General features: G+C 40.5%; 470 protein-coding genes, 1 other RNA gene, 9 pseudogenes, 4 riboswitches and 3 other annotated features (2 of these 487 only partly in view). Of the genes and pseudogenes, 88 read left to right on the forward strand and 392 right to left on the reverse strand.

Annotated elements, in window-relative coordinates:
• The 26 genes from UP17_RS15330 to UP17_RS15455 form a co-directional block, all read right to left on the reverse strand.
• Positions 1-630, reverse strand: the 5' portion of a protein-coding gene (locus UP17_RS15330; RefSeq protein WP_061463861.1) for a zinc metallopeptidase. Its footprint begins 45 nt before the window's first position; only the first 630 of its 675 coding nucleotides appear in the window; the start codon lies at positions 628-630; its stop codon lies off the left edge, out of view.
• Positions 631-715: 85 nt separating this feature from the next.
• Positions 716-1,501, reverse strand: a complete 786-nt coding sequence (gene ypjB, locus UP17_RS15335; protein WP_061463862.1) for a sporulation protein YpjB — start codon at positions 1,499-1,501, stop codon at positions 716-718.
• Between the two features lie 119 nt (positions 1,502-1,620).
• Entirely contained in the window at positions 1,621-2,217 is a 597-nt protein-coding gene (locus tag UP17_RS15340; RefSeq protein ID WP_061463863.1) for a lipoprotein heptaprenylglyceryl N-acetyltransferase LhaT, read from the reverse strand.
• A gap of 178 nt (positions 2,218-2,395) precedes the next feature.
• The gene (locus UP17_RS15345) at positions 2,396-3,163 is read right to left on the reverse strand and encodes a menaquinol-cytochrome c reductase cytochrome b/c subunit (protein ID WP_061463864.1); all 768 of its coding nucleotides are present in this window, start codon (positions 3,161-3,163) and stop codon (positions 2,396-2,398) included.
• 56 nt (positions 3,164-3,219) lie between these two features.
• The gene (qcrB, locus tag UP17_RS15350) at positions 3,220-3,894 is read right to left on the reverse strand and encodes a menaquinol-cytochrome c reductase cytochrome b subunit (protein WP_034307974.1); all 675 of its coding nucleotides are present in this window, start codon (positions 3,892-3,894) and stop codon (positions 3,220-3,222) included.
• A 3-nt stretch (positions 3,895-3,897) separates the two neighbouring features.
• Positions 3,898-4,404, reverse strand: coding sequence for a QcrA and Rieske domain-containing protein (locus tag UP17_RS15355; protein ID WP_061463865.1), 507 nt, complete (start codon positions 4,402-4,404; stop codon positions 3,898-3,900).
• Positions 4,405-4,564: 160 nt separating this feature from the next.
• A complete protein-coding gene (locus UP17_RS15360) occupies positions 4,565-5,026 on the reverse strand; it encodes a YpiF family protein (protein ID WP_061463866.1) in 462 nt (153 codons plus the stop codon).
• A gap of 162 nt (positions 5,027-5,188) precedes the next feature.
• Positions 5,189-5,740 (reverse strand): ReoY family proteolytic degradation factor, encoded by a 552-nt coding sequence (locus UP17_RS15365; protein ID WP_061463867.1) that lies wholly within the window; start codon positions 5,738-5,740, stop codon positions 5,189-5,191.
• Between the two features lie 41 nt (positions 5,741-5,781).
• Positions 5,782-7,053: a tetratricopeptide repeat protein gene (locus UP17_RS15370; RefSeq protein ID WP_061463868.1), complete on the reverse strand. Its 1,272-nt coding sequence runs from the start codon at positions 7,051-7,053 to the stop codon at positions 5,782-5,784.
• A 368-nt stretch (positions 7,054-7,421) separates the two neighbouring features.
• Positions 7,422-8,708 (reverse strand): 3-phosphoshikimate 1-carboxyvinyltransferase, encoded by a 1,287-nt coding sequence (gene aroA / locus UP17_RS15375; RefSeq protein ID WP_061463869.1) that lies wholly within the window; start codon positions 8,706-8,708, stop codon positions 7,422-7,424.
• Positions 8,709-8,730: 22 nt separating this feature from the next.
• Positions 8,731-9,834 carry a prephenate dehydrogenase gene (locus UP17_RS15380; RefSeq protein WP_061463870.1) on the reverse strand — a complete coding sequence of 368 codons (1,104 nt, stop codon included), beginning with the start codon at positions 9,832-9,834 and terminating at the stop codon, positions 8,731-8,733.
• Positions 9,835-9,882: 48 nt separating this feature from the next.
• Entirely contained in the window at positions 9,883-10,995 is a 1,113-nt protein-coding gene (gene hisC, locus UP17_RS15385) for a histidinol-phosphate transaminase (RefSeq protein WP_061463871.1), read from the reverse strand.
• A gap of 83 nt (positions 10,996-11,078) precedes the next feature.
• Complete coding sequence (gene aroH / locus UP17_RS15390) at positions 11,079-11,447, reverse strand: chorismate mutase (RefSeq protein ID WP_061463872.1); 369 nt, start codon at positions 11,445-11,447, stop codon at positions 11,079-11,081.
• A gap of 25 nt (positions 11,448-11,472) precedes the next feature.
• Positions 11,473-12,552 (reverse strand): 3-dehydroquinate synthase, encoded by a 1,080-nt coding sequence (gene aroB / locus UP17_RS15395; RefSeq protein ID WP_061463873.1) that lies wholly within the window; start codon positions 12,550-12,552, stop codon positions 11,473-11,475.
• A 3-nt stretch (positions 12,553-12,555) separates the two neighbouring features.
• Positions 12,556-13,728, reverse strand: a complete 1,173-nt coding sequence (gene aroC, locus UP17_RS15400) for a chorismate synthase (protein ID WP_061463874.1) — start codon at positions 13,726-13,728, stop codon at positions 12,556-12,558.
• A 251-nt stretch (positions 13,729-13,979) separates the two neighbouring features.
• Entirely contained in the window at positions 13,980-14,753 is a 774-nt protein-coding gene (locus UP17_RS15405) for a CheR family methyltransferase (RefSeq protein ID WP_061463875.1), read from the reverse strand.
• Between the two features lie 418 nt (positions 14,754-15,171).
• Positions 15,172-15,618 (reverse strand): nucleoside-diphosphate kinase, encoded by a 447-nt coding sequence (gene ndk / locus UP17_RS15410; RefSeq protein WP_034308008.1) that lies wholly within the window; start codon positions 15,616-15,618, stop codon positions 15,172-15,174.
• A 96-nt stretch (positions 15,619-15,714) separates the two neighbouring features.
• Positions 15,715-16,677, reverse strand: coding sequence for a heptaprenyl diphosphate synthase component II (gene hepT / locus UP17_RS15415; RefSeq protein WP_061463876.1), 963 nt, complete (start codon positions 16,675-16,677; stop codon positions 15,715-15,717).
• Positions 16,678-16,711: 34 nt separating this feature from the next.
• Complete coding sequence (locus tag UP17_RS15420; RefSeq protein WP_061463877.1) at positions 16,712-17,422, reverse strand: demethylmenaquinone methyltransferase; 711 nt, start codon at positions 17,420-17,422, stop codon at positions 16,712-16,714.
• A gap of 3 nt (positions 17,423-17,425) precedes the next feature.
• Positions 17,426-18,256 carry a heptaprenyl diphosphate synthase component 1 gene (locus UP17_RS15425; RefSeq protein WP_061463878.1) on the reverse strand — a complete coding sequence of 277 codons (831 nt, stop codon included), beginning with the start codon at positions 18,254-18,256 and terminating at the stop codon, positions 17,426-17,428.
• Between the two features lie 248 nt (positions 18,257-18,504).
• Positions 18,505-18,753: a trp RNA-binding attenuation protein MtrB gene (gene mtrB / locus UP17_RS15430; RefSeq protein WP_061463879.1), complete on the reverse strand. Its 249-nt coding sequence runs from the start codon at positions 18,751-18,753 to the stop codon at positions 18,505-18,507.
• A gap of 20 nt (positions 18,754-18,773) precedes the next feature.
• Positions 18,774-19,340 carry a GTP cyclohydrolase I FolE gene (folE, locus tag UP17_RS15435; protein WP_061463880.1) on the reverse strand — a complete coding sequence of 189 codons (567 nt, stop codon included), beginning with the start codon at positions 19,338-19,340 and terminating at the stop codon, positions 18,774-18,776.
• 306 nt (positions 19,341-19,646) lie between these two features.
• Positions 19,647-19,919, reverse strand: coding sequence for an HU family DNA-binding protein (locus tag UP17_RS15440; RefSeq protein ID WP_034308023.1), 273 nt, complete (start codon positions 19,917-19,919; stop codon positions 19,647-19,649).
• Positions 19,920-20,423: 504 nt separating this feature from the next.
• Positions 20,424-21,902: a stage IV sporulation protein A gene (gene spoIVA / locus UP17_RS15445; RefSeq protein WP_061463881.1), complete on the reverse strand. Its 1,479-nt coding sequence runs from the start codon at positions 21,900-21,902 to the stop codon at positions 20,424-20,426.
• A 231-nt stretch (positions 21,903-22,133) separates the two neighbouring features.
• Positions 22,134-22,859, reverse strand: a complete 726-nt coding sequence (locus tag UP17_RS15450) for a hypothetical protein (RefSeq protein WP_375166216.1) — start codon at positions 22,857-22,859, stop codon at positions 22,134-22,136.
• A 13-nt stretch (positions 22,860-22,872) separates the two neighbouring features.
• Positions 22,873-23,070, reverse strand: a complete 198-nt coding sequence (locus tag UP17_RS15455) for a DUF2768 domain-containing protein (RefSeq protein WP_061463882.1) — start codon at positions 23,068-23,070, stop codon at positions 22,873-22,875.
• A 418-nt stretch (positions 23,071-23,488) separates the two neighbouring features.
• Here UP17_RS15455 and UP17_RS26755 point away from each other — a divergent pair.
• A pseudogene (locus tag UP17_RS26755) lies at positions 23,489-23,839 on the forward strand (transposase); the annotation flags it as partial.
• A 226-nt stretch (positions 23,840-24,065) separates the two neighbouring features.
• Here the strand turns inward: UP17_RS26755 and UP17_RS15465 are convergent.
• The 8 genes from UP17_RS15465 to UP17_RS15500 form a co-directional block, all read right to left on the reverse strand.
• Entirely contained in the window at positions 24,066-25,436 is a 1,371-nt protein-coding gene (locus UP17_RS15465; protein WP_061463884.1) for a putrescine aminotransferase, read from the reverse strand.
• Positions 25,437-25,737: 301 nt separating this feature from the next.
• Positions 25,738-27,843: a sigma 54-interacting transcriptional regulator gene (locus tag UP17_RS15470; protein WP_061463885.1), complete on the reverse strand. Its 2,106-nt coding sequence runs from the start codon at positions 27,841-27,843 to the stop codon at positions 25,738-25,740.
• Between the two features lie 365 nt (positions 27,844-28,208).
• The gene (locus tag UP17_RS28480) at positions 28,209-28,463 is read right to left on the reverse strand and encodes a hypothetical protein (RefSeq protein WP_061463886.1); all 255 of its coding nucleotides are present in this window, start codon (positions 28,461-28,463) and stop codon (positions 28,209-28,211) included.
• Positions 28,441-28,668: an APC family permease gene (locus UP17_RS15480; protein ID WP_061463887.1), complete on the reverse strand. Its 228-nt coding sequence runs from the start codon at positions 28,666-28,668 to the stop codon at positions 28,441-28,443. Before UP17_RS15480 ends, UP17_RS28480 begins: the two co-directional genes overlap by 23 nt.
• A 43-nt stretch (positions 28,669-28,711) precedes the next feature.
• Complete coding sequence (locus UP17_RS15485; RefSeq protein WP_061463888.1) at positions 28,712-30,049, reverse strand: APC family permease; 1,338 nt, start codon at positions 30,047-30,049, stop codon at positions 28,712-28,714.
• 397 nt (positions 30,050-30,446) lie between these two features.
• Positions 30,447-31,499, reverse strand: a complete 1,053-nt coding sequence (locus UP17_RS15490; protein WP_061463889.1) for an NAD(P)H-dependent glycerol-3-phosphate dehydrogenase — start codon at positions 31,497-31,499, stop codon at positions 30,447-30,449.
• A 16-nt stretch (positions 31,500-31,515) separates the two neighbouring features.
• Positions 31,516-32,826: a ribosome biogenesis GTPase Der gene (gene der / locus UP17_RS15495; RefSeq protein ID WP_061463890.1), complete on the reverse strand. Its 1,311-nt coding sequence runs from the start codon at positions 32,824-32,826 to the stop codon at positions 31,516-31,518.
• 515 nt (positions 32,827-33,341) lie between these two features.
• The gene (locus UP17_RS15500) at positions 33,342-33,962 is read right to left on the reverse strand and encodes a YphA family membrane protein (RefSeq protein WP_155727336.1); all 621 of its coding nucleotides are present in this window, start codon (positions 33,960-33,962) and stop codon (positions 33,342-33,344) included.
• A 133-nt stretch (positions 33,963-34,095) separates the two neighbouring features.
• Here UP17_RS15500 and UP17_RS26760 point away from each other — a divergent pair, with 133 nt between their 5' ends.
• Positions 34,096-34,227, forward strand: coding sequence for a YpzI family protein (locus UP17_RS26760; RefSeq protein ID WP_081108853.1), 132 nt, complete (start codon positions 34,096-34,098; stop codon positions 34,225-34,227).
• Positions 34,228-34,289: 62 nt separating this feature from the next.
• Here the strand turns inward: UP17_RS26760 and fni are convergent, their stop codons facing one another.
• From fni to UP17_RS15595, 19 genes are all read right to left on the reverse strand, one after another.
• A complete protein-coding gene (fni, locus tag UP17_RS15505) occupies positions 34,290-35,336 on the reverse strand; it encodes a type 2 isopentenyl-diphosphate Delta-isomerase (protein ID WP_061463892.1) in 1,047 nt (348 codons plus the stop codon).
• A 19-nt stretch (positions 35,337-35,355) separates the two neighbouring features.
• Positions 35,356-36,495 carry a 30S ribosomal protein S1 gene (rpsA, locus tag UP17_RS15510; protein ID WP_061463893.1) on the reverse strand — a complete coding sequence of 380 codons (1,140 nt, stop codon included), beginning with the start codon at positions 36,493-36,495 and terminating at the stop codon, positions 35,356-35,358.
• A gap of 215 nt (positions 36,496-36,710) precedes the next feature.
• Positions 36,711-37,292: a lysophospholipid acyltransferase family protein gene (locus UP17_RS15515; protein WP_061466133.1), complete on the reverse strand. Its 582-nt coding sequence runs from the start codon at positions 37,290-37,292 to the stop codon at positions 36,711-36,713.
• A 2-nt stretch (positions 37,293-37,294) separates the two neighbouring features.
• The gene (gene cmk, locus UP17_RS15520) at positions 37,295-37,969 is read right to left on the reverse strand and encodes a (d)CMP kinase (RefSeq protein WP_061463894.1); all 675 of its coding nucleotides are present in this window, start codon (positions 37,967-37,969) and stop codon (positions 37,295-37,297) included.
• 190 nt (positions 37,970-38,159) lie between these two features.
• Entirely contained in the window at positions 38,160-38,345 is a 186-nt protein-coding gene (locus tag UP17_RS15525) for a YpfB family protein (RefSeq protein ID WP_061463895.1), read from the reverse strand.
• Between the two features lie 554 nt (positions 38,346-38,899).
• Positions 38,900-40,255 carry a germination protein YpeB gene (gene ypeB / locus UP17_RS15530; protein WP_061463896.1) on the reverse strand — a complete coding sequence of 452 codons (1,356 nt, stop codon included), beginning with the start codon at positions 40,253-40,255 and terminating at the stop codon, positions 38,900-38,902.
• A 14-nt stretch (positions 40,256-40,269) separates the two neighbouring features.
• Positions 40,270-41,118, reverse strand: coding sequence for a spore cortex-lytic enzyme (gene sleB, locus UP17_RS15535; RefSeq protein WP_061463897.1), 849 nt, complete (start codon positions 41,116-41,118; stop codon positions 40,270-40,272).
• Between the two features lie 125 nt (positions 41,119-41,243).
• Complete coding sequence (gene prsW, locus UP17_RS15540) at positions 41,244-41,930, reverse strand: glutamic-type intramembrane protease PrsW (RefSeq protein WP_061463898.1); 687 nt, start codon at positions 41,928-41,930, stop codon at positions 41,244-41,246.
• Between the two features lie 89 nt (positions 41,931-42,019).
• The gene (locus UP17_RS15545) at positions 42,020-42,982 is read right to left on the reverse strand and encodes an asparaginase (RefSeq protein ID WP_061463899.1); all 963 of its coding nucleotides are present in this window, start codon (positions 42,980-42,982) and stop codon (positions 42,020-42,022) included.
• Positions 42,983-43,008: 26 nt separating this feature from the next.
• Entirely contained in the window at positions 43,009-43,977 is a 969-nt protein-coding gene (locus tag UP17_RS15550) for a YpdA family putative bacillithiol disulfide reductase (RefSeq protein WP_061463900.1), read from the reverse strand.
• 150 nt (positions 43,978-44,127) lie between these two features.
• A complete protein-coding gene (locus tag UP17_RS15555) occupies positions 44,128-45,405 on the reverse strand; it encodes a Glu/Leu/Phe/Val family dehydrogenase (protein WP_061463901.1) in 1,278 nt (425 codons plus the stop codon).
• Positions 45,406-45,676: 271 nt separating this feature from the next.
• On the reverse strand, positions 45,677-46,252 hold the full coding sequence (locus UP17_RS15560) for a genetic competence negative regulator (RefSeq protein ID WP_061463902.1): 576 nt from the start codon (positions 46,250-46,252) through the stop codon (positions 45,677-45,679).
• A gap of 88 nt (positions 46,253-46,340) precedes the next feature.
• Positions 46,341-47,234 carry a MerR family transcriptional regulator gene (locus UP17_RS15565; protein ID WP_061463903.1) on the reverse strand — a complete coding sequence of 298 codons (894 nt, stop codon included), beginning with the start codon at positions 47,232-47,234 and terminating at the stop codon, positions 46,341-46,343.
• Positions 47,235-47,332: 98 nt separating this feature from the next.
• A complete protein-coding gene (locus tag UP17_RS15570) occupies positions 47,333-48,148 on the reverse strand; it encodes a metallophosphoesterase (RefSeq protein ID WP_061463904.1) in 816 nt (271 codons plus the stop codon).
• Between the two features lie 100 nt (positions 48,149-48,248).
• Entirely contained in the window at positions 48,249-48,707 is a 459-nt protein-coding gene (locus tag UP17_RS15575; RefSeq protein ID WP_061463905.1) for a YpbF family protein, read from the reverse strand.
• A 140-nt stretch (positions 48,708-48,847) separates the two neighbouring features.
• Positions 48,848-49,702, reverse strand: a complete 855-nt coding sequence (locus tag UP17_RS15580) for a LysM peptidoglycan-binding domain-containing protein (protein WP_061463906.1) — start codon at positions 49,700-49,702, stop codon at positions 48,848-48,850.
• Positions 49,680-50,306, reverse strand: a complete 627-nt coding sequence (locus UP17_RS15585; RefSeq protein ID WP_061463907.1) for a CPBP family intramembrane glutamic endopeptidase — start codon at positions 50,304-50,306, stop codon at positions 49,680-49,682. Before UP17_RS15585 ends, UP17_RS15580 begins: the two co-directional genes overlap by 23 nt.
• Entirely contained in the window at positions 50,296-51,807 is a 1,512-nt protein-coding gene (locus UP17_RS15590) for a RecQ family ATP-dependent DNA helicase (RefSeq protein ID WP_061463908.1), read from the reverse strand. Before UP17_RS15590 ends, UP17_RS15585 begins: the two co-directional genes overlap by 11 nt.
• On the reverse strand, positions 51,807-52,871 hold the full coding sequence (locus UP17_RS15595) for a YpbB family protein (RefSeq protein WP_061463909.1): 1,065 nt from the start codon (positions 52,869-52,871) through the stop codon (positions 51,807-51,809). Before UP17_RS15595 ends, UP17_RS15590 begins: the two co-directional genes overlap by 1 nt.
• A gap of 289 nt (positions 52,872-53,160) precedes the next feature.
• On the opposite strand from UP17_RS15595, the gene UP17_RS15600 reads away from it, so the two are divergent.
• Positions 53,161-53,409, forward strand: a complete 249-nt coding sequence (locus UP17_RS15600; RefSeq protein WP_034308087.1) for a ferredoxin — start codon at positions 53,161-53,163, stop codon at positions 53,407-53,409.
• Positions 53,410-53,546: 137 nt separating this feature from the next.
• Here UP17_RS15600 and UP17_RS15605 read toward each other — a convergent pair whose 3' ends face one another.
• On the reverse strand, positions 53,547-54,128 hold the full coding sequence (locus UP17_RS15605; protein ID WP_061463910.1) for an ECF transporter S component: 582 nt from the start codon (positions 54,126-54,128) through the stop codon (positions 53,547-53,549).
• Positions 54,129-54,294: 166 nt separating this feature from the next.
• Positions 54,295-54,431, reverse strand: a riboswitch (FMN riboswitch).
• Between the two features lie 1,080 nt (positions 54,432-55,511).
• Between UP17_RS15605 and serA the strand changes: the two genes are divergently transcribed.
• Positions 55,512-57,086, forward strand: a complete 1,575-nt coding sequence (gene serA, locus UP17_RS15615) for a phosphoglycerate dehydrogenase (RefSeq protein WP_061463911.1) — start codon at positions 55,512-55,514, stop codon at positions 57,084-57,086.
• Positions 57,087-57,202: 116 nt separating this feature from the next.
• On the opposite strand, the gene UP17_RS15620 is transcribed toward serA, so the two are convergent.
• The 18 genes from UP17_RS15620 to UP17_RS15705 all read right to left on the reverse strand — a co-directional run bounded on the left by UP17_RS15620 (position 57,203) and on the right by UP17_RS15705 (position 75,193).
• Positions 57,203-58,420 (reverse strand): GerMN domain-containing protein, encoded by a 1,218-nt coding sequence (locus tag UP17_RS15620; RefSeq protein ID WP_061463912.1) that lies wholly within the window; start codon positions 58,418-58,420, stop codon positions 57,203-57,205.
• Positions 58,386-58,967 carry an RNA polymerase sigma factor SigX gene (gene sigX / locus UP17_RS15625; protein ID WP_081109019.1) on the reverse strand — a complete coding sequence of 194 codons (582 nt, stop codon included), beginning with the start codon at positions 58,965-58,967 and terminating at the stop codon, positions 58,386-58,388. Before sigX ends, UP17_RS15620 begins: the two co-directional genes overlap by 35 nt.
• 196 nt (positions 58,968-59,163) lie before the next feature.
• Entirely contained in the window at positions 59,164-60,957 is a 1,794-nt protein-coding gene (locus UP17_RS15630) for an ATP-binding protein (RefSeq protein WP_061463913.1), read from the reverse strand.
• Positions 60,954-61,670, reverse strand: a complete 717-nt coding sequence (locus UP17_RS15635) for a response regulator (protein ID WP_061463914.1) — start codon at positions 61,668-61,670, stop codon at positions 60,954-60,956. The genes UP17_RS15630 and UP17_RS15635 overlap by 4 nt, the downstream gene beginning before the upstream one ends.
• 293 nt (positions 61,671-61,963) lie before the next feature.
• Positions 61,964-63,142: a c-type cytochrome biogenesis protein CcsB gene (gene ccsB / locus UP17_RS15640; RefSeq protein ID WP_061463915.1), complete on the reverse strand. Its 1,179-nt coding sequence runs from the start codon at positions 63,140-63,142 to the stop codon at positions 61,964-61,966.
• Positions 63,135-64,784 carry a cytochrome c biogenesis protein ResB gene (gene resB / locus UP17_RS15645; RefSeq protein ID WP_061463916.1) on the reverse strand — a complete coding sequence of 550 codons (1,650 nt, stop codon included), beginning with the start codon at positions 64,782-64,784 and terminating at the stop codon, positions 63,135-63,137. Before resB ends, ccsB begins: the two co-directional genes overlap by 8 nt.
• Before the next feature lie 18 nt (positions 64,785-64,802).
• Positions 64,803-65,333: a thiol-disulfide oxidoreductase ResA gene (gene resA / locus UP17_RS15650; RefSeq protein ID WP_061463917.1), complete on the reverse strand. Its 531-nt coding sequence runs from the start codon at positions 65,331-65,333 to the stop codon at positions 64,803-64,805.
• 208 nt (positions 65,334-65,541) lie between these two features.
• Positions 65,542-66,282 carry a 23S rRNA pseudouridine(2605) synthase RluB gene (rluB, locus tag UP17_RS15655; protein WP_061463918.1) on the reverse strand — a complete coding sequence of 247 codons (741 nt, stop codon included), beginning with the start codon at positions 66,280-66,282 and terminating at the stop codon, positions 65,542-65,544.
• 311 nt (positions 66,283-66,593) lie between these two features.
• A complete protein-coding gene (locus UP17_RS15660) occupies positions 66,594-67,121 on the reverse strand; it encodes a spore maturation protein (RefSeq protein WP_375166287.1) in 528 nt (175 codons plus the stop codon).
• 13 nt (positions 67,122-67,134) lie between these two features.
• Entirely contained in the window at positions 67,135-67,728 is a 594-nt protein-coding gene (locus UP17_RS15665; protein ID WP_061463920.1) for a nucleoside recognition domain-containing protein, read from the reverse strand.
• Positions 67,721-68,881 carry a D-alanyl-D-alanine carboxypeptidase family protein gene (locus UP17_RS15670; RefSeq protein ID WP_061463921.1) on the reverse strand — a complete coding sequence of 387 codons (1,161 nt, stop codon included), beginning with the start codon at positions 68,879-68,881 and terminating at the stop codon, positions 67,721-67,723. Before UP17_RS15670 ends, UP17_RS15665 begins: the two co-directional genes overlap by 8 nt.
• Before the next feature lie 168 nt (positions 68,882-69,049).
• The gene (locus UP17_RS15675; protein ID WP_061463922.1) at positions 69,050-70,696 is read right to left on the reverse strand and encodes an FAD-dependent oxidoreductase; all 1,647 of its coding nucleotides are present in this window, start codon (positions 70,694-70,696) and stop codon (positions 69,050-69,052) included.
• A gap of 178 nt (positions 70,697-70,874) precedes the next feature.
• The gene (gene ahpC / locus UP17_RS15680; RefSeq protein WP_057217417.1) at positions 70,875-71,438 is read right to left on the reverse strand and encodes an alkyl hydroperoxide reductase subunit C; all 564 of its coding nucleotides are present in this window, start codon (positions 71,436-71,438) and stop codon (positions 70,875-70,877) included.
• Positions 71,439-71,877: 439 nt separating this feature from the next.
• Positions 71,878-72,753, reverse strand: a complete 876-nt coding sequence (locus UP17_RS15685) for a superoxide dismutase (protein ID WP_061463923.1) — start codon at positions 72,751-72,753, stop codon at positions 71,878-71,880.
• 121 nt (positions 72,754-72,874) lie between these two features.
• Entirely contained in the window at positions 72,875-73,363 is a 489-nt protein-coding gene (locus UP17_RS15690) for a YpuI family protein (RefSeq protein WP_034308117.1), read from the reverse strand.
• 22 nt (positions 73,364-73,385) lie between these two features.
• A complete protein-coding gene (locus tag UP17_RS15695) occupies positions 73,386-73,802 on the reverse strand; it encodes a hypothetical protein (RefSeq protein WP_061463924.1) in 417 nt (138 codons plus the stop codon).
• Between the two features lie 55 nt (positions 73,803-73,857).
• Positions 73,858-74,439, reverse strand: a complete 582-nt coding sequence (gene scpB / locus UP17_RS15700; RefSeq protein ID WP_061463925.1) for an SMC-Scp complex subunit ScpB — start codon at positions 74,437-74,439, stop codon at positions 73,858-73,860.
• A complete protein-coding gene (locus UP17_RS15705; protein WP_061463926.1) occupies positions 74,426-75,193 on the reverse strand; it encodes a segregation/condensation protein A in 768 nt (255 codons plus the stop codon). The genes scpB and UP17_RS15705 overlap by 14 nt, the downstream gene beginning before the upstream one ends.
• Positions 75,194-75,409: 216 nt before the next feature.
• Between UP17_RS15705 and UP17_RS26765 the strand changes: the two genes are divergently transcribed.
• Together UP17_RS26765 and UP17_RS15710 are read left to right on the forward strand one after the other, a co-directional pair.
• A complete protein-coding gene (locus tag UP17_RS26765; protein ID WP_081108854.1) occupies positions 75,410-75,502 on the forward strand; it encodes a YjcZ family sporulation protein in 93 nt (30 codons plus the stop codon).
• Between the two features lie 163 nt (positions 75,503-75,665).
• Positions 75,666-76,202, forward strand: coding sequence for a DUF309 domain-containing protein (locus UP17_RS15710; RefSeq protein WP_061463927.1), 537 nt, complete (start codon positions 75,666-75,668; stop codon positions 76,200-76,202).
• 27 nt (positions 76,203-76,229) lie between these two features.
• Here UP17_RS15710 and UP17_RS15715 read toward each other — a convergent pair whose 3' ends face one another.
• A complete protein-coding gene (locus UP17_RS15715; RefSeq protein ID WP_061463928.1) occupies positions 76,230-76,574 on the reverse strand; it encodes a GNAT family N-acetyltransferase in 345 nt (114 codons plus the stop codon).
• Between the two features lie 580 nt (positions 76,575-77,154).
• On the opposite strand from UP17_RS15715, the gene UP17_RS15720 reads away from it, so the two are divergent.
• Positions 77,155-78,024, forward strand: a complete 870-nt coding sequence (locus UP17_RS15720) for a DUF1002 domain-containing protein (RefSeq protein ID WP_061463929.1) — start codon at positions 77,155-77,157, stop codon at positions 78,022-78,024.
• 37 nt (positions 78,025-78,061) lie between these two features.
• Here the strand turns inward: UP17_RS15720 and lysA are convergent, their stop codons facing one another.
• The 17 genes from lysA to spoIIM all read right to left on the reverse strand — a co-directional run bounded on the left by lysA (position 78,062) and on the right by spoIIM (position 93,875).
• On the reverse strand, positions 78,062-79,390 hold the full coding sequence (lysA, locus tag UP17_RS15725) for a diaminopimelate decarboxylase (protein ID WP_061463930.1): 1,329 nt from the start codon (positions 79,388-79,390) through the stop codon (positions 78,062-78,064).
• 291 nt (positions 79,391-79,681) lie between these two features.
• Complete coding sequence (locus UP17_RS15730; RefSeq protein ID WP_061463931.1) at positions 79,682-81,166, reverse strand: spore germination protein; 1,485 nt, start codon at positions 81,164-81,166, stop codon at positions 79,682-79,684.
• Positions 81,123-81,728, reverse strand: coding sequence for a stage V sporulation protein SpoVABEA (locus UP17_RS15735; protein ID WP_061463932.1), 606 nt, complete (start codon positions 81,726-81,728; stop codon positions 81,123-81,125). The genes UP17_RS15730 and UP17_RS15735 overlap by 44 nt, the downstream gene beginning before the upstream one ends.
• A 43-nt stretch (positions 81,729-81,771) precedes the next feature.
• The gene (locus UP17_RS15740) at positions 81,772-82,194 is read right to left on the reverse strand and encodes a stage V sporulation protein AB (RefSeq protein WP_061463933.1); all 423 of its coding nucleotides are present in this window, start codon (positions 82,192-82,194) and stop codon (positions 81,772-81,774) included.
• Positions 82,184-82,807, reverse strand: coding sequence for a stage V sporulation protein AA (locus UP17_RS15745; RefSeq protein WP_061463934.1), 624 nt, complete (start codon positions 82,805-82,807; stop codon positions 82,184-82,186). Before UP17_RS15745 ends, UP17_RS15740 begins: the two co-directional genes overlap by 11 nt.
• Before the next feature lie 152 nt (positions 82,808-82,959).
• Positions 82,960-84,249, reverse strand: a complete 1,290-nt coding sequence (locus UP17_RS15750) for an NCS2 family permease (protein WP_061466135.1) — start codon at positions 84,247-84,249, stop codon at positions 82,960-82,962.
• 298 nt (positions 84,250-84,547) lie between these two features.
• A complete protein-coding gene (gene sigF / locus UP17_RS15755; RefSeq protein ID WP_061463935.1) occupies positions 84,548-85,315 on the reverse strand; it encodes an RNA polymerase sporulation sigma factor SigF in 768 nt (255 codons plus the stop codon).
• 13 nt (positions 85,316-85,328) lie between these two features.
• On the reverse strand, positions 85,329-85,769 hold the full coding sequence (gene spoIIAB / locus UP17_RS15760; protein WP_034308139.1) for an anti-sigma F factor: 441 nt from the start codon (positions 85,767-85,769) through the stop codon (positions 85,329-85,331).
• Between the two features lies 1 nt (position 85,770).
• Positions 85,771-86,121 carry an anti-sigma F factor antagonist gene (gene spoIIAA / locus UP17_RS15765; protein WP_061463936.1) on the reverse strand — a complete coding sequence of 117 codons (351 nt, stop codon included), beginning with the start codon at positions 86,119-86,121 and terminating at the stop codon, positions 85,771-85,773.
• 131 nt (positions 86,122-86,252) lie between these two features.
• Complete coding sequence (locus UP17_RS15770) at positions 86,253-87,419, reverse strand: D-alanyl-D-alanine carboxypeptidase family protein (RefSeq protein ID WP_061463937.1); 1,167 nt, start codon at positions 87,417-87,419, stop codon at positions 86,253-86,255.
• A 210-nt stretch (positions 87,420-87,629) separates the two neighbouring features.
• Positions 87,630-88,934, reverse strand: a complete 1,305-nt coding sequence (locus tag UP17_RS15775) for a pyrimidine-nucleoside phosphorylase (protein ID WP_061463938.1) — start codon at positions 88,932-88,934, stop codon at positions 87,630-87,632.
• 66 nt (positions 88,935-89,000) lie between these two features.
• Entirely contained in the window at positions 89,001-89,813 is an 813-nt protein-coding gene (locus UP17_RS15780) for a purine-nucleoside phosphorylase (RefSeq protein ID WP_061463939.1), read from the reverse strand.
• A 15-nt stretch (positions 89,814-89,828) separates the two neighbouring features.
• The gene (deoB, locus tag UP17_RS15785; protein ID WP_061463940.1) at positions 89,829-91,016 is read right to left on the reverse strand and encodes a phosphopentomutase; all 1,188 of its coding nucleotides are present in this window, start codon (positions 91,014-91,016) and stop codon (positions 89,829-89,831) included.
• Between the two features lie 297 nt (positions 91,017-91,313).
• A complete protein-coding gene (xerD, locus tag UP17_RS15790) occupies positions 91,314-92,207 on the reverse strand; it encodes a site-specific tyrosine recombinase XerD (RefSeq protein ID WP_061463941.1) in 894 nt (297 codons plus the stop codon).
• A gap of 5 nt (positions 92,208-92,212) precedes the next feature.
• Entirely contained in the window at positions 92,213-92,443 is a 231-nt protein-coding gene (locus UP17_RS15795) for a YqzK family protein (RefSeq protein ID WP_375166215.1), read from the reverse strand.
• A gap of 206 nt (positions 92,444-92,649) precedes the next feature.
• Entirely contained in the window at positions 92,650-93,108 is a 459-nt protein-coding gene (locus UP17_RS15800; RefSeq protein ID WP_061466137.1) for a ferric iron uptake transcriptional regulator, read from the reverse strand.
• 119 nt (positions 93,109-93,227) lie between these two features.
• Positions 93,228-93,875: a stage II sporulation protein M gene (gene spoIIM / locus UP17_RS15805; protein ID WP_061463942.1), complete on the reverse strand. Its 648-nt coding sequence runs from the start codon at positions 93,873-93,875 to the stop codon at positions 93,228-93,230.
• Positions 93,876-94,013: 138 nt separating this feature from the next.
• On the opposite strand from spoIIM, the gene UP17_RS15810 reads away from it, so the two are divergent.
• A complete protein-coding gene (locus tag UP17_RS15810; RefSeq protein WP_061463943.1) occupies positions 94,014-94,577 on the forward strand; it encodes a GNAT family N-acetyltransferase in 564 nt (187 codons plus the stop codon).
• 49 nt (positions 94,578-94,626) lie between these two features.
• Here the strand turns inward: UP17_RS15810 and UP17_RS15815 are convergent, their stop codons facing one another.
• Both UP17_RS15815 and UP17_RS15820 read right to left on the reverse strand, forming a co-directional pair.
• Positions 94,627-95,805: an endonuclease Q family protein gene (locus tag UP17_RS15815; RefSeq protein WP_061463944.1), complete on the reverse strand. Its 1,179-nt coding sequence runs from the start codon at positions 95,803-95,805 to the stop codon at positions 94,627-94,629.
• A complete protein-coding gene (locus UP17_RS15820) occupies positions 95,806-96,354 on the reverse strand; it encodes an NUDIX hydrolase (protein ID WP_061463945.1) in 549 nt (182 codons plus the stop codon).
• Positions 96,355-96,428: 74 nt separating this feature from the next.
• Between UP17_RS15820 and mciZ the strand changes: the two genes are divergently transcribed.
• The 3 genes from mciZ to UP17_RS15830 all read left to right on the forward strand — a co-directional run bounded on the left by mciZ (position 96,429) and on the right by UP17_RS15830 (position 98,224).
• On the forward strand, positions 96,429-96,590 hold the full coding sequence (gene mciZ / locus UP17_RS26770) for a Z-ring formation inhibitor MciZ (RefSeq protein WP_081108855.1): 162 nt from the start codon (positions 96,429-96,431) through the stop codon (positions 96,588-96,590).
• Positions 96,591-96,646: 56 nt separating this feature from the next.
• Positions 96,647-97,555, forward strand: coding sequence for an aldo/keto reductase (locus UP17_RS15825; protein ID WP_061463946.1), 909 nt, complete (start codon positions 96,647-96,649; stop codon positions 97,553-97,555).
• Positions 97,556-97,798: 243 nt separating this feature from the next.
• Entirely contained in the window at positions 97,799-98,224 is a 426-nt protein-coding gene (locus UP17_RS15830; RefSeq protein WP_061463947.1) for an Ohr family peroxiredoxin, read from the forward strand.
• A 42-nt stretch (positions 98,225-98,266) separates the two neighbouring features.
• Here the strand turns inward: UP17_RS15830 and UP17_RS15835 are convergent, their stop codons facing one another.
• Both UP17_RS15835 and UP17_RS15840 read right to left on the reverse strand, forming a co-directional pair.
• Entirely contained in the window at positions 98,267-98,695 is a 429-nt protein-coding gene (locus UP17_RS15835; RefSeq protein WP_061463948.1) for a MarR family winged helix-turn-helix transcriptional regulator, read from the reverse strand.
• A 163-nt stretch (positions 98,696-98,858) separates the two neighbouring features.
• Entirely contained in the window at positions 98,859-99,119 is a 261-nt protein-coding gene (locus UP17_RS15840; protein WP_061463949.1) for a YqkE family protein, read from the reverse strand.
• 132 nt (positions 99,120-99,251) lie between these two features.
• On the opposite strand from UP17_RS15840, the gene UP17_RS15845 reads away from it, so the two are divergent.
• A complete protein-coding gene (locus UP17_RS15845; protein ID WP_061463950.1) occupies positions 99,252-100,151 on the forward strand; it encodes an alpha/beta hydrolase in 900 nt (299 codons plus the stop codon).
• 40 nt (positions 100,152-100,191) lie between these two features.
• Here the strand turns inward: UP17_RS15845 and UP17_RS15850 are convergent, their stop codons facing one another.
• From UP17_RS15850 to UP17_RS15860, 3 genes are all read right to left on the reverse strand, one after another.
• Positions 100,192-100,515, reverse strand: coding sequence for an iron-sulfur cluster biosynthesis family protein (locus tag UP17_RS15850; protein WP_061463951.1), 324 nt, complete (start codon positions 100,513-100,515; stop codon positions 100,192-100,194).
• A gap of 204 nt (positions 100,516-100,719) precedes the next feature.
• On the reverse strand, positions 100,720-101,052 hold the full coding sequence (locus tag UP17_RS15855) for a YolD-like family protein (protein ID WP_061463952.1): 333 nt from the start codon (positions 101,050-101,052) through the stop codon (positions 100,720-100,722).
• A 26-nt stretch (positions 101,053-101,078) separates the two neighbouring features.
• Complete coding sequence (locus UP17_RS15860; RefSeq protein ID WP_061463953.1) at positions 101,079-102,338, reverse strand: Y-family DNA polymerase; 1,260 nt, start codon at positions 102,336-102,338, stop codon at positions 101,079-101,081.
• Between the two features lie 414 nt (positions 102,339-102,752).
• On the opposite strand from UP17_RS15860, the gene UP17_RS15865 reads away from it, so the two are divergent.
• Positions 102,753-103,412, forward strand: a complete 660-nt coding sequence (locus UP17_RS15865; protein WP_061463954.1) for a C40 family peptidase — start codon at positions 102,753-102,755, stop codon at positions 103,410-103,412.
• A gap of 93 nt (positions 103,413-103,505) precedes the next feature.
• On the opposite strand, the gene UP17_RS15870 is transcribed toward UP17_RS15865, so the two are convergent.
• The 3 genes from UP17_RS15870 to UP17_RS15880 form a co-directional block, all read right to left on the reverse strand.
• Positions 103,506-103,955 (reverse strand): hypothetical protein, encoded by a 450-nt coding sequence (locus tag UP17_RS15870; RefSeq protein WP_061463955.1) that lies wholly within the window; start codon positions 103,953-103,955, stop codon positions 103,506-103,508.
• 235 nt (positions 103,956-104,190) lie between these two features.
• Complete coding sequence (locus UP17_RS15875; protein WP_250211683.1) at positions 104,191-104,982, reverse strand: SDR family NAD(P)-dependent oxidoreductase; 792 nt, start codon at positions 104,980-104,982, stop codon at positions 104,191-104,193.
• Positions 104,983-105,005: 23 nt separating this feature from the next.
• Positions 105,006-105,974, reverse strand: a complete 969-nt coding sequence (locus UP17_RS15880; protein WP_061463957.1) for an MBL fold metallo-hydrolase — start codon at positions 105,972-105,974, stop codon at positions 105,006-105,008.
• 520 nt (positions 105,975-106,494) lie between these two features.
• Between UP17_RS15880 and proC the strand changes: the two genes are divergently transcribed.
• Positions 106,495-107,340: a pyrroline-5-carboxylate reductase gene (proC, locus tag UP17_RS15885; protein WP_061463958.1), complete on the forward strand. Its 846-nt coding sequence runs from the start codon at positions 106,495-106,497 to the stop codon at positions 107,338-107,340.
• A gap of 142 nt (positions 107,341-107,482) precedes the next feature.
• Here proC and UP17_RS15890 read toward each other — a convergent pair whose 3' ends face one another.
• Positions 107,483-107,914, reverse strand: coding sequence for a VOC family protein (locus UP17_RS15890; protein ID WP_061463959.1), 432 nt, complete (start codon positions 107,912-107,914; stop codon positions 107,483-107,485).
• 286 nt (positions 107,915-108,200) lie between these two features.
• Here UP17_RS15890 and UP17_RS15895 point away from each other — a divergent pair, with 286 nt between their 5' ends.
• Positions 108,201-108,755, forward strand: coding sequence for a MerR family transcriptional regulator (locus UP17_RS15895; RefSeq protein WP_061463960.1), 555 nt, complete (start codon positions 108,201-108,203; stop codon positions 108,753-108,755).
• A gap of 174 nt (positions 108,756-108,929) precedes the next feature.
• Here UP17_RS15895 and UP17_RS15900 read toward each other — a convergent pair whose 3' ends face one another.
• From UP17_RS15900 to rnz, 5 genes are all read right to left on the reverse strand, one after another.
• The gene (locus UP17_RS15900) at positions 108,930-109,724 is read right to left on the reverse strand and encodes an ABC transporter ATP-binding protein (RefSeq protein ID WP_061463961.1); all 795 of its coding nucleotides are present in this window, start codon (positions 109,722-109,724) and stop codon (positions 108,930-108,932) included.
• Positions 109,699-110,730, reverse strand: coding sequence for an ABC transporter permease (locus UP17_RS15905; protein WP_061463962.1), 1,032 nt, complete (start codon positions 110,728-110,730; stop codon positions 109,699-109,701). The genes UP17_RS15900 and UP17_RS15905 overlap by 26 nt, the downstream gene beginning before the upstream one ends.
• Before the next feature lie 32 nt (positions 110,731-110,762).
• Positions 110,763-111,758: an ABC transporter substrate-binding protein gene (locus tag UP17_RS15910; RefSeq protein ID WP_061463963.1), complete on the reverse strand. Its 996-nt coding sequence runs from the start codon at positions 111,756-111,758 to the stop codon at positions 110,763-110,765.
• Between the two features lie 206 nt (positions 111,759-111,964).
• Positions 111,965-112,783 carry a squalene/phytoene synthase family protein gene (locus UP17_RS15915; RefSeq protein WP_061463964.1) on the reverse strand — a complete coding sequence of 273 codons (819 nt, stop codon included), beginning with the start codon at positions 112,781-112,783 and terminating at the stop codon, positions 111,965-111,967.
• 78 nt (positions 112,784-112,861) lie between these two features.
• Complete coding sequence (gene rnz / locus UP17_RS15920; RefSeq protein WP_061463965.1) at positions 112,862-113,788, reverse strand: ribonuclease Z; 927 nt, start codon at positions 113,786-113,788, stop codon at positions 112,862-112,864.
• A gap of 229 nt (positions 113,789-114,017) precedes the next feature.
• Here rnz and zwf point away from each other — a divergent pair, with 229 nt between their 5' ends.
• Positions 114,018-115,517 (forward strand): glucose-6-phosphate dehydrogenase, encoded by a 1,500-nt coding sequence (gene zwf, locus UP17_RS15925; protein WP_061463966.1) that lies wholly within the window; start codon positions 114,018-114,020, stop codon positions 115,515-115,517.
• A gap of 49 nt (positions 115,518-115,566) precedes the next feature.
• Here the strand turns inward: zwf and UP17_RS27715 are convergent, their stop codons facing one another.
• Positions 115,567-115,728 (reverse strand): hypothetical protein, encoded by a 162-nt coding sequence (locus UP17_RS27715; RefSeq protein ID WP_155727338.1) that lies wholly within the window; start codon positions 115,726-115,728, stop codon positions 115,567-115,569.
• A gap of 303 nt (positions 115,729-116,031) precedes the next feature.
• Between UP17_RS27715 and UP17_RS15930 the strand changes: the two genes are divergently transcribed.
• Positions 116,032-116,205, forward strand: a complete 174-nt coding sequence (locus UP17_RS15930) for a hypothetical protein (RefSeq protein WP_061463967.1) — start codon at positions 116,032-116,034, stop codon at positions 116,203-116,205.
• Positions 116,206-116,260: 55 nt separating this feature from the next.
• Here UP17_RS15930 and gndA read toward each other — a convergent pair whose 3' ends face one another.
• From gndA to mce, 6 genes are all read right to left on the reverse strand, one after another.
• The gene (gene gndA, locus UP17_RS15935) at positions 116,261-117,673 is read right to left on the reverse strand and encodes an NADP-dependent phosphogluconate dehydrogenase (protein WP_061466138.1); all 1,413 of its coding nucleotides are present in this window, start codon (positions 117,671-117,673) and stop codon (positions 116,261-116,263) included.
• Positions 117,674-117,714: 41 nt separating this feature from the next.
• Positions 117,715-118,989: a DNA polymerase IV gene (locus tag UP17_RS15940; protein ID WP_061463968.1), complete on the reverse strand. Its 1,275-nt coding sequence runs from the start codon at positions 118,987-118,989 to the stop codon at positions 117,715-117,717.
• Between the two features lie 258 nt (positions 118,990-119,247).
• Entirely contained in the window at positions 119,248-119,403 is a 156-nt protein-coding gene (locus tag UP17_RS27725) for a hypothetical protein (protein ID WP_155727340.1), read from the reverse strand.
• A 169-nt stretch (positions 119,404-119,572) separates the two neighbouring features.
• Positions 119,573-120,694 (reverse strand): tripeptidase T, encoded by a 1,122-nt coding sequence (locus UP17_RS15945; RefSeq protein ID WP_061463969.1) that lies wholly within the window; start codon positions 120,692-120,694, stop codon positions 119,573-119,575.
• A 225-nt stretch (positions 120,695-120,919) separates the two neighbouring features.
• The gene (locus UP17_RS15950; RefSeq protein WP_061463970.1) at positions 120,920-122,470 is read right to left on the reverse strand and encodes an acyl-CoA carboxylase subunit beta; all 1,551 of its coding nucleotides are present in this window, start codon (positions 122,468-122,470) and stop codon (positions 120,920-120,922) included.
• A complete protein-coding gene (gene mce, locus UP17_RS15955) occupies positions 122,467-122,889 on the reverse strand; it encodes a methylmalonyl-CoA epimerase (protein ID WP_061463971.1) in 423 nt (140 codons plus the stop codon). The genes UP17_RS15950 and mce overlap by 4 nt, the downstream gene beginning before the upstream one ends.
• 170 nt (positions 122,890-123,059) lie before the next feature.
• On the opposite strand from mce, the gene prli42 reads away from it, so the two are divergent.
• Positions 123,060-123,155 (forward strand): stressosome-associated protein Prli42, encoded by a 96-nt coding sequence (gene prli42, locus UP17_RS27730; protein WP_155727341.1) that lies wholly within the window; start codon positions 123,060-123,062, stop codon positions 123,153-123,155.
• Between the two features lie 43 nt (positions 123,156-123,198).
• On the opposite strand, the gene UP17_RS15960 is transcribed toward prli42, so the two are convergent.
• The 10 genes from UP17_RS15960 to UP17_RS29310 all read right to left on the reverse strand — a co-directional run bounded on the left by UP17_RS15960 (position 123,199) and on the right by UP17_RS29310 (position 133,496).
• On the reverse strand, positions 123,199-123,714 hold the full coding sequence (locus UP17_RS15960) for a L,D-transpeptidase (protein WP_061463972.1): 516 nt from the start codon (positions 123,712-123,714) through the stop codon (positions 123,199-123,201).
• A 31-nt stretch (positions 123,715-123,745) separates the two neighbouring features.
• Positions 123,746-124,735, reverse strand: coding sequence for an aromatic acid exporter family protein (locus UP17_RS15965; RefSeq protein WP_061463973.1), 990 nt, complete (start codon positions 124,733-124,735; stop codon positions 123,746-123,748).
• Between the two features lie 193 nt (positions 124,736-124,928).
• Positions 124,929-125,651, reverse strand: coding sequence for an amino acid ABC transporter ATP-binding protein (locus UP17_RS15970; RefSeq protein WP_061463974.1), 723 nt, complete (start codon positions 125,649-125,651; stop codon positions 124,929-124,931).
• Complete coding sequence (locus UP17_RS15975) at positions 125,644-126,303, reverse strand: amino acid ABC transporter permease (RefSeq protein ID WP_061466139.1); 660 nt, start codon at positions 126,301-126,303, stop codon at positions 125,644-125,646. Before UP17_RS15975 ends, UP17_RS15970 begins: the two co-directional genes overlap by 8 nt.
• Before the next feature lie 128 nt (positions 126,304-126,431).
• Positions 126,432-127,235, reverse strand: coding sequence for a transporter substrate-binding domain-containing protein (locus tag UP17_RS15980; protein ID WP_176431790.1), 804 nt, complete (start codon positions 127,233-127,235; stop codon positions 126,432-126,434).
• A gap of 325 nt (positions 127,236-127,560) precedes the next feature.
• Positions 127,561-127,998, reverse strand: a complete 438-nt coding sequence (locus UP17_RS15985) for a BrxA/BrxB family bacilliredoxin (protein WP_061463976.1) — start codon at positions 127,996-127,998, stop codon at positions 127,561-127,563.
• Between the two features lie 208 nt (positions 127,999-128,206).
• Positions 128,207-129,334: a methylmalonyl Co-A mutase-associated GTPase MeaB gene (gene meaB / locus UP17_RS15990; protein WP_061463977.1), complete on the reverse strand. Its 1,128-nt coding sequence runs from the start codon at positions 129,332-129,334 to the stop codon at positions 128,207-128,209.
• A complete protein-coding gene (gene scpA, locus UP17_RS15995; protein ID WP_061463978.1) occupies positions 129,334-131,526 on the reverse strand; it encodes a methylmalonyl-CoA mutase in 2,193 nt (730 codons plus the stop codon). The genes meaB and scpA overlap by 1 nt, the downstream gene beginning before the upstream one ends.
• Before the next feature lies 1 nt (position 131,527).
• Entirely contained in the window at positions 131,528-133,405 is a 1,878-nt protein-coding gene (locus UP17_RS16000; protein ID WP_061463979.1) for a methylmalonyl-CoA mutase family protein, read from the reverse strand.
• The gene (locus UP17_RS29310) at positions 133,368-133,496 is read right to left on the reverse strand and encodes a hypothetical protein (protein WP_284149535.1); all 129 of its coding nucleotides are present in this window, start codon (positions 133,494-133,496) and stop codon (positions 133,368-133,370) included. The genes UP17_RS16000 and UP17_RS29310 overlap by 38 nt, the downstream gene beginning before the upstream one ends.
• 519 nt (positions 133,497-134,015) lie before the next feature.
• Here UP17_RS29310 and UP17_RS16005 point away from each other — a divergent pair.
• Positions 134,016-135,353, forward strand: a complete 1,338-nt coding sequence (locus tag UP17_RS16005) for an IS1182 family transposase (protein ID WP_061463980.1) — start codon at positions 134,016-134,018, stop codon at positions 135,351-135,353.
• Positions 135,354-135,501: 148 nt separating this feature from the next.
• Here the strand turns inward: UP17_RS16005 and UP17_RS16010 are convergent, their stop codons facing one another.
• The 6 genes and pseudogenes from UP17_RS16010 to UP17_RS16035 form a co-directional block, all read right to left on the reverse strand.
• Positions 135,502-136,788: a dihydrolipoamide acetyltransferase family protein gene (locus tag UP17_RS16010; RefSeq protein WP_061463981.1), complete on the reverse strand. Its 1,287-nt coding sequence runs from the start codon at positions 136,786-136,788 to the stop codon at positions 135,502-135,504.
• Positions 136,789-136,814: 26 nt separating this feature from the next.
• Positions 136,815-137,798 (reverse strand): alpha-ketoacid dehydrogenase subunit beta, encoded by a 984-nt coding sequence (locus UP17_RS16015; protein ID WP_061463982.1) that lies wholly within the window; start codon positions 137,796-137,798, stop codon positions 136,815-136,817.
• A 12-nt stretch (positions 137,799-137,810) separates the two neighbouring features.
• On the reverse strand, positions 137,811-138,806 hold the full coding sequence (locus tag UP17_RS16020; RefSeq protein ID WP_061463983.1) for a thiamine pyrophosphate-dependent dehydrogenase E1 component subunit alpha: 996 nt from the start codon (positions 138,804-138,806) through the stop codon (positions 137,811-137,813).
• A gap of 23 nt (positions 138,807-138,829) precedes the next feature.
• Positions 138,830-140,251: a dihydrolipoyl dehydrogenase gene (gene lpdA / locus UP17_RS16025; protein ID WP_061463984.1), complete on the reverse strand. Its 1,422-nt coding sequence runs from the start codon at positions 140,249-140,251 to the stop codon at positions 138,830-138,832.
• Between the two features lie 128 nt (positions 140,252-140,379).
• Positions 140,380-141,477, reverse strand: a complete 1,098-nt coding sequence (gene bcd, locus UP17_RS16030; protein WP_061463985.1) for a branched-chain amino acid dehydrogenase — start codon at positions 141,475-141,477, stop codon at positions 140,380-140,382.
• Between the two features lie 371 nt (positions 141,478-141,848).
• Positions 141,849-143,907: pseudogene (locus UP17_RS16035) on the reverse strand (sigma 54-interacting transcriptional regulator).
• Positions 143,908-144,110: 203 nt separating this feature from the next.
• On the opposite strand from UP17_RS16035, the gene UP17_RS16040 reads away from it, so the two are divergent.
• Both UP17_RS16040 and UP17_RS16045 read left to right on the forward strand, forming a co-directional pair.
• Positions 144,111-144,347, forward strand: coding sequence for a DUF2627 domain-containing protein (locus UP17_RS16040; RefSeq protein WP_061463986.1), 237 nt, complete (start codon positions 144,111-144,113; stop codon positions 144,345-144,347).
• Between the two features lie 322 nt (positions 144,348-144,669).
• Positions 144,670-146,026, forward strand: a pseudogene (locus UP17_RS16045) (IS1182 family transposase).
• A gap of 143 nt (positions 146,027-146,169) precedes the next feature.
• Here the strand turns inward: UP17_RS16045 and UP17_RS16050 are convergent.
• The 23 genes from UP17_RS16050 to spoIIIAA all read right to left on the reverse strand — a co-directional run bounded on the left by UP17_RS16050 (position 146,170) and on the right by spoIIIAA (position 168,345).
• Positions 146,170-146,904 carry a glycerophosphodiester phosphodiesterase gene (locus UP17_RS16050; RefSeq protein WP_061463987.1) on the reverse strand — a complete coding sequence of 245 codons (735 nt, stop codon included), beginning with the start codon at positions 146,902-146,904 and terminating at the stop codon, positions 146,170-146,172.
• Positions 146,905-147,737: 833 nt separating this feature from the next.
• Entirely contained in the window at positions 147,738-148,529 is a 792-nt protein-coding gene (spo0A, locus tag UP17_RS16060; RefSeq protein ID WP_061463989.1) for a sporulation transcription factor Spo0A, read from the reverse strand.
• A 319-nt stretch (positions 148,530-148,848) separates the two neighbouring features.
• Complete coding sequence (gene spoIVB, locus UP17_RS16065) at positions 148,849-150,141, reverse strand: SpoIVB peptidase (RefSeq protein ID WP_061463990.1); 1,293 nt, start codon at positions 150,139-150,141, stop codon at positions 148,849-148,851.
• A 163-nt stretch (positions 150,142-150,304) separates the two neighbouring features.
• A complete protein-coding gene (gene recN / locus UP17_RS16070; RefSeq protein WP_061463991.1) occupies positions 150,305-152,020 on the reverse strand; it encodes a DNA repair protein RecN in 1,716 nt (571 codons plus the stop codon).
• Between the two features lie 22 nt (positions 152,021-152,042).
• The gene (gene ahrC / locus UP17_RS16075) at positions 152,043-152,492 is read right to left on the reverse strand and encodes a transcriptional regulator AhrC/ArgR (protein ID WP_034308279.1); all 450 of its coding nucleotides are present in this window, start codon (positions 152,490-152,492) and stop codon (positions 152,043-152,045) included.
• Between the two features lie 327 nt (positions 152,493-152,819).
• Entirely contained in the window at positions 152,820-153,647 is an 828-nt protein-coding gene (locus UP17_RS16080) for a TlyA family RNA methyltransferase (RefSeq protein ID WP_061463992.1), read from the reverse strand.
• A gap of 4 nt (positions 153,648-153,651) precedes the next feature.
• Positions 153,652-155,544 carry a 1-deoxy-D-xylulose-5-phosphate synthase gene (gene dxs / locus UP17_RS16085; RefSeq protein WP_061466140.1) on the reverse strand — a complete coding sequence of 631 codons (1,893 nt, stop codon included), beginning with the start codon at positions 155,542-155,544 and terminating at the stop codon, positions 153,652-153,654.
• Between the two features lie 250 nt (positions 155,545-155,794).
• On the reverse strand, positions 155,795-156,688 hold the full coding sequence (locus UP17_RS16090; RefSeq protein WP_061463993.1) for a polyprenyl synthetase family protein: 894 nt from the start codon (positions 156,686-156,688) through the stop codon (positions 155,795-155,797).
• Between the two features lies 1 nt (position 156,689).
• Positions 156,690-156,923: an exodeoxyribonuclease VII small subunit gene (locus tag UP17_RS16095; protein WP_034308286.1), complete on the reverse strand. Its 234-nt coding sequence runs from the start codon at positions 156,921-156,923 to the stop codon at positions 156,690-156,692.
• Positions 156,920-158,272 carry an exodeoxyribonuclease VII large subunit gene (gene xseA / locus UP17_RS16100; protein WP_061463994.1) on the reverse strand — a complete coding sequence of 451 codons (1,353 nt, stop codon included), beginning with the start codon at positions 158,270-158,272 and terminating at the stop codon, positions 156,920-156,922. Before xseA ends, UP17_RS16095 begins: the two co-directional genes overlap by 4 nt.
• Before the next feature lie 150 nt (positions 158,273-158,422).
• Entirely contained in the window at positions 158,423-159,298 is an 876-nt protein-coding gene (gene folD, locus UP17_RS16105) for a bifunctional methylenetetrahydrofolate dehydrogenase/methenyltetrahydrofolate cyclohydrolase FolD (protein ID WP_061463995.1), read from the reverse strand.
• A gap of 68 nt (positions 159,299-159,366) precedes the next feature.
• Positions 159,367-159,759: a transcription antitermination factor NusB gene (nusB, locus tag UP17_RS16110; protein ID WP_061463996.1), complete on the reverse strand. Its 393-nt coding sequence runs from the start codon at positions 159,757-159,759 to the stop codon at positions 159,367-159,369.
• A gap of 435 nt (positions 159,760-160,194) precedes the next feature.
• The gene (locus tag UP17_RS16115) at positions 160,195-160,596 is read right to left on the reverse strand and encodes an Asp23/Gls24 family envelope stress response protein (protein ID WP_375166286.1); all 402 of its coding nucleotides are present in this window, start codon (positions 160,594-160,596) and stop codon (positions 160,195-160,197) included.
• A gap of 37 nt (positions 160,597-160,633) precedes the next feature.
• Positions 160,634-161,986, reverse strand: a complete 1,353-nt coding sequence (accC, locus tag UP17_RS16120) for an acetyl-CoA carboxylase biotin carboxylase subunit (RefSeq protein WP_061463998.1) — start codon at positions 161,984-161,986, stop codon at positions 160,634-160,636.
• Positions 161,987-162,000: 14 nt separating this feature from the next.
• Entirely contained in the window at positions 162,001-162,498 is a 498-nt protein-coding gene (gene accB / locus UP17_RS16125; RefSeq protein WP_061463999.1) for an acetyl-CoA carboxylase biotin carboxyl carrier protein, read from the reverse strand.
• A 624-nt stretch (positions 162,499-163,122) separates the two neighbouring features.
• On the reverse strand, positions 163,123-163,716 hold the full coding sequence (locus tag UP17_RS16130) for a SpoIIIAH-like family protein (RefSeq protein ID WP_061464000.1): 594 nt from the start codon (positions 163,714-163,716) through the stop codon (positions 163,123-163,125).
• Between the two features lie 14 nt (positions 163,717-163,730).
• A complete protein-coding gene (spoIIIAG, locus tag UP17_RS16135; protein ID WP_061464001.1) occupies positions 163,731-164,399 on the reverse strand; it encodes a stage III sporulation protein AG in 669 nt (222 codons plus the stop codon).
• Positions 164,400-164,406: 7 nt separating this feature from the next.
• A complete protein-coding gene (gene spoIIIAF, locus UP17_RS16140; protein ID WP_061466141.1) occupies positions 164,407-165,015 on the reverse strand; it encodes a stage III sporulation protein AF in 609 nt (202 codons plus the stop codon).
• 18 nt (positions 165,016-165,033) lie between these two features.
• On the reverse strand, positions 165,034-166,242 hold the full coding sequence (gene spoIIIAE, locus UP17_RS16145) for a stage III sporulation protein AE (protein WP_061464002.1): 1,209 nt from the start codon (positions 166,240-166,242) through the stop codon (positions 165,034-165,036).
• Between the two features lie 33 nt (positions 166,243-166,275).
• Positions 166,276-166,656: a stage III sporulation protein AD gene (spoIIIAD, locus tag UP17_RS16150; RefSeq protein WP_089361491.1), complete on the reverse strand. Its 381-nt coding sequence runs from the start codon at positions 166,654-166,656 to the stop codon at positions 166,276-166,278.
• Between the two features lie 23 nt (positions 166,657-166,679).
• The gene (spoIIIAC, locus tag UP17_RS16155) at positions 166,680-166,883 is read right to left on the reverse strand and encodes a stage III sporulation protein AC (RefSeq protein ID WP_034308319.1); all 204 of its coding nucleotides are present in this window, start codon (positions 166,881-166,883) and stop codon (positions 166,680-166,682) included.
• A gap of 21 nt (positions 166,884-166,904) precedes the next feature.
• Positions 166,905-167,420 carry a stage III sporulation protein SpoIIIAB gene (gene spoIIIAB / locus UP17_RS16160; RefSeq protein ID WP_061464004.1) on the reverse strand — a complete coding sequence of 172 codons (516 nt, stop codon included), beginning with the start codon at positions 167,418-167,420 and terminating at the stop codon, positions 166,905-166,907.
• Positions 167,413-168,345, reverse strand: coding sequence for a stage III sporulation protein AA (spoIIIAA, locus tag UP17_RS16165; RefSeq protein WP_061464005.1), 933 nt, complete (start codon positions 168,343-168,345; stop codon positions 167,413-167,415). The genes spoIIIAB and spoIIIAA overlap by 8 nt, the downstream gene beginning before the upstream one ends.
• A gap of 523 nt (positions 168,346-168,868) precedes the next feature.
• On the opposite strand from spoIIIAA, the gene UP17_RS29750 reads away from it, so the two are divergent.
• Positions 168,869-169,084, forward strand: a complete 216-nt coding sequence (locus UP17_RS29750) for a hypothetical protein (RefSeq protein ID WP_155727342.1) — start codon at positions 168,869-168,871, stop codon at positions 169,082-169,084.
• Positions 169,085-169,101: 17 nt separating this feature from the next.
• Here the strand turns inward: UP17_RS29750 and efp are convergent, their stop codons facing one another.
• The 4 genes from efp to UP17_RS16185 all read right to left on the reverse strand — a co-directional run bounded on the left by efp (position 169,102) and on the right by UP17_RS16185 (position 171,799).
• Positions 169,102-169,659, reverse strand: a complete 558-nt coding sequence (efp, locus tag UP17_RS16170) for an elongation factor P (RefSeq protein ID WP_034308328.1) — start codon at positions 169,657-169,659, stop codon at positions 169,102-169,104.
• Between the two features lie 26 nt (positions 169,660-169,685).
• Complete coding sequence (locus tag UP17_RS16175) at positions 169,686-170,747, reverse strand: M24 family metallopeptidase (protein WP_061464006.1); 1,062 nt, start codon at positions 170,745-170,747, stop codon at positions 169,686-169,688.
• Complete coding sequence (aroQ, locus tag UP17_RS16180; RefSeq protein ID WP_061464007.1) at positions 170,748-171,194, reverse strand: type II 3-dehydroquinate dehydratase; 447 nt, start codon at positions 171,192-171,194, stop codon at positions 170,748-170,750.
• Positions 171,195-171,289: 95 nt separating this feature from the next.
• Positions 171,290-171,799 carry a YqhR family membrane protein gene (locus tag UP17_RS16185; protein ID WP_061464008.1) on the reverse strand — a complete coding sequence of 170 codons (510 nt, stop codon included), beginning with the start codon at positions 171,797-171,799 and terminating at the stop codon, positions 171,290-171,292.
• 333 nt (positions 171,800-172,132) lie between these two features.
• Here UP17_RS16185 and UP17_RS16190 point away from each other — a divergent pair, with 333 nt between their 5' ends.
• Positions 172,133-173,086 (forward strand): DUF1385 domain-containing protein, encoded by a 954-nt coding sequence (locus UP17_RS16190; protein ID WP_061464009.1) that lies wholly within the window; start codon positions 172,133-172,135, stop codon positions 173,084-173,086.
• 138 nt (positions 173,087-173,224) lie between these two features.
• Positions 173,225-173,599 (forward strand): SA1362 family protein, encoded by a 375-nt coding sequence (locus UP17_RS16195; protein ID WP_061464010.1) that lies wholly within the window; start codon positions 173,225-173,227, stop codon positions 173,597-173,599.
• A 21-nt stretch (positions 173,600-173,620) separates the two neighbouring features.
• On the opposite strand, the gene UP17_RS16200 is transcribed toward UP17_RS16195, so the two are convergent.
• Positions 173,621-174,502 carry a patatin-like phospholipase family protein gene (locus UP17_RS16200; protein ID WP_061464011.1) on the reverse strand — a complete coding sequence of 294 codons (882 nt, stop codon included), beginning with the start codon at positions 174,500-174,502 and terminating at the stop codon, positions 173,621-173,623.
• Between the two features lie 83 nt (positions 174,503-174,585).
• Positions 174,586-175,611: a spore photoproduct lyase gene (gene splB, locus UP17_RS16205; RefSeq protein ID WP_061464012.1), complete on the reverse strand. Its 1,026-nt coding sequence runs from the start codon at positions 175,609-175,611 to the stop codon at positions 174,586-174,588.
• Between the two features lie 136 nt (positions 175,612-175,747).
• Here splB and UP17_RS16210 point away from each other — a divergent pair, with 136 nt between their 5' ends.
• Positions 175,748-175,933, forward strand: coding sequence for a hypothetical protein (locus UP17_RS16210; protein ID WP_061464013.1), 186 nt, complete (start codon positions 175,748-175,750; stop codon positions 175,931-175,933).
• 131 nt (positions 175,934-176,064) lie between these two features.
• Here UP17_RS16210 and UP17_RS16215 read toward each other — a convergent pair whose 3' ends face one another.
• Positions 176,065-178,635, reverse strand: coding sequence for a vitamin B12-dependent ribonucleotide reductase (locus UP17_RS16215; protein WP_061464014.1), 2,571 nt, complete (start codon positions 178,633-178,635; stop codon positions 176,065-176,067).
• Between the two features lie 389 nt (positions 178,636-179,024).
• Positions 179,025-179,861, reverse strand: a complete 837-nt coding sequence (locus tag UP17_RS16220; protein WP_061464015.1) for a lipoate--protein ligase family protein — start codon at positions 179,859-179,861, stop codon at positions 179,025-179,027.
• 203 nt (positions 179,862-180,064) lie between these two features.
• On the opposite strand from UP17_RS16220, the gene UP17_RS16225 reads away from it, so the two are divergent.
• The gene (locus UP17_RS16225) at positions 180,065-180,448 is read left to right on the forward strand and encodes a rhodanese-like domain-containing protein (RefSeq protein WP_061464016.1); all 384 of its coding nucleotides are present in this window, start codon (positions 180,065-180,067) and stop codon (positions 180,446-180,448) included.
• 161 nt (positions 180,449-180,609) lie between these two features.
• Here the strand turns inward: UP17_RS16225 and gcvPB are convergent, their stop codons facing one another.
• The 3 genes from gcvPB to gcvT are packed head-to-tail and all read right to left on the reverse strand — an operon-like array spanning position 180,610 to position 184,530.
• Positions 180,610-182,067, reverse strand: a complete 1,458-nt coding sequence (gene gcvPB, locus UP17_RS16230) for an aminomethyl-transferring glycine dehydrogenase subunit GcvPB (RefSeq protein WP_061464017.1) — start codon at positions 182,065-182,067, stop codon at positions 180,610-180,612.
• The gene (gene gcvPA, locus UP17_RS16235; protein ID WP_061464018.1) at positions 182,060-183,406 is read right to left on the reverse strand and encodes an aminomethyl-transferring glycine dehydrogenase subunit GcvPA; all 1,347 of its coding nucleotides are present in this window, start codon (positions 183,404-183,406) and stop codon (positions 182,060-182,062) included. Before gcvPA ends, gcvPB begins: the two co-directional genes overlap by 8 nt.
• Before the next feature lie 17 nt (positions 183,407-183,423).
• Complete coding sequence (gene gcvT / locus UP17_RS16240; protein ID WP_061464019.1) at positions 183,424-184,530, reverse strand: glycine cleavage system aminomethyltransferase GcvT; 1,107 nt, start codon at positions 184,528-184,530, stop codon at positions 183,424-183,426.
• Positions 184,531-184,666: 136 nt separating this feature from the next.
• A riboswitch (glycine riboswitch) is annotated at positions 184,667-184,749 on the reverse strand.
• Between the two features lie 3 nt (positions 184,750-184,752).
• A riboswitch (glycine riboswitch) is annotated at positions 184,753-184,840 on the reverse strand.
• Between the two features lie 373 nt (positions 184,841-185,213).
• On the opposite strand from gcvT, the gene UP17_RS16245 reads away from it, so the two are divergent.
• Together UP17_RS16245 and UP17_RS16250 are read left to right on the forward strand one after the other, a co-directional pair.
• Complete coding sequence (locus tag UP17_RS16245) at positions 185,214-186,902, forward strand: DEAD/DEAH box helicase (protein ID WP_061464020.1); 1,689 nt, start codon at positions 185,214-185,216, stop codon at positions 186,900-186,902.
• Positions 186,880-187,677, forward strand: a complete 798-nt coding sequence (locus UP17_RS16250) for a YqhG family protein (protein WP_061464021.1) — start codon at positions 186,880-186,882, stop codon at positions 187,675-187,677. The genes UP17_RS16245 and UP17_RS16250 overlap by 23 nt, the downstream gene beginning before the upstream one ends.
• A 49-nt stretch (positions 187,678-187,726) precedes the next feature.
• Here UP17_RS16250 and UP17_RS16255 read toward each other — a convergent pair whose 3' ends face one another.
• The 8 genes from UP17_RS16255 to UP17_RS16290 form a co-directional block, all read right to left on the reverse strand.
• Positions 187,727-187,912: a YqzE family protein gene (locus UP17_RS16255; RefSeq protein ID WP_061464022.1), complete on the reverse strand. Its 186-nt coding sequence runs from the start codon at positions 187,910-187,912 to the stop codon at positions 187,727-187,729.
• Positions 187,913-188,034: 122 nt separating this feature from the next.
• Positions 188,035-188,421 (reverse strand): competence type IV pilus minor pilin ComGG, encoded by a 387-nt coding sequence (gene comGG / locus UP17_RS16260; RefSeq protein WP_061464023.1) that lies wholly within the window; start codon positions 188,419-188,421, stop codon positions 188,035-188,037.
• Positions 188,414-188,893: a competence type IV pilus minor pilin ComGF gene (gene comGF, locus UP17_RS16265; RefSeq protein WP_061464024.1), complete on the reverse strand. Its 480-nt coding sequence runs from the start codon at positions 188,891-188,893 to the stop codon at positions 188,414-188,416. Before comGF ends, comGG begins: the two co-directional genes overlap by 8 nt.
• On the reverse strand, positions 188,841-189,179 hold the full coding sequence (locus UP17_RS16270) for a hypothetical protein (RefSeq protein ID WP_061464025.1): 339 nt from the start codon (positions 189,177-189,179) through the stop codon (positions 188,841-188,843). The genes comGF and UP17_RS16270 overlap by 53 nt, the downstream gene beginning before the upstream one ends.
• Entirely contained in the window at positions 189,166-189,609 is a 444-nt protein-coding gene (comGD, locus tag UP17_RS16275) for a competence type IV pilus minor pilin ComGD (protein ID WP_061464026.1), read from the reverse strand. Before comGD ends, UP17_RS16270 begins: the two co-directional genes overlap by 14 nt.
• A gap of 7 nt (positions 189,610-189,616) precedes the next feature.
• Positions 189,617-189,925 (reverse strand): competence type IV pilus major pilin ComGC, encoded by a 309-nt coding sequence (gene comGC, locus UP17_RS16280; RefSeq protein ID WP_284149587.1) that lies wholly within the window; start codon positions 189,923-189,925, stop codon positions 189,617-189,619.
• A gap of 78 nt (positions 189,926-190,003) precedes the next feature.
• Positions 190,004-191,038, reverse strand: a complete 1,035-nt coding sequence (gene comGB / locus UP17_RS16285; RefSeq protein WP_167555989.1) for a competence type IV pilus assembly protein ComGB — start codon at positions 191,036-191,038, stop codon at positions 190,004-190,006.
• Positions 191,022-191,702, reverse strand: coding sequence for an ATPase, T2SS/T4P/T4SS family (locus UP17_RS16290; protein WP_061464028.1), 681 nt, complete (start codon positions 191,700-191,702; stop codon positions 191,022-191,024). Before UP17_RS16290 ends, comGB begins: the two co-directional genes overlap by 17 nt.
• Positions 191,703-191,766: 64 nt before the next feature.
• On the opposite strand from UP17_RS16290, the gene UP17_RS16295 reads away from it, so the two are divergent.
• On the forward strand, positions 191,767-192,684 hold the full coding sequence (locus tag UP17_RS16295) for a hypothetical protein (protein WP_061464029.1): 918 nt from the start codon (positions 191,767-191,769) through the stop codon (positions 192,682-192,684).
• A 526-nt stretch (positions 192,685-193,210) separates the two neighbouring features.
• On the opposite strand, the gene UP17_RS16300 is transcribed toward UP17_RS16295, so the two are convergent.
• The 8 genes from UP17_RS16300 to UP17_RS27740 form a co-directional block, all read right to left on the reverse strand.
• Entirely contained in the window at positions 193,211-193,609 is a 399-nt protein-coding gene (locus UP17_RS16300; RefSeq protein WP_061464030.1) for a hypothetical protein, read from the reverse strand.
• A gap of 290 nt (positions 193,610-193,899) precedes the next feature.
• A complete protein-coding gene (locus tag UP17_RS16305; protein ID WP_061464031.1) occupies positions 193,900-194,112 on the reverse strand; it encodes a hypothetical protein in 213 nt (70 codons plus the stop codon).
• A gap of 462 nt (positions 194,113-194,574) precedes the next feature.
• Entirely contained in the window at positions 194,575-194,955 is a 381-nt protein-coding gene (locus UP17_RS16310; protein ID WP_061464032.1) for an HNH endonuclease, read from the reverse strand.
• 93 nt (positions 194,956-195,048) lie between these two features.
• Entirely contained in the window at positions 195,049-195,432 is a 384-nt protein-coding gene (locus UP17_RS16315; protein ID WP_061464033.1) for an HNH endonuclease, read from the reverse strand.
• A gap of 27 nt (positions 195,433-195,459) precedes the next feature.
• Entirely contained in the window at positions 195,460-195,639 is a 180-nt protein-coding gene (locus UP17_RS16320; RefSeq protein WP_061464034.1) for a hypothetical protein, read from the reverse strand.
• A 151-nt stretch (positions 195,640-195,790) separates the two neighbouring features.
• Positions 195,791-197,125: a hypothetical protein gene (locus UP17_RS16325; RefSeq protein WP_061464035.1), complete on the reverse strand. Its 1,335-nt coding sequence runs from the start codon at positions 197,123-197,125 to the stop codon at positions 195,791-195,793.
• Positions 197,126-197,630: 505 nt separating this feature from the next.
• Entirely contained in the window at positions 197,631-197,834 is a 204-nt protein-coding gene (locus UP17_RS16330; protein WP_061464036.1) for a hypothetical protein, read from the reverse strand.
• Complete coding sequence (locus UP17_RS27740; protein ID WP_155727343.1) at positions 197,824-197,967, reverse strand: hypothetical protein; 144 nt, start codon at positions 197,965-197,967, stop codon at positions 197,824-197,826. Before UP17_RS27740 ends, UP17_RS16330 begins: the two co-directional genes overlap by 11 nt.
• Before the next feature lie 341 nt (positions 197,968-198,308).
• On the opposite strand from UP17_RS27740, the gene UP17_RS16335 reads away from it, so the two are divergent.
• The 8 genes from UP17_RS16335 (at position 198,309) to UP17_RS16360 (ending at position 200,386) form a co-directional block, all read left to right on the forward strand.
• On the forward strand, positions 198,309-198,638 hold the full coding sequence (locus tag UP17_RS16335) for a hypothetical protein (protein WP_061464037.1): 330 nt from the start codon (positions 198,309-198,311) through the stop codon (positions 198,636-198,638).
• A gap of 98 nt (positions 198,639-198,736) precedes the next feature.
• Entirely contained in the window at positions 198,737-198,934 is a 198-nt protein-coding gene (locus UP17_RS16340) for a hypothetical protein (protein ID WP_155727344.1), read from the forward strand.
• Between the two features lie 57 nt (positions 198,935-198,991).
• Positions 198,992-199,168 (forward strand): hypothetical protein, encoded by a 177-nt coding sequence (locus UP17_RS28335; RefSeq protein ID WP_167555990.1) that lies wholly within the window; start codon positions 198,992-198,994, stop codon positions 199,166-199,168.
• A complete protein-coding gene (locus UP17_RS28485; protein WP_208857024.1) occupies positions 199,168-199,338 on the forward strand; it encodes a hypothetical protein in 171 nt (56 codons plus the stop codon). The genes UP17_RS28335 and UP17_RS28485 overlap by 1 nt, the downstream gene beginning before the upstream one ends.
• Entirely contained in the window at positions 199,331-199,576 is a 246-nt protein-coding gene (locus tag UP17_RS16350) for a helix-turn-helix domain-containing protein (RefSeq protein WP_250211684.1), read from the forward strand. The genes UP17_RS28485 and UP17_RS16350 overlap by 8 nt, the downstream gene beginning before the upstream one ends.
• Positions 199,577-199,593: 17 nt before the next feature.
• A complete protein-coding gene (locus UP17_RS16355) occupies positions 199,594-199,800 on the forward strand; it encodes a hypothetical protein (protein ID WP_061464040.1) in 207 nt (68 codons plus the stop codon).
• Between the two features lie 48 nt (positions 199,801-199,848).
• Positions 199,849-200,013 (forward strand): hypothetical protein, encoded by a 165-nt coding sequence (locus UP17_RS27745; protein WP_155727345.1) that lies wholly within the window; start codon positions 199,849-199,851, stop codon positions 200,011-200,013.
• A gap of 61 nt (positions 200,014-200,074) precedes the next feature.
• Positions 200,075-200,386 (forward strand): hypothetical protein, encoded by a 312-nt coding sequence (locus tag UP17_RS16360; protein ID WP_061464041.1) that lies wholly within the window; start codon positions 200,075-200,077, stop codon positions 200,384-200,386.
• Between the two features lie 77 nt (positions 200,387-200,463).
• On the opposite strand, the gene UP17_RS16365 is transcribed toward UP17_RS16360, so the two are convergent.
• Positions 200,464-201,489, reverse strand: coding sequence for a DUF5677 domain-containing protein (locus tag UP17_RS16365; RefSeq protein WP_061464042.1), 1,026 nt, complete (start codon positions 201,487-201,489; stop codon positions 200,464-200,466).
• Between the two features lie 195 nt (positions 201,490-201,684).
• On the opposite strand from UP17_RS16365, the gene UP17_RS16370 reads away from it, so the two are divergent.
• On the forward strand, positions 201,685-202,185 hold the full coding sequence (locus UP17_RS16370) for a hypothetical protein (protein ID WP_061464043.1): 501 nt from the start codon (positions 201,685-201,687) through the stop codon (positions 202,183-202,185).
• A gap of 54 nt (positions 202,186-202,239) precedes the next feature.
• Positions 202,240-202,491, forward strand: coding sequence for a hypothetical protein (locus tag UP17_RS16375; RefSeq protein WP_061464044.1), 252 nt, complete (start codon positions 202,240-202,242; stop codon positions 202,489-202,491).
• 145 nt (positions 202,492-202,636) lie between these two features.
• Here UP17_RS16375 and UP17_RS16380 read toward each other — a convergent pair whose 3' ends face one another.
• From UP17_RS16380 to UP17_RS28925, 5 genes are all read right to left on the reverse strand, one after another.
• On the reverse strand, positions 202,637-203,470 hold the full coding sequence (locus tag UP17_RS16380) for a pPIWI-associating nuclease domain-containing protein (RefSeq protein ID WP_061464045.1): 834 nt from the start codon (positions 203,468-203,470) through the stop codon (positions 202,637-202,639).
• Positions 203,471-203,522: 52 nt separating this feature from the next.
• Positions 203,523-204,650 carry a putative phage abortive infection protein gene (locus tag UP17_RS16385; protein ID WP_250211685.1) on the reverse strand — a complete coding sequence of 376 codons (1,128 nt, stop codon included), beginning with the start codon at positions 204,648-204,650 and terminating at the stop codon, positions 203,523-203,525.
• A gap of 292 nt (positions 204,651-204,942) precedes the next feature.
• Positions 204,943-205,629, reverse strand: coding sequence for a hypothetical protein (locus tag UP17_RS16390; protein WP_061464046.1), 687 nt, complete (start codon positions 205,627-205,629; stop codon positions 204,943-204,945).
• Complete coding sequence (locus UP17_RS16395; protein ID WP_061464047.1) at positions 205,626-206,348, reverse strand: hypothetical protein; 723 nt, start codon at positions 206,346-206,348, stop codon at positions 205,626-205,628. Before UP17_RS16395 ends, UP17_RS16390 begins: the two co-directional genes overlap by 4 nt.
• Before the next feature lie 28 nt (positions 206,349-206,376).
• Positions 206,377-207,255, reverse strand: coding sequence for an HNH endonuclease (locus UP17_RS28925; protein WP_061464048.1), 879 nt, complete (start codon positions 207,253-207,255; stop codon positions 206,377-206,379).
• Between the two features lie 186 nt (positions 207,256-207,441).
• On the opposite strand from UP17_RS28925, the gene UP17_RS28930 reads away from it, so the two are divergent.
• Positions 207,442-207,729 (forward strand): hypothetical protein, encoded by a 288-nt coding sequence (locus tag UP17_RS28930; protein WP_250211686.1) that lies wholly within the window; start codon positions 207,442-207,444, stop codon positions 207,727-207,729.
• A gap of 103 nt (positions 207,730-207,832) precedes the next feature.
• Here UP17_RS28930 and UP17_RS16410 read toward each other — a convergent pair whose 3' ends face one another.
• The 3 genes from UP17_RS16410 to UP17_RS16420 all read right to left on the reverse strand — a co-directional run bounded on the left by UP17_RS16410 (position 207,833) and on the right by UP17_RS16420 (position 210,299).
• Positions 207,833-209,311, reverse strand: coding sequence for a recombinase family protein (locus tag UP17_RS16410; RefSeq protein WP_061464049.1), 1,479 nt, complete (start codon positions 209,309-209,311; stop codon positions 207,833-207,835).
• A 61-nt stretch (positions 209,312-209,372) separates the two neighbouring features.
• Entirely contained in the window at positions 209,373-209,816 is a 444-nt protein-coding gene (locus UP17_RS16415; protein ID WP_208857025.1) for an ATPase, T2SS/T4P/T4SS family, read from the reverse strand.
• Between the two features lie 102 nt (positions 209,817-209,918).
• Positions 209,919-210,299 carry a Spx/MgsR family RNA polymerase-binding regulatory protein gene (locus tag UP17_RS16420; RefSeq protein ID WP_061464051.1) on the reverse strand — a complete coding sequence of 127 codons (381 nt, stop codon included), beginning with the start codon at positions 210,297-210,299 and terminating at the stop codon, positions 209,919-209,921.
• A 214-nt stretch (positions 210,300-210,513) separates the two neighbouring features.
• On the opposite strand from UP17_RS16420, the gene UP17_RS16425 reads away from it, so the two are divergent.
• Both UP17_RS16425 and UP17_RS16430 read left to right on the forward strand, forming a co-directional pair.
• Positions 210,514-211,215 carry a helix-turn-helix transcriptional regulator gene (locus UP17_RS16425; RefSeq protein WP_061464052.1) on the forward strand — a complete coding sequence of 234 codons (702 nt, stop codon included), beginning with the start codon at positions 210,514-210,516 and terminating at the stop codon, positions 211,213-211,215.
• Positions 211,216-211,300: 85 nt separating this feature from the next.
• Entirely contained in the window at positions 211,301-211,543 is a 243-nt protein-coding gene (locus UP17_RS16430; RefSeq protein WP_053346950.1) for a DUF2626 domain-containing protein, read from the forward strand.
• A 56-nt stretch (positions 211,544-211,599) separates the two neighbouring features.
• Here UP17_RS16430 and UP17_RS16435 read toward each other — a convergent pair whose 3' ends face one another.
• Both UP17_RS16435 and UP17_RS16440 read right to left on the reverse strand, forming a co-directional pair.
• On the reverse strand, positions 211,600-212,700 hold the full coding sequence (locus UP17_RS16435) for a class I SAM-dependent methyltransferase (RefSeq protein WP_061464053.1): 1,101 nt from the start codon (positions 212,698-212,700) through the stop codon (positions 211,600-211,602).
• A 324-nt stretch (positions 212,701-213,024) separates the two neighbouring features.
• Complete coding sequence (locus tag UP17_RS16440; RefSeq protein WP_061464054.1) at positions 213,025-213,651, reverse strand: MBL fold metallo-hydrolase; 627 nt, start codon at positions 213,649-213,651, stop codon at positions 213,025-213,027.
• Between the two features lie 231 nt (positions 213,652-213,882).
• On the opposite strand from UP17_RS16440, the gene UP17_RS26775 reads away from it, so the two are divergent.
• Positions 213,883-214,056, forward strand: coding sequence for a DUF2759 domain-containing protein (locus tag UP17_RS26775; RefSeq protein WP_081108857.1), 174 nt, complete (start codon positions 213,883-213,885; stop codon positions 214,054-214,056).
• A gap of 137 nt (positions 214,057-214,193) precedes the next feature.
• On the opposite strand, the gene UP17_RS16445 is transcribed toward UP17_RS26775, so the two are convergent.
• From UP17_RS16445 to UP17_RS16470, 6 genes are all read right to left on the reverse strand, one after another.
• Positions 214,194-215,549 (reverse strand): IS1182 family transposase, encoded by a 1,356-nt coding sequence (locus tag UP17_RS16445; protein WP_061464055.1) that lies wholly within the window; start codon positions 215,547-215,549, stop codon positions 214,194-214,196.
• 310 nt (positions 215,550-215,859) lie between these two features.
• Positions 215,860-217,032 carry a YqgU-like beta propeller domain-containing protein gene (locus UP17_RS16450; RefSeq protein ID WP_061464056.1) on the reverse strand — a complete coding sequence of 391 codons (1,173 nt, stop codon included), beginning with the start codon at positions 217,030-217,032 and terminating at the stop codon, positions 215,860-215,862.
• Between the two features lie 166 nt (positions 217,033-217,198).
• Positions 217,199-218,365 (reverse strand): M14 family metallopeptidase, encoded by a 1,167-nt coding sequence (locus UP17_RS16455; protein WP_061464057.1) that lies wholly within the window; start codon positions 218,363-218,365, stop codon positions 217,199-217,201.
• 149 nt (positions 218,366-218,514) lie between these two features.
• Positions 218,515-220,368: an LTA synthase family protein gene (locus UP17_RS16460; RefSeq protein WP_061464058.1), complete on the reverse strand. Its 1,854-nt coding sequence runs from the start codon at positions 220,366-220,368 to the stop codon at positions 218,515-218,517.
• A 188-nt stretch (positions 220,369-220,556) separates the two neighbouring features.
• Complete coding sequence (locus UP17_RS16465; protein WP_061466146.1) at positions 220,557-221,528, reverse strand: ROK family glucokinase; 972 nt, start codon at positions 221,526-221,528, stop codon at positions 220,557-220,559.
• Positions 221,529-221,542: 14 nt separating this feature from the next.
• A complete protein-coding gene (locus tag UP17_RS16470; RefSeq protein WP_061464059.1) occupies positions 221,543-221,752 on the reverse strand; it encodes a YqgQ family protein in 210 nt (69 codons plus the stop codon).
• A 239-nt stretch (positions 221,753-221,991) separates the two neighbouring features.
• Here UP17_RS16470 and UP17_RS16475 point away from each other — a divergent pair, with 239 nt between their 5' ends.
• Positions 221,992-222,849, forward strand: coding sequence for a hypothetical protein (locus UP17_RS16475; protein ID WP_061464060.1), 858 nt, complete (start codon positions 221,992-221,994; stop codon positions 222,847-222,849).
• Here UP17_RS16475 and UP17_RS16480 read toward each other — a convergent pair.
• The 5 genes from UP17_RS16480 to UP17_RS16495 form a co-directional block, all read right to left on the reverse strand.
• Positions 222,844-224,382: a rhomboid family protein gene (locus UP17_RS16480; protein ID WP_061464061.1), complete on the reverse strand. Its 1,539-nt coding sequence runs from the start codon at positions 224,380-224,382 to the stop codon at positions 222,844-222,846. The genes UP17_RS16475 and UP17_RS16480 overlap by 6 nt on opposite strands.
• A 172-nt stretch (positions 224,383-224,554) precedes the next feature.
• Positions 224,555-224,743: a hypothetical protein gene (locus tag UP17_RS16485; protein WP_061464062.1), complete on the reverse strand. Its 189-nt coding sequence runs from the start codon at positions 224,741-224,743 to the stop codon at positions 224,555-224,557.
• 78 nt (positions 224,744-224,821) lie between these two features.
• The gene (locus tag UP17_RS16490; RefSeq protein WP_061464063.1) at positions 224,822-225,394 is read right to left on the reverse strand and encodes a 5-formyltetrahydrofolate cyclo-ligase; all 573 of its coding nucleotides are present in this window, start codon (positions 225,392-225,394) and stop codon (positions 224,822-224,824) included.
• Positions 225,395-225,590: 196 nt separating this feature from the next.
• Complete coding sequence (gene rpmG, locus UP17_RS26780) at positions 225,591-225,740, reverse strand: 50S ribosomal protein L33 (protein ID WP_028391797.1); 150 nt, start codon at positions 225,738-225,740, stop codon at positions 225,591-225,593.
• Between the two features lie 117 nt (positions 225,741-225,857).
• On the reverse strand, positions 225,858-226,466 hold the full coding sequence (locus UP17_RS16495) for a hypothetical protein (protein WP_061464064.1): 609 nt from the start codon (positions 226,464-226,466) through the stop codon (positions 225,858-225,860).
• 418 nt (positions 226,467-226,884) lie between these two features.
• On the opposite strand from UP17_RS16495, the gene UP17_RS16505 reads away from it, so the two are divergent.
• Both UP17_RS16505 and UP17_RS16510 read left to right on the forward strand, forming a co-directional pair.
• Entirely contained in the window at positions 226,885-227,274 is a 390-nt protein-coding gene (locus tag UP17_RS16505; protein WP_061464066.1) for a hypothetical protein, read from the forward strand.
• Entirely contained in the window at positions 227,267-227,722 is a 456-nt protein-coding gene (locus UP17_RS16510; protein ID WP_061464067.1) for an endolytic transglycosylase MltG, read from the forward strand. The genes UP17_RS16505 and UP17_RS16510 overlap by 8 nt, the downstream gene beginning before the upstream one ends.
• Before the next feature lie 70 nt (positions 227,723-227,792).
• Here UP17_RS16510 and phoU read toward each other — a convergent pair whose 3' ends face one another.
• From phoU to UP17_RS16555, 9 genes are all read right to left on the reverse strand, one after another.
• Positions 227,793-228,446, reverse strand: a complete 654-nt coding sequence (phoU, locus tag UP17_RS16515) for a phosphate signaling complex protein PhoU (RefSeq protein WP_061464068.1) — start codon at positions 228,444-228,446, stop codon at positions 227,793-227,795.
• 20 nt (positions 228,447-228,466) lie between these two features.
• On the reverse strand, positions 228,467-229,294 hold the full coding sequence (gene pstB, locus UP17_RS16520) for a phosphate ABC transporter ATP-binding protein PstB (RefSeq protein WP_061464069.1): 828 nt from the start codon (positions 229,292-229,294) through the stop codon (positions 228,467-228,469).
• 15 nt (positions 229,295-229,309) lie between these two features.
• Complete coding sequence (gene pstA / locus UP17_RS16525; RefSeq protein WP_061464070.1) at positions 229,310-230,188, reverse strand: phosphate ABC transporter permease PstA; 879 nt, start codon at positions 230,186-230,188, stop codon at positions 229,310-229,312.
• Between the two features lie 3 nt (positions 230,189-230,191).
• Positions 230,192-231,091 (reverse strand): phosphate ABC transporter permease subunit PstC, encoded by a 900-nt coding sequence (pstC, locus tag UP17_RS16530; protein WP_061466147.1) that lies wholly within the window; start codon positions 231,089-231,091, stop codon positions 230,192-230,194.
• Positions 231,092-231,229: 138 nt separating this feature from the next.
• On the reverse strand, positions 231,230-232,192 hold the full coding sequence (locus UP17_RS16535; RefSeq protein ID WP_061464071.1) for a PstS family phosphate ABC transporter substrate-binding protein: 963 nt from the start codon (positions 232,190-232,192) through the stop codon (positions 231,230-231,232).
• 209 nt (positions 232,193-232,401) lie between these two features.
• Entirely contained in the window at positions 232,402-234,570 is a 2,169-nt protein-coding gene (locus tag UP17_RS16540) for a peptidoglycan D,D-transpeptidase FtsI family protein (RefSeq protein ID WP_061464072.1), read from the reverse strand.
• A 193-nt stretch (positions 234,571-234,763) separates the two neighbouring features.
• Positions 234,764-235,984 carry an MFS transporter gene (locus UP17_RS16545; protein WP_061464073.1) on the reverse strand — a complete coding sequence of 407 codons (1,221 nt, stop codon included), beginning with the start codon at positions 235,982-235,984 and terminating at the stop codon, positions 234,764-234,766.
• Between the two features lie 216 nt (positions 235,985-236,200).
• Positions 236,201-236,809: a superoxide dismutase SodA gene (gene sodA, locus UP17_RS16550; protein ID WP_034308436.1), complete on the reverse strand. Its 609-nt coding sequence runs from the start codon at positions 236,807-236,809 to the stop codon at positions 236,201-236,203.
• A 143-nt stretch (positions 236,810-236,952) separates the two neighbouring features.
• Entirely contained in the window at positions 236,953-237,438 is a 486-nt protein-coding gene (locus tag UP17_RS16555; protein WP_061464074.1) for a DUF456 domain-containing protein, read from the reverse strand.
• A gap of 165 nt (positions 237,439-237,603) precedes the next feature.
• Between UP17_RS16555 and UP17_RS16560 the strand changes: the two genes are divergently transcribed.
• From UP17_RS16560 to ispG, 4 genes are all read left to right on the forward strand, one after another.
• Positions 237,604-238,371 (forward strand): DUF1189 domain-containing protein, encoded by a 768-nt coding sequence (locus UP17_RS16560; protein WP_061464075.1) that lies wholly within the window; start codon positions 237,604-237,606, stop codon positions 238,369-238,371.
• A 184-nt stretch (positions 238,372-238,555) separates the two neighbouring features.
• On the forward strand, positions 238,556-238,711 hold the full coding sequence (locus UP17_RS27750; RefSeq protein ID WP_155727346.1) for a hypothetical protein: 156 nt from the start codon (positions 238,556-238,558) through the stop codon (positions 238,709-238,711).
• A 79-nt stretch (positions 238,712-238,790) separates the two neighbouring features.
• On the forward strand, positions 238,791-239,123 hold the full coding sequence (locus UP17_RS16565) for a LysM domain-containing protein (protein ID WP_061464076.1): 333 nt from the start codon (positions 238,791-238,793) through the stop codon (positions 239,121-239,123).
• Between the two features lie 212 nt (positions 239,124-239,335).
• A complete protein-coding gene (gene ispG / locus UP17_RS16570) occupies positions 239,336-240,448 on the forward strand; it encodes a flavodoxin-dependent (E)-4-hydroxy-3-methylbut-2-enyl-diphosphate synthase (RefSeq protein WP_185147838.1) in 1,113 nt (370 codons plus the stop codon).
• A gap of 90 nt (positions 240,449-240,538) precedes the next feature.
• On the opposite strand, the gene UP17_RS28495 is transcribed toward ispG, so the two are convergent.
• Complete coding sequence (locus tag UP17_RS28495) at positions 240,539-241,012, reverse strand: DUF308 domain-containing protein (protein WP_061464078.1); 474 nt, start codon at positions 241,010-241,012, stop codon at positions 240,539-240,541.
• 167 nt (positions 241,013-241,179) lie between these two features.
• On the opposite strand from UP17_RS28495, the gene UP17_RS16580 reads away from it, so the two are divergent.
• Positions 241,180-241,764: a 5' nucleotidase, NT5C type gene (locus UP17_RS16580; RefSeq protein WP_061464079.1), complete on the forward strand. Its 585-nt coding sequence runs from the start codon at positions 241,180-241,182 to the stop codon at positions 241,762-241,764.
• A 44-nt stretch (positions 241,765-241,808) separates the two neighbouring features.
• Here the strand turns inward: UP17_RS16580 and UP17_RS16585 are convergent, their stop codons facing one another.
• From UP17_RS16585 to UP17_RS16595, 3 genes are read right to left on the reverse strand one after another with little or no spacing between them, the layout of a single operon-like run.
• On the reverse strand, positions 241,809-242,225 hold the full coding sequence (locus UP17_RS16585; RefSeq protein WP_061464080.1) for a Fur family transcriptional regulator: 417 nt from the start codon (positions 242,223-242,225) through the stop codon (positions 241,809-241,811).
• A gap of 15 nt (positions 242,226-242,240) precedes the next feature.
• Entirely contained in the window at positions 242,241-243,074 is an 834-nt protein-coding gene (locus UP17_RS16590; RefSeq protein ID WP_061464081.1) for a metal ABC transporter permease, read from the reverse strand.
• 21 nt (positions 243,075-243,095) lie between these two features.
• On the reverse strand, positions 243,096-243,860 hold the full coding sequence (locus UP17_RS16595; protein WP_250211687.1) for a metal ABC transporter ATP-binding protein: 765 nt from the start codon (positions 243,858-243,860) through the stop codon (positions 243,096-243,098).
• A gap of 214 nt (positions 243,861-244,074) precedes the next feature.
• On the opposite strand from UP17_RS16595, the gene UP17_RS16600 reads away from it, so the two are divergent.
• On the forward strand, positions 244,075-244,335 hold the full coding sequence (locus UP17_RS16600) for a DUF2624 family protein (RefSeq protein WP_061464083.1): 261 nt from the start codon (positions 244,075-244,077) through the stop codon (positions 244,333-244,335).
• Between the two features lie 101 nt (positions 244,336-244,436).
• Here the strand turns inward: UP17_RS16600 and UP17_RS16605 are convergent, their stop codons facing one another.
• Positions 244,437-245,333: a deoxyribonuclease IV gene (locus tag UP17_RS16605; RefSeq protein ID WP_061464084.1), complete on the reverse strand. Its 897-nt coding sequence runs from the start codon at positions 245,331-245,333 to the stop codon at positions 244,437-244,439.
• Positions 245,334-245,345: 12 nt separating this feature from the next.
• Positions 245,346-246,659, reverse strand: a complete 1,314-nt coding sequence (locus UP17_RS16610; protein WP_061464085.1) for a DEAD/DEAH box helicase — start codon at positions 246,657-246,659, stop codon at positions 245,346-245,348.
• Positions 246,660-247,325: 666 nt separating this feature from the next.
• Here UP17_RS16610 and vrrA point away from each other — a divergent pair.
• A complete protein-coding gene (gene vrrA, locus UP17_RS16615) occupies positions 247,326-248,015 on the forward strand; it encodes a VrrA/YqfQ family protein (protein WP_061464086.1) in 690 nt (229 codons plus the stop codon).
• A 124-nt stretch (positions 248,016-248,139) separates the two neighbouring features.
• Positions 248,140-249,084 carry a 4-hydroxy-3-methylbut-2-enyl diphosphate reductase gene (locus tag UP17_RS16620; protein ID WP_061464087.1) on the forward strand — a complete coding sequence of 315 codons (945 nt, stop codon included), beginning with the start codon at positions 248,140-248,142 and terminating at the stop codon, positions 249,082-249,084.
• 45 nt (positions 249,085-249,129) lie between these two features.
• On the opposite strand, the gene UP17_RS16625 is transcribed toward UP17_RS16620, so the two are convergent.
• From UP17_RS16625 to rpsU, 26 genes are all read right to left on the reverse strand, one after another.
• Positions 249,130-250,248 (reverse strand): Nif3-like dinuclear metal center hexameric protein, encoded by a 1,119-nt coding sequence (locus UP17_RS16625; protein ID WP_061464088.1) that lies wholly within the window; start codon positions 250,246-250,248, stop codon positions 249,130-249,132.
• On the reverse strand, positions 250,245-250,952 hold the full coding sequence (locus UP17_RS16630) for a tRNA (adenine(22)-N(1))-methyltransferase (RefSeq protein ID WP_061464089.1): 708 nt from the start codon (positions 250,950-250,952) through the stop codon (positions 250,245-250,247). Before UP17_RS16630 ends, UP17_RS16625 begins: the two co-directional genes overlap by 4 nt.
• A gap of 220 nt (positions 250,953-251,172) precedes the next feature.
• The gene (cccA, locus tag UP17_RS16635; RefSeq protein WP_061464090.1) at positions 251,173-251,538 is read right to left on the reverse strand and encodes a cytochrome c550; all 366 of its coding nucleotides are present in this window, start codon (positions 251,536-251,538) and stop codon (positions 251,173-251,175) included.
• A gap of 235 nt (positions 251,539-251,773) precedes the next feature.
• Complete coding sequence (locus UP17_RS16640) at positions 251,774-251,998, reverse strand: hypothetical protein (RefSeq protein WP_155727347.1); 225 nt, start codon at positions 251,996-251,998, stop codon at positions 251,774-251,776.
• A 468-nt stretch (positions 251,999-252,466) separates the two neighbouring features.
• Positions 252,467-253,600, reverse strand: a complete 1,134-nt coding sequence (gene rpoD, locus UP17_RS16645) for an RNA polymerase sigma factor RpoD (RefSeq protein ID WP_061464092.1) — start codon at positions 253,598-253,600, stop codon at positions 252,467-252,469.
• Positions 253,601-253,635: 35 nt separating this feature from the next.
• Complete coding sequence (gene dnaG, locus UP17_RS16650) at positions 253,636-255,441, reverse strand: DNA primase (RefSeq protein WP_155727533.1); 1,806 nt, start codon at positions 255,439-255,441, stop codon at positions 253,636-253,638.
• A 51-nt stretch (positions 255,442-255,492) separates the two neighbouring features.
• Complete coding sequence (locus UP17_RS16655) at positions 255,493-255,948, reverse strand: YaiI/YqxD family protein (protein ID WP_061466148.1); 456 nt, start codon at positions 255,946-255,948, stop codon at positions 255,493-255,495.
• Positions 255,949-256,462: 514 nt separating this feature from the next.
• Positions 256,463-257,284: a pyruvate, water dikinase regulatory protein gene (locus tag UP17_RS16660; protein ID WP_230160715.1), complete on the reverse strand. Its 822-nt coding sequence runs from the start codon at positions 257,282-257,284 to the stop codon at positions 256,463-256,465.
• 16 nt (positions 257,285-257,300) lie between these two features.
• Complete coding sequence (locus UP17_RS16665; protein WP_155727348.1) at positions 257,301-257,975, reverse strand: transcriptional regulator CcpN; 675 nt, start codon at positions 257,973-257,975, stop codon at positions 257,301-257,303.
• 127 nt (positions 257,976-258,102) lie between these two features.
• Positions 258,103-260,172, reverse strand: coding sequence for a glycine--tRNA ligase subunit beta (glyS, locus tag UP17_RS16670; RefSeq protein ID WP_061464094.1), 2,070 nt, complete (start codon positions 260,170-260,172; stop codon positions 258,103-258,105).
• On the reverse strand, positions 260,159-261,055 hold the full coding sequence (glyQ, locus tag UP17_RS16675) for a glycine--tRNA ligase subunit alpha (RefSeq protein ID WP_061464095.1): 897 nt from the start codon (positions 261,053-261,055) through the stop codon (positions 260,159-260,161). Before glyQ ends, glyS begins: the two co-directional genes overlap by 14 nt.
• A 94-nt stretch (positions 261,056-261,149) precedes the next feature.
• Positions 261,150-261,326: a binding site (T-box leader), on the reverse strand.
• A 58-nt stretch (positions 261,327-261,384) separates the two neighbouring features.
• Positions 261,385-262,137 carry a DNA repair protein RecO gene (gene recO / locus UP17_RS16680; protein WP_061464096.1) on the reverse strand — a complete coding sequence of 251 codons (753 nt, stop codon included), beginning with the start codon at positions 262,135-262,137 and terminating at the stop codon, positions 261,385-261,387.
• Between the two features lie 33 nt (positions 262,138-262,170).
• On the reverse strand, positions 262,171-262,314 hold the full coding sequence (locus tag UP17_RS26785; RefSeq protein WP_081108859.1) for a YqzL family protein: 144 nt from the start codon (positions 262,312-262,314) through the stop codon (positions 262,171-262,173).
• A gap of 99 nt (positions 262,315-262,413) precedes the next feature.
• Positions 262,414-263,343, reverse strand: coding sequence for a GTPase Era (era, locus tag UP17_RS16685; protein ID WP_061464097.1), 930 nt, complete (start codon positions 263,341-263,343; stop codon positions 262,414-262,416).
• On the reverse strand, positions 263,336-263,734 hold the full coding sequence (locus UP17_RS16690) for a cytidine deaminase (protein ID WP_089361537.1): 399 nt from the start codon (positions 263,732-263,734) through the stop codon (positions 263,336-263,338). Before UP17_RS16690 ends, era begins: the two co-directional genes overlap by 8 nt.
• A 38-nt stretch (positions 263,735-263,772) precedes the next feature.
• Positions 263,773-264,150 carry a diacylglycerol kinase family protein gene (locus UP17_RS16695; RefSeq protein ID WP_061464099.1) on the reverse strand — a complete coding sequence of 126 codons (378 nt, stop codon included), beginning with the start codon at positions 264,148-264,150 and terminating at the stop codon, positions 263,773-263,775.
• Positions 264,128-264,604 (reverse strand): rRNA maturation RNase YbeY, encoded by a 477-nt coding sequence (gene ybeY, locus UP17_RS16700; protein ID WP_061464100.1) that lies wholly within the window; start codon positions 264,602-264,604, stop codon positions 264,128-264,130. Before ybeY ends, UP17_RS16695 begins: the two co-directional genes overlap by 23 nt.
• Positions 264,601-266,772, reverse strand: a complete 2,172-nt coding sequence (locus tag UP17_RS16705; RefSeq protein ID WP_061464101.1) for an HD family phosphohydrolase — start codon at positions 266,770-266,772, stop codon at positions 264,601-264,603. The genes ybeY and UP17_RS16705 overlap by 4 nt, the downstream gene beginning before the upstream one ends.
• Before the next feature lie 193 nt (positions 266,773-266,965).
• Positions 266,966-267,925, reverse strand: a complete 960-nt coding sequence (locus tag UP17_RS16710) for a PhoH family protein (RefSeq protein WP_061464102.1) — start codon at positions 267,923-267,925, stop codon at positions 266,966-266,968.
• Positions 267,926-267,928: 3 nt separating this feature from the next.
• Positions 267,929-269,116 carry a sporulation protein YqfD gene (gene yqfD, locus UP17_RS16715; protein ID WP_061464103.1) on the reverse strand — a complete coding sequence of 396 codons (1,188 nt, stop codon included), beginning with the start codon at positions 269,114-269,116 and terminating at the stop codon, positions 267,929-267,931.
• A 15-nt stretch (positions 269,117-269,131) separates the two neighbouring features.
• Positions 269,132-269,416 carry a sporulation protein YqfC gene (yqfC, locus tag UP17_RS16720; RefSeq protein ID WP_034308511.1) on the reverse strand — a complete coding sequence of 95 codons (285 nt, stop codon included), beginning with the start codon at positions 269,414-269,416 and terminating at the stop codon, positions 269,132-269,134.
• Between the two features lie 129 nt (positions 269,417-269,545).
• Positions 269,546-270,049 (reverse strand): hypothetical protein, encoded by a 504-nt coding sequence (locus UP17_RS16725; RefSeq protein WP_061464104.1) that lies wholly within the window; start codon positions 270,047-270,049, stop codon positions 269,546-269,548.
• Positions 270,050-270,071: 22 nt separating this feature from the next.
• Positions 270,072-271,061: a flotillin-like protein FloA gene (gene floA / locus UP17_RS16730; RefSeq protein ID WP_410861888.1), complete on the reverse strand. Its 990-nt coding sequence runs from the start codon at positions 271,059-271,061 to the stop codon at positions 270,072-270,074.
• Positions 271,062-271,113: 52 nt separating this feature from the next.
• Entirely contained in the window at positions 271,114-272,388 is a 1,275-nt protein-coding gene (locus UP17_RS16735) for an NfeD family protein (RefSeq protein ID WP_081108860.1), read from the reverse strand.
• 353 nt (positions 272,389-272,741) lie between these two features.
• Entirely contained in the window at positions 272,742-273,185 is a 444-nt protein-coding gene (locus UP17_RS16740; RefSeq protein WP_061464107.1) for a GatB/YqeY domain-containing protein, read from the reverse strand.
• Between the two features lie 14 nt (positions 273,186-273,199).
• Positions 273,200-273,373: a 30S ribosomal protein S21 gene (gene rpsU, locus UP17_RS16745; protein ID WP_028391853.1), complete on the reverse strand. Its 174-nt coding sequence runs from the start codon at positions 273,371-273,373 to the stop codon at positions 273,200-273,202.
• Between the two features lie 235 nt (positions 273,374-273,608).
• Between rpsU and UP17_RS16750 the strand changes: the two genes are divergently transcribed.
• Positions 273,609-274,538: a Na/Pi symporter gene (locus tag UP17_RS16750; protein ID WP_061464108.1), complete on the forward strand. Its 930-nt coding sequence runs from the start codon at positions 273,609-273,611 to the stop codon at positions 274,536-274,538.
• A gap of 809 nt (positions 274,539-275,347) precedes the next feature.
• Here the strand turns inward: UP17_RS16750 and deoC are convergent.
• The 13 genes from deoC to gpr form a co-directional block, all read right to left on the reverse strand.
• Positions 275,348-276,019, reverse strand: a complete 672-nt coding sequence (deoC, locus tag UP17_RS16755; RefSeq protein ID WP_061464109.1) for a deoxyribose-phosphate aldolase — start codon at positions 276,017-276,019, stop codon at positions 275,348-275,350.
• A 156-nt stretch (positions 276,020-276,175) separates the two neighbouring features.
• Positions 276,176-277,513 carry a tRNA (N(6)-L-threonylcarbamoyladenosine(37)-C(2))-methylthiotransferase MtaB gene (gene mtaB, locus UP17_RS16760; RefSeq protein WP_061464110.1) on the reverse strand — a complete coding sequence of 446 codons (1,338 nt, stop codon included), beginning with the start codon at positions 277,511-277,513 and terminating at the stop codon, positions 276,176-276,178.
• A 6-nt stretch (positions 277,514-277,519) separates the two neighbouring features.
• A complete protein-coding gene (locus UP17_RS16765; protein WP_061464111.1) occupies positions 277,520-278,272 on the reverse strand; it encodes a 16S rRNA (uracil(1498)-N(3))-methyltransferase in 753 nt (250 codons plus the stop codon).
• Positions 278,273-278,412: 140 nt separating this feature from the next.
• Positions 278,413-279,354, reverse strand: a complete 942-nt coding sequence (prmA, locus tag UP17_RS16770; protein WP_061464112.1) for a 50S ribosomal protein L11 methyltransferase — start codon at positions 279,352-279,354, stop codon at positions 278,413-278,415.
• A gap of 36 nt (positions 279,355-279,390) precedes the next feature.
• A complete protein-coding gene (dnaJ, locus tag UP17_RS16775; RefSeq protein ID WP_061464113.1) occupies positions 279,391-280,506 on the reverse strand; it encodes a molecular chaperone DnaJ in 1,116 nt (371 codons plus the stop codon).
• Positions 280,507-280,834: 328 nt separating this feature from the next.
• Positions 280,835-282,667: a molecular chaperone DnaK gene (dnaK, locus tag UP17_RS16780; protein ID WP_061464114.1), complete on the reverse strand. Its 1,833-nt coding sequence runs from the start codon at positions 282,665-282,667 to the stop codon at positions 280,835-280,837.
• A gap of 36 nt (positions 282,668-282,703) precedes the next feature.
• Positions 282,704-283,300 (reverse strand): nucleotide exchange factor GrpE, encoded by a 597-nt coding sequence (gene grpE, locus UP17_RS16785; RefSeq protein ID WP_061464115.1) that lies wholly within the window; start codon positions 283,298-283,300, stop codon positions 282,704-282,706.
• Positions 283,301-283,398: 98 nt separating this feature from the next.
• On the reverse strand, positions 283,399-284,427 hold the full coding sequence (gene hrcA, locus UP17_RS16790; RefSeq protein ID WP_061464116.1) for a heat-inducible transcriptional repressor HrcA: 1,029 nt from the start codon (positions 284,425-284,427) through the stop codon (positions 283,399-283,401).
• 124 nt (positions 284,428-284,551) lie between these two features.
• The gene (hemW, locus tag UP17_RS16795; RefSeq protein WP_061464118.1) at positions 284,552-285,703 is read right to left on the reverse strand and encodes a radical SAM family heme chaperone HemW; all 1,152 of its coding nucleotides are present in this window, start codon (positions 285,701-285,703) and stop codon (positions 284,552-284,554) included.
• Between the two features lie 89 nt (positions 285,704-285,792).
• Positions 285,793-287,628, reverse strand: coding sequence for a translation elongation factor 4 (gene lepA / locus UP17_RS16800; protein WP_061464119.1), 1,836 nt, complete (start codon positions 287,626-287,628; stop codon positions 285,793-285,795).
• A gap of 176 nt (positions 287,629-287,804) precedes the next feature.
• Positions 287,805-288,128 carry a YqxA family protein gene (locus UP17_RS16805; protein WP_061464120.1) on the reverse strand — a complete coding sequence of 108 codons (324 nt, stop codon included), beginning with the start codon at positions 288,126-288,128 and terminating at the stop codon, positions 287,805-287,807.
• A 19-nt stretch (positions 288,129-288,147) separates the two neighbouring features.
• The gene (spoIIP, locus tag UP17_RS16810; RefSeq protein ID WP_061464121.1) at positions 288,148-289,347 is read right to left on the reverse strand and encodes a stage II sporulation protein P; all 1,200 of its coding nucleotides are present in this window, start codon (positions 289,345-289,347) and stop codon (positions 288,148-288,150) included.
• An 86-nt stretch (positions 289,348-289,433) separates the two neighbouring features.
• Positions 289,434-290,552: a GPR endopeptidase gene (gene gpr / locus UP17_RS16815; protein ID WP_061464122.1), complete on the reverse strand. Its 1,119-nt coding sequence runs from the start codon at positions 290,550-290,552 to the stop codon at positions 289,434-289,436.
• A gap of 275 nt (positions 290,553-290,827) precedes the next feature.
• On the opposite strand from gpr, the gene rpsT reads away from it, so the two are divergent.
• Positions 290,828-291,094, forward strand: a complete 267-nt coding sequence (gene rpsT, locus UP17_RS16820) for a 30S ribosomal protein S20 (protein ID WP_034308554.1) — start codon at positions 290,828-290,830, stop codon at positions 291,092-291,094.
• 91 nt (positions 291,095-291,185) lie between these two features.
• Here rpsT and holA read toward each other — a convergent pair whose 3' ends face one another.
• Positions 291,186-292,199 (reverse strand): DNA polymerase III subunit delta, encoded by a 1,014-nt coding sequence (gene holA, locus UP17_RS16825; protein WP_061464123.1) that lies wholly within the window; start codon positions 292,197-292,199, stop codon positions 291,186-291,188.
• 344 nt (positions 292,200-292,543) lie between these two features.
• Between holA and UP17_RS26790 the strand changes: the two genes are divergently transcribed.
• Positions 292,544-292,678: a YqzM family protein gene (locus UP17_RS26790; protein WP_081108861.1), complete on the forward strand. Its 135-nt coding sequence runs from the start codon at positions 292,544-292,546 to the stop codon at positions 292,676-292,678.
• 76 nt (positions 292,679-292,754) lie between these two features.
• On the opposite strand, the gene UP17_RS16830 is transcribed toward UP17_RS26790, so the two are convergent.
• From UP17_RS16830 to UP17_RS16840, 3 genes are all read right to left on the reverse strand, one after another.
• Positions 292,755-295,061, reverse strand: coding sequence for a DNA internalization-related competence protein ComEC/Rec2 (locus tag UP17_RS16830; RefSeq protein ID WP_061464124.1), 2,307 nt, complete (start codon positions 295,059-295,061; stop codon positions 292,755-292,757).
• Positions 295,062-295,080: 19 nt separating this feature from the next.
• Positions 295,081-295,641: a ComE operon protein 2 gene (locus tag UP17_RS16835; protein WP_061464125.1), complete on the reverse strand. Its 561-nt coding sequence runs from the start codon at positions 295,639-295,641 to the stop codon at positions 295,081-295,083.
• Positions 295,642-295,720: 79 nt separating this feature from the next.
• Positions 295,721-296,356, reverse strand: a complete 636-nt coding sequence (locus UP17_RS16840; RefSeq protein ID WP_061464126.1) for a helix-hairpin-helix domain-containing protein — start codon at positions 296,354-296,356, stop codon at positions 295,721-295,723.
• Positions 296,357-296,465: 109 nt separating this feature from the next.
• Between UP17_RS16840 and comER the strand changes: the two genes are divergently transcribed.
• Positions 296,466-297,296 (forward strand): late competence protein ComER, encoded by an 831-nt coding sequence (gene comER, locus UP17_RS16845; protein WP_284149536.1) that lies wholly within the window; start codon positions 296,466-296,468, stop codon positions 297,294-297,296.
• Positions 297,297-297,398: 102 nt separating this feature from the next.
• Here the strand turns inward: comER and UP17_RS16850 are convergent, their stop codons facing one another.
• Genes UP17_RS16850 through UP17_RS16885 form a run of 8 tightly spaced genes read right to left on the reverse strand, consistent with a single transcriptional unit; the run spans position 297,399 to position 302,411 of the window.
• On the reverse strand, positions 297,399-298,142 hold the full coding sequence (locus UP17_RS16850; RefSeq protein ID WP_061464127.1) for a class I SAM-dependent DNA methyltransferase: 744 nt from the start codon (positions 298,140-298,142) through the stop codon (positions 297,399-297,401).
• Positions 298,139-298,495: a ribosome silencing factor gene (rsfS, locus tag UP17_RS16855; protein WP_057218744.1), complete on the reverse strand. Its 357-nt coding sequence runs from the start codon at positions 298,493-298,495 to the stop codon at positions 298,139-298,141. The genes UP17_RS16850 and rsfS overlap by 4 nt, the downstream gene beginning before the upstream one ends.
• Positions 298,495-299,067: a bis(5'-nucleosyl)-tetraphosphatase (symmetrical) YqeK gene (gene yqeK / locus UP17_RS16860; RefSeq protein WP_061464128.1), complete on the reverse strand. Its 573-nt coding sequence runs from the start codon at positions 299,065-299,067 to the stop codon at positions 298,495-298,497. The genes rsfS and yqeK overlap by 1 nt, the downstream gene beginning before the upstream one ends.
• Positions 299,057-299,626: a nicotinate-nucleotide adenylyltransferase gene (locus tag UP17_RS16865; RefSeq protein WP_061464129.1), complete on the reverse strand. Its 570-nt coding sequence runs from the start codon at positions 299,624-299,626 to the stop codon at positions 299,057-299,059. Before UP17_RS16865 ends, yqeK begins: the two co-directional genes overlap by 11 nt.
• Positions 299,627-299,637: 11 nt before the next feature.
• The gene (gene yhbY / locus UP17_RS16870) at positions 299,638-299,928 is read right to left on the reverse strand and encodes a ribosome assembly RNA-binding protein YhbY (RefSeq protein WP_061464130.1); all 291 of its coding nucleotides are present in this window, start codon (positions 299,926-299,928) and stop codon (positions 299,638-299,640) included.
• Positions 299,922-300,764: a shikimate dehydrogenase gene (aroE, locus tag UP17_RS16875; protein ID WP_061464131.1), complete on the reverse strand. Its 843-nt coding sequence runs from the start codon at positions 300,762-300,764 to the stop codon at positions 299,922-299,924. Before aroE ends, yhbY begins: the two co-directional genes overlap by 7 nt.
• Positions 300,765-300,783: 19 nt before the next feature.
• Positions 300,784-301,893, reverse strand: a complete 1,110-nt coding sequence (gene yqeH, locus UP17_RS16880; protein WP_375166213.1) for a ribosome biogenesis GTPase YqeH — start codon at positions 301,891-301,893, stop codon at positions 300,784-300,786.
• Entirely contained in the window at positions 301,890-302,411 is a 522-nt protein-coding gene (locus tag UP17_RS16885; protein ID WP_061464133.1) for a YqeG family HAD IIIA-type phosphatase, read from the reverse strand. The genes yqeH and UP17_RS16885 overlap by 4 nt, the downstream gene beginning before the upstream one ends.
• Positions 302,412-302,875: 464 nt before the next feature.
• Between UP17_RS16885 and UP17_RS26795 the strand changes: the two genes are divergently transcribed.
• Positions 302,876-303,016 (forward strand): sporulation histidine kinase inhibitor Sda, encoded by a 141-nt coding sequence (locus tag UP17_RS26795; RefSeq protein ID WP_034311351.1) that lies wholly within the window; start codon positions 302,876-302,878, stop codon positions 303,014-303,016.
• Positions 303,017-303,069: 53 nt separating this feature from the next.
• Here the strand turns inward: UP17_RS26795 and UP17_RS16890 are convergent, their stop codons facing one another.
• Complete coding sequence (locus tag UP17_RS16890) at positions 303,070-303,855, reverse strand: phosphatidylserine decarboxylase (RefSeq protein WP_061464134.1); 786 nt, start codon at positions 303,853-303,855, stop codon at positions 303,070-303,072.
• Between the two features lie 135 nt (positions 303,856-303,990).
• Here UP17_RS16890 and pssA point away from each other — a divergent pair, with 135 nt between their 5' ends.
• Positions 303,991-304,530 carry a CDP-diacylglycerol--serine O-phosphatidyltransferase gene (gene pssA, locus UP17_RS16895; RefSeq protein WP_061464135.1) on the forward strand — a complete coding sequence of 180 codons (540 nt, stop codon included), beginning with the start codon at positions 303,991-303,993 and terminating at the stop codon, positions 304,528-304,530.
• 66 nt (positions 304,531-304,596) lie between these two features.
• On the opposite strand, the gene UP17_RS16900 is transcribed toward pssA, so the two are convergent.
• Positions 304,597-306,387, reverse strand: a complete 1,791-nt coding sequence (locus UP17_RS16900) for a M3 family oligoendopeptidase (protein WP_061464136.1) — start codon at positions 306,385-306,387, stop codon at positions 304,597-304,599.
• A 160-nt stretch (positions 306,388-306,547) separates the two neighbouring features.
• Here UP17_RS16900 and UP17_RS16905 point away from each other — a divergent pair, with 160 nt between their 5' ends.
• Positions 306,548-306,850 carry a hypothetical protein gene (locus tag UP17_RS16905; protein WP_061464137.1) on the forward strand — a complete coding sequence of 101 codons (303 nt, stop codon included), beginning with the start codon at positions 306,548-306,550 and terminating at the stop codon, positions 306,848-306,850.
• A 195-nt stretch (positions 306,851-307,045) separates the two neighbouring features.
• Here the strand turns inward: UP17_RS16905 and sigK are convergent, their stop codons facing one another.
• A complete protein-coding gene (gene sigK, locus UP17_RS16910; protein WP_061464138.1) occupies positions 307,046-307,768 on the reverse strand; it encodes an RNA polymerase sporulation sigma factor SigK in 723 nt (240 codons plus the stop codon).
• 187 nt (positions 307,769-307,955) lie between these two features.
• Here sigK and UP17_RS27760 point away from each other — a divergent pair, with 187 nt between their 5' ends.
• Positions 307,956-308,144, forward strand: a complete 189-nt coding sequence (locus UP17_RS27760) for a hypothetical protein (protein ID WP_141133596.1) — start codon at positions 307,956-307,958, stop codon at positions 308,142-308,144.
• Positions 308,145-308,525: 381 nt separating this feature from the next.
• On the opposite strand, the gene UP17_RS26800 is transcribed toward UP17_RS27760, so the two are convergent.
• From UP17_RS26800 to UP17_RS29585, 7 genes are all read right to left on the reverse strand, one after another.
• Complete coding sequence (locus UP17_RS26800) at positions 308,526-308,666, reverse strand: YrzI family small protein (protein ID WP_081108862.1); 141 nt, start codon at positions 308,664-308,666, stop codon at positions 308,526-308,528.
• A gap of 486 nt (positions 308,667-309,152) precedes the next feature.
• Positions 309,153-309,419 (reverse strand): YrhC family protein, encoded by a 267-nt coding sequence (locus tag UP17_RS16915; protein WP_061464139.1) that lies wholly within the window; start codon positions 309,417-309,419, stop codon positions 309,153-309,155.
• A gap of 115 nt (positions 309,420-309,534) precedes the next feature.
• Positions 309,535-310,671 (reverse strand): bifunctional cystathionine gamma-lyase/homocysteine desulfhydrase, encoded by a 1,137-nt coding sequence (locus UP17_RS16920; protein ID WP_061464140.1) that lies wholly within the window; start codon positions 310,669-310,671, stop codon positions 309,535-309,537.
• A gap of 1 nt (position 310,672) precedes the next feature.
• Positions 310,673-311,599 carry a PLP-dependent cysteine synthase family protein gene (locus UP17_RS16925; RefSeq protein ID WP_061464141.1) on the reverse strand — a complete coding sequence of 309 codons (927 nt, stop codon included), beginning with the start codon at positions 311,597-311,599 and terminating at the stop codon, positions 310,673-310,675.
• A 94-nt stretch (positions 311,600-311,693) separates the two neighbouring features.
• Positions 311,694-312,389, reverse strand: a complete 696-nt coding sequence (mtnN, locus tag UP17_RS16930) for a 5'-methylthioadenosine/S-adenosylhomocysteine nucleosidase (RefSeq protein ID WP_061464142.1) — start codon at positions 312,387-312,389, stop codon at positions 311,694-311,696.
• Positions 312,390-312,405: 16 nt separating this feature from the next.
• Positions 312,406-313,044: a class I SAM-dependent DNA methyltransferase gene (locus tag UP17_RS16935; protein WP_061464143.1), complete on the reverse strand. Its 639-nt coding sequence runs from the start codon at positions 313,042-313,044 to the stop codon at positions 312,406-312,408.
• 40 nt (positions 313,045-313,084) lie between these two features.
• Positions 313,085-313,210, reverse strand: coding sequence for a hypothetical protein (locus UP17_RS29585; protein ID WP_318681100.1), 126 nt, complete (start codon positions 313,208-313,210; stop codon positions 313,085-313,087).
• 628 nt (positions 313,211-313,838) lie between these two features.
• Between UP17_RS29585 and UP17_RS16940 the strand changes: the two genes are divergently transcribed.
• Entirely contained in the window at positions 313,839-314,051 is a 213-nt protein-coding gene (locus UP17_RS16940; RefSeq protein WP_061464144.1) for a DUF2536 family protein, read from the forward strand.
• A 67-nt stretch (positions 314,052-314,118) separates the two neighbouring features.
• Here UP17_RS16940 and UP17_RS16945 read toward each other — a convergent pair whose 3' ends face one another.
• The 3 genes from UP17_RS16945 to greA all read right to left on the reverse strand — a co-directional run bounded on the left by UP17_RS16945 (position 314,119) and on the right by greA (position 317,246).
• Positions 314,119-314,808, reverse strand: coding sequence for a YrrS family protein (locus UP17_RS16945; RefSeq protein WP_061464145.1), 690 nt, complete (start codon positions 314,806-314,808; stop codon positions 314,119-314,121).
• Between the two features lie 87 nt (positions 314,809-314,895).
• Positions 314,896-316,647 carry a peptidoglycan D,D-transpeptidase FtsI family protein gene (locus tag UP17_RS16950; RefSeq protein ID WP_061464146.1) on the reverse strand — a complete coding sequence of 584 codons (1,752 nt, stop codon included), beginning with the start codon at positions 316,645-316,647 and terminating at the stop codon, positions 314,896-314,898.
• 122 nt (positions 316,648-316,769) lie between these two features.
• Complete coding sequence (greA, locus tag UP17_RS16955) at positions 316,770-317,246, reverse strand: transcription elongation factor GreA (RefSeq protein WP_056528546.1); 477 nt, start codon at positions 317,244-317,246, stop codon at positions 316,770-316,772.
• Positions 317,247-318,825: 1,579 nt separating this feature from the next.
• On the opposite strand from greA, the gene UP17_RS16965 reads away from it, so the two are divergent.
• Both UP17_RS16965 and UP17_RS16970 read left to right on the forward strand, forming a co-directional pair.
• A complete protein-coding gene (locus UP17_RS16965; RefSeq protein ID WP_061464148.1) occupies positions 318,826-319,239 on the forward strand; it encodes a hypothetical protein in 414 nt (137 codons plus the stop codon).
• Positions 319,240-319,245: 6 nt separating this feature from the next.
• A complete protein-coding gene (locus UP17_RS16970; RefSeq protein ID WP_061464149.1) occupies positions 319,246-319,773 on the forward strand; it encodes a hypothetical protein in 528 nt (175 codons plus the stop codon).
• Between the two features lie 940 nt (positions 319,774-320,713).
• Here the strand turns inward: UP17_RS16970 and udk are convergent.
• From udk to cymR, 19 genes are all read right to left on the reverse strand, one after another.
• Entirely contained in the window at positions 320,714-321,349 is a 636-nt protein-coding gene (udk, locus tag UP17_RS16975) for a uridine kinase (RefSeq protein ID WP_061464150.1), read from the reverse strand.
• A gap of 1 nt (position 321,350) precedes the next feature.
• A complete protein-coding gene (locus UP17_RS16980) occupies positions 321,351-322,622 on the reverse strand; it encodes a peptidase U32 family protein (protein ID WP_061464151.1) in 1,272 nt (423 codons plus the stop codon).
• Between the two features lie 32 nt (positions 322,623-322,654).
• A complete protein-coding gene (locus UP17_RS16985; RefSeq protein ID WP_061464152.1) occupies positions 322,655-323,584 on the reverse strand; it encodes a peptidase U32 family protein in 930 nt (309 codons plus the stop codon).
• Positions 323,571-324,236 (reverse strand): O-methyltransferase, encoded by a 666-nt coding sequence (locus UP17_RS16990; RefSeq protein ID WP_081108864.1) that lies wholly within the window; start codon positions 324,234-324,236, stop codon positions 323,571-323,573. Before UP17_RS16990 ends, UP17_RS16985 begins: the two co-directional genes overlap by 14 nt.
• A 284-nt stretch (positions 324,237-324,520) precedes the next feature.
• The gene (gene mltG / locus UP17_RS17000; RefSeq protein WP_061464155.1) at positions 324,521-325,657 is read right to left on the reverse strand and encodes an endolytic transglycosylase MltG; all 1,137 of its coding nucleotides are present in this window, start codon (positions 325,655-325,657) and stop codon (positions 324,521-324,523) included.
• Between the two features lie 548 nt (positions 325,658-326,205).
• The gene (locus UP17_RS17005) at positions 326,206-326,496 is read right to left on the reverse strand and encodes a DUF1292 domain-containing protein (RefSeq protein ID WP_034308630.1); all 291 of its coding nucleotides are present in this window, start codon (positions 326,494-326,496) and stop codon (positions 326,206-326,208) included.
• Between the two features lie 12 nt (positions 326,497-326,508).
• Positions 326,509-326,934 (reverse strand): Holliday junction resolvase RuvX, encoded by a 426-nt coding sequence (gene ruvX, locus UP17_RS17010; RefSeq protein WP_061464156.1) that lies wholly within the window; start codon positions 326,932-326,934, stop codon positions 326,509-326,511.
• Positions 326,934-327,203 carry an IreB family regulatory phosphoprotein gene (locus tag UP17_RS17015; RefSeq protein WP_034311358.1) on the reverse strand — a complete coding sequence of 90 codons (270 nt, stop codon included), beginning with the start codon at positions 327,201-327,203 and terminating at the stop codon, positions 326,934-326,936. The genes ruvX and UP17_RS17015 overlap by 1 nt, the downstream gene beginning before the upstream one ends.
• A gap of 66 nt (positions 327,204-327,269) precedes the next feature.
• Positions 327,270-329,906, reverse strand: a complete 2,637-nt coding sequence (alaS, locus tag UP17_RS17020; protein ID WP_061464157.1) for an alanine--tRNA ligase — start codon at positions 329,904-329,906, stop codon at positions 327,270-327,272.
• A 308-nt stretch (positions 329,907-330,214) separates the two neighbouring features.
• Entirely contained in the window at positions 330,215-331,291 is a 1,077-nt protein-coding gene (locus UP17_RS17025; protein ID WP_061464158.1) for an AI-2E family transporter, read from the reverse strand.
• Between the two features lie 227 nt (positions 331,292-331,518).
• Positions 331,519-331,707 (reverse strand): hypothetical protein, encoded by a 189-nt coding sequence (locus UP17_RS17030; RefSeq protein ID WP_089361771.1) that lies wholly within the window; start codon positions 331,705-331,707, stop codon positions 331,519-331,521.
• 16 nt (positions 331,708-331,723) lie between these two features.
• Positions 331,724-332,182 (reverse strand): PRC-barrel domain-containing protein, encoded by a 459-nt coding sequence (locus tag UP17_RS17035; RefSeq protein WP_061464159.1) that lies wholly within the window; start codon positions 332,180-332,182, stop codon positions 331,724-331,726.
• Between the two features lie 143 nt (positions 332,183-332,325).
• On the reverse strand, positions 332,326-333,096 hold the full coding sequence (locus UP17_RS17040) for a TPM domain-containing protein (protein ID WP_061464160.1): 771 nt from the start codon (positions 333,094-333,096) through the stop codon (positions 332,326-332,328).
• Positions 333,096-333,662, reverse strand: a complete 567-nt coding sequence (locus UP17_RS17045) for a LemA family protein (protein WP_061464161.1) — start codon at positions 333,660-333,662, stop codon at positions 333,096-333,098. Before UP17_RS17045 ends, UP17_RS17040 begins: the two co-directional genes overlap by 1 nt.
• 115 nt (positions 333,663-333,777) lie before the next feature.
• Complete coding sequence (gene recD2 / locus UP17_RS17050) at positions 333,778-336,186, reverse strand: SF1B family DNA helicase RecD2 (protein ID WP_061464162.1); 2,409 nt, start codon at positions 336,184-336,186, stop codon at positions 333,778-333,780.
• A 36-nt stretch (positions 336,187-336,222) separates the two neighbouring features.
• Complete coding sequence (locus tag UP17_RS17055) at positions 336,223-336,888, reverse strand: tetratricopeptide repeat protein (RefSeq protein WP_061466152.1); 666 nt, start codon at positions 336,886-336,888, stop codon at positions 336,223-336,225.
• Between the two features lie 124 nt (positions 336,889-337,012).
• A complete protein-coding gene (mnmA, locus tag UP17_RS17060) occupies positions 337,013-338,128 on the reverse strand; it encodes a tRNA 2-thiouridine(34) synthase MnmA (protein WP_061464163.1) in 1,116 nt (371 codons plus the stop codon).
• 29 nt (positions 338,129-338,157) lie between these two features.
• Positions 338,158-339,303, reverse strand: coding sequence for a cysteine desulfurase family protein (locus tag UP17_RS17065; protein WP_061464164.1), 1,146 nt, complete (start codon positions 339,301-339,303; stop codon positions 338,158-338,160).
• A gap of 60 nt (positions 339,304-339,363) precedes the next feature.
• Positions 339,364-339,783 (reverse strand): cysteine metabolism transcriptional regulator CymR, encoded by a 420-nt coding sequence (gene cymR, locus UP17_RS17070; RefSeq protein ID WP_061464165.1) that lies wholly within the window; start codon positions 339,781-339,783, stop codon positions 339,364-339,366.
• Between the two features lie 353 nt (positions 339,784-340,136).
• Between cymR and UP17_RS17075 the strand changes: the two genes are divergently transcribed.
• Both UP17_RS17075 and UP17_RS17080 read left to right on the forward strand, forming a co-directional pair.
• Positions 340,137-341,117 carry a nuclease-related domain-containing protein gene (locus UP17_RS17075; protein ID WP_061464166.1) on the forward strand — a complete coding sequence of 327 codons (981 nt, stop codon included), beginning with the start codon at positions 340,137-340,139 and terminating at the stop codon, positions 341,115-341,117.
• A 187-nt stretch (positions 341,118-341,304) separates the two neighbouring features.
• The gene (locus UP17_RS17080; RefSeq protein WP_061464167.1) at positions 341,305-342,576 is read left to right on the forward strand and encodes a replication-associated recombination protein A; all 1,272 of its coding nucleotides are present in this window, start codon (positions 341,305-341,307) and stop codon (positions 342,574-342,576) included.
• A 29-nt stretch (positions 342,577-342,605) separates the two neighbouring features.
• Here UP17_RS17080 and UP17_RS17085 read toward each other — a convergent pair whose 3' ends face one another.
• From UP17_RS17085 to UP17_RS17105, 5 genes are all read right to left on the reverse strand, one after another.
• Positions 342,606-343,253 carry a hypothetical protein gene (locus UP17_RS17085; protein WP_061464168.1) on the reverse strand — a complete coding sequence of 216 codons (648 nt, stop codon included), beginning with the start codon at positions 343,251-343,253 and terminating at the stop codon, positions 342,606-342,608.
• 260 nt (positions 343,254-343,513) lie between these two features.
• Positions 343,514-344,722, reverse strand: a complete 1,209-nt coding sequence (locus tag UP17_RS17090) for a hypothetical protein (protein WP_061464169.1) — start codon at positions 344,720-344,722, stop codon at positions 343,514-343,516.
• Between the two features lie 494 nt (positions 344,723-345,216).
• Positions 345,217-345,909, reverse strand: coding sequence for an ABC transporter ATP-binding protein (locus UP17_RS17095; protein ID WP_061464170.1), 693 nt, complete (start codon positions 345,907-345,909; stop codon positions 345,217-345,219).
• Complete coding sequence (locus UP17_RS17100; RefSeq protein ID WP_061464171.1) at positions 345,906-346,283, reverse strand: GntR family transcriptional regulator; 378 nt, start codon at positions 346,281-346,283, stop codon at positions 345,906-345,908. Before UP17_RS17100 ends, UP17_RS17095 begins: the two co-directional genes overlap by 4 nt.
• A gap of 3 nt (positions 346,284-346,286) precedes the next feature.
• A complete protein-coding gene (locus UP17_RS17105; protein WP_061464172.1) occupies positions 346,287-347,075 on the reverse strand; it encodes a hypothetical protein in 789 nt (262 codons plus the stop codon).
• Positions 347,076-347,229: 154 nt separating this feature from the next.
• Here UP17_RS17105 and UP17_RS17110 point away from each other — a divergent pair, with 154 nt between their 5' ends.
• On the forward strand, positions 347,230-348,159 hold the full coding sequence (locus UP17_RS17110; RefSeq protein WP_061464173.1) for a polyisoprenyl-teichoic acid--peptidoglycan teichoic acid transferase TagU: 930 nt from the start codon (positions 347,230-347,232) through the stop codon (positions 348,157-348,159).
• 463 nt (positions 348,160-348,622) lie between these two features.
• On the opposite strand, the gene UP17_RS17115 is transcribed toward UP17_RS17110, so the two are convergent.
• Positions 348,623-349,081: a hypothetical protein gene (locus UP17_RS17115; RefSeq protein WP_061464174.1), complete on the reverse strand. Its 459-nt coding sequence runs from the start codon at positions 349,079-349,081 to the stop codon at positions 348,623-348,625.
• Positions 349,082-349,264: 183 nt separating this feature from the next.
• On the opposite strand from UP17_RS17115, the pseudogene UP17_RS28945 reads away from it, so the two are divergent.
• A pseudogene (locus UP17_RS28945) lies at positions 349,265-349,455 on the forward strand (LysR substrate-binding domain-containing protein); the annotation flags it as partial.
• Between the two features lie 162 nt (positions 349,456-349,617).
• Here the strand turns inward: UP17_RS28945 and UP17_RS17120 are convergent.
• From UP17_RS17120 to UP17_RS27770, 3 genes are all read right to left on the reverse strand, one after another.
• Positions 349,618-350,103: a VanZ family protein gene (locus tag UP17_RS17120; RefSeq protein ID WP_061464175.1), complete on the reverse strand. Its 486-nt coding sequence runs from the start codon at positions 350,101-350,103 to the stop codon at positions 349,618-349,620.
• Positions 350,100-350,231, reverse strand: coding sequence for a YwzD family small protein (locus UP17_RS29315; protein WP_284149537.1), 132 nt, complete (start codon positions 350,229-350,231; stop codon positions 350,100-350,102). The genes UP17_RS17120 and UP17_RS29315 overlap by 4 nt, the downstream gene beginning before the upstream one ends.
• 308 nt (positions 350,232-350,539) lie before the next feature.
• Positions 350,540-350,677, reverse strand: coding sequence for a hypothetical protein (locus UP17_RS27770; protein ID WP_155727350.1), 138 nt, complete (start codon positions 350,675-350,677; stop codon positions 350,540-350,542).
• Between the two features lie 352 nt (positions 350,678-351,029).
• Here UP17_RS27770 and purF point away from each other — a divergent pair, with 352 nt between their 5' ends.
• Positions 351,030-352,400, forward strand: coding sequence for an amidophosphoribosyltransferase (gene purF / locus UP17_RS17125; protein WP_061464176.1), 1,371 nt, complete (start codon positions 351,030-351,032; stop codon positions 352,398-352,400).
• A 405-nt stretch (positions 352,401-352,805) separates the two neighbouring features.
• On the opposite strand, the gene UP17_RS26815 is transcribed toward purF, so the two are convergent.
• The 8 genes and pseudogenes from UP17_RS26815 to ltrA all read right to left on the reverse strand — a co-directional run bounded on the left by UP17_RS26815 (position 352,806) and on the right by ltrA (position 361,612).
• Positions 352,806-352,934 (reverse strand): anti-repressor SinI family protein, encoded by a 129-nt coding sequence (locus tag UP17_RS26815; protein ID WP_081109023.1) that lies wholly within the window; start codon positions 352,932-352,934, stop codon positions 352,806-352,808.
• An 18-nt stretch (positions 352,935-352,952) separates the two neighbouring features.
• A riboswitch (cyclic di-GMP riboswitch) is annotated at positions 352,953-353,036 on the reverse strand.
• A gap of 436 nt (positions 353,037-353,472) precedes the next feature.
• Positions 353,473-355,272 carry an ABC transporter ATP-binding protein gene (locus UP17_RS17130; protein ID WP_061464177.1) on the reverse strand — a complete coding sequence of 600 codons (1,800 nt, stop codon included), beginning with the start codon at positions 355,270-355,272 and terminating at the stop codon, positions 353,473-353,475.
• 257 nt (positions 355,273-355,529) lie between these two features.
• Entirely contained in the window at positions 355,530-356,012 is a 483-nt protein-coding gene (locus UP17_RS17135) for a lasso peptide biosynthesis B2 protein (protein ID WP_061464178.1), read from the reverse strand.
• A gap of 31 nt (positions 356,013-356,043) precedes the next feature.
• A complete protein-coding gene (locus tag UP17_RS17140) occupies positions 356,044-356,349 on the reverse strand; it encodes a lasso peptide biosynthesis PqqD family chaperone (protein WP_061464179.1) in 306 nt (101 codons plus the stop codon).
• A complete protein-coding gene (locus tag UP17_RS17145; protein WP_061464180.1) occupies positions 356,343-357,281 on the reverse strand; it encodes a phosphoenolpyruvate carboxykinase (ATP) in 939 nt (312 codons plus the stop codon). Before UP17_RS17145 ends, UP17_RS17140 begins: the two co-directional genes overlap by 7 nt.
• A 98-nt stretch (positions 357,282-357,379) precedes the next feature.
• Positions 357,380-357,505, reverse strand: a complete 126-nt coding sequence (locus tag UP17_RS27775; protein ID WP_155727351.1) for a paeninodin family lasso peptide — start codon at positions 357,503-357,505, stop codon at positions 357,380-357,382.
• Positions 357,506-357,581: 76 nt separating this feature from the next.
• Positions 357,582-359,519: an asparagine synthase-related protein gene (locus UP17_RS17150; protein ID WP_061464181.1), complete on the reverse strand. Its 1,938-nt coding sequence runs from the start codon at positions 359,517-359,519 to the stop codon at positions 357,582-357,584.
• A gap of 831 nt (positions 359,520-360,350) precedes the next feature.
• Positions 360,351-361,612 (reverse strand): annotated as a pseudogene (gene ltrA, locus UP17_RS17155) (group II intron reverse transcriptase/maturase).
• 1,097 nt (positions 361,613-362,709) lie between these two features.
• Here ltrA and UP17_RS17165 point away from each other — a divergent pair.
• Complete coding sequence (locus UP17_RS17165) at positions 362,710-362,988, forward strand: hypothetical protein (protein ID WP_061464183.1); 279 nt, start codon at positions 362,710-362,712, stop codon at positions 362,986-362,988.
• Positions 362,989-363,168: 180 nt separating this feature from the next.
• Here the strand turns inward: UP17_RS17165 and UP17_RS17170 are convergent, their stop codons facing one another.
• From UP17_RS17170 to UP17_RS17255, 17 genes are all read right to left on the reverse strand, one after another.
• Positions 363,169-364,317 carry a nucleotidyltransferase domain-containing protein gene (locus UP17_RS17170; RefSeq protein ID WP_061464184.1) on the reverse strand — a complete coding sequence of 383 codons (1,149 nt, stop codon included), beginning with the start codon at positions 364,315-364,317 and terminating at the stop codon, positions 363,169-363,171.
• A gap of 679 nt (positions 364,318-364,996) precedes the next feature.
• Positions 364,997-366,373, reverse strand: a complete 1,377-nt coding sequence (locus tag UP17_RS17175) for a glycosyl hydrolase family 28-related protein (protein ID WP_061464185.1) — start codon at positions 366,371-366,373, stop codon at positions 364,997-364,999.
• A 440-nt stretch (positions 366,374-366,813) separates the two neighbouring features.
• Positions 366,814-368,358, reverse strand: coding sequence for an MATE family efflux transporter (locus UP17_RS17180; RefSeq protein ID WP_061464186.1), 1,545 nt, complete (start codon positions 368,356-368,358; stop codon positions 366,814-366,816).
• A 104-nt stretch (positions 368,359-368,462) separates the two neighbouring features.
• Positions 368,463-369,455: a glycosyltransferase family 2 protein gene (locus tag UP17_RS17185; RefSeq protein WP_061464187.1), complete on the reverse strand. Its 993-nt coding sequence runs from the start codon at positions 369,453-369,455 to the stop codon at positions 368,463-368,465.
• Between the two features lie 241 nt (positions 369,456-369,696).
• Positions 369,697-370,794 (reverse strand): polysaccharide pyruvyl transferase family protein, encoded by a 1,098-nt coding sequence (locus UP17_RS17190; protein WP_061464188.1) that lies wholly within the window; start codon positions 370,792-370,794, stop codon positions 369,697-369,699.
• The gene (locus UP17_RS17195; RefSeq protein WP_167555991.1) at positions 370,766-371,917 is read right to left on the reverse strand and encodes an O-antigen ligase family protein; all 1,152 of its coding nucleotides are present in this window, start codon (positions 371,915-371,917) and stop codon (positions 370,766-370,768) included. The genes UP17_RS17190 and UP17_RS17195 overlap by 29 nt, the downstream gene beginning before the upstream one ends.
• A 104-nt stretch (positions 371,918-372,021) precedes the next feature.
• Positions 372,022-373,131 carry a glycosyltransferase family 4 protein gene (locus tag UP17_RS17200; RefSeq protein WP_061464190.1) on the reverse strand — a complete coding sequence of 370 codons (1,110 nt, stop codon included), beginning with the start codon at positions 373,129-373,131 and terminating at the stop codon, positions 372,022-372,024.
• 87 nt (positions 373,132-373,218) lie between these two features.
• Positions 373,219-374,208, reverse strand: coding sequence for a glycosyltransferase family 8 protein (locus UP17_RS17205; protein WP_061464191.1), 990 nt, complete (start codon positions 374,206-374,208; stop codon positions 373,219-373,221).
• 193 nt (positions 374,209-374,401) lie between these two features.
• Positions 374,402-375,442, reverse strand: coding sequence for a glycosyltransferase (locus tag UP17_RS17210; protein WP_061464192.1), 1,041 nt, complete (start codon positions 375,440-375,442; stop codon positions 374,402-374,404).
• A 20-nt stretch (positions 375,443-375,462) separates the two neighbouring features.
• Complete coding sequence (locus UP17_RS17215; RefSeq protein ID WP_061464193.1) at positions 375,463-376,572, reverse strand: glycosyltransferase family 4 protein; 1,110 nt, start codon at positions 376,570-376,572, stop codon at positions 375,463-375,465.
• Positions 376,573-376,575: 3 nt separating this feature from the next.
• A complete protein-coding gene (locus UP17_RS17220) occupies positions 376,576-377,457 on the reverse strand; it encodes an NAD-dependent epimerase/dehydratase family protein (protein ID WP_061464194.1) in 882 nt (293 codons plus the stop codon).
• A 41-nt stretch (positions 377,458-377,498) separates the two neighbouring features.
• Positions 377,499-378,110, reverse strand: coding sequence for a sugar transferase (locus UP17_RS17225; RefSeq protein ID WP_061464195.1), 612 nt, complete (start codon positions 378,108-378,110; stop codon positions 377,499-377,501).
• 68 nt (positions 378,111-378,178) lie between these two features.
• The gene (gene galU / locus UP17_RS17230; protein ID WP_061464196.1) at positions 378,179-379,060 is read right to left on the reverse strand and encodes a UTP--glucose-1-phosphate uridylyltransferase GalU; all 882 of its coding nucleotides are present in this window, start codon (positions 379,058-379,060) and stop codon (positions 378,179-378,181) included.
• 24 nt (positions 379,061-379,084) lie between these two features.
• Positions 379,085-380,905, reverse strand: coding sequence for a polysaccharide biosynthesis protein (locus UP17_RS17235; protein ID WP_061464197.1), 1,821 nt, complete (start codon positions 380,903-380,905; stop codon positions 379,085-379,087).
• A gap of 303 nt (positions 380,906-381,208) precedes the next feature.
• Complete coding sequence (locus tag UP17_RS17245) at positions 381,209-381,973, reverse strand: tyrosine-protein phosphatase (RefSeq protein ID WP_061464199.1); 765 nt, start codon at positions 381,971-381,973, stop codon at positions 381,209-381,211.
• A 143-nt stretch (positions 381,974-382,116) separates the two neighbouring features.
• Complete coding sequence (locus UP17_RS17250) at positions 382,117-382,794, reverse strand: CpsD/CapB family tyrosine-protein kinase (protein WP_284149538.1); 678 nt, start codon at positions 382,792-382,794, stop codon at positions 382,117-382,119.
• Positions 382,795-382,847: 53 nt separating this feature from the next.
• On the reverse strand, positions 382,848-383,519 hold the full coding sequence (locus UP17_RS17255; protein ID WP_081108867.1) for a YveK family protein: 672 nt from the start codon (positions 383,517-383,519) through the stop codon (positions 382,848-382,850).
• Between the two features lie 431 nt (positions 383,520-383,950).
• Between UP17_RS17255 and UP17_RS17260 the strand changes: the two genes are divergently transcribed.
• From UP17_RS17260 to UP17_RS26825, 3 genes are all read left to right on the forward strand, one after another.
• On the forward strand, positions 383,951-384,262 hold the full coding sequence (locus tag UP17_RS17260; RefSeq protein WP_061464201.1) for a helix-turn-helix domain-containing protein: 312 nt from the start codon (positions 383,951-383,953) through the stop codon (positions 384,260-384,262).
• Between the two features lie 818 nt (positions 384,263-385,080).
• Positions 385,081-386,337: a right-handed parallel beta-helix repeat-containing protein gene (locus UP17_RS17265; RefSeq protein ID WP_061464202.1), complete on the forward strand. Its 1,257-nt coding sequence runs from the start codon at positions 385,081-385,083 to the stop codon at positions 386,335-386,337.
• A 424-nt stretch (positions 386,338-386,761) separates the two neighbouring features.
• Positions 386,762-386,857 carry a VOC family protein gene (locus UP17_RS26825; protein ID WP_081108868.1) on the forward strand — a complete coding sequence of 32 codons (96 nt, stop codon included), beginning with the start codon at positions 386,762-386,764 and terminating at the stop codon, positions 386,855-386,857.
• 475 nt (positions 386,858-387,332) lie between these two features.
• On the opposite strand, the pseudogene UP17_RS17270 reads toward UP17_RS26825, so the two are convergent.
• Together UP17_RS17270 and UP17_RS17275 are read right to left on the reverse strand one after the other, a co-directional pair.
• Positions 387,333-388,688 (reverse strand): annotated as a pseudogene (locus UP17_RS17270) (IS1182 family transposase).
• 314 nt (positions 388,689-389,002) lie between these two features.
• Complete coding sequence (locus UP17_RS17275; RefSeq protein ID WP_061464203.1) at positions 389,003-389,233, reverse strand: hypothetical protein; 231 nt, start codon at positions 389,231-389,233, stop codon at positions 389,003-389,005.
• Positions 389,234-389,891: 658 nt separating this feature from the next.
• Between UP17_RS17275 and UP17_RS17280 the strand changes: the two genes are divergently transcribed.
• Positions 389,892-391,067 carry an MFS transporter gene (locus UP17_RS17280; protein WP_061464204.1) on the forward strand — a complete coding sequence of 392 codons (1,176 nt, stop codon included), beginning with the start codon at positions 389,892-389,894 and terminating at the stop codon, positions 391,065-391,067.
• A gap of 613 nt (positions 391,068-391,680) precedes the next feature.
• Positions 391,681-391,872 carry a hypothetical protein gene (locus tag UP17_RS17285; RefSeq protein ID WP_061464205.1) on the forward strand — a complete coding sequence of 64 codons (192 nt, stop codon included), beginning with the start codon at positions 391,681-391,683 and terminating at the stop codon, positions 391,870-391,872.
• 160 nt (positions 391,873-392,032) lie between these two features.
• Here UP17_RS17285 and UP17_RS17290 read toward each other — a convergent pair whose 3' ends face one another.
• Positions 392,033-393,916 carry a S8 family peptidase gene (locus UP17_RS17290; protein ID WP_061464206.1) on the reverse strand — a complete coding sequence of 628 codons (1,884 nt, stop codon included), beginning with the start codon at positions 393,914-393,916 and terminating at the stop codon, positions 392,033-392,035.
• Positions 393,917-394,431: 515 nt separating this feature from the next.
• Here UP17_RS17290 and UP17_RS27780 point away from each other — a divergent pair.
• Entirely contained in the window at positions 394,432-394,626 is a 195-nt protein-coding gene (locus UP17_RS27780; RefSeq protein WP_155727353.1) for a hypothetical protein, read from the forward strand.
• Between the two features lie 6 nt (positions 394,627-394,632).
• Here UP17_RS27780 and UP17_RS17295 read toward each other — a convergent pair whose 3' ends face one another.
• The 9 genes and pseudogenes from UP17_RS17295 to UP17_RS17335 all read right to left on the reverse strand — a co-directional run bounded on the left by UP17_RS17295 (position 394,633) and on the right by UP17_RS17335 (position 404,204).
• The gene (locus UP17_RS17295) at positions 394,633-395,340 is read right to left on the reverse strand and encodes an ABC transporter ATP-binding protein (protein ID WP_061464207.1); all 708 of its coding nucleotides are present in this window, start codon (positions 395,338-395,340) and stop codon (positions 394,633-394,635) included.
• A complete protein-coding gene (locus tag UP17_RS17300) occupies positions 395,340-396,119 on the reverse strand; it encodes an ABC transporter ATP-binding protein (protein WP_061464208.1) in 780 nt (259 codons plus the stop codon). The genes UP17_RS17295 and UP17_RS17300 overlap by 1 nt, the downstream gene beginning before the upstream one ends.
• Entirely contained in the window at positions 396,094-397,056 is a 963-nt protein-coding gene (locus UP17_RS17305; protein WP_061464209.1) for a branched-chain amino acid ABC transporter permease, read from the reverse strand. The genes UP17_RS17300 and UP17_RS17305 overlap by 26 nt, the downstream gene beginning before the upstream one ends.
• Positions 397,057-397,069: 13 nt before the next feature.
• Positions 397,070-397,948 carry a branched-chain amino acid ABC transporter permease gene (locus UP17_RS17310; RefSeq protein ID WP_061464210.1) on the reverse strand — a complete coding sequence of 293 codons (879 nt, stop codon included), beginning with the start codon at positions 397,946-397,948 and terminating at the stop codon, positions 397,070-397,072.
• 166 nt (positions 397,949-398,114) lie between these two features.
• Positions 398,115-399,293, reverse strand: a complete 1,179-nt coding sequence (locus UP17_RS17315; protein WP_061464211.1) for an ABC transporter substrate-binding protein — start codon at positions 399,291-399,293, stop codon at positions 398,115-398,117.
• 521 nt (positions 399,294-399,814) lie between these two features.
• Positions 399,815-400,731 (reverse strand): annotated as a pseudogene (locus UP17_RS17320) (branched-chain amino acid ABC transporter permease).
• A 76-nt stretch (positions 400,732-400,807) separates the two neighbouring features.
• Positions 400,808-401,995 carry an ABC transporter substrate-binding protein gene (locus UP17_RS17325; RefSeq protein ID WP_061464212.1) on the reverse strand — a complete coding sequence of 396 codons (1,188 nt, stop codon included), beginning with the start codon at positions 401,993-401,995 and terminating at the stop codon, positions 400,808-400,810.
• Positions 401,996-402,182: 187 nt separating this feature from the next.
• The gene (locus UP17_RS17330; RefSeq protein ID WP_061464213.1) at positions 402,183-402,944 is read right to left on the reverse strand and encodes a tRNA threonylcarbamoyladenosine dehydratase; all 762 of its coding nucleotides are present in this window, start codon (positions 402,942-402,944) and stop codon (positions 402,183-402,185) included.
• Between the two features lie 111 nt (positions 402,945-403,055).
• On the reverse strand, positions 403,056-404,204 hold the full coding sequence (locus tag UP17_RS17335; RefSeq protein ID WP_349817576.1) for a M20 family metallopeptidase: 1,149 nt from the start codon (positions 404,202-404,204) through the stop codon (positions 403,056-403,058).
• Positions 404,205-404,279: 75 nt separating this feature from the next.
• Between UP17_RS17335 and UP17_RS27785 the strand changes: the two genes are divergently transcribed.
• A complete protein-coding gene (locus tag UP17_RS27785; protein WP_155727354.1) occupies positions 404,280-404,702 on the forward strand; it encodes a hypothetical protein in 423 nt (140 codons plus the stop codon).
• On the opposite strand, the gene UP17_RS17340 is transcribed toward UP17_RS27785, so the two are convergent.
• The gene (locus tag UP17_RS17340; RefSeq protein ID WP_061464214.1) at positions 404,611-405,582 is read right to left on the reverse strand and encodes an NERD domain-containing protein; all 972 of its coding nucleotides are present in this window, start codon (positions 405,580-405,582) and stop codon (positions 404,611-404,613) included. The two genes, UP17_RS27785 and UP17_RS17340, sit on opposite strands and share 92 nt — an antisense overlap.
• Before the next feature lie 186 nt (positions 405,583-405,768).
• On the opposite strand from UP17_RS17340, the gene UP17_RS27790 reads away from it, so the two are divergent.
• Positions 405,769-406,179 carry a hypothetical protein gene (locus UP17_RS27790; protein WP_155727356.1) on the forward strand — a complete coding sequence of 137 codons (411 nt, stop codon included), beginning with the start codon at positions 405,769-405,771 and terminating at the stop codon, positions 406,177-406,179.
• Between the two features lie 17 nt (positions 406,180-406,196).
• Here the strand turns inward: UP17_RS27790 and ssrS are convergent.
• The 4 genes from ssrS to UP17_RS28340 form a co-directional block, all read right to left on the reverse strand.
• Positions 406,197-406,382: non-coding RNA, 6S RNA (ssrS, locus tag UP17_RS17345), on the reverse strand.
• A gap of 86 nt (positions 406,383-406,468) precedes the next feature.
• Positions 406,469-408,238 carry an aspartate--tRNA ligase gene (gene aspS, locus UP17_RS17350; protein ID WP_061464215.1) on the reverse strand — a complete coding sequence of 590 codons (1,770 nt, stop codon included), beginning with the start codon at positions 408,236-408,238 and terminating at the stop codon, positions 406,469-406,471.
• 12 nt (positions 408,239-408,250) lie between these two features.
• The gene (gene hisS, locus UP17_RS17355; RefSeq protein ID WP_061464216.1) at positions 408,251-409,522 is read right to left on the reverse strand and encodes a histidine--tRNA ligase; all 1,272 of its coding nucleotides are present in this window, start codon (positions 409,520-409,522) and stop codon (positions 408,251-408,253) included.
• A 96-nt stretch (positions 409,523-409,618) separates the two neighbouring features.
• Positions 409,619-409,858: a binding site (T-box leader), on the reverse strand.
• Positions 409,859-409,937: 79 nt separating this feature from the next.
• Positions 409,938-410,111 carry a hypothetical protein gene (locus UP17_RS28340; RefSeq protein WP_167555992.1) on the reverse strand — a complete coding sequence of 58 codons (174 nt, stop codon included), beginning with the start codon at positions 410,109-410,111 and terminating at the stop codon, positions 409,938-409,940.
• Positions 410,112-410,239: 128 nt separating this feature from the next.
• On the opposite strand from UP17_RS28340, the gene UP17_RS17360 reads away from it, so the two are divergent.
• Entirely contained in the window at positions 410,240-412,012 is a 1,773-nt protein-coding gene (locus UP17_RS17360) for an N-acetylmuramoyl-L-alanine amidase family protein (protein WP_061464217.1), read from the forward strand.
• An 82-nt stretch (positions 412,013-412,094) separates the two neighbouring features.
• On the opposite strand, the gene dtd is transcribed toward UP17_RS17360, so the two are convergent.
• The 7 genes from dtd to UP17_RS17400 form a co-directional block, all read right to left on the reverse strand.
• Positions 412,095-412,538: a D-aminoacyl-tRNA deacylase gene (gene dtd / locus UP17_RS17365; protein WP_061464218.1), complete on the reverse strand. Its 444-nt coding sequence runs from the start codon at positions 412,536-412,538 to the stop codon at positions 412,095-412,097.
• A 15-nt stretch (positions 412,539-412,553) separates the two neighbouring features.
• A complete protein-coding gene (locus tag UP17_RS17370) occupies positions 412,554-414,752 on the reverse strand; it encodes a RelA/SpoT family protein (protein ID WP_061464219.1) in 2,199 nt (732 codons plus the stop codon).
• A gap of 338 nt (positions 414,753-415,090) precedes the next feature.
• A protein-coding gene (locus tag UP17_RS26830) for an IS3 family transposase (protein ID WP_155727271.1) occupies positions 415,091-416,424 on the reverse strand; the annotation gives its coding sequence in 2 pieces (ribosomal slippage) (positions 415,091-416,052 and positions 416,052-416,424; 1,335 coding nt in all).
• 119 nt (positions 416,425-416,543) lie between these two features.
• Positions 416,544-417,056 carry an adenine phosphoribosyltransferase gene (locus tag UP17_RS17385; RefSeq protein WP_061464220.1) on the reverse strand — a complete coding sequence of 171 codons (513 nt, stop codon included), beginning with the start codon at positions 417,054-417,056 and terminating at the stop codon, positions 416,544-416,546.
• Entirely contained in the window at positions 417,047-419,422 is a 2,376-nt protein-coding gene (recJ, locus tag UP17_RS17390; RefSeq protein ID WP_061464221.1) for a single-stranded-DNA-specific exonuclease RecJ, read from the reverse strand. The genes UP17_RS17385 and recJ overlap by 10 nt, the downstream gene beginning before the upstream one ends.
• Before the next feature lie 144 nt (positions 419,423-419,566).
• Positions 419,567-421,828, reverse strand: a complete 2,262-nt coding sequence (gene secDF / locus UP17_RS17395; RefSeq protein WP_061464222.1) for a protein translocase subunit SecDF — start codon at positions 421,826-421,828, stop codon at positions 419,567-419,569.
• A 197-nt stretch (positions 421,829-422,025) separates the two neighbouring features.
• On the reverse strand, positions 422,026-422,331 hold the full coding sequence (locus UP17_RS17400) for a post-transcriptional regulator (RefSeq protein WP_061464223.1): 306 nt from the start codon (positions 422,329-422,331) through the stop codon (positions 422,026-422,028).
• A gap of 167 nt (positions 422,332-422,498) precedes the next feature.
• On the opposite strand from UP17_RS17400, the gene spoVB reads away from it, so the two are divergent.
• Entirely contained in the window at positions 422,499-424,061 is a 1,563-nt protein-coding gene (gene spoVB, locus UP17_RS17405; protein ID WP_061464224.1) for a stage V sporulation protein B, read from the forward strand.
• Positions 424,062-424,089: 28 nt separating this feature from the next.
• On the opposite strand, the gene UP17_RS17410 is transcribed toward spoVB, so the two are convergent.
• Entirely contained in the window at positions 424,090-424,749 is a 660-nt protein-coding gene (locus tag UP17_RS17410; protein WP_412547049.1) for a DUF421 domain-containing protein, read from the reverse strand.
• A gap of 196 nt (positions 424,750-424,945) precedes the next feature.
• On the opposite strand from UP17_RS17410, the gene UP17_RS17415 reads away from it, so the two are divergent.
• Complete coding sequence (locus tag UP17_RS17415; protein ID WP_061464226.1) at positions 424,946-425,317, forward strand: TIGR04086 family membrane protein; 372 nt, start codon at positions 424,946-424,948, stop codon at positions 425,315-425,317.
• Between the two features lie 47 nt (positions 425,318-425,364).
• Here the strand turns inward: UP17_RS17415 and yajC are convergent, their stop codons facing one another.
• The 10 genes and pseudogenes from yajC to safA all read right to left on the reverse strand — a co-directional run.
• On the reverse strand, positions 425,365-425,649 hold the full coding sequence (gene yajC / locus UP17_RS17420) for a preprotein translocase subunit YajC (RefSeq protein ID WP_061464227.1): 285 nt from the start codon (positions 425,647-425,649) through the stop codon (positions 425,365-425,367).
• Positions 425,650-425,690: 41 nt separating this feature from the next.
• Positions 425,691-426,830 carry a tRNA guanosine(34) transglycosylase Tgt gene (gene tgt / locus UP17_RS17425; protein WP_061464228.1) on the reverse strand — a complete coding sequence of 380 codons (1,140 nt, stop codon included), beginning with the start codon at positions 426,828-426,830 and terminating at the stop codon, positions 425,691-425,693.
• A 35-nt stretch (positions 426,831-426,865) separates the two neighbouring features.
• Complete coding sequence (gene queA / locus UP17_RS17430) at positions 426,866-427,894, reverse strand: tRNA preQ1(34) S-adenosylmethionine ribosyltransferase-isomerase QueA (protein WP_061464229.1); 1,029 nt, start codon at positions 427,892-427,894, stop codon at positions 426,866-426,868.
• A gap of 38 nt (positions 427,895-427,932) precedes the next feature.
• Complete coding sequence (locus UP17_RS17435) at positions 427,933-428,139, reverse strand: DUF2905 domain-containing protein (protein ID WP_034308809.1); 207 nt, start codon at positions 428,137-428,139, stop codon at positions 427,933-427,935.
• The gene (gene ruvB, locus UP17_RS17440) at positions 428,136-429,134 is read right to left on the reverse strand and encodes a Holliday junction branch migration DNA helicase RuvB (RefSeq protein WP_061464230.1); all 999 of its coding nucleotides are present in this window, start codon (positions 429,132-429,134) and stop codon (positions 428,136-428,138) included. The genes UP17_RS17435 and ruvB overlap by 4 nt, the downstream gene beginning before the upstream one ends.
• 11 nt (positions 429,135-429,145) lie before the next feature.
• A complete protein-coding gene (gene ruvA, locus UP17_RS17445; RefSeq protein WP_061464231.1) occupies positions 429,146-429,760 on the reverse strand; it encodes a Holliday junction branch migration protein RuvA in 615 nt (204 codons plus the stop codon).
• A 173-nt stretch (positions 429,761-429,933) separates the two neighbouring features.
• Positions 429,934-430,434, reverse strand: coding sequence for an intercompartmental signaling factor BofC (locus UP17_RS17450; protein ID WP_061464232.1), 501 nt, complete (start codon positions 430,432-430,434; stop codon positions 429,934-429,936).
• Positions 430,435-430,544: 110 nt separating this feature from the next.
• Positions 430,545-431,150: a YhcN/YlaJ family sporulation lipoprotein gene (locus tag UP17_RS17455; protein ID WP_061464233.1), complete on the reverse strand. Its 606-nt coding sequence runs from the start codon at positions 431,148-431,150 to the stop codon at positions 430,545-430,547.
• 101 nt (positions 431,151-431,251) lie between these two features.
• A complete protein-coding gene (locus UP17_RS17460; protein ID WP_167555993.1) occupies positions 431,252-432,199 on the reverse strand; it encodes a phosphotransferase in 948 nt (315 codons plus the stop codon).
• Between the two features lie 2,613 nt (positions 432,200-434,812).
• Positions 434,813-434,960: pseudogene (gene safA / locus UP17_RS29755) on the reverse strand (SafA/ExsA family spore coat assembly protein); the annotation flags it as partial.
• 396 nt (positions 434,961-435,356) lie between these two features.
• On the opposite strand from safA, the gene UP17_RS28950 reads away from it, so the two are divergent.
• The gene (locus UP17_RS28950) at positions 435,357-435,482 is read left to right on the forward strand and encodes a neutral zinc metallopeptidase (protein ID WP_250211688.1); all 126 of its coding nucleotides are present in this window, start codon (positions 435,357-435,359) and stop codon (positions 435,480-435,482) included.
• 357 nt (positions 435,483-435,839) lie between these two features.
• On the opposite strand, the gene nadA is transcribed toward UP17_RS28950, so the two are convergent.
• Genes nadA through nadB form a run of 3 tightly spaced genes read right to left on the reverse strand, consistent with a single transcriptional unit; the run spans position 435,840 to position 439,358 of the window.
• On the reverse strand, positions 435,840-436,946 hold the full coding sequence (gene nadA / locus UP17_RS17470; RefSeq protein ID WP_061464236.1) for a quinolinate synthase NadA: 1,107 nt from the start codon (positions 436,944-436,946) through the stop codon (positions 435,840-435,842).
• Complete coding sequence (gene nadC / locus UP17_RS17475) at positions 436,943-437,794, reverse strand: carboxylating nicotinate-nucleotide diphosphorylase (protein ID WP_061464237.1); 852 nt, start codon at positions 437,792-437,794, stop codon at positions 436,943-436,945. Before nadC ends, nadA begins: the two co-directional genes overlap by 4 nt.
• Complete coding sequence (gene nadB, locus UP17_RS17480; protein ID WP_061464238.1) at positions 437,775-439,358, reverse strand: L-aspartate oxidase; 1,584 nt, start codon at positions 439,356-439,358, stop codon at positions 437,775-437,777. Before nadB ends, nadC begins: the two co-directional genes overlap by 20 nt.
• 103 nt (positions 439,359-439,461) lie before the next feature.
• On the opposite strand from nadB, the gene UP17_RS17485 reads away from it, so the two are divergent.
• Positions 439,462-440,589, forward strand: coding sequence for an IscS subfamily cysteine desulfurase (locus UP17_RS17485; protein WP_061464239.1), 1,128 nt, complete (start codon positions 439,462-439,464; stop codon positions 440,587-440,589).
• A 46-nt stretch (positions 440,590-440,635) separates the two neighbouring features.
• Complete coding sequence (locus tag UP17_RS17490; RefSeq protein WP_061466154.1) at positions 440,636-441,169, forward strand: transcription repressor NadR; 534 nt, start codon at positions 440,636-440,638, stop codon at positions 441,167-441,169.
• Between the two features lie 193 nt (positions 441,170-441,362).
• Here UP17_RS17490 and UP17_RS27795 read toward each other — a convergent pair whose 3' ends face one another.
• From UP17_RS27795 to UP17_RS17540, 11 genes are all read right to left on the reverse strand, one after another.
• Positions 441,363-441,512, reverse strand: coding sequence for a DUF6944 family repetitive protein (locus tag UP17_RS27795; RefSeq protein ID WP_155727358.1), 150 nt, complete (start codon positions 441,510-441,512; stop codon positions 441,363-441,365).
• Positions 441,513-441,937: 425 nt separating this feature from the next.
• Entirely contained in the window at positions 441,938-442,813 is an 876-nt protein-coding gene (gene pheA, locus UP17_RS17495; RefSeq protein WP_061464240.1) for a prephenate dehydratase, read from the reverse strand.
• 132 nt (positions 442,814-442,945) lie between these two features.
• Positions 442,946-443,395, reverse strand: coding sequence for an ACT domain-containing protein (locus UP17_RS17500; RefSeq protein WP_061464241.1), 450 nt, complete (start codon positions 443,393-443,395; stop codon positions 442,946-442,948).
• Between the two features lie 40 nt (positions 443,396-443,435).
• Complete coding sequence (gene obgE / locus UP17_RS17505) at positions 443,436-444,725, reverse strand: GTPase ObgE (protein ID WP_061464242.1); 1,290 nt, start codon at positions 444,723-444,725, stop codon at positions 443,436-443,438.
• 48 nt (positions 444,726-444,773) lie between these two features.
• Positions 444,774-445,319, reverse strand: a complete 546-nt coding sequence (locus UP17_RS17510) for a Spo0B C-terminal domain-containing protein (protein WP_061464243.1) — start codon at positions 445,317-445,319, stop codon at positions 444,774-444,776.
• 544 nt (positions 445,320-445,863) lie between these two features.
• Complete coding sequence (rpmA, locus tag UP17_RS17515) at positions 445,864-446,154, reverse strand: 50S ribosomal protein L27 (RefSeq protein WP_034308845.1); 291 nt, start codon at positions 446,152-446,154, stop codon at positions 445,864-445,866.
• Between the two features lie 12 nt (positions 446,155-446,166).
• Positions 446,167-446,499, reverse strand: coding sequence for a ribosomal-processing cysteine protease Prp (locus tag UP17_RS17520; RefSeq protein ID WP_061464244.1), 333 nt, complete (start codon positions 446,497-446,499; stop codon positions 446,167-446,169).
• Positions 446,500-446,512: 13 nt separating this feature from the next.
• Positions 446,513-446,821 (reverse strand): 50S ribosomal protein L21, encoded by a 309-nt coding sequence (gene rplU / locus UP17_RS17525; RefSeq protein ID WP_034308849.1) that lies wholly within the window; start codon positions 446,819-446,821, stop codon positions 446,513-446,515.
• Positions 446,822-446,834: 13 nt separating this feature from the next.
• Positions 446,835-446,918, reverse strand: a sequence feature (ribosomal protein L21 leader region).
• A 76-nt stretch (positions 446,919-446,994) separates the two neighbouring features.
• Positions 446,995-448,464, reverse strand: coding sequence for an Rne/Rng family ribonuclease (locus UP17_RS17530; RefSeq protein ID WP_250211850.1), 1,470 nt, complete (start codon positions 448,462-448,464; stop codon positions 446,995-446,997).
• A gap of 41 nt (positions 448,465-448,505) precedes the next feature.
• The gene (locus UP17_RS17535) at positions 448,506-449,372 is read right to left on the reverse strand and encodes a M50 family metallopeptidase (RefSeq protein ID WP_061464246.1); all 867 of its coding nucleotides are present in this window, start codon (positions 449,370-449,372) and stop codon (positions 448,506-448,508) included.
• Complete coding sequence (locus UP17_RS17540) at positions 449,365-450,114, reverse strand: M23 family metallopeptidase (protein WP_061464247.1); 750 nt, start codon at positions 450,112-450,114, stop codon at positions 449,365-449,367. The genes UP17_RS17535 and UP17_RS17540 overlap by 8 nt, the downstream gene beginning before the upstream one ends.
• Before the next feature lie 284 nt (positions 450,115-450,398).
• Between UP17_RS17540 and UP17_RS17550 the strand changes: the two genes are divergently transcribed.
• Positions 450,399-450,842 carry a S1 domain-containing RNA-binding protein gene (locus UP17_RS17550; RefSeq protein WP_053347157.1) on the forward strand — a complete coding sequence of 148 codons (444 nt, stop codon included), beginning with the start codon at positions 450,399-450,401 and terminating at the stop codon, positions 450,840-450,842.
• Between the two features lie 144 nt (positions 450,843-450,986).
• Here the strand turns inward: UP17_RS17550 and minD are convergent, their stop codons facing one another.
• The 9 genes from minD to UP17_RS17600 form a co-directional block, all read right to left on the reverse strand.
• Entirely contained in the window at positions 450,987-451,790 is an 804-nt protein-coding gene (minD, locus tag UP17_RS17555) for a septum site-determining protein MinD (RefSeq protein WP_061464249.1), read from the reverse strand.
• 2 nt (positions 451,791-451,792) lie between these two features.
• Entirely contained in the window at positions 451,793-452,476 is a 684-nt protein-coding gene (gene minC, locus UP17_RS17560; RefSeq protein WP_061464250.1) for a septum site-determining protein MinC, read from the reverse strand.
• Between the two features lie 116 nt (positions 452,477-452,592).
• Complete coding sequence (gene mreD / locus UP17_RS17565; RefSeq protein ID WP_061464251.1) at positions 452,593-453,111, reverse strand: rod shape-determining protein MreD; 519 nt, start codon at positions 453,109-453,111, stop codon at positions 452,593-452,595.
• On the reverse strand, positions 453,108-453,980 hold the full coding sequence (mreC, locus tag UP17_RS17570) for a rod shape-determining protein MreC (RefSeq protein WP_061464252.1): 873 nt from the start codon (positions 453,978-453,980) through the stop codon (positions 453,108-453,110). The genes mreD and mreC overlap by 4 nt, the downstream gene beginning before the upstream one ends.
• A 181-nt stretch (positions 453,981-454,161) precedes the next feature.
• Positions 454,162-455,181: a rod shape-determining protein gene (locus tag UP17_RS17580; RefSeq protein WP_061464254.1), complete on the reverse strand. Its 1,020-nt coding sequence runs from the start codon at positions 455,179-455,181 to the stop codon at positions 454,162-454,164.
• Positions 455,182-455,328: 147 nt separating this feature from the next.
• Positions 455,329-456,003, reverse strand: coding sequence for a RadC family protein (gene radC / locus UP17_RS17585; RefSeq protein ID WP_061464255.1), 675 nt, complete (start codon positions 456,001-456,003; stop codon positions 455,329-455,331).
• A 50-nt stretch (positions 456,004-456,053) separates the two neighbouring features.
• Positions 456,054-456,623: a Maf family protein gene (locus UP17_RS17590; protein ID WP_061464256.1), complete on the reverse strand. Its 570-nt coding sequence runs from the start codon at positions 456,621-456,623 to the stop codon at positions 456,054-456,056.
• 196 nt (positions 456,624-456,819) lie between these two features.
• Positions 456,820-457,785 carry a hypothetical protein gene (locus tag UP17_RS17595; RefSeq protein WP_155727360.1) on the reverse strand — a complete coding sequence of 322 codons (966 nt, stop codon included), beginning with the start codon at positions 457,783-457,785 and terminating at the stop codon, positions 456,820-456,822.
• A gap of 306 nt (positions 457,786-458,091) precedes the next feature.
• Positions 458,092-458,844: a prepilin peptidase gene (locus UP17_RS17600; RefSeq protein WP_061464258.1), complete on the reverse strand. Its 753-nt coding sequence runs from the start codon at positions 458,842-458,844 to the stop codon at positions 458,092-458,094.
• A gap of 473 nt (positions 458,845-459,317) precedes the next feature.
• Between UP17_RS17600 and UP17_RS27800 the strand changes: the two are divergent.
• A pseudogene (locus tag UP17_RS27800) lies at positions 459,318-459,617 on the forward strand (transposase); the annotation flags it as partial.
• A gap of 26 nt (positions 459,618-459,643) precedes the next feature.
• On the opposite strand, the gene UP17_RS17610 reads toward UP17_RS27800, so the two are convergent.
• Positions 459,644-460,933: a bifunctional folylpolyglutamate synthase/dihydrofolate synthase gene (locus UP17_RS17610; RefSeq protein WP_061464260.1), complete on the reverse strand. Its 1,290-nt coding sequence runs from the start codon at positions 460,931-460,933 to the stop codon at positions 459,644-459,646.
• A 98-nt stretch (positions 460,934-461,031) separates the two neighbouring features.
• Here UP17_RS17610 and UP17_RS17615 point away from each other — a divergent pair, with 98 nt between their 5' ends.
• Positions 461,032-461,373 carry the 5' portion of an ATP-grasp domain-containing protein gene (locus tag UP17_RS17615; protein ID WP_061464261.1) on the forward strand. The gene runs 600 nt beyond the window's last position, so only the first 342 of its 942 coding nucleotides appear in the window; its start codon is at positions 461,032-461,034; the stop codon falls past the right edge of the window.

A 461,373-nucleotide genomic window follows, 5' to 3' on the forward strand; every position in this document is an offset into this window, starting at 1 on the left:
TAATTCCAGTACGGCAACTAGAGCGGCAGCAACATAAGTCATCGCAGCTGCACTTAATACTTTTTTCGTTTCCCGTTCTTCGTCATTACGGATAACTCCTACAGAAACGAGTTGATCCATTGCCCTAGAGGAAGCATTGAACTCCACCGGCAGAGTGATTACTTGAAATAATACTGCTGCTGCCATAAATACGATACCTGCTATTAGTAAGCCTGGAATTCTGGCTAACACCCCGATTAAAATTAAGATCCAAGATATATTTGAACCGAAGTTAGCGACAGGCACTAAAGCATGACGGAAACGTAAGAATGCATATGCTTCTTTATCTTGAATCGCATGTCCCACTTCATGGGCTGCAACAGCTACGCCTGCAACTGAATGGCCGTGATAGTTATCCGTTGATAAACGCACCGTTTTATCCCTTGGATCATAATGGTCCGATAGCATTCCAGGTGTCTCTTCGACCCTGACATTGAACAGTCCATTTTGATCCAAAATGGCCCGTGCCGTCTCAGCACCATTCATACCAGAAGAAGCCTGTACTTTTGAATATTTTTTATACGTGCTTTTCACTTTCATTTGTGCATAAATCGGGATTAAAATGATAATCGCCAAATAAATGAAATACATGGTATCCTCCTATAACTATTATTACTCTTAATTCTATGGAATGAAGGCACCCCTGTCAAATATAGTGTTCTCTTCCCATGTCTTTTTAATCATTATGTCCTTTCCTTGGCTTTTCCCTATCACCTTTATATTTTCTCCAGCCTACATAAGAAAGCGTCATGATAATGATGCTGCCTGTTGATATGATGACCCACCAAAGGGAAGGGTCGGCATCATCTTCTCCCATATCATCAAAAATGGAGGTTAGTTCGTTTTGTAACGCATCAAGTTCCTTTTGACTTGCTTCATCTCTGATCACTTCCGGGCGGTATTGGTTGATGTATTGAATTCTCGTGTCCAGTTGCTGCATCGTTTCTTTAGAAAGGTCGACTTTCAAGCTTGGATATATCATTTCATATTGTGAAAGGAATAAGTTCAATTGGCTATTGAATGTAATTGTGTCTTGATTGATTGCGGCATTCTTTGTCTGCTGGAAAGAATTCATCATTTGATCCTCCATCTCTGTCCAAAGGGGCTGATGGGTAGACTTTACCGCATCGACAACAAGCCGGAACTTTGTGACAGAATTAATCTTTTCGGAGTCTCCCTTATTCATATCCTTTATTGTCATCAACGCCTCGTTATGAGCTACAGTGATAATTCGAAGTTCGTCCATGTCAAGTATCTGCTCTTTCGCTGTCTCTTTTAAAAATCGATCAGAAAAAAACGTCAGCATCTTTTCCGAATCTCCATATCGCTTCAACTTGGTCATTTCCAAGGCTCTATCGGAAATGTTATCTAATTGCTCCAAACTTGAAGAGGATTCTGCATAGACAGGGAAATGTAAGACGACAAATAAAACAGCAATGGTTAATATGAATTTTTTCAACATGCTACTCGTCCCTCCTCATATCTCTACTAAAACGATATGAAAGAAAAAACATGAGTAGACCTCGTTCAACATAAAAAAGTTAACCCCGCTTTTACAAAGCTATACGCGGGGTTAACTTTTTAATGGATGAAGGATAGGGTGATCCGCTTTTTTCTATACCCAAAGTACCAGCCGACAAAAATGGAAAGTATGCTGAGCCAGAATGTAAAATAACCAATCGAATTCATATATACCAATAGATCACGGTATATAGGCATCATTTCAAAAACATAATCGATTATGTCATTATGTATGGTCCAAATCCCTGCCACTATCAAATGCCATGGTTTTATTCGATAAAATGGTGCATATAATATCCCTTGAATCGCCATCCCCAAATGAGAAGCCATTAGCATATAGCCTTCCCATGGCAATGATCCTGTTGTCACCAAGGTCAGTAAATTCATAACGACTGCCCATATACCATATTTGAAAAGTGTTATTATCGCCAACGCTTCCATAAGTCCAAAATTTCTTTTTAATAGGAACGCCAATAATACAAATACAAAAAATAGGCTAGCTGTCGGGCTGTCCGGTACAAATGCCAAAAAAATGGCCGGAGTATTTTCCAATTGACTGCCGTACCAATAATATCCAAAAGCGGTTCCAAATATATTTATTACTAATAACAAAACGAGCATTTGCCGATTCGCAAGCCAGCTGTAGATAACATTCATTCTTTAACCCTCTCTTACATTCTTATGTACACTCATTTTACAGGTCATCAACTTGAAAACCAAGCTTCATTTCAAATTATTTTCTTTTACGCTTTAATTTACCAATAAAAAAGCCGACAACCGTAGTCGTCAGCTTTTCATTTGCAGCATATGAAAGAAAATGCTGTTGATGGTTATATTATTTTGCTGATAATCCAGATACAAATTCAGCTAATGTTGCCAATTCCTCATCTGTACCTTTGAACATGCCAGCTGGCATGGCACCCTGTCCTTTGACAGCGATTTTAGAGATTTCTTCTGGCTTTAATCCAGTGTCAATTAAGCTTGGCGCTCCAGCTCCACCAGTTAATTCTGCTCCGTGACAACTAATGCAGCCATTGGAATCCATTAATTTATACCCATCGCTCTCTTTATCAATGTCTGCACCTTCCACGATTGCCCCTTGCTTCTTAGAAGCTTCCCAATCGTGATGGGCTGCGGACTCCCATGTTAAATAGAATACCCCTGCCATTGCCAATAGCATGAAGCCTACAGCAAAAGGACGTTTCGCGGGGCTCCGGTCTGGGCCACGGTCTAAAAAAGGTGCCAAGAGCAATGCCCCGAAAGCCAAACCAGGTATTACCATGGACCCTATTGCATTATAAGGTCCTGAAGCATAAGTATACTTAAGTAATTGGTAAAGGAAAAGGAAATACCAGTCCGGCAGCGGAACATAAGCTGTATCCGTAGGGTCTGCTATCCTTTCCAATGGTGACGGATGTGCGATTGTCAGGCATAGATAACCTACAAGAAATACAGCTCCGACCATCCATTCTTTTAAAAGGAAATTAGGCCAAAATGCTTCAGTTTTCCCAGGATACTCTGAATAATCTTTCGGAATATTCGGTTTACGGTCCGCGGAGATACGCGAGTCACCTACGAATTTCATACCTTTCCCACGATGCATTGAACAATTCCCCTCCTTTATGAAAAGGTTTTTTTGGATCTTGGTTCATAATTCTTTTATAGTGGACCTGAAATACCTTGTTTTCGGATCATTAGGAAATGAGCCGCTAGTAAAGCAAATAATGCTGCAGGCAGGAAGAATACATGAATTGCAAAGAATCGTGTCAATGTCTGTGCTCCAACGATGGTTGGATCTCCTGCTATCAATGTCTTTAGTGCCGGTCCCATTAACGGTACCGATTCGACGATTGTCAAAGTAACTTTCGTTGCGAATAGCGCTTTCATATCCCATGGCAATAAATAACCGGTCAATCCTAATGCCAGCATGATGAAGAAAATCAATACGCCGACCATCCAGTTCAATTCGCGCGGTTTTTTGTATGCTCCCTGGAAGAAGACACGAAGAGTATGTAAAAACATCATAACAATAACTAGACTTGCTCCCCAGTGATGCATACCACGGACAATTTGACCGAAGGCAACTTCATTTTGTAAATAATAAACAGATTCCCAAGCGTTTTTAATGTCCGGGACATAGTACATCGTCAAGAACATGCCTGACAAGATTTGGATGACCGTAATAAAGAAAGTTAACCCACCAAAACAATATACGAATGCAGAAAAATGATGTGCGGGGTTAACATGTTCAGGAACCTCATGGTCAGCAATATCCCGCCATAATGGCGTAATATCTAAACGCTCGTCCACCCAGTCATATAACTTTGTTAGCAATGTTTACGCCTCCCCATGCGGTTTTAGTTGACCCAAATAAAGAATTCCATCTTTTTCTTTCGTGGCATAGACATCCAATGGTTTAACCGGCGGTGTCCCTTTCACGTTCACTCCATCTTTCGTATACCTGCCATAATGGCAAGGACAGAAAAATTGATTCGGATTAGACTTATCCGTATTCCACGCTACCGTACAGCCTAAATGCTTACAGATTGGAGATAAAGCAACGATAGTACCATCATCCATTTTGTAAACCCAAGCTGTATTTGTTTCTTCAGACTCATACCACCCATCGACCTGCTTAAAAGTAAAGTCGACACGGGTCGGTTCGGTAGTCAGTTCACTAACCTTCTGTTTAGTTGCAATATAATCCCCGCCTTTATCTGCTGATAATACAGGATCAATTGCAAACCTAACCATAGGCATCAACATACCGGCCGCCATAAATCCACCAACGCCAGTAAGTGTGTAATTAAGGAATTGACGTCGTGAAACATTATGCTTGCTCATGCGTTTTCCCCCCCTCTATTACTATACTGAGAGCCCAAAGGACCAATAAATAGCAACACTATAAAACTAGGACATTTCCATGATATCTCAATAATTTACCAAGGTCAATATTTGTAAAACCCAAAAGGTGGCAACTATGTGTCAAATAATGCGAAAAATCCTACTTTTTTTCATTTTTCCAATTATAAGTGAAAACATCAAGGATTTGGAGAACCTGCTGGTTAATCATTTCCCTTGCTTGTTCAGTTTCAAGACTCTCCAGGGGGATGGCAGGAATCCATACTAAATTATTTTCCAATTCCCTCTCTTCCTTTTTCCACTCAAAATCTGAAGTTAGGAAAAAAATATGCTTGAAATCTTTTTCTTTCACTTCCTTGGCCCAACGATTTAACCGCTCTACCTTATCCATTTCATCACTTAAATAATGGAATGTTGGCAATAAAAGAATTCTCCCTTTCATCTGCTTTTCAATTTCCAAGCTTAAAATGGTAAGAAATTCATTCATAGAGCCCGTTTGCTTCATTTGCCCCCCAAAAGATAAGGGAACCAAAGGAATTAAAACAGTATCCACATACTCTTTTGACTGTATATACATGTCAAGATCTTTTGCTGTCCATTTCATGTTTTTTCTTCACTCCCGATTTTTCAAATCAACTCCTTATCATTTTACCATTATTTTTATAACATCTTTACCATATACCCATAGTCTTTACAAAAATGTTGATTTTATCTATCTTTTATAAAAAATAAAAACCTTTCCTGATTACGGAAAGGTGATTTTATTTCATCCAAGTACTTTTAATTGATTCAATTGCTCTGTTAAGTTTTTAAATGCTTGTTCATCATGCTTATCAAGTGCTTCATCGATTTCCTTAAGCAGGCGGTCCCTCTGAAAATACAACATGCTTCTTTCTAAAAATTGTTCAGCTAGCAGCTGATCCTTTTCGTTCGCTGCCGTAGATTTCGGCATGAAGGGATTGCTTTCCAGTACCGCTGCATATTGATAGGAAGAGTAAGATGATTTAAAGTTAAGCTGAATATAAATATCTTCATCCCGATTTAAGCGGATATCGTGAAAGGATTTCTCTGCATCGGTCGTCATGATATTAGACTTATAGAACCTGAAAGGGACCTCATCCACACAATGTGTCGACATTATTAGTCCACGTGGGCAATATTGGGCATTTTCTACAAAATGAACCTTTTTCATTAGTTGATCATGACTCATTAAGTAATTCAATATCCACACGCATTCTCTTCGTTTCAGTTGATAATGATTTAAAAACCACCGAATAAAATCCTTCTTCTCATTCACAGAAACAGGGGCAGCCACCATGAATTCCCTCCTCTGTCTAGATTTAGTTTTATTTCCCTTATCTACATTCCATCTGTACTTTCACCTAGCCGCTCCAAAATCATCACATACTCATCATTCGCTGGGTTTATCTCAAGCAGCTTATTAAATATTTCTCTAGATGTGGCTCTGTCTCCTTCTTCAATTAAAAAGAAACCATAGTCTTCCAGGAAATCTTGATTGTCCTTGAATGAATTATATGCTTTATGATAGCTGGTTAATGACTCTTTAAATTGTTCGGTGTGTTGATAAGATACAGCAGCGATCCATTCAAACTGCGGATCATCCTCTCCATATCTCCTAACTTCACCAATACACTCCAATACATCTTCATACCTTTCGTGATGCATATACAATTTCAAGAGGGTGAGTGCAGCTTCCAAATAACCTGGATCTATGGCAAGAGCTTCTTTAAATAGATTTTCCGCCTCTTCTTCAAGTCCGCTTTTCAAGGCTATCTTTCCGCCGAAGAAGTAAAGTTCCTTATTGAATTCATCAGCCTTGATTCCTTCTTTGACCACTTTCAAGGCATTTTCCAAATCTTCAAGATGTTCATAACTCTTTGCCAGATATAAATATAGGGAATGGTATTCATGATCCATTTCTTTCAGTTCTGTAAACTTACGAACGGCTGTCTCGTAAAGGCCTGCCTGAAATGCTGTAAATGCATATTCAAATAGGGTATTGATTTCAAGTCCCTCATTTAAGGCCTTTTCAAAGTGCGGAAGGGCCTCCTCGAACTTTCCGGAGCTGCTTAATGCTTCAGCAAGTCTCTGATTGACATTGACTCCTGCGATTTCTTGTTCCTGTTCCAAAACCCTTATGTAATTTGCAATGGCTTCCTGATCCCTTCCTTGATGAAAGTACAGTTCACCTAACGCAAAATCAATGATGACTTCATCTGGAAGTATTTCCTTGGCCTGAAGCAATTTTCGTTCACTGACCTCATCCATCCCCTGTAATTGATAAAGGTCCGCTTCTAAAAGTAAAGCACTTGGATATACTTCATCATCTACACTCACTTTTTCAAGCATTAGCATCGCTTCATCTTCCTGGTCCATGTCAATCAGGATTTCCGCCAACGAAACAATCAATTCTCCTTCATCAGGATAAAGTTCCAATAGATGTTCAAATAGATCCTTTGCCTCCTCCACAAAACCAAGCTGGAGCATTTCCTCGGCCAGCATCAATATGTCCTCTGCTGACTCTGATGATTTAATTCGATTTATATGTTTAAGAGCTTCAGTTAATTCCCCTTTTTTTAAATGCTGTACAACTTGTTCCACTGTGTTCATTGTTGATTCCTTCCTTTTGCATGATAGACTTGGTTTCTAGTCATACACACTCACGCCATAATGTCATCTTCTCTGCCATAAAGAACCAAATACCCTTGTAATCGTGAGATGCATAGTAAACAGTATTCATTAGTTTACCATACTGTAGCCCTGTATTCCATTGATGAAGTCCCCTCCATTCTCATTAAAAAAAGGTTACTAGTTAATTCTCCATTCTACGGTCAATCTCCTTTTTGATCAGGGATCCCTTTTTCATAATTTTCTTGAATAATAGAGGCATAAAAGCCTGTATGTTAGCGCTTTCAACACTTTCAAGCAAGTAAAAAAAAGTTTACAAACCAAATAAGGTTTGTAAACTTTTTATATATTTACTTTATCAATTGTGTCAAATGCCCAAAAAATTGTGGGTATGATACATCTATGGCATCAGGGTCAGCAAGTTCCACTTCCCCATCCGTTATTAAAGCCGCGACAGCGAGCATCATCCCGATACGATGATCTCCATGACTTGTAACCTTGCCCCCATTGAGGGCTTTACGTCCATTGATAATCAATCCGTCTGCTGTCGGAGTTATATCTGCCCCCAGGATGGAAAGCTCATTTGCGACCGTATCAATTCTATTTGTCTCTTTCACTTTAAGTTCTGCTGCATCCTTGATTGTCGTTATCCCTTCAGCCTGTGTTGCCAGAAGTGCAATTACCGGTATTTCATCGATGAGACGGGGAATTAGTTCACCGCTGATGGTGGTTCCTTGTAAGCGGGAGCTTCTGACAGTGATATCTCCTGCAGGTTCACCTTCACTCGTCTTCTTCTCTATCGTAATATCTGCCCCCATCGATTTCATGACTTCGATGATTCCAGTCCTTGTCGAATTAAGGCCCACATTCTTTAACACTACTTCACTATTTTCCGTAATCGCTGCAGCCACCATGAAGAAAGCCGCTGAAGAAATATCACCCGGCACATGGATGGTGGTTCCTTTGAAGACTTGATTTCCGCTTACTTTGATCGTTTGACCGTCCTTTTCGATTTTCCCGCCAAACTCTTGGATCATTCGTTCAGTATGGTCACGGGTCTCTTCTGGTTCGATAATGACCGTTTCCCCTTCAGCCTGTAAGCCTGCCAAGATTATTGCTGATTTGACCTGCGCACTTGCCACAGGCAATTCATAGCGAAACCCTCGTAACTTGCCTCCTCTTATGAAGAGCGGGGTATATTCGGCTCCTTTACGGCCATCAATGACCGCTCCCATCTGACGAAGAGGGTTTACTACCCGTGTCATAGGACGTTTGGCTATCGATTCGTCCCCTGCCAGCACAGCCGAAAAATCCTGCCCTGCCAAAATCCCCATCATTAACCTTATTGTGGTACCAGAATTTCCGACATCCAGCACTTCTTCCGGTTCCTTTAATCCATTAAAACCTTTGCCTTCAATTCTGACGTGCTGGCCTTCTTGTTCAATATGGACACCAAGCTGCTTAAAACAGGAAATCGTACTTAAACAATCGGCTCCTGGAAGAAAATTAGTGACTGTCGTTTCCCCCTCGGCAAGGGCTCCGAACATTACCGAACGATGGGAGATGGACTTGTCTCCCGGTATGGCAATCGAACCACGTAATGATTGGATGTTCGTTTGTAATTTTTTTGTATTCATACAACCATCCTTCCTTATTATATTATGCCAGGATCGTTTCATAATCTGTATGTCTTGAGATACAATCTGCGGCTTTTATGCGATCTACATCCGTTTGGAAGCTGATGACCAGCACACCATATATCTCTTCCCTTGTTTCTATGATCCTTATGTTTGTAATGCTGATACCTTCTTGTGCCAAATATCCGGTAATCTCAGAAATTATTCCGGCATAATCCGGTATATCGATATATAAATCATAAAACGCTGGTATGGCGCCTTTCGCATCGGTTGGTAAATCATCCCTGAAAATCTTGGCATCAGTAAAGAATCGAAGGATTTCTTCACTATCTTCATTTGCTACCAACCCTTTTATATGCTCCATTTCATTCTGCCAATCATTCATTAATTCAAGTAACACATCGCGGTTATGTAACAAAATGTCACGCCACATTTCCGGACTGCTTGAAGCAATTCTTGTAATATCCCGAAAGCCACCAGCTGCAAGCCTTGAAATTAACTTATTTTCCTTACTATAATTTTCTGCCTGCTTGACCAGCCCTGATGCGACAATATGCGGAAAATGACTGATGACTCCAGTCAGCTTATCATGTGTAGCAGGGGTGACAACCAAAAAGTTCGCTCTTGTCCCTTGTAACCACTCTTTCAATTGCTCAACTTTTTCTTCGTCAATTGAATCTCCAGGCGTTAGCAAATAAAATGCATGTTCAAATAAATGCAGTTTGGCTGCCCCGGCGCCGCTTTTATGTGAACCAGCCATAGGGTGCCCCCCAATGAAGGCCACCCCTTTATCTATCAATGGTTTTGCTGCCTTAACCACTGTATCCTTCGTACTTCCTGCATCCGATATGATGACATTGCTTTTTAAATCCATATTAGCTAATTGAGCTAATATCTTGACGGTTTCATTGACAGGCACAGCAAGTAGAATCAAATCAGCTTCACATGCTCCCGCTTCCAGAGATGATACAGAATCATCAATGATCCCCAATAGCATCGATAGTTGAATATTCTTTTCACTTAGGTCCGTACCAACAATCACGGCTTCAGGATGTGCATGGCGTATGGCCATGGCCAATGATCCGCCAATTAAACCTAGACCTATTACAAAAACCTTTCCCTTCACTCTTCTCTCCCCCGCATCTTTTATGCTCCTCTAGGTTTGATAAAAACGTTAAAGCAGCGAATCAGAAGGTGCCTCAACTTCATTCAAGAAAGTTTTAATAGCGTTAATCATTCCTTCATTTTCTTCAGTAGATCCAATCGTTACCCTTAGGCTGTTAGGAAAGCCGAAGGATTTCCCCGATCTTGCAATGTATCCGCGCTCAAGCAAATATTGAAACACCACATCGGCATCCTGTTTAAAATGGATAAAGATAAAATTACCTTGTGACGGGTAATAAGCTAAATTTTCCATATTGCAAAATTCATAGTACCGCTTGAGCCCTTTTTGATTTTCTTCCTTGCATTTTTCAATGAAAGCTTGATCTTCCAAAGCGACGATAGCAATATTCTGTGCGAATGTGTTGACATTGAATGGTTCCCGGGATGGATCTAGTTTCTGAATAATATCCTCATCTGCCAAACCATACCCTACCCTAAAACTTGCAAGCCCATAAATTTTTGAAAATGTACGAAGTATGATCAAGTTTTTAAATTTATTAATCCATTGATTCGTTCTCGGGTAATCCTCAGCCGTTGCATATTCACAATAAGCTTCATCCAGAACGATAAGAACATCCTCCGGCACTTTTTCGATGAACGATAATAAGTCCTGTTCCGAAATGTATTTACCAGTAGGATTATTGGGTGTACAAAGCCAGACAACAGCCGTTTTTTCATCTATAACTTTTAGCATTCCTTCTAGATCATGAGCTCCGTCTATATGTGGAACTTCCCTTATTTCCGCACCTTCTAGCGTAGCATTATGGCGATACTGCGAAAATGTGCCTGTTGCCATGACCGTATTCTTTCCAGCTCCCAATAGGCTTCTGGAAATGATTTGAATGTTCTCATCTGATCCATTCCCAAAAATAAGCTGAGTTTCTTTCACACCTGTATGTTTTGCAACAGCTTCCCTAAGCATCGTTGCATATCCATCCGGATAGATGGCAAAAGAATGGGTTGAATTCCTAACGGATTCCTTGACCTTTTCAGAACAGCCAAAAGGATTTTCATTTGAAGCCAATTTCGTTATTTTTTCCAGCCCGTATAATTTTTTCACTTCATCAGTGGATTTTCCCGGCTGATAAGACTTCAAGGATAGGACCGCTTCATTCCATTTCATGTCAATCACCCCTATATTTTTTCACTTAAAGTAAAAAAGTGTTAGAATCGTATTCATATTCATATATTAAAATCATCTTATATCTATCTTTTTTGTTTTAAATCTGGTCGTAATACGGTAGCCCCTGCCTGGTATACATGCTGTATTTCTTTTTGAGATTTCGCCGTATTTACATGGATCATAACCCGGATGCAAAACGGCAAGGAATTGCTCACCGGTATTTCTTTCATGCATGTGACCGGTACATAGGTCCAGCCTTCGAATTTCCTCAAGGCTTTGGCAGGGAAGACAGAACGAATCTCATCCGTAGCAGAAAAAAATACAGAAGCCACCATATCGGGGTCAATCTCGTTGACCTGAATGATTTCTGCCATCAACTTTTCGACAGCGGCAATCACTTCCATTTCTGAGTCTTTTTCTACTGTTGTGGCACCCCTTATTCCTCTTATCACACATAGTTCCCCCTTATCCTGAACCCTATATCATATCAACCATTTCCTCTATCAGCTCAGAGTCGGCTATATCCATTAATAGTGGTGAACCCACTTGCTTTAGCAAGACAAAGGTAGCTGCATCATTGACTGACTTTTTGTCTGTTTTCATTAAATTAAGTAAAATTGCACTTTCCAGTCGGGTTGGAATGGTAACTTGATAACCTAAAGAAGATACCCAATTAATAAACTCCTCTAGTTTAAAATCGAGATCCTCTTTCTTTTTGCTTAATTTAAGAGCATATACCATCCCGATTAAAATGGATTCCCCATGCGTAAAGTTTCCATATCCCATTGAACCTTCCACTGCATGTCCAAGCGTATGACCAAAATTCAAAAAGGCACGAATGCCGTTTTCCTTCTCATCCTCTTCGACAATTTTAGCTTTAATGCCAATCCCTTTTGTAATCATTGTTAGGAATTGCTCATCCGTTATATCATTCAAATCCATAATATTCGACTTTAACCATAGATAAAACTCATTATCGGCTATCAAGGAATGTTTAATGACTTCAGCAAAACCTGACCTTAATTCTTTAAGAGGCAGGGTTTTTAAAAATTCAAGATCATATATGACCGCTTCAGGTTGATGAAAGGCACCAATCATATTTTTTCCTAGTGGGTGATTGATGGCAACCTTGCCGCCCACCGCACTATCGTGAGCGAGCAAAGTCGTCGGAACCTGTATAAATGGAATCCCTCTCATAAAAGTAGCCGCAACAAATCCAGCCAAGTCGCCGACTGCACCACCACCAAGGGCGATAATCAGCGACTTTCGATTAATCTGTTGTGATAAGCAGTAACTTTGGCATTCATAAAACACATCGAATGTTTTAGCATGCTCCCCCTCTGGCACAACATGATGCAGGACCGGTTTCCCCGTCTTGATCAGGGTGTTTTTCACGGTTTGCAAATGTAATTCCGCCACTTTCTCATCAGTTATGATCAGAATCTTGTTTAAATGATTTAATTCCTGTGTTATTAATTCGGGTAATTCATTTATCGCCTTCTTGCCAATTAAAACCGGATATTGCTTGGAAGCCGTTTTTATTTGGATGGATTCCATGATTTAAAACCCCTTTACTTCTTTCCGATATGATCTAATGTATTCCGCTAATTGCTCAAAACGATCTGAAGGGAATTGCTCAACGATCGCAGCCGCCAGTTCCCATGCCACTACTGCCTCAGCAACCACTGCTGCGGCAGGAACTGCACAACTATCAGAACGTTCGACACTTGCTTCGAACACTTCCTTCGTATCAATATCAACACTTTTCAAAGGTTTATATAAAGTAGGGATCGGCTTCATTACACCGCGCACAACTATCGGCATTCCAGTAGTCATACCGCCTTCAAAACCGCCAAGGCGATTGGTTTTCCGGTAATACCCCTGTTCTTCATCCCATGCGATCTCATCATGGACATCACTGCCGAATCGATGGGCCGCTTCAAACCCAAGACCAATTTCTACCCCTTTAAATGCATTGATGCTCATTATCGCAGCGGCAAGTTTTGCATCAAGCTTACGGTCATAATGCACATAACTTCCTACACCCACCGGCATTCCTTCTACAATGACTTCAACGATGCCGCCGATGGAATCCCCTTTTTGTTTCGCTTCATCAATTGCGTCCTTCATCTGCTGCTCTACGTTTTTATCAAAACATCTAACAGATGATTCTTCTGTCACCTGCTGCAATTGCTGAATCGTTTCGTACTTTAGCGGTTCTGCCTTCACTCCACCAATTTCCAAAACATGTGATGCCACTTCTATCCCCAATAAAGACAAAAGCTTTTTAGCGACAGCCCCTGCTGCTACCCTTACGGTCGTTTCACGGGCTGAAGACCGTTCCAAAACATTTCTTAAATCGCGGTGCCCGTACTTAATCCCACCGTTCAAATCAGCATGACCAGGGCGAGGCCGGGTGATTTTACGTTTGATTTCTTCAGCTTCTTCCTCTGAGAGCCCTTCACTTCCCATGATCTTCGTCCAATGCTTCCAGTCGTCGTTCTCAACCACTAAAGCCACCGGTGATCCTAGTGTGTAGCCGTGTCTGATTCCCGAAGATATAAAAGCTTGATCTTTCTCTATCTGCATCCTTCGTCCACGCCCATGCCCTTTTTGCCGGCGTCCTAATTCTTGATTTATATCCTCAGTCGTAATCGGCATTCCTGCCGGTAATCCCTCAATAATAGTAGTAAGTTGCGGACCATGCGATTCTCCCGCTGTTAAATATCTCATCTTCCAGCCCCCTTTTAGCACTTTAAAGTGTATATGTATCAATATACCACAATTTTATGAGTTGTGGGTATATGTAAAACGTAAAAACTATATTGTTTGAATTTTATCACTTTTCATTCTATTTTACATGTTCACCAACATTTTCGATATAGTTTAATCTTTCCGATCCATGGGTCCTACGTTTGCCTGATTCCATGGCAAACGAAAAGGGACTGAATGCGCATGCAGATTCAGCCCCTTTTAACAAGTATTTACTTTTTCTTATAAAAAAATGTGTCGACCGTTTCAAATTGATATTTTCCAGGAGTGAATATTTGCTCAGTACTTCCTACAAAGAATATCCCGCCGCTGTTTAGAGACGCACTGAATTTTTCATATAATAAACTTTTGGCTTCTTCAGTGAAATAAATTAAAACATTGCGGCAAACGACTAAATCGAACCCCCGATCGAACCGATCCGCAAGAAGATTTTGCTTTTTAAATGTCACTCTCTTCTTGATTTCATCATTGACACGATAAAAACTTCCTTCTTTTTCAAAGTATTCCCTTTTTATTTCTTCCGGCACTTCAGTTAAGGACCGTTCAGGATAAATCCCCAATTCCGCACGCGCCATTACATTTTCATCCAAATCCGTCGCCAAAATCTCTATCTGGCTAAGTGGAACGAGATTGGATAACATCATTGCAATGGTATATGGTTCCTCACCCGTTGAACAGGCCGCACTCCAAATTTTCAACTTTTTTTTGCTTCCTAATAGCCCGGGAAGGATTTTCAGCTCTAGCACTTCCCATCTTTTCGGATTTCTATAAAATTCGGAAACATTGATTGTCATTCTATCCAAAAACTCAATTAAAACTCCAGGACAGGTTTGAATGTCTTTATAGTATTCACGAAATGAATGATAACCTCTTTTTTCATATAGAGATGTTAGTCGCCTTTTCATTTGCCCTTCCTTATATGATGCCAAATCAATGCCTGTCAACATTTTGATATTACGAATGAACTCTTCATATTCTTGAGGCATTCCTACGACTCCCCTGTACATAATTTTTTTAAGTGGTTCTTCTCTTTATATATCGGAGAGTGCCATATTTTCTTTAAACTAAAAATATTCCCTTACGATTGCAGCTCTAAAATAAAGGCTGTTTTCACATACTTTGTTGCTATTTACCAGGTAGTGAGTTGTGGTTGATTTCCCCTCCAGATGCTCGCTTTCCGTGGGGCGGGCGGTGAGCCTCCTCGGCGTCAACGCCTGTGGGGTCTCACCTTTCCCGCTGCTCCCGCAGGAGTCTCGCACTTCCGCTCCAATCAACCTTAAATAGTTTCGTTTTAAAAACAATAATCTTTACGAAAAGAGCCAAAATAAAAAAGCAATTCAAAAAAAAGCGGATTCCATCGAATAATGTCGATGGAACCCGCTTTTTATATAATGATCGTATTAATTAATAAACCCACTCGTTAACAAGTTTTGAATACTCAACAAGCTCTTCTTCTTTGAAGAATAAACCAATTTCACGTACAGCACTTTCAGCTGAATCAGATCCGTGAATGATGTTTTTGCCAACAGTTACGGCAAAATCACCACGAATTGTTGCTGCTGCTGCATCTTTAGGGTTAGTAGCACCCATCATTTGACGTGCAGTAGCGATTACATTTTCACCTTCCCAAACCATTGCGAAGACAGGACCTGAAGTAATGAAGTCCACTAATTCGCCAAAGAAAGGACGTTCTTTGTGCTCGCCGTAATGTTGCTCAGCCAATTCCTGGGAAATGACCATTAATTTTGCTCCTGCAAGAAGGAAGCCTTTCTTTTCAAAACGGGAAACGATTTCACCGATTAAATTGCGTTGAACGCCGTCAGGCTTTACCATTAAAAATGTTCTTTCCATGAATGTCACTCCTAATATGTATCATTGTTATTTGCCTTTATAAGGCAATCCTTTTAGAATATTACCATTGTTTGATAAGTTTCGCAACTCCTAGTATCAAAACTTTCTTTTTCCGATATTTTTTGCGATATCGGATAAAGTTTTTCTGGCTTTAATAGCAGGAAGACCTTTCAACTCAGTAAAAGCCTTTTCTAAATACATATCACTGATTCTCGCTGCCTGTTCAATGGCCCCGGAAGATTTTATCGCATTGATTATATGCGACATTTCGTCTTTTGGCGTATCTTCCCGAACTGTTTCGATAAGTTTTTTCAACTTTGGATCTTCCATTGCAATCAAAACGGGTAAAGTGATATTCCCTTGAATCAAATCACTTCCGGCTGGTTTCCCAAGCTCTTCTTCCGAAGCCGTAAAATCCAATATATCATCTGTGATTTGATAAGACATACCGACATAATATCCGAATTTAAATAGCTTTTGGTGAACTTTCTCTTCAACCCCCGCTGAAATTGCTCCCAACTGGCAGCTGGATGCAATCAGTAATGCCGTTTTTCGTTTGATCCTTCTAAGGTATATCCGCCAATTCTGTTCGAAATTGTATTTATCTTTTATTTGTTCAATTTCCCCAAGACATAGTTCAACCATAGTATCAGCGAGAATTTGATGCGCAAGAGGAGACTCGATCACCGCCATCATTTCCAGTGCACGAGCAAAAATGAAGTCGCCTGTATACATGGCGACACGATTATCCCATTTTGATTTAATGGTCGCAGATCCCCTGCGTAAATCCGCATCATCCACAACATCATCATGTACAAGGGAAGCCGTATGAATCAGTTCCAATGTCGCTGCAACATGCTTTACGACATGGATATCATAACTGCCAAACTTCGCACCCAATAGGACGAATACCGGACGGATCCGCTTTCCACCGGATTGCAGTAAATGCAGGGAAGCTTCCCTTAAAACAGTGGAATCCGCTTCAATTGCGGCTTCTAGTTCTTTTTCTATTAATTGCAAATCTGCATTCAAAAATGAATACATCATTTTAAATTTCATACATTCCACCCAGCTTTGTCCATTGCTATTATGCTTATTTTGAAGGCTTGTACCCGAAATGTGTTGCTGCAACACCGCCGAAATGTGCCTTGTAACTGACATTTTCCATTCCAGCCTGCTTGAACATGCTTTCAAGCTTTTTCATGCCTGGGAAATCACGAGCTGACTCCTGCAACCATGAATATTCGCTATAGCTTTTTGCGAATAATTTGCCGAACATGGGCATGATGAAACGGAAATAAAAATAATAGCCCTGTTTAAAACCAAGCATAGTCGGCTGTGAAGTATCCAGGCAAACGACCATTCCACCCGGCTTGGCTACCCGGTTTAACTCTTTAAGCACTTGCATGTAATCAGGGACATTCCGCAGCCCGAAACCGATCGTGACATAATCAAAGCTATTGTCCTCAAAAGGCAGTTCCATTGCATTCCCATGCCTTAGGGACACTTGATCTAAATTGAGTTCATTCACCTTTTGTTCGCCGATTTTCAGCATGTTCTTACTAAAGTCCAAACCAACAACCTTTCCTTCTGGTCCTACTTCGTTAGCAAGGGCAATGGTCCAGTCCGCTGTTCCACAGCATACATCAAGTGCATGGGCGCCTTTTGGGACATTCATGATGGCCATTGTAGCCTTCCGCCATTTAAGATGCTGTTTAAAGCTGATGAGGGAATTCATCTTGTCATAGTTTCCATAGATCTTTTCAAAGACATGATGAACTTTTTGCTCTTTAGACTGCTCCATGACTCACCCTTCTTTCACATATGAATTTGCGATACTCTCTGTTTGCTCCAAGATGACATTCACTCTTTCCTGAAGTTCATCACCCAATTTAGACAGCTTCCGCATCGAGCACTGTACGGATTGCCTGGCATCCCTTAGGCACTTGTCGAATTGGGTCCGTACCCGTTCTTCTTTTTCTGACATCAGCATGGTTCCACTAATCGAGTCATCAAAAGGCATTTCCCTTAGGACATCAAAAACTATCGATTGACCCGACTTCAGATAACTCCTCTTCTCGGCAAGCAACCGATTCAAAAGCAGCAGATCTTCCGATATGTCTATCCAGTCAGGCTGATTATAGTAATCCGCCAGTTTATGAATCAGCGAAGCCTCGATCGCTTTTATCGTCTTTAAAAGCGTTGGCACATCATTAATGGACCCTTGTTGATAAAGGATGATTTTATTATCATTTATTTTTTTTATCGCGCTTGAAAGGATACGGATCATATCAACATTCCCTACACTGGCAAGCCCTTGATAGTATAAGCCACTATAGTAATCGCCAGCAAGCACTTGTAGTTGGCGATTTTTCAAAACCTCAGGCAACTCGACTCCTTCACCAGAATTCGATACGATTTCATGGGTATCCAGAGCAATTTGCACTAACATTGTTGAAATGATGTATTGATTCCGTTTTTCGCTTAAAACGTCCAAATCGCTAAACAATCCCCAAAGCAATAACAGTTTATCTTCATCTAAGCTTGGCTTTTGTATATACTTCAATAAATATGGATGTTGAGCTTTCGTTTCTATTAATCGTTTTAATTGCCTTATGTCGTCCGTTATGTTTAACAATTGAGATCACCCTTGCATCCCCGAAAGATAATTTTTTTCATACATATTGGTTTCTGTCCGTGTAAAATACACATTATTATACCATAAAAACAACCAGATGAAATGGACAACGTTTATAAAAAGAAACTTCCAAAACTAAGGAAACCATCGTCTTTTGTTCTTCAAAAAAATGGATGCGGGAAATTTACAGCTTGTTAAACGCGATATCAGATGATTGATTTAATATTTAACCCATTAAAGATAAGCTATCATTTGTCAGATGCATTCTTTTTAGAATCACTTTCTATCTCCCCGAATGGAGTATAAACTTTTGCATGTCCCCTGATTTTTATCGCCGAGGTGTGCTCCGTGAATTGTGCTATCATAACCTCTCCTGAGTCAAGTTTTTCAGAGTGATGAAACTTGGTGTCGGTTCCTCTTGTTAACCCGATGACATTCACACTATCCTCAATGGCTTTGATTACGACAAAATCATTCAGAATCTTTTTTTCATTCATTTTTCCTTGCCCCCAAGTCCTTAGTCTTTAATGAATGCCAACACTTCAGCTCTAGTACGGTGATCCTTCGCAAACGTTCCCCTTACAGCAGAAGTCACTGTTTTAGATCCCGGCTTTTTTACACCTCGCATGGTCATGCACATATGTTCAGCTTCCACTACAACCATTACACCATGAGGCTCAAGCTTTTCCATGATCGAGTCAGCCACTGTTGAAGTTATGCGCTCTTGAAGTTGTGGACGCTTCGATACAGCCTCAACCGCCCTTGCCAATTTACTTAAACCGGTTACTCTCCCGTTTTTCGGTATATATGCTACATGGGCTTTTCCGTAAAAAGGGACTAAATGATGTTCACAGACAGAGTAAAATGGAATATCCTTTACAAGTACGAGTTCTTCATGGTCTTCTCCAAAAACTGTTTCGAAATATTCCTTTGGATCCTGATTAAGTCCAGAAAAAATTTCTTCATACATTCGGGCTACACGGCCAGGAGTATCAAGCAGTCCTTCCCTCGTAGGGTCTTCCCCTACAGCCTCAAGAAGCATTTTAACCGCTTCTTCTATTTTGGCATGATTAACATTAGCCATTTATAGTACCTCCTAAAAATTCATTAAAATTATGTATTCAGAAATTCAAGGCATTACACCCTGATATCCATATTTCCTATAATTAAAGCGGCCCATTACCTCCAGCAATGACAAGCCCAAGAAACGCAGCTTCGCCGGAAACGGTTTTTTCTTACTGGTTATTTCCTGATGACAAATTCACCATTTACAGCGTTTCTAAAATATTCACTGTCTTTTATATTATCACAGATAGAAATTAAGAAGCAAAAAAAGGACCGCGTTTTCACGCGGCCCTTTTCGGTTAAGCACCCGTATGTAATGGTAGAATTACTTCACTGCATCTTTCAGTGCTTTACCAGGTTTGAAAGCTGGCACTTTGCTAGCTGCAATTTCGATTTCGTCACCAGTTTGTGGGTTACGACCTTTACGAGCCGCACGTTCACGAACTTCAAAGTTACCAAAACCAATCAATTGGACTTTATCACCGTTTTTTAGCGCTTCTAAGATTGTATCAAAAACAGCATCAACAGCTTTTGTAGCGTCTTTCTTAGAAATTTCAGTTGCTGTCACAACTTCATTAATTAATTCTGTTTTGTTCATGCCATTCACCTCCTCCCAAAAGGATTCTTTATAAAAAATCATTATTACAACACTATAATAGTGATTTGATATTAGTTTCGGTTTACAAATTTTCATTCCCTGGAAATCAAGGATTACCTAGCCGAATTAATTTCCAAATAATGCATCCATAAATTTAAAAATAGGTTGAAATCGCTGTTATAACGCGTTTTCTGTATGTAGATTATCACAAATCCTATTAGCTTAGCAAGGGAATTCAAAAAATAATGGGAATCTTTTCATAAATAATTGTATATATTATAAATTTTGTCTTTCGCTATTCATCATTTCCCTTTTTTATAGAAATTAAACTTATTATATTACTGAAAATCGCTTAACCACAGGGTTTTTCAAGATTATACTAAAAAACAATAGTTTTTTTCAACTATAAGCCTCCGCAAGTGATATTTTATTTGTGACCCTTCCGTCCATAGCATGCAAAAAGACCAATCCATTAATGGAGTTGGTCCAGCTTTTAAACGTTTTTTATAAGATGATGGCAATCAATCCCCCACTGCCCTCATTAATAATCCTCTCCAGTGTCTCTTTCAATTTATAGCGTGCATTGTCTGGCATCATCGCTAATTTCACCTGTATGCCTTCCCTTACATAAGAACTTAGGCTTCTGCCAAAAATATCAGAGTTCCATATGGAAAGTGGATTGTCTTCGAAATCCTGCATCAGATAACGGACCAATTCTTCACTTTGCTTTTCCGTTCCGATGATTGGCGAGAATTCGGATTCGACATCGACCTTGATCATGTGGATGGAAGGAGCTACAGCTTTTAGCCTGACACCGAACCTGGCTCCCTGACGGATGATTTCCGGTTCATCAAGACTCATATCGTTAAGGGATGGGGCTGCCACACCATATCCAGTTTGTTTGACCATTCTCAATGCATCGGCCACCTGATCATATTCTGCTTTCGCATACGCAAAGTCCTGCATCAAAGATAACAGATGATCCTTGCCCCGGATCTCCACACCGACAATTTCCTTCAGAATATCATCATAGAGTTCATCTGGGGCGTATAGGTCGATTTCTGCAACACCCTGACCCATCTCAATGCCCGCAAGCGCGGCACGGTCAATGAACTCGAATTCATTGAAATGACCGACTACACGATCTACATCCCTCAGGCGTTTAATATCCTTAACGGTCTCTTTAACCGCTTCCTGGTAACTTTCCCTTAACCAATGATCCTCTCGCAGAACCATTACCCAACTCGGGAGATTAACATTGACTTCGAGAACAGGGAATTCGTACAGGGCCTCACGAAGTACGCTGTAAACATCCGATTCCCGCATTCCTTCGACACTCATGGCCAATACAGGGATATCATACTTTTCCTGCAAGGATTCCTTCAGTGCGACCGTATTTGGGTGGTGAGGCTGAACGGAATTGACAATCATGATAAATGGCTTGCCAACCTCCTTCAATTCTTCAACAACCCTTTCCTCGGCATCTAAATAATCACTTCGCGGAATTTCTCCTATTGATCCATCCGTCGTGACGACTACGCCTAATGTGGAATGATCCTGTATTACTTTGCGAGTACCGATCTCAGCTGCTTCATTGAACGGAATCGGCTCTTCATACCAAGGCGTATGAATCATGCGGGGACCATTTTCATCTTCGTACCCTTTAGCCCCAGGTATTGTATAACCCACACAATCGACTAAACGGATGTTCACGTCGAGACCTTCAGCTACCTGAATCGATGCTGCCTGATTCGGTACGAATTTTGGTTCTGTAGTCATGATCGTCTTTCCAGCAGCACTTTGAGGCAATTCATCCTGTGCCCTGGCACGGTCCGCCTCTGACGGGATATTCGGAATAACGACTAACTCCATGAATTTTTTAATAAATGTGGATTTCCCAGTCCTGACGGCACCGACAACCCCCAAATATATATCGCCACCGGTCCGCTCAGCTATATCTTTAAAAATATCTACCTTTTCCAAGGTATCCCCTCCCGAATTAGAGTTTTGGGATTTCGTTTATCCATTTGATTTTATTTAGGACACTATATATCTATGATGTTGTCCTAAAAATTTATTCCAATTATTTCCCTGGTTCAATCCCTTCCTCCACCAGAAATTTTATATAAGGGTTGTTATTTAAAATGTAGGATGAAATAAAGATAAAGAAATAACCCTTCCCCTACAATATATTTTGCAGAAGAAGGGTTATGCCTATTTTGTAAGAAATATTGGATTATTTGTTTTTTCATCAATTGTATATGGCAATGAATAGGCAGGGACGAACTCCGAACTCTGTACTAGCAAGTCCCGGATATCATCACCTGGCTTGATTTCCCCATCATGCTTCTTCAATGCCTCAAGTAAATCCGGGGTATAATCAACAAAAATATCACCTTGACCATCAACTACAAGGTATAAGTCTTTTTGTGAAAATGGACTCGTGACCGTAGGAGCTTCCTTCAGGCCCATTTTTTCATAATCAAGTGTAAAGACATTATCGGATAACCTTTCCCTAAATGGCGGATATCCGTTGCTTTGCTGATAAGCAGTCAATCTCAAGGAAACATCCTGAATCTTCTGTGCCATCCTGACATCCAACAGCTTTACAGTCGGATCTTTTTCAGCATTAACGAGGATGTATTGAAAGACGCCCCCTGATTCAAAGGCATTGTCCGGCGGTTCAGCCAGATACCTCGGTGAGATCTTAGAAAACTTTATAACATATTTTTGATAAATCGGTGTTTCTGCATCTTTTGTAACAATGGGCAGTATGCCGCCTTCATCTTTCTGAAATTGATCGACTGCACTTTGTACGGATTGTATCTGCTCTTTATAAGGCAGTTGGTTTTGCATTTTTTGCTTCTCTGGATATAAACAGCCAGATAATGATACGGCAATGCATAATAAACATAATATTTTGAAAAAATTTTTCATCATTTCTCCTCACCTATTAAGTGGTTGGCCCGCTAAGAACAACGATAAGGATGATCAAGCCGGCTAGAATCATAAGTATGTATGCGATAATTGCTGTCAAGCCTCTCCAAAAACCTTTTAATTTATAACGGCTTATGTAGATTAGAAATATAGAGATAACCATAAAGCCCATAGCTATAAAGGATATCCACATTTTTTGCAGAGCAGGTGTCATATCTTCATCACTCCTTTTTCCAGAAATTATTATAACATACCAAATTACGTTAAAGGAATTAAATCATTGTCAAAACTGTGTAATTCTCAATTTACATGACTCATTTTCGTGCAAAAAATTTTTAGGTACAGATATATAACAAAAAATATGTATAGTAATTTCCATACCTCCTCCCTCCAATAAAAAACCTGCATAGAATAAATTCTATACAGGTTTTTTATTGGAGGGTTTTAAAAATTCGAACCTTGATTGGAACGTAGGGCACTCGCTTTCCGCGGGCGGTCCGCCCTCGGCGCCTTTGCGCCTGTGGGGTCTCCCTTGGACGCGCTTTTCCCGCAGGAGTCTCTCACACCCGCTCCAATCAACTTTGTTTTAACAATTAGATATAACCGCTTTTGCCTACAGTCTTTTTTGTTTTAAAATTTTAAAGTACTCAACAACAAATAAAGAGGGATATCGTGAGTACAAATCTCCCAAACACATTTGTAAGACATGTTCATTTTTATCACAGTGTACAGAAAGCAAAGACCATCAAAAAGTGGTGACGCGCCATATCTGGCAAGAAAATATAGAAGAAGCAGATCACCTGCGTCATCATCAAGATGTAAAACCTATCTATGCGAAACGCAAGGAAACGATTGAGCGTGTATTCGCAGATGCAAAAGAAAAGCATGGTATGCGTTGGACTACTTTAAGGGGACTTAAAAAATTGTCGATGCAGGCGTTGCTTACTTTCGCTGCCATGAATGTAAAGAAGATGGCCAATTGAACATGGCAAGGTCCAAAAATGGCCTAACAGAGTGGGCTCGTAGAGACCCAAGCTCTTAATCTTGAGCAAAATTCCAAGAAAATATCAAAAGGGGTTCGGAATTAATACACTCCGAACCCCTTTTGTCGACAAACTGAAACCTGCATAGAATAAATTCTATACAGGTTTCTGAAATTCCTTTTAGATTGTCAACAGCCCCCTAAGGCTGTTTTTCTGCTTACTTATATTAAGATTGAAGCGTCGGCAAAACCTCTTTAAACGCTTTTATGACTGTATCCACTTCATCCAAATGTATTGTCAATGACGGCTCAATCCTGATTGTTTTGGAGTTTATAAGCGTACCTGCCACCAAGATGCCTTTATCAAAGAGGGCTTTAGAAAAATCATAACCCACTTCGTCTTTATGGAACTCAATACCAATCATCAATCCTTGTCCGCGAATCTCCAATACTTTATCTTTGTGCTCTTTAGCCACTTCCCTTAACCCATTTAAGAAGTATTCACCAACTTCTGCAGCACGCTCCGGTAATTTTTCCTCCAAAAGCACGTCGATCGTAGCAATGGCAGCAGCACATGCGAGTGGATTTCCTCCAAATGTCGTAGTGTGCATGAATGGATTGTCGAACCAGCTTTTAAACACTTTCTCATTGGCTACAACGGCCCCTGCAGGCATTACTCCGCCGCCAAATGCTTTCGCTAAACAAAGAATGTCCGGAACCACATCATAAAGCTGGGATGCAAACATTTTACCTGTACGTCCCATTCCTGTTTGAACCTCATCCAATATCAATAACGCATCATATTCGTCACATAGTGCCCGAACCTGCTTTAAATAATCTTGCGGAGGGAGGATGACCCCTCCTTCACCCTGGATAGGCTCCAACAGCACAGCAGCAACGTCTTCACCGACCAACGCACAACTTTCAAACGTTTTTCTCATCATATCCACATCACCGAAAGGTACATGACGCACACCTGGAATCAGTGGAATGAACGGTTTTCGGAACATGCCCTTTGCTGTTGCTGATAAGGAACCAAGACTTTTACCATGGAATGATTTTGTCGTTGAAATAATCGTGTATTTGTCACTGTACATTTTAGCCAACTTAAGAGCAGCCTCCACGCTCTCCGTACCGCTGTTCGTAAAGAATGAGTATTTTAAATCTCCCGGCGTGATATCGGCTAGGATCTTTGCAAGCATTGCACGCAATGGATCAAGTAAGTCCTGGCTATGAAGGGCTTGTCTTTGCAATTGATCGGTTACGGCCTTTACTACTTTAGGGTTACGATGGCCAACATTATAAATGCCAAACCCACCTAAACAATCAATATATTTTTTTCCATTAACATCCGTAAAACATGAATCTTGATCAGACCACTCTACCGCAGCGAATTGTGTGTCTTTAGTGACCGTCTTCCGATATTCCAAAAACCCTGGGTTTACATGGTTACGGAAATTCTCGACCGTTTCTTTCGTTACCCATTGGGCATCTTCTTTTGAAATTTCTTTTTGCTCAATTAATTGAAGCACCTTTTTAATATAATCCTGGGTTTCTGATTGGTTGGCTTGAGTTTTACTTTCTACGTTAATTGACATTTTATACTCTCCCTTTTTTTATAAATTTATTGGATGGTTAATTAAGGATGCTTTTGATGAATCTTTAATGCTTACCTCCCTTTTTTTCTTATACTTACTTACCAAGCAAGTACCGTGCCAAGATAATTAACCAATAAAATCGCATTTTTTTTAATAAATACCACTAAACCTATGCAACTTTGCATATAATTATTTTACTTTGCATAATCTATCCTTGGAAAACCATTAAAAAAGCTTACCAAATTCCTTCATAAAAAAAGCCGTTGATAAGTGAATAACATCACTCGTCAACGGCTTTTTTTCAATATGTATTTTTTTCGATCCTCTTACTCTGTTCAGCCAAGACTTTTTGATACTTCCTGCTCACTGATGATTGACTTATCCCCAGCGCTTTTGCCGCTTTCGTCGTAGTTTTATACTGTTTCATGGCCAGCATGATCAATTGCTCTTCAACATGATCCTGGGCTTCCTGCAGCGGAAGGATTCTTGTAATGATGGGTTTTGTTTGTTTAAAGTCACTGCCGACCGGAATGAACCTTTGAATGAAGCCGGCATCGATCATCTCTTCATCTGCAGAGACAACCAATCTTTCAATCATGTTCTGCAATTCACGAATGTTCCCCGGCCATGTATAGACTTCCAGTATATTCAAGGCATCAGGGGAAAAGTGGTAATTCCGCTGATACCTTTCATTCAGTTTTTGCAGAAAATGAAAGGCTAGCGGCGGTATATCCTCCGGCCTTTCCCTTAACGGGGGCACATGTATGGGAATGACGTTCAATCGATAGAATAAATCTTCTCTAAACGTCCCCATCTCGACCATTTTTTCCAGTCTCTTATTCGTTGCTGCAACAATTTGAACATCGATGGAGACAGGTGTCGTACTGCCTATCGGGATCACTTCCTGTTCCTGGAGGACTCGCAGCAGCTTGACTTGCAGATGTATAGGCATGTCACCCACTTCATCAAGGAATAGAACACCGTTATTGGCCTGTTGAAAGTATCCTACTTTCCCATTTTTATCCGCTCCCGTAAATGAACCCTTCGTATAACCAAACAATTCACTTTCGAGGAGGTTTTCCGGAATCGCCCCGCAATTTATCTTCAGGAAAGGTTGCTTGGAGCGCCTGCCCATTTTATGGATAGCTTCGGCTATCACTTCTTTACCCACTCCCGACTCCCCGTTGATTAATACAGTAGATGAAAAATGGGCGATTTTCTGGACTTGGCTGATTATCTGCTCCATTTTAGGACTGGCAAAAATCAACTCTTTATAAAATTGATCTTGCTTTTTGAATGAGTCCAGTTCTTTCTTCATTTCATTTAGTTCCGATTTCAATTGTGCCGTTTCCGTTATATCCCTAGATGCAATGACTATACGCTCTATATCCCCTTTTTCATTGAATACTGGAGTACCGACGGAAAGTACTTTTTTATTCATTTTCGTATCTTGGACAATCGATACTTTCTTTTTTTGTTCAAGGACTAACCGGGGGACCGAAGGATTGAAAATCCCTTCATCTTCTAATTGCAAGAGATTCTTTCCGATATAATCTTTTAAATCCTTTCCCCAGAAACCTGAGATGATGCTGTCACTATAGCGTAATAGCTCCCCTTTTTGATTGACGACCAGAATTTCATCATAGATATTCGCTAAAATGGCATTCAAGTCTTTATTCGAGCTTTTTATCAAATCTATTTCCATGGCCATTTCCTCAACCATCGGTAAATCCTGAACGATGATGATCAGGCCTTCGACTTCTTTTTCATGATTTAAAATCGGGCTATAATCGACAAGCACACTCATGACATCAGTAATCTCCAGCTGATTAAGAATACTGCTCCCGCTGGCAAACACGTTATGTATATGCTGCTTATCGAAGATGTTTGCAGCAGGTTCATTAAGGACTTGTTCTGAAGGTTTTTTTATCATTTTCAAGCCAGATTCATTGAAGTTCACGATATTTTTTTCTTTATCAGCCACAAAAATCCCCATAGGAATGGATGTTAAAATAACATTTAGCAGGTCTAAGTTTTGTTTGCTGTCCTGCTTGAATAATTCAGCTAAAACATCTTCCCTTTTTACATAACCGGTAAGCAGGCCTTCATCCGTTTTTATCAGTACGATAGGTTCACCGATAATTTGAAACAGGAGCGGCATAGAAATGTTTGGATGCAATTTACAAACATTTTCAATCGAGAAAGCATACTGTAAAAGCTGATCGACTGTTGTTACTCTTTCATTTAACGGGAGGTCATCCATGCGGATATAGGCAAATACTTGATTATCCTTCATAAGAAAGAAGAAAGGTTCCTGTATCTCATCAATTTTTTGCTCTGAAAATGTTGGTTGATCAATTGTTATAGATATGAATGGTCTAATTTTATCATCCGGAATAGATAACACAGTTTCACTCTCCTTTTGTAACCCAACCTATATTTTAACACAATTCTGAATTGCAAGATAAAAAATAAATATGTTCAGCTTCTCATACCCAACATTTACCTTTATTCGATCCATAATAAAAGGGGTTCCTTCTAAATGTTAAAACAAAGTGACTTGGAACGGGTGCGTGAGACTCCTCCGTCCAAGGGAGACCCCGCAGGCGCAAAGGGCCGAGGGCGGACCGTCCGTGGAAAGCGAGTGCCCTACGTTCCAATCAACGTTCTATTTTACAAACCCTCAAAAAGACTGTAGACAAACTCAATTATTATCGAGTTTGTCTACAGTCTGAAGGGTTCTTTATTGAACCCTTTTGACCTAAAGATCAGTTATACATCTTTTACTAATTTTTCATTGGACAAAGGGGCATTCATCTTTTCGTACTTAATATCCTCCACAATACTGATAATAGTCGCAATAGTCAGTAAACTAAAAGCCCCGCACATAAGCCGGTACAGAAGGAAAGCTGCTGAAAAGAACGGCTGAACAACAAATAATTGACCATTGGAATGAATAAAATCCATTAGTATCGACCAACCCACCAGAAAACCGGCATATGGATTAATCGACTTTTGCGTAGGCATATGCTGAACCTGCCGATGGAATGACTTTCGCCATCTGTCCATAACTGTTTTCCGTGAAAAGCATCACCATTAAAGCGAGTATGTAGGCTCCAGGAACTACATGTGACATTTCTGCTGCGATGCCATATGTGCTGAACACCGTTGCTAAAGCCATGAATGAAAAACCGAATAGAATAACAGGCATGAAACCTCTCCATTTTCTCATCAGACTTATAACCTCCCCCCTTCGTTTCATCAATAGAGTGGATTCACTGGGCTTCTTCAAAATGAAATAGCGGAGGGGATTCCGTAAACCATTTTGTCCGGTACAGAAGATAACAAATTCCAATTAACGCCCAGACAACCCCTAGGATCAATGAACTCATATCGAGATTAAGCCACAGAATGAATACCGATGCCCCTCCAATAACCGGGGACAGAATAGTTGAAAGAAATCCTTTCATCGTTCGGAAACTTTTGTTTCTTATTGCATGGACGATTACACAAATATTCACGAAAGTAAAAGCAATTAGAGCCCCAAAGTTAATGAGGGAAGCGGCCGTAACCAAATCAAGGAATAAGGCAATCATTGATATGGTCCCGACAAAGATGACATTAAAAAATGGCGTATTGTATTTGGGGTGGACAAACCCAAAAAATTTTTTTGAGATCATTTGGTCACGCCCCATGACATATAACAATCTAGAAACACTAGCATGGGATGCAAGACCGGAGGCAAGGGTACCGGATAAAGTTCCAGCGAGAAAGAAAGCTTGAAATAACTTCCCGCCCACAAAAAGGGCAATTTCCGGGGAAGCCGCCTCAGGATCGCCAAAACGGGAAACATCAGGGAAAAATAACTGTGTAAAGAATGCAGCCGTCACAAATAAAACCCCACCGATCAGGGCAGTCAAAAAGATGGCCCGGGGAATCGTTTTAGATGGATTTGGTGTTTCTTCCGATAATGTAGTGACAGCGTCAAACCCCAGAAACGAAAAACAAAGGATTGTAGCGCCTGTAATGAGTGTCGACATTTCCATATGAGGCCCGATGAATGGCTGAACTGAAAAAACGTCACCTGTTCCTTCTCCACCCATGACCCCTTTGACCACAAGAGCCACAAAAATAATGATGACCAACATTTGAAAGAAAACTAGAAAGCTATTAAAGTTGGCAGCAAAATTAACATTGAATAAGTTAATCCCTGTCATTAAAAGAACAAATGCCACTACCCATATCCACGGGTATACTTCAGGAAAAAGAGCTGTTAGGTATATTTTTGTTAAAATGGCGTTCACCATCGGTAAAAATAAATAATCAAGCATCGATGACCACCCGACAAGGAAGCCTAAATGTGGATTTATCGTTTTTTGAGTATAAGTATAGGATGAACCTGCCTGCGGATAAATTTTCACCATTTTTCCATAGCTGGCTGCAGTAAACAACATCGCCATAAGAGCAATGACATAAGCTGTTGGCACATGCCCCCCCGTTTCTTCTGAAACTATCCCGAAAGTATCAAAAACAACCATCGGCGTCATATAACCAACACCAAGCAATACGATATGCCATAAGTTTAAAGACCTTTTCAGTTGACCTGTTTGCATGTATCCTTCCCCTTCCTTATTTAACCAGAAAAGTTATCCAACTTTCCCGGCCTCCTTTATAATTTTTTTGTTATAATACACTTCGCAATTTTCATACCAAAAAAAAAAGTCGATTTTTAACAAAAAACAAGGAAATAAGTAGAATATTTCATGCAAATTTGAATAACTCATGCAATTATTCATAATCCCTAAAGTTAGCTAAAAGAGAATCAATGATTTTTACCCATAAAAAAAAGCAGAAGATATAAAGATACCTTCTGCTCATTTGACTAAATCCCCCGTGCCGAGGTCAAATTACTAGTTTACTTTCGTTGCATTGTATGCTGATACACGGCAAGGCGCATCATCGAATGCCTAATTTAATGAAATTCTTTTATTAAAATCAACAAACGCGAGGTTAATCCTGCTGTCTGCTATCCAATATGTTAAAAAGTTCTTCCATTTCATTCGTTTTTGAACGATTCATTAAAAGGTCAACTGCCTTTTTCACTTCTTCTCCATTGAATAAAACATCGTACAAGGCTTCTGTGATCGGCATGTTCACTTCGTACTTTTTAGCTAGTTGATAGGCGGCTTTAGTGGTTCTGACACCTTCAACGACCATACCCATGTTTTCCAAAACTTCTTCAAGCTTTTGCCCTTTACCAAGCATATTCCCAGCTCTCCAATTACGGGAATGGACGCTTGTACAAGTGACGATCAAGTCGCCAATCCCAGCTAAACCTGAAAACGTTAGTGGGTTGGCCCCCATGGCCACCCCCAGGCGGGATATTTCAGCCAATCCCCGTGTCATTAATGCAGCCTTGGCATTATCACCATAGCCTAAACCATCCGTAAGGCCGGCACCCAAAGCAATGATGTTCTTCAATGCCCCACCGATTTCAACACCAATCAAGTCGGGATTTGTATACACACGGAAATTATTATTGATAAAGATGTCCTGAACCCTTTCGGCGGCCTTCATATTCTTTGAAGAAACGGCAACTGTTGTCGGGTGACGCAGACTGACTTCTTCTGCATGACTCGGTCCTGAAAGAACCACTATATCTTTAAGCCAATCCGCCGAAGAGACTTCTTCAATCATTTCCGATATACGAAGCAGTGAATCAGGTTCAATTCCTTTACTCACATGAACGATCGTCAATGGTTTATCATGAGCCTCTTTAATCTGACCAAGCACTTCCCTGTAGGCTTTGGTCGGCACCGCCAAAATAATTATTTCAATCCCGGCCAACGCTTCTTTAATGGACGAATATCCTTTAATCCCCAAAGGCAATTCAATCCCAGGCAAGTATTTTTCATTCGTATGATTTTGATTTATTTCATCAATTTGTTTCTGATTATGTCCCCATAATCTCACTTCATGCTGGTTATCAGCTATTACCATCGCTAAAGCAGTTCCCCAGCTCCCTGCACCAATCACAGCGATACTTTCTTTTGCTTTCACCATTGTATAACCACCTTTACTATTTCCTTTGGCGTCCAAAAATTCGTATCGGTGTTCCTTCAAAACCAAAGGCATCCCTAATTCGATTTTCTAAAAATCTCTCATATGAGAAATGCAATAACTCCGGATCGTTAACGAATACAACGAAAGTAGGCGGCTTAATCGCAACCTGAGTCGTATAATAGATTTTCAAACGGTTGCCATTATGAGTCGGTGTCGGATTCATCGCCACGGCATCCATGACCACTTCATTCAATACATTTGTCTGAACACGGATAGCATGATTCTCACTAGCCTGATCGATGACTGGTATTAAGGTATGTGTCCTTTTTCTAGTTAAGGCAGAAAGATAGATGATTGGCGCATAATCCAAGAATAGGAAATGGGCACGGATCTTTTCTTCAAAATCCTTCATCGTTTTTTCATCTTTCTCGATGGCATCCCACTTATTGACGACGATGATGATCGCTCTACCCGCTTCATGGGCATATCCGGCAATTTTTTTATCCTGCTCACGAATACCTTCTTCAGCATTCAGGACCACAAGAACAACGTCTGAACGTTCAATTGCCCTTAATGCACGAAGAACGCTATATTTCTCCGTACTTTCATACACTTTCCCTTTTTTCCGCATCCCAGCAGTATCAATAATGACATATTCTTTACCATTATATTTATAAGGGGAGTCAATCGCGTCGCGAGTCGTTCCTTCAATTTCACTTACAATGACACGATCTTCACCTAACAATGCATTGACCAGTGAAGATTTACCTACATTCGGTCGTCCAATCAAACTGAATTTAATGACATCATCAGCATAATCCTGGCCGCTGAATTTAGGGAAGTGTTTGGCCGCTTCATCCAGTAGGTCACCAAGACCAAGTCCATGAGACCCGGAGATCGGGAATGGATCGCCAAAACCTAACGCATAGAAATCATAGATTTGATCTCTCATTTCTGGGTTATCGACTTTATTTACCGCAAGGACAACTGGCTTTCTCGATTTAAAGAGAATCTTAGCGACCTCTTCATCTGCAGACGTTACCCCTTCACGACCATTCGTCATAAAAATTATCACATCGGCTTCATCGATGGCAATTTCAGCCTGCTGGCGAATTTGTTCTAGGAACGGCTCGTCACCGATATCAATTCCACCTGTATCAATAATGTTAAAATCATGTGTCAACCATTCACCTGAACTATAAATCCTGTCACGTGTTACTCCAGGAACGTCTTCGACAATCGAAACCCGTTCTCCCACTATTCTATTAAAGATTGTCGATTTTCCCACGTTCGGACGACCGACTATCGCAATTACCGGTTTTGGCATTGCTATTCACCCTTTCTGCTACTATATCTCTGTCAAAGTCACGAAATTCATGAATGCATTTATTACGGTTGCTTTTTGCATTATTGATTTTCATTATTTCCTTTTAAAGGAAAAGGCTGTATCCATCATCATATAAAGGAAAATTTCATCAGTAAGAGAATTCCCTACTGATGTTCAGTTAAACGTATCAAGTATTTACAGGCAGTTTGTCCACTTTACTCCCCAGTTCCTCAGGTGAAGTGAAGCTGAACCCTCAGCATGCTAAAACGTGATTATAAACAGCCCAAAAAAATGAAGAAGCTTTCGGCATACTGCTTCCTTTTTAATTATTTAGAGCATTTTACGATTTATCTACAGACCTCTAACTATCCTATAGTAACAAATTTCTCGCCAATCAACAATGATTGTATGCATAAAAGCCTTCCACTTCCAATTGATTCCATTTAAACTGCAGCCTTTTGGATAAAAACGGATAACACCCCATACCTTTTTTCCTTAATCTTTCCCAATACTCCTCATTGATTAAAATTCTCTTTTCTTTGTTTTGATAACAATCTCGATTGGGATGATGAATAAATGTATTGGCCAACAAGCTCCAACATTCTCCACAGTATGTTCGTGCCCAATATCAGCACTGCATTATCATGCCATGCGTATGCAAGGGCCACATAAGACAAAGAGTGATAAACAAGCAATCCAGAATATATGATATCACCCATTATCAAACCGATTAAAAGGACGAACAATCGATGTTTCCAATTTTTAAAAAGTAATAGGATAAGATAATTCAGGAAAATACACAAAAGATAAGAGGGTTTCATGATGAGCCATATCGGATCAAGTAAAGAAAAAAGTTGAAAACTGGCATAGGCGAGAGTGATAATAAGACTTCCGCAGATCAGTTCCATCACCTTGATGATTGATTGTTTCCTAATATACACGCATAGTATAAAGAAAAGATATGGGCCGCTCAAATGCATGGTAAATAAGGAAACCTCCAGTTTATACCCCGTTAATACCATTACGGCTAATAGATGAAAAAGAAAATCAAAACGAAATGGAACCGTTTTTGGAATAAAATACATGACAATGACCCAAACTATCCATGACATCCAATAAAACAAAATTCCATCCATGCAGCATCCCCCTTTTAGGAACATTATGGCTTGTTTATTCAAAGAATAAACGTAAAGGCGGGGATTTAAATGAGGAACTGCAATATTCATCCATAAAACCGTCCCCCTAACATTTTAAAAAGGAGGTGTAAACATGGGTAAAGATCGACAAGAAAAGAAATTGAAAGAAAGTAAACGGGTGGAGTCCGATAGGGACCAATCCTTGGGTCATAAAGGGGCAACAAGAATGGAAAGTCCCGAAGAGGCACGAAAAAGGAATAGCTAAGTTATCCCGAACAAAAAGAAGCATCTCAATCGTTTCAATTGAGATGCTTCTTTTTGTGGAATTCATTTAGCATATGCCGAACAATTTATGCCTCTTTGAGATAACCAATGATAGGTGTTGCCTTTGATGACTATTTTCGCATTCCTTAATTCTGAGATATTACCGCACCCTAGTGCAGTCATGATGATCTTTAAATCTTCATGTATGTAGTTTATTTCTTTAATCAATTGTACCAGGCCAAACTCTTTATGCAGCTTGAGGAAATGTCCGGCTAACCCGACACCTTTCGCTCCTAAGGCCAGGCTTTTTGTAATTTCCAAAGGGCTTTGAATGCCCCCCGATCCAATAACTGAAAGCTGAGGTGAAACATTAACGGCTTCGACTATCGAAGCAGCTGTCGGTATGCCCCATTCATTAAAATATCCGAGTATTTTCGCTCGTCTTTCATTTTCTATTTTAGCAAAATTCGTTCCGCCAAACCCGCCTACATCAATGATCGATACACCAACGGAATGTAATTGCTGCACCGTTTCCTTACTCATCCCAAATCCAACCTCTTTTACGATGACAGGAATTCCGATACTTCTGTTGATTTTCTCTATTCTCGAAAGGGTACCCGCAAAATTCCTATCCCCTTCAGGCATCGTCAATTCATGAATGACGTTAAGATGAATCTGCAGGGCATTTGCCCCGATCATTTCGCTGGCTCGCTTTGCCTGTTCGACTGTTGCTTCACCGCCAAGATTACCAATCAGCACTCCATCAGGATTTTCCTGTCTTACCACTTTAAAGGAGTCTTGCTGACTAGAATCCTTGATGGCTGCCATTTGTGATCCAACCGCCATAGCGATTCCTGTTTCCCGGGCAGCAATGGCCAGGTCACCATTCAATTTTTCAGTTTCAGGGCCTCCGCCACCGGTCATGGCATTTATAAAAATTGGCGAACTTAATTCAAGTCCGCCAACTTCCGCTGATAGGTTCACATTATCCAAGGAAATCCCTGGTAAGCTTTGGTGAATAAACGAAATATCCTCTAGCCCTGTTTTATGCTGCTGACCTGTTTTTAACGCAAATTCTATATGATCTAATTTTCGTTGTTCTCTCTCCAAGGCCCTCACCATTATTATCTTATTTTAGTTTTTTCAATTGATCACCAATCATTTCACCTAGCTGAAAGCCCTTCGATTCTTCAGGAAGCTCATAATCCGATGTGTTGTATTTGGATTGAGGTTCTTCAAGTTCTTTAATGCTCAATGATAGACGTTGATCCGTTTCATTGACATCCAGGACCTTCACTTCGACAGACTGGCCTTCTTTAAGTATTTCTTGTGGTGTTGCAATATGCTTGTGCGAGATCTGTGAAATATGGACAAGACCTTCTACCCCTGGGAAAATCTCAACGAATGCACCAAAAGAAACAAGGCGTTTAACGATACCATCTTGTGTAGAGCCCTTTGCAGCTTTTTCTGCAATTCCTGACCATGGTCCCGGAAGAGTATCCTTTATGGAAAGTGAAATCCTTTCATTATCACGATCAATGGATAGAACTTTCACCTGCACATTATCCCCTTCGGAAACCACATCGGATGCCTTTTCGACATGCTGATGGGATAGCTGGGAAATGTGGACAAGACCATCTACGCCGCCAATATCCACGAATGCACCAAAATCGGTAATCCTTTGGACCACACCTTCAAGCACCTGCCCGCTTTCAATCTTATCCAAAACGTTTGCTTTTTGTTTTTCCTTTTGGTCTTGGACGACTGCCCGATGTGAGAGGATTAAGCGATTCTTGTCTTTCTCAAGCTCAACGATCTTGAATGTTAAGGTTTTGTTTTTGTAATCAGAAAAGTCTTCAACGAAATAGTCTTCTACTAGAGAAGCTGGAACAAAACCACGTACGCCTAGATCTACAACAAGCCCGCCTTTGACGACATCTTTAACTTCAGCCTCAAATACGTCTCCGTTTTCAAATTTCAATTCCAGGTCATCCCATGCTTTCAGAGCGTCAATCTTACGTTTAGATAGAATGAGAGCTTCTTCTTCTACTTTAATGATTTCCAGCTCCAATACATCCCCTACCGAAACGGCATCTGACGCCTTTTCGACATGAAGGCTCGATAACTCACTGATAGGAATGATTCCATCTGTCTTGCTGTTTTCACAATCGACAATGACCTGTTTTTCTTCTACCTTTGAAACGGTACCTTTAACTTGATCCCCAACTTTGTAATTGTTCACTTCTACCTGGTTCATATCTTCTGTCATTACTAACTCCTCCTTAACCCATGACTGATCAGCAAACTTCCTCTTCATCGGCCACATATTTTATTTAAAGTGGTTCAATAAAAACACTTTCCTAATAAAGATAAAAACAGTTTTTTTTAGAGTAATAAGGTTATATTCCTTTTCATCACCAATAAGGAACAATACCCTTATTTTATAAATTCTAACAAAATCAGAAAATTGTCAAGTATCAAGAACTATTTATGCTCGGAAATCAATTTTCCAATTTGTTCCATGATGATTTTAGTAGCTTCATCAGCTGATATTTTCCGTTCCCGATATTCGGTAAAATTTATAGGAGGTCCGTAAACCACCTTCAAAGGACGCAAAAGTTTATATGGGCCGATAATCGCACATGGTATGATCACGGCATCAGATCGCAGTGCGAAAAATCCGGCGCCAGCCAAACCTTCTCCCAATTCACCTGTCTTACTCCTGGTTCCCTCGGGAAACAGCCCAATAGCCTTGCCCTCTTTCAATAGCTTTAAACCTTTTCTAAGGGATTCCCGATCGCTATTGCCCCGCTTCACGGGAAAAGCATTCACTCTTGGTAATATACCCTTTAAAATAGGTGCTTGAAACAACTCTTCTTTCGCCATGAAATGGATGTCCCTTGGAGATGTCATGCCAACTACAGGCGGATCAAAATTATCAATGTGATTGGCACAAATCAATACTCCGCCCTCTTTAGGGATATGTTCCTTTCCAAGCGTCTTAACCCTATACGCTGGCATTAAAACGCCTTTTACGACGTTTTTGCCAAATGTGTAAAAATCCAATTTCATCTTTTCCTCTCTTCTATTAAAGACATGATACTTTCTGCCACTTCTTGAATCGATAATGAAGTCGTATCAATTTCGATGGCATCCACTGCCTTTTTCAGGGGCGATACCTCGCGTTCCGAGTCCAGCTTGTCCCTTGTTGCAATTTCTTCCCTTAACTTTTCGATATCGGATGGGAAACCTTTCAAAATATTTTCCTGATGTCTCCGCTGTGCCCTTTCATCTACAGAGGCGACTAGAAATACTTTTACTTCGGCGTTTGGAAGAACGTGCGTTCCGATATCCCTGCCATCCATGACCACTCCGCCATTTTCACCAAAGATTTGCTGCCTGCAAACCATTTCTTCCCGGATGCTCCGGTGCTTTGCCACCTCCGAAACAGAACCAGTCACTTCATTGTTTCTGATTTGGGCTGTCACGTCCACATTATCCACGAACACCAACTGCCCATTTTCACTTGGTCTTAATTCGATATCTGTATTGATGAGAACTTCGGATAGTGCTTGTTCATCATTCAGTCGAATCTGTTGGTTAATGGCCTTATAGGTAAGGGCCCTGTACATTGCACCTGTATCCACATATATGTAATTGAACTTTTCTGCAACAATTTTAGCAACCGTGCTTTTTCCAGCAGCAGCTGGTCCATCGATTGCAACTGATAATTTTTTTTCCATAAATCCTCCCAAGAGTCCTACAATCATGCTGATTATTTAGTACCCTTATATTTTATCACATCTAGCGGGAAAATCATTAATAAAAGGGAAGTGTACGTTCAAAATCACCTAGTTCATCTCTCGATCATACATCCATCAATCATTTCCCTTTATCCAAAATCTTCATACAAAAAAAAGCGGATCACCGCTTTTACTTTGAGGTCCCATTGAATGTTTCAATGATTTTCGTATAATTATTGCTAGTGACACCTTCATACCTCGAAAGCTTGGTCAAATCAAAGATTTGATCCTCCCTGCTCAAAAGGAACTGGAAAAAAAATAAGCAGGCCAATTGGATGATTATCACTTTAATTAATAGTCTTTCAAATGTTTTCATAAGCCGCACCTTCCATACTGTTTATATTAGCAGTATGGATGGAATAGCTGTTTTTCATTCAATCATGTCAAACTTACAAGCCTTTTTTTCTTTAAATCGACCTGCTTTTCAAAAATGAATCTCATTAGTGTCTGTACTTCATTTTTAGTCAGTCCAAGAAATTGACGTACAGTAGCTTATCTCCAGGCTCTTTCTCCGTTACACGAATGACTTTACTTTTAAACGTAAATAATGGATCTCCCCGATTTTAGTGTAAGCGCCATCTACAGGTATCATTGCGAAACCGATTGTATATGAGCCCCTTTTTAAAGCCTTTAGAAACTCTGCTACTGATATCCTCCATTGCGAAAGGGAGTACACCCGGAATGTTCTGGATATATGCCGTATCAAGGGTTACAACCATTCGCACGTATTTGAACATATCAGGAAACAACATAACATTACCAATGAATTTTCCCATATAATTCAAAAAACATATAATTTATTATGTCATGAAATAAAAAAGGGAAAGTGACTGGGCACATTTCCCTAAATGAATGAAACATCCTGACAGTTTAAATTAAATTCTCGTATACGGGTTCGGAGTTCTTTAATTTTTCCACCTTTTCTTCTAGGCCAGTATCTGCATTAATGAAAATACGGTAGGTATCCTCTTTAATCGTGCCGAGAAATTCATAACAAAGTACTTCTTCACCAATATCATTGATGATTATCGCCTTTCCTTCTTCCATTACTTTCACATTCAAGTTGATTTTGTCCTTAGCTTCTTTTTCGGATATTTTCGGATTTCCTATTTCCCTGGTTTTATGTGATTTTAAATACTCGTCAGCTGAAAATCCTATAACGGATCCGTCATCCAATGCGATTTTGACCTTGACTGAATCAGGATAAATCTTGACTCCATTTTCAGATGATACGAAATTAAGTAAAGCGATATTATCGTACTGAGCACTTTCAAATAATTCAAGTGAACTGAAATCATGTTCCTTTAAAAAATCTATGGCTTTTGTATTGGCTTGATTCAAATCAATATTTGTTTTGTTCACGTCCCTATTATTGATATACCAAATAGGGTAACCGCCTTTTTTTGTTAAATCCATATTTAATTCGGTACCGGAGTCCTTATCGAGGATGCTCACACTATAAAATCCATAATCGGAACCTTTGCCGTTTTCTTCAACATTCACCTTCAAATTTTTGCTTTTTGAATGAGCATAGCTTTTTGCTGTCGCAATCGCTTCTTGTTTTGTAATGGTTGCACCTTGCAAATTTTTGAAGTTTTCATCCCTCTGTGGTGCAGTAGTAAACGTCGGATTCATCTCATTTGTTTCCCCATATCCAGAAACTTTTTTCTCTACAGTTTTTAATCCGTCGATGATCGTGTTATCTGAATTTTCTTTTCCAGATGCAAGAGCCATTTCGACATCCATCCATCTTAAATTGTTTTTAAGGACTAGATACTGAACTTTTCTTAACTCGTCCTGGATGTCCCCTGCCTGCGTGTACAAGGATTGCAAAGTCGAATATTCCTGATCATTCAATGGTTCTTTTTCAAGGTCACGTACAGCTGTTTTATAACTGAAGTCCGCAATTTTCGATAAAAATTCTTCTGTCTTATTAAAAGGAAGCAAGGTCAATGGCAATTGCCCTACATCACTTTGGGCTTCGGAAGTGATACGCCAAACATCTGTTAAAGCTGGACTTAATGAATATCTTGAATTCATCGCCAAAGTACCGCCGACCTTATCGTGCAATAAATCTACTTGGTAGCTTAAATCATGAAAGGCTCGCTGATACGTATTCTCCGCGTTAATTAATATAGCATTTTTTTCCTTATGTTCTTGATAGCCCCAGAATGCAGTTCCTGCAACAACTACAACAAGCAGGGCAATCACTATATTCCTGATCATTTTCCTTCACCTCTTTACTTACAAAAGATATGTTTTCCGATTCTTTTAATTTGTTGTCTTGACCAGATCCATTTACTTGTTGCCGTATCGGGATTAAAGTAATATTCTGCATTACTGCTTGGATCCCAACCATTGATGGCATCCACCACGGCTTCTTTTGCCCTTTCGTTTGGAGTCAGCCAAATCTGTCCATCCGCAACAGCCGTAAAGGCCCCAGGTTCAAAAATTACTCCTGAAATCGTATTCGGGAAAGCTGCACTTTCCACCCTATTCAGTATTACTGCTGCAACAGCAACCTGACCTGTATATGGCTCCCCTCGTGCCTCTCCATAAACGGCATTGGCCATTAGCTGTATATCGTTTTGAGAATATCCTCCCGGAAGATTGGCTGATGTCGCCGTTTTGGAAGGGGCATTTCCGGAAGCATTGCCTCCACCTGACTTGGATCCATTTGCATTTCTTTTCACTTTCACCTGTTTTTCAATGGGGACCCCCCCATAATAGGTGAACTCGTTCCCTTTATTGATCTGTTCGTGAACAAATTTTTTATTGAAGTTAGAGGCATTGGTCAACTTCTGTTTTGTTGTAGTTCCTGCTAAACCATCGATAGGAAGCCCGAAATCTTGTTGAAAGTTTCGAAGTGCCCAATAAGTTCCCCATCCATAGGCTCCATCAATCTTTCCATTATAGTAACCGATGTTTTGTAATCGTGCCTGCATTTCAATTACATCATCACCAACCGCACCTTTTTGAATGACTTGGCTCGAAAAGGCATTTGTTCTTGTTTCCGGGTAAATTCCGAAACAAATAGTTATACACGAAAACAGCAATAGCCATTTCCATTTTGACGAAATTCCTTTCATCAAAAACACTCCTCTTTTTCTTGAATTAATGTAATACTATTTTCTTCTTAACTGTCTTTTTTATTCCATACCATAAAAAAACGGAGCGGGCAAAATATGCCAGCACTCCGTTTTGGAAGTATTTATCATTTGCTAATAAAATGTTTTTGAGAAAGTTTTTCTGCGTGAAAGTCAGACAACAAACGTGCCTTTTTTACTTTTTTCATACCTAACCACCATAGGCAAATCATAAATGGCATAATGAAGTATACCCAAAATTTTTGGGAAACTAAAATATAGTCATAAACCCCATGTAAAGCGATTGGGATGACCAATGCCAATAATAAATAGAACCGATTATTCGAAGCTGAAAATTTCGCCTTGCCCAAATAATACCCCATGAGCACACCGAACAAAGCATGACTGGATACAGGGAGAACCGCCCTGAGAAAAGCATGTTCCACCCCGTTGGCCAGCAGGTATAAAATATTCTCCATCGTAGCGAATCCAAGGGAGACTGCAGCGCCGTACACGATCCCATCATATGGCTCATCGAATGCTACGTGCTGATAAATAACATAAATGAGAATGAACCACTTGAAGAATTCCTCAAGCAGTGCAGCCCATAAAAATGCATTAGCTAAGTCGGTATTCAAGATATGTTCCGTTTCGAGCACATACTGTATGAACATTATCGGCAAAACCAGAAAGACACCGAATAAAAATGTTTTGACCACAACCGATATAGGCTCGGTTTCATATTGATCTTTCAAATAGAAATAGCTAAGTAGCGCCAACCCTGGCGCAATAGCCGCTGACAACATGACCAGCATTAGCTGACCCTCTTTTCCTCTTCTTTTCCTTAATCGTACCACGGAATGAAGAAAAACTGAATCCAAGAATCAAGTCTTCCAGCATTTATTTACTTAAAGAAGGTTTCATCTACAGAGTTTTCGCTTGCCAGCACGACAGCTAACTTAATTCTAGCCTTTTTGCTGTCATAATCAGCACCTAATATCACGCCGCGCTGTTTTAAATCAAATGCGCTGCCTACATAATCATATGCCGGGTAAACTTTACCTTCTTCGGCACTTGTTGTCATGACGACCGTAATGCCATTATCGATTACATTTTGTATGGAAGTTACCATTTCAGGGGTGCCTTGTCCCCTTCCTACACCCTCGAGCACGATGCCTTTTGCACCATTTGCAACCGCTGCATCAATAAAGATGCCATCAGCACCTGTGTGGCACTTGATGATATCCACTCTGGGAATGCAATTCTGAATCTCATAATACTCCCTATGTAAAGGTTTTTGATAAATGCTTACGACATCATTATCAATTATCCCCAAATATCCATATCCAAAGGATTCGAATCCCTGCAAATTGGAAGCATGGACTTTTTTAACATACTTTGCTGAATAGATCCGCTCATTAAAAACGACAACTACGCCAACATCCCTAAGCAAATCACTCGCAGCGCATAATATTGAATTCCTTAGATTGGAATATACATCGGTTCCCACGTCATGGGGAGACCGCTGGGAGCCGGTTAATACAATTGGACGTTGATCCTTATTCGTTACATCAAGGAAGTAAGCCGTTTCCTCTAGTGTGTCCGTACCGTGGGTCACAACGATTCCCGTAACTTCCGGATCTTCCAATTCCTTATGAATGGCTAATTTAAGCTGTTGCATTTTCTCAAAGGACATGGACATGCTTGAAATCTGGAAAACATCCACCACTTTAACCTCGATATCGTTGGGTAATTCGCAAAGTGATGCCAACTCCTGGCCAGTCAATGCACCTGAGGCCAACATACCATTAATGGTTTCTTTACTGGCAATAGTCCCGCCTGTCGTTATCAATGTTATTTTATCCATATTTACCCATCTCCTTTTCGTTCCATTCACTTTTCTTTAACAGCCAAATGATAGGCAATCAAACCACCATGGAACCTGCCATTTTCAATGAAGATTTCGTTTGCATTATTTCCTGCTGCCAGAACTCCTGCAATATAAAGGCCTTTAACGTTCGTTTCCATCGTTTCCTCGTTATATTCGGGCCTTCCAGTCTCCTTATCAATATTTATGCCCATTGAAGCTAAAAAGGTATGATCAGGATGGTAGCCAGTCATGGCAAACACAAAATCATTTTTAACAACTTTTTCCTCTTCACCTACATGATATATGACGCTATCTTCAGTTATCTTATCAACATTCGCATTAAACTCCATCTTGATCGTTCCATTGCGGACTAATGATTCAAATTCCGGGAGAATCCATGGTTTGACTTTTGAAGAGTAATCCGATCCTCTATAAAGGACTGTAACTCTTGCGCCTGATTTGACCAATTCCAGTGCCGCATCCACACTTGAGTTTTTACCACCGATGACTGCAACATCACAATTAAAGTAGGGGTGGCCCTCCTTGAAGTAATGAAACACTTTAGGAAGCTGTTCGCCTGGAATGCACATATAGTTAGGATGATCATAATATCCGGTCGATACGATCACATGTAGAGCAGTATAGTCACCTTTTGATGTCTTGACCAAAAATTTCCCATCTTCACGTTTTTCCACTTTTTCTACTTTTTCAAATTTATTGATCCGCAATTCTTTCCTTCTGACCACTTCCCTATAATAGGCTAGCGCCTGATTACGGACCGGTTTACGATTTTCGATAATAAAAGCGGTATCACCAATCTCCAGTTTTTCACTTGAACTGAAAAATGTTTGGTGAGTTGGATACCGGTAAATGGAATCCACCACATTACCTTTTTCAATGATCAGGGACTGTATTCCCACTTCTTTAAGAGCGATAGCAGCAGCCAATCCACAAGGCCCCCCGCCTATGATAATGACTTCTTCAACATTCATCTATACTCCACTGCCTTTCCATTCACTATATAATTCGTTCGTCTAAAAATAAAAACTCCTATCAATACATGATAGGAGTTTTTACAAATCATTTCAATGATAAAGCAATGAACATGATTTTAATTATAATCAATACATGATCTGAATCTTTTAGATCCAACCACGGAAGCGTGAAGCTTCAGCCATTTTTCTTACACCAATCATATAAGCCGCAAGACGCATATCAACACGTCTGGATTGTGCAAGTTCATATATATTATTAAAAGATTTGACAAGGATTTTTTCCAGCTTTTCGTCCACTTCTTCTTCAGACCAGTAATATCCTTGATTATTTTGTACCCATTCGAAGTAGGAAACCGTTACTCCACCAGCAGAAGCAAGAACATCAGGAACAAGAAGGATTCCACGATCCGTTAGGATTTGTGTCGCTTCAATTGTTGTAGGTCCGTTTGCTGCCTCGACAACGATCGATGCTTTGATATTAGCAGCATTTTCTTCAGTGATTTGGTTTTCAATTGCAGCCGGAACTAAAATATCACAATCTAATTCAAGCAGTTCCTTATTTGAAATTGTGCTTTTAAACAATTTCGTAACTGTTCCGAAACTATCTCTCCGATCGAGAAGATAATCGATATCCAAGCCTTCAGGATCATGAAGAGCACCATATGCATCTGAAATCCCAATAACTTTAGCACCTGCATCATGCATGAATTTAGCTAAGAAACTACCTGCGTTACCAAAACCTTGAATGACGACACGTGCACCTTTAATATCAATGCCGCGTTTCTTGGCAGCTTCATTGATACAAATCGTTACACCCTTGGCAGTGGCTGATTCACGGCCATGAGAACCACCAAGTACAAGCGGTTTACCCGTAATGAATCCTGGTGAGTTGAATTCATCCATACGGCTGTATTCATCCATCATCCAAGCCATGATCTGAGAATTTGTAAATACATCAGGTGCCGGGATATCTTTAGTCGGCCCAACGATTTGGCTAATTGCGCGAACATAGCCACGGCTTAGCCTTTCCAGCTCACGGAAGGACATATTACGAGGATCACAAACGATACCGCCTTTACCCCCGCCATATGGTAAATCAACGATTCCGCATTTTAAACTCATCCAAATGGATAATGCTTTCACTTCACGTTCCGTTACATTTGGGTGAAAACGGATACCACCTTTTGTAGGCCCAACAGCATCGTTATGCTGTGCACGGTAACCAGTGAAAATTTTAACTGATCCATCATCCATGCGGATTGGCATCTTCACCGTTAATAAACGCAATGGTTCCTTCAAAAGCTCATAAACTTCTTCCGGGTAACCCAGCTTATCTAAAGCTTTATGTATTACTGTTTGGGTAGACCTCAGTACGTCGTGTTTTTCCTCTTCATTTACATGGCTATTGCCTTTTGCCGATTCCATTAAAAGTACCTCCTAGAAAATCTCATCCATATATCAAATTATAATCTTCAAATAGTCCTCTTCATGTGCTAGTATACACCTTCGTTATATTTATGCAAGAGTTAAAATGGGAATTTAAAAGTTGGAAATATTCTAAAAATGAAAACGTTATCATATCAACTGTTTTCTTACCCTGTTACCATATATTTTCTTCGGCAGGAAAGGTGAGACAAGTAAGGCAACCCGCATTGTTTTTCCATTATGTGGCTGCCTTGTCTCTTTCGGTTTACATCTAACTAAAGTGTGAGATCAAAACATGTATCGCTTCATTTTCGATTATACATGTTCCATATTCATTGATGCGGCAGAGTGTCAGTGTTGATGCATGGCCATACTCAGCCGCTAAAGAGATGATCGTGTCATATGTCGCGTCTTTAATATTTTCGATAAGTAAATAGTATCTTCCCTCATAATGATAAAGATTACTCTTTATCAAACCTTGAAAAGACAATCTTTGAGATAATTGGACGATATCTTCAAAATCATCGAAAACATACAGAATATGGGGATGGTCATCAATTTTCACCTGTAAATCCAAAAATTCCTCTTCGTCTGTCAATAACTCCTCTTCTTCCTTCGTTACAATGATTATTAACCCTTGAGCAGGCAGGGAAAAAATTTCGATTGCAATGGAACCACTCATTTTAAAGCTGAGTTCTTCGCACGCTTCTTCGACCATATCCTGAAATAACTTGTGGACCTTTAAGGAATTCCCTAAAATATCTTCTTTTGTTATACCTCTATCAATCAAATCATCAAGGGTCAAAAAAATCTTGATTTTATTATTAGTTAATCGCTCCAGCTTCATAAAAAAATGCCCCCTGGTTACCATCTTCATACATCATATGAAGCCTTGGTCTTAGAGTGCATATCCATTATTTCTCCAAAGCCTGCCGCTAACCCTTCAGCCATTCCTCCCATTCCGATTGTGTATCCCCCATTAAAACTCCACTGAAGGAAGTACGGATTTCTTCGGATACAAGGCTCACCGCCGCACCCCCAAGACCCACCTTCAAATCCGGAAAATCCTTTATTAAGGCTTCAACAAGCCTGAATGTTCCATCGAGATTCTCTTTCAGTGAACATGACATGAATAAGTATGAGGGCCTTATGATGTTTAAAACAGTAAAAAGATCCTTATCGACGATGGATTCTCCCAAATAAATGGTTTCATATCCTTTCCGTTTTAAAAAAACGGTAAAGACCAACAGTCCGAATTCATGTTTTTCACCAGGGGCACAAACGGTAAGGGCTTTCGGAAGAAAACCGTTAGTCGGAATCGTATGCATGACTGAACTGATCCTGGATTTTAGAATGTTCGAAGCAAAGTGTTCATGGGCGGAAGTAATTTCTCCCCTTTCCCACTTATCCCCTACCTGAACCAATATGGAACCGAGTATATCAACTATGGTATGTTCGAGTGTATACATACTGAATGCTTGGCTTATCAGCATGTGTGCTTTATTTTCATTGAAATTCAATAGGGCCTCGATTAATTGATCCGATAGCTTAATCGTTTGTTCGTCCTTACGGGTCATTTCAGGAACTTCAGTCGCTAGAGTGCCAGTACTTTCAAGAAGTGAAACGGCCTGGCTGATTGTGAAACCTTGCTCTGTTTTATTGATGAGCCATTTTAGGATTTGCAAATGTTTTTCTGTATACAGCCGGTGCCCTGATTCATTCCTGACAGGTTCGATAAATTTATAGCGCCTTTCCCATGCCCTCAAGGTTCCCGGCTGAATGTCTAGCAGTTTTGAAACTGCCTTTATATTATATTTACCTTCTTGCATGGTTTTACAAGGCCTCCAATAACTGTACGTCCATTTGTTGAAATTATAGTTGATTATTTTAAGTCTGTAAAATCCAGATATGCTAGATTAAAAGCAGCTTAATAGGTCTTCTCCACCGCTTCGCCCACCTCCGTGCTCGTCCCCCTTTTCAGGTTGAATAGATGCGTTTCCGGCTTAGCTTCAAGCCTTAAAGGGACTGTGCTTGTCCCATAACCATTACTCGTCATAAACAAACACTCCCCCTCCTTTTTAATGCTGCCTATCTTATAGGGCCCTAATCCGAATAGGCGGATCTGTCCGCCATGCGTGTGACCGGACAGGACAAGACTAATACGGTGTTCCGGAGTCAACTGTTTCTTGACCAATGGATTATGGCTCACCAAAATCCGAAAATCTTCATTCCCGCAATCCGACAGGGCAAGGTCAAGCCTATCACGTTCTTCTGATATATCATCAATGCCCAGAAGAGCGATTTTGCTGCCATTATGAGACTCAAAAGAAACAGCTGTATTATCAAGGATTTTCACACCATGTTTCAAAAGAGTCGCATCCAGTTCATGGAAGTCTCCTTCATAATCATTATTACCCCAAACAAAATAAAGGGGACCAAGTTCTTTTAATTTTAATATATTTTTTTCCACACGTTCTATGGGGACCCCTCTTTCCCTTATGTCCCCGCCTATGATTACCAAATCTGCCTTGTCACGGGCACCCTCAATTAATTTATCCGATATGATCCGTCGATGAAGATCGGATATGAAGAAAATCCGCATATCGCCAAACCCTTCAGGAAAGTCTTTGAAATATAAATCTTGAAAAATCAGCCTATCTTGCTTAGCCGTACGCCACATATAAATGATCGTGGCAACTATCAGTAAAATGATGACTAATAGTAATCCAGATACCAATAACATCCTTCGTTAAACCTTCTTTCCATCCTAATCCCAAGAGTTACCTTCATATAACCATAAAACAAAATTACTCGCAATCAAATATGATTTTTAACGTGATCATTCATTTATTTTCATGATATAAGTTAATATCATAATTTTTTTTCATCATTTCAAACACTTTATGTCGATTTTTCCATTCTTCCTCTTTTTCCCATAATTGCTTGCTTTTATTAATAATTTCGCAGCGAAGAAGCTGAAACTCCTTTTCTGCTTTATCAAGCTTTTTTTTAATTAATACCATATATCCATATAGGCCAATGGCGGCCGCCAAAAAAAGGAAATGGCTAAAATGGTCGACGAAAACACTAAACATACTAAAAAAGGAATAGGAATAAGGTACAACGATATAAAAATAAAGATAAACCAAAAAAAGGGCAGCAACAATCATGGTTGCCCACAAGCTTTGAAGATGCTTCTTTTTAAGAGCCTCGAACTTTTTTTTTCGACCCACAACATTCTGAAGCATTTGTTTTGTTGCTTGATCCGTTTTTTCATCCAATAAAATGATTGTCGATTCCATCGCATTTCCTCCTCTACTCTTACAAATCATGATATGAAGCTGTCCAGGAAAAAATGATAAAGTACCTGTCAAGTTTACATACTAAAAACAAGCCAAACATTTAACAAAAACACCCTGCCTCTAAAGACAGGGTGCCATCATTATTTCTTGATCGGTATTTTTAACACCTGACCCTTGGAGATTTCATTGCCATTCAGCCCATTCCACTCCCTGATAAGGGCAATGCCTTCCTGTGATTTGTAGTAGTTCATGGAAATGCGGAATAATGTTTCCTCACCTTGTACAGTATGTAAGAGAACCTTGTAATCATCTTTATTCGGTTTCGCGTCTTGAACGCGTTCGGCTGTCGCTTTCTTTTCGGCTGCTTCCCTCTTTGCTTTTTCATCAGCTATTTGCTGTGCTTTTGCTTTTTCGTCAGCTATTTGCTGTGCTTTTGCCTTTTCTTCTGCTACTTGCTGTGCTTTTGCCTTTTCTTCTGCTACTTGCTGTGCTTTTGCCTTTTCTTCTGCCTTTTTCTTTGCTTGCTCCTCTTTTGCGGCTTTCCGCTTTTCTTCTTCCTCAGCTTTAGCTTTAGCTTTAGCTTTAGCTTTAGCTTCAGCTTCTTCTTTTTCTTTTTTTTCTTTCTCCGCTTCAGCCTTTGCCGACGCTTTCTCTTTCTTTTCCTTTAAATCAGCTGCAGTTGCTGTAGTTGGAATCGTTTCTTTATCCTCGTCTCCCTTATTTTCATCAATAACGACTTGGTCACTTTTTGTATCCTGTACAGGTCTATGCTGAAGATATGTATAAAGGCTGTAAAATCCAATTGGAAGCAAAATAAAAAATAACGCTAATAATTGTATCATTGGAAACTTAATCTTCACTTTACTTTTTTTCTTTTTATTCTGGTGGACTTTACTGCGCTTGGGCAATGATGACTTAGCCTTCTGACGTTCCATTCGCGAACGAAGTTCACCAGCCTGGTCGTTTTCTTTTTCATTCTTTTGGACTCGGCTCATTCAAGTCACCCCCTTTCTTGCTCAACCCTCTTTGCTTTTTGCTCCTGATTAGAACACCAAGGATAAAGTCAATCAAAAAGTGGGCCGTAATCGTCACGATGATATTATTAGTCATTTCAAATAGAAATCCGATAAAGAAGCTCAAAACCAAAACATTTAAAAATAAAAACCAATTAAAAAGGTAACGATAATGAACGACTGCAAAAATCAGGCTCGTCCATAGCAATCCCAAATGTGTTTGCAACACTCCACGAAATAATAATTCTTCGCTTATCGCTACCACTAAAGCAACGACAAAAATCATCTGGTATGACAAGTTACTGAAAATGCGTTCGTTAATACCACCATCATCCTGATAGGAAGATGGTGTCACTTTCATCAATAAAATGTCAAATAACAAGACAATGACTCCAGCGGGTATTCCAATCAGCAAAATATTCAGGTCATCAAAGATAAATAAGTCGAAAAAAGCGGAACGGTCCTCAAATAAAATAATACCTAAAAAAGCGGCTAACGTTAAGAGAATAATTTGTGTAAGAAACAAATTATATAGCAACTGCTTGTCTGTTAGTTGTTTAATTAATTCAGCTTGCTTATTTTTCATTCCCATTTTCCTTCTTTAATAAGATTAAAGCCAATTCATTTTTCCACGTGGAAAAGGGATTAACTGGATCAACCTTAACTTCCGGCCATACATCAGCCATTTTTTCGGCATCCATCCCACAGATATCACAGCAAATGGGGTTCACTACTCGCTGCTTTTCTTCAAAGTAGTGCAGTATCCCTATACGGCGACATTCACGTGCATATAACCAATGAAGGAATTTATGCAGCTTTTCTTGATTACCGGATTTCCTCTTTTGGCAATACTCTTTCATTTCTGACATTTGGTCCAAAGGATTTTTAGTTCCATTAATGAGCTGGGAAAAAAATCGAAGTTGGATATCGTTCAAAGAAAAAGATTGAGACAGCTGTTCTTTTTCTGATAGGGTGAAATTCGCCAAACCCTTTTGTGAAGCATTAAGGAAAGAACAAACACCCTCGATTTGCATATCCGTAGGTAACTGTTGTTCCATCAAACGCAAGGGAAGCCCTTCATCCCCTTCGCAATATAATAAGACAGCGACACTTTGTTTCCGATCTCGTCCCGCCCTGCCTATCTCCTGAAGATATGCTTCCATCGTGGATGGCATATGAAAATGGATAACGTATCTGACATCCGATTTATTTACACCCATGCCAAAAGCACTTGTTGCACATATAATTTTCAACTGACCAGAAATGAATTGCTGCTGAATGAGCATCCTTTGTTCCTGTTCCATGCCACCGTGATAATAATTGACACTGTCAATCCCGTTTTCCTGTAAAAAACCAGTGACCGATTCCGCAACCTTTTTAGATGAAAAATAAATAATACCGCTCCCTGTCAATTTCCTGACAAGCTCCAGTACACGGGATAGCTTTTCATCGTAACTGATCAGGCGCTCGACAATTATTGCAATATTTTCCCGATCAACAGATGAGACGATTTCTTCGGCTTGACCAATTTCGAGTTTACTTACGATGTCCCTTCGGACTTCAGTGGTTGCAGTTGCTGTCAGGGCAAGCGTCAACGGATTTTTCAACTCACGCCTCACTTCTCCTAAATTCAAATAATCCGGACGGAAATCGTAACCCCATTGTGAGATACAGTGTGCCTCATCTATGACGAACAAACCGATTTCTATCGATTTCAAGGATTTTAGTACACTCTCAAGACTTAGCATTTCAGGAGATAAAAAGATAAAACGATAACTATGTAATCGATCGAGAGCTTTCCTTTTTTGATTTAGCGTCAAAAAAGAATTGAGGGTCAATACGCTTTTTTCGCCACTCATCTTCAGCTGATCTGCCTGATCCTGCATTAATGATAATAATGGGGAGACAATTAGGACAGTCTTATTTAAAAGGTAAGCCGGCAGCTGATAACACAATGATTTACCGGATCCGGTGGGTAGCATCGCTAATGTATGACGTCCGGACATCAATGATTCGATCACTTCTTTTTGTCCAGGACGAAATTCATCAAATCCAAATTTTTCTTTTAGGACACGTTCTATATTCATCATCCATCACCTATTTTCGCAAGTACAAGCCTGATTTGGAAAAAGCTTATCTGTTTATTATCGACCATCTGCTTGATAGCCTTAAGCTTTTTCGTACCAAGTTCATTAATAGCGGCTGCAATTTCCCTCTCATCGTCGAGAGACACATAATCGGCAATCGGAAAACTTTTATCCGATAGGACAATTTCGACTAGGTGATCCTCAATGGTGTTGACTTTCAATCGGCGGACCTCAGCTATTTCCCCAAGGTTTTTCCCTTCTTGGATGTATCGTAAAGTAGTTTGTGTAGATTGTGTCAAATGAGGATTTTCACCCCCTTGCCAATCATAGATCAACGTTGACAAAAGGGGGTAACCCGTTCCCGTTTCCATTTCAGAAAGCATTTGATGCAACGAGTCAAGGAAAGTAAAGCGGATAAACTCTTCTTCTAGATCTTTCCTTTTTGCAATCTGTTCAAACGTAAGCCCAATCCTGTTTGTCCCAGTTAATTTCATAATGAAAACATCTCGTTTCAAATCACTTTGACTTTCTAAAAGGGATATCAGTTCTTCATATAGATGTTGCGCAATCAACTCTCGGTCCTGACGATTGGCTTGTAAAAATTCCTTTACGAAAAATTGGATTTTGGGATTTCTTTGTATCGGATAAAAACGTCTTTCATTGTGGACAATATGGGATATGGTTTGAATGAGTAAGTTTAACCTTCCCCAGAAAACCGGGGTGATATTGTGATACTTCCAACCATTTATAAAATTCGGAAAAGGATTATCATTGAAGTAATCGACTAACATCCCCTCACCTTGCATACTAATTTCAAATGCATCTGATTTATCCGTTAAATTTATGTATTCATGGTCAAGGAACTGTTCAATGTTTTGATTTAACTGCTGACGGGTAAATCGTGGTATTGTCCCAAATATATTCGTCAACCCGAATAAATGGGCATCCTGGATTGTTTGTGACGACTTTTTCCCCTGAAGCATATGGTATATAGCATAAATGGAACGTTCACCTTGAAATTTTTTTATCGCATATAGAATGATTGCCTGTAGATAATTTTTCATGGGACTCACATCCTTGTTTCATTTATCCAATAAACCTATTGTAACAAAAAAATGCAAAAATCGCCGTTATTATTGATGAATACAAGGAAAATTATGTGACTAAATGACGCATCATGGAAAGGGCCATGTTAATTATTCGATGATTTTCGTTGACATCCTGCTACATGATAGTTATTATCAATACAATTTCTATTGAAAAGTTTGGCATTCGGTCTTACAATAAGAAAGAGATAATAATCTGAAATAAAAAGATTATCAGTTGTCTATCAACTTAGGAGGGGTTATATTCATGGCTAAATTTACTATTGTGGATAAAGAAACATGCATCGCTTGTGGCGCTTGCGGAGCAGCAGCACCAGATATATATGATTATGATGACGAAGGGATTGCATTTGTTACCCTTGACGATAACGAGGGAATCGTTGAAATTCCAGATGTACTTATAGATGACATGATGGATGCATTTGAAGGATGTCCAACGGATTCTATTAAAGTTGCTGATGAGGCATTTGACGGGGATGCACTAAAATTCGAATAAAGATACAAGCCATTTTCAATTGAGAATGGCTTTTTTTTTGGTCAATTTCATTGCATCTTCCCCTGCCAAATTAAACGGACATAAAAAACAACCGAATTTGGATATCGGTTGTTTTTATGTTTCTATCTTATATGCCATTAAGCATTTTTATATAATGTTTGCTTATTGATCCATGCCTGTAATTTAATGAACAACAACATGAATACTGATGTTATAAGCACGCCTTTAATTACATTGAAAGGCAAGATTGCCGTCGTGATTAGCTTTCTTGATTCGGGTGCCGACATTGCATCCCATCCCATAAAGAAGGTATAAGCCGGTAAAAAGACATAATAGTTTAAAACACTCATAAATACTGCCATGGAAACTGTTCCCGCAAGTAAAGCGAACGTCATCCCTTTTTTTGAATTGATTTTCTGAAATACATAATAAGTTGGCAAGACAAACAGTATTCCAGCTATAAAGTTAGCAATATGCCCCACAGGTACAGCTGTCAAGGTCCCTGTCATGACTAAATCCAATAGGTTTTTAAGGAATTCAACTAGAATTCCTGCCATAGGACCAAAAATCAATGCCGCCATCAATGCTGGTATGTCGCTAAAATCAACATTCAGAAAAGGTGGAAATCCTGGAAACGGAAAATTCAAAAGCATCAATAAATAAGAAATGCTTCCCATCATTGCCAGTGTGACCGTTTTTTTCACTTTATTCTTTTTCATAGTTCTCTCTCCTTCTTTTCCGATCTACCTGAAAAGAGGTTAGTGTTCCTTAATGATGTCGATGCTCAATAAAAAAACCTTTAATTCCAATAGAATTAAAGGGATAAATTAAAGGTTACATCAAACAAACGTATCAGCAAATGACTGTTGAAACGCACTCAGGAACCTCCATCTTCTCCCATCCAGACTATACTGTCGGCTTTGGAATCACACCAAATCCTGCCCCGTAAGGCTCGCGGGCTTAGAAGGAGAACTTCCTTCATCACCGCCGGTGGGGAATTGCACCCCGCCCCGAAGATAGACCTATAAAATTTTTAGTTTCCTTTCGTTTCCGAAAGGTGCGTTAAGTAGCTTTGTATCAGCAGTTTATTCGTATAGGCGATTTAATGTGTTTCCACTAATCCCCTTTGAAAACCCGCTATTCCAACCAAGTTTCCTACCAAAAACCTACCGTTTCTCCACCACTTAATTTATTTGATTTTATCATGCACATTTAAAAAAGCAAGAAATAAATTTCCGCCTTTAACCTTTTTTCATTTGCTCCAAACCAATTAAAAAAGACATGCTTGGGTATTTTATTATTCCTACCGACCTATAGTACTCTATAACGAGCATTGGCTAATAACTCATATGTTTGTCTTCTTCCTATCTTAAGCATTTCTTGAATCTCTTTTGGTTCAAGCACCTCGGGATATTCGTTTCTGTTTATAAGCCCCATTTTAAAATCTCCTTATTTTAAATACAGCTAGTTTTTAATAATCCGATTCCTCCTGCATGTATCTTTCTTTGATCAGAGGCCTTTTCTTTTAGGCAATCGGCTGACAACGCGTTTTAATCGCTCCAGTAGTTTTTTCTGTTTCTTCTGTTGATCCGCATTATAAATCGCTATACTTCCTGTCTGACCGCCAATTTGATTAGTGGGACCAAAGATCTTACATTTCTCTTACGCAATGCCATGAGTTCACCTTGCCGCATTCGAAGCCAATATGAAGATCATCTTGTTACGGTACTCAAATCCGCTAAGACTTACTTACTTTATCTTTGGTCCAGTAATCCACTTTGGGCTTACCAGTGGTTTTGAGCATCTGTTACATACAGTTAGAATGAATATCTATCGTCATGGTGAATGTCCATTTATAGATTAAAAGGTTTAAAACAATAATTGGATATACAAAATGATAATTCGGAATAATGTAAATAATTTTTCTTTTTTAGCAATCGATGAGGAAGCCAATATTATGGCGGCCTTCCATACACGATCAGGATGATAATTATTGTTTTAAGCGCTTACATCCATTTAAGTCAAATTGACATAATTACCATTTCAATTGTAAAATTAACTGAAATTTAAGATAATTATTCTCCCCTAGGAAGGTGTTTAGCATGTATCGGATTTTAGTGGCAGATGCCATCAAACCAGAAGGACTCGGACCGCTATCAGAGGCATCCCATATTCTTCTTATTCAGAAGACAGTAGAGGAAGCGGCAAATGAACTTGATCGGATTGATGCAATACTTGTAAGAAGTGCAACGAAGGTAACGGAAGATTTAATGAACCGTATGCCGCAGTTGAAAATCATAGCACGCGCTGGTGTCGGCGTCGATAACATAGACATCCCCGCAGCGACAAAACGCGGAATTGTCGTGGTTAATGCACCCGACGGAAATACCATTTCAACAGCAGAACATACATTTGCGATGATGGCTTCCATGATGCGACATATTCCGCAAGCTTATGCTTCATTAAAGAATGGGGAGTGGAAACGTTCTTCATATACAGGAACGGAACTTCGCGGCAAAACATTGGGTATAGTCGGCTTTGGACGTATCGGAGGGGAAATTGCCAAACGTGCTAAAGTATTTGGTATGGATGTCATTGTCTACGATCCGTTCCTTACTGCCGATCGTGCAAAGAAAATGTCCGTTACATCCCTGCCCTTAGATGAATTGCTTCCTAAAGCAGACATCATTACTGTGCATACTCCCCTAACGAATGAAACTAGAGGATTGATCAATAAAGAAAAACTGCTTACCTGTAAAAAAGGCATATATGTACTGAACTGCGCCCGTGGCGGTATTCTGGATGAAGATGACTTATATGAAGCGATAGTTGAAGGACATGTTGCCGGAGCGGCACTGGACGTTTTCGTCGAAGAACCTCCACTTGGCCATAAACTGCTTGAACTGGATAGCGTCATAGCTACACCTCATCTAGGTGCATCTACGAAAGAGGCCCAATTAAATGTGGCCGTACAGGTTGCCCAAGAAGTATTGACCTATTTCGAAGGAAATCCAGTCTCAAGTTCCATCAACCTTCCAGCCATTTCTAAAGAAGTCTTTGAAAAGGTACAACCATTCTATCAACTTGTTCAGCAAATGGGATCCATTGCTTCTCAGTGCATGAAAGAAGGAATTCAGGAAATCTCCGTTACGTATGCTGGAGAATCATTGGACTTCGATACAGCGATTCTGACAAAAAGTCTGATCTCAGGTTTCTTCAAATCAAGAGTTGATGCAGCCGTCAATGAAGTGAATGCCCTGCTGATCGCAAAAGAGCGTGGCATCACAGTTGGTGAAAAAATCTCTACGGACTCTTTAGGGTACTCTAACTTGATCAGCCTTAAAGTAAAAGGTGACAACCGTGAATTAACAATCAGTGGAACTTATATCGAAAATTACGGTTCTCGAATTGTTAGTTTGAATGATTTCAAAATCGACTTTCATCCGGAATCGAATTTACTTTATATCCAGCATACCGATAAACCTGGTGTTATTGGTAACGTAGGTAAGATCCTTGGTGACCACGGAGTGAATATCGCCACAATGCAGGTAGGTCGTAAAAAAGCTGGCGGGGAAGCCATCATGGTTCTGAGCTTTGATGAACCCTTAGAGGACAACATGAAACAATTTTTAATGGAAATAGATGATATTACGTTCATGGCCCGTATTTCATTATAAGAAGAAAAAAAGTGCCCGTCATGCGCGGGCACTTTTCTTTTAGGGTGTTTATTATGTACGTTCTTTTCAGCACCATTACATGTACTTCTCCCCATCATTTAGCCTAACTCCCTGCATCAATTGACTTGGTTCGGTGCTTTGGGCACCACTATGTCTTCAGTTAAATTCAGCTGGCCTACCTCTTCAATAGGGGCATTTTCGAATTTCACTTTTTCAAAACCAAAATCCTTAGCAATGAAGAGAATGGCTTCTAAAGCTTGAAGGGATTCCTTGCTATTTTCAATAGCAGCTTGATCTGATAGATTAATGATCACAAGATCTCCTTTTGAACGTATACTTTCCCAATTCAGGTCATCCGGGATTGCAGGTGATATTCCCTCAATGTCCGGCTTCCCTTTTCCAGCTTGAAGCGCCTCTTCGAAGTCCTGATAATCCAGATTGCTTGGAACAAGAAACCTTGGAGAGGATTCATCTCTTTGGTAAAGAAGGTATGTGCGTTTTTTTTGATGAGGAATATCCGCCTCCTTTAAAAATCCTGCATGTGCAAACATTGCACCTTGCTTACCACCTGTAGAAAAAGTCATCTTCTCTATATTATTATAGGAAAGCGTTTCTTCCATCGAGTGGAGAAAAAGTGTATCATCATCCAATAGCCGGCTGTTTTTTCGAAAGTCAATATTAGCAGTGTTCATATCTTTTCCTTGGCTAATCTTTATATCAAGCGGAAAATAGTCAAATAGCCCATATTGCTCTTCATCGATATCGGACATTTGGTTAACTAACCGATTCAGTGTATTCGATTCGTCATTATGTTTGAGTTTTATTGAGATGGGAACGATGAAATTCATTTGATCATCCGGTATACCCATGGTAATGAACGAAGCATTTTTCAGGTCGTCTTGATAAATCGCATGTACAAAAGTTTTTTCCTTTTCACCTTTTAATGGTTCTATTTCTGAAACCTCGTCGTTAGATTCAATTTCCACTCGCTTACCCAAAAACTCTTGATTATCCTGTTTATCTTCTGATGTATCTTCTTTGATACCCTGCCGTTCATGTTCTGTCATTTCCTTATTTTCAGAAATGGAAAATTTCCCATTACTGCCGGTCTCCTCTTGACTTGTAGTTCCTTTTTTCCCAATAATTAATGATGACGCAAAAGCAACCAATAAGAATAAGGAGGTAACACCCGCAATTAGAGGCATCCAGTGTTTCTTTCTCTTTTTATCATGTATTCCCGCAAACACCTCTGCCTTTGTTCGGTCATCTTTTAATTTTGGAAGTTCGCGCAGCATGTCTTCAATTTCGCTTTCTTTCCAACGGGATTTTCTCAATGCGGTGGCCCTCCTTCCCTGATGAATCTTCCATCAATTTTTTGATTGCCTTTAAAGCACGGTGCTGGGTCGTTTTTACCTTACTTTCACTCCAATTTAATACTTCAGCAGTTTCCGTAATGGACATGCTCTGAATATATCGTAAAATGATGACGGATCTTTGATTCGTGGTACACCGGTTTAAGCATTGATAAATATCTTGGATATCGTCGTTCATGATAGCCACTTCTTCCGGAATGGGCTGTGTATCTTTAATCAATTGCCTATCCCAATCAAAGTTAGGGAAGATTTTGTCTTTCCACCCTTTTTGTTTCCGAAAAAAATCAATTGTCACATTTCTTGCAATCGAATAAATCCACGTTTTTTCACTGCTTTTTCCTTCGAAGCGTTCATAGGCCTTCAATACCCGGATATAGACCTCCTGAACAAGGTCCTCAGCCGTTTCACGATTTTTAGTCATATAATAAATGAATTGATAAATTTCCTGATGATATTTTTCATAAAGATCGTGGAAAACGGAATCCTTCATTTCCCCACATCCGTTCATAAATATAGTCGTCATTCCTAAATAAAAGTTACATACTTCGGCTTTAATCTTATTATAAAATTCCGTAAATTGCCACATATCCGAGGCTTCTCATCTTTCTCCTAAAAAAAAACAAAGACAAGTTGGAAATGAATCCAATTGCCTTTGTCTTCACAGTTTTGTATGAAACAAGATTTATTGGCAAGCTACCCGTCATTCATTCAGCATTTTCCATAATTCGAGGCAGGATAAAACTGAACGTTGTCCCTTTATTAGGTAAACTGTTTACCGAAATGTAGCCGTCATGGGCATTGATTATATTTTTTACGATTGCCAAACCCAATCCGGTACCTGATCTGCCGCGGGTCCTTGCTTTATCCGCTTTATAAAACCTCTCGAATACAAAAGGTAAATCCTCTTCGGGAATACCTGATCCAGAGTCCCTCACATCAATGATCAGACCCCTTCGATCACTAGTCCTCTGGATGACATCAATGTTACCGCCTGAAGGAGTATGACGAATCGCATTATCAATTAAATTAGTCAAAACCTGTTCAATCCGGTCAGGGTCAAATTGCCATTCGATTTCATTGTCTTGAAGACTGGCTGATATTGTGATCCCCTTTTCTTTGGCAAGTCCGGAAAACTTACTTGTTATCCGCTTTAAATAAGGAGATATAGGCACACATTCAAAGCTAAGGTTCATTTTTCCCGATTCCAATTTAGCCAGATCAAGCAGGTCATTGACTAAACGTCCCATTCTCAAAGATTCATCATAGATGATTCGGGCCATTTCCACCTTTTCCTCTTCACTGCTCGCAATGTCATCTACGATCGCTTCACTATATCCTTGCAACATAGAAATTGGCGTTCTTAACTCATGGGAGACATTCGCTATGAAATCCGTCCTAAGTTTGTCCATACGTCTTTCATCACTCATATCCCGTATGATGGCCACCGCTCCCCGGATATTGTCGGCATTTGTATATAGCGGGCTGACAATCAAACCCCAATCACGGCCTTGCAAGGTAATTTCACCGACTCGCTCCTTATCGAAGGACTCTGATTCATCAAAAAGATTCATCAAAACCAAGGGGACATTCACGTTATCCTCCCGGTTATAGCCTTTCTCAAAGTACCAGGATTGCAGAAACCTTTCCGCTGGCGGATTCGTTTCAAGGATTGTGCCATCTTTATTGAAGGTAATGACCCCATCAGCCATACTGCTAAGAATGCTTGAGAGATGTTCTTTTTCCTGACTAAGTGCATTCATATTGAATTTCAGTTGCTTTCTCATCTGATTAAACGCTATGGCCAACTCACCAATCTCATCTTGAGTCAAGATAGGAACCTTTGTATCAAATTTTCCCCGGGCAATCGCTAGCGCGGCTTCCCTCATCTTCACCAATGGGGCATTGATTCTTGTAGATAAAAAGAAAGCAAAAATCGTTGTCAATATGATGGCGATGCCCGCTGCCAATAAAATGAACTGTGTAGTGGACTTTGTGGTTTCTTCCATGGATTCCAACGATTGAAATAAGAAAACTTCATCCTGTTCCCCATTCAATTCAAGTGGAATCCCTACAACAATTGCGGATAATTCCTCTTTACCCGCATCATCGGATAATGCGATTTCCTTTTTGACTGTCTTTCTATCCGTAAAAACCTTGAGCAATTCGGGATCATTCTTAATGAATTCCGCCGTGATTTCAAACTCCTTTTCTCCTCCGATGGATGAGAATACCATTTTTTCATCGTTAAGAATAATCATTTTCGTTTCGTTGCCTATTAATTCCGAAGCTATTTGTAAAACCTCATTGTTAGATCCTTGATGGTCATTGGTTACCTTAATGATTTGTTCAGCCGTTTTGGTTAAATTATTTTCAATATTTTCAATTTGGAAGTTCTGAAAGAATTCGACCAGCAGAACGGTTAAAACGATTAATACAAACGACACGAGCAATAGGATCGTTGCCCATAGCTTCCCAACAACACTGCCCCATAGCATCAGTCATTAATGACTTCGAACTTGTAACCTACACCCCAAACAGTGACAATCATCTTGGCTGCGTTTTCGGATATGCGGTTTAATTTTTCACGTAAGCGTTTAACATGCGTGTCTACAGTTCGAAGATCTCCAAAGAATTCATAGTGCCACACTTCTTTTAACAATTGCTCTCTATCGAAAACTTTATCGGGGGATTTCGCTAAGAAATATAATAATTCATATTCTTTTGGTGTTAAAGAAACCTCTTTGCTATCAGCAAGTACACGGTGGGCATCATTATCGATCGTTAGATGTGAGAAGACGATCACATCTTTTGCCGTTGTTTCCGTCTGCATGTAACTCGTGCTTGAAGAGCGACGTAATAAAGCTTTTACCCTTAACACGACTTCACGAGGACTGAACGGCTTTACGATATAATCATCGGTACCCACTTCGAACCCTTGAACGCGGTTCACTTCTTCCCCTTTAGCAGTCAGCATGATAATAGGTGTCGTTTTCTTCTCCCTTAATTCACGGCAAACTTCGATTCCATCTTTACCAGGCATCATAATATCCAATAAAATTAAATCATAATCATTTTCAAGGGCTTTTGTTAAAGCCATATCTCCATTTTCCGCTTCATCGATCATGTATTCTTCCCTTTCCAAATACATCTTCAGCAGCCGGCGGATTCTTTCCTCATCATCCACCACGAGAATTTTTATAGCATTATACATTATGTAATCAGCCTCCTATCATATATTCTACAAAATGAAAACTTCCATGACTAATACTTTTTCCTTACAAAGTACGATAAAGAGCCGATTTTGCATGGCTTCCATGAACCTTTCACCATTTTGTCACAAAAAAAGACTTCGACCGCTCACTAAAAGTTCATAAATGCTTTCACCGAAATATCCTTATTAATGGTTATGACTGAAAAAGGGATCATTCTCTAGAAAAATCGATAAGCCAACTCCTCGACGTTTCTATCAAAAGACCCCCTTCATCTAAATATTACAATACAGAATCAAGCATATGAATGCAAACCAGCAATAACAAGATTGACGAATATCAAGTTAAACATTATGATGGCAAAACCGATGACGGCAAGCCAAGCTGATTTTTCCCCTTGCCATCCCTTTGACATGCGCAGATGCAAGAAAGCTGCATAAAACAACCAAGTAACAAGTGCCCAGACCTCTTTCGGATCCCAGCCCCAGAATCGTGTCCAGGCCACTTGAGCCCAGATCATTGCAAAAATAAGGGCACCGAGTGTAAAAATCGGAAAACCGATAAGGACCGAACGATAACTAATCTCGTCCAATAAATTTAAATTCACATTTTTAACGATCGGTTTAATCAATGCTGCCACTCTTTTGCGAGCAATCAACCTTATTAAACCATACAAGACAAGCCCCATACCGAATGACCAAAGTACAGTATTCAGTTTCTTGGCATTGATCAGTGGAGGCATGTCCATAAGTGGTTCAAATCGATCCGTCTCGATTAGTTTCCCTTCATTTGGACCCACTAACGCCGGGAGATTGAATTCCTGTTTAACCTCAGCACCATGTTTATCGACCCAATCAAACTTCGCCTGATAATCCATCGCAGCAAAAGAAGAAGTGATGATGACGAATCCGATGGTGCAGACTAATGTGAACATGATGCCTTCAAGCCAGAACGTTCTTTTGCTTGATTGTGTCTGATCGACGAATTTGATTAAATAAATGATGGCAGTAACGAAACTTATGGCAAGGATCGACTGTCCTGCCGCTGCAGTCGTTACATGAATATGAAGCCAATCGCTCTGCAAAGCAGGAATGAGTGGCGAAATTTCTGTAGGGAACATACTTGCATATGCGATTATCAATAACGCAATCGGTAAAGCGAATAGCCCAAGGGCAGGTGTTTTATAAAGGTAATATATTAATATGAAAGCACCGACCAGCATCATTCCGAAAAAGGTCGTAAATTCAAACAGGTTACTTACCGGGGCATGGCCGGCAGCAATCCATCTAGTGATGAAATACCCAATTTGCGCCGTGAAACCGAGAATGGTGATGAAAATGCCCAGTTTAGCCCATTTGTTTTGTTTCTTTTCTTCGGCTCCGCGTTTATCCTTGATCGATCCCCCAAATAAAAAGGTAGCGACAAGATATAATAAGAAAGCTGCATATAAAAAGTTACTGCTTAATTCAGCCATTTAAAACTTCCCCCTTACTAGAAGATTTCTCATCTTCAAGTTGATCAATCGGTTCGGAAAGTGATGTTGATTCTATCGCTTGTTTTATATCTCTTTTAATACCGTGCCAGTTTTTGTTTGTATGGCCGGCCATTAATATCTCATCATCTTTCCTCTTAATCCAAATTCTCCGGTGATTCCAATAAGAGCCTTGGACAACGCCTATCATGAAAATGATTCCACCTGTGAATAGGATCCAAAGCGTTAAATCCTTCCTTACGGTCAAAGCCGTGACATCTTGGGTTTCCACACCATTAAAAGCCATTTTATAAGTGTTTTCCCCTAAAGGCTCCACAGTCTCTTTAATCGCAACGAAACTGACTTCACCCTCTGGCTTATCCGGAGTATGCATTTTAAAGATAAATGCTGGATTATTCGGAATCTTCGATATCGTTCTAGGTACACCTTTATCATCGAATTCGAAATCAGGGAAGTAACTGATCAAATCAACAGAATATCCTTCCTTCAACTCGTATTTCTTTTGAGGATTATTCAAATCAACCTTTAAGCTGCCATATTTCTCCTCGGTTTTTTTATTTATTAAATTAAAAGCCATCGTACTGAGCTCATTAAGTTTATAATCTACTTGGTAAAGGGCATAATGATCATATTTCAGAGGTTCATTGACTTTGATTTTATAATCTTTTACCTTATCAAGATCCACCTTTTCCCCTGGTATTGATTCTCCCTTGCGCTCATAGAGCGTAACATCAGATTGATAGGTTTTGGCTATCGTACCGGTTTTATCTATTGCAGCACTGTATTGTTCATCTTCTTCATTTCCTTTGTCATACACCTCTAAGGTGAATTCATTATTCTGAAGATAGTATTCACCATTTGTACCCGGGATTTCTTTTCTCTCACCTTCCCGTAGCCAAAGTACTTTGTCGATATACATCCCGGGGACAGAACGCAATAATGCTCCAATTAAGAAAATGATAAGTCCAATATGATTTACATAGGGTCCCCAACGTGAAAAACGCCCCTTTTCGGCAAGTATATGACCGTTTTCCTCGCGAATATGATAACGCTGCCTTTTTAATCTATTCTTTACTTCTTCAAGGTTTATATCTTGGTCTTCAAGCTTTGTCACTCCATAAAGCCTCTGACGCTTCATGAAACCGTCATGACGTGTGACCCCTTGTTTTTTTAACGATCGATATAATGGAAAAAAACGATCGATACTGGCAATCAGGAGTGATGTGCCCAGCATGCCTATGATAATCAAATACCACCATGAACTATATAAATTATGGAACCCGAGTTCATAATACACCTTCCCGAACCAGCCGTATTCCAGTTCATAATGTTCTGCAGGCGTCGCGGTTGAAGGTATATACATTTCCTGGGGTAAGATCGTCCCGATAGCTGAAGCGACCAAGGCAATGACAATGAGCGTCACCCCTACCTTAACGGAAGAAAAGAAGTTCCATATTTTATCGATGATCGTTTTTTTATATGTTTGTGAACGCCTGGCAGTTCCTTCATATCGCATATCAATAAGCTTGTTTTCTTTTTCGTTACCAAGGACCATCCCGCATTTCCCACAAATCTTTGTGCCAAACGGATTTACATGACCGCAATCGCATTTTACTTCTTTCATGTCAAAAACTCCCCAATATTATGGTTTAATTCTCTCCATATGCTTTTGGATGCTCTCTTCTGTCAAAGCTCCGGTGATGATATCTACTACTTTCCCCTCTTTATCGACCAAAAAGGTAACTGGCAAAATATCCACGCGATAGGCATTTTCCACTTCCCTGCCTTTATCGATCATGACTGGAAAGGTAAGATTATGCTTTGTAATAAAATTATTGACAGCATAGTCAGATTCCCCGACATTGACCGCTAATATCTCAACGCCCTGGTCCTTAAAGTTTTTATATTGATTTTCCATATAAGGCATTTCATATTCACACGGCTTACAATATGTACCCCAAAAGTTCAGGAAGACGCCTTTTCCTTTGTATTCAGAAAGTTTATGCTCTTTGCCTTCCATATCAGTCAAAACGAAATTGGGTGCATCTGATCCTTTTCTCAGACTTTCATTCTTATCTTTAGTGAAGTTCGTATAAAGGGCAAACACTAAAGCTGCACCTAAAAGCAGAAGAATGATGGTCCTGCTTATTAGGCGTCGCTTCTTCTTATCCATAGAGATCCTCCTAATGCCACACTAAATTTAACCATACCATTATACCATTCAACACCATGCCCATTTTATTTAAATTTCTGAAGGTTTTGTGACATTCATTCCCGATTCATGAAAGAAAAGGTATTTACAGGTTGTTTTCCACCACCCATTCTTCCAGAGGAAGAATGGGGTAGTGGTTTCAACCTATTAATAAAGGAAATATTCTTTTTTACATTCTCCGCTGTTTAGGTTCGGTCGATGCTAAAGTCCTCATTAATTTAACTTCATGTGGAGTCAGTTCCCTGGAATCTCCTGCTGTTAACCCGTCCAAAGTCAAGAAACCATATTGTTCCCTCTTCAATTTTATGACGGGATGGCCGATTGCTTCAAACATCCTGCGGACTTGTCTATTCCTGCCTTCATGTATTGTGATTTCAACAATGGCCGTTTCCTTTTTTTTGTCGGTAGACAATACCCTAGTCTTGGCTGGAGCAGTCTTGCCATCCTCCAATTTGATACCTTTATCCAGCTTTTTCAAGCTTTCACGCAAAGGCATCCCTTTTACTTTTGCAACATACACTTTATCCACTTCATGCTTCGGATGCATTAACGTGTTTGCAAATTCTCCGTCATTGGTTAAAATCAACAAACCTGAAGTATCGTAATCCAAGCGGCCAACTGGATAAATCCGCTCATTGATGTAAGGGAAATAGTCCGTTACGACTTTTCTATTCTTATCATCCGAAACTGCCGAAATGACACCGCGCGGTTTATAGAATAGGAAATAAACAGGAGCTTCTTTTTCAAGCGGGACTTCATTAACCTGAACCTTATCATTAGGACCCACCTTCACGCCTAATTCCTTCACTACTTTGCCGTTCACTTTTACCTTGCCTTCTAAAATCAACTCTTCTGCTTTACGGCGGGAAGCCAGTCCAGCATGTGCTATCACCTTTTGTAATCGTTCCATCTATCTTCACCCCATAGTATAATCATTCGTTTGTTATTGTCTATACATACACAATCATACAATTATTACATATAGAGAGGCAAAAACAAAAGGTTTTTCGCGATTAAGAGCTTTTCTTTTATCAATACACTAATAATGAGACTGTTAAATGGTCTAGTTTCCATAATGAGTGTAACATAGCTTATTTTTCCATACAAAAAAATGTTTCTTTTAGATGAAAGTTTGGACCCCATTTAAAATCGATAGCCCATCATAGCCGTTAGTTTAAGAAAAAGACAAAAAAAAGAAATGGGATGCCCATTTCCTTCCTTTTACTTCATTCCGAAAACTAGTGTGACAACGATAACGGCAGCTATGATTCCGATCAGGTCCGCCAAAAGACCGACCTTAAGGGCATCACCCATTTTTTTGATCCCGACCGCTCCAAAATAAACGGTCAATACGTAGAATGTGGTGTCTGTACTTCCCTGAATCGTGGCAGCCAAGCGTCCAACGAATGAATCCGGTCCATAAACCGATATAAGGTCGCTGGTCATGCCTAAAGCGGCTGTTCCGGATATTGGTCTAATAATCGCAAGGGGTAAAACCTCAGACGGAAAATGAAGAAAGGAAAGCAATGGGTTTAATAATTGTACAATGAAGTCCAATGCCCCTGATGCCCTAAATACCGAAATCGCCACAAGCATGCCTACCAGGAAAGGGATGAGGGAAAAGGACATGTTGATCCCTTCTTTCCCACCCTCGACGAAGGTCTCATAGGTGGGAATCCTTTTCAATGTACCGTACAGTAATATACAGAGGATCAAAATCGGTATCATCCAAATTGATATGGTGGTCATCCAGTGCAACATCCTATTCCCTCCCGCTTCTCTTTCTCCTGTAATAAAAATATCGGTCTATCGCGATTCCTCCAACGGCAGAAATGGCTGTTGCTATTATGGTCGGGAAAACGATGTCCGTCGGGGAGTGGGCATCGTAATTCATGCGGATTGCAATAACAGTCGTCGGAATCAACGTTACGCTTGAGGTATTGATCGCTAAAAAAGTGACCATCGAGCGGCTTACCGTTGCTTTTCCTCCATTTAGTTTCTTTAGCTGCTCCATGGCTTTAATACCAAGAGGTGTAGCTGCATTTCCTAAACCGAATGTGTTTGCCATCATATTCGAAAGGATATATCCCATAGCCGGATGATTAGGCGGCACTTCAGGGAACAGCCATCTCATGAATGGCTTGAACAAGTTGGATAGTTTATCAAGCAGTCCCGATTCTTCCGCTATTTTCATCAAACCCAGCCAAAAGACAAGAATGCTCATCAGTCCCAGACAAAGGGTTACCGCTTCCTTTGCACTGACAAAAAGAGCTTTATTCACCTGATCCATGGTCCCATTAATCATGCCAAATACAATACCGATCACAAACATCCCAACCCAAATGTAATTAACCATTCCGTTCGATTCCCAATACCGCTTCAAATACCTCGGCCCATGATGATTGGAACGATTGTTGCTTGAAGCTTTCTTTTGATTCCCCATAAAAAATTGAACGCGTACCTATTTTCTTTCCATCGAGATAGATGGATGCCCTGCCGACCACTTCCGGGATTTTCCTTTTATCTTTCCAATCCTTCTGAGGCTTCAACAATTTCATTTTCACATTGACCAACTTTGTCTCTTCTTTTGTTAGTGGGTATGAAAAATCCTTTTTAATGTACACATGCCCTTTATATATTTTATTTTCCATATTCTTTACCATGCCTTCAGGTAAAATTTCTGTTGGCTTATAATCCTTAAAGGCGGCTTCGTACATTTGAATATGATCATTCCAATCATCCGGACCATTCAATGTCACAGCAATCAGGTCATGCCCGTTTTTTGTTGCCGTCGTGACCAAGGTACGTTTTGCTAGTTTGGTATACCCTGTTTTCCCCCCTGTGCAATACTCATATAATTGTGTAAGTAGGCGATTTTTGTTTTTCCATACATAATCCCATTGTTCTGTGGAATTAGGTGCCCTATGTTCCTTTGTGCCGGCAATCTTGGCATACGTTTCATTTTGCATGGCATAACGAGTGAGTATGGCCATATCATATGCGGTTGAATAATGATTTTTCGTATTATCCAAACCATGTGGATTTGAAAAATGAGTATTTTTCATCCCGATTTCTTCCGCCTTTTGATTCATCATCCAGACGAATCCATCCAGGCTTCCGCCAACCTTTTCACTGATTGCGACTGCTGCATCATTGCCTGAACGAAGCATCAAGCCATAAACCAAATCTTCGAGCTTAATTCTTTCACCTTCTTTTAAATAAAGGGATGATCCCTCCGTCCCGAAGGCAGTACTGCTCACCTTCACTTTTTCATCCATTAGTCCCGATTCAATAGCCAAGATAGCCGTCATTATTTTCGTAATGCTTGCTATACGATTCTTTTCATGGGCATTCACTTCATAAATGACCCTTCCGCTATCCTCATCCATTAAAATCGCACTATGGGCACTTACGGAAACCTTTGCTTTGGCGCTTTGTAAGGGTGCCATAAAAGACAACAGGAGAATGACGATACACAAACTTGATAACCCTTTATATGAAAAACGCATAAGTGCCCCCTCGTCTCTTTACTTGTTTTTGTACAAGTTTATGCAAATGGACAAGGGTTATGAATAAAAAGAATGTAAACCTTCATGATATCTCCATATTTTCAAAGAGCATATCCAATAAATAAAAAAATCGATAGGAGGACAGTCCCCTATCGATTTAGTGTTCTATCATACTAATAATGCAGCGATTTCATCTATTTTCTTAGCGCCGAATACCACTTCTTCATCATTGATGATCATAGCCGGCACGCTCATGACTTTATATTTCTTCTTAATTTCCTGGAAATTGCTTATATCGACCATTTCAGCTTCAACGTTAGGGTTTTCAATCGCTATGCGCTGTGCACCCACTACAACGTCTGGACAGTAGTGACATGCCAATGAAACCATAACCTTAATGTTCGCTTTTTTACTGATTCCCTTAATTGAATTCAATACGGCTGAATCCAATGCCTGACCTGGTCCGGCCAGGTTATAGATAGCCAAGATGAAGGAATTCAGCTCATGGCCGCCTGGTACACCGTGGTATTTGACGCCGCTGTATTCACCATTTGAATTTAAGAGGGAAACAACTGGGAACTTATCTGCATTGATTTTTGCTTCAATTTCCGTATTTTCCCCCTTGTTGTATAACTCAAGATGAAGATTATCTCCTAATTCCGCAACATCCAACAAGAAGTCTCGCAATTCGACTGATTTTGGCAAACTTTCATCGACGATGGACACCAATGTAACGTCGCTCTCCATCTTGCCGAAGATTCCCTTCAGTTGGCCACGTAACGCATCACTTAATAAAGCGCTCTTTCCTGCTGGGACAGCGGCCTGTTCTTTTTTCGCCGGTTTTTCAACTTCAGGTTCATCTTTGATGCCTAAACGATCTTTTTCTTCAGCAATATATTTGCCGGCATCCGTTGCTGCAATCGCACCGTCAGATACAGCGGTGATAATCTGGCGCAAAGATTTTGGCCTTAGGTCGCCCGCCGCATATACACCCTTCACATTAGTATTCATATCATCATCCGTGAGAATGTAACCAGCATGGTCCATTTCGATATGGCCAGTGAAAATCTCTGTTTTCGGCTCGTAACCAATGAAAACGAATACTCCAAACGTACTGTCTTCTTCCTTCGCCTTATATTCAAATTCTTCTTTAGTCTCGTTATTGATGAAACGGGCACTTTGAATCATCCCGTCCCCATATACCCCAAGGATCTCCGTATTGAATTTCACTTCAATCTTATCATTTGCCATCACTTTATCAACGATGGACGGGGCACACGAGAAGCTTGATTCCCGGGCGATGATTGTAACTTTTGTAGCAAAGCGTGTCAGGAATATAGCTTCTTCAGCGGCTGCATACCCTGCCCCGATAACGAAAACTTCCAACCCTTCAAAGAATTCGCCATCACAAGTTGAACAATAAGCTACACCGCGTCCAGTGAATTCCTCTTCACCCGGAAAGCCCAATGTTCTTGGAGTAGCACCCGTTGCAATGATGACGGCGCGGGCCTGGTAGTCCCCACCAAGGGTTTTAACGACTTTTACCTCACCGGAGAAATCCACGCCCGTTACATCGGCTTTAGCGAATTCCACGCCAAAATCTTCATTTTGAAGCTTCATTTCTTCAACTAACCTTGGACCCGAAATATGGCGGATACCAGGATAATTGGCTATTTCCGATGTAGTTGCAGCTTGTCCGCCGCCAGTTCCTTTTTCAAGAATTATTGTCTTTAGTTTAGCTCTTCCTGCATAAACGCCCGCTGAGAGGCCTGCAGGACCGCCGCCAATAATTAATAAATCATATATTTTTTTCATATTTGTTCTCCTTGCTGAAAGAAAATGCGTGCTAAACTGATTATTTTGAAAAACAAAAGGCACTTATTTTAGGTAAGTGCCTTTTGTCATTAGATCTGTTCGGACGAATTGTTCCAGTAATCGTAATCAATTGCTGGATATATCCATTAATCAAAGAAATGGATCATCCCATTAAAAATTAAAGTTTACCTACAAGGTCTAGGCTTGGTTCAAGAGTAGCTTCACCTGGAGTCCATTTTGCAGGGCAAACTTTATCTCCGTGTTCTGCTACGAATTGTGCAGCTTGAACTTTTCTCACAAGTTCTTCTGCATTACGGCCAATCCCTAAGTCATTAACTTCGTATGCTTTAATTTGTCCTTCTGGATTTACGATGAAAGTTCCGCGTAGAGCCAATCCATCCTCTTCGATTAATACACCGAATTGACGGGATAAAACGTTTGCTGGGTCAGCTAACATTGGATATTGAATTTTACCGATTGTATCAGTAGCATCAGCCCAGCCTTTGTGGCTGAAATGAGTATCTGTTGAAACTGAGTAAACTTCACAACCAATTTCCTTGAATGTTTCATAGTTATCTTGAAGATCAGCTAATTCAGTTGGACATACGAATGAGAAGTCAGCTGGATAGAAAAAGAATACTGCCCATTTTCCTTTAACATCTTCAAGTGTAACTTCTTTGAATTCTCCTGCATGGTAAGCTTGTACTTTAAAATCTTCAACTTGTTTATTGATCAATGACATAATAAATTCCTCCAATAGCTATTTTTTTATATGCTCCTATTTATAATAATTATTAAATAGAAATTAGTCAATAAATATACCTTAATAATTTTCAAGTTCACAAATTAGTCACAGTTTTTATATTGATATAAATTAATTATTTTAAAAAACCCATGGCACTTCAAAATCGCCTTTTTAACACATTTTAAATGTTATTTCAAGGTTAAAAACAAGACACATGCTCATTATTTCGGAAATTGATATCATCCCCTTTCCAATCAAATAAAAATATTCAAATGAGAATCAATGGCCATTTCAAATAAAATTGTCAGTCATTCCTTTATATCATTGCCATATTTTCCCTAAAAGATTCTTAATACAGGATTTTCTGACAAAAAAAACGAACCATCACGGCTCGTCTGCGAATTGGTTTTCCTTAGACATTTCTTTATTTTATCAATTATTGTTTTTTCCAAATAAGCTTCTTCGCTTCTGTGAACCTTACCGCTGTTTGCGGCCAGTTTACAACGTCCCACCATTTGTCCACATACCCTGCCCGATTATTTTTATATTGCAGGTAATAAGCATGTTCCCATACATCAAGAACAAGAATCGGGATCGTATCCCACTGGGTCAACAACATATGCAATTCGGATTGAAGTATTTCTAGCCGCCGCGCACGTGGAACCCAGACTAAAATCGCCCAGCCAACACCTACTACCTGTTTGGCCGCTTCACTAAAATGACTTTTAAACGCTGCAAAGCTTCCAAAATCCTTCTCAATCTGTTTAAGTAAATCTCCCTTTGGCTGTCCGCCTCCTCCTGGAATCATCACTTCCCAAAACAGCGTATGGAGATAATGGCCTGACCCATGAAAAGCTGCTTCCTTTTCCCAATGCTTCAACAAGGAAAAATCTTTCCTCTCCCTCGCTTTTTGCATCATCAATTCCGCTTTATTCAGCCCATCGACATATGCTTGATGATGCTTATCATGGTGCAGATACATGATTTCCCTTGAAATCGTCGGTTCCAACGCTTCATAGGCATAAGGTAATGGCGGAAGTGTATGCCTCCCAATCGGCACTGATTGCCTTTCCTGTATACTGAATTCTCTAGCGAGTTCTTCAATTTCTTCGTAGACCCGTGCCATCTCTTCCTCAATCAGGACCATATCCTCATCATCCATTTCTTCCTCATTCAAATCTTTTGTCAACTGGGAAAGTCGTTCAATATTTGACAACAATTGCGAATCGGTGATATCGATCTTCTCAAGATATTCCATGACTCCATCAACCCATTCACTTACGTCTTTTGCATACTCTTCTACATCAGACATCTTCGAACCTCCTCTTAACCTTCATGCACTTTTAATCATCAAAGTATTTTATGTTTCGATTAAGCGGAGATTCCATTTATAGCTAAAAAAACAGCTAGGCCTGTTAAGCCTAGCTGCTTCTCTATCTTGACTGTAACATTTTCGTCCGGTAATCCGTTTCATAAAACTCCAATTCTTCACGCATTGTCTGGAATCCACTTTCCACGGCCTTCAGAATGGAGATTATGCTGTCAGGTACACTTTGGTGAAATTTAATCGAGTTTTTTCCTGTATAGGCAGATCTGCTGTCCTCAAACCACCGATCTGATTTTGGGGAAAAGTATTCTTCGATACATTGATGATAAACTCTATAAAGCGTCTTTTCAGCTGCAGCTTTATTGAAAACATCATTTTTCAGAACGATTTGGCAAGCCTCCAAGCCCTCTTCACAACTTACAAGCATTCTTCTTAAACTAGAAAGGATCCCTTTATAATAGGTTTCATCCCCGCTTTTTTCCTCTTGCAACTTAGAATAGGTCGTCTCATTTATAAATTCTTCTAGTTGAGCCACTGTCGTTTCTAAAAACCCTTTTACATCCTCAAGCTGAGATTTTACCAATGTATTCCCCAACCGTGAACCCTCCTCAAAATGATTAAGATTGAATATAATAGTCAACATGTGATTCTATATCATATGGTTTAGCTTGGTCAATAGATATAAACACTTTCTCCAATTTTTCAAAATCTATATTTTCGAAATAACCAGCCAGCTCTTTTTCTGCATTTATATATATACGTTTTCGGTTAACCAGGCTCGGGTCTTTGAGTAGACAGACCATGGCAATGATATCGGCCATATAAATATCCCGGTTAGGGCTTTTGAATAGAGGATTGGCGGGATATGGGGTCCAAAGAGTGACCATCTCATCAAAATAGCGAAGATACAGTACATTCAGCGTCTTTTCTTCTCCATCCTTTATGTATTGTATAACGGATCGATTAAAGAAGTCCTCAGGTGAATTTGACTTTTCCTTTTCAAGCCCAAATCCATTGCATGCCACAATTCGCACCCGCAATCCCCCCGCATTCATTTTTTTCTATATTATCACAATTCAGGAAAAAATGTTATTCGATTGTTTGCTGAAATTTTTCAAAAAACAGATCGGCTTCACCATTTTCAAAGCTATCATCCGAATTATCCGCGAGCGGCGGTAATTCATCTATGGAATTCAGGCCGAAGTAATCCAAAAACTCTTTTGTTGTCCCATATAAATAAGCCCGGCCGGATCCTTCAGCACGTCCGACCTCTTTTATTAAGACTTTCGTGACAAGTGTATGGATGGGGCGTTCCGTTTTGACCCCGCGAATTTCATCAATTTCAGCTCTAGTAATCGGCTGCTTATAGGCAATGATTGCGAGTGTTTCCAAAGCTGCCTGGGACAAACCTTGTGTGCTTGTCGTTTCCACCAGTCTTTTCAGGTAATCCGAGTGTGCTTTTTTTGTCGTCATTTGATAAACACCCGCTATTTCGATCACCTGAATCCCGCGTACATCCGATATATATTCTTCCTTTAAACTTTCAACGATGTCTCTTGCTTGATATTCCGTAATTTCAAGGACAGAGGCAATTTGTTTGACGGAGAGTCCTTCATCTCCAGTTGCAAACAATAATGCCTCAAGAATCCCTTTCCAATTAATAACTTCCAACTTGCTCTACACCTTCCTTAGCAGCAATCATGATTTCCGAAAAATTATCTTCCTGTTCAACGATGATTTCATTTAGTTTCATTAATTCCAGTACTGCCATAAAAGTGATGACGATATGCTCTTTAACCGGAAGCGAAAACAGTTCAAAAAAACTTTTCTTCCCTTTAATTGATTGTAACTCAATCATGATTTCATCCATTCGTTTTTCTATCGATATCTCTTGTTTCGTTACTTTAGTGTAAAGCGGCTTTTGTATTTTTTGCCTTCGGAGCAGTTTTTGCAGAGCTCCGAGCATATCGTATAGACTTATATTCAACTCTTGTTTATCACTTTCCGCTTCTTTAACATATACAGATAAATCACTTGGGGGTTTAGTGAACATCAGGCTGCGTTCTTCTTCCATCCCTTTAAACTCTTCAGCTGCATACTTATACTTTTTATATTCTAATAGTTTCTCCACAAGCTCATCCCGTGGATCTTCTTCAAATATTTCCCCATCTTCATCAATCAATTGTTCATCTTCATGCTTTGGAAGCAGCATTTTACTCTTGATGGCAAGCAGTGTTGCAGCCATCACCAAATATTCGCTGGCCACATCCAATTCCAGGTGCTGCATCGTATGGATGTATCCTAGGTATTGATCTGTAATATCAGCCATCGGAATATCGTAGATGTCTATTTCAAGGCGATTAATCAAATGCAGGAGTAAATCCATCGGACCTTCGAAAGCGTCAATTTTTATATTATAACCCATTAAATTACCCCATTTAAATCTAATTGGCCGATAATAGGCCTATTTCTTTTACTAATCAAGTATAGTGGATTGCCGCCCTTTATCCAATAATAATAATTTAGGACCTTAGAAAAGTTCTTAAAAGGGATTTGTGAAATTGGGTCAATGCCCAATCACATTCTCAAATCCTACATAGTCTAGAAATGTAAGAACAGCAGAACAAAGGAGGTACTTATTATGGGTGCAGGTGGTTTTGGGCACGGCGGCGGATTCGCGTTTATTGTAGTATTGTTCATTTTATTAGTTATCGTCGGTGCTAGTTGGTGTTAATTGACTTATTAGTCAAGCTGATTGCCTTGCAATCGGCTTTCTTTATTTTCCAAGAAAAAATTCTATGCTAAACTTAGGGTGGATACATGGCGGATATTTAGCTATGGAAAATGGCTTTTAGCCTTACCTTGGATGATTTCATCAAACAAAAGGGGTGCTCTTATTGAATTACGCGGAAGACTACCTTTCTTTCCTTGTCCATTTCCATGGAACAAGGGATTACTTTGAATGTCATGAAATTCTTGAAGAATATTGGAAGGAAACCGCTCCAAAAGAACGTGACTCCCACTGGGTCGGGCTCATCCAAATTGCGGTTGCCCTATACCATGATCGCAGGGAAAACAAAAAAGGGGCTGCAAGGACACTTGCTAAAGCCCTTGCAAATCTCCACTCTAAACAAGCCGAGCTCCTGAAATTGGGGCTCGATCCAGAAAAACTGTTCAAATTGCTCGAGGACACACATGAACGGATGCTATCCAAAAAGCCATATGAAAGCATTAATCTTCCGATAGCGGATCAAGGGTTGATCGAAAAATGCCAATCCATGTGTTGGCAGGAAGGGTACATATGGGGCGAAGGTAGCGACATGGCTAATTTATCAATTGTTGATAAACATTTATTGCGCGACCGTTCGGATGTCATTTCTGAAAGGGCTCGGCAGCTATCCCTTCGAAAAACAGGAATGGAGGACCGCCCTTAAAGGTGATCCTCCATTCCCACTTTCATATTAGACTTCTTCGCACCTGTCAAGAAAGCTTTCCGTAAACTCATTTGCTTTTAGTTCTTTATCAGGATATTGCTCCTTGATGGCCCTTACCATCGTTTTACCGATACCTTGCTTCCGAAAGGATGGATTTACAGATATATGCTGTATCTCAATGTGGGTTGGAGAGACTTCTATTCCGATCAAGCCCGTAATCTCTTCATCTTTCCATAAGAACAGCTGTAGGTTTTCATCCGTTTCATAATTCTTCATCGTATTCCGAAGCGTTTTTATCTCTTTTTCATTTGGCATGAAAGATAATAATCCCATGGCAAACTTCTCATAACTTTTCTTATACTTAATCAACATAATATCCCTCGTTACTAAATAACGTTTTTATTATCTACCTGTTTCTAATTAATTCGCTTAGAATAATAAGCTCACATATAACATTTCCATCATACATAAAAAATTCGTTCGTTTCAACATCACTTTCAGCACTTGATTTATCGATGTGCTATGTGCTAAGCGATAAACAGCCAATATATGATTCCCCACATCAAAGCGATAATAAGCATCATAAGTAAAAGAGTTTTATTGCTTTTCCTCATCCCATACTCCTTTTATGAATGGTCCAAATATTTAAATAACGAATTCATTCTACTATAACTTAACACAATCTGACAAATATCCTTGCAATCTTGCTTCGATTTTACTACATTGGTAAAGTGACCTTAGATTCATAGAGTGCATAATAGGGATAAAAGACAAGATGCAATCAATTCCTCCTTTGAAAGAGCTATAGCTATTTTGTGCTATATAAATATTTTTCAGGAAAATATGTATCCTTTTTATCCTTTGTTTCGTCAAATACTATGAATCTTTATTTAAAACGCCGCTCTTTTAATGAAAGATCTCAATTCAGCAGGAAAAGTTAAGGAGGATTATCATGAAAAAAACGAATAAATGGGTCTTTTTAACCATTTTTTTATGTCTATTATTGCCATATAAAGCTTTTGCAGATGCAGCTGTTGGTGAAATGACCGTCACACTAGGAGAAAATTTGACAAATGAACAAAAAAATATGGTTTTGTCAGAAATGAAAGCCCCTAATGATGTTGAGGTTCTAACGGTTACAAATGCGGAGGAACATGAATACTTAGGAGACTATATCGCCAGCCGGCTGATTGGTACAAAAGCTATTTCATCCTCTGCCATTACTTTGGAGGAAAAAGGCACTGGCCTTAAACTGGAGTCGAAAAACATTAACTGGGTCACAGACGAAATGTATATCAACGCATTGGCAACTGCTGGAGTAAAAGATGCTACCGTTTATGTCACCGCACCTATACCCGTTTCCGGTACAGCAGCTTTGACAGGGGTCATTAAAGCCTATGAAATCTCTTCAGACAAGAAGATTCCGGAAGATGTGAAGCAGGCAGCGAATGAAGAAATGGTAAAAACAGCTAAATTGGGTGATGAAATCGGTACAGAGGAAGCCTCTGCACTGGTAACGAAAATCAAAGAGGAAATGGCTGAAAATCCTCCGGCCAACACTGAAGAGGTCCGCGAGGTTGTCGAGTCTTCAGCAAAAGAACTGGGAATTGCCTTAAATGATAATCAAGTTCAAAGTTTAATTGATTTATTCAATAAACTAAAAGAATTGAATATTGATTGGAACTCTGTCGGGGATCAGCTTACTGCCGCTAAAGATAAGCTTTCCAATTTTCTTGAGTCCGAAGAGGGTCAATCATTCTTAGATAAATTGAAAGAAGTCTTCAGCAGTTTAATAGACGCGATCAAATCTTTTTTCAGCTGATTTGAATAAAAAAAGGATGGCCCATGCCATCCTTTTTTTATTCTTTATTGACGACGGCCGCTTCATGAAGGGCCAAATCCAAATGGATAAGATCTTCGTACGTCTCACGTTTGATGACCAATCGGGCTTCTCCTTTTTCGGCAAAGACGACAGCCGGTCTCGGAATCCGATTGTAATTATTCGACATGGAATATCCATATGCCCCTGTACAAAAGACTGCCAAGACATCACCGCGTCCGGCTTTTGGCAATGGTAAATCCCAAATCAACATATCTCCGCTTTCGCAGCATTTCCCAGCAATGGACACTGTCTCTTCTACAGGGTCAAGTGGGCGGTTTGCAAGAATTGCGTCATACTTCGCTTCATAAAGAGCTGGACGTATGTTATCACTCATGCCCCCATCTACGGCAATATATTTACGGACATTAGGCACTTCCTTTTCAGAACCGACCTTATACAAGGTCACCCCGGCGTCTCCGACTAATGAACGGCCAGGTTCAATCCAGATTTCAGGCATCACTAAATCAGAGTCAGCAATCAGGTTCTGTACTTCCCTAACGATTTCTTCTACATATTGAGATGCCGGAAGCGGGTCGTCCTCTTGTGTATACCGAATTCCGAATCCCCCTCCGAGATTCAATACCTTTGGTTGAAACCCTATCGAACCATGCCATTCATTTAACTTGCCGATAATTTTTTGGGCCGCCAGAAGGAAACCGGTCGTTTGAAAGATCTGCGAACCGATATGGCAGTGGAGTCCCAGCACTTCCAGAAACTCGCTTTTCAGCGCTTGTCGAAGGGCGCTTTCCGCCTGTCCGTTAATAAGATCAAAACCAAATTTCGAATCCTCTTGCCCTGTCAAGATATAATCATGCGTATGGGCTTCAATTCCTGGTGTTACACGAAGAAGGATTTTCACCTTTTGTTCACGGCTTGTACAAATTTCTTCCAAAAGTGCCAACTCTGAAAAATTATCGACTACTATACAGCCAATTTCATAATCCAAAGCCATATGCAGCTCTTCTTCACTTTTGTTATTTCCATGAAAGTGAATGCGTTCAGTTGGGAAATTTGCCTTAATTGCCGTATACAATTCCCCCGCTGAGACAACATCGAGAGAAAGTCCTTCTTGATCAGCCAACTGAATCATGGCAATCGAAGAGAAAGCCTTACTTGCGTATGCAACTTGGGCTGAGATCCCCAATTCTTCAAAAGTTCTCTTGAACCCTCTTGCCCGTTCACGAATTAGCTCTACATCATAAACATATAATGGAGTGCCAAATTGTTCGATCAGTTCGATCGTGTCCACTCCGCCAATTTTCAGATGTCCACGTTCATTGACACCACTGGTTCCGTACAAATGCATGATAGCTTCACCTTCCTGACTTAAAACTAAAGATTGATAAGAAATGAGGCAGCCTCAAATAAAGAAACCCTGATGCAAGTGAAAAAGGGGTGTCTATATGAACAAGCTTCATCCGAATCAATCGATTATCCCATTGGATATTGTTCTCTATGGCTGCTTCGTAGTTCGAAGGGAAAGACAGATTGGTTTAACTTCAAAGAGCCATAAGCGCTCTATCTCTTTGTGAAGCCTTAACTTTACCGCTTTTTCCGAATAAAATTAAATTACCACAACTTTTCGACAACATCAACCTTAAGATTTTCTCGGCTGCCTATATTTATCCTGGGGATGCACAATACTAGGACGCTCCGCAGCTCCTGGATAAGGTCTTCTTAATAGAATATGTGACAAACCCTTTGGTTGAAAGGGAATTAACGGCCATAAATAAGGTGTATTTAACGTTTTTATACTAGTAAGCAAAATAATGTGGAGTGTGATGCCTATGATTAAGCCAGGCACTTTAAAGATAGCAACCAACAATAGCAATACTAAACGGGAAATTTTATTCGCAACCCCCAATTCTAAACTTGGAGTGACAAAAGTGCCGATTGCCCCTACGGAAGCATAGAGAACCACTTCAGGAACAAATAGGCCAACATCTATCGCTATCTGTCCAATCAAAACTGCCGCAACCAAGCCCATTGCCGTAGAAAGCGGGGTCGGGGTATGAACGGCTGCCATCCTTAAGAATTCTATTCCTATATCAGAAATGAAGATTTGGACCACAATTGGTAGATGCGTTTTATCATTTGGTCCGATAAACTCTAACTTATCCGGTAAAAGCGATGGTTCCAAAGCAAACAATAACCATATCGGCAACAAATATAACGAAACGAATATCCCTAGAAAACGTGTCCAGCGCACCAACGTTCCAACAGCAGGTGCCTGCCGATACTCCTCAGCGTGTTGCATGTGATGGAAAAGAGTGGACGGAGTAATGATGACACTTGGAGATGTATCCACATAAATCAGGACATGACCCTCAAGTAAATGTGTTGCCGCTACATCAGCCCGTTCCGTATACCTTACAAGCGGGTATGGGTTATATCCTTGCTTGACGATGAACTCTTCGATCGTTTTATCAGCCATCGTTATGCCATCAACCTCAATGCTATTCAATTCCTTACGAACGATATCTATTAAATCAGGATCGGCAATATCTTCTATGTAGCCGATGGATATATCCGTTTTCGAACGTTCCCCTACGTGCAGCATTTCAAATCGTAGTCTTTCATCCCGGATTCTTCTTCTTGTTATCGCTGTATTAATGATGATGTTTTCGACAAAACCATCCCTGGATCCACGGACGACTTTTTCCGTATCGGGTTCTACTGGCTGTCTTCCGGGATAACTCCTGACATCAACAACCAATCCTATTGGTTTACCATCGACAACGAGGACTATTAATCCTGATAATACCTTATCAACCAGTTCATCCATCGTCGCTAATTCTTCAACTGATTGGTGTACGAGCAAGCCTTTGATTACATCAAAAACTTTTCCACTCATGATATCAGAATTCCTATTATGGATTAGCGAGTCCAAGATTCCAATGATGTACTCGGTATCCGTCAGGCCGTTTATATAGTAAAGATGAACATCTTTTCTTAAGACCTTTACCCTTCTTACTCCTAAATCGAAGCTGACGCCAAGACCTACTTTCTCTTCCATATACGCGTCAACTTCCGCTACCCTATTCGGAATCGGTTTCATGTTTCGAGGTTTTTCTGAAGTCATCATGACCACTCCTTTCCAATATGATTTCCACCGCTAACTTCGTGATCGGTGCTCCTCTTTTAAAATCATCCTGATGGGACATTTTTCCGATATCCCCTATCCCTACAACTATGGGAACTTGTAATTGATCGATGCAATACACTGTATCTCCTGTAATCTTGCCCAGTTCAAATTCCTCAGCGCCGTATTTATCCACCCCGTTCGGTGTCAAATTACCATCCCGGTCAATACAGATATCCACCTTGGTCCATTCTTCCCTTCTAGTCTTTGAAGCGACCGCTATCACGCCAAGGACATTAATATCAGGATGTCCGGCAACTACCTTCATTGCCTGTTCGCCTGATCCTTCACCGATAAAACCGCTATCATCAAACATGACCAATATGGGATCATACTTTGCCTTTTTTATTAATTCAACAAGCTCCAAGCCAGTATATCGTGATGGATTACCTTGGGACATGGAGATACATCTTCCCCCAATTTCCTTGGCCACAAGCTCGACAGCCCGTTTAGCATACTCATCTCCATCCGTAATCAATATCACTTTTCGTTTGGTCACCATCTTGGGCCTACCTTTCATCATCAGGAATAGTTACCTCATAAACTTATAAATCGCCAAAATAAATCCATTGGAATAATGATCCGGCTATTTTCCCCAATACGAGTGCCATTAACAGATAAATAATTTTCTCTTGAATACCGATTCGCTTAGACAGAATCGGAAATACATTCAGGACTTCAGTTAAGGCAGCAGCAAGCATCCCATTAAAGATCCCGTCTGCCAAGCCGATCGGAATTAACAAAAGTTTCGGGAGGGCAAGTTCCGTTTCCTGTAATCCGAACCATGTTCCTGCGACAACGCCGGCAATGATGGCCCCTTCGTAGAAATGAATCATTTTCATTGTTTTTGTCAGCTGAGTCAGTCTCGGAATCACACCAAGTACAGTTAAAAACGCTACAAAACCGGCACCTGTCGCGAAACCTCCAGCTAAACCGACAAAGATTCCGAAGATAATTTTACCTGTCATCAAGATGGCGCACGTTCTCCCTATTTTCATTCATGGTTACATAATTGTCCAAATCCTGCTGATAGTTGAACATTTCAACCTCGAGCGGACTAGGTTCCTCATTGAAGCGTTTTTTAAAAAAGTGATTAAAAAATAAGATCATGCCTATACCAAGGCCGAAACTATATGGGATTTGGATCAGCAACGGCTTTTCTTCCACTTTTCCCGTTATAATAGTAAAGATTTTTTGGTGTACTTCCCCCATACTTACATCCACATGAAAATTCATGATAGTCATCCCGCCGCCGACAAACAACAGGAACCAGACTAAGGCGAAAGTTAGGAATGACATTTTCTTTTTCGAGAGAATGACTTCGATGATCGTTTGGGAGGGCCCGAATGTCTCCACTTCAATAGTCGGATCCATTTTGCGAATGGCCATGATAACTTGAGCCAAATCAATGACAATAATATTCTTATCTTCCTTCTTGACCGTTAATAATATGATGTCCTCGATTATTTGAATCACTTCTTCAGGTCCGATTATCCTTGCAATATCTTTTATCCTCACCGTTTGATTTCCATTTACTTGTACACGGTTCCTCATCCTGATATATACAACTGCCACTTCCATCACATCCCGACCTTTTATTTCCTTATGCTAGTAGTATGGATTGGAAACAGATTGAAAATGCAGAAAGTGACCCATGTCCAGATATTACTAATTGATAACAAAAAAAAGACACGCTGCAACGACAGCGTGTCTTTTTGATTTTCATTCATAAATTAATGAGTGGGGAAGAAAATCAGCTGAACCAAAAATATCAATCCAAAAATATAAATGAGCGGATGTACCGATTTTCCTTTTCCGCTGAATACCTTCATAAGTGGATATGTTATGAATCCGATCGCAATCCCTGTAGATATGCTTGAAGTAAGCGGCATCGTTAAAATGATCGCAAATGCCGGAAATGCTTCATCGAAAATTTTCCAATTGACTTTAGCCAGGCCTTCCATCATAAAACATCCTACGATGATCAAAACGGGAGCTGTGATTGCTTGAACTGAAGAAATTGCCGATATTAATGGAGAAAAGAAAATCGATACAGCGAATAGGATTGCCACAACAGTAGCAGTTAACCCAGTACGTCCGCCTGCGGCCACTCCTGTGCTAGATTCAACGTAAGCTGTTGAAGGACTTGTTCCAAACATCGAGCCGACTGTCGTCGCAATCGCATCACCTAAAAATGCTTTCTTTGCACGAGGGATTTTCCCATCCTTCGTTAATCCTGCCTGTTCCGTCACGCCAATCAAGGTACCTGTCGTATCAAAGATCGTCACAAGTAAAAAGGCGAAAACAACTGAATATAAAGAATGCGTGAAGACCCCGGCAATATCGATATCGAAAAATACCGGTGTTGGAGGTACAGATAAAACTCCATCAAAGTTGAGCAAACCGATAAAGTAGCCAATGATTGCCGTAATGATCATACCAATAAAAATTGCCCCTTTAATATTACGGGCCATAAAAATCAAGGTAATGAATAAACCTGCTAACGCTAAAACGGTTCCAGGCTGATGCAAATCGCCAAGAGTCACCATCGTTGATTCATTAGGTACAACGATTCCAGCGTTTTTCAATCCGATGAACGCAATGAATAAACCAATTCCGGATGTGATTCCATATTTTAATGAGTTAGGAATCGCATCAATTATCATTTTACGCAAGCTTGTCACGCTAATTAATAGAAATAGCAAACCTGCTATGAAAACCGTACCGAATACGGTCTGATATGAGAGGCCCTGAGCCCCCACTACGCTGGCGAAATAAGCATTCAAACCCATCCCTGGCGCTATTGCAATCGGGTATTTTGCTACCAGCCCCATGATAAGGGTACCGATCACCGCTGATATGACTGTTGCCATGAAAACCTGTTCAAATGGAATTCCGATTGAAGACAATAAAGCCGGATTCACAATAAGGATATAAACCATAGTTAAAAATGTCGTAACACCCGCCATGACTTCTGTACGGACATCCGTCCCATTTTCTTTCAGGGAGAAAAACTTTTCCATAAACATATTTAGACCTCCAGATCTAAAGGAAACACCGACAACCGTTTGCACGTAAAGACAAGGTGTCCTAAAATTGTACTGCATCAACGCTTTTCCTTATCAATTATTCGTTGAAAGAAAGATAAAAAAGCGAATGAAAAACGCGACCTTTACTATAATATTCGTTTTTAATTCTAAATTCAACTAAAAAATGAATCCACTCATATTTTCATTTTTATCTACCCGGATCACTGAGGGAATTATTATTACTTTTTCCTAAAAACAAGATTTATCTCCAGCCAAAAAAAAACCACATGAATCACTGATTCATGTGGTTTTTCATTTGCTGAAGAATCTTCTTTTCCAGCCTTGACACCTGAACTTGGGAAATACCAAGCCTTGCCGCTACTTCCGATTGCGTCTGATCTTTATAATACCTCAGGAAAACAATCAGCCTTTCGCGCTCATTCAATTCATGTATGGCTTCTTTTAAAGCGATTTGATCAAACCAAGATGTTTCGTTATGATCGGCAATCTGGTCAAGAAGAGTAATGGGATCTCCATCATTTTCGTAAACCGTTTCATGGATGGATGAAGGGCTTCTGCTAGCTTCTTGGGCCATGATGATCTCCTCTGGCGACAGCTCAAGGTGTTCCGCCAATTCATTGACAGTCGGAACGCGGCCATACGTCTTGGAAAGCTCCTCCTTGGCCCTGCGAATTTTATTCGCCATTTCCTTTAAAGACCGGCTTACTTTAACCGTTCCGTCATCACGGATAAAACGTTGGATTTCACCAATGATCATTGGTACAGCATACGTTGAGAATTTCACTTCAAACGATAAGTCAAATTTATCCACGGACTTCAACAAGCCAATACAGCCTATTTGATAAAGGTCGTCCGGTTCATAACCTCGATTGAGGAATCTTTGCACGACTGACCATACAAGCCTAAGATTGCTATTGACAATCAGGTTCCTTGCATCTTGGTCACCGCTCTGGCTGCGTTGGATTAAATTCCGTAATTCCTCATCTTTTAAATGGGGCTGGCCTTTCTTGCTCTTCTGGTTTTTAACCTCCACATCCATATGCAAGTCTCCCTTAATTGCACAAAGCTCTACTTGTAGTTAAGTGCTTTTTTAATCGAATGATCGTACCTTCGCCCTTATGGGAAATTATATTGATTTCATCCATGAAGTTTTCCATGATGGTAAATCCCATACCGGAACGTTCAAGTTCGGGTTTTGTCGTAAATAACGGCTGTTTAGCCTCCTCGACGTCCTCAATGCCCAGTCCTTCATCACGGATGGTCAATTCCACAGTATCGCCTTCGATGACCACTGAAATGTAGACCCAGCCTTCCGGGTCACTCTCATACCCATGGATAATCGAATTCGTAACGGCCTCTGACACGACAGTCTTGATCTCTGTCAATTCATCCATCGTCGGGTCCAATTGGGCAATGAAAGCCGCAACAGTTACCCTTGCAAAAGATTCGTTTTGGCTTAGTGCAGAAAATTTTGTTTCCATTTTATTTTTCATCTTAGGCAACCCCCAGTCTTTGCAAAGCGTTTTTTTCGGATAGTTCCATTTTAACAATTTTAAACAACCCTGACATCTCAAATAACCGCTTTACCGCTGGAGAAATTGCACAGACCACCATTTCACCTTGCTTTTTGTTTACCTGCTTATACCGCCCTAAAATAACTCCGAGCCCTGAACTGTCCATAAAATGCAATTCTTCCATGTTAAGGATAATATGCTTGATGTTATGCTTTTGAATAGCTGCCTCTGCCTGGTTTTTCAATTTTTCTGCTGTATGATGATCTAAATCACCTTTGAGACGAATGCACAATACGCGGTTTTTCGCCTCCATATTAATCGTAAGACTCACTATATACAGCCTCCTTCACTGTCTTATAAGGAGTCAAATTCTCTTTTTCACCTGCCAATTCCTTCTTACAGGCAAAACTAGTGGTGTTTCGCCTAAATTAGTAAGATTAACAGGCATTGCGACAATTTATTCTATTTAGCTTGGGTAAACATGCCGAAAGCCCTTTTATACAATTGCCACCAACTGGCATTTTCAACAGTTTCCTTTGCGACAATCGGAGATTCGACATAAACCTTACCCTTTTTCTTCAATTCAAGCGTGCCAATTTGATCACCTTTTTTAATCGGGGCATTCAAATCTTTTTCAATAGTGATTTTTTTTGTAAAATCCTTTGCCGTTCCGTTCTTGGCTGTCAAGACTGAAATAGGTTCACTTGTCACTCCCACCACGGATTTCTTGTGGCCTTTACTTACCTTTGCTTCACCTAACACCTCGCCGCGTTTGTAAATCGGATATGTGATGTATTGTGAAAATGCATAATCTAACATCTTGGTGACCTGAGCGTTTCGTTCCTTTGGAGAAACGGCTCCGAAAACGACAGCAATGACACGCATATTCCCTTTTTTTGCTGTTGCTGTCAAACAATACTTCGCTTCATTTGTGAATCCTGTCTTCAGTCCATCCACTCCAGGGTAAAATTTCACTAATCTGTTCGTGTTGACAAGCCAAAATTTCTTTTCGGTATTTTCACGGAGATAATCTTCATATGTACCCGTGAACCTTGTAATCGTATCGTATTTCAATAGTTCCTTCGCCATGATCGACATATCATGGGCCGAACTGTAATGATCTTTAACAGGAAGGCCTGTTGCGTTTTGGAACTTTGTATTTTTCAACCCAAGGTCTTTCGCCTTTTTGTTCATTTTCCTAACAAACTCTTCTTCCGAACCAGCTAGACGTTCAGCCATCGCGACCGATGCATCATTCGCCGAACCAATCGAGATGCCCTTAAGCATTTGTTCTGTAGTCATCTCTTCACCGGGCTCGAGGAAGATCTGGGAACCGCCCATCGATGCCGCATACTCACTAGTCCTGATTTTCTCCTTCATGCTAAGTTCGCCTTTATCGACCGCTTCCATGATTAGCAGCATCGTCATGATTTTTGTCATGCTTGCCGGTGAAAGGCGAACATCTGCATTTTTGTCATATAGAACAGTACCTGTATCCCGTTCAATCAAAATAGCGGATTTAGCATTTGCCGCCAGCTCGACACCTTTTTCTTCAGCTGCTTCTGTATGCGGGATGCTAAAACCCATTGCTACTAATACGGTTAAAAATAGAGAAAGAATCCGCTTCATCTCCATACCCTCCAATCTTTATATGATTTATTTTTTCCATCAAACCCATTTTTATACAAATAAAGATGAATTTAAGATCATATAATGGATATCAAGTAATAAATTAACAAAAAAATAAAAGAGGCTGCGCATGGGCATCCTCTTTTAAACATTCATTGGGACTGACAAAAAGACCGCTCTAAATAATGAGCGGCCTTTTTTTGAAAAAATTCATTCCATAATCTCTTTATAGATCAAAGTAGGTTTTTCTACTTTCTCTTTTGAAATCGCAATGCTTTCATATAATTTTTCCTTTACCTTTGAAACATCTTCGAAATTACTGTAAATCGTCACAAGGGATTCACCTTTTACAACGGTTTCTCCGATTTTTTTACGGAGTACCAGCCCGACTGCCAAATCTATCTCTGATTCTTTTGTCGCCCGGCCTGCTCCTAAAAGCATAGCTGCCGTTCCTACTTCATCAGCGATGATTTCCGATACATACCCGTCCACTTTCGCCTCCAGCTCGAAAGTATGAGCAGCCTGGGGAAGTTTTTCCGGCTGATCTACAACCGAACCATCGCCTCCTTGCGCTTCTAGGAAGACCTTGAATGAGTTAAGTGCAGAACCATCTTTAATCGCATTTTCAAGCAGGGTTCTTGCTTCTTCCAGCGAGCTTGCCTTTTTGGCAAGGTATACCATATGGCTTCCTAGCGTTAAAGAAAGTTCCGTTAAATCTTCCGGCCCTTCCCCTTTAAGCGTATCGATGGCTTCTTTCACCTCTAAAGCATTTCCGATTGCGTAACCCAGCGGTTGGCTCATATCAGAAATGACAGCCATCGTATTTCGTCCCACATTGTTCCCAATGCTCACCATCGCGTGCGCTAACTCTTCGGAATCTTCGAGAGTTTTCATGAAAGCGCCTGCTCCCGTTTTAACATCGAGTACAATCGCATCTGCACCAGCAGCGATTTTCTTACTCATGATCGAGCCGGCAATCAAGCCGATACTATTAACGGTAGCCGTAACATCACGCAATGCATATAACTTTTTGTCCGCTGGGGTCAGGTTGCCACTTTGCCCAATGACAGCTATCTTATTTTTATTTACAAGTCGAATGAACTCGTCATTTTCTATTTCGACATGAAAGCCTTTTACAGACTCCAACTTATCGATCGTACCGCCTGTATGTCCGAGGCCGCGTCCTGACATCTTTGCCACCGGAACACCTACAGCAGCAACCAATGGTCCAAGTACTAGTGTTGTGGTATCACCCACACCGCCTGTTGAATGTTTATCGACCTTAATTCCTTCAATCATCGATAAATCAATTTGATCGCCCGACTCGACCATTGCCATGGTTAGATCAGCACGTTCCTGCTCATTCATCCCTTTGAAATAAACAGCCATCGACCAAGCACTCATTTGATAATCCGGAATCGATCCATCGGTAAACCCTTTGATAATGAACTGTATTTCTTCAGTAGAAAGAGCCTTTCCATCACGCTTTTTCTCGATTAAATCTACCATTCTCATATTAGAATCCCCACTTTTTAAAGACACCACTTCTAAAAAGGTGTACTTGTATTTTTTTGGATCGTTTTATATGTCTTTAACGATGTGCTTAACAAATTCCAGAAAACTGCTTTTCACTTTTTCCGTTGTTTCAATTACCTCTACATGCGACAAAGGCTGATCCAGAATGCCTGCGGCCATATTGGTAAGGCATGATATTCCTAGCACCTTCATATCGCTATGTCTAGCTACGATAACCTCAGGAACTGTTGACATTCCAACTGCATCCCCGCCAAGGATCCTTGCCATTTTCACTTCGGCAGGTGTCTCATAAGTCGGTCCTGAATTCCCGATATATACACCTTCTTTAATATCCAACCCGAGTGTTGATGCTATTTTTTTAGCTTGTGTCCGAAGGCCTTTATTATAAGCCTCTGACATATCAGGGAATCTAGGGCCGAAACGCTCTTCATTAGGACCAATCAATGGGTTTGCCCCCATTAAATTAATATGATCCGTAATGAGCATCAAGTCACCAGGTGCGTAGCTTTCATTAACGCTTCCCGCAGCATTCGTTACAATTAACTGCTCAACTCCAAGAAGTTTCATTACACGTACTGGAAATGTGACTTTCTCCATGGAGTATCCTTCATAAAAGTGAAAACGCCCCTGCATTGCTACAACTTTTTTGCCACTTAATTGACCAATGACAAGCTGTCCGGCGTGTCCTTCAACAGTCGATACCGGAAATTCCGGTATTTCGTGGTATGGGATCGTTATGGGATTTTCAATTTCATCTGCCAATACTCCAAGTCCAGAACCAAGAATCAGTCCTATCTCCGGGGAGCCTTCAATCTTATTTTTTATAAATGACGCAGCTGTCTCTATTTTATTAAACATCTTTTTAATCTCCCCTTATTTTATATCGCCTAATATATTTTTCCCGAAGGCAGGCATTTTCACATCAAAATTGGCAGCGACCGTCGCCCCGATATCAGCAAATGTATCTCTAATTGGGAGCTCGGCACCTTCTGTAAATTGTTTGGAATAGACCAATAATGGCACATATTCACGTGTGTGATCGGTTCCTTCATGTACCGGATCATTCCCGTGATCGGCAGTGATGATCAATAAATCATCCTCTTTCAATTTTTCAAGGACTTCCGGCATCCGAGCATCGAATTCTTCCAATGCCTTTCCGTATCCCTCTGGATCGCGGCGGTGGCCGTATAAAGCATCGAAGTCGACTAGGTTCAGGAAACTTAACCCTTTGAAGTCCTGTTCTATCGTTTGGATTAATTTATCCATTCCATCCATATTAGATACGGTCCTTAATGATTCAGTGACGCCTTCACCATCAAAGATATCCGAGATTTTCCCGATTGCGAGAACATCATATCCAGAATCCTTCAATTCGTCCATTACTGTCCGGTTAAAAGGCTTCAATGCATAATCATGACGGTTAGGCGTTCTTTTGAAGCTGCCTGGTTCACCCGTGAAAGGTCTGGCAATCACTCGCCCAACCTTGAACTCATCAGCCATTGTCACCTCACGAGCAATTTCACAAATCTTGTATAATTCGTCTATCGGAACGATATCTTCATGTGCAGCAATCTGTAAAACGGAATCAGCTGATGTATATACGATCAACGCACCCGTTTTCATATGTTCCTCACCAAGTCTTTCAATGATTTCCGTTCCGCTTGCCGGGACGTTCCCAATTATTCCACGTCCCATTTTCGTCTCAAGTTCATTGACTAATAATTCCGGAAAACCATCGGGAAATACACGGAATGGGGTGGATATATTCAACCCCATTATTTCCCAATGTCCAGTCATCGTATCTTTTCCTGTAGATGCTTCTTTCATTTTCGTATAGTATGCGAGAGGTTGCTGAGCTTTTTCAATTCCCTTGATTTCACGGATATTTCCTAAACCCAATTTTGCGAGAGTCGGCATTTTCAATCCATTCATTTTTTCAGCGATATGGCCGAGTGTATCCGCCCCTTTATCACCGAATAAATCGGCATCAGGTGCTTCGCCAATTCCAACTGAATCCATAACCACAACAAATATACGTTTAAACGCTGAATTTCCTTTCATGAGTCATTCCTCCTAAAATAGTAAATCACCTTTTATACTCCCTATAATACCCTTATTCTGCTCAGATACTCTTCAATTAAATGAAATCACGAGAACGTCAGAAGTCTGACCTCTCTACATTGTAAACGATTACCCTTGATTGAGACAAATAATATATTTCGAAATGAAACAAAGTGCCATCAGATGGAGCGAGAATCGTCTGCATCCATTTTGCAGCCCGGTCCATAAAAAAAAAGGCTGCTCCCTTTAACTGTCTCACAGTTAAATTCACAACCTTTCTATCATTCTACTATTTCTTTAAGCTCGCGGATGGAATTTTGAATAGACATCCTTGATCCGTACGTTCGTAATATGTGTATAAATTTGAGTTGTCGAAATATCCGCATGACCCAGCATTTCTTGGACGGCACGTAAATCAGCCCCATTCATCAATAGATGTGTCGCGAAAGAATGACGCAGTGTATGTGGTGTAATTTCTTTTTCTATTTGTGCCGATTTTACAAGTTTTTTTAGAATTTTCCAAAATCCCTGTCTTGTCAGCCTGTTGCCATGATGATTCAAAAAAAGTGAATCCGTCCTGTGCTTGGGGCTGGCCAATCTCCCTCGAGCCCCTTCCATATAATGTTCAATGGCACTCAATGCCGTTTGCCCAATCGGAATGATCCTCTCTTTTTTTCCTTTCCCTACGCAACGGACAAAACCCATCGATCCATGGACATCCCCCACATCCATGGATATCAATTCACTGACACGCATACCTGTCGCATACATCAGTTCCAGCATCGCCTTATCGCGTAATCCGAATTCATCCAATATCTTCGGGGCTTCCAATAATGCTTCAACCTCTTCCATGCTTAATACTTTTGGAAGGCTTCGTTCCGGCTTTGGCGTTTCTATATGTATGGACGGATCCTGATCGGTTACCTTTTCCCTTAGAAGAAATTGATGAAAAGATCGAATGGAGGCAATATGGCGCGCTAGCGTCTTCGATGATTTCCCTTGATCCTTCAAATGGACGAGAAAATGCAAGATGTTCACCCGCCGTGAATCATTCCAGTCGTTAATGGTTTCAACATCTTTCAGATAGCTCCAATATGACCTTAAGTCGCGCTCATAGGAAACGAGCGTATTCTTGGCAAGTCCTTTTTCAATGGTTAAAAAATGAATGAAATCCCTAATTTGATTCTCCATATTCATTACTCCCCGTTTAAATAAAACAACATTAAGCGTTCAAGCCATGCATCATCACCCGTATCAACTGCCTTTGATACTTTTACAGCCATACCTTTGGGCTCATCATAACGATGATAACTTTGATATTCCTGATTCAACCATACCATTCCTATATAAAAAAGAACAGTGAAGCTAACAAAGAGAATCATCACTTTAGCCGTATGCAAAACAAGCGATAAGGATGTTTTCATCATCTTTCCCCTCCCATTCGATCCTTTGTATCAATCTATGCCCAACAGGACAAGTTTTATACATGTTTCGGCAAGGAGAAAGCAAAAACAGCCTTAACGTGAAAAAAATCATTCTTCATCCTGATATTTTTCTTGAGATGCCTCGCAATAGGTTTTTAGCCTTTTAAAAATGCAAAAAACCTTCTCCATCAAATGGAAAAGGTCCGACTTCATTCACCTTTATTTTCTTCTTTGCCATGACATCGATGGCAAATGCCATGAAAGGTTAATCTATGGTCTTTTATCTTGAAGTTCCAGTCGCGTTCCACAATGTCTTCTACGTCTTCAAGCAGGTCTTCTTGGATCTCATCTACCGCGCCACATTCCACACAAACAAGATGATGGTGGAAATGCGCAGCTCCTTCTTGTCTTAAATCATAACGGGAAACCCCGTCTCCAAAGTTAATTTTATCTACTATCTTCAATTCAGTCAGCAACTCTAGCGTACGGTAAACTGTTGCCAATCCAATTTCCGGCGACTTTTCTTTAACAAGGAGGTAAACGTCTTCTGCGCTTAAATGATCCTCTTCATGCTCAAGTAAAACGCGGACGGTCGCTTCTCGCTGAGGCGTTAATTTGTAGCTGGACGAGTGCAACTGCTTTTTTATCCTATCAATTCTATTTTCTATTTCCATACCTAATATTCCCTCCCGCGCCGCTATCTTATCCATTATATCAAAAGAGGGAAAACTGTCAAAATAGATTTCTTGTTAATGATAAAAAAAATTACGGGAAGGGCAATTTTCCATCAATTTCCCAATAAGCTTACGACATTTTTCATTAAAGAAGGGGATAGGTACGCTTCAAATGCAGCAGCTGTTATCAAAAATAACCCCGACAAAACCAACGAGAAAATATACCGTGATATTATCGGCTTAAGCGGCTCACGGACCTGCTTAAGGAAAATCCGGCTGATCATTTTCATTGATAGTGAGACGGCAAGGACGGTTATCACGATGAATATCGGGACTATGAATATATTTTGGGGCAGAATGGCGACGAACGATAATAAGAACCCACTCCATCCCATTTGATTGACTAAAAAGCCGACTGTGAATCCAACAACCATTCCTTTTATAAATAACAAAACCAAGATGACCGGCAAACCTATGACCGATATTCCGAGAATCCAGATGACGCCGATATATTTTATATTATGCATAATACTTTGGCTGAACATATCATGCGAAGAAGCAAATTCACCTTTGGAAACTTGTCCGAAAAATTGCGATAAATAATAGAACAAGTCCTCCTTTTGGGTAAAGCTCAAACTATTCACCAGTACTGCCCCAAAAATGACACCCATCAAAAAAAGCACGGTGATAAAGACATATAATGAGGAATGTTCGTTAATATGTTTCATTACGGCATTTTGTACGACAGATTTTTTTTTCATCTTTCATCCTCCCAACTCCGCTTACTAGAATCTATGTTTTCACTCTCTCATTTATGCTAAGAAAACTTTCCCATCAGCAGAACACCTTTAACTGTATTCGTGTTATAATTTTCCATATTAATTATATGGAGGCAGGATATGAAAGCTATATTAATGGATTTCCCAGAGAAGATTGAAACCCCCCGATTATATCTAAGGCCTTGTCAGCCTGGTGATGGCCTTGACGTTTACGAAGCCATTGTCCATTCTAAATATGAATTGAAACAGTGGTTGCCCTTTGCCCATCAGGATGCCTCTTCGGAAACTTTAGAACGGAATGTTCTGAAGGCTTTTGCGGACTTTATTTTAAAAGAGGATATTAGACTTCATATTTATAGAAAAGAAGACGACCAATTCATCGGCTCCACTGGTCTGCATCGAATTAACTGGGATATCCCTAAATTTGAAATTGGCTATTGGATTGATACGAGGTACAGTAAACAAGGGTACATAACGGAAGCGATAGAGAAGTTAACCAAATTCGCTTTTTACCATTATGGTGCTAAGCGGGTCGAAATCCGCTGTGACCCTAAGAATATTGCCAGCAGACGGATTCCCGAGAAGCTGGGGTATACCTTTGAAGGAACTTTGCGGTATGACTGTCTAAGTGCAGATGGCAAGGAATTGCGGGATACCTCAATTTATGCAAAAACAACATACTAAAAAAAGTCCTGACAGTTAACCATCTCATCTGTCAGGACTTTTTTTCAGGTTAGCTTTCCTTTTTGACCTTTCCATACTTGCCTCCGCCCCCCACTTCAAAAGAAAGCGTCCCTTTCCTTGCAGAATCGATGTAGCCCGCCAATTTTTCAGGAACGATTTCCATGAGCTGTTTAAGCGTAACTTCATGAAGGATATTCATCTCGGTTCCAAATGCCACCAGCAGTTTTTCCATGGATTTAGGTCCAAGGCCTGGGATGAAATCAAGTGGTACTTGGTGGATATATGGCGGTCTTTCCCTCCCATATCTTCCGTTCATTTTGGAAATGGAGAGTTCTTTGATCCGGGATGACACCCCTTTTATAATGGACTTATTACCACACTCAGGACATTTTTCACTATCCCCCAATACCTGGTGTAAACACCCTGAACATACGGTTTGATGATACTTTCCCAATAAGGGGTTCAAACCATAATTGACGGTTACTTTTCGATTTTCTTTTTCTTGAAGGGCTTTTGCCAACTCATTGAAACTTGGTTCTTCAAGCTGGATTTTTTGATATTCACGAGCGATTTTCCCAAGCGAATGCGCATCAGAATTTGTCACGAATACATAGGATTCCAACTCTTCGATATCCTTGACCATTTCTGTATCTGAACTTAAACCAAGTTCGATGGCATCAATTAGCTCCGAGTCTAATACTTCAGTCAGACTGGATCGCACCCCTTTCCCGTATAAGCTTTTAAATGGGGTGAAAACATGTGCCGGGATAAACAGGCCGCCCAATGACTTCACCATCTTTTGTAACGTTCTTCCATCACAATAAATCCTTTGCGAGCTTAATGTGATATTTTTAACATGGCCGCTCATCCATGATGAGAATTCCTTCATCGCTTTTAAAGTGGGAAAATAGGCGAGGACATGGATTGGTCCATTACAATTCTGATCATAGATTTCTATCTCCGAACCTGGAATGATGGTTGTATTCTTGTATTGAAGACCGCCTTCAATCTTTTCCGTGATTTCGCCATCCTGAATTCCCGCTTCGATCTCTTCGATAATTTCAGGAGAATGGCAATCGATTATCCCGATTAGATCAAGGCCCTTCCTTTCACTTGCCACTTGCAGCACATTGCTGAAGGTTAACGTTTTAGCACCTGTTATTTTCACGGCCCTTCCGCTTCTCGTTCTGCCAATATGGATATGGAGGTCAGCGTAAAACTCTTTCATTTATGATGTCGCCTTTTTCAACATCAGATACTGAACGGCATATGCCGTTTTGGCATCCTGGATCTTTCCTTCAGCCATATAAGTTTGGGCTTCCTCCAACGTGAGTTCCATCATCTCGACAAATTCATCTTCATCCAGTGGGGCCGCATTTTCTTTCTTTTTCAAATTGTGGGCCACATACAGGTGAACCAATTCATCGGCGAAACCTGGGGATGTATAGAAGGATATGATGTGCTCCATTTTTTCGCATTCATAACCTGTCTCCTCTTCAAGCTCCCGTTTTGCCGATAGGACCGGTTCTTCGCCTTTTTCCAGCTTTCCTGCAGGGATTTCCACCAAACTTCTCTCCAGCGCTTTACGGTACTGTTCAACCATGATGATTTTATTTTCTGCCGTAAGAGCTATGATGGCAACTGCTCCCGGATGTTTCACTATTTCACGTTTACCCGTTTTCCCATCAGGAAGCTCTACATCATCCACTTGCAGGCTGATTACCTTTCCTGTGAAGATTTTTTCCGAAGACAGCGTTTTTTCTTCAAATTTTTTCATCCTGACCACTCCTTGTTCTAATTTCAGCATGATTCTTCATACATTTTACCATAATAGAGAGGGAGGGCGATTTAATGAAGGTTTACGTATTGGAAAAAAGCGTTACTTTATCCGGAAAGAGTTGGGAAATCATTCAAAAACTAAAACAATTGCAAAATCAATATGTCTATATCAATGATTGGATTGCCGACATACACCATCAGGTGCCACCCACTCCTTTACAACGGATCAAGTGAATTCTTTGAGTGGAATGGATTTCTCCTTTACAATGAATGTAAAGGGAGTGGATAACATGAAAAAACGCAAACTAGGGAATTCAGAAATGCTAGTATCTGAAATCGGGCTCGGATGCATGTCATTGGGGACTGTTGAAAATCAGGCATCCGAAATCATACATGCCGCTTTAGATGAAGGAATCAATTATTTTGATACTGCTGACTTATATGATTTCGGTATGAATGAAGAAATCGTCGGAAAGAATTTAAAATCGGTCCGCGATAAGGTATACATAGCCACCAAGGTTGGGAACCGTTGGAATGAAAATAAGGATGCCTGGAGCTGGGATCCATCTGGCGCTTATATTAAAACGGCAGTAAAAGATAGCTTAAAACGATTGGGCACTGATTATATCGACCTTTATCAGTTACATGGAGGCACCACTTCAGACAATATCGAAGAAACGGCAGAAGCATTTGAAGAGCTAAAAAAAGAAGGATATATCCGATATTATGGAATCTCCTCAATTCGTCCGAATGTAATCAAGGAATTCACTGAAAAGTCTGAGCTTGATTCCGTTATGATGCAGTATAATCTACTCGATCGCCGCCCAGAAGAGTGGATATCCCTTTTGGCCAACTATCAGATAAGCATCATCGCCCGCGGGCCGCTTGCTAAAGGGCTGCTTAGTGAGAAAATGCTTAAAAAGGCAAACGAGGATGGATACCTTGACTATAGCTATCACGAACTTAAAGATTTGCTTCCGCAAATAAAGGACAAACTTTCTGATAGGAAGCTTAATGAAACGGCGCTTCAATATGTTTTGTCCCATCAAAGCGTCGCTACCGTTGTACCAGGCGCAAGCTCGGTACAGCAACTCCGGGAAAACTGCCAGGCCGCTAACAGCTCCTCACTTTCCAAAATCGAGCTTGATATCCTGAAGCAGTTGACCAAAGCGAACAAATATGAAAGTCACCGGGAATAAAAAATGATGAACTGAACTGATTGTATCAAAGGACGTTTTGTAGGCTGCCTTACCTCGTTTAATCAACGGGAGGGGCAGCCTATTTCCGTTCCATCGTTTTATCGTTTACTTGGCCATACTGCTTCTGTACCGTTTTTAAGTTTCCCATCATTATTGTTTTTCAACTTTTTTCATTGCCATTCTATAAATGATGTTGTACAATTCAATTGTGCACAATCAAAGGATTAAATAGGGGGAAAAATGATGACAAAAACATTATTTACAACGTCTGTAACAGTTGATGGCGGAAGAGAAGGAACGGCAATTTCTGCTGACGGCAACTTCACGGTTGATATTGCGATGCCTGGAACACCTAGGGCTAAACAGATGCCTGAAGCATCTAATCCGGAACAGCTTTTTGCAGCTGGATATGCTGCATGTTTTGATAGTGCTTTACAATCAGTTGGTAAAATTGAACACATTTCTTTCGATTCCAAAGTCACTGCAAGCGTCAGTCTTTTGATGGGTGAGATGCATCAGTACAGCTTGGCTGTAACTTTGGCTGTGAAGGGATCCGGGATTGATAAAGAGACATTTGAAACCCTTGTTCATAAAGCACATCAAATGTGTCCTTATTCAAAAGCAATCAATGGCAATGTGGACGTCGCCTTTGAAATAGATGTAGATTAAAATCCGACAAAAAGACGCTTGGGGTTCCCAAGCGTCTTTTTGCTACAATTCCTGTAATGTTTTCAATAGTTGGAGCAGCGAAGCTTTCAAATCTTCAACCACCCTCTTATCCTCACCCGATATAGCCGAAATGCGATCGGGAATGAAACAGGCCTCTTCCTGTAAACCAAGTCCCTTTTCCGTCAACTTAATCATGACAGACCGTTCATCTTCAATGGAACGTTCACGGACAATCAAGCCATTCTGCTCCATTCGTTTCAGCATGGGGGTAAGCGTTCCTGAGTCGAGGGCAAGCAGCTCCCCTAGCTTTTTTACTGTAAGTGTATCCTGTTCCCATAGTAGAAGAAGAACGAGATATTGAGGATATGTCACTTCGAGTTTATCAAGCAGAGGTTTATATTTCTTCGTCATTTCCCTTGAACTTGCATAAAGAAGGAAACATAATTGATTTTCCAACATTTTGCTTTTCATCACATCACCAGCTAGTAGTAGTCCATCCGATATGAATGCATATCGAACTTACCTTAAATATAATCGTTATGCTTTATAAAATAAAGGAATATCAGTAAGGGGTGTTCCCATTCCTTTTAGAATGGTTCTTCCTGTGGATGGGCTACACTGCCCCTTTTTTTCTTTATTTATAGTTCTTCCAGTTCATATCGCTTTCACCCAATAGCTCCTCGAATGATTTGTTCTTCTCCCGCTGCTTTCTTTCTTCGCGTTTTCTTTCTTCCTCCGCTGCCCTTTTCTCCTGTTCAGCCTCATTCAGTTCCTTTTGCTTTTGACGAAGCTGGGACATGATATCTTGATTGATCATATCACCAAGTTTCAATGATGATGAATCTTTATCTTGGTTTTTGCTTTGATTTTGATTTCGCGGCTGTTTCTTTTTCATCCTTAAAACCTCCTGGCCATTTATTTGAAATTATTATATCACGACTGCCGTTTTCCTCGTTATGGTTTTCAAACAGTGTTTTCCCATTTCCCTCATGGTAAAATAAAGAAAATCAACCGAGGAGGACCCTTCATGAAAAAATGGTGGTTTGCAATAGCTGGAATCCTAACCTATATCATCGGCGTCGGCATTTATTTTTCCAATCGGATCATGTACATGAAAAAGAAGGAAACCGATTATATCCAGAATCGTGAAATCATGGCTAAACGCCTGATCAGGGAGGATTTTGATAATCTGCCTAAAACGGAAATTTGGGTACCTTCACCATCCGGATATTCCTTGAAATGCTTGTTCATCGAACCGCATGACACCAATAAATGGGTGGTCATTTCTCATGGTGTGACGGAAAACAAAGTCAATTCGATTAAGTACATGAATATTTTTCTTAAGCGCGGCTTCAACGCCATCATTTATGACCACCGGCGGCACGGGGATTCTGGTGGCAAGACGAGCAGTTATGGACATTATGAAAAATTCGACCTGAAGGCCGTAATCGATGAATTGAAAAGACGTAAAGGTTCCGATCTTCATATTGGCATTCATGGAGAATCCATGGGGGCCGTAACCCTGCTTTTATATGCCGGAATGCTTGAAGATGGTGCTGATTTTTACATTGCCGACTGTCCATTTTCAAATTTCGAGGATCAGATCAAACACCAGCTTAAGCTTGAAATCCCATTTCCCTCTTGGACCGTGTTTCCGCTTGGGCGTACGTTCATCAAACTCCGTGATGGATATTGGACAAATGAAGTGTCCCCCATCGATTATATGAAAAACATCCGAAACCCTGTGCTCTTCATCCATAGTGAAAACGACAGCTTCATTCCCGCTTCCATGACAGCGGAATTATATGCAGCAAAAGAGGGCCCAAAGCAGCTGTACATCGCTAAAAAAGGGGCCCACGCTCAATCTTATAATGAAAATCCAAAAGAATATGAAGATCAAATCGATCAGTTTCTCAAACTTGTCTGAACAGAAAAAGAGAGGGTATCCACGATTCCCTCTTTTCTAGTTAGATTTTATTAAAATAGCTCATCCTCGGATTTAAGATTTGATTCGGACTTTTTAATTGAAAGCTGTTCGCTTCCGGAACAAAGTCTATTTTCATGACTTCATCCAGAAAAATCATTTTTGATTTCTCAACATATAGGGGAATTCCGTTCGTTTCCGCTTTTTCGGTACCTTCTTCAGGTTCGTTGACCAGCCATAGCGCGGTCACACCACTTACCACACAGCCACAGCCATCAGTATCATATTTCAACTGTAAATATCCTTCTTTTCCCTGAACCTTATTGGCTATTTTCTCAGCGGCTCTTTCCGTCCATTCAATATACATGATCCATGCCTCCCGATATCTTTGCATTCCCCTATTATAAACGATAAAAATGTTTCTGTTAATGATACTGCCTTCCTTCTGCAAGATCGCCCAGATTATCTTTTGCCCCGATGATCCCCTTTCACCAAGAGGAAAATACATTAAAAAGAACCGATATCGTTTCGAATATGAAAGGCTGTCCCTCGAGAACAGCCCTTCCGCTCATCATTCCATTATCCTTACATCCGCTATATCGGAAAGCTTGATATAGTGAGTCTGCTGAAAGCGATCGACGATATGAAGTTTTTGGGTGAGCTCATTATAATAATGGATCCTGCCGATTAACAGCTGATACCGGTTTCCTTCATAATGAGCGATCGTGACATCCTTTCTTTCCTCCATCGCTTCCCCCATTACCACATTCATTTCTTCCAGTTGCTGCTCATCAAGGATGCGCTTCGTTTCATGGCCATCCTCCACCACCCAATCCCGGAGCATCTTCACATGCTCCGGCAACATCATCGATGTCCATTTGATACGGCCGCGATCACGAATCATTCTTTTCCCTCCCTTCAAGGTCGACCTTACGCCTTATGCCCACCAAGCAGCCTGCTTCGGTAAACGGCTGTACCCGCTTCCGTATACGAAACTGCACGCAATAACGATTTGGGTCCATATTTATGGCGGATTCGATCAACCGTGTAACTCAATTCCCGCTTTTTCCAGCGCGAAGCATCAAATAAAGTCAGCTGCATTTCGTTATCATCCACAATATTCGAGAGTGTGACCGCTATGCTCCGAACCGTTTTTTGCTTATAGTTTTCATGAAAAAGCTCCAGGCAAACTTTATATAACTCCATCGTAATGTTAGTCGGTTCACTAATCGAACGCGAACGATGGAAACCTCCGCCAAACTCATCCTTGCTGTAACCAATGCTTAAGCTGACCGTCCTTCCTGCCTTGCGGTGGGTACGTGCCCTTCTTCCAACCTCTTCGCAAATTTCCAGCATGACCTGCTTGACCTCATGCTCCTCCTTATAATCCCTTAGCAGGATTTGACTTTTGCCAAAGCTGACTTGCCCTTCGATGATTGTTGCCCCCATATCCGATAAATCGATTCCCCACGCATGGTGGTAAAGCTGATTGCCCATAATTCCGAACTTCGCTTCAAGTAATTCAAGATCATAATTGGCAAGCTGCCCGACCGTGAATATGCCCATTCCATGAAGGGTTTTTTCTACGCGCCTGCCGATTCCCCACATTTCACGAAGCGGGGCAATCGGCCAAAGTTTGTTCGGCACATCCTCATACTTCCATTCCGCAATCCCTTTATGCTTGGCTTCCAAATCAAGGCAAAGTTTTGCCATAAGCATGTTCGGACCAATTCCAATGGCACAGGGGAGCTGTAATTCCCGTTCGATTTCATCTTTTATCTTTTCAGCTATCATCTGGGCATCTCCCCATAAAGAAGCGGCACCATCGACTTTCACAAAACTTTCGTCCACACTATACACGTGAATCGCTTCTTTGGGCACATAACGGTTGAACAAGCGGGTGATTTCCGTCGAGACCCTTAAATAGGTCGCCATTTTGGGTTCAACGACGACAATCCTTGGATCATTCGGAATCTCAAACCTCCGCGAACCTGTCTTGATGCCAAATTCCTTCTTCATCTTTGGGGAAGCCGCAAGCACAACGCTCCCCGTCCTCTTCAAATCACCAACCACCGCCAGATAACAATCGAGTGGGTCCAGACCAAGCATGACCGCTGAACAGCTTGCATAAAAACTTTTCATATCGATACACATAATTGATTGTTTCGGCATTGTCCCATAATCCATCATTTCTTCACCCTAACAAGAATATACGTTCGCTTTTATTATATTCATAACTTTAACCGAATATACGTTCTTGTTCAATGGAAGTTTTCATACAATTTTCTACTTTTTAATGCAATTTCCTTTAAAAATATAATGAACCCTAAAAACGGATTAAATACCAATTTTAAACTTATTATCCATATAGTTTTTTTAAAAACAGATCAATTAGAAGCTTGAATAATCTAGAATGAGTCAAAAGGCTTAATTTTCTAAATTCCCCTCACTGCTTTCAACAGTCTTTCGTCCATTTAATTTCAGTCTTATTACTCATTTTTTGTAATGAAACTGTAACCAAAATTATGTCTAATTGTCATAATGGTATTGTAGGATAATATTGTTAAGAATAAAAGAGAGATAGATAGAGAGGAAATGAACATTATGAAGAAATGGATCGCTTCAGCTGCTGTTGCATCTGCCATGATGCTAACCCCACTGCAAGCCTTTGCAAATATTGGAGATCAAACCCTCAGACCCGGAATGACACATAGCGATGTCAAACAACTACAACAACTTTTAAAAACCAAAGGTTATTTCACATATTCAGGTTCACTGACTACATATTACGGCACGTATTCCACATCTGCAGTAAAAAAATTCCAAAAAGCTAAAGGATTAACTGCCGACGGAATTGCTGGCCGAGGCACATTTAATGCGCTTGGTGTTTATAATGTCAATAATACAAGCCTAATCAGCTATGCAAAAACCTTAATCGGCAAACCCTACAAATGGGGCGGGACAACACCAACTGGATTCGACTGTTCAGGCTACATTTATTATGTATTCCAGAAATCACAAGGAATTACCTTACCACGTACAACATCATTGCTCTATTCAAATACAGGGTTAAAAGTATCTTCACCATCTAAAGGTGATCTTGTATTCTTTGATACTTCTTCTGGAAGAACAGGAGTATCACATGTTGGGATCTATATCGGAAATGGTCAATTCATTAGTGCTACATCTTCAAAAGGAATAGCCATCGCGGATATGGATAATTCTTATTGGAAACCAAAATATTTAGGTGCGAAAACTTTATAAAATCCATGACGTGAGCTCATTCTTGTGAGCGGATTCCCATAAAATAACCGGACAGAATTCATAAATGATTCAGTCCGGTTTTATTCATTTCTTTTATTTTATATATAGTATTTCATCCGTTAAATCCTCAACCGTCACCATGAATGAAGAATCTAAGTTGGAACGATTCATCATTTCGATATTATATACATGTTCTGAGGGCAAATGGCTGACCTCGAGAATCATGAATCGCTGACTTTCCGCTTTGCTGACATGATCGAGGGCAGCAGTGACCGCCCTTTGTTCGGCTAAGCTTTTTGCATCCGTCAAAACAAGAATCAATTCCGCTTCCGCTTTCCCAGGAAATGTTTTCTTGACCCCGCCCCGGTGCCATGGTTTCACTTTCATCCCGATTTCCAGGTCAGCATAATCGAGATCACTCCCATGTTGATCTTGAATATATGTATCATTGGTCACCTTGTAGTACGTCCCTTTAACCAAAATCCTTTTATCGTCAAGATCCGTAATGAAACCTGTTTCCCCCTTATCAATGGCCTCATGCATATTCCTATCAGAAAATTGACAGCTAGCCAGAATAAAGGCAACAATTATATATATATATAAAGGTTTACGATCATCTTCATGAAAATCCCTCCTAAAAAATAGACGGTTTCCCCAATGAAACGGTTACCAATTTATTCAATTTTTTTCAAACAAAGGGGGAATGTCATTGGACATTCCCCTTTTGTTTTATCTATTGCTGACCTTATTCGCCTTGTAGCGCTATAGAAAGTCTGGCCTACTTTTTGAAGAATGCTTTTTTCCCTAAAGATTCGGTAATCTTTGGAAACATGTTATACCATTTCCCAGCTAAATTCATCCAGCCAGGGAGATTGATTTCCCTCTTATTGGTCAGCATCGCTGCTACGATTTTGGTCGCGACATCTTCAGGGTTAAGCATGAATTTTTCAACATTCTTTAAATATGTCCCTGATTCATCCGCAATGTTAAAGAAATTCGTTTCTATGGGCCCAGGATTGACGGTGGTCACAAAAACATGATCTTCCATTAGCTCGAGCCGAAGTGCGTTTGAATAGCCAAGAACTGCGAACTTGGTCGAAGAATACAATGTTGATTTAGGAGTGGCAATTTTACCGGCCTGTGAAGCGATATTGATGATATGCCCCGATTTTCTCCGCTTCATATAAGGAAGAACCAGCTTTGTGCAGGCCATTAATCCAATGACGTTAACAGCAAACATTGCTTTCGTTTCATTTAATTCCGTATCCTGCGCTTCTTTAAACGTGCCGAAACCGGCATTATTGACCAATACATCCACTTCACCTATTTGTTCATGGATGTCATTGAATACCCTTGTCACCTGATCAGTATCTGCAACGTCAAGCTTATAGGCATATGCGTCAATCCCATATTGGTTGATTAGTTCATTCTTTAGCTGTTGTAATTTATCCAGGCTTCTGGCCAAGAGGACGAGACGGCCTCCCTGCTTTGCACTTTGGATTGCAACTTCCTTGCCAATCCCTCCGGAAGCACCGGTAATAACAATAACTTTCCCTTGTAACTTATTCAAAAAAGTGAGCCTCCTTGAGAACATTAAGCGATTGAATACAGAATGACCCCTGATTGGATTTCTGTTTCGACTTCACCCAAATCTTCTAAATAATCCAGCTGACCAACCGTTTCCGAAAGTGTCAGGCCCACTTCCTGAAGGTAAACTTTCGGAAAAAGCTGCTGACATACTTCAAAGACCGATAAAGGTTTATCTTGAAGCATGCTTTTCACCTGCATGGCCCGGTTATGCTGCCGCTCGAATCTATATTGAATCAAGTCAGCAACCGCATCTCCTTCCACTTCAGTTCCATGTCCGGAGTATACAGTGGATATGGAAAAATCCAATAATTTCTGAAGTGATGCATTATATTGCAGTAACGGACGAGGCCTCTTACCGCCCAGAAGTAAAGGCGGTTCCATTAAAGGATTAGGTGAAATCTTAGCAAGCAAGTGATCACCCGCGATCATGACACCGTCACTTTCCCTGTAAAAGGATAAATGGCTTTGCGCATGCCCTGGAGTCTCGATCGCTTTCCAGCCTGGAAGACCAGGAAGCTCATCCCCCTCAGCCAAATATCCATGCAGCTTCCGTTGACTAAGGAAGCTGATTTCGTCGCGGTTATGGATCAGTTTATTTTTCAGCTCTTCTGCCACTCCAAACTTCGTGGCATAATCAAGAAAAAAACGATTATGGGTTTCAAGGAACTCATCACTGATAGTCAGCCAGCGCTGATTGTTTTTATGTCCATAAACAGGGATATCCTTTTCAAAGAAATCGAGTGCACCTGCATGATCAGGATGATGATGGGTTAAAATGATTTGTTCGATATCAGTCAGTTCCAGACCCAAATCACCAAGTCCATTAGTCAAGGCTTCCTTTGATCGTTTTGTTTTAACTCCAGTATCAATTAGCGTTAAAGCATCCCCTTTAACAACATAAACATTTACATCGCCCACTGCAAATGGCGTGGGCAATGCAAGTTTTGCGATATCTCCATTCCAATTCGCCATAATCTTTTCCACCTTAGAAATTATATTTATATAAATCTTTTTATACGTTAGACAGGATTTTTAGTACACTTATCAATAAAATGTAGGTATAATTACCATTTTACATGTATTTTTAATCACTGTCATTATTTTCACATAATTCATGTCTATTTTTTGTCGTCCATGCATATATTATCATTGACAGAGTACTGATATATCCTTCATAATCACAAGTAATTAAAGACGGATGGCTTTGATTAAGGCCAAGTAAATTTATTGATGGCGTAAAGAGAGTGAAGCTCGGAATGTGCTGAAAGGCTTCATCGCCCCCTCATTATTGAACCTACCTTATGAGCCTTCAGGAAAACCTGACGTAATTCCCGCGTTAGAGGAATCAAGTGCAGCTTTTCTGTTTATTTGTTATGGAAAAGTTGAACAAAGGTGGTACCACGGAAGCTAGACCTTTCGTCCTTTATTGGATGAGGGGTCTTTTTGTTTTTAAAAAAAGACCGAAAATTTAAAAGAAAAAGGAGCGAGAAATATGAAAAAAATCGCATTTATCGGGGCTGGATCAATGGCAGAAGCCATCATTTCGGGGCTGGTGACTCAACAGGTAATTGATCCAGCAAATATTTTTGTAACAAATAAATCCAATGATGACCGGTTAAATTATTTAAAGAAAGAATACGGTGTAACTGCCACAAGATCGCTGCAGCAATTAGTACAGAATGCAAACCTTGTCGTACTGGCGGTGAAACCGAAAGATATTTTAGAAACGATGCAATCAATAAAAGAATACATTCGCGAAGAAATGCTGTTCATTTCCGTGGTGGCCGGGGTTCATACAACAAGTTTGGAAGGAGTCGCCAACAAACAGTTCTCAATCGTCCGAGCCATGCCTAATACATCGGCAGCTGTAGGAAAATCAGCAACTGCCCTTGCGGCTAATGGTCACACGAAAGAAGCGCAATTACAAACGGCGATTACCCTTTTTGAAACGGTAGGAACCGTAGCTGTCGTTGGCGAAGCCCAGCTAGATGCGGTAACAGGCTTATCAGGAAGCGGGCCGGCTTATATATATTACTTGGTCGAAGCATTGGAAAAATCAGCAGAAAAAATAGGTCTCGATTCCGAAACCGCGAAGCAATTGATTCTCCAGACACTGATGGGTGCGGCCGATATGTTACAGAAATCACCTAAAACGCCTGCCGTGCTAAGAAAGGAAGTAACTTCACCAGGCGGAACGACTGAAGCAGGTCTGAAAGCACTTCAAGCACATCAAGTGCAAGAAGCATTCATTGCCTGTGTACAAGAGGCGACTGAGCAATCGAGGCGAATGGGCAATCAAATAAGTAAAGAACTTGCCAAGCATGTAGTTTCACAGTAAAAGGCACATGATGATTACCAGCTGTTGCCTTGCCACTCCCGTATAGGCATTGGCAAGGCAACAGCCCTTTTTTATGATCCAACTCCTGAAGGCATAGGGAAGGTCCATGTCTTTTGATTTTCCAGCCCTTCCGCAGTGCGCGTTACTTTATAATGAGCATATCCGTTTCATCAAAACTCCAATCCTTCGAATACGCAACCTCCCAATAGAAACCATCGGGGTCTGAAAAATATCCGCTGTATCCTCCCCAAATAACATCTTGAGGTGATTTCTCGATCGTTCCCCCGGCCTTTTCAGCCTTGTTGATCACTTCATCCACTTCTTCTATTGATTTAGCATTATAAGCGAGCGTAAGCCCCGGGAAACCATGTTTCTTAGGCGGTGCTTTCTCATTAATGTCCTTTGCTAGCTCCTCTAAAGGATACAAAGCAAGTTTCGTTCCTGCATTATTAAAAAAAACGATTGCTGGTTCTTCCTCTTTTATCGATGTGCGGAATCCCAACCCATCCCGATAAAACCTTAAGGATTCATTGATATCCTTAACACCTAAAGTTATAAGGTTAATTCTGTTCATACTATTCCTCCTTTTTTCTTCTTCAAAGGGTAATTCGACGTATGAATCATTTTCCCTTTATAGTTTGATTGACCATCAAGCCACCCCATCACAAATTCTTCTTCTTAAATCTCCTAACAAGGCTCACCATTTGCCAAAACCGGCTCCAAGAGTATTCCTTCTCGGATCGGTCCTCATGCAAATTACGTAGGAAATCCACTTTCTTTGCCGAATGAATACTTGTTTTGTCATCTGTAAAGGAATTGCCTCATACTTATCGAATTCAACAACAAAAGGGGGAATCTCGATGAATACAAGTGCAGTTGCCCGGTTACTGAATGTTTCCCATAGTACGATTCAACGCTGGGTCACCCAATTGAACATGGAGGTAGAACGGAATCAGCTTGGCCACTATCAGTTTTCAGATGAAGACATTGCATTATTGAGAAAAATCCAAGATCAGCTGAACGAGGGCATCATTCTCCAAAAGGTCAGTATATCAGAGAAAAAGATTAGAAAAGCAACCGGCCAGAAACACTCCGAAACGAATAAAGAACATGATCAACTGATAGAACGAGTCGTCAGGCTTGAAAATGGACTGAAAACAAAAGCGGACGATGTTGTATCCTATCAACTTTTACAGCACAGAAGTGAAATAGAAGAAATGCACAAGCTCGTTAAAAAGCTCGAAGCTCGTATCGAAGCGTTAGAAACACCAATTGTCCAGCCATTTGATTATTTCCTCGCTGCTGAAGAAGCTGCTGCCACTAAAAAGACGAAGAAAAGGCCATTCATAAAAATGATTTTTGGAAATAACAGAAGGAATGATAGTTCATCATGGAGCACAGCCGACAGCGATTAACATCGATTATATTCAAGATCGTTAATGAGCACCCCACCATAACCATTTTTCCTAGGCTCAAGTACTTCTTCGACATTCGTGCAGTAAATAGAGACCTGATCTGATTAATTAACCCAAAAATAAAAAGGCCAGGACCCAAGATTTATCTCACCTGGGTCGGGCCTTTTCATCATCTTAAATCAACACTGCACGGTCATTGAGCATTTTTTCGCCTTTGATGCGCTGGAATTCGTTAAGCAGTTTTTCAACGGTTAGCTTCTGCTTTTCAGCGCCTCTAGCTTCAAAAATGATCTGTCCCTTATCCATCATGATCAAGGAATTTCCAAGATCGATGGCCTGCTGCATATTATGGGTCACCATCAACGTCGTTAACTGGTTCTTTTCAACGATTTCCTTCGTCAGATTTGTCACAAGCTCTGCCCTGGAAGGATCGAGTGCTGCTGTATGTTCATCAAGAAGCAGGATTTTAGGATCGGTGAAGGTCGCCATCAGCAATGAAAGTGCCTGGCGCTCCCCACCTGATAATAACCCCACTTTTGCAGTCATCCGATTTTCCAAGCCTAAATGAAGGGTACCCAAACATTCTTTAAAAAGCTCTTTCCGTTTTTTTGTCACCCCGAAGCCCAAACCTCTTCTGTTGGTTCTGCCATATGCAATCGCCATATTTTCTTCAATCGTCATATGTGGTGCCGTCCCCAGCATCGGATCCTGAAAAACGCGGCCAATCATTTTAGCACGGGCATGTTCCTCAATGGCCGATACGTTTTCCCCATCAATGATGACTTCACCGGCATCAGGGAGAATCTTGCCGGATATCATGTTCATCAGCGTCGATTTACCTGCTCCATTACTCCCGATGACTGTTACAAATTCGCCTTTAGTCATCTGCAGTTCAAGATTCCCAAGGGCTAGCTTTTCATCTGGTGTCCCTTCATTGAAGACCTTATAAATCTGATTTAACTGAAGCATATCCTTCTCCCCCTTTCGATGAAGTCCCACCATGGCGCATCTGTATTTCTTTGAGCCGCCTTTTCTTTCGGCTTTTTTCCTTTTGTTTATCGGTAATTTTCGGAATGACAAGTGCCCCGACCACAATAAGTGCCGTAATTAATTTAACATCACCTGTATCAAGGAAATCTACGCGGAGTGCCAAAGTTACGACGATTCGGTAAATGATCGCTCCTCCAATGACCGCAAGTGTCGCACGTGCAATCGTTTTTGAGCCAAATAACGCTTCGCCAATTATAACGGATGCCAATCCGATGACGATGATTCCAATCCCCATGCCAATATCGCTAAACCCGTTATATTGGGCAACCAAGGATCCCGAGAAAGCCACAAGTGCATTTCCGATTGCAAGTCCCAGGATTTTCATGTTTCCTGTATGGGCGGAAAAACTCTTGACCATTGCTTCATTATCACCCGTCGCACGTAAAGCAAGACCGATTTCCGTTTTTAAAAAAGCTGACATTCCAGCTTGAATGATTAAAGCCACAATCAACATAACAATTAGTATGGCCCACGTTTTGGGCAGGCTATCACCGAGGCCCACGATCGTTAAAAGACCATTCAACACATTGTCCACCCCTGTGCCAGCCCAGGCATCCTGAATATTCGTGATGATGGTTGTTTGGGAAAGCAACGGAATGTTGGATGCACCCATGATCCTTAGGTTGATGGAGTAAAGCCCGATCATCATTAAGATACCTGCAAGGAGTGGATTGATTTTCCCTTTCGTATGAAGGAAACCCGTCATTGTGCCAGCAATGAACCCGGCAACCATTGCACTCAACGTGGCTATGATCGGCGAGAAACCGTTAACGATCATAATGGCGGCAACAGAGGCCCCTGTCACAAAACTGCCTTCCACTGTCATATCCGGGAAGTCGAGAATCCTGAATGTTAAATAGACACCGAGTGCCATGATCGCATAAATCATTCCCGACTCAAAAGAGTTGAATAAGGCTGAGAACATATTTTTCTTCCTTCCCCGAACAAAAGCAGAGTTTATTTTACAAACTCAGCATCTGCTTTCCATTCTTCTTTTATTTCAACACCCATATCTTTTGCTGCCTTTTCATTGATGACCAATTTTAGTTTTTGTGGATATTGAACCGGGATATCTCCGGGTTTTTTGCCATCCTTCAGGATTTCAACCGCTTTTTGCCCCGCTTCATAACCAATATCATAGTAACTGAAGCCATAGGCTGCAAAACCACCCGCATTCACGGAATCGAGCTCGCCAACAAACAAAGGGATATCTTTATCATCTGCCACAGAAATGACCGATTCCAGTGCCGAAACAACTGTATTATCAGTAAAGATATAGAAAGCATCCGCTTTTCCGATTAATGATTCCGCTGCCTGTTTAACATCTGCAGAAGTTGAGACAGATGCCTCCACAACTTTCAATCCCGCTTTTTTCGCTTCCGCTTTCACATTTTTTATTTGGACGACGGAATTTTGCTCCCCTGTATTATAAACGGTTCCAATTGTCTTGGCGCCAAGTTCATCCGCTAGGAATTTCATTGACTTGGCAATTGCTTCAGGATGGGAATCCGTCGTACCCGTCACATTTCCGCCTGGCTTATCCAAAGATGTAACAAGCTCCGCCGCAACAGGATCGGTAACCGATGTAAAAACGATTGGAATATCCTTGGTCGCATTTAAAGCGCTTAGGGCACTAGGAGTGGAATTCGCAAAAATCAAATCCACTTTATCCCCAACAAAATTATTGGCGATCGTTTGACTGTTATTTTGGTCACCCTGTGCAATTTGAAGATCATATTTGGCATTGATGTCGCTATCCTTCAATGCCGCCTGGAATCCTTTATATGCCTGATCCAAGGAATCATGCTGTACGAATTGTGATACCCCAATGTTGAAGGTATCCTTTCCGCCTTCATCCTTTGCCGCATCTTTTTCCTTGTCATTTCCACACCCAGCCAATAATAACCCTGCGACCAATGTCATAGCTGCAGTTGAATATAATTTCTTTTTCATATTTTCCCCCGCCTTTTTTCTTATTTAAGACTATGTCTTTCTAACGAAGCCAGCATTTTCGCTTTTATGTCCTAAATTATAATCGTTTAGTCCCAATTATCCAATATATATTTTAACTTTTTAGAATTTTTCGAGTTTTTAATGTTAAACATCAAAAAAAGCTGCTGTGAAAGGTATGATAACTTTCACAGCAGCTTAATGGAATATCAGTGTTCGACTACTTGATTAACAATTTCGGTAACTGTAGCACGATCAATTTTTTCTTTGCCTTCTTTTAAGGCCTTCAATGTGGCTTTTGCCAATTCCAAAGGTATTTTACAGAATTGGATGATCTCTTTCGTTTCAATTTCCCCAATGTACGAATCGGCTAATGTAAGATTATGTTCCGTATGGGCAAGCATCTCATCGAAACCCCAGCCATCCGGATAAAAGTTCACACCACGTTCTGCATCCTCCTCACGGTTACGCAGGATATTGACCGTTTGGAGTCCACGGCCAAATGCGATGGCAAGTTCACGGTCCGTTTCCGTTCCATCGTACCAGTTCCACATATCGGACAGCATGACGCCAACTAAACCCGCAACATAATATGTGTAATCATCGAGCTCTTCTTCATTATGAATTTGCCAGTCCTTAGTAACCCATTTTGCCATGCCTTCGGCCATTTCCTTTGTCGATTCCAAGACTTTGGCTTTTGCACCGGGAGGACAAAATTGAATCCAGTCCGAAAGAAGCAGGGTCACTTCGGGCAGAAAATCCTTATATGGTTCAAATAACGATTGAAGTTCTTCTTCCCTATGATCCGCCCCAAGCAGCTCGCTTAGAGCATGTAACAGGGTGACCTTAGTATCTGCAGGCAGATCTGGGTGGTCTTCGATCTCATCGATGGCGCGCATGCAAAGGTATGCAGCTCCAATTGCCTCCTGTAATCCCTTTGGAAGATAGCTGATTGGAATGAAAAAAGTCCGGCTTGTTTTTAAGAGAAAATCCATTGCTTTAGTATGTAGGTTACTTTGGTCAGTCATATTTACACTCCTTTGAATATCCAATGAACAATTGATTAATTATATCAAACATTCTCTTTGATTTCAGCTACCCTATTCCTATGAATATAAAGGAACTTTAATGGCCATTAGATCTTCAGCCATGATCGTGTTTGCGAAGATAGCTTCGCTTTCCTTCCTTAACCTCTCCGAATCCTCTGGAGTATACCGTGAGCTGATATGGGTAAGGATTAGATGCTTAGCTCCCGCTTTCAAAGCCGTTTCTGCAGCCTGAACGGTGGTCGAATGATAATAGGCGGATGCCATTTCAGATTCTTCTGCTGAAAATGTAGCTTCATGAACAAGGTAGTCCGCCGAATCAGCAAGAATGAGAGCATTGCTGCACACTCGCGTATCACCCAGAATCGTGATGATCCGGCCTTTTTGCGGAGCACTTAGATAATCCTTCCCATTTATGATACGGCCGTCATCAAGACTGACCGTTTGTCCATTTTTCAATGCTTTAAAAAGCGGACCCGGCTTCACACCTTCTTGCAGCAGCCGGTCGACGAGCAAGCTTCCCTGGCGATCCTTTTCTACAATCCGGTAACCGATACTGTAAATGCCATGATCCAGCGACATGGCCGTCACTGTGAATTGTTCGTCCTCAAATGCTACGCCTTCCTCTATTTCAATAATTTCCAATGGATATTTTAAATGAGTGCCACTCACCTGTAAGCTCGTCTTAATAAATGCATCAATGCCATGTGGACCATATACGGTCAATTTATCCACTCCGCCCTGAAAAGATCTGCTGCTTAAAAACCCAGGGAGTCCGAAGATGTGATCACCATGCAAATGGGTGATGAAAATTTTTTCAATCTTTCGCGGTTTGACTGCCGTTTGTAAAATTTGATGCTGTGTTGCTTCACCACAATCGAATAACCAAACCGTCCCGCGCTCTTCCAATAATTGAAGGGCGATTGATGTCACATTACGCGCTTTAGCCGGAACGCCAGCGCCTGTACCTAAAAAAACAAAATCCACGATACTACCTCCGTTGCAAATACTTTATGACTTAACTATAGCATAACCAAAGGTGCTCTTTCATTTATGACCCATTAAAACCGAAACAACATTAAACTTTTAATGAAATATGAGAAAAAATGCGCAAATTGATTGCTTTGAGGGAAAGCTAAACGTAAAATTAGAAATTGGTACACAATCGGGAATTCCAACTTTATAGACAGATTTAACGGAAAGTTGAGGTTTTAACATGACAGAAAACAATAAACCCACAGCATTGATTATGATTTTTGGTGCTACCGGAGATTTAGCGAAAAGGAAATTGTTTCCTTCCATATATCGACTATTTCAAAAAGAGAAAATCAATAAATTCGCCGTCGTTGGAGTAGCAAGGAGATCATTGACGAACGAAGAGTTTCAAACAAGTGTCAAGGACTCCATACTTAAGTTTGGACATGCGGAAGAAAAGGTAGACGAATTCATTTCCCATTTCCATTATCACTCCCATGACGTAACTAGCTCGGAATCATACCTGCAGTTAAAAGACATTGCCGAAAATTTAGACAGACAGTACCATTTAGAAGGAAATCGGATCTTCTATTTAGCGATGGCACCTGAGTTTTTCGGAACGATTGCCGAACAGATTAAAGCTCAAGGCCTGACTGATTCGATTGGATATAAGCGACTGGTCATAGAAAAGCCATTTGGGCACAGTTTCGAAACTGCTCAAAAATTGAATGAGCAGATTCGAACTGCATTCGCTGAAGATGAGATCTACCGTATCGATCATTATTTAGGAAAAGAAATGGTTCAAAATATTGAGGTCATACGTTTTTCAAATGCCCTATTCGAGCCGCTTTGGAATAACAGATATATATCTAACATCCAGGTTACTTCAAGTGAAACACTTGGCGTTGAAGAACGTGGGCGTTATTATGAAACTAGCGGTGCCCTAAGGGATATGGTCCAAAACCATCTGCTGCAAATGGTTGCCTTGCTTGCCATGGAACCCCCGATCGCTTTGACAACCGAAGAGATCCGAAGCGAAAAAGTGCGGGCATTGCGTTCACTTCGACCTATGAAGGTGGACGAAGTCAATCAATACTTCGTCCGTGGCCAATATGGTGAAGGAACGATAGGCGATCAAGCACTTCCGGCATACCGCAATGAACATAACGTAAATCCCGAATCCAACACAGAGACCTATGTTGCGGGTAAATTGATGATAGATAACTTCCGTTGGGCCGGTGTACCTTTTTATATCCGTACCGGTAAGAGAATGGATGTCAAATCAACGAATATCGTTGTACAATTCAAAGATATCCCAATGAATCTATATTATAAAACAGAAGAAACGTTGAACCCGAATCTTCTCGTTATCCATATCCAGCCAGACGAAGGTATCACACTGTACTTAAATGTTAAGAAATCCGGGACGACATCCAATACAAAGCAAATGAAGCTGACCGTATCCAACAAAGGGATCGAACACATAAATTCTCCTGAGGCATATGAAAAGCTATTGTTTGACAGTATGCGCGGAGATGCTACAAACTTCACTCACTGGGACGAGGTTGCCCTCTCATGGAAGTTCGTCGATACCATTTCCAATGCATGGGAAAATACTAAAGAAGAATCTTTCCCTAATTATGAAGCAGGATCCACAGGTCCACTTGCATCCGATGAACTCCTGGCAGAAGATGGACATATTTGGTGGCAAATCAAGAAAAGCGAAAATAATGATGATTGATAGGATATCAAGAAGGGATGCAGATTTGAATTCTGCATCCCTTCTTCATTCATGAAACATTCTTCCTGACCAATTTCTCCCGGATAATATGAAACATTTCCTTGGGCTTTGACATTTCTTCATCTCTTTCTAAATTAAGCCAAAATGAAACACCCAGTTCTAAGACAATGAATAATAAAAAAATGGCTACAGCCAACCAGATGATGAACATTAGTCATCCGCTCCTTCTCTCTTATCTGCCTACTGTATCCTATGGTCCGTCCATGGCTTTCAATGTTTATATTTCCTTTTCCGCAGGTGTTTAAACCTAAAAAGATGGATGGATGAATGACATACATCATACTACATTTCCCATAAAAAAGGAAATAAACCAACACTATTTACACCTAGTTCATTTTTACCCTTTCCAACCTTTTGGACTCTTTATAGAAAAAGAATGGTAAGGTCTTGCTGAGGTTACACTAGAAAAGGTGTCAGTAATGGCACCACTAACTTCGATGTGGGGGGATTAACGATGGACATTCGTGAAGGACTAATTCCAACAGCGTTGGGCACAGCCGTGACAGCTGCTGGTTATGCAATGAAGCAGAACCGGCACTCAAACAAAATGGTGGCTAATACGGTATTTGGTTTCGGTTTGGCACATATTGTATTAGGGGTCATTGACCTTGTGGAGCATCGGAGATAGTTTTTTAAAAAAAGCCGGCTTAAAAGGGAATTCCCTTTTAGCCGGCTTGAACTTATTATTTTTCCATCCATTCGGTATGGAACGTTCCTTCTTTATCAATGCGTTGATACGTATGAGCTCCAAAATAGTCACGTTGGGCTTGAATTAGGTTAGCTGGCAGCGTTTCTGTACGATAGCTGTCGAAATAGGCAAGTGCCGATGACAAGCAAGGAACCGGAATTCCGTTCATCACTGCCGTTGACACTACCTCACGTAGAGCTCCTTGATAGCTTTCGACGATCCCTTGGAAATAAGGATCAAGAAGCAGGTTATTCAAGTTCGCTTCACGATCGTACGCTTCCTTGATTTTTTGAAGGAATTGTGCACGAATGATGCAGCCGCCACGGAAAATCATCGCGATTTCGCCATATTGCAAGTTCCAGTCATTTTCTTCTGATGCTGCTTTCATTTGTGCAAATCCTTGTGCATATGAACAGATTTTGCTCATATAAAGTGCTTTTCGGATACTTTCAATCAATGCCTTTTTGTCGCCTGTAAATGATTCGGCTTTTGGACCACGAAGGATTTTACTCGCTTCAACACGCTCGTCCTTGATTGCTGAAATAAACCGGGCGAATACGGATTCCGTAATGATTGGAAGCGGAACACCAAGATCAAGTGCACTTTGACTTGTCCATTTCCCTGTTCCTTTTTGGCCCGCTTTATCTAAAATGATATCGACCATCGGCTTGCCAGTTTCTTCATCATATTTTTTGAAAATATCAGCAGTAATTTCAATTAGATAACTATCAAGTTCCCCTTCATTCCATTCAGTAAAGACTTCATGGAATTCTTCAGCGGACAGTCCAAGAAGATTTTTCAAAAGGAAATAAGATTCGGAAATCAACTGCATGTCCCCGTATTCAATACCATTATGTACCATTTTCACATAATGACCTGCTCCATCCGGTCCGATATACGTACAGCAAGCATCACCATCGACCTTAGCTGAAATATCCTTTAATATCGGTGCAACCAGTTCATATGCTTCTTTTTGACCCCCAGGCATGATGGATGGACCTGTTAGAGCCCCTTCTTCCCCTCCTGAGACGCCTGTACCGATGAAATGGATGCCAAGCTTGCTTAATTCGTCATTACGGCGCTGAGTGTCCTTGAAGAAGGTATTTCCTCCATCAATAACGATATCCCCTTTTTCAAGTAACGGTTTTAATTGCTCGATTGTCGCATCTGTTGCAGCACCAGCTTTAACCATCAATAAAATTTTGCGTGGTGTTTCCAAAGAATGGACGAATTCCTCAAGCGTGTAAGCGGCCGTTACGTTTTTACCTTCCGCTTCCTTCATCATTTCGTCCGTTTTTGATCCTGAGCGATTATAGACGGAAATTGAATATCCTCTGCTTTCAATATTAAATGCAAGGTTCTTGCCCATTACCGCCAGTCCGATAACGCCAATCTGTTGTTTTGTCATGATCATCTTTCCCTTCTCTATATCTTTACACAGCTTATACGCTATTCTTTTTCAAAAGAGGGATCATTCCTCCTGGATTGCTCAAAGAAATCTTTGCTGAAGCTAGTGTCTGTTCCAATCGAACGGTTCTTCAAGGGTAATCCCTTTTTAATAATATTTTCTCCGTACTTATTTTGCAAGTGTTCCATCGCTTCATACAGAGGTTCTTTTGCTGCATCCTCTTGAAAGGAGAAAATATCCAGCTGTTTGAAGGCTGACTCTTTCTCTATGACATCATAGGCAGTGACACCAAGGAGTCTGATCCCTTCCCCATTCCAATTTTTCATAAAGAGATCTGTAGCTCCATCCAGGATATCCTTTTTTTCAAAAACAGGATTAGGAACCGTCCTGCTTCTCGTTATAGTGCGGCGGTCTTTGTAACGGATCGTCACACCTATTTTTTGACCAAGCAGGCGTTTATTTTTCAAACGGATGGCTACCCTCTCAGAAAGCTTTTCCAATACACCGATCAGTTCTTTTTGATTTGTGGAGTCATGTGGCAGAGTTGTTGAGTTCCCAATGCTTTTATGATCAAAAATCGCTTCGGGATCCACAATCCTGGGGTCAATTCCATTAGCCCTATCTTTCAAACGGATGCCATTGATCCCAAGAAGCTGTTTCAGTTGACTATCATTGGCAATTGCAAGGTCTCTGATCGTCATTATGCCGATGGTTTTAAGCTTTTCCGAGGTCTTATCCCCGATTCCATGCATTTCGTTCACTTGTAAAGGCCAGAGCTTTTCCGAAATATCCCTTTTCCTTAATATGGTGATTCCCATTGGCTTCTTCATATCAGAGGCAGTTTTGGCCAAAAATTTATTAGGGGCAATCCCGATGCTGCAAGGGAGATCCATCGTATTCAAAATTCTTTCCTGAATGCTATTGGCTATATCTAAAGGTGAACCCAATTCGGCGCATTCACTAATATCCAGATACCCCTCATCTATCGAAACCGGTTCAACCATCTCTGTATATTGCCTCAATACATCGAAAATAGCCAGTGATGCCTTTCGATAACGCTCGAAATTCGGTTTCTGAATGACTAATTGAGGACATAGTTTTTTCGCCTGCCAAATCGGCATGGTCGTTTTAACCCCGAACTTCCTCGCCTCATAGCTGCAGGTGACGATTATGCCTCTTCTCTCTTCAACATTGCCTGCAATCGCAAGCGGTTTGCCTTTCAATGAAACATCATATGACATTTCAACTGAAGCATAGAAACTATTCATGTCTACATGGAGAATGACCCTGCCATTTTTGGGATACATGTCCTTCATGTTTGACCGTCACATCCTTGTAAAAATAAAAAACACCGGATAATAGGGCCAATAAAAAACCATTTCTTTTAAGATACCCCTATTTATCTTTGGTAACCACAGTGAAAGATGATGCAAATCCAAGAAAAACAGCCATCATGTCATTGATGACTGTACATAAATTCCAGCAATACTTGAACAAAGATGATACGAGTTTTTGAGGATCAATGATTGTAATCAAACGGCTACCCCATTGGCAACACCCTGCATATATTCAGTTTATTGAATGCCTGGCTGGACTATGTTTCCGGCGGGGAGGACATCCGTCCATTTTACAATCCACCTCTGTTCATCATTGCCGAGAGCTGATTTACCTGGATATAATACCTCATTCATATCTATCAGTGGTAACAATTCATTCCTGACCTTGCCCATTCCAGCAACAAATCCTTGCTAGGGGGAATCAATTATATGGCATCAGATTTCTCGATGGAAATCACGGATTAAAATCGGTAAAGCACATTCCTCATTTCCAACAAGAAATACGGCCACCTTCTTTAGATTTACTCAGGAAACTCTCTTCCGGATCTATTTTTCGATTTAATTATTCCCCGGATACTTCTTTGATGATACTGACAACCATTTCAGCAAGCTTCGTTAATTCCTCAACGGGTATTCTTTCATTCGTAGTATGGATATCTTCATACCCCACTGCGAGATTGACAGTAGGAATCCCAAAACCTGCAATGACATTGGCATCGCTTCCGCCGCCGCTTTTAACCAACTCGCATGGACGACCGATTTTCTCTGCTGCCTTTCTTGCGACTTCGACTACATGATCGCCAGCCCCATATTTAAAACCAGGATACATGACGTTAACTTCAACTTCAGCCCGTCCGCCCATTTCAATGGCGGCAGTCTCGAATGCCTCTTTCATTCTCGCCACTTGTTTTTCCATTTTTTCAGGAATCAAGGATCTTGCTTCCGCAAGGATTTCAACATGGTCACAAACAATATTGGTTTGCTGTCCACCTTGGAAACGTCCGATGTTGGCTGTCGTTTCCTCGTCGATCCGGCCTAACGGCATTCTTGAGATCGCTTTGGAAGCGATCGTAATTGCCGAAACTCCTTTTTCAGGGGCGACACCAGCGTGAGCAGTCTTGCCTAAAATTATCGCAGACACTTTCGCCTGAGTAGGTGCAGCAACGACGATATTGCCAACTTTTCCATCACTATCAAGAGCAAAACCGAATTTTGCCGTTACAAGTGAGCGATCCAATGCCTTTGCCCCTATCAAGCCAGATTCTTCACCGACTGTTATGATAAATTCGATTGTCCCATGCTCGATATTCTGTTCTTTCAACACTTTAAGCGTTTCTAACATGACCGCTAATCCAGCTTTGTCATCCGCTCCTAAAATGGTCGTTCCGTCTGACACTATGTATCCATCTTTGATGGAAGGCTTGATTCCGTTCCCAGGTACAACCGTATCCATATGGGAGGTGAAATAAATGGTATCTACGCCTTCTTTCATTCCTTTTAAAGTACATACTAAATTGCCTGCACCATGACCAGTAACTGCTGTTGTATCATCTTCAAAAACCTCTAAACCCAGTGCCTCGAATTTTTCTTTCAGCACTTTGGCGATGGCTGCTTCATTTTTCGTTTCGGAATCAATCTGGACCAATTCCATAAATTCACTAACTAAACGTTCTTCATTAATCATAAAATAAAACCTCCAAAAAAGTTTTCCTCTTTAATTATACTTCTAAAAGCGGCGCCCCGGCAAATAATGTGAAATTGAGGAACCGTGCTTAAATGGAATGCTGGTCATCCCCCGTCCAAAGTTCCCCTTAAAAATGGTGAATGATAACATATAAATGGTTTACGAATTCTTCCCAGTATGGAAAAGAGCCCAAAATAGATATATTTCGGGCTCCTTGCAGTTGGATCATAACGGGATATTGCCGTGTTTTTTCCATGGACGTTTTTCTTTTTTGTTGCGAAGCATTTCAAGTGATTGAATGATCTTAATCCTTGTTTCCCGGGGATCAATTACATCATCTACCATTCCAAGACTTGCGGCAACATATGGATTAGCGAATTTATCACGGTATTCTTCTATTTTAGCTGCACGAGTCGCTTCAGGGTCTTCACTATTTTGAATTTCACGGGCAAAAATGATATTTGCCGCTCCAGCAGAACCCATTACCGCGATTTCCGCATTTGGCCATGCAAATGTTAGATCAGCACCGATGGATTTACTATTAAGGGCCACATAAGCTCCTCCGTATGCTTTACGCAGGATGATCGTCAATTTTGGTACTGTTGCTTCTGAATATGCGTATAGCAGCTTTGCACCGTGACGGATTATCCCGCCATGCTCTTGTTTAACGCCCGGGAAGAAGCCTGAAACATCTTCAAACGTAATTAACGGAATGTTAAACGAGTCACAAAAACGAATAAAACGGGCAGCCTTATCAGATGAATCAATATCCAGTCCCCCTGCCAATACTTTTGGCTGGTTACAGACAAGTCCCACTGATTTCCCTTTGATTCGGGCTAAGCCGACCACTATGTTTTTCGCAAAGCCCTCTTGCACCTCCATGAAGGAACCCTCATCGACAATTTGCTCCAATACTTTCCGAACATCATATGGACGGATCCCTTCATAAGGGACTACATCCGTTAAGTCCGGACGGTAGTCATCTCCATCGTCCGTTTCCAAAACCGGCGGCTTCTCTTCATTGTTTTGTGGAAGATAGCTCAGGAGACGTCTAACGTCGGCCAATACTTGTTCTTCTGTTGCTCCCTTGAAATGCGCATTACCGCTTATGGTATTATGTACAGTCGCTCCACCCAACCCTTCAGATGAAATCTTTTCACCCGTAACCGTTTCAATGACTTTAGGTCCTGTTATGAACATTTGGCTCGTTTTTTCAACCATGAAGACAAAGTCGGTTATGGCTGGAGAATAAACGGCTCCGCCTGCACAAGGTCCCATAATAACGGAAATTTGTGGAATGACGCCTGAATAAATGGAGTTCCGATAAAATATTTGTCCATATCCGTCAAGGGAAACAACACCTTCTTGAATACGCGCTCCACCAGAATCGTTCAAACCTATGAAGGGGGCCCCATTTTCCGCTGCCAAATCCATAACATTGGCAATTTTCAGAGCATGCATTTCCCCTAGTGCACCGCCAAATACAGTAAAGTCCTGGGAAAACAGATAAATGTCGCGGCCGTTTACCTTTCCATAACCGGTGACAACCCCTTCTCCCGGTCCTTCTTCCTTTTCCATGCCAAAATTAGTATTACGGTGTTTGATGAAAGGATTAAGTTCAATGAAAGTTCCCGGATCAACTAAAAGCTCGATTCTTTCCCTTGCAGTAAGTTTGCCCTTTTCATGCTGCTTATCGATCCTTTCTTCACCGCCGCCCATTTCCACTTTGCGGCGTCTGTCATATAAGTCATTGATCGTTTCATATATGTCTGTCATTCCTGCTCCTCCTTTGATCCGGCTCGTTCACAAAGCTCAAACAATACACCTGCAGTAGACTTGGGATGAACGAAAGCAACATCTGCTTTGTGTGCTCCCTTTCTTGATGAATCATCAATCATGCGCAATCCTGATTCTTTAATTTCTTTAATTCGATCTTCGATACGATCGACACCAAGGGCCACATGATGAATCCCTTCACCGCGTTTATCAATGAATTTGGCGATTGGACTTGACGGTGACAACGCTTCCAATAACTCCAAACGGGTATTGCCTGCCAAGATAAAGGCCACTTTTACGCCTTGGCTCTCCACTGTCTCTATTCCTTCAAGTTCCAAGTTCAGCGTTTCCGTGTAAAGTGGTAAGGTTTCATCAAGTGACTTGACGGCAATACCAATATGATCGATATTTTTAATCATCATTCATCCCCCCATGTTATGTATTATGGATGACTCTATTAAAATACTATTAATCTTCCATTGAAGCCTTTCAAGATTCGGAATAATATGAACATTGTACTTTTACTTGTTTCTACTAAACGTTCAAGTTAAAATAAAACCAATTAAACTGTTTGAGGGAGAGAGAGCATATGGGAAATAAAAAAATAAGAAAGATCGTCGTGTATTTAATGCTTATCTCGATGTTGTTGACGACCTTATTATCAGGTATCGCATTTCTTTTATAAAAAATATCGGAATGAGAGGGAAGCAAAGACTTCCCTCTCTTTTTTATTTTATCGCTCCGTTTTTCTTTGCCAAAGTTTTGAAATCATCATTCGACTTGGTGATTAACACCTTTGTGCCGATAGGGACTTTTTCATACAAACGCTCTACATCGGCTTTATGCATCCGTACACAGCCATTTGAAATGAATTTACCGACTGACGACGGTTGATTCGTACCATGTATCCCGTAAATCCTGCCATCGGTATTTCGTGCATCAAATCCAATCCACCTCGATCCCAAAGGGTTCCTGGGATCGCCGCCCGGAATATTCTTTTTTCGATAATAGGGATTGACCGCTTTTATTTTAACCGTGAAAATCCCTTCAGGTGTCAATTCCTGACTCTTCCCAGTGCCGACCGGCAGAATCTCCTTGACCTCGTTATCATCAATGAACGCCAATTTATTGTTGGCTTTATTGATGATGATAAAAGGATCTCCCGGCTTAACCGATTGAGGTTGAGCTTGTACCTGTAGCGGCCACAAAGATAGCATAAGCAACAAAGAAAGGATCCATTTCATTTATATCAATTCCTTTACTCTTTTGCTTAGTTTAAGCCATGTGCCTCTTTTTCATTCGGTTATTGGCCAGCTTGGGTAACCCCTTGAAGGAATGCTTCAACAATAAATAGCGTTCCATTTCCTTCATGAGCTGCAGTAATGCGGCCCTTGATTCAAACTCTTCCCGTGTCTGTGGAAGTGCCATTCCCCTAAAATGCAACTCCATTTCTTCAAGCTTCTTCAGATAAAGAATGGCCGTATTTTGTGGATGGACGTTTTCTGCCAGGTCCTCAATAAAATCAGCCACTATCCCGCTTTGCTTGACGACCAATGGAATATTCGTGACTAGAGGAAGAATGCGTTCAATTATTTCAAATTGCTTTTCACGCATTTTGAAATAATGGTAATAAAGGTCTTCTTCCCTTAAGAAATGATTTTCCACGTCCCTGAAGGCAAGGCTTTTGGCTTGGTTAAGAAGATTGGCTGTTTCAGTAATTTCCTTACCATCCCATGTGTGGTCATTATCCCTTAAATAACGGACAATCCCCATCAAGATCGCACTAAAGTTAGTTTCGATACTTTCCTGATAGGCAAGCAGTTTTTCATCGACACTGGGCATGTACAGATTCATGACAAGTGCAACTCCAACTCCAACGGCAATTAATATCGTTTCATTGATCAGCAGGGAAAAAGTGATGTTGCCAGCTCCATAAAGATGCATGATGATGACGCTGCTCGTTACAATTCCCTCATTAATCTTCAAGGCAACTGTCGTAGGAATGAAAATCAAAAGGATCAACCCTATTGTCAGCGGATGGAACCCGATGAAATGAAAAAATAGGGATGCATAGACCATTGCGATCAAACAAGCTAAAAACCGGTGCCAGGAGGCATAAACCGACTTCTTTTTTGTAACTTGAATGCATAAGATCGTAATGATTCCCGCAGCCGAAAAATATTCCAGGTTAAGCATTTGTGCAATAATAATTGCCAGGGTAACCCCCAAAGCAGTTTTAATCGTCCTGTATCCGATTTTAAACATTGTTATGTATCACCTGGCTCTTTCGCTATCTATTATAATACTATCAGGATTTCAGATGTTTTTACAGTCCTTTGTGAATGAAATTTCCAATTTTTCAAAATCCATTCACTCAAAAATACATTATAGGAATAAAATAAAAAAAGGTAACCTAGTCGTTACCTTTTTTTTATAATTATATACTATTTGCCTTGGCTTATAAAACTTTTTCCAAGAAGTCTTTTGCACGCTGGCTTTTCGGATTGGAAAAGAATTCTTCCGGAGCACTTTCTTCGACGAGAAGACCCCCGTCCAAGAAAAGTACACGATCGGCCACTTCTTTGGCAAATCCCATTTCATGCGTTACGATAAGCATGGTCATCCCAGTATGTGCCAGTGACTTCATTACCTCGAGCACTTCTTTTACCATCTCAGGATCAAGAGCTGAGGTCGGCTCATCGAAAAGCATCACTTCCGGATTCATTGCCAATGCCCGCGCAATGGCGACCCGTTGTTTTTGTCCGCCTGATAGACGATTCGGATATGACGATTCTTTATCGGCCAAACCGACTTTAGTCAAGAGCTCCCGAGCTTGTTTTACTGCTTCAGCTTTTGATAATTTTTTCACCTTCATCGGTGCATATGTCAGATTCTCCAGGACGGTTTTATGAGGAAATAAATGGAAATGTTGAAAAACCATTCCTACATTTTCACGCACTTTCATGATATTGGTCTTTTTTTCAGTGATGTTTTGATCTTTAAACCAAATTTGACCATCAGTTGGAGTCTCAAGCATATTGATGCAACGCAAGAAAGTTGATTTTCCCGAACCGGATGGGCCGATGATCGCTAACACTTCACCCTGCCCTATCTCGGTGCTGATGCCTTTTAATACCTCGAGCTTACCATAATTTTTTTTGAGCTCATCAATTTTAATCACTGCGTCTCATTCTCCTTTCAATCACTTTGCCTAAGATGGTAAGAACCATAACCATCACATAATAAATGAGACCGGCAAATAAAATCGGCTCGAAGAATTTATATGTCTCACCGCCGACAATATAAGAACGGCGCATGATATCCCCCAACCCAATAATTGTGACAACGGCTGATTCCTTCGTTAAGGAAATCACTTCGTTCACAAGGGACGGCAGGATATTCTTGATGGCCTGCGGAAGTATTATATTAAGCATCATCCCTGAATAGGGTACCCCAAGTGCAAGTGCAGCTTCACGTTGCCCTTTATCTACCGCTAGAATGCCTCCCCTGATAATCTCAGAGATGTATGCGGCAGAGTTTAGCCCGAATGCTAAAAATGCTGCTTGGAATGCTTCGATTTGAATCCCTAATATTTGTGGTGAACCAAAATAAATCAGCATTAATTGCAGCACTAAAGGGGTACCGCGGAAAATGGATGTATAAAAGTCAGCAATCCAATTTAAGGGCTTGATTCTACTGATTTTAAGTATAGATAATAATATTCCCAAAACAAAACCGATTACAGCCGCAACCGCTACAACCTTTAATGTAGTCGGTATTCCCTCCAGGATATATGGAAGGGAGGGTATAATCCTATCAAATTCCAGATTCACTCCATTCATCCTCTCTTATGAAGGCCGTTATCATGGGCCTTCCTCCTGCTTCATTTAATGTCAATAAAGCGCGGAAAAACGTTCAGAAGGCATATTGCATCTCTTCTGAACGCTTTTCCTCTCTTGTATTATTCAGTTTCGCTGCCACCGAACCATTTTATTATTAATTTTTCCATTTCACCATTCTGTAACATTTTTTTCAATTCGGCATTGAATTCGCCAGTTAACTTGCTTCCTTTTTGGAAAGCGATTGCCGAACCGGCATCTTCTTCACCAGATTTGATCACATAGCCCACCAAATCTTTATTATCTTTCAAATAGCCTTTTGCCACAGTATCTTCCATGATTGCGGCGTCAAAACGTCCTGTGGACATTTCTTGAACAACCTCTGGAATACGATTCCGTTTTTCAATTTTCATCCCGGTCTTTTTGGATTTATTCAAGTCGTTTGCCAATGTCTCCTGAATGGATGCAAGCTGTACCCCTACCGTTTTCCCTTTTAAATCTTCAACAGTTTTGATCTTACTGTCCTTTGTCGTGATGATCATGTTTTTAGCTGTATAGTATATATCACTGAAATCAACGGATTGTTCACGTTTTTCTGTTGGAGTCATTCCAGAGATAACGAAATCGACCGATTTATTTTCCAGAGCCGGAACAAGACTATTAAAGTCAATGTCCTTCACTTGAACCTCATAACCTAATTTTTTACCGATTGCTTTAGCGATATCAATGTCAAATCCTTTTATTTGATCACTTTTAGATGTTTCAACATATTCAAATGGCGGATAATCCGCAGATGTTCCCATTACCAGAACCTTTTTGTCTTCTTTGCCAGCTGTGTTTTTATCTTTTTTCTCAGATGTTCCGCATGCTGCTAAAATACCTACTAATAACACAGAAGTAAGCAACAATGCTAACTGCTTTTTCAACTTCATTATTATTCCTCCAAAATGATATTTTCAATTCTCTTGTTATTAAATTTGGTTTTAGGTTATTAATTAATTAATTTGCATAACTAATATTCATACACTAATGTGTATTTTAACACACTCTAATAATTATTCAATAACGTAAAAAATAGATTTACTTTTCGAAATATTCACTCAATTAACCTTCCCCATTTCGCACTTTTTCTCCAGAGGGGATATATCTGGCTTCCTTATCTATCTTCTTTCCTAAATGTTCCTTATTTATGCAAGTTCATGAATAAAAAAAACCCGTCGATTGGCGGGTTTTTTTTCTTATGGCTATAGCTTACACTTCTTCGCAATATTGATCGAAGTAGTCTTGTAATTTTTCAACTACGGACATCGGGTGGTGCCCTTCAATTTCATGGCGTTCTATCATAGTGATGATTTTTCCATCTTTCAGCAATGCAAATGATGGGGATGACGGTGGATACCCTTCGAAGTAATCACGGGCTTTTTCCGTCGCCTCCTTATCTTGCCCAGCAAAAACAGTTACAAGCTGATCAGGGCGTTTATCATTATGAATCGCATGAGCTGCTGCAGGTCTAGCTATTCCCCCAGCGCAGCCACAAACGGAGTTGACCATAACAAGTGTCGTTCCTTTTTGTGCAAATACCTCTGCTACTTCCTCGGGAGTAGTCAATTCTGTATATCCAGCAGTCTTAATCTCATCGCGAGCCTGTTTGACTACGTCGTTCATTAAAAAATTAAAATCCATATTCATGGTATGTGCCCCTTCCAAGTTTTCTCTTCAATCCTATCATAACAATTGCCACTTCGTGATTCAATAAATTTACCTGCTAAAGGTGGATAAAGGGATCCGAAACATGTTTAAAACGAAAAGGAAGCGGGAACCATGTGTGTAACAACAAGAAAACTTCTTACAAAGGGATGGGGCATGAGAAACAATTCAAGCCCCACCCCTTTCCTGTTTAATTTGACTTAAATGTATCAGTAAAAAATTGAAAGACTTGCTTAACAGCAGTGGTGACCGTTTTATTCCCTGACATCACTTCATTCTCCAGAATAGGGAGAAGACCTTTGACGGTTTCATTTTTATAGAACATCGTTTTAAGCTGGTGATCCATTAATGAATAAAGCCATTCCTTAGATTGCATTCTTCTCCGTTCTTGAAAAACACCAGATTCCTTGGTCATAGCGGAAAATTCATTCAATACATCCCAAAGCTCTGGAATTCCTTTACCGGTTATGGCAGAACAAGTATATGCCTTTCCTGCCCATCCCTTTGTTGCCGGCTGAAGGAAGTGCAAGATTCTACTATATTCGGACTTTGTCCTAATCGCCAACGGAATGTTCTCTCCGTCCGCTTTATTGACCACAATTCCGTCCACAAGTTCCATGATCCCTTTTTTCATCCCCTGTAATTCATCCCCGGCACCGGTTAGGACAAGGAGCATGAAGAAGTCAACCATACTTCGTACTATAGCTTCACTCTGGCCGACACCAACAGTTTCTATCAGGATGACATCAAATCCTGCCGCTTCACAAAGCAACATCGTTTCCCTTGTTTTGCGGTGAACTCCTCCTAAGGTGCCTTCGGATGGTGAGGGCCTTATGAAGGCACGGGGGTTTCTTGCCAGCTCCTCCATCCTCGTCTTATCACCTAGGATACTTCCCCCGTTGATAGAAGAGCTTGGGTCGACGGCTAGAACAGCAACCTTATGGCCCCTGGCACATAAGTAGGATCCAAACGTCTCGATAAACGAGCTTTTCCCTGCACCTGGCACTCCGGAAATCCCGATTCGAATCGAGTTCCCTGTATGAGAAAGGATGGAATGTAATAATTCCTGTGCAGGATCGAAGTGGTGGGGTGCATTGCTTTCAATCAGTGTAATCCCTTTAGCAAGATTGGCCCTATCCCCTTTTATGATTCCCTCTTTAAGTTCATGGATCGGTATGCTTACATTTTGTTTTTTGACGAATTTGCTTTTTGAAGCTTTGTTATGACTGGCTGTTAATTCTACACCTGGCTTTAATGAAGAAGCAAAACCTTCCTGATTGTTAAGATCGACCCATTCCGGCTTCTTGTCTTCACTCATTATTGGACCACTTCCTCATATCCAAGGCGATTGTATATTTCCTGAAGCACTTTTTTTGCTGCCTGTGGAATGACTGTACCAGGTCCAAAAATGGCTGAAGCGCCATTTTCCATCAAGTAATCATAATCCTGTGCAGGGATGACGCCGCCGACGATCACTATGATGTCTTCACGGCCCAATTTCTTCAGTTCCGACATAAGCTGCGGCAACAATGTTTTATGACCGGCAGCAAGCGAACTCATTCCGACAACATGCACATCATTTTCCACGGCCTGTAAGGCGGTTTCTTCCGGTGTTTGGAATAATGGACCGATATCGACATCATAGCCTAAATCCGCAAACCCCGTTCCTACTACTTTAGCTCCACGATCATGACCGTCCTGACCCATTTTAGCCATTAACAAACGCGGTCTTCTTCCTTCATTTTCAAGGAACTCTTCCGTCATGCGGACGACTTCCTCAATTTCCGCTTCTTTTGAGTATGCCGAGCTATATACGCCGCTGATAGAACGGATCGTTGCTTTATGACGTCCAGCCACCTCTTCGACCGCATCGGAGATTTCACCTAGTGAAGCCCGTACTCTTGTAGCTTGCACTGCCAGTTCAAGCAGGTTACCTTCGCCTGTTCTAGCAGCCCTGGATAGCGCCTGAAGAGCTTCATCCACCTTTGCCTGATCACGCTTCGCTTTTAATTCGCCCAAACGCTTAAGCTGACTTTCGCGAACTGCGGTATTATCAATCTCCAGTATTTCAATCGGATCTTCTTTTTTCAAACGATATTTATTGACGCCGACAATCGTTTCATCCTGAGAATCGATTTTAGCTTGACGCTTTGCAGCCGCTTCCTCGATCCTCATTTTTGGAAGGCCGGTTTCGATTGCCTTTGCCATTCCTCCAAGACCTTCGATTTCTTCTATGTGAGCCCAAGCCCTTTCGATTAATTCATTAGTGAGCGATTCTACATAATAAGAACCCGCCCATGGATCGATTACCTTTGTGATACCGGTTTCCTCCTGCAGATAAAGCTGTGTGTTACGTGCAATGCGGGCCGAGAAATCAGTTGGCAGTGCAATGGCCTCATCCAGTGCGTTCGTATGCAGGGACTGTGTATGTCCCAGTGCGGCCGCATGAGCTTCAATCAGGGTCCTTGCGACATTATTAAACGGATCCTGCTCGGAGAGGCTCCAGCCGGAGGTTTGGGAATGAGTCCTCAATGCCATCGCTTTATTATTTTTCGGTTCGAACTGTTTCATCAGTTTTGACCAAATGAAACGAGCCGCCCTCATTTTCGCCACCTCCATGAAATAGTTCAATCCTACAGCCCAGAAGAATGACAGGCGTGGTGCAAACTTATCGATATCAATACCTGCCTTCATGCCGGTACGCGCATACTCAAGACCATCAGCCAATGTATAGGCTAGTTCGATATCCGCCGGCGCCCCCGCTTCTTGGAGATGATAACCCGAGATGGAAATGGAATTGAATTTCGGCATATATTTGGAAGTATACTCAAAAATATCAGCTATGATTTTCATGGACATTTCAGGTGGGTAGATATACGTATTCCGGACCATATATTCCTTTAAGATGTCATTTTGAATCGTGCCCGAAAGCTTATCCTGTGTAACGCCTTGTTCTTCAGCTGTCACGATATAAAAAGCCAGGATAGGTAATACTGCACCGTTCATAGTCATTGATACGGACATCTGATCTAGCGGAATCCCGTTGAAAAGGATTTTCATGTCAAGGATGGAATCAATGGCAACTCCCGCTTTCCCCACATCACCGACAACGCGTGGATGATCGGAGTCATAACCACGGTGTGTGGCTAAATCAAAGGCAACTGAGAGCCCTTTTTGCCCCATCGCCAGATTACGTCTGTAGAACGCATTGGATTCCTCAGCAGTCGAAAAACCTGCATACTGGCGTACCGTCCAAGGACGATTGACATACATCGAAGGATAAGGCCCCCTTGTAAACGGAGCGATGCCTGGGACACTTTCCATATGCTCCAATTCGCGATTATCTTCTTTAACATAAAGCGGTTTGACTTTTATTTGTTCATTGGTTTCAAACAGAAGGCTATCGATATTTTGCCCAACGGCTTTTTCGGCTTCTTTTTTCCATGCTTCTACCGTCCCTTTAATCTTAGCCTTGGCAGGATTTATAGCAGAAAAATTCGGTTTTTTCATTTCAGTTCACCCCTAGCTCATGCAATAATTCCAATAAAATCGCTATTACGTTCGTTTTAACATGGATAGAATCTTTCATGCCGGCTTCACTTAGTGTGATTTCCAATTCTTCTTGCTGCTTGCCAGCCAAATAAATATTGATTTCAGGGAATTGCTTTTTAATTTCTTTAATTGTGATTGGGGCTAATTCAGCGTAGTCATCATCACTGCCGCAAATACAATAGATAGGGAAATTGGTCGAAGCTACGTAATCGACTGCTTCCTGAATGGTTTGACACCCTTTACTACCTACTGTTTCAATACCTCCTGCTGCAGCCAGACTTTTAACGAAATCTGCACGGGGTTTATAGGATTTAAGGTTTTTCAAATTAATCAAACCGATTGTTGGAGCTGTTCCATTTATTTCTTTATAACTTTCACTGCGCAGTCTTATTTGTTCGAACTGAATGGATACCCGTTCCAAGGCGATTGGCGTAATGCCAACCGGCTTCTCAACTTTCATGTATGACACATGTTTATCCAGTGTCGGGGTTTTAATCTTATCAGCTGGATTCGGATAAACATTCGTTCCGATGATACTATCTTTTCTGAAAGCCGCATTTTGAACTCTTCCTAGGTATACTTCAGCTATGTCTTTCTGTAGGGTGCCTTGCTTAATAAGCTCTAAAATCCCCCCGGCTTCATCGATTTCTAGGAATTTCGCCCAAGCCTTTTCAGCCAATTCATCCGTTAATTGTTCAACATACCAAGAACCGCCAGCAGGATCGACCACGGTGGTGATATTTGTTTCCTCTTTTAAAATCAAATGAGTGTTACGGGCGATTCTTTCTGAAAAATCATCAGATTCACCAGTTGGATGAGTAAATGGATGAATTTGAAGATATTGAATGCCGCCGATAGCTGCAGCAAAAGCTTGGTTTGTGGTCCGAAGAATATTGACGTGCTGGTCATATAGCGTTTCTGTCAATTCGGAAGTAACAGCATGTATGGCCATTTTAAAATGATCCGGAGCTGTATCGAAGGCTTCAGCAAGACCTGCCCAAAGCCTCCTGGCAGCCCGCAGTTTGGCGATGGACATGAAGTAATTGGAATCTACTGCAAACGAAAATACTATTCTTTCGGAAACTGAAGAAATGGAAAGCCCTTGTTTTTGCCCTTCCAATAGATATTGGACGGCTGCCGATAATCCGTACGCGATTTCTTGAACGGCATTGGCCCCTCCATTATGATAGACTGCCGTATTAATCAGGACTGTCTTTAAATCCCGGCCTACCTTCTGATAATCTTGGATCGTCTTAAGCCAGTCTGCAAAATAATGATCCGTATCCTCTGGCAGCTGACCGCCAATGAGCCATTCTGCAATGGGATCTTCTGCAACTACGCCTGTCAATTGGGCATTTTGCGATTCAGCAACGGCTTTGAATTGCGGGAATAATCCTTTTTGTTTTCCCTTAAGGTCAATGAAAACCGGGATTTCCCTTAATGGGATATCTTTAAACAATTTTTCAGCCCTTGCTCCCTTAGCAAGCAAACTTGCAGGGTATGCCACGACATTTTGACCGCGCTTGAATGACACCTTCATCTTTTCATTTGCCTCTTCAGCCGTGACACCGCTTACAGGTTGAACGACCAGCCAAGGTTTTTCATAATAACCCGTTGGAAACGTTCCTCGGGTATAAGGGAAGAACCCTGGTAATTCAGCTACATTTGCCGTTGAATCCGCCGTTTCTGTATAAAGTGGATATAAAGTGATGCCCTCATATGTATTCGTTTTTAATTTTTCTATACTTTTTCCTTTTAAACTGACTTCCGCAGCTTCTTTCCACTCTTCCAAAGAAGGCTTAGGAAAGGTTATGTTTTTTACATCTTTCAGTTCCATCTGTAATCGCTTTCTTATCGTCTGCCGCCTCAATCGCCATATCCATTCTTCGGGAGAACGAACGCTCAGTCAGTTTAGATAAGAAAACCACCCTCCCATCAATTTGATCTGGATTATACTAACATTCTATCATAATTTTCTTGAAATTTAAGCCAATAGAAATTAGTAAAGGAGTTCTAAGAGAAGCTGATAGCCTTTTTCGTCTCTTTGAAATAAAGTACAGCCCTGTTCTGTGCTAGAACAGCTCTCAATAAAATAATAGCAAAAATAAAATTTTTGTCGATGTTTTTCTAAAAAGAAGTACAAAAAAAAGGAAGGAACCTACTGTCCTTCCTTTCAGACTGTAGACAAACTCGAGGAAAATCGAGTTTGTCTATTTTTTATGAGTTGTACAATTTGGCCGTTGATTTCCACTCCAGGCACTCGCTTTCCGCGGGCGGTCGGGGAGCCTCCTCGGCTTTCGCCTGCGGGGTCTCCCCTAGACGCGCTTTTCCCGCAGGAGTCTCGTACCTTCCGTTCCAATCAACTTTGTCTTATCTTTTAGATAAACACTTTTGCCCTGAGTCGCTTTTGTTTTAAAATAGAAGTATTAAAACTTGAGGTAATGAGAATGCTTTCTAAACATGATTCTATTCAGCGAGATCAACTTGAAATGATTACGTTAGATCAACTAGTGCCACCGAACCATTTGGTTCGTAAACTGGAGGCTGCCATTGACTTCACTTTCACTTATGACTTGGTGAAAGATATGTATTCAGAGGTAGGACGCCCAAGTATTGATCCAGTTATTTTAGTTAAACTGACATTCATTCAATATACCTTCGGTATTCGTTCCATGCGTAAAACGATTGAAGAAGTTGAAACTAATATGGCTTACCGTTGGTTCTTAGGCTATGGTTTCCATGATAAAGTACCTCATTTCTCTACGTTTGGGAAAAATTATGAGCGACGCTTTAAAGATACAGACCTGTTTGAACAGATTTTCTATCGCATTTTAATGACAGCTGCTAATAAAAAGTTAATAAGTGCTGAACACGTTTTCGTGGATTTCACACATGTGAAAGCCAGTGCGAATAAACGGACATTTGAAAAGAAAATCGTTCGTAAAGAAACACGAGCGTATCAAGGGCGTCTTCAAGAAGAAGTCAATCAAGATCGTGAAAACCATGGAAAGAAGCCTTTTCCATCAGATAAATTTGATAAAGAAGAGACCAAAGAGATTAAAGAAAGCTACTATGTGAAAGATGAACGAACAAAACAGTTTGCCTATTCATTCCACGCGGCCGCAGACCGCAACGGTTTTGTATTGGGAACGATTGTAACACCTGGAAATATACATGACAGTCAGATCTTAGAGCCACTAGTTGAACAAGTGATTGAGAAAGTTGGAAAACCGGAAGCCGTTGCCGCGGATGCAGCTTATAAAACACCAGCGATTACAAGCTACCTATTTAACAAAGAAATCATACCGGCTTTACCTTATACACGTCCTCGCACCAAAGAAGGATTTTTCCGCAAACAGGACTATGTATACGATGAACATTTTGATTGTTACCTTTGTCCTTCGGGAGAGCTATTAAAGTACTCAACAACCAATAAAGAGGGCTATCGCGAGTATAAATCACCCAAACACACTTGTGCGACATGCTCATTTTTATCTCAGTGTACAGAAAGCAAAGACCATCAAAAAGTGGTGACACGGCATATTTGGCAAACACATGTGGAAGAAGCAGATCATCTGCGTCATCATCAAGATGTAAAAACTATATATGCGAAACGTAAAGAAACGATTGAGCGTGTATTCGCAGATGCAAAAGAAAAGCATGGTATGCGTTGGACAACTTTAAGGGGACTTAAAAAATTGTCGAAGCAGGCGATGCTTACTTTCGCTGCCATTAATTTAAAGAAGATGGCCAATTGGACATGGCGAGGTCCAAAAATGGCCTAACATAGTGGGCTCTACGAGCCCCAATCTCCTAACTTCAGGCAAAAATTCAAAGGGAATCTCAAAAAGGGGTTCGGAATTTTTTAATTCCGAACCCCTTTTGTCTACAAACTGAAAGGAAGGAACCTACTGTCCTTCCTTTTTCTTCATTTTAGTATATGGAAGTGTTTTCTTTGGAAATCTTTTCGATGATTTCTTTAACTCTTGCGAGGAATCGTCCACATACCAGGCCGTCCAAAACACGATGATCAAGTGATAAACAGAGATTAACCATATCCCGTACTGCAATCATGTCATTTATGACCACTGGCCGTTTCACAATTGTTTCAACTTGTAAAATGGCTGCCTGTGGATAATTGATGATTCCCATGGATTGGACAGAACCGAATGAACCAGTGTTATTGACAGTGAACGTGCCACCTTGCATATCCTCTGCTTTTAACTTACCCGCCTTCACTTTGGATGCGAGTTCCTGTATCTCCCTTGCAATACCTTTGATTGATTTTTCATCTGCATTTTTTATGACCGGTACAAATAAGGCATCTTCAGTTGCAACGGCTATTGATATATTGATTTCTTTCTTTTGTATGATTTTTTCGCCTGCCCACATCGAATTGAGCTCTGGAAATTCCGTAAGGGCTTGAGCAACCGCTTTTACGAAAAAGGCAAAGTACGTTAAATTATAGCCTTCTTTTTGTTTAAAGTCGGATTTTAGATTATCACGCAACTTCACCATATTGCTTGCGTCAACTTCCACCATCGTCCAAGCATGCGGAATTTCGTGCTTACTTTTCAACATATTGGACGCAATTGCCTTACGGATGCCGGTAACGGGTATTTCCTTGTCACCAGCCGCAGTCGTAACATTTGTTACTGGGCTGGTTTGACGATTAACTTGAGGAGCGAGCACTTCAGGAGCCGAATCGGATATTGCCGAAGGCTCATCCGCCTTAGGAAGATTCCCTGATTCAACAAGTTTCAGTAAATCTTTACGGGTGATCCGTCCCTCATTCCCCGTTCCTTTCACTTTTGAAAGATCGATTCCATGCTCCTGGGAAATTTTTAACACTGCTGGCGAATAGCGAGCTTTCCTTGATGGTTCGGCCGCTTGCTGTACATTTCTTGTAACAGGTGCATCAACTTTTTCTACGCTATGAGAAACAGCTTGCCCTACATTATCGTTATCCGTCTTTGCCGTTTCAACTTCAATCGAGCAAATGACTTCCCCGACTGCTAACGTTTGATTCTCATCCGCTTTCAATTCCTTGATGATGCCGGTAAAGGAAGAAGGAACCTCAGCATTTACTTTATCCGTCATCACTTCAGCTAACGGGTCGTATTTCGTGACATGATCCCCAGGCTTTACAAGCCATTTACTGATGGTTCCCTCTGTGACACTTTCGCCTAGTTGAGGCATCTTCATTAATTCCATAGCCATAAATCGTTCCTCCTTCTTAACAGTCCTTAATACTCAGCCAATTCCCTCATGGCTTTTTCCACCTTATCTGGATTCACCATAAAATGTTTTTCCATCGTAGGTGCATATGGCATGGCAGGTACATCAGGTCCGGCCAACCGTTTTACAGGAGCATCCAAATCAAAAAGGCAATGCTCGGCAATGATGGCTGCGACCTCACTCATAATGCTTCCTTCTTTATTGTCCTCCGTAACCAGTAAAACTTTCCCCGTTTTAGATGCCGCTTCTATAATAGCATCTTTATCTAAAGGGTAGACGGTGCGCAAGTCAAGAACATGTGCAGAGATTCCATCTGCAGCTAATTTTTCTGCTGCCTGAAGGGCAAAATGCACACAAAGGCCATAGGAGATGACAGTAATGTCTTCCCCTTCCCTTTTCACATCCGCCTTACCGATTGGAAGTACATAATCTTCAGTGGGTACCTCACCCTTGATCAAGCGATATGCGCGTTTATGTTCAAAGAAAAGCACTGGATCTTCATCGCGAATTGCAGCTTTAAGCAAACCCTTTACATCATACGGAGTGGAAGGCATCACAATTTTCAAACCCGGCTGATTGGCAAAGATTGCTTCAACCGATTGTGAATGATAAAGAGCTCCATGAATTCCTCCTCCATATGGGGCACGAATCACCATAGGACAGCTCCAGTCATTATTGGAACGGTATCTAATCTTGGCTGCCTCTGAAACAATTTGGTTAATGGCAGGCATGATGAAATCAGCAAATTGCATCTCAGCTATCGGCCGAAGCCCATACATGGCGGCTCCAATTCCCACTCCTGCAATTGCAGATTCAGCGAGCGGTGTATCGATGACCCTGGCTTCACCGAATTGGTCATATAAACCATGAGTCGCTTTAAAGACCCCACCTTTTTTTCCAACATCCTCTCCCAATACGAATACACGGGAATCACGTTCCATCTCTTCCCTCATTGCCATTGTTACAGCATCTATATAAGAAATCACTGGCATTCTATTACCCCCTTACTTTTGTGCATACACATGATTCATTGCACTTTCAGCCTTCGGATATGGAGCATTTTCAGCATAATCAGTAGCTTCGTTGACTATCTTCATGACTTCATCATTCATTTGTTTCTCAAGATCCTCATCCATGATTCCCACTTCTTTTAAATACGCTCCAAATGTCTTTATGGAATCCTTTGTTTTAGCTTCGGCCACTTCATCCGCAGTCCTGTAGCTTCTGTCATCATCATCACTTGAATGTGGAGTGAGCCTATATGAAACGGTTTCTACAAGGGAAGGCCCCTCTCCCCTTCGTGCACGGTCAGCCGCTTCTTTCACTGCAGCATACACTTCCAATGGGTCATTGCCATCCACCGTTATTCCAGGCATCCCATAGCCAATCGCCCTATCGGAAACATTTTCACACGATAGCTGTTTCTCAATAGGAACGGAAATCGCATATTTATTATTTTCACACATGAAAATGACCGGTAGCTTATGCACACCTGCAAAGTTGGCCCCTTCATGAAAATCGCCCTGATTTGATGAACCTTCCCCAAACGTTACGAATGTTACTAAATCCTTACCTTCCATCTTCCCAGCAAGGGCAATTCCAACTGCATGCGGGACCTGTGTCGTTACAGGTGACGAACCGGTGACGATTCTATTTTCCTTTTGACCAAAATGTCCAGGCATTTGACGTCCCCCGGAATTGGGATCTTCCTCTTTCGCAAAACCTGAAAGCATCAAGTCTTTTGCGGTCATTCCGAAGGTAAGAACCACACCAACATCCCGATAATAAGGCAGTACATAATCCTTTTGCCTATCCAGCGCAAAAGCTGCTCCAACCTGTGCAGCTTCTTGCCCCTGGCAGGAAATTACGAAGGGAATTTTCCCGGACCGGTTTAAAAGCCACATACGCTCATCAATCCTGCGGGACAAAAGCATTGTCCTGTACATATCTAAAACCATTTCCTCAGTTAAGCCTAATTGTTCATGACGTTTTTCTACCATCATAAAACCTCCTGACCTTATTCTTATGAATGAATGGCAAGTCCATCGATAGCAAGCGCCGCCTCGCCGATTGCTTCAGAAAGACTTGGATGTGGATGAATTGTCTTGGCTACCTCCCAAGGTGTCGCATCAAGTACTTTTGCAAGTCCAGCTTCTGAAATCATATCCGTAACATGTGGTCCGATCATATGAACGCCAAGTATATCATCCGTTTTCTTATCTGCAATGATTTTTACAAAACCATCCGCTTCCCCGAATACAAGGGCCTTACCAACTGCACGGAATGGGAATTTCCCAATTTTAAGTTCATAGCCTTCCTTGTTTGCCTGCTCTTCCGTCAAACCTACGCTGGCAGCTTCAGGGCTAGAATACACACATTTTGAAATTAGCGAATAATCCAACCGTTCTGGTTTTTGGCCTGCCATATGCTCAACGGCTGTAATACCTTCATGGGAGGCAACATGAGCCAATTGAAGACCGCCGATACAATCACCGATCGCATAGATATGTGTTTCCTTCGTTTGGAAGAATTCATTGGTTTCAATAAAGCCTTTTTCTTTCACAATTTCCGTATTTTCAAGGCCGATCCCTTCAACATTTGCTGATCTGCCCACGGAAACCAGCATTTTTTCAGCTGTGAATTCCTCTACCGATCCATTTACTTCAGCAGAAATAGTTACTGAAACACCCGTTTTCAGGGTTTCAGGCAATACCTTGGCACCTGTAACGAATTTGACGCCTTTTTTAGTTAGGAGACGAAGCATCTCACTAGAAATATCATGGTCTTCAGTCGGGATGATTCTATCCGCATATTCAAGTACTGTTACTTCAACACCAAAATCATTCAGCATCGAGGCCCATTCAATTCCGATAACTCCCCCGCCTACAATAATCAATGATTTTGGCAGGCTCTCAAGCTTTAGGGCTTCATCCGATGTTAAGACCAATTCCCCATCAATTGGTAAACCTGGCAGTGTCCTCGGACGCGAACCGGTAGCTATGATAATATTCTGAGGAATAAGCATTTCATTTTCACTGCCATTATTCATTTCCACGGAAATTGTCCCAGGCATCGGTGAAAATATAGATGGACCAAGTATACGTCCTAATCCTTCATAAACGGTTATCTTCCCTTGTTTCATCAAGTGCTGAACACCTTTATAGAGTTGATCAACCACTTTATTCTTTCTTTCCTGCACCTTAAGGAAATCCAACTTTACATCCCCGGTAATAATACCGAATTCCTCGCTCTTCACTGCAGTCTGATAAACTTCTGCACTTCTTAAAAGTGCTTTTGAAGGGATACAGCCCTTATGTAGACACGTTCCGCCGAGCTTGCCTTTTTCCACGACAGCCGTTTTCAATCCTAATTGTGCAGCCCTTATTGCTGCCACATACCCACCTGTTCCTCCTCCGAGGATAACGAGGTCAAATTCTTCAGCCAAAACCACTCCTCCTCACAATTACAGATTGTCACCTTTTTACTTGCACTATGTTTATTACGTTATCCATGTTGAAAATTCCTGTGTTTATTTTAAAAAAACACAGGAATCTATAACTTGCATAACTACATTCATTTTCTTCCATTCAAGATATGCTTTTCATTTTGTAAAAATTGACTTCTTGAATTCCTCATACGAGCAATGCGCTCCTCTGCCATCCTGTCCGCTGCTTTGTAAGTTGGAATTTGATCACGTTTTGCAATCTCCATGACTCGTTCAATGGTATCATAAACCGTTTCCACTTTCTTAAGCGCTCTTTCCCGATTATACCCTAAAAGCTCATCAGCCACGTTTATGACTCCACCTGCGTTAATTACATAATCAGGAGCATATATAATACCTTTTTCATGAATTTGATCGCCATGAACAGGATCCTTCAATTGATTATTGGCTGCACCTGCAATGACTTTCGCCTTGATTTTATTGATTGTTTGATCATTTATGACAGCCCCTAATGCACAAGGAGCATAGATATCACATTCAACCCCATAAATTTCATCTGGATCCACTGCTGTCGCCCCAAAGGATTCAACTGCACGGGCCACGCTTTCTTTATTGATATCAGTCACGATCAGTTTAGCGCCCTCCTCATGAAGGTGACGGCATAAGTTATAAGCTACATTCCCGACGCCTTGGACTGCAATTACCTTGCCTTCTAAAGAATCATTGCCGAATGCTTCTTTTGCAGCAGCTTTCATACCGCGGTATACCCCATAAGCAGTTACAGGGGAAGGGTTACCTGAAGAACCGAATGCAGGGGAAATCCCAGTGACAAAATCCGTTTCCTCGTGGATGAGATCCATGTCTTCAACTGTAGTCCCTACATCTTCAGCTGTTATATAACGCCCATTCAGCCCTTGGATATACCTTCCGAACGCACGGAACATTTCTTCATTTTTATCCTTGCGCGGATCGCCGATGATGACGGTTTTACCCCCGCCTAAATTCAAGCCGGCTGCTGCATTCTTATATGTCATTCCTTTCGAAAGCCTTAAAGCGTCTTCTATGGCATCTTCTTCAGAAGCATACGTCCACATCCTTGTGCCACCAAGTGCAGGTCCCAATGTCGTATCATGAATGGCAATAATCGCTTTCAAACCCGATTGTTTATCCTGACAGAATAGCAGTTGTTCGTAATCATACTTCTCAAGATATTTAAAAATTTCCATAAAGGAATCCTCCCTAGATGTTTTAATCGTTTGTGTCAGATATGAGGATGCTAAATTACTCCTCATTCTTACTGGTTACTACGTTCATTTTAAATAAATTCCGCTAAACACATGATATTTCTCCCATTTGGAATGGTTCCCTTGAAAAATCCATTCACTTTTAAATATGCAAATAACATGCCAATAAACTGAAAAGTGAGAGCCTTTTTAACCAAAAAAAGGAGATGCTGGTTAATAAGTTGGACAACTATAGCCTATAACAAATTTAAAAAAATTTCATGTTAGAAGTGGACTCTCACTCAAATTAAAATAAATCAGAAAATTCCGTGCAGTTTTTTTCATAGTGCGCAAGTTTTAACGTGCAAAGAATTTCATAGTTCGAATTTTTCCATTTTGTAATACAGATTTCTAACTGATATCCCCAGCGCTTTTGCTGTAAGTGTTTTATTTCCATTGTGTGTATAGATCGCTTGCTGAATGATTTCGGCTTCATACTGGTCTATTATCTCCGAGAGCGGTTTACCCGATACGTAGCCAGAAGAAGGCCTCATTAATTTCTCCTGTTTTAATGGAACCTCTTCGATAAAATCGGGAATATGCTGTATATCAATGATCGTCTCGTTCAATTTCATGAAAATGATCGCCCGTCCTAAAATATTCTCCAGTTCCCTCACATTCCCTGGCCAGTTATAGATTTGCATCTTATGTATAGCATCTGCAGTGATTCCCTCTATGCTCCGTCCATACTCCTGATTGATTTTATGAATTAAATGCTCCGCCAATTCTTTCAAATCTTCTTTTCGCTTTCGTAAAGGAGCAATGAAAATGGGCATGCGGTTCAGCCTGAAATATAAATCTTCCCTGAATGATCCGCTTGATATTGCCTGTTCAAGGTTGATATTCGTAGCTGCTATGACACGGACATTGATGGGAATCGGCTTTGTTCCCCCCACTCTGATGATTTCCCGTTCTTGTAAAACCCGTAGTAATTTTGCTTGGATGTTGGCTGGTAATTCACCAATTTCGTCCAAAAAGATACTCCCTTGATTTGCCTCTTCGAAAAAACCGACCTTTCCGCCTCTGCTTGCCCCTGTAAAGGCTCCCTCATCATAACCAAACAGTTCACTTTCAAGTAATGATTCTGAGATGGCCGCGCAATTTACACGTACGAATTTATTGAATTTCCTATCGCTCGCATTATGGATGGCGTGGGCAAACAACTCTTTTCCTGTCCCTGATTCCCCTCTCAATAAGACAGTAGCGGGTGTCCTTGCCGATAATTTCGCCTGTTCAATCGGAAGCTTCATCTCTTCGGAAGCTCCTATTATATCATCAAAGGAATATTTAGCCTGCAATGTCCGGATAATTTGTCTCGCCCGATTCAATTCGTGAGTCAATGCTTGAATTTCAGATACATCATGAATGACGCCAACACTGCCTTTCAAGCACCCGTCCACAATGATTGGAGCTACATTCACAATCACTTCCTTATGTTTTGGGCCTACACGCATATTGACACCCCGAACAGGCTTTTTTGTCTGGAGCACTTTCATATGCATACTATCACCTTCGTAAATATCGATGGAAGCCGGCTTACCAATCACTTGGTTCTTTGTTAAGCCAGTGATTCTTGTATATGCCGGATTGATCAATAGTCCCCTCCCTTGATCATCCACGACCGATATGGCTTCATCACTGGATTGAATGATTGCCTGGAGCATCGTCTGTATCTCTTTTAAATCAGTGATCTGCTCCGCCAATTGCACAGCTTCCGTTTTATTCCTAAACACGGAAAAAGCCCCTATGATTTCCTTATCGGCATTTACCAGAGGAATCCTTGTCGTTATGAGCTCCATCCCATTAGTAAGGGTGATCTCCTGATTTACTTCTTTTTTGTTCATTTCCATCACTCGAAGTAATCCAGTTGAAGGGAAGAAATCCTTGATATGTCTGCCAATCACGTCCTCGGCGCTTTGTGTCAGATGCTCGTTCCGCACTATCATTGAACATGATGATGAATCCCTCATGATCAATCACCACCATCCCTTCACTGGTCGTATTCAGGATCAAATCCATTTTTGCCGAGGTATTCTCCAATTTATTTATTAAACGATTTTTCTCTTCAAACAGCTTAGTCATAATGAGGGCGACACTTCCAGGAATGAGTATCGTTTGATCATCCATATCCCTTTTTATCTTTTTATAGACGGACGGGTCTCCAGTCGTATCAAAAATGATGTCCAAATCCCAATCCAATCCCTTGCTCCAATTAGTCACTGTAGGAATCCTTCGCTCTTTTGCAGCAAGCATTCCTTCAGCCGATTCATTTGTATCAGCCATACAAACAATTGAGAATACTTCACTTTCCGAAAGGAGTTTCAACACGGTTGTCCCTCCCACTCCTCCCCCCACTATCATGACTTTTTGCATGAGCCATCCCCCTTAAATAATTACCCATTTATTATATCTATCCCTGCAATTTTTTTCATACTCCACACCTCATCTTACCATATTGGTATCCTTAAAAAAAAGCCACCAACTTCCAGTCATTTTCTAGATTCCCGAAACTTGACAAATATTTTATATCTATTATCATTTTTAAAAGATGGAATTTTCGGAAGGGATTTGACAGCATGAAACGTTTAATCGCTTTTTTGATTCTTTTTATACCCGGGGCCTTCGCTGCCTATGGCATAAAAATAATGAGGGACATGGTGTTTGGTATTTTACAGCCTCCCTATCCAGTCCTTTGGCTGCAATTTTTAATCGGACTGCTTTTAGCGATTGCCGGGATAGCCTTTATCGCAGGCTTCGTCCTTCATCGAGATCGGAAACAAAATAAGGTCCAAAGCAGGTTCAATAAATTTTAAACACTAAAAAGAACCAAAAAAAGAAGGTGCCATGTAATTATGGCACCTTCAGACTGTAGACAAACTCTAGGAAAATCGAGTTTGTCTATTTTTTATGAGTTGTACAATTTGGCCGTTGATTTCCACTCCAGGCACTCGCTTTCCGCGGGCGGTCGGGGAGCCTCCTCGGCTTTCGCCTGCGGGGTCTCCCCTAGACGCGCTTTTCCCGCAGGAGTCTCGTACCTTCCGTTCCAATCAACTTTGTCTTATCTTTTAGATAAACACTTTTGCCCTGAGTCGCTTTTGTTTTAAAATAGAAGTATTAAAACTTGAGGTGATAAGGATGCTTTCGAAACATGATTCTATTCAGCGAGATCAACTTGAAATGAACGTTAGATCAACTGGTGCCACCGAACCATTTGGTTCGTAAACTAGAGGCTGCCATTGACTTCACTTTCATTTATGACTTGGTGAAAGATATGTATTCAGAGGTAGGACGCCCAAGTATTGATTCAGTTATTTTAGTTAAACTGACATTCATTCAATATACCTTCGGTATTCGTTCCATGCGTAAAACGATTGAAGAAGTTGAAACTAATATGGCTTACCGTTGGTTCTTAGGCTATGGTTTCCATGATAAAGTACCTCCTACTCCACGTTTGGGAAAAATTATGAGCGACGCTTTAAAGATACAGACCTGTTTGAACAGATTTTCTATCGCATTTTAATGACAGCTGCTAATAAAAAGTTAATAAGTGCTGAACACGTTTTCGTGGATTCCACACATGTGAAAGCCAGTGCGAATAAACGGAAATTTGAAAAGAAAATCGTTCGTAAAGAAACACGAGCGTATCAAGGGCGTCTTCAAGAAGAAATCAATCAAGATCGTGAAAACCATGGAAAGAAGCCTTTTCCATCAGATAAATTTGATAAAGAAGAGACCAAAGAGATTAAAGAAAGTACAACGGATTCTGAGAGTGGCTACTATGTGAAAGATGAACGAAAAAAAACAGTTTGCCTATTCATTCCACGCGGCCGCAGACCGCAACGGTTTTATATTGGGAACGATTGTAACACCTGGAAATATACATGACAGTCAGATCTTAGAGCCACTAGTTGAACAAGTGATTGAGAAAATTGGAAAACCGGAAGCCGTTGCCGCAGATGCAGCTTATAAAACACCAGCGATTACAAGCTACCTTTTTAACAAAGAAATCATACCGGCTTTACCTTATACACGTCCTCGCACCAAAGAAGGATTTTTCCGCAAACAGGGCTATGTATACGATGAACATTTTGATTGTTACCTTTGTCCTTCGGGAGAGCTATTAAAGTACTCAACAACCAATAAAGAGGGCTATCGCGAGTATAAATCACCCAAACACACTTGTGCGACATGCTCATTTTTATCTCAGTGTACAGAAAGCAAAGACCATCAAAAAGTGGTGACACGGCATATTTGGCAAACACATGTGGAAGAAGCAGATCATCTGCGTCATCATCAAGATGTAGAAACTATATATGCGAAACGTAAAGAAACGATTGAGCGTGTATTCGCAGATGCAAAAGAAAAGCATGGTATGCGTTGGACAACTTTAAGGGGACTTAAAAAATTGTCGATGCAGGCGATGCTTACTTTCGCTGCCATTAATTTAAAGAAGATGGCCAATTGGACATGGGGAGGTCCAAAAATGGCCTAACATAGTGGGCTCGTAGAGCCCCAATCTCCTAACTTCAGGCAAAAATTCAAAGGGAATCTCAAAAAGGGGTTCGGAATTTTTTAATTCCGAACCCCTTTTGTCTACAAACTGAAGGTGCCATGTAATTATGGCACCTTCTTTCTTTATCTCGATTTAAGTCCTTCTCTGGCCCGTACGGCTGCCTCAGGAAAATCGGTTATGATGGCACTGCACCCCAATTTGAATAATCTTTTCATCTCGGCTTCCTCATTGATGGTATATGGCCGTACAGCAATACCCATGCTCAACGATGCTTGAATAACAAAATCAGGGGCAGCCCGGAAATTTGGATGGATTGCGCTCCCGCCTATTGCCTTGGCATATATCCACGGCATGTACAGACCATCCCTATAAAGCGGTGCCGTTTCCAGTTCCGGTGCCAATTGATGGCATTTAACCAAACTGTAATGATTGAATGATGAAAGGATAATCCTTTCATCCATTTCGTAGGCACGGGTGAGCTGTATGACTTTCTCTTCTAAACCTGGATACGGAAAAAGCGTGTTTTTCAGTTCAATATTGCAATAAAGCTGATTGTCGTTAAGCCAGATAAATAGTTCTTCAAGCGTCGGAATGTTTTCTTTACCCAATTTCCCCTTAAAGTTTGGGGACGCATTAAGTGTTTTCAACTCCATCAAAGTCCTGTCTTTTACATACCCTGAGGCATTCGTGGTCCGATCGAGCTTTTCATCGTGAATGATGACCACTTCTCCATCTTTCGAGAGCTGGACATCCGTTTCGATTCCGTCCGCCCCTACACGTGCAGCTTCTTTGAACGCAGACATCGTATTTTCCGGATGTGTTCCTGCCGAGCCTCGATGTGCAAAGATTAAGGTCATGATGAAATGCCCCCTCTCCCAAAAATCGTTATATCCCAATTTTATGAACAGACACAGCAAATTATTTTCATCTAGATCAATCATTTATCGGAAACTTTCAAAATGCATGTTATTATTTTCGGCATAGAAGGTTCCTTTCGTCAAAAAACTCAATTTCTTTTCCAAACTTTTGATTTGTAAGCAGGTATCCGGAAAGGCCATTTGACCAATCGTTTTTTCACCTTCCCCTTTTGATTTAAGCATATCTATGATTGGCTTCCATTTCTCATCCAATTGAAGGATTTACGCCATCAACCTCTCCAATCAACATTTTGTTTGTTCATATTCCTTTATTTATTCGAGTTCCTTTATTTTTGATTTATATAAAAGCAAAGTATCATTCAATTCTTTTTTTAAAAGATTACGGTCAAACCCCTTGCCATTAATTATCGTTTTCCCTCCGTACGACTCCCGATAACTGCCGCTCTAACTTTTCCATCCTCCTCAATAACGACGCCGATTAATTTTCCATCTTTTCATCCGTGAAGATATTCTTGGCTTTCAGGAAACTAAAAAAAATTAATGATTCAGATAATGAATCCCGCTTTTTCCACCAAACAAAAACGCCTTTTATTTATTGGATTCTTCCTGCAAAATCCAATAAATAAAAGGCGTTTAATTTTTTTTAATCGGCAGCGTAAAAAATTGAAGTTGCCGATTATAAAAAATCACAAAGCAACTTCTTCCTGTCCCCTTACCACCAGACGGAGAGTTCTTATTTATATTTAGCGGCTCTAGCCTTTATATGGTCAATGGTTACCCTGAATCTTAACAACCGTTTCCCCCTACCCCTGTCAAGATGCTTTATGCTCGAGACGGAGCTTATCGGCCACCATAGCAATGAATTCGGAATTTGTAGGTTTTGCCTTAGTCATGCTGACGGTATAACCGAAAAGGGATGAAATGGATTCTATATTGCCACGGCTCCAAGCCACTTCAATCGCATGTCGGATAGCACGTTCCACACGGCTTGCTGTAGTATTGTACTTTTTTGCAATATCCGGATATAAAACTTTGGTGATTGATCCCAATAGTTCAATATCATTATATACCATGGATATGGCTTCCCTTAAATACAAATAGCCCTTGATATGTGCAGGCACTCCAATTTCGTGAATGATGCTTGTGATGCTGGCATCGAGGTTTTTAGGCTTGGGTTCATTTTGGGGACGATAGCTAAACTGACTATGATTTTTTAAAACCGCCTGCCCTTTACCGCTTACCTGACGAATATGATTGGCTAGATTTTCCATATCGAAAGGTTTTAGGATAAAGTAAGACGCGCCCAAATCAACTGCTTTTTTCGTGACATCTTCTTGACCAAAGGCAGTAAGCATAATTACATTAGGCATAGCACCCCGTTTTAATTCACGAAGTTTTTCAAGTACACCTAACCCATCTAAATGAGGCATGATAATATCGAGGATCAATATATCCGGATCAACGCTTTCAAGCATCCCCAGGCAATCTTGACCGTTATGTGCCACCCCAATTACTTCCATGTCTTCCTGTGCAGAAATGTATTCTTCCAGAAGGCCAACAAGTTCTCTATTATCATCTACAACGCACACCTTAATTTTTTTCACGCTTGATTTCCTCCTCAACTACAATTGGTCTTTTTTTCTATATGACTAAATTCTATTGTAATTGAACTTTTCGACAATGGAAACTAAATTCCTTTTATTTTTGAAAAAATATAAGGAATTCAATATTATTCTCCGGATATCTCTTGTTTTCGACTTCGTTTGCTATTCGAATGAACCGATTGTCGAAAAATCTTCATTTCGTTTTCATTTTATCACATCGTTTTAAAAAAACATCTATTTTTTGAAGAAATCATATTTAATTCCTACCCATGACCTGCGTTTTATAAAAAAAGGGCATCCAAAAGGATACCCGGTTTCATTAGCTTGCCTTTTCATAATTATCTTTGTCATATATATTTATACCGGCTTCGTTTAACATCCATTCGATATGGACTCCATACCCACTTGTAGGATCATTAACAAATACATGGGTGACTGCACCGATTAATTTCCCATTTTGTATGATGGGACTGCCGCTCATTCCCTGAACGATCCCACCCGTTTTTTGAAGCAATTCTTTATCTGTCACTTTTAAGACCATTCCTTTAATCGCAGGAAACTTCTGTGGTATGGAACTGACGATTTCCACATCGAATTCCTCTACTTTGGAACCATCCACCACCGTCAGGATTTTAGCTGGTCCTTCCTTTACCTCATGGGAAAGGGTGATGGGGAGCGCCTTGTCATTTATCCCATTTTTAAAATCTTGATTTAATTTCCCAAAGATCCCAAAGGGACTGTTGCGATTGATATTTCCTATTTTTTCTTTATTGGAAGAAAAGCGTGCCAATTTTTCTCCCGGATCACCATTGCTTCCTTTTTCGATGGACGTGACAGTCGATTGAACGATCTGTCCGTCCTTTACAACAATCGGCTTTTTTGTATCCATATCGGAAATGACATGTCCCAATGCCCCATATTTTTTCGAGTCCGGGTGATAAAACGTCATCGTTCCGATGCCGGCTGCTGAATCACGGATATACAAACCTAATTTGTAAGTTCCTTCATTCTTATCTTTCAAAGGTAAAAGGGTACTATGAAGCACTTTATTCTCTCGGTTAATGACCAAATTCAACGCCTGACCCTTTTCACCTGCCTGTTGAACAAAAGGGGTTACATCCCCCATCTTCTTTATCGTCTGACCATTGATTTCTGTAATAATATCACCTATTTCAATTTTCGCTTTTTCTCCTGGTGATTTTTTTCCCTGCGCAGTATCAATAAGATGATGACCTACTACGAGCACCCCAAGAGTATTAAGCTTCACACCAATGGATTGGCCTCCAGGCATGACTTTAAAGTCTTTTATCACTCTAATGTCGACCTTTTTGGCAGGCAGGCCTGCCACATCGAGTAACACTTCATTCGTCCCTGGTTTCTCAGCACCAAGCGTAATTGAAGTTTGCTCATCATGAAGCGAAATCCCATCACTGGATCCCGAAGCTTTTGCAGAAACAGGCAATGATTTGGAAATACTATATTGACTTCCTTCAAATAGTACAAGATGATTTGGAATTAAAAAATATTCACGAGATGGCTGGTATAACCCTAATGTTAATAGCGAAACAAGGAGAATTCCACCGATGATTCTGTTTATCCATACAAATTTCAATCCATTCACTCTCCTCGCTCTCTGAAACTTTATGGCTACACCTTTAATTTAGCCCTCAGGACAGTCATTTATAACAGATACACAAAATAAAAGCTATCCGTTTTTGGATAGCTTTACAATGAATGCTTATGATAAAAGTTTAAATAATCTTCTTACTGGCCCATCAAGATGTAATCTTCAGCCTTTTGGCCAGCTGAATTAATTCATTGGCATGCTGCTTCGTCAAATCCGTAATCTCGACTCCTGAAATCATCCTGCCGATTTCTTTTATTTTTTCAGTTTCAATTAGAGGCTTTACAGAGGTATTCGTACGTCCAGCCCTTACATTTTTCGCTATGAAAAGGTGGGTATCCGCCATAGCTGCCACCTGTGGTAAATGGGATATGCACAGCACTTGAGACCCCGTTGCCACTTTATAGATCTTTTCAGCAATCGATTGTGCAACCCGTCCGCTCACACCCGTGTCCACTTCATCAAATATAATCGACGTTATGCCTTGGTGCTTGGAAAAAATGCTTTTCAAAGCCAGCATGATCCTCGACAGCTCTCCACCCGATGCAATTTTAGAAAGGGGTTTTAACGGTTCCCCCGGATTGGTGGAAATATAAAATTCCATCGAATCCAGCCCCGATTGATTAATGCCCCTATCTGATAACTCATCGAAAGTATAAGCCGTTTGAAGGAAATGGGGTTCGAAAATTGTCTTTTCCATGTATAAATCTTTTAATTCCTGATGGATCTTTTTGGTTAACTGCTGAGCGAATGTCTGACGAAGATCAGACAAATTCTTTGCTTCAACAATTAAATCAGCCTTTATTGATTTCATTTCCTTTTCAAGCTTTGCTATGTGTGTTTCCCTATTTTGCAGTTTTTCGACTTCTTCTTCTATGCCTGCACCATATTCCAGGATTTCCTCGATGGACCGCCCGTATTTACGTTTTAATTGATTTATTTCATTTAGGCGACTTTCAATGAATTCAACACGTTCTGTATCAAAATCCAAAGAGTCCAATTGATCTCGGATGTTCGATACGGCCTCTTCAAGAAGGAAGTAACTATTTGATACGGTCTCGGAGCTGTTTTTTAAACCTTCATCAAGCCCTGCCGCCTCTTCCAGGTTATTCATGGCTACGGAAAGCCAATCAATTGCATGCTGCTCACCATTTAAAGCATTATAACTCGTTTGCAGCGCTTCATGAATTTTTTCGAAATTATTAATTTTCTTCCGCTCTTCCATCAATTCTTCATCTTCGCGAAGTTTCAAATCAGCTTTTTGGATTTCATCGAATTGAAATTGGATCAAGTCAAGGCGATGGACCATTTGCTGTTCATTTTGACTCAAACTATTTAATTGTTTAGAAGCGGTTTCATAACGTTTATATAGCTTTTGGTATTCCGTGAGTGCCGATGCGATTTTTTCTCCGCCGAATTGATCCAGCAGAGGAAGGTGGAGCCGTTCATCCATTAATTCCTGATGTTCATGCTGACCATGAATATCTATCAATGTCCGTCCTATCTCGCGTAAAATGGCAATCGTTACAAGTTTTCCATTTACCCTGCAAACGCTTTTGCCGCTCTGTGAAATATCCCTACGAAGAATGGCCATACCGTCATTCATATCCAGGCCAAACTCTTCTGCCTTGGCAAAGACCGGGTGTTTCTCATCTTCAATTTGAAATAATCCTTCTATTTCGGCCTTCGACTCACCATGCCGTATGAACTCGGCAGAACCACGTCCTCCAACCAAAAGGTGAACGGCATCTATAATAATTGATTTCCCTGCCCCTGTTTCTCCGGTCAAGACAGTCAAGCCTTTCTCAAATGAAACGGACAGGCTGTCTATGATCGCAAAATTCCTAATCGATAGTTCTGTTAACAAACTAGGTCACCTCACAAAATTATTAGAGCATGTCCAAGAATTTGCCGGAAATGATCTTTGCATCTTCCTCAGAACGGCAGATAATTAAACAAGTGTCATCGCCGCCGATCGTCCCGAGTATTTCTTGCCAATTTAAATTATCAATCAATGCACAGATTGCCTGGGCATTACCCGGGAGCATCTTCATTACCAGTAAATTATTGGCTGAGTCAATGCGTACAAAAGCATCAACCAGGATTCTCTTTAATTTTTGAAGTGGATTGAAACGTTGATCGGCTGGCAGGCTATATTTATACCTTCCATCAGTTAAAGGGACCTTAACAAGGTGAAGCTCTTTAATATCCCTTGAAACAGTGGCCTGAGTTACATTGTATCCAGCTAATTTCAGTTCTTCAACTAGCTCATCCTGGGTTTCTATATCATTATTCGTTATAATGTCCCTTATTTTTATATGTCGTTGTCCTTTATTCATAAGTAGAAGCACCTCTTCTCAACTGTTGCTCATTTAATGGAGTATCACTTTTATATCATACTTAAGCAAGCTGCCCAAAATGGGATTGTTTCAAGTATCATCCGTACGTGCAAATAGACCGCTTTCTAAAGTGGCTAATATTAATGTTATCGGATTTTTATGCAATTGTACAACTTTTTCTCTAAAAAGCATAACAACTCTATTTTTTGTTCATACCTATTTTATGTATTCCCCTTAAATGATTCAAGTGCATTACAGGACCATTTAAAATTAAAAAGCTCCTTTTAGCCAACCATCCAGCCAAAGGAGCCATACAAAAAGTTCTAGCTATTCTTTTTTAAATTGGGCATGGGCTTCCCTAACGATGTCATCAACCGTTTTCGAAAGCAATATCGCTCCATCGTCTTTTGACCCTTGCCAGTATAAATGAAGTAAAAATTCAATATTTCCATCACCGCCGGTAATCGGTGAGAAGGAAGCATCCTTAATATCGTAGCCTTCCTTTTTTGCAAAAGAAATGATCTTATCCAACACTTGTTTATGGATTTTGGGATCACGAACAATCCCCTTTTTACCCACTTGATCCTTCCCAGCTTCGAATTGCGGTTTAACTAAAGCAACGACGTCGCTATCCGGAACAAGGAGCGTCTTTAACACCGGTAGAATTAACGTTAGCGAGATGAAAGAAACATCAATGCTTGCAAAGTTTGGCATCTCCCCATCGAGATCGGCGGGTGTAACATAACGGAAATTCGTCCGTTCCATTACTTTTACCCGTTCATCCTGCCTAAGCTTCCATGCAAGTTGATTATAGCCTACATCAAGTGCATAAGACATTGTGGCACCATTTTGCAGGGCACAATCGGTGAACCCTCCAGTTGATGATCCGATATCAAGCAGGATTTTTCCGTTCATTTGTAAATCGAATTCCTTTAAGGCCTTTTCAAGTTTAAGTCCGCCTCTTGAAACGTAAGGCATAACTTTTCCTTTGATCGTAAACTCAAGATCGACCGGCACTTTTTCACCCGGTTTTTCGTACCTCTCTTCATTCGCGTAGACAAGACCAGCCATAACCATACGCTTCGCTTTTTCACGTGTATCGGCCAAGCCTTGTTCTACAAGTAATATATCTACTCTTTCTTTCATCACTTTCATATTGTCAGGCCCTTTTTTCTTTTTTTGGTGTTATCATTTTAATCTTTTTGATGGCTGTCTCTGTCGTTAAACCGATTTCTTCAAGAAGTTCATCGACACTGCCATGTTCAATGAAATAATCAGGTATTCCCATTCGATCTATAATTGCCCCATAAAAACCTTGATCATGAGCATATTCAAGTACAGAACTACCAAAACCACCTTGTAGAACCGCTTCTTCTATAGTCAAGATAGGCATTTTTTCACCAAGAAGACTGCTTAGCATGTTCTCATCCAAAGGCTTAATGAAACGGGCATTGATCACCTTAACTGAATAATCCTCTTTCTCAAGCAGTTCTGCAGCTTTAAGAGCCATGGGGATGGTTGTACCGAACGTTAAGATGGCAGCATCCGTTCCTTCTTTAAGAACTTCCCACGTACCGATTGGAATCTGCTGTAAGTCAGTATCCATTTCAACTCCCGAACCATTCCCACGAGGGAAACGCATAGCGATCGGACCATCATTATAGCTTAAGGCCGTATTGACCATATGTTGGCCTTCGTTTTCATCTTTCGGCATCATCAACACCATATTTGGAATGTGGCGTAAGAAAGCAATATCGAAAACCCCTTGATGTGTTTCACCATCGGAACCAACCAATCCGGCACGATCGATCCCTATGAATACGTTTAGATTCTGTCGGCAGATATCATGGACCACCTGATCATAAGCCCTTTGCAGGAAGGTTGAATAAATAGCCAGGAATGGTTTCATTTTTTGCGTTGCCAATCCAGCTGCAAAAGTTGCTGCATGCTGCTCGGCAATCCCTACATCATAGAAACGTTCTGGGAACTCTCGGGAAAACCCCACCAATTTCGAACCTACAGGCATTGCAGGTGTAATCGCGACAATCCGTTCATCTTCACGAGCGAGCCTGCTGACAGTATCGCTTACGAGGGCACTCCAAGCAGGAGCTTTACTAGTGGATTTCACGAAATCGCCTGTCTCGATCTTGTATGGGCCTGTCCCATGCCAATTTCCTGTTGTATCCAACTCGGCAGGTGAATAACCCTTGCCTTTTTTCGTGATGACATGTAGCAGTACGGGTCCCTTCGTTTTCTTGGCATATCTTAAATTCTCCAGCAATTCTTCATAATTATGACCATCAACTGGTCCAAGGTATGTGAACCCAAGTTCTTCAAAAAAGATTCCTGAGACCAATAAGTACTTCATGCTATCCTTCAAGCGTTCAGCGGTAGCCGCAAGTTTACCACCGACTGCAGGAATTTTTTTCAAAAGCAATTCCAATTCATCTTTTGCCCAGTTATATTTACCTGCTGTCCGCAATCTTCCCAATATCGTGTGTAAAGCACCTACGTTAGGGGCTATCGACATTTCATTATCATTCAGGATAACGATCATGTCCTTTTTTTCATCACCGATATGATTCAAAGCCTCAAGCGCCATTCCGCCTGTTAGGGCCCCGTCCCCGATGACAGGTAAAATAAAACTTTTTTCACCTTTGATATCACGGGCAGCCGCCATTCCCATTGCAGCTGAAAGAGAAGTCGAACTGTGACCGGTTTCCCAAACATCATGAGGGCTTTCAATCATTTTAGGAAAGCCGCAAAGACCTTTATATTTCTTTAAGGTATTGAACTCTCCTGCTCTGCCAGTCAGGATTTTATGGACATAGGATTGGTGACCGACATCCCATAAAATTTTATCGTTCGGACTGTCGAATTCTTTATGCAAGGCTATAGTCAACTCGACTACACCTAAATTGGGACCAATATGCCCACCGGTCACAGATAATTTTTCCACAAGAAATTTTCGTATTTCCATACTTAACTCAACTAGTTCTTCATTATTCATATTCTTCAAAAAAGAAGGGTCTTTTATAGATAGAAGATCCAAACAGGACCACTCACTTTCTGTCATTTTCGGTTGTAAGCAAAAACAAAGCCTCATAAAAGAGGTCTATATGGAAGACTTGACCGAAAAATTGGTTTTAAGTTAAAAAATAGCCGCCAACACCCAGGTGATTTCGGCGGCTTAATATACCTATTTATCACGTATCTCAATTAAAAATCCCATTTGGGTTTTCACATATTTTTGCACAATGAGTATACCATAAAACCTCATTTGATAACAAATTTAGCCACAATCAATGGTTACGGTTCGCTATTAAATCAGTTAGATCATTCAACAGACCCGTTTGTAATGTTGTTTTTCCTAAAGCGGCATGAGCAAGTTCAATATGATGTTCCAACTTTTCCTTTGCCCCTTGAAGAGTAAGTAAAGAGGGGTATGTGCTTTTGTGATTTCCCACATCACTGCCAACCGGCTTGCCGATCAACTCTACTGATCCTTCAATATCCAGAATATCATCCCGAATCTGAAAAGCAAGCCCCAGATGGTATGCAAAGTCACGTAAATGCAGTCGCTGTTCTTCGTTCGCCCCGGCCAATATAGCTCCGGAAAGGATGCTAGCAGTCAATAATTTCCCTGTTTTATGTTCATGGATATACTCCAATTCCTGGAGCGTCAACTGTTTATTTTCACCTTCCATATCGGCAACTTGACCGCCAACCATCCCTTCGGCTCCGGCGGACCTGGCAATTTCAGATACAAGGTTCAGCTTCATTTCAGCCGTCACCTCGGGATCGATCATTTCCGTCACCAATTGAAAACTATATGTCAGGAGGGCATCACCTGCCAGTACTGCTACCGCCTCACCGAATACTTTATGGTTCGTCGGTTTTCCCCGGCGAAGATCATCATCATCCATCGCTGGGAGATCATCATGGATCAACGAATATGTATGTATCATTTCAATGGCGGCGGCTGCAGGTATCCCCATCCTCAAGTTTTTCCCAAAGGCCTCTAGAACCGCAAAGACCAATAAAGGACGAATCCGTTTACCGCCTGCTTCCAATGAATAGATCATGGCTTCTTTGACCACAGCCGGAGCTTTCAACTTATTGACATATTCAACGATTTCTCTTTCTATAATCGCCTTATATTCTTTAGAAAACATATCAAAGGACGCCGTACCCATGTTATTCTTCCTCCTGGACAGCGAAGTTTTCAAGTTCCCCATCTTCGCGTAAAATTTGAGTCAATTGATCTTCAACTGCCTTAAGTTTTGAGTGACAAAGCCTGGATAAATCCATTCCTTGTTTATATATGGAGATGGCTTCTTCTAAGGGCACATCCCCCTCTTCCAACTGTTCCACAATTTTCTCGAGATTCTCCATCGCTTCTTCAAATGTAGCTTCCTGTTTTTTTGTCATGGTTCCATTCGCTCCTTTATTTCTTTAATTTCACATTCAAGGGTTCCATCTTTTATGGAAACGGCTATTCTATCCCCTTCGGTTACTTGCTGTGTACTTTTCACTAATGTCTCATCCTCAGCAAAAACCAATCCATAGCCCCGTTCCATGATTTTTAATGGGCTGAGGGCAGACAACGTGGCTGTAATATGAACGAACTGCTGTGATTTTTGCCGATAGATGGCTTCCATGGCCCTCCGTAATACTTTTGCATGCTGCCGCAATTCATCTTTGGATTTTTTCACAGCTTGTTCAGGATGCTGCTTTTTCAGAATATCGTTGATCTGATTAAGCTCATCTCTCTTTTTCATGAAATAACGCGTGCTGGTCCTCCCTAGCCTGTCCATCGTCTTGTCTAGCTGTTCAAGCTTCTGTTCATACATTTTATGTGGATAACGAAAAGCATAAGACCTCTCCATCCTGGTCAAGCGGGTACGTTCAAAATTCACCGCTTCACGAATGGAGCGGGTCAAGCGATTCTTACGGTTCATCAGGCGTTCGTGTATTTCATTAAGATGGGGAACTGCTAACTCTGCTGCACCAGTCGGCGTAGGGGCCCTCATATCGGCGACAAAATCAGCGATTGTAAAATCGGTTTCGTGACCGACAGCAGAAATTATCGGTATATCAGAATCATAGATCGATTCAGCCACTATCTCCTCATTAAAGGCCCATAGCTCCTCGATCGACCCGCCACCCCTTCCGACAATGAGCACATCGCTTTCCGCCCTCGCGTTAGCCATGGAAATTGCCTTGGCAATCGATTTAGCGGCATTATTCCCTTGCACAAGTGCAGGGTAAACGATAATTCTGGCAATTGGATATCTCCGCTTGATCGTTGTCAGGATATCTCTTAGTGCGGCTCCGGTCGGTGAAGTTATGACTCCCACAGACTTAGGGTACTGTGGAATCGGTTTCTTATGTTCAGCCAAAAACAAACCTGCCGCCTCCAGCTTTTTCTTCAGCTGTTCATAAGCAAGATACAAATCCCCCACGCCATCAGGTGCCATGCTTTTCACATATAGCTGATACTGTCCGCCCGCTTCATATAATGATATATCGCCCTTAACAAGTACCTTCATTCCATTTTCGGGGAGGAATTTCATCCCTTTGTTATTGGCGGCGAACATAACGGATAGGAGTCGGGCCTTCTCGTCCTTTAGAGTAAAATACATATGTCCGCTTGTATGTTGTTTAAAATTCGAAATTTCGCCTTTTATGTATACATTTTGCAAATGGGGATCGGCATCGAACTTCCTTTTGATATATTTCGTTAAAGCCGATACACTCAAATATTGTTGGTTGCTCATATAATGTCTCCTTCCGATGGAAATCGGATATAAAGAAAACTTACCTATAGGTTACACTTAAAACTTGATTAAATCTATGAATGGAAAAAAGCGGTCTCCCGTTATTATAAAACAAGAGGTCCGCTTCTTTAAAATAATTTAACGCTTTTTTCAGCTTTTCAATGCTTGCTTGTTCTGTTCAAGTGCTTTTTGAGCAGATTTGACCGTATTCTTCATAAGCATCGTAATCGTCATGGGACCAACGCCTTTAGGAACAGGTGTAATGAATGAAGCCTTATTTTTCACTTCATCAAACGCCACATCACCGCAAAGCTTCCCTTCTTCATTCCTGTTCATTCCGACGTCAATGACGACTGCACCTTCTTTGATATGTTCACTCGTGATCGTGTCCCTCTTGCCGACAGCGGCCACAACGACATCAGCTTGCTTGGTATAATACGCAAGGTCCTTTGTCTTTGAATGACAGTAAGTAACGGTTGCATTCGCATTTAAAAACATTTGTCCGGCTGGTTTTCCTACGATATTACTTCTCCCTACGATGACAACATGCTTACCTTCAAGGTCATAGTCGATATACTCAAGCATCACCATGACACCGTATGGCGTACAAGGTAAAAAGGCATCCTGCCCCGTCATCATCCGCCCAATATTAATCGGATGAAATCCATCTACATCCTTCTCGGGGGAAATCGCTTCAATGATCGCTTTTTCCTGAATATGTCCAGGCAACGGCAGCTGCACCAATATACCGTGAATACTGTCATCCTGGTTTAATTCATCAATGCTCTGAATTAATTCCTCCTGAGATAGTTCCGCAGGCTTTTTAATTAACACAGAATGCATGCCCAAATCTTCACAGGCCTTTTGCTTATGGCGTACATAGGTTTGTGAAGCTTGATTGTCGCCCACCAGGATTACAGCCAAACCCGGGACGATATTTTTTTCACGTAACTGCTGCACTTCCTTACTCATTTCCTGCCTAACTGACTCTGCAATTTCTTTACCATTAATGATTTGAGCTGACATGTGTATATTCCTCCCAAGATAATTTGCTAAAGAAATTGCTGAGAAAATCCTCGTTCAAGGCTGCAGCTTTAGCTGCCGCTTTTCACCTTTACTTTGGATAAAACGGCATTTACAAAACTGCTTGATTGATCATCACCGAATTTCTTAGCAATTTCAATAGCTTCATTCATTGCAACACTTACAGGAACATCTTCACTGTGAATCATTTCATAAACCGCGATCCGCAGTAAATTCCGATCAATGTTCGCCAGTCTTTCCAACGTCCAGTTCTCTAAATTGTCCCTGATCATTGCATCAAGTTGTTCACGATTTTCCGTTATTCCCATTACTAATTTTTTGAAATATTCATCAGTAGGAGCACCATCCAGTACGCTTTCCATTGCTTCTTCTGCATTCGACTTGGCAATATCTATCTGATATAGTGCTTGAAGGGATTTTTCACGGGCTACTCTTCTTTTCATAATCTTACTCCTTTAACATCTACTATTATATATGAAAACGCTAGAACAAACGAACATTAAATAATATTTTTTGAAAAATATTAAGATTTTCGCTGTTTTTTTTATAAATTAAGCTAATCTCACTAAAATTAAGGCCAAAAGACTCAAATGCCTTGATCCAAGACAACATCTCAAGATTCATTTCCAGTTAAACGGCCAACAAAGTCCCATACTTTTTTAAAGTGTCAAAAAGCTCTTGCCTAGCTTTCATGCTCATATTTCACCTTTTACACTCTAACAGAAATCACCCTTGAATTAAAGGGAAACTTCCAGACACCGCCTTATTATGTTCATTTTACGTAATATTATAAGCGGGGTATCATCGAGTCAAAAATTCCAAAAACAAAAACCCGGCTTTTTGCCGGGTTTTTGCAGGTGTGAATCGAATGAAGCCACTTACACTTCTTGTTCGTGATCCGCTTCTTGTTTAGCGTTTTCAAACGCAATGCCTACTACATGAATGTTCACTTCGCCCGCGTCGATAGCGGTCATATTCAACAAAGCTTCACGAATGTTATCTTGAACTTCCTGAGCAACTTTCGGAATCGAAACACCAAATTTCATGACACAATAAAGTTCGACTTTGATGGATTCTCCCGATAAGTCCACTTTAACACCTTTACCGTGATTCTTTTTACCAAGCTTTTCAACAACACCTGTAGCGAAATTCCCGCGCATATGTGCAACACCTTCAACTTCCGATGCAGCGATACCCGCAATTACCTCTATCACCTCAGGTGCAATCTCCACTTTACCCAGCCCATTATAATCATTCATTTCGAGTAATTGGCCTTCCATTTCATTCATTCAAAAGCACCTCCTGTCTTCCTTTACATTATGAGTTCATTACATCATATATTTCAAGGAATTTGGTATTAAATTCTCCGGAAACAAATTGTTCATGCTGAAGTAACTTAATATGGAAAGGAATTGTCGTATTGATACCCTCAATGACAAACTCTCCTAAAGCGCGTTTCATCTTCTCAATCGCCTCGTCCCTCGTCGGTGCATGGACAATCAATTTAGCGATCATGGAATCGTAATACGGCGGTATCGAGTACCCAGGGTATGCCGCAGAATCCACACGCACTCCGTAGCCGCCTGGGGGTAAATACATGTGAATTTTACCTGCGGAAGGCATAAAATTCTTTTCTGGATTTTCTGCATTGATCCGGCATTCGATAGACCATCCGTTAAAAGTCACATCTTCTTGTGAAAGTGATAGTTTGTCACCTGAAGCAACTTTGATCTGTTCTTTAATCAAATCCACGCCCGTTACCATTTCTGTAACTGGGTGCTCAACCTGGATACGTGTATTCATTTCCATAAAGTAGTATCTTCTATTCACATAGTCATAAATAAATTCAACTGTACCTGCACCTGAATAGTTAACGGCAAGAGCAGCCGTAACTGCAGCCTGCCCCATTTCCGCCCGTGTTTCACCATCAAGGGCTGGAGATGGAGTTTCTTCAACAAGTTTTTGCAAACGGCGCTGAACCGTACAATCACGCTCGCCTAAATGTATGGCGTTGCCATGATTATCTGCCATGACCTGGATTTCAACGTGACGGAAGTCCTCAATGAACTTTTCAATATACACGCCTGGATTCCCAAATGCCGTCGCAGCTTCCTGTTGCGTGATGTTTATGCCTTTGATGAGATCCTCTTCGGTCCTTGCAACGCGGATACCTTTACCGCCACCGCCGGCAGTAGCTTTGATGATGACTGGATAGCCCATTTGGTTAGCTAGGGCTACACCCTCATCCGTATCTTTTATTATGCCTTTAGAACCGGGAACGATCGGTACACCAGCTTTGCGCATGGTTTCCCTTGCTACGTCCTTTGTTCCCATTTTATTGATGGCTTCTGGGCTAGGACCGATGAAAATGATATTACATTCACGGCATAGCTCAGCAAAGTCGGCATTTTCAGCAAGGAATCCATATCCAGGGTGAATCGCATCAGATCCCGTTTTCTTGGCTGTACTGATTATGTTCGTTGTATTTAAATAACTGTCTTTTGATAATTTAGGACCGATGCAATATGCTTCATCAGCAATTTGAACATGTAATGCTTCTTTATCCGCTTCTGAATAGACCGCTACAGTCTCGATCCCTAACTCTTTGCATGCCCGGATGATTCGGACTGCAATTTCCCCACGATTGGCAATCAATACCTTTTTAATCATTTAGAAACAGCTCCTCATTCCGGCTTTACTAAAAATAATGGTTGGCCATATTCTACAAGTTGACCTTCTTTTACAAGGACTTCAACGATTTCACCGGTTACTTCGGCCTCGATTTCATTGAAAAGTTTCATAGCTTCCACGATGCAGACAATGGAATCCCCTGTTACTTTATCGCCTGCTTTTACGTATGCAGGAGAATCCGGTGCAGGAGATTGGTAGAAGGTCCCTACCATCGGAGAAGTGATTTTATGTAAATTTTCCTGTTCCGTGACGGCAGCAGCCGGTTTTGCAGGTTCAACAGCTTTTGGCACTACAGGGGCAGGGGCCGCTGCGGGCTTGACCTCTACAGCTCCATTGGCTTGAACAACTTCTGGAGCAGCTGCTGGGTGTAATACTGTACCCGTTTCAGTTTTTTTCAATTTAATTTTCGTTCCTTCATTTTCAAAAACGAATTCACTGATATTTGATTGATCGACTAGCTTAATTATTTCACGAATTTCTTGCACTTTCATTTTGTGGCACCCCTTGTCTAATTTAATATGAGTTTGTGAGGCAATAATATTTTATGTAACCTTTTACCTTTAGCTTATCCTACCTTGTCCATTTATGCACAAAGTAGTCGCTTTCTCCATGCGAAAGCGAATAAACTGAATACACACCTCATCTGTATTATAACAGATGTTTCACTTTCTCAAAATATTGTTTCCTTTAGAAAATCGAAAAGTTTATGACCAGCTTCTAACATCATACAATATTAGCTTATACAAATTCAATGATAGATTAGTTGCAGCTTGAAATCCATACTTCTATATTACACCTTTATTATAATATTGTGAATAATTTTAAACTGGATCCCCTCAGCGTTTTCACCTGATTTTTGCGAATTACCCCTGAAATACCAGCTATAAATTTTAGTATAATTACTTTTCTAGAATATTACTGAGAATTATAGTCACCATTTCTATTTGAGTTCTTGATATAAATAGACATAAAAAAACTTTTCCTCTAAAGTTTCCCCATTGGATGATCGCGAAAAAAGCTTAATAAAAAAAGCCACCCTTTTTTTATTAAGGGGGACTTTCACATTTTCATGATTATGAACTGTTGTGTATCAGCTCTTTCATCTGTATGTGAGATTACTTTTCCGGTTGAAAATCGACCACTACATTTTGTGCATCGCTCACTTCTTTCCTTACGAGGCGGATAATGTTATTGGCCTCTGTTTTCGTCTGTTTATCGGCCTTGACACTCACCTTTACATCCGTTCCATCCACACGGACAAGTGCGGCATTGTAATCCATGGCCACGATTAAGTTTTCGATGATATTTTCTTTTACCTTCGTTTCACTTAATTGTTCGATTTTCGCATAGGCCTCGTCTCTTTCCTCAGAGGAAAGCTCTGTGTTGCCCATCTTTGCAGTCAATTCCTCATTCAGCTTCGCCCGTTCATCTTCAATCTGCAGCCTTAACGATTCAAATTCATCCCCTGATGCAATGGTTACAGAAGAACCTTCTGTATTTTTGGCTGTTTCTTTTTCACTTTTATTTTCCCCTTTTGTATCAGCTTTGCTTTCTGTTTTACTTTCTGTTTTATTTTCTGCCTTTTCCATTTGTTCTGTTGCCGTCATATCGGCGGCATTTTCCTCAGGAGCGGTTAAATAATAGACTGAAAGTACAACGACCAGACTTAGCATAGTCAATAACCAAACGGTTTGTTTTTTTAATAACATGTAGATTTTCCCCCTTATTTTTTAGGCATGACAGAAACCCGGTGACTCGGTACATCCAGTGAACGTGTGACAGCTTCGATGATCCACTTCTTTATTTGAATGTTTTCGGCTCCTTTAGCGACTACGAGGACTCCTCGTACACTAGGCTTTTTCGTTTCCGAAATGATCGGTCCTTCTTTTTCACCGCTTTTGACCAAAACGAGCTGTTCATCAACCGATGTGTCTTCGACCGTCCTTTTGCCGCCTTCCTTGTCGGTTTCTTGTGTGACTTGTTTTTGGGTGACTTTGTTTCTTTCATATACTTTTTTCTCGGATGCATCCACATAGATTACGACTTTTACATCCTGGACGCCTGCGATGGATTCAAGCGCTTCCTTCATTTCATTCTGAAGATATATTTCATAATCTTTTGTCGTCTTGAATTCGGATTTCTTCTGACCGAATGTTTCAACCTCCCCTTCATCGTCCTGTTTATCATTATTGAATACAGTCTTCACTTCAGGTGTTTGTCCCGTCTGGTTGGTGGTTAACAAATTCCCGGCCATCATAATTCCCGCTCCCAAAAGGACAACTATTAGAGCATAGACATACAGGGAAGGTTTTTTTTCCTTAGGTTCTTTTTGGTCAGGGTCTTTATTTAATAGTTTTTGCAGCCAGGATAACGGACCTTTGTCTTTGTTCAATACTCAGTCACTTCCTTTCCCCGGCGATTTCAATGATCTCTTCATCAACGGACCAACTTGTTGCCAGAAACCTTTTCACAGCATCAAGATTGGCATCATTCGAAGAGGATAGTTTCTCTGCATTGATATCAACCTTCGCTACTGCCTCTATCCCCGAGTCTTCTTTCCCTTCTGCCTTTTCCAATGATATCGTTATGTTTTGCAAATCATCAGCGCTCGGTTCTTCCTCATTTTTGACCCCTACATCAATTGAACTAATCTTCATGTTATAATCCACCATCAGCTCCTCTTCCACTTCTGCCTGTAAGTCAACAGCCATTTGTTTTAAAATATATGCACCCTGGGTAGCTTGTATTTCTTTTTTCTTCATTTCTGTCAAATTTCCTAAATCTTTTTTTTTCTGCTCTTGAAATTCACTTGTAGCAGCAGAGAGGATTTCGTCGAAATCCTTATTGAATAATCCCAATATAGGAGTGATGATGATCGCAATCAGTAAAAGTCCGATTACCATTTTGGCATACTTCTGTAAAGCTGAATTCGGAAGAAGCATATCGATCACAGTAGCCAGCAATACAAATATGATGATGTTAGATACCCAGCCAGCTAAAAAACTCACCAAAGCCCTCCTCCTTTCTTAACGAACCATCAGTGTAATGTTTCCAGAAGCGATAATTACAGTGATACTTAAAAAGAACATGAGTGAGACAATGGCCAGTGCTGCGAAAATATAGATCATGCTTTTACTTATAACGTCAAGACATTTTATTACAGGCCCTCCGCCCAGCGGCTGCAAAAGACTCGCTGCCAACTTATAGACAAAAGAAATCATCAAGATTTTTATTGCTGGAAATGTGGTTATGAGCAAGAGAATTATGACACCTGACAAGCCCACTGTATTTTTCAGCAGAACGGAGGCACTAATGACCGTATCCGTTGCATCAGTAAACATGCGCCCTATTACCGGTATAAAGTTACCTGTCACGAATTTGGCCGTCCTGATCGTCACTCCGTCTGCTACAGCGGAGGATGCTCCTTGAACGGATATGACACCAAGGAATATGGTCATGAATGCACCTAGTATCCCGATAGCAAAATTTCGGAGAAGTTGTGCCATCTGTGTCACTTTATAATGTTCGGTCAATGTGCTGACAATGCTTAAAATCGCTGCAAAGAATAAAAGAGGGAGGACGACAAACTGGATCAAGATTCCGCTAGTATTCATTAAAAACATTAAGACCGGGTGAAAGAAAGCTGCTGATACAAGTCCTCCTGAAGCGGCAATTAAGGCCAAGAGTAAAGGGATGAGCGCCATTAAAAAGGAAATCATCAAATCTATCGTATCCTTTGTATATTCAATCGCCACATGAAAACTGTTAAGTGCCAAAATGATCAGCACCATATAAACGATTGCATAAGCCACCTTACTAACGGAGCTTTGTTCGAACGCGTTCTGCAAAGACTGCAGGAACATGCTGAAAACGGTTAATAAAATGAGTGAGCCCAGCAGCTTACCATTCACAAGCAGTTCATGAAAAATGAATTTTGTAATTCCCTTTATCCATTGGTCAAAGGAGAATTTCTTATCACCGCTTACAAAATCCATGAAGCTCCCCTTCTGGCTTTCCGGTAAGAACCCTCCATATTCCGTAACGATGTCATCCCAATATTGTTTGAGCTCATCTACACCCAGCCTGTCTATTTGGGCTTGTACCAATTCGGTCTGCATGATCGGCTCTTGATCGATTTCACCATTTTCAGGATTTTCGGCGGCTTGTCCAATAGATGTATGCAAAAAAAAGAGTAAAACGAATAGAATGGATAAGTAAGGCATCCGCTGCTTCATACATTCACCTCATTGACTAGTAGGAGTGATCCGTTAACTTGGGAGCATCTGTAAAATTGTTTCGATAATGACCGTCAAAATCGGAATCGCCATGGCAAGAATCAAGATTTTCCCGCTCAATTCTATTTTGGAAGCGAGCGACCCTTGCCCTGCATCTTTTGTAATTTGAGAAGCGAATTCAGCAATATAGGCAATTCCGATTATTTTTAAGATGGTCTCTAGATACACGCTATTTACATGCGCATTCACTGCAATTTTTTCTAACATTAAAATGATTTCGTATATTTTATCCGCTAAAAAAAGAAAAATGGAGCAGCCTACAAAAATGACGAGCAGGAATGCGAAATTTGGTTTTTGCTCTTTGACGATCAAGGCCAAAAAGGTGGCAACTAGGGCAATGGCCACGATTTTTATGATTTCAATCGCGAATCCCTCCCTTACTGAAATAGGAATACAGATTTAATTTTTTGAAATAAATCCTCCACTACAGAAGCTACCATGAATAAAATATAGATAAATCCGAAAAGTGTCACCCACTGGGCATATTCCTTCTTCCCAACCTGATCGAGTATTGTGTGAAGAAATGCCACAACTAGCCCCACACCTGCTATTTTAAATATGATGTCCACATCAATGCCCATTTTCATTCCCCCCACATATTCCTACATCAGCAAAATGATCAATAATAGCCCTGATAAAAAACCAAGACTTTTCATCATTTTTTCATACTTTACCTGTCGGTCGAGCGCATCGCTCTCTTCTCTTTCCAAGTGTGCCATCGTTAGCATGATTTGCTTTTGCTGATGATATTTATCGCTTTTTCCAAGCGTCTCCCCAAACTGTGACAGTATCTCGAATTCCCCCTGTTTTAAAGCAAGGGATTGCCATATTTTCTTCAAACTATCAACCCATGCTTCTTTGACGGTGGTCTCACCTGACTCGAGTCGAGTTGCAAAGGTCTCGAAAAAGATGGATAAAGGTTTGGCCATCTGCTTAGACAGTTTCCTCGCTGCCTCTTTTAAAGGTGTATGACCATACATGATTTCAGCTTCGAGCGATTGCATGGCGACTTTCAGCTGTCTCAGTTGACGAGGCCTCATACTTAATTTTTTCGCAGCTTCGAAACCCGCCCATGTCGTTGCTATAATGATTATCGCTGCTCCAATTATCTTAAACATGCGGGTTCACACCTTCTCCCAAGAAAATAGGAACCCCCGCTGCATCAAGGACTTTATAGCTCCTTTTTCCGGATTTGCTTCTCTGTAATTCTATAAAACGTTCAAAGATGTTTTGCTTTAATATTTCGGCGATAAAAGGCCGCTTCTTAATTTCATCCAATGTATGGCCATGTGTAGTTATCATGAGTTTAATACCTGCATTAACTGCTTCGAGCACAGCTTGTGTATCCTCAGCGCGGCCTATTTCATCCACGATCAATACATCCGGGGACATCGAACGGATCATCATCATCATCCCTTCCGCTTTAGGACATCCATCGAGCACATCCACCCTTGTTCCAAATTCGAGCTGCGGCACGCCATGAACACATCCGGCAATTTCTGAGCGCTCGTCCACTATTCCCACCTTTTGAGGGGGAATTCCCCGTTTTTCATTACCACTGGATATCATTCTTGCAATATCACGCAATACGGTCGTTTTTCCTGTTTGCGGAGCACCGATCAACATTGTATGTTGCCATTCCCCATTATATAAATAAGATGTTAGCGGTTCAGCAGCACCTATTTTTTCACGTGCAATCCGAATATTGAATGAGGAAATGTCCCTGATCGCTTTGACCGACCCATTTTCCAGGATCACCTTGCCAGCAAGACCCACCCGATGTCCGCCCGCTATAGTTATATATCCCCGCTTTAATTCTTCCTCAAGTGTATATAACGAAAATTGACCGATTTGATTCAATAATTGATCTGCATCCGAATGGGTCACTTCATAGGAAAAGAAGAAAGGTTCCCCACCCACAATGACCTCAAGCGGCCTTCCAACTCGAATCCGCAGCTCTTCCATCTTCTCGATCATCATCGGTGTCATGCCCCGGAGTTGCTCGTATAATTTTTTCGGTAAAAATGAAAGAATCGTTTCCATTTTGACAATCCTCCTGTATACACCACTTTCAATAAAATATATGCCGACCAGACCGTAATGATGACAGGCTAATAAAGAAACAGACCATTTATTGAACTTTTTTATATCCTTCGGAATCTTAAAAGGACCAAAAAAAGACCGAGAAATTAATCTCGATCTCAAGCTGTAGACAAATTCGAAGAAAGCGAGTTTGTCTAAGTTTTTTTATGGCTCGTACAATTTGGACGTTGATTGGAAAGTAGGGCACTCGCTTTCCGCGGGCGGTCCGCCCTCGGCGCCATTGCGCCTGCGGGGTTCTCCCCTTTGACACGCTTTTCCCTTAGTAGTCTCGTACCTTCCGTTCCCAATCAACTTTAGTTTAACATTAAGATAGACCTACAGTCTTTTAAAATAGATGGATGAAAAAACTTGAGGTGAAAAGGATTCTTTTTAAAACATGATTCCATTCAGCGGCATCAGCTTGAAATGATTACATTAGACCGACTGGTGCCAGCTTGTAAAATGGAGATTAAAGAGGGCTATCGTGAGTACAAATCACATATCCTTTTGTGCAACTTGTTCATTTTTATCACAGTGTACAGAAAGTAAAGACCATCAGAAAGTAGTGACACGCCATATTAGGCAAGAAGAAGCAGATCATCTGCGTCATCATGAAGTCAAATCCAATAAAAAATCAAAAAGGTTTCGGAATGAGACCATTCCGAAACCTTTTTGTCTACAACTGAAACCGAGATATTAATCTCGGCCTTCTTTCATTTATGCACGTGATACGTAAGAGCCTTCATTTGTATTGATCAATAATTTGTCACCTTGGTTGATGAAGAATGGAACTTGAACCGAAAGGCCCGTCTCAAGTACGGCTGATTTCGTTCCGCCTGAAGATGTATCGCCTTTTATTCCCGGCTCAGTTTCCGCCACTTCCAGTTCTACAGTGTTCGGAAGCTCTACCCCAAGTGTTTCGGCTTGGAAAGTCATGATATGGACTTCCATATTTTCTTTAAGGAATTTCAATTCACGTTCAATGCTTGAAGCTGGCAGCTCGATTTGGTCATATGTTTCGTTATCCATGAATACATGGCTATCACCACTTGCATAAAGGTACTGCATCTTGCGGTTTTCGATATGTGCTTTAGCGACTTTTTCACCAGCACGGAATGTTTTCTCTTGGATTGAACCTGTACGAAGATTACGAAGTTTAGAACGTACAAAAGCTGCACCTTTACCAGGTTTAACATGTTGGAACTCAATAACCTGCCAAATTCCATTATCTACTTCAATCGTAACACCCGTGCGAAAATCGTTTACAGAAATCATAAATTTGTCCTCCTACATGTACATGTTTACAGAATGATTAACTCTTTCGTTGAATGAGTAAGTGCTTCGTTACCTTCAATTGTAACGATTGTATCATCTTCAATCCGAACTCCGCCAACACCCGGTAGGTAAATGCCCGGCTCGACGGTTACGGCCATACCTGGTTCTAAAATGATATCAGACCTTAAGGATAATGCAGGACCTTCATGGACTTCCAGACCGATTCCATGTCCAGTCGAATGTCCAAAATACTGCCCGAATCCCTTTTCTTCAATTAAATTACGAGTTAGTGCATCCGCTTCCCTGCCCGTCATCCCAGGTTTAATCCCAGCCATTCCGCGCAGTTGCGCTTCTAAAACAATGTCATAAATGTTAATAAGTTCTTCACTCGGCTTGCCAACTGCTAATGTCCGAGTTATGTCAGACACATACCCGTTATAGTATGCTCCGTAATCCAATGTGACAAAATCGCCTTTTTCAATGATTTTATCCGTAGCAACTCCATGCGGGAGAGCTGACCTTACGCCAGATGCTACGATAATATCAAAGGAAGAGGAAGTTGCCCCCTGTTTCCTCATAAAGAATTCAAGTTCATTGGATACATCCAGTTCTGAAATCCCTGGACGCATGTAATCCAGAATATGTGTAAAGGCAGCGTCAGCAATAGCAGCCGCTTCCTTTAATATCTTAATCTCTGATGAAGTCTTTATCAAGCGTAAATTCTCAATAACTCCAGACACCGGCAAAAGTTGTCCTTCAATGGCCGCTTCGTATGCCTTATATGTGGCAAAAGTCAGATGATCTTGCTCAAAGCCCAGTGTGCCGATCTTCATCTCTTTTACTTGCTTACCGACCTCTTCGGTGATGGTTCCTTTGTGCTGGACGATTTCATAGCCCGTAGCCTGCTTTCCTGCTTGTTCCACATATCTGAAATCAGTGATGAATTTAGCTTCATTTTGGGAAATCAGGACGACGCCTGCGCTTCCGGTAAAATTGGTCATGAATCGGCGGTTATATGTACTGGTGATCAATAAACCATCAATGCCCACCTTTTCCATTGAGGCTCTTAAGCGCATTAGTTTATTCATTTACTTTCTCCCCTTTGCAATCTTTGTGATCGCCTGCAACGCCAATTCATATCCGTGTATCCCCAAGCCGACAATCTGTCCCGCCGATACCGGCGCGGTCACTGATTCATGCCGAAAGCTTTCACGGGCATGTATGTTCGAAATATGCACTTCCACAACTGGAACATCAATTCCGGCTATTGCATCACGAATCGCATAGCTATAATGAGTAAAAGCTCCAGGATTAATGATAATCCCGTCGATCCCCTGATCCTCTGACCAATGGAGCTTGTCGATAATCGCCCCTTCATGGTTAGTTTGAAATGAGGTTAGTTCCACATTTAACCCTTGAGCTTGCTGATGTAATAGAGCTTCCACATCCGCAAGTGTCGAGGATCCATAATGCGCAGGTTCCCGCTTCCCCAAGCGATTTAAATTCGGACCATTGATTAGTAAGATTTTTGTCATCATCAAACACCTGCTCATCATTAAAAGAATGCTTTCCATGAACATTCTATCATAATTACAAATTGTCTTACTACTTTTTTACAACCAAGAAGCAATCAGCTTTCCGATTGCTTCTCGGCCTTGTTTTTTTGACGTAGATATTCCTGATGATCATATGATATAGAATACCCTACAAAAAGACCGTATAAAATAAAAATGCAGACACTGGTTATAATCGTATTTGACGACATTTTTGAAATGGTTGGCAAATCGGCGAACATCGGTTTCAGGACAAATACCAGCAAAACCCAGCAAACCACTCCAAAAAAAATACCCGAAAAGATACTCTTCATCCTTTTAAAAAGACTATAGTAGATAAAAGCGATCCCCACGGATAAAATTCCGAACAAAAGTATGGTCATTACCGTACCAAGCCAGTGATCGATCCAGGCCATATTCGACCACGACGTAAGTATGAATTTTGGGCTAAACCCCATAAAATTAACATAATGGGCTATGATTCCAATTAAACTGGCTACACCCCCCCCAACAAAACCGATAGCTAGTACATTGTAGATCGCACCTTGATTTTCCTGTTGAATTTGTCCATTTACATTAGAAGACATATCAAGCACCTCCGCTACGTAGTATGCCCTTTGTTAAATAGAACTATTTTTTTTTATTCTTAGGGAGGAGAATCACTAGAGGTTTTGTGATTTATTCTGTATGATTAAATCATAAATAATGTACTTTTTTCAGAGGAAAATACCCATCCTCTGTTGAAGTTTATAATGTACACAGGATACTACCTTCCTGTGATTCAACATTCATAAAGTAATTGCAGGGATAAAGCCGCCATTTAAATTTTGGAGACCGTCTTTATCCCTTGTGATACTTGATAATAAACATGTTAGCACCCAAGAGAGAGCTACGTGAATAACTATTAGGTTGGTGTAGAAATGTCTGAGGTCCAAAAACCCGTTTATGGAGGGCAGGCTGTTGTGGAAGGCGTCATGTTTGGCGGCAAACATCACACAGTCACTGCGGTACGCCGCAAAGATTCAACGATTGTATATTATCATCTGCCGCGTGAAACGAAACCTGTTGTCAACCGCTTAAAAAAAGTACCGTTTCTAAGGGGTCTCGTATCACTGATTCAGTCAAGTGCCATCGGTTCAAAACATCTGAACTTTTCCACTGAACAGTATGAAGAAGAAGAAGGAGAAAAGCGGGACGAAAAGAAAAAAGAAACTAAAGAATCTTCTAAATTAAGTGTATGGCTTGGAGTTGCCGTAATCGGTGTCCTTTCCTTCCTATTCGGGAAGCTGCTTTTCACTTTGATTCCCGTATTTCTTGCCGAATTGACAAAACCCATCTTCAGCGGCCGAATGGAACAGGTTTTAATCGAAAGCTTGTTCAAGTTGATATTATTGCTGGTATACATTTACTTAGTATCCATGACTCCATTGATCAAGCGGGTCTTTCAGTATCACGGTGCAGAGCATAAGGTGATCAATTGCTTTGAAAGCGGAAAAGAATTGACCGTAGCAAATGTGCAGGCAAGTTCACGCCTTCATTATCGCTGTGGCAGCAGCTTTATTTTATTTACAGTCATTGTTGGCATGTTTGTCTATATGCTTGTTCCAATCGATCCATTATGGCTCCGTGTCGTGGATCGCGTTTTGCTTATCCCCGTAGTGCTTGGCATAGCCTTCGAGGTATTGCAGTTGACCAACAAAGTAAGAGATATTCCAATTCTGCGTTACCTTGGCTATCCTGGCCTTTGGCTTCAGTTATTGACAACTAAAGCCCCTACCGACGATCAAGTCGAAGTTGCATTGGCATCCTTCCATGAACTGTTGAGGATGGAAAAAAAGACCGAAAAAGATTTAGAATCCGATGTTATTGTGTAAAACACCTATACACATTTTGATTATGAAAAGTCATATACTAAATTAAGGGAATAATCTTCATTAATTTCTAGTATTTTACATGAGTAATGTTTAAAATAAGCAAAAAATGCTTATGATGCTCTTAAGGAGGTGTCTTTGTTGAAACGTTTCATATCTTTCATGATATACGGAATCATTGCCCTCGGAGTCCTCGGACTAATGAGCCGACTATTTAATGACCCGATTGGCTTTTTTAGAAACATTCTCATAATAGCCATTGTCGCAGGGATTATTTATATGATTTATACCGGATTAACAAAGGGAAAACCAGTAAAAAAAGAGCAGCAAGCATTCCGAAAGGCTGCACGCCAATCGAAAAAAAGGCTAAAAAACCGAACTTCGAAAAAGGATAATGTGGCTAGCTTTTCTGCAGCAAAATCATCAAAAAAAATAAAAGTGAGAAAGAAAACGGATAGTCACTTAACCGTCATTGAAGGAAAAAAGAATAAAAAGAAAAATCGGGCTTCTTTTTAAGAGCCCGATTTTTTATGATTATTAATATGACCATCTCTTAAGGAATTCTTTCGTACACTGTCTGCCCTGATTCATCAATTCTCCCTTTTTTTCATCATTCAGATTGAAATCCATTGCAGAAATTCCCCTCATCGGGATAAATACAATATTCTGGACGTGTTTCTTGGAAATATAACGTGCATCATGGGCATCTTTCATCGTTTTGAATAGTGCGGAGAACAATTCAAGCGCATTATCCACCACATGCGGTTTCCATATCTCATCGACACTTAGTCGCAAGCCTATGACCGGCCGTTCCTTTCTTACATGATCTGAATTGAATAACCACATTGGAAAATTGCTTAACACACCTCCATCAACAAAAAGGACCCTGCTTTTTCCGACATCAAGTTTGACTGGCTCAAAGAAATAGGGGATGCTACAACTCATTCTTACTGCCTTTGCCACTGGAAAAGTCATCGGATCAATTCCATAGTTAGATAAATCATCAGGCAGTACCACCAATTTCCCATGTGTAATGTCAGAGGTTATGATACGGAGAGATTTCGGCCGAACATCCTTAAAGGTGACTACATTCCTTTCGGCAAGTTTAGCGGCAATCCATGCTTCCAAAGCGTCACCTTTATAAAGGCCCAGTTTCCAGTATAAAAGGAGCCACTTGGCAAGCGGGATAGGCAAAAGACCACGCCTTTTATCCAGCATGCCGATTAAATCTATATCAAGAAAAAGCTGTTCCATTTCTTTTCCTGTGTACCCAGCGGCTACGAAAGCTGCAATTATGGAACCTGCACTTGTACCGGCTGTCCTATGGAATACAAATCCTCGCTCCTCTAATTCCTGCAGGGCACCCACTAAACCGTAGCCTTTTATCCCGCCTCCGGAAAAAACGCCGTCAATAATCATAGCTGCCCTCCCCTAATCCGGTCTTTACATTTCTAAGCAGGATTAGAGCGATTTATGACAGTTTTATATGGAAAATGCCTTCATCAGGTAAAATACTGAATTTCCGCTTTAGGGAAAAATTCCGCTATATACCCACGAATGGTCGTTTCCAGTTCTGCGGCTTCTTCGGTTTGGTAAACATATTTGCCAATTCCATATCGGCCCCATTTATATTTGCGCTTCGTTTCGTCCAGTTCCAATTTTGTTTTCGGATAGTTTTTTTGAATTACTTTTTTAGCAGGGCCCGTAAATCGATGCTGGATTAGTTCAAAAGTCAAGTCAGGGATATCCACCCCTTTTAACGCCTCACTTAACCGTTCGAATAATTCATGGTAGCCCTCCTTCCACGCTTCATGACGATATATTGGAGCTACGATAAAACCTAAGGGATATCCGGCACCTGCCACTTTACGTGCCGCTTCCATTCTTTCCTCGAAACTCGAAGTTCCGGGCTCGAAATTCTTTATTACGTAACGTGAATTTATACTGAACCGAAATCTCGTTTTTCCATTATGTTCAGCATCCAACAGGTGGTCGACATGATGAAATTTAGTTACGAACCTCAAAACCCCATATTCACTTTTTCCAAAATACTCTATAGCCCTTTTTAACGAATGTGTCAAATGATCAATTCCAACGATATCTGACGTACAGGCCGCCTCAAAACGAGTAATTTCAGGCTTTCTCTCATTGATATATTTTTCAGCTGCCTCAAAAATCTCCTCGAGATTCACATATGTCCTAATGTATGGCTTTGTTCCGAGTGTCGTCTGTAAATAACAATAATGACAATGCCCCATACATCCGGTAGCAAGAGGGATGGCATATTCAGCAGATGGCTTTGAAGAATCAAATTTCAATGTTTTTCTGATGCCCACCACAAGCGTCGACTTGGCGACACGATATTTTTGCTGATCATTTTCTCCAGGAAGATCCCTAATTTGGTTATGTGATGTGGTCTCACGGATTTCAATGTTCAAATCCTCGAATTTCTTTTTCAATTCCCGGCCAAGCGGGTATTCCAATGCCCTAGGCTCGATATATACTAACTGTGGCATAAATGGTTTCATTTCGTTCTCCATTCTTTTATGGATTTGTTCATACTTTCAATCGAACTAGACAATCTAATTAATAAGGATAGTTTTTCTTTATTCTGTTATCCTCATGATTGTTTTTAATTGGAAATCGAAATGAAGGAGATGCAAAATGGCTAATAAACGAGAATTCTTGACAAACGGGATGGGGAAACAAACGATTACCGTCCAAACAGATAATAAATATCCTAATCCTAGGAATATTCCTGGAGACTCGGTCGATGAATTTTCGGTATTGAAGGATGGAAACCAATACCTGGCCGAAAAGGAAATAGGCCAACAAAATGAAAATGGGTGAATGAACTTAAAAGAGAAAGCCGGATTTGGCTTTCTCTTTTAATAAGTTTAAAAACTACTCGCCCGATCTTTTAAAAAAAAAGCCGTTAAGATTAGCTTTTCAGCACACTTAACGACTTCCCTTCTATTAGCTTATAGCCCACATTTTAATTGTGCTCCGCAATTCGTGCAAGTATTACATCCGCCCATTTCCTGGACTTCGCCTTTACGGCAGACCGGGCAAGTGTTGCCCACTTCCGACCCAATCGTAACATTCGTCGAACGCAGTTCATTTATCGTATCGACCAATACGACTTTTTTCTTTACTTCCACATCTGTCAATTCGTCCATTTCGAGCTGCTCGTCCATTTGGTTTTCTTCCGCTTTGAGCGTGAGAACCTGACTGTCACGGCTGCCATCCACATATACTGTACCGCCTTTTGCTCCGCCTTTATATAGACGTTCATATACTTTTTCAACTTGTTCGACAGTATATCCTTTTGGAGCATTGACCGTTTTACTGATCGAGCTGTCAATCCAGCGTTGAATGATGCATTGAACATCTGCATGGGCTTCAGGAGCTAATTCCATAGCGGAAATGAACCATTTTGGAAGCTCTTGTGTATCAGCTTCTGGATGACGGTCCAAATATTCCTGAACAATATCAGCCTTAACTTCAATGAATTTGCCAAGACGGCCACTGCGGAAATACGTGAAGGAAAAATATGGTTCAAGACCTGTTGATACCCCAACCATCGTTCCTGTGCTTCCTGTAGGAGCCACTGTCAATAAATGAGAGTTACGGATGCCATATGCAGCAACGCTTTCCCTGATATCTTCCGGCATTTTTTCCATAAATCCAGTTTGTGTGAATCGTGTTCTAAGCTCATCTGTTTCTTTATCCGTTGATCCGATCAGGAACGGGAAACTGCCTTTTTCTTTAGCAAGTTCCACGGATGCCTTGTAAGCTGTAGTCGCAATCGTTTCAAACACCTTGTCAACCAGAATATTTCCTTCTTCAGATCCGTATTCGGTTTCACAGTAGATCAACAGGTCATGCAGACCCATTACACCAAGTCCAACCCGTCGCTCACCCAGTGCCTGTTTTTTGTTTTCATCCAAGAAATAAGGAGTTGCGTCAATGACATTGTCCTGCATACGCACACCGACTTCGACGGTCTGCTTAAGTTTCTCGAAATTAACGGTTTTGCTATCTTTATCAGCCATTTCAGCCAAATTGACAGCAGCAAGGTTACATACTGAATATGGGGCCAATGGCTGTTCGCCACATGGGTTCGTAGCTACGACCTGTTGACCGTAGGCTTTGGCGTTTGTCATTTCATTAGCATTATCGATAAAGAAAATACCTGGTTCTGCAGAATATGTTGCACAAATGTTTATTAAGTTCCAAAGCTCTTTAGCTCGGATTTTACGGTAAACACGGACTTTGTGCCCCATTTTCTCCCATTCACGAACATCACCGACTTTATGCCATTCTTGATTATAAGTAGCCATTTCTTCGGCATCATAGCTTTCAACATCAGGAAAACGCAATTCGTATTCCGCATCTTGTTCTGCCGCTTCCATAAATTCCTTTGTCAAGCATATCGAGATGTTGGCGCCCGTAAGAAATTCGGAATTATGGACACTGTACGTTCCGCCTGTACGGATCTTTTCCTCTGCATCCCTAATGATTTTTTCGCTAAATCCACCTAGACCGGGAATTTCCTTATAGTTGATGATTCCTTGATACATAGCCGTTTCCTGTTCGGTATGCGGCGTGAATTTCAATTTATCCGTTGCATATTTCTTGATCGCTTCATCTTTAGTGTTTTCCACTAGGTATCGAAGGATCCTTGGGTTTTGCATTTTAGAAATGATGAACTCTGCAATATCCGGATGCCAATCAGCCAGCATGATCATTTGCGCACCGCGTCTGCTACCGCCCTGTTCAACAAGATGCGTCAATTTCGCGATATCATCAAGCCATGAAACTGAACCAGAGGATTTTCCATTAACCCCTTTGGCCAAAGTGTTTCTTGGACGAAGTGTCGATCCGTTCGTACCCACTCCGCCTCCGCGGCTCATGATTTCCATCACTTGTTTCCTATGTTCTGAAATCCCCTCACGTGAATCCGGTACGAATGGCATAACATAGCAGTTGAAATAAGTAACATCCGTATTTGAACCCGCACCATATAATACGCGTCCTGCCGGAACAAAATTAAGGTTCTTTAGTTCTTCATAGAATTTATTGAACCATTCCATTCTTTTTTCTTCCGTGGTTTCCACTGAAGCCAAGCCCGTTGCATTACGTTTCGCAATTTGTTCATAGTATATTTCAAGCGGCTTTTCGATGATATCCAGCGGACGGTTTACAATCCCCGTCTCCACTTCTTCCGGATTATCCAATACGCCACGGAATTCTTCATCCACCAATACTTTGGCTTTTTTCGTTTCCCAATCTATTTCAACGATGTAACCGAGACCCCTTGCCGGGAATTTCGGATCTTCCTTAATCGTCAACACTACGAAATCGCCTGCCGAGAGTGTGATTTTTTCAGTATCCTTAAAAGAATAGCGGTCAAGCATGACTAGACGGGACACGCCCTTATGCGCCATTTTCATATCAGCAGTTACAGGGTGAACCTGGGGAAATAAAGAAATATCCTTATTCAACCTTTCTAGATCAACCTTTAAAGCTTCTTTTATTACAACCGACATAATTCCCTCTCCTTTATATGTTTCAAGATCCGTTCTTGCTGCCGCAAATCTATATGTAGCCTTACATGTCCGTTTCGCTTAACAAGTACCCTAAATTTATCATAGCGAAACCCAAAAATCAACATATAGTGTCGCATTAAATATTTCAACTACTATATATTGTGTTTGTTTTGAATAACATTTAATTTTGTCAAACGATAAATCAATTAATATAGTTAGCAAAAGGGAGGAAAATGTCGATTTATAATAATTTTTCATCAGATTTCAATTAATTTGGACCTTGCTTTTTCCCCATGCCTTTTAGGGCTTATCCCTGCAAGGAATAGCTTATTTGGTCAAACAAATCTGAAAAAACTTTTTTATTATCCACTTTAATTATCCTGCTTTTTCTATCTCATGAAATTCCATTCATCGCTTTCATATTTGCTTTCTGCAATGGCCTTCACTTCCTGCAATTGCTTTTCAGTTAGGACGTATGGCTCTAACTCGATCGAAAGTCCTTCGGCAAAACCTTTTTCAAAAGCTTCTTTCGCTTCAGGGATGGTAACCTTTCTTCCGGCAATGTCATTTACGGCCACAGCTTTATTTTTTAAGCTTTTTTGCATTCTCTCCTTAACCCTGTCATTTGAGAATTTAAATACGCTAAAGAGCTTATCATCATCAAGTTCAAGCAAAATGGAACCGTGCTGAAGGATGACGCCCTTTTGCCTGGTTTGAGCGCTACCAGCGACCTTCCTGCCCTCGACGACCAGTTCATACCAGCTTGGAGCATCAAAGCAGACGGAAGATCTGGGCGTTTTTAAAGCCGCTTTTTCCTGATCGGTTCTAGGCACGGCAAAATAAGCATCCAATCCCAGATTCCTGAACCCCATTAATATTCCTTCAGAAATGACACGATATGCTTCAGTAACGGTAGTTGGCATTCCCGGATAGGATTCTGGAACGATTACACTATAAGTCAATTCATGCTCGTGCAGTACCGCTCGTCCTCCTGTTGGTCTGCGAACAAAACCAAGGCCCTGCCTTTTGACCTCTTCCATATCGATTTCCGCTTCTGCCTTTTGAAAATAGCCAATCGACAATGTCGCTGGATCCCAACCGTAAAAGCGTATGATTGGCGGAATTTCCCCTTTGCTTTGCCAATTTAACAGTGCTTCGTCCAGCGCCATATTAAACGCCGGCGAACAATATCCAGAATCTATAAAACCCCATTTTTCTTTAGTCATCCTTACCCCTCGTTTCAATAGACTGTTTTTCAATACCCCACAAAAAACTCACATGTAGTAGTTTAACAGACTTTAACACTCTAAAAAAGAAAGTGCTATCAAGTCGATGAAGAATTTGATGAAAATTCTTTTTGATTATTGGGTAAAGCAATTATATAATAAAGATTGTCTGTATTCGTTAAGGTAGAAGGGAGTTTTTATGTTTGGAAATATTATATACACTGCTCATCATCTTAGGAGTGGTTATTGCGTATTCAGTTTTTAATTGGTACCGCCAGCGTAAAATCGTTAAAACATTAACACAGGACGAATTTATCGCTAACTACAGAAAAGTGCAGCTAATCGATGTGCGGGAACCGAATGATTTCGATAATGGTCATATCTTAGGCGCAAGAAACATCCCTATGACGCAAATGAAAACCCGCTTGGTCGAAATTAGGCCGGACAAGCCTGTATATTTGTACGCTCAAAGCGAAATCATCAGCGGAAGAGCTGCAGCCATGCTATACAAAAAGGGCTACAGGGAACTTTTTCACTTAAAGGGCGGTTTCAAGATGTGGACCGGGAAAATCAAAGCAAAGAAATAAGACCCCATCTCCGCATGGGCTCTTTTAAATTAAAAAGCCTTCATATGCTTCATGCGGGCTCTAGGAAAATGAAAGTTAACTGTTCGACTTTAATGAATTCTTACATAAACATGAAAAATCCCCGCCGGCAGGCAGGGATTTTTTTCGTGTAAGCTATCAGTCTATGCTTGATAACGCAGAATAGGTTTTCTTGCAGCAAGAGTTTCATCAAGCCGCTTAATAACGGTTGTATGCGGAGCTTCCTGAACGATTTCCGGGGTTTCTTCCGCTTCCTTGGCAATCTGGATCATTGCATCGATGAATGCATCCAGCGTTTCTTTTGACTCGGTTTCAGTCGGTTCTATCATCATTCCTTCTTCCACGTTCAACGGGAAGTAAATGGTTGGAGGATGATACCCGAAATCCAGCAATCTTTTTGCTATATCGAGGGTCCTTACCCCTAATTTCTTTTGCCTGCGTCCGCTTAATACGAATTCATGCTTACAATGACGATTATATGGTAAGTCAAAAAATGGTTCCAATCTACGCATCATATAATTGGCATTGATGACCGCATTCTCTGTGACGGCTTTAAGGCCATCAGGACCCATTGAACGAATGTACGTATAAGCTCTAACATTTATCCCGAAGTTCCCATAGTATGGTTTTACCCTGCCAATGGATTGCGGGCGATCATAATCAAGAACGAATTGCTCATCTTGTTTAACAACAAGCGGTTTAGGCAAGTAGGGAATCAAATCCGACTTTACCCCTACAGGGCCGGAACCCGGACCGCCGCCGCCATGCGGACCTGTGAATGTTTTATGGAGATTTAAGTGAACCACATCAAAGCCCATATCACCCGGGCGTGCTTTTGATAGGACTGCATTCAGATTGGCTCCGTCATAGTAAAGCTTCCCACCTGCATCATGGACAAGTTGTGCCATTTCCAAAATGTTCTCTTCAAACAATCCCAATGTATTGGGGTTCGTCAGCATCAAGGCCGCCGTATCCGGTCCGACAACACGCTTTAAATCTTCAAGGTCGACTAACCCATTTTCATCGGACTTCACTGTAATCGTTTCAAGTCCGGCAACAGTTGCAGATGCAGGATTCGTACCGTGTGCAGAATCAGGTACGATCACTTTCGTCCGTTCTGTATCGCCATTCGCTTCGTGAAAAGCGCGAATCATCATCAACCCTGTCCATTCACCGTGTGCACCTGCTGCAGGTTGTAATGTCACTAGATCCATTCCTGTGATTTCCGTTAAATGTTCCTGCAAATCAAATAATAGTTCCAAGGCTCCCTGGACTGTAGTCGGGTCTTGATATGGATGGATATGGGCGAAACCGTTATAGCGTGCCACATTTTCATTTATTTTCGGATTATATTTCATCGTGCATGAACCCAGCGGATAAAAACCCGAATCCACCCCATGATTCCGTTTGGAAAGTGCTGTATAGTGACGCATGATATCCAGTTCGGACACCTCAGGAAGCTCTGCCTCTTCTTCACGGATGTAGTCGGCAGGAAGAATTTCTTCGAGCGGAATAGTTGCAACATCCATTTCTGGCAGACTGTACCCGATTCGACCGGAAGTGCTGATTTCAAAAATGAGTGATTGATCTTGATTATTCATGTTGATCCCCCAATTCCTGCGCAAGTGCATCGATTTCTTCTTTTGTTCTAAGTTCCGTTACCGCAACCAGCATATGGTCTTTCAGCTCAGGATAAACCGTCCCTAAATCGAAGCCGCCAATCATCCCTTTTTCAAAAAGGTTTTTATTGATTTCTGAAAACGAAGCAGGCAGTTTAATGACAAATTCATTGAACGAAGGACCGTCGAACATCACTTCTATCCCTTTTGCCTTTATAGCTTTTTTTGCATAGTGCGCTTTTTGAATATTTTGCACGGCCATTTCTTTGACACCCTTTTTCCCAAGCGCCGTCATTGCAACAGAAGCTGCCAAGGCATTCAACGCTTGATTGGAACAAATGTTGGATGTGGCCTTATCACGGCGAATGTGCTGTTCACGAGCTTGAAGCGTCAACACAAACCCCCTTTTTCCATTTTCATCCACCGTTTGACCGACGAGCCGGCCCGGAACTTTCCGAACAAGTTTATTAGTAACGGCAAAATATCCACAGTGAGGTCCCCCGAATGCCGCTGGAATGCCGAATGGCTGAGCATCTCCCGTTACGATATCTGCACCGAGTGAACCTGGGGGTGTCAAAGCCCCCAGTGCAAGCGGATTACTGGAAACGATAAACATGGACTTGACGCCATGAATGATTTCTTCCATTTCTTTCAATGGCTCTATCCGTCCAAAAAAATTCGGATATTGCACAATCACTCCTGCAATGTCATCATTCATTAATTCCTTTAAAGCAGCCATATCCGTCACACCGTCTTTATAAGGAATTTCAATCACTTCCACGCGTTGCCCTTTCGCATAAGTCTTCACAACTTCTCTTGATTCAGGATGAACTGCTCCTGAAATGAGAATCTTCTTGCGCCGTGTCTGACCTGAAGCAAGCATGGCCGCCTCAGCCAGCGAAGTCCCGCCGTCATACATGGAGGAGTTAGCTACGTCCATACCCGTCAATTCACAAATCATCGTTTGATATTCAAAGATGGCCTGCAGCTCACCCTGTGAAATTTCGGGCTGATAGGGAGTATAAGCCGTATAAAATTCAGAACGGGAAAGAACGTGATCGACGATGACCGGTGCATAATGGTCATAGACACCCGCACCAAGGAAGGAAGCATAGTTTTTAAGATCCGCATTCTTGGCAGCAAGCCTTGATAATTCTTTCATTAATGCAGGTTCCGATTTAGCAGGTTTGATATCGTATTCTCCTTGAAAGCGAACACTTTCAGGGATATCATTGAAAAGTTCTTCAACAGCAGGTACCCCTATAACTTCCAGCATTTCTTGTTTATCTTGCTCTGTCATGGGTAAATAACGATGTTTCATCTAATGACCATTCCCCTCTATTTACGTGGTTTTTTATAAAAAGGTGTTTGTATTATAACGGCTTTCAAACGTTTGGAACGGATTTCCACTTCAATTTCCGCATCCAACACCGAATATTCCTTATCGATAAGTACCAATCCTACGTTTTTCTTCAACGTTGGTGATTGGGTACCAGTCGTGACCTCCCCAATGACTTTGTCCCCGCTGTAGACCTTATACCCATGACGAGGAATGCCACGGTCAATCATTTCAATTCCCACAAGCTTCCGGGGTGCCCCCTTCGCCTTTTGTTCAGCAAGAACGGCTTTCCCGAAAAAATCGGCTTCCTTATCCACTTTTACCGCAAAACCAATCCCGGCTTCTATTGGAGTAATGTCAGCTGAAAGCTCCTGCCCATACAGCGGCAGTTTCGCTTCAAAACGCAGGGTATCACGAGCACCTAAACCAATCGGCTGTATCCCTTCTTCCTTTCCGGCATCCATTATCGCCTTCCAAAGGGCCGGGCCGTTTTCACTGTCGCTATATATTTCAAAACCATCTTCACCAGTATATCCAGTACGGGATACCAACGTGGAGATACCATTTATCATGACATTCTCCTTGAACTTGAAAAATCCAATTTCACTTAAGGCAGTATTTTCTGAAAGTTTTTGCAATATCTTCTCTGCAGATGGTCCTTGAAGTGCTAGCTGTATATAGTCACTCGATACATTCGTAATTTGGGCATCTTCCGTTAGATTAGCTTGCAGCCAATCGAAATCTTTTTCTGTATTCGCTGCATTGACCACGAGCAGATAGTCGTCTTCCGCCCTTTTATAAACGATGAGATCATCAACCGTCCCGCCGTTTTCATAACACATGGCCGAATATTGGGCACCGCCCGTTTGCAGCTTTGATATATCATTAGTCAGCATCTTCTGTAAAAAGGAAAGGCTCCCAGGACCCTTAACATCAACTTCCCCCATATGCGATACATCGAACAGACCCGCTTTTGTACGTACGGCTTCATGTTCGTCCTTTATACCCGAAAATTGGACAGGAAGTTCCCAGCCGCCAAAATCAATCGTTTTCCCTCCGCATTCACGATAAACCTCAAATAGTGGTGTTCTTTTTAAATTGGTCAAAAAATGACCCCCCTCAGATTTTTTAAAATTAAATTGGCTTCATTATCAAAGCTTTTTGTCCTTACGCATCAGATATCCTGATTCATGATGTCAAAAAAGCACAAAAAAGGACAGAGAAAGCCCGTTTGAGCTTTTTCTCTGTCCTGAAACCTGAAAGTTTACCTATATAATAGGTTTTCCCCTTTGGTGGCCGTCCCAAACGGGCGGCGCTCTCCAGAGTTGCGTCCAATAAGAGTTCTTTTGCCTGAGAGATTCACTGCTAAGTTTGCTCCTTCGGCGCTACATCCGTAGTCTCTCCCCTTATCTTCACCCGCATATTATGGTCTACCAATGAAATTAAGCGAATAAGCCCCACCCATTAGTAAAACCTTTGAGCATCATAGAATGCATTCTCTGCAAAATCTCCAAAAACTCCAGAAAAACGTTTAAATGATCTCCTTCGGTAATCTTGGATAAAGCAGGTACCTATAGCCCATACTAAGAAAACGCGAACTGCAAAATCGATACAAAAATTCTTTTTAGCTTTTGGAAATTGGAATTTTCTAAATATACTTATATCCTACCCTAAGAAACTTATCTCTGCAATATCTTTTGAAGAGAAATATTTTTCTTACTTCACATATGAAATGTTCGGTTTTTGACCTTATATTAAGGAATTTATGATTTAAGAGGGAGTTATTTCTATGAAAATCAATATATCCTTCAATTCTGAATGGAATGACGAGTTTTTACAAAAGGTGGAAAATGACGGTCCATGGGGAAATTGGGAGCTTTATAAGTTGGCGGTTAAAATGGAGGAAAATCTCATCATTCCTGATTTTGAAGGTTTACAGGCACCCAAGCACCTTCCTCAGTTAACCCCGCTTCCCCATCAATTGGAAGCTGCAAAGCAAGTGGTGGAAAAGATGAATGGAAAGGCCATTTTAGCAGATGAGGTAGGTCTCGGAAAAACAATTGAAGCCGGCTTGATCCTAAAGGAGTATATGATCAGAGGCCTTGTAAAGAAGGTATTGATCCTTGTACCAGCTTCACTTGTAACACAATGGGCTTTTGAATTGAATACGAAGTTTCATATTCCGGCAGTCGTTCAGAGAAAAAGTTATGTGTGGGACTCCTGTGATGTGGTCATTTCATCCATTGATACAGCGAAACGCGCTCCACATCGTGATATCATTTTCAATCAGGAATATGACTTCATCATCATTGATGAAGCTCATAAACTTAAAAATAATAAGACGAAGAACTATGAATTCGTCCAAAATCTGAAAAAGAAATTTTGTTTACTCCTGACAGCTACTCCCATTCAAAATAAAGTCGAGGAAATTTTTCACCTCGTTTCGTTATTGAAACCAGGCCACTTGGGAAATGCCTCACTCTTTTCGGAAAAATATAAAGGGAAAGGCCGGAACATAATTGAAGATGAACACCTAAAGGAATTGGTCAACACTGTGATGATTCGAAACCGGCGGGCCGATACTGGTATTGAATGGACAAAAAGGCATGTGGAAACCATCACCATTGAATTTTCTCCAACCGAGCAGGCATTGTACGATGCAGTTTCAAAATTCAAACCTATTTCTGATGGAACAAAAGGAAGCGCCTTTTCAGCTCTCACTCTCCAAAGAGAAGCCTGCAGCAGCAGAGAGGCGGTCTTTTATACTTTAAAAAACATGAAAGCCAAATACGACCAGCCTACCCCTGACTTTTTGGCAAAGCTTGATGATTTATTTTCAAAAGTGAATGAAACGGTTCAGAATTCAAAGGCTGAAAAAGCTTTGGAGCTGATCAAGAAAATTGATGACAAAGTGATTATCTTTACCGAATACCGAGCTACTCAGCTTTATCTACAATGGTACCTTCAACAGAATGGAATTTCTTCAGTCCCATTCCGAGGCGGATTTAAACGTGGAAAGAAAGACTGGATGCGAGAATTATTCCAAAAGAAAATTCAGGTATTAATTGCAACAGAAGCTGGCGGGGAAGGGATAAACCTTCAGTTCTGCCATCACTTGATTAATTTTGACCTGCCATGGAACCCCATGAGGCTTGAGCAAAGAATTGGGCGGATTCACCGCCTTGGACAGGAAGAGGATGTCAGGATTTATAACTTTGCCACGAAAAATACTGTTGAAGAACATATTCTAAAGTTACTATACGAAAAAATTAATTTATTTGAAAAAGTAATTGGTGAATTGGATGATATTCTAACCAAACTGGATATTAACAACATTGAAGAATATTTAATTGATGTGGTCGGCGAGTCCAAAACAGAAGGCGAAATGAAAATCAAGATGGATAATTTTTCATCGTTGATCCAATTCGCTCAATCCATGAAGGAAGGTGAGGTTCATGCAGCAACAGGAAATTCATGATTTTTTAATAACTTACTTTAAAGCCAATGAATGTGACATATTGGATAATAAACCAACCCACCTTACAGTTCAACTAACGATAGAAATGGATAAAGAATTAATGAACCGGCCCTTTTATTGGCACTACCTGGAAAAAACAGGTGGCATTCCGAACCCAGCCCAGATGACTTTCATTACCGATCCAGAACAAGCCCCACCCGACCTAAAGGGAGAAATGATCCATTTTGGCTCCCCTCGGCTCCATCAGATTATTCAATCAACAAAAAAGCTGGCAGGGTATACTAGACTTTTTGAAGATACCCCTCCATTAATGGGCGGGAATAATCCATTATTTCCATGGCTTACCCTGAATGTGAAAATATCCTACCAATGCGATCGTAAAAAAGATACTTTTATGTCCATCGGATTGAATTTAATTTCGGGCGAAATCATGGAAGGATTTCACCATCGGGTTTTACCAATTAAGGTCACCCCAAAAATACCGGATTACTCGTTTACGCTTTCACCGCTCATCATGCCGAAAAGTGGATTGGCAAGACTGGATACATACATTAGGAGGAGTTTCGAGAATGATGACCATTCTTGGGCGGAAGAAGCCATGCTGCGCTGGCAGAATGACTTGAACTTATTGGAGCATTTTTACAAGGACATGGACGAAAAAAGTGAGAGTTATTTTACCGAAAAGGAAGCCTTAAAAGCTCAATACGAACCGAACATCCGAATATCCATCATCAACGGAGGTTTGTTTTACCTATCAGATAGGGCGTTGGGATAGTAATAACGATACTTAAAAAAACAGATGTCCTAAGTTTAGGACATCTGTTTTATTTTTTGATATTTTTCCTTACGAACATCGACAAAGCAAAAGGGACAATGCCAAACCAATGGGATATACCATGATTTTTATCCTCTTTTCTATGACGGCGCTTTTCTTTTCGTTCTTTTTTGGTCAGATTAAAATACTCGACAAGCTGTTGCGTCAAATATTTAATATAAGCGTTTGTAGACATTTAAAATCACCCTATGCAAAGTATGCCCGGCTAGCGCTTCTTTTAATCCTTTACTTGTTCGTTAAACACGTAAATCGTTGAAAATGGGTCAGCGTTTTAAAAAAAGAGTTGATCTTTGAGTATTACATAGCCTGCTTTTCTATCCATTCTATCACTCTCCCCGCTTCTTTATCATATTGAATGATGACCCTGCCAACGCGGCCATTTTTAGTTGTGGAAGAAAATTCGAGATAGACGTAAGGACCGTCTTGCTTCGTTAAGGAATACCTCACAACACCATTTGGGTATGAGATTTCCCCCTGAATGATGTCCGGGATCACTTCCCCCAGCTCTTCCGTCACATCCTTAACGGCGAGATGTACAAGATGGTCGGCCACAAGCGATTCTTCCACTTCTTTATAAAACCTTTTATCGAGGATAAATTGATCGATCATTAATATCGTCAACATGATGAAAACACTTGCTACAATCATTACCATCGGGAAAACGACTCCTTTTTGATTATTCATCGACTTTCTTCACATTTTTAAAGAAAGGATGAAATCTTCGACTGAAAGTAGTCCCTGCTTTATCCGTTATATTTAAAACAATGACACCGCCATCCTTCTCGACCTGGAATTCCGAAATGTTCTGCAAGATGACCTCATGCCCCATACCATTCACTCGCCTTCGGACCTTATCCTCATATTGTTCAATGGATGATAATTGCTCACCTGAAAGCAAATATAATTTATTTCCCATTACATCCTGATCTATTGAACTCCGGACCTCCTGCTGCATTTGCATAGTAAAGACCTCCCACTCTTTAGGATGTAACTTGTCAATGGACCTCACCTGGGTATGAATGGTTGAAAAAAGTTCTAATACAAAAAGAGACGTCGTCATTAAGATCATTAAAGAAAAAAGCATTTCGATCATCGTAAAACCATCATTTTTTCGCAGCATCACAAATGGATTCATATTTACCAGATTCATCTTCATAACATACACACCCTTCAATCATCCCAGGGAAATCCCCATGGTCCCTCCATATCAATTCATAGGATTTTCTTCGGTAAATGATATCCTGTCCAATAGCTTGTATCTCCCCATCGATGAATGCCGTCAATCTTTCATATAATAAATGGTGGGCTTCTGTCCTTATGACAATATTTTTACGATGTGTCATCAACTCTTCAAGAATCGGTAAAATGGAAAGGACCACGAAAATACAAATGGAAAATGCGGCAATAATCTCAAGGTAGACGTAACCCTTACAATTTCTCAATCCTGAACCTCCCTTTACCGATATTGAGGACCAATTTGTACTTTCCTTTTGAAGTGTCAACCATCATCGTTCCAGCTTTTGAAGCATTTCCATACTGATTAAAATGAAAGCTGAACCCTAATGTTCCACTTAAGAATTGTATATCCTCTGGTATGCTTCTCTCTAGAAGAGTTCCCTCCTTATATGACGAAACACTATAAAACTTATTGGTATTATCAATATGGAGGTAAATCAAGCCCTCATGACTGATGGCATACTGTTGTGCGTAGAAAAGATCTTCATGGAATTGTGAAATGAATAACCTGATTTCCATCCCTTTAGTGAAGCTTGGATATAAATTTGGGCTGATGGAAATCAGGAGTATAAAAATAACAAGGACAATAAGGGTTTCAGACAGGGTATACCCCCCATTGGAATGCCGTATATTCACTTCTCTCCTACTCAACGACCGTTACCTTTCCTTTGTTATCCAAACTAATATCATTCCCATTAGGGCAAGATGTCTGTTTGAGATAGCCTTGACTTTCCAATTCATCGATACTTACGGGCAGTTTAGCATTGTCGATCTCATATGCCTGAACCTGCGCTTGAGCCATCTTCACGAATGCTTCACATCCTTTAGAGTGGACAGTGGATTGATGTTTCGTGATATTTGGGATTGTAATAATCAAAAGAATGGATATTACAAGTAAAACAATAAGCATCTCAATTAGTGTAAAACCTCGTTCATTCATCATTTTCTTCATCATATCATCCTGCTCCTGAAACCATCTGACACCAGATGATTTCAGAGCAATTTCACCTCCGGAATGCAATACTGAATCCTATATACCTTCAAGCAAAGAGAACATCGGCAGCAAAACCGCTAAATAAATGGAAACGATCAAAAGACCTATCAGTGAAAACATAAGAGGCTGAATGATTTTCAAGATTGCATTCATTCTCTCTTCAATTTTCTCGAGTAAAAAACGACTGTAATGATGCAGCTCTGCATCAAGTCTGCCGTATTTTTGACCATTTGCAGCAACCACCGGTAAGTTTCCATCGAAATAGGGAAGCTCCTGAAAGATCATTTCAAGCGATCTTCCCTCAGTCAGATCATCCTTGATGATGGAGCATAGTTTTTGGTAAAAAGGCTGTTGCTGGTTTTTAGAGAATAATTTGATGCTTTCGTTAATCGAAAGCCCTCCGGAAAGCAAACCGCTGAATTGGCTTACAAAGAAATAAGTTTCGTATAACTTGATGAAGGTCCCGAATATCGGAATGCCCATCAAAATCCGCCGCTGCCTTAATGGGCATAATCCATTGAACCAAAATCGTTTGAGCACATACAGGAATAGGAGCAATCCAAGCAATATGAAGGGGAGGACTGGGAGAATGAATGTAGAAGCTGACATTAATTTCAAGATTGCATTCTGATCGACATCCATCGTGAAATAGATTGCCTGAAATTTAGGAAGGAGAACACTCTGAAGTATATAAAAAACGATGCTTACAAAAATGACTAAGAATACGGGATAAACCATTAACTTTTTTACTTTATCCATATCCTCCGTTCTTTTCTTCCAATATTGCCCTCCTTCTTTCAACGCCCGATCCAGGTCGCCGTATTGCTCTCCATAAAATATATAACTTACAAGCTGCGGATGAAAATTAAGGTGAATTAGCACCTGGTGCAACGGATATCCATTCCTTAAATCCTTTATGGCCTGAGCGAAATCTTCCGCTTTCTTCTTCGATTCTTGGAATTCCAGAAAATGTAATGCGTCCACCAAGGGATAACCATGACTTAATAATTCCCCTAGTTTCGAAATAAAGACCGCCTGTTCTTTTAGCTGCCATTTACTTTTTTGCTTCATCGTATACCAGCCGTTCATATTCCAGGCAATCCACATAGCCCATTGCAACCGCTTTTCCTATTTCATCCTTCAATTGGCGGTGGCTTACCGTACCCTTTCCTTTTTCATCCCCCATCATCCGAAGGACATTGGCCATGCTTTTTCCATAAAGCAATTCATACACACTTGCCCTTTTGTTCCTGGCAGTCATTTGGCAAGCAATAGCAGTACAGTCGCCTTTACATGGTACACAGCTTAATTCAACCAGCCGCTGTGCTGTCACGCCAATCAAACTCTGTTCAATTTCAAGCAAGCTGACACCAAATTCAAGTAACCTGGAGATAGCGCCCTGTGCATCCCTTGTATGCATGGTTGTAAGTATCAAATGACCGGTTAGTGCAGCACGAACTGCAATTTTGGCCGTTTCGGCATCCCTGACCTCCCCAACCATGATCACATCGGGATCATGCCTTAGCACAGCTTTTAGTCCGACAGAATAAGTAATGCCTGCCTTTTCATTGATTTGGACTTGCAGTACCTTTTCGGATACATTTTCAATGGGATCTTCAAGTGATATGATATTTCGATTGATCATCTCATGGGCATGATGAAGCAGGGAATATAGTGTGGTGGTTTTTCCACTTCCGGTTGGAAGGGAATTCAGGGATGATTTTTCTTTATTCATAATTTTTCAAATAATAAATCTTACATTTGATATAATCATTTAGTAAACAAAAAGGAGGAAAACTATGGCACTAACGTTGGATAAAATTATACAAATAGAAGACGAATTAAAAAATATATTACAAAAAGCACAAATTGCTTTAAAAGATAACAAAATAGAAGATGGAAGGAAGACGCTCGCAGAATATAAAACCTGTTCAATGAAATTAAGAAAATTGCTTTTAGATAACGGTTTTGGAAATTCTGGATATTTTGATGAATTTATTAATGTAAGTGTAACTGATAGTGTAGATGGTATAGAACCATTAACAAGTCTTAATAAGATAAGAAAATTAAAAGAACAAATTGAAATAGATATTTCTTATTTAAATAAAAATATAAATTATGTTCAAGAATGTATTGACACTGGATTACCAATAAACAGGGATTTAAATTTCGAAGACAAGCTATCAGAAGTAGATTATGAAAAAATAATACGTGATATTTATAAATATGGAATTTTTATGAGCGGAACTAGAGACTCATATAAAAAACTTGAGGAAGTGGACATAAGGAATTTAATATTGAATAATATGAATTCAATTTATCCTAATTTGATTGGTACTGGTGAGACTTTCAATAAAGGTGGGCGTGCCGATATTATTCTAAAGAATAAAGAAAAAATTAATGTATTTATTGCAGAATGCAAACTCTGGAAAGGTCCCCAAAAATCAATTATTGAAGGATTAGACCAATTGTTGGATAACTATATAGCAGAACATGACAGAAAAATAGCATTATTAATATTTAACAATAAAGTAAAAATAGAAACTGCAACAAAGGGTATTAAGAAACATGTTGTACCTCACTTAAAAACTAAAAGGTTAAGCCCAATGCATATACGAACAAAATTTGAAGATTATACATATTACTATCTGATAAAGCATCCGCTCGATTCAACTAAAACTGTTGAGCTTACAATTATTTTAATTAATATTAATTAGCAGTTATAAAAAAAGTAGCCCTTATTTCTGAGCTACTTTCGATAAATATTCCGCTAAATTTTTAATCGCTTCTGGTGATGGTGCATTTCTAATAATCACTTTAATTTCTTTCATTTCGATTCTCCTCAAAACATTTAACGAGATTGTATTGAGAAGAATTAAAATGTAAGGTAAAACCGCAAATTTTGTGGATAACTTTATTTTGATTATTAATATCCAAATTAAATCGATGGTCTTATTTCATACTTTCGAGCTAAAGTAAACAAAATGTTTACAATATTATAAAAAAACGATTCATTTGTTGCATTTTTGTGAAACATTAAAATTTTAGTTATCGAGATTTAAACACTTCAATCTTTGCATTAACCAAGACGCTCCCTGAAAATTAAATAAAAGATGCCATAAAAAAAGTTAGGGAATCCAATATGGATTCCCTAGTAAAATTACAATTTTAGTAGAACCGTTATTATCTGTATCATAAACACAAAAAAACACCAATGCTCGGTGCACTGGTGCGTTGTGATGATTATTCCACATGAATTGTGAAGTCATCGTCACCTTCCGTAAAATAGAAAGATAAAGTTTTGCCTTCACATTCAACTACACATTCAAAAGACATAATGTCCGCAGGATTATCTATTGGTTCTAGAACAAGTTGAATATGCTCATTTATTTCCATATTGAAACTCAATGACTGATATTCAACATCATCTACATCCAAAAGTTTATTCATTGCATCGTTTGCTTCTGTGATGGCAGGGAATATCTTTATCAGTTCATCTAATTTGGAAAAAATAACACCAGTGTTTTCATTGGTATAATTTAACAAATTGATGTGTGAATCACTCAATGTTTTTTTGAGTTCTTCCTCGTAAAAATTCTGCCAATCTTCTTGCCAAGTGTTGATATGTGTTGCTGTTTTCATCGTTCATTCCCCCGTCAATTTTGGTGTGTTTCTTAGAAATTGAGGGCTATATTATGTAATTACCTTCCATTATAACACGAATGTCGAATTTTGTCGATGGGAATATTTTAAATAAAAATTGCATCCTGTTTCCGCAAGATGCAACTTATAAACCAACTGGTGGCGCTCTGTTTCCGCAGAGCAATTTTAAGGAATCGTGTATTCACCTCTTTCTGAGAAAGGCCATTCACGGGGCCATATTTAATGAATCTTAAATAACCACTCGACGATTAAACCGAGTGGCATTCTGTTTATTGTGGGAATCTAACTACTGCAGGTCTTAACGGATTGATTTCCGAACCTGTATATGGAATTGCCCACTTCTTATTGACGGTAAAATCTGTTGCTACAGCGTCCGGCAAATCATAAACATAAGTGGGAGAATAACTTGAGCCTTTCATAAAAGTACCGTTATACGTACCTTCCGCAATGCAAACTGCTGTTAGAAAAATTACTTTAGTCATGATAACAATCTCCTTTAATATATATTTACCTGTCATTTGATGCACTGCTGCTTCATTAAAATGACGGTATTATTGATACTTTTGATAGGTTTTCATGCACTTTTGATACCTTTTTGATAGGTTCCTAATGTGCATTTACGATGAATTATCGTAGGAATTGCTCGATTTACTGAATCCCAAACTGAAAGTACGAATCAAACAGGATAGGAATGTGATAGAAACCCATTGGTAATGCGGTTCCTAAAGACCGGTTTTTTTTTACAAGGGGATTACCAGGACTAAGAGGTGCAGAGATACTAAAAAACCCATTTCCCCCTATTTACTTTTGGCGGTTTTTGAATGCCGAACTCCCCATAATCGTCAAAAGTAAAGTTAGGGAAATGTGGGCCACCAAATTCTCCCACTCCTTTGTCCTTTAACGGTCCTATCAAAAAAAAACCCATTTACATTTAAATGGATTTGCTACAAAGTATAGTGATTTTCTAATTCCTTGGGTGTGAAATCAAAGTCCAATTGGTCTACAGTCCCATATTCCGTATTGCATTGTCGGCACAGAGTCACGCAGTTAGATGCTTCATACATCAACTCAGGGTAATCAATACGTGGTTTGATATGATGCACCTGTAAATTAGCAGTGGTAATTTCACTGTACTTTGCTACACATCGTTGGCAATGAGCACCGTCACGGTCAAGTATCATTTGCCTAAACTTTTTCCACTTAGTTGTCGTTAATTCCTTGTTACGTTCAATTTCTGCTTTATGTTTGCGTTGTGTTTTTGTACAAGGGCATTTTGTGTATTCGTCTAAAATATTACCGCACTTGCATATTCTTTTTCTTGGCATTCGAACCTTCTCCTTTATGTTCTATGATTTCGAAACCTTGGAAATCATATATACTGAATGCAACCAATCTTATTAATGTTTTCCGTAACCTTTTCATAAACAAAGTGGATGGTCTGCTCTTTTGACTACCCGTTCAAAGTCCAATGTGTTACTGGCACCAAGTTCCCTGACACATCTTGTACAAACCGTTATCAAATTGGACGGTTCATATGCTAACTCTGGAAAATGTTGATAGGACTTGATATGATGACATCTTAAATTGACAAATACATACAATCCAATCTTAAACAAGCACCGTTGACAACGACCGCCATCTCGCTCTTGTATTTCCTTTGCTAGTTTTTGGAACTCCGGGGTATTGGAAGGGTCTGGAATTCCTTTCGGCATTGTCCCATATTTTTTACAATGGCACCATTCATTTTCTTTTATCACATTACCGCATTTGCAAAATTTTGTTATTGTTTTCAATCTGGGCATAATGTAATTCCTCCTATTTTTTGAATATTAATATTCACTTTCTTCGAACACATCAAGCACACTTGCTTTCTTTTTTGCACCGTTTTCCATAGCATATTGAATCAATATCAGTGAAGCATAGGGCTGTGTTTTTTGACCGTATTTCTTCGCTTCAGAAATGTACCATTGCTTGATATATGGCGGTAAATTAGTGACCAATTTATCCATTATTAATCTCTCCTTCATGTACTATTCGTATATTGTCAATCTATTAACTGAGTACCCCTGATATATATATTGACAATTGACCCGTTTGTTAGTGACTCTTTAGAACCTACTTTTTCCCAAAAAAGAGGACGAGCATCAGCCCGTCCAGTTTTCATATTTCAAAGTTCGCCCACCGTTTCAACAAGGTTCTCATGCGCTCTGCAGGTATATAACAATTCATTTCTTCACCGTTACGGATGCACCCACGGAACAGGAATTGAATTAAATCCGATACCGCCAATTTATCTTCGTCTACTTTAATCCCATATTCACTAAAGAAATTCTTTTCAATTGGATTAACGAAACGATTATATACATATGCCATGCTTGTACAATGTCCATATGCGTTGGTCGCCCTGGCATTAAGTGCGACAAAATTATCACTAGCACGGTCACCGTTCTTGTTCCATTTACATTTTGCATTTTTCAGAGTCGGGGCAAAATCTGATATTGTTGTCCAAAAAATGTATTCATTCTCGGTGGGTTCAACTGACCTGAAATAATTCCGCAAATTATTGTTCAATTGTTTCAAATCTTTGGGAGTAGCAGTTTTCCGAAACCATGATGATGAAAGTTTGGATTTGCGCTGCTGTTCATTGAGTTTTTCACGACAATCATAATTGGAGTTCAATGGACTCTTTTTCTTGTTTGTATCATCATCCAAATATATATTTAATTTTTCATACACTTCTTTACGTGGTTCGAGGGTCGGGTCGTAATCAATCAATTCATAATGATTGTCAGAGTCCTTCACGCTGTATTTTTTAAATTTAATATCGTTCGCCATGTAATAATTACACTGCTCTTGACCATCGAACATATAAGTCAATACATAAACCTCATCGAATGCTTCAAATGCTCTGGTATTCATTGTCCAAAAAACAGCGATTCCGTTTTGAAGGATTAGATTGTCGCTTTCGGCAAGAATCTTCATGTCGGAGAATTTGCCTTTATAATCATCATCTAACCATACAACTTTGTCATTTTCTCCAATTTCAATCGTTCCGTTATCAATCAATAATTTAATATCACTTTTGGAAATATCGTATTGTTCAAGGACACTCGCCACCTCATCCATAATCAGCGTATATCCTTTTTCCTCGATGGCATCCAAAATGTTCAAATCCAGTTTCTTGAATAATTCATGAGTAGTTGCCACCGATTTTCCAAGTGTTATTAATGCTTCAAAACTTTTGATTTTGGTTCCTTTTGCCTCTGGTTCGAAAAAATCAATGTCAGTTGCTTGCTGTATACGTTCCACTTCCTTCAAAAATGGTGTCACATATATGTATTTCAATGGTTCACCCGAGTCACCGAATGCCAATTTCTTGTTTTGTCCGATATTTTCATTTATATGTTGAATTGCCCATGAAGTCTTTCCTGCTCCACACATGGCATCCACTACATTTATTGTTTGGGTCATGTTAAATCCTTTTACTTCCCTCATTGTGATTCCTCCAGTATATTTTCATACCGTCATTGTATTGAAAAGGAATCCAATCCGTAGGAGGCATCCATAAAATATTTTATTCAGCACGAAAAGTGTGCCAGCAACGTTCAGAAACCCATTGATACCAACGTTAGTTCGAGGTTCCCTTTAAAGAGGATATATAAGAAGTGTGCCAGAAGAAAACCGACCCGAAGGGGAAGGCATTGCGCTGTAGTGAACGCAGTGAACGTAAGCAAGGAAGCACGCCAGTGATTCCATAATTGAGGTTCGTAACTGCGTTACTCCCTGCGCTTAGGTGCTTCGCATCCAGACTGCTTCACGGTTTTTTCGGTTTTTTTTTGAGTAGGAGAAGTCAGGACTAAGAGGTGGTCAGATACTGCAAATCCAGATTCCCAGCAGTGAGATTTCAAAATCTAAATTACAGGAAAACGGATTTTCGAGAGATTCCTACCCCTTTGTCCTGTGACACCCCTCAATAAAAAAAACCCACTCATTGAGTAGGTCATTCTTTTTCCTTCTTTGCTTTCTTATCCATAATGTGCAAAATGACTGTACAAATCAGCATGTAGCCCGTCAATGATATCCAATAGTACATTGGGAAAGCATCATTTCCAATCGTTGACCATGCCCATATACCGAATATCAAATATGGCATGAACAATAACAGTCGGAGCTTCCAGAGATATGTTCCCCATTTAATCTTCATGAATCAGCACATCCAATACTTGTGCCATTTGGTAATCCTTTTCAGCAATCGCATTAATTAAACTCTGACAATTATTTTCTCGGAGCACTTCTGCCAATAGTTGCAAATCCACTGTCACTCCTGATATTTTCATGTAATTCCTCCTTTTAGTTCAACGCAAAATGGCGTTTATCTCCATAAAATCGTGGATATCTCATTAAACGCACATAATCACGTTATACTGCGTTTTAACACATTCTATACATAAACCCTTTCGAATATTATTAAAACATCGTGGCGGTACGTTTAAATGGGGCGTTTTCATTTAGAAAGTTGAAAATAGAAATCCAAAACCAATATCCACCATCCTACCCACATCAATCTTGATAGTTTTGTCCTATCACGGAATATAGATTGACAGCATTTTCCCTGTACTTCATACTATTGTAGTAACAGAATTGACGGAATTTTTAGTATATTAGGAGGACAAAATCCATGAAACCAGAAATCTTATCAACAGCCATCGAAACTCTAACAGGATTGTTTTTCCGCAACAATAATAATGAAGGAACTGACTTTCTTGCCAAACGCACATTAGACCATTATATAAACGACCTTGATTTGCTTGGTGATATCAAATCGGTAGCTGTGGAAATTGATAGACAAAGAGCTTATGCTCTTGTTGCAAAAGTTCGATTTTTCGATGCCAGAGCTGCCGATGAAATTGAAGTTGCTTTATGTGGATTGGAATTTACGGATGCTGAAATTATTGCGAGTGACATAGTATTTGAGGAGTGGAAAAAATCCCAAAATCACTGCCAATGATTTTAAAATCGTTTGAGACGATTATGGATTCTAAGGTCATTTGTAATGACCTTGGCAAGGTCGTTTCAAACGACCTCAAAAATAAAGGAGGAATTGCCATGTGGGGTCGATATCTATGGAAACTCCGATTATTATTGTTCATTCCAATTGTGCTGTATGCGATTTGGGTATTTTCATCCCTTCAAAACATTGAGGATTTTCCGAGCTATTACTTTTTGATATTGGCAGTTTATACGCTGATTACTTCAACCATCTTGCACAAAATGGAAAAGAAAGCAAAGAAAGAAAAGGAATGAAGTTAAGGAGGTAAAGTGCTTACCTCCTGAGCGGTTTCATAAATGGAGGTGGAAATCATGGGGCTCAAAAACATTTACAAAAAGTCTTTGGCTATGGCTCTGGTGCGGGCTGGACATGACATTCAGCACACAATGACCAATCGAAACAACAAAAAATACCAAATATTTGTTTTCGAGCATACGGATGAATTGATTAAAGATTTACTGGAGCTGACGAAACGGGAGGTAAAATGATGAGTTTACGAACATTACAAATCTTGCTAACGATTCCATCATTTCTATTTTTGATATGGCTATTCGTATTTGATGTAAACACCAATGTTTATTACATTCTCTTCATTGCAATTTATTCGTGGATTTCTTTGTATCTTGTAGGGCGAAAAAGGAGGAAAAAGCGTGACTGATTACTACATTATGGAGAAATTCGACCCTGAGAAATTCGTGATGGATGAAGTTTTGACTTCTACGGAATGTATCGAGCTGCTCGGCATTACACGGAGTAGATTGAGCTCTTTGATTAGGAGCAAAAAAATTATTCCAATCAAAAAAGCTGGCGTTCAATTGTATTTGAAACAAGATATGCTCAAGAAAAAGGCAGAGCTTGAAAAGCTTCGTAAGTTGTACCGCCCGTTTGATTATTGATGGAAGTAGGAGAAGCCATGGACAAACTTAAGAGTTTGCAAGAAATCTATAATGCTAACCGACCAGAAAATAATGAGCTGTTCCGAGCCATTCAAGCTCATTTGCAATTAAAGTATCCAAACAAAAAAATAACTGCCACCAGGACATTGCAAATTATTGTGGCGGACAGTGTAGCTTCTGGAAAACTACGTAACGTTGAAAGTCGGCTCTTGCATAGCTCATGAAGGTGCATCTTGCTCCACGATGGAGTTGACCAAAAAGGAGGTGAGACAATGACTGAACGTTTATCCATCGGTATTATAATATCCTGTGTAGCTGTAGTAATAGGCATAGTGATTGATTTAGGAAGGTTGGACATCGCATTCATACTTATTCTAATTTGTTTATTGGCTGTTTTTCCTGTCAAGTGGTTCCGTGATTGGCTTTGGAGTGACTAAAATATGCTGATTGTACATCAATTGAATATAAAAATTACCGAACACAGGAGGTATGTCACCAATGAAAAAATACATAAATATAGTCCCAGTGTTGGGCTTAATCGTGTTGCTTATGGCAATGCCTTTCTTTTACACAGCCATTTTTTTGGGTAGTTTTATCTTGGATGTTACGCCAACTGTACATCCACAACCTGGCCATGAAGACCATAATGCAACAAAAGTATGGGAAGGAATGTCAAAAGAGGAATATCAGAAAATTAAATACGTAGAAGAACATAAATATAAATATGAAAATGAAAAACCTGCATTCAACCCAGATGAGCCTTCAAGCTTTAACCTTTTTGAAGTTGAAACCGAAAATGAAGAATATTAAAAGATGTGTCAAACTTTGGACACATCTTTTTTTCAGGAATTTTGAAAAGGTTGTTGTATTAAGCTCAATTTAACCCCTTATTTAAAAAATTGAGCCATTTGCTCTGATATTTCCTTAAATATATCTTCTTTACCGTAAAACTCCAAAAAAGGTTCTATAGAGTATGACAGGAACATACTTGCCATACTCATAGCTGACTCGCTACCCTTCTCATCTCTAAATTTTGTTAAGGTTGTAATATCATTATCTATAACGAGCTGTTGGGAAGCATTTGCAGAATGTACTTCCTGTGATAATCGTGCATATGTGACGTATTCATCTTGTAAACCTAAACTCTTTGATAATTGGAATATATTCCTCACACCTGTTTTTAAAGAGTACCAGCTTGGCCTGTAGCCTGATATATTCTTTTCTTCTTGTCTTACTTCTAAAAATAACTCATCTTGATTTAACCTACGCAGAATTTTTACTAGTCTTTCTTTTGTTTTTTTCATTTCTTCTATCTGGATTCTAAATGACTCTATTCTTTTTTCTATTTTTTCTATTTTCAGCTTATTTTGAAGTATTTCTTCTTCATGCCCTTTTATCATTTCTTCATATGTTCTATTTATTTCTTCCAACTTCGCATGAGACATTTTAGCTATTTTTTGATTTTGAAAAAAACTATTTCTACTTACACATTTCTCTTTCAAACTCTCCACGAAACTTATTTTAGCTTGGTATTTAATAATATAACTTTCATTATTACTAATATTTTCTAATAAGATTGTATTATAATACTCCATTTCCTTTATTTCTTTTTTTGCATTATCCTTTCTGTCAAAGTAATAATAAGAAAGTGACCTAAATTCCGAATCATTATCAATAATAAACATAAAATACCACCGATTTTCTAAGACACTTCTTGCGAAAGAAAGAGCTGGTTGACCTGAATTATTATCATGTAAAATCTTTATTGCATCACATTTTTCTACTATTTTACGAAATAGCAATAATGGCATAACTTTTTCAATTGGTGGGTCACCGTATTGCTCCATTAATTCACTAAAAATTATTTTATTTACTTCTTCTAGTTTGTTTATAAGATACACTTCTGGATTCAAAATTTCCCCGCCCTTATTTTTACTATATCGGCAACAATTTCATTTTATTTTATCATTAAACTCCACTGGTTAAGAGCTACGGTAGTAAAAATAAATTTGTATTATTATTTCATCGGTATTTCAACTTATTAAAGGAAAATGTCTCCCTTTGTCGAAATATATTTATGACCGATATATTCAGAATGGGAGGATTAGATGGATATTAGCAGTGTAGTATCTAATCAACTTAGAAGATTGAATTTGTATGTAATACCTCAATACCTTTGGTTAATTTTATTATATTATTTGATGATAAATAGTTTTATTAATTTTTTTGAAAATATTGAAGATTTTAGAATGTTTTTTAAAAAAACACCAGAAGTGTTTTTAAATTATAACAATATTGTTATGCGGTATATAGATATGTGGGTTCCGTTTTTAATTTTTTTGGGTTTTATACTTATACTTTCGGGAGTAATAATTAAAACCATTCAGGTTTTACCTTATATTGAAAATTTCCAGATTACTATACATGGACCATTTGGAATTTATTTAGGCATATGGATGCTAATAATAAGCTGTACTTATAAATCATATATTATTTTGGGTTCATGGTTTTTGCTTCTTCTCCCTGCTATTTATTGCATTGCAGAAGTAATAAAAAAATTAATAAATAAAAAACTTGGACGGTATTATAATTTAGATAAATTCGAATAAGTTTACACAGTACTCCTGGATTTGGGTGCATTTAATAGAAAGGTGGTTTTAATCATGTCAGAGGAGTATTACAAGATACACATTGAGGTCGGATTAAAAAATGGACAAATCTTCAAAGCAATAAAAAAAGCAAAACGATATATTGGTGATGAAGAAACAGATGTTGATTACCATTTAAAAGGATATAGGGAATATTTATCGAGTACGAGTAATAAGTTTGCCTTTTTAAGGTGCGATGTCGAAAATATAGAATACAGTATTAATACCGAAGAAATCATGTATGTACAGCTAAAGCAAGGAAAGTAGATTAAACAAGCATCCTTAGCGATGCTTGTTATTTGTCTCAATGATTTGAAAAATGTTTATAAAATATGTGCAATCCTCAATCAAAATCGCGGCACCTGTGAGCAAACAGGTTAGGAGCAATTCGAGCTTGCTCCTAAGTTATACCTTATTCAAAAAACTTCGAATTATCTACTTTAACATCATTAGCATCAATAGAAAAATCAAGAGGATATTTTACATCTATAGGTATAGTTACCTTTATAGGATAAGAGCTTTCTATCCTTGCTCCAACCCCTCTACTAAAATCTCCGTCAGAACCATATTGATGTTCCACATCAATAGAACCCGAAACAAGCACTGATATTATTGAATCATCTATTGAAACTACCGAAATGTTATCTACGTAGGTCCCATCCACCCAATAATGAGTAGCTATAATATCAATTTCTTGAATAACGTCTGAGCTTACTGCCTCGTCAATTAGGTCAGATATACGCAATTCGTATGCAAGTATTATCTCATTTCGAACATTCTCAATTGTTTCCAGAAACTCATTTAACGAATCCAGTGATTTATATACCATATCATTACCTGGCTGAGAATGTGTATTAAATGTAGCTTCTTCAATATGCGTATACTTATTAAGACTATCAATTGCCTTTTTTAAATTTTTAGTAATTACATTTATATCAAGTTCCAATTCTTCCTGAATAAATTCATCAGATAAACCACCCTTAATTGCATATAACATTCTCTGTACTCTTGTGATACCGTTAGCTTTATCAATCTCATTTTTGTACCATTGACATTTTAGCACTTTTTCATCAGGAGCTAAGCGCTTAAAAATGTGTCTTGTTAATTCACGAAAACTAAAAGCAAAGCTATTAAAACGAATAGGATTATCATCATCTTCCAATACTTTCAAAGCAGCACCATGTAAGTTCAGTTCAAAGTCAGTTTCTAATTTTTTGTTTATAGAATTTACAATTATATTAAACATTAATATCCCTCCCATTATTTACAAAAAATATGTTATTTCATAATTAGTTTTACTAATTAGTCTCAATTAATTTTTTGTAAGCTTTGAACCTACTCATACTGTCTTTAAGTATAAAACTCTCTAGCGGCGCTTGTTTATCTAGTTCATTCTTTTCAGTTTCTTTTATATCCAATACATCGTACTTCAATATTAGATTTTTAAATTTATAGTTTTCCTTGTACAGAGAATTGATAAGGATTAGTTCAAATTCAGCATTAGACCATTGAGCTCGCAAAGTTCCAAAATAGTATCTCTTATCACCTATTATAGGTTCTCTTCCAGTCTCTTTTTTCATACTTTTCTGTTCCTTTTCATCATCCGCTACATTATTCACAATGAATTTTACGATTCGATAATTGTTTCTCATGTAATGACCGATACTATTGCCGTAATTATCATCATGAAATTTTTTATATACTTCGTCGAGTGATTCTTGATTAACTGTATTTTCATTCTTAAAAATACTTTGGAAACGTTTCTCTTTTATAATTTCTGGAGAATCTTCCTGTTTATGCAATGTCATCACATCGCGAGAAATATATTCCTTTTCAACATACATATTCTCAAAAATAATTTTAAACTGCTCAATTGCTGCCCTGCCAGTAAAAGTGTTGGTTTCAGTTGTAAACTTTATATCGTTAACAATTTGATGATGTAACGACAACATATTGAAAAAAGTTGTTTCAAACTGCTGTTGTTTCATCGTTTCATTAGTTATTTGAGTTTCTTTTCTTGCTTCTTCAGCTTGTTGAACCGAAGCTTCAGTTTGCTTTACTAATTGCACAATACTTTCTTGACTGATTTTTATTTCCTTACGTTGCATAATTATCGTTGCTAGTAGTAAGACAACACTTGCTGCGGTTAAAAAAGCAACAGTTGTTCCTCCTATGAAATCTCCTATTGCGCCCAAATCAGATATAGTTTTATAATTTTCTACTCTTGGCTTGAAATAGTTCCTTACTATAAACGGCATTATAATTGCAATAATTATCAAGAGTATTCCCAGGATGGTTAACCCTCGAATACCTATATCCGATAGCTTACTACCTTCTCCTCTATTTGGAAAATAAACATCGGACATTATTATTGTAAAGATAATAATAATAACCAATATGCTAAATATAAATAAAACTTCACTCAAAAACTTCCCCACCTTAAATCGGACCAGACAATTTAGCCTAGCTTTTTTTTCCATTATACCAATAACTAGTTTCATAGTAATAGGATTTTTTTCACTAAACCGCACTGCGACGGAGACTTCGAATTTTCTTTTTGTGTTCCAATAAACTGTATAAACATATAAAAAAAACGCCTACTGAATCGTCTAGGCGGTTTTTTTCATATATTATTGGGAGCTAAAAAACAAAAGAAATTTACAGCCGATATGTGCAAGGATTGTTAAAGGTAGTACCATCATTTCATTAATTACCCAATTATTGAGCCTCCTTCATCTCTTCCATAAATGTATCCCACGCTTTATCTAATTCTTGAATAATTTGACCATGTTCCTTTTTTTCAAAATCCTTCAAAGGAAAGTTTTCAAGAACCTTTGAATACATTCTATTTATACCAATTAATTTACTTTTTGCCTCTTCGTAACCTAGTTTTTCAGTATAAATATATAAGAACGCGTATTCTTTTATAGTACTTTTTAATTGAGATTTTACATCAGTGTCTAATTTAAATCCAATCTTCTCAAAAATTTCATTACTATATAACAAAAAATAATATAAAATTCTAAATTGAGAAGATATTTCAATTTCAGCCCAATTGTTTTCTGTGTAATACCTTATCGTTTTATAATTTAAAAATGCTGCTTGTAAACGTTTATCACCATAATGAATTTTTTTAAACATGTCATCTATAATTTTAGAAATATTTACTTCTTTCTTAATATCCTTTTCTGACATTAATCGTGTAAGAGCACGAGGATATGCCAAAATATCTATTAAATGTTCAGATATAAATTTTTCATACACTTCATTCTTATATTTCTTATTTTCTCTTCGATAAGTTAACCAATTGTTTAAAAATTGAGCACCGACAGCAGCAAATAATGCAACAGATGCAGTAATTATCGCAGGAATATATGATTCTGGAATAAAATCTCTGAAATTCACAATTTGTCTCCTTCTACTTCGCGCAGATAAGTTTCAAAAATTTGTATGATATGTTCTGGTCCTCCATCATCAAATTTTGAATCCTTTTCAAAAACATACTTCATTTCAATAATAAACTCTTTTATTTCAGTAGAATTATACTTTTTCATTAATGTCTTCAATTTTCTCAAACTTAGTTTATCGAGATAACTGTCTTTCCACATCCAATGATATTTTAAAATTTCTATCGCTTCATCTATACCAAATAAATCAGTCAATAACACCCAAACACCATATTTTTTTTGCGTTAATTGAACTGATTTTTTAATTTTTTTATCTATTTTTCCCATCCTTTTAAAGGTTTCTATCGAATAATCTAAAAACCAAAAATACATAGAAAGCATGTTTACATCTTTTGAATATCCACGGCCATCAAAAAAGGTAATAGAAGAATTATAATTAAAAATGGCATTTATTAAATTTGAATTTCCAAAGATAATATTCTCTGAAATTTTGCTTGTTAATGTTTCGGAATCAATGGTTCGTTCCACATCATGTCCTTTTCTAAAATGAGTTTCAGTTTCAAAATAGAGGATAACATCATTTAAAGACGGATATATAAATTTTTGATATGTTTCTCTAGCTTCCTTTTGCTTGTCTCGTCTTTTAGTAAAATAGTGTGAAAATACCTGACCCGCTAATGCACCGAAAAATGCTGAATATAGTGGTAACAAATTCATTTAGAATCTTTCCTCCTTTCATGAAAATCTAATCCAACATGTTTTCCGAAGCTTTTATTGAAATTTTCTCAATATCTTCTTCTAACTCCAATTGATGTATTTTCCTATGACAATTCGGACACAATGCTACCACATTATTTATGGTATCAGTTCCACCTTTAGAGAGGTAATGTATGTGATGAACTTCTAAAAATGGATTACCCTGTTTATCTAAAAATGGAGCTTCTTTCTCGCATAGCTGACAAATACCATTTGATACTCTTCTTGCAAATTCCTTAATATATACGCTTCTAGTGAAAGCAGATGTTTGTGCCATTTTACGACTACTGTCTACTGTCGATTGTTCGTTAAGCAAAGTCCCTTTTATTTGCTGTAAAGAAAGACTTTCAAAATAATTTGATTTCATTCTAATAAAGTCTTCATACAATTCTGGAAAACCTTTGGATTCTTCAATAATAACTTTTTTTCTCCATTTTTTCTGTTTCTCCCTAATAAGCTGCAGTGAATCATAATTATCAGCCCATTCTTCTCCAAGCTCTACTTCAAAATCTTTTGCCTCCTTTATTATATTAATCGCTTGTTCCTTGGTTTTAGATAATAGTATTTGATGTTGAAACATCATGCTATATTTAAAACGTTTTGATTTTTTTTGTAAAATCTTTTCTTTTAGTTTAATGCAAGCTTCATAGTCCTCAATAAAATGTATTAAACTACCGCTTATAAATCTATTTTGGAGCAAATTGTAGAATTCTTCTTGTAATTTATTATGAAACACTTCAACTTGGTCGTAGTTTTCAAGGTAATATAACATCATATTAAGTTCATTTAACTCTGGTCTTCTCTTCTTCTCTTTTTTAAATAGTTCAAAATACAAAAGTATTTCAGATAAATCCATTTTAATATTCAACTTCTTCCCCCCTGTTACATACTTCCATTTTATCACTAAAACTCAGCAAAACTACGAGCATTCATCAATAATTCATGACACAATAAATTCTATAATAATAATCGCTAAACATTCAGTGATACGAGCCAACTCCGTATATTTAAAGTATAATAGCAATATTGAATTTGAAATAACGGAGGCAATCAAATGGAGCTACAAGTATTCAGCATAAACGATGAAGAACCAATGAATGTAGTTTTGACAAAGAAAGAAGTAATTTTCTTTAAAGATAAGTCAAAAAAAGAAAAAGAAATGTATATTATGAGAAAATTCATTTATGAGTTCCAAATGTTTAATGGAGGTTCTCAAGCCGAATGTTTCAGACAAATAAATACATTTCGAATAGCGAATGGTTACAAAGAATGGAAAAGTCAACGTTCGTTGGTTCAACAATGGGAAAAACAGTTCATTCCTTTGGACATTGATTTGATTTAAATAAAATAAAAACCATTTGCTCAACAAGTTAATGGTTTTTACGTTTTAATTAATCCTTATAAACAAATAAACCGTAGCTCATGACGCTACGGTTGTTTAAAGGTTATCCCATTTTGTATATTACTTCTAGCGATGGCTCTTCGTCAGTTTTGCTATATGTCCATTCGATTCGTTCAATAATAAAGTGTAAGCTCCGATTAACTTCTTCATCTGTTAAACCTTCTCCGTCAAGACACTGCCAGTTACCTAGCAAATAATCAACTTGCTTCAACACTTCTGATAAATCAGTTATTCGGTCTTTCGGAGTTCCTTGCTCCAGTTTTTCAAGCTCCAGATTTAATTGTTCCAGCTGTGCTTTTCTTTTTGCTTTTCTCTCGCGATATTGCTGAAGATTTATTTCACTTTCTTCAAAAAGTATCTCAATGTTGTCTAATGCCTGCGTAGATTTGCGCACTTGCGCTTCTAGTTGTTTTCTTTTGTAATCCGTATCATTGTCTATATTACTTTCTTTCACGCCTACAATCGAAGCCAGTACGTCCTGACGATATTTCGCTATTTCCCCTTTTATGATTTTTAACACAGGATTATATTGAAATGTCCTGTTTTTACAAACAACACAAATTTTTATATAAGTTTTCCCACTTTGTGCAACATTACAACCCTGGAGTTTTCCGCAATTACCACAAAAAATTAGCTTAGTGGTTGGATATATCTTGTTTTTACTTTTCGGAGCGGAAAAAGAATATGTATTAACAATCGTATTAGCTTTCTTCCAAATAGCTTCATCAATAATTGCTGGATGAGCGTTTTCAACAACTATCCATTCTTCTTTTGGACGAATTGCTTCGTGCCTGCCTATTGTTCGGTTACTAATGATTGTTCCTTTATAAGCTTCATTATTTACAATTCGTACTATGGAGTTGAAAAAGAATTTGCCATTTGTTCGGGTCTTAACACCCATTTCATTTAATTGGTGGTAAACATCGGATACTGTTTTACCTTCAACTATAGAATTAAAAATAAATTTCACATCATCCGCTTTATCATTTGGCTCTAACTTTTTCGTTTTTGGGTTTTTATCATAGCCCAAAGGAGGAATACCATTCATCCATTGACCTTGTTTACTTGCGTACAACTTCCCTTGTTGCATACGTTTTAAAATTTGCTTATATTCTTGGGCAGCCACCAACGATTGAATTCCCAAAAGCAAATTATCTTCGTCCTTGGATAGGTTGTAAAATTTTGAAGGTGTGACGATTGAAGTGCCTGAGGTGAATAATATTCTTTTAATATCTGAGGAATCAAACTCATTCCTTGATAAGCGGTCAATATCCATTACCACAACAGCATCAAAATGATTTTGCGGTATCCTTTCCAACAATTCCACCATTTTATCTCGTTTTTCAATCGTTTTACTCGATGCTATTTCCTCAAAAGTTTCGAATGACCACTTATTTTGTTTGCAAAGCTCCGTTAATGTATGTTTGTGGCTCGCGAGCATTTCCTCAATGCCTCGATTTTCTTCATCACGAGATAACCGCAAATAAACCGCCACGTGCTTGATGTTTTCATTGGTAATCATCGGTATAACGACACTCCTTAAAGTTTTCATATGTCAATTATACCTCGTAGTCCCTGAGTTCTCAACACGTTGGACCGGTAAATATGAGCATGCCATGGGAATGCTTCAAAAGTGCAATCAATTTTTGAACGGTGTTTGGAAATAAGGATAACTGTTCTAGAGGAAGGATATTCTGTTGGGGAATTAAGCGGATGACCAAGCTTTCAAGATAGGCAGTGGGTAAAGTGGAAAGGCGGAGTCCAACCACTTGGTTAGCCAAATTGATGGTGATAGCACCACTCTGTGGCCTCCTTTTCTCGCCTATATCCATTGCGGCAAGGAACTTCAAATGGGCTATCAGCCTTTCAGCTTCAAAGAATGATATGGTTTCCTGAGGAACGAGCTTATTGTCTATCCTGAATTGGATGAGGGGCCCCTCCCTGCGAAAAAAAATGTGGATATCCGAAGCCGATGACCGTATGGCACTGGTAAGTATTTTTTCTGCGGTCTTTTCAATTGATATCAAAACATTCATCACCTCCTATGTTTCTTGTTGATGAATTCGACAATCCACGACAAATTCCTGCTTAAGAATAAAAAAATCCTCGAAAAAATTTCGAGAATCGATTTACATGCTCATTTTCAAATCAAGCCTTTGTGAAACCAAATTTCTTAATGCGTCCTCATTATGACCAATCACCAGTTTTTTCCCGTCGATGAGGATGGGTCTTCTTAATAACTTCGGTTCTTTTGTTAATAATTGGATGACATCAGAAAGCATCATTTCGTCAATATTAACATGTAAGCTTTTGTAAGCTTCACTTCTTGTTGCTAAGACTTCATCAAGTCCTTCCGTTGTCAATTCAAGAATTCTTTTTAATTCTGCTTCTGTTGGAGTCTCTCTGAATAAATGTCGCTCATCGAAGGAAACATGATTGGCTTTTAACCATTTTTTTGTTTTTCGGCAAGATGTACAACTTGGGTACGAAAAGAAAGTTAACTGTTCCATACTAATCCTCCCCGTTCACATTTTGTATATATTTATAATCTTTATAACGATTGTATAATATTTGTATAATTATTGTACATCCATTTACCTTATATGACCGTTTAAATTGTGAATTTTTTTTAAACTAAGGGGAGTTTGCCATATCTTTTATTCCATTTTTTTCTGCCTGCATTATAATGAACATAGTTAAACTATGGAACCGCAGGAGGAAATAATGGAACAAACGTTAAAAATAACAAACGTGTTAGCAGATCCCACCAGATATTATATATACCAACATATTGTGGACAATCATGGGGATGTATCCGTACAGCAAATCGCCGATTCCTTTAAAATCCATCCAAATGTTGCCCGCCTACATTTGTCAAAACTTGAGGATGTGGATTTGTTGACATCGGATGCCCGTAAGACAGGGAAAGGCGGCCGCCCTAGCAGACTTTATCGTTTGTCTGATAAAGTCATTCAGCTTCATTTCCCATATAGGGACTATCAACTGCTTTCAAGGATTGCAATCCAGACGATGATGAAATTAGGGGAACAAGGAAAACAAGCTCTTTATGAAACGGGAAAAGTATTCGGAGAGGAATTGATCAATCAGCAACTAGCATTGAACTCAACGCCGATTGATAGACTTGCTTTTGCGGAAAGAGTCAACATGCTTAAAAATGCTGCCACCATTGCTGGGTTATCACCCGAAATACAAGCTAGCGAAGAAGAAAATAAAATATACTTTCGTATCTTCAATTGCCCATTTAAGGAAGTTACCGAAGTAGAGCCAGGTACAATCTGTTCCATGCACAATTCATTTTTAAAAGGTATGTTCGAAGCCTTGTTTGACAATGTCAATATTGTGGAATTGGAAAATATGATGTCTAATTGCACAACGTGCTCTTATCAGGCATCGGTTCTCACATAGAAACAAAAGGCATCCTTTACATTACCTTACAATTTCATTTATAATTATTTAGAATGTACACGACTAGACATAAGGAGGGATTCGGATGGAACGCATGTTCAGAGTATGTGGATTTTGGACAGGGATTATGGCAATTTTCTTTTATCTTGGCCATATGCATCAAACGTCTTTACTTTTCTTTGCACAAACCGGCTTTTTTGTACTTTTAAGTTATTTGAAATTATCTGAGCGCATGTATATTTATGTTTTCGGCGCCTATCTTACCGTTTTCTTTGCAGGATTTTCCTACTGGAGCGTATTTATGATGACTCCGGGTACTGCCCATTAAGAACAAGCAATATTACATAACCCATGAATTTTGAATTCATGGGTTTTTACCTGTCCTCATTCAGGAAGGATCCTTGCTTCTTCAGCTAAATTCTTCGATTGAAGCAACACTCTGAAATGTTCACTATATCCCCCTGGAAAGATTAGCCCCCGAATTGCACGGTTACGCTTCGCCGTCTCGGAAAATGGATCAGTCTCTTTGTGGTCCTTCAATTCCTCAAGGATCCCCGTTTTAAGCAGGAATTCATTTTGAATATAAAGCCCCTGATCAAAAAATCCCCTTCTTTTTCCAATTTCAATTAATGTGTCAAAATGGATATGTGTCGTCAAATCCATATCACCTGGATACATAAGTGCATCTTTAATCATTTCATGCTGATAATAGCCCCTCAAGCTCCCTTGAAGATGAGCTGGCTCCTTCCATTCCCTTTCGGTATAACCATAATCAATTGTAAGGAGAATACCCGATTGGATACGGGAAACGATCTTCTCATATTCCTGGACCATTTTTAGCGGAACTTCGTATCGTTGTTTTTCAATTAACGTGATAGCCCGATCTGTAAGGTAAGCGAGTATGTCAGGGTTGACCAATGGTTCCCTCACTTCTACCAAATGACCTGCCTTTTCAGTGACGAATATCTCTACAAGGGCCCCCTCATACTTTTCAATGACATGTACAGGCAAAGCATCGAAAAGTTCGTTTGAAAAGACGATTCCATTTACATTCGTCCAATTTTCTAAACTGGCAGCAGAAACTGCCTGTTTGAACATCCCCACACGTTCTTGCTGAATCTTTCTGTGATACGGACTGCCATCCACAAGGATATAAGTCAGAGATTCCCATATCAGCGGTTCCGTTTCTTTAATGAAAACGAGGATATCATAAGCCAACTTACCGTCTCCTGCGCCTACTTCGATGATTCTTGGCGATACTCCGCACATTTTTATCAAATAAACGAACCATCTGGCCAGTGACCTCCCAAATGCATCCCCAACATTACCGGACGTATAAAAATCCCCTTTTGAGCCAATCTTCTTTTTTTGACGCACATAGTACCCTATATTTGGTGTATACAAAACAGCATCCATATAATCATGATAGGAAATTCCCTTTTGGGGGCTGCTTGCAATCAATTCCTTCAAGTGATCTTTCAACATAATGCCTCCGTCTCTATTAATTCATACTATATATTTAAAGTTCATAAAATGTTCAATTTTTCATGACAACGTTCATAAAAGGTCACCATTATCAATGAATGTTTCCCCTTTAAAATAGGCATTTTTCAAAGTAAGAAATATTCCACTCCCAGGAAGGCCCTAAAATTCCCGTGAGCCTTTTCATCACCCGCCATTCCCAAATCACGAAAAGAGACAAAATGTTTTTTATATTCAGTATAGTACCGGTAATGATCGATTTCAATATTTTTACATTCTAAGGACTTAAAATAAAACAGGTGCCATCTATGGCACCTGTAATAGTCATTATCTCAAAAAGGGATTGGTATTCTTTTCATCTAAAATGGTCGTGACAGGCCCATGACCGGGAAAAACGATGGCATCATCAGGAAGTGTCAGCAGCTTCGTATCAATGCTTTTCAACAGCACTGCCTCGCTTCCGCCTATTAAATCAGTTCTGCCAACGCTTCCCTGGAACAAGACGTCCCCTGAAAAGAGGAGACGTTCCTCCTTCACATAATACGAAACGCTCCCTGGAGAGTGTCCGGGGGTTTCGAATACTTCAAAAGTGAATCCACCAATAGTAAGTTCCTGCTCATTTGCCAGGATATGATCGGCAGGCTTCATTCGCATTGGATTTTCAGGGAACCAGTTTTGGGAACCATTCAAAGCGGGATCAAGCAGCCACTTAGCCTCTTTTTCGTGAATATATGCTGGGATCTCATAATAATCCCGAATAGCATCAAGGGCACCGATATGGTCAAAATGTGCATGCGTCAATAAAATCGCTAAAGGCTTTAATTTTTTTGTCTGTATGTACTGTATGATTTTCTGAGGCTCTTCACCCGGATCGAAAATGATGCAATCCTGTCCATTGGAAACTACATAACAATTCGTTTGCAGCGGTCCTAGAGGAATTTGTGTCCATTTCATTTCCATCACTCCAATATGATTTTCTATCTACATCTTACACCAATTCACGCACTAATGTTAATCCAGTTTACTCAAGTCATAGAAGTATCACCTTTTAAACCTCGACAAATAATTAAAAAAATATTAAGATATTAACAAATGCAATCTTTTCTACATATTTTTGGTAGTTGCTTTATTCTCTGGGTATATTATTAGAGATTAGGTATTCATTACGAAAAAGGGGGTTTTGATATGATATTAATGGTTGTTTTCGGACTTGTGGCTATCTTAGGGCTGGCAGCTGTATTTACCACTTTAAAAAAGAGAAACTTCTTAGGATTCATTTTTGCAGCCGGCAGTGCAGTCGTGTTTGGCTGGTTCACTGTCATGACTGTCATCAACAGCGGTTTTCCTGTTGCCCATTAAAGAAAAAGCTCGCCATCCGGCGAGCTTTCAGTTTGTCGACAAAAGGGGTTCGGAATGTTTTAATTCCGAACCCCTTTTGATATTTTCTTGGAATTTTGCTCAAGATTAAGAGCTTGGGTCTCTACGAGCCCACTATGTTAGGTCATTTTTGGACCTTGCCATGTCCAATTGGCCATCTTCTTTAAATTCATGGCAGCGAACGTAAGCATCGCCTGCATCGACAATTTTTGTCCCCTTAAAGTAGTCCAACGCATACCATGCTTTTCTTTTGCATCTGCGAATACACGCTCAATCGTTTCCTTGCGTTTCGCATAGATAGGTTTTACATCTTGATGATGACGCAGGTGATCTGCTTCTTCCATATTTTCTTGCCAGATATGGCGCGTCACCACTTTTTGATGGTCTTTGCTTTCTGTACACTGTGCTAAAAATGAACATGTCTTACAAATGTGTTTGGGAGATTTGTACTCACGATATCCCTCTTTATTTGTTGTTGAGTACTTTAAAATCTCGCCCGATGGGCAAAGGTAACAGTCAAAATGTTCATCGTAAACATAATCATGTTTGCGGAAGAATCCTTCTTTTGTTCGAGGCCGTGTATAGGGTAAAGCCGGTGTGATTTCTTTGTCAAAAAGGTAGCTTGTAATGGCTGGTGTTTTATAAGCTGCATCTGCGGCAACGGCTTCAGGCTTTCCAACTTTCTCAATCACTTGTTCAACCAGTGGCTCTAACATATGGCTATCATGCGTATTTCCAGGTGTTACAATCGTTCCTAGCACAAAACCATTGCGGTCTGCAGCCGTGTGAAATGAATAGGCAAACTGTTTTGTCCGTTCATCTTTCACATAGTAACCACTCTCAGGATCTGTTGTATTTTCTTTAATCTCTTTGGTTTCTTCCTTATCAAATTTATCTGGTGGAAAAGGTTTCTTTCCATGGTTTTCACGATCTTGATTTATTTCTTCTTGAAGGCGTTCTTGATACGCTCGTGTTTCCTTGCGAACGACTTTCTTTGCGAACTTTCGCTTATTTGCACTGGCTTTCACATGAGTGGAATCAACGAATACATGCTCAGCACTTATTAACTTTCTTTCGGAAGCTGTCATTAAGATGCGATAGAAAATCTGTTCAAACAGGTCAGTATCTTTAAAGCGTCGCTCGTAATTTTTCCCGAATGTTGAGAAGTGAGGCACTTTATCATGGAAACCATAGCCTAAGAACCAACGGTAAGCCATATTCGTTTCAACTTCTTCAATTGTTTTACGCATGGAACGAATACCGAAGGTATATTGAATGAATGTCAGTTTAACTAAAATAACTGGATCAATACTTGGGCGTCCTACCTCTGAATACATCTCTTTCACCAAGTCATAAATGAAAGTGAAGTCAATGGCAGCCTCTAGTTTACGAACCAAATGGTTCGGTGGCACCAGTTGATCTAACGTAATCATTTCAAGTTGATCTCGCTGAATAGAGTCATGTTTCGAAAGCATCCTCATCACCTCAAGTTTTAATACTTCTATTTTAAAACAAAAGCGACTCAGGGCAAAAGTGTTTATCTAAAAGATAAGACAAAGTTGATTGGAACGGAAGGTACGAGACTCCTGCGGGAAAAGCGCGTCTAGGGGAGACCCCGCAGGCGAAAGCCGAGGAGGCTCCCCGACCGCCCGCGGAAAGCGAGTGCCCTACGTTCCAATCAACGGCCAAATTGTACAACTCATAAAAAATAGACAAACTCGATTTTCCTCGAGTTTGTCTACAGTCTGAAAGCTCGCCATCCGGCGAGCTTTTGTTTTTAGGTCATTATGTTTGTTTGAACAATCTTTGTATTTGATGGGTTTTCATATCAATGATTTTCTCAAATTGATATCCATATAAGCAGAGGTTGCCATCAAGCGAACAGCTTAATGGTTCATTTTCCATGTCCTTCATCAATTCTTCTTGTGTGCCTTTTGCCCAATTAAATTTAGTTAAGGTAAACCTTCCCTCATATTGGTCTGCATCTTTTGATTCATTAGGAATAAACGTTATGAATTCCTTATTTTTTTCAATGATATCATAAGATGGAATCACCCAATCTGAAAAGCTTTTCAATAGTGGCACGGAAAAAGAGTGGATCGGCTTGTTTGTTGAATCATAAAAGGCATATGTACCCCGATCTTGTTTTTCTGTCTCCACTTGAATCGTCATCAGCGCTTGTTTCATTTTTTTAAAGTGAATGACATCGAGCATAAGGCTGTCCGCCCCGTCACCATTTAGCGCCTTTCTTTCTAAGGGAGCCGTCAAAGCAGGTTCTTCCTTATCCCAATCGAGAAACATCAATTCCTTTTCGCCTGCCCATTGTGCAAAGGGCTGCGGAAAGTCCAATGTTTCCATCGTTTGATCATCTGGATTCAACACATAGCTGCTGTATGTCCAGTCTTCATAAAAACTCGATAAAAACAACATGCCATCTTGATATGAATTCCACTCATAAGCTAATTCATAAGCTGGGATTGAAACCGAATAAAGCGGATTTCCTGTTTTATCAAGTATTGTGATTGATGCTTTCCCCGAAGATGTGAAGGACGATACCAAAATATGCGTACCAGACGGACTGATTGATACTTCGGAAAACGCAAAAGCCGGCTGATAGAAAACGGAAGTGTCATTCGTCTCCAAATTCCATACCATCAACTGGGGTATTTTACTACCATTCCGCTTCACAGAATATAAAATGGTTTTAGAATCCAGCCATCCATAAATGGCTTCGATTTTTTCCGTTTCTGCAGTCGGGACCTTTAAATTGCTTACTGAAGTTTCCAGTTTAGATTGGGAGTGTTCTTTTTCCGTATCATTTACGGGTTTACTAAGGTCCTTGGAAGGCTCACAAGCCGTGATAAGAAGGATAGTGGAGATAAATAATGGGATGAAACACAACATCTTACAGATGGAAAGCCGCATACAAAGTGCTGCTTTTGATACTTTAATCCCCACACACCTCCCACTTCAAAAATAAACGCCTGGCATATGTGAGCGAGACATTAGAAAGAGAGTAAGGATTACCAATCGAACCCTTACGACTTTCATTATAAAGTAAAAAAGAGAAAAAGTGGCGATTAATTACCTTGTATTTTTTTGGAATTATATTAGAAAAATGTCATCACATATACAAGCCTGCCATCAAAATCTTAACAGTATCTTTATATATACCAGGTAAATGGGATAAGGGAAGTGGATTGATGCCTTTTCCGAGCTCAATTGTGAACCCGCCACGTTTAAATTCCTGAATGAACCAATCTTTATACCCAGCATGGCTGTCAATGTATTGAACCGCCCGATATCCGCTGCACTTCTCAAACTCCCTTGCAACATTCGCCGCCTGTTCAGGTTCATGTCCTTCATATCCCCAATAAAATTCCTTTCCCTGTGTGTGAAGTGCTAGCACTCTTTCAAAATTCCGTCTTTTTGCCAGCTCCTTCATGGCCAATGCTTCTGGCTCTGATAAAGCGGTCTCTCCTGGATAATCCCTCGGAGCAGGGGCTTTAGGAATTTTCCTTTGCTTTTCTATCTCCCAATTGGCCGGATATTGATTATTCAGGTCTACACCACGGATATTGGCTTTCCAAGCATAAAAGGCAGGATTACCATTATTCATTTTTAATACATCAAATTTCCCCTCTGCCGCCTCCTCCCCCTTTAGGACTAGCTCGACTCCATCAGGATTCACCATTGGAACCATCGAAATAGTAACTTCCCGATAGAAAGGCATACAATCCATTCCGCATAATGTACGATCATTCGTTACTGCCAACAGCAAATCATTCAGCCATTTCATCAAGACCGCCGATGTGATCCATTCATTTGCATGAAATGAACCATTATAATGTATGAGCTTATCACCTTTACCGACCCTCACCTCAAGAAGTTCTTTTCCTAATACACTCCTCCCAATCGATTCAACTTTTATGAAGGGATAATGAAAAGAAAGAATATCAAGGTCGTCAAGAAGTGTTTGATAATCATATGGCTTTTCGGTGACAAGCATGGGATGCATGACTCTGACGGGTACGGAAAATGGTTTTTGTTCACCTTGATTCAACAACAATATCGCATCGATTGGCAATTGAGACTGTAAAGCGATATCGGAAAAATCGATATCTAGCCGGGACTCTTCTTGAATAACGAACCCCGGTATTTGCACCTCCATGCCATTTGGCAAAATCTCTCCCGTAATGGAGGGATTTGCATCCTCAATCAAGACACGTGGAATTTGGAACAATTGACTATAATATGCCAAATCATCCCCGCTTCTGCTTACGACTTTCATTCAGCCTCCGCCCCTTTCATTGTTTAATCTTTATGAAACGAAAGGCCGAAAGATGTTCAGGAAGTCTCCCGTGTCTCAAATTGAATGGTGATCCTCCTTTATTTCTCCTCACAAAAACAAAAAAACCTGGATTAGCCAGGTTTCCATTTTCAACGTTGCTCATAAAATCGAAGCAAGTCGCCATATATTATTTTATCGGAGTAATTAAGTTCCTGCTTCGCCTTTTCTAAATACTTCTCACATGGACTCTTGTCCGTTGCCGTTCCGGTCTTTTTATCATAGCAGGTATCCATCGTATACAGATGATCCTTCGTGATGAAGCTGCTATCGCGAAGAACGGTGAATTCTATTTTCTCTTCGGAAAATAAATCTTTGCCGAATTCGATATAATCATCATTTTCAACGCCCAATAAATGCAGGAGTGTCGGCCTTACATCAATTTGGCCGGAAACGGTGGAAATCGTTTTTCCCTTCTGTCCGGGGACATGTATGATCAGCGGGACACGCTGAAGTTGGATGGATTCGAACGGCGTGATTTCCTTACCCAGGAACTGGCTCATGGCAGAGTTATGATTTTCCGAAATACCATAATGGTCCCCATATAGTACAATAATCGAATTCTCATATATTCCATCACGTTTCAAATCGCCGATAAATCGTTCCAAGGCTTCGTCCGTATAACGTACGGTCGGAAAATACCGATTCAAGGTTTTGGAATTTGAATCGTATGGTTCCAATGATCGGTCTGCTTCATTCAAAGTGAATGGGAAATGATTGGTTAACGTTATGAATTTGGCATAAAAAGGCTCCGGCATCCCCCTCAAGTGAGCAATTGATTGCTTGAAGAACGATTTATCATTCAAACCCCAATTGATGGAATTCCTTTCAGAGACCTTGTAATCATCACTATCATAAAACCGCTGGTACCCAAGAGAATCGTACATTATGTCACGATTCCAAAAGCTTTTATTATTGGCATGCAAGGAAGCCGTATAGTAACCTTTTTCCGTTAAGATTTCGGGGGTGGCTTTGTATTCATTTTGGGAATGCGTGAAAAATACTGCACCTCTACCTAAAGGATAAAGGGAATTCTCAATAATGAATTCTGAATCAGATGTTTTCCCCTGGCCAGTTTGGTGATAAAAGTTATTGAAATAATAGCTCTCTTTAATGAATTCATTCAGAAAAGGAGTGATTTCTTCCCCGTTCACTGTTTTATTGATGACAAAGCTTTGAGTGGATTCCAATGATACAAGAATCACATTTTTGCCTTTTGCCAGACCATATAGATCATCATTAACCGCTTTTTGATTGGAACGGATATAATTTTCAATTTCCGCCAATTCACTGCCATCCGCAAGGGCGCGTTGAGCTGATGATTTCGTCTGTAAGATTGCATCATAGAGATGATAATGGTACGTACCAATATTCTTAACGAGGATTTCGCGGTCAAACGTTCGTGTCAGGAGTTCAGGACGCTCCGCTTCCGCTAAAGCTAAATTAAAGAATGTCACTCCCAAAGTCATTAACACTAAGAATTTACGATCCTGTGGATTGTATGAACGATCGTGGAATATTTTCGGTTTGTATTTGACCAAAAGCATCAAGAAAAGAATATCGGCAAAATACAAAAGGTCACCCGGATTGATCAATTCATGTACACTGCTTCCAAGGTCGCTCATATTGCTCGTTTGAAAAAGAACGGGGATGGTTAAAAAGTCATTGAAAAAGCGAAAAAAAACAAGGTTGGCAAACAGGACAAGGGTGATGAAAAAACTCATGATCAATAAGTATGCTGTCCGCCTTTTTTCTTTTAAAAATATATTTACGCTAAGAGTAATTAATAGGAAACTGACCGGATTGATGAATAATATGAACTCCTGGACCCAATTTTCAATATCTATCTCAAAACTCGTTTTATAAGCAATGTATGTTTTAAGCCAAAGCGATATTAATAGGACCCAAAACAATGAGTATCCTTGATTTTTGAAGACCCTTTTCACTTCTGGTCCCTCCTCATTGAAGAAGCGCTGGCGCTATGAACCAGAGCGTTTCAATCATGGGTCATGGTTCTTCTCTCCCGCAATGCAAAATCAGGAACGATTGGACCTGCCCCTTAAAGTTGTTAAACTGTCTGAAAATTACATCTACTTTTCTTATACCCCTGTTTGCCACAGGGCCACGCAACGGATCAAGTATTCAATTGGCTTTTGATAAGCCAGGCTGCACCTATTACCCCTGCATCATTGCCTAGTGTTGCCAGGCTGATTTTCGTTGATTTACTAACCCGTTTGAATGCATACTTTCCAAAGGCAGAACGGACAGTATCAAGCAGAATGTCCCCCGCTTGTGAAACGCCCCCGCCAATGACGATTTTATCTGGATTCATCACATTCCCAAGATGTGATAGTGCTAACCCTAGGTAATTGCCTACCTTATCTACCACAGCCGTTGACAAAGGATCACCTGCTGCAGCGCATTGGAATAACAATTTGGAAGTAACCACATTTCCCTCGTCGACTTTCTGCTGAAGCATTGACTTTTCATCGGCATTATTCAAGGCCTCTAAAGCCATACGGACGATTCCCGTTGCTGAAGCGACCGTTTCCAAACAACCTGTCTTGCCGCAATTGCACGGCGCCCCGCCGTCTGTTATGACCGTTATATGGCCCACTTCTCCAGCAGCACCACTAATACCATGGACAATTTGCCCATTATGGATGATCCCGCCGCCTACACCCGTACCTAAAGTGACACAAACGAGGTCTTTGGCGCCATTACCCGCACCTTTCCACATTTCTCCCAAAGCTGCCATATTGGCATCATTATCGATCACCGCAGGGAGAGATGTCTCCACTTCCAATAAATCTTTTAAAGGATAATCTTTCCAGCCTAGATTGACGGCTTCATATATGGAACCACTTACAAAATTCACAGGGCCGGGGGCACCCATTCCTATCCCAACTATCTTACTCTTCGGTTCATTAAGTTCCACGAGCTTCGCATCAATCGCTTTTGCTATGTTAATCGTAATGAATTTGCCCTTTTCGGAGATGTCCGTGCTGATTTCCCATTTATGAATAATCTCTCCGTATGAATTGATCAGAGCCAGTTTGGTAGTTGTACCGCCTAAATCTACACCCATCAGCCACTTTTCCATCATTCTCACCTTTTTTATCATTTTTTTTTCTTTTTTTCCCTTTCAAGAGACAATTGCTGCCTAATTAAAAGGATTGCCATTTGATAATCTTTCGTATCCATCATCTGCATACGGTGGATTTCCCTGATTTCAGCTTCCATCAGTTCAAGCTCGGCTAGCCGATCACCAATATAAATAAATGTACCGAATCTTTTCAAGTATTGTTGAAGATCATAATATGTTTTCATTGTTAGCCTCTTTAGTCTTTTATATAGGAAAGTATATCGAATCAGCCTCTTTACAACAAGCGTCCATTTCCTCTTTTGATAATTTTACCCATCCCCCTCATACATGTCCAACTCTATTCATATGATGAAATATCAAGAATGTGAACGCCTAATGAGGACTCTCTCGATTTGATTTAAACATTTGGAACAACTTAATATTTTTTAAAATCATTCATCGTACGTGAAAACGGAGGGGAAAAATGAAACTACAATTGAAGTATACCGTCTTTTTAGTCTTAACCACCATTTTTGTCATCCTTTACTTTTCAGATAATAGACAGGCAGAGGAAACCATTATTTTTTTTCCCATCGATTCCTCGCTCCATTTTGAACATGCTTCCACCCACCTTACACCGAAGGGTACCGGGGGTTCTACCTATTCCATCACTTGGAAGGTGAATTCTGCGTTGGACCAGCCTGCTTATTTACGTCAGGACGTATCGCTCTTATACAAAAATGGAAAATTGGCCGGAGCTTTAAAAAATTGGCGGCAAAATAAACAAGAACTCTCTCAAAAAGCGGAATCTAAAGAAAGGGAGAGCGGGCGTTACGAAGCGGTAACTTTTCATTATGCCGAGGTTCATCCGGCTGACACAATTTTCACCAGTGCACAGCAGCTCAGTAAAGATAAACTTTATACAGTAACGTCACCAGCTTTTCAATATTTCCATCGTCCCCTTTCAGAAGAACAGATTCAATGGAAAAAAACGCTGGACGGTTTGACTGATCAAACGGTTCAAAATGGTTTGGAGAAAGCGGGTCAAGCATTTCAAGTTAATCTGGATCAGTACAATATCATCTCATTGACGGACCTGCCCTCAAAAAAAAATCAATGGCTTTCCTCCTTCCCCCAATTCAAACGGGAAGAAATTGTGGGAAAGCTATGGGAGGGGCTTTATAAAAATTATGTGTTAGGCATTAAAAAGGAGGATGGATCCACTGTGAGTCCACAAGGAAGCACCATCCCCCAATTGCTTATGGCGAAGAATCAGGGTGAAATACTTGTCTTGTTTACCCTGAAAGACGGTACCCCAATCATGCTACGTCAAAAGTTATAATCGCTTTTCAATTTCTGCCAACAGTTTAATATATGACTTTTTATCCGGGGCTAGCTCAATAGCCTTTTCAGCTTGCTCCTTAGCCTTGTCGAATGATTCGAGATTCATGTAGACTAAGGCCAGATTGTAATGCGCTTCACGCAAATCCGGATTGCTTTCAATCGCTTTTTCATAATAATCCCTTGCTTTGTATATCTCGTCTTTATCTAAAGATAAATTCCCAAGCATAAAAAGCGATAGCGGTGCATCTCGGTTTTCATCCACATAATTGAATAACATCTCTTCTGCTTTATCTTCTTCTGCATCATCGATATACTTTTGGGCTAGCATGGCCATGGTATTATCATCTAAAGCTGCCCTGCTCTGATGTTTAAAACCAAATTGAAGCATGCCATAGGTCAGTATCGCAGTTCCTATTAAAAAAGCCAGCTGCCGAAAGAGATTCCTGGTTTTTGGCAGATGGACCACTCCAGCAGCCAAGAACCCGCCAACCAACCCTCCGATATGCCCTGCATTGTCAATTCCCGAAACGGTGAAACCATATATCAGGTTAATGATAATTAACGCGATCACCGTTGAGCCCATCGAGCGCATGAATAATTTTGGATAGACGATGCCAAAGTACAGAAGGGCCCCAAAACAGCCAAAAATGGCGCCGCTCGCCCCTGCCGAAAGATTCGGGGTCATGATGAAGCTGCCTAGAGTTCCAGCGAAACCTGCGAATATATAGATAAAAAGGAACCTGGCATTACCGTAAATCCTTTCTACTTCAGCACCGATCAAATACAATGAAAATGTATTCATCAGTAAATGAATGAACCCAATATGGATGATCATCGGTGTAAAGAACCGCCACCATTCCCCTTGTATGATATAAGGGGAATATTTAGCGCCAAACTCAATCAAAGTCTTGGAGTTGGTGCTGCCTCCATTAAACTCCATCAAGAGGAACATAGCTATTTGTATCGCTATAAATATATATGTAAAGAATGGCTTATTTGCATTTTGAAATACTTTCTGCTCAGCCTTCGCCTTTTTGACTGACTCCGAGATGGCTTCTTTCTTTACTGCGAGAACCTTTTCCTCATCTATTTCATTTTCTTTAAGAACTTGAATTGAAAGTGGTTTTTTCAAAACATTTTCAAGGTTTTGCAACGAATCATGAAATGATTCACAAGTAAGAATAAACGTGTTAACATTCGTTTTTTTAAAGGAAGCCACCTGTAAACTAAAGTCATGATCATCGACCGGGGCAAATTTACTAACATAGATACTTAGTATGCTTATGGGCTTTTTGTATAATTTCCTCCTGATTCTTTCCCCATTCTGCAGTGTTCGGCCGATATCACGTTTCAGCCAATTAGCCCAATCCAGATCATGTCGAATGAGCCTGATGACTGGAAACTCCTTATTCTTATCGCTCTCAAGCCAAATCTCCTGATGGTTTTCCGTGACAGTGATCATTCGATAATCATAATGGGCCGACAATTCCCTTATGGTTTCCCAAAACAAATAATCCTCTTTAAATCCCAATGCCTTCCCCACTTTCCAATGAATCTTAAGCTTCTAAAATTCCTGTTTCTATAATTAAAACTATAGACGAAATGATGAAAAAAGTAAAAAGGAGACTGTTTTCCCCTCCACTCTCCCCCTCCTTATAAAAAAAGGAACCCTTGAGAGGTTCCTTTTTAAGATGCCGGCATCATCATTTGGTCTGACTGAACATGCTTTGCATCATTTTATCCCTGAACATTGGCATGTCCAAGGACTTAGTCACTAGAAATCTTCTCAATATGCCGTTAGAAAGCACAGCATTTATCAGGCGGTACCGGTTTTGATAACCTGCATAAACCACTAAACCAACCAAGAAGATTTGAATAATTAATCGAAGCATAACAATCCCTCCTAGCATTAGTTTGATACAGGAAAGGATTTTTATGAGCTAAAAGTGATAATTAATAATTTTCTTCTTCTAATGGGCGTACGTGCGTAAAATCCTGGAAGGGGTAATGAGTTTGCTTACCGCTATATCATGAACCTCTATCGGGAGTTCATCCAAAAATTGAAGGTCGTATGCAAGGGCCATTGTAGCACCTCGGTAATATGAGAGGAAGCGGTCATAATAGCCACCCCCAAAGCCTAGGCGATACCCTTCTTTGGTAAAGGCAAGTCCGGGTACGATCAATACGTCCAATTCCTCTTTGAGAGCCTTGGCAGTTTCAGCCACTGGTTCAAGCAATCCATAATAAACAGACTCAAGCTGATTGAAGGAGGAAATCTTTTTGAATTCCATTGTCTTTTTTTCAGGGTCACACTTGGGCACTGCCACTTCTTTCCCTTCACTCCATGCTTGTTCAATGATCCGTACCGTTGGAACTTCAGGTGGGATGGAGATGGTGATGCCAATGGTTTTAGCTTTTTTCCATTCCTCCAGTGAAAATAAGTTTTCAGCGATTCTGCTCGATAGTTCTTCATGTTCCACTTTGGTCAGTTCCATTAAACGGGACCTAACTTCTTTACGGAGCTTATTCTTGTTTTCTCTCATCTCTTCCGACTCCTTTAGTCTACTTCTATTATTATCTCATAATATTTGTTCAATTACGAAAATACGAAGCGGGAAGTCGCCTAATCATTAGTACATTCTGAAAATATTCACTAAATGGGCAACGGACCCTAAAGGAAAGATAGAAAGAAGGTATTAAAAAAATGCAAAAAAAAAACAACAGGAAAAATCCTGTTGCTTACTTTGTTTCACGGTGAGTCGTGCTGCGTTTTTCTCTTGAGCAGTATTTTTTAAGCTCAAGACGGTCTGGATTGTTACGTTTATTTTTTTTAGAAATATAGTTACGGTCTCCACATTCAGTGCAAGCTAATGTAATATTTACGCGCATTGTGTATTTCCCTCCAAACATATTGACTTTTTCACATAGGACTTTTCTATAATATCATTATTCAATGCGAATTGCTAGTATGTTTTTTGGGAAAACCAACATTAACTTTTTTTAATTTTAATTGTTCACGTTTTGCATCGTCAGAAGAAGCTGATTATTTATGACTTTCGCTTCTTCTTTCGTTTCAGCATGAATGACCCAAGCCACAGCTTCTATACATTCCTTAGGTAAGATTTCCGTCTCTAATGTAAACACGCTGGTAACTTCCCCTTTGGCAAGCGGTGAATAAGCCAGGAGCCCTTCTTTCAGTGATTTGAAGCATCCCTCTTGATAAAGGCTTCCCTTACCTTGGATGCAATATTGAGAGATGCTTTTCCCTTTCACCAATCCACCCAGTAAGGCAATCGATTGAGGTGCTACATGTAAAATCGCCCTTTCATTCGGGCTGTAAAAAGCCACCGCCTGTCTTTCGAAAGCGTTTTCATAGTGAAAAAACACTTTAGGACGCTTAGTCTCAAATGAAGTATTCCTAATCGTGAACTTCGAAAAGGTCACCTGACCCTGGGTATAAGTTTGCGAAAGTGTCCGGATCTCTCCATTAGGATGACTCATCATGTCTTCCTCAGGATACCAATCAAAACTCTCATCCATCCATAACCCAGCCTTTAATCCCTTACGATATAGATCCTGGTTATCCTGCGGCATATATGCGAATAGCGAATTCATATAATCATCCCTTCCCCTTTTTTATCCTTATATAACTTATCATTAGGCGCTGACAGTGAAACTTTCCACTTAGAATCTGCACACCATTTTCTTATCTTATAGGTTCGCTGGTTTTTAACTATTCATAATATTTCGTCTTTTCTTTTTATTCTATCTTTATGTTAGCACTGAATTGGCTGATGGACAATAAACACTTTTTGTCGAATTTTATGTAAGTTATCTTTTAAAGGTTTTTTTCCCGTTTTCATGCCTGAATTTTTTTCTTCATCGATAGTCATGAGGCTTTTCGACAATAATTTGAAACCAAACAGACAATTAATGTAGTTTATTGCCATATCCAAGATATAAAAATCTCCAATTTTTTAAAAATATGTGTAAGATATAAGTATATGTCGAAAATTATCTTCTGAGGTGTAACATGGAAATCCTTATAATCCTTCTTTTTTCATTAGCGATCATCATTCTTATCATTTCCTTTATCAGTAAAGATAAAGTTGCCAAATTAGAAGAAGATTTAGAACAGATGACGATAACCTATATGCAGGATATCTACCAATTAAAGAAGAAAGTGAAAATTCTTGAAGAGGAATTCATTATCCAGGATGACCCGATTCCTCCTTTAAAGACTAAATCACCTTTCACTTCCAATGATATCGAACCCATTCATGAAATTCTAAAAAGCCAGGTTCTATCCTTATATAGCCAAGGTCTTTCTTTGGACCAAATCGCAAAACAATCCTCTTTAACAAAGGAACAAACCATCTCAGTGATCAAGCAACAAAGATTGCGGGTGAATAAAGATGAATAAAGCAAGACTGCAAGGCCTTTCCGCCGGTATCATCCTTACAACAACAATCTTTACAGGCTTTTATTACGGTACCGGAATAATCGATGGTACCACTCCGACTACGGAGGAAGCTAAGGAATTGCTAGAGAATGAGGGATTTGTCGTTTCACTTCCTATCGAGGAAGCTAAAAGAACTGTCTATCAGTCAAAGGATGCGGATAAAGAAATAAAGGAGAAAGAAGCTTCAAAAAAAGATTACTCCATCGTCTCCTATACGATGGAAGTGAAAGCGAATATGACCACAAGCGAAATTGCCAATAGGCTTTCAAAGGAAAAGGTCATCGATGATGCTGCTGGATTTGAAGCTTATATGAATGAACATGATTTCGCAAAAAAAATTCAAATCGGCGAGTTTGTGGTTACGAATAATATGACATATAGACAATTGGCCCACACTTTGACACATTAATGAATAAGAGAGACTTTTAAATGGACGATGTCCGAGAAAAAGCCTCTCTTTATTTCAATTAGGATTGGGTTCATTCATTCCTGCTGACATATCTCCCTCTTACTAGGAAATAAATATTCTCTGCGATATTCGTTGTATGATCAGCCGTTCTTTCTAAATATCGGGCAATTAAGGAAAGCTGTGTGATCTGCTGAATGTTTTTTTCATCTGAAAGCCGAAGGAGACCTCGAATCATCTCTCCATAAAAGCGATCGACCTCATCATCCATTTCAATGATTTCTCTTGAAAGTACAACATCTTCCTTCTCAAATGCTTCTATCGAAAGTTCAATCATCTTTAGGGTAATATCATGCATCTGCTTTAAAGGTGTTAAAGGCAGAATAAATGGCTGGTCACCGATTCGGATGGCCGATTTAGCGATATTGACCCCAAAGTCCGCCATCCGTTCAATATCTGAAGCTATTTTTATGGCAGCGATGATACGCCGTAAATCAATCGCAACTGGCTGTTGCTTAGCAATCAGTAAAATAGCAAAGTCATTAATTTCCTCTTCCAGCAAATCAGCTTTTGTATCATCATCAATAACTTCAAGAGCCTCTTCAACATTCTTGTTTTCCAGTGCGGTAAATGATTTTGAAATGGCGCCGGAAGCTAAATTGGCCAGTTCCACGATTTTCCCTTGTAACTCTTTCAATTGAAGCTCGAAATTTTCACGAACGATCATTATCGCATCTCCCTTTCTCTTTAACCGAAGCGTCCGGTAATGTAATCTTCTGTTCTTTTATCATTCGGATTAGAGAAGATGGTATTGGTATCAGAGTATTCGATGACTTCTCCATTTAAAAAGAAGGCTGTTCTATCAGAGATACGTGCTGCCTGCTGCATGTTATGGGTAACGATTATGATGCTGAATTCCTTTTTCATTTCTTGGACCAATTCTTCTATTTTCAAAGTGGAAATCGGATCAAGAGCAGAAGTCGGTTCATCCATTAAAATGACATCCGGCTCGATTGCCAAACATCTGGCGATACAAAGTCGCTGTTGCTGTCCACCTGAAAGTCCATATGCATTTTCATGAAGGCGGTCTTTCACTTCATTCCAAATCGCTGCACCTTTTAAACTTTTTTCAACGATTTCATCAAGGATTTTTTTATTTTTGATCCCATGGATCCTTGGTCCGTATACAACATTTTCATAAATTGATTTAGGAAAGGGATTAGGCTTTTGAAAGACCATCCCCACCTGTGTCCTTAAATCTTCCACCTTATAGGACTGATCGAGGATATTCCTGTTCCTATATTTAATCTGACCTGTCGTTTTAACATCCGGAACCAGTTCAATCATTCGGTTCAATGTTTTGATGTAGGTGGATTTCCCACATCCTGAAGGCCCGATGATGGCAGTCACTTCATTTTGATGCATATCAAGATTAATATTTTTCAAAGCATGGTTTTCACCGTACCATAAATTGAGATTGGACGTTTCATACACCTTTTCCGTCAAGACACCGGACTCGACATTTTCGATCCCGATTGCCGGTGACTTTTTTTCTCTCGTTAAGGTCATATTCATGCTTCCTTCCTCCCATCAATATCTTTTCTGGAATTTATTCCTAATTAAAACCGCTATTGAATTCATGAAAATTAACAGGAAGAGCAAAACGATGATTCCCGCTGCAGCAACCTGCTGGAATTCCTCCTGTGGACGAGATGTCCAATTATAGATTTGCATTGGCAGCACTGTAAATGTATCCATGACCGTTTGAGGCAAAAAGGCGATGAACATCGGTATGCCAACCACCACCAATGGCGCCGTTTCACCGATTGCCCGCGACAAGGCAAGTATTCCACCAGTTAAAATGCCAGGTATAGCAGCCGGAAGGACCACTTTCAATATTGTCTGCCACTTTGTTGCACCCATTCCAAATGAAGCTTCCCTTAAATCACGAGGTACGGCACGTATGGCCTCTTGGGCAGCTACTATGATGACCGGGAGAACGAGAAGACTCATGGTCAAGCCTGCTGCCAATATGGACCGGTCCAAGGCTAGCGCCCGGACGAAAACCGTTAGGCCCAGCAGTCCAAATACAATTGACGGGACACCTGCCAGATTGGAAATATTCACTTTGATAAAAGTGGTGATCCAATTCTTTCTGGCATATTCCTCTAAATAAATCGCCGTTCCGACACCAAGCAGCAGGGAAACTGGAGCCACGACTACCATCAACCATATTGAACCGATTAGAGCTGCTTTTATACCAGCGTCCTCTGGTTTCCTGGAAGCGAAATTCTGAAGGAAATCCCCATTCAGATGACCAATTCCTTGAGTGAATATCCGATAAAATAAGATGGCCAATACAATGAGGCCAACCAATGTTGCCAAGAAGAATAATCCTTTACAAATCGTGTTAACAGCCAGCCTAACGGGCATTTTTTTTGCAACATGACTTTTGTTAATCAGTTTCATGTCTTAATATTCCTCCCTGAACTTGCGAGAGATGAACTGCGCCAGTAAATTCATGACAAGCGTAAAGACGAACAGTGTCATTCCAACCGCATATATGCTGTAGTAAATCGTTGTCCCATACCCTGCATCCCCCGAACTGACCTGTACGATATAGGCGGTCATCGTTTGGATCGATGAAGTGACATCCATGCTCATATTTGGAGTCGAGCCACCTGCAACACTCACAATCATGGTCTCCCCTATCGCTCTGGATAGAGCAAGAACGATGGATGCCACAATTCCTGAAATGGCTGCTGGCAATACCACTTTAATTGTCGTTTCAAGTTTCGTTGCCCCTAAAGCATATGCACCTTCGCGAATCGACTTTGGCACTGATACAAGGGCATCTTCCGACAAAGAGGCTATCATCGGCATGATCATGATACCTACAACGATCCCAGGACTTAAGGCATTGAACATATCAAGGGAAGGAAATAAATCCCGCAAAACCGGTGTTACAAAAGTTAAGGCAAAGAAGCCGTAAACGATAGTAGGAATCCCAGCTAAAACTTCTAAAATCGGCTTGATGATTCTCCGCGTATTCTCTGATGCATATTCACTCAAGAAAATGGCTGTTGCAAGCCCTACTGGAACTGCAACCACCGCTGCTATCACTGTTATCTTCAATGTTCCAACGACAAGGGGCATAATCCCATACGAAGGGGTGGATGCAAATGGCAGCCATTTAGCCTCTGTAAAAAATTCGACGATGGAAACTCTGTCAAAGAAGATGAATGTCTCAAATATAAGCGTCAGGATAATCCCGATTGTAGTAAAAACAGAAATTGCCGCAGTAAAGAACAATAGTTTAGGTATGATTTTTTCTATATTTATTTTTTTCTTCCTTTTCTTTTCCAGGATCATTTGCTGTACAGAATAGCTTTCTGTTTTTCTCAGTTCCAACTTGCATCCTCCATTTCAGACACGCAATATTTGGATTTACAAGCTGTTACCCCCGCCTTAAACGAGTCAAGACGGGATTTCAGTAGCCTGTAATATCGATTATTTTTCAAGTTCTTTCAATTTATCAAGATCTTTCTTGTACTCTTCTTCCGGTAGGCTGATATAACCCACTTCTTCAGCAAGCTCTCCAGCATTTTCAATGACGAATTGAGTATAATCTGCCACTTGTTCTTTTTCAGCTACCGACTTATTAGCTACATATGTGTATAGCGGACGTGACAATGGGGCATACTCCCCACTTTTAATTGTTTCATGTGTTGGCTCAACAGCACCTTTGCCGTTGTCGATGGAAACGATCTTTAACTTATCTTTATTTTCTGCATAGTAGGCATAACCGAAGAACCCAATCGCATTTTTATCACCTTCTACACCCTGTACAAGAACATTATCATCTTCTGAAAGCGTAGCATTTTCCACCATTGGTTTTTCGTTAAGGATCACTTCATTGAAATAATCATATGTGCCTGAATCTGTTCCCGGAGAGTAGAATTTTATTTCTTCATTCGGCCATTCGGGACGTATATCAGACCATTTCTTCACCTTGCCATTATCAACCCACAGTTTTTGGAGTTCTTCAACTGTTAGTGAATCGATGAAATCATTATCTTTATTGGCGACGATTGAAATCCCGTCAAATGCCAATTTCAACTCTGTATATTTAACTCCCTTTTCATCAAGCATCGTACTTTCTTCTTTCTTGACAGGGCGGGATGCATTGCTTAAATCCGTCTCACCAGCGATGAATTTCTTAAATCCTCCGCCTGTTCCTGATGATCCAACTGATACTTTTACATCAGGTTGTGTAGCCATATATTCTTCTGCAACTGCCTCCATGATTGGAAAGACCGTTGAGGAACCATCCGTTATCACTTCTCCCTGCAGTTTGCCTGATCCTTTTCCTTCACTGCTGCTTGTCTTAGTATCATCGGATCCACAACCCGCCGCAACTGCAATTACTCCACCCATCATTACAGTCATTGCCATACCCTTGAAACGTCTCATTTGTAAATCCCCCTAAGAATTTTATATGAATATTTTGTCCTACAAACACATCATACTTTTAGACTGTGAACCCCATTTGAAGCAAATGTAAATATTCAGTAAATAATTGTGTGCTTATTGTAAAGATGGAGGAACTGTGCCGATCCCGTTCTTAAAATGCAAAAAAAAACACGCTTTCGGTTTTACCCAAAAACGTGTTTTTAGCCTTTTTATTCATTTTCCTGGCTTTTTCTAACTTCAGCCTGGTCTTTTTGAACGTCTTTACCATTCTCCACTTTCAAATCAGTCGAGGTTTCAGTATTTTCCTTTTTAGCCCGTTCTTTTTTCAGTTTGAAATAAGTATCCATGATTTCTTCACCTATTTCTTTGCTCATGCTGTGGCCCGTATGTCCTTGATATGCCCACGGAACAACGACAGCAAAAGCAACCTCCGGATTTTTAGCAGGTGCATATCCGACGAGTGTGATATTCATCGTATCTTGAGGCTCGCTATAATCCGTTCGGTTCGGACCATCATAGAACGCTTGCGCCGTTCCAGTTTTAGCCGCTACCGTATATGGTTTCTTACCAAAATACGTATAGGCTGTTCCGCCTTGTTCCATCGTTACTTTCTCGAAACCGCTCTGCACACGCTTTATCCAATCTTCCTTCATATCCAGACGATTCATGACTGTCGGTGAAATTTCTTCATCGACAGGACCCAATTCTTCGTTATCATCAACCGGTTCGCGAATTTCCTTAACCATATGCGGCTTCATGCGATTTCCACCATTCGCAATGGTTGAAACATATTGCACAAGCTGCATTGGTGTGTACGTATCATACTGTCCGATTGCGAGGTCAAGCAGCTTACCAGGAGATGTTTCGGAACCTTTGAATCCGCTCATTTCATTCGGCAAATCAATCCCAGTACGTGTACCCAAGCCAAACTGGGCAAATGAATTCCGTATGGTTGAAAAGGCGCTTGAACTAATATTCAATGGCTCATTCGGAACATAATGTGCACCGGCAATATTAATCGCCGTTCTGAACATATAAACGTTCGAGGATACCTTTAAGGCAGTCAAATCATTAATGTTCCCGAAGTTACTATATGATCCTTTTGCTTTTGTTCCCTTGATCTTAAGTTTTGTATCATAAAAGTATGTACCTGGCTGGATGGCACCTTGCTGATAACCAGTTAAAACAGTTGCACCTTTTACGGAAGAACCCATCGTATAGGAAGTCGTGATATTTCCTAATGCAAAGTCCTCTATGGAAGATCTCCCTGTTTTCGGATCCTTCTCATATTTCTTACCAGCCATCGTTAAAACTTCTCCTGTATTGGGATCCATCATGACGACAAAGGCCCTATCCAAGAATTTGGTGTTACCCAATTTCTTCTTGGCAATCAATTGCTTTTCAATGATTTTCTCTGTTGCTAGCTGTAAATCCATATCGATTGTCAATATAAGATCTTTTCCGCGCTGGCCTTCAGTAATCACTTCTGAATCGACTATATTTCCTGATTTATCGGTCACATTCCTTACTTTTGCTTTCTGCCCTTGGAGGATATCTTCATATTGCTGCTCGATATAGCTCTTTCCTACACGGTCATTCCGGCTGTAATCACGTGCCAGGTAATAGTCCAGACTTTCACTAGGCAATCCTTCTTCAGACGAAGAAACTTTACCCAATACAGATTTAAGGGTTTTATTATACGTATAAAAACGATCCCAATCCGTTGATATATCGACCCCAGGAAGCGAATCAAGGTTTTCGCTCACTCTGGCGAATTCTTCCTTCGTCACTTTTTTGTTTTTCACAATCTGTGGAGTAAGCGCATATCCGCTAGCAAATTCCCTGTATATGGCAAGGGTTTCCATATCCTTTTTCGAAAGCTTTGCTTCTTCCTCCGTAATCCTTTTGAGCTGAAGCTTATACAAATCACTCTCTTCCAGCTCGCCCTGTTCGACCTTTTTTCTCTCTTTATCAGTAATTTTTTTGGCGGCCAACTTTGGATGATTTAAAATCCAAAAATCCTTTTTATCACGCTCAGTTACTTTATTCGTATCTTTTTCGATCAACTTCGCGAGTTTCTCAGCCGTTTCCACCATTTCTGTTTGTTTCGTACCTTGCTTTCGTGTATATGTAATTGCATCCAGTGGTTGGTTGTCGACCATCAGTTTTAAATTCCGGTCATACATTTTTCCACGGGGCACCGAATTATTCACGGTCACTTCCTCTGTTTTTTCAATCTCACGCCGGTAATCATCACCATAAACAATCTGTACAACACCCAAGCGTAAAATGAGAGCGGAAAACAAAACAAACACTAAAAAGAAAAGAATATTCAATCTGAAAGGCACATGCGTCTTTTTCTTTTTCTTTTTATTCACACTAAGCCACACATCCTTTTTACATAGTCATAATAGTCCTTTACTATTCTATAGAACATTTATATTTTTTTCTACCTTAGTGTTCTAGAAATATTAAACATCTAACGAATTTTCGACAAAAAGTGACTTACGGCTCATAACATACAAAAACGCAAGGCATCGAAATTTAAAAGAGGCCTCTAAGGCCTCTTTTCTAAACTTGGTCATTGATATCGATTTTCCGTACAAACCAATATATCACGGTATGCCCTGCCCCGACGATTAACAGATAAATCGGGAGTATTTGCTTTAGGTCGAAAAACATGACCGAAAGAATGAATCCTGATATGGATACAATCCTTCCAAAATGTACGAACAGTTCCCGGACTACGATATATTCAATCCTCATTTCCGCTGCTTTCCAAGCGCGGCCTATAATGTCATAAGTCAATGATATATATGGGACCAAAAGAATAGGATAAGCGGTAGCAACAATCGCCCCATAAATGAGAAGCTTTCCAAATGTGATATCAATTGCAATCAATAAGACTCCTGCATACAACAGGATTCCTCCAATAAGAATCGCTTTCTTTCGCATCGGCTGTTTTATATATCGAGAAGCAAAAAAATACGCAACGAATGATATGGCTGAATTTAACAGACCATAGCTCCCTAAGGCAAGTTCACTACCCGTCTGAATGAAAACGGTGATTGAAATGATGAACATGAATGTGCCCTCTCGTATCCCTTGAAAAAAATGTGCGCGAGTGATCAAGAGCCAATTACGATTTTTTTTACGTTCTTGCAATATCCGAAGAAAAAAATATTTCCCATGTGCTGGACGTCTTTTCAACGAAAAACTAAGAAATACCGCAACGGAAAACAATAACAAAGACAAGCCGAATACAATGGAATATCCCGTGAATTTTTCAAGCCTTGAAATGATGAACCCTGAAAGAATAGGACCCACCATCCCCCCAAGGGATGATAAAATCCCTAAAAAACCATTGAAGAAATCTCTAGTTTCCGGTTCAGTAATTTCAAACGTCAATACATTATACGCTAGCCAATAAAACCCATAGCCCATTCCTAACAGTGCACCGAGCAGCCAAAGGAAATCCGTTGCCCGTGTGCCGACCAAAAGGACAGTTAAATAAAATAGGGCCAAAAAGATAACACCTAGACGCAAAACAATGATTCGATCCACTTTTTTCGCCAGCCTGCCAGCAAAGACAAAGGTAAGCGGTTGAAAAAGCACCACGGTTAGATTATATACGGCAATATCAACAATTTGACCGGATTGTTTCCACAAGTACACATTAACGAATGTATTGGATAAAGCAATGCTAAGGCTGTACAGACCGCCAATAAACAAAAGGAGGTGCAGATCCTTCTTCCCCCCCGTTTCACCCAACCATCTCTCTAAAATACCCATTGTTTTAACTCTCCTTTAAATTCCACTCTAGTGTTTGAAAAAACAAGGGTATTTATGTAAAAAAAAGTAAAGAAAACTCTTCGATTGGCGAGACAGGATGGCGAAGACAGAGAAGTAGTTGCACTTACACTTGATACCTTATAGATACTGCCATCTATATATAAACAAAAAAAGACAGGATTTCCTGTAAAGGAGTTCCTGTCTTTTTCTTACTAATTATTTTGCAGCGCTGTAACGTTTTGCAACTTCATCCCAGTTTACAACATTCCAGAAAGAATTGATGTATTCAGGACGACGGTTTTGATAGTTTAGGTAGTAAGCATGTTCCCAAACGTCCAATCCAAGAAGTGGAGTTTTACCTTCTGATAATGGATTGTCTTGGTTCGGTGTACTTGTTACTTCCAATTCGCCGTTGTTGACAGCAAGCCAAGCCCAGCCAGATCCAAAACGAGTAGTAGCCGCTTTAGCGAACTCTTCTTTAAAGCTGTCAAAGCTGCCGAATTTAGAAGTGATAGCATCTGCTAATTCACCAGTTGGTTGTCCGCCGCCGTTAGGTGAAAGGATTTCCCAGAATAATGTGTGGTTAGCATGTCCGCCACCATTGTTGCGTACTGCTGTACGTACAGCTTCAGGTACTGCGTCAAGGTTAGCGACAATTTCTTCAACGCTTTTGCTTAGAAGTTCTTGGTTGCCTTCTAGGGCATTGTTCAGGTTTGTCACATATGTGTTGTGATGTTTAGTGTGGTGAATGTTCATTGTTTCTTTGTCGATGTGTGGTTCTAATGCATCATATGCATACGGTAATTGTGGAAGTTCAAAAGCCATTATAAAATTCCTCCCTATGTAAGCTGTTTTTTTGAGGGCTTCAGTTCTGGAAAGATACCTGAAACTCGCTAGCAATAGAGTATCAAATTTTTGTAACCGTTTCAAACCTTATGCCTCAATTTTTCATTTTTCGATTTTATTTCCTATGAGAATACCACGAATATAAAATATCCTATCATCAGAAGTTGAATGATGCCTTTGGTGATTACGCTGCTTATAAAACCTACAACGGAACCAAGGCCGATTTTAGAAGCAGTAACCGGGTCTTTTTTATGGACTAGGATTTCCGCCAAGAATGCCCCGATGAATGGGCCTATTAGAATTCCGACGAACGGAATCACGAATGGTCCGACCAGAAGCCCAATCGTACTGCCCCAAACCCCCGCTTTCGTGCCGCCATATCTTTTGACCCCAACCATGTTTGCTATATAATCAGCTGCGAATAAAAGGATGACGAATAAAATTTGGACAGTCCAAAAAAACCAGCCAAATGGTTCAAAGGAATAAAATAGTCCATATAACAATATTCCGCCGAATATGAATAAAACACTTGGGATGATCGGAAAAATCAGACCGACAAAGCCCATTATGAACATGAGGATAATTATTATCCAAAATAGTGTATCCATAACTAAAAACGCCCTTTCTCATTTCATTTATTATTTTTGCCTCTATCACTCCATAATTGCCTCTTTAATAATGGTTGAAACCATTGAAGCAGAAAACAGGTTGTTTTATTTTTCCCAAATAGTTAAAATTGGTTAGGAATCTTATATAGTTAGGTGCTGAAAACATTGAACATATTCAAACAACTATGGGTAAGCATATATTCTCCTAAAGATATCGCTTCCTTTCAAAGCCAAGGTATCGGGAAAACGATATTATTCGTATTCTTTATAAGTCTCATTGCCTTTCTCCCTTCAGCTTTTTATTTCGGTACAATGGTAGTTGACGGGATAGATGCCATGAATGAAACAGTATCTGAAGACTTACCTGCATTTGAAATCAAAAATGGCACGTTGACGACTGAAGAAGGTGAACCATTTAGCCTGAATAAAAACGGATATCAAATTTTTGTAGATGGTACGGGGACCTTGACCCCGGAAGAAGTAGCTGCAAAAGCTGATGAGGCTGTCGCCCTTTTAAAGTCTGATCTGGTGTTCGTATCTGGCGGCAACGTGCAATCCACTCCATATTCACTTCTGGAAGGAGATAATCAGGAAATATCCACTTGGCTTGAGTCAGTTGAATCTGTGCTACCGATCATCCTTCCATTGCTACTACTTATATTATACCTGTTTACTGCTAGCGGAATCTTCATTAAAGTGACAATCCTTGCCGCTTTTGGACTTCTTTTCAAAAATGCCCTTGGCCGTTCGCTTTCCTATAGGCATCTATGGAGAATTGGTGCATATAGCATTACACTTGCCACCATATTCTTTACCATCATGGATGCTTTTAAAGCAACGGTTCCATTCGCTTCAATCATTAGCTGGTTTGTGACATTGATCATGTTATATTTATCCATTAAAGAAACAGCTGCTAATAAAATCGCAGATTGACCTTAAAAAGCAAAAAGACCCGGAACCCATCTGTTCTGTTCCGGATCTTTTTGCTTTTGCAGTTTCTTCATGCCTTCCCTCATATGACTACAGTCATATTTTTTCATATCTTCTTAATTCGACAAAATACTCACCAAGTCATTCTTATACTTAATGTTGAAATAGTATTTAAGAGGTGATAGACGTGAAGGAGAGTCATATTGATGTACAAGGGCTGTTACTCATAATGAAGGCTAGAGAAATTGGTCTGACTCCAAAGGAAACAAACATTCATTCAAATAATAAGGATTTTAATCAACTGAAAAAGAAAAATGGACTGACCCTCCCACATTCCATTTGAAAAACTGCCCATTTTTAGGCATATTTTTAGATTCTTACAAGTATAAATGAAATAAAGACAAGCTTGGGAGGATGGAAAATTGAAACGGCTACTGCTTTTTATCTCATTTTGTTTCACTTTATTTATTATTTATTTCGATTTGACTACGGGTACCCTGCCGCCTTCCCATCCACCGGCCACTACAGGCCAACCGACCGTCCCGGCCAGTAAGCCTGCATCCGCACCATCTGCCGCTTATAAAGAAATCACAATGAAACCCGGGGATACCTTACTCTCCATCATTGAAACGGAAAAAGTCGGATCTAATCAGCCCATCGAAACGATCATTTCTGACTTTCAAAGTTTGAATGAAGGATTGAAGCCCGAAAATATGCAGATTGGCAAAACATATAAGATTCCCGTTTATAAATAACCTCAAAATGGGGATCTGCGCACTCCCAAGCACCATTAAAGGGATTTCTAGGCATCGAATTTATCCAGTAATGGGTAATTTTCCTTGTTGAAAAAAGATAATGCGACCTATTTCCTTGTCAAGCGGTATGTACATTGATACAATATTTCAGAGAAACAAATTAAAAATCAAAACTGATTTTTTCCTAAAGGAGAGAATTCCACTTGAGTGAAATCATACATCGCACCAAGACGCGGCCAATTAAAGTCGGAAACTTAACGATTGGCGGCAATAATGAAGTTATAGTACAAAGCATGACAACTACAAAAACACATGATGTTGAAGCAACAGTTGCAGAGATCCTTCGTCTTGAAGAGGCGGGATGTCAAATCGTACGTGTCGCCTGTCCGGATGAAAGGGCAGCTGATGCAATCCCCGAGATAAAAAAACGGATAAACATCCCACTTGTAGTCGATATTCATTTCGATTATAAGCTCGCTCTTAAGGCAATTGAAGGCGGAGCGGATAAAATCAGGATAAACCCTGGTAACATCGGACGCCGTGAAAAGGTAGAAGCTGTCGTGAAAGCTGCGAAGGCTAAAGGAATTCCAATCCGCATCGGGGTAAATGCTGGTTCTCTCGAGAAGAAGATCCTCGATAAATACGGATACCCCACTGCCGATGGAATGGTTGAAAGTGCATTACACCATATCAAGATCCTGGAAGATCACGATTTCCATGACATCATCGTTTCCATGAAGGCTTCTGATGTGAATTTAGCCATCGAAGCATATGAAAAAGCTTCTAAAGCATTCGATTACCCTCTACATCTGGGAATCACGGAATCAGGTACACTGTTCTCAGGAACCGTAAAAAGTGCTGCCGGACTAGGTGCCATCCTAAGTCAAGGTATTGGAAGCACGATGCGTGTTTCCTTAAGTGCCGATCCTGTGGAAGAGGTGAAGGTGGCAAGGGAGCTCCTAAAAGTATTTGGCCTTGCTTCTAACATGGCCACATTAATTTCCTGCCCTACTTGCGGTCGGATCGAGATTGATTTAATCTCTATCGCCAATGAGGTTGAAGAGTACATTCAGACGGTCAAAGCACCTATCAAGGTATCAGTGCTTGGTTGTGCGGTAAACGGTCCTGGGGAAGCCCGTGAGGCTGATATCGGCATAGCTGGGGCTCGTGGTGAAGGTTTGCTGTTTAGAAAAGGTCAGATTGTACGTAAAGTGCCTGAAGAGACGATGGTCGAGGAACTGAAAAAGGAAATTGACAAAATCGCTGAAGAGTACTATGAAAAACAAAGGGCCGAAGCTGCTGCTGCCGCTTTACTAAATAAATAAAAAAAAATCCCGATTTTTATTATCGGGATTTTTTTTCATTGAAAACCCTTTGATGCATTTTAAGAAATGACATCAAAGGGTTTCAAATTGTTAAAAGAATGGCAGGATGAATATGCCAACGATGATGGAGATTGCACCTATTACTATGGCCCAAGTACCCAAGTTTGATCCCCTGCTTCTGGCCACTATCCCTACAATTATACCCACAACCCCTAAAATGAACGGCATCATGAATAACGATAAAATGGAGATGATCAAAGCTATGACACCAATAGCCTGTCCTCTTGAAGCAACTTTCCCAGAATCATCAGCCTTAGTTGACTCATTATTCTTATATTCCCTGATTCGCGGTGGTGTTGAAATTTCTGCAGACGTTTCTTCATTATACTGGTTATCCATATTATTGGTAATGGTCCCACGACTTTCATACCGTCTGTCATCTGCAGGTGTATCTTCATTATAATATCGCTCATGATGCTGATCATCCACAACAACGGATGGTTCACTGCCCTTTTTAGTCAATTGCATCTCATCGTCAATACTGGAGTATTGATCTTTTTCCATTAGTGAATCCCTCACTTTCGTTTATGGAGCATTTATAGTGTATGTAAAAAGTGATGGAATCCATCGTGAAATGGTTTCATGTCTTGGAAATAAATACGGGTTTTTACCAAAGCTATCTTGGTATATGTTACACTATTACAAGTATTGAATATGAGGAGAGATTCATCATGAAAAAACGATTTGGCATCGATATAGATGGAACTGTTACGAGACCTGATTCCATGGTCCCTTTTTTAAATAATGCTTTTCAGCTGAATTTAGCATATGAAGACATAACGGAGTATGACTTATACCCATTCGTTAATGTTCCAAAAGAAGATTTCACGAAATGGTTCATTGAAACCGAGCCAATCATCTATTCCGAATCTTTATTGGCTGAGGGAGCAAAGGATGTATTGGAAAAATGGACAGAACAGGCTAACTTATATTTCATCAGTGCCCGGAGCAACCGTTTATTGGATATAACGAAGAATTGGTTCACGAGCAACGAAGTCCTATATGATCATATCGAGCTTGTAGGATCACACGATAAAGTTGCTGCAGCCAAGAAATTTGAAGTCGATCTCTTTTTAGAGGACAAGCACGATAATGCAGTGGCCATTTCGGAAGAGTGTAAAATACCCGTGATTTTATTTAATACTCCTTACAACCAAGATCCTGTGCCTGAAAGGGTGATCCGGGTCAACAATTGGCAAGAAGCTTTTGTCTGGGTGAATAATTGGATGTCAGGGCAACCGGCAACTATAAAGTGAAACAAGAAAAAACCATTGACCGAGTGTCAATGGTTTTTATGTTTCTAAGAAGCACTGCATGCAGGACATCGTCCGTATATTTCAAATTTATGTCCTGAAACATCGTAGTCCTTCAAGCTTTCCTGAAGTTCCTGCATCGGACACAATTCGATTTCTTTCGTTTTTCCACAATTCAAACAGATAAAGTGGTGATGATGGGAAGAATGGCCGCATGTAAATCGAAAATGCTTTTCCCCTTCCAACTCCGTCGCTTCAAAGATGCCTAATTCGACAAATAAGGAAAGATTCCGGTAAATCGTATCAAAGCTTAACCCTGGATAGTCTTTTTTCATATTCTCCAATACATCTTTTGCCGTTAAATATTTATCGCTGGAAGAAAAAAGCTGAAGCATTTCTTCCCTCTTTCCTGTATGTTTAAAACCTTTATCTTTTAATAATTGCATGGCAGTAGTTACGTTCAAAAAACATCACCCCATCTATCGATTTTTCCACTTATCAAACAAAATTGACAAGATGAGAATTAGCACAGCTATTATTACAATGGTCCCACCAGGAGCGAGATCAAGGTTGTATGATAAAAATAATCCGCCTATGACGGATACTTCACCGAATATTACCGAAAAAACAATCATCTGCTTAAAGCCCTTAGCGAAACGGAGACTGGCTGCTACCGGGAGCGTCATGAGCGAAGAAACCAGTAATATGCCAATGATTTTCATGGAAGCGGCAATGACCAATGCGACCATGACAATAAAAATAAAATGAATCGCTTTATAAGGTATTCCCGACGCTTTTGCATGCTCTTCATCAAATGATAACAAAAATAATTCTTTATACAATAGGGTGAGCATTAATGCAACGACTATCCCCACTGCCAATATGACATATAAGTCAGCCCGGCTGACGGCGCTGACACTGCCGAATAAATAACCATATAAATCCGTATTGAAACCATTTGCAATGGATATGAAAATGACACTAAGACCCATGCCGCCGGACATTATGATCGGGATTGCAAGCTCTTGGTAATGCTTGTACACCCCTCTTAATTTTTCAATGAATAATGAACCACCTACAGAAAACGCCATTCCTATATAAAGTGGATTCAATCCTGCTAGAGATAGAAAGCTCTTCTGAAGCAATAAACTAAACGCTATACCAGCAAGCGCTACATGACTGAGAGCATCGGAAATCATCGACATCCGCCTTACCACGACAAAAACGCCCACTAATGGCGCAATCGCTCCGATGATGATTCCGGTCAAGAATGCGTTCTGCAAAAATTCAAATTGCAATATCCCCGATATCATTGGGCTATCCTCCAAAACATATTAATGATTATGATTTAATAATTGGACCCCATGTCCATAAATGGATGAAAGCTCGCTTTCATTCAACTCATTATATTCACAGGCATCCCCGTGAAAATGAAGTTTTTTATTTAAGCAGGCGACATGTGTGACTTTATCCGTCACAGTACCAACATCATGGGTTACTAAAATCAGTGTTATTCCTAATTTTTTATTCAGCATCTCAAGCATTTCATAAAATTGGTGGACGTTCTTTGAATCAACGCCAACCGTGGGCTCATCCAATATCATCAATTCCGGCTCGCTGACCAGTGAACGGGCAATGAATACCCTCTGCTGCTGCCCTCCGGACAATTCTCCGATATTGCGGTTCTGATATTCAAGCATGTCCACGGATTCCAAAGCTTTCTTCACCTTTTGCTTATCCTCTTTGACTGCAAACTTGAATAAACCGATTTTTTTGGTCAAACCGCTTTGAACCACTTCAAATACAGTGGCAGGGAATCCTGAGTTGAAGGAGTTCGCCTTTTGGGAAACGAACCCTACCTTTTGCCAATCTTTAAAGCGTCTTATGTCTTCCCCGAATATTTCAATTTTTCCCTTTTGGAGCTTGAACAGACCAAGCAGCAATTTCAAAAGGGTTGACTTACCGGATCCATTCGGCCCAACGATAGCTAAGAAGGCCCCTCTAGGAATTTCAAGCGAAACATGTTCCAGCACTAGATCTTTTGTATATTTGTAAGATATATCTTCTAATTTAATTATGGGGTTTACTACATTATCCAAAGAGATCACCTTTTTTTTAAGAATCATTACGATTAACAATCGTTAGTATAAATCAAAGAAGTCCAGATGTAAAGAATCCGGTCCCCTGAACAAGTGTCCATCCGCCCTGAACCATCAAAAAACGTTAGCTGAACCAAATTCCCGTAAATCAAACAAACTTTCATGTTCACATACGTCTGCTTCCTTCATATGTTTTAACAAAGGAGGAGATCGTTTGAAATTATTTGAAATGATGGTCAATCATAAAATCAACAGTATTCGCCCTGATGAACTGCTTTCCCTTGCTAAGCAGCATGGGGTTGCACTCACCCAAAAACAAGCACAGGATATCACTGCACTTCTAGCAGGTAAAAAAATCAACATTTTTGATATACGTCAAAGACAGAACGTACTGGGTCAAATTACAAAAGTTGCCGGAGCAGGCACAGCCAGGGAAATAGAATCCCTCTTTAACAACCTTACTTCCACCTTTTAAGCCTACTTTCTGACAGACTTTGAATGAGTATACTTAAACTAAATGTTAAAATGAAAGGACGATTCATCGATATAAAGATGAATCGTCCCTTTCTATTATGATTATTGCTGAGATCCGATTTTTTCCAGTAAATCTTCTTCAAATTGATTATTCTTGAACATATCAATTTCAAATTTATAAGGGGCCTTTTTGTCTTTCTTGTCTTCCCCTACATAAGGTGTTTCCAGGATTTTTGGAACAGTGCTTAATTGCGGATGGTGGACAATATCATTCAACGCCTTAAAACCGATATGACCGAAGCCAATGTTTTCATGGCGGTCCTTACGCATGCCGCGTTCGTTTTTGCTATCGTTTATATGAAGGACCTTGATGCGGTCAATACCGACCAATTTATCAAATTCATTCAGCACACCATCAAAATCCTCAATGATATTATATCCTGCATCGTGAGTATGGCAAGTATCGAAGCATACCGATAATTTTTCATTATGGGTCACACCATCAATGATCATCGCTAGCTCCTCGAAAGACCGGCCACATTCAGTACCTTTACCAGCCATCGTTTCAAGGGCAATCTGAACTTTATCGTCGGCTGTCAGCACTTCATTCAAACCTTCGATGATTCTCTTGATTCCCAATTCACTGCCTGCACCAACATGCGCACCTGGATGAAGTACGATTTGCCTTGCACCTATCGCTTCGGTCCGATCGATTTCACTGCGTAAGAAGTTAACCCCCAGCTCGTATGTGGCTGGATTCGTGGTATTTCCTATATTGATGATATATGGGGCATGGACTACGATGTCGCTTATTCCATTCTCCTCCATATGCAGTCTTCCGGCTTCAATATTTAAATCCTCGATTTTTTTACGTCTTGTATTTTGAGGGGCCCCCGTATAGATCATGAATGTGTTGGAGCCATATGAAGTCGCTTCTTGACTCGCAGCAAGAAGCATATTTTTCCCGCTCATTGAAACATGCGATCCAATCTTCAGCATCTGATTACTCCCCTATTTCTTTCTCTGTATACGACGTTCGCGTTTTTTAAAGTTTTCCACATCGCGTTGAATTTTCTTTTTGTATCCTGGCTTGACTTTAGTTGGCTTCTTGACGTGCCTGCTCGCTTTAACATCGATATCAGATTTTTGTTTTTTACGGTTTTTCCGTTTATTACGTTCGTCGATATCAACCCAATCACCGTTTTGGATATCGGCATCACGGAATTCTATGCCCATTTTTTCAAGGCGGTTCAATGAATCTTCATCGGATGTATCATAAATGGTAGTGGCAATGCCGGAATATCCTGCACGAGCAGTCCTTCCCGTCCTATGGATGTAAAAATCCAAATCTGATGGCAATTCATAGTTAATGATATGGCTTACACCTTCAATATCGATTCCACGGGAAGCCAGATCAGTCGCAACGATGAATTGATACTCTAAATCTTTGATTTGCTTCATCATTTTTTTACGCTCACGAGGTGTTAAATCCCCATGAATACGACCGACATTCAACCCTTTTTCAATCAAGGAATTAGCCACATGATCCGCCATTTTTTTTGTGTTCGTGAAAACTATCGCCAAATAAGGATTATAGCGAACAATGATGTCATGAAGTAACTGCTCCCTGTTACGGTGGCGAAGCGGTACCAGAACATGTTCAATTTTCGCAGCTGTCGCCTGCTTCGGATTCACTTGAACATACTTAGGATTTTCCATATATTTATTCAAAAACGGCTTCAATTTTTCAGGAATGGTTGCCGAGAAGACAAGCATTTGAATTTTTTCAGCCATACGTGATGCAAACAGATCGACATCTTCAAGGAATCCCATGTCTAGCATAAGGTCCGCTTCATCGACTACAAGCATTTTTGCTGTATACACTTGTAATGCCTGAGCCTCAACCAAATCCTTGATCCGGCCTGGCGTTCCGATTACCAACTGTGGCTGTGTCTTCAATTTATCTATCATTCGTTGTTTATCAGTACCACCGATGAAACAGCGGACTTGAATCTGCTCATCCTCAGGGAAATGGTCAGCAATTTTCAAAGCTTCTTTGTAGATTTGGTTCGCTAACTCACGGGTTGGTGCGGAAATAATCGCTTGAACCTCATTCTTACCAGCATCAAGCCTGTTCATAATCGGCAGCAAATAGGAATGTGTCTTTCCTGTACCTGTCTGCGACTGGCCAATTAAGCTACTTCCCTTTAAAAGCGACGGAAGCACACGCTCTTGAATTTCCGTCGGCTTATCGAACCCTAAAGTACGAACTGCATCTAGAATGTAGCTTTTCAAATTAAATCGTTCAAATTGGTTTTGTTTCATCAAAAAACTCCTTTATCCTGTCAGTCATTAGACATGTCCTGTTATTATAATAAATTTTACATAAAAAGCGCAAGCGCCTGGGTAGCTCGTGAAGAAAATAGGGATTGTCCCATAAGGCGCTTTTTGCCTTGTGAGGGCAATCCTCTTTTTCACAGCGAGCTAGGCGCTGAAGCTGGATTTCATAAAAAGCGCAAGCGCCTGGGTAGCTCGTGAAGAAAATAGGGATTGTCCCATAAGGCGCTTTTTTGCCTTGTAAGGGCAATCCTCTTTTTCACAGCGAGCTAGGCGCTGAAGCTGGATTTCATAAAAAGCGCAAGCGCCTGGGTAGCTCGTGAAGAAAATAGGGATTGTCCCATAAGGCGCTTTTTTGCCTTGTGAGGGCAATCCTCTTTTTCACAGCGAGCTAGGCGCTGAAGCTGGATTTCATAAAAAGCGCAAGCGCTGAGGCTAGTTCTCTTAAAATGGACTCTTGCAAATGAAAAGCCCCTGTCCTGGTCATAGCGTATCCCCCGCAGACATGGAGCTAAAAGACTACCGTTACCATCTTACCTTCTTTCCGGTCACTTCACAACAGCCCAGTCACTCTTTCCTCAAACCTTTTTTGTCGAGCTGCATAATTTATATAGAAGAATACACCAGCATATAAAATCAGAGGAGGTGAAACCTATGTTCCCAGACAGAAATCGTCAACCCGGACCCGGTTTTCAGCCACAAAATGGTCGAAGGATGCAACAGCCGCCAATACCATTTAGGCAACCACCGCAAATCCCCAACCCTTATCAGCAGATGCGGCGGCCGATGGCACAAAACAGACCACAGGGACCTCAAGGGCCTCAAGGTTTCCGGGGTCCTTTCACCACACCGCAGCGGCAGGAAATGCCGCCAGCAAAGAAAGAAGGGCTATTGTCAAAGATACTCGGTAAGTCGAAACAAAGAACTGCTTCTCCCAACTTGTTTGCACCAGCTGCTCCCACTAACAAAAATTCTTCAAGAAGCAGCGGAGGCGGCGGTATCTTAGAAACACTAAAAAACCCCGATTCCCTGAACAATATGCTCAACAACACGCAAAAGGTGTTGCAGGCAGCCGAACAATTCACCCCTATGGTGGAACAATATGGACCGGTAATTAAAAACTTGCCTTCCGTGTGGAAAGTTTTCCGGAACATATCATCAGCCGGTGAAACCGAGGACAAGAAAGCGCCAGCTGAAAGCGTGACTAATGTTAAGGCACAAAAAAATAATGAGGTAAAAACGGATTCGAAGGAAAAAGCAAAAGCTGAAGAAGATAAACCCATTTCCCAGGTTCGTACCAAAACCAAAAGGGAAAGGACATCAGGTCCCAAGCTTTATATTTAACGTTTTTAAAAATTTTATCAGGAACTGGCTTTATGCAAATAGGATGTTTTGTAATATCATCTATGGTCTTATATAATAGAAAGGTATAAAAGTGAGAGTTTTTTGCCTTGAGGAGGACACATAGATGAAAGTGATTAAAATTTCCCCGCGCGGCTATTGTTATGGCGTTGTCGATGCCATGGTCATCGCCCGAAATGCGGCTTTAGATAAAACCTTGCCACGCCCCATCTACATTTTGGGAATGATCGTGCATAACAAACATGTAACGGATGCGTTTGAAGAAGAAGGCATCATCACGTTGGACGGCAGCAACCGTCACGATATCATCGAAAAGGTCGACAGCGGAACCGTCATCTTTACTGCTCACGGCGTTTCCCCTGAGATTAGGAAGATTGCTGAGAAAAAAGGGCTTGTCACGCTAGATGCAACCTGTCCCGATGTTACCGCAACCCATGACTTAATACGGGAAAAAGAAGCGGAAGGCTATCAAATTATTTATATTGGCAAGAAAGGCCATCCAGAACCAGAGGGTGCAGTCGGAGTTGCTCCCGATGTCGTTCACCTCGTTCAAAAGGATGAAGACGTCGAAGCCTTGACATTGAATAGTGATAAGATCATTGTGACAAATCAAACAACGATGAGCCAATGGGATGTTTTGGATATCATGGATAAAGTTAAGGAAAAATTCCCGCATGCCGAGGTCCATAAGGAAATTTGTTTAGCGACACAGGTACGTCAAGAAGCGGTTGCCAAGCAGGCTGGCGAAGCTGATGTTTTAATTGTCGTCGGTGATCCCAAGAGTAATAATTCAAACCGCCTTGCACAAGTATCCGAGGAAATTGCCGGCACGACAGCTTATCGAATCGCGGACATTTCCGAGCTGAACCTTGAATGGCTAAAAGATGCAGAAACGGTTGCCGTCACTTCCGGGGCATCAACACCCACTCCGATCACAAAGGAAGTTATAGCATTTCTAGAGCAATATGAAGCAAATGAAGAAACGACCTGGAATACCGAAAAGAAAACGCCATTGCATAAAATTTTACCTAAGATTAAAGTGAAAAAATGATCATGCACAAAAAAGGCAGCCGCCCCGGCTGCCTTTTTTCGTCTTTTAAATGAATCGGAAAGGGTCCGTATTCACCCGAGATGGAATGAATTCCACATCGTAGTTCTTTTCGTGACACATTTCTTCAAGGATTCGTGCAACGCCTTTTTTCATCACCTTTTCAACATTGTGGCCTGGGTCCACAATGTTCAAACCAATCATCATAGCGTCATGGGCTGTATGGTAATACATATCACCTGTAACATATACATCCGCACCCTTGAATTTCGCAGTCGTAAAGTATTTATTGCCGTCTCCGCCCAACACGGCCACTTTTTTTATCGGGCTTTGCAAATCTCCAACGACGCGCACCTTTTCAACATCAAGGTTCTGCTTCACATGTTCGGAAAATTGTTCAAGTGTCATTTCTTCAGCAAGCACGCCTATCTTTCCTAATCCAAGTGACTCCCCTTCATTTTCCAGTTTATAAATATCGTACGCAACTTCCTCATATGGGTGGGCTTTAATCATTGCAGAAAGCACTTTCTTCTCGATATTTTCCGGGAATATCGTTTCAACCCTCATTTCAGCTACTGCTTCAAGCTTTCCTTGGGAGCCAATTTCCGGTTCACTGCCTTCACCTGGCACGAAGCGTCCTGTACCTTCCACCGAAAACGAACACTGGCTGTAATTCCCGATTGATCCGGCCCCTGCCTTACCTAAGGCTTCCCTCACCTTTTGTTCGTCGGTCTTTGGAACATAAACGACCAATTTCTTTAGAGCTGTCTCGTAAGTTGGAATCAATACCTCTGTATCCTGCAATTGTAGCGCTTCGGCAAGTAAATCATTCACTCCGCCCTTAGCGACATCCAAATTGGTATGTGCAGCATAAACAGCGATATCATGTTTGATCAGCTTTTCGATGATGCGGCCTCCAGCTGCGCTTGTATCGATCTTTTTCAATGGCCGGTAAATAAGCGGATGGTGGGCGATGATCAATTCCACCCCATGTTCTATCGCTTCGTCTACAACCTCTTCCAGCACATCAAGGGCAATCATCACTTTGGTAACCGGCTTATTGAGCTGTCCGACATGCAAACCGATTGGATCTCCCTCCATTGCATATTGCTTTGGGGAGAATTGTTCAAACATTTCAATGATTTTGTGACCATTTACGATCTTCAACCTTTAAGCACCTCCTCAATTACGGAAATTTGGGATATTAATTCATTGCGCTTGGTTTCAAGTCCGCTTCGTCCGCTTTCATCCAATTGTTCGATGATTCTTTCCAAATGTTTTTTCTCAAGCTGCCATTTTTTTATGAAAATATCACTGAATTGCTCTCTTAAATATGGTCCGAATATGAGACCTGTTTGCCTGTTTACATGATAAGGGCGAAGCGGTTCCCCTTTTTCAGCAATTAAGATTTCGTAAATTTTTCCATCTTCCTCAAGGATTTCCTCTCCGCTAAGTTCCCAGCCGTTATCGATTAGCCAACTGCGAACATTCGCTGCACCGACATTAGGCTGAAGGATAAGCCTTTCCGCCTTGCCGAGTTTCCCTTTTCCGCTTTCCAATATACTTGATATTAAAGTCCCTCCCATGCCTGCAATCGTAATGCATGTCGCTTCATCGGGATTCAATACTTCAAGCCCGTTTCCTTTACGGACCTCTATCTTGTCCCCAAGTCCCGTTATAGCCACTTGCTTGCGGGCTGACTGATAAGGCCCTTCCACTACCTCACCTGCTATAGCGCTGTCACACAGGCCGTTACTCACCGCATAGCACGGTAAGTATGCATGGTCGGAACCTATATCTGCAAGGATGCTTCCTTTTGGTATATGTATGGCAACACGTTCTAATCTCATCGATAGTTTTTCATGATTCATATTTATCAACTCTCTTAATTCAAATTAATGTCTTACATTTAATTAGTTTCCCATTCGATTATAACAAGTTCAATAGAAAAATTACAGGAAGGAGAAATGGGGCACCCCTCCATCACTGGATAAATGGAACCTTCCAGCTGGAATCTTCCTTTTTCCTAATAAAATAAAAACTGACCCAAAAAGGTCGCCTTCAAACGATCTCCTGAGTCAGTTTCATGAATTACTTCAGTCCATGAATATATTTGGCCATGGCATCAATGTTCTGTTCTTCGACTAAACCTGATGGCATTGCACCCCGTCCATTAGTGATCACGTTTTTAACCTCGTCAACCGAGAGGCGATCGCCAACTCCTTTTAGAGCAGGTCCGACGCCGCCTTGATAGGCGTTACCATGACAAGAGATACAGTTTTGCTTATAGATGTCCTCAGGTGATGCAGACGCACTTTCTTTTTCTTCTGTCTTTTCGCCGCCCTTTTTTTCCTTAGCAAGATCTTTGGCATCACCCAAACCTTTAAACGAAAGTAAAAACATAAGTCCAATACCAAAAACCATGATAATAATAAAAGGCATTACTGGATTGCGCATAGTATTTCCTCCCCTATGTAGAACCTAAACTTACCATATTTAATATTATATACAAACAACTATATATTATTTTACTTGAAAAGAGTTTCAAGTAAAAGCCCAAAAATAGAAGATATTATATAATTTCTTAAAATTGTCAAAAATTTATGTATATTTCCAAACATTTTCATTTCTTCTTACATATATTTCATAATACCCTAAATTCACCATTTAAAACCGCTAAAATGTCTTTGAATTATATTATTAAAAAGTAAGCAATGACTATTGCCCCCAGGCCTCCCGCTATGAAGAAATGGAGCAGCTTCAGTTTTTTGCCCATTAAAATCCAGAGTCCGCAATTTATGAACAAGAAAACATAAAGAGTACCCGCTTTGCCGGGTGCCATGATCTGAAAAATTATTTTCCTGCCGATAAAGCGGCGGACCGCCAGTTCAAAGGCAATGATAGAAATTGTTGTCATGAGCATTTGCATTCTTATGGGTATTTCAGTAAAATAATTCAAAAATACAATAAATGCAAAAAGGGCTCCAATCAACAGTCCTGAAAGAATGTCTTTCTTATCACTCCAGGTTTTATTAAAATTTGCAGGCGGTAGTTCGCCTTGTCAGTATAATGCAAGCAGGTAATCACAATATTGCTCCAGAAGCATACGACTTTCCTTCCAGGAGTTTTTTTCTTGAATGATGATTTTCTTTCTCATCTCATCCATGAATTTCACATCCTCATGCCGGTCATTTCTTTTTAACAGCTTTTTGCCGCTCTTTTAGGTTGTGGAAACTCAGTTATCGAGTTAAACCCATCTCCATTATATAGATAACTGGTTAAATTTTTTGTTCTTACGAGGAATTTTTTACATCAAATTTCAAAAAAAAAGCCGCTCCCGAACGCTGGGCATTCAAAGAGGGCTCTGTAAAGGGCAAAATATATTTTATTCCAAGAAATCTTTCAAGCGTTTGCTGCGGCTTGGATGTCTCAGTTTTCGTAACGCCTTCGCTTCGATTTGACGGATACGCTCGCGGGTAACCCCAAACACCTTACCTACCTCTTCAAGTGTCCGAGTGCGGCCATCATCAAGTCCAAAGCGGAGTCTCAAGACGTTCTCTTCACGGTCAGTAAGTGTATCCAATACGTCTTCAAGCTGTTCTTTCAAAAGTTCATATGCTGCATGTTCTGATGGGGAAGTAGCATCCTGGTCTTCAATGAAATCACCTAAATGGGAATCGTCTTCTTCACCTATTGGCGTTTCCAGGGAAACCGGCTCCTGAGCTATTTTCAAGATTTCACGAACTTTTTCAGGAGTTAAGTCCATATCTTCTGCAATTTCTTCCGGAGAAGGTTCACGTCCTAAATCCTGAAGAAGCTGTCTTTGGACACGGATCAATTTATTGATGGTTTCAACCATATGCACCGGTATCCGGATCGTTCTTGCTTGGTCGGCAATGGCACGGGTTATGGCTTGGCGAATCCACCATGTTGCATACGTACTGAATTTGAATCCCTTGCGGTAATCAAATTTTTCTACTGCTTTGATAAGTCCCATATTACCTTCCTGAATCAAATCAAGGAAAAGCATGCCGCGTCCGACATAGCGCTTGGCAATACTGACAACAAGACGAAGGTTAGCTTCAGCCAATCGGCGTTTCGCTTCTTCATCTCCATCCTCAATTCGCGTCGCCAGAGAGATTTCCTCTTCTGCCGATAAAAGGTCGACCCGTCCGATTTCCTTTAAGTACATACGGACTGGATCATTAATTTTTACGCCAGGAGGAACACTTAAATCATTTAAGTCAAACTCCTCTTCTTTTGCAAGTTTCTTCTCATCAGGATCATCTTCATCTTCGTCTTCCTCACCATCCGTGAGTATCTCGACGCCGTTTTCTGTTAACACCTCATAGAACTCATCCATTTGATCGGAATCTAACTCAAAACCGCCAATCATTTCAGCGATTTTTTCTAAAGTCAAAGAGCCTCGTTTTTTACCTAGCTCTATTAATTTTTCTTTAACCTGTTCAAGGCTAAATTCATTATCAACTTGTTTGGAACGTGCTGGTTTTTCAGCCATTAGTTCCCCTCCTTCCAGGACTTACACCTAAACGACTACAACATTTTACGCAATTTAATGATTTCCATGGCAATTTGTGCAGCAGCGACATAATCACTCCGTCTAACTGCATCTTTTTCTTCAACTTGTTTTTCTTTTATCTTTAACAACTTTTCATATTTCAACACTTGATTTATACAATCGGTCAGTTCTTTATCGGTAACTTCCTCATTCACTGACATCATTTCTATTTCCGAAACGATCCTTCTCAAGTTTGGATCCGGTAAATAAGTAAGGAAAAAGCTTGTATCCGGTTCGTGTCCATCTTCATAGAACGCATATAAATAGGTGATGATTGCCTGATGTTCGTCTACATGAAAGACCGTTTGCCCAAGCAGCTGCTGAATTTTAAAAGTCATATCCCTGCTTTTTAGCATATGGGCAATCAACTTCGTTTCAGCATTATGGTGAGCAGGCTTTAACTTATGCTCATATTGCAGGGCCATTTTCTTTTGGGCTGCAGGCTGCGGCAGTGCCCCCTTCTTGCGTTCCGTAAAGAACACCTGTCGCTGCTGCTGTTCCAGCGCATCCAATGATAGGGAAAATTCAGAGGATAACTGCCGGAGATAATGATCCCTCTCCACTGCATTGGGCAATCGCGAAATTTCTTTAAGGACTTCTTCGATATATTGAATTCGATCTCCTTCATTATTTACATTTTTCCCTCGACGCAAATAATGCATTTTGAATGCCATGTAGGTTAAACTGTCCCCTATTACTTCAGAAACAAAGCTTTTTTCACCGAATTCCTTTATGTAGTCATCGGGGTCCAAGTTATCAGGCATGTGAGCGACTTTCACGGAAAAGTCATGGTCCTGTAGCATATTAACTGCGCGATTGGCTGCGTTCAATCCCGCAGAGTCCGAATCGTAGCAAATAAGTATCTGGTCAGTATTTCTTTTTAAAAGCTGGATATGCTGTTCCGTCAGGGCAGTCCCCATTGTAGCGACTGAATTTTCTACACCTGCACGAACAGCTGAAATACAATCGGCAAAGCCTTCAAAAATGACTACTTGTTCTTTCTTTCGTATGTGCGGTCTTGCATGATGGAAATTATATAAAGTTTTACTTTTATTAAAGATTGGCGTTTCAGGGCTATTCAAATATTTGGGCTCATCGTCCCCCATCGCTCTCCCTGAAAACGCAATCGTATTTCCTTGATGATCCATAATTGGAAACATGACTCTATTTCTGAAACGGTCAAAATATGACTCGTCTTTTTCCCTGTAAATAATAAGCCCTGCCTGCTCCATGTATTCTGCTGGAAACCCACGTTTTAAAAGAAACTTGGATACGAAGTCCCATGAATCCAAAGAGTAGCCAATTTGGAACTTTTCTATCGTCTCTTCAGTGAACCCTCGTTTAAGTAAATATTCGAGAGCATCCTGGCCCTCCTTCGTGTTAACGAGGAGATGATGATAAAACTTTCGCAGCAGGTCATGGGCTTCAACCATTTGCTGAGAGCCTGCAGGCATGTTAGAACGCTTGGAATCCTTATTAATTTCAACATCCAAAGGAACATTTCCTTTTTCAGCTAAAACTTTTGCAGATTCCACAAAGTTGTAGCCTTCTATATCCATTAAGAAGGTAAAAATATTTCCGCCTGCCCCACAACCAAAACAGTGAAAGATTTGCTTTTCCGCTGAAACGGAAAACGAGGGCGAGTTTTCACCATGAAAAGGACAAAGGCCAAAATAATTGCGCCCTTGCTTCTTCAGCTGGACATACTCCCCAATTAAATCAACAATGTCAACAGCTTCGCGAATTTGGTTAATTTTTTCATCTTCTATACGGCCATTTATCATTTTTCCACCTTGCAATACTGGTGATAGTTTCTAATTCGATACTGTTTCCTAATTCCCTGCAAAGTTCGACAAAGTTTTCAAAAGTTTATTTGTAAAACATATACGGTCTTCCTTTGTGAATGCTTTCGGCCCTTTCGTATGTTTACCCTGCCTGCGGAGTTTCGCCGACTGATAACGCATATCCAATAGCATGAAAATATTCTCTTCGGTGTATTCTTTTCCCCTAGGCGAAAGAACATAAACGCTTTTAGGAAGCAGGGTCCCAGCCAAACCAATATCTGCAGTAACGACGATATCACCCTTTTTTACTGAATTTACTATATAAAGATCTGCCGCTTCTTTGTCTGCATCGACATATACCCATTTACCTTCAGGGTTATTCATCATATTTTTATATGATGCAACAAAACAGACTTCAACATCGTGCAATCCTGCACAATGAAGGATCTCGTCTTTCACCGGGCATGCATCGGCATCGACGTGTATGGTAGGTTTATTATTCATACCTTCTAATTCTACATCTTTCTGCATAATCCTTTTTCTCCCCTAAACTTTATGAAGATATAGTGAATTTTCAGCATTGGTTCATAGAGTTCCCTCTAAAGAAGCCAACATTTATTCTTCAAGGAATACCAGCTTTCTTAAGTGAAAGCGCCACTTTTCCCTTGAATAAGGCCCACCCATTTTGAATTATACGGAACATGTCGAATTATTTTTATGATAAAAACCTTGACATCTCATTAACCTTTAGTTTATTCCTTATTAATTAAGTCTAAACCTTAAGATTACTTTTTTCTCACAATTTTTTATTATAGTCTATTTGATTAGAAGATGCCAACATTTAAATTCCGATTTTATTTTCATGCAAATCAATGGATTTACATTTGGAAAAGCAGAGGAATTATATGTATTTATTTTCAATTCATTCTTGATATTCCCTTTATTGACCTTGGCATTAAAATGTGAGCTGACACTTAAAGTGTCAAGCTCACATTTTGGTTTGCCTTGATTATATGGATCAACGATTTTTGTTTTGAAGGATATTGATGATCAAATTGGCTGTTTCTTCAACAGCTTTATTGGTTACATCAATAATTGGACAGTTCAGCCTTGATATGATTTTATCAAAGTATGTCAATTCTTCTTTTATTCGCTCCACATTTGCGTAGATCGCATGATCATTGAGCCCGAGTGACTTTAATCGTTCTTTGCGAATATGGTTCAGCTTTTCCGGACTGATCTTTAAACCAATGCATTTTTCAGGCGGCACCAAAAACAGCTCTTCTGGCGGTTCCACCTCAGGCACTAAAGGTACATTCGCCACTTTATAGCGTTTGTGGGCTAAATACTGTGATAACGGTGTTTTTGAAGTGCGTGAAACACCTACAAGGACGATATCAGCACGTAAAATGCCTCGGGGATCACGTCCATCATCATATTTTACTGCAAATTCAATGGCTTCCACACGCTTGAAATAATCATCATCCAGCTTTCTTACAAGACCAGGTTCATTAAGAGGCCCTTTTGGTGCCCTTTCCTGAAGGATGTCCATAAGCGGCCCTAAAATGTCATAAGCAGACAGGTTTTCTTTTTCGACCTGTGCTTTCATATACGCTCTAATAGCTGGCTTCACAAGGGTATAAGCAATGATCGCCCCATCTAATTTAGCCAGTGAAATCACTTCATCCACGTTTTGTTCATCTTCAATGTACGGAATTCGCTTTATGGAAAAAGCAGATCCCGAGAACTGGCTTGCAGCTGCTTTTGTAACCAATTCCGCTGTTTCCCCTACTGAATCCGATACAACATATATAATAGAACCGTTCATATTCTCCGTCATTCCTTTTGCAAGCCCCCTAATAGCCTTCATCAGCCAAAGCTACGAATGCTTTCGTAATATTGGTTTTTGTAATTCTTCCAATTACTTCATAGCCTTTTTCTGTGTCTTTGACGACCGGTAATGAGTCGATTTGCTTATCAATCAATTTTTTGGCAACATCAATCAAAAGGTCTTCTTTTGAACACATTGTAATATTGGGCATCCTAGTCATGATGATATTGACTGGAATGGAGTTAAGCTCTTGTTTCCCAATACTCGCACGCAACAAGTCTTTCCTTGATAAGACACCAACAAGCAATGCATGCTTATCGACAACGAACATTGTCCCGACATCTTCTAAAAACATCATGACTATTGCATCATATACGGAAATGCCTTCGTCAACAACGACCGGGATCGATTGGTAGTCTCGTACATAAAGATGGTTAAGGCTGTCGGTCAAAAGCTGTGTTCCTGACCTGCCTGTATAGAAATACCCGACCCTCGGCCTGGCATCAAGAAAACCTGCCATCGTCAAAATGGCTAGATCTGGACGAAGAGTCGCCCTAGTAAGGTTCAATCTATCGGCAATATGCTCTCCAGTAATCGGTCCGTTTTCTTTTACAATTTGTAAAATCTGTTCCTGACGCTTATTCAGTTGGATTATAATCACCACCCCACTGCTTTCGCAGAGTAAAGTAACAAAAGTCATTCATTTAATAATTATATACTAAATTATTTAATAAGGGCATGTTTGTCCTATTTATTGACCATTTATCTTTTTATAGAAATCGGAAACCCTTGTTTAAAGTGTTTCCGATTTCCATACACCCTTTCAATTATGTAAGGATGATTTTATTCATGGCAGCAAAACCTGCAACCATATCACTGATTTCCTTCATAAGAGATAAACGGTTACTGCGGATTGCTTCATCGTCTGCCATGACCATTGTATTCTCGAAATATGATTCTATTTCCGATTGGAGCGAAACAAGCTGTTCAAACCGCTCATTCTCATCTTTAGATTCAGTATAACGAATTGCTACATTTTGATATTTTTCGTATAGCGCTTTTTCTTGATCATTTTCAAAGAAAGTTGGATCGACTGTCACTTTATTGTCACATTTCACGGCAATGTTCATGACGCGGCTTAAAGCTTCCAGACTTTCTTTAAATCCTGCTTCGTCTTTTTTCGCATCCAAGACGTGTGCACGTTCCACGATGGAGTGGATATAACCGATCTCATTGACCAGAACTGCGTCAATCAAATCGTAACGGATTTGCTGTTCTTGCAGCAGGTGTTTGACACGCGCTTTAAAGAATGTGAACATATCAGATTTAACATCCTCAAGATCACGTTTTAAGATACCTTTTGATTCTAGACCTTTAAGACCTATAACAATAAGCTCCTCTAAAGAGATATTCCACTTCTTCTCCGCTAGAATTTGGACGACACCGCTCGCCTGCCTTCTTAGTGCGTATGGATCCTGGGAACCTGTCGGAATGACGCCAATAGCGAAGAATGAAGACAAGGTATCAATTTTTTCAGCTAAACTAACAACCGCTCCAATGACAGAAGGCGGAACATTGTCATCCGCATGCCTTGGCATATAGTGTTCATTGATAGCTGCGGCCACTTCCTTGGTTTCTCCTTTTAGGAGTGCATATTTCTCACCCATATACCCTTGCAATTCAGGGAATTCATAAACCATATGGCTCACCAAATCGAACTTGGCAATTTCCGCTGCACGAAGGGCCATTTCTTTTTCCGCCTTTAAATTCAAGGCATCCGCAAGGACTCCGGTAACTGCAGTTACTCTGGCAGTTTTCTCGGCCAATGTACCAATTTCTTCATGATAAACGATGCTGTCCAGCTTTTTCAAAGCAGCCGAAATCTCTTTTTTCTGATCTTCTTTATAGAAGAATGCTGCATCCGATAGGCGTGCACGCAATACTTTTTCATTTCCTTTAGAAACCTTATCCAAATGGCGATCATCACCATTACGCACGGTTACAAAGAAAGCAAGTAGCTTGCCGTCCTGATCTTTGACAGGGAAATAACGTTGGTGCTCCTTCATTGAAGTGATCAGGACCTCTGGAGGAAGCTCAAGGAATTCTTCTTCGAAGTGTCCAAATAACACCGTTGGATACTCCACCAAATTATTGACTTCTTCAAGCAGTTCTTCATCGACCGGGATGATCCAGCCCTTTTCCTGCTCAAGCCCTTTAATCTGATCTAGAATAACTTGTCTGCGTTTATCCGGATCCGCCATTACAAATTGTTCTTTTAACGTTTCTTCGTACCGTTCCGGCTGCTCGATGATTGCGCTATCGCCCAAGAAACGATGTCCCTTTGTTTCACGGGCCGTCTCGACACCAGCGATGCTAAATGGCACCACTTCATTTCCGAATAAGGCAATCAGCCATTTAATCGGACGGACGAAGCGGAGCTCTTGATTGGCCCAACGCATGTTTTTCGGGAACGTCATGCCGCTGATGATTTCAGCAAGCTCAGATAACAGCTGTACAGTCGGCTGTCCTTTTATGAATTTATTCACATGGGCATATTCCACACCCTTGAGTTCTTTAAAATAAATATCCTCTGAAGTCATGCCTTGGCCCCTGACAAATCCCAATGCGGCTTTAGACCAATTGCCTTCGCTGTCCAAAGCTATTTTCTTAGCCGGTCCTTTTGCTTCTTCTTCAATATCCTTTTGTGATTCTTCCACGTCTTTCACCAATATGGCCAAACGTCTTGGTGTGGAAAACGCTTCAACTTCTCCGAATTCAATCGCTTTTTCCATTAGCCATTTCTGCACTTTATCTGACAGCTGTTTCATGGATGCTGTCACAAAACGTGCTGGCAGCTCTTCCAATCCAATTTCCAATAACAAATCACGCTTGCTCATTTGTATTCTCCCCTTTCACTTTCAGAATCGGGAAGCCTAATTTTTCCCGCTCTTCATAGAAGGTTTTAGCGACCTTACGCGCTAGGTTACGGCAGCGGGCAATATATCCCGTTCTTTCCGTCACCGAGATGGCACCTTTGGCATCCAAAAGGTTAAACGTATGTGAACATTTCAAAACATAATCATAGGCAGGATGCACAAGCCCTTCTTCCATTTGGCGATGCGCTTCCTTTTCATACATCGTGAAAAGTTGAAACAGCATATCTAGGTCGGATGTTTCAAACGTATATTTTGAATGTTCGTATTCCGGCTGTCCAAATATATCCCTGACCGTGAATCCTTCTGTCCATTCCAGGTCAAATACGTTTTCCTTATCTTGAATGTAAGAGGCGAGACGTTCGATCCCGTATGTAATCTCCACGGAAACCGGCTTACATTCAAGGCCGCCCACTTGTTGGAAATATGTAAATTGCGTGATTTCCATTCCATCAAGCCATACTTCCCAACCGAGACCAGCACACCCTAGTGATGGGTTTTCCCAATTGTCCTCCACAAAACGAATATCATGCTCTAGCGGATTAATCCCTAAAGCGCGCAATGAATCCAAATATAAATCTTGGATATTGTCAGGCGACGGCTTCATGATCACTTGGAACTGATGATGCTGATACAGTCGATTAGGGTTCTCGCCATAACGACCGTCAGCCGGACGGCGGGATGGCTCCACGTAAGCAACACTCCAAGGCTCAGGTCCAATGGCTCTCAGGAATGTGTATGGGCTCATCGTTCCTGCCCCTTTTTCTACATCATAAGCATTCATTAATATGCAGCCTTGTTCAGACCAATGCTTTTGTAACGTTAAAATCATATTTTGAATATTCATCGTACACCTCCAGGTTATTTAAACGGCTCTTTAAAAATTAAGGATCGGAATCCTTTATCAGGCAAACAAAAAACTCCCGTCCCTATGCGAAATGCATAGGGACGAGAGTATACCCGCGGTTCCACCCTAATTGCCGTTTATAAAACGGCCTCTTTTCAAAGCAACATGCTCCGGAAACGCCCTTCCCTGTAAATCCATATCCCGGCTTCCACCGTCCCGGGTTCGCTTTTTATGGAGAATGACAGATACTCTTTTCCATCAACGCAATCTTCTTATTTTGATGATTAGAATTTTATACAAACTAGCATGGAATGTCAATAGGTCAGATCTTAAAACATATCTTTCATCGTATCAATCTGTTTTAGGAACTTTTTTGATTTCAAATGGAGACCGGAATATTCCTCATAATAAGCATCTATTATTTTCTGGATTTCCTTTTTCGTTTCAGGCTTGACGGAAATGTTTCCTAGCCTTGATAAATCGAAATAATAAAATATCCTCAGCAATTTGACGGCTGCAGGTGAAATTTTAAAATGATAGGGATCCTTCCCGAGACAGCGATGACAAATAAAGCCCGCTTCCCGAAGCGAGAAGGCGAATTCCCCTTCCGTTTCGCCACAAACAGCACATTGATTCAGCACTGGGTTAATCCCATTGACGGGCAGCATCTTCATTTCAAAAATGAATTTCAAAACCTCTGCGTCATATTCTTCGTTTATGTAATGCAAGGTTTGCAAAAGCAATTCATACAAATATGGATTCGGTTTTTTATCATCGACGCTTTTATCAAGCAACTCAACAATATAAGAAGCATAAGCAGTCGCAAAAAGATCCTCCCGTATGTAACGGAGTGAATCGACCATTTCGCCTTGCTGAAGACTTCCGAGTCCGGTTGAAGTGGTTACAAGGAAATACCCGGAGCAAAAAAGCTGTGTGACGGCAGCAAGCCTGCTATTAGGTTTACTGGCTCCTCTAGCCATAACACCAATTTTTCCTAGCTCTCGGGTATATATAGTAATGATTTTGTTATTTTCTCCATATGCAGTTCGCCTTATGACAATGCCCTCACATTTTTGGAGCATACCAAGACACCACCCATGTTCGCCAAGACTAACCTATGAAACAGGAAAATCAATTTCTGCTAGCTCATCTTTCAATACCAAGGGTCTTTCCTGTCTTTCGACTTCTATCTCCTTAAAAAGCAAATAGGTGTCCACATTACCTGTTTCACTAAATAATTCCCAGGTAAAATCCAACATATAAAGCCCACCTTTCATTTTTAACTAGCAATATGAATATCCGACCATATGATTAGCTTGACCGTTTTCCAAACTTTCATGACTCGTAAATTTTGTTAATTAATACTCGCTCTCATTGAAACCATAATCGCGAAGCTGGCTGGCTTTGTTACGCCAATCCTTCTGTACCTTTACCCAAAGTTCCAAGAAAACTTTCGAGCCCAATAAGTTTTCGATGTCCACTCTGGCACGGCTACCGACTTCTTTAAGCATTTTCCCTTGCTTTCCGATGACGATGCCTTTTTGTGAATCACGCTCGACAACGATCGTCGCCATGACATTAATGGTATCACTGTTATCCATTTTTTTAATTGAATCGATGACAACAGCCACTGAATGCGGAATTTCCTCACGCGTCAGGTGCAATACCTTCTCGCGGACCAATTCGGAAATGATAAAACGTTCCGGATGGTCGGTCACTTGGTCAGCTGGATAAAACTGGGGACCTTCAGGTAGGTGTTCCTTGATTTGTTCAAGCAATGTATCGACGTTATTTCCTTCAAGTGCAGAAATCGGAACGACTGCCGCAAAAGGGTAAAGCTGTTGGTATTTTTCAATGATTGGAAGTAAATCATCTGGATGCATCGCATCTATTTTGTTTACAACCAGGAAAACAGGAGTTTTTACGGTTTGAAGTTTTTCGATGATAAACTCGTCACCGCGTCCGTATCCTTCAGTCGCATTGATCATGAAGAGAATCAAATCGACTTCTTTCAATGTATTCGTTGCCACTTTCATCATGAAATCCCCAAGCTTATGCTTTGGTTTATGAATGCCTGGTGTATCAATGAAAATCATTTGTGAATCGTTTTGCGTAAGTACGCCTTGAACCTTATTTCTTGTAGTTTGGGGTTTATCACTCATAATCGCGATCTTTTGACCGATGACCCGATTCAGAAATGTACTCTTTCCAACATTAGGTCGTCCAATTATCGAAATGAAACCTGATTTGTAACCTTTTACTTGTGTATCATCAAATAATTTATCCATTTAAATCCTCCGGTGAAAAAGCTCCTGGAAGCAATTCCTGTACTGTTAGTTCTTTTATATCCCCATTTAAGTTGGTCAAAACAACCGGCATATCCTGGTCGCACAGTTCTGAAATAACCTGCCTGCACGCCCCGCATGGAGAAACGGGACCATCGGTATCTGCCACGACTGCAAGTTTAGTGAACTTTTTATCGTTATGGGCATAAGCGCTGAATAAAGCGGTCCTTTCGGCACAATTACACATGCTGTACGCAGCATTTTCTATATTACAACCATGATAGACCTTCCCATCAGTGGTCAAAAGGGCTGCCCCCACTTTAAATTTGGAATAAGGTACATAAGCTTTTTCTCTAGCTTTTTTAGCTTCCTCAATCAATTCATTCGTATTCAATTCACATCTTCCTTTCAAATTGAGTACCATTTGGCAACCTACATGCCAAACTTAGGCAAAAAGATAATCAATCCAACTATTATGGAGAATATAGCATATATGAATACTGCGCCGGCTGCAATATCTTTTGCCTGCTTGGCTAGGGGATGGATTTGATCCGTCACCAGGTCAACTACCCTTTCAATCGCTGAATTAACGAGCTCTAACGTAATCGTACCGGCTATGGCCGCCAAAATGAAAAGCCATTCCATCCCATTCAATGAGAAATACCAGCCAAAGAAAACGACGATTGCCGTTAACGCGAAATGAATCTTAATGTTGCGTTCCGTTCGAACAGCCTCCAAAATTCCCTGACAGGCAAAAGAGAAACTTTTTAATAATGGATACCTTTTTTTACCCTTCTCTTGAAAGTCCATATTCTTCCAAGATCTCCTTTTGTTTCGTAAACATCTCTTTTTCATCATCTTCATTCATGTGGTCGAAACCTAATAAATGAAGAAAGCCATGCAGTGCTAAAAATCCAAGTTCACGATCGAATGAATGCCCATATTCTTCAGCCTGCTCTTTCGTGCGTTCAATGGAAATGATGATATCGCCTAATATGCGGGGCATTTCCACCCCGACAATTTCCACTTCATCTTCCCCCATTTCTTCAAGTGCAAAAGAAATGACATCGGTTACTGAATCTTTATGACGATATTCTTTATTGATTTCCCGAATTCTCTCATTGTCTACAAATGTAACTGATAGCTCGGTATCTTTTTCAATATTTTCTTTTTTAGCCGCAAATTGCAGAATGCTTTCAACAAGTCGCTGAGCTTCTTCCGATACTTCGTTCGTTTCATCCATTAAATCGATAGCTAAAATCATTCTTTCACCTTCTGTCCTAATTTATCCGCCTCCGGATATTCAATCCTGGAGTGGAAGATACCATTAAGCGATTCACATAAGGAATGCTTCACGATACTCAATTCTCTCATAGTAATGTCACATTCATCAAATTGACCATCTTGAATCCTGTCCTGGATGATGAAACTTACCAGTTCTTCAATCTTCTCTGGGGTTGGATGCTGCATCGATCTGACTGCAGCTTCCACACTATCGGCAATGCCTATGACAGCTACTTCCTTCATTATCGCCCTTGGCCCGGGATAACGGTAAGCCGATTCCAGTGTGGCATCATCCTGTTTTTTTGCCTTATGGTAGAAAAATTTCAATAAAGTTGTCCCATGATGCTGCTCTGCAATATCCACTATCTCTTTAGGGAATTTGTGGCTTCGCAGCATCTCACCGCCATCAACGGCATGAGCGATGATGATATCCCTGCTCGTTTCAGGCTGCAGCCGATCATGCGGGTTCTCCACGTTCATCTGATTTTCGATGAAGAAGTGCGGCCGTTTCGTTTTACCGATATCATGATAATAACTGCCGACCCTTGCCAGCAATCCATTAGATCCAATGGCTTCACAAGCCGATTCTGCCAAATTGGCGACCATTACACTGTGATGATAAGTCCCCGGAGCCTCAATCAAGATCTTCCGCAGTAACGGATGATTGGGATTCGAAAGCTCGATAAGCTTAATAGATGATAAGATCCCGAAACCAGCCTCGAAAAACGGTAAAAGGCCCATGGTCAAAACAGCTGAACCAACTCCAGAACCTATCGCAGCAACAGCATAATATAAATACTCCATTCTAGTATAATGGCCGTCCATGATGAAGATGAGTGAAAATACGAATGCCATATTGATTAAAGACAATAGTAGCCCTGCAACCAGAACCTTTGATTTGAAATTGGGCCGCGATAAAATGATGATTGCCGTCAATCCCCCGAAAATGATATAAAGCCCCATCGAGAAATCCAGATTACCAGGCGTATCACCATTAAATATAATCGTACCATATGAGCCTAACAATATGATCATGGCTACCGCTAACTTATCGTTCAATAATATCTTGATGAGCATCGCCGCCATGGCACCCGGGAAAATGTATTCCAAATTCGAGTTTTTCAGGTCTGCCAGAATGCTGACCGTTTTCATGGTAGCCATTGAAAGGATAAAGACAAGACTGAAGATCAATAACTGATTGTACTTGTTATCCTTTTTGGAAATGGAAAAGTAGAAAAAGTAATAAAAAGCTGCAAAAGTCAGAAATATGAATAGCAGCAGGCCGATATACGGGTAAATGGTAGACTCCGTATTTAAAAAGCCTGCCAGTTCAAGCTGCCTATATACATCCCTGTCCACTAACTGGTTCTCTTCTACGATGATCTGTCCCTGGAGGATCCTGATTGGCTCCACGCTTTCGACCGCTTTCCGTCGCTGTTCCTCGGTTTTATCCTTATCGAAAAACACATTTTGAATGATTGCCGTGCGCGCCAGGGAATTGGAAGCTTTCTTCATATCGCTATTAATGCTCATATAGCCCAATTCCTCTACAACCTTTTTCTTGGCATTTTCGACGTCACTGGCAGCGATGCGGGAGCTCATCACATTATTCACGGCAGTAATGGTTGAATCTTTCGCTATTTTCAACTCATCTTCATCCGCCTGGACTAAGGCAAGGAAAACGGATTCCTCAATATTTTTATTGACTTCATCGGTCAATTTTTCTTTTAATATGGAAACTTTTTGAGCATCCGTCTTTATGGTCCCTTTTTTATTTTCTTTACCATCATCATCATGCTCTTTATCGGGGTCCGTTTCTTTATTCACCTCAATCGCTGAATCGAAGATGGATGAAATCAGATCGACTTTATTTTTGGCATATTCTTTTTTTAATGAATATACATCAGCCACCTGTTTTGAAATCTCTTCTTTTTCCTGTTCGGTCTTATAGGTATCTTCCACAGTCTTCGTTGAACGGATTGTTTGTTCCGAAGGCTTAAAAAGCTCTACCTCGACCTTTTCCGGCTTGACGTTGGAGAACATTAACCCATACGCAAACAAACCAAGTATGATAAACAATAACACTTGAAAAAAGCGATGGACCAACAGCCCTTTTATTTTAGTGAAAAATTTCTGGATACGATTCAAGGAAGGTCCTCCTAAAAAATGATGTTTATTATTCTAGATATGTAAAATCATAACAGTTTTCATGTAAATTTTCACCTCGTATTGATAAATGTAAACCTTCTTTCGTTCCATATCCACTTTTTAGCCAAAAAGATAGGTCATTTAGTCACATCACGAAAAATCCGCCGATTGAAAATGGCGGATTTTTTTCTTATCACTTTGCCTGCTCGTAAGCAGTAATGATTTTGGCGACAAGCGGATGTCTTACTACATCACTTTGCTCAAAATAAACAAAGGAAAGGCCTTTAACATTCTTCAAGATCTCTTCTACCCGTATAAGACCTGACTTTATGCCTTTTGGAAGGTCAATCTGGGTCCGATCTCCCGTAATGACCATTTTCGATCCGAACCCTAGCCGGGTCAGGAACATCTTCATTTGGGCTTCCGTCGTATTTTGGGCTTCATCCAAAATGACAAAGGCATCTTCAAGCGTACGGCCCCTCATATAAGCCAGAGGAGCTATTTCGATCGTTCCGCGCTCTATCATCCGTTGGGTCTGTTCCATCCCAAGGAGGTCATGGAGAGCGTCATACAGCGGCCGTAGGTAAGGATCTACCTTTTCTTTTAGATCACCAGGCAGAAAACCCAGGCTTTCGCCCGCTTCGACGGCAGGACGTGTCAGGATGATCCGTTTTACATGTCCATTTTTCAATGCATTGATCGCCATTACAACAGCAAGATAGGTCTTCCCGGTTCCGGCAGGCCCAATTCCAAATACCAGGTCATGTTTCTTTATTGCCTGGATATAGTATCTCTGCCCGATAGTTTTGACTTTAATGGATTTCCCCTTAGCCGTTTTCGCGATTTCCTCATCATATAATTCACCAAAATACTCCAAGGTGCCTTTTCTTGCCAATTCAATTGCATAAAGCACATCTCTAGAGCTGATTGCAATTCCTTTTCTGATCACTGTCAATAGTGCCTTAAGTATTTCCTGTCCCATCGTTACGCGCTCGATATCCCCGGCAACACTCACCGCTTCACCCCGGGTAATGACGGAAATGCCTAGCTCCTCTTCAAGCACTTTCACATTTGAATCCCCATTGCCCAATAAAGCGATCGCTTCATTAGGTGACTCTATTTCCAGCTTAATTACTTTCACATCATCTGCCATTCGTTAGTCTCCTTGAATGATTGGCTGTCCAATCGCTATATCTTCAATAACTTGGTAATGTATAGATAATTTAACTTTACCATTCTCTATGCTTTCGTGCAAAATTTTTTCTTCGACGATTTCATCTTCCTCGTCTAAATGCTTTTCCAATTCTGCTTTAGCCATTTTCCTGCCTTCCTTCACCGCTTCTTCCTCTGTATAACTCCGAACAATGTCTTCCTTGCTCCTTAAGGTCACCTGTTTATAAGAAATGGGCAGTTCCCATTGAAGAAAGTGAAACGGCCTCACTGTCGTTTCTTTTACCTGTTTTTCATATCCCGGATCCTTGAATCCCCAAATAGGCAGTGAAAATTCCCCCATTTTCAAAAAGTGCCTACTCGTTTCATTTCCGTTAAAAACAGCAAACTTGGTTTTTAACGGAACATCCACTTTCGCTTTATACCACGTTTTCCCTTTTATTACTCCCTTTGCGGATACAATTTCCTGTTTATCCTCTTTTCCAATCAGTCCAGAAACAAGCAGCTGTCCTTTTCCTACATAATCATTCACATTAACTATAGATTGTCCCTTTTCAACGAACATATTAGTGATGATCGCTTTTTTGGAAGCTACCAAATTCTGTGGAGATGTTTTCTCTACTTCTTTAGGCTGCCGTTTTTCAACAACCCTGAAATGGTATGTCGTTCCCTTTAGCTCTACCCCCACCCATGTCAATGCACCAATCCGGTCCGACAGCTTACGCTGAATCGTATCCACATCATCAACAAAGAATTGCACTTTACCGATCTTCACGCCCATCTTGTCCAATTCTTTCCGGATGGCATGCTCGGTTGCCGGCTTGGCATCTTGTACCTCGATGCCCCATACCATATTGGAAAGTACAAATATGCAAAGCAGGAAAGCGATCAGGCCCACTAAAAATCCGCTGTTTTTCATAACCCTCTTCATTAGGAAAGGGACACCCTTTCCCTGCATGAATTTTACTTTACAATCGCTCTTACGCATGACCTGACGGAGTTTAGGGATATCCCTAACATCCATATGAAAAATCAGGGCTTCGCTGCCGACGCGCTTCACATCCCAGATATGCAGCCCTCTTCTCGTCAGCATGTTAATCAGCCGTTCTGCGCCTTTTCCATATGCCTTCACTTTTACATAGCCTGTATAATAGTTTGTCCATTGGTTTTTCATGGAGACCTCCCGGGATCATTCATTGATAAAATAAACCTTGTCAATTTTGCCTTCGAGCATGATTTCTTCCGGCAAAATCGTCTTTATGACAAAGGCGTTTCCCTTTATCAGCAACTGCCCATTTTTCAGCATCAATCGCACTTCGCTGTCTGTAAAAGCCAATAAGCCACGATGGTTTTCAATATAAATATGTAATTGTCCGATCATTGTAATTCGCGGCAGGTCCATCATGACATCTTGCGGAAGGTCCATTGTTTTGGTCATAAGCTGTTTCACTTTTTTTCCCCAATTGCGTGCCATAAAAAAGAACCCCCTTTCATCTCAATGTATGAAATGAAAGAGGGTTCTAGCACAAAATTATAAGGGAATGAAAGCCTATTTTTTCGTGGCATCAAGGATGTAATGAAAAAAGCCCGGTGTTGCACTCTGTTACCTTCTGGACCTCTGAAGACTTCGCTTCGCCCTTGGCGGTCCCAGCACTTCTGACATGATAATGCCATCAATCAGCTGCTTTTTGCCAAAAGAAGGTCCTTTGCGATAGACCGGACTGCTGTTATCAGATATCGCTGATGTAATTTGATCTGCCTTCGCTTTTTGATATAAACGCTCTTGATCGTACTTCTGCTGAAGCCGTCTAAGCTCAGCAATCCTTTTGTTCGCTTCATTCTTCGTCTCATCGTTTACTTCAACAGCCTGCGTTGCCTGCTGTTCGACTTTCCTTACGGGAGCAGGGGCAGGCCTTTGCTGCTGATCCCCTTGTGACATTTCACCTTGAAGCTCCCGCATGACCTCCTGCCAGTTCTTTTTCGGAGGCCTGTTTGGATCATCATTTTGCTGAGGCTGCTTTTTCTTTCCTAACATGGACGTTAAAATACCGATCAAGACAATGATAAGGAATGGGTTCTTGAGAAAGAAATCAATAATATCTCCCATTTAAAGACCTCCCTTCCCTGACCTAATTATTATTATTGTTGTTATTGCCATCTTTTGGATTTTCGGATATTTTACTGATGGAATCGCGCATATCCGTATCTGCCGTGATGTTTTGGATATTCATATAATCCATCACTCCCAGATTGCCGCTTTTCAGTGCATCGGCCATCGCCAACGGAACTTCCGCTTCTGATTGAACAACCTTCGCTCTCATTTCCTGAACACGGGCAACCATTTCCTGTTCAAGTGCAACAGCCATTGCACGGCGTTCTTCGGCTTTTGCCTGGGCTATTTTCTTATCGGCCTCAGCTTGGTCAGTCTGTAATATGGCCCCAATATTTTTCCCGATATCCACTTCAGCGATATCAATGGAAAGAATTTCGAATGCCGTTCCAGAATCCAACCCTTTTGATAAAACCGTTCTTGAAATCAAATCGGGGTTTTCAAGTACATCCGTATGCATTTTCGAAGCACCGATCGTCGATACGATCCCTTCACCTACACGGGCAATGATTGTCTCTTCGCCGGCACCACCGACTAGACGTTCAATATTGGCACGGACCGTAATCCTCGCCTTTGCTTTCACTTCAATACCATTCATCGCTACACCAGAGATGAATGGAGTTTCGATCACTTTCGGGTTAACGCTCATTTGAACGGCTTGCAGTACATCCCGACCTGCAAGGTCAATAGCTGCACCCCGTTCGAAAGGTAGCACGATATTGGCACGTTCTGCAGCAATTAAAGCATTCACTACGCGATCGACATTACCGCCTGCAAGGTAATGGCTCTCCAATTGATTCGTTGAAACATTGATTCCAGCCTTATGGGCCTTGATAAGCGGATTGACAACCCTGCTTGGTATAACACGGCGAAGCCTCATCCCTACTAATGTAAATATACTGATTTTGACTCCTGCCGCTAAAGCGGAAATCCATAACATTACTGGTACGAATGTGAAAAACACTGCCAATACGATTATGGCAGCAATCACTGCCAGTACAATAAATATCGTTCCTGAAGTTATCACTTAATGATTCATCCTTCCTGTTTCTTAAAATTTTTTAATTTGAATCCGGAATTTCCCGGACGACCACCCTAGATCCTTCAACTTTAACGATCATGATTGACGAACCTTTGGAAATAAAGCTTCCTTCAGTCACGACATCCACTCTTTCATCTTTGATTAAAGCTGTTCCTGAAGGCCTCAAATCTGTAAGGGCCTTCCCTTCCACACCTAATAAATCCACTCGATTCGGATTGCTGACATATCCTTGTTCCGTTTTTGTTGCATCGGTTAATATCATTTTCCTGAAAAATTTCATTTGTTTTCCAAACACCTTTACAAGTAGGATGAATACCAAAATGGATACGGTGACCGCAATTAGCAAGGATATCGTCATATGAACCGGATCACCTGATGCGAGGAATAAACTCCCCACAATCGCCGTAAATCCAAGCAGACCGATAATCCCCCCTGGGATAAAAAACTCAACTAGTACAAGAATGACCCCGATGATGAACATCGCTAACGATTCGTACCCGGTGATACCAGCGACAAGATGACCATAGAAGAATAAGACAAGACTGGAGATCCCAATTACCCCCGGAATTCCAAAACCAGGTGAAAACAATTCAATCACAATCCCGATTCCTGCTATCGTCAATAAAATGGGGACGACAATCGGATTGGTCAAAAAGCGGGCAAGTTTCTCTGGAAAGCTTTCTTCGATTGACCGAATATCGGCATCCTCAACCCCAAGTATACTATACAATTCCGCTTTCCCAGAGACGGTGCCTTCACTATAACCAGCTTTTTTTGCCTGTTCAGCTGTAAATGTCAGCAACTTTCCTCTTTCCGCCCCATATTCGGGAAGGTCGATGTCATCATCCGCCATCGCCTGAGCGAATATGGGATCGCGACCATTTTGTTCTGCAGCAGTCTTCATGGCAGCCAGCCAATAAGATTGGGCTTTCTTACCTGCAGCGTTCCCCGATGAATCAATCACTGCCGCTGATCCCATAGTGGCACTTGGAACCATATAGATCTCATCTGCACTTAGGGAAATATATGCACCTGCAGATAAAGCCCTGTTATTCACGTAAGCAACAGTCTTAATTGGTGAATCGGACAGTAACTTCGCAATTTCCCCTGCTGCATCCACAGCGCCTCCAGGGGTGTTCACCTCGAATACCACAAGATCTGCATCAGCAGCTTCAGCAGTGGTCAGCGCACGCTCCAAAAAGGCCGAGAGTCCCTTTTCCACCGTTTCTTCAATTGGAACATGGTAAACGATCTTCTCTTTTGCAGAAACCACCGATCCTCCAAATGAAGACATGGCGAACAGCAATCCAAATAAGAGTACAGATAAATAACGCCAAATTTTCAGGCAGAACGCCCCCCCTTTACCGTCTTAAACGCTGTAAGTGCCTCCAACTTTCAGGAAGATACTTACCAGTAAAATTCAGCCCGCAACTAAAATTCGAATAAGGAGCAAATGAAGCAACCCTATACTCTGTTCTTTAGTTATTACGTATGTATATGAAAAAGGTTTCAAAAAAAGCAAATAAAATTGAAAGTGCCCATATTATCTTTGGCTTTGTTTCAAGAATATACGCACAAAAACCAGGAAATACACAAAAACCACAGGCAATTTGCCTGCGGTTAGGTTTCGAGTTTTAAGTTTCGAGTTTAAGATAGATGTAGTTGTACTAATTTGTTTACTAGAGAACCATCCGCTTTACCTTTAACTTTAGGCATTAAAGCTCCCATAACTCTCCCCATATCTGCTTTGGATGTTGCATTGACTTCTTCAATCGTTTGTTTAACAATTTTAGAAATCTCTTCTTCTGAAAGTTGCTCAGGCATATATGCCTCTACGTATACTAGTTCGGTGCGGACTTTATCCACGAGATCGGAACGACCTGCGTTTTCAAACTCCTGGAGGGAGTCTTTGCGTTGTTTTAATTCGCGAGAGAGCACTGTCAATTCTTCATCATCTGTTAAATCTTGTCTCTGCTTCAGTGCTTCGTTTTGAATAGAAGCTTTCAGCATCCGAATAACAGATAGTTTGTCCTTTTCCTTGTTCTTCATCGCTTGTTTCATATCATTATTTAAACGCTCGAGAAGACTCATCTTTCCACCCTCTCTTAGAATTTACGTTTTCTTGCAGCTTCAGACTTTTTCTTACGTTTTACGCTTGGTTTTTCATAAAATTCACGCTTCCTAGCTTCCTGAAGCGATCCTGCTTTAGATACAGTACGTTTGAAACGACGAAGAGCATCTTCAAGCGATTCGTTTTTACGAACGACGGTTTTAGACATCTCTTTCCCTCCCTCCGAAAACAACACACTAACTCAAGTTGTCAACATGTTATACATGTACTAAACAATTATAATATATCATCTTTAGCAGGTCAACCAATAAAATCAAACTTATTTTGAATATTATCATGTTATTATCATAATTTTTCTTTAAACCATCATTCAACGGCATGGAAACCCAATTTATAGCATGTCTCCCCTTAACGGACCATAAGTTATTAAAGGGGTGACAGTCATGTATGAACTATTTTTATTCCTACTATTCATTGCGATATTTTTGGCTGGTATGTCAGTTTTACGAATCGGGTTGTTCAATATGTCCGGTGCAGCATTAAAAACATTTCTCTCAAAAGTAACGGATAAACCATGGAAGGGTTTCATGGCCGGAACCATCTTTACGGGGATCTTGCAAAGCAGCTCGGCGGTCATGGTCATGACTGTCGGCCTCGTTTCTGCAGGAAGCTTAACGTTCCCGCAAACAATCGGGATTATTCTTGGAACGAATATCGGATCCACCTTCACGGCAGAGTTCATGACCATCTCTTTGGATGGTTGGATCATCCCAGGTGTCATCAGCGGCGCTTTCCTTTGCTTCATGCCAAATGTATTATCGCGAAGCTTAGGTATGACATTGATCGGAATCTCGGCCATCTTTGCGGCTATGAGTGGTTTTAAAACGCTTTCGACACCAATTGCAGCCTATCCATCCATACAAACGCTCATCAATTACATAGAGGGCCATATGAGTTATGCCCTATTAGCAGGGATATTATTGACGGCACTCATTCACTCTAGTTCCGCTACCATCGGGATAGCCATGAGCTTTTTGATGAATGGGGAGTTATCCGTCGCTTCCGCAATCATCATCATGTTTGGATCCAATATAGGCACTTGCATCACCGGATACATGGCCAGCATCGGGTCTGGTAGACAAGCTGCCTTCACAGCTTATGCACATATTTGGCTAAACGTCATCGGGGTTGCTGCATTCCTGCCTTTTGTGGACATCCTGGAACGAACGGCTGCCTTTTTCACCGAAAACGAGGGGAAACAACTCGCCCATGCTAGTGTCATTTTCAATATCTTGACTTCTTTGGCTGTCTTGCCTTTCGCACGCCAATTCTCCAGCTTCATTCTTTGGGTGCACCGTCCCCCTAAAAAATAAAGGCCTGACCTAAAAGTCAATGGCTTTGGGGACAATTTCGGAGGTTTGCTCGTGGGTTTTGGTGCTTTACTCGTGAAATTTGCGCTTTTACTCGTGAGTTTTGCACGTTTACTCGTGAATTCCGGTGCTTTACTCGTGAGTTTTGCGCTTTTACTCGTGAATTTCAATTTCCTCCTCAAAATTGCGCGCTTTAGCTTAATTTTGGGGCGTTTTCTTTTGCATTTTCATGACATTCACTCAATTTCGGTGCTTTACTCGTGAATTTTGCAAGTTTACTCGTGAATTCCGGTGCTTTACTCGTGAGTTTTGCACTTTTACTCGTGAATTTCAATTTCCTCCTCAAAATTGCGCGCTTTGGCTTAATTTTGGGGCGTTTTCTTTTGCATTTTCATGACATTTACTCAATTTCGGTGCTTTACTCGTGAGTTTTGCACGTTTACTCGTGAATTCCGGTGCTTTACTCGTGAATTTTGCACTTTTACTCGTGAATTTCAATTTCCTCCTCAAAATTGCGCGCTTTAGCTTAATTTTGGGGCGTTTTCTTTTGCATTTTCATGACATTCACTCAATTTCGGTGCTTCACTCGTGAATTCGCCGTTCTAACTCGTGAAACTCGCGCTTGTGCGGTTTTCTTTAAAAGTTGCTGGTTCCAAAAATAACTAGTGAGAATTCAAAATTGATACATCTTTCATTTTTTGCCGTGGAGAGCTTTTTCTTGGACAGGAATGAAGCAAGCGCGATCAGACGTGGTGGGAAAAAGGGGAATAAAAAAAAGGCGGAGAAAAATTATTCTCCGCCTTTGAAAAAAATCAATAATCGGATTCAGCCGTTAAGCCCTTTACGATGGAGACACCTGCACTCGCACCAATTCTTGTTGCACCAGCTTCAATCACTTTCTGGGCATCACTCGTGTTGCGGACACCACCTGAAGCTTTGACACCGATATCGGGACCGACCGTTTTTCTCATGAGCGTGATATCTTCAACAGTCGCACCGCCGGTCGAAAAACCTGTTGATGTTTTAACATAATCCGTTCCCGCTTTTACTGCCAGTTCACAAGCACGGACTTTTTCTTCCTCAGTCAATAGAGAGGTTTCAATGATTACTTTCGATAGAGCCTTACCAGTGGATGCAGCTATCACAGCACGGATATCCCGCTCTACCAACTCATCATCCTTGTCCTTCAATGCGCCGATATTGATCACCATATCGACTTCGTGAGCACCATTGCTGATGGCATCTTTCGTTTCAAAAGCTTTAGTTTCCGGTGTGGTTGCACCTAGAGGGAACCCGATAACCGTACAAACTTTCACTTCTGAACCTTCCAAAAGTTCGCTTGCATACTTAACCCATGTCGGGTTTACGCATACGGAAGCAAAGTTATACTCTCTCGCTTCTTCGCATAATACCTTAATTTGCTCTTTGGTTGCATCTGCTTTTAATAACGTGTGGTCAATTAAACCTGCTACATTTTGTGACATTAATAATCCTCCTCAAAACAATCTATTACTAGTTGTACGTACCTCTAATCATACCATAATTTATCCACTTTGACGATATATATAGTCTTTACCCGAACGTTCCAAGAAAACACATCAAACAGAGAATAAAAAAAAAGACAGCGTTAAATCGCCGTCTTAAATATTTGATGCTTGTTGCAATGGTAAATCCTTTACAATCGTCACGAACTGTCCTTCACTAAATGGATAGCCAGACTTCGTAATTTTCACTTTTACGATTTCACCGACCATTTCATCTGAAGCCGGGAAAACGATTTTCATATAATTATCGGAGTAGCCTTCATAAAGGCCATTTTCCAACTTCGTTTCAGGAATGACTTCCAGAACTTCACCCTCGAATCGGGAGGCATACTCTTTTGCCAGCTGATCCGACAAAGCGATAAGCCGGTGGACACGTTCATTTTTGACATCTTCATCCACTTGACCCTCCATACGGGCAGCCGGAGTCCCTGTCCGTTTTGAATAAGGGAAAACATGAAGTTCGGAGAATTTATATTTTTCTATAAAGTTATATGTCTCCATGAATTCTTCTTCGGTTTCACCTGGGAAACCTACGATGACATCAGAGGTAACAGCAAGACCCGGAAGTGCAATTTTCAACTTTTCGATTCGATCACCGAAGAAATCCATCGTATATTTACGTCTCATCCGTTTTAGTACTGTATCGGAACCCGATTGGATTGGTATATGCAAATGACGTACGACTTTTTTCGAATTCGTCAGCACTTCAATGATCTCATCTGTAATTTGGCTGGCTTCAATGGATGAAATACGGATACGCTTCAGCCCATCGATTTTTTCCAAGTCCCGCAGCAGCATCGCCAAATTATAGTCCTTCAAATCGTCTCCGTAGCCGCCAGTATGGATTCCGGTCAGGACTAACTCCTTATAGCCTGCCTCGACAAGCTGCTCAGCTTGGTGAACGACTTCCTTCGGATCGCGGGAACGCATCAAGCCACGAGCCCAAGGTATGATGCAGAAAGTGCAGAAATTATTGCAGCCTTCCTGAATCTTTAGCGAAGCGCGTGTACGGTCTGTAAAAGCTGGTACATCCAACTCTTCATAGACACGGTTTTTCATGATATTTCCTACAGCATTGATTGGTTCACGTTCCACCTTGAATTGCTCGATATAATCAAGAAGTTTAACCCTGTCCTGTGTTCCTACAACAATATCCACACCTGGTATGGCCATGATTTCAGCTGGCGATGTCTGAGCGTAACATCCCGTTACCGCTATGACGGCATTCGGATTTTTACGAATGGCACGACGGATGACCTGACGGCTTTTCTTATCGCCAGTGTTTGTCACCGTGCATGTGTTGATGACATATACATCTGATGTATTTTCAAACTCAACACGATCATATCCCCCAGTTTTAAATAATTGCCAAATAGCCTCTGTTTCATAATGATTCACTTTACAGCCTAATGTATGGAAAGCGACCGTTGCCATTTTTCATCACCTCAAAAGTTCTACATGATAAGAAACAGCGGAAAGTGCATATAAAGGTGCTGTTTCAGTTCTTAATATTCTTGGTCCAAGACCGCAAGCTACAAAACCGGCATCAGACAGTTTTTCAATTTCCTTATCTGCTAAACCACCTTCAGGACCAAAGACAAATAATATCGATTGCCCTCCGGTGATATCCTTCAGGACCGAAGCGAGTACAGAAGTTTCCCCCCGCTTTGCCTCTTCTTCAAAAGCGATTAATTTATGATCGAAACCAGTTGCATACCCAGCTAGCTGATCTGCCGTCATCGGCTCCTTGATGGCAGGGATAACCGTGCGGTGAGATTGCTCGGCCGCCTCTTTTGAAATCTTCTGGAGCCTCTCCAATTTCTTGCCTACCTTTTTGTGGTCCCATTTTACCACCGAACGAGCAGCAATAAAAGGGATAAACTCAACCGCACCCAGTTCCGTACCCTTTTGTACGATATATTCCAATTTATCCCCTTTAGGCAGACCGCTCGCTATCACAACCCTCACAGGAAGTTCCTTTTCTTCATTCTTCCATTCGATAACAGTCCCTATAACAACATCATCAGTTATTTCGGAAATTTCCGTGACAGCAGTCATACCATTAGCTTTCACCGTGATTATCCGCTCTCCCGGTCCCATTCTCATCACCCTGGAGATATGGTGAAAATCATCACCTGATATCGTCACCGTGTTTCCATTGATGTCTTCTTCGTTAAGAAAATACCGTTGCACACTGCCACCTACTTCATCTAGTCTAAAATACATACAGCGGCTAACAGTCAGGTTTCCCGAATGCAAGCCATGCAAGGATTCAAGCTAAAAAAAGGTACTCTGACTATCAAAATACCCGATAATCAGAGTAACTTTTTCAATTAATCATTTCTTTTCGCTATTATTGCTACCCAATCTTCCATCAAGATCGTTTCCTCAATGGTGAATCCGGATCCTATAATCGCATCCTTCACATCTTGTTTCTTTGGTTGAATGATTCCAGAAGCGATGAAATATCCGCCAGGTTTAACCACTTTCGCTACATCATCCGTAAATCGCATGATCACTTCGGCAAGAATATTAGCCACGACGACATCCGCTTGTTCATTCACACCATCCAGCAGGTTGCCTTGTGAAACGGACACTTTATTCTGAACGTTATTAAGTTCCACATTTTGAATAGCTGACTGTACAGCCACTTCATCCAAATCAAGGGACTGGATTCGTTCTGCATCCAATAACGCAGCAGCAATGCTTAGAACCCCAGAACCCGTTCCTACATCAACAACTAAATCCCCTGGACGAACTGTACGTTCCAGCGCTTGGATGCACATGACCGTTGTCGGATGTGTCCCTGTTCCGAAGGCCATGCCGGGATCAAGTTCAATGATCAATTCGTCACTGCTGACAGGAGTATAATCTTCCCATGTCGGTACGATGGTAAACCGTTCGGAAATCTTGACGGGATTATAATATTTTTTCCAAGCCGTCGCCCATTCTTCTTCATTCACTTCACTAATTGAAACAATATTCTTCCCAAGGTCTATATCAAATTGAAGGAGATTATTAATTGATTCCTTTATAGCATCAACAGTTTCACCAAGGAAGCTGTTAACTGGCAAATAAGCCTTAATCAATACACCTTCATCCGGATAATCATCTGGGTTTAAGTGGTAGATTTCGCCAAAAACATTTTCGCGTTCCTTGACTAATTCTAGAGGATCCTCAATGACAACACCGCTGGCACCTGCCTCATGAAGAATATTCGAAACAGGTTCAACCGCTTCATTCGTTGTTTGGATTGCAAATTCAGACCACTTCATAATCTACCAACTCCCAATTTGTTCTTTTACTTTAATTCACCTATCTTTAAAAGCACGCTTCACTTTTGAGAAAAAACCATCATGATGTTCATCAATACCTTGACCGCTGATATCGCTGAACTCACGAAGCAGGTCTTTTTGTTTTTCCGTTAATTTTTTAGGTGTGACCACTAATACGACCACATGTTGATCTCCTTGCCCATATCCTCTGACATTAGGAACACCTTTGCCCTTTAAACGGAAGCGCGTGCTCGTTTGTGTACCGGCAGGGATCTTCAGCTTCACTTTTCCATGAAGGGTCGGAACTTCTATTTCATCCCCTAGTGCGGCCTGAGCAAAAGTAACAGGCATTTCACAATAGATATCATCGCCATCCCGCTCAAAGAATTCATGACTGCGCACATGGAAGACTACATACAGATCTCCGGCTGGTCCGCCATTGATTCCTGGCTCGCCTTGTCCGGTTACACGCAATTGCTGGCCATCATCAATTCCTGCTGGCACCTTAACTTGGATCTTTTTACGTTTTTGGACTTTTCCGTCCCCGCCGCATGTTGAACATTTATTAGGAATGATTTTTCCTGTTCCTTGACAATGATGACATGCTCTCCGGTTCACAATCCTTCCGAACGCTGTGTTTTGTTCTACATTCAATTGACCGGTCCCATGACAATGTGAACAGTTTTCCACTTTTGTACCTGGTTTTGCACCTGATCCTTTGCATGTATCACAATTCTCTTCACGCGGAATTTCAATTTCAGTCTCTTTTCCAAATGCAGCCTCTTCAAAAGAAAGCGTCATCGTATACTGTAAATCCGCCCCTTGACGTGGTGCATTCGGATCTCTCCTGCGTCCGCCGCCCCCAAAGAAACTGCTGAAAATATCTTCAAAACCGCCGAAACCACCAAAGTCCTGACCGCCAAAGCCCTGATTTGGATCTGTATGTCCGAATTGGTCATAATGGGCCTTTTTCTGTTCGTCGCTCAATACTTCGTAAGCTTCCTTGATTTCTTTAAATTTATCCGCAGCATCGTCCGCTTTATTAATATCAGGGTGATATTGTTTGGAGAGCTTACGATACGCTTTTTTGATTTCATCCTTCGAAGCACTCTTCGAAAGGCCTAACACCTCATAATAATCGCGTTTACTCATATCTAAAATCCACTCCCGATTCGATTCACATAAAGGTAATATTATCACTGAACGAAGATAATAATCAACTAGAAAAGTACAAACGGCTCTAACACTTTTTTGTAAATTGTAATGCCAGTCCCAATTTGCACACATTTCTCTCTAAATTTCCATGATTCCCCACCAGCGATTGTAAGAACAAAAGAAAATCAGATGCCAACACTTCCTGGCAATGATTCCATCCACTGTAAAAAAAGCCAAAGTCAAGATAACCTGACTTTGACTTTTCTACAATGGCAGGCAGAAATCAACTGCCCAATATATATCAGTTTCCCGATTGGGTCACTTTTTATTTTTTCTCTTCTTCGTTAACTTCCGTGTACTCTGCATCAACTACATTATCGTCCTGAGCAGATTCGCCAGCACCGGCTTCGCCAGCTTGCTGAGCTTTTGCCGCTTCTTCATAAAGCTTCATTGTCAAAGCTTGAACGATTTCATTAAGTGCATCTTTTTTCACGCGGATTTCTTCAAGCTCATTTTTCTCGATTGCAGCTTTCAGTTCGTCCTTCGCTTCATTCGCTTTAGTTACTTCCGCTTCGTCAACTTTACCTTCTAGATCTTTAAGCGTTTTTTCCGTTTGGAAAACTAATTGATCAGCTTCGTTACGAAGTTCGACTTCTTCTTTACGTTGTTTATCGCTATCGGCATTTTCTTCCGCCTCACGTACCATGCGGTCGATTTCTTCATCAGAAAGGCCTGAAGATGATTTGATGGTGATCGCTTGTTCTTTGTTCGTGCCAAGATCTTTCGCACGAACGTTCACGATACCATTTTTATCGATATCGAATGTCACTTCAACTTGTGGAATTCCACGCGGTGCCGGTGGAATGTCACTCAATTGGAAACGACCAAGAGTTTTGTTATCCGCTGACATTGGACGTTCACCTTGCAGGACATGGATATCAACTGCCGTTTGATTATCAGCCGCTGTCGAGAATACTTGTGATTTACTTGTCGGAATCGTAGTATTACGGTCAATCAGTTTCGTGAATACTCCGCCCATCGTTTCAATTCCAAGTGAAAGTGGAGTTACATCCAGAAGGACCACATCTTTAACATCCCCTGTCAATACGCCACCTTGAATTGCAGCACCCATGGCCACTACTTCATCAGGGTTTACACCTTTGCTTGGTTCTTGACCGATTTCCTTTTTGATCGCTTCAACAACCGCAGGAATACGTGTAGATCCGCCAACAAGGATTACTTTGTCGATTTCAGATGCTGAAAGGCCAGCATCTTTCAATGCTTGACGAGTTGGTCCCATAGTGCGTTCCACAAGACCTGAAGAAAGCTCATCGAATTTAGCTCTAGTCATCGTTACGTCCAAGTGAAGCGGGCCAGCATCTCCAGCTGTGATGAATGGTAAAGAAATTTGAGTTGAAGTTACGCCGGAAAGATCTTTTTTCGCTTTTTCAGCTGCATCTTTCAAACGTTGAACCGCCATTTTGTCTTTTGAAAGGTCGATTCCGTTTTCTTTCTTGAATGCTTCTACTAGGTAATCGATGATGACTTGGTCGAAATCATCTCCACCTAGACGGTTGTCACCGGCTGTCGACTTAACTTCGAAAACGCCATCCCCAAGTTCCATGATCGATACGTCAAATGTACCGCCGCCAAGGTCGAAAACAAGGATCGTTTGATCTTCTTCCGTTTTATCCAAACCGTATGCAAGTGCTGCAGCTGTCGGTTCGTTGATGATACGTTCCACTTCAAGACCAGCAATTTGACCGGCATCCTTAGTTGCTTGACGTTCTGCATCATTGAAATAAGCAGGTACAGTGATAACCGCTTTTGTAACTTTTTCGCCAAGATACTCTTCAGCGTATGATTTTAAGTATTGAAGGATGATTGCAGACACTTCCTGAGGTGAGTATTCTTTTCCTTCAATTACTTCTTTATGGTCGGTACCCATATGGCGTTTAATGGAAATGATCGTGTTAGGGTTAGTAATCGCTTGGCGTTTTGCCACTTCCCCCACTTGTCTTTCTCCATTTTTGAATGCCACTACGGATGGTGTTGTACGGTTTCCTTCTGGATTCGGGATTACTTTTGGTTCCCCGCCTTCAAGTACAGATACACAAGAGTTTGTTGTACCTAAGTCAATACCAATAATCTTGCTCATAGTTTCACTACCTCCCAATTATTATATGTAAAAATCTTATTCGTTCACTTTTACCATTGCAGGTCGAATAACACGGTCTTTAAGAAGGTATCCTTTTTGGAATTCCTCGACGACGATGTTAGAACCGAAGTTTTCATCTTGAACTTGCATGACCGCTTGATGCAAACGCGGATCGAACTCTTCACCAACCGAACTGATCGGTTCGATGCCTTCTTTAGTCAATGCATCAATAATCGCTTTGTAGACCATTTCCATGCCAGATAGCAGGGATTTCGTCTGTTCATTTTCCGCTTCGATTTTTGTAGCTCTTTCAAAATTATCAAGAGCTTCCACTAAATCAACGGCAATACTTTGAACTCTATATTTTTGAGCCGCCTCCATATCAAGCTTGGCACGGCGTCTTGAATTATCAAAATCGGCCTGCAGACGAAGATAACGGTTATCCATTTCTTCGATTTTTGCCTGAAGCTCAGCGATCTTTTCATGAGCCAATTGAAGTTCATCTTTTTCAACCGGAGTTTCCTCCTGGTTTTGTTCAGCTGGAATTTCATCTTCAGCGAAAACTGCATCTGCAGCGCTTTCCTCGATTGTTTCATTTTCCAATGTTTGTTCTTCGTTTTTATTTTCTGTCACAATCTCACCTCCCTAAAAGGGTTATACAATTTATGCTAAAGTAATACGTCAGGCTGCGGAGTATGACCTCCGCCACCTTAACAATATTACCTTTGCTCCTATTTTTGATACAGTTTTGTCATCAGGGCCGTTAAATCTTTCGAGAAAAACGAAAGCAAACTGATCACTCTCGAATATTCCATTCTCGTTGGACCCAATATGGCTAATGTGCCCACTTGCTCCTGCCCGATTGAGTAGGTTGCCGTAATCAAACTGCAGTCATCGAGCACTGTGTTTTGATTTTCACGGCCAATCTTGACGTGAATGCCCGATGGATTTTGGGTAATGAGTTCATAAAATCCCTGTTCCTGCTCAATCATTGATAAAAGCGTGCTTACTTTAGCAATATCATGGAACTCCGGCTGCCTCAGCATATTCGTTTTCCCGCCGAAAAATATCTTTTCAGGTTTTGTGTCCGTCAGGGTATCCGCCAGGACCGAGACCATCGATCCATAGTTATGGATGTGACGGCTCAAAAGAACAGCCACTTCCTTATAAATCTTATCCTTTAGATCAACCAGCGGAACATCGACCAAACGGGAATTTAATATGTTCACCATCTTTTCAATTTCGTTTATATCCAAAGAAGGCGGTAAGGAAATCATTCGATTTTCCACATGACCTGTATCAGTGATAATGATGGCTATTGCCGTTTCGGGGCTCAGAGGAATGATCTGGATTTTTTTCAGCTTATGCTCATTCACTTTTGGCCCCAGTACAATCGCCGTATAATTCGTCAGTTCCGAAAGTATTTTCGCTGACTTTTGAACGATCTTTTCCAATTCATAAATTCGTTCTACAAAAACGGATTTTAATATCTTCATTTCATTCTTTTTCGGAGCTTGAGGAGAAAGTAAATGATCCACATAATATCTATACCCTTTTTCAGAAGGAATCCTACCGGAAGAAGTATGGGTTTTTTCTAGAAATCCCATTTCTTCAAGATCGGACATTTCGTTTCGAATTGTGGCAGAGCTGAACGTAATTTCATCTTTCTTCGACAAGCTTCGTGACCCAACTGGCTGTGCAGAATGGATAAAATCCTCGATTATCACTTGTAGAATCAATAATTGACGATCAGTTAGCATGTATGATCACCTCTGTTAGCACTCTGTCTCTCCGAGTGCTAATATACTAATAAATTATCAAATGAAGCTTATGATGTCAACAATGAAAACCCCTAATTCATCGTTAAAATAACATAGATTTACTTCACTCGGAATCAATAACGCCTAAAAATGATTGGAACACTTCATTTCCAAGCAATTTTCCCCGTTCGGTCAAGCGCACGAACCCGCCTTCTATCTTAAGCAGACCCTTTGCCGATTCTTCTTCGAGCGGTTTCCTGAAAATCTCCGTCATTTCAACAAAAAATTTATTCTTGAAGATTTCCAATGAAACTCCTTCCGTTTTTCGGAGACCCAAAAACATCTCCTCTTCCATCCGTTCATGAAGCGGTACTGGGTGCTCCTCCAAAACAGGCAGCTGGTTCGCCATCAATGGTGCGATATATTTCATCACCGGACCATGATTGGCCACTCTTGTTCCTCCAGTATAGCCATGTGCACCGGCACCAATCCCATAATACTCCGCATTATCCCAATATGTCAGATTGTGCCGGCTTTCAAACCCTTCACGGGCAAAATTACTGATTTCATATTGATGCAGGCCATGCTTCTCCATCTCTTCCATCAGCCTCTCATACATCGAAGCCTCGAGCTCCTGCGGCGGCAGGTTTAATTTACCCCTTCGCATCTGATTATAAAAAACCGTCTTCGGTTCAACGATCAATGAGTAGCTCGAATAATGCGGCAATTGAAGGGCAATCGCTTTATCCAGCGTATCATTGAAATCTTCCATCGTTTGGCCCGGCAATCCATAAATCAGATCGATGCTGATATTCGTAAAGCCAACCTCTTGAGCCAGATGAATCGTTTCATATACTTCTAGAGCCCGGTGGGTCCGGCCAATTCGTTTTAATAATTCATCATTGAAGCTTTGCACACCAAAGCTAAGTCTATTGACACCTGAATGATAAAGTATCTCGAGTTTTTCTCTCGAAAGATCCCCTGGATTGGCTTCAAATGTATATTCAGCCTTTTTGGGGTCAAATGGCAGGGTTTCATTGATTGCTTCACATAAGAATGCAAGCTGCTTTTCATCTAGGGAGGTCGGTGTCCCTCCACCAACAAAAACAGTATCCAATCCTGCAGTCGGGTATTTGGAAAGCTGCATCACCATTTCCCTTTTCATCATCTGTAAATAATCGTCGACCGGCTGTCCCTGCAAAAACACTTTATTAAAATCACAATAGTGACAAATATGTTCACAAAATGGTATATGGAGGTAGGCGCTTTTAATCATTGTGTTCACAACCTTTTAATCGAATGAGTCGATAGAAAAAGAGGCTAGATCTCCTCTACCCTCTTTTTTCTATCTATCGTTTATTTTATTTATTTTTTTGGTGTCGTATCATCCATTTTCAAAACAGCCATGAAAGCTTCTTGCGGCACTTCAACGGAACCTACCTGTTTCATCCGCTTTTTACCTTCTTTCTGTTTTTCGAGCAACTTACGTTTACGGGAAATATCGCCGCCGTAACATTTAGCCAATACGTTTTTCCGCATTGCACTAATCGAAGAACGGGCCACGATTTTTTGCCCGATTGCCGCTTGGATCGGCACTTCAAATTGTTGTCTTGGAATCAATTTCTTCAATTTTTCAACAATGACTTTACCGCGTTCATAGGCAAAGTCCTTATGAACGATGAAACTTAAAGCATCGACGGTTTCAGCATTCAGTAAGATATCCATCTTCACAAGCTTGGACGGTTTGTAGCCAATCAACTCATAATCGAATGAAGCATAGCCTCTTGTATTGGATTTCAATTGATCGAAGAAATCATACACGATTTCCGATAAAGGTATTTCATAATGAATGCTCACACGGGTCTCATCGATATATTCCATATCAATGAAGTTGCCGCGTTTATTTTGACAGATTTCCATGATCGTTCCGACGAACTCCGTCGGTGCCATCATCGTCGCTTTGACGTATGGCTCCTCGACCCGTTCAATCTTTTGAGCATCTGGCATATTAGACGGGTTATCTACTTTCAGGACCGTTCCGTCTGTTTGGATCACATCATAAATAACACTCGGCGCAGTTGTGATCAGATCAATTTTGAATTCACGTTCAATCCGTTCCTGGATAATTTCCATATGAAGGAGTCCAAGGAATCCGCAACGGAAACCGAAGCCCAATGCTTGCGATGATTCCGCTTCGAACTGCAGCGCTGAATCGTTCAATTCCAATTTCTCTAACGCATCCCGTAAATCATTGAATTTCGATGCGTCAATTGGGTATAGACCGCAATATACCATCGGATTCATCTTCCGGTAGCCCGGCAATGGCTCTGTCGCACTATTCACGGCACTGGTAATCGTATCACCAACAGTCGTATCACCAACGTTTTTAATGGCTGCCGTAAGGAAACCTACATCACCGACGTTCAGTTCATCCAACAGCTGGGTCTTTGGATTGAAGACACCCAATTCGGTTACATCAAATTCCTTGCCCGTGGACATCATTTTGATTTTGTCGCCCACTTTAATGGAACCTTCAACAACACGGATATAAGCAACCACACCGCGGTACGCATCAAACAGTGAATCGAAAATAAGCGCCTTGAACGGGGCATCGGGATCTCCCTGTGGAGCTGGGACCAATTCAACGACCTGCTCCAAAATCTCCTCGATTCCGATTCCCGCTTTAGCTGAAGCCAAAACTGCATCGGAAGCATCCAACCCGATTACTTCCTCGATTTCTCCACGTACCCGTTCCGGATCGGCACTCGGCAAATCAATTTTATTGATGACCGGAATGATTTCCAGATTGTTGTCCAAAGCTAAATACACGTTTGCAAGCGTTTGGGCCTCAATACCCTGTGCCGCATCGACAACAAGGACAGCCCCTTCACAAGCTGCAAGGCTTCGTGACACTTCATACGTAAAATCGACATGTCCCGGTGTATCAATAAGATGGAAAATATATTCTTCGCCATCTTTCGCATTATATTTCAATTGAATCGCATTCAATTTAATCGTAATTCCACGCTCACGCTCTAAATCCATGGAATCCAACAGTTGACTCTTCATTTCACGCTGAGTCATGGCGTTCGTTTTTTCAATGATACGATCCGCCAATGTAGATTTACCATGATCAATATGAGCGATGATGGAAAAGTTACGAATCTTTGATTGTCTTTTTAATTTTTCTTCTCTATTCATGACGTTCACTCCCACTAGTCGACACAATACACTATTTTTTATTATATCAATAGAAAATGCAAGATTCAACAGAATAGTTACAAAAGAAGCATCATTACAGGGCAAAGCATAAAAAAAGGCTGCATTCCGGATTCGGATGCAGCCTTTGGATAGGGCACACTCAACTTATTCCACACCTAAATCATATCGATAAGTGCTTGGAAGGCCCCTGATATGGTATCTCCAAGTGCTTTGCCGATCGAAGAGAAAAAGTTGAATGCTTTCATTTCTTCAAGCTTTTCTTTTTTCGTCTCCAAATCATGACTTGTTACTTTTTGTCCAAGGATATCCGCTTCCATCTCCCCTTTGTCCGATTGGTTAATGATGAATGCACTATTCAAAGAGGGATCCTCATACCCCTTCATCTTTTTCATCCCATCGTTCGCTTGCTGCATCCCAATAAGGACACCTAAAAATAATACGAGTACAATCCCTGTACATTTCAACCAAAATCGAACCATGATAGAGAACTCCTTTCAATTACTTCGCTTCCGATTCCCCAGTCGTTTTATCCACTGCTTTGGCATCCCAATAAAATTCGCTGAAAGCATCGCTAAAGGCATCAACGGTTAAGTACATTTCCTCGAATGTATTATCAACACCGCCAATTTCAATGAGCATGGCATTGCCTGACAAATCCTGATTATATATACCATTATGTCTAGTTCCGCCCTGTTTCATAAGCCCGCGTGAAATCCCTGGGTATTTTTTCTCCAAAGCTATATGAAGCTTATTGGCAAGTGCGGCATTTTTTTCATAGTTCGGATTATTGCCCCCGATCACGAAGGCGATTTTGGCATACTCTTTACCTTTGATCGTAATTGTCGTATCTTTTTTCCGCTTTGCATCGCGATGGATATCAATCAGATATTCCAAATCTTTGTTAGTGGCCAATGCCGTCTGGACTGACTTTCGGGATTCTTGATAGGATTTGGTATAATTCAATCCTTTATTATTGAGATTTCCCATGATATCCGTTTTATCGAGCGAGGAACCAATCCCCTTATCAGCCAGATCTTCAACCATCCTTTTCCCGAGTTTCGTAATATTGATTTTAGAATGGTAGGCCAGATCCGGATTGGTCACCCCTTTTAAATAAGGAAGGTACGATTCCCGGTTATGGCTATGATAAATCTCGACCACTTTCCGGCCATTGGTCGTTTGATTCGGCTGATTGGCCACTCCTTTTTCCGGTTCTTCAATCTCATCCAGGTTTTGCAGGGATGCATCCCTTTCTTCATTCAGGACGTCTACTGGCGGTGAGGATTCATACGGCATATTCGTATAATTCGTCCCCTCCCCAGCCACGAGGATTTCATTATCAAAAATCGAGAAGCCAGGAAGTTCCCGGCCAAGTAAACTTCGCGGGTCCTCAAATGAAATGTTAGTCGAGACTTTTATCAATTGATTCGTGATCACCGATTCCTGCTTACCTTCTGGCAGGGCATTAAAAAAATAATGATTTTCATTTGCCAGCATCGCGAACAGCATTTTTCCTGAAAATTGGTTCGCAACGGTATGTACGGAATTCGAGGATATCCGATATTCCGGTCTTAGGGAAGTCATGACCCCGCTGACTGAAAAAACAAAAAGAAGCAAGGCGAGAATACCTAGAAAAGTTTTTATTATTGTTGATCCGTGAATGGCTGTTATGATTCCTGGCGAATTTCTTCTTTTCATTCTTCCACCCTCTCTATAGCTTGTCTATTAATACCTATGACTTTGCTAGAAAGGGTAGAACACCATTTTTGGGCACTTAAAATGATTTAACGGGTATAGTAACCGGTATTTTCTTGATTTATTGAATGATGGAGCGCTGCATTTAACCCATTGGCTATCAAATTGGCCATATCCTCAATGAAAACATCCACTTCCTTCGGTGTAACCATTAAATTTTGGCCAAGCGGTGACAGCACCTCATATATCAATTTCCGTTTCTCTTCATCAGGGAGGACACCTATCATCCCCAAGAAGGTTTGGCGTTCCTTTTCGCCTGGCATATCCTCTTCGGTCAGCTTTGTACGTTTTCCAAAACTGAATCCAGCGGGTGCCAATGAACGTGATGGTCTGTCCCCTTCATTCAATTCCTTGCCGAAATGCTTCAATATATAATCAATCGTATCACTGGCAATTGATACGGCATCTACTACGGTTGGTATTCCAATAGCTATAACAGGAACTCCCAGTGTTTCCTGACTCAATTCTTTTCGTTTATTTCCCACACCAGAACCTGGATGGATGCCTGTATCCGTAATTTGAATCGTTGAATTCACACGGTCGATCGAACGGGCAGCCAAGGCATCAACGACGATCAGGAAATCAGGGTTACTTTTTTCGATGACCCCTTTTATGATGTCACTCGTCTCGATTCCCGTAATCCCCATCACACCAGGGGAAATCGCACTGACCGGGCGATAGCCTTCCTTGACGGACTCCGGCTGCAATTCGAACAAATGCCTCGTGACTACAAGATTCTCAACGACAGCAGGCCCTAGAGCATCGGGAGTAACATTCCAATTACCAAGTCCGACAACTAAACAACTGCTTTCTTTGGTGATTTTATTCCGTTGCAAGAAGTAAGCCAGTTCGTTGGCAAACACCTTTTCCACCCGCTGCTGGGTATCCGTATCCTGCTGGCGGATCCCCTGGACTTCGATGGTCAAGTAGCTGCCCTTTTTTTTACCGATTTCTTTTTCCCCCTCAGCCGTGACCTCGACTAAGGATACCTTCAGATCATCCACTTCTTTTTCCTTAATAATGACCCCTTCGATTCGGGATACATCCACTTCCTCAACAACACCTTTATGTTCAAGGGCAATTTCCTTTGCTTCAATCGCCAAATCTGTTCGAATTCCGTATTCACTAAGGTCCAAATTATTTTCCATAACGGCCTCCTGATGTTTGAATTGATATCTAATCTAGTAATTTCCATAGTCTCTCTTAAACATTCTGTCGTTTTTGCTTTTTTATTATTCATTTTTTTGGTACAATGAACCATGACGAGATGAATTTATTCCTGAAATTATAATTCCTTTTCGATTCTCAATCTGAAGTATTGCATATTTATGAGCAGTCTGATAGAATATCACTTGTGCTATTTGATATGGATTTGAAAAGTCGAGTTCATATAATCTCGATTTCTTTGTAGGAGGTGAACGGAATGCCAAACATTAAATCTGCTATTAAACGTGTAAAAATTAACGACAAAAAACGCGTTCATAACATTACTGTTAGATCAACTATGCGTACTACAGTGAAAAATGCTGAAGTTGCATTAGCTGGTGAAAACGTTGAAGCTGCTAAAGAAGCTCTATTAACAGCTGCTGTGAAATTAGACAAAGCTGCATCTAAAGGATTAATCCATAAAAATGCGGCAGCCCGTAAAAAATCTCGTTTAGCGAAAAGACTTAACGCTCTTAACGCATAATGACAAAAAATTAAACGATCCAATTGGATCGTTTTTTTTGTGCGTGTTTTTTTGTTCAAAAAAGGTGACAGGGTTTCTGCCACCTTTTTTATCATCTAATTTTCAAGAGCAGCAATTCAAGTGTTATCGCCTTATCTGCCTGTCCAGTCTTCATTTTATAATCCGCCTCCGCTAAGTCGTTCATGATGCTCAACAGCTCGCGTTCCTGGAATTTTCCCGTCTTTTCAAGTGCCAGCTTTACCCTGTAGGGGTGCACCTTCAGTTGTCCTGCAATTTTTTGCTGGCTATAGCCTTGACGTGAAAGCTCTTTCACCTGATACATTAACCTGACCTGTCCCGCCATAACACTCAATATCTTGATCGGCTCTTCATTCTGCCTGAGAAGATCGTGTAAAATCGTCATGGCACTCTCCATCTTCCGCTGCAAAACATGGTCAACAAGCGTGAAGATATTCTGCTCAAGGGATTTAGCGACCAGCTTTTCCACTACCTCGACCGTAATGTGTTTATCAGCTTCAGCATAAAGCACCATTTTATCCAATTCATTTGTCAGCATCATCAGATTCGTTCCTGCAAGTTCAAGTAAAAGCTCTGTAGCTTGTTCATCTATTTGGACGGAAGAGGTTGCGACCCGCTCCTTCACCCACCCCTTTAATTCATGGTCACCAAGCTTCTTTGCCTCAACGAGAACCGCCTTACGCTTCAGTTCCTTGGTGACTTTTTTCCGTTCATCCAGTTTCTCATAAGGTGCGGTCAACACGACAATAGAATAAGGAACGGGATCAGCCAAATAGGCTTCAAGCCTTTTCACATTATGTTCAACTCTTGATTTCGTTTTTTCAGCTGTCAGAAAAAATGGGTTTTGCATGAAAACTAGACGCCTTTCCCCGATAAATGGGAGGGTTTCAACATCTTCAAGCGCTGTTTCAACAGGCGTCTCTTCCAAATCAAATTGAGAAAAGTTAAAATCCATCTCATCTTCGTGAAGGACATTCTCGATCAATAGCTGCTTCGTTTCATTAATTAGATAGGCCTCCGTTCCATATAACATGTATACTGGCGCGAATTGCCCTTTTTTTATACTTTTCCATACGTCTAATACCAATAGAATCCGCCTCTTTTTTATGTATTCTTCTCTAATGGTATAGGTGGATGGACCATTTGACAAGCTATAAAGGGAACTAGCCCTCTAAAGGGCTAATTCCGGATCTATATGAACACTTTCAAGAAAGGCCCGGGTAATCTCCCTTGAAAGCGGGTAAAGTATTCATGTAGAATTCAAAAATCGAGCTTTGCTTTTTCGCTTGCTTTGTTTGTACTTTTATTTTGACCTCAAAATCCCAAACTATTTGTGACAACTCTTGTCAGTAAAGGAAATGAAGAAGTGTAGCCTGTAGATTTTTTTTTGGTAATGTTTTATACTATTAGCAGAAATAGGAGGGGTAAACAATGAACGAATTCGAAAAGAATGTCCAATCAAAAACAGATGACGTCGCTGATTCCGCTATGGGATTCATCGGTTCTTTTGTATTTTTCGCCGCCATGTTCACCATAGCTGTCGTCATTAAAGCTGTCGGATCCTGATTTCATTTACTACATGCACTTATTTTTCCTGAAGGAGGCTGCCGTTGCAGTCTCTTTCTTATTGATTTTCTACATACTATGGAAGAGTCTTCCGAAAGGTTCCTTTACTTTTATAATACTTGTAAATAATAGCTCCATCCTCATCCGTCCTGAACACTTTAATGCCATTTCCCTCCAGATTTCCAATTATGTCTCCATGAGGGTGACCGTAGCGATTATCCTTTCCAACTGAAATAAGCGCAGCTTTCGACTGTAGCTGTTCAAGGAAGGGCGTGGAAGAAGATGTTTTACTGCCATGGTGACCAACCTTCAAGATATCCGCCTGCAGCTGCGGAAATGCGCTTAACAGTTCCCTTTCCCCCTCTTCTCCCATATCTCCAGTCAATAGCCATGACAATCCCCCAAGCTTTGCTAATAGAACTATCGAGGAATCATTCTTATCCTCTTCTTTTTCATATGGACTTAGCACGGAAAACGCAGCTTCGCCCACTGCCCAATGATCCCCCCTCTTCGTAACCGTCATTTTAATCTTTTTATCTCTTGCAATGGACACAAAATCCAAATCCCGATAATGCTCTTCACTCCAGCCTCCAATAACAATCTCCCTCACCTTGAAATTTTCAATTAATTCCTTTGCACTTCCCATATGATCTGAATCTGCATGAGTTAAAATCAGTTTGTCCAAGTGCTGGATTCCCTTACTTTTCAATAATGGAATAATGATATCATCCGCCGTATTGAATTTCTTTCTCCTTTTTGCCCATGTTTCGATTGGAAATGTAATTTGCCCTCCCGTATCAATCAGATAATTACCGCGATTGAACGGCAGGATAATTAAAATGGAGTCACCTTGTCCAACATCGATTATCTGTACTTCACCAAAAGGTGAGAACCTTTGTAAATTATATTGAAAAAGCAAAAGGACAATCATGATTCCGCACCAGACTTTACATTTTTCAAAAGATTCATCCCAAGTCAGGTATAACCCTAAAAGGGAAATAACAAGTAATGTCATCATGATGAAAGGCGGTTTTCCAAACGTAATGGATGCAAGGGGCAAATCCGATACCGCATCCGCGGCTTTATTAGAGAGTATGAAAGTGAAGTTCAAAATTGATATGAGGGGTTGCCCCAAGGAAGGTAGCAATAAATGAATGAAGAGGGTAATCAGTGAAAATGGCAGCAAGATGATGGAATAAAGAGGAATATACAATACGTTCAAGAACACGCCAAGAAAAGATACTTCAAAAAAGTGAAATAGTAAAATGGGAAGGGCAGCCAATTGGGATATGGAACTGATGATAAATAGCTGCATCGTTTTTTGCGGGTATTGTAAGAAAATGCTTGAGGACATGATAATGGAGAAAGTGACTGCGAATGAAAGCTGAAAGCCTATATCATAGAGCATATTAGGCTTAAAAAACAACAGTGCCATGTAAACCGATGCAATTGTGGCACCCGCCGAGATTCGCTTTTTGAACAGCAGGAGTAAAAAGAAAAGCATAGCCATTAAACACGATCTAACCACTGATGGGCTAGCACCTGAAAGTATCATGTAAATTGGAAGGAAAATTAGAATGGCTACCATCATATTTTCCCTTGTAATTCCAACCCTGATGCCAAGATAAAATAACATTCCCGTTAAAAAACTTACATGAAGACCGGAAATCGCCAGTAAATGAACCAGACCCAACCGCTGATAATTAGTAAGGTCGACTTCATCTATATCTGTCTGGTCGCCGAATATGAGAGCTTTGACAAAACCGCTCGATTCTTCCGGAAAGTGTTTACTAATATACGTAATTCCCTTCATTCGCAAATTACGAATCGAAACTACAATCGAGTTTCCAACCTCTTGGCATTCTCGAAATGAAATGGAATCTGCTTTAAATATCCAATGTGTGCCTTGGCGCAAAAGATAACGCTGGTAATCGAAACTGTTTTCATTCCTGTTTTTGTCGGGAACTTGCAAATTCCCTTTGGCCGGACATGATAAACCGATTCGCAGAAGCTGGCTAAGCTTTGCTTTTTCTTGTTCGGTGGTGATGTTATAACGAAGCATTAGCCGCTCGCCTTTCTCACTGCCAACGAATCCTTTTAATGAATTTCCATCAATATTCGGTGGATCGGTAAATGTGATGATGAATCGACTTTCCGTTCCATGATATACAGAGTTGTTCCGGTGATCGGAGAAAGAGGCAGCCCCTAAGAAAATCCCCATGAGCACTAAATGAAGGCTAAGGGCCTTTACGCTCAACCCGACTGATAAATAAAGGAAACAGAGAAAAATAAGGATAATGATCAGCTGCCCTACATGTAAAAATGAATGGGCCGAAACCCCAAATGTAGCCGAAACGGCTAATAAGATAAGGTGTCTAGCCATGCCTGCCCCCCCGTCCTATTTAATTGTCAAATATCTGTTTGGCCTGCTTTTCCAGCTCCAATACAGCTTCTTTTCCCAGACCTGTTCGTTCAAGTTGGGCTAGCAACGAGAACACAAAGTCCTTTTTCTCTTTTCCATTAACATCTATGGCCCCTTTCGCTTCGACCTTTTCTGTCTTGACACCAGCCTGTTTAAATAACTCCAGGGCATATGGATGGTTTTTGTAATTCTCCGCATAATAAACAGCTTTGATTCCAGCTTGGATGAGTGATTTACAGCATTGAAGACATGGAAAATGTGTCACATATATTTCTGCCCCATCAGCTGGCACTCCAAATTTCGCACATTGTAAAAGTGCATTCATTTCAGCATGTATCGTTCTGACACAATGATTATCAATTACATAACAGCCATCATCAATACAGTGCGTCCCTCCTGCAATGGACCCATTATATCCTCCCGCAATGATCCGGTTATCCCGGACGATCGTCGCTCCTACAGCGAGGCGTGTACATGTGCTTCTTAAAGCTAATAAATGGCTTTGCGCCATGAAATATTGATCCCAACTAATCCTGTTCATGATGTATCCCCTTACTCCCTAGAATGATTTTCTTCAATTTTACCCTCTTCCTGTCCATTTGTGTAGCAAATTCAATCATTCATTGCACCGAAATGGAATCCTGTAACTTTTCAAACGTTTTATCGCCGATTCCCGATACCTTCTTCAATTCATCTACTTGCTTGAATTTCCCCACTTTTTCCCTGTATTCCAGGATCGCAATCGCTTTGGATGGTCCAATTCCCGTCAGTGTTTCCAAATCTTCCTGCGTAGCTGTATTCAAGTTCACCTGTCTCCCTGACGGCCCCTTAGCGGCGGCATTACCAGGCGGACCGACTTGTATATCCTCCAAGATTCCCTTGTCTTCTTCACCTATTTCCGGTACATAGATGACCATTTGGTCTTCAACGATTTGGGCAAAGTTCACTTTATCCTTATCGGCCTTGTCCGTAAAACTGCCCGCATCTGTGATCAAATCGATTACCCGGTCACCTGCCTGGGCCGTAAATAAGCCTGGGGCCTGCACCGCTCCTTTAACATCCACTTTAATGATTACTGGTTCGGCAGGCGTTTCATTTTCACTTTGTTCAATTTTATCTTCATTTGCCGTAACAGCAAATATATCTTCCGTATCAACCGGACCTTTCCCTTGTTGCAAAAAAAAGTAAACTCCTGCTGCCCCAGATACCAACGCAACGGTAATCATCGCCATTTTCTTTTTTAAAATTTTTCCCATTCATTTTCCTCCTTGTTAGTTTTCGCACAATACATTGTCATAGGACAGATTAAAAATACATAGGGTTTCTAGGAGAATCAATCGCTTAAGTGAGAGGAGTTGATCGGCATTGAAGAAAATCGGTGTAATCGGAACCGGCAATATGGGGACCATTTTAATCGAGGCGTGGCTGGAGGCAAAAATATTGAATCCGGCTGATCTAATCATTACAAATCGAACAATTTCCAAAGCATTGACGCTGAAAGAAAAACACCTTGGTATCAGGGTTGCGGAGAGCGCTGCCGAAATCGTCCAGCAAGCGGACTTTATTTTTATCTGTGTAAAACCATTACAAATAGATAGCCTGTTGCAGGGAATCAAACATCATATAAAAAGGGATCAGCTGGTTATTTCCATCACAAGTCCTGTTTCAGTCTCCCAGCTTGAATCGGCAGTGAATGCCCCCTGTGCCCGTTTTATACCGAGCATAACGAACCGTGTGGGTTCAGGAGTATCGTTACTGAGTTTCAGTGAGAGCTGCAGTAAGGAGAAAATGTCAGCTTTATTTGATTTGGCCTCCGCCATATCGGCACCGGTCATTATTGAAAATGATATTACACGGGTAGCTTCCGATATCGTCAGCTGCGGTCCTGCCTTCTTCAGCTATTTAGCACAAGCTTTTATTGACGCGGCTTGCCAAACGACGAAGATAGATAAAGAAACCGCTACGACTTTGACTGAAAACATGCTGGTTGGCTTAGGGGAACTGCTTGGTAAAGGAGTTTATACATTGCCGACCTTGCAGGAAAAGGTTTGTGTAAAGGGTGGAATAACGGGTGAGGGGATCAAGGTTTTAGAAGCTGAAACCGGGGAAATGTTCCATCATCTTTTTCAAGCGACACATGAAAAGTTTGCAGAGGATCTTCACGAAGTTGAGAAGCAGTTCGGCCATCCTTATTAATATTCGTAACATATATCTCATTTCCTTCTAAAAATAAAAAAAAGAAGAGGTTAGACCTTCACTCGTACAGGGATGTACGAACGGGGATCTTGACCTCTTCTTTCATTTACTGGCTACAAACAAGATTCTTTCGGTTTCCGTTACAAGCGGTGCTTCTTCAAGATCCGCCAGTATTTCAGAAACCGTAAAACCTGCTTCCTTCAACCACTTTTTGTATTGTTCAACCGGATAGGTCCGTTGATAATGCAACTCATCAAAACGGTCGTACAGACCACTTTCATCGTCCCTCACGAAAAAACTTAAATCATGTTCCACACTGTAAGGTTCTTCCCCCGGGAAACAGTCCCATATATAGGATACTTCCTCATCATTGACAGCAAACGTATTATCATGAAAGATTTTTTCCATTTTATAAATCGAATGGATATCGAACAAGAATAATCCGCCATCCTTTAAATGCTCATGAACCCTGCTGAACGTTTTTACTATATCCGCCTCGTCGCGAAGGTAGTTCAGCGAATCACAAAAAATCGTGACACAGTCAAATTGACCAAGTCCCTCGAGTTCTGCCATATTCTGTTGGAAAAGTGGAATCGATAATCCAAGCCTCACCGCTTTTTCATTGGCAACAAGAAGCATTTCATCAGATAAATCCACGCCGGTGACTTCAAATCCGTGTTGTGCCAATTCAACGGTCATTTCCCCGGTTCCACAAGCTAAATCCAGGACGTTCCTTCCACCAATTCCGTACTGTTCCAGCTTCGCCGTAAGGATCAGCAGCCATTTTTCATAGGGTGCATCCTTCATCAATTCATCGTATACATAGGCAAAGCGTTCATAAGTCATGGAGTCAGTTCACTCTCTAGATCTTCAAAAGGTGCATCTCCCCATAAACGTTCAAGGTTATAATAGTTTCTTTCATCCTTATGGAAAATGTGGGCCACTACATCGCCAAGATCCACAAGCACCCATTTCGCTTCGTCAAAACCTTCAAGACGTTTTACATTGATTCCTGATTCATCAGCTTTGCTCTTCATTTCACGAGCTATTGCTTGTACTTGTTTTTCAGAATTACCGTGGCAGATCAAAAAGTAATCCGCTACAAGGGAAATACCTTGCATATTCAATGCTACGATATCCTCCGCTCTTTTATCATCTGCCGCTTTTGCTGCAATTACAAGAAGTTCACGTTCAGTCATTACATCTTCTCCTTCAAATTCATGATCAAATCATTATATGTCTTAAATGTGTCAGGGTAAATTGCCTGATTTCTTTTCATTAAAAAAACAACTGTATTCCTTAAAGCCTGAATGACAGCATGATCCAAATTTCGCTTTGCTGTCAGCCTGACTTCGTCGACTCCAGGGAAAGAACGTCCCGGCTCAATATAGTCAGCAAGGTATATGACCTTATCCAAAAGGCTCATGCCAACCCTGCCAGACGTGTGATAGGCAATCGCATCCAATATTTCTATGTCAGTGATACCCGCTTCCTTTTTCACGAGAAAAGCCCCGACTGGAGCATGCCACAGCTCCATATCATAATCAAGTAACTCCGGCGCCATTTTTTCAGCGATTATTATTTGCTTCATTTCCTCTTTTGGACGAAATTTTGCATAATCATGAAAAATTGCTGCCAATTCTGCTTTTTTGACGTCGGCACCATACAGTTCAGCAAGTTCAATCGCTGATCCGACCACGCCCAAGGTATGAATGTACCGGCGCTCGGTAATTTGTTCTTTGACGAGCACCAATGCTTTCTCACGATTCATATAAACCATTCCCTTTAATATACTTCACCACTGGATCTGCTATTAAATATTTCACGGTTTTCCCCGTTCTTAGCTTCCTCCGTATCATGGAAGAGGAAATGAACATCTGAGGGACTTTCACCATCGTGATTGGGTATACGGTCTTTTCATTATAACCGGGGCGCTTCACCCCAACGAAATTGACCATGTCCACCAGCTCGTCAATACGGTGCCAATTCGGTAAATACTCAATCATATCTGCGCCAATTATGAAATAGAACTCATTGGTTGGCTCAAGTTCTTTCAGCAATTTTATCGTATCATACGTATAAGATGTGCCTTTTCTTTCTATTTCAATACCTTCAATATAAAAAGATGGGTTTCCGGCTATCGCGTTTTCCAACATAGCCAGCCTGTCCATATCGGTTACTTCCTCCGATTTTTCTTTATGGGGAGGAACATGATTTGGCATGAATCTAATTTCATCTAGCTCAAGGGCATCCAACACTTCATTCGCTATTATTAAATGCCCAATATGTGGAGGATTGAATGTACCGCCAAGAATTCCAATTTTTTTCATAGATAGGTTCCTTAAGGTAATTTAAGTTGTTTGTTTTCTCTTGATTCTTTATACAGCACAATTGTGTTGCCGATAATCTGAACCAATTCCGCTCTTGCACCTTTTGATAAAGAACGTCCCACATCATTGCGGTCCTCTTCACAGTTTTGCAGGATGCTGACCTTTATTAATTCACGTACTTCAAGCGCCTCACCAATTTGCTTGATGAGATTATCATTGACCCCGCCTTTACCAACTTGAAAAATTGGATTGAGGTGATGGGCCTTTGATCGTAAAAATCTTTTCTGTTTTCCTGTTAACATGTGTTACCTCCTAGTTTGTTCAAGACAATCTCTGTCATTCTTGCTGTATCCGGCATAACGCCTGTCCATATCTCAAATGCAAGCGCAGCCTGGTTGATGAACATCCCCAGACCATTTTGCGTTTCCGCCCCTTTTTCCCGCGCTTCAAGCAGCAGCTTGGTTTGCAGAGGGTTATAGATGATATCACTGACGATTGCACCGGTTTTAAGCTGGTCGACCTTCAACGGTGAATGGTCCAATTCAGGACTCATTCCAGAAGAAGTCGTTTGGATGATTAAATCATATTGTGATAAGCTTTCTTCCGCTTCGATAATCGTGAGTGCCTTCGATACTTTATCATACGGGCAATCAGAAACAAGCTGGGCCGCTCTTTCCTTTGTCCGGTTTGCAATATCAACTTGTTTTACCCCTTCTTTAACAAGAGTAAAATAAATCGCACGCGCAGCACCGCCCGCTCCGATCACTAACGTTTTTTTAGCCTTAATGTCACCTGATATTTCATCGCATAAAGATTTGAAAAATCCTTTTCCGTCTGTATTATACCCTATAAACCGACCATTTTTGTTAACAACCGTATTTACAGCCCCGATTGCCAGGGCCAGTTCATCCACTTCATCAAGGAAAGGGATGATTGACGTCTTATGAGGAATCGTGATGTTAAACCCTTCTATACCAAGGGCTTTCATGCCTTTCACGGCATCGTTCAAACCTTCTTTCGTCACATGAAAATGATGATAAACCGCTTCTATATTTTCTTTTTCAAATGCATCATTATGAATGTCCGGGGACATCGAATGTGCAATTGGATCTCCCATTACCCCATATATCTTTTTCATAGACTAGACGACCCCTATATTAGATTAATGATTTACGAACGATCACATTGACACCCTTAGGGACATGTGCAACGATTTTCGCTCCTGGCTCATTGACCGTAACCCAGCCAAGTCCAGAAAACACAATATCCATTTTACCATCTTTCAAGGAAAATTCATGTGGAATCAGCTTCGGAAACTCCTCGATTTGTTCAGGGCGTGGGGGCGTCAATAATTCCCCGGCATGGTTTTTATACAATTCATCGGCATTTTCCAATTTCGTACGGTGGATATTCAATTCATTCGAAAGGTAGCAAGTGAGTGAACGCCTTCCGCCTGAGACATAGTCCAACCGGGCCAATCCACCGAAAAATAGTGTCTGCCCTTCATTCAGTTGGTACACTCTCGGCTTGATTTCCTTCTTCGGCATAATCACCTTGAAGTCCCGTTTGTCCACATAATGAGCCATTTGATGATGATTAATGATACCTGGTGTATCGATCAAAGCCTGTCCATCATCCAAAGGAATTTCGATCATATCCAGGGTGGTGCCTGGGAAGTGGGATGTCGTGATGATATCACCTTCACCACTCACTTCTTTTATAAGACGGTTGATGAACGTCGATTTTCCTACATTCGTACAGCCCACGACATAGACATCCTTACCTTTGCGATACCGCTCAATCGCATCAGCCGCTTCAAGGATGTGTTTTCCCTTTTCCGCACTGACAAGCAGGACATCAATCGGGTTAAGCCCCAATTCCTTGGACGATTGCTTCATCCAATTGATCAACTTGTTCGGTTTTACTGATTTAGGCAATAAGTCGACCTTATTACCGATCAAAAGAACATCATTTCTTCCGACAAATCGATGCAGGCCCGGAAGCCAGCTTCCATTGAAATCAAAAATATCGACGATTTTGACGATTAAAGAATCGGTTTCGCCTACTTTATTCAAAATTTTCAAGAAGTCGTCGTCAGTTAAGGACACATCCTGAACTTCGTTATAATGTTTCAATTTAAAGCAGCGCTGACAGACGATGCTCTCTTTTTCCAGGGCTGATTTAGGGGCAAAGCCCAACTCCTTCGGATCTTCCGTCTGGACCTTCACACCACAGCCGATGCACACTAATTCTTGATGATTGTTCAATTGTGATCCTCCCATTCTATCATTCCTTTTCGTTTAAAAAACGCCATGATCTTTCTTTCAAAATAACGATTGATCTTCGTTCTGAATTCATCGGTCTGCGCAACAGGGACCACTAAGATCGTATGGAACCCGCCTCTGTTCCCTCCCAATACATCCGTCAATAATTGATCGCCGATTACCACCGTTTCTTCTAACTTCAATCCCATCGTCTTACGGGCTTTATGGAAGGCTCTTGCCATCGGTTTTCTGGCCTGGAAGATAAACGGAATGTGAAGCGGATCGGAAAAAGACCGAACCCGTTTTTCATTATTATTGGACACAATCGTCACTAAAATCCCATGATCCCGCATATTGTCGAACCATTTGATTAAATCGGGGGTAGCTGTTGGCCTGTCCCATTCAACGAGAGTATTATCCAAATCGGTGATAACTCCCTTTATCCCTCTTTTTTTCAATTCTTGAGGATCTATATTAAAAATGCTTTTAACATGTTCACTCGGCAAAAATAATTTAAGCATATTGCACCTCTATATTTTCATTAAAATTTACCGTCTCCATCATATCGAATTTTCGGCTCACTTTCAAAAAAAATTAGGAAAGAAGGTCTGACGGTAAAAAAACATCATAATGTATGTTTTCTGATATGGAAAGTCATTTTTTATTAAAGAATGGGAAATTAGCAGGTAAACCAGACCCAAAGAACTAATTATTCCTAAAAGATTTCGACAAAAATTTCATTTATCCAACCTGTGGATAACTTTACTAACATTATCCATACTGATGTGCATCATTTCGCTCACCTTGTAAACAACTTAACCACAGGTTATCCACTTTTAACTGTGGATAACAGAACGATTGTTCTCCAAGTTTATTTCTGATACAGTAGGGGTACATCAAGGAAGACTTATCAATATATGCAGGTAAACACCAAATTATTCCTCGCAATCCCTACTGGAGGTGAGCAGCCGTATATGGCGTTCTGATGCAAAAACTATCTGATGACCTGTTGCTGGAATCCTATTTTAAAGCGCAGAATTTAAAGTTAAGTACCGATTTCATCCGCCTCATAGAAACGGAAATTCATCGAAGATCCTTAACACATAAAATCCGATCAATATTCTAATATGAAATACATAGGCTGACATCAAATGTCAGCCTTCTTATTTTTCATTGAAGTTAGACGGGTCTCATGAATCCGATTGTTTCACCGACACGGACATCAGCGGGGATGGTTATGTTTCCTTCAAGTTCAAAACTGCCTTTTTCAAAAAGAAGGACCACTGTCGACCCAAAGCTGAAATAAGAAAATTCCTGTCCTTTTTCCAATTCATCCGATTCATCAGTAATGACGATCGAATTTATGAACATGGCTCCGACTTTCACCATTGCCAGACTTCCCGCTTCATTTTTAAGTTCAGTTATTGTACGATAATTTTTTGCCAAAGGCTCTTTTCCATATTTCATTCCCCATTTATTAACGGGGTACGATTTCCTTCCAAGAGTCCAGCGTTTGACCACGGAGCCCTTGATTGGTGCATGGATCCTGTGGTAATGACTCGGGCTTAAGTATAACACGAGATATTTGCCGCCTAAGTACTTTTCCAAAAAAAGCTCATCCCCGAGCATCTCCTCCATTGAATACACCTTTCCCTTAACGACGATCTTTTTATCAGCGCGTATCTCCCCTGAATCCTCGAGTACACCGTCGACGGGAGAAGCCACTGCAGAAGGAGCTGCCGTAATAGGCCTGGCGTCCGCCTTTAACTGCCTTGTAAATAGCTCATGAAGATTCGTATACCCTTTTAAATCCTTACCAAATTCTTGTTGATTAAGGTTGAAAGTTTTTACATATAGTAAAATCAAGGGCCTGCTCCAACGAGATTGGCTAAAATGCTTTAATAAACCTGATGAATACCGACCATTCGTCAGTTCAATAAGAATGCGATACAAAGACTGATACAAATAAAACCACTCCAAATTGTAAAATTATTCAAAAATTACTTGCATAAATTGTGTTAAATAAAATATTATTATATAATAAATACTTATGTTTATTATATTTTGTTTTATTTTGTTTCATTTGAAAGGAGTGAAAAGATGTTTTTATTACACGCCCTAGATCAAACCATTAAAAAAGTGAAAGCACAAACAGCAAATATACTTACTTTAATTAATTTATCCCTTGGTGGATTTGCGATAATTGCCGTGATGCATGGCCAATTGAATTTAAGCCTGCTTTTAATCTTCTTGGCTGCCCTTGCAGATCGCTTTGACGGAATGGTTGCACGAAAGTTTAACATTGAATCGGAATTGGGTAAGCAACTTGATTCCATGTGTGACATCATTTCTTTTGGCGTCGCACCAGCCCTATTATTATACCAAGGAATATTAATAGAATTCGGGGCACCTGGCACACTATTCACGGTTTTCTATATTGGCTGTGGCGCATTTCGCCTCGCCCGCTTCAATATAAGTGAAAGCAATGGATATTTTACAGGAGTTCCCATTACAGTTGCAGGCTGCATCGCTACCTTAAGTTTTCTCGCTATCCCGTATTTTCATCCGGTCTTTTTCTTATCCCTCATGATTATATTATCATTACTCATGGTCAGTCCATTTAAACTAAAGAAAGTTTAAATAAGAAAGCGGATGTCCTTAACTCGGACATCCGCTTTTTTTGTTCATATTCACCCTAAACTTATTTTATGCCTTTCGGACAAGCGGATCGGTCAAACGCATGAATTCTTCTACATCCTTCATACAGGCATTAACAGCTTCTTCCCAAAAATCCCGGGTCGTCAAATCGACGCCTAAATGTTTGTCCGCCAAATCCTCGACCTTCATCGAACCAGTATCCTTTAATAGGGCGATATATTTTTCTTCGAATCCTGCCGGTTCTTTCAGGGCATTCGCGTAAATGCCTAAAGAAAATAAGTAGCCGAATGTATACGGAAAATTATAAAATGGTACATCTGTAATATAGAAATGAAGCTTTGAAGCCCAGAACGTTGGATTATAATCACTTAATGCATCACCATAAGCTTCTTTTTGTGCATCAACCATCAGTTCATTCAATCGTTCGGCACTGACATATCCTTGTTTCCTCTCATCATAAAATCTTGTCTCGAATAAGAAACGGGCATGGACATTCATCAATAATGTTACGGAACGCTGAATTTTATCTTCTAAAAGAACCAGCTTTTCTTCCTCACTTGCCGCTTCCTTCATGGCAGCATCCGATACGACCATTTCAGCAAAAGTAGAGGCAGTTTCAGCTACGTTCATTGCATATGATCGGTTCAATGGATGGATTTCCCTCATCGCATAAGAATGGAACGCATGCCCCAATTCATGGGCCAATGTCGATACATTTGAAGGGGTACCCGAGTACGTCATGAAAATTCTTGACTGCTTATTTAAAGGAAAGCCCGTGCAAAAACCGCCTGGCCTTTTACCTGGTCTGTCCTCCGCTTCAATCCAGCTGTCCTCAAAAGCTTTTTGGGCGAAATGTGCTAATTGAGAGCCGAATTTAGAGAATTGCTGAACGATGAAGTCTGCACCTTCTTGATAATCCATTACTTTGGATTCTGCTGTAACAGCGAGCGGTGCATCCAAATCCGCCCAACTTAATTTATCCAAATCAAGTAACTCTGCTTTCCTTTGCAAAAATCGCACAAGCGGCTCCTTATGATCGGCAATTACATTCCACATGCTTTCGAGGGTTTCTTTTTTCATCCTCCCTATTTCCAGAGGCTGCTTCAAAATATCATCCCAGCCCCTTTTATCATTCACACTGAGACGAAATCCTGCTAGGTGGTTCAAAGTCCGGGCAAAAAGGTCACTTTTCCCCCCCCAAGCTTGTTCCCAAGCAGTAAATAATTCTTTCCGGGCCTTTCCATCAGGATCCGAAAATTTATTCGCCGCTTGGCCTACAGAAAGATTTTCACCCTTATGAGGGATAGTCATTGAACCAACGATCGTATCATACATTTGGCTCCAGCCTTCGAAACCGTCCATGGACAATTGAGTGATTAATGATTCTTCCTTAACTGAAAGCTTTTCCTTTGCCCGTTCCCGACGTTCGTTCAATACGAATTTCAATTCATTCAAAGGTTCTTTTTCAAGGATTTTTTTAAAAAACGCATCATCAAGCTGTATCAACTTTTCATCCAGCTTGCTTAACACCATTTTTAGTGAAGCGACTATCTTCATTTGTTTGATCCGCAGCTGACCTGCCTTTTTATCCTGCGCATTTTGAGCTTCCAGGCATCCGATGAAAGCACCTGCCTGAGACGATTTCATATTTGTATTTTTAAAAAAATCAAATGCCTGGATTAAACTTCCACCATCGTTTCCTTCTGGATTGATTTTGCTAACAAGCCGGTCCAATTCCCCTACCTCTTCGTTAATTTCATTTAAGAAAAGCAGGAACTCCTTAGAAGAGCTTCCCCCTTTAAAAAAGATATCCAAATCCCACGTCAAAGAATATCCCATACTGCATTGCCCCCTTTTTATCAATAATCCTATTATAGAGCTTTATTCAATATTTTTCTAATTTAAAAGAATTTTCAGTATACTTCAGAACATTTTTGTTTATCCCGCAATAAAAGCATGATATGATGAATATATTCTTCGGAAAGGGGTGGTTGATTGTATGAAATTCTTTATCCACTTGTCTGCTATCGTCCTAATTCTATGGACACTGCCGATACAGTTCCATCATCATGGACAGCAGCTAACCCTTGAAGAGCACATTGATGTTCATCACTGGGAAAAGGCCGACAAGAAACTGCCTTTCGTCCCTTTCCTTAGTTCCTGGCAGTCCATTATCATTATTATCATTTTTGAATTTTCCATTTTAAGTTTCCTTTATTTTCATTCAAATCTTCGCCGACGATATCTCAGTCCAGTTTTTTTTCAGGCGAATTACGTTGCCACACACTCTGACATTTTATAAAAAAAATAAAATCGAGGAGTGATTAATATGTGGTTCAGACTTATTATGATAGGGGTATTTTCTTTAACCGCTTCACGTATGTTCCTTTTTCAGGGGATCGAGATTTATCATGCATTTGCAGATATGATCAGAAATAAATATTAAAAAAAAAGAGTGCAGGGGAATTCCCCCGCACTCTTTTTAATTTTAGCATTCCTATCCTTTTGCTTTCTTTTCCTTCTCTTTTTCTGCCCTGTAAAATTCGTGGAACATCTTCATCAAGGCACGCTTTTCGATCCTTGATACATAACTGCGGGAAATGCCAAGCTCTTTAGCGATTTCACGCTGGGTTTTTTCCTTTTTTAAATCCAGTCCGAACCTGCCGACAATGACTTCCTTTTCCCGTTCATCCAAAATATCAATATACTTTTTCACTTTTTCAATTTCCATATTAAGCTGAATCGTATCGATGACATCTTCCGATTCCGATTTCAGTACATCGATTAAACTGATTTCATTTCCCTCTTTATCCTGACCGATTGGATCATGCAGGGAAATATCTTTTTTCGTTTTCTTAGTCGCTCGTAAATGCATTAAGATCTCATTCTCAATGCATCGCGCCGCATATGTGGCCAGCTTCGTACCCTTCCCATCCGAATAACTCTCAATGGCCTTTATCAAACCAATTGTTCCTATTGAAATCAAATCCTCTGTATCTTCGCCCGTATTCTCGAATTTCTTGACGATATGGGCAACAAGCCTGAGATTATGCTCGATCAGGATGTTACGGGCATCACCATCTCCCTCACTCATAAGCTTCAGATATTTCTTTTCATCCTGAGATGACAAGGGCTGGGGAAAAGCGTTGTTTTTCACATAGGAAACTAATAAGTAAAATTCTTTGATAATATAGCCGACAGCTGTAAGTATTCCGGGCATTGGTTTCATCCCCCGTTTCTTTGCTTCCCTATTCATACCTATGCAACTGTGGGCTTGTACGTGTCTGTCCCACTGAAAGAAATCATGAAGTATTAAATGTTCAAACCAGAATGGGTGAATTCTCAAACGGACGAATACTAACGTACATATAATGAAAGTGAATTTTTAAGGAAAGGAGGGTTTTAGGATGGGATATAACTTTGGACCATACGGTTGCAGCTATGGTTATCCGCCTCCTGCACCTTGTTGTGAAGGATCCGGTTACTTGTTTAGTTATGGCCTGTTTATTGTCCTCTTGATTTTATTGCTCATTTTCGGGTTTTGGTGGTTCCCGGGATGTGGGTTTGGTTATGGCGGACCAGGTCCGTGCTGCTGATGCAAACAAAGAAAAAAACTCGGCCAGAGTGCCGAGTTTCCCCTTTTACATATTCATTTCAGCGGATGATAGGCTCAACGGAAACATTTACGGATATCTCAGTTCCGATGACCTCAGTGTAAATTAGCGTCATCTGCATTGAGAACATGATGGATCACTCCTCACCGCGATTCATCATGTTTCCAACATCCTTTTCCGCTGTTTAGGTGAACATTTTTTTATACAAACCATGTCTATACTGTGAAACGTCGGCAAACCCGTTAGCCGGTATCCTTCTCCTGCCAATAGCAACGCTTCTCTCCTTTTACATATACCAATTTATCCATATTACCCTCCCACCTTTCTTAAAAATCATTTATGGAATACCAACCTCATATCTCTTTAGAAAAAAGGACGATGCTTCAGCGCTTTATCTAGATGTTCTTCTCGGATCTTGTGGATTCTCTCCTGTTGCAAACATTCCTCGGCAGTCATTTTTTTCAATTTAATCGTGATGGTGAAGAAAAGCATATTCAGTGTCATAATATCACCTCCTTTAAGGGAGCGGCCCAACAAAAAGGCATAAAAAGGCCGCAGAAAGTTACGTCCTCCTGCGGGATTTTTTAAATATAAAAAGGCCGCAGGATAAAACACTTCTCCCTGCGGCCGCTATGTCTGAATGATTAATAAAGCCAAATTGCTTTAGAAATATTCCGCTTGGCACAGGTCGAATGGTATGTGATTGTTATTTGAAACGGACCGGCTGATCTGATTTGTGACGATTCCATATAAATACAATTTCATTTTCCTCGACCTCCCTTTGGAATATTTTATATTACCTGGTAAGTATATCCACAAATTCGATATTTGTAAACGGCTTTTGCCCATTTTTTTGAAATTTCTTTCTTTCTTCCTATTTCCACTTAGCCATTATCACTTAAATGAGGCAATGGGTAGGATATATCTACCCATATAACGGGCAATAAGATAAACAAAAAAACCTGATTCTTGAAAGAATCAGGTTTTTTTCTATTGTTGTAAAGAGTCCTGGTCATCCATTTCCGCCAGGGTCTTTTTATATTTTTTGGATAATCGGAAAAATACTATGGATATGCCAAGGAACATTATTGTCGCTCCCATATAGACATATGTGTCAATCATCGCTTTGTCGCCAGTGGGAAGGATGGTTCCTAAATAGAAGAACGAGCCGGCACATAGCAAGGTGATCGCAAATTGTTTAAAATCGACCATTTTCGAACGCAGCATTGCAGCCGTTTGTTTTTTGCGGTTTTTCATGCCATTCCACCTTCTTTCAAGCTAATAAGATATCGATATCTCATTTTACCATATTCATTCCAAATGACAGGGTGTAAATAATGGCAGCAAGCTATGAAGCGGTCCCTCTTCCGATTTATCCTTTTAGCGCTTGTTCCAAGTCTTCCAATAAGTCTTCAACGTCTTCCAGACCAACTGAAATACGAATCAACCCATCTGTTATTCCAAGCTCTGCACGGCGCTCTGCCGGAATCGAGGCATGCGTCATCAAGGCCGGAATCGAAATTAAGCTTTCCACTGCCCCTAGACTTTCAGCAAGTGTGAAGAATTTCACTTTACTCAAAACCGATTCGGCTTTTTCGGCACTGCCGACATCGAATGAAACCATACCGCCGAAGCCACGCGATTGTTTTTTTGCAATATCATGGTTTGGATGGTTTTCAAGACCTGGGTAATAGATTTTCGAAACGCCTTCATGCCCGGATAGGAAACGGACGATACGAGATGTATTTTTTTCATGTTCTTCCATTCGAATTCCCAGCGTTTTAATTCCACGCATTAGCAACCATGAATCTTGGGGCCCTAGCACGCCCCCTGTAGAGTTCTGGATGAAATGAAGATCATTGCCAAGTTTTTCATCATTCACCACGACAAGGCCCGCTACAACATCGCTGTGTCCCCCCAGGTACTTCGTAGCGCTATGAAGCACGATATCGGCTCCAAGTGTAAGTGGATTTTGCCAATATGGTGTACTGAAGGTATTATCCACAATGGTGAGGATGCCGTTTTCTTTAGCTATTTTTGATACCGCCTCTAGATCAGTGATCTTCAATAATGGGTTCGTCGGGGTTTCAATGAAAAGTGCCTTCGTATTATCCCTGATCTCTTTTTCGATCGAGTGTATGTCACTCGTATTGATGAACGTAGCTTCCACCCCGAAGCGGTTAAGAACTTTCGTGATGACCCGGAAGGACCCTCCATAAACGTCATCTGTCATCAATACATGATCACCTTGACTGAACAGCATCATGACCGCCGTCATCGCTGCCATTCCTGACCCGAAGGCGAATCCTCTTTCTCCATCTTCGAGGTCCTTGATCAATTCCTCGAGGGCATGGCGGGTTGGGTTGCCCGTACGGGAATATTCATATCCCCGATGATTCCCCGGACCATCCTGCTTATAGGTGCTCACTTGATAAATCGGCACCGAAACCGCGCCTGTTTTTTCATCACCAAAAATGCCGCCATGGATCAATTGTGTTTTTTTTCTCATTTTATATACCTCCCTGATAAATTTTTTTGCTTAAGTATCGTTCACTGGAATCCGGAAATACGACGACGATATTCGTCCCCCGGTCAGCCTTGGCCGCTTCTTTCATGGCCGCTGCAAATGCCGCGCCGGAAGAACTGCCGACAAGCAAGCCTTCTTTCATCGCCAATTCCTTCACCATATGGAAAGCGTCACGATCACTTATCGTATGAATCTGATCAAAATACGTCTCATCCATATAAGCAGGTAAAAATTCCATCCCTATCCCCTCGGTTTTATGGGGTCCTGCGTTGCCTCCGTTTAAAATCGATCCTTCTGGTTCGACTATGACCGTTTTGACAGAAGCTTCATTCTTTTCTTTTAAATATCGCGATGTTCCCATGAATGTCCCTCCCGTTCCTGCTCCGGCAACAAACACATCTACATCGCCATCCATCTGTTCCCATATTTCAGGTCCCAGCGTTTTATAATAGGCATCAGGATTGGATGGGTTGGCAAACTGTTGAGGACAATAAGATCCTGGAATTTCAGCCAGCAGTTCCTTAGCCTTCGCAATCGCTCCTGTCATTCCTTCCTCTGTCGGGGTCTGGATCACTTTGGCCCCAAGGGCACGCATCAATTCCTGTTTCTCGGCACTGAATTTCTCCGGAACACAAAATATCACGTCCACTCCACTGTTTATTGCCGCCAACGCCAAGCCAATCCCAGTATTTCCGGCAGTCGGTTCAATGATTGTCCCACCCTTTTTCACCTTCCCTGTCTGTAACGCTTGGGCTAAAAGTTCTTGACCAAGCCGGTCCTTCACACTGCCTCCCGGATTAAAGTATTCCAGTTTGGCAAAGATACGGACTTCATCTGGAAGCGGGAAATGGGTTATTTCCATCATCGGCGTTTCCCCGATCAACTCATGAATGTTTTTAAAGACTTTCATATTCGGACATCCTTTCATAGTTATCCTACCAATTTAATAAGAATTATGCAATAAAGAATAATCAGCGGAAAGACTTCCGCTGATCACTAATCATTCATTTCATTTTTTCAACCATTTTCAATATCAGTGCCGCTGAATGTAGAGCCGCCGTTTCCAGGAATTTATCAAAGGAAATATTGGACTCCTTACCTGCTATATCCGAAAGGGAACGAATGATGACAAATGGTGTTTTGAATTGGAAGGCTACCTGTGCAATGGCTGCCGCTTCCATTTCCACCGCGTATAAATCGGAAAATTTCCCTCTGACGAATTCAACCCTGTCTGGATCATTCATGAAAGAATCCCCCGTCACGATCAGCCCTTTCGCCACTTGCATATTCTCTATTTCTTTAGCTGCTTCTTCTGCGATTGCAAGAAGTTTTTCATCAGGGATGAAAGCTGCAGGCAGCTGAGGGACTTGACCGTACTCATATCCAAAAATCGTCACGTCCACATCATGATGGCGAACTTCCGAGGATATGACCACATCCCCGACATTCAGTGCTGTATGATAACCGCCGGCAGAGCCAGTATTTATGACCGCATCCGGTTTGAATTTTTCTAAAAGGATCGTAGTGGACATTGCCGCATTCACTTTACCTATTCCCGATTTAAGCAAAATGACCTCGATACCATTCAGTGTGCCTGTATTGAACTCGGAACCGGCAATGGTCACCTGCTCCAAACCTTCCAATTTATCACGTAAAATTGTAACTTCTTCTTCCATTGCTCCGATTATGGCTACTTTCATTAGTAAAAACCTCTTCCTATAATTTTTCCGCCTCCATAATCCAGACAAATTGATTGCAGCGCTCGAAGTTCACTTTATATCCATTTGCTTCAAGTGCTTTTTCCAAAAAAGGAATCGTCGTATAATATTCCGTTTGCAAATCGTTCGCCAAATTATGAAAGCCCGCCTGCCTTGCATCAGAAATCGCTTGTTCATGCGCTTCCCTGGATTGATACATCGTATCCGCAAACACTATTTTACCACCAGTATTCAGTAACTTTCCATAGCTGGCTATCGCTTTTTCTTTTTCTTCATCGGTTAAATGATGAAACGCGTACGTACTCACGATCGAATCAACCTGTTCCGGCTTCGGAAAATCGATAAAATCGCCATCTACAATTTCTGTTTTCCCTTGCAACTTGCTTACCGCTATTTCCCTCATGGCAGGTGATGGCTCGATTCCCGATACCTTCAGGCCTTTCTTCAAAAGCCTTTCCGTCAAATTCCCGGTACCTACGCCAAACTCAAGCACATGGCCATGAACCCGATTGGTGACGCTGTCCAATATCCTATCATAATGTTTAAAAACCTCTTGATACTCAATATCGTGTCCACCAACCGTATCATCATACGATTTCGACCATTCCTCAAATAAATCTATAAATTCTCTGCCCATTTTATATACCACCCTGATAAATTTTTTTCTAAAGTATCGTTCACTGGAATCCGGGAATATCACAACGATATTCGCCCCCACTTGAAGCCTTGGCTGCCTCCTTCATGGCCGCTGCAAATGCCGCGCCAAAAGAATTGCCGACAAACAGGCCTTCTTTAATCGTCAATTCCTTCACCATATGGAAAAGCTTCACGATCGCTTATCGAATGGATCTTATCAAAATTCGTTTCATCCATATAGATAGGTAAAAATGCCATCCATATCCCCTTGGTTTCCTCCCGGATTAAAGTATTCCAGTTAGCCAAAGATACGGACTTCATTCAGTAACCGGAAATGCGTGATTTCAAATCACCGTCGTCTCCCCAATCAACTCATGGATGTTAGGAAGGACGGTCATATCAGGATACCTTTCTAAGTTATCCTACCAGTTTAGTGAGGTTTATGCAATATAGAATAATCGGCGGAAAGGCTTCCGCTGTTCAATAGATTCCTTGTACCTACGCCTGCCTTGTAGCACGTGACCATAAGCCTAATTGGTGAACTTTCCAATAGCCTATCAAAATGTTTAATAACGTCTTGATACTCAATATCGTGTCCACCACCGTATCATCATACGATTTCGACCATTCTTCAAATAAATCTATAAATTTCTCTGTCCCTATGATTAGATAATAAAACCTATCAGCATAATATGAAATAAACACAAAAACAGTTCTTGTTTTTTAGGCAAATCCATTCATTCAGTTCAGATTGGTGTTAAACTAACAGTATCTAAATGTTGGAGGGGAACAGTCATGAGTTTTCAACTAGACTTAAACTTATTCGAAGATAAAATAGAATTTTTCGAGGCAGAAAGCATTAAAAACCTCGAGGAAAAAATTCAATCACAAATTGAAATCAATAAAGCGATCATGCTTCAGGTTCAATCCGTATCACATCAAATGTATGTAAGCGAGGAAGGCAGACGTTTTTACAGTGCAGTCGTACACTTTAAAGCAAAAAAGTGACCACAATGAAAAACCCCCGAAAAGTGGAATTCCTTTCGGGGGTTTTTCGTTAATATTTTTTTATCCATTACCTTTTATCGTTTGTTTTCAGCTCTTCGACTTTTACAGGCTTCCAACCTGATCCGTCCACCCATTCGATATGGACCCGGAAGGTTTTTGGACTGTTCCCCTCAGAAACGGTACCGATCGCCGTATTAGGCGAACCGCCGTTTTGAAGCCACCAAAGTCTCATGCTTCCTTCATCGATTCCGGCTCCAAGAGCAATGGCCTTCCTCATTTCATTCCAATCGACTGAGCCTTTTTGGAAGCTTGTAGTGTGTTCCCCGGATTGTTCAGTTCCAACTGGTTTCCAGCCCTCACTCGTATATGTAGCCGCGACATTGCCATCTCCGCTGCCTTCCACTTCCACAAGTTTGGCATCCCCTGCTTTTTCTGGGTCTGTTCCATCTTCAGACTTCTCTTCGGTATCTTCCTCCGTTGCTTTGCCATCTTCTTCTGTTGCTTTACTATCTTCTTCGGCCACTTCCTTCCCTGAATCGGTTTCTTCCTCTTTCCCAGCAGGTTTGTCCACTACTTTCCCCTGTTTATCGGCGATTTGCTTTTGTTCAGTCGTGGCTTTTTTTGATTCAGTGCCACCATCACTTAAGAAAATGGTGACAGCAACAATGACGATTAAAATGGAAACGATGGTGATTGCAATATTATATATTTTATTTACTTTTCTTTTTTGATCTCTCTGATTAAAACGTGAGCCCAAGGTCCATTCCTCCCTTACCATTTCTTACTGCCTCATTTTAACATGATTTAGCTTGAGATAGAAGGGAAGGGTTTCCTACACTTTTCGTCAATTCTCGCTATTGTCCTGGTCCTTGGAGTACAAGACTTTTACAATATCTGAAAAAAGAGGCGTCATGCTGGAACTGTTTTCCTTCGTTTCAAAACTTACGGTAACTAGAGCATATTTGGGATTTTTATATGGAAAGTAGCCTGCAAACCATTTATTGAGCTCCCCTTTTTCAATATTCGTCTGAGCTGTACCAGACTTGCCAGCTACCTCCACAGGCAAATCTTTCAAGGAAGCACCCGTCCCTTTTTCTTCCGTTACGACCTTCCTCAGAAGATACTGCATTTTCATCGTTGTATATGGGGAAAGTGTCTCACCGCCAATACTTTGACCGGGGAAATCGACTACGGTCGTACTATTGTTAAATTCGACCCTAGAAACGGCTTTGACCTGTTCCTTCTTGCCACCGCGGGCAATCGTTGCCATCATATTCGCTATAGCGAGCGGTGTCGTCTGGACATCCTGCTGGCCAATTGCTGTTTTGGCAATCATTTTGGGGTCCTTTTTTAAGCCGTCATCATGCCAGACCTTCCCGGTTTGTTCATGATGCAACTGGGTAACTTTCGTGTGATAAACATCCCCTTGCCAGCCCGTTTCGCCAATCAACCCTAGCATTTTTGCGTATTTATCCAAAAAGTCAGGATTCTTCTTAGAAATTTCCTGTGACAATTCGGCAAACGTCCTGTTACAGCTTTGGGCAAAGCTATTTTCAAAATTAAGCATGCCCAGTTCCCTCTGTTTATCCGTTTTCCCGTCAATCGTTAAATTACAATTAAATGTCCTGGTAGGACTAGCCGCTTCATAATCGATGGCCGCTGCTGCCGTGACCGTTTTAAAGACGGAACCTGGCGTTTTTTGAGTCAGCATCATATTGACGGCCCCTTCGCCATTCGGATCTTTTATATTAAGCGCCGGGCGTGATACCATTGCAACGATTTCACTTTTTTCGATATCGATCAGTACGAGACCGCCTTTTTTTATCCCGCGTTCATCGACGAGCTTCTCCGCTTTTTCCTGAATCTCTTTATCAATGGTCGTTATGACCTTGACTGGGTAGAGGGGATTCGCTGGTTCCACATATTTAACATCGACACCGAACATTGGGCCTCCGCTGGCATCCACGTGAAAAACGAGCTTCGATTCCCCAGCGGAAAGCAAGAACTCATCAAAGGTCCTTTGCAGTCCCGTATTGCCGATTTTCGTTTCAGGAGATAAATTCAGGTCGGGATAACGTTTTTTCTTTTCCGCATCTGATATATTCGTCGTGCCGATCAATTGCGCTGCAGGGGTTTGATCGTGATATAATTTCTCGTTCACGGCAAAGACCCCGGGAATCTTCAATTGATTGATTGCCTTCGATTGGCTGGGCGTCAACTCTATCGGTTCATCTCCGCCAAATACAAATGGTTCATCCGCTTGTTCAATTGCCCGTTTCAACTCCGTTTCCGATCTGCCTATTATCGAGGCAATTTCATCTATAGGCCATGTCATTTTTTTCAAAAATGGAAATAGGACGAGCGTCGGGATCTCTTCATGTGCAAGTGGTTCCCCATTTCTGTCATAAAACTTTCCACGCCCATCATCAATCTTTAATATCTGTGAACGCTGATTCACACTTGCTTCTATTAGGTTCACATCATGCTTTGAAAAAGATTCTGTCGATACAAGTTGGATGTAGGCGAGCCTTCCTATGAGCATCAGCATGAAAGTGGTCAATAAAATAGCCAGCAACCTCATTCGTTTCTTTTTCATAAAATACACCTCGTAACCATTGTTGACGAGGTGCGAATTTTTAAACAATTATGAACAAATTTATCAATTCATTTTTCCGATAAAAAAGAGGATGCCCCTATGGACACCCTCTTAAGCCGTATTTAGCTGATGGAAACAATCTTGACGCTCATTTCGCCGCCAGGTGTCATGATCGATACCTTGTCGCCGACCCTTTTCCCTATTAGGCTTTTCGCGATTGGAGAATCATTGGAAATTTTCCCTTCGAATGGGTCAGCTTCAACACTTCCTACGATGGAGTATGTTTCTTCGTCACCATTTGGGAGTTCTACGAATGTTACCGACTTCCCAAGTGAAACTGTATCTGTATTCGAATCATTGCCTTCAATGATTTTAGCATTACGGATCATGTTTTCGATTGTTGTAATTCGTCCTTCAACGAATGCCTGCTCTTCTTTTGCGGAATCGTACTCCGAGTTTTCGGAAAGATCCCCAAAACTGCGGGCGATTTTAATTCTCTCCACCACTTCTTTACGTTTAACCGTTTTTAATTGTTCCAGTTCCTGTTCAAGCTTTAACTTTCCTTCTTTAGTCATTGGATACTCTTTTTCAATTGCCAAAACCCTTCACTCCTTCTAATTCTTTACAGCAAGCATTCGCTGTGACAAGTTTATGTACTATAAGTGCTTAACCCTAATACTCGAGTCAAAATATATAATTGCGCGAATAAAAAAGTACGCGCATTGATACTAAGAAACATCCGTTCCTTAGTATATAAACCGACTGCGGTGAGCAGCCGGTTCGTTCTGTATCAAGAATAGAGTATTGCGTTTTCCAACATTTGTCCAGTCTTTCCCAATAAATAAATGGGATTTTTTTAAAAAACGGAGGAAAATGGCACATATCATTATTTATGCTATGTTATTACAAAAAAGACTTTTGTTCAAGGATTGTTTGAATTTTTGTCACCATAAGGTCAAACGTTATATGGGATAAGGGGTAGTATTCCATCTAAATCAAGATGCAATACATCAAAGTTTCATGAACACCAATTACCTCTTCTTTTCAGACGATTATGGATATGAATTGATAATCGGTGGGCAATAGGTGGGCAGACCATTCCCCCAAATACAAAAGAGCACAGCGTGCAAAAGTGATGTTTGCCATGATTATTAGGTGACCGTTGCTTTTTTGTTTCCAAGCAAGAGACATTATATTAATGAAGAAACGAATCCATGTAATATCCAATGAAGAATCAAATAAAAACCTATCACCTTTGACAGAAAGAGAGGTAATGAATAAAGCAGTACGTGCTTACTTATAGAGACACTATACGTGCGTCTTAAGCGTGCTGACGTACAGGATAGACTAATTGACTTCGCCGGAAGTTTTAAAACGCCACAGCTGCAAGCAAATCGGTGTGAGCTACATGTGTAAAAATACGATTGCTTTTAACCTGGGAGTTTCATATAAAACAGGCACTGGTTTAATGAAAAAACTTGAAGACCTCGGCATGATCCGAAAAGTACCAAAGAAGAGAAAAAGGATATGATGCTGACAGCCAATGCCATCATTATTCAACCTTTGAAAGATGAAATGTCCCGCAAGACCCCTGTGAAAGTGTCCAGCCTTAGAAAAATAAACGTAAAGCCATTGCTCAATTCTCTTATGTAGATAATTCTCGAGAAAATTCTGTAAAACAAGCAAATTACACAGCCCATTGGGTTCTAGATGTATTTATAGAACCTGTAAGTTCCTTCTGCGAAAAAGCTGAAACCATACAGGAATTCTGGAAGATTATTAAACAGTGTAATAAGGTATTGATTATCCTACAAAATAGCATTCACAGGTATACAGGGAATAGGAATCGGCAACAAAGCGCTCATAGAAATTGCAATGAAGGTGAAAAGCGGGGTTAACCATGCATGAACTTTAATGGAATTGTGAATAAACTGATGGACAAGTTCGCATTTTGATGTGGATTTCATGGGACATTAATATTATCACCTTTTTTATACCACCTAATTCACTTTAACCAGCGGGCGTATGTTGTGCTGACAAAAAAGAGAGAAAATCGATTTTCTAACAGGTCTAATTATTTACCAACATTACTTTTATATTGAACCATTTTATTTACTTTCACATACATTATTTAAGTAATAAGCCCAAAGTCTTTCGGTTAATCGAGGGGGGATTCTAATGAGAAAAAGTTTCAAGCAATACGGTCAAACTCTCCATCTCGTTGGAGGGAATTTAGTATATGTATCTAATATGATTTATCCTATTTATTCGAATGGAATCATTTCTGATCATAATCAATATTGTTTAGATATAAAAAATGCGATAAGTGTAAGTCAAAGCAGTTTACAATCTCTTGAGACCATTTCCCCCCCATATATCTTAGTAACGGAACATGAATTATTAATCAAAACATTCCATGATATATTAGATTGTCTAAATAGTTTAATATCCAGGGTAGAAAATGTTGTACCCACAGAATTAAAAGAAAATGATATTAAAGAGGAAATTTCCCAATTTTTAGTGATTCAGGACTCATTAACTGACATTACAATGTGTTTAATTGAAAAAATAAATTCACAACCAAGAGGGTGAGAAGCTTTGGACCAAAGACCTGAGGAAAATAATATATTGTATTCCTTACCTGTTCATGCTGGGGATAAGATTAGTTTTTTTGGTTCGATGATTGTAAACATAGGAAACATTCTCACTATTTTGGGAATTGCATTAGAGGCCCAAGAAGTTACGCAAATTGAAGAAGAAGTTGAAGAAGTTGAAGAAGTTGAAGAAGGAGTAACTGACAACTCAAAAAATACATCAAAATCAAAATCAGAAGCAGAATCTGAGTCTAATGCTGGATTTATATTAGCATTGGTCGGAGCTATAATCGTTACCATTGGAGATTTGGTTGAATCAGGAGGTGTTGCACTTGAAATTGAACAATCCACTTTATTAGAGAAACAAGCAGAAAAAGAAGCAAAGGAACAAAGTAGAAAAGTAAGAAAAATGGAAAAACAGATCAATTCATTACAGCAGGATATGGAGTCTTTAATTTCAATTACCGAATCCCTAAAAAGAGAAGTGATTTTCTTACAAAACTACGTTTATCCCAATTTTCATCAACAGTAAATCTTGCCTGTATAATCATATTAAAGTCTATGTTGGAGGCAATAATATAACGACATTTCGCAAATTGAATAGGGAGGTTGTTTACACTAGGAGGCACTGCTTTATTCCATATTGGTTCATTTATTGCAGTGGGAGCAACCTTTCAATCATATAATAAACTTATAAACTGAGCAGATACCTGTTTTTAATGAATAATTTCCCAATTACTATTCATTTATTCTCCTTTCAAAAAGAAATTCACCTTTCAATCCTTGAACACGAATTAAGAAAAGCTCCCCTCCGGTCTTGTACTATCCTCGAATAATGGACACGTAAAAAAAGTCCCCTTATTATTCGGGTTTTTTCTATATCCTTATAAGAAAGCCTTTATAAACAAAATCCAGAAGTAAGTAAATTTAATTAATGTAATGAAGATATTCGAAGGGACCCCTCGTCGATTAATCCACAATATAAGCATAAAAGTGATCAATAAAAGAGTAGGAAATGTTCAGTTGAAAAATTAAATAGTGGAGGCAAAATTACCAAGAGAGAAATACATTTAAACTGGAGAAGGTAATATAGGATGAAAAATGGAAATGTTTATAAGGATTTTAATTTTATCTTTTCCGATAAACCGGACAAACCTGACCCAGCTCGAATTTCGGGTATCAACTAAATACTATTTAAAAAAGCAGGAGTTCCAAAAATCACTCCACACGGCCTCAGGCACACTCATACGGCCTTATTATTAGAAAACGAAGAAACAGTTCCAGGAATACAATTAAGGGTCGGACACCATCTATAAAAGCTACATTAAACGTATACACTCATATAAGTAAAGATAAATAAACAAATAAAATCAATTATGCAAGTTAATGATTTTGCAGCCCACATCCTTTACTTGGTGGGCAAAGAGTGGGCTGCTATTCAATTTTCAGGTATTATTTTTGTTAAAACGTTGTTACAGCAATGATGTTTCAAGTATGTCCCTTATTTTTGTCACCATAAGGTCAATCGCCACATGGTTTTGACCGCCTTCTGGAATGATGATATCGGCATAACGCTTCGTCGGTTCTATGAACTGATTATGCATCGGGCGAACGACACTGATGTATTGATCGATGACGGAATCTATGGAACGGCCGCGTTCTTTAATATCACGGGTCATCCGACGGAGTATCCGCAAGTCTGCGTCAGTATCAACATACAGTTTCATATCCATCAGATCCCGGAGGCGCTCATCCTCCAGCACAAGAATCCCTTCAAGGATGATGACATCCTGGGGCTCAACTGTGATGACTTCTTCTGAACGTGTATGGATCGAATAATCATAAACTGGTTTTTCTATCGTTTCATAGCGCAGCAATGCGTTAATGTGATCGATTAACAAATCATTATCAAATGCCAGAGGGTGATCATAATTCGTTTTCAACCGTTCTTCAAAAGGCAAATGACTTTGATCTTTATAGTAATAATCTTGTTCGATCATCAAGATCGAATGTCCTTGAAAGAATTCAAAAATGGAACGGGTAACACTTGTTTTACCTGATCCTGACCCTCCGGTAACTCCGATGACCACTGGTTTTTTCCTTGTCATGTCAATTCTCCTTCCGCATCATATTGTTCACATATACTCGATTATCTACTTGAATGCGGACAATTTGAAGCGGATGGCGAGCTGCCTCCAGCTCCTTACCTGACTCATCCCAGATCGTACCGATTTTTTGAGTGAAGTTTTCGATTTCCGGTCCAAAAAACTCCACTTCATCTCCAGGCTTGAAGAAGTTACGTTGCTGCATGGTGGCGATTTGAGTTTCCTCGTTATATTCAAGCACCAATCCCGCGAAGTCGAAGCGAGTCTTTACGGTATGATTCCCGAACATTTGCTGTTTATACCCAGGAATTTCCCCTTCCATGAACGAAGATGCCGTCTCACGGTTCGCACACTTATCAAGCTCCTCGAGCCATTCTTTTTTAATCTTGAAATTGTCCGGATCGGCACAATACGCATCAATCACTTTACGATAGACACTGACAACTGTAGCAATATAATGAATGGACTTCATTCTTCCTTCGACTTTCAAGCTATCAATGCCAATTTCAATCATGCCTGGCAAGGATTCAATAAGCTTCAGGTCTTTTGGACTCATTGCGAATGGAGCATCTTCTTTATCGAATAGAGCCTTTTCCCCATCTTGATCCAACTCATATAAATCGTAATCCCAACGGCATGACTGACAGCAGCCGCCACGGTTCGAATCACGCGCCGTCATATGGTTCGAAAGGGTGCAGCGTCCAGAATAGGCAATGCACATGGCCCCGTGAACGAAAGCCTCGATTTCGATATCGACCTTCTCCTTCATTTCACGGATTTCATCAGCACTCGTCTCACGTGCCAAAACAACCCGCTCCAGGCCTTCCTCTTTCCAGTACTGAACAGCCTTCCAGTTCGACAGCGATTGCTGTGTGCTTAAATGGATTTCTACGTTAGGAGCGACCCGTTTACAAGTTTCGATGATTAATGGATCGGCGACGATGATTCCATGAACACCAGCCTCCTGAAGACCTTCCAGGTATTCATCAAGACCATCGATATTTTCATTATGTGCAAAGATATTTGTTGTTACATATACTTTAGCACCATACTTTTTAGCGAATTCGACGCCTTCCTTCATTTCCTCAAACGTGAAGTTGCCTGCATTGGAACGAAGACCATATTCCTGCCCGCCAATGAATACGGCATCCGCGCCGTAATGGACGGCGATTTTTAATTTTTCCAGGTTGCCAGCCGGAGCCAGCAATTCCGGTTTTTTTACAATGACTCTCTTTCCATCAACGATCTTGGAAATTTTATCAGCAATAGCATTCAAGGCTATTCCTCCTCTTTCTCTTACCCTTTTCTTTAATAAACCGATTCTTTAAAGAAGAATCCTGTATCCAACTCACGACTATCCGGCTGAACCGCTTTGACCTTTTCAAATAGTTCCGATTTCATATCATCATAACGGTCAGGGTCATCTGCACATACGTCAATCGCTTCCCGATATAACTTTGTCATCTCGATGATATATCCCGGTGTTTGTAATAACCCTTCGATTTTCAAGGAATCAATTTCCGCTTCAATCAATTCCTGAAGTTCATCAATCATGCACATATCATTCGGACTCATGATATGTGTACCATTTTCATCTTCATAAATCGGGTATTTATTTTCACGTTCCTTATCATGCAAGAACATATTTCGATGTTCCTTCCGATTTTCCACTTCCAATGCCTTGCCTTGATATTCAAAGTAATTCCCCAGAAGCGTACGCTTGGATTGGAACATACACGTCATGCCGTGCACTTGCACTTCAATCTCCACTTCGGCATTTTCCTTCATTTCCACTATCTCGTCCAGGCTTATTTCACGGGCAGCCACGGCACGGACAGCACCGCGTTTTCCCCAATAATTACATGTGTACCAGTTCGTTACCGTCATCTCTGTATTCCAGTGCAGGGGCATATCAGGTGCCGCTGCACGGACAGCCATTAAGACTGCCGGATCACCGAATATGATCCGGTCAGCACCAGTCTCTTTAAGGAATGTGACATACTCTTCAAGCTCGTCCACTTTTTCATTATGGAAAATGGCGTTCATTGACACGTACACTTTCTTGCCTGCGGCATGTGCAAGCTCAATCGCCTTCTTGACATCCTCACGTTTGAACTCCCCTGCCAGCCTAAGGGCATAACGTTGTTCGCCAATGACGAAGGCGTCTGCTCCTGCATCGATGAGTTCTGTTATATGACTGACACTTGTTGGAGTCACGAGTAATTCAGGTTTTTTCATTTTTGTCACCTCTATGTTTACTTATGGCCACACCATCACCAATCGGCAAAATTACGGTATCGAAATGAGGATGGTCATGTAACCAGATGTTAAAGTCTCTGATTTTTTTGATGAGAGCTCGCTTTCGTCTCGTCATTTCCATTTCTTCAATATTTTCGGCAACCAATCCTTTAAATAAAACATTATCCGTAATGATAATGCCAGCATCTGCAAGCATTGGTTCAAATAGTTCAAAGAATCGCTTGTACTGCCCTTTAGCTGCATCAACGAAGATGATATCAAACGGACCATGTTCCATGACTTTCGGTCCCGCTTCAAGGGCATCACCTTCAATGAGGGTAATCCTTTTGGACAGTCCAGCCTTCTCGAAGTTTGTTCTTGCCTGCTCAATACGGGCTTCATTTCGTTCAAGTGTAACGATTTGAGCCTCCGGAAGGGTCTCAGCCATCCTTATGGCCGAATAGCCAATGGCCGAACCTACCTCCAGAATCGCCTTAGGCTGATGAAGCCTTAAAATCTGAAGCAGCACCTCAATACCCTCCGGCTCCATGATCGGCACACTATTTTCCATTGCAAAATCTTCCAACTCCTTAATCAAACCCGTACGCTCCGGAATTAAGGAATGAAGATATTGTTCTATTTTTCCGTTCAAAACGTTTCCTCCAATTATAAGAAAAACGAAAGCGCTTGGTCAGTACATGAAGAAATTGATCGGTCAAAAAAGATTTCATCTTCAAATGCCTACAATTTTTCACAAGGAGCTGAAACAAGTATGCTTGACGATCTACATTTCCTTATCTTTCAAAATAAAACCCGGCATTCGCCGAGTTACGTCACCGATAAAAATCGGATCTAAAATTCACTTGTACTATTCTATCATAAAAACAAGGGGAAAGTAATATCTCTCCCCCCTCAGTCGCTTTGCAATTTTTTTATTTATTTATTGGAAATATGCTCTGCCTTTTTGTTATTATGGTCATCCAAAGTTTTGGAGTAAAGGACTTCCCCTTCAGGTGTTGCCAAAAAGTATAGGAAATCCGTTTTCTGAGGTTTCAAAACCGCATCAATCGAGGTCTTTCCGGCATTGGCAATCGGTCCTGGCGGCAGCCCCTTGTTCTTATACGTATTATACGGGGACTTCACCTCAAGGTCTTTGTAGTACACCTTACTCTTATGTGAACCTTTTGCATACAGAACGGTCGGATCCGTTTGAAGCGGCATACCTTCCTTCATCCGATTATAAAAGACGGAAGCTATCTTTCCACGATCAACTTTTGCCGTAGCTTCTTCTTCGACAAGCGAAGCGAAAGTCAGCATCTGGTGTACGGAATAATCGCTTTTGTCCATCTGGGGCTCGTATGCCTGCAATGTCTCTTCCGTTTTCTTCAGCATCTCAGTGACTATGGTTTCCAATGTCGGCTTTTTCTCATAAAAGTCATATGTAGCTGGGAAAAGGTACCCTTCAAGCGGATATAAAATCTTTTTATTTTCAATTTCCGACGTCAAGAGCTCCGGAAATTTCTTTTGCATGGACTTAACGAATTTCTTATCATTCAATTCCTTAAAGACCTTTTTCGGATCTTCATCCGTCTTCACCGCAATGATATCGGCAATCTGGATAAGCTGCTTTCCTTCAGGAATCGTTATCTTCAATGCAGCTTCTTTCATGAGTTTCCCGGTTTTGATGCTTGTGACAATATCTTCAATTGGCATGGAAGGTGACAATTTATACTCACCTGCCTGAAAACCGGATTCATTCCGAAATTTAATATAATATTTGAATACCCGTGCGTCCTTGATTATTCCCTGCTCTTCAAGCAGTGTTGAAATTCCGTTCACGGAAGATCCGATTGGGATTTTCACTTTTTTGATGGTGTCATCATCAGGATCGACTGGTTTCATGGCTGAGTTGATATATAAAAAGCCCACAAGACCAACTATCCCAATTAATAAAATAAGCGAAGCTATAGTAATCATGATGATTTTACGTACCAGCTTGGCTTCTCCTTGCCGTTCTAACAATTTCATTTGGATATGTTCCTTTTTAGATAGATTTTTATCTTTTTCATCCATTTTCATTCCCCCTGCAAACTCACACCAACTACAGAATGGTTTCTAGGTGATGCTTTCTTTAATTAAACTTTGCTTCGAACATTATACTAAAATCAACAAATAATTACATGGTTTTTGCAAAACTACATTCATTATTACTCTATTTATGGCAAAAATGCACTAGTTTTGTCAATATACAGATGTAATTCACTAGGAAAATGGTGACATCTTTTCTCTTTAGCTTAAAAACGCCCTCAATTTTTTCCCCTTGCATGTGTAAGGAATTTCAAGCAATGACTGGAATACGCATGAAGGAATGCTATTATTAATTATAAGCTGAAGAAAGGTGTGAAGGAGTTGGATAATTCTTATTTTGTAGGGTGGGGGACATTGGCACTCATAAACGCCGGACTTGCTCAAGGTAAAAATAGAACAGCGTTGAATTGGTTCTTGCTATCATTATTTTTGGGTCCGCTCGCTACTTTTATTCTTTTATTCGTAGAGAAAAGATAAATTGCTGGTACATAAATGAAAAAAACCGACCTGATCGAGGTCGGTTTTTTCTAATCTTATTCTTCTTCAGCTTCTTCTTGGTCAAGGAATGTATTTAACATTTCTTCGACCAGATCCCATTCTTCTTCGGTTTCGATCGGTGTAAGTTCACCATCTTTATTATCTTCGCTTGGTACGAATGATGAAGCGTGGATTTCAATTTCTTCCTCTTCATCTTCTGCAGACATCGGATAATAAAGTACATAAGATTTGTTGAATTTATCTGAGTCGAATGTGAAAAGGATTTCGCAAAGCTGCTCGTTTCCGTTTTCATCTACTACTGTAATGTTGTTTTCGCCGTGTTCCATTTGTATTCCACCTCATATTGAATTTGTTTGTCTGTCCAAGAAACCTTGCAGAATCATGACAGCTGCCATTTTATCAATGACTTTCTTGCGTTTGCTTCGGCTCACGTCCGCCTCAAGAAGGACACGTTCAGCCGCCATAGTTGTCAACCGTTCATCCCAGAGAAACACAGGCAGCTTGAATTTTTTTTCTAATCGTTTGGCGAAATCTTGACTGATCTCGCCTCGCGGTCCAACGGTTCCATTCATATTTTTAGGTAAACCTAGGACAATTTTAGAAATTTCATGCTCTTTTATTATTTCATTGAGACGTTTAAAGCCGAAGTCATTACCAGCTTCGTTAATTTTGATCGTTTCCAATCCTTGTGCAGTCCACCCCATCGCGTCACTCACGGCAACGCCGATGGTTTTTGAACCTAAATCAAGTCCCATTGTGCGCATTAGTATTCCTCTCGATGGTTCTTAAGATACGACTTAACCAATTCTTCGATGATTTCATCGCGTTCAAGCTTACGAATAATGTTTCGAGCATCCATATGGCGCGGGATATAGGCCGGGTCACCAGATAATAGATAACCGACAATCTGGTTGATCGGGTTATAACCTTTTTCCTGAAGTGCAACATACACTTGAGACAATACTTCTTGTACATCTCTTTCGAATGGTTCTTCGGGAAAATTAAATTTCATCGTTTTATCAAAGGAACTCATTAACATGCACCTCTCCTCAGCGTCCAGAATCCACTAATATCTACATTGTACAACACTTTCCATTGATTATGAAATCGATAAGACCCATTCTTCAACAAAATTAAGTGCTGCATCCAATTTTTCTGGGTCTTTTCCGCCGGCTTGGGCCATATCTGGACGTCCGCCACCGCCTCCGCCGCAACGTGAAGCAACTTCTTTGATCAATTTACCAGCATGGAAACCGCGATCGATATAATCCTTCGTAACTCCGGCAATCAAATTGACTTTATCACCTTGAGCCGATCCTAATACGATAATGACAGAATCGAGCTTTTGTTTCAAATCATCCGCCATGGCACGAAGATTATTCATGTCGGTAGCTTGAACCTTCGCCACCAATACTTGAACCCCATTTATGTCTTTTACGTTAGAGACAAGGCTTCCTGCTTCAATATTACTTAATTTTGCAGTAAGGCTTTCATTCTCACGATGAAGATCCTTCACTTCAGCCAATACCGTTTCAATTCTTGAAGGTACATCTTTTAAGTTCGTTTTCAATTTAGCAGCCGCGTCTTTCAAGACACCAATTTGATCAGTCATCAATTTGTATGCTCCTGCACCCGTTACCGCTTCTATCCGGCGAGTTCCCGCACCGATTCCGCTTTCTGAAACGATTTTGAACAAGCCGATTACCGCGGTATTCGGGACGTGAACGCCACCGCAAAGTTCAAGACTATAATCGCCTATTTGCACGACACGGACAATCTTGCCGTATTTTTCGCCGAACAGGGCCATTGCGCCCATCGCCTTGGCTTCTTCAATGTTTTTATAATCAGTGTTCACTTGAAGGCTTTGCCAAATCTTTTCATTTACAATCGTTTCGATCCGCTCAATCTCTTCCGCCGTTATCTGGCCAAAATGAGAGAAATCGAAGCGAAGGCGCTCAGCTTGTACGAGTGAACCTGCCTGATTGACATGTGTACCTAGCACATCTTTCAACGCCTGATGCAGAAGATGTGTCGCTGTATGATTTTTCGTGATATGGATGCGATTTTCATGATTTACCGAAGCAACGATTTCGGAACCTGACATTAAAGTGCCGGCAGCTACAGTTACACGGTGCAGATTTTGGCCATTTGGAGCTTTTTGAACATCATGGACATCCAACTTAACGGATTCATTAGCCATCGTTCCTTTATCAGCTATTTGACCCCCGCTTTCCGCGTAGAAAGGAGTCTTGTTCAGTATTACCTGAACTTCCTCACCTTCTTGTGCCTCCGTTACAAGCTCGCCATTTTTAATGATGGCAGAAACTTTGGCTTCGACCGCAACTTGATCATAGCCGACAAACTCACTTTCAACTTTAATATCTCCTAATACCCCGCCTTGGATTTGCATGGAATCAACATCTTGACGCGCTGAACGGGCACGTTCGCGCTGTGCATCCATTTCTTTTTCAAATCCAGCTTGATCGACCGTCATGCCTTCTTCTTCTGCATATTCCTCCGTTAACTCGATCGGGAAACCATATGTGTCATATAAACGGAATGCATCACTGCCCGGAATGGTCGTACCGCCTTTTTCCTTTTCCTTTTTTATGACTTCAGAAAGGATGGACAGTCCATCATTTAGAGTTTCATGGAAGCGTTCCTCTTCATTCTTGATAACTTTTGCAATGAACTCTTTATTCTTGAGGACTTCAGGGTAGAAGTCTTTCATGATTTCGCCAACGACCGTCACAAGCTCGAACATGAATGGACGATTGATGTTGATTTGCTTAGCATAACGAACCGCTCTGCGAAGCAAACGGCGTAATACATAACCGCGTCCTTCGTTGGATGGAAGAGCCCCGTCACCTACCGCAAAGGCTACCGTACGAATATGGTCGGCAATGACTTTGAATGCAACATCTTTTTCTGCATCGACACCATATTTCACATCGGAGATTTCTTCGACTGCCCGGATGATTGGCATGAATAAATCCGTATCATAGTTCGTCGCCACATCTTGAACGACGGAAGCCATACGTTCAAGTCCCATGCCCGTATCGATATTTTTCTTTGGAAGAGGTGTGTAAGAGCCGTCAGGATTATGGTTGAATTGAGAAAACACAAGATTCCAGACTTCTAGATGACGTTCATTTTCCCCGCCTGGATATAGTTCCGGGTCATTCGGATCATCGCCGTATGCTGGTCCGCGGTCATAGAAAATCTCTGTATTCGGGCCACTTGGACCCTCACCGATATCCCAGAAGTTTTCTTCCAGACGAATGATTCTTTCAGCAGGAACACCGATTTTTTTATTCCAGAGTTCGAATGCTTCATCATCTTCTGGATGGATTGTCACAGCCAATTTCTCTTTGTCGAACCCAATCCATTTTTCATCCGTCAAAAACTCCCATGCCCATGTGATGGCTTCTTCTTTGAAGTATTCACCAATGGAAAAGTTACCGAGCATTTCGAAAAACGTATGATGACGTGCAGTTTTCCCCACGTTTTCAATATCGTTTGTACGGATTGCCTTCTGTGCATTTGTAATCCTTGGATTTTCAGGAATCACCCGTCCATCAAAATATTTCTTTAAAGTAGCGACACCTGAATTTATCCAAAGCAGTGATGGATCTTCATGGGGAACCAATGACGCACTTGGTTCGATGTTATGGCCTTTTTCACTAAAAAAATCTAAATACATTTGGCGGATTTGAGCACCAGTTAAATACTTCATATATATATCCTCCTTTTAAAATTATGTAATTTTGAGCACACAAAAAACTCCCATCCCAAAAACAGGGACGAGAGTTGACTCGCGGTACCACCCTGATTATGGACGCAGGGAAATCCCATGTCCATCACCTTCATAAAAGCCTTAACGCGGCATGACGGCAGGTATTAGCTGCTCTCAGGACTAGCTTTCTGCTGCTCTTCACCTTGCAGTCCCTTTCAGCCTAGGGGACCCCTCTCTTTTAGATGGACTTCAGCATACTTCATCCTTCAACGAATTATCTTATGTAATGGATTATATTCACAAGACTTTTATTTGTCAACAAGGGACGGCTTCTTTCTAAAGTGAACGCGGGCGTGCAGAACAAAAACTTTCAACACTGCCAAAATGGGAATCGAAAGGACCATGCCCGCGATCCCGCCTATTTCCCCACCGGCCAATAATGCAAGCATGATGAACAGCGGATGCATATGGAGGCTTTTACCGACTATTAGCGGCGACAAGATATTCCCCTCAAGGAATTGGAGTGCAAGCACGATGACCGCAATGATCAATACCATTTTCACTGAAATTGTCGCGGCGATAATCACTGCAGGAATGGCCCCGATTATGGGACCGAAATAGGGAATGACATTCGTTATCCCGATTATCGCCCCCAAAAGCAGCGGATATTGCATTCCGACTACCCAGAAAAGCAGCGAGGAAATTAAACCGATCACGGCACAGACGATGATTTGACCGCGGATATAGCCTCCAAGTGACGCATCCACATCACGAACGAATGCCCGTCCCTGCTTTCGCCATTTTTTCGGTGTCATATACCATGCCATTTTTTTTAATGCTGTGAAATCTTTCAGGATATAAAAAGCAATGAATGGAATCAACGCAATCAGTAAGATGAAATCAATCATCTTCATTGCATACTCCATTGCCTTTTCGGGCATACGCTTCAGCCAGGCTTCAAAAAGGATGACACCTTCTTCGAATCTTTCATGAATTCCGAACGGCCAGGCCGCCGTTTGATGATTAAGTTTATCTATCCGGCTCCTGTACTGTTCAACCAGTTCCGGTACGCTTTCCGAGAGCTCTCGAACCTGACTGACCATTACAGGAATGCCTTTATAAACCGCAAAACCAGCCCCTCCGAAAAACAGCAAATAGATGATCGTAATCGAAAGCCAGCGACGCATCCCTTTCTCATTTAAATATTCCACTACCGGGTGCAGCAAATAACTGATGAACGCACCAACCAAAAAAGGCAGCAGTACCGTCACACAAACAGTAACGACAGGTCCCCACATGGGCTTAAGTTTCATAAAAATATAGATAACGAAAAATAAGAGCAATAAAAAACCCAGGCGATAAAACCACTTTAAACGAATACTCATAATTAAACACCTCCCGCTCATTTATTCTTCGAAAGGCGGAAGGTTTTCATACATAAAAAAGAGTGCCCTCATTATCAGGACACCCATTCAGATTATAATAATGATTTTAATCTTTTGCGTATTTTCTTCATATTCCGTTTGATCATCTTCGAGTTCATCAAGTCCGAACCCATATTCATTAGATTATTGCGTGAACGTCTAGCCATTGCAAACACCTCTTCCGTTAATTACATACTGAAGCGGCGGTCATTTTCATCAAACAAGTCGTCCAAAGAGCTTAAACTTCCATCTTCCTCGACCTGGTGCGTATTAATGATCCCTTCGGATAAGGTCATTTCAATAAAGCAATTCCAACAATAATATTGATTAACGCCAATCTTCCCAACATCTTTACTGCGGCAATTCGGACATTTCATTTCCAAAATGGACACCTCACTGTTCATAAACTGAAACAATGATGGTATCCTTCCCAAATGCAGGCGGCTGTTTTGATTCTATCACTGTCGACTCCGAGAAAAACCCATCCGTTGTTTCATACGCTATAATCGTGCCCATTTTTTCCCTGAAATATACATCCTGCAGTAAACCAAGCTCCTCACCCATTTCTGAAAAAAGCATGCGTCCCAATAATTCATCCTTCGTTAAGCACATGGAATCCGCAGGCACTTTCCCTAGGGCTGAATCCTGATGGACGATGAAGATCCCATCTGGACCGAAAGAAGATATTTCGTCCAGTTTTAAATGAAAAGCTCTTTTGAACAATGCCTGTTGATGAATGACCAAGCCTGTTACCTGACCCGATTCAGATATCGATAAATCGTGGACCGTGCCGATTCTTTCTCCTTTGGTTGTAAAAATCGGCATCCCTTTCAATAAAGAAAACGTCCGCAAGGTCATCCCGCCTTTCCGAACATTTTTATTATCTCTTTCATCATGAAAATAGATGTGCTGAAAGGTTTTCCATTGTTGCTCGACCTTACCGATATCCAGTGAGCGGGCATAAAAAAAAGACCGGTTTCCCGGTCAGATCCACCTTACCATCCTCTGCTGGAACCGCCGCCGCCGGAACTTCCGCCGCCGCCGTCCCGTGGACCGCTGCCGCCTCCACGGCCACCGCCACCTCCGCGACTGATGAACATCAAGAGGATATTGAGTAATATTTGAAGGAAAAACCCTTTAAAGAACTTGGCATCGATGATGAATACGATGATGACAACGATGATAATGAGAAAAATCTGTAAACCTGATGGCCGAAAAGTTTCTGACTCGGGCTGAACGGATAGATCTTGATGAAACTCGTCACCTAAGTTATATTCTTTCGTGACATCGTTATATACGGCCTTATAGGTTTCAGTCAGGGCAAGGTCGGAATTACCCGCCTTCAGCTCGGGGATAGCCACATTGTCCAAAATCTGTCCCGATCTTATGTCGGTAATGGCACCTTCCAAACCGTACCCCACTTCAATACGGATTTTCCGTTCTTTCTTGGCCAGAACGATGAGTACTCCATTGTTCAGTTTTGCATCACCAAGCTTGAATGACCTAAATGCCTGTACCGAGTACTCTTCAATCTCAGATCCTTCCAACGAATCCACCGTCAAAACGGAAATTTGTGCTTTTGTGGCATCATCCAACCGTTTCCCAAGCTCGATGAGTTCGGATTTTTCCTGATCATCCAGGACTCCGGCAAAGTCCTGGACATATATATCCCCAACTGGTTCAGGAATTTTAGGTTGTGCTGCGACTACGTTTGCTAAACTGAACGTGAGAATGAAAAATAGCGCAAACACAGCGAGTCTTTTCATTATTTATCGCTCCCGAAATCAACCTTTGGCGTTTCTTTTTCTTGATCGGTCACTTCAAAATATGGTTTGGCATCGAACCCGAACGCGCCTGCCATCATATTCTTTGGAAAACGTTTAATCGTCTTATTATAGTTGGTAACTTCATCATTATAGTCTTTCCGTGCTACCGACAAGCGATTTTCCGTCCCCTCCAAACTATCCATGAGACCCTTGAAGTTTTCATTGGCCTTTAGATCCGGATAGTTCTCGACAACCACCAAAAGACGGCTTAAAGCCCCGCTCAATTCTTGGTTCGCATCAATAGCATCTTTAGTCGAATTGGCACCTGCCAACTTCGAGCGTGCATCACTCACCGCTTTAATGGCTTCCGTTTCATGCGAAGCATAACCCTTCACCGTTTCGACAAGATTCGGAATCAAATCCGCTCTTCGTTTCAATTGGTTATCCACCTGTGACCACTTATTGTCTACGTCTTCATTTGCGCTTACAAGACCGTTGTAAGAAGATGCCCCATAAATGACAAGTAAAACGACAACGACTATTCCGATTATCCAACCTTTTTTCATCTAAATCCCCCCTGCTCTTTCACATTCATATAAGTTATATTCTATATTAGTTCCACCAAAACTATGAATTTCAAACAAAATTTATCAAAATGAAGAACCAAACATTGATCATCAGCTACATAAAATCATAAGGCGTGACATCCTCCATCCCGATCATCGGGTCAGCATTCGTGAAGATTTCAAGATAACTTGCCTCACGCTCTTGCACCTCTCCCTTTTCCACCGGAATATCTTCTTCACTCAAAATCTCCCGCAGCTTTTCACGCAAAGTCGTTTTCCGGCGCATCTCATCATTACGCTCAATCCCTAGACGGAATGCATCTTCTTCACCGCAAAGGATCAAGAAATTTTTACTGCGGGTAATCGCCGTATACAATAAATTACGGCGGAGCATCCGATAATAACTTCTCACTACAGGTAAAATGACAATGGGAAACTCGCTTCCCTGCGACTTATGGATAGAGCAGCAATACGCATGTGTAATCTGGTTCAAGTCCTGTTTCGTGTATGTCACTTCGATTCCCTCGAACGATATGATTACTTTATCGACATGATCGGTATTTTCCTTAGCGAACAATATGGACACGATTTCACCCATATCGCCGTTAAAGACACCCTCCTCTGGCTGGTTCACCAGTTGAAGCACCTTATCTCCCGTTCTGTATATCACGTCTCCGAATTTAATTTCCCGCCGCTTTTCATCCGCATTGCTATTGAACACTTCCTGAAGCATTTTATTCAGTGCATCAATCCCGGCAGGCCCTCTATACATGGGAGCCAGCACCTGTATATCCCTGGCCGTGAAACCCTTCGTCCTCGCATTCGCAACCACTTTTTCGATTACTTGAGCGATTTGCCCGGTCTGGCAGCGAATGAACGATCGATCTTCTTGCTGCTTCGTCACATCATCCGGAAGCTTTCCTTTTTTGATACCATGGGCTAATTCAATGATCGATGAGCCATCAGCTTGACGATAAATATGTTCCAGACTGACAGTAGGCACACAATTCGACGCAAGCAAATCCTTTAAAACCTGCCCAGGGCCAACCGATGGCAGTTGATCTTCATCACCTACCAATATCACTTGGACATTTTCCGGCAAAGCCTTAAACAATTGATTGGCCAGCCATGTATCCACCATGGAAACCTCATCGATAATCACGATCCGGCCATCCAACTGATTATCCTCATCATGGGAAAAGCCTTCACTCCCGTTCCACCCCAGCAAACGGTGGATCGTAACAGCGGGGAGTCCAGTCGATTCGGCCATTCGTTTCGCTGCACGGCCAGTAGGAGCCGCAAGAACGAATGGAAATGGATCGCTTCCCTCTTTTTTATAATCATTAATGTCCATGGATACACCATGCAGCTCTGCATATAGCTCAACAATCCCTTTGATTACCGTCGTCTTCCCAGTACCGGGTCCCCCCGTCAAGATCAACATGGGCGACTGCAGGGCTGTTTGTATCGCCTCTTTTTGAGCTGAGGCATAAGAAACATTTAGACGCTCTTCCAGCTTCCCAAGGGCCAGTAAAAATTCCGATTCCGGGAACTGGTCTTCATACTCGGTTTGTGCGAGCAGCCGCTTGATGTTCGTAACAATTCCCTTTTCAGAATAGTAAAGTGAAGGCGGATAAATTCGTTGATCCTCGACAACGATTTTTCTCTCTTCCGTCAATTCGATTATTTCCGAGGAAATGTTCGTGAACTCTATGCGATCCCGTTTATTTTCCTCAAGCAATCGTTTGACCGCTTCCAAAAGCTGCTCGGCTTCTATGTAGATATTTCCATCCTGAAGGCATTGTGATTCAAGTGTATACAAGCACGCAGCCTTGATTCGGTCGGGATGGCTGCCGGAAATGCCAAGCTGATGCCCAAGCTCATCCGCCCGTCCAAAACCGATCCCTTCAATATCCTCTACGAGCTTATATGGATTTCCCTGAACCATCGTGATCGTATCCTGTTTATACAATTGATAAATCTTCATCGACAGCTGCGGACCGAAGCCATATTGATTCAGGGCGATCATTACCTGCTCCAGACCTTGATGCTCGACTAATGTATCATAGAGGCCCTTTGCCTTTTCCCCGGATAGCTTCGGGATATCATCAAGTAACGAAGGCTGAGCCAGAATTTTGGAAATTGCCTTTTCCCCTAGTGTATCAACAATGCTCTCGGCTGTTTTTTTCCCAATGCCTTTGAACAGGTCACCGGATAAATAACTGACGATGCCTTCTTTTGATTGGGGCAAATCCTTGCGAAAATGCTCTACATGAAATTGAAGGCCAAAACGCGGATGTTCCTTCATCGCCCCATAAAAAATATAGATCTCATCCTCATGCATCCTTGGAAAGTAACCTGTCACGACAGCTTCCTTCTCTTCATAATTCAGATTCGTTTCATGCACACGAATTCTTACAACCGAGTACATATTTTCTTCATTATGAAAGATCGTCACTAAATGACTTCCTTTCATGAACATTTTCTCTTCTGAAAACAAATCCAATGAATCTTGCTGGCTCAACGCTTCTCCCCACCTTTCCATGCATATGCAGTCTATTTACTCAGCATTCATTTCTTCCATCAGTTTCTTACCGTGTGCAGCAAGCATATGGTCAGGCTGTGCTTCCAAAGCTTTATCAAAATAAGCCATCGCCGCCTGCGCATCCTCACGATACCCGGCAAACGCAACACCTAAATTATAATAAGCATCGGCATGGCCTGGATCCTGTTCCACGACTAAATTCAGTTGATTGATCAATTCATCATATAATTCCGCATTGGCAAGACATAGCGCATATTGGAATCTCGCATCAACGTCCTCAGGGCTCAGCTCCACCGTTCTCTGTAAATAAGGCATCGCCAATTTAGGTTGATCTAACGCCATCAATGTCAATCCAAGCATAAAGTAAGCATCGCTGTTCTCCAGTCCCAAACGAATAGCCTTTTCAAACATATCCTTCGCTTCGATTAATTTAGTATCGGTTTCATAGTATAAGTTTCCTAATGAATAGTAAGCCGCCGCTGCATTTTCATCCAGCTCAATCGCCTTTTTGTAAAACTTGACCGCTTTATCCGTTTCACCCACGGCAGTCAGTACATTCCCAAAGTTTATGTAGGCAACAGGCTCATTCGGATTTTCCTCGATCGCCTCATTAAAAACTTTCGCCGCTTCTTCGTATTTTCCTTGCTGCATAAACTCAATTCCTTGTTGATTCTTATCCATGATCATTTCACACTCCATTTTTCATATTAAAAAGTATAGCATAAGCCATCGGTCGAATTCAGACAGCACACCCTTAATCCAAAAGAAGTCCCCAACCGCAAACACAGCTGGGGACATGCTTATTTTACCCTACGTAAGTCAGTTTTTCACCTTTTTTAAATACTTCATCAATCGTACCGCCACCCAGGCACACTTCTCCATCATAGAATACGACTGCCTGTCCAGGTGTGATCGCGCGGACTGGCTCGTCAAAGATGACTTCGACATCACCATTTTCCAGAACCTTCACCTTAACACCGCTATCCTCTTGACGGTACCTGAACTTTGCCGTACATGTAAATTCACCAGCAGGTATATGTTCCGCTACCCAGCTGACATTCACTGCACGAAGGGAATTGGAATACAGCACATCATTATCAAAGCCTTGACACACATATAACAGATTGCGCTTCAAGTCTTTTCCCGCAACAAACCAAGGTTCGCCGCTGCCGCCAATCCCTAGACCGTGACGCTGACCGATCGTGTAATACATCAATCCGTCATGCTTGCCCATGACCTTTCCATCCATCGTGACCATATCACCGGGCTGTGCTGGTAGGTAATTGCTTAAAAACTCTTTGAAATTGCGTTCACCGATAAAACAGATGCCTGTTGAATCTTTTTTCGCTGCCGTAGCAAGACCCGCTTCTTTCGCAATCTCTCGGACTTCCTTCTTATCAATGTGCCCAAGCGGAAACATGACTTTTTCCAATTGTTCTTGAGTAAGCTGGTTCAAGAAGTAGGTTTGATCCTTATTATTATCAATACCGCGAAGCATCTTGTATTCGCCATCCCGGTATTCAACCTGTGCGTAATGGCCTGTAGCCACATAATCGGCACCAAGGCTTACCGCATGCTCTAAAAATGCCTTGAATTTGATTTCCTTATTGCACATTACATCCGGATTCGGGGTGCGGCCCGCTTTATACTCATCCAAAAAATAAGTGAATACTTTATCCCAATATTGCTTTTCGAAATTGACCGCGTAATAAGGGATGCCGATTTGATTACAAACGGCAATTACATCATTGTAATCTTCCGTTGCCGTACAGACTCCGTTTTCATCTGTATCATCCCAGTTCTTCATGAATATCCCGACCACATCATAGCCTTGATTCTTCAATAGCAGGGCTGACACAGAAGAATCCACGCCTCCTGACATACCCACGACGACGCGTGTATCTTGTGGTGCTTTATTCATTCTGTCACCTCATTTATTTAAAGAAGGAATTATCTTCCAACTAATCTTTTAACGATTTTCACGGTGGTTTCAGCTGCATGCCTGACTTCCTCTTCCGTGTTGTTCAAACCGAAGCTGAAACGAATCGAATTCTTCGTCCTCTCCGAATCTTTCCCGAACATCGCCACAAGCACATGCGACGGATCGATTGACCCTGCTGTACAAGCGGATCCGCTCGATACCGCAACACCTGCCAAGTCCATATTAACGAGCATCGATTCCACATTCGTACCCGGGAAACTAATATTCAGCACATGTGGCAGCGACTGTTCCATTGATCCGTTAATTTCATATTGTACATCCGCCCCATCAAGGACGGCAAGCAATACGTCTTTATATTGCTTGTATTGCTCCGTTTTCTTTTCCATCATGCTTTGTGCAATTAAAACAGCTTCTGAAAAACCGGCAATGGCCGGCACACTCTCCGTACCCGCTCGGCGTTTGCGTTCTTGTTCCCCGCCATATAAATGCGGATTCAGCTTCAAGCCTTCACGTATATATAGAAAGCCGATTCCTTTGGGACCGTTGATTTTATGCGCTGTTACACTCAGCAAATCCACACCCAATTCACGAACATCTATGGAGATCAAACCATATGCCTGAACGGCGTCCGTGTGGAAAATGGCTTGATGACCTTTGAGCAATTGTCCAATTTCAGCAATCGGCTGGATCGTTCCGACCTCGTTATTGCCGAACATGACCGAAACCAAAATCGTATCGTCCCGCAATGCCGCCTTTAAATCGGCAATGGAAATAAGCCCCGCTTCATTCACAGGTAAATATGTGATTTCAAAGCCAGACTTCTCAAGGAATTGGCATGTATGCAAAACCGCATGATGCTCGATCTCCGTCGTTATGATGTGCTTTCCTTTTTCTTCATAAGCATTCGCAACACCAATGATCGCCGTATTATCCGCCTCGGTTCCGCCGCTCGTGAAAATGATTTCATTCCGCCCGGCACCGATGCTTTTTGCAATACTCGAACGCGCCTCATCTAAAACATGGCGAGCCTCCCGCCCGAAAGCATGAATGCTCGACGGATTACCAAAGTCATGGCTCATGACTGTCATCATTCTATCGATCACATTCGGATGCATCGGTGAAGTCGCAGCATGATCTAAATATATTCTGTCCACTTTATTGTCGCCTCCATTAAAAAACGCAAGCGCCCACATAATAGGCGCATTGCTGATCACTTAAATATAGTACATATAAGAGTTGATTTCACCCGTTTCCTTATAGTTCGCCAAATCCATAAGCGTCGTATTATCCAATACATCCTTCACAGCATCGCGGATCCGGATCCAAAGCTGGCGCTTCACCGGCTCTTCATCCTCAATTCCTTCAACAGGGGTAATCGGCCCTTCCAATACGCGAATGACATCACCCGAAGTAATCTCCTGAGGATCTTTAGACAAGACATATCCGCCATACGCACCACGGACACTCTTCACCAACCCTGCATTACGTAGCGGCGCAATCAGCTGCTCCAAATAATGCTCCGACAGATTATGCGTCTGGGCAATCGATTTCAAACTTTTCGGGCCTTCTCCATAGTGTTTAGCAAGCTCGATCATAATCGTTAAACCATAACGGCCTTTAGTAGATATCTTCATACATATACACCTCAAATTATTTATCCGTTTCTAAATTCTTTTGAAATTATAGCATATTCCCGCCAGAAATGCATTCAACCTCCCTTCATTTGTCAAATTATCCTAATAGGAGAGGTAGGGAATATATTGTTAAAGACGGATTATCCAGTGCCAAGGACGAATTATTATCCATCAAGGACGAATTGTCTTACGCCAAGGACGAATTATCCCGCATTTTGGCCGAATTAACTTCTTTGTAAGACAACTTACATTTTTCAAATGAAAGTTCTGTTCTTTGACACATTTACTTTTACTAAAAATACAGGAAACCTATCATTAATAGAGAATATTTCTATTATTAAGGAGTGGTTACTATGATGATAAAAGAATGTGAGATACCTTTAAAAGTACATATGATAGAAGCTCTAATGAGACGCTTACCACCTGATCATGCTAAGCAACCGATATTAAACTCAGACATCAAAAAAATCAAAGCTGGATATAGTGGGGAATATAGAGTCATATCCTCTCTAAATGCCCTTCCTGAAAAAGAGTATCTAGTTTTTCATGACCTCCGTCTAATTGGATCACCCTTCCCCTTCCAAATCGACATCCTCATTCTCACTTCTTATTTTCTATTAATTATTGAAGTGAAAAACATGGCTGGTGAAATCTATTTCGACAACACATTCAATCAACTTATCCGCACAAATCCAGATGGAAAAACAGAAGCTTTTGATGATCCAATTCTGCAAGTGAACCGGCAGCGCCAACAGCTAGTTGAATGGTTGAAATTTAAAAAAATCATCAATCTCCCAGTAGAAACAATAGTCGTCAGCGCCAATTCATCAACGATAATACGAGCTGAGAACAGAGATATTCATAGAAAAGTGATACGTAAAGATAGTATTCTTATAAAAATTGCAGAATGCAAAGAAAAATATAAAAAGAAAATCCTTTCAACTAAAAATATGAAAAGAATATCTACTATATTGCTCGACGAACATACACCTTATATTCCAAATATTTTGGAAAGTTATGGAATCCCCCTTACCACCCTTCAAACCGGAGTATACTGCCATAAATGTTATGCATTTTCTATGGAGAGACGATTAAGAAAGTGGATTTGCCGTACATGCTTGCATTCTTCCCATGATGCCCACATCTCCGCTCTTCAGGATTATGTATTCCTCGTTAAACCTACCATTACCAACAGCGAATTCCGGCAATTCCTCCAACTCAAATCTCCATCAAGTGCAAAAAAGTTATTAACTTCATTAAAATTACATCATTCCGGCAACACCAAAGGAAGAGTTTACTTTTTACGTTCGATTATTGAGGATAGGACGAATTAATTGGTGTGAAGGACGAATTATTTGATGTGTAGGACGAATTATTTCGTATGAAGGACGAATTATTTTCCTGTAGGACGAATTAGCTGCCTGAAGTGCGCATTAAATACTAATTCAACTGCATCACAGCATAATCAGCGCATTTTCCCCATAAGTTGTGATACCTTTATATTAAAAGGAGAGGTGCGCAATGAATATTAAACCGCTTGCTTTCCGGATGCGGCCTCGATCGATTGATGAGATCATCGGGCAGGAGCATCTGGTCGGTGAAGGGAAAATTATCGCAAGGATGGTGAAGGCCAAGCAGCTTTCTTCCATGATTCTGTATGGTCCTCCGGGAATTGGCAAGACATCGATTGCAAGTGCGATTGCCGGAAGCACGAAGTTTGCTTTCCGGACGCTGAATGCGGTGACCAATAATAAAAAGGATATGGAAATCGTGGCAGCCGAGGCTAAGATGTCCGGTAAAGTGATTCTGCTGCTTGATGAGGTTCATCGACTCGATAAGGCAAAACAGGATTTTCTATTGCCATACCTTGAAAACGGGATGATTACCTTGATCGGTGCAACGACCAGCAACCCCTATCATGCAATCAATCCGGCTATCCGAAGCCGGTGTCAGATTTTCGAGCTCAAATCCTTGGAAACCAATGATATAACTACAGCTCTGGAACGGGCACTTCATGATGAAGAGCGGGGGCTTGGTGCGTATGAAACGGATGTCAGCCTTGATGCCCTTACCCATTTCGCGACTGCTTCAAACGGAGATGTCCGCAGTGCCCTTAACGCTCTTGAGCTCGCCGTCATTTCCACTGAACCCGATGAGTCCGGAACGATTCATATAGATCTGCAAATTGCCGAAGAATGCATGCAGAAAAAAAGCTTCTCACATGACAAGGATGGAGATGCCCATTATGATGTTCTGTCGGCTTTCCAAAAATCAATTCGCGGAAGTGATGTGAATGCAGCCCTTCATTATTTGGGGCGCTTGGTCGAAGCCGGCGATCTTGTCAGCATTGCCCGCCGCATGGTGGTCATTGCCTACGAAGATATAGGTCTTGCCAATCCTCAGGCTGGTCCTAGGGCCCTTGCTGCAGTCGAAGCCGCTGAACGGCTCGGTTTTCCTGAAGCCCGGATTCCACTTGCCAACTCAGTGGTCGAGTTATGCCTATCACCTAAATCGAACACGGCCATTGTCGCAATTGATGCAGCGCTTTCCGATATTCGCAGCGGCCATAGCGGAGATGTACCGGACCATCTTAAGGATGCCCATTACAAAGGAGCCACAGATCTCGGACGCGGCATCGGTTACCTTTATCCGCATGACTACGAGAATGGCTGGGTGAAGCAGCAATACTTACCGGATAAACTGCGCAGCAAAAAATATTACAAACCGAAAAAGAGCGGGAAATTTGAACAAGCCCTGGCATCGGTCTATGAAAATATCGAGAAAAAGAAATAACTCCGGATCGCTTTATACCCGGAGTTTTTTTATTGTGGGAAATGAAAGCTTTTGACATGTCTCAAATTGACAAAGACCGCCTCCCCATGAGCATTCACCATCTCAATGATGCCATCTTTCACCGTACTGAGCTTACCAATATTCTTCGGATGCATCCCTAAGTCGAGCACCACCAATTTATTGGTCAGCTTTTTCATCTGTTCCTCCAATGTCCTGGCCCAGCTTAAAGATGAGACCTGTGCCAGTTGCTCTGATTTATTCAAACCGTAAGGGCCTTTATCATCATTTGAAACCGAAAGCCACTTCAAATGATCCATCGAGATGAACATCGTTTTAAATACAGGCGAATAAAAGACGAAATAGTTATTCATGATTCCCACGATATAGCCATGAACCGAGTATTTTTTCGTGAGCAGGATTTCAACGAACCTCCCCTTCGCATTCATCAACAATTTTCGGAACGATGTCTCTTCGATTTCAGGCTCTCCTCCCGACCCAAACTCCTCTTCGATTATTGGAAAGGAAAAATTCTTAATGTGCCTGAATGAAATGTAACGGTACACTTTTCCAGTATACAAGACGATGATGTCCGAGCTTGCTTCAATTAAAATCCCCGCTTCATGTATATTCCCTGCGAGCTCAAGTTCTATATACTGACCTATATGTTTTGATAACAAGCGTTGCTTCCTCCTTTCTATTGAAATCAATCAAACCAAACAGTATGCTTTGTTCCAACATGAAACCAGGTTACCTGTCATTAGAATGGTTGCTTGGCCATTTTTTTGTCAGTTCCAAATAGCATTTGAACGGATAAAATCGTCATTAAAAATTTTTATAGAATGAAACATCTTCCATCATGAGCAAAAGCTGCATGTCCACTTTCCATAAGAAGGCACAACAACTCCATATTGGTTGCTGTACCTGTTTGGTATTTCTTTTACCGTGGGTTTTGGGATGTTGCTTTGATTAAGTTCTCAATCCATATTTGCTTGAACGTATTTACTCGAGGTCCCCGCCCTAAACTTCCATTTGATGAACTGCTTGAAGAGCTTTCATATGATGAACTGCTTGAAGAGCTTTCAATAAATGAACTGCTTTCATCCAATGAAGAGCTTTCAATGAATGAGCTGCTGCTTTCAACAGAAGAGCTGCTGCTTTCATCTGAAGAACTGCTTTCGTCTGATGAACTGCTGCTTTCGTCTGATGAACTGCTGCTTTCGTCTGATGAACTGCTGCTTTCGTCTGATGAACTGCTGCTTTCATCTGATGAACTGCTGCTTTCGTCTGATGAACTGCTGCTTTCGTCTGATGAACTGCTGCTTTCGTCTGATGAACTACTACTTTCGTCTGATGAACTGCTGCTTTCATCTGACGAACCTTTGCCTTTGTATGATGAACCGCTTGAACTGCTTCCTTTTGACGAACCTCCAGCTGAAGTGCCTCCATTTGCAGAGTTTGCACCTTCTGCTTCTGCTTCGCGATTTTCATTTACCTGTACAGTTATAACTACGAATTGGATATGATCCGTTGTCACATAAAATAATTCTTCATGATGAACAACGATAAGGTGGCTGTCAGTAACTTCCATCAGGATGCCCTCAACTTTATTAGGTCCTCCAGCACTGACGGATACCCAATTGTGGACTAACCGTGATAGTAAGCCGTTAATTGTTTCTGTACCGTCACCAAATTGAGGCAATAACTCATTGTCCGCCAGCTCCAGCACTGTTACACTTTTAATATGGGAAATCGGGTATAGAACAAGCCCGTCATTCTCACTGGATAAAATTAAAAATTCCTCTTTTACATCTACAACCCGGCCAACTTTTGATGCCGGACCGCCGCCATTCACTTGAATGCAGCTAGTTTGAAGTGATTCCAGCATACCTAAAAAATTTGCTGGAAATACTGTTTCTTCTTCGTTGATCGAACATAAATCAAGTTGAGATTTTTTCGCATTCCTCACAACAATTTTCAAATGCTCGATGGCGAAATATACGAGTTGATTTTGTTCTGTTTGAATCACGATATAATCGCTCTGCACTGTTAAAAGCTTGCCTTCTCTAGAATCAGGCCCGCCTTTAAACGCCCTGACAAATTTCCCTGTTAAAGCTTCAAGGTACGGTAAACCAACAGTCTCTTCCATTTTTCCTTTAGCCTCCAATAGTTATTTATACTTTAGTGATATCCGTACTGCATATATATGCGCCTTCTTTCTAATACGGACTCTGCTAATCACCCATTTTGTAGTAAATCGTCGTACGCCTAGAAAAATGTTATGAAAAAAACTCTTTCCATTCTATTAAACTATTAAAAAAGGGCCTTCCTTTTTAATAAAAAAACTCCGGAATTTTCCCCGGAGTTACTTCATCATTTACCTTATTGAACGAAATGGCCTTTCTTCCAAGTTACTTAATAATTCCGTCATTTCCCCTCTACTGCTTAACCAAACGCTTCCACACTGGATAACGGCAAATTCATCTCGATCAGCAGAATTGAAAAGGATCCTTGGAAGCAGCCAATAGATCTTTATATACCTCCCATTTGCAAAACAGACTTGCACTCCCTCATAACCTGAAAGTCTGCTCGTATGTCAGGAAAAAAAAAGAATACTCCAAATGGAAATTTGGAGCATGACATTTACCTATGTTTTTCCTTTAGCCACCCGATTACCGATTTCCCACCGTTTTCGCGGAGATCCTCAGCTTCTTCCTTTCCAATGGCCTTACCATCCTTGATCACGATCACCTCATCAAGGATTTTCTCGATTTCCTCGATTTCATGAGTGGCCATGATAACCATTTGCCTTTCAAAATCGATATAAGACAGCAAGCTCCGTACTATCGACTCCCGAACCATAACGTCCAACCCTGAGAATGGTTCATCCAATAGCACGACCGGTACCTCCCGAGACAGGGCCAGCACTAATTTAAGCCGTCCCCGATTACCTTTCGACATCGTACGGACCTTCTTCCGGACATCCAATTTCATGAATGCCAGCATTTCAATTGCCTTATCCAGGTTAAAATCAGCAAATTGCGATGCATGAAAATCAATATACTGACCTGCGGTAAAATTGGTATAGAAAAAATCAAGCTCTGACAGATAAGAAACAACAGAAGCCGTCCTCCTGCTTACCGGCACCCTATCGACCGTCACCTCTCCATGATCCGGTTTCGCGAGTCCGGCAATCAGTTTGAGCAATGTTGACTTACCGCTGCCATTGGCCCCCAGCACCCCATATATCTTCCCCACTTCAAACGTGAGTGAAACACCATCAAGGGCAGTAATGTTTCCATACTTTTTCGTTACATCATGCAGCTCAACCGTCATTTTGCATCCCCCTGCTTCTTCAGAAATTGCTGTACCGCTGTCAGCATTTCTTCTCTCGACAAGCCGATTTCTTTCATATTTTCAACGAATGTCTCGATAACTTCCGTTTGAATCCGGGTACGCAATGATGCAATCAGCACCGGATCATTTTTAACGAATGTACCTTGCCCCCTTCTCGTCTCCACAATTCCATCCCTCTCAATCTCGGTATAAGTACGCTGGATCGTATTCGGATTGACACCCATCTCGACAGCCATTTCGCGGACCGATGGCAGCTTATCCCCACTCTTTACCTCACCCCGTACAATTGAATAACAAATTCGATCGGCAACCTGTAAATAAATCGGTTTTGAAGCATGAAAATCCTTCGACATCCTTTACACCTCAATCTTTCGGTCCAAGAGCCAACATGAAGCGAGGAACAATATCACTAATGCGATAACATCCAACCCACTTGTCAAAAGCGAAATATTCTCTCTACCTTCAAGATAAAACTCCAACTTGGCTTGAGACAAGCTAAACGACGAACCGTTAAAAGCAGGTACAGCCCATAGATCATCCAGTTTCATATATATCTTGGTATTTCCAACCCAATTTTTCACCAAAACCATACCTATAAACAGAAGCGACACAATCAGCCAACGAATATTTTTAATAAGCTGAATCCTTGCGAGTGCATGATACACTACCCATAAAAACATCATTAGCACGGCAATGACAATACTGACCGCCGTCATAACCCCGCCTATCTGTAACAAGCCTACTAATCCCGAAAAACTTTTCACCTGAAAGTCTTGCTGAAAATAACTGGTCGGAACCCTAAAAGCCACAAATACTAAACAGCAGGCAAATAAAATTGAAACCACCTGAAACAGCACACTTGACAATAATTTACTTCCAAGCAGCATCGCCGCAGACTGGGGATTATGAATCCACAACTGCGTCTTCCCCTCATAATTCAAACATCCAAAAATCAAAGAGAACATAATAAATGGTTGTAAGAACATGATTATCCATGTGCACATATAAAAAAGACCTGCAACTTCCAAATACCTGGATGCCAATAAAGCAATCAACACTAAGCCAACCTGTGCAACCAATAGCCAGAGAAGTGTGGATTTCCCGATCAGCCACTCCTTTTTCATTAAACCTTTAAACGAATTCAACTTCCCAACCCCTTCATTATTGTTCTAGTTACATAGTACACAGTTACACTGGTATATGTCAAAAGTATTATAAAATAACAAAATATACTATTCTTTTATAGTGAATTTAAATATAATAGATGAGGTGGTTACAAAAAGAGGAAGGAAGTAAAATATGAGACATGAAAAAAAGACGAAAAAGAAACGGACCTGGCTGAAGGTAGTCGGTATAATTGTCCTACTTTTCATATTAGCAGGGGGAGCGTTTGCCTACTCCATATGGAACGCTCTAACTAAAACCGTTGACTCAATGCATACACCCATAGACCGTAACACGGATAAACGTACAAAAGACCTGGCACTATCGGATCAGGAGCCCTTCTCGATGCTCATGCTCGGTGTCGATGAACGTGATGGCGACAAAGGCCGTTCAGATACAATGATCGTCTTGACGGTCAATCCACAAAAGAAGTCAGTCAAAATGCTAAGCATTCCGCGTGATACACGGACTGAGATCGTCGGTCATGGTACACAGGATAAAATCAACCATGCGTTTGCCTTCGGCGGCGCGAAGATGTCCATGGATACTGTTGAAAACTTCCTCGATATCCCGATCGACTATTATATGAAGATCAATATGGAAGGATTCAAAGATATCGTTGACGCAGTCGGCGGAGTGACTGTTCAAAACGATTTGGACTTCACCTCCGATGGCATTCATTTTGCGAAAGGTTCGCATACTCTTAATGGGAAAGAAGCCTTAGCCTATTCACGAATGAGGCATGATGATCCTAATGGTGATTTTGGCCGTCAGTCCAGACAACGTTCCATCATCGAGGCTGTCATCAGGGAGGGTGCGAGTGTTTCCTCTCTGACGAAATACAATGATGTCTTCGACGCACTAGGCAATAATATCCAGACGAATTTGACGTTTGATGACATGATGGACATCCAAAAGAACTACAGGGACGCTAGCAAAAGCATTACCCAATCATCCATAAATGGCAAAGGAACGAAAATCGACGGAATCTACTACTATATTGTGTCGGATGAGGAAAAAGAAAAGGTTCAATCCGAATTAAAAGAACAATTATCCATCAAATAAGAAAAAATGAAAAAGCTGTCGGGATGCAGGCCCGGACAGCTTTTTCATTTTAACCGTCCAATAATCTGACAAAAAACGAACACCAATTGTAGAGATTTGTTGGAATTTTTGTTGTTTATTAGGCATGAAAAAACGGTATAATCTAGTAGGAGCTGATACTTACATTTCCCCTTGCCCCTTTCATCACTTGACACTATTATTCTTTGGACCCGGAATTCCATCAACCATCATTCATCAACCATAATAAATAATCCTGAACAAAAGGAGTGGATTTAATTGAAAATCAAAGCAGGCAGCTGGGCTATGCTAAGCACACAGGACAAAATGTTTATTCTGAAAGCCATCAGTGATCGCTCAAGAATGAAATATGTTTCATGATAAGCAGACCTATTGGATCATTATACGAGAGCATCGCCTCTCCCTTTTCACTAAAACGAACTTGTGCCTGAAAAAGGAGAGGAATCTATTCAAACTGATAATTCCATAACAAACGCCATTCGCCTTTTTCTTTAACGACATAGCAATCCTGTTCCAATGTAAACACCCCAAAGCGAGAATTGAAGACCTGTGTAACTGGAATTTTAAAGGCCGTTTTATGCACCCTTCCATCCTTATCCAGACTCCAGTTCTTCACTTTCTTAACTTGGCCAACATCATACTGAAAGGTATCCACATCCATATGCTGTAAAAACACATGGGAGCGGTTTTGCACATAATCTGCCCGATTAGGAAAACGCAGCTTCATTTCAGAACTTAACAAATCCCAGGACTTCCCGAACTCCGCTTCGCTTTCATACTCATAAAAATCTTCCACCACGCTTTTTGAGCCGCTCGGCCAAAGAAAAATGATCCAAGCCCCTGCAGCAAATGCCAGGAGAATAATCGCCAATGCTCCCAGTGGAACCTTATTCTGTCTCCTCACTCATCAATCACCCTCACAGGTTATCATTCATTTATATATATAGGGGAAAACGATAAAAAAGAAGCATGTTATTAGACAAAGCCGTTCTCTTTTGAGGTACCGCATGCCAGTTTATTAAATAATTGTTGTATTCCCTTTATGCAGTCAGTCTCAATCCCTCTAACTTCGGCATGTTAATTAGCTGTAATGAGTGGTTTAGGCTTTTCCGTATTGCCTTACATCACGGTAAAAAACGAGATTGAAAAGGATCCTTAAATATTATTGAACATAATGAAAGATTTGAGCCGATTTACTCACATCTACTCGTCAAGCCGAAAAAATGGCAATCCCCAGCGGTTGAAAAATTTATTGAGTTAACATTGGAATCTGCATAGCCATCGACTTATGGAATAAAAAGATTTCCATCCTTAAGAAACACTAAAAGCAGTGCGATTTCACTTGCGAAATCCACTGCTTTTACTTGTTTTCATTCACTTTTTCCTGTGCGGACACTCGAAAAGAAAGCATATGGTTAGTAGTTTATGTGAAAGGATCTCTCAGATTCTAGGACTTCTCCATCGATAAAAGAAAAGAAAAAAGAATATTCCCAGCAAACCGCCAAACGTGTCCAGCATGACATCCTGCCACAAGGGAGTTCGGCCACCTGTTAGTTTTTGATGCAGCTCGTCAGCACTTGCATAAAAAAGGATGCATAAAAAAGCGCCTGGAAACGAAAGAACAGGATTCTTCACAAAACGGCGCCAAACACCATATGTCAATAATCCAAACACAAAAAAGATAAAAAGATGGGCACCCTTCCGAAGGAAAAACTCCAGAAAACCATTCACCCCTGCTGTTTGGGCACTCACTTCAACGCCACCATACATGAATGAAATGCCGCTTAATCTATCATACCAATACGGCGTATTGAACTGTGTCAATAAAGGGGAAATGCTTTGCTCCTCATACGTTTGCGAGGAAAAAAAGAAGATGACCATCGCCCATAAAACGAGCAAACCCGGGACGTAGTATCTACGGATCATATACTATCAGGTTCTTCCATGATCCCGCTTAATTTCTCCTTAATCTCCTCCACCAGTTCATTTACAGTAACATCCTGCCCAGACTCTCCTTTGGCAAAAGTGTCTTTTAAAATATCAAAAAAATCCATTCGAATGTTCTCCACTCCAATATAATTGAGCCACCATTTCATACTGTTGTCCTAATCCTTTTTTTCAAAAATAAGGAATATAGCTCTTTTTATTTGATAATCACATATAAAGTGGTGATTGGCAAGCGGAATTAATCTACAAAACGGTAAAATCTGAATTTTTAAAGAATATTAAAAGAAATGATCACAAAAAGTTCATAACTGACGGAATATTAAAATCATCAGTTGAATAGATGCAGTTCATTTGGTGTAAGATCCAAATGAAAAAAACAAAAAAAGGGGCGATTCCTCAGCCCCTTCGATACCCTCTATGATTGCCCCATTAAATAAGTCATCAATGAAATCAATACTAAAGTAATGGTGATATAAGTCCCAATAAAAATTTTCTTGCTTCTCTGTTTCTTTTCATAAACTTCCTCGAACGTAATGAATTTGTGTTTTGTCATCAAATAATCTCCTTTTATTTTGATGGCAGCTATCTGACATCGCCTTCCGCGAAGTCCCTTTGCTTGATCTTTATAGTTATATCGGCATACAGCCGAAAACATTTAGGTATTATTCACTATATAGTTTATCATACAAAGTACCTTAATTAATATATTCAATTCTACCAACAAGTCTTTTATTCCAAGGTATTCATTCTTAATGCAAAGCAATTATCCCTACCTGTTCATAGAACTGTTTTTTGGGCTGCAATTTGTTTAAACCATATCCATTTACCTATTAGTAAATAAAAAGGATAGAAATTCACCCTTTGCCAAAAATAACAAAAAGGATATCAACGAGAGGAAGAGAAAAATGGATGCAGAAATGCAGGAGAAATGCGGGGTATTTGGAGTGTTTAATCACCCCAAAGCAGCCGAATTAACTTATTACGGACTACATTCACTTCAACACCGTGGTCAGGAGAGTGCAGGAATTGTGGCTAGTGATGGGAAATCATTTAGGAGTCACAGGGGAATGGGATTAGTTACCCAAGTATTTTCACGGGACATCCTTGATGGGTTAAGCGGAAATATGGCCATTGGTCATGTACGATATTCAACTTCTGGTGAAAGTTTACTGCAAAACGCACAGCCCCTCGTTTTTAAATATAGCGAGGGGGACTTGGCTGTTGCTCATAATGGCAACCTCGTAAATGCAAGGATAGAACGGGATGTGTTACAACAGCAGGGAAGCATATTTCAAACAACAACCGATACTGAAATTATTGCCCACTTAATAGCTCGTTCAAGTAAAAAGCATTTCGCAGAAAGCGCACCTGATATGCTTAAACGTATCGACGGTTCATTTGCCTTGATTATAATGACTGAAAAACAAATGCTAATTGCCTTGGATCGTCATGGGTTACGTCCGCTTAGCCTTGGGAAAATTGGCGAATCAATCATCGCCTCCTCAGAAACATGCGCTTTAAATGCAGTTGATGCTAAGTTCTGGCGGGAAGTTGAACCGGGTGAATGGCTTCTTATAGATGAAAATGGAATTCAAACTGGAAGATTTGCGGAAAAAGGTAAGGTTTCCCTTTGCTCCTTTGAATTTGTCTATTTTGCCCGTCCAGATAGCGTCATTCAAGGAAGAAGTGTCTTAGCAATCCGAAAGGAATTAGGTCAAATTCTGGCAAAAGAACATCCGACACAGGCTGATGTTGTCGTTGCAGTTCCCGAATCAAGTGTCCCTGCCGCCATTGGTTTCTCCCAACAATCAGGAATTCCATATGAAATGGGGATTATTAAAAACCCTTATGCTGGTCGTTCATTCATTGAGCCCACGCAAGAATTGCGCGACTTAGCTGTTCGACTGAAATTAAGCGCTGTGCAAGAAATCTTGGAAGGAAAAAGGGTGGTATTAGTCGATGATTCGATTGTTAGGGGAACGACAAGCAAGCGCATTGTCCAATTGATTCGGCAAGCAGGTGCCACGGAAGTCCATGTAAGAATTAGTTCACCTATGGTTAGAAACCCTTGTTTTTATGGAGTGGATATGCCAACTAAGGAAGAACTATTTGCCAACAAACACGAACACGAACGAGCGATGGGACAGGTTATCGGGGCAGATTCATTAGCCTTTTTAAGCACCGAAGGGTTATTAGAGGCAGTAGATGTAGATCTTGGAGAAACTAGCAGTCGCTGTATAGCCTGTTTTAGTGGGGCTTACCCAACTGATATTTGATGGATATGCAGGCATCACACAAAAACAACTGTCTTTGTGTGATGCCTAAAACCCCATTTTCCTAATATTAAACCCGCGCTGTATTTCTCCTCCTGACAGTCGAACTCCTCGATCACCAATGAGTGTATCTTTTTATTCCGAGTCTTTAATTTCTTATCTTATAAAGTTCATTATAATTTTGATCCAACCGAAAAATGACAACCACAAGGGCAGACTGAATAAAGTTCCCATATGATTCCCTTCATAATATTTGCAGGTTCATCCATAATAAAAATGCCTCTCATTTACGTTGCATTTTATTATTGTGTCCATGATTCATTGTTCAGGATACCCTTTCATATATTTTTGGTAAAAAAGTCCATAAAAAAAAGACTGAATATCAGTCTTCCATAATGTAAATATTTATTAACTCATTATGAACTTTTTTTCTCTATTACCTACAATGAACTCCCGCACATCTTCAATGGATAATCCTAAATTTTTAGCCTCTAAAATTAAATAAACCCATTCTTCCAATTCATTTTTCGCTTTCATGACAAATCCCGCCCCATTTGTGGTAACACAGCCGCCATAGCATTTAGCCTTAGACCTGTAATTTTGCGTCCCTACTTTTCAATAGGTTTGCTTTTCTCAAGAATATATTCTTTCATTTTTAATAAATCTATTGAAAAAGACTTTTTGATTCTCTGTTTCCATGACGCTCAACCATCATGTCCTCAAAAAAAATCCCCCTACTTTAATACTATATTATTAATGTTAATTATACTTAAAATCTTAACAATTGCTCATAATATTATTCGTTTTTTTATGTCATTTTTCCACATCATTCATCAAAAAGTGACATTACAATATATAACTCAGGTAAAATGCGCTTTCTTTAAACACTTTTATTAAAAAAATAGAGATATAATCCTATAATTAACTATATTTGCTATAGCGAAATAATATTTCGTATCAATTGACTTTACTAGTAATAATGATTCTGTTTTAATTAATTTTCCCTAAGAAAAAAAGCCAGCATTACAAACCATAATATGGCTGTAACCTGACTGTTTATTATATATTTTAGAGTTTACACACTTGATTCCATTTGGATCCCTAATAAATTGCTAAACATCCCTCTTTTTTCACTCGCTAATTGATTATATTCACCGACCTGAATAATTTCTCCCTGATCCATGACCAACACTTGATCGGCATTGCGAATCGTCGATAATCGATGAGCTATTACAATGATGGTCATTTTTCCTTTTAATCTTTCAATAGCGGATTGAATCTTTGCTTCGTTCTCGGTATCCAGCGCACTTGTTGCTTCATCCAAAACAAGGATGGCTGGTTTACGCAGAATCGCTCTGGCTAGTACTAGACGCTGCCTTTCTCCTCCTGACAGGCGGACACCTCGATCACCTATGAGTGTATCCAAACCTTGAGGAAGCTTTCTGACAAAATCGGCAGCTGCAGCGAACTCTAAAGACTCCCATATGGATTCATCACTTGCATGAGGGTCAATGATCAGCAAATTTTCCCTTATTGTTGCATTAAAAAGAAATGGATCCTGTGGAATATAACTTATGGACCTCCGCAACGATAATAAGCGGTCATTAGTAAGGGGAGTATCATCTATTCTGACTTCACCCCTATTAGGTTGATTCAACCCCATTAAAATATCTATTAAGGTGCTTTTTCCGGCACCCGATCGCCCTACAATAGCCGTCATCCGGTTAGAGGGAATGTGTACGTTTATATTTTTAAGGGCATACGTACTCTCACTTTGATCATAACTAAAATACACATTACGACAATCTAACCCTCGTTTAATTTCAATAGGCTTGATATTTTTATAATCGGATTCATATAACTCTCTCGCAACTCTACATTCGTTTTGTAAATCTAATAATGCTTTAAAAGATGGAAGAGTAGATCCTATTTGCTCTAAATTAGATTGAATACTTGTAAACCTTGGCCATAACCTTGAAAAAATAACCATTATCAACATTAATTGCGCTGGCTGGGCCATGAACATCTTTATCGAAAAAAAGACAAAAATCGCAATTAATAATGAAGAAACAACTTTGAAGATCATTTGAGAAGTTGTATTTACTGTAGTTAACTTGATTCTGTTTTTTTCCATTTTTTCACTTAAGGAAAGAAACCAACTCAAATGAGAATCTTCTAATGAATTACTTTTGATATCCTTCATGCCATTAAGGTGATCTGTCATACCCGCTAAATATGTTTGTGTTAGTTGAAAAGTTTCTTTTCCTAAAGACTGAGACTTTTTGATAAATTTCCTGGAGAAGAAGATTAGGATCAATCCAAAAACTATGATAAAACTAGTCATAGTAACAGATAAATAAAGCGCAATACCGATTTGAATGAAAGTAAAAATAATAGAAGATAAAAACTGTAAGACTAAATTAATACCCGCACTCACTTTGAAGGTTTCATTTGTCATGATGTTGATGATATCAGATTTCCTCTTTTTCAGGTAAAATCCCCAATTTACTTGCAGTAAACTTCCATAGGTCTCATCTCTTAAATGCCTAATAAAACCTTGCTGGATTTTCACTCCCAGGATTGTTTGATTCCGCTTAAAAATACTTTGTCCAACCATTAACAACACGTAAACTCCCAGTATCAATAAAAGACTAATCGTTTCAGGAATTCCTAAGAATAATTCATTAACCCAACTTAAAAAAGGAACTTCCACTGTACTAATATCTAAAATACCGGTCATTCCAATCAACGGGATTAATAAGAAAATTCCTACACCCTCTAATAAACCTATTAAAATCATACAAATAAGATTGATATAAAGAATTTTCCCTGAATAATCATGTATCCGCTTGATAAAATGCAAGAGATGCTTCAAAACCATATCCTCCTATCGCAGAGCTTGTTTCTTTGTTATCCCGAATGTCTACAATGCATATTGCTTTATTGCTTAATTACGACATTTGAAGGAAAGGTATTGGGGCACATTATAGGTTTATAAGAACTTCTACCTAATAGATAAAATAGAATCCGAATGGGGTTGGTGATTCGTAGAATTTATATACGCTATTATAAATCCGTTTCCGGAGAAAATCGTGTTAAACGTCCCCCCTCTTAAAATAGGTATCGAGGACGTTAACTAGATTCTTGTTCTTTCAGCTTTTCATTACTGTTCTTTTTAGCGAATTTAGAAACGACCGTGAACCTATCCATCACTTCAGCACCGGTTATATAAAAAGGACCACTACGTAACCAAGCATGTGCAATGAGTTCTCCATTCTCATCTTTAGCTGTACCTAAATAAAGAGTACTATCTATATTTCTTTTCTCCAGCATTCTCATACCAGCAATTGCCTTTACAAGGCATTGGCTTTCCCAAAAAGTGTACCGACTCATAATATGAATAGCTCGCGATATACTGGCTAAAACCTCATTATTCGATGAATTGGAGGTATATGATGTCTCTTTCATTTGTTCACCTAGTGAAGGAGCAACTTTTGAAAATGAGATGCTCTTAAGATAACGGGCTCTACCTAAATGTAAAAATGCCTCAATAAGCAGCAGCTTTGTTTTAAAGTTCAACCGAAGAAAATTCCGCGCTTTCTTTGTGATATTCATTGTTTCCTCCTAGAGCTAGAAATTCATGATACTAGGAATTAATGCTATCTTCTATTTTAACTAGGCCTTGCTCTAACAATTGATTTATAAAGTCCGTGACTTGTTCCTCACACTCGGTTTGAGCTACATCATATTGAGACTGTAAGGTTGTAACTAAATCATGAATCGTAATGGGCTGCTTCATTAGATCCCATATCTCACCACCTAATGTTCCTAAATTATAATACTTTCCTTTTTGAACACTTAACATCACTTTTTCTCCATCCATGTCACTTACGATGTTACCTTCCCTTTGTACAATTGCTTTTTCTAACGTAATTTGATTTGTTTTCAAAATAAAGAATCCTCCTCGTTTATATTTTCTAATATTTGAGATACAAGATTATTGACTGTAAATCCTGTGTTAGGCCGATGCAATTGATACATATGGATTTTATTTAAAATATTTACCGACTCCATAAAATGCCACTCCATTAAGCCTAATCGTGGGACTAGAAAATTACGATATGTATGACAGAATAAAGTTCGGAAACGTTCTAGTTGATTTATTTTTTGTAGTGTAACTTCTCCATGCTCTGTTTTTACTAATTCAAATACAGTGCTTAATGGTAAAGGTTCATTTGAAAAACTAGACGTAACTGGTACAGCAAATTTTGTTTCCCTTTCAAATAAAGGCTGGTAACCTTTCTTTTCTATTCCAAAAACTTGTAAACTTTCTTGCCATAGTTTTTGTTGTGGATATGAGGGAGTTATAAAGGGTTTATTGTCTTTTGATAGAGAAACAGGGATAACATCATCACTTAAAAGTTGAAATCCTTCTTTTAAAAAAGCGGCAGCAAGTGTTGATTTTCCAGCTCCTGAATCACCAACGAACGCATATGCCTTCCCATTGATATTTACTGCACTTCCATGTAAAGGTATCACTTTTTTCTGAAGTAAGATAATCCCCATACATGTTCCAAGAATATATAGTCGAACATGATCCTCATCAGAATTTGATATAGGTGAAACGGTAATTTTCTTTCCTTCTTGAATCTTAAATATGGCAATGCCGGGAACTTGAAACATAACCATATGATCCTCAACAACATATTTTTGTTTTGGCAAAAGAACTTGCTTCTCCCAAAGCTCTGATAAATCCCCGTATTCAATTTCCACATCGGTCATGTCCTTGAAAATTCCGAGTCTGGGTACTTCAGGAAGGGGTATTTCACTAAAAAGGTTCAATCCGAAAGCTCTATAACCTATATTTTGTACAATCTCTACCATCTCTTTCACTCCATATACTAGGAAATTAACCAAAGCCCTTATACCTTAAAAATTGTATAAGGGCAGTTATTACTAGGGGAAAACAATCAAATCTTTAATTAACTATGGTGAACCATTTCATCTGGATCATTCTGCACACCATCAGGGATGGTTACACCAGGACCTCCCATAGTCATGTTAATGTTAAGTACTTCTAATTTTGGAGTTTGCCATTCTTTTTTCATTTTTGTCACCTCCCTTCAATAAGGTTATTTAATAGGCTCTGTAACTATATGGTTGATTCTATTTTATCAACCATCATCATAAACATAGCTTTTTAAGAAAACGATAAACAATTAAACCTCTCATTAAAATTCTAAATTCAGAATCAAAGGCAACATTAGGCTGGGGTTCTGTACGAAACTTGTTAAGTGCCTTCTTAATTGCTCCCATATTCAAAAAATTAGCTATAAACGGATCCTGACTAAGCTGTTCCACCTCACCAATAAATACATTCCAGTTTGGGAGCATTCTAGCAATGGTATCTGCACCCTGAACTCCCCGAGTTTTCTGGTTTAATCTAATGTCATCAGGCAAATACCCTTTTGTGGATCGTCTAATGAGTGATCGATCTACACCATTCTGCACAAATTGTTCAAAAGGAAGGGATAAACAAAATTGAATAACTCGTAAATCATTCGTAGGGTCATGTCCCTGTAATGAATACAGCAAGGATAATTTAGTTCCACTTGTTCCCGTTGTATTCCACATATTCAGATAACCAAAGTGATTTTTCCTAATCTCATTAATATTTGTAGGATTAACGCCCATTATATTGATTCCTTGTTCTTCTAGTTTAGAAAAAACTTTAGTTCTCCGAGCAAAATCATCATTAATTAATAGTGGCGAATCATCTTGATTATTTGCTTTGATATTAGGATGAAAAGGATAAGCCTTTTTTCCAATCACTTTCATTACTCTCGATCTTTTTACTCCCATATTTTCGCTATAAGAATTTACTTCATGATAAAGGCGGATCCATCTCATTTTTCTTAATAATAAGGCATAGTAATCAAAAGTCGGTCCCCAAGAAATTGAAAAATTTCCCCTTGCACCGTTTAACAATACTCCTATTCCAAGCTTGTTAGCCTCTTCATATATCCCCTTCACCCAGACGGAATTTTCAAAAAACTTATAGGGCATTTCCATTATTTCTAGCCATTCATCTACTACTGATAATGAGCTTTGGCCTTCAAACTTTAAATACTTAGCATTGATATTTCCAACATGATTAACTGTAGATTTAATAAGTGGCCTCTCATCTGCTACTCGTTGTTTTGGGGTCCAATCATCAAATTCATCAATAGGGATAGAGCTAAAGGTATATAATTTTTTGTTTTGGTTTCGGAGAGTATTTGCAGCAAAGCTGACAACCGACCCTGAATCCAATCCACCACTTAAATTAGCTCCCACTTTACGATGTGTCCGTAATCTCGAAGTCACTGCTTTTTGAAAAACTTCCCTAAAAGCCTCTTCATAATCGGAATTTGATTTCAAGTGCAATTTATCACTAGCTCCTACTGTACAATATCTCGAAATCATTACTTTATTATCTACTATTGATATAGTATGAGCGGGCGGTACTTGTTCAATTTTATTATAGGCGGTTAAAAAGGGATCTACCGTATCATTCATCCCTGGAATTGCTAAAAACTCCGCTAACCACTGCTCATTCAGTTTTTTTTCGATATATGGTAATTTAAGAAGAGGTTCAATAGTTGTACAAAAAGCAAATTTCTCATGGCTTTTGTGATAATATAGCGTTCTACTCCCTGCGAAATCTCTTGCCCCAAATAACTTTCTTTTTTTCTGATCCCAAATCATAAATGCAAAGTCACCTACTAAATACTTAGGAGCTTCCTCACCCCATTTTTGATAGCTTAGTAGAATAAGTTGACTATCAGTTAGAATACTTCTATCTATTTTACTAATATGTAGTTTGTCGAATAATTCTTCACGATTATCAATAATAGCGTCAGCGGTAATTGTACATTGCCTTTCAGAATCGTGGAACGGAAGCTGTTCACCTACAGATTCAGGAGTAATCCATTGAGCGTGACACCCAAGAAAAATCTTTTCTGAATGCCAGGTTTGAATAGAATCAGCAGGGTACTTCTCTAAAGCAGTCATTAATACATGACCATGCTGGAGATTTACCGGCTCTTCATTTATATGATAAATACCAATGATAGCGCTCATGATTTCCTCCTGCTTATATTGTTATGTATATAAAATTTATAGAGTAGTATTATATTCTTCTCATTCTAGACTTCTATTAAATTAAAGTAGTAGTATCCGATATTTTTATTGATACCCACTACCACCAACTAGTTACATGTCCTATATTATTTGAAACATATTACTTTATCTTCCTTCGATGTTGGTTAAATAGCTTTATGAAAATACTACTATCATCTGATCTAAAAAACTTAACCCCAACTAATTTTAAGGGTGTCCATATTTCTCTCATTTGAAGTAGGGGCATTAGAATTCATCCTTTCTTCATCCGACCAGTCAGCAACTGCCTTTGAGTTATTTGTGTTCAAAATCTTCTGATGAGCGTCTCTCCCTCAACGTATGAATGAACATTTTTATCCTACTATTTTAAGAACTAACTGTTCTTTATAACGAATTATATAAGCTAAAATTACCACCTATTTATTCCTATGTCAATAACTTTTCCACCAGGATATAAAAGTGCTGTAAAGTGTTAAACAATCTTTCATTTTGGCTTTCACATCATACTTAAAATATTTTAGCTTATTTCTACTAAAGGTAGTATAGTTTTTCATGGACACATTTTAAATATACAATTGAGAGGATGCATTCGTTTATTTAAGAAGGCTGTTGTAGATATTAATCACTCGGATAATTCGGTAAGGGCTTAAGCAACAAATATGGTGTATCAGAAGTAACCATTTATTAGTAGGTTAAAGAATTTACTCATATTGGTTTAATCGAGTAGGAGGAGGCGCTAGCCTCCGACCTCTCACACCACCGTACATACCGTTCGGTATACGGCGGTTCAGTTTAAGTCTGACGTAGTTTTGTATATCGTTCATATAGATTTACTAACCCTTGGTGGTGCCAATAATCATTATTTAAGGTTTTGTCTAGAATAGGACTATGTGCTATGCGCCAATAACCCTTTCTGCTATTTCCCCATTCATATGCTTTTCCAAATGGGACGACTAATCCTTTGAGTTTCCTCCCTCTCGTTCTTGGCAATTTCCATTGTTTCCATAGGCACATCCTGAATCTTCTTCGAATCCATGACTCTAAATTCTTCAATACGTTCGGAGTATCAATGAGGGCGAAATACCCCATCCAACCTCTAAGGTATTGCTTTAACTTATTTATTCGGAGTTTCATGGGTATCGGTAATTTTCTCGAGGTCATTTCCTTGATTCGTTTCTTTACTCTCTTCACCGTTTGTTTAGCCAGTAGAACCTTCGGGTTCTTCTTTGACTTCGTGAAACTAAAACCGAGAAACGTTCTGTTCCAAGGGTGATCATACTTCGACTTCTCGTAGTTGACCTTTAGCTTCAGTTTATTTTCAATGAAGCTTTAGATTTTTCCCATTGCACGTTTGGCGACTTTGCGTATCTTCACAAAGATAGTACTGTCATCCGCATACCTTACGAATCGAAGATTGCGTTTCTCTAGTTCTTTATCTAAATCGTCTAACATGATATTAGATAATAAAGGACTTAACGGACCTCCTTGTGGAGATCCCTCCTCACTTTTATGAAAAAGTCCGTCTATCATAATTCCTGCTTGAAGGAATTTACGAATCAGTTTGAGAACTCGTTTATCTTCAATTTTCCGCTCTAACATTCCCATAAGCTTGTCATGATTCACTTTATCGAAGAACTTCTCCAAGTCCATATCCACTACCCATGTATAACCTTCGGTTATATATGACTTTGCCTTCCGAACCGCCTGGTGCCCTTGTTTGTTAGGGCGAAATCCATAGCTATTCTCCGAAAAGGTTGAGTCATATATCTTGGTCAATATTTGGGCAATGGCTTGTTGAATGAAACGGTCTAGAACGGTTGGAATACCCAATAGCCGAACTCCGCCGTTGGTTTCGGGATTTCGATACGACGGACGGGCTGCGGTCGATAGGTACCCTGTAAACGGGCAGTTTTCATGTTGTACCATTCGGTTGCGAGGTGCGGTCTCAGATTTTGAACCGGCATTCCATCTACACCATGGCTTCCCTTATTTCTTTCTACACGCTTCAATACCTGTATTAAGTTTTCCCTCTCTAGTATCTGTTCCATTAACATCGTTGATATCCTTTCCCTGCGTGGACGAGATGGTCTATTTGTGCCTTTATCTGCTCCGCCCTTTTGAAGTTCCCCGTGTATTCACCACTTCTTCCTTCAAATAAGTTCCGTTAGGAATTGTTTGCTTCTTCGCAAAATAACGAACGCCTAGTATCCGTCCTCCTCAATCTGTTCGGTCCTTTCTTATCTTCTCGAGTAGACAAGTACTATGACTTCTGATGATTCAGCTGTCCATCACTGGACAGGTTACCAAGTGTACTTGGCTGTCATCAGACCTCCCCGGGTAAGAGTGCAATCTTTCCCTCCATCTATCTGCTTCATTTACTCTGTACCACCTTCGGCAGTAAGGACTTTGTTTTGTTTCGCAAACTCATCCAATGATACCTAGCCTTATATGAAGTTCGTGTTCCTCAGACCGGAGGTTTGCCGCTTGCTTCCTTCAGATTCCACGTCACCATGGACATCCTTGCATTAAGCTAACCATTACTACTGCCTTCATGGCTCGGGACTCACACCCTTTAGATTGCACCCATGCCGGGCGCACGAAGAAGAGTCCATGACTCCGAAGGAATTAGCCGCTATACAGAAAAAAAAACTTCGGTTAAAGGAAGAAACTGAAGTCTTAAAGAAGGTAATGGGCATGCTAGCTCCAGTTCTAACGATTAAAGCTAGTAATTGTAGGTTTTGCCGAAACCTTTTGACTTTTTATAAAAATAATTCTATGAGTAACCCCATCATCTCACTTAATTGAGTTGGAATGTTTGATACTGAAGACTTAGGAATTTTCAACCTTTGATATTGGGTATTTTAGCGGTTATTCCGTAATTTTTGTGATGGACTTATGGGTAATTATAGTAGTACACCATTATCTTGAGAGGAATTGAAAATGGATTTACAAAGTGCTCTATAAAAAATAGATAGAGCTTATTCATTACTCGTGGAAGATGTTAGTAAAATCTATTCAATACGGGCACCGCTTAGTGCCGATGCTTTTTGGTATCTCATTCGCAAAGAGGAAGCCCTGTCGTTTATTGAAACTGTAGTGTTTGAAATCGGAGACTGGGCTATGTATAAAAGACAGCGTGGGAGTATCCTCTGTGAAAACCCATCACTCTCTTAGAGAGCCGCACAGTGGATACGGTGAAAGATTGGCTTCAACGCCACCCATCATAAAATTGGCACGAGGGATGGTTCTGTTAAATGTGCAAAAGGAATTCTTGAGGCGGTCTCCTCAAACTGTTCAGATTACCAATCGATGGTATTTGTTTCATATCACCGCACCAAACCAGCCAGTTAAGAAATTTGAAGGATCTTCTCAAGTAATTCCAACACATAAAATGATCGAGCAACCAGATGAACCTGCTTTAGAAGACTGACTGGAGGAGGTTGCAAAAAACTGTATTAAAGGGGTACAGCAGTTTGCTCATTACCAGCAATCTGAATGGAAGGCCGTCAAGCAAGCTCTATTCTTTCCTTGAATTAATGGGCTAGGAAACTTGTGTAAAACTGCTGGAGTGCTGTATATCAGGTACTTCATACCAATGTAAAAAAAATCATTAGGCGTGTTTTCTTCTCTTTCTCCAAATTAATAAAAAGGGGCGTAAAATAAAGTATAAAAAGTGAAGGGATTTTGGTAACTTAATTGTCTCTACATCCACAGAATTAGGATAAAATGCTTTCATCTTAGTAAGAAATAATTGTGTTTTTGTCTTTAATAAAACCGTATATTCTTTAGGGAAATTATACTGATTCATTTCTTTAATGAAGAATATTGACCATTCTGACAATTCCTCAGAACGATTTCCAACAGTTGAGAATTTCATTCTTTCATTGATTGGAGTTTTTAATAGCTGAGATGCTAAAATTAGTGCTTGGCCTCCTAGATGCTGTCTTTGATATTTTTTAAATAACTTTTCTGTTTTATCTAGATTTAGCCCTTTTTTTAACATCTGGTCAATATCTAACAACCAACGGAGACGAAACCAACCATGACGAGCACCATGAGAAACGAGATAGAAATATAAATCTTCCTTCCCTAAAAAATAAACATGAAATCTGGTTATTGTACTGGTCCTTTTCCTTTCCCATAACTCATTAAAAGATGGCTCCTTCGAAGGAAATGGTTCTAACCTCCAATGAACTTCGATTTGGATTTTCTTTTCCATATGAAAAAAGGCAATGTGGTGATTCCTCCATTTCCACTCGTTTAAAAAATTGGGTTGATTCTCTTTCTCATAGCCAATACTTAGAAGAAGTTCTTCAGCTTTTTTTAAATCGGTTATCGAAATCATAACATCTAAATCTTTTGATGTTCGAAGGGAAATATCCCCATAGAGATCATGAGCAATCACTGGCCCCTTTAAAAAAAGAAGACGGATATTACTTTCATTAAATAACTTACTTATCTGTTCCATTTCTCCACATAAATGCAGCATTTGAAATGTGTTTTTTTTGTATTTTTGATACAAGGATTCAATTACATGGTGTGGAACATATGTCTTATCTATTCTTTTTAACTTTGAATAAATCAGTGGATAAATACGGTGATGCCTTGCTAATTGAAGGAATAATACCCAATCAATGTCGTCAAACAATTCACTATTCAACGACTTATCAAGACCGTGATTTTCAATAACACTAATTTTTAGTAGTAATTTTAATTCCCTCGAAAGAGTAGATAAATCAAGAACGTAATTATTTTCCATTATATTATTCCTTTTCTATTAATTTTCATCATAAATATTTATAAATATCCATTCATTCCAATGATCTTAGGTAAACGCGAATCATCGAAAGCCTAGCATAATCGTTTTTTATATCTATGGCCAATATCCTACCATATACTAGTAATCACCTAAGTTAAAAAAACTTATTGTATCACTTTCCAATTAGGTCAAGAACAAGGTTTACCCGACCAAAAGAGTAAAAGTTTTGTCCTTTGGTTCGCGATTTTTTTATCAGACAATTTATAAAAAGTAAAAAGCGAAAAAGATTAACTAAAGTACTTGGTACCAACCAGTGAATAGAAAAGTGGAAAATTAATGAATGGAAGTGATATGTTTTAACTCATGCAATTCTAGATCGCTTCCTTCAACACTCCTTCAGTTTTAATACACAAATGTGAATCTATCACCTTAAAGAACATTGTAAAAAGGAATAGGAAGTTCCCTCCAAAGAAACTGAATAACTGATATGAATGGAGATTTTATTACTACGAAAATGTGGAAAAGTAAAACGTTGCTGACATGAATTTTTTTTGCATTTAGTTCCTCATAAAAAATTGTTAATAGTAATTCAAATTCTGAGGAAATCTACCGACCTGATTGGGATTTTCATTAATTAATTACGCACATACATTCTCCTTTTTTGTGGTACTTCTTTCTTTTATTCCATTTCTAATGTGTTAATCAAACTAACATTTTTGGCACTAGTTGCATTACCTCTAAACTTATTACCATAACCAATCAAAACGTTCATTACTCTTGTATTGTTTCCAACATTAAGCCCATATCTTTGTGTCTTAATAACTTGATTGTCAATGAAAGAACATTGAATAAATGTTACACCATCTATTTTACCCTTTAAATCTTCTGTATCTACTGTGACTCCATCATATAAATTAGGTGAATCTTGTCCATTATTCTTAAAAATACACGATGTGAAACCTATATTTTGAGTTTTGTTTCTTTGTAGAGAAGTTTCTAACTTTACTCCAGAATAATTAGACTTCAATACTTGGCAATTAGAAAAAAATACATTCACATTATCCCTTGCCATATTAATGCCGTTTTTACCATTATTAGAGAATAAAGAATCTAAAACTATTATGTCAGTTGTAAAAGCGATTGACAAACCATACTCTCTATTATTTATCATGCAAGAATTTAACACCTGAATATTACTAATAGTATTAGCCCACCCAAAAACATCAAGTCCAGACCTATTACCAGTACAGACTACATTATCAATTGTTACATTTTTTACAGTACTATATTTTTCAGGTTCAATATCAATTCCTGCTTCTGGTAATGTACCTGCTGTATTCGTAAAAAAACTGTCTCTTACTGTCAATGTATCAACATTTACAACTGACATACCTTGTCGTCTATTATTATCACAAGTAACATTGTAAATATTGATATTATAGCAAGGTAGACTCCCGCCAATATAAATACCATCAGCCCAACACTTTGATATATGTGTATTTCTGATAGTTATATTTTTAGAGTTGCGAACTATAGAAATTCCCATTCCAGCTTCTCCGTTTACTCCGACGTGCTCATCACGTTCACCTTCAATAAAACCGCCTTCAATAATTACGTTTACTTTTTCAACTATATTTATTATTTGATAAGAAGCATCTGAATTTGATTTTGCTTTTAGCTTTGCTTTTTTCGATAAAGATAGTGTTTGGTTTGAATTTGGTTTTAGTGATGTATCCGCATTTATGATATATGTTCCATCTGGAATTAAAATTTTTCCACCATTCGGTAAACTGTTAATCGCATCTTGTATGGCCAATGTGTCATCTGCAATGCCATCACCTTTAGCCCCAAAAGTTTTCACATTTATCGCAGTGTCTACCGACTGTTCTGTTAGAACTTTAAATTCTTCAGCAATCAACTTCGCGTCCTTTCCTCTAACCCTGTTGGAATCAATTAGTTGTAATATCGTATTTTCGTCCTCTTTTTTAAATATATAGCCAAAAAGGAAAGCAAAAATAAAAAGGACAATATTCCGTAAGAAGGTTCTTCTTTTCATTTTTATTATAACAACTCCTTAAAACCTAACTTAGGGATTGCTAAACGAATCAACACATAAAATTTTCCCCTTAACCCCTGAATAACATAAAAAAAGATAAAAGAATGCTGAGCTTTCGCTCGAGGTTCATCATTAATATTCATGATGGTGACTTTTTCTATGGTTTCCTGAAGGTGAGCTCGAATAAAAAAGTTGTGTAGTAACTTATTTCACAAGAAGCGAGTAGGGATTTTTGTTTATTCTTGTTGTCTCACTTAAAATCACATTACACAGAAGCCCCTGATAAATGAATTTATAAATAAAGAAAAGAGACAGAGACACCCTTAACATATGCATCTCTTTTTATATTGTTCATCCTAATACTCATTCCAAAAAAAGACCATTTCCAAAACTATTATTAATATTTGTAATCTTCGAGTGGTGACTAGGCACACAAAATTTTACTGCGACCTCGATAATTTGCTATTGAATTTTCCTCCTATAATTCTCAAGCCTAAACTACTAAGATACATGAATTCTTTAGTTCTAAAAAAACAAATAACAAATACTAAGTTTGGAACAATAAGACAAATGAAAAATTTCATTAAAAATCCTAAGTAACTTATATTTGTAACAAATGATGCTATAACCATTGTTATATATGCTGCTACTATTGTAACTAATGTATATATTGCATACTTTTTAAAATATTCACCGACTTTAGCTTTCAAACCATATTTATACAATACATAAGGCTCGATCCAAGAGCAAATAAATAAGGAGCTTACAACGGTACCTAATAGTACTCCAATAATCCCTAAAAATTGTACAAGAACTATAGAAACAATAAGATTTACTATTGCTTCATACAAAGGTTTATATCTATCGTACCAAAAAAGGCCCATTGCAGTCTTAAATGTCAAGGTTGCCTGGCGCATTCCAGTAACAAAAAAATTAATTGAAATAACCAGAATCACCGTAACTTCAAATAAATACTCTTTACCAAGCCACAATTCTATAAAAGGATTTAATAATACAAATAACGAAATGGAACAAAAACCATAAATCCAAAATCCAAAAAAGTTAACACTTAAAAACCTTGCATTAATTATGTGTTCATCTTCTAACGTACTTAAATTACCTACGCTTGCTGTGATAGCAGAAAAGAATTTTCCAATAAGTGTGTTAACGGCATTGATAATTAACAAGTAATTTGAATAAATACCTACAATTCCAACGCCAATATGAGAAGATAAAATAATATTATCGGTACTAAAAACAACTACTGTGCCAATTTTATGAATCATCAAAGCTTTAATGTTTTTTGTTATACTATCTTGAGTAAATTTATCTAATTTATCCGTTGTTTTAGTTTTCAAGAATGGATACATTTTATTGGCTACATATGAAATAAGAATATTTTCAATAAAATTAAAAATAAATTGAATAGATAGAAACAGAATGAAATTTTGTGTATATATTAGTATAATTATTTGGGAAAAATTAACAATAAATAATCTACTATACATAAATATAGTTGATATATATTCTTTTTGATTTGCAATAATTAGTGACCTCTTATAGGTAAATAGATATGTGCTAGCAGAATTCAATACATATAAAACAAAAATTAAATAAATATTATCAATTTCAGGCATATCTTTTATAATAATTTTCAAGAAAGGTGTTATTGATAACCCCAGAATTAATACCGTTAGCCCAATATACATATAAATCTTTTTATAAAGTTGCATCAAAACAACAATTTTACTTCTATCATTTTCTGCTATCGGTTTATAAAGTGAAAATATCATAGCACCACCGATACCAAGATCTGCTAGGGCTAGAAAAGACATAATATTTCCGAAAAGTCCATTTATACCTAAATATTCAATACTTAAATATTTTACAAAAACCATTCTTGCAATTAGAGTTATAAGTAATATAAAAATTTGTCCAATTACTGCCACTGTGACATTTCTTACTGAATTATTTAATCTGCTCATATTTTTTCCTTTTTCTTTAGCGTAATTATATATTAATAAAGAAGTTCTGGCTTCATCATTATTTAAATGTCACAAGTTTACAAAATTAATAATATAATAATATTTTATAAATTGATTCTTCTTAAGTTTTTTAATTTAAAATAATAGTATATTAACGTTTTGTTTTTAATCTTAATAAGGTAATTAAATATTTTATAATCAAACCGTTCCATATTTGAATGTTTTGTAGCATTTTCAATAGTTGTGTTATTTGCATATTTATTTACGATATAAAAAAATTCTTGTTTTGATTTATAGTTATGTCGAATTATATCTCTAAAAAATGCATGAACACCTAAAATATATGAATTATATATTTTCCTTTTATCACAACCCTCACCGAATGTATTAATGATAAATTCCATCTCTTTATCCACTAAGCCAATGACAATGTCTAATCGATCTTCTCTAAATTTACGATTTAAAGATTCATTATTATCTAAACATACATTATATAAGCATTCCTCTATCACTATAGTGTTTTGTATATTTTGTAAATAACTCAAATTAAACATTAAGTCTTCACCCAAAGAACTATTCGTGTTGAACTGAGAATTTATGCAATCCTTTTTATATAATTTATTGCAAGGTGAACTGAAGATACGACGTAATAAATAAAAGTCCTCTATATTGTCTTTTACTTTTAATTTCTTATATGGAAGAAAAGGTCTTCTTAATTCCACATTGTTTTTTGTAACTTTTAATCCACATACTACTAATTCAGATTTACTTTCAATCATATTCTTAACAAGAAGTTCACACATATTGTTGTCAATCCAGTCATCACTATCAACGAACTGTATATAATTACCGGTGGATATTTTAAGTCCATCATTTCTCGCAGCAGAAGTACCTGCATTATTTTTATGAAAAACCTTTATACGGCTATCAAGCTCTGCATATCTATCGCAAATCTCACCACTGTTGTCTGGGGAACCATCATTTACAAGAATAATTTCTAAATCTTCATACGATTGTTCTATAATGCTGTCTACACAACGTGATAACCATTTCTCAGCTTTATATATAGGTACAATTATTGATACTTTTGTATTCATTATTACTCCTTTTTCAATCGTTAAGACGATTATTTTCCTTTATTTAATATACGCAGGTGCTTTAAAAGGGTATCAATACCCTCGTTTCTAAAACTGTCTTGCATATTTTAGGAAAATATAATATGCTGACAATAAATTCAAAAATTAATTAACTATTTTTTCCAACTCAACCAAATTAGTCATTCTCGATCAAATATTACCTTTAATGTTTATTGGAAGATTGTTATTTAGATCCTTTTTTTCAATTGTTTTTTTCGTTTATTATATCTTCTAAAAATGTTATTGACTTTTCTCTTTCAAATTCGAGAGTTTCATTAATATTTTCATAATCAATTGCTTCATTCATTTTATCATTTTGACCATTTATTATTTGTCGATCACTTAAATCTAAAAGATTTATTATGTTAGTTATCCTAGAATTAAAGTTATTTTTCGAATTTGAAAGAGCATAAAAGAAATCTTTTTTAAAATTAATCGATAAAGCTACACCATGAAATGAGGTTGTTACAACATATTTTGCATTTTGGATATAACCAAGAAATTCTTGAGGACCAATATCTCTAATGTTATTCATATCAAAACGAATCTTATGTGTATGATGGACATATAAAATTCGGCAACCGGTTTTTGCTGAAAGTTCCTTTGCAAAATCAAAAATTTCTGGATTAGCAGCAACTGTATAAAGCAATATATAATCTTTCTCATTGTTTTTATTCTTGCTTAATGAACTCCATTCCTCACTCTTTATTAGAAATGTAGGATCCAAATTAATATTTACAACTTTGTCTCCGTTAATATTAAAAAAGTTTTCGGGCTTTGGTTCTCTTATAGATACGTTGTTAAATTCAAATAATAACTTTTCAATCTTATTAGATTCATCTTCTTCTAAAGATGAAACACCAAAACTTGCAGCATAAGAATTTTTTTTACTGTTTTCATAAACAAAATCTAAAAAATAGGTATAATCCATGCCCGATAAAGATAAATTCCAAACTTGGTCACTGCCTACTATAAATTTATCATATACTAGATTTGTTTTTGATATGTTTCCTTTATCATAAAAGTCTTCAGAAAGTTTTATATAGTTTTTATAAAAATTATCAAAACACAGGTTTGTCTTTTTTTCAGATCGTGAATTAATTAAGTATTTAATTAGTTCCTTAAGCCCTCTGATTTCGAGGAATTTTTTAACTTTATACCTTTTAGATATTACATCACTCCTATAATCTATAACCTGACATTCTACTCCCAATTTATTAATTACACTTTGTAAAGCATAGGTTTGAAGAGCACCTCCAAAATTATTTGTATTATGATATGTTAACATTCCTATTTTCACGATTTTTCCCCTCTCGATTAAGATATACATTAGCCATAGCAACAAATATCAGATAAGTCAGCAGGAAATTTATATCAAACAACGGATTTCCAGTAAATCCATAACTTATGAAATATACTTGCAAGTATAAACTTGAAACTAACGTTGCAATCAAATTCTTGTTATCAGCTTTGCTAAGTGCATTTTTTATCAATTTCATAGTATTAAAGAAAGTAAATATAAATATTGATAGAAGGCAAATTAATCCTACTAATCCTAATTCAGCTAGTACTTGTAAATATATATTATGAGGGGCTCCTCCATTAAATAAAATCCGAGTTGATTGTGCTCCGTTCCCTATTAAAGGACTTTCCTTAAAGTATTCCCAAGTTATAATGAATAAATCAAATCTTCCGTTTGAAACGTCATTCGTATTGAACCATTTATAAAAGATTGGGTTTGAACTAGACAATGAAGTGAGAACTGTAAACAATATTATTATAAGTAAGAATATCACAGTGAAATATTTTAATAAGTTCCTTTTTTCCGCTATTGCCATTGTGATAATAACTATAAAAATAGCTATAACATTAAATAATAATGGGCCCCTTTTAACCGTCATAAACAGAGCAATTATCCCAATAATATATAATAACAAGTAAATTAGCCTTTGGTTTTTAATGGTTATCATTTTTCCAAATACTATTGCATTAAAAACAGAAATATAAAACGCATTTGTTCCCGTTTGTCCTGTAATTCCAGCACTTTCCCCCCGGCTAAATGCCTCTAAATTAAATGCTAATTGTTCTGTATTTAATATATTTCTGTTAATTATTACTATTAATTCAGGAATTATAAAATACAAAATCGTAGTTAATACATGAATTAGTGAGAATATAAAAAAAACACTCATTATTCTTTTTTGGCACTTAAAATCGTTTTCAAATATTATTTTAATTATTATTAGGACAAATATTGAAATAACAAATCTAAGTCCATCACTTAAGTTTGTTGTATAAATAAGACTTACTAAATTTATAAAACAAAAAACTGACCATAATATATTATCAATTTTAAATATAATTTGATCTTTTTTATTTAATATATAAGATAAAATTAATAAAGCTAATATTAACGTTAGCATTATATATCCATTCATAAGATATGAAAAAAATGAATATAAGCCTATAATCAATGTTATACTATTTTCCAGAATATTATTTCCATATAACTTATAAGTCCTCATAATTAATTAAATTCTTCTAATAATTTATTAAAATTAACTGAATACAAATTAGAGTTATAATTATAGGAATGCACTCTATTGTATTTGCTCATTTTTTGCCGAAGTACTTCATCTTTTAGTAGTCTTTCCATAACTATTTTTAATTCATCCACTAGCATATCTCCTCTTTTGACAATCATTCCACATTTAGAGTTAATTAGCTCTGGCATTGCACCTGCATCACTAATGATTACTGGTATGCCAGCAGCCATATTTTCTACCACTGTAAGATTAAATGCTTCTTCGCATAATGATGGAATTACCCCAATATCAGCAATTGAATATATCGATGGCATATCCTTATAGTCAATGTAACCCGTAAATATAATTTTTTCTTTTATAGCTTCTGCCATTTTGATCAAGTCCCTATAAAATCTATCCTTCTTTGTTTCACCATATGTCGCACTTCCAACAATTACAAGTTTCACTTTAAGATTTTCAGGAAGTTTCGAAAAAGCTAAAATAAGTTCTTTTATACCTTTTTCAGGAACTAATCTCCCCGTATATAATATTACTTTTTCATCCTCTTTGATACCATACTTCTCCTTAACTATTTTACTTTCGTTTGAATTGTTTTCCCTTTCAAATTCACTTATATTAACACCATTGTAAAGTGTTTTTATATTATCTGTTTCTTTTATAGTGCTCACAGATTTATTAATATAATCACTAATTGTGAAAACATTTTTATAACAATTCAATTTTTTATTTGCTAATTTAGTCTTTGAATTGAGCCAATCATTATGCAAGTGAAGTATTAGTTTACCTTTTGCAATATTGTACAATTTCAAACCATATTCGGCATTATTCTCAATAATGACCGCATCAAATTGATCACAATTTTTTATTTCTTTTTTTACTTTGGAAATATAATTGTTACCAATATAAAAAAAGTTTTGTCTATTGATAATATATCTTATCATTTTATCGAATTTATCTTTAAGACTATCAGTTTTTATATACCTTATATCGCAATGTTTATACTTTTTAGATTGCTCCATTGCCTCTTTTGAGTAAATGCTGAAAAGAGTTATTTCATGTTTGAATTTTTGTTCATTTTCTAGTAAAAACATGTCTATAAGATTTTCAACTGCCCCCCCTTAACTGGCGGAACAGGTAGATTCCCAGAAGTAATTATAAGTAATTTCATATTGGATCCCCTAAAATTTTATATTTAAAAATTTATATTGTCTTTTAATAAACCTTTTTCTTTTTGTGTCTAATATTTTCTCGAATAGATGGTAAATAAAAAATGGCATTATCTCATATACTCTTTTTCTTATTTGGACTTTCGTACCTAATGGTGAATTATCCAATCTATTATTCCAAGGTGATAAATTAAGATATTTTTCATACATCTTTTTGAAAGGATGAGTACATTCCTTATTCCAAGGTCTATTATAAAATTTACTTATATAATGAATTATTACTGGATCTTTAATTGCACTATTAATTTGTTGTTGAGTATAATACTTCTTTATATTATATAATTTCATAATTTGCCTTCTATTCATGTGCAAAAACGGTGGCATCAGATTAAATTCTGGTTCTAAAATTAATATTCTATCTTTACATACGCCATTTATAATTCCTTGGTCGTGATGTGGAACGTTTCCTCTATACTTATTAATAAATTCAACAAAACTTTTTTCAAGTTCATTTTTTCTCCATAATGATAAATTAATCAGTAAAATTCCAGAATTTAAGTACCTGTCATTATCGCCCATTCCTATTATAGACACATTATACTTAGCTGGATTATCTTGAACACCTGCTACAAAAAAATCATCAATATTCTTAAGCCATAAATGTTTTAAAGAACCATTTATTATGGTATCACAGTCTAAATATAATATTTTATCTATATTTATCAGATTAGAAATAAATAATCTTCCATAGGCTGCAATAGGGAAGTCATCTTTCTTTTCAGTCTTCCTCAACATATCTGACCCGTCAATAAAAACAAGATTTCGATTATATACGTCTGCTATTTCTGATAGCTTCTCCTTGTTTTCTTTTGAGATTTTATTATCAATGATATATACACAAATTTCTTCAACATTTTTATTATTTTCAAATAGAGAAAGCATAGAAACTCCCCCATATTTTGCATAATTATCGTCAGTAGAATATAAAACATTTAATTTCATATTTATTCAATTCCTCCTATGTCTTGTCAAGATAGCTGTTTACATATTACCAGAATCAAGTTAGGAATTATAAAAGAGGTATGTTAGCATACATACCTCTTAGACTATTATAAAGAGTTCTTTGTATGTAATAGCTAAGCATACACCCATTTTAATTTTCTTTTGATTAGCCTTTTTTACAAGATCTTAGGAGCTATTTTTCTAATTGGTATAATTCTTTAATTTTACTAACCCACTCTTGTTGATTATCAAATAACATTGATTCCTTTTTACATTGCTCACTTAATTTTAAATAATGTGATTTATCATCTAAAATCTTAATTATTCTCTCCACAAATTCTTTGTCAGTTTCACAAAAACTTCCACAATTATCATTTATAATTGACTTTAAACCTCCAACTGGAGTTGCAATTACAGGCTTTCCCAGTGCCATAGCCTCTACAGCTACCAACCCAAATCCCTCCCAATTAGATGTAATAGCAAGTAGTTTTGAATTTTTTAAAATTACAAAGGGATTTTTTAAAAAGCCTGTCATTTTAATATTTTCTTCAATATTATATTCCTTAATCTTTTTTATACATTCATCTTTTAAGTTCCCATCCCCTATCATAATTACTTTTATACCAGGTTTTTGAACTACAAGATTCTTTACTATTTCAATAAAACGCAATGGGTTTTTCACTTCTGTCAATCTTCCAATAAAAGCTATATCATAATTCAAATTATTATGTTCAGCCAAAGAAGAATTTATAACATTTTGTATATTTACATTGTTTTTTAAAATAAATGACTTATCACTTACTATTTTTGAAAAAATAGCTTCATCCAATATTTCTTTAGATACTGTAAGAATCTTTTTATAAGAAAAACATGTACTCATATATGTTAAAGACCTTAAGTTGATTTGTCTTAACCAAATTGGATTTTGATGCAAATGAGATATTTTTGTACAAGGATAAAGAGATAATACACTATTAATACTTGCTCTAAAGTCATGAGCATGAATGATATCTGGTTTCCATTTTCTAAATATTTGATTTAAGTAATAGGGGTTCATTTTTATTAGTGGTATATAAGGTATTTTTTTTTCAACTAATACATTTTCTATTGAACCATTAGGCGAAACATATACAAATTCAAATTCATCTGACATTGAGCCTATCATGTTTATTACTACATTTTCAGCACCTGAAAAAGCGTTGCTTGAAAGTAAATGTAAAATTCTTGTTTTCATTAAGCTATAACCTCTCGCCTTTAAAATTCCAAGTAAATACTTTCCATTTCCTTCATCACATTTTCAATTGAGTATTTTCGCACCATTTCAATGTTTTTATCGGAAAATTTCGAACGCAACTCTTTTGACCCATACAATCGTTCTATCAAACCAGAAAAACCTTCTTCATTATCACCTTTTATGACAAAACCGTTTTCACCATTTATCACCAAATCACGATGTCCTCTACAGTCTTTGACAACTAAAGGTAAACCTGTTGCCATTGCCTCAATAACATTTATCGGTAGCCCTTCCTGTCTGGACGATGAAACTGATAGATCAGAAATAGTCAAAAGCTTATCAATGTCATTGCGATATCCTAAAAATTGAACAGTCTCTTGTAATTCCAGCCTACTTACCTGATCTCTGTATTGTTGATATAGATTTCCATCGCCAGCTAGTAAAAGTTTTACATTAGGAATTTTTTTGTTTACCAAATAAAATGCATCAATTAGTAAATCTTGGTGTTTTCTATAACTAAGTTCTCCGGCAAACAATACAATAAAATCAGTCTCATTAAAATTATACTTCTTTCTCAATTCATTTTTCATTTCTATAGTCTGTGGTAAGAACTTATTTAAATCAATTCCGACTCCGTTTACAAGTTTAATCGATTTTGCCTTAAAGTTATTGATAACCTTTTGATAATCCTCTTTATTTATAGTAATAAGACAGTCTGTATATTTTGATAGCCACTTTTCAACGGGATAATATAATAACCAATTAACAATTGGTGCACCTTTGTAAAAATGAAAGCCGTGAGCAGTATACAAAACTTTAGTATCTAATTTCCTGGCCTTTATTGCAGCTAGTCTAGTTAATGCCCCACCCATAGGAGTATGACAGTGGATTAGTTTATATTTGTTTTTTTCAATTATCTTTTTTAGTTCCTTATATGCTTTAAAATTGGCAAACTTAAAAGGTGATCGTTCAAATGGAATATTATATTTTACATCCACATAAGGCATTTCCGAATCACCATTACTTGCAACATGTACTTCATAACCTTGTTCCTTAAACCACTTTAAATATGGTAAATGGAAATTTAATATATGACTATCAACCGCTGCTGAAAATAGGACTTTTTTCATAATCTAACACCTATTCTTATAATTTTTTTCACAGATTTCAATTGATTTAGGTAGATCAGCAATACAGTACTCGAACTCAAAATGCTCTGATAAACTTGAATCAATTACTAAGTTTCCAAAAACTTTATTTACTATTTTCTTTTCTTTCCCTATCAATTTTACAACATATGATAAAGACTTTAATGAAATTACTTTCTTTGAATTTTGATTTGCTATTAATTGAACTAACTCAGCAGTATTGATGTATTCTTTATTTTGTGGGAAAAATACCCCGTCACTATTTCCTTCAATTAATAGTCTTATAAATTCTGATAAATTATCAATAAAAATCATACTTCTCTGATTAACTATAGATGGAAATATTGGAGTTTTTAAAGCAATCTTTCTCAAACGTGAGTAATTTCCCGGGCAATTTGCACCATAAATCATCGGTGCTCTAACAATGGCTATTTTAAAGTTTTCATCATGAAGTTTGTTTATCTGGATTTCCGCCTCAAGTTTACTTTTTCCATAAAGCGAACTAGGAACACAAGGAGTATTATTATCAATAATTACATTTTTGTTTATATCACCATCAAGACCATAGACTGATATTGAGCTCATGAAAATAAATTGTTTTATCCCTTCTTTTTTTGCTTTATTTGCTAATTCTACTGTTAAATCTCTATTTACCTTGTAATATAAACCTTCCATGTCTTGTTGTTCCTTCTTATGCACAAGTGCTGCTACATGAAAAAGAACATCATAATTAGAAAAATCCAAACTTTTCCATTTATCGTCTTTTAAAGAAATGAAATCTATTTCATATAAATGATGCCATTGACTAAGCCATTTATTAAGATTTATTCCTACATAACTTTTTTCGCCAGTAACTAGTATCCTCATCTAACTTCAACCTCAAATCCCCAAATAAATTGCTGCCCCTTTTACTTTTGAGTAAACGATTTACTTGTTCCACCTTCTTTAACACCTTCACTTCTAAGGACAGAGAAAACCGTTTTTATAAAAACTTTTACGTCAAAAGGAAAACTCATTTTTTCTACATATTCTCCATCAAGCCTAGATTTTACTTCTATCGGAAGCTCATCTCTCCCATTTATCTGTGCCCATCCTGTAAGACCTGGAGAAATATCATTAGCCCTATATTTATCTCGCTCTTTCATTAAATCAAATTGATTCCAAAGCGCTGGCCGGGGTCCAATTATGCTCATTTCACCCTTAAGAATATTAATTATTTGTGGGAGTTCATCTAAACTGGTTTTACGTAAAAACTTTCCTACTCTTGTTATATAAGATTCTGGATTTTCCAATAGATGTGTAGGAGTATCTTTGGGTGTGTCTATTTTCATCGTTCTAAATTTAAGAATATAAAACTCTGATTTGTTTATACCAATACGGCGTTGTTTAAAAAAGACCGGACCTCTTGAATCTATTTTTATAAAAACGATTAAGATAATAATGAAAGGAAATAATACTATTAACCCCAACAATGAAAGAATAAAATCAATCATCTTCTTTATATATTTTTGATAAATCATATTAATTCCCGCCTTATTGTTCTATTATTTCATCTTTATGAACTCTACAATAAAAATGATATTACAGTTCACTTAACCTTCTGTGCATCTAATATTTCTGTTAAGAAGGATAAGGTATTATCTCGTAATGAAGGACTTTGAAGAGCAAACTCAATCGTTGTTTTCACAAACCCTAACTTCTCCCCAACATCATATCGTTTTCCTTCAAAATCATATGCAAAAACTTGCTGTATCTGATTTAACTGTTGAATCGCATCCGTTAACTGAATTTCCCCGCCTGCACCAGCTTCTTGCTGATCAAGGATACTGAAGATTTCAGGAGTAAGGATATATCTTCCCATTATGGCTAAATTGGAAGGGGCTGTTCCTAGTTCTGGTTTTTCTACAAAGTTTTCAACTTGATAAAGTCGGCCATCTTGAAAAGCAGGATCTATTATCCCATAGCGATTCGTTTCTTCCTTAGGCACAGTTTGAACTCCAATAATTGAATGGTTTGTTTCCTCAAACTGATTAATCAACTGCTTTAAGCATGGAGTTTCACTTTGGACAATATCATCACCTAAAAGTACGGCAAATGGTTCGTCCCCGATGAATTTACGTGCACACCATACAGCGTGACCTAATCCTTTTGGTTCCTTCTGTCTAATGTAATGGATATTTGCAAGGTTAGTGGAGTATTGTACCTTATTGAGTAGATCGATTTTCCCTTTTTCCATTAGATTTTGTTCGAGTTCTGGAGCATAATCAAAATGATCCTCAATCGCACGTTTACCTTTTCCAGTTACGATGATTATATCTTCTATTCCTGCTGCAACGGCTTCCTCGACTATGTACTGGATCGTTGGTTTATCAACGATTGGCAGCATCTCCTTTGGCATAGCTTTTGTGGCAGGCAAAAAACGAGTACCCAACCCTGCTGCAGGAATGATTGCTTTTGTGATTTTCTTCACTTATTAGTCCTCCTTGCCCTACTACTATTTCACTGCTGAGAAAGCTTTGTTCTTTCTTCGATTAGCTAGATTTATCACGAAATCTTTCAGTTCCATTATCGAAAAATCATCATAGGAGTTTAAAAGATACTGTATCTCGTCTTCCTGTTCCAGTACCGCTTTTCCTATAAAGATCTTAGGGAACACAGCCTCACTATGAACCTCTTTCTCCCCTAATAATTCTTCATACATCTTCTCACCAGGTCTGATTCCAGAATATTCAATTCCAATATCCTCAATTGAATAACCTGATAACTGGATAAGATTTGTTGCTAATTCTACAATCTTAACAGGTTCACCCATATCGAGAACAAAGATCTCCCCACCTCTAGCCAAGGAACTTGCCTGAATGACTAATCTGGATGCTTCAGGTATCGTCATGAAATACCTTGTCATGTCTGGGTGTGTGACCGTTACTGGTCCACCGGCCTGGATTTGCTTTTTGAATAAAGGAATGACACTGCCTCTGCTTCCTAATACATTTCCGAAGCGAACCGCGACAAATTTTGTTGTGCTATTTTTAGCTAACTGCTGGATGATCATTTCAGCAATGCGTTTGGTCGATCCCATGACGTTTGTTGGGTTAACGGCTTTATCGGATGAGATCATCACAAATGCACCTACACCAAAAGTATCTGCCGCTTCTGCAACATTCTTTGTACCAAAAACGTTATTCTTAACTGCTTCACGTGGATTGTATTCCATAAGCGGTACATGTTTATGTGCAGCCGCATGATAAACAACGTCAGGTCGGTACGTGTCCATCACTTCAAAAATTCTTTCTCGGTCCTGAATATCTGCGATGACAGGTATGATTTCTATTTGATTTGCATAGAGCTTTTTCAGTTCCATATCAATCTGATAAATACTATTTTCTCCATGTCCAAGGAGAATAAGTTTGCCAGGTGAGAACCTGCATATTTGACGGCAAATCTCCGAACCAATTGAGCCCCCAGACCCAGTAACAAGGATGGTCTTGCCTGTTACATATTCAGATATACTGGTTATATCCAATTCGACGGGTTCTCTCCCTAGAAGATCTTCAACTTCCACTTCTTTAAACTGATTAACATTTACTTTCCCTACCATAATATCTTCAATCATCGGCATGATCTGTGTTTTGGCATTCGTTTTTACACATTCATCAAAGATGACCTTCAATTCTTTCTTACTTAATGAAGGAATCGCTATGACAATATTATCTATATGGTATTTTTCCACCATTTCAGGAATATGTTTAGAGTTACCAACAACCGGTATTCCTAAGATGTCTAACTTATTTTTCTTCGGATCATCATCAATGAATGCTACTGGTTTAAGCTCCGTACCATGATTATTAAGAAGTTGACGTACAACCATGGTTCCTGCCGATCCTGCGCCAATAACCAATGTGTTCCTGGTTTCCTTTTGATTATGTATCAAGCGGTCACGCAGCATTCGCCACGAAAAACGGGAACCGCCAATAAGGATGACATGCATCATCCAGGTTAATGCCATGGCTCTTACATAAACATCTTGAAAGACCATTAACTGGATGCCGATAACAGTGATAACCGATAAGCTTACTGCTTTTACAATGGACAGTAACTCCCCAATACTCGCATATTCCCAGGCCTTCTTATACAGTTTATAAATAGAAGCAAAAAAATGATGGCTAATTAATAATGAGACAGATGTGACCAAGAGCGTTGGTAATTTAAATATATTTAAATACGGATACAAGAATAAATAACTTACATAAATGGCCGATAATACTATTAAGGAATCTAAAAGCGCCAGCAGTGTTAGTCGTTTTCGGTAGGCCAACCACATTTCCCCCTTTAATAAAATGTCGGTATACTTTCTATTAAATACAGTATTAATGCATTGTATTCTTTTTCACATGACATTATTTTTAAATACCATGATGAATGATGCTGTCCATATTCCCTTTTTAAATGCCCTTATTGATCCTAATGATAATTTTGCTGTTTTTGAACTAGGAACTTTCCAATTGGAAGGTGGTTTATCCCACTCCTAGATAAGTCGTTCCAGCAACAAAAAACATAAATACTTTACATGGAGACAAAATTTTTTTATGATGTGTAGGCCTTTTAATTATCTTTTTTCTTAGAAGATTCCAAATATTTTCCTTTTAAATTGTATAGGTTTATCAATTAAAGGACTTTGTCCCTTTATTAGCAGTTCAGCATTTTCTTTGAAATAAAATGTACGTCCGATTCCATATTCTTTTGTAATGGTTTCATAGGCTTGTTGTAACGTGAATCCTCTAGAGCCTATATTATGGGCATCTGTTGCAATGAAATGAGCCAGATTATGTTCGATAATTTTTTTTGAAAAAGACTTAATATTCTTCCCAAAGAGTCCGATAATACTGCCAGAGGTAAGTTGTGTTAACGCTCCCTCCTGGACCAAGTCAAATAATAGTTTATGATTCTCGATCAATTCCTTATTTCTCTCCGGATGTACGATTATCGGTGTTATTCCTTTAAGCAGCAGTTCATAAATCACTTCTTGTGTGTATGTAGGAACCTTACCCGAAGGGAGCTCTAGCAATAAGTATGTACCATTATCATCCAGCGTTAGGATCTCCTCTTTTTCTACTGAAGTAAATATGTCCCGGTGTATTCTTACTTCTTGTCCGAAATGAATGGTTAGAGGAATATTGTCTTCTTGTAAACTCTCATTTAACCTCACTGTATGGTCAATGATGTCACACTTCACATTTACATACTTCCCATTTAAGTGATGTGGCGTGGCAAATAAATGGGTGATTCCTGCTTCCGCCGCTTTTTTTGCCATGATCAAGCTTTCCTTCATGTCCGCGGATCCATCATCAACTCCTGGGAGAATATGGCAATGTATATCAATCAAATTTCACACACTTCCTTTTAACAAATTGGGGAAATAGGCTTAATCACTAAGAAAATAGATAGGAGTTAATACCCTGAATAATCGTAGCATATAAAACTGCCATTAAACAGGGTGTTATTTTGTCGAATTTTGTCGAATTTCCTTTAAGTTTGATAGTAATAATAATGGCTGTTATCCGTTTCAACGCCATTTAAAACGACTCCAAGCAAGGATGTATTAGCTTTCACTAAAAGTTCCTTTGCTTTCACTGCGCTTTGTTTGTTTGTCTTACCGCTCGACACTACCATGATTACGCCATCACATTTATTGGCTACAATCTGGGAATCAGGCACTATCAGAACGGGCGGTGTATCAAAAATGATATAATCATACATTTGTTTAAGTTCTTCAATGGCTGTTTCTATCGCTTTTGAATTTAATAATTCCGAAGGGTTAGGCGGTATTGGACCGCTTGTTAAAATGTCTAAATTTGAAACATTTGAATTCAAGATAGTTTTTCTTAAGTCCATTTTCTTTGTCAACACGCTCGTAAGTCCATGTATATTACTAAGGTTAAAAGCATAATGAATCGATGGTTTCCTTAAGTCTGCATCCACAAGTAATACTTTTTTCTCTTCTTGAGCAAGCACAATCGCTAGGTTGGCAGCTGTCGTCGATTTGCCATCATTAGGCTCCGATGAAGTAATCACAATGGTTTTGATTTCTTTATCCACTGAAGAGAATTGTATGTTTGTCCTAATTAATCGATATTGTTCAGTAATAGGCGATTTAGGATTAGTCTGCGCAATTAAATTCACTTGTTTTTCATCTTTACTTCTCAAAAATCCCACTTCCTTTCATATGCTTCTTTTCTGGGTTAGCCTTGATTATGTACTTATGAAATTTTTTGAATCGATCCAAGGATGGGCAATTCCAGGAGTTTCTCAATATCATCCTCGTCCTTGATCGTATTGTCCATATACTCAAGGAGGAATGCCAAACCTATTCCAGCCATCAAACCAACTACCACCGCAATAGCGTTATTCAATAATGGATTAGGTTTTACAGGAGCAGGATTGTCCTTTATTTCTGCCTTGGCAAGTATGCTAACATTGTCGACGTTCATTATATCTTTGATTTCCTTTTGGAAAGTTGAAGAAACTGTATTAGCTATTTCTACTGCTTTAGTAGGATTACTATCTTGAACCGTTAATGAGAAGACTTGTGAATTTTCTTGGCTGTTGATTGTTATTTTTCCGCTAAGTTGCTCAACGCTTTGGTCTAGTTCAAGCTCATCAATGACCTTCTCCAAAATGGCAGGACTTTTTATGATCACACTGTATGTATTGATCATGTCGATATTTGATCGTATTTGAGTCGAGTCCAATTGGTTCTCCGATTGTTTCTGATTAACCAGGATCTGTGTTGAAGATTGGTAAACGGGTGTTAATACGAAATAAGAAATCGTTCCGCTGATCAAAGCGGCAATTAATGTCAGCAGCATGATCAGCTTCCAACGCTTCTTTAATGTTTTAAAAATATCTTTAATACTAATAGTTTCTTCCATTTCATCCTCCTGATGTGTTAAAAATAACCTATTCCATTGTAGCATAAAATTACCTATATTTATGTATTTCCAAGGAAATTTACATGAAACTTACAAACTACTTTTTCAATTCAAAAGTAGTTTCATTTCCTAAATTTACCTATATCATATATATATAGGCCATTTTCCGGAATATTCCGACCCGAATTTCAATAAATCTAAGTATACACCAAATCCCAATCCTTCTTAGGTGATTTTTCGGTTTTGCAAAAATTTCTTGAAATGGACCTAACTATATGCCTACCAAAACAGGAAAATCCGTTTATTCATATAATTGTGTCAAGTATTTTAGTGCCTAGTTATCATTAAAAAGGGAGAATAAATGTGTAAACTAAAAATAATAGTTTAAAAATCATTTATAACTTTCATTTTAATGGTTAGGTGTGGTCAATATGATAGGTTACCGAGTTAAGTCGCTTAGGGAAGAAAGGAAAATGTCAATTAGTGAACTCTCCACAAAATCCGGCGTTGCCAAATCCTATATAAGCTCACTGGAAAGAAACCTTCAAACAAACCCTACTATTTTAGTTTTGGAAAAAATCGCTAGAATCCTCTGTATTAAAGTGGATGCTCTGTTGCATGATCAAGCAGACAAAGGCATGGATGAAGAGTGGATGGCAATCATGCATGATGTTATGAGGTCAGGGATATCAAAAAAGGAAATGCGCGAATTTATCGAGGATAGGAAATGTACTCCTCGTTAAAAATCAGGATTTTTCATTAACATAGAATACTTGCTTATTGATAGTTTTAACCAATCCTAAAGAGAAAAGTGGTAATAACCACTTTTCCCCCCCGTTACACGCAATCAGAAGACTAACAAAGAATTTTCGGTATCTTTAAATGAGATACATACATATTTTTTGTGACTTTATTACATCATGTAATACTACACCCTCACCAAATGTTATGTCTCCGCCTAACAATTAAAGATTATTTTTTGTTTTATGCCTCTCTTATAGTTTTCCTTATTAGTTTTTTCTGTGCTATTATTAGTTCCCTTTTTTTTAATAATCCTTCAGTAACTTTAATATATTCAATTAGTTTTAACATTTTATCATTCGAGTAGAACTAAGAGTGATAGGGTTTACATACGTATAAATACTTTTAGCGGCAGGTACAAAAAATGCTATTTCAGGTAGCAATTACTTAAAAAATGAATATAATACAAAAAAAGAAACTTAACGATGGTTGATGCGGAAATAACCCTATCCGAAATTAATTAACTGAATATTCAAATAATAATTACACTTATTATTTGACGATCCAGCTATGTTTAATTTTATTGGAGTGCTAGTCAAACTACATGAATTCAGATATGCGTGGCTACTTCATATATTAATTCGTTGAATAGAAAAAGCATTTTTTAAGGAGGCTGATGTATTTAGATGGAACTAAATTTCGGAGAATATAATAATAAAACAATGTTGACCTTATATCTATTAGTGAAAAGATTGTATATAACTCTCTTTAATGTGGCTAAAAATATACAACAAACATGCGAAAATATATCGGGTGAATCATGAATCTAGAATCCGAAATGGTTGGCGTTGTTATAAACGTAAAAAGATTTGGCGCTAAAGGTGACGGTGTTACGGATGATACAAAAGCAATTCAAAGCGCGATTAATAGCATACCTAATGGTGGTAGGGTATTGATACCCAACGGGACATATATAATAAATGCAGAGACCCCCTTAACTCCTTTGTCGAATCAAACTGTATCACTTTCCAGTAATGCAAAACTTAAAGCGAAACCAAACCCTGATGCTTCGTATCAAATTATAAATATAGTTGAGAAAGAAAACGTAATAATCGAGGGTGGTTTTATTGAGGGTGAACGTTATGAACACATCGGAAACACTGGTGAAGCTGGAATGGGAATTTCTATAGTTAGAAACTCCAAAAATATAACTATTAGAAATACACATATTTCTAAGTGTTGGGCTGATGGAATTTATATTGGCGGGAGTTTACCTTGCTATAATATCAATATTTACAATGTTACATGCAATGATAACAGGCGACAAGGTTTATCAATCATAAATGTTGATAGACTGACGGTCAGAGACAGCTCTTTTACAAATACAGCAGGAAAATTACCTGAGTGTGGGATTGATATTGAACCAGAACACTATAGTACTGTAAAAAATGTGATTTTAGACAATATAGTTTGTACGGGTAATAGATCAGGACTTGAAGTTTTTGGATGGGCAAACAATGTCAGAAATGTTAGGGTATTAAATTCTAATATGAGCGATAACAAAGATTTCGGATTATCTCTCGCATTCACTTCCGAAATATCAGTAAGGGATAGTAAGTTTAGAGGCAACAAAAATGGTATTCTAATGGCTAGAGACAATAACATTGTCTTATTTTCATTTTGTCAAATAACAGATTCAAAAAATGCAGGGGTCAATATAGAAACAGTTCTTCAAACGATAGATGATGGTATAGGTACTAAGAATGTTGTTTTTAATTCATGTCTTTTTAAAAACAACAGTAAGAATGCTCCTAATTTATTCGATGGTGTTGTTATTGATAATACGGATAAGAGGAATATTATAGATAGAATAACTTTTAATCAGTGTGTTTTTATTGATGATCAAGATATTCCAACACAAAGATTTGGGCTTAAGGTTGCGAACATACCCGAAGTTTCAAACGTGTTGCTTGGACATGGTAATTATTTCAAGGGTAATGCGACTGACGGAATGAGTGCAAATGCAAATAATACATTTGCAGTGGTTGTTAAACCAATTATAAATGGCAATAGTTGAAAAAACTTATCATGCTTTATAATATGAAATATCAATTTTGAAAAGGCCTACGAGATTCTCTCGAAGGCTTTTATATGTAAGTTCTAACCATGTTTTTCCTTAATTCACATACATATTTCGCTTTATCTTTGGCATAAGTATATAGATTCTTCACGACTATATACTTGAGGATTTTAACCGTGAAAGTACCTCTAGTGGTTGCTGTGGTAGAACCAATCACTTTTTCTGATTATTTGATGATACAAATGACTGACACATGGACTCTTATTTGAGTACTGCTACCTAAACTCTATTTCACTATTTCGTGAGGTCGATATGTAATCAAAGAAGCAGTATTGGCTATTGCTTCTTTTTTTTGTTTCAAAACAGTACAGTTTGCCCCCGCCTTAAAAGGGTATTTTATTATCAGGGGGATACATTACATATGACAGCTATTAATCATATTGGATTGGCTGTGCCTGATTTGGATGCTGCGATTAAGTGGTATGAGCAGGTGTTGGGATTCAATTTATTGGTGTAATCCTGCGAGTAAGCAAGCAATTCTTAAGAAGTACTTAATTAACTGAGTGAGTTCATTATCCCAACAGTTCTCCTTGCAAGTCATGGATTGGGTTAGCCCAAATTCCTTCATTTTGTTATTAAGTAACGGATGGTGGATGGGTGTAACGGAAGTCTTGGTCAGAATGCAGGATTTTACTCGGAACTCGTGATTCACAGCCTGCCTTACCTTATTTAAAGACGCTTAAACGTTATTCATATCTAATGATGTGGAATGATACTTAACTATTTCTTTTGTGGCCGCATCTTTTACGCATTAAATACGCTTTTCGACCCTTTCTACGATGTAAATTATCGTACAATTCAAAAGACCACCATTTGGTGGTCTCAGTTTGTCGACAAAAGGGGTTCGGAATTTAATAATTCCGAACCCCTTTTGATATTTTCTTGGAATTTTGCTCAAGATTAAGAGCTCGGGTCTCTACGAGCCCACTATGTTAGACCATTTTTGGACCTTGCCATGTCCAATTGGCCATCTTCTTTAAATTCATGGCAGCGAAAGTAAGCATCGCCTGCATCGACAATTTTTTAAGTCCCCTTAAAGTAGTCCAACGCATACCATGCTTTTCTTTTGCATCTGCGAATACACGCTCAATCGTTTCCTTGCGTTTCGCATAGATAGGTTTTACATCTTGATGATGACGCAGGTGATCTGCTTCTTCCATATTTTCTTGCCAGATATGGCGCATCACCACTTTTTGATGGTCTTTGCTTTCTGTACACTGTGATAAAAATGAACATGTCTTACAAATGTGTTTGGGAGATTTGTACTCACGATATCCCTCTTTATTTGTTGTTGAGTACTTTAAAATCTCGCCCGATGGGCAAAATAACAGTCAAAATGTTCATCGTAAACATACTCATGTTTGCGGAAGAATCCTTCTTTTGTTCGAGGCCGTGTATAGGGTAAAGCCGGTGTGATTTCTTTGTCAAAGAGGTAGCTTGTAATGGCTGGTGTTTTATAAGCTGCATCTGCGGCAACGGCTTCAGGCTTTCCAACTTTCTCAATCACTTGTTCAACCAGTGGCTCTAACATATAGCTATCATGCGTATTTCCAGGTATTACAATCGACCCCTAGCACAAAACCATTGCGGTCTGCAGCCGTGTGAAATGAATAGGCAAACTGTTTTGTCCGTTCATCTTTCACATAGTAACCACTCTCAGGATCTGTTGTTCTTTCTTTAATCTCTTTGGTTTCTTCCTTATAAAATTTATCTGGTGGAAAGGTTTCTTTCCATGGTTTTCACGATCTTGATTTATTTCTTCTTGAAGGCGTTCTTGATACGCTCGTGTTTCCTTGCGAACAACTTTCTTTGCGAACTTTCGCTTATTTGCACTGGCTTTCACATGAGTGGAATCAACGAATACATGCTCAGCACTTATTAACTCTCTTTCGGAAGCTGTCATTAAGATGTGATAGAAAATCTGTTCAAACAGGTTAGTATCTTTAAATCGTCGCTCGTAATTTTTCCCGAACGTTGAGAAGTGAGGCACTTTATCATGAAACCGTAACCTAAAAACCAGCGGTAAGCCATATTCGTTTCAACTTCTTCAATTGTTTTACGCATCGAACGAATACCGAAGGTATATTGAATGTATGTCAATTTAACTAAAATAACTGGATCAATACTTGGGCGCCCTATCTCTGAATACATATCTTTCACCAAGTCATAAATGAAAGTGAAGTCAATGGCGCCTCAATTTTACGAACCAAATGGTTCGCTGGCACCAGTTGATCCAGAGTAATCATTTCAAGTTGATCTCGCGGAATAGAATTATGTTTCGAAAGCATCGTCATCACCTCAAGTTTTAATACTCCTATTTAAAACAAAAAAGACGTAGGCAAAAGCGGTTATATCTATTGTTAAAACAAAGTTGATTGGAACGGAAGGTGCAAGACTCCTGCGGGGAAAGCGCGTCCAAGGGAGACCCCACAGGCGCAAAAGCGCCGAGGAGGCTCCCGGACCGCCCGCGGAAAGCGAGTGCCTGGAGTGGAAATCAACGTTCGAATTTTTAAAACCCTAAAAAAAACAGTAGACAAACTCGATTTTCATCGAGTTTGTCTACTGTCTGAATCCAGCATTTCTGGATACTCCAAAGTACCAATCACTTAACCAAATTCAATACTTCTAGAAGTTTACCACCTGAACTATAGTTAAAAGTGACTGTCTTATCATCATGAATGTGATAGCTTAAACCAAAAAACTCTCCGTCATCTGGAAATCTTTGTACAAATTCATCAAGTTGTTCGGAATTTAGTTTAACAACCATAGGTTTCTTCCTGCTATTTTGAGAATCTTCTACCGTCTCCATTAAAGTCTCTGTAGGTCTACCCATAATTAACTCCTTTAATCTCTCATTTCCCCATTGATAATAAACCTTATAAATGGTAAATAAAAGGTCCTTAATTAAAATTTCACATTAATGATATGAACTCTTAACAACTATCCCAAATACCCGACATTTTTACCATGATTAACAAGTGAATTGATTAATTTCCATTGGAACTTCACGGTAAAGATAGGCTTTTACAACTACGTTTGTTTTATGCAAAGGTAACTCCACTCTTCAGTAGAGGCAGGAACATGATCAAATGGCATTATTGATATTAAGATTCAGACCATTATTGGCAATGGACTTTGTAATAGCTAACTTTTTTTCACCTCTTAGCACATTCATATAAATTAGGTAAGATATAGAGCTAATATCCATCACCTAAAAACAAATTCCCCCTCGTAAGTCTATCCTCTTATTTATTTACATAAATATAACATTTTTATTATTTTTTACAAATTAAATTTTGTATTTTCTGAATATAAAGTGACCTCCATCCTAATTTTTTGTTTCTATTATGATTTTACAGACTATCTATTAGTCAATATTACCCAGATATAATGTGATCACTTATTTTCTATTTCTATTCTATATAGATTGTTTTCTATAACTCTAGTAAAATGAGAATGATAATTACTATCAATTAAGGAGAATGACTATTATGGGTATACCCTTGTTAAAAGAAGAACTTCCGGTTGCCAATAAAATCTGGACACGTGATTTTGTGATGATTTTCATTGCTAACTTCTTTGTTTTTTTATCCTTTCAAATGACTTCCCCTACCCTTCCGCTTTTTGTAAAGGAGCTTGGCGGAAATGAACGGTATATTGGGTTAGTTGCTGGCATGTTTTTATTTTCTGCTCTGATTGTCCGCCCCTTTGCCGGACAGGCCCTGGAAACAAAAGGTAGACGTTTTGTTTTCCTGTTCGGTCTAGCCTTTTTGGCTGTAGCGATAGGCTCGTTTGGATTTATGATGAGTATTTTCCTTCTATGTTCAATGAGGATTGTCCAAGGGATTGGCTGGGGATATACGACCACCGCATCAGGTACGATTGCCTCCGATCTTATACCAGCAAAGCGTCGGGGTGAGGGAATGGGATACTTCACTTTATCGGGTAATTTGGCGATGGCTTTTGGTCCGTCATTTGGACTTTACTTAGCGGATGTTTTAACCTTTCAACATTTGTTTTTATTTTGCGGTGCCTTAAGCCTGGCAGCTTGGATCATGGCATCAACAATTACCTATAAAAAAGTAGATCATCCTTCTGCCCCCGCTAAAACTAATAGGTTTGACATTTATGAAAAAAGCGCTGTTGCTCCGTCCATTCTTGTTTTTTTCATTACGGTATCTTTTGGCGGGATTGCTACCTTCTTACCGCTTTATACGATCGAAAAAGGTCTGACAGGTATTCAAGGATACTTTTTTCTTTACGCTTTAGCTCTTATTTTCACACGAATGTTCGCTGGAAAAATCTTTGATCAAAAAGGACATCAAGCTGTCTTCATTCCATCTGCTCTTTTTATCGTAGCAGCGATGCTATTGCTAGCATGGATGCCAAGTAACATGGTTCTGTATATGGCAGCTATTTTTTATGGCATTGGATTCGGGGCTGTACAACCGGCTCTTCAAGCGTGGTCTCTTGAACACGCTGCCCGAAATCGAAAGGGCATGGCCAATGCCACCTTCTATTCCTTCTTTGATCTTGGAATCGGTTGCGGTGCCATCCTCTTCGGACAAATCGGATATCTGTTTGGGTATATTAGCATTTACATAATGGCAGCAGTCTCTGTGGGGATTTCAATATTGGCTTACCTATGGATTTTGAGAAAAAAATAATTATATATCCGGATTATAATATCCTTTAAATTTGTATACCCAGGTTTCCCAAAGCCCATAAACTTGGCTGAATTAAATTATGCAGTAGACAAACTTTCCTGATCGTTTATAAAGGAAAGTTAGGCCGTTCCATTTGAGCGGCTTTTTTTATTTGGCTCTTTTCGTAAAGATTGTTGTTTTTAAAACGAAACTATTTAGGGTTGATTGGAGCGGAAGTGCGAGACTCCTGCGGGAGCAGCGGGACAGGTGAGACCCCACAGGCGTTTACGCCGAGGAGGCTCACCGCCCGCACCAAGGAAAGCGAGCATCTGGAGGGGAAATCAAATACAACTCACTACCTAATAGCAACAAAGTATGTGAAAACAGCCTTTGATTTAAAGGGAGAGTTGGAACAAAACTGTACGGCAACGAAAAATTAAATAAGTACATCTTTAAGGACTGTTCACCCCTCGCCCTTTCTTACCTAATAAAATAACCTTGAATCCCTATCAGGCGATTTTTTAATTCAATGTAAAGTATGTAATGGTTTTATTTGATTTAAGTAATGATATTGTATTCCATGTTGGTTTCGCCTTTTTTTGTTGTATGATAGAAAAAAAAAGGAGTTTTGGGAATGCTTATTCTGCAGTATATTGGAAAACTTTTTTCATTCATGCAAAAGGATATACCAGAAACTCATGTTAAATGCCATGTTTGTGCAGGTACGGGTGCCTACGATATTTATACAGATTGTCTTACCTGTAATGCAAAAGGATTAATAAGTAAAATTGAATATAATAGGAGGCTTGAAGAAGGTGAAATTTAAAGTATTTCGTGTAGGACGATATTGCAACGTAGATGAAACAATAGATGATCAAAGAAGCAATATTCGCTATTGCTTCTTTTTTTTGACCCAAAACGGTAAGTTTGCCAAGAGTGTTACAAGTACAGCCCCCAGTACTTATTATGGGCTGCCTAGTTTCATATCACTTTTTAACCGTGACTTCCCTTGATTCACTTACGTTTTTCGCTTTGTCTTTAGCATAGGTATATAGGTTTTTCCCTGCTTTTTGCTTGGGGATTTTAACCGAGAAAGTGCCTTTATTCGTTGCTGTGGTAGAGCCGATCACTTTTCCTGATGCTTTGATGGAGACAGTGGAGTTGGCTTCTGCTTTGCCTGTTACTTTTGTCGTTTTTGTCGTGACCGTGTTGACCGTAGGTTTACTTGGTGCTGTTTTGTCTGCGACGGTCACTGTTTTGACTGAGCTTGTATTTCCTGCTTTATCGGTTGCTGTAACGGATAGGACTTTTCCTGCTTTTTGTTTCTTTGACATCGTAACAGTGAAATTCCCAGCGTTATTGGAATTTGCTTTGCCAAGGACCGAACTGCCATTTTTGACAGTGACCTTAGCGCTCGCTTCCGCTTTTCCTGTTACTTTTACGGTATTGTCTCCTACCGTATTTACTGACGGTTTTAAGGGAGCCGTTTTATCTGCCACTTTAAATGAAACGGGTATACTTTTATTTCCCGATTTATCGATGACCCTAGTAGAGATGGTCGTGCCGGCTGTTTGTTTTTCGATGGACGCTGTAAACGACTTTTCGCCGTTGATCTTCACCGTGGCGAGTTGTTTTTTATCGGTATAAATGGAGACGGTCCCCGTTTTGAAATCAGTTGGGATTTTCCCATTCATCTTGGTGTCCCTATCGGAAATCGCGGTCACGGCCGGTTTGGTCAGCGTCTTCATTTCCAGCGCTTTTTTGGCATTGAGCCGCCCGTTTCCATAGTAGATGTCTTTCCCTTTTGCACCGAGGTCCACGGCTGAATCATATAGGCGGTATTCGACCTCCGATTTGTTGAGCTTGGGCTCATACGACCAAATCAGTGCCGCTACACCCGTCACCATCGGCGTGGCCATTGATGTTCCGCTCATCCAGCCGTATTTACCATCCGGTAAGGTTGAAAGGATATCATCTCCAGGGGCTGCAATATCCACTGTTGAATGGTAGTTGGAATAACTGGCACGCTTGTCCCTTGAGTCAGTGGCGGCAACGGAAATGACATGGCTGAATGCAGCTGGATAAACACGCTGTACATTTTTGCCCATATCACCTTCATTCCCGGCAGCTGCGACGATCAGGACGCCTTTTTTATAGGCTTCTTGGACAGCCTTGTTCAACGCCTCCGAATAACTGGTGTCTCCCAGACTCATATTGATGATGTTAGCCTTGTGCTGTACGGCAAAATGAATGGCGTCAATGATATCGGCCGTATTGGCATATTCGCCATCAAAAACGTTGATCGGCATGAGTTTTACGTTAGGCGCAACACCCGCTCCGCCAATGCCATTGTTCGCAGAACCTGCAATGATGCCTGCGATATGCGTTCCATGCTCCCCTTTTGGTACGATATTCTTCCGATTGCGTACCGTATCATAGGCATTGACGATTTTCCCTTTTAAATCAGCGTGGTTACGATCGACCCCATCGTCAATAATGGCTACGATCATTTCCTTTGAGCCCATGGTTTTTGTCCATGCTGCATTCGTTCCGAGCGTTTTATGATGCCACTGGTCTTTATAGGCAGGGTCGTTCGGACTGTCCATCTTCTTGAAAAGATAGTTTGGCTCTGCATATTCCACATTCTTCTGTTCTTCAAGTTCCTCGATAACGTTGTCGGTCGTTTCCCCTTTAGGGACCTCGACCTTTTCTATCAAGTCGTTGATCGGCTCATCATTCGTCTCTTTATATTTGACGATGACACCATCGGATTGCGGGATTTCTTCTGCAGATGCAGCATCCGGCTGGCAGATTGGCAGAATCATAAACAGCAGTAGAACCGGCAGTAAGGCCTGAATAAGTTTGTGCATGAAATCACTCCAAAAAATATGATTAAGAATAGCTATGGATGAGGTTTTTGACATGAACCCATTCTACTATTATCCCTAACTAGATTGTATACCGTCTGATTTGGTTTTACTAACCTTTTTAACTAGTAAAATTACATATTTTCCAAAAGGAAAAAACCGCTATAAGCGGTTTCAGTTTGTCGACAAAAGGGGTTCTATCTAATTTTAAAACAAAGCGGTTGACTATAGACAAACTTGATAATAATTGATTACTTTAAAATTTGTACTTTGTTTTCCACTCCAGGCACTCGCTTTCCGCGGGCGGTCCGGGAGCCTCCTCGACGCTTCGCGCCTGTGGGGTCTCCCCTGGACTCGCTTTCCCCGCAGGAGTCTCGAACACCCGCTCCAATCAACTCATTCAGATATAAACACTTTTGTCTAAAATTTTGGGGCCGAAGTATCTCACCCCGAATCCTTTTATAAAACACTTGTTTATCCTTCATATTTTTTACTTTTTATATGGATGAAACACTAGATTGAAGAAATTTGCGATACTCCTGCCGAATAACTGGCTAGCCAAGACCCCACAGCCGCTTGCGGTGAGGAGGCTTGGCAGACAGTCGGCGGAAAGGGAGCGGATTTCTGAAATCAACTGGCACTTTTTTGAAATAAAAAAACTGCAGGCAAACTCGCTTTTCTTCGAGTTTGTCTGCAGTTTGAATCCGCTATAAAGCGGTTTAATGTCCTCCTAAATAGGCATTCTTGATTTCTTCGCTTGCGGTCAATTCCTCTGATTTGCCTGATAGGACAATTCGGCCTGTTTCGACAACATAGGCTCTGTCCGCGATGGATAGGGCAAGGTTGGCATTTTGTTCAACCAGCAGAATCGTTGTACCTGTTTTATTGATTTCTTCGATGATATGAAAGATTTGCTTCACCAATAATGGGGCGAGTCCCATGGATGGCTCGTCCAACAACAAAAGCCGGGGCTTGGCCATGAGTGCCCTGCCCATTGCGAGCATTTGCTGTTCACCGCCGGAAAGGGTTCCGGATTGCTGTTTCAGGCGCTCAAGCAAACGCGGGAATAATTCATAGACTTTCTCCATGTCCTGCTTGATGCCTGCCTTATCTTTGCGTAAATAGGCACCAAGCTGAAGGTTCTCTTCAACGGTCATATTAGCAAATACACGCCGGCCTTCAGGTACATGGGAAATGCCCATTTTCACGATGGATTGTGCGGCCTTTCCGCCGATGGATTGCCCTTCATACATGATTTTCCCCTGTTTTGGTTTTAACAGTCCCGAAATGGTTTTCAGCATCGTGCTTTTCCCCGCTCCGTTTGCCCCGATCAGGGTAACGATTTCACCTTCATTAATAGAAAGCGAGATTCCTTTCAAGGCTTGAATGTTTCCATAATAGACGTTAATGTCCTCGATTTTTAACATTATGAAACCTCCTCGCCCAGATAGGCCTCGATGACTTTTGGATTGTTACGGATTTCCTCTGGCTTGCCTTGAGCGATCAGCTGTCCGTGATCGAGTACATATATGCGTTCGCAAACACCCATGACGAGCGGCATATCATGTTCAATCAATAATACGGTTAAATCAAATTTCTCACGGATGAGGGCAATCAGGTTCATGAGCTCGTGCGTCTCCTGAGGGTTCATTCCCGCTGCCGGTTCGTCCAGCAAAAGCAGTTTCGGGTTGGCTGCAAGTGCACGGGCAATTTCCAAACGTCTTTGTTTGCCATATGGCAGGTTCTTAGCCTTTTCATCCTTATATTGATCAAGGTTGAAAATCTTCAGGAACTCAATCGCCTTTTCATCCATTTCCTTTTCGCCTTTAAAATGGATCGGCATCCGGAAGATCGAGCTTAAAATGCTATGCTTCGAAAGGGAATGATAGGCCACCTTTACATTATCGATCACGGATAGTTCACTGAATAAGCGAATGTTCTGGAATGTCCGGCTGATGCCTTTTTGGGTGATTTTATATGGAGGCTTTTTTCTCAAGTCCTCCCCTTTTAAAGAAATCGTTCCCTCCGTCGGGACGTATACCCCTGTCAGTAAGTTAAAAAAAGTCGTTTTCCCTGCTCCGTTCGGTCCAATCAAGCCAACCAATTCCCCAGGGTACAGCTCGACGTTAACATCAGAAACGGCTTTTAGCCCCCCGAACTGGATGCCGACCGAATCGACTTTAAGCAGCGGTGTTTCTATTTTCATGGCTGCTGCCTCCTTTACGTTTGAACATGGATGTTATTTCTTTTGTCCCCATTAAACCTTGTGGACGATAGATCATCATGACGATTAGCACCAGGCTGTAAATGATCATTCGCGTTTCAGGATAATCCTGAAGGAATGTCGTGACCACAGTCAGTAAGATGGCCGCCAATACGGCTCCTGAAAGACTTCCAAGGCCGCCAAGTACGACTAAGATCAAGATATCGAATGACTTCAGGAATCCGAAGTTGGATGGCTGGATGATGTAGAAGTTATGAGCGTAAAGCCCTCCAGCAATCCCGGCGAAAAAGGCACCGATCGCAAACGCGACAACTTTGTAATAGGTCGTATTGATCCCCATCGAATCGGCAGCCGTCTCGTCCTCACGGATCGATACGCAGGCTCTGCCATGTGTCGAACTTGTGAAGTTCCTGATGACGATGATCGTAACGATAACGGAAGCGAATACCCAAGGCCAAGTGGTCAAATGGGATACCTGCATCCCGCTTGCCCCGCCAACATAATCGATATTCAAAAGCACGATCCGGACGATTTCCCCAAAACCGAGGGTGGCAATCGCCAAGTAGTCACCTTTTAAACGTAAGCTTGGGATTCCGATGATCAATCCTGCCAGCGCTGCCGCCAAACCGCCCACTATCAATGCTGCAACAAAAGGCATGTCAAGCTTCATGGTCATAACGGCTGAAGCATAGGCTCCGACTGCCAGGAATCCGGCATGTCCGATGGAAAACTGCCCTGTTATCCCGATGATCAAGTGAAGGCTCGCTGCCAGAATGATATTGATCCCGATGAACATGAGCGTATTTTGATAAAAAGGATTTAGCGATCCGCCGCCGATTAACACTTGAACTACGGCGAAAAAGATCAATGATAGTAAAATCGAGAGCCAAAAACCTTTTGCTCGCTTAAATGTAGTCATTGCATTGTCTCCCTTATACTTTTTCTTTTTTGTTTTTACCGAATAAGCCTTGTGGCATGAAAATCAAGATAAGAATCAGTACGACGAAGGCTACCGCATCACGCCATAATGAGTAACCGGCGGCACTGACCAAAGCCTCGATGACACCAAGTAATAAGCCTCCGACCATGGCGCCCGGTATAATCCCGATCCCTCCAAGTACGGCGGCGACAAATGCCTTCAACCCCGGAAGCACACCCATTAGCGGTTCGATCTTAATATAATAAATGCCGAAAATGACGCCTGCTGCCCCAGCTAAAGCGGAGCCGATTGCAAAGGTGGCAGAAATCGTGTTATTAACATTGATCCCCATCAGCTTGGCTGCATCCGCATCGAATGAAACGGCACGCATGGCTTTTCCTATTTTTGTTTTATGAACGATGATTTGAAGAATGATCATCAGGACTACAGCCACTCCAAAAATCAAAACCGATTGACTATTGATGGAAACTCCAAAGATATTGAACTTGTCCGTCGGCAATACATCATTCGGGTAAGCTTCCGGCTGTGCACCACGGACGTAGATGAATCCGTATTCGATCAAAAGGGAGACCCCGATGGCCGTGATAAGTGCTGCAATACGCGTAGCGTTTCGTAATGGCTTGTATGCGATACGCTCGATTATCACTCCAAAGAGCGCACAGATCGTCATCGAGATTAATAGAGCTGGCACAAATGAAAGATCCAGAACCGTTATCGAGTAAAATCCAACGAATGAGCCGACCATGAAGACATCACCATGTGCAAAGTTTATCAATTTAACAATCCCGTAAACCATCGTATAACCGAGAGCGATAAGGGCATAAATACTTCCTAGTGAAACTCCGTTTATTAACTGCTGTATCAATTCCATGTTCGACTCTCCTTGAAAAATCTAATTTTATAATGTGATTAGTCCAGACTCTTTGCATTCCGCCAAGGGGAAGTTCAGTGACCTGGTATACCTGAAAAATGAGAATTCGCCAGCACCTTCTTTTATGACGAAGGGCCGGCGAAAGGGTTGGAGTTATTCTCCGAAATTAAGGATTGATTTTTGTGTTAAATACTTGTTTTCCCTCTTTAAATTCAAGGATGGTAGCGGATTTGATCGGATTATGTTTTTCATCCAATGTAAAAGTACCCGTTACAAGCTCAAGGTCCTTCGTTTTTTCCAGCGCTTCTTTAATTTTTTCTGAATCGGCTGAACCGGCACGTTTGATCGCATCGGCAAGGAAGTATCCTGTGTCATATCCTAGAGCGTTAAATGCATCCGGGGATTTATCTTTGTACTTCGCTTTAAAAGCTGACACAAATTTCTGAATTTTCTCATCAGGGTCGCCTGAAGAATAATGGTTCGTTATGAACGTGTTATTTAGCGCTTTTGCACCGGCAATTTCAACTAGCTTAGGAGAGTCCCAGCCGTCTCCGCCCATGAATGGGACGTCAAGTCCAGTTTCACGCGCCTGCTTCACGATCAGACCAGCTTCCTCATAGTAACCAGGCAGGAAGATGAAATCAGGTTTTGCCGATTTCAAACGAGTCAATGTGGAACGGAAATCCGTATCCTTCGCAATGTAAGCTTCCTGGGCTACGATCTTTCCGCCATTTTTTTCGAATTGTTCTTTAAAGGCTGCAGCTAATCCTTTTGAATAATCACTTGCGCTGTCAATATAGATGGCGGCACTTTTCGCTTTGATTTCTTTAGTGGCAAAATTCGCAGCAACCGTTCCTTGGAAAGGATCGATGAAGCTTGTCCTGAAAATGTAATCATTCAATTTATCCTTGCTGAAAGTGATTTCAGGGCTTGTACCAGAAGGTGAGATGACCGGCACTTTATTATCTTGTGCAATCTGCACTTGTGCAATCGAGTTCGTGCTTGTCGCTGCACCCACGATCGCTGCAACCTTATCTTGTGATGTCAGCTTGATTGCGCCGCTAGTCGCTTCGGACGCTTCAGATTTATTATCGACTTTTATTAGTTTGATTTTTTTTCCGTCAATGCCTTCTTTATTGATTTCTGCAGTCGCAAGTTCCAGGCCTTCCGAAATTGATTGACCATATGAGGCTACACCGCCTGATAATTCAAGGTTGACACCGATCTTGATCGTATCACCGTCCCCGCTTGTTTTATCTGATGAACCGGAGCCGGAACAACCCGCTAGAACTCCTGCAGCAAGTGTTAGAGAAAGGAATGCCCCTGCTAATTTTTTCTTCTTCAAAATAATCCCCCCATTTTGTAATCATAGCTCTGATGCATGAATATTTATTCAAGATGCCCCAGAAAAAATTGATTAAGTGAAATTTTCAAAATTAAATTAATATTTCGAAAAATAGTTTACCGCATAATTTTCATTCCGTCTATACAATAATTATGAGAATATTTCGCTAAATAGTATGTTTTTCATAAGGAGTACACTGTCATTTTTATCTTTATATATTTTAAATATTGTGAAAACAATGGGTATATTCAGAAAAGACTGATAATTTAATTATATCGAAATTGTAAAATCCTCATTTATTGCTCAAAAAATTTTATTCATCCTCTCATTTTACCCATCCTATTAATTACATTTTTACCAAAATACAAGTATACTGATAGGGAATTAAACCCATTTTTCTCGCTCCTCTTTAGTCTTAATTCCTATATCAAAATTGAATAATACTATTTTGAATGCATAAAATCATGCATGAATCTCCTGTCCATTTTAAGCTACCTTGTATATTTCCCATCTCCCAAGATTCATTTCCCCACAAAAAAAACGCCCAACGGCGGTTTGAATTCTTTAAAGTAATCGTTGTTTTTACCGAATAGACCCTGCGGCAAGAAAATCAAAATCAAGATAAGAACGATGAAAGCCACACCATCGCGCCATAAAGAGTAACCGGCGGCACTGACCAAGGCCTCGATGACTCCAAGCAGCAATCCGCCTACCATCGCTCCCGGAATGATGCCGATACCGCCCAGTACTGCGGCCACAAACGCTTTAAGGCCAGGAAGGACACCCATCAACGGCTCGATTTTAATATAGTAGATTCCAAAAATGACACCGGCCGCCTCTGCCAAAGCCGAGCCTATGGCGAAGGTAGCTGAAATCGTATGATTCACATTGATTCCCATAAGCTTAGCCGCTTCGGAATCGAATGAAACGGCACGCATCGCTTTGCCGATTTTGGTTTTATGGACAACGAATTGTAGGATGATCATTAAAATGATGGATACAGATAAGATCAATATCGATTGACTGTTGATGGAAACGCCGAATATATGAGTTTATCCATCGGAAGGACATTATTTGGATAGGCTTCCGGATGGGCGCCCCGGATGTAAATCAGCCCATTTTCTATCAGAAGGGAAACACCGATGGCCGTTATCAAGGCCGCAATCCGTGTTGCATTACGAAGGGGTTTATAAGCGATCCGTTCAATTAAAACGCCAAAGATGGCACAAGTGACCATCGAAATCAATAAAGCCGGGATGAAGGATAAGTCCATAACGGTGATGGCGTAAAACCCTACAAATGAACCAACCATGAATACGTCGCCATGGGCGAAGTTTATCAGCTTGACGATCCCATATACCATCGTATAGCCAAGCCCAATCAATGCATAAATGCTGCCGAGTGAAATGCCATTTACCAATTGCTGAATCAGTTCCATATTCCACTCTCCCCGATAAGGCGTTATTTAAGTGAATATAGAATAGGGGGTGCCTGCCCCCTATCCACATAAGGTATTATGGATTGATTTTTGTCTTGAATGTTTGTTTGCCATCTACATATTCCAAAATGGTCGCCGATTTGATCGGATCATGATTTTCATCAAGGTTCAGCGTTCCGGAAACTAATTTAAGATCTTTGACTTCTTCCAACGCTTGTCTGATTTTTTCGGGAGAGGCATCTCCAGACCTTTTGATGGCATCTGCCAGGTAGTACCCAGTATCATAGCCAAGTGCTGCAAAAGCATCCGGTGTTTTATTGTATTCCTTTTTGAAGGCTGCAACGAAATCCTGAATTTTTGGATCTTCATCTTCTGGGGAATAGTGATTCGTAATATAGGTATTTTTTAACGCCTCCGCTCCGGCAATTTCAACGACCTTCGGGGAATCCCAGCCGTCTCCGCCCATGAACGGAAGGTCCATCCCGTCCTCACGGGCCTGCTTTAAGATCAATCCGACTTCTTCATAATAACCAGGAAGGAAAACGAACTCTGGTTTTGCGGATTTGATCCTTGTTAATGTAGAGCGGAAATCAGTATCTTTTGTAACATAAGCTTCTTCTGCAACGATTTTACCGCCCTTGGCAGTGAACGCTTCTTTAAAAGCTGCGGCCAATCCTTTAGAATAATCACTTGCGCTGTCCACATAGATCGCAGCCGTCTTCGCCCCTATTTCGTCGGATGCGAAATTGGCTGCAACCGTACCTTGGAATGGATCGATAAAGCAAGTTCTGAACACATAATCATTCAGCTTTCCAGCTTTATTGGTGATGTCGGGATTTGTTGCAGTTGGTGTAAGTAGAGGAACTTTATTATCCTGTGCGACCTGAACCTGTGCCAATGTATTTGTGCTTGTCGCTGATCCGACTACAGCAACAACCTTGTCCTGACTGACTAACTTAATCGAACCGCTTGTAGCTTCTGCTGCATCTGATTTATTATCAACCTTAACGATTTCCAGTTTCTTACCGTCGATGCCCTCTTTATTAATTTCATCGATGGCAAGTTTCAAACCATCTGCGGCCGATTGGCCGAATGATGCCGTACCTCCGGACAATTCAAGGTTGGCCCCAATTTTGATTGTGTCACCCGATTTGGATGAACTCCCGCCTGAACTGCTGGTTTTCAAGTCGCCACCACAGCCTGCGAGCGCCCCTGCAACCAATGAAAGCGATAGAAACACTCCTGCCAGCTTTTTATTCTTCATTTGAAACCCCCTTGTTTTGTATGTTCTTTTAAGCAAAAATGATATCTGAATAAAAAAAATATTCTGAAAATATTTTATCTCATTCTTTCGACCCCGTCTATATGATATGGATAAAAAAGTTATTATAAGGAAATATATGCTTTTTCGACAAAAAAACTGACCCCGTATAGAGTCAGTCAACTTATTATCAATCATTTACACGGCGAACTTCAATGTCTTTTAAAATATCATTGATTACCCAGCTTGCCGCAATTAAGCCCGCTACAGATGGTACGAAAGCATTCGAAGATGGCGGCATTTGGGCTTTACGGATTTTTGCCTCATCATTGCCGACTTCTTTCCGGACATCCTCACGAATGACAATCGGGCTTTCGTCCGAGAAGACTACGGGAATTCCCTTTGTGATGCCTTCTTTACGCAATCTAGTACGAATGACCTTTGCAAGCGGATCTGTATGCGTTTTGGAGATATCGGCAATTTGGAAACGCGTAGGATCCATTTTATTAGCGGCCCCCATGCTTGAAATCACCTTAATATTCCGTTTCAGGCATTCCTTCATCACATGCATCTTATAAATGACCGTATCGGATGCATCAATGACATAATCCAGGCCATAACTGAAGAATTCCTCAAACGTTTCTTCTGTATAGAACATTTTAAGAGCGATCACTTCGCAGTCGGGATTGATGTCTTGAATGCGTTTTTTCATCAATTCCGCTTTCGGTTGACCGACTGTTGATAATAGTGCATGAATCTGCCTGTTTACATTAGTTATGTCGACATCGTCCTTATCCACAAGAATAATACGGCCGACACCCGTGCGTGCCAATGCTTCAGCTGAAAAAGAACCTACGCCTCCCACACCCAGGACAGCAACGGTCGTGTTTTTCAGTATATCGATGCCTTCCTTGCCAATTGCTAATTCATTTCGTGAAAACTGATGCAGCATATATATTCAACTCCAATAAATTCTGTTCTTATTTAGCTTCCCATTTAACAATATATCATAAACATCATTTATGACAAGCGAAATATGAGCAGTCTAATCGGAATTAATGTACTAGGTCATTTTCGATAATTTTTGAAGGATGGTAGCCAGCAGGAGAGTCCGTTCTGTCAGGCTGGGAATATCCAAATACTCCTCATCACTATGTGCATCCCCTCCAATGGGCCCGAGTCCATCCACTGTCGCTATACCCAATTCAGAAGTAAAAGAAGCATCCGATCCTCCACCAGTGGCCATATCCGTGATTTGGATGCCAATTTCCTTCCCAGACTGACGGATCGTCTCTAAAAGCAAGTTCGTTTTCTCGTTCTTTTCCATGGGAGACCGGTCCATTTTCCCGCTTAATACCGTTTTCGTCCCTGGAATATAGGTTTCCGCGCAGATTTTTTTCAATTGATTGAGGATGATGCCTTCTTGCTTTTTTTCAGAGATCCGCACATCCACATAAGCGGCTGCATGGGAAGCGATGGTATTGACAGCAGAACCTCCTTCAATCATGCCGACATTAACGCTGATTCCTTTCTTTGGATCATTCAATTGGTGTAAGGCGATGATCTTATGAGCCAATTCTTCAATTGCACTTCGACCCTTTTCCGGTTCGATCCCTGCATGGGCGGCCACCCCCACTACATCCATCTTAAATTGTCCGCAGCCCCTTCTTTCCGTGACCAGTGAACCATCCGCCCTTGCCGGTTCAAGAATTAACGCGAACTTCTTATCAGCCGCCTTTTCCGATATAAGTGAAGCGGACGACGGAGACCCGATCTCTTCATCACTATTGAAAATGATTTGGACATGCTCATAGCCTGTCTGCCCCGATTGTTTCAAACAAAGGATCGCATAAAAAAGCAAAACCAAACTAGCCTTCATATCAGCAACACCAGGACCGTAAGCCCGATTTCCCTTCACTTTAAAAGGACGTTTTTGGGCTGTCCCTTCAGGAAAAACCGTATCCATATGTGCGACGACAACAATATGCGGCTGATGCGCGTCACGATGCTGGATGACCAGCTGATTTCCATAATTCTGCTGCTCAACCGTATCCACAATAAAATCCAAGCTTTCAAATTTCGTTTTTAAAATTGAACCAATTTCATCAATGCCCTTTTTCGTATGAGAACCACTATCTATATTCACTAGCTGCTCCACTAATTGAAGCATTTCCTTCCTCTTTGCGTTCAATAAATCTTTCAAAGCTCTCACTACTTTCTATCCTTGGCTAATTATTATTTCAATCTTACTATAATTTACGAATCTATATTGCGGAATGTTACTTAAATGGGGATATTTAAGTCGCCTTCGAGAATAATGGAGACTTACTCGAGAGAAATTGGGTTTGGTCATGAGCTTGGGGCGTTTACTCTTGGATTTGGGCACCTTACTCGTGAATTTAGGGCGTTTACTCGTGAGTTTGGGCGCTTTACTCGTGAGTTTGGGCACTTTACTCGTGAGTTTAGGGCGTTTACTCGTGAATTTGGGCACTTTACTCGTGAGTTTGGGCGCTTTACTCGTGAGTTTGGGCGCTTTACTCGTGAATTTAGGGCGTTTACTCGTGAGTTTGGGCACTTTACTCGTGAATTTAGAGCGTTTACTCGTGAGTTTAGGCGCTTTACTCGTGAATTAATCCATCAAGTCTATATACTCTATTTTTATATTGTCCCAAATAGGGCAATTCAAGAGCAGATAGCATTCGTTGCATGATATCAATTGAATCTATTTGTAATAAGAGCCGTGCTTGTTGATTCGTAATTTTGGGCTCTATGAGGAGGGCATAATCACGAAGAGTTTGAATGTGGGCATCCTTGGAGGCGTAAGAACATTGACCACATGACCATTTGCCCCAGTGATATTGCATATGGAGAGCTGAACAATCAGGGCATTGAACGCTATTAAGCAGATCTTTCACATCAATTTGATACGATTCGAGTATATACGGATTATATGGGGTATTTTTTTGCAGCAATGTGTTCGATAGTTTATTGCTCTGCCTTTGGGTCAACTGCGCAGAAGGATACTTTTCTTCAATGGTATGAATCTTGGAGATCAGAGTTTCTTTTCCCGTGATTTTTTTGAAAATGGGGGTAAAACCTGGGGTAGTCCTTATGATGGTATTTGAGTTTGCATTGGCAATGAGCGTTTCAATCGGCAGCGAGGGAAAGTTATGAATTGTGAGCCAATCCATTAAGCAGGATTTTTGCACATCCACTTGTATTAATGGATCCAGATAAGCTTGTTCCTGCCCATCTTTTGTCCGAATCAATTGAGGATAAGTGCGATCAAAATAGAGCATTCCCGCAAAGTTTTTCACTTCGATGATGATACAGTAATTCCGGGTGATAATAAGGAAATCCATTTGAAAATAACGGCTCCCATCGTGACTTAACCTTAAATCATGTAATACTCGATATTCTTTTGGAAGATCCTTCAACTCATTTCCAATACTCCGCTCCCCGTTAAACCCTGTTCGAATTTTCCGGAAATCGTTCCTTATCTGTTCCTGTTTTGGATGGTTTGATGTTAGCCTCCTGCTTAATGCCTCCAGTTTGAGCATTTTCATAGGCTTTTCACACGGTTTTAGCATTCATTCGTCAACTCCTTCTTTTTTAGCTTCTTTATTAAAACCCTTTTTTCCTGCTGGGAAACTAAAAATCAGCTTTTTACTCTTAGTTTGCTCTGTTTAATTCGTGAGATTTGTTCCTAAACTCATTTATTTTTTTTATTCGGTCGAGAATTCACCCTTTTTACTGTAAAATCATGCTCTTTACTCGTGAATTCACGCCATTACTTGCGGGTTCACGCCATTACTCGTGAATTCATGCCATTTACTCGTGAATTCACACCTTTTACTCGTGAATTCACACCTTTTACTCGTGAATTCATGCCATTTACTCGTGAATTCACACCATTACTCGTGAATTCACACCTTTTACTCGTGAATTCACGCCATTACTTGCGGGTTCACGCCATTACTCGTAAATTCATGCCATTTACTCGTGAATCCACCCCTTTTACTCGTGAATTCACACCTTTTACTCGTAAATTCATGCCATTTACTCGTGAATTCACACCTTTTACTCGTGAATTCATGCCATTTACTCGTGAGTTCACCCCATTTACTTGTAAGTTACCATTCTTCACTTTTTTAACGCACAAAAAAACCCATGTTTATTTAACATGAGTTGCTTTGTAAGTTGTAAGAGTCCCAATTGTGCCGTTTACGCCTTTGTTTTGAACCCGCTCTCCGCAGGTGGGTGCTCGGTTCCTCGCGTTTGTAAGTCCTCTTCGAGGGAGGCATTTACGCGGCCAGGAAACTAGTGCTCCCGGTAACTATAAGTGTTCGGTCAAAACTTATAGGTTAAAGAACGAACACATCAGGACCCTTACTTGTTGAAAACATCATATCATAATGCTTAACTCTGTTTCAAGAGAAACCATCTAGGTATTTTTTCATATTTTTGCCAGATTGATTATTTTTTGAGTGCAGCAAGCCTTAGGCTAAGTTCGGCCAATTGCTTGTCACTTACAGCACTTGGTGCGTCAACGAGCAGGTCGCTTGCGCTTGCTGTTTTCGGGAACGCGATGGTGTCGCGAAGGTTCGTGCGGCCAGCAAGCAGCATGACCATACGGTCCAATCCAAGGGCGATTCCGCCGTGTGGTGGCGTTCCGTATTCGAATGCATCCATTAGGAAGCCGAATTGTGCGTTTGCTTCTTCTTCCGAGAATCCAAGGACTTTGAACATTTTTTCCTGAACGTCGCGTTCGTAAATACGCAGTGATCCGCCGCCAAGTTCGTAGCCGTTCAAGACAAGGTCATATGCTTGTGCACGGACGCTTGCTGGGTCTGATTCCAGTTTGTCCATGTCTTCACGGAATGGCATTGTGAATGGATGGTGTGCTGCATAGTAGCGTCCTTCTTCTTCGTCATATTCAAATAATGGCCAGTCCGTCACCCATAGGAAGTTGAATTTGCTTTGATCAATCAAGCCTCTTTCTTTACCAAGCTTGTTGCGAAGTGCTCCAAGTGCATCAGCGACTACGCCTTTCTTATCTGCAACGAATAAGATTAGATCGCCCACTTCAGCTTCCAATACGGATACTAATTGCTGTTGATCTTCCGCGAAGAATTTAGCGATCGGTCCTTTTACTCCGTCTTCTTCAACTTTCAGCCATGCAAGGCCTTTTGCACCGTAAATCGCTGCAAATTCAGCCAATCCATCAATATCTTTACGGGAATAATCCGCATTTCCGTCCTTAACGACGATCGCTTTAACTTGTCCGCCGTTTGCAATAGCACCAGTGAATACTTTGAAATCACTGTCTTTGACGATTTCAGAGACATCTTTAAGTTCCATTCCGAAACGTGTATCCGGTTTGTCGGAACCGTAACGGCCCATTGCTTCAAAGTATGTCATTCTAGGGAATGGCAGTGTTACGTCAAGCCCTTTAACGTCTTTCATCACTTTAGCCATCATGTTTTCTGCGGTGTTAATGATATCTTCTTGGCTCATGAAGCTTGTTTCAATATCGATTTGCGTGAATTCTGGCTGTCTGTCGGCACGTAAATCTTCATCACGGAAACAGCGGGCAATTTGATAATAACGTTCGAAACCGGATACCATCAATAGCTGCTTGAAGATTTGCGGTGACTGCGGAAGTGCATAGAACTCACCTTCGTGTACGCGGCTAGGCACTAAATAATCACGTGCTCCTTCAGGTGTGCTTTTCGTTAAGATAGGTGTTTCGATATCTAGGAAGCCTTCACCGTCCAAGTAATCACGGATTGCTTTTGTTGTTTGGTTACGCATTTTCAACGTTTCGAACATCGCTGGACGGCGCAAGTCCAAATAACGGTATTTCAAGCGGATATCTTCAGAAACATCCGTTCTTTCATCAATGACGAACGGAGGGGTTTTCGCTTCATTTAAAATTGTAACGTTTTCGGCTTGAACTTCGACCGTACCTGTTGTTACATTCGGGTTGAAGTTGGCTTCCTCACGTTTGATGACTGTCCCCTGGATATCAAGGACATATTCATTACGGATCTTTTCAGCTGTGGCCAAGGCTTCTGCCGAAATGTCCGGATTGAAAACGACTTGGACGACTCCGCTTCTGTCACGCAGGTCGATAAAGATGACCCCGCCCAAATCCCGACGTTTTTGTACCCATCCTTTTAATGTTACTTTTTCACCAATAGCTGCTTCTGTCACTTCACCATTGAAGTATGTTCTGCCAAACATGGTATTTCCCCCTTAAGCCTGTAGCTTTTTGAATTGTTCAACGAATGTGGCAAGATCCATTTGGACTTGTTCACCGGTTTCCATGAACTTCACGTTGATTTTATTATTTGCCAATTCCTCTTCACCGAGTGTCGCCACATATCTCGCTTCGAGACGGTCGGCTGATTTGAATTGAGCTTTCACTTTACGGTCTTGATAGTCTTTTTCGACAGTAAAACCGGCATTCCGCAATTGATGGGCAAGTTTGACGTTATAATCCTTGGCCGCTTCACCTAGTGAAACAAGATAGCAGTCAATACCCTTTTTGATCGGAAGCTCGATGTTTTCTGCTTGCAGTGCTGCAATCAGGCGTTCAATGCTAAGCGCAAATCCGATTCCGGGTGTTTCCGGTCCGCCAAGTTCTTCAGCCAGCCCGTTATATCGGCCGCCTCCGCAAAGTGTTGTAATGGCGCCAAAGCCCTCTGCATCACTCATGATTTCAAAAGCAGTATGATTATAGTAATCCAAGCCCCGCACTAGCGTCGGATCCTCGACGAATTCGATTTCCAAGTCCGTAAGATGCTGTTTAACCTTTTCGAAATAAATACGGGATTCATCATTTAAATATTCAATGATGGATGGCGCCGTGTTCATCAATTCGTGATCGTGATCTTTTTTGCAATCCAGGATACGCAATGGGTTTTTTTCCAGACGATTTTGACAATCACGGCAAAACTCGCCAATACGAGGTTCGAAATGTTTGATTAATGCATTCCGATGCGCTGTCCGGCTTTCCTTATCACCAAGGCTGTTGATCACAAGTTTCAGCTTTTTCAATCCAAGTTCTTTGTACAGGTTCATCGCAAGTGACAAAACCTCTGCATCGATTCCGGGATCCTTACTTCCTAAGGCTTCGATGCCGAATTGAACGAACTGACGGAAGCGGCCTGCTTGTGGACGTTCGTAACGGAACATCGGCCCGATATAATAAAGCTTGACCGGCTGATTGGCCCACCCGAACATTTTGTTCTCGATATAAGACCGTACAACTGATGCGGTGCCTTCCGGACGAAGGGTTAAATTCCTTTCACCGCGATCTTGAAATGAATACATCTCTTTTTGTACGATATCGGTTGTATCCCCTACACCACGTAAAAATAATTCCGTGTGCTCAAAAATCGGTGTGCGGATTTCTTTATATTGGTAACGGTGACAAATCTCACGCGCTGTCTTTTCGATATACTGCCAAATTTCCGTTTGTCCAGGCAATAAATCCTGGGTACCTCTAGGAATCTGAATAGACATATTGTTTCCTCCTTAAAAGCAAGGCGCCCTTTCTGATACGGCGCTATACTGATTTTTTCCAAACAAAAAACTCCCGTCCCTTGTAACATATCCGTTACAAGGGACGAGAGTTTGGATATCCCGTGGTGCCACCCTAGTTGAAGCACAAAAAATAAGTGCCACCGCTCAAAACAGTTAACGCCTGTTTTACGTCCATCTCCTATTAAGAAAAAATCCGTTCAGAGTGAAGCCTACGGAGGGTTCTTTCATTAAGTCATCATGTGGAATGCTTTCAGCCTCGGCATTTCCTCTCTTTCCATGTGTTTCTTAATTACTCTTCTCCATCATTGGTTATTGCAGTAATAAGTCTGATATTTTATAATCATACGGACGTTAACTTCAAATGTCAAGGCAGGCTTCAGTATTTTGTCGCGTTTTATTGGTTAAAATGTTTTTTCGAATTTTTGATCGTCCTGACATTGACTCCGTATTCGGATGCCAATTCAACAAGGTTTGAGCTTTGTTCCTTCTGGATGAAATCGTGAAAATCGACACCTAATACTTGATTGCCCCCGCTTAAGCTCGTTTGATTTTTTTCGCTGAATTTCATGTGGTTCCCTCCTAGTGTTATATAAGCTTTATTCTTTCCTAAAAAAAATGTTTTTTGCACAGGGAAAGAGGAAAATTTTTGTTGAACGAGAATACATACATATAGACGTTAAAAGGGAGAGACAACTTATGAAGAAGAAATCGGGTTTATTCGGCCTGATCCTAATGCTGATTATGGCAGCAATTTTCCCCATCGATCACGCTTTTGGAAAAGATGAAGGGGAAATTATCGTGACGTCCAAAGTGGTCAATGTCCGTGAAGGCGCGGGTCTCAGTTTCCCTATCGTAAAAAAACTGGCAAAAGGGGAATCCTATCCAATCCTGAAGGAAGATGGCGACTGGATCGAAATCCGGATGGGCATCGGTAAAACTGGCTGGGTCGCCAATTGGCTAGTGGAAAGAACGTCGGATTCGGACACCAACCTGGTCAAAAAGGAATCCGGACAAGGAATGATCTCAGGCAGCTCCGTCCGCGTCCGTACAGGTCCCGGTACAACATTTCAAACGGTTGGCTCTTTAAATAAAGGAACAGCTGTCGACATCATTGAAAAGAATGAAAATTGGATAAAAGTCAAAACAACGGCTCTTGAAGGCTGGGTCTCTTCTGATTACCTTAAGCTTACCGCCGCTTCCGGGGATGCAGCGAAGAAAAGCTCATCCAAGGAAAAAGAAGCAACGAACCAATCCGCAAAAACAGGTGTCACTTTGGTGGACCGGCTCAATGTCCGTTCGGAACCATCGAGAAGCAGCGCAACGCTAGGAAAGCTGAATAAAAATACGGCAGTGACCGTTTATCGCATTGAAAATGAGTGGGCCGAAATTGATTTCCATGGAGTCCGCGGCTGGGTAGCTGAACCTTACATACAAATAAGCCAAGATAAAGGTGATTCGAAAATCAATACGGCAGGAGCCACTGCAAGGGTGACCGCTACGGGTTTAAATGTGCGGAAAGGTGCATCTCTAAACAGCAAGGTCATCGGTTCAGTGAACAAGGATGAGACTTACGCCGTCTTACAAACAAAGGGAAAAATGACACAGATCCAGCTTTCCGGTTCAAAAAAGGGCTGGGTCGTGAGTTGGTACTTGGAAAAAGAGAATGTTGAACAAACGCCAAAGGAAGAGAGGATTGAGGCAAAGGGAAACAAGATTACCATCATTCATGATGGAACGATTTTTAGAAGTGAGCCTGATGGCAACTCGGAAATCGTAAAGCAGGTCAATGAAGGTGAAACATTCTCCGCAACAGGCATGGAAGGCGATTGGTATTCGATTAAACTAAATAACGGGAAAACCGCTTATGTTGCGGGATGGATCGTGACGGTCGAAGGGAATTCCGAGCAGATCCAACGCCCTGGGGTTGAAAAATATTTAAAGGATAAAACAATCGTTATCGATCCCGGCCATGGCGGAAGGGATAGCGGTACAGTAGGGGTCGGTGGCACTCTAGAGAAAAACCTGACGATCCGGACGGCCGAGTTGCTGCGTGACAAACTTCAGGCTGCAGGGGCCAAAGTGATATTGACCAGAAGCGGCAATACCTATGTTCCGCTCCCTTCCCGGGTCAGCACTTCACATATCCACAACGCGGATGCTTTCATCAGCCTCCATTATGATAGCACCAAGGACCAGATCACCAGCGGGATAACAACATACTACTATCATGGCTATCAACGTTCATTGGCCACTACACTGGCCAATTCACTCGGTTCCACCATGCAGGTGCCAAACCGCGGATCACGATACGGGGATTTTCATGTTATCAGGGAAAACAAACGGGTAGCTACACTTATTGAACTAGGTTATTTAAGTAATCCAGTGGAAGAATTGACGTTATCATCGAATGAGTATCAAGAAAAAATCACATCCGCCATTTATAATGGATTGGCGCGATATTTCAAATAAAGACAAGCCAGCTTCCCATCGAAGCTGGCTTTTCATTTCGTCCGTACTGATTGACTAAAAACAAAAAACCTGCCGCAGCAGGTTATTTTTTGCTTTCCAGTATTAATGTAACGGGACCATCATTAGTAAGCTGAACGTCCATCATGGCACCGAATTGACCTGTTTCCGTATGGACGCCTTTATTCCGGAGTTCCTCGTTAAATGCTTCATATATTTGATTCGCCTCTTCAGGACGGGCGGCGTCCATGAAGTTCGGTCGACGGCCTTTACGGCAATCGCCATATAGGGTGAATTGCGAAACTGATAAAATCGAACCTCCCACATCCAATAGTGAGTGGTTCATCTTTTCATTTTCATCTTCAAATATTCTGAGATTGACAATCTTATCGGCCAAATATGCGGCGTCATCGATGGTATCCCCATGGGTGACACCAACCAATAGAACGAGCCCGCTGTCGATTTGACCGATTATTTGGTCTGCGACAACGACTTTGGCGGCTTTGGAACGTTGTAAAACAACACGCATGGTAATAATAACCCCTTAGTTCATTATCCGTCTAACGGAATAAACATCTGAAATTTGTTTGATACGGTCAACGACCTTTTGTAAATGGGCAATGTTATGAATATAAATCGACATGTGAATGGTAGCCACCTTATTCCTGTCGGATTTACCCGAGACCGCTGAAATGTTGGTCTTGGTTTCATTGACGGCTTGCAGCACTTCGTTTAATAAGCCGCGGCGGTCATACCCGCTGATTTCAATTTCAACGATGTATTCCTTGCGCTCGTTAATCGTACTTTCCCATTCAACCGGTACGAGGCGATGATCGGAATCACCGCTTTCCAGGTTCGGGCAGTCTTGCCTATGGACTGAAACTCCACGGCCTTTGGTTATATAACCAACGATTTCATCCCCTGGAACTGGGTTACAACAGCGTGATAAACGGATAAGCAGGTTATCAATCCCCGGTACCCTTACACCTGAGTCACGTTTTTTAGATGAATTGGAAAAGGTTTTCAGATCGGCTACCGCTTCTGAAATATCCGCTTCTTGCTCGACCATTTTCTGCTTACGCCACTTTTCGGTAAGGCGGTTAGCCACCTGAAGTGCTGTTATTCCGTTATACCCGACTGCTGCATACATATCTTCTTCATTCAGGAAATTGAATTTATCTGCAACACGCTTGATGTTCTCGGCAGAAAGGATTTCTTTAAGATCGAACTCCATTTCCTTGATTTCCTTTTCAACAAGCTCTTTGCCCTTTTCGATATTTTCTTCGCGGCGCTGCTTTTTGAAAAATTGGCGGATCTTATTTTTCGCTTGAGATGTTTGAGTGAGTTTAAGCCAGTCCTGACTTGGACCATATGAATGCTTAGATGTCAGGATTTCAATGATGTCGCCAGTTTTCAATTTATAATCCAGCGGTACCATTTTCCCGTTCACTTTGGAACCGATCGTTTTATTTCCGATTTCCGAGTGAATCCTGTAAGCGAAATCAATCGGGTTGGATCCTGATGGCAGTTCGATGACATCGCCTTTTGGCGTAAAAATGAATACCATATCAGAAAAAAGATCAATTTTAAGTGATTCCATGAATTCCTCGGCATTTGTCGCATCATCCTGGAATTCAAGAATTTCCCGGAACCAAGTCAACTTTTCTTCTAATGAAGGCTGTTCACCTACATCTTTTCCTTCTTTATAAGCCCAATGCGCGGCAACCCCGAACTCCGCAATGCGATGCATATCGGAAGTACGGATCTGCACTTCCAGCGGATCGCCTTTCGGGCCGATCACCGTCGTATGGAGCGATTGATACATATTTGGCTTAGGCATGGCGATATAGTCTTTAAATCGGCCAGGCATCGGCTTCCAGCATGTATGGATGATCCCTAAAACGGCATAGCAATCTTTTATGCTATTGACGACGATCCGGACTGCAAGCAAATCATAAATTTCGCTGAACTGCTTATTTTGCAAAGCCATTTTGCGATAAATGCTGTATATATGTTTCGGTCTGCCGGAAAGGTCAGCCTTAATGTTGACTTCCTCAACGTTTTTACGCACTTCATCAATGACTTCTTCCAGATACTGTTCACGTTCTGCACGCTTTTTCTTCATCAGGTTGACGATTCGGTAATACTGCTGAGGATTCAAATACCTTAGTGCAGTATCTTCAAGTTCCCATTTAATCGTACTGATACCAAGACGATGGGCAAGGGGGGCGAAGATTTCCAGCGTCTCGTTCGATATCCTTCTCTGCTTTTCCTGCGGCAGATGCTTCAATGTCCGCATATTGTGCAGTCTGTCGGCAAGCTTGATCAAGATGACCCTAATATCCTGGGCCATCGCCACGAACATTTTCCGATGGTTTTCCGCCTGTTGCTCTTGTTGTGATTTATACTTGATTTTCCCTAATTTGGTAACGCCATCTACGAGCATGGCGACTTCAGGACTGAAATTCTCTTCAATATCCTTCAGAGTGATCTCCGTGTCTTCAACAACATCATGTAAAAAACCTGCCGCAATAGTTGCAGGGTCCATTTCTAGATCAGCAAGAATGCCCGCCACTTGAATCGGATGAATGATATACGGCTCCCCCGATTTACGGAATTGTTCCCGGTGAGAATACTCTGCATACTTAAACGCTCTATGAATAAATTCAGCTTCTTCCGGCTGAAGATATAAGCTGGCCCGTTCTACAACCTGCTCGGCAGTCAATATTTGATCATTAGCCATTTAATCACCTTAACCCCACTTTAACTGCCACCGGATATAATCCGGATTGAGTATGATTGGTAGCACTTCCCTTTATTCTGCAAAACGTGACAATTTTTGCGAAAAAAATAAATCCGCTTAACACGGATGCAAGTGCAAATAAACTTATTAGCAGAAAAACTCTTTATTATTACTATTATCGAAAAAAAAGGCAAGGATGTAAAGAGTAAAACGTGTATTTTATAAAGAATACTGCATTTTTTCACTGGAAATTCGACAAAATCCATTTAAATCGGGTAAAACAGAAAGAGCACCCTGGTTGAACTGTGCCCCATTTTACGGACAGTATAAAAAAGTGCCTAAGCAGCTAATAAATGGTCCCGGTATTGTACTGGGGCCATTTTCCTTAGCCCCCATTGATAACGATGTTCATTATATTCTTCAATAACTCGATCAATTTCTTCCTTCACATCCGTTAAATTAGTACATGTTTTATATTCTGCCAAATCCTTAAAGTGGCCAAAGAAACTTTCCATTGGCGCATTATCCCAACAGTTTCCCTTGCGGGACATGGATTGGGTTATCCCAAGTTCCTTCACTTTGCGTTGAAATAGCGGATGGGTGTAATGGAACCCCTGGTCAGAATGAAGGATTGCACTCGGATGGAACTCGTGACACACAGCCTGCTTTAGCTTATTTAAAGTCTCGTAAACGATATCCATTTCTAATGAAGTAGATAAATGGTACGTAACGATTTCTTTTGTGGCGGCATCTTTTACGCAGGATAAATACGCTTTTTGGCCTTTCCCATAATAAAGATAGGTAATGTCAGTAAGCAGGACCTTCCCTGGCACCTCCTGATTGAATTCACGATTAAGGAGGTTTGGACAAGTAAGGTGCTCCTTGGTTGCCTTGGCCATCTTCCGATACGGGTTGGCCCTTCTGATTTTCGCTAGGAGATTATATTTTGTCATCAACCGTCTGATTTTCTTATGATTCATGACGGCCGAGTAGTCATTCTCCATAATCATTTTGATTTGGAGGGCGCCTACTTTTTCCTTTTTACTGATGAAAATATTTCTGATCAATTCTATGTCCAATTCATCCTGTTCTTCACGAAGCTCACGGTAAGGAGCTGCCTTTAACCAATCATAGTAGCCACTTCGACTTACACCAGCCAATTTGCATAGATAAGAAACAGCCTTCTTTAATTGGTGTATTCTGATCGTCCTTTCAATCAGATAGAACTTCTCAGCAGCAGTTAGAATCATTTCTTTTTCAGAGCCTGCCTTTCTAGCTCTTCCAGCTTTTTTAGGAAGTCATTTTCTGCTTCAAGGAATTTGATTCTCGCCTCGGCCTTCCTAAGTTGATCTTCTACAGACTGTGGCTTGGAAGTGGGGCGTCCTGTACTTCCTTTTCCACGGCGTTCCGTAAGGAAGCCTTCCTCACCAAACCTTTCAAAGGTACTACGCCAGCGCTGTAGACAACGTTTGGGTTGTTTCTTTCCAATTATTTCGAGATTAATTCCCTGGTCAATGAAAATTTGAGAGGGGGCTTTCCCCTTTTTATATTCCTTAACAGCTTTTGTTTTAAATTCCGGACTATAGGAAATAGATCGCTCGGAAGCACTAATGATATTTGGATTCTTTTCAAGTTCTTTAATCTGAAATTCAGTATATATATTCTTACTCATAGAAACCCTCCGTCCATACTCATTACATCTATTGAAACATAAAAAAACCCGGATAAGGGACACTTTTTTATGTGTGTCCGTTATCCGGGGTATAGTTCAGGTCAGAGTGCTCTTCTTTATTAAAAGCTCATTAATGTCAAGACATCATAGCCGTCTAATTTATCTTTGCCATCCAAGTCCGTCAATTCAATAAGGAATGCAATCCCGGCAACAATTCCGCCAAGCTGTTCAACCAATTTGATCGTCGCTTCGATTGTACCGCCAGTTGCAAGTAAATCGTCCGTAATCAGGATACGCTGTCCCGGTTTAATGGCATCTTTATGGATAGTCAAAACATCCTTGCCGTATTCTAAACCATATTCGACTTTTATCGTTTCACGCGGAAGTTTCCCTTCTTTTCTCACTGGTGCAAAGCCCACTTCCAATGAGTATGCGACTGGACATCCGATAATGAATCCGCGTGCTTCCGGTCCGACCACTAAATCGATATTTTTATCGCGAGCGTACTCGACGATTTGGTCTGTTGCGTATTTATAAGCTGCGCCGTTATCCATTAATGTTGTAATATCTTTGAAGACAATACCCGGTTTCGGCCAGTCTTGTACAATTGTTACATATTGCTTTAAATCCATTGCTTTGTTTCCTCCTCAAGGTCTGTTGCCTCATGAACTAAATAATGATTGAACCAATCGAATAATTGCTGATAGGAAGAATAAACAAGCTCTTGTTCAAGCTCAAATTGCTCTTTCTTTCTTATATACGATTCAGATTCACTGAGATCGCGTTTTTTCGCATTGGTTGTGAGCATGATTAACCCATTCTCTATTGTAACAAAACCAAGCTCAAAAAACACCTTAGAAATGAAATCCACGGTATCTCTTGACCACCCGCGGTACTTGGCAAGGTCATCACCATATCTTTTCACATCGAGCGGGCCCTTTTTGGCGAGGAAGGCATAAAACCATTTAAAATGGTCCCTTGTTGGCATCGTACTTAAGAAATGGTCCTGCTCATGGGAAAGGTGTGCATAGATACGCGATGGATTCTTATTGGCAATCACCCGTTTCAAATATTCCCTTAACGGCGGCATGTCCATAAATACCACATGGCCTTCGAAGCAGTCGAGCTGATCTGCATCCTGTCCATTCTTGATATGAACGAGATCGGATTGGTTTTGTAAAAATGGATATCTACTATAAATATCTTCCGAGAAAATGACGATCTTCCGGTTTTGTGCCGGAATGTCGGCAAGCCACTTCTCTGCCTGACCCTTACCGCGGTAATCGAATAACTGCCAATGGTTTACCGAGACATCCTGGACAAAGATCTGGGGCTTTTTCATATTATTCCACTCATTGATGGAAAGCTCTCCAATCACCGAGACTTCAGCGTGCGGAGCTATTTCATCCACAAAATGACCTAGACCGAAGCCCACTCCATCAAGTTTATGATTTTCCCCATCTTCAAGCTGCACTTTCAAGTGATTTTGGTTGGCACCGATTTTTCGGACACTTGAAAGCTGTACGGAATCTATCAAAATCTTCGGCTTTGGATTCGTAACCCCAAATGGCGCCAGCAAGCTCATTTCCTGAATCGTTTGAACGGAAACTTCCGCTAGAGTGGTTGCTCCATCCAAGTTGGTAATTGGTGTGAAGTCCTCTTCGCTGAGCTGTTCCTTCGCAATCAGGTTCATGCGGTCCCTAAGCTCCTGAACATCTTCTATTTTCAATGTCATTCCAGCAGCCATCGGATGTCCACCAAAATGAGGCAGTAATTCACGGCAGGTGGAAAGACTTTCAAAAAGATCGAAACCGGCGATGCTCCGGGCAGAACCTTTCGCGTGCCCCTTTTCCCGGTCATAACTTAATACAATCGTGGGGCGGTAAAAGCGTTCAACCAGTTTGGAGGCTACAATACCCACTACCCCTGCGTTCCAGCCTTCTCTCCCGATGATAAGTACACCATTGGACTCAGGCGGGAAGTTTTCCTCAACCTCTTGAATCGCTTCTTCCGCCATTGCCGCAACCATCGCCTGACGCTCTTTATTAATATCATTGATTTCATTGGCAAGTTCCATCGCTTCTGCCAAGTTTTCAGACATCAATAAATCCACAGCCGGGTCAGCATCTCCAAGTCGTCCGACAGCATTGATCCGCGGTGCCATCGCAAAACCGATTGATTCTTCATTCAATGCTTCCTGCTGAACATTCGCCACTTTCATTAGAGCAACAAGCCCCGGACGGCCAGTCAATCGTAACTGCTCGATCCCTTTCGCAGCGATGAGGCGGTTCTCCCCTTTTAAAGGCACTAAATCCGCAATGGTGCCGATGGCCGCTATTTCAAGTAAATCCTCAGGCAATTCCCCTAGCAAAGCGTGTGCCAGCTTAAAAGCGACACCTACTCCGGCAAGATCTTCAAATGGGTAGGAACTGTCCTCAAGTTTAGGATGGATAATCGCCAATGCCTCAGGCAATTCCGGTCCCGGTTCATGGTGATCGGTCAAAATATAATCCATGCCAAGCTCGCAGGCAAGTTTCGCTTCATCGACTGCAGAAATTCCGGTATCGACGGTTATTAATACCTTCACCCCTTGCTCAGCTGCGAGGCGGAACGCCATCGGATTCGGACCGTAGCCCTCTGTAAACCGATTCGGGATATAAAAATCCACATCGGCCCCCAATCTCGTTAGCGCCGTCATCATCACTGTGGTCGATGTCACGCCATCTGCGTCATAATCACCGAAAATCCGTATTTTTTCTCCATTTTGAATGGCTTCTCTTATTCTATAGACTGCTTTATCCATATCTTTCAATAAAAATGGATCATGAAAAGTTTGATTTTTTACAAATAAAAATGATCGGGCACTTTCAATCGTGTCCAGGCCTCGATTCACAAGCAGGGCTGCAACCAAAGGTGTGATATGAAGCTCTTCAGCTAGTACAGCAACTTTGTTTTCATCGGCAGTTCGCAAGTTCCACCGGGTTTTTGGTTTTAACATGAATTCACCCCTTAACTTACTTATTATACAAAACGACAATAACGGTTTCAATTTATTTTAAACTCAAAAATGGCTGTAATTCCCTATTCAATAAGCTAGTCTCACAAAAAGAAGGCTGGCATCATGCCAGCCTCCTCTCACATATTAAACTTGTCCTTCAAGACTTTGTTTCTTTTCTTTTGCGGTGTTCAGTGGTCCTTTTTTCTTCAATTCCCTGATTTTTAAATCAAGCCAGAATTGGGACGCGATTAATAGAGACGAATACACGCCACATATTAAACCGATAAACAGGGCAATTGAGAAGTTTCGGATAGCTTCACTGCCGAAGATCATCAACGCGATAACCGTAATGAGAACGGTTAGTACGGTGTTAATGGATCTCGTCAATGTTTGCCTGATACTGATATTTACAATATTCTCAAGCTCTTCAGCGGTTTTGACTTTACGACTGAAGCGTAAGTTTTCACGAATACGGTCAAAGGTTACGATCGTATCATTGATCGAATAACCGACGATCGTCAGTACCGCAGCAATGAAGGTGATATCCACTTCAAGCCGAAATACACTAAATATCGTTATGATGAAGAATGCGTCATGTATAAGCGCTACGACGGCAGGTACAGCCATTCGCCATTCAAATCGTATCGATACATACAAAATGATTCCGAGTGATGCAATCGCTAACGCAAACATGGCATTTTTCGCGAGTTCTTTTCCGACTGTCGGCGATACGGTGCTGACATTCGGTTCTGCTCCATAATTCTTCTTGAAATGGTCCTTCAATTTTGCGATTTCCTGCTTATCAAGGACACCGACTGTCCGTACGACAGCATTTTTATTTTCTTTTCCAGTGAGCCTGACATCCTTGACATCGTCCTTATCAATACCGACCTTGACCATTTCGGTTTTGACTTGTTGGGTCGTCAAGACATCTTTGGATGCAACCTCAATCCGGGTACCGCTCGTGAAATCAATACCTAGATTCAATCTGAAAACGAGCAGGAAAATGATCCCGATAATCGTTACACCAACTGAAATGCCATAAAAAACTTTCCGATGTTTGACAAAATCAATTTTATCAAAGCGTGTTGGCAATGACATTAAATTAATTTTCTCCGATAAATCGTGAATGTATTTCTTCTTCACGCCAAACCATGTTGTGCGTTTGTCAAGGAACCCGCTATTCACCCAAAGGCTCATGAAAAGACGTGTACCATAGACGGCTGTAATGAAACTCATTAAAATCGAAATGATCAAAGTGGTCGCAAACCCTTTAACCGAGCTTGTTCCATAATAGAACAGAACAGCCGCAGCCAGCAAGGTCGTTAAGTTCGCATCCGTAATCGTAGCAAGTGAGTTTTTCGTACCTTCTTTATAAGCTGCTTTTACAGAACGGCCAAGTTTCAATTCATCTCTTATCCGCTCGTAGGTTATGATGTTGGCATCGACAGCCATCCCGACCCCGAGTACCAATGCCGCAATACCAGGCAGCGTAAGGACCGCATTCATCCAATCGAACACCAATAGCGTCAAGAAAAGGTATATGCTTAAAGTGACGACTGCAATGAATCCAGGGAAGCGGTAATACACAAGCATGAAGATGAAAACAAGTGCAATTCCGATGATTCCCGCAAAAACAGTATCATGCAGTGCACCTGCACCAAATTGGGCACCTACAGATGTGGAGTACTTTTCTTTCAAATCTACAGGCAGGGCACCTGCATCCAGAAGGGCTGCAAGCTCTTTCGCTTCTTCCACCGTAAATTGACCGGTGATATATACCTTCTTCGTATTAAAAACTTCACTGACAGCTGGAGCGGATATCATATTGTCCTGTGAAGCCGCATCTTTAAAGGAATCTTTTCCTTTCTCGAAATCCAACCAGATTGCGAGTACATTTGTCGGACGTTGCATCGTGGAAATTTTTTGAGTGATTTCTTTAAACTTATTCACATCTTTCAATGTGACCTCAACAACCGGTTTATTATCTTGGAACGTTTGTTTCGCGCCGCCTTCTTTCAGGTCAGCACCTGTCATCATTTCCTTATCGTTGTAATCACGGAAGGATAATTTGGCTTGGGTCGAAAGGATTTCCCGAGCTTTATTTTGGTCTTTAACTCCGGCCAATTGAACACGGATCCTGTCCTTCCCTTCAATTTGAATGCTAGGTTCATTGACACCTAATACATTGACACGCCTTTCAAGGGAGCTCACTGTAGCTTTCAAAACATCCGGGGTAATCTTTCCCCCAGCCAGTGGTTTTACTTGATATAACACTTCAAAACCGCCTTGAAGATCAAGACCCAGCTTGATATCCTTTAGGATTCCTTTTGAAGTCGTTCCCATCGCTGCGAAAATCAAAAGTACGATTAGAAAAAACGCAACGATCCTGCTTCTTTTTACCATTATGTAGTAGGCCCCTTTCTATAATACGCCTGTTCCTGAAGTTTTAATAAAACTGACATTTTTTTATTTATAATAAATGCATCCCTTTTGCTTCTTGAGAAAAAAGACATAGCTTCCCATAATTTTCCCAAAAAAGGCATAACCATATCTATTATGAGTCATATACAAACCGCTGTCAATTTAAGTATATCTTTGCTTTATTCCTTCAAAAGATCCTTCAGCTCATCTTCAGAAATCGGTTCAAAAAGGTTTGGTGATTTATAGGCTTCAACCATTTGGAAGGTCATGAACTGGTTGCTCGAAAAAGTCACGATGTCGGCTACGAGTTCGTGAATGTGAATGTTTTCCTGCGGACGCTTCCATTTATTTTTGGTTAAGGTTCCCCATATATCTTCCTCTGTTACGGCATTCAATCCAACCATTTGGAATTCCTCACGCTTGCTTTTCAAAAATGGACGTACCTTTACATAATACCTTTGATAGGGATGATTCTTTTTCGTCATCACTTTGCCTCCAGTAAAAATGATTCTCATATGAATGCGCATTTTCTTAGAAGGAAATCCGATCATTTGTAAGAACGCAAACACTTTTGTCATGCTTTGTCCAAGTACAAGCATATAGATAATTGTATAGCATAACCGCTTTTTTGAGAAGGCAGGGAGGGAGTTCAATGTCCAAGTTTTTAAAAGGGACGCTGATTTTATTAATCGCAAGCCTCATTACAAGGGTTCTTGGGTTCATTAACCGCATTGTCATCGCCCGCTTCATCGGCGAAGAAGGCGTTGGTTTATATATGATGGCTTTACCGACCCTATTTCTCGTCGTGAACATTACCCAGTTAGGCCTGCCTATCGCCATTTCCAAATTCGTTGCTGAGGCCAATGCCAAAGGTGATGAACGGAAAATCAAGAAAATCCTTGTCGTCTCTTTGGCCTGCACCTTTACTCTATCGATGATTTTCACTCCTGCAATGCTGCTTTTCGCGCCGGTTCTCTCAGAATACCTATTCACTGACGATCGGACGGTATGGCCGCTCATGGCAATCGCTCCTATCGTACCGATTATCGCCATTTCATCCGTACTGCGCGGTTATTTCCAAGGGAAGCAAAATATGAAGCCCTTCGCTTTCTCACAAGTCATCGAACAGGTGGCACGAATCACATTCATAGCCGTCCTGACGAAGGCCTTTTTGCCATATGGAATCGAATACGCTGCAGCCGGGGCGATGTTCGCTTCAATTATCGGAGAACTTGTTTCACTCATCTACTTATTGACTAGCTTTAAATTAAAGAAACATTTTAAGTTCCGGAAAGGATTTATCAAGAATGTCAAATCAGGAAAAGGAACGTTCACCGAATTGATGGGGATTGCCCTTCCTACCACCGGAAGCAGGATGATTGGTTCGGTTTCGTGGTTTTTTGAACCGATAGTGGTTGCCCAGAGTTTGGCAATCGCCGGTGTCACCGCGGCAGCAGCCACCAGCCAATACGGGGAATTGACAGGGTACGCACTGCCTTTACTCATGCTTCCTTCTTTCGTTACGTCATCATTGGCGACGGCACTTGTCCCCGCAGTGAGCGAAGCCCGTACGACCGGAAACTTTCTACTCGTTGAGCACAGGCTTCAACAGTCCCTGAAAATCACCTTTATCACAGGCTGTTTAGCTGTCGTCATTCTGTTCATTTTTGCCGAACCTATTTTACAAGTCATGTATGGCTCTTCCCATGCTGCTGTTTTCATTAAATTCCTGGCACCTTTTTTTATCCTTTATTATTTTCAGTACCCGCTACAGTCCATGCTTCAAGCACTGGATCTAGCAAAAGCCGCAATGTTCAACAGTCTGGCTGGGAACATCCTTAAAATCGGTGTGATTTGGCTGCTGGCGTCGAAGGAAAGTTTCGGGATCATGGGAGCCGCAATCGGGATAGCCGTCGGTTCGATGCTCGTTACTTTTCTGCACTTTTCAACCGTGCTTAAGGTCGTCCCTTTCACGCTTCATTTCCGGAGCTATATGTCAGCTTTGGTCCTTGCCTTAATTTCAGGCTGGGGCGGTTATTATCTTTATAAAGTCCCGCTCTCCTCACAGCCTCTTGGCGCACGGCTTTTGCTGTCCGTGACGGTCGTGATCCTGCTGTTCACATTTTCCCTCCTCATGACAGGCAGCATAAAAAAAGCGGATTTGATCAGGATTCCTGTAGTGGGCGGCTTTTTATCAAAGTTTGCTTGGAAATAAATTGAACCGAAGCATTTAACGGCTTCGGTCATTTCTTCGTTTCATTCTTATCGATGTAAAATTGTCCATCTATGTATCCGCAAATCGAAATCTCTTTAATATTCGTTTCTCCCATTTTTTTCAACTGGTACCGGAGCCAAAAATGATTTTTGCCAATTTTATCGAGATTAGCCTCCTGAATCTCTCCGTCGATTATAAGGGGGTAGGGAGTTTCTACACTTTCCGACCTTTCTTCTTGCGCACTTTTAATCACCGAGAGCTTTCCTGAAGTTTCAAGGATGGCAAATTTAACAACGTTTAAATCACTAATTCCTTGTTCACGAAGTTGGGTCAATAAGTCATCAAAATTATATCGTTGTTTACGCATCGCCTTTTCATCTATTTTCCCCTGATTGATAATGATCTGCGGCTTACCGTCCATGAAATTGCGAAACCTGACACTTTTCAATGAGATCAATGCCAATGTCATTTGGAGGAACGCGAGGACAAACATTGGGATAGTCTGTCGAACAAACGGTTTTTCCAAATCTTCAAAGGATAGCACGGCAATGTCCCCTATCATGATGGATACCACTAAATCAAGAACGCTAAGTTCCCCTACTTCCCGCTTACCCATCATTCGAAAAAGGAACCAGATGACTAGATAGATCACTGTTGTTCTAAAAATAATAGCCAGATAGGTTTCCACTTCATTTAACACATCCTTCATCCATAGCATGGCTTGGGGACTGAAAAATTACTCCATAATCTTTTCTAATTTTATGGGAAGCTTCTGTAAACCTGGTCTAAAGGTTCCATACCGGGAATATGCTTGTACTAACACATAAACAGGCTAAAACGTAACAGCCTTTTAAAAAGGAGGAATACCCATCGAAACTAAAAAAATGAGTGTCGCCGTAATTTATGGCGTAGGCTCCATCTTTGCCATAGCGATGATTGCAAGTTTAATCGTTTCCATCCTTCTTCGTTTTACTTCACTGACGGAATCATCCCTGACATATGTGATCATGATCGTGTCCTTTTTATCGCTGTTCATTGGTGGATTCATATCAGGAGGCAAAGGGAAAAAGCAAGGACTATTCTTAGGCGGAAGTACTGGGCTGCTTTATCTGTTGGTCGTGTTCCTTTTTCAATATTTAGGTCACGATGCACTCTTCACCATCAAGCAATGGATCTACTACGGCTGTTTTGTCATTACGGCCATGATGGGTGGCGTACTTGGGGTCAACATGAGCTCCGAATCACGCACCAATTAAAAAAACACAGCAAAAAAACCGGGCACATGGCCCGGTTTTCGTTTGTATTATAATGTTGCTTCTTTATTTGGTGCGCTTTCCGTAATTTCACGGATTGAGGCACGGTCGAAAGTCAGTTTTGTACCGTCTGGTGATTTAATGACGATTTTCAATTCATCGATCGAATCGATTGTTCCGTGCATGCCGCCGATAGTAGCAACTTTATCACCTTTTTTCAAGCTAGTTTGCATGCTTTGCGTAGCCTTTTGGCGTTTTTGCTGCGGACGGATCAATAAGAAATAGAACAATACGAACATTAAGATCAACGGAAGTATTTGTGTTAAAGAACCCATTTGTAAATTCACTCCTTTCGTTCATTAAAATATTTATGGAATTAGAAGTTTCTCGCATTTGGTTCGTTGAAACCATATTGCTCAAAAAACTCTTCCCTAAAGTCTCCAAGACGATCTTCTCGAATAGCTTGTCTGACCTGTTCCATTAAGTTTAACAGAAAATGAAGGTTATGGTAAGTCGTAAGACGAATTCCGAAGGTTTCTTCACATTTAATCAAATGGCGGATATATGCCCGGCTATAATTCTTGCAAACATGGCAATCGCAATTTTCATCGATTGGACCAAAATCGCGTGCATATTTCGCATTTTTCACAACCAGCCGCCCATTGCTCGTCATCAGCGTACCATTACGCGCAATTCGCGTCGGCAGTACACAGTCAAACATATCGACACCGCGGATTGCACCATCGATCAATGAGTCCGGCGAACCTACCCCCATCAGGTAACGCGGTTTGTTAGTTGGAAGCAGCGGACTTGTAAACTCAAGAACGCGGTTCATGATATCCTTCGGTTCCCCTACGGATAGTCCTCCAATAGCATAACCCGGAAAATCAAGGGAGACAAGGTCTTTTGCACTTTGTTTACGAAGGTTTTCAAACTCCCCGCCTTGAACGATCCCGAACAGTCCTTGGTCATTTGGGCGCTCATGGGCATTCAAACAGCGTTCCGCCCAGCGTGATGTCCGTTCAACCGATTTCTTCATATACTCTTCGGTTGCAGGAAATGGCGGACATTCATCGAATGCCATCATAATATCGGAGCCTAGCGCGTTTTGGATTTCCATCGCTTTTTCTGGGGATAAAAATAATTTATCACCATTCAGATGGTTCCTGAAATGTACGCCCTCTTCTTCAATTTTGCGGAATTCACTCAAACTGAAGACTTGAAAGCCGCCTGAATCCGTCAGAATCGCCCGATCCCAGTTCATGAACTTATGCAATCCGCCAGCTTCCTTGATGATTTCATGCCCCGGACGGAGCCATAAGTGGTACGTATTGCTCAGGATGATGCCTGCCCCCATTTGTTTCAAATCTTCCGGGGACATCGTTTTGACAGTAGCCATCGTTCCAACCGGCATGAATGCCGGCGTTTCAAAAGAACCATGCGGCGTATGAACCCGGCCTAACCGTGCCCCTGTCTGTTTACATGTTTTGATTAACTCATATCGTATTGCAGTCAACGCAATAACTCCCTTCAAGAGCTTCTCACTCTTTATTACTTAATTAACATTGCATCTCCAAAACTAAAGAACCTGTATTTTTCTTTAACGGCCGTTTCATAGGCATGAAGGATATGCTCCCTGCCTGCAAGTGCAGAAATAAGCATGATTAAAGTAGATTTCGGTAAATGGAAGTTCGTTATCATCGCATCGATCCCTTTGAATTCATAACCAGGATAAATGAAGATGCTCGTCCAGCCATTCTCTTCCTTGAAAACCCCATCATTACGGGACGCAATCGTTTCTAATGTCCTTGTTGACGTAGTGCCGACCGTGATGATTTTCCCGCCTTTTTCTTTCACATCATTCAGTAATCTGGCTGTGCCTTCAGTCATTTGATAAAACTCTGAATGCATTTCGTGGCTGTCAATATCATCCACACTGACAGGACGGAACGTACCAAGCCCAACATGTAGCGTGATGAAAGCGATGTGGACACCCATCCCTTTAAGTTTCTCAAGCAAATCCTCGGTAAAGTGCAGGCCTGCCGTAGGTGCCGCTGCAGATCCCCGTTCACGCGCATATACCGTTTGATAACGGTCCTGATCGTCGAGTTGTTCCTTGATATATGGAGGTAAAGGCATTTCGCCAAGCTTTTCTAGTATTTCATAAAATATGCCTTCATATTTAAATTCAAGGATTCGGCCGCCATGCTCAAGTACACCTGTACAGACGGCACTTAGTTTACCATCGCCAAAAATGATTGTCGAGCCTACTTTAATCCGTTTGGCTGGCTTCACGAGCGTTTCCCATACATCATCATGCTCTTGCTTAAGCAGCAATACTTCAACCTTTGCACCCGTTTCTTCTTTACTGCCGTATAGCCGGGCCGGCAGCACCTTCGTATCATTCAACACCAGGCAATCTCCCGGTTTGATATATTCCGTGATATGGCTGAATACATCATGCTGGAGTTTTCCGGTTTCTTTGTCCAACACCATCAATCTACTTGCTTCCCTATCCTCCAAAGGAACTTGTGCAATCAATTCCTCGGGTAAATGAAAATCAAACATTTCCAATTTCATCTGTTCCACTTCCTAACCTGTCTATCAAGCTGTAATTATTATTTAAAACGGCCGATCAAATAAAAAATGGCGGACAACACAACACTGACGATGATTGATGTAACGATAGGAAAGTAAAAAGTCGTATTCCCCTTTTTCAAAAAAATATCTCCCGGCAGCCTGCCGAGATGGATATATTTCATCGCAAAACCAATCACGAATATAATCACACCCAGTATCATTACCATTTTTGGTATATTCATCATTCAGGCATCTCCATTCCGAAATGCTCATAAACCAGCTGTGTTGCCATCCGGCCTCTTGGAGTCCGCTGAAGAAAACCGACTTGTAACAGATATGGTTCATACACGTCTTCGATCGTATGTGCCTCTTCGCCAATCGTTGCAGCAATCGTTTCCAGACCCACGGGCCCGCCACGGAATTTTTCAATGATCCCTTTAAGTAATTTATGGTCAATATGATCGAGTCCTAAACGGTCGACCTGCATTAATTCAAGCGCATAATCGGCAAGTTCGGCAGTTATCGTACCATCACCGTGTACCTGGGCGAAATCCCTGACCCTCCGTAACAGCCGATTAGCAATTCTCGGGGTTCCCCTTGACCTTCTTGCAAGCTCTGCAGCTGCCTGATCATTCATTTCCGTATCCATGATTCTTGCTGTACGGATGATGATATCAGCCAAATGGTTTTCCGTATAATATTCAAGACGGCTTAAAACGCCAAAACGGTCCCTGAGCGGTGCAGATAGTGACCCTGCACGTGTCGTGGCCCCTACGAGGGTGAACGGAGGCAAGTCGATTCTGATCGAACGGGCTTCCGGCCCCTTACCGACTACAATATCCAGACAGAAGTCCTCCATAGCCGGGTATAGCACTTCTTCGACAACACGAGGAAGACGGTGAATCTCATCAATGAATAACACATCACCGGGCTCAAGTGCACTCAAAATGGCCGCCAGATCTCCCGGCCGCTCAATGGCGGGACCGGAAGTCGTGCGGATATTGACACCCATTTCATTGGCGATGATGACAGCTAGCGTCGTCTTCCCAAGTCCGGGCGGTCCATATAAAAGTACATGATCAAGCGTTTCTTCCCTCATCCTTGCCGCTTCGATGTATACGCTCAAATTCGCTTTCACTTTATCCTGTCCAATATATTGCTTTAAGTTTTGCGGCCGCAGGCTTTGTTCAAAGGATAGTTCGTTCAGATCGGCTTCCTGATTGAATATTCTCTCCTCCATTGCGCCACTCCTTATCTTAACATCATTTGCAATGCTTTCTTAATGTATTGCTCGGTCGTCATATCTTCCGTCTGCAACTTCTTAGCAACCTTTTGGATTTCCTTTTCAGAATAACCAAGAGCCTTTAAAGCAAGAATGGCTTCATCCAACGCTTCTGTATAACCATTGGGACTGAGTGCTGCCGTGACGCCTTCGTTAAACAAGCTTGGAAAGGCATCCGGAATAATGTTCTCAAGTTTCCCTTTTAAATCCAGAATCATTTGCCGTGCCGTTTTCTTTCCGACTCCCGGGAATTTCACCAAAAACGATTCATCTTCACTTTCGATCGCCTGCACCACCTGATCAACTTGTCCTGATGCTAATATGGCTAGAGCACCCTTCGGCCCGATTCCGGTTACATTCAATAATTTTGTGAATAATGCCTTTTCTTGCCGAGTCTGAAATCCGTAAAATGCAGCCATATCCTCGCGCACATAATGATATAAAAAAACTTGGATTTCTTTCTGGTATTGGGCGGAAAAAATAAAAGGATTCGGCGTCATCACTTGATATCCGATTCCCCCATTTTCCACAACTATGTATTCAGGTCCAATATAATCGACCTTGCCTTTTATATAATCATACAAATTAATTCTCTCCCTGATTTTGCTGTACCTCTCATTTTATCATAAAAAAGAAGGGTTGTTCATTAAAAGTTATTTAGTAGTCGGCAAAGACTTTTCCAATGGACGCTATCCCGTTTTATCGCATTTGGGGTTTACGGCTGGAGAAAAACAAAGAGGATGGGTGTCATCCCATCCTAGTTTACCGAATATGGCTCATATTCTTTAATGAGCTGTTTATATTGGTCTTTATTCATGATCGGTATCCCTTTTTGCAGCTCCTCCTGCTTGTATACTTCAAGTTTACCAACGTCTATTTGGTAAAAAGTATGAATGATCTTGGCGTGCTCAGGCCTTCCGATAAAAATGGATAACGTACCATCTTCCCTCATCCCAAGGTAACCATTCGCTTTTAAAAGCGGAGATATGTCATTTTCAATTTTCTTAAGGACAATATGTTCTTCATTTTGATCGACTACTTTCCACCCTTGATATTTTGACCAAAAGTCTTCCATCGACCAAATTGTTTCTGTCAATTTCTCCTCACTTAACTCGCCATCCAGATACATACGCTGAAGGATGACTTTCCTTTCAATTGGTTCATTTTCCTTCTGCACAGGTCCTTCGGCATAAACGGTTAAACAAAATGGCAGTATGAAAAGTATCATGAAAAATTGGATCCTTAGTTGATTAATCAATATTCTCACCTCTTAAGGCGTTTACTTTTTAAGTAGTTTGACCCAAATAAGGATTATTAACCAGAAAAAATCTAAAAGGGCTGACCATGGAATCGTGGTCAGCCCTTTAATTATTTTAAGTGATCTTGATGAATGTTAAGATTCTCGAACATGTCATTGGCATCCAGAATGACCATTTCCCTCGTATCGCCATCACGAAGATTGTTATCAAGTGTCATCGACCTATAATAGACACCTTGATCGGTTGTGACGTATAGGTTCCGGCCATTTGAAAGCGGTCCGATTTCATTCTTGACTTTTTCTTTGACATTTTTTGCTTGGCTGTAGTCATTAAGCAGCAAGGCAACCAGCATTTCGTCTTTCATGATGATTGTTCTGGCATCGATAACAGGGTACACTCCATTGGCGATTCCATTAGCTTTGTCGGCTAACGTGCCTTCATAAGAATTATAATAAGATGATCGGGCCCTTAGCGGTTTACTTTCATGGCCATGGTAATTACGATCCCGCGTACTGTATGCATCATCTTTATCGTAAAGGCTTTGCCCCATATTCCGATAATTGATGTTTCGTACCAATACATCTTTTTCAGTTGTATGGTACCCTGTTTCATTCGTTATATTTCCGTTTTTCGCTGTATCATTATTAGCGCATCCAACCAAGCTGACAGCGGCTAATACCGTATAAAGTGGCAGTGTCCATTTTATTTTCTGCAAAATAACCCTCCCATTGCAATAGAATGAGCTATATTCCGCTCATAATTAGCATGGGTGTCTAACGATGAATGTACTCTGTAAGTTACGGCCAAAAGCGCGTTTTATTTCCTCTTTAGGGAAGAAATCTTCTTCTCCAATTTTTCATTCATCTTAATCCGCTCCGAAAAACCTTCCACAGTCATTTTCCAGACCGAATGAAGCTGTGAAGAACTTTTATTAAGACGATTCCATTCACGGAAGATATCCGTAGGATAAGTTAAAGCATATAAAAAGGCCAGGTCAGACTGATAGCTTTGCAATTGCGGCACTTCCCACAACTTGGTGGCCGCATCTTCCAAATGAGGTGAAATTCGATTTGCATACTGTAAATAATCAATGCATCTTGGAGCATTTGCCATTAGATCAAAATCGATTAAGGTTAAAGTGCCGTCTTCTCTCCGCAAGAAATTATGGTGGGCACAATCACCATGAATGATGACTTTCTTTTCCTTACTCCATAAAGACTGGTTTTTATCAAAACCCTCTAATGCCCACTCCCCCCATCTAATCCATTCTTTAATAATATCTTCGGAAACATATTGTCGAACATAAGAAAAGTTATTTTTAAATAGTGATAAACGCTCGTTCCATTTTTTTGATTGATCAAAAACAGGGGCGTTAATGGAGAGATGTTCAGAAACATCATGGAAGCTTTCCAGTAACTGAATTCCCTCTAAACGGTCCTTATGATTGGAAAATCGGAATTTTTTCTTACTGGGCGGAAAATAGTCCATACTGCCATACCATTTCCCTTTGAATTGAAAGGGCATTAAATTCTGATGAATATAATACGTTTGATGGAAACCCTTTTGTTTTAATAAAGAAGTCAATTCTCTTTGCCGATCCCATTTTTCAAAACTGCTGAATCCTTTAAGGATTATTGGATGACCCTTTTCAAAAGTTATTAAATAGACACTGCTTTGAAGATGGTGGACTTTCTTTGGCTTACGATTTATATAAGAGAGGAGACGAGTGTTAAAAACACTGTCTCCTTGATAATTAGTAGTCATCGCTTTCATCTACATATGTTGGTATCCCAAATGTTTCAGGAGCACGAACGCCACCGAATTGGCCAGGCTGTCCTCCCATTTGTCCAGGCAACATGGCTTCAGGCTGCCCCCGCATCATGCCCGGCTGACCACCAAATTGACCCGGCATCATCATCTCTAGCTGGCTTCCCGGCTGGCCTCCACCTTGACCTCCCATCATCCCTGGTTGGCTTCCACCTTGACCTCCCATCATCCCTGGTTGACCTCCTTGAAAGCCTCCCATCATTCCTGGTTGACCTCCTGGATGGCCTCCCATCATTCCTGGTTGACCTCCTGGATGGCCTCCCATCATTCCTGGTTGACCTCCTGGATGGCCTCCCATCATTCCTGGTTGGCCTCCTGGATGACCTCCCATCATTCCTGGTTGACCTCCTGGATGACCTCCCATCATTCCTGGTTGGCCTCCTTGATGGCCTCCCATCATTCCTGGTTGACCTCCTGGATGGCCTCCCATCATTCCTGGTTGACCTCCTGGATGGCCTCCCATCATTCCTGGTTGACCTCCTTGGAAGCCTCCCATCATTCCTGGTTGGCCTCCTTGATGGCCTCCCATCATTCCTGGCTGGCCTCCTTGATGGCCTCCCATCATTCCTGGTTGACCTCCTGGATGGCCTCCCATCATCCCTGGTTGACCTCCTTGGAAGCCTCCCGTCATTCCTGGATGGCTTCCTTGATGGCCTCCCATCATCCCTGGATGGCTTCCTTGATGGCCTTCCATCATCCCTGAATGGCTTCCTTGATGACCTTCCATCATCCCTGAATGCCCTCCTTGATGACCTTCCATCATGCCTGAATGGCTTCCTTGATGACCTTCCATCATCCCTGAATGCCCTCCTTGATGACTTCCCATCATGCTTGGATGGCCTCCTTGATGACTTCCCATCATCCCTGAATGGCTTCCTTGATGACCTTCCATCATCCCTGAGTGGCTTCCTTGATGACCTCCCGTCATCCCTGAATGGCTTCCTTGATGACCTTCCATCATGCCTGAGTGGCTTCCTTGATGACTTCCCATCATGCCTGAATGCCCTCCTTGGTGACTTCCCATCATGCCTGAATGCCCTCCTTGATGACCTTCCATCATCCCTGAATGGCCTCCTTGATGACTTCCCATCATGCTTGGATGGCTTCCTTGATGACCTTCCATCATCCCTGAATGGCTTCCTTGATGACTTCCCATCATGCCTGAATGGCTTCCTTGATGACCTCCCGTCATGCCTGGGTGGCTTCCTTGGTGACCTTCCATTATGCCTGAGTGGCTTCCTTGATGACCTCCCATCATCCATGGTTGACCTCCACCTTGGCCACCTATCATCATGCCTGGATGGCTTCCACTTTGACCGCCCATCATCATGCCTGGATCACTTCCACTTTGACCGCCTATCACCATACTTGGATCACCTCCACTTTGACCGCCCATCATCATACTTGGATCGCCTCCACTTTGACCGCCCATCATCATGCCTGGATCGCTACCACTTTGACCGCCATATTGTTGGACTTGAGCCGATTCTTCTGACTCTGCTTCATATTGATGCTGCATCTCTATTTTTTTGTTTCCTTGATACTGCCCTTTCACTTCCGGCCCATAAGTTCCTAGTACCCCCTTATTACAGCCGCAATCTTCCTCTTCTTCACCGGCTGTCTGGGTATACTGCTGAGGAAAGTTATGGTGATCATTTGAAGAAGACGATTCCACTGATGGCCCATACTCTTGTTGCATATATGAACCTGCTACTTGAGCTTGTTGATTCATCCCCCCATAAAAATGATGCGGAACCGGTGCTGAGGCTTGATATGGATAATGTTGCTGGCCTGTTGGATTCATACTTGCCCCTTGAACGAATCCTTGCCCCATCGATTGCATGTCAGGAGATCCCCCCCAAACATCAGAACTTTCTTCCATCATTTGATAACCTTGTGGAGCCGCCTGGTACCCTTGAGCACCTTGATATGGGGCTTGCATCCCTTGCATCTGCATATACGCCCATGGAGGCGGCTGAATACAATAACCGCTTCCAGGCATGATTGGCGTTACTGGAATACAATCATCCACTGGCTCACAATATTCCTGTTCTGGCTGGACAGCAGGCTTTTTCTTCTTCTTTTTAGTGACTGCCTGCACTTCTTTTTTCTTTGGTAAAGGTGGTGGTGCAGGAGGCTTCTGTACACTCATATTGGTCATGTTGACCATATAATAATTATTGATATCGATTTCCGGAATCACTGGCATCGGTACTGGTACTTCTTTTGGAACGATTATTTGCTTTTCTTTAATGATTGGCTTTGGCTGAACGATCTGCTGCTCTTTCTTAGCTGGCTTATGAACGATCTGCTGCTCCTTCTTAGCTGGCTGTTGAAAGATTTTCTGCTCTTTTACTGGTTTTTGAACGATTGGTTGTTCTTTAACCGGCTGTTGAAATTTCGGCTGCTCTTTTACTGGATGTTTTTGCATAATTTGCTGCTCTTTCATAGGTGCAGGCTGTGCCTGATACGGTTGAATTTGGGATTCTTTCATTCCCTGTTGAATATTCACGTTTGGTTTAACCGTTTCTTTTATTACAGCTCCGGATGTCCCTGGTATTTTAATTTTCATTCCGGGCATCATCATGTCCGGGTTGCTCAATTGCGTGTTAACTTTTTTAAGTTCTTCAAAACTGACGCCATATTTTTTGGCGAGCTTCCAAAGCGTATCGCCTTTTTGGACTATATGAATTTTCACGCTGTTAACCCCTCCTGTGCATATGTCCATATATTCTATGATGCAGTGGGTGAATTGCTATTATTTTTATCATGAAAACTTATGCGTGAAAAAGGACTTTTATGATTGGAACCAATGATTTAGGAACATGAAAGGTACTTTTTTGAAGAAGAAAAAATCGATATGGCATCTCGGAAAAAGGATATTCTTTTCTCTTAGGACCTGCCTTATTAACAGGTTCGATAATTAGAAAGGAACCATTGCATTCATCCTAAAAAAAGGATTCGTCAGGAATCCATCATGAAAGAAACGCTTCCTTCAACCTGTCTAAACTAAAGGGAAATCCTGGTATAAGAAAGTAAATGACCTAAGGCTTTGGCTCCAGGTAACTTTTCTTACATTCTGGGAGGAATATTAATGATCTGGAAAGGAAGAAAGGGCAGCTCGAACGTCGAGGACAAAAGAGGTAAAGGTATGGCCGGAATCGGATTGGCAATCATCTTGTTCGTGATGCTCCTGGCGGTAATCCAAGCGAATCGCTAGGCAGCTTGAATTCCACAGATTTGGATATACTCCTATTTTAAAACCAAAAAGAATGTTGGCAAAAGGAGTTTTATCTAAATGGTAAAACAAATTTGATTGAGATGGAAGATGCGAGACTGCTGGGAAAAGTGCGCCCTAGGAAGTCCCCACAGGCGCAAAGAGTGCCTAGGTCGGACCGCCCGCGGAAAGCGAGTGCCCTACGTTCCAATCAACGTTCAAATTTTACAATCCCACAAAAAAAACTGTAGACACACTCAATTATTTATCGAGTTTGTCTACAGTCTGAGGGGGGGCTTCTGCCCTCCCTTTCTTATGTTATGAAAAGCCTTTTTCAATTTTATTATTGAAAGGATTAACTTAAACCCGTTCCAACATTCTGTTTAAAGCTAGTATGGCATTATCCGCAATGCCCTTCTCGACTTTTATCGGATTAATGATAATACCTTCTTCAATTGATTCAAGCGCCCAAAGCAAGTGAGGCAAATCAATCCGGTTCATCGTAAGGCATGGACACATATTCGGATTTAACGAGATGATGTTCTTGTCAGGGTTATTGGTGATAAGCCGTTTGACAAGGTTCATTTCCGTGCCGATTGCCCAAGAACTACCTGGTTCGGCCTTTTCTATCATATTAATGATGTACGATGTCGATCCCGCATAATCCGACTGGGCGACTACCTCACGGCGACATTCGGGATGAACGATGATATTCATTTCCGGCTGCTCCGCTCGAAGCGTTTCAATATTCGCCGTCGTGAAATTTTCATGGACCGAACAATGCCCTTTCCAAAGAAGTACCTTCAGATCTTCGAGTTCCCCTTCATAGATCAATTCGTCCTTATGGGGATCCCAGACAGCCATTTCATTTAATGGAATGCCAAGGTCAAAGGCTGTATTCCTCCCAAGATGCTGATCGGGAAGAAACAGGATCCGTTCTTTTTGCGAGAGGGCCCACGATACCATCCCTTGTGCATTTGAAGAAGTCACCGTCGCCCCGCCATTTTTCCCTACAAAAGCTTTGATGGCCGCAGTCGAATTAACATAAGTGAGCGGAAGGATTGTATCGCCAAATAATTCCTGAAGCTTTGTCCAGGCCCGTTCGGTTTGTTCAATATCCGCCATATCTGCCATTGAACAGCCTGCACGCATGTCAGGAAGGATGACCGTCTGCCCTTCTTCAGTCAAAATATCGGCAGTTTCAGCCATGAAATGTACGCCACAAAACACGATATAATCCGCTTCGCGATTTTCGGCGGAAAGCTGTGCCAACTGAAGTGAATCTCCCGTTACATCTGAAAATTGAATGACTTCCTCCCGTTGATAATGATGACCTGGGATATATAGCCGCTTTCCCATTCGGTTTTTAATGTCATGGACCCGATTTTCCATATCTTCCATTGTCATCGTCTTATATTTTTCAGGCAATACATTCCCTGCCGTACTAGCCATCTCCAATATGTTCATTTCAATATCCCCTCACGTTCTTTGACCTTAGCGCTAATATCAAGTGCCCTGACACTGTGAGTCAGACTGCCCAATGAAATATAGTCAACCCCTGTTTCCCGATATGAGGCTAGATTGTCTAAATGAATACCTCCGGAAGCTTCAGTTATGATGTGGGCAGGAACCAATTTGATCAGTTGCTTAATTTCTTCGGGGCTCCGGTTATCGAACATGATGATATCAGCACCGGCTTCCACTGCTTCAAGTACCTGTTCGATTGATTCCGTTTCCACTTCCACTTTAGTGGTATGTCCCAGTTTGGATTTTACCGTTTGAACCGCCTTCGTTATGGACCCAGCGAAAGAAATATGATTATCCTTTATCATGACGGCATCAAACAGGCCATATCGGTGATTGAATGCCCCGCCTGAACGGACCGCATATTTTTCAAGCATCCGCAGGCCAGGTGTAGTTTTCCTCGTATCACAAGCCCTCGTCTTCGTACCCGCTAATATCTTGGTAGCTTTATGAGCCTGTGTCGCAATGGCGGACATACGCTGCACTAAATTCAAAACCACCCGTTCCCCTTTTAAAAGAGAAGCCATATCGCCGGTCATTCTTGCAAGTTGATGTCCTGGTTCAAAAACTTCGCCATCATGAACAAAAAGGGAAACCTCGATTTGCTCATCCAACAATGCAAATCCTGTCTTGATGACGTCACTTCCACTAAAAACTCCGCCTTCTTTTGCAATGAATGTCAAAGTCCCTTGTTCACCTTGATCAAAAATCGTATCACTCGTTACGTCGCATTCACCTATATCTTCCATTAAAAATTGTTGCAGCATCTGCTTAAGCTTCAATATATTCATATAGTCGCCTCCCTTTCACCCGGTTTTTCACATCTGTGCAAGCAAGGATAACCGAATTTTCAAGCCATTGGGAGTCATCTTCGCTTGGATAGTCACTGCGGAAATGACCGCCCCTGCTTTCCGTTCTGGTCAATGCGGATTCGGCAATCAGCCACGCCACGATTGTGGCATTGATAATCGTTATCTCTTTTATCGATAATACCGTTACTTCCATATGCAGCAATTTTTCGATATTGAATGTCTCAAGATAATCCTTCAGTCGAGTTAACCCTGCTTCATTTCGAACGATTCCTGCTTCATTCATTAATTTTTCCTGCAATGTCGCGAGATCAGGTAAAAAGGTAAAATGGCAGGAATCTTTGGACTGCTCTTTTTCTTCCGGTATCGACCTTGCTGGCATATTAGCTAGCAACTGACCAAGCGCATTTCCAAAAACCAGCCCTTCGAGTAGGGAGTTGCTGGCCAATCGGTTCGCCCCATGTACACCAGTGCATGCCACTTCACCAACTGCATACAAAGAAGGGACAGACGTTCTCCCCCATTCGTCGACTTCAATCCCCCCCATCAGGAAATGGTTTCCAGGCGCTACAGGGATTTTCCCGAATTTAAGGTCCAGCCCACTTTTTTCACATAATGAGCTCACTGTCGGAAAACGCTTCTTAAAATCCTTAATCATTGAAATATCCAAAAATATCTTTTCTCCGCGCTGTAAATAAGAAAAAATCGTCTGTGCCACAATATGCCTTGGAGCCAGATCTTTCATGGCATGGACATTCTCCATGATCGGTCTTCCCATTTCAGTCACTAACGTTGCACCATCCCCGCGGACCGCTTCTGAAACCAGCCCTTCCGCTTTACCATTTATAAAAAGCAGGGTCGGATGAAACTGTATGAATTCCATGTCACGAACTTTTGCCCCGGCCTTGAATGCAAGTGCGATTCCATCTCCTGAAACCGTTTGTGAATTTGAAGTGAAATGGTATAGGGAACCACAGCCGCCAGTTGCCAAAACTGTTCGTTCCGCGTGGTACGTTACAAGTTTCCCAGCCTTATCAAGAGTTTTGACGCCTATGCAAGAATCATCTTTTCCGATAATCAACTCCACTGCTGCCGCATTCTCGACCACAGTAATCAAAGAGTTTTTCAAACACCCTATTAGATGTTCCATGATGTACTTTCCTGTAGAATCCCCATGACTATGAAGGATTCTCCTTTCACTGTGGGCACCCTCCATGCCAAGCATGAGGGTACCATCATGATCATGGTCAAATTGCATGCCGGAACGAATAAGTTCAGCTATCACCGAAGGGGCCTCTTCGACGAGTATTTCCACTGCCTTTTCCTTGTTATAACGCTGACCAGCCTCCAGCGTATCTTTTTTATGATAGGATACTCTGTCACGATCAGATATTGCAGCTGCAATCCCGCCCTGTGCTAAATAGGAATTACTATGGCGGATCTTTGATTTTGTGATGAGTATCACATGCTTATGTTTACTTGCTTCCAATGCCGTTTTCAAGGCAGCAATCCCGCTACCTATAACGATGATTCCCGCTTTTACCATTATTTCATTCCTCCTGTTTATGACAGGTGTCTTGACAACTATATTTACATATTATTAAACTATTATCAAGAGTTTTTTATGATTACAAGATAGAGGTGATTTCTTGATTTATTTGGATTATGCAGCCACAACGCCGATTGATGATGAGGCACTCGACGTATTCAGCCAAGCATCCCGGAAGTTTTTCGGGAATGCGAGCAGTTTGCATGATATTGGCTCTGAAGCGGCACGTTTATTGGATATGTCACGGCAGCAACTAGCAGAAATGCTGAACATAAAGAAGGAAGGAATCATCTTTACGAGCGGCGGGTCAGAAAGCAACATGCTTGCCATTGATACATTCATCGCATCAAAACCATCCTGGCAGAACCACTTGATTGTAAGCCGAACTGAACATGCATCAATTGCCAATTTTGTCGCAAAGCTTGAACATGAAGGCTTCGAGGTTACGTATTTACGGCATTTGGAAGATGGCCGAGTTGATATTGAACATCTACAGGAATGTCTGTCGGAGAAAACTTGCTTGGTCATCGTCCAACATGTGAATTCAGAAATCGGGGTCATTCAACCCATTGAGCAAATAAGTAAAATCATTCGAAGGCACAATGCTTTCTTGCATGTGGATTGTGTCCAATCATTTGCTAAATTGCCGCTTGGGAAGTTATCAGCCTTATGTGATGGATTATCAGTTTCCAGTCATAAAGTTTATGGTCCAAAAGGGACTGGAGCCGTCATTTTCCCGGCCATCCATCGGTTGAAGGCTTCAGTCCCTAATATCACTCATGAATATGGTTTCCGGCCAGGGACAGTGGACGTCCCCGGTATAGCGTCCTTCGTAACCGCTGCAAAGAAATTAGGGGATATCATGGAAGATGAACGGAAACGGATTTCCATGCTTAGGGTGCAATTGATCGAGCGACTTACGGAAAAGAAAGTCGATTTTCAAATCATCGATGCGAAGGACAAGCAATTGCCCCACATTCTGGCACTGACCTTTGCTGGATTCCAAGGACAGTACATCATGCTGGAATTAAACCAGAAGGGATTTGCTGTATCGACGGGAAGCGCCTGTCAAATCGGTAAACAGGATCCTTCAAAAACAATGATGGCCATTGGGAAAAGCGAAGATGAAGCACATCAATTCGTCCGTTTTTCATTTGGTAAAAATACAACGGCCGACGACATTCACAAGTTGGCATACTGTCTCGAAGGAATAGCTTCCATTCGATAAACCCCTCCATTCTATGGTAGAATGTTTGTTAATAAAGAGGTGAATGATTATGGAAAGAAAGAAATTACTCGGGGAAGAAAGACGGACGAAACTCTTACATTTATTGCAAACAAGCGATCAGCCAGTAACAGGCAGCGAGCTTTCGCAAATCACGAATGTAAGCCGGCAGGTTATCGTTGGTGACATAACGCTCCTGAAAGCACGGAATGAACCTATCATTGCCACGAGCCAGGGCTATATGTACTTACAAACGGGGAGCACCCAAAAGCCGGAAAGGATAATTGCTTGCCAGCATGATCCTTCACGGGCCCAAGAAGAGCTATTTTTACTCGTGGATATCGGCATCACGGTAAAAGATGTCAAAATCGAGCACCCCGTATACGGCGACCTGACCGCTTCCATCATGGTCAGCAGCCGTAAAGAAGTCCAGCAATTCCTCTCTAAGGTGACGGCAACGAACGCATCTTTTTTATCGGAACTAACGAGCGGCATCCATCTCCATACACTGAGTGCATCATCAGAAGAACTGCTTGATGAAGCGGAAGGTGCATTGAGGGATGCCGGCATTTTGGTCGATTGAAAAAATGAAAATCCTCAAAAGCCACATCTTTTGAGGATTTTTTTATTGCCTCCGCACTCTCCATCCTAGATTCTCAATTGCCAAAAAAAGACTAATGATGGAGCCTACCGCCTGTACCCAGCCTCCCATCCCTTGTATTAATTCACCATTCGATGGCATCTCTTCCAAATGGGATATTGATATGTCTGCATTTTCAGATGCCCTGAAGTTCATTACCAATCAAATCTAAGTTTTTTGCGAAATTCTTCGTCCAAGGTAATGAATGGTGGACCTTAACAGTAGAAATGACGGTTCCAATCGCTTGAGTCCAAGAACCGAACGTTTCTTCGAATTGCCTATCCATCTCTGCTTACCATCATCCTATCATGCATGTTTGGATATTTTTCTAGCATTAAAAAAAGGTGCATCCACTAAGGATTAGTCACAAGGTATGTAATCATGTTCCATACAGGTAATCCTCATATTCCTCTAAAGAATCATCTCCAAAGTGAAAAATAATGAATTCCTTCATCGCTCTCCATTTTATATATATTCTATTAAATGACAGTCAGCCATTTTAAGAACTTATACACAAGGAAAAGCCCAATCTTAACTGAAACCTTCACAAAAAAATGCCCCGGAAATAATCCCGGGGCACCTTTCTTGTATAAAGCACAGCTGAGGGTTGTACCATTTATCACTTAGGGAATCGATGATGCAAACTTCCAGCATTGTGTACCCAGGAAAAATCGTTTACCGTCGCTTTAAGCGTTCAATTTTCCTGGGAAATCATCGTTGCGGTACACCATTTTGGACTCTAAAGCATGAATAGCTTCCCATGATCGAAACCGTACATCCAAGGGCCTCGAGCTCAGAGATCGCTCCTGGAATGAGAACATCGTCAAGGGTCATTTCAATGTCGATGATGAAAAAGTAATTGCCTAATCCTGTTTTCATGGGTCTTGATTCTATCTTGGAAAGATTAAGCTTCCTCCAGGAAAAAGCGGATAGGACTTGGTGAAGCTGCCCTGAGTGGTCGGCAGGCAGCTGAATCATCAGGGTCGTTTTCTTGTTCCCTTCAACGGTCAAATGCCCTTCATAGTCGACTTCACTGTTGGATACAACAATAAACTTGGTGTGATTATGTTCGTAATCGTGAATGTTTTCTTCCACAATCGTCAAACCATACTCCGCTGCAGCCATATCATTTGCAATCGCAGCAATATTGATATCGGGATTCTCCATCACCATTTTTGCAGCGGCTGCAGTGGATGTGACATATTCATATGGAATGCCCCTTAGTTCTTTATGGAGGAATTTGCGGCATTGAGCGATGGCATGGGAATGCGAATAAACCATGTCCGGTTTGAAACCAGGATATGCATGATCCGGATGCACCATATAATGCTGTTGAATTGGGATCGTCACTTCCCCTTTCATCGGTAATGTGACTTCATGGACTAAGTAATCCATCGTAATATTTACCGATCCCTCCAAAGCATTCTCAATCGGTACGAGCGCGTGATTCACTTCCCCGTCCCGGACAGCATCAAGGCAGTCTGGAATCGTGTTCATCGGCATTTTTATATCATTAGGAAATAGTCGCGAAACAGCTAAATCCGTGAACGTCGCTTTTGGTCCAAGAAATGCAATTTTTGATGTCATATTATAAACTCCTTTTCACGGAAAATCTATTGTTTATGTTATGCCATTTTCTGATTTTTTACAATAGTTAATCGATAAATCATCCTCTAACAAATAAAAACAGCCTGTACATGTGAAATGTACAGGCTGTTTTCATGCGCCGTTCCCAATAATTTCGACTTTTTCGACGAACTCCATTTTACGCAATTTAGTAAGCAGTTCATCAATATCCATCGTCATCCCACCCGTGTTCAGAGATAGGGTAACATTGGCACGACCCTGCAAAGGAATCGTTTGGTGGATAGTCATGATGTTGCAACCGGATGAGGCGACGAGCCGTAAGAGCTCCGATAGAGTACCAGAACGATCCTCGAGGTAGAAGAACAGTGTAATCAGCTTTTCTTTAACAACAGTATGAAACGGAAATACCGTGTCACGGTATTTGTAAAAAGCACTCCTGCTTAGGTCCACTCGCTGTACCGCTTCCCAAACTGATTCCGCTTTTCCCCGTTCAATCATTTCTTTTGCATCCAGCGTTTTTTTCATCGCTTCGGGAAGGACATCCTCCCGAACGAGGAAAAATTTCTGATCGGCCTTATTCAAACTCCGCACGCCTCCTTTTGCCTGCCATCATGGTCTTCAATCAATCAACAAATTCAAATTCATATTCAAGGATACGGACGATATCGCCATTTGTTGCACCTTTTTGACGAAGGCCTTCGTCGACTCCGAATGAACGAAGCTGTCTAGCGAAACGACGTATGGACTCATCACGGGTAAAATCAGTCATTTTGAATAGACGTTCGATCTTGAATCCTGATACGGCAAAGCTGCCATCGGATTCGCGTTCAATATTAAATTCATCTGACTGTGATGTATGTTTATAAAGAACCCGGTGGATTCCAGTATTCTCTTCTTCATGATCAAGAGGGAACTCAGGCGTTTCTTCAATTTTATCAGCAATTGCATAAAGAAGCTCACGGATTCCTTCACGCGTTACGGCAGAAATCGGGAAAACAGGATAGTCTTCTTCCAGCTTTTCTTTGAATGCTGCTAAATTATCTGCTGAGTCCGGCATATCCATTTTACTTGCTACAATGATTTGCGGACGTTCAGTCAAGCGCAGGTTATACTCTTCCAACTCTTTATTGATTGTTTGGTAGTCTTCATATGGATCCCTGCCTTCAAGACCCGACATATCGATTACATGAACGATTACTCTCGTTCTTTCAATATGGCGCAGGAATTGATGTCCAAGGCCCACTCCTTCTGAAGCGCCTTCGATCAAACCCGGTAAATCGGCCATGACGAAGCTGCGGTGATCTTCCGTTTCCACCATTCCGAGGTTAGGAACGATCGTTGTGAAATGATATTCGGCAATTTTAGGTCTTGCTGCGGATACGACAGAAAGCAAAGTGGATTTCCCTACACTTGGGAAACCAACCAAACCGACATCAGCCAACAGTTTCAATTCCATGATTATATCGCGCTCTTGGCCCGGTTCACCGTTCTCCGCGATTTCAGGTGCAGGATTGGCAGGTGTAGCAAAACGGGAATTTCCCCGGCCTCCACGGCCACCCTTTGCGATAATGGCGCGCTGCCCGTGCTCAACTAAATCAGCAATGACTTCTTTCGTTTTTTCATCAATGACAACCGTGCCTGGTGGAACTTTGATGACCATATCCTTTGCGGCCGCACCATGCATGTTTTTGGACATGCCATGTTCCCCGCGGGGTGCCTTAAAGTGACGTTGATAACGGAAATCCATTAACGTACGCAAGCCCTCTTCCACTTCAAAAACGACATTTGCCCCATTACCGCCATCTCCGCCGGCAGGTCCGCCTTTTGGTATGAATTTCTCACGACGATAAGCAACTATTCCGTTACCACCGTCTCCGCCTTTTATATAGACTTTCGTTTGATCGACAAACATGCTATCACTTCCTTGTTTTCTGCAAGTCATTTCTTGCTGTATACTTCTCTAAAAGTTAATATCCATCTTAAAAAATATTTCATCCTCATTACATTCGAGAATTTCAATTGATTGCTCGGCCGTTAATGAACTTTCCAAAAACTCCCTCACTGCGGATTGATCAATGAACCTGCCTTGCATATGAAAGGAACAGCGCATATCGCTCACTTCTTTTTCTTTTTTACTCATAGAAACAGCTAGTATATTTTCAAAAAACGGGTCCAGATTCTTATCCAGAGTTTTAAAGAAATCGTTCGTCCAGCGATACATCAGCTCGTCCATTTCAGCAGAGCCTTCAAAAATATCAATGATTTCATATTCGCAATAAAATGAGCCATTATTCCAATTCGACGTCAGCAACATCTCGGTGAACTTAGGTAAATTCAAACTGGAGAGGCGTGCTTCATTCTGGGTTTCAACAATGATTTCATCAATGATGCCCTTGACACGATCAATTCTATTCAGCTCCAGATTCCCTTTGATGATTTGAATTTTATTCAGCCAGTCATGCCTGGTTTGACGAAGAGTTTCAATAGTCGTCCAATTTTTTTCCATTATAAACACCTTCAATTATGATAAAGAAACTTTTTTCAGCTCTATCATGTTGAATACTTCCATTTGTACAGTATATCAAAAAAACGACAAACAGGAAATGAAGCTCGATTCACATGCCTTCACATGAAAGCCCCCGTCCAAAAAATACAGCCGCACACCCTGAGTTCTTTGGACGATGGTAGAGCCATTTGAACTAAAAAAGAGAATGGGCCTTATTTATGCACCAATTGGAGATATTATAGTTGAATTGGACTGTCTATTCGGTTTAATCAAATGGGAAGGATAATAAACTTGGATTTTCCCCCCTGAAAGTTTAAGAAAGCCCGCCGATTGGCGAGCCTTTTGTAATTCAGAGGTTGTTTTCCTTATACTAATGACTAAAGTCTCCTGCAAAATGCTGGTTATTAATCGTTCCTATAGTATAAATAAAGGGCCAGACCCCTTCTTCACTATATAGCATACCATTATTAAAAATGACGCGGTATATAGTGTCTCGTAGAAGGAATCAGACCCTTTTGAGTCAGCCTCTGTTCAAAGATGCCAATTATGCTTCTTGTGCAACTGGATATACGCTTACTTTTTTACGGTCACGTCCGAAACGTTCGAATTTAACAACACCGTCTACTTTAGCGTATAGAGTATCGTCTCCACCACGGCCTACGTTCTCACCAGGATAGATTTTTGTTCCGCGTTGACGGTAAAGGATAGAACCACCAGATACGAATTGACCATCTGCACGCTTAGCGCCAAGACGCTTAGATTGAGAGTCACGTCCGTTCTTTGTAGAACCTACTCCTTTTTTCGAAGCGAAGAACTGAAGATTTAATCTTAACATTTGTTCCACCTCCTATTGGTTGAGGATAATTTTCATGTATTTACCATAATCACGTTCGATGGTTTGCAGCGATATGAGCATACTGTTCAAAAGCAGCTGAACCTTCTCTTCCGATTCCGGCGAAAGATTCCCCGGAATGACGCAGCGAAGATAGCCGCCTTCCCTACCTTGCTCAATCTCAGGCTCTACGTCCGTTAAGGACATGATCGCATTGACTGCCCCAAAGGAAACAGCCGATACACCTGCACAAACGATATCAGAACCTTTTTTAGCAAAATTAGCATGTCCGCTTAATGTGAACGAAGTAATCCGTTCCTGCGGAGCATCAAAGACAACTTTAATCATCTAGAATCAGCCCTTACGCGTTGATTGCTTCGATAACAACTTTTGTGTATGGTTGACGATGACCTTGTTTTTTACGATTGTTTTTCTTCGCTTTGTATTTGAAAACAGTGATTTTCTTTTGCTTACCTTGTTTTTCGACAGTACCTGTTACAGTAGCGCCTTCAACTAGTGGAGCACCGACTTTCACGTCTTCGCCACCTACGAATAAAACTTTGTCAAATGTAACAGTTTCGCCTGCTTCTGCGTTTAATTTTTCAATGTAAACCGCTTCGCCAGCTGCTACTTTAATTTGTTTACCGCCAGTTTCGATAATTGCGTACATACTTGCACCTCCTTAAATGTCTCAGACTCGCCAATCACAGGCGTTTTACCAGAAAGGCAAAAGCTTAGGACCTGTTGTTGAGCGGTTGTAGCACGGGTGCTACAAACATAACATTAAAATCCTAACATGAAACCGGAATGGCTGTCAATATATTTGTGAGATTTACCCTTCCTTCATTCGAAAGCCCGCCCGATTTCCTGTATGCTCCCGAAGCGCTTGATGGAATAGGCATTCCTGGGACCAGGGATAAAAGATAGGAATAACTTTTTAGCGATCAATTCCTCCAGTGTCTGCCGGTATGATTCCTTTTCACCAAGCAGCACGTCCGCCACCGCTTTACTGACCTCCACCCAGACCGCTTCATCATCCGTCTTCCGATGTTCAAGCAATTCACGTTCCAAACGGAAGGCCACCGTTTCCGGGCTCTCGATTTTACCGATACCACTGCACACGGGGCAAGGCACCGTCATCATTTCACTTAAAGATGGGGATGTTCGCTTTCTCGTCATTTGTAAAATGCCCAGTTCCGTAAAGCCGATTACCTGGATCCGTTTCTCATCCCTCGCCGCTTCCTTTTTGACGATGTCGATGATTTCTTGCGCATGTCGTGATTGGTCCATATTGATGAAATCTATCAAGATGATTCCGCTGATATTCCTCAATCTCAGTTGACGGGCAACCTCTTTCGCCGCAGCCTGATTCACCGCAAACAATGTTGCTTCCTTCGCCACCTTGCCGGTGAACTTACCTGAATTGACATCGATTACGGTGAAAGCTTCCGTTTCTTCAAAAATTAAATATCCGCCATTATCAAGCCAGACGATTTTCTTGGCCATTTTCTCGACTTGCGCTTCCACATTCCATTCAGAAAAAATATTCTTACCAGGTACATGGGATATTTCCCACTCCTTACGGTTTTCCTGTACCCATTTTTTCAATTCCTGATAGGCCTCGAAATCATCGATGGCAAGTTCTCCGGCAGCCGTTCCCGACATTTCAGAAATGATCATATCAAGGTATGTGTCCCTCTCATATAGAAGGGACGGGGCCTTGAGGGACGCAGCCTTAATTTCAAGTCCTTTATAGAGCTCCCGCAATATAGTTAACCTATCCAGGAAGACCGTTTCACTTTCGTTCTCCATCGAGGTACGGACAATCAATCCCTCATCTGGCTTTTTATATTGTAAGGCCGTTTCCCGCCACTGCTTATGCAGATCATCATTTTTGAATTTCTTTGAAACGCCAACATAATCTATTCCATGTATGTATACGAGGGAATCCGTTGAAAACTCGATCAGCCCTGTCAATTTAGCACCTTTCGTACCCGTTTCATCCCGGGCCACCTGAACTAGCAGCTTTTCTCCTTGACGGACATATTGACCGATCGATGCTTTCCCATCGCTTTTTTTTGTCAGCTGGTAAGAGGGAATCTCGTCACGGTGTAAAAAGCCATTCTTCTCTTCACCGTAATCTATGAAGACGGCATCCATACCCGGTAACACCTTCGTCACTTTCCCAAGATAAATATTACCGACCGTACTGCGCTTTTGAGGCGGCATGATTTCAAGTTTACGTAAAACACCATTCTCAAGTACGGCCACTCTTTTTTCGCGTGAAGCTAGGTTCGCGATCATCTTTTTCATCAAAAAAATCCTCTCCTCAATTTGAAGAAAGGATAACATATTTAATAAGAATATAATAGGTCGCCGATTTTCCCGTTTGTCATTTTCTCGGAAAAATAGGCATGAAGGATTTCCGTTTCATCCAACGAACCGCTTTCTTTCCCGTTTTTCATGATGATGACGGGGTGTTTACATCCGCGTTGGAACAGTTCCAGCACTTTATAAATCGGCTCTTGTGAATCCACCGAAATCGGCTTCAGTTTCGCCAAATCATTCGTATGCCCGTAATGGCGCTGCAAAAGAAAGCGGATAAACGCATAATACCGCTGCCGCCATTCCATGACGAGGGACAGACTTATGAAAAAGATGATGAGCCAAATGTTCAAATTGAGCGGATCAAGAATGAGCCAGGTCAAAAAAGCCAGGACAGCGAATGCTGCAGAAAAATGAAGTGTATGTTTCTGCGCTTCAAGAAAGGTACAGTATAGGGAAACACCTATGAAGAGCAGCCGTCCCCCGTCCAATGGCCAGATTGGCAGCAAATTAAAGACCAGCAGCATAAGATTCATATACAAAAAAGGCTGATACAGTTCATAGGAAATAATAGAAAAGAAATAGAGCAAAAAGGCTGCACCAATGAGCCAAACATGTTGAAGCGGACCGGCGAGCACCACCGCCAAATCCTCCTTCAAACTCTTATTTCCATACTCCTCAGTCTCGACAGCCCCACCAAAAGGAAGGAGCTGGATTGACTTTATCCGCCATTTGAAGTGCTGGGCACAGACGGCATGCCCCATCTCATGAATGAAGACAATGAGCAGCAGCATCATCACTTCAACGAAATGGGCAGTGAGGATGGCGATGCCAATGACAAACCACAATGTCGGATGCACCCTGATTTTAAACAGTAATTTCCCATATTCACTCAAATCGAATCACCTTTTTAGGATTGACGAAAGCGTCATTTTCTTTTATCGCTAAATAAAATCTGCCCTTGGATCCGTCTTCACTTACTGTAACCTGTCCGACTTCATTGCCCTTTTTAACGAACTCGTACAATTTCACATCAATGCCTTCCAGCTGCCCATACCAAGATTCACTTTTATTGGCATGCTGAATGACGACCGTCTTTCCAATCCCCTCCTTTTCGCCGGCAAAAATGACTACCCCTTCATTAACGGCCTCAACCTTTGAGCCTTTGCTCGTTTCCAATATGATTCCCTCACCGTTCGTCTCGAAGGTTTGGGTAATCTTCGCAGAAGCTGGCATTGCATATTCTTCATTCGAATCTACAGTTTCCTTACCAGCTTCATTCGGTAAAAAAACAATTGGTTTACCAAACGCACTTTCGTACCAATTGGAGATTGAAGCGAACTGAAATTCCTTGCTCATGTTCTCCGTGACAAAACTTCTGGCAGGGTCAAGCCGCACAGAAGGGTGTTTGAACATCACCGCGATAATCAGGAACAGGCATACACTGGCAAGGACTTTAAAGAAAAAATATTCTTTCTTGAAGAGCGGATGATCTTTCTCGGAATACCCGTTAAATGAATCAACCCCATATGGTTCCTCATTATTGATCTCCGTCCAACTACTGCTTCCTGCCGGTTTATCATTAAACTTACGTCTCTTGGCGATACGATTGCGGATATCTTTCCTCCGATCATCCATTCCAGATTCTCCCCCCTGTTCATGTCAAAGCGCTATATTACAACGTATGAGCAACTTGTCCTGACTATGACGGAGAAAAGTTTTTCTTTCCGGACATCCCCAGGATTTATAAAGCGAAAAAAAATTTTTGAAGGAAAAATCCACCGGAAACTAATGAATTCCTCAGGCAATTTGGGCATCGATTCAGATAATCGAATAATTGAGGAAAAATTCCAATTGATATTGTTCCCCTTAATTTGTTATAATAAAGTGGTTTTAACATTATTGAGGGGGAACGTTTTTTTATGTCAATCGAAATAGGCAGCAAAGTACAAGGTAAAGTAACAGGTATCACTAATTTTGGAGCATTCGTAGAATTACCAGGAGGCTCAACAGGTCTTGTGCATATCAGTGAGGTAGCAGATAGCTATGTAAAAGACGTAAATGACCATCTTAAAGTAGGCGACCAAATTGAAGTAAAAGTGATTAGTGAGAAAGACGGAAAAACTGCCTTGTCCATCAAAAAGGCTATAGATAAACCCGAAGGGCAAACCTCTTCTTATACCAAACGCCCACCACGCCAAGGGGATAGCCGTTCTAAAGATTTTCGTTCAAAAGGTAATTTCCAACCAAAGGAAAATTTCGAAGATAAAATGGTTCGCTTTTTAAAGACTAGTGAAGAAAATTTATCGACTCTTAAACGCAGCACCGAATCAAAACGCGGCGGCAGAGGCGGAAGACGCGGATAACCCGCGCATTCCAGCATATAGATAAGGCAAGCCAGGACATGGCTTGCCTTTTTTATTTATTATGATGGGAATACCCAATAGTTCCATGCAGCAAAAGAAGCGAATGCATAAAATGCTCCCGCTTCTTAATATGGAATATAGAATTTACCGCACGCTAAAGAATTTTTTCAATTTGGACATGAAGCCTTTCGGTTCTCCGCCAATTGGAGTCAAGGGTACAGATTCGCCAAGGATCCTTCTGGCAATGTTCCGATAGGCAAGTGAGACTCTATTGTCCGGGTTATAGGCAATGGGTTCCTTTCTATTCGCTGCCACAATGACTTGGTCATCATCAGGAATGACGCCGATCAAATCAATTTTAAGAAAATCGGCAACTCCATCGATATCCATTTCTTCATCCTCATGAAGTAAATGGCCGCGTATCCGGTTGATGATCAATTGAGGCGGTTCAATATGCTCTTCTTTTTCAAGCAGGCCAATAATACGGTCTGCATCCCTGACAGCCGGTCTCTCTGCAGTCGTAACGATGATCGCCTTGTCCGCCCCAGCGATGGCATTCCTGAAGCCCTGTTCAATGCCTGCAGGGCAATCAATGATGACATAATCATAGTCAGGCTTCATATCGCTTATGAGTTTCCTCATCTGCTCTTCATTCACCACTGATTTATCACTATTTTGTGGAGCTGGAAGCAAATACAGCAGATCCTCGAAATGTTTATCTTTAATAAGCGCTTGGTGTACCTTACAGCGCCCCTCTACAACATCGACCAAATCATAGATGATGCGATTTTCCAATCCCATGATCACATCCAGGTTCCGAAGACCAATATCCGTATCAATCAAGCAAACCTTTTTGCCTAGAAGAGCTAAAGATGTACCTAAATTGGCGGAGGTGGTCGTTTTCCCGACACCACCCTTACCGGATGTTATAACTATTGCCTCTCCCACGATTAGAGACCCCCTTCTAATCTATTTAAATTAGGTCTATATTTCTTTAAAACTTGCAGTTTTTCTATAATGATATTTTCTTCTTCATCCATGAAGGCACATTCCAAGTCATGTCCCCATTTCGTATATTGGTCAGGAGATAAATTCACTTGTCCAGCAATGCGCAGCTGGGCAGGCTTCATGACAGAGGCAGCTATTATGGCCTCATTATTCCCTTTATATCCGGCATGGGCTATTCCCTTTAGCTGACCCATGATATATATGTTGCCGCCCGCACGAACCGTTCCGTCGGGGTTGACATCGCCAATTAGAAGTAGATCACCAGGGACTTCAAAAACCTGTCCCGACCTGATCACCTTGGTCACGGTCGTCACTTGGTTTTCATCTTTCCAGCGTTTCGCTTCTTCCTTCGTCAGGACATTCGAAATCATCTCATCAACGAAAAGCTTCTTTTTTTTATGGATGACCTCTTTAATCTTTTCTTCTTGTTTTTCATCAAGATAGCGGTTCCCTGTATGTACTTTTACGGAAATGGACGGGTCATTTTCTTGAAACTGATAGTTTGCCGAAAGCTTCACTTCTAACTCTTTCAATAACTCGGAAAATGAGCAAGAATCATCGAGATGAAGCATAAACCCGTCTTTTGTTCCCTTAATCATGACATTTTGCTGAATTCTTTTATTCATGACGTTAGTTTCACCTCAATGAAATATAATTCGACATAGGAAAACAAATTTCCTTTTTCTACGTACACGGAAAAGAGAAAATACATTCTCGACCTGCTTTGTAAGACACAGGAACGTTAATCCGTTTCTCTTTGCAAATCAAGCTTTTCAAACATTCTTTTTAAAGGATAGCAGCTGATAATAATGAATGCGAGGTTCAATAATAATGTCGGCAGCAATCTGCGTTCCGCAAATTCACCGAATCCCATATCTGCAAAAGAAAGGATGACATTCATCTGAAAGATGACAACCTCTAAAACTGCCGTAAACAAAAGCGCCGTCAGGCAGGAAACCAATAAACTATTTTGCAGGATTTTCATGCATTTCGATATCAGATATGCAAGAAAAGGCAACAGGAACATGTAAATCCCCAGGATTTCCGTATACACGACATCATAAGTCAACCCAAGAATCGCTCCATAAAGCATACCCATTTTCCTGGATCCGTACATGGTCAGGAAAAAGACGAAAATCATCATGAAATGGGGAACGAGGATTTTATCGGACCCGAATGCATCACCAGCGAATATCTGGGCGAAGATGCTTTCAAAAACGAAAAAAAACAAGGCTATAAAAGAAAGGATGAAATATCTCACTTAGCTTCATCCTCCCCATCACTTTCTTTCGGTACACCGCCCACTTCACGCTGAACGACCATTACATTATTAATATCATAAAAATCCGTCGAAGGTTCAATATATGCGGTTTGGTTCAATCCATATTGATCCACTTTGACATCGACAACTTTCCCGATCAGCAAACCTTTCGGAAAGATCCCTCCATAACCTGAAGTGATGACCAATGAATTTTTCTTGATCTTTTTATCATAAGGTATCCGTTTCATCAGTAAAAGGTTCTTCTTATCATCGAAGCCTTCAATCAAGCCATATGCTTTATCATCACCTTGAACGATGGCAGAGACACGGTTGGCTTTATCGATCGAACTTAAGAGTTGAACCGAAGCCGTGAAATCCGTCGCTGTTTTCACCTTACCGACTAACCCTTTGGATGTGATGACAGCCATATTTTTTTCTACCCCATTACGCTTCCCTTTATTAATCGTCAGCATTTCATGCCAGCGGTCAGGATTACGTCCAATGACCGTCGCCGGAGTGGGTGAATACTTCCGCAGGTCATCTTCTTTTTTGAGGTTATCGCGAAGGTCTTCATTTTCTTGTTTTAAATCTTGGACTTGGGTTTTCAATAATACATATTCATCCAAGCGGGCTTTCAATTTTTTGTTTTCCTCGTATGTATTTTGAAGGTCTTTTAAGCCCCCTACAAAACCTGTTATACCCGATACCGGCTTATTAAACACATTTCCGACCCAGCCTGTCGTATCTTTCAGGAATTGCTCCGGCCATGTCAACTCTTCTCTCTCTCTTAATGAAAAACCGATCAATGCCACGAGAACGATAATACTAACGAGCAAGAGAAGGAGCTTTTTATTAAAAAACTGTGGCATGATAATTGCACCTCTATATCTAAAATATATAAAATCTAAAATCTCTAAAATTTACACAATCGTCTTGTTCATACAGACCAAAAAAACAGCTATAAATGATTATAATGAAACAGATAAACATAAGAAAAACCGGCTCAAAATTGCACCTTTTGTTGAGCCGGCCCTATTTGAGAAGTAATGCTTATCGCGAATCTCTTGATTTAGTCTTGAACAAATGAATGTGGTCCAACGCTTTACCCGTTCCGATTGCAACACAATCCAGCGGATTTTCAGCGATGATCACCGGCATTTGCGTTTCTTCACTGATGACTTTATCCAAATTGCGCAGTAAAGCACCCCCGCCTGTCAGCACAATGCCTCTATCCATGATGTCAGCTGCTAATTCAGGTGGTGTTTTCTCTAGAGTGTTTTTCACGGAATCCACAATTGCAGAAACTGTGTCGCTTAATGCCTTGGATATTTCCTCAGCTGTAATTTCGATCGTTTTCGGTAGTCCAGTCAATAGGTCACGGCCGCGAATTTCCATGTTATCTACGCCTTCCGTGTCTCCAGCAGAACCAATTTCCATTTTGATGGCCTCAGCAGTACGCTCACCGATCATCAAATTGTAGTTCTTACGGATGTAAACGATAATGGCATCATCCATTTCATCACCGGCAATACGGATGGATTGGCTTGTTACGATTCCGCCAAGGGAAATGATCGCCACCTCCGTTGTTCCACCGCCAATATCAACGACCATGCTGCCTGTAGGCTCCCAAACAGGAAGGTCAGCCCCGATCGCTGCTGCAAACGGTTCTTCGATAGGATATGCATCACGGGCTCCAGCTTGTCTAGCTGCATCGATGACTGCGCGCTGCTCAACTGCCGTAATTCCGGAAGGCACACAAATCATGACATATGGCTTATTACCGAATACGCCCTTCTTTTGAGCTTCCTTCATATAGTACTTCATCATGGTAGCCGTCGTTTCATAATCGGCAATCACTCCATCCTTCATAGGACGTAGGGCAACCACGTTACCAGGTGTACGGCCAATCATGTTTTTCGCATCGTTTCCGACTGCAACGATTTGCTTTGTATCTGTTTGCACAGCTACAACCGATGGTTCACGTACTGCGATTCCTCTTCCTTTCACATATACAAGCGTATTCGCCGTTCCTAAATCAATCCCTATATCTCTAGCGCCAATTCCAAACATTATGGTATCTCCCTTTCGTAAACAAAAATGCCTTTTATAAGTTCAAATAATAATTTGTCGTTTTTTGACAATAAGAGTTTTGAAAAAGTTTCCTCTTTTAAAAATCATAAACAATATTATATCGTATCGTCAAAAATTTTGATAGTGTCATAAATAACCTTTTTCCTTCAAACTAACATATTTATGTTCCCCGATAATGATATGGTCCAATACTTCAATCCCGATTATTTTACCACATTCGACTAATCTTTTCGTCACTTCAATATCTTCTCTGCTGGGAGAGGGGTCTCCGGAGGGGTGGTTATGAAGACAGATGATAGAGGCAGCGGACCTTCTGAAAGCTTCTTTAAAAACCTCACGCGGATGAACGATTGAGGCATTGAGGCTACCGATGAAGACCGTAGTTTTTTGAAGCACTTGATTTTTCGTATTTAAATAGAGACAGACAAAATGTTCCTGTGACAAAAACCGCATTTCTTCCATGCAATAATTGGCTCCATCTTCAGGAGATCGAATCACATAACGGTCTTGATCATTCAATTTGTGAATCCTCCTGCCAAGTTCGACAGAGGCCAGTATTTGAATCGCTTTCGCTTCACCAATCCCTTTAATCACCGTCAGTTCTTCCACTGAGGCTTCTTTTAGCAGACGCAGGCCCTTGAAGGAATTGATGAGCCTGCCCGATAGTTGCAGAACGGATTCTTCCTTTGATCCCGTCCTCAATAACAGAGCAAGCAATTCTTGATTGGATAGACTTTGCGGTCCGTCCTGCAGAAACCTTTCGCGCGGCCTCTCTTCTTTCGGGTAATCCCGAATTAACATTTTTGATCCACCCTTTCTTGGAAAAAGGGGAGATGCCAGAGGGAAATCGTTTATGCTAAGTCTGCCTGCATCGCTTTAAGTTCACGGGCCAATCTTGAGACCGGAAGCCCGACGACAGAGAAATAGTCCCCTTTGATTTGTTTGACGAGAAGAGATCCATATCCTTGAATCCCATAGCTGCCAGCTTTGTCAAAAGGTTCCCCGCTATCCAGATAACGTTCGATTTCAGCTTCTGGCAGCTCCCAAAATGTCACTTCCGTCTTTTCTGCGAATACTCTGCGATGCTCGCCGAATAGGATGGCGACACCTGTGTATACTTCGTGTGTCCGTCCTGATAACATTTCCAGCATTCTTTTTCCATCTGCCCGGCTTGCCGGCTTCCCCAATATCTCACCATCAAGGACAACAACGGTATCCGAGCCGATTACCCAGTTTTCCTGAAATTTCGCTGCGATGGCTTCCGCTTTACGGGAGGCCAAGTCTTTCACCGCAGCATCCGGACACATGTTTTCATCAATACTTTCATCGACATTGGAATTCATGCTTTCAAAGGGGATTTGAAGAAATTGTAGAAGTTCTTTACGACGTGGTGATGAAGAAGCTAAAATCAATGGCTGCATAATTAAAAAGTCACCTTTCTTTACTAGGGAGATACATATCTATCCTATCAAATAATGGTCCAATCCACAATTATTGTTTACTAGGAATCGACAAATGCCCGAAAGTATTTCCCGGAAAATAAAAAAAGGTGTCAGCAGATAGTTTCATATTGGGAGCCTGTCCCATTAGGTAGCTCCCCTTTTTCTTTACTTAACTTTATATATTTTGGTAATTCAATAAAAAATCAAGAAGACTTTCTTGAGCCTGAAATAGCTTTTCTTCGTTTAGGGAAGTCTCATATTCGTTAATCGACTTTGCCGCAGCCGTCAGGTCATCGTTCATTTTTGAAAACTTCGGTGATAATTGCCCTCCCTTCAGTTCATCCAGGTTTTTTTTCAGGGTTTCTCCGTTTACCGTCCCTTCCTTTCCGCGAAGCTTTGTTGCAGATATTTCTGCCAATGATGTATATACTGCCTTCATCTTGTCAAGGGTTTTCTCTTCTTCCTGGCTTGTCCCAGCCGCTTCAAAATTGATTTCCTTCCAATATACGTCTACATCATAGGACTTTAAGAACAAGGCCAGCTCCTTACTTGCAGTGAGACTCTCTGCCGATCCCAGGAATAAATAATAGCTGTCTTCCAATTTGAAAATTTCAGCTGGAACCTGCTTTCCCATGATTTTCTTTTGGATTTGCCTTGCCGCATCCTCGCTGCTGAATACACCACCCTGTACAAGAAATGTCTTTAGCTGGGTTCCTGGTTCATTTGCTGCCGCTTTTTTATCTTCAACAGTGGCTCCCTTTGGAATCGAGGTCCCGACCGAAGAAACTGCGGCTTTTTCCTTTGTAATCGTTTTAACGGCGATCAAGCCAAGAATCGATCCAAAAAACACTGCACACATGACAGCGATCATGAATGCCTTGATCGGTCTATTATCCGGGCTTTTCAGCGAACTAGTCCCAAAACCGATTAGCTTCGGCATTTTCTTCTTTGGCGGTGAGGGAATCAATACAATCTTGTTTTCATTTGAATCCTCAGGGAGTATCCATTCGAAACTCTCATCTGGCTGTTCCAGCTCCTCACTCGCCGCCTCTTGGCTTTCCATCTTATTTTTATCGGCAAATACTTTTTCTTCCCCATTTATTTTAATCGTGACGCCTTTGCTTTTTTCCGTCTTGCCCAATTTTTTTCCTCCCCTCCAGATCATTTTTTTCATCCTAACATAGAGGCAAAAAAAAATAACAAGACTTTTGTCGTCTTGTCATTAATAGGTTTCGTCAAATTTCCCTATTCATATCGAGTTAAACAAAAGGAACTTCCAGGCACTGGTGCTTCTGGTCCATGAACCGTTTAATAACGCCATACACCAATTACATATATACCTCTTCCATGTCATCTTCACTTGAAGCCAAATGGGGATAGTTCCCTAATCCTCATTGTTCAGGTGTTTTTTGACAAATTACTCTTGAACTGGGATGGTCCTTTAAGCTCATCTTAGAAAAGTTACATACCAATGTAAAAGGGAATCGCCCCAAAAATAAGCAGTCAAAGTCCCCAAAACGATATATGGCCCGAAAGGAATCAGTGTTTTCTTTTTTAGAACCCCGGTTAGCAACCCGATGATTCCAAGGAATGCACCATAAAAGCACGCAAAAAGAAACGATAGCAGGACCATCTTCATTCCCAGTACAAAGCCAATCACTGCAAATAGTTTGATATCACCGCCCCCCATGCCTCCCTTACTCACCACAGCGATTAATAGCAGCAGGCTAAAGCCAATCGCTGCCCCGACAATTGAATCCCACCATGGAGACAGCGGAAATGAAACTCTTAGAACCGTAAAAATCGCCATAAAGAAAAGCAGTATTTTATCAGGAATGAGCATATAGGCTACATCAGACACGAATATGATCATAAATAATGAAATCAATGTCCAGCCAACCCAGAGTTCGTCCGACCAGCCAAGAAATATGGGAGCTGTGGCAAACAAAACACCGGTCAGCATTTCCACTGACGGATAGAGGGGGGAAATCCTTGCTTTACAGCCCAGGCATTTTCCGTATTGCATCATATAAGAAATAACCGGTATCAACTCGATGAATGTCAATGTACGCCCACAAGAAGGGCAAGCAGAGCGCCGATTCGCAAATGAATTACCCGCTGGAACACTTAAACCGACGACGTTAAAGAATGAGCCTAAAATTAAGCCCAAGACGAAGAGATAGATATGGATAGCCATCATTTATACAAATTGCACGAGGATTCGATTGCTTTTCTTTGAAACCCTAATATAAAAGTCCCTTCCGCTATATAATAATCACTTGGTTTCTTCATGATTTTTCATTCCTCCCGTCATTTTAATAAGTAGATCCTACTATTCACCAGTCATATAGAATCAATATATAAACATATTTTAACAAATATACTTGGTGAATTGTTATCAATCACTCTATTAGAGTTTTTTCTTTTCAAGAGACTTTGTTAACAAGAGAAAAGGACCTTTGAAAGATCCTTTTCTCAGACTGTAGACAAACTCTCGATGAAAATAGAGCTTGTCTACAGTTTTTTAGGGGTTTGTGCAATGAGCGTAGGCACTCCCTTTGCGCCTGCGAGTCTCGTACACCCGCTCCAATCAACTTTGTTTTAACTTATAGATAGAGCCCTTTTGCCTAAAGTCTTTATTGTTTTAAAATAGACTTGATAAAACTTGAGGTGATGAGGATGCATCCTATTAAGCGTGACCAACTTGAAATGATTACTTTAAATCAACTAGTGCCTGCGAACCATTTGGTTCGTAAAATTGAGGCTGCCATTGACTTCACTTTCACTTATGATTTGTTGAAAGATTTGTATTCAGAGATAGGACGCCCAAGTATTGATCTAGACTTTCATTCAATATAACTTCGGTCAATGCGTAAAACAATTGAAGAAGTTGAAACAAATATGGCTTACCATTGGTTCTTATGCTTTGGTTTCCATGATAAAGTGCCTCATTTCTCAACATTCGGGAAAAATAATTAGTCCGGTAAAGGCACATCCCTTTAGGCATCTTCTCTGATTAGGAATTCCCTCACAAGTGAAAGGAAATGAAGGGAACCTGTGATGACAAGGGCCTCTTTTCCCCCTGTTTTCCGTCTGCCTTCCCTTATCGCCGCCTGCCAATCCTTGTTTATACTTTTATTTTCATGACTGCATTTTTCATAGAGCGTGTGCGCATCCGCCGCCCGTTCGTGGAAGAATTCAGTAATGATGATTTCTATCGCTTCCTTTTCCAGTCCACGAAGCATCTGGGAATAATTTTTATCTTTAAATGAGCTGAATATGAACCGGTACTTATATTCAGGGTAATGCACTTTTAGCGTTTCCATCAATACGTCTATGCCGGCAGGATTATGTGCACCATCAATGATCACCAACGGCTCATCCGATATTTTTTCAAAACGTCCATCCCATTTCGCTTCCCCTATTCCTTTAAGGATGCTTTTTTCATCGATATTTTCCATTCCTAATAGGACAGCAGCAATGGCCAGCGCCGCATTTTCCATTTGATGACGGCCTAGCATCTGCATTTCCACATTTTCGATGGACCTGTCTCCAAGCGAAAAGGAGAAACTTTGCCCACATTCACTTTGCTTTACATTGACTACATGAAAGTCTTTACCTAATTGGTAATAAGGCACGCCTACTGAAGACGCTTTTTCTTCGATTACTTTTGCTGGTTCCCAAGCGGTGACTCCGCTGATGGTCGGCGCCCCGCTTTTAATGATGCCCGCCTTCTCTGAAGCAATTTCCCCAAGTGTGCTACCCAGGATATTCGTATGTTCCAAAGAAATCGAGGTAATGATCGAAAGAAACGGCTGGATGACATTCGTTGTATCGAGCCTGCCTCCCAGTCCGGTTTCCATTAAAACCAAATCCACTTCCTTTTTGCTGAAATAAGAAAATGCCATTGCAGTCAATATTTCAAACTGAGTAGGTCCATTCCCCTTACTGTCCATCTCTTGGATGAACGGCTGCAGCTCCCGGAATGTGGCGATAAAATCCTTATCACTGATTTCGTCCGCATTTATCTTCAGCTGTTCATTCAACCGTATTAAATAAGGTGAAGTGAAGGAAGCGACACGTACCCCTTCAGCTAGAAGGATTTCTTTCATATATTGCAAGGTAGATCCTTTCCCGTTTGATCCTGCAATGTGAATATACTTAAGCGCCTTATGTGGGTCACCTAAGTTAGTTAATAATGTTTCCATCCTTGATAAGCCAAAATTCATACCCAATTGAACTTGGCGCCGTTCAAAAAATTGATTGATTTCCTTCATGGTTGTTACCATTATCGTTGAGCCTCCTCTTTCTTTATACCGCTCTTATGCGTTAATATTATTTTATCAATATATGAACGATTAACCTAGATGAAAGGTAGTGTTTTACAATGAAACCTTCAGATCTTCACTGTTGGATCGTCGTTAACGGCTATTTACAGCATGATAAGTTTTCCAATTTAGCTTTGTTCATTAAGGAGGCGGCCGAAAGGAAAGAAATCATGGCAACCCTTATCCGAAATTCAGATCTGATACCCATAATCGAAAAAGGAGTGCCTCTAATTAAAGGAGCCTTTGATAAGCTGCCTGATTTTGTTCTGTTCATGGATAAAGACATTCATTTGGCACGCCATTTGGAATTGCTCGGCATCCCCGTATATAACGGCAGTACAGCGATCGATATTTGTGACAGTAAAGCAAAAACACATCAAGCATTGGCCGGGCATGGCATA

Origin of the sequence: Peribacillus simplex, assembly GCF_001578185.1 — a bacterium.
GTDB classification, from domain to species: Bacteria; Bacillota; Bacilli; order Bacillales; family DSM-1321; genus Peribacillus; species Peribacillus simplex_A.

What these genes read in the sequence shown, in the direction of transcription:
- ypjB (WP_061463862.1), bottom strand. Translation starts at nt 1,501, where the DNA reads ATGTTGAAAAAATTCATATTAACCATTGCTGTTTTATTTGTCGTCTTA.
- UP17_RS15340 (WP_061463863.1), bottom strand. Translation starts at nt 2,217, where the DNA reads ATGAATGTTATCTACAGCTGGCTTGCGAATCGGCAAATGCTCGTTTTG.
- UP17_RS15345 (WP_061463864.1), bottom strand. Translation starts at nt 3,163, where the DNA reads ATGCATCGTGGGAAAGGTATGAAATTCGTAGGTGACTCGCGTATCTCC.
- UP17_RS15355 (WP_061463865.1), bottom strand. Translation starts at nt 4,404, where the DNA reads ATGAGCAAGCATAATGTTTCACGACGTCAATTCCTTAATTACACACTT.
- UP17_RS15360 (WP_061463866.1), bottom strand. Translation starts at nt 5,026, where the DNA reads ATGAAATGGACAGCAAAAGATCTTGACATGTATATACAGTCAAAAGAG.
- UP17_RS15365 (WP_061463867.1), bottom strand. Translation starts at nt 5,740, where the DNA reads ATGGTGGCTGCCCCTGTTTCTGTGAATGAGAAGAAGGATTTTATTCGG.
- UP17_RS15370 (WP_061463868.1), bottom strand. Translation starts at nt 7,053, where the DNA reads ATGAACACAGTGGAACAAGTTGTACAGCATTTAAAAAAAGGGGAATTA.
- aroA (WP_061463869.1), bottom strand. Translation starts at nt 8,708, where the DNA reads ATGAATACAAAAAAATTACAAACGAACATCCAATCATTACGTGGTTCG.
- hisC (WP_061463871.1), bottom strand. Translation starts at nt 10,995, where the DNA reads ATGAAATGGAATGAAGCGGTCCTATCCTTGAAGTCTTATCAGCCGGGA.
- aroB (WP_061463873.1), bottom strand. Translation starts at nt 12,552, where the DNA reads ATGGAATCCATCCAAATAAAAACGGCTTCCAAGCAATATCCGGTTTTA.
- aroC (WP_061463874.1), bottom strand. Translation starts at nt 13,728, where the DNA reads ATGAGATATTTAACAGCGGGAGAATCGCATGGTCCGCAACTTACTACT.
- UP17_RS15405 (WP_061463875.1), bottom strand. Translation starts at nt 14,753, where the DNA reads ATGCCTCAAGAATATGAAGAGTTCATTCGTAATATCAAAATGTTGACA.
- ndk (WP_034308008.1), bottom strand. Translation starts at nt 15,618, where the DNA reads ATGGAAAGAACATTTTTAATGGTAAAGCCTGACGGCGTTCAACGCAAT.
- hepT (WP_061463876.1), bottom strand. Translation starts at nt 16,677, where the DNA reads ATGAAATTTAAAATGATGTATTCATTTTTGAATGCAGATTTGCAATTA.
- UP17_RS15420 (WP_061463877.1), bottom strand. Translation starts at nt 17,422, where the DNA reads ATGGAGCAGTCTAAAGAGCAAAAAGTTCATCATGTCTTTGAAAAGATC.
- mtrB (WP_061463879.1), bottom strand. Translation starts at nt 18,753, where the DNA reads ATGAATGAAAAAAAGATTCTGAATGATTTTGTCGTAATCAAAGCCATT.
- folE (WP_061463880.1), bottom strand. Translation starts at nt 19,340, where the DNA reads ATGGCTAATGTTAATCATGCCAAAATAGAAGAAGCGGTTAAAATGCTT.
- UP17_RS15440 (WP_034308023.1), bottom strand. Translation starts at nt 19,919, where the DNA reads ATGAACAAAACAGAATTAATTAATGAAGTTGTGACAGCAACTGAAATT.
- UP17_RS15450 (WP_375166216.1), bottom strand. Translation starts at nt 22,859, where the DNA reads ATGATGAAAAATTTTTTCAAAATATTATGTTTATTATGCATTGCCGTA.
- UP17_RS15455 (WP_061463882.1), bottom strand. Translation starts at nt 23,070, where the DNA reads ATGACACCTGCTCTGCAAAAAATGTGGATATCCTTTATAGCTATGGGC.
- UP17_RS15465 (WP_061463884.1), bottom strand. Translation starts at nt 25,436, where the DNA reads ATGTCAATTAACGTAGAAAGTAAAACTCAAGCCAACCAATCAGAAACC.
- UP17_RS28480 (WP_061463886.1), bottom strand. Translation starts at nt 28,463, where the DNA reads ATGCCTACGCAAAAGTCGATTAATCCATATGCCGGTTTTCTGGTGGGT.
- UP17_RS15480 (WP_061463887.1), bottom strand. Translation starts at nt 28,668, where the DNA reads ATGAGAAAATGGAGAGGTTTCATGCCTGTTATTCTATTCGGTTTTTCA.
- UP17_RS15485 (WP_061463888.1), bottom strand. Translation starts at nt 30,049, where the DNA reads ATGCAAACAGGTCAACTGAAAAGGTCTTTAAACTTATGGCATATCGTA.
- UP17_RS15490 (WP_061463889.1), bottom strand. Translation starts at nt 31,499, where the DNA reads ATGGTGAAAGCAAAAGAAAGTATCGCTGTGATTGGTGCAGGGAGCTGG.
- der (WP_061463890.1), bottom strand. Translation starts at nt 32,826, where the DNA reads ATGCCAAAACCGGTAATTGCGATAGTCGGTCGTCCGAACGTGGGAAAA.
- UP17_RS15500 (WP_155727336.1), bottom strand. Translation starts at nt 33,962, where the DNA reads ATGGATGGAATTTTGTTTTATTGGATGTCATGGATAGTTTGGGTCATT.
- UP17_RS26760 (WP_081108853.1), top strand. Translation starts at nt 34,096, where the DNA reads ATGGGTAAAGATCGACAAGAAAAGAAATTGAAAGAAAGTAAACGGGTG.
- rpsA (WP_061463893.1), bottom strand. Translation starts at nt 36,495, where the DNA reads ATGACAGAAGATATGAACCAGGTAGAAGTGAACAATTACAAAGTTGGG.
- cmk (WP_061463894.1), bottom strand. Translation starts at nt 37,969, where the DNA reads ATGGAAAAAAAATTATCAGTTGCAATCGATGGACCAGCTGCTGCTGGA.
- UP17_RS15525 (WP_061463895.1), bottom strand. Translation starts at nt 38,345, where the DNA reads ATGAAAACATTTGAAAGACTATTAATTAAAGTGATAATCATCCAATTG.
- ypeB (WP_061463896.1), bottom strand. Translation starts at nt 40,255, where the DNA reads ATGATCAGGAATATAGTGATTGCCCTGCTTGTTGTAGTTGTTGCAGGA.
- sleB (WP_061463897.1), bottom strand. Translation starts at nt 41,118, where the DNA reads ATGAAAGGAATTTCGTCAAAATGGAAATGGCTATTGCTGTTTTCGTGT.
- prsW (WP_061463898.1), bottom strand. Translation starts at nt 41,930, where the DNA reads ATGCTGGTCATGTTGTCAGCGGCTATTGCGCCAGGGTTGGCGCTACTT.
- UP17_RS15545 (WP_061463899.1), bottom strand. Translation starts at nt 42,982, where the DNA reads ATGGATAAAATAACATTGATAACGACAGGCGGGACTATTGCCAGTAAA.
- UP17_RS15550 (WP_061463900.1), bottom strand. Translation starts at nt 43,977, where the DNA reads ATGAATGTTGAAGAAGTCATTATCATAGGCGGGGGGCCTTGTGGATTG.
- UP17_RS15555 (WP_061463901.1), bottom strand. Translation starts at nt 45,405, where the DNA reads ATGGAATCGGCAAAAGGCAATAGCCATGTAAATGAAGAGGAAAAACAC.
- UP17_RS15560 (WP_061463902.1), bottom strand. Translation starts at nt 46,252, where the DNA reads ATGAAGCTGGAGCGATTAACTAATAATAAAATCAAGATTTTTTTGACC.
- UP17_RS15565 (WP_061463903.1), bottom strand. Translation starts at nt 47,234, where the DNA reads ATGCAAGAAGGTAAATATAATATAAAGGCAGTTTCAAAACTGCTAGAC.
- UP17_RS15570 (WP_061463904.1), bottom strand. Translation starts at nt 48,148, where the DNA reads ATGTTATTGGTATCTGGATTACTATTAGTCATCATTTTACTGATAGTT.
- UP17_RS15575 (WP_061463905.1), bottom strand. Translation starts at nt 48,707, where the DNA reads ATGGAATCGACAATCATTTTATTGGATGAAAAAACGGATCAAGCAACA.
- UP17_RS15580 (WP_061463906.1), bottom strand. Translation starts at nt 49,702, where the DNA reads ATGAGCCGAGTCCAAAAGAATGAAAAAGAAAACGACCAGGCTGGTGAA.
- UP17_RS15585 (WP_061463907.1), bottom strand. Translation starts at nt 50,306, where the DNA reads ATGAAAAATAAGCAAGCTGAATTAATTAAACAACTAACAGACAAGCAG.
- UP17_RS15590 (WP_061463908.1), bottom strand. Translation starts at nt 51,807, where the DNA reads ATGAATATAGAACGTGTCCTAAAAGAAAAATTTGGATTTGATGAATTT.
- UP17_RS15595 (WP_061463909.1), bottom strand. Translation starts at nt 52,871, where the DNA reads ATGAAAAATTATCTACAGGCAATCATTCTATATGCGATAAAAAAATTT.
- UP17_RS15600 (WP_034308087.1), top strand. Translation starts at nt 53,161, where the DNA reads ATGGCTAAATTTACTATTGTGGATAAAGAAACATGCATCGCTTGTGGC.
- UP17_RS15605 (WP_061463910.1), bottom strand. Translation starts at nt 54,128, where the DNA reads ATGAAAAAGAATAAAGTGAAAAAAACGGTCACACTGGCAATGATGGGA.
- serA (WP_061463911.1), top strand. Translation starts at nt 55,512, where the DNA reads ATGTATCGGATTTTAGTGGCAGATGCCATCAAACCAGAAGGACTCGGA.
- sigX (WP_081109019.1), bottom strand. Translation starts at nt 58,967, where the DNA reads ATGAACGGATGTGGGGAAATGAAGGATTCCGTTTTCCACGATCTTTAT.
- UP17_RS15635 (WP_061463914.1), bottom strand. Translation starts at nt 61,670, where the DNA reads ATGTATAATGCTATAAAAATTCTCGTGGTGGATGATGAGGAAAGAATC.
- ccsB (WP_061463915.1), bottom strand. Translation starts at nt 63,142, where the DNA reads ATGGCTGAATTAAGCAGTAACTTTTTATATGCAGCTTTCTTATTATAT.
- resB (WP_061463916.1), bottom strand. Translation starts at nt 64,784, where the DNA reads ATGAAAGAAGTAAAATGCGATTGCGGTCATGTAAATCCGTTTGGCACA.
- resA (WP_061463917.1), bottom strand. Translation starts at nt 65,333, where the DNA reads ATGGATAAGAAGAAGCGACGCCTAATAAGCAGGACCATCATTCTTCTG.
- rluB (WP_061463918.1), bottom strand. Translation starts at nt 66,282, where the DNA reads ATGGAACGATTACAAAAGGTGATAGCACATGCTGGACTGGCTTCCCGC.
- UP17_RS15660 (WP_375166287.1), bottom strand. Translation starts at nt 67,121, where the DNA reads ATGACCACCATATCAATTTGGATGATACCGATTTTGATCCTCTGTATA.
- UP17_RS15665 (WP_061463920.1), bottom strand. Translation starts at nt 67,728, where the DNA reads ATGGTTAATTACATTTGGGTTGGGATGTTTGTGATCGGTATTGTATTT.
- UP17_RS15670 (WP_061463921.1), bottom strand. Translation starts at nt 68,881, where the DNA reads ATGCGTTTTTCATATAAAGGGTTATCAAGTTTGTGTATCGTCATTCTC.
- UP17_RS15675 (WP_061463922.1), bottom strand. Translation starts at nt 70,696, where the DNA reads ATGAAAAAAATATATGATTTATTAATTATTGGCGGCGGTCCTGCAGGC.
- ahpC (WP_057217417.1), bottom strand. Translation starts at nt 71,438, where the DNA reads ATGTCATTGATCAATAAACAAGTTGAAGATTTTAAAGTACAAGCTTAC.
- UP17_RS15685 (WP_061463923.1), bottom strand. Translation starts at nt 72,753, where the DNA reads ATGTCTGATGTAGAAGAGTATGCAAAAGACGTAAGTGAATGGGTTGAT.
- UP17_RS15705 (WP_061463926.1), bottom strand. Translation starts at nt 75,193, where the DNA reads ATGGGTTATAATATAAAAATTGACGCTTTCGAAGGTCCGATGGATTTA.
- UP17_RS26765 (WP_081108854.1), top strand. Translation starts at nt 75,410, where the DNA reads ATGGGTGCAGGTGGTTTTGGGCACGGCGGCGGATTCGCGTTTATTGTA.
- UP17_RS15715 (WP_061463928.1), bottom strand. Translation starts at nt 76,574, where the DNA reads ATGTTGATTAAGTATAAGAAAAGTTATGAGAAGTTTGCCATGGGATTA.
- UP17_RS15720 (WP_061463929.1), top strand. Translation starts at nt 77,155, where the DNA reads ATGAAAAAAACGAATAAATGGGTCTTTTTAACCATTTTTTTATGTCTA.
- lysA (WP_061463930.1), bottom strand. Translation starts at nt 79,390, where the DNA reads ATGCATTTGTACGGAACCAGTGGTGTCAATGAACGTGGACATCTGAAA.
- UP17_RS15730 (WP_061463931.1), bottom strand. Translation starts at nt 81,166, where the DNA reads ATGACTTCAGAAAAACCTCGAAACATGAAACCGATTCCGAATAGGGTA.
- UP17_RS15735 (WP_061463932.1), bottom strand. Translation starts at nt 81,728, where the DNA reads ATGGTGACCAAACGAAAAGTGATATTGATTACGGATGGAGATGAGTAT.
- UP17_RS15740 (WP_061463933.1), bottom strand. Translation starts at nt 82,194, where the DNA reads ATGACAGGTAAAATTATCTTCGGAATCTTTGTCGGTTTAGCTGGAGGT.
- UP17_RS15745 (WP_061463934.1), bottom strand. Translation starts at nt 82,807, where the DNA reads ATGGAAGTGGCAGTTGTATATATCAGGATGAGGAACCGTGTACAAGTA.
- UP17_RS15750 (WP_061466135.1), bottom strand. Translation starts at nt 84,249, where the DNA reads ATGGAAAAGTTTTTCTCCCTGAAAGAAAATGGGACGGATGTCCGTACA.
- sigF (WP_061463935.1), bottom strand. Translation starts at nt 85,315, where the DNA reads ATGGATGTGGAGGTTAAAAACCAGAAGAGCAAGAAAGGCCAGCCCCAT.
- spoIIAB (WP_034308139.1), bottom strand. Translation starts at nt 85,769, where the DNA reads ATGAAAAATAAAATGGAAACAAAATTTTCTGCACTAAGCCAAAACGAA.
- UP17_RS15770 (WP_061463937.1), bottom strand. Translation starts at nt 87,419, where the DNA reads ATGAAGCGGATTCTTTCTCTATTTTTAACCGTATTAGTAGCAATGGGT.
- UP17_RS15775 (WP_061463938.1), bottom strand. Translation starts at nt 88,934, where the DNA reads ATGAGAATGGTAGATTTAATCGAGAAAAAGCGTGATGGAAAGGCTCTT.
- UP17_RS15780 (WP_061463939.1), bottom strand. Translation starts at nt 89,813, where the DNA reads ATGTTTAATAAAATAGAGACAGCTGCGTCATTTATAAAAAATAAGATT.
- deoB (WP_061463940.1), bottom strand. Translation starts at nt 91,016, where the DNA reads ATGAAAGGAAATTCAGCGTTTAAACGTATATTTGTTGTGGTTATGGAT.
- xerD (WP_061463941.1), bottom strand. Translation starts at nt 92,207, where the DNA reads ATGGAGAATCAAATTAGGGATTTCATTCATTTTTTAACCATTGAAAAA.
- UP17_RS15795 (WP_375166215.1), bottom strand. Translation starts at nt 92,443, where the DNA reads ATGATGAAAACATCCTTATCGCTTGTTTTGCATACGGCTAAAGTGATG.
- spoIIM (WP_061463942.1), bottom strand. Translation starts at nt 93,875, where the DNA reads ATGAAAAAAAAATCTGTCGTACAAAATGCCGTAATGAAACATATTAAC.
- UP17_RS15810 (WP_061463943.1), top strand. Translation starts at nt 94,014, where the DNA reads ATGAAAGCTATATTAATGGATTTCCCAGAGAAGATTGAAACCCCCCGA.
- UP17_RS15815 (WP_061463944.1), bottom strand. Translation starts at nt 95,805, where the DNA reads ATGAAAGAGTTTTACGCTGACCTCCATATCCATATTGGCAGAACGAGA.
- UP17_RS15820 (WP_061463945.1), bottom strand. Translation starts at nt 96,354, where the DNA reads ATGAAAAAATTTGAAGAAAAAACGCTGTCTTCGGAAAAAATCTTCACA.
- mciZ (WP_081108855.1), top strand. Translation starts at nt 96,429, where the DNA reads ATGAAGGTTTACGTATTGGAAAAAAGCGTTACTTTATCCGGAAAGAGT.
- UP17_RS15825 (WP_061463946.1), top strand. Translation starts at nt 96,647, where the DNA reads ATGAAAAAACGCAAACTAGGGAATTCAGAAATGCTAGTATCTGAAATC.
- UP17_RS15830 (WP_061463947.1), top strand. Translation starts at nt 97,799, where the DNA reads ATGACAAAAACATTATTTACAACGTCTGTAACAGTTGATGGCGGAAGA.
- UP17_RS15835 (WP_061463948.1), bottom strand. Translation starts at nt 98,695, where the DNA reads ATGAAAAGCAAAATGTTGGAAAATCAATTATGTTTCCTTCTTTATGCA.
- UP17_RS15840 (WP_061463949.1), bottom strand. Translation starts at nt 99,119, where the DNA reads ATGAAAAAGAAACAGCCGCGAAATCAAAATCAAAGCAAAAACCAAGAT.
- UP17_RS15845 (WP_061463950.1), top strand. Translation starts at nt 99,252, where the DNA reads ATGAAAAAATGGTGGTTTGCAATAGCTGGAATCCTAACCTATATCATC.
- UP17_RS15850 (WP_061463951.1), bottom strand. Translation starts at nt 100,515, where the DNA reads ATGTATATTGAATGGACGGAAAGAGCCGCTGAGAAAATAGCCAATAAG.
- UP17_RS15855 (WP_061463952.1), bottom strand. Translation starts at nt 101,052, where the DNA reads ATGATTCGTGATCGCGGCCGTATCAAATGGACATCGATGATGTTGCCG.
- UP17_RS15860 (WP_061463953.1), bottom strand. Translation starts at nt 102,338, where the DNA reads ATGATGGATTATGGGACAATGCCGAAACAATCAATTATGTGTATCGAT.
- UP17_RS15865 (WP_061463954.1), top strand. Translation starts at nt 102,753, where the DNA reads ATGAAGAAATGGATCGCTTCAGCTGCTGTTGCATCTGCCATGATGCTA.
- UP17_RS15870 (WP_061463955.1), bottom strand. Translation starts at nt 103,955, where the DNA reads ATGCATGAGGCCATTGATAAGGGGGAAACAGGTTTCATTACGGATCTT.
- UP17_RS15880 (WP_061463957.1), bottom strand. Translation starts at nt 105,974, where the DNA reads ATGGCGAATTGGAATGGAGATATCGCAAAACTTGCATTGCCCACGCCA.
- proC (WP_061463958.1), top strand. Translation starts at nt 106,495, where the DNA reads ATGAAAAAAATCGCATTTATCGGGGCTGGATCAATGGCAGAAGCCATC.
- UP17_RS15890 (WP_061463959.1), bottom strand. Translation starts at nt 107,914, where the DNA reads ATGAACAGAATTAACCTTATAACTTTAGGTGTTAAGGATATCAATGAA.
- UP17_RS15895 (WP_061463960.1), top strand. Translation starts at nt 108,201, where the DNA reads ATGAATACAAGTGCAGTTGCCCGGTTACTGAATGTTTCCCATAGTACG.
- UP17_RS15900 (WP_061463961.1), bottom strand. Translation starts at nt 109,724, where the DNA reads ATGCTTCAGTTAAATCAGATTTATAAGGTCTTCAATGAAGGGACACCA.
- UP17_RS15905 (WP_061463962.1), bottom strand. Translation starts at nt 110,730, where the DNA reads ATGTTCTCAGCCTTATTCAACTCTTTTGAGTCGGGAATGATTTATGCG.
- UP17_RS15910 (WP_061463963.1), bottom strand. Translation starts at nt 111,758, where the DNA reads ATGAAAAAGAAATTATATTCAACTGCAGCTATGACATTGGTCGCAGGG.
- UP17_RS15915 (WP_061463964.1), bottom strand. Translation starts at nt 112,783, where the DNA reads ATGACTGACCAAAGTAACCTACATACTAAAGCAATGGATTTTCTCTTA.
- zwf (WP_061463966.1), top strand. Translation starts at nt 114,018, where the DNA reads ATGACAGAAAACAATAAACCCACAGCATTGATTATGATTTTTGGTGCT.
- UP17_RS27715 (WP_155727338.1), bottom strand. Translation starts at nt 115,728, where the DNA reads ATGTTCATCATCTGGTTGGCTGTAGCCATTTTTTTATTATTCATTGTC.
- UP17_RS15930 (WP_061463967.1), top strand. Translation starts at nt 116,032, where the DNA reads ATGGACATTCGTGAAGGACTAATTCCAACAGCGTTGGGCACAGCCGTG.
- gndA (WP_061466138.1), bottom strand. Translation starts at nt 117,673, where the DNA reads ATGACAAAACAACAGATTGGCGTTATCGGACTGGCGGTAATGGGCAAG.
- UP17_RS15940 (WP_061463968.1), bottom strand. Translation starts at nt 118,989, where the DNA reads ATGAAGGACATGTATCCCAAAAATGGCAGGGTCATTCTCCATGTAGAC.
- UP17_RS27725 (WP_155727340.1), bottom strand. Translation starts at nt 119,403, where the DNA reads ATGGGCAAGGTCAGGAATGAATTGTTACCACTGATAGATATGAATGAG.
- UP17_RS15945 (WP_061463969.1), bottom strand. Translation starts at nt 120,694, where the DNA reads ATGATTAATGAAGAACGTTTAGTTAGTGAATTTATGGAATTGGTCCAG.
- UP17_RS15950 (WP_061463970.1), bottom strand. Translation starts at nt 122,470, where the DNA reads ATGACAGACATATATGAAACGATCAATGACTTATATGACAGACGCCGC.
- mce (WP_061463971.1), bottom strand. Translation starts at nt 122,889, where the DNA reads ATGATTAAAAATATCGATCATATTGGTATTGCCGTCAAGTCACTTGAT.
- prli42 (WP_155727341.1), top strand. Translation starts at nt 123,060, where the DNA reads ATGGGAAATAAAAAAATAAGAAAGATCGTCGTGTATTTAATGCTTATC.
- UP17_RS15960 (WP_061463972.1), bottom strand. Translation starts at nt 123,714, where the DNA reads ATGAAATGGATCCTTTCTTTGTTGCTTATGCTATCTTTGTGGCCGCTA.
- UP17_RS15965 (WP_061463973.1), bottom strand. Translation starts at nt 124,735, where the DNA reads ATGTTTAAAATCGGATACAGGACGATTAAAACTGCTTTGGGGGTTACC.
- UP17_RS15985 (WP_061463976.1), bottom strand. Translation starts at nt 127,998, where the DNA reads ATGAATATGGATTTTAATTTTTTAATGAACGACGTAGTCAAACAGGCT.
- meaB (WP_061463977.1), bottom strand. Translation starts at nt 129,334, where the DNA reads ATGAGTGAAGACAAGAAGCCGGAATGGGTCGATCTTAACAATCAGGAA.
- scpA (WP_061463978.1), bottom strand. Translation starts at nt 131,526, where the DNA reads ATGAAAAAACCGAATTTTTCTGCTATAAATCCTGCCAAGGCTAAGATT.
- UP17_RS16000 (WP_061463979.1), bottom strand. Translation starts at nt 133,405, where the DNA reads ATGGAACTGAAAGATGTAAAAAACATAACCTTTCCTAAGCCTTCTTTG.
- UP17_RS16005 (WP_061463980.1), top strand. Translation starts at nt 134,016, where the DNA reads ATGCTTTCTAAACATGATTCTATTCAGCGAGATCAACTTGAAATGATT.
- UP17_RS16010 (WP_061463981.1), bottom strand. Translation starts at nt 136,788, where the DNA reads ATGGCTATGGAATTAATGAAGATGCCTCAACTAGGCGAAAGTGTCACA.
- UP17_RS16015 (WP_061463982.1), bottom strand. Translation starts at nt 137,798, where the DNA reads ATGCCAGTGATTTCTTATATAGATGCTGTAACAATGGCAATGAGGGAA.
- UP17_RS16020 (WP_061463983.1), bottom strand. Translation starts at nt 138,806, where the DNA reads ATGGTAGAAAAACGTCATGAACAATTAGGCTTAACTGAGGAAATGGTT.
- bcd (WP_061463985.1), bottom strand. Translation starts at nt 141,477, where the DNA reads ATGGAAATTTTTAAATATCTTGAGAAGTATGATTACGAACAACTGCTA.
- UP17_RS16040 (WP_061463986.1), top strand. Translation starts at nt 144,111, where the DNA reads ATGAAACGTTTAATCGCTTTTTTGATTCTTTTTATACCCGGGGCCTTC.
- UP17_RS16050 (WP_061463987.1), bottom strand. Translation starts at nt 146,904, where the DNA reads ATGACCTTAATCTTTGCACATCGAGGCTCGGCAGGAACACATCCGGAA.
- ahrC (WP_034308279.1), bottom strand. Translation starts at nt 152,492, where the DNA reads ATGAATAAAGGACAACGACATATAAAAATAAGGGACATTATAACGAAT.
- UP17_RS16080 (WP_061463992.1), bottom strand. Translation starts at nt 153,647, where the DNA reads ATGAAAGTGATGAAAGAAAGAGTAGATATATTACTTGTAGAACAAGGC.
- UP17_RS16090 (WP_061463993.1), bottom strand. Translation starts at nt 156,688, where the DNA reads ATGGGTACGGCGTCCTTTGATATGTTTTCTAAAGAATATAAGGCGATT.
- UP17_RS16095 (WP_034308286.1), bottom strand. Translation starts at nt 156,923, where the DNA reads ATGACAAAAAAACAGGAAGCTACATTTGAAGAAGCGATGGAGAATCTC.
- xseA (WP_061463994.1), bottom strand. Translation starts at nt 158,272, where the DNA reads ATGAGCAACCAACAATATTTGAGTGTATCGGCTTTAACGAAATATATC.
- folD (WP_061463995.1), bottom strand. Translation starts at nt 159,298, where the DNA reads ATGTCAGCTCAAATCATTAATGGTAAAGAAATTGCAGAGTCAGTTAGG.
- nusB (WP_061463996.1), bottom strand. Translation starts at nt 159,759, where the DNA reads ATGAAAAGAAGAGTAGCCCGTGAAAAATCCCTTCAAGCACTATATCAG.
- UP17_RS16115 (WP_375166286.1), bottom strand. Translation starts at nt 160,596, where the DNA reads ATGGAAGGCCAATTACTCGAAATGAATGATTATAATGGGCTGGGTAAA.
- accC (WP_061463998.1), bottom strand. Translation starts at nt 161,986, where the DNA reads ATGATTAAAAAGGTATTGATTGCCAATCGTGGGGAAATTGCAGTCCGA.
- accB (WP_061463999.1), bottom strand. Translation starts at nt 162,498, where the DNA reads ATGAAAGTGCAAGAAATTCGTGAAATAATTAAGCTAGTCGATCAATCA.
- UP17_RS16130 (WP_061464000.1), bottom strand. Translation starts at nt 163,716, where the DNA reads ATGTTATTAAAAAAACAAACCGTTTGGTTATTGACTATGCTAAGTCTG.
- spoIIIAE (WP_061464002.1), bottom strand. Translation starts at nt 166,242, where the DNA reads ATGAAGCAGCGGATGCCTTACTTATCCATTCTATTCGTTTTACTCTTT.
- spoIIIAC (WP_034308319.1), bottom strand. Translation starts at nt 166,883, where the DNA reads ATGGGCATTGATGTGGACATCATATTTAAAATAGCAGGTGTGGGGCTA.
- spoIIIAB (WP_061464004.1), bottom strand. Translation starts at nt 167,420, where the DNA reads ATGTTTAAGATAATTGGAGCAGCGATAATCATTATAGCAACGACATGG.
- spoIIIAA (WP_061464005.1), bottom strand. Translation starts at nt 168,345, where the DNA reads ATGGAAACGATTCTTTCATTTTTACCGAAAAAATTATACGAGCAACTC.
- efp (WP_034308328.1), bottom strand. Translation starts at nt 169,659, where the DNA reads ATGATTTCTGTAAACGATTTTCGCACGGGTGTTACGATTGAAGTAGAT.
- UP17_RS16175 (WP_061464006.1), bottom strand. Translation starts at nt 170,747, where the DNA reads ATGAATAAACTAATGCGCTTAAGAGCCTCAATGGAAAAGGTGGGCATT.
- aroQ (WP_061464007.1), bottom strand. Translation starts at nt 171,194, where the DNA reads ATGACAAAAATCTTACTAATCAATGGTCCGAATTTAAATCGCTTGGGG.
- UP17_RS16185 (WP_061464008.1), bottom strand. Translation starts at nt 171,799, where the DNA reads ATGTCTTCTAATGTAAATGGACAAATTCAACAGGAAAATCAAGGTGCG.
- UP17_RS16190 (WP_061464009.1), top strand. Translation starts at nt 172,133, where the DNA reads ATGTCTGAGGTCCAAAAACCCGTTTATGGAGGGCAGGCTGTTGTGGAA.
- UP17_RS16200 (WP_061464011.1), bottom strand. Translation starts at nt 174,502, where the DNA reads ATGATTATTGACGGCGTTTTTTCCGGAGGCGGGATAAAAGGCTACGGT.
- splB (WP_061464012.1), bottom strand. Translation starts at nt 175,611, where the DNA reads ATGAAACCATTTATGCCACAGTTAGTATATATCGAGCCTAGGGCATTG.
- UP17_RS16210 (WP_061464013.1), top strand. Translation starts at nt 175,748, where the DNA reads ATGGCTAATAAACGAGAATTCTTGACAAACGGGATGGGGAAACAAACG.
- UP17_RS16215 (WP_061464014.1), bottom strand. Translation starts at nt 178,635, where the DNA reads ATGTCGGTTGTAATAAAAGAAGCTTTAAAGGTTGATCTAGAAAGGTTG.
- UP17_RS16220 (WP_061464015.1), bottom strand. Translation starts at nt 179,861, where the DNA reads ATGACTAAAGAAAAATGGGGTTTTATAGATTCTGGATATTGTTCGCCG.
- gcvPB (WP_061464017.1), bottom strand. Translation starts at nt 182,067, where the DNA reads ATGAATAATCAAGATCAATCACTCATTTTTGAAATCAGCACTTCCGGT.
- gcvPA (WP_061464018.1), bottom strand. Translation starts at nt 183,406, where the DNA reads ATGAAACATCGTTATTTACCCATGACAGAGCAAGATAAACAAGAAATG.
- UP17_RS16245 (WP_061464020.1), top strand. Translation starts at nt 185,214, where the DNA reads ATGAAAATCAATATATCCTTCAATTCTGAATGGAATGACGAGTTTTTA.
- UP17_RS16250 (WP_061464021.1), top strand. Translation starts at nt 186,880, where the DNA reads ATGCAGCAACAGGAAATTCATGATTTTTTAATAACTTACTTTAAAGCC.
- UP17_RS16255 (WP_061464022.1), bottom strand. Translation starts at nt 187,912, where the DNA reads ATGTCTACAAACGCTTATATTAAATATTTGACGCAACAGCTTGTCGAG.
- comGG (WP_061464023.1), bottom strand. Translation starts at nt 188,421, where the DNA reads ATGAATAATCAAAAAGGAGTCGTTTTCCCGATGGTAATGATTGTAGCA.
- comGF (WP_061464024.1), bottom strand. Translation starts at nt 188,893, where the DNA reads ATGAAGATGAATCTGGTAAATATGAATCCATTTGTGATGCTGCGAAAA.
- comGC (WP_284149587.1), bottom strand. Translation starts at nt 189,925, where the DNA reads ATGAAGAAAATGATGAATGAACGAGGTTTTACACTAATTGAGATGCTT.
- comGB (WP_167555989.1), bottom strand. Translation starts at nt 191,038, where the DNA reads ATGAAGCAAAAAAGTAAATGGCAGCTAAAAGAACAGGCGGTCTTTATT.
- UP17_RS16290 (WP_061464028.1), bottom strand. Translation starts at nt 191,702, where the DNA reads ATGAATAAAGAAAAATCATCCCTGAATTCCCTTCCAACCGGAAGTGGA.
- UP17_RS16295 (WP_061464029.1), top strand. Translation starts at nt 191,767, where the DNA reads ATGGCACTAACGTTGGATAAAATTATACAAATAGAAGACGAATTAAAA.
- UP17_RS16300 (WP_061464030.1), bottom strand. Translation starts at nt 193,609, where the DNA reads ATGAAAACAGCAACACATATCAACACTTGGCAAGAAGATTGGCAGAAT.
- UP17_RS16305 (WP_061464031.1), bottom strand. Translation starts at nt 194,112, where the DNA reads ATGACTAAAGTAATTTTTCTAACAGCAGTTTGCATTGCGGAAGGTACG.
- UP17_RS16310 (WP_061464032.1), bottom strand. Translation starts at nt 194,955, where the DNA reads ATGCCAAGAAAAAGAATATGCAAGTGCGGTAATATTTTAGACGAATAC.
- UP17_RS16315 (WP_061464033.1), bottom strand. Translation starts at nt 195,432, where the DNA reads ATGCCCAGATTGAAAACAATAACAAAATTTTGCAAATGCGGTAATGTG.
- UP17_RS16320 (WP_061464034.1), bottom strand. Translation starts at nt 195,639, where the DNA reads ATGGATAAATTGGTCACTAATTTACCGCCATATATCAAGCAATGGTAC.
- UP17_RS16325 (WP_061464035.1), bottom strand. Translation starts at nt 197,125, where the DNA reads ATGAGGGAAGTAAAAGGATTTAACATGACCCAAACAATAAATGTAGTG.
- UP17_RS16330 (WP_061464036.1), bottom strand. Translation starts at nt 197,834, where the DNA reads ATGAAGATTAAATGGGGAACATATCTCTGGAAGCTCCGACTGTTATTG.
- UP17_RS27740 (WP_155727343.1), bottom strand. Translation starts at nt 197,967, where the DNA reads ATGAAAATATCAGGAGTGACAGTGGATTTGCAACTATTGGCAGAAGTG.
- UP17_RS16335 (WP_061464037.1), top strand. Translation starts at nt 198,309, where the DNA reads ATGAAACCAGAAATCTTATCAACAGCCATCGAAACTCTAACAGGATTG.
- UP17_RS16340 (WP_155727344.1), top strand. Translation starts at nt 198,737, where the DNA reads ATGTGGGGTCGATATCTATGGAAACTCCGATTATTATTGTTCATTCCA.
- UP17_RS28335 (WP_167555990.1), top strand. Translation starts at nt 198,992, where the DNA reads ATGGGGCTCAAAAACATTTACAAAAAGTCTTTGGCTATGGCTCTGGTG.
- UP17_RS28485 (WP_208857024.1), top strand. Translation starts at nt 199,168, where the DNA reads ATGAGTTTACGAACATTACAAATCTTGCTAACGATTCCATCATTTCTA.
- UP17_RS16355 (WP_061464040.1), top strand. Translation starts at nt 199,594, where the DNA reads ATGGACAAACTTAAGAGTTTGCAAGAAATCTATAATGCTAACCGACCA.
- UP17_RS27745 (WP_155727345.1), top strand. Translation starts at nt 199,849, where the DNA reads ATGACTGAACGTTTATCCATCGGTATTATAATATCCTGTGTAGCTGTA.
- UP17_RS16360 (WP_061464041.1), top strand. Translation starts at nt 200,075, where the DNA reads ATGAAAAAATACATAAATATAGTCCCAGTGTTGGGCTTAATCGTGTTG.
- UP17_RS16370 (WP_061464043.1), top strand. Translation starts at nt 201,685, where the DNA reads ATGGATATTAGCAGTGTAGTATCTAATCAACTTAGAAGATTGAATTTG.
- UP17_RS16375 (WP_061464044.1), top strand. Translation starts at nt 202,240, where the DNA reads ATGTCAGAGGAGTATTACAAGATACACATTGAGGTCGGATTAAAAAAT.
- UP17_RS16380 (WP_061464045.1), bottom strand. Translation starts at nt 203,470, where the DNA reads ATGTTTAATATAATTGTAAATTCTATAAACAAAAAATTAGAAACTGAC.
- UP17_RS16395 (WP_061464047.1), bottom strand. Translation starts at nt 206,348, where the DNA reads ATGAATTTGTTACCACTATATTCAGCATTTTTCGGTGCATTAGCGGGT.
- UP17_RS28930 (WP_250211686.1), top strand. Translation starts at nt 207,442, where the DNA reads ATGGAGCTACAAGTATTCAGCATAAACGATGAAGAACCAATGAATGTA.
- UP17_RS16410 (WP_061464049.1), bottom strand. Translation starts at nt 209,311, where the DNA reads ATGATTACCAATGAAAACATCAAGCACGTGGCGGTTTATTTGCGGTTA.
- UP17_RS16420 (WP_061464051.1), bottom strand. Translation starts at nt 210,299, where the DNA reads ATGGAACAGTTAACTTTCTTTTCGTACCCAAGTTGTACATCTTGCCGA.
- UP17_RS16425 (WP_061464052.1), top strand. Translation starts at nt 210,514, where the DNA reads ATGGAACAAACGTTAAAAATAACAAACGTGTTAGCAGATCCCACCAGA.
- UP17_RS16430 (WP_053346950.1), top strand. Translation starts at nt 211,301, where the DNA reads ATGGAACGCATGTTCAGAGTATGTGGATTTTGGACAGGGATTATGGCA.
- UP17_RS16435 (WP_061464053.1), bottom strand. Translation starts at nt 212,700, where the DNA reads ATGTTGAAAGATCACTTGAAGGAATTGATTGCAAGCAGCCCCCAAAAG.
- UP17_RS16440 (WP_061464054.1), bottom strand. Translation starts at nt 213,651, where the DNA reads ATGAAATGGACACAAATTCCTCTAGGACCGCTGCAAACGAATTGTTAT.
- UP17_RS26775 (WP_081108857.1), top strand. Translation starts at nt 213,883, where the DNA reads ATGATATTAATGGTTGTTTTCGGACTTGTGGCTATCTTAGGGCTGGCA.
- UP17_RS16445 (WP_061464055.1), bottom strand. Translation starts at nt 215,549, where the DNA reads ATGCTTTCGAAACATGACTCTATTCAGCGAGATCAACTTGAAATGATT.
- UP17_RS16455 (WP_061464057.1), bottom strand. Translation starts at nt 218,365, where the DNA reads ATGAAAGTCGTAAGCAGAAGCGGGGATGATTTGGCATATTATAGTCAA.
- UP17_RS16465 (WP_061466146.1), bottom strand. Translation starts at nt 221,528, where the DNA reads ATGATGGAAAAGTGGCTGATGGGTGTAGATTTAGGCGGTACAACTACC.
- UP17_RS16470 (WP_061464059.1), bottom strand. Translation starts at nt 221,752, where the DNA reads ATGAAAACATATTATGATCTTCAACAATACTTGAAAAGATTCGGTACA.
- UP17_RS16475 (WP_061464060.1), top strand. Translation starts at nt 221,992, where the DNA reads ATGAAACTACAATTGAAGTATACCGTCTTTTTAGTCTTAACCACCATT.
- UP17_RS16485 (WP_061464062.1), bottom strand. Translation starts at nt 224,743, where the DNA reads ATGCTTCGATTAATTATTCAAATCTTCTTGGTTGGTTTAGTGGTTTAT.
- UP17_RS16490 (WP_061464063.1), bottom strand. Translation starts at nt 225,394, where the DNA reads ATGAGAGAAAACAAGAATAAGCTCCGTAAAGAAGTTAGGTCCCGTTTA.
- rpmG (WP_028391797.1), bottom strand. Translation starts at nt 225,740, where the DNA reads ATGCGCGTAAATATTACATTAGCTTGCACTGAATGTGGAGACCGTAAC.
- UP17_RS16495 (WP_061464064.1), bottom strand. Translation starts at nt 226,466, where the DNA reads ATGAATTCGCTATTCGCATATATGCCGCAGGATAACCAGGATCTATAT.
- UP17_RS16505 (WP_061464066.1), top strand. Translation starts at nt 226,885, where the DNA reads ATGGAAATCCTTATAATCCTTCTTTTTTCATTAGCGATCATCATTCTT.
- UP17_RS16510 (WP_061464067.1), top strand. Translation starts at nt 227,267, where the DNA reads ATGAATAAAGCAAGACTGCAAGGCCTTTCCGCCGGTATCATCCTTACA.
- phoU (WP_061464068.1), bottom strand. Translation starts at nt 228,446, where the DNA reads ATGATCGTTCGTGAAAATTTCGAGCTTCAATTGAAAGAGTTACAAGGG.
- pstB (WP_061464069.1), bottom strand. Translation starts at nt 229,294, where the DNA reads ATGAATATGACCTTAACGAGAGAAAAAAAGTCACCGGCAATCGGGATC.
- pstA (WP_061464070.1), bottom strand. Translation starts at nt 230,188, where the DNA reads ATGAAACTGATTAACAAAAGTCATGTTGCAAAAAAAATGCCCGTTAGG.
- pstC (WP_061466147.1), bottom strand. Translation starts at nt 231,091, where the DNA reads ATGATCCTGGAAAAGAAAAGGAAGAAAAAAATAAATATAGAAAAAATC.
- UP17_RS16535 (WP_061464071.1), bottom strand. Translation starts at nt 232,192, where the DNA reads ATGAGACGTTTCAAGGGTATGGCAATGACTGTAATGATGGGTGGAGTA.
- UP17_RS16545 (WP_061464073.1), bottom strand. Translation starts at nt 235,984, where the DNA reads ATGGGTATTTTAGAGAGATGGTTGGGTGAAACGGGGGGGAAGAAGGAT.
- sodA (WP_034308436.1), bottom strand. Translation starts at nt 236,809, where the DNA reads ATGGCTTTTGAACTTCCACAATTACCGTATGCATATGATGCATTAGAA.
- UP17_RS16555 (WP_061464074.1), bottom strand. Translation starts at nt 237,438, where the DNA reads ATGGATACACTATTTTGGATAATAATTATCCTCATGTTCATAATGGGC.
- UP17_RS28495 (WP_061464078.1), bottom strand. Translation starts at nt 241,012, where the DNA reads ATGGAAAAAGATCAATACTCCAGTATTGACGATGAGATGCAATTGACT.
- UP17_RS16580 (WP_061464079.1), top strand. Translation starts at nt 241,180, where the DNA reads ATGAAAAAACGATTTGGCATCGATATAGATGGAACTGTTACGAGACCT.
- UP17_RS16590 (WP_061464081.1), bottom strand. Translation starts at nt 243,074, where the DNA reads ATGATATCGGGGATATTGCAATTTGAATTTTTGCAGAACGCATTCTTG.
- UP17_RS16605 (WP_061464084.1), bottom strand. Translation starts at nt 245,333, where the DNA reads ATGCTGAAGATTGGATCGCATGTTTCAATGAGCGGGAAAAATATGCTT.
- UP17_RS16610 (WP_061464085.1), bottom strand. Translation starts at nt 246,659, where the DNA reads ATGAAACAAAACCAATTTGAACGATTTAATTTGAAAAGCTACATTCTA.
- vrrA (WP_061464086.1), top strand. Translation starts at nt 247,326, where the DNA reads ATGTTCCCAGACAGAAATCGTCAACCCGGACCCGGTTTTCAGCCACAA.
- UP17_RS16620 (WP_061464087.1), top strand. Translation starts at nt 248,140, where the DNA reads ATGAAAGTGATTAAAATTTCCCCGCGCGGCTATTGTTATGGCGTTGTC.
- UP17_RS16630 (WP_061464089.1), bottom strand. Translation starts at nt 250,952, where the DNA reads ATGAATCATGAAAAACTATCGATGAGATTAGAACGTGTTGCCATACAT.
- cccA (WP_061464090.1), bottom strand. Translation starts at nt 251,538, where the DNA reads ATGCGCAATCCAGTAATGCCTTTTATTATTATCATGGTTTTTGGTATT.
- UP17_RS16640 (WP_155727347.1), bottom strand. Translation starts at nt 251,998, where the DNA reads ATGACAACAATTTCTATCATTGCCTTTGAACTGGCGGTCCGCCGCTTT.
- rpoD (WP_061464092.1), bottom strand. Translation starts at nt 253,600, where the DNA reads ATGGCTGAAAAACCAGCACGTTCCAAACAAGTTGATAATGAATTTAGC.
- UP17_RS16655 (WP_061466148.1), bottom strand. Translation starts at nt 255,948, where the DNA reads ATGAATAATAAACCTACCATACACGTCGATGCCGATGCATGCCCGGTG.
- UP17_RS16660 (WP_230160715.1), bottom strand. Translation starts at nt 257,284, where the DNA reads ATGACGGAGAATATGAACGGTTCTATTATATATGTTGTATCGGATTCA.
- UP17_RS16665 (WP_155727348.1), bottom strand. Translation starts at nt 257,975, where the DNA reads ATGACTTTTGTTACTTTACTCTGCGAAAGCAGTGGGGTGGTGATTATA.
- glyS (WP_061464094.1), bottom strand. Translation starts at nt 260,172, where the DNA reads ATGAGCAAGCGTGATTTGTTATTGGAAATTGGATTGGAAGAGCTGCCA.
- glyQ (WP_061464095.1), bottom strand. Translation starts at nt 261,055, where the DNA reads ATGAATATTCAAAATATGATTTTAACGTTACAAAAGCATTGGTCTGAA.
- recO (WP_061464096.1), bottom strand. Translation starts at nt 262,137, where the DNA reads ATGCTCCAAAAATGTGAGGGCATTGTCATAAGGCGAACTGCATATGGA.
- UP17_RS26785 (WP_081108859.1), bottom strand. Translation starts at nt 262,314, where the DNA reads ATGTTGGATTTTACCTGGGAATTATTTAGTGAAACAGGTAATGTGGAC.
- era (WP_061464097.1), bottom strand. Translation starts at nt 263,343, where the DNA reads ATGGATAAATTATTTGATGATACACAAGTAAAAGGTTACAAATCAGGT.
- UP17_RS16695 (WP_061464099.1), bottom strand. Translation starts at nt 264,150, where the DNA reads ATGGACTTTCAAGAGAAGGGTAAAAAAAGGTATCCATTATTAAAAAGT.
- ybeY (WP_061464100.1), bottom strand. Translation starts at nt 264,604, where the DNA reads ATGATTTTAGCTATCGATTTAATGGATGAAACGAACGAAGTATCGGAA.
- UP17_RS16710 (WP_061464102.1), bottom strand. Translation starts at nt 267,925, where the DNA reads ATGGCAGATGATGTGAAAGTAATTAAGCTGGAAATAGAGTCACCTAAT.
- yqfD (WP_061464103.1), bottom strand. Translation starts at nt 269,116, where the DNA reads ATGAAAAACCAATGGACAAACTATTATACAGGCTATGTAAAAGTGAAG.
- yqfC (WP_034308511.1), bottom strand. Translation starts at nt 269,416, where the DNA reads ATGGCACGCAATTGGGGAAAAAAAGTGAAACAGCTTATGACCAAAACA.
- UP17_RS16725 (WP_061464104.1), bottom strand. Translation starts at nt 270,049, where the DNA reads ATGGGAGATATTATTGATTTCTTTCTCAAGAACCCATTCCTTATCATT.
- UP17_RS16735 (WP_081108860.1), bottom strand. Translation starts at nt 272,388, where the DNA reads ATGTCTTCATTTGGAGGATCGGTGGTTTCTGCAAAAGAGAAGATCGTT.
- UP17_RS16740 (WP_061464107.1), bottom strand. Translation starts at nt 273,185, where the DNA reads ATGAGTCTTCTCGAGCGTTTAAATAATGATATGAAACAAGCGATGAAG.
- rpsU (WP_028391853.1), bottom strand. Translation starts at nt 273,373, where the DNA reads ATGTCTAAAACCGTCGTTCGTAAAAACGAATCGCTTGAAGATGCTCTT.
- UP17_RS16750 (WP_061464108.1), top strand. Translation starts at nt 273,609, where the DNA reads ATGTATGAACTATTTTTATTCCTACTATTCATTGCGATATTTTTGGCT.
- deoC (WP_061464109.1), bottom strand. Translation starts at nt 276,019, where the DNA reads ATGTCACAAAATGTAGCAGGTTTAATTGACCACACGTTATTAAAAGCA.
- mtaB (WP_061464110.1), bottom strand. Translation starts at nt 277,513, where the DNA reads ATGGCAACGGTCGCTTTCCATACATTAGGCTGTAAAGTGAATCATTAT.
- prmA (WP_061464112.1), bottom strand. Translation starts at nt 279,354, where the DNA reads ATGAAGTGGTCTGAATTTGCAATCCAAACAACGAATGAAGCGGTTGAA.
- dnaJ (WP_061464113.1), bottom strand. Translation starts at nt 280,506, where the DNA reads ATGAGTAAACGCGATTATTATGAGGTGTTAGGCCTTTCGAAGAGTGCT.
- dnaK (WP_061464114.1), bottom strand. Translation starts at nt 282,667, where the DNA reads ATGAGCAAGATTATTGGTATTGACTTAGGTACAACAAACTCTTGTGTA.
- hrcA (WP_061464116.1), bottom strand. Translation starts at nt 284,427, where the DNA reads ATGCTAACTGATCGTCAATTATTGATTCTACAAGTGATAATCGAGGAT.
- hemW (WP_061464118.1), bottom strand. Translation starts at nt 285,703, where the DNA reads ATGATTAAAAGCGCCTACCTCCATATACCATTTTGTGAACATATTTGT.
- lepA (WP_061464119.1), bottom strand. Translation starts at nt 287,628, where the DNA reads ATGAATAGAGAAGAAAAATTAAAAAGACAATCAAAGATTCGTAACTTT.
- UP17_RS16805 (WP_061464120.1), bottom strand. Translation starts at nt 288,128, where the DNA reads ATGGTTCGATTTTGGTTGAAATGTACAGGGATTGTACTCGTATTATTT.
- spoIIP (WP_061464121.1), bottom strand. Translation starts at nt 289,347, where the DNA reads ATGAAAAGAAGAAATTCGCCAGGAATCATAACAGCCATTCACGGATCA.
- gpr (WP_061464122.1), bottom strand. Translation starts at nt 290,552, where the DNA reads ATGGAAAATAATTTGGACCTTAGTGAATACGGAATTCGAACAGATTTG.
- rpsT (WP_034308554.1), top strand. Translation starts at nt 290,828, where the DNA reads ATGCCAAACATTAAATCTGCTATTAAACGTGTAAAAATTAACGACAAA.
- UP17_RS26790 (WP_081108861.1), top strand. Translation starts at nt 292,544, where the DNA reads ATGAACGAATTCGAAAAGAATGTCCAATCAAAAACAGATGACGTCGCT.
- UP17_RS16830 (WP_061464124.1), bottom strand. Translation starts at nt 295,061, where the DNA reads ATGGCTAGACACCTTATCTTATTAGCCGTTTCGGCTACATTTGGGGTT.
- UP17_RS16835 (WP_061464125.1), bottom strand. Translation starts at nt 295,641, where the DNA reads ATGAACAGGATTAGTTGGGATCAATATTTCATGGCGCAAAGCCATTTA.
- UP17_RS16840 (WP_061464126.1), bottom strand. Translation starts at nt 296,356, where the DNA reads ATGGGAAAAATTTTAAAAAAGAAAATGGCGATGATTACCGTTGCGTTG.
- UP17_RS16850 (WP_061464127.1), bottom strand. Translation starts at nt 298,142, where the DNA reads ATGACTTATGAACGCTTTGCCTATGTATACGATGAATTGATGAAGGAT.
- rsfS (WP_057218744.1), bottom strand. Translation starts at nt 298,495, where the DNA reads ATGACTGAACGTGAACTTCTTGTAATTGCAGCAAAAGCGGCAGATGAT.
- yqeK (WP_061464128.1), bottom strand. Translation starts at nt 299,067, where the DNA reads ATGAATCGTGAGAAAGCATTGGTGCTCGTCAAAGAACAAATTACCGAG.
- UP17_RS16865 (WP_061464129.1), bottom strand. Translation starts at nt 299,626, where the DNA reads ATGAAAAAAATTGGAATTCTTGGCGGTACATTCAATCCTCCACATATT.
- yhbY (WP_061464130.1), bottom strand. Translation starts at nt 299,928, where the DNA reads ATGTTAACAGGAAAACAGAAAAGATTTTTACGATCAAAGGCCCATCAC.
- aroE (WP_061464131.1), bottom strand. Translation starts at nt 300,764, where the DNA reads ATGAAAAAGATATATGGGGTAATGGGAGATCCAATTGCACATTCGATG.
- UP17_RS16885 (WP_061464133.1), bottom strand. Translation starts at nt 302,411, where the DNA reads ATGCTTAAATTATTTTTGCCGAGTGAACATGTTAAAAGCATTTTTAAT.
- UP17_RS26795 (WP_034311351.1), top strand. Translation starts at nt 302,876, where the DNA reads ATGCAAAAACTATCTGATGACCTGTTGCTGGAATCCTATTTTAAAGCG.
- pssA (WP_061464135.1), top strand. Translation starts at nt 303,991, where the DNA reads ATGTTTTTATTACACGCCCTAGATCAAACCATTAAAAAAGTGAAAGCA.
- UP17_RS16900 (WP_061464136.1), bottom strand. Translation starts at nt 306,387, where the DNA reads ATGGGATATTCTTTGACGTGGGATTTGGATATCTTTTTTAAAGGGGGA.
- UP17_RS16905 (WP_061464137.1), top strand. Translation starts at nt 306,548, where the DNA reads ATGAAATTCTTTATCCACTTGTCTGCTATCGTCCTAATTCTATGGACA.
- sigK (WP_061464138.1), bottom strand. Translation starts at nt 307,768, where the DNA reads ATGCCCGGAATACTTACAGCTGTCGGCTATATTATCAAAGAATTTTAC.
- UP17_RS27760 (WP_141133596.1), top strand. Translation starts at nt 307,956, where the DNA reads ATGGGATATAACTTTGGACCATACGGTTGCAGCTATGGTTATCCGCCT.
- UP17_RS26800 (WP_081108862.1), bottom strand. Translation starts at nt 308,666, where the DNA reads ATGACACTGAATATGCTTTTCTTCACCATCACGATTAAATTGAAAAAA.
- UP17_RS16915 (WP_061464139.1), bottom strand. Translation starts at nt 309,419, where the DNA reads ATGAAAAACCGCAAAAAACAAACGGCTGCAATGCTGCGTTCGAAAATG.
- UP17_RS16920 (WP_061464140.1), bottom strand. Translation starts at nt 310,671, where the DNA reads ATGAGAAAAAAAACACAATTGATCCATGGCGGCATTTTTGGTGATGAA.
- UP17_RS16925 (WP_061464141.1), bottom strand. Translation starts at nt 311,599, where the DNA reads ATGAAAGTCTTTAAAAACATTCATGAGTTGATCGGGGAAACGCCGATG.
- mtnN (WP_061464142.1), bottom strand. Translation starts at nt 312,389, where the DNA reads ATGAAAGTAGCCATAATCGGAGCAATGGAAGAAGAAGTTACAATTTTA.
- UP17_RS16935 (WP_061464143.1), bottom strand. Translation starts at nt 313,044, where the DNA reads ATGGGCAGAGAATTTATAGATTTATTTGAGGAATGGTCGAAATCGTAT.
- UP17_RS16940 (WP_061464144.1), top strand. Translation starts at nt 313,839, where the DNA reads ATGAGTTTTCAACTAGACTTAAACTTATTCGAAGATAAAATAGAATTT.
- UP17_RS16950 (WP_061464146.1), bottom strand. Translation starts at nt 316,647, where the DNA reads ATGAAAAAGAAACGAATGAGGTTGCTGGCTATTTTATTGACCACTTTC.
- UP17_RS16965 (WP_061464148.1), top strand. Translation starts at nt 318,826, where the DNA reads ATGAGAAAAAGTTTCAAGCAATACGGTCAAACTCTCCATCTCGTTGGA.
- udk (WP_061464150.1), bottom strand. Translation starts at nt 321,349, where the DNA reads ATGACAAGGAAAAAACCAGTGGTCATCGGAGTTACCGGAGGGTCAGGA.
- UP17_RS16985 (WP_061464152.1), bottom strand. Translation starts at nt 323,584, where the DNA reads ATGAAAAAACCTGAATTACTCGTGACTCCAACAAGTGTCAGTCATATA.
- mltG (WP_061464155.1), bottom strand. Translation starts at nt 325,657, where the DNA reads ATGGATGAAAAAGATAAAAATCTATCTAAAAAGGAACATATCCAAATG.
- UP17_RS17005 (WP_034308630.1), bottom strand. Translation starts at nt 326,496, where the DNA reads ATGGAACACGGCGAAAACAACATTACAGTAGTAGATGAAAACGGAAAC.
- ruvX (WP_061464156.1), bottom strand. Translation starts at nt 326,934, where the DNA reads ATGCGCACAATGGGACTTGATTTAGGTTCAAAAACCATCGGCGTTGCC.
- UP17_RS17015 (WP_034311358.1), bottom strand. Translation starts at nt 327,203, where the DNA reads ATGAGTTCCTTTGATAAAACGATGAAATTTAATTTTCCCGAAGAACCA.
- alaS (WP_061464157.1), bottom strand. Translation starts at nt 329,906, where the DNA reads ATGAAGTATTTAACTGGTGCTCAAATCCGCCAAATGTATTTAGATTTT.
- UP17_RS17025 (WP_061464158.1), bottom strand. Translation starts at nt 331,291, where the DNA reads ATGAGTATTCGTTTAAAGTGGTTTTATCGCCTGGGTTTTTTATTGCTC.
- UP17_RS17030 (WP_089361771.1), bottom strand. Translation starts at nt 331,707, where the DNA reads ATGAAATGTCCGAATTGCCGCAGTAAAGATGTTGGGAAGATTGGCGTT.
- UP17_RS17040 (WP_061464160.1), bottom strand. Translation starts at nt 333,096, where the DNA reads ATGAAAAGACTCGCTGTGTTTGCGCTATTTTTCATTCTCACGTTCAGT.
- UP17_RS17045 (WP_061464161.1), bottom strand. Translation starts at nt 333,662, where the DNA reads ATGAAAAAAGGTTGGATAATCGGAATAGTCGTTGTCGTTTTACTTGTC.
- UP17_RS17055 (WP_061466152.1), bottom strand. Translation starts at nt 336,888, where the DNA reads ATGGATAAGAATCAACAAGGAATTGAGTTTATGCAGCAAGGAAAATAC.
- mnmA (WP_061464163.1), bottom strand. Translation starts at nt 338,128, where the DNA reads ATGAATAAAGCACCACAAGATACACGCGTCGTCGTGGGTATGTCAGGA.
- cymR (WP_061464165.1), bottom strand. Translation starts at nt 339,783, where the DNA reads ATGAAGATATCTACTAAAGGCCGTTATGGTTTAACGATTATGATCGAG.
- UP17_RS17075 (WP_061464166.1), top strand. Translation starts at nt 340,137, where the DNA reads ATGATGATAAAAGAATGTGAGATACCTTTAAAAGTACATATGATAGAA.
- UP17_RS17080 (WP_061464167.1), top strand. Translation starts at nt 341,305, where the DNA reads ATGAATATTAAACCGCTTGCTTTCCGGATGCGGCCTCGATCGATTGAT.
- UP17_RS17090 (WP_061464169.1), bottom strand. Translation starts at nt 344,722, where the DNA reads ATGGAAGAGACTGTTGGTTTACCGTACCTTGAAGCTTTAACAGGGAAA.
- UP17_RS17095 (WP_061464170.1), bottom strand. Translation starts at nt 345,909, where the DNA reads ATGACGGTTGAGCTGCATGATGTAACGAAAAAGTATGGAAACATTACT.
- UP17_RS17100 (WP_061464171.1), bottom strand. Translation starts at nt 346,283, where the DNA reads ATGTCGAAGGATTTTCATGCTTCAAAACCGATTTATTTACAGGTTGCC.
- UP17_RS17110 (WP_061464173.1), top strand. Translation starts at nt 347,230, where the DNA reads ATGAGACATGAAAAAAAGACGAAAAAGAAACGGACCTGGCTGAAGGTA.
- UP17_RS17120 (WP_061464175.1), bottom strand. Translation starts at nt 350,103, where the DNA reads ATGATCCGTAGATACTACGTCCCGGGTTTGCTCGTTTTATGGGCGATG.
- UP17_RS29315 (WP_284149537.1), bottom strand. Translation starts at nt 350,231, where the DNA reads ATGGATTTTTTTGATATTTTAAAAGACACTTTTGCCAAAGGAGAGTCT.
- UP17_RS27770 (WP_155727350.1), bottom strand. Translation starts at nt 350,677, where the DNA reads ATGACAAAACACAAATTCATTACGTTCGAGGAAGTTTATGAAAAGAAA.
- purF (WP_061464176.1), top strand. Translation starts at nt 351,030, where the DNA reads ATGGATGCAGAAATGCAGGAGAAATGCGGGGTATTTGGAGTGTTTAAT.
- UP17_RS26815 (WP_081109023.1), bottom strand. Translation starts at nt 352,934, where the DNA reads ATGAAAGCGAAAAATGAATTGGAAGAATGGGTTTATTTAATTTTAGAG.
- UP17_RS17135 (WP_061464178.1), bottom strand. Translation starts at nt 356,012, where the DNA reads ATGAATATCACAAAGAAAGCGCGGAATTTTCTTCGGTTGAACTTTAAA.
- UP17_RS17145 (WP_061464180.1), bottom strand. Translation starts at nt 357,281, where the DNA reads ATGGTAGAGATTGTACAAAATATAGGTTATAGAGCTTTCGGATTGAAC.
- UP17_RS27775 (WP_155727351.1), bottom strand. Translation starts at nt 357,505, where the DNA reads ATGAAAAAAGAATGGCAAACTCCAAAATTAGAAGTACTTAACATTAAC.
- UP17_RS17150 (WP_061464181.1), bottom strand. Translation starts at nt 359,519, where the DNA reads ATGAGCGCTATCATTGGTATTTATCATATAAATGAAGAGCCGGTAAAT.
- UP17_RS17170 (WP_061464184.1), bottom strand. Translation starts at nt 364,317, where the DNA reads ATGGAAAATAATTACGTTCTTGATTTATCTACTCTTTCGAGGGAATTA.
- UP17_RS17175 (WP_061464185.1), bottom strand. Translation starts at nt 366,373, where the DNA reads ATGAAAAGAAGAACCTTCTTACGGAATATTGTCCTTTTTATTTTTGCT.
- UP17_RS17180 (WP_061464186.1), bottom strand. Translation starts at nt 368,358, where the DNA reads ATGAGCAGATTAAATAATTCAGTAAGAAATGTCACAGTGGCAGTAATT.
- UP17_RS17185 (WP_061464187.1), bottom strand. Translation starts at nt 369,455, where the DNA reads ATGAATACAAAAGTATCAATAATTGTACCTATATATAAAGCTGAGAAA.
- UP17_RS17195 (WP_167555991.1), bottom strand. Translation starts at nt 371,917, where the DNA reads ATGCTAACGTTAATATTAGCTTTATTAATTTTATCTTATATATTAAAT.
- UP17_RS17200 (WP_061464190.1), bottom strand. Translation starts at nt 373,131, where the DNA reads ATGTTTTTACTAGAAAATGAACAAAAATTCAAACATGAAATAACTCTT.
- UP17_RS17205 (WP_061464191.1), bottom strand. Translation starts at nt 374,208, where the DNA reads ATGAAATTAAATGTTTTATATTCTACTGACGATAATTATGCAAAATAT.
- UP17_RS17210 (WP_061464192.1), bottom strand. Translation starts at nt 375,442, where the DNA reads ATGAAAACAAGAATTTTACATTTACTTTCAAGCAACGCTTTTTCAGGT.
- UP17_RS17215 (WP_061464193.1), bottom strand. Translation starts at nt 376,572, where the DNA reads ATGAAAAAAGTCCTATTTTCAGCAGCGGTTGATAGTCATATATTAAAT.
- UP17_RS17220 (WP_061464194.1), bottom strand. Translation starts at nt 377,457, where the DNA reads ATGAGGATACTAGTTACTGGCGAAAAAAGTTATGTAGGAATAAATCTT.
- UP17_RS17225 (WP_061464195.1), bottom strand. Translation starts at nt 378,110, where the DNA reads ATGATTTATCAAAAATATATAAAGAAGATGATTGATTTTATTCTTTCA.
- UP17_RS17255 (WP_081108867.1), bottom strand. Translation starts at nt 383,519, where the DNA reads ATGGAAGAAACTATTAGTATTAAAGATATTTTTAAAACATTAAAGAAG.
- UP17_RS17260 (WP_061464201.1), top strand. Translation starts at nt 383,951, where the DNA reads ATGATAGGTTACCGAGTTAAGTCGCTTAGGGAAGAAAGGAAAATGTCA.
- UP17_RS17265 (WP_061464202.1), top strand. Translation starts at nt 385,081, where the DNA reads ATGAATCTAGAATCCGAAATGGTTGGCGTTGTTATAAACGTAAAAAGA.
- UP17_RS26825 (WP_081108868.1), top strand. Translation starts at nt 386,762, where the DNA reads ATGACAGCTATTAATCATATTGGATTGGCTGTGCCTGATTTGGATGCT.
- UP17_RS17275 (WP_061464203.1), bottom strand. Translation starts at nt 389,233, where the DNA reads ATGGGTAGACCTACAGAGACTTTAATGGAGACGGTAGAAGATTCTCAA.
- UP17_RS17280 (WP_061464204.1), top strand. Translation starts at nt 389,892, where the DNA reads ATGGGTATACCCTTGTTAAAAGAAGAACTTCCGGTTGCCAATAAAATC.
- UP17_RS17285 (WP_061464205.1), top strand. Translation starts at nt 391,681, where the DNA reads ATGCTTATTCTGCAGTATATTGGAAAACTTTTTTCATTCATGCAAAAG.
- UP17_RS17290 (WP_061464206.1), bottom strand. Translation starts at nt 393,916, where the DNA reads ATGCACAAACTTATTCAGGCCTTACTGCCGGTTCTACTGCTGTTTATG.
- UP17_RS17295 (WP_061464207.1), bottom strand. Translation starts at nt 395,340, where the DNA reads ATGTTAAAAATCGAGGACATTAACGTCTATTATGGAAACATTCAAGCC.
- UP17_RS17300 (WP_061464208.1), bottom strand. Translation starts at nt 396,119, where the DNA reads ATGAAAATAGAAACACCGCTGCTTAAAGTCGATTCGGTCGGCATCCAG.
- UP17_RS17305 (WP_061464209.1), bottom strand. Translation starts at nt 397,056, where the DNA reads ATGACTACATTTAAGCGAGCAAAAGGTTTTTGGCTCTCGATTTTACTA.
- UP17_RS17310 (WP_061464210.1), bottom strand. Translation starts at nt 397,948, where the DNA reads ATGGAATTGATACAGCAGTTAATAAACGGAGTTTCACTAGGAAGTATT.
- UP17_RS17325 (WP_061464212.1), bottom strand. Translation starts at nt 401,995, where the DNA reads ATGAAGAATAAAAAGCTGGCAGGAGTGTTTCTATCGCTTTCATTGGTT.
- UP17_RS17330 (WP_061464213.1), bottom strand. Translation starts at nt 402,944, where the DNA reads ATGCTGCATCAGTTTTCACGAAATGAATTAGCAATTGGCAAGGAAGGC.
- UP17_RS27785 (WP_155727354.1), top strand. Translation starts at nt 404,280, where the DNA reads ATGGGGATATTTAAGTCGCCTTCGAGAATAATGGAGACTTACTCGAGA.
- UP17_RS17340 (WP_061464214.1), bottom strand. Translation starts at nt 405,582, where the DNA reads ATGCTAAAACCGTGTGAAAAGCCTATGAAAATGCTCAAACTGGAGGCA.
- aspS (WP_061464215.1), bottom strand. Translation starts at nt 408,238, where the DNA reads ATGTTTGGCAGAACATACTTCAATGGTGAAGTGACAGAAGCAGCTATT.
- hisS (WP_061464216.1), bottom strand. Translation starts at nt 409,522, where the DNA reads ATGTCTATTCAGATTCCTAGAGGTACCCAGGATTTATTGCCTGGACAA.
- UP17_RS28340 (WP_167555992.1), bottom strand. Translation starts at nt 410,111, where the DNA reads ATGAAATTCAGCGAAAAAAATCAAACGAGCTTAAGCGGGGGCAATCAA.
- UP17_RS17360 (WP_061464217.1), top strand. Translation starts at nt 410,240, where the DNA reads ATGAAGAAGAAATCGGGTTTATTCGGCCTGATCCTAATGCTGATTATG.
- dtd (WP_061464218.1), bottom strand. Translation starts at nt 412,538, where the DNA reads ATGCGTGTTGTTTTACAACGTTCCAAAGCCGCCAAAGTCGTTGTCGCA.
- UP17_RS17370 (WP_061464219.1), bottom strand. Translation starts at nt 414,752, where the DNA reads ATGGCTAATGATCAAATATTGACTGCCGAGCAGGTTGTAGAACGGGCC.
- UP17_RS17385 (WP_061464220.1), bottom strand. Translation starts at nt 417,056, where the DNA reads ATGGATTTAAAGCAATATGTAACAATTGTACAAGACTGGCCGAAACCG.
- recJ (WP_061464221.1), bottom strand. Translation starts at nt 419,422, where the DNA reads ATGTTAAAACCAAAAACCCGGTGGAACTTGCGAACTGCCGATGAAAAC.
- secDF (WP_061464222.1), bottom strand. Translation starts at nt 421,828, where the DNA reads ATGGTAAAAAGAAGCAGGATCGTTGCGTTTTTTCTAATCGTACTTTTG.
- UP17_RS17400 (WP_061464223.1), bottom strand. Translation starts at nt 422,331, where the DNA reads ATGACGAAAAAGAATCATCCCTATCAAAGGTATTATGTAAAGGTACGT.
- spoVB (WP_061464224.1), top strand. Translation starts at nt 422,499, where the DNA reads ATGTCCAAGTTTTTAAAAGGGACGCTGATTTTATTAATCGCAAGCCTC.
- UP17_RS17415 (WP_061464226.1), top strand. Translation starts at nt 424,946, where the DNA reads ATGAGTGTCGCCGTAATTTATGGCGTAGGCTCCATCTTTGCCATAGCG.
- yajC (WP_061464227.1), bottom strand. Translation starts at nt 425,649, where the DNA reads ATGGGTTCTTTAACACAAATACTTCCGTTGATCTTAATGTTCGTATTG.
- queA (WP_061464229.1), bottom strand. Translation starts at nt 427,894, where the DNA reads ATGAAATTGGAAATGTTTGATTTTCATTTACCCGAGGAATTGATTGCA.
- UP17_RS17435 (WP_034308809.1), bottom strand. Translation starts at nt 428,139, where the DNA reads ATGATGAATATACCAAAAATGGTAATGATACTGGGTGTGATTATATTC.
- ruvB (WP_061464230.1), bottom strand. Translation starts at nt 429,134, where the DNA reads ATGGAGGAGAGAATATTCAATCAGGAAGCCGATCTGAACGAACTATCC.
- UP17_RS17460 (WP_167555993.1), bottom strand. Translation starts at nt 432,199, where the DNA reads ATGACTACTAATTATCAAGGAGACAGTGTTTTTAACACTCGTCTCCTC.
- UP17_RS28950 (WP_250211688.1), top strand. Translation starts at nt 435,357, where the DNA reads ATGATCTGGAAAGGAAGAAAGGGCAGCTCGAACGTCGAGGACAAAAGA.
- nadA (WP_061464236.1), bottom strand. Translation starts at nt 436,946, where the DNA reads ATGAACATATTGGAGATGGCTAGTACGGCAGGGAATGTATTGCCTGAA.
- nadC (WP_061464237.1), bottom strand. Translation starts at nt 437,794, where the DNA reads ATGAATATATTGAAGCTTAAGCAGATGCTGCAACAATTTTTAATGGAA.
- nadB (WP_061464238.1), bottom strand. Translation starts at nt 439,358, where the DNA reads ATGGTAAAAGCGGGAATCATCGTTATAGGTAGCGGGATTGCTGCCTTG.
- UP17_RS27795 (WP_155727358.1), bottom strand. Translation starts at nt 441,512, where the DNA reads ATGGATAGGCAATTCGAAGAAACGTTCGGTTCTTGGACTCAAGCGATT.
- pheA (WP_061464240.1), bottom strand. Translation starts at nt 442,813, where the DNA reads ATGACATCAAAAATTGCATTTCTTGGACCAAAAGCGACGTTCACGGAT.
- obgE (WP_061464242.1), bottom strand. Translation starts at nt 444,725, where the DNA reads ATGTTTGTCGATCAAACGAAAGTCTATATAAAAGGCGGAGACGGTGGT.
- UP17_RS17510 (WP_061464243.1), bottom strand. Translation starts at nt 445,319, where the DNA reads ATGGAAAAAAATTGGACGACTATTGAAACTCTTCGTCAAACCAGGCAT.
- rpmA (WP_034308845.1), bottom strand. Translation starts at nt 446,154, where the DNA reads ATGTTAAGATTAAATCTTCAGTTCTTCGCTTCGAAAAAAGGAGTAGGT.
- UP17_RS17520 (WP_061464244.1), bottom strand. Translation starts at nt 446,499, where the DNA reads ATGATTAAAGTTGTCTTTGATGCTCCGCAGGAACGGATTACTTCGTTC.
- rplU (WP_034308849.1), bottom strand. Translation starts at nt 446,821, where the DNA reads ATGTACGCAATTATCGAAACTGGCGGTAAACAAATTAAAGTAGCAGCT.
- UP17_RS17530 (WP_250211850.1), bottom strand. Translation starts at nt 448,464, where the DNA reads ATGAAAAAGATGATCGCGAACCTAGCTTCACGCGAAAAAAGAGTGGCC.
- UP17_RS17540 (WP_061464247.1), bottom strand. Translation starts at nt 450,114, where the DNA reads ATGGATGATCGGAGGAAAGATATCCGCAATCGTATCGCCAAGAGACGT.
- UP17_RS17550 (WP_053347157.1), top strand. Translation starts at nt 450,399, where the DNA reads ATGTCAATCGAAATAGGCAGCAAAGTACAAGGTAAAGTAACAGGTATC.
- minC (WP_061464250.1), bottom strand. Translation starts at nt 452,476, where the DNA reads ATGAATAAAAGAATTCAGCAAAATGTCATGATTAAGGGAACAAAAGAC.
- mreC (WP_061464252.1), bottom strand. Translation starts at nt 453,980, where the DNA reads ATGCCACAGTTTTTTAATAAAAAGCTCCTTCTCTTGCTCGTTAGTATT.
- UP17_RS17580 (WP_061464254.1), bottom strand. Translation starts at nt 455,181, where the DNA reads ATGTTTGGAATTGGCGCTAGAGATATAGGGATTGATTTAGGAACGGCG.
- radC (WP_061464255.1), bottom strand. Translation starts at nt 456,003, where the DNA reads ATGTTAATTCGGGATTACCCGAAAGAAGAGAGGCCGCGCGAAAGGTTT.
- UP17_RS17590 (WP_061464256.1), bottom strand. Translation starts at nt 456,623, where the DNA reads ATGCAGCCATTGATTTTAGCTTCTTCATCACCACGTCGTAAAGAACTT.
- UP17_RS17600 (WP_061464258.1), bottom strand. Translation starts at nt 458,844, where the DNA reads ATGATGGCTATCCATATCTATCTCTTCGTCTTGGGCTTAATTTTAGGC.
- UP17_RS17610 (WP_061464260.1), bottom strand. Translation starts at nt 460,933, where the DNA reads ATGGTAACAACCATGAAGGAAATCAATCAATTTTTTGAACGGCGCCAA.